Source organism: Williamsia serinedens, assembly GCF_024171725.1.
In the GTDB taxonomy this organism is placed as follows: Bacteria; Actinomycetota; Actinomycetes; order Mycobacteriales; family Mycobacteriaceae; genus Williamsia_A; species Williamsia_A serinedens.
This window is the reverse complement of record NZ_JAMTCG010000005.1, coordinates 115,344-505,899: the sequence shown is the minus strand read 5'-3', so window position 1 is coordinate 505,899 and position 390,556 is coordinate 115,344. Positions and strand designations below refer to the sequence as shown.

The following is a 390,556-nucleotide window of genomic DNA, read 5'->3' as shown; positions in this document are numbered from 1 at the left end:
CGATCCCGACGAACACCCGATCGGCACTGCTTTCCGACGGCGGTTTTGTCATGCTGGCCATGGGTCACCTTTGGGCTAGGAGGTGGGCCGCACGCGACCGGTCGGGCCGGGTGGACAGAACAGTGACGAGACATTGCCGTGTGTCGTCAGGCTCCTATCAAGCCACACCCGGACCGGCCGGGAGCACGCTGACGGCCCCGGACAGATGCGCCCAGGCCCAAGGGCGAGTCGACCGATCGCTCGAAGGACAACAGCCAGGTCGTGTCAGTGCAGAAATGAGCCAGACCCACCCCTGAACCGGGCCCATCGAGTATCACTGTGCGGAAACTCCCCGCCGAGCGTGCGGAAGATCGCCGCCGAGCGGGCATCACCCGACGGGCACGCCGCTCTCGGTGAACAGGGTCCGATAGATCCATCCCGCCTCCGGCCCGACGACGTCGGTGACGAGGTCGATCAGCGTCGCCGCGAAGCCCGGGCCATGGGCCGCTCCCCCACTGTCGTCGAGGTGGTGCGCCAGCTCGTGCAACACGACGAGTTCGCGCAGCGCCCATCGACCGTCGGCGTCCTCCGGGACGGCGATCACCGCGGGCGGACCCGCCTCGTAGTGCGCGCTGACGGGCCCGCGTCGTACCCGCACGCTCACCGGCTCGGCGGCGCGCGGGAACCGGTCGCGGATCGACTGTCGCGCCAGGACCCGCCGGACGTGGTCGGCGACGGATTCCACGGATGCGAACCGCGCCTCCGGCGGGACGGTCACGGTGACGCCGCCGATCTGCGTGCTTGTTCCCGCCGTCTCGAACACGAGATGCGCCATGCGTTCCGCGGCGTAGAGAGCCGCGCGGCCGGAGTCGGTCACCATGCGCGGGACCGTACCCGCGACCCCGGACACCGACGACGGACCACCGGCGGCGCCGGTCCGGATTTTCGGGCACACACTCTGAGCTGCGGCGATGACGCACGAGTCTGGAAACCGTGCGCCCGTTCGGGGGATCGTCTGCTCGCCGCCGAACGCGGTGGCCGCCACCGGCCGATCGCCGGAGGCGACGAGGACACACACGTGGAGGAGAAGTCCATGCAGTTCGCCAACGGTGCACTCGCCGCGACCGTCAACGGCGCCTTCGCCGACATCGAGCCGGGCCTGACCGGCGCCGACGCCTCGGCGCCCGTCATGACCACGCCGGCCACCGTCGTCACCACGCCCGAGGACATCGCGCTCGTGACCGCGACCCTGAACGCGACCACCGCGGTCGTCAACGCGGTCAACGCCGCGAACAGCTGACCGGAGACCGCATCTCCCGGGCGCGGCCGATCGACCGCGACCCGGGAGGTGCGACCGGATCGACCAGTCCATCGACCTCAGGAGTGAGGATGTCCGTTCGCAGCGCCGCGCACGCCGCCGCACGGGTCCGCCGTGTCGCCGCCGTGGGCCAGACGGTGAACGCCGCCGAGTCGCTCGCCCGCACACATCTCTACGCCGACGACGGGATCCTGCGGGGTCAGGCCGTCGCCACCGATGCACCACTGGCGCGTCGCAGTCGTCGACTCGCCACGATCCTCGACCACCCGCGCACCGCGACCGCGCTGTCGGCCGCGAACCTGGTCTGCGGGCTCGCCACGCTCGCCTTCGCCGATCGCCGGGCCGTCCGCGTCGCCACCGCCGTCACCTCGACGGCCGTCGCGAACCTGACGGCCCAGCGCAACCCCTATGGCCGCGACGGATCCGACCAGATGCAGCGCGTCATCCAGGGCTACGACGCGATCAGCGCCGTCGTCGCCGACCCCGAGAGCGCCGACGACCTCTTCCTGCGCGCCGTCAACGCACAGCTCGCGATCTCCTACGCCGCCTCGGGGCTCATCAAGCTGGTGTCCTCCGACTGGCGGTCGGGCCGGGCGTTCGCGGGTGTCATGCGCACCTCGATGTACGGCGACCCGCGCGTCAGTCGCCTGCTGGACCGGTTCCCGTTCCTCGGCACGCTGGTGTGCTGGCAGACCATCCTGTGGGAGACGGCGTTCCCGGTCATCTATCTGCTCCCCGAGCGGCTGAGCCGCCCGACCCTCGCATTCGCGAAGGTGTTCCACCTCGCGATCGGCCATTTCATGGGGCTCCCACGGTTCATCTGGGCGTTCTCCGCGACGCATCCGGCCACCGAGTACGTGCTCGAGGCACGCGGGACGACCCCGACGGCGTCGGTGTCCCGCCTGCTGCGCGGCGGGGCCGAGACCACGACGGAGGTGGCGGCATGAGCGTCGAGACGCTGCTGGGCGGCGGGCTGGCAGGCGTTCTCGGAATGTGGGCCACACGCGCCGCGAGCCACCGCCGGTCGGAGCGCGAGCTGCGGAAGCACGCGCGATCCGGCAACACGGTTCGCGATCTCGGTCGCGGACCCGTCGAGTACCGGACCTGGGGAGCCCTCCACGACGGCCCGATCATCGTGTGCGAGAACGGACTCGGCGCCCCGCTGGAGTGCTGGGACTGGGTCGCCGAGGCGCTGTCGACGTCGTCGAGCGTGGTCGCCTACCACCGCGCCGGCTACGGCGCGACGACCTCGACGTCCGACGCGGGCGCGCTCGTCGACCGCATCCTGCGGCACGAGTTCGACGACTCCCGACCGGTCCTGCTCCTCGCACACTCCATCGGCGGGATGGCGGTGCGCGATGCTCTTGCCCGCACACCGGACCTGGCTCGACGCGTCGTCGGCGTGTGCCTGGTCGACAGCACCGACCCCGCGCTCCTCGACGCGGTGTGGTCCAGTCCCGAGCGCCGCGGACGGATCGTGCAGTCGATGCACCTCGAGATGGTGGGGGCCGTGCTCGGCACCACGACCGTGGCAAATCCCGTCCTCGACGAGGTCGACCACCGGGCGTCGGTGCAGCAGCGCTTCGCCCGGTTCGTCGTCGACACCCGCACCGTGCGCACCGCGACGCGGGAGTACAGGCGGATGTCGGAGGTCGCCTCAGCGCTCGCCCGTACCCCGCTGCCCCCGACGCTGGTGGTGAGTGCGTCGAACAGCCACGAGGGCTCGACCGCGCACATGCGGGCACAGCGCGAGCTGGCCGAGAACCTCGGCGCGACCCACCACGTCGTGCAGGGCGCCGGGCACCGGTCGATCCTCGGGTTTCGACGCCACGCGGAGGTCGTCGCCGACCACGTCCGGCGGTGGTGCGACGAGGTGTACAGCGCGACCCCCGTCGAGGTGGCGTCATGACCCCACTTCGCGACCTGATGGCCCGGGCCGCGGTCGGCACCGTCGCAGGGCACCTCGTGCTGACCGCGATCGACAACCTCCCCGACCAGCACGCGACCGCACGCCGCATCGCGCCCTGGGCAGGCGAGATGCCCACCTGGCGGTTCTTCGGCCCCAACCCGGGTGTCGACGACATCCACCTGTTCGCGCGTCCCGGCGCCGACGGCTCGCCGACGGCGGAGTGGGAGGAGGTGGACCTCAGCGTCGACCGACCGTGGTGGGCGCCGCTGTGGAACCCCGGCACCCGCGGTCCCAAGGCGCTGTTCGACGCGACCCAGCAGCTCAAGATGCTGGCCGTCTCCCACGACGGCGACTTCGACGCCATCGCGTCGTCGCCGCCGTACCGCCTCCTCGCCGACCACGTGATCCGCGCGGCGTCCCGGTTCGGGGACCCGGCGCAGGTCCAGTTCCTGCTGCTCACGTCACGGCCCGGGCCGTCGACCTCGGAGCTGCAGCCGGTCCTGGTGTCGAGGTTCCTGGACTGTCCGGGGACGTCGAGGACACCGACCGTCGCGTCGGTCCCGACCTGACGCGGCCCGCAAAGTTTGTCAGACTAACAACATCGTCGCGGCGTCGTCGCCGCACGGAGGAAAGGAAGTCGCAGCAATGTCCCGACTCGGAGTCGAGTACGCCAAGGCCGGCATCCTGGGCCTGTTCGCCGTCATCGCTCTCGTCGCCATCGTCGTCGGTGGGGCGCCCTCCCCCGTCTACATCGTGTTGCCCGTGATCCTGGGTCTGCTGGCCATCGGGATCTGGTGGCGCGCCGAGACGGTGCACAAGTCCTAGACCGCCCCGTCCCGGAGGCCGTGATGCGCAAGTTCGTGACCACCCTCAGGACGGGGTGGCGCTCCGCCGACGCGATCGGGATCCGTCTGATCCTGGCCTCGGTGTGTGCGCTGTTCGCGCTGTCCCTCGTCCAACTCGCCGTGTCGGTCGTGCTCGCCCCCGCCTACGTCGACTGGTTTCTCGCCGACCACGGCTGGGCGACCCGCGCCGAGGCACCCCCGGGCGAGGTGCTCGGCATCTACATCGGGATCGGCGTTCGCTGCGTGTTCGCCCTGTTCTGGGTGTTCTCGTTCACCCGACTCGTGGAGTACGTCGTCGAGCGGTCGTCGCACGCCGTCATGGTGGTTCTCGCCTACGGCCTGATCACCGTCGTCGGATACGGCTACTGGGTCCTCGACGGCGGCCCGTGGTGGCTCACCTCACCGCGCGCGCTGCAGGTGCTCTGCGGATTGGTGATCCTGGCCGCGATCGCGCTGCCGGGAACAAGCTCCTGGCTGCGGTCGGCGTCCACTGCGCCCCTGGACCGTCATCCGCAGGACGTGGGCTGAGGAATCGATCCCGTCGCCAGCGCCTTCCAGCGCTGCGCCGTGACCGTGCCCGCGGTTCCCGCACAGATGCGGGCGAGGTCGGCACGACCGTCGAGTGACCAGAGCGCCACGGTCGGGCCGGCGGCCGCGACCAGCCCACCGCGGGAGTCGAACGCGACCTCGGACGTCGCTCCCGCCGACCGCGCCGCGATGCTGGTGGTCGACACGGGGCCGAGGGCGGCCGCACCGGCGGTGCGGAACAGCCGGACACCGGCGTCGGCGGTGGCAGCGGCCACCGTCGAGCCGTCCGGGGACAGGGCCAGCGCGCCCACCGCGGCCGGCACCGACAGCGTCGACCCCGTGCCCGACGCCAGATCCCACACCCGGAGGGTCTGGTCGTCGCCGCCGGAGATCAGGACCCGGCCGTCGCCGGACACCCCGAGGGACCGGACACGCCCGCGGTGGCCGAGCAGCACTCGCGCGGGACGCGGGCGCGCTGCGTCGGTGACGTCCCAGCTGCGGATCGAGCCGTCGGCGAAGCCGACGTGGACCGCCCGCCCGTCGACGCTCGTCGCGATCGACTCGACGAACGATCCCGGGCCCACCATCGACGGACTCGCCCACGCCATCCGGGCGGGATCGCGGACATCGACGACCCGCACGCTGTAGTCGGAGTCGGCCACGACCAGGTGCCCGTCGGTCATCGCGCCGACGCGTTGCAGGTACCGCGTCGCCAGCGGCAGGGACGATCCCACATTCCGCGGATCGGCGGGGTTCACGGTGTCGTACAGGGTCAGTCGGCTCGCGGCACCGCCGGCGACCGCGGTGAGCGCGCCGTCGTCACGGACGGCGACGTCCGGTTCGGCGTCGGAGACACCGATCTCGAGCGAGGACAGGGGCGCGAGAGTCGGCGGGTCCGAGCGGATCCGGGACAGGCGCAGCCGCCCGTCTGTGCCGACGGTCGCGGCGACACCGGCGGAGCGCGCGACGGCCAGTCCGGCGATGGCGCCGTCGTGGACCAGCACGGGGGTCGGCGGCGGGCGCCAGACACGGATCCGACCGTCCGATCCGCCGGCGACGATGCGGGACCCGTCGGGGGTGTAGGCGATGGCGGCGACCGCCCCGGACGTGGTCGACATGGGCTGCCCGATCTCACGCGTCACGTCGTCGGTGTCCCACCGCCGAATGGTCCCGTCGTAGCTGCCGACGGCCAGGGTCCGCGAGTCCGGCGCGAACATCACCGACCAGACGGCATCGGTGTTGGCGACGATCGGCGCACCCACGGGACGCGGCGTGGGCCCGTCGTCGAGGCGGTACACCAGGACCGACGGGTCGTCGTCGCCGACGGCGAGCCGGGTGCCGTCCGGGCTGAACGCCAGTGCGTGGACGGTGCGGCGGATGTCGGCCGCGACGACGGTGCGCAACCGCGGGGCGTCGGGCGTCGTCACATCCCACAGTCGCGTGACGCGGTCGTCACCTCCCGTCGCCAGGGTGCGCGCGTCGGGTGACCACGCGACCGCGCGAACCGCCGCACCGTCACCGGTCACCAGGTCGGACACCTGCCGGGGCGCGTCGGGATCGCTGACGTCCCACACCTGCGCCCTCCCGGCGTCGGTCGCGACCGCGAGTGCCGAGCCCGCGGGCGCGAACCGCACCAGGTAGGCGGCGGGTCCCACTGTCCGTACGCGTCCGCGCTCCCTCGGCGCGGACGGGTCGGAGATGTCGAAGAGCCGGACCGCACCGTCGCCACCGGCCGTGGCCAGCAGGGTGCCCGCGCGGTCGATCGCGACCGACGTCCCGAACACGCCGTGGGCGTCGGGGATCGCCGCCGCGGCACGCAGCGTGCCCGATCCGGGCTCCATCCGCCACAGCCGGACCGCGCGGTCGTAGCCGATGCTGGCGACGACGTCGCCGCGCGGGCTCACCGCCACGTCGTAGACGGTGCCCCGGTGCGCCTCGGTCGCCCCGGCGATCGGCATCGTCTCGCCGGCGTAGAGGCGGGCGAGGGCGTCGTCGTCGGGCCGGTCGAGGTAGGCCGCCGCGGCGAGGTAGGCGGAGGTCGACGGGTCGTCGGCGCGCAGGCTGTCGGCGGTCGCCAGCAGTCCGATGGACTCGGCCCGACCGCGGGCCTCGACCGCCTGCTGTCCGACGAGCACCGCGTAGGCAGCCACCCCCGACACCACGACCAGCAGGACCGCGATCGACGCGGTCACACCGCGCCGCACCCGTCGGATCCGACGGTCGCGCCGTACCGAGGCGGCGAGGAACGCGTCGAGGAGTCGGTTGCGGGGCCCTGTGCTGCGATCGCGGTCGTCGAGAAGCGGTGCGGCCTGGGCCAATCGGGCGCCGACGTGGAGGAAGTGGCGCTGGCGGCCGTGTGCGTCCCACGCCCTGGCGTCCGCCAGCACGCGCTGCCGCAGCGGCCCGATCTCCGCATCGCGGTCGATCCACTCGGCCAGGCGCGGCCACGCGACCAGGAGGGACTCGTGGACGAGTCCGACACGGTCCGCGCTGACGGTGACGAGGCGGGCGTCGGTGAGGTGGTCGACGACCTTCCGGACCCGGGCGGTGTCGTCGAACGAGGCGATGAGCGCGGCCTTGTCGGTGTCGACGGTGGTCGCACCACCCGGATAGAGATGGACCAAAGACATGAGGACGGACCGCGCGACGGCCCGGCCGGGGTCGTCGAGCCGTGCCCACGCGTCCTCCGCCGCCTGCGACACCGAACCGGCGACACCCCCGACAGCGCGATAACCGGCGACGGTGAGCGTCGCGTGGGTGCGCCGCGTCCACGTCGCGGCGAGGACGTGGGACACCAACGGCAGGCGACCGGCGCGGTCGTCGTCGGCGGTCGCGCGGTGCACGTCGGTGATGATGAGATCGGCGAGCCCCGCCTCCACCCGCAGGCCGGCGTCGCGTGCCGGTCCGGTGATGACCTCGCGGAGCTCGGCGTCGCTCATCGGCGGCAGGATCATCGAGCGCTCGGCCAGGAGCGCGCCGAGTCCGGGAAGCCGTAGGCATGCACCGAACAGGTCGGCTCGGACCGTCACCACCACGACCACCCGCGGCGAGCCGCCCCCCGTCGCCGCGGCCGTCACCGCGTCGGCGAACGCGCGCCGCCGGGACGCGTCCGCCTCGCCCAGGATCATCTCGAGCCGGTCGACGACGAGCACGGTCCGCTCGTGGACGACGTCGGAGACCGCGTCTCGGATCTGTGCGCCCGGATCGGCGCCGAGCTCGACGCGCAGGTACCGCCACCGCGTGGCGCCGTCTGTGGGACCGTCGTCGTCGAGGGCACGGGCCCCGATGAGTCCTGCACTGAGCAGCGACGACTTGCCCGCAGCGCTCGGGGCGGTGAGGGCGAGGACCGCAGGCGCCGCCCTGTCCGCCGCGACCGCTCGGATCCGTCCGACCAGTTCCTCGACCGCTCGCCGCCGACCGTGGAACACCTGATGGTCGTCGGCGGTGTACTCGGCCAGGCCCCGGTACGGGGACCGTCCCGCGGGGATCGTCGGTCGTCCCTCGGCCCCGTCCGCGGTCGACTCGGGCGCCGTCACGACCGAGAAGAACTCACGCCAGGCCCCGAGGCTGACGATCTCGGGCTCGACGTCGGGTCGCGACCGATCGACCGCCGCGATCAACACGACGAGGACGGGTTCGAGGGTGGGGAAATCAGCGGGGAGGTGGCGGCCACGCCGCCAGTCGCTGATGCGCTGCGGGGTCATCGCGCGACGGCGACCCGTCGTGGGCACACGGTTCGCGGCCGCGCTGACCTTGGCCAGGGTCGGGGAACCGGCGAGCGCGATCAGACGCGTGAGCCGCTCGGCGAACGGGTCACACGCACCTGCGCCCATGGGCCAGAACGATAGTGCGCCTCACGAAATCTCGCCAGACATGGCCCGCGCGGTCAGCCCTCCTCGAGCGCGGCCCGGGGCCCGCCGAGGCGCTCCTGCTCCCCGATCCTCGCCCGACGGCCCGCGCGGTCACCCGCGCGGCGGGCGCCCTCGGAATACCCGGCCGAGGCACTCGAGCCGCGCCAGGTGCCGCGCGCCGTCGACTCCGCCCGGTGGTAGTCGACGACCTCGATCTCCTTGTCGCGCAACGCGATCTGGGTCGAGCCGGAGCGACCCCGATCGGCGGCCTCCGCCTCGGCGCGCGCGGCGTCGCGGGCCTCGCGCAGTCGGGTGCCGATCCGTTCGGCGAACGCCGACTGGAAGTTCAGGCGCGCGGTGATCGGCGACAGCGGCGTGTACTCCACCCGACGACGGGTCCGCCACCCGGAGCTGTCGGTGACGACCTTCGCCGCCACCTCCTCCTTGTACGCACCGGACTTCAGGTACGCGTCGCTCGCGGTGACCATCTGCACCACCAACGACGAGTACAGCGTCTCCGTCGCGTCGATGTCACCGGGGAAGCCGTAGGCCATCACGAACGTCGAGTTGTGGGCGACGTCGACCTTGAGGTCGTTGGCGTGCCCGATCGCCACGAACAGAGCCACGTAGGTCCGCAGTCCGCGCTTGCCGGCGGTCCCGATCGCGATCTGGCGCACCGTCGGTCCCGACCGCGCGGCGGCCGGGTCGTGCGCACGGGCCACCGCGAGGTCGATCGACGCGGCGGTCGCCAGGCGTTGCGCCGCCTGCAGGAACGTCGCCGCCTCGTGCTCGTTGTCGGTGCCCTCGGCCTGCCGCAGCAGGTTCGCGATGCGGGTCAGGTTCTTGTCGTCTCGCATGTCCATTCGACTCCGTCAGAGGCGGTTCGGTTCCACGGCGGCAGCACAGACGACGACAGCCGCGTCGGATCGAGAGGATCCGACGCGGCTGTCGCGGTGTCTGCGGGAGATCAGGCCTCCGCGGCCACCGCGTAGTTGCGGGTGACCGACGGGTCGACCGGGATGCCCGGGCCCGTGGTGGTGGAGACGGTGACCTTCTTCAGGTACCGGCCCTTCGCCGCCGACGGCTTCGCGCGCAGGATCTCGTCGAGCGCGGCACCGTAGTTCTCCGCCAGCTTGGTCTCGTCGAACGAGGCCTTGCCGATGACGAAGTGCAGGTTGGCCGCCTTGTCGACGCGGAAGTTGATCTTGCCGCCCTTGATGTCGTTGACGGCCTTGGTGACGTCGGGGGTCACGGTGCCGGTCTTCGGGTTCGGCATCAGGCCGCGCGGGCCGAGGACGCGTGCGATGCGTCCGACCTTGGCCATCTGGTCCGGCGTGGCGATCGCCGCGTCGAAGTCGAGCCACCCGCCCTGGATCCGCTCGATCAGGTCCTCGGCGCCGACCTCGTCGGCACCGGCCGCGGCGGCCTCGGCGGCCTTGTCACCGACGGCGAACACGATGACGCGGGCGGTCTTGCCCGTGCCGTGCGGCAGGTTCACGGTGCCGCGGACCATCTGGTCGGCCTTGCGGGGGTCCACACCGAGACGGATCGCGACCTCGACGGTGGCGTCGTACTTCGCCGACGACGTCTCCTTGGCCAGCGCTGCAGCCTCCAGCGGGCTGTACAGCTTCTCGCGATCGACCTTCTCGGCCGCGGCCTGGTATGCCTTGCTCTTCTTGCTCATTGCTCAGTTCCTTCTCCGCAGCTCACGCGGATCGGTGGTTGACGGGCCGAGCCGGCCCTCCCACGGATGTTCTTGTTCTGGTGTCGCTCAGCCGTCGACCGTGATGCCCATCGACCGGGCGGTGCCCGCGATGATCTTCGCGGCCTGCTCGACGTCGTTGGCGTTGAGGTCTTCCTGCTTGGTCTGGGCGATCTCGCGGATCTGGTCCATGGTGACCTTGCCGACCTTGTTCGTGTGCGGCTCACCCGAACCCTTCTGCAGGCCCGCGGCCTTCAGCAGGAGCTTCGACGCCGGCGGCGTCTTCAGCTTGAAGTCGAACGAACGGTCCTCGTAGACCGAGATCTCGACCGGGATGACCGACCCACGCTGCGACTCGGTGGCCGCGTTGTAGGCCTTGCAGAACTCCATGATGTTCACGCCGTGCTGACCGAGCGCCGGACCCACCGGCGGGGCGGGGTTCGCCGCGCCGGCCTGGATCTGGAGCTTGATGATCCCGGCGAGCTTCTTCTTCTTGGGGGGCATCTCTCTTACCTTTTGTTGTCCTCGTGTGTGCCCGTGTCAGGCACCCGATCGCACCGGGTGACGCACAGGCGTCCGCGTCCGCTGGAGACGCGAAGTGTGGATGGGCCCGTCAGATCTTCTCGACCTGACCGAACCCGAGTTCGACGGGCGTCTCGCGACCGAAGATCGAGACGAGCACCTTGACCTTGCGCTGCTCGGCGTTGACCTCGGAGATCGACGCGGGCAGCGTCGCGAACGGCCCGTCCATGACGGTGACGCTCTCGCCGACCTGGAAGTCGACCTCGATGGTCGACGCGGCCGCGGCGGCCTCGACACCCTCGGCGGCGGCACCCGACTTGCCGGCGGTCGCCTTCTTCGCCTCGACGCGCGGCAGGAGGAACTTCAGGACCTCCTTGAGCGACAGCGGCGACGGCTTGTTGCCGACCTGGCTGACGAACCCGGTGACACCCGGGGTGTTGCGGACGGCGCCCCACGACTCGTCGTTGAGCTCCATGCGCACCAGGATGTAGCCCGGCAGCACCTTGCGGTTGACCTTCTTCTGCTGGCCGTTCTTGATCTCGGTGACCTCTTCGGTCGGGACCTCGACCTGGAAGATGTAGTCGCCGACGTCGAGGTTCTGCACGCGGGTCTCGAGGTTGGCCTTCACCTTGTTCTCGTACCCGGCGTAGGAGTGGATGACGTACCAGTCACCCGGCGCCCGACGGAGCTCCTTCTTGAGCTCCTCGACGGGGTCGACCTCCTCGACCGGCTCGTCGGCGGCGGCGTCGGTCGCGTCCGACTCGACGGGCTCGGTGATGGACCCGGCGACCGCGTCGGTCAGCTCGGCGGCCGCCTCCGGGTCGACGGGGGCGTCGGTCGGATCGGCGTCGGACTCGACGATCTCGCGATCGGCGTCCTGGATCGCCTCGGTCTCGACGACGTCCTCACCGGCCGTGGCCGGGTCGTTCTCGGGGGTGCTCACTGCAGCCCACGCTCCCTTTCGTTGCTCTGTGTGCTCGCTCGTTCGCAGCTCGTCGTGGTGTCGCGCGCGGGACGCGTCAGCCGAACAACCACAGGACGAGCCGCGCGAACCCGAGGTCGATCCCCGAGATGAACGCGGTCATGATGATCACGAAGATCAGCACGATGATCGTGTACTGGATCATCTCCTGACGCGACGGCCAGATGACCTTCCGCATCTCGGCGACGACCTGGGTGAGGAACACCCACAGCCGCGCGAACGGGTTGCGGCGACGTTCCTTCTCCGGTGCGGCGTCGGGACGCTCCTTGAGGGCGACCCCACCACCCGAGCTCGCGTCGGAGGTGCCACCGCCCACCGTCGCCGCCCCACGCTTGCCGCGCGGCGTCGACGACCGCTTGCCCGAGGGGCGCAGGTCGTCGGCGGACTCGGCGGCGTCGGTGCCGGCCTCGGTCGCCTCGACGTCGGTGGCGTCGGCATCGGCGGCCCCCTTGGCGCGGGCAGCCCTATCGCGCTTGCTCACCGTGATCCTCTCCGTCGTCTGGCGGGACGGCCGGACGGTGCCGACCGGGTGCAGGGGCGACAGGACTTGAACCTGCAACCTGCGGTTTTGGAGACCGCTGCTCTGCCAGTTGAGCTACGCCCCTCTATCTCGGCCCTCACATGACCAACGCGCCGCCATGATGGCAGCGCGCAGCGTGAGGACCACAGACACTTGAGTGTACGACACGCGCCTCCGCCAACTCCAATCCGCCCATGTCAGCAGGGGTGGAGGGGTCGGCGAGCGCGCCCGCGCGTCTCAGGAGAACTGCACGTTGGCGAACGCGCGTCCGAAGATCTTCTTGCCGTTCGACTTCGCGACCATCGCGATCTGCCCGCGACGGGTCTCGGGGTCGAGCGACTTCACCTTGGCGGTGAGGTCGATCTGCCCGTAGCCGTCGGCCGGGACGTACACCGGGCTGGTGAACCGCACGTTGTACTCGTAGACCGCGCCGGGGTCGCCGATGAACGCGGAGAGGTACCCGCCGCCGATGCCCATCGTCTGCATGCCGTGCGCGACGGCGGTCTCCAGCCCCGCGATCTTCGCGATCTCGTCGCTGAAGTGGATGGGGTTGGGGTCACCGGCGACGCCCGCGTAGTTGATCAGGTTTCCGCGGGTGAGCTTGACGGTGCGCGGCTCGAGCTCCTGGCCGACGTACACGTCGTCGAAGCTGATCGCGCCGTAGGGCTTGGGGTCGACGACGGGGTCGGGCTCGGTGAAGAACCCGCTGTGGTCGGGGACGGTGCGGCCGTGGTCGTAGAAGGCGCCCTCGACGAGCATGGTGTGCGCGACGGTCGTCATGAACGACGGATCGGGCGCCTCACCGGCGCGGGCGACCAGCGTCGTCCACGTCGTCATCACCGGCACGTCGTGCTGGTTGTGGATCTGGTTCTTGGTCACCATGATGTCCGCGCCGCCCATCTGGCGGTAGGAGTCCAGTGACACGACGCAGATGAGGCGGTCGCCCACCTCGACAGGCTTGTGGAAGACCAGACGCTGGTCGGTCTGCATCATCTTCCACAGGTCCCAGCCCTCCACCATCTCCTCGAAGAGGCGGCGCTGGGCGATCATGCCGGGGATGGCGGCGAACGACAGCGGGGCGATCAACGTCGGGTGGCCGTTGGCGTTGGCGGCGGCCTCGTTCCAGTGGACGGGGTGCCCGTCCTGGACAGCGCGGGCGTACTCGCGGACCTTCTCGCGGCCGACCTCGTAGTAGTCCTCCACCGTGTAGTGGAAGCCCACCTGGGCGGCGGTGCGCTCGGCGATCTCCTCGGGCGACAGGCTGGTCTGGTTGGCCATGATGGCCAGCCGGTCCTCGACCGAGTTGATGGACGTGTCGCTCGCGTTGGTCACCCGAAACCCCTGTCTGCTCGCATGCCGCTCTACCCGAAGTGACCACCGCCCGAACGGGCGATGGTCACGGAGTGGGGATCGTCAGCGCGATTCCTTGTGCCCCTGGTGCTTGCCACAGTTGGGGCAGAACTTCTTGATCTCGAGACGATCGGGATCGTTGCGACGGTTCTTCTTGGTGATGTAGTTGCGGTGCTTGCACACCTCGCAGGCCAGGGTGATCTTCGGCCGCACATCGGTCGAGGAAGCCATTGTTCTCTCGCCTTTCGCATGTCTGTCAGGGGGTAGCGATGGCCGGACTCGAACCGGCGACCTAACGATTATGAGTCGTTCGCTCTAACCAACTGAGCTACACCGCCATGGCACCCCGGGGGGGTGGTCCCGGGAGTCCAGCGAGCCCCCTAACGGAATCGAACCGTTGACCTTTTCCTTACCATGGAAACGCTCTGCCGACTGAGCTAAGGGGGCCGGTCCTCGAGGGCAGCGGACCGCCCTGAGAGCCGTGTCGAGGTTACACACCGCTGCGATGGGTGACCAAATCGCTGTGACCTCGGCTGTGGCACGTGAAGGATTCGAACCTTCGTAGCTTGCGCGACGGATTTACAGTCCGCTCCCTTTGGCCGCTCGGGCAACGTGCCGTGCGCCGCGCGAAGCCTTCCGCGCGACGACACGAAACAGTACAACGTGACCCCCGCCCCCGCGAAAACCGCACGTCGCCGGTAGTTTCGCCGGATCCGGTCCGCGCTCGCCCGCGATCTGACGGCGCCGCCCGCGATGTGGTCGCTGCGCCACCCGGACGACGGTTCGCCCGCCCGATTGCGCGGGCGAGACCGGCACCCGGTGGCGAGACTCACCACCCGAGCGCCCGGGCGATCCTCGCGACGACCCGACGCGGTTGATCGCGGGCCTCCCGTGCACTCCACCTGACGAGGCGACGACCCTCGTCGAGGAACCGTTGCTGGCGGTATTTCTCGTCCTCCAGCACGTCCTCGACCGTGCGGTCGGAGTACCGGCCGAAGTACTTGCCCTCGCCGTCGCACTCACCGATCAGGTCGCCGTCGAACAGGAAGTCACACCGGCCGAGAAAGGTGCCCGACCGGTCGCAGATGTCCTGCTGCGTCCGCGGTACGGGCAGGCCGGCGTCGACGACGAGCAACCGACTGCGCGTCTCAGCCGGAGACTCGCAGGCGGGGTCCGTCCGTCGGAGCAGCATCAGGCCCCGACGCGAGCCGTGCCGCCCCCGCTCCAACTGCGCGGCGACCTCGTCCACCGTGCACAGACCCCGGTGCAGCGCCGCGTCCGCCGCGGCGACCGCCGTGAGCGTCGGCGCGGTGCGCAGGAGGTCGGCGACGGTGCGTGCAGCGGTCGTCACCAGCACTCCATCGATGAAGACGAGATCGGACTCGTCGACGTTCCGGTGCATGAGCTGGACCCCGCTCGCCCTGCTCCCCGACGCGCCCGCCCCGGGCCTGCCGAGCTGTACCCGCGACAGATCAGCGTCGGGGATCGGCAGCCCGTGGTGCGCGGCGGCGCTGACGTTCGCCAGCCCCACCCCGGTTGCGGCGTCCCGAGCCAGCGCCCGTGCGAGCACCAGGTGGCGCTCCTCGGGAAAGCCGCCCAGGAGGCGGCGCGGTGCGTAATACCCGCCGCCGATGGCGGCGAGCTCGCGGGCGGACACGGCGGCAGCGATGTCGGCCGGGCCGGCACCCAACTCCAGGAGCCGACTGCGTCGGACGGCGGACGGCAAGGCCACGAGATCGATGGTCATGGCGGCACTGTCATCGCGTCCCACGACGTCGATCAGGTGCGACGGGCCGCGACCGTCGCCGTCTGTGCGCCGGCGGACACCTGTGGACGGCCGATCTCGCCACCGGGGTGGCGTTTCGCCCGGGAGATCGAGCGGGCGAAACGTCTGCTCGGTGGCGAACCGCGAGCATCGCGGGCGAACCGACGACATCCCGTGCGAACTGCGTCGAACCGAGCAAGGGGTGGTCGTTACCCTGACCCCCATGGCTGATTCATCGTTCGACGTGGTGAGCAAGGTCGATCGGCAGGAGGTCGACAACGCCCTGAACCAGGCGGCGAAGGAGCTGTCGCAGCGCTACGACTTCCGCGGCACCAACACCGGCATCGAGTGGTCGGGCGAGGAGACCATCGTCATCACCTCCGACGCCGAGGAGCGCGCGCAGGCGGGCCTCGAGGTGTTCAAGGAGAAGCTGATCCGCCGCGACATCTCGCTGAAGGCGTTCGAGGCGGGTGACCCGCAGTCGTCGGGCAAGGGCTTCAAGATCACCGGCTCCATCAAGCAGGGCATCGACACCGAGAAGGCCAAGAAGATCTCGAAGGCCATCCGCGACGAGGGCCCCAAGGGCGTGAAGGCGCAGGTGCAGGGCGACGAACTGCGCGTCTCGAGCAAGAAGCGCGACGACCTGCAGGCCGTCATCTCGCTGCTGAAGAGCAAGGATTTCGAGATCGCCCTGCAGTTCGTGAACTACCGGTAGACGTCAGTACCGCCCGCGCGCCATCTCCTCGAGGCGCGCGATGCGGTCGCCGATCGGCGGGTGCGTCGAGAACAGCTGACCGATGCGCTCCCCGTTGCGGAACGGGTTGGCGATCATCAGGTGGCTCTGCGCGGCCAGGTCGGGCTGGGGCGGCAGCGGCGCGGCCTGCACCCCGCCGGAGATCTTGCGCAGCGCCGACGCGAGCGCCAGCGGGTCGCCGGTGAGCTCGGCACCGGAGGCGTCGGCCTGGTACTCCCGCGACCGCGACACGGCGAGCTTCACGACGGTCGCCGCGATCGGGCCGAGCAGCGAGATGAGGATCAACGCGAACGGGTTGGTCCCGCCCTCCCGGTTGCCGCCGAACATGCCCGCGAACATCGCGAAGTTGGCCAGACCGGAGACGACGGCGGCGAGAGCACCGGCGATCGACGAGATGAGGATGTCGCGGTTGTAGACGTGGCTCAGCTCGTGGCCGAGCACGGCCCGCAGCTCACGCTCGTCGAGCAGACCGAGGATGCCCTGCGTGCAGCAGACCGCGGCGTTCTTCGGGTTGCGCCCGGTCGCGAACGCGTTCGGCGCCTCCGTGGGGCTGATGTAGAGCGCGGGCATCGGCTGGCGCGCGGTGGTCGCGAGCTCGCGCACGATCCGGTACATCACCGGCGCCTGCACCTCGGTGACCGGCTGCGCATGCATCGCCTTCAGCGCCATCTTGGCGCTGTTGAAGTAGACGTAGGCGTTCATGCCGACGGCGAAGATCACCGCGACGAACAGGATCACCGGGCTGCGGAACGCGGCACCGATGGCGACGATGATCGCCGACATGACGCCGAGCAGCAGAACCGTCTTCAGTCCGTTGGCGTGGCCGTGCATGGCGTGTGCTCCTGATGGTCGAGAGATCCGGGGTGTCCGGTCATCGGGTCAACGAGCAGGCGCGACGCACGGTTCCCGCCGGTCAGCCGCTGCGTTCGACGGTGTAGCGGACGAGTGAGCTGAACGCGGCCTTCGCGTCGTTGTCGGGGAGGACGTCGAGTTCGGCGCGGGCCTGCTCGGCGTAGTCGGCGAGGGTCTCGCGGGCGCGGCTCATGCCCGACGACGCGATCAGCAGCGACAGCGCCTCGTCGACCTCGGCGTCGTCGGTGACGGGCCGCCGCTCCCCCGACGGCGTGAGCAACAGCTCGCGCAGTCGGACGCACTCGGGGTCGTCGAGGGCGTAGAGCACGGGCAGGGTGTGCACGCCCTCGCGCAGGTCGGTCCCTGGCGTCTTGCCCGACTCCCCCGACGCGGAGCTGATGTCGATGATGTCGTCGGAGACCTGGAACGCGGTCCCGACGATCCCGCCGAGGCGCGCGAGCCGGTCGGTGGTCTCGGCGTCGGCCCCCGACGTCATCGCGCCGAACCGTCCGGCGGCGGAGATGAGCACCGCGGTCTTCTCCCACACGACCTTCAGGTAGTGGTCGACGGCGCTCGCGCCGGCGGTGGTCCCGATGGTCTCGCGCATCTGACCGGTGACCAGTTCGGCGAACGTGTCGGCGATGATCAGCACCGAGTCCGGCCCGAGCGTCGACACCAGCCGCGACGCCCGCGCGAACAGGAAGTCACCGGCGAGGATCGCGACGCTGTTGCCCCATCGTGCGTTCGCGCTCACCGCACCGCGGCGCATCGTCGCCTCGTCCATGACGTCGTCGTGGTACAGCGTCGCGAGGTGGATGAGTTCGATCACCGTCGCGGCGGTGATCACCTCGTCGGCACGCGGCTGCGGTCCGAACTGCGCGGACAGCAGGGCGAAGAGCGGTCGGAACCGCTTGCCCCCGGCCTTGGCGAGGTGGGTGGCGGCCTCGGTGAGGAAGTCCTCACCGGACGACAGCTCGGAGATCAGCAGGTCCTCGACACGGCGCAGCGAGCCGGCGATCTCCTGGGCGAACTCGGCCGACCCCATCTCGATGCCGGCGAAGGTGGTCTTCATCGGCGCGCCTTGCGCGTGTACACGGCACAGCTCCATCTCGTCGGCCCGGTTCGTCTGCTCCTCCGCCGCGGCGCGGCTCGGGCCCACCGGGCACCTGCACCCGAGGGTAATGGGTCACGCGCGCCGTCGGTGATACTGGATCAGGTGAGTGATGTCGCATCGGCGCAGACCGACTCCGGCCGTGGGGACACCGTCCCCGCGTCCGCCGACGTCCTCGTCGTCGGCGCGGGGCCGGGTGGTTCGGCGACCGCCGCGTACGCCGCCGCGGCCGGCCACGACGTCGTGCTCCTCGACGCGGCGGTGTTCCCCCGCGACAAGACCTGTGGCGACGGCCTCACGCCGCGCGCGGTCGCCGAGATGGAGCACCTCGGCCTCGCCGGGTACCTGGCCGACCGGCCGCAGATCGTCGGGCTGGCGATGCGCGGTTGGGGTGCGGCGCAACGGGTTCCGTGGCCGTCAGGACGATTCCCCGAGCACGGCAGCGCCGTTGCGCGGACCGAGCTCGACGACGCCGTCCGCCGTGTGGCTCTCGACCGGGGCGTCCGCATGGTGTCGGGTGTGCGTGCGGTCGGGGCGGAGCTCCGCGACGGGGCCGTGCAGTCCGTCGACGTGGTCGGCGACGACGGTCCGTCCTCGATCCGGGTGAAGCAGGTGATCGTCGCCGACGGCGTCCGGTCCCCGCTGGGCAAGGCGCTGGGCCGCGAGTGGCATCGCGAGACCGCGTACGGCGTCGCCGCACGGTCGTACGTCACATCGGGCAGATCCGACGACGCGTGGATGGGCTCCGACCTCGAACTGCACGGCGCCGACGGCGAACTGTTGCCCGGCTACGGCTGGGTGTTCCCGCTCGGCGACGGCACGGTGAACCTGGGGGTGGGCGCGCTGGCGACGTCGCGACGACCGGCGCACATCGCGCTGCGGTCGGTGCTGACGCAGTACGCGGTGTCCCAACGGGACCGGTGGCAGCTCGACGGTGCGCCGCAGCGCATCGCGTCGGCGCTGTTGCCGATGGGCGGTGCGGTCACGAACGTCGCGGGCCGGAACTGGATGCTCGTCGGCGACGCCGCGGCGTGCGTGAACCCGCTGAACGGCGAGGGCATCGATTACGCCCTGGAGACAGGACGATTCGCCGCGCAACGGTTGCGCGAGCCCGATCACACCACCGACTGGCCGGCGTTGCTCACCGAGCACTACGGGACGGCGTTCTCCGCGGCCCGCCGGCTGGCGGGGGTGCTCACCGTGCCGAAGGCGGTGCCCGTGTTGGGCCGTCCGGGCATCCGGTCGCAGGCGCTGATGTCGATGGTCGTCCGCGTGATGGGCAACCTCATCACCGCCGAGGACAAGGACCTCGTCGCCCGCGCCTGGCACGCCGCGGGCAGGGTGTCGACGGTCGTCGACCATCGACCGCCGTTCAGCTGACTACGCGGCGATCCCGCTGTGCAGCGCGGCGATCCCGCCGGTGAGGTTGCGCCAGCGGACCCCGGTGAACCCGGCGTCGGCGATGCGGCGGGCCAGGGCCTCCTGGTCCGGCCAGGCCCGGATCGACTCCGCGAGATAGACATACGCGTCGGGGTTGCTGGAGACCCGTGTCGCCACGGCCGGGAGTGCCTTCATCAGGTACTCCATGTAGACGGTGCGGAACGGCGCGAACACCGGCGTCGAGAACTCGCAGATCACCAGGCGCCCACCCGGGCGCAGCACGCGGCGGAGTTCCGTCAGCGCGACGTCGACGTCGTTGACGTTGCGGAGGCCGAAGGAGATGGTCGCGGCGTCGAAGGACCCGTCGGCGAACGGCAGGTTGAGCGCGTCCGCGCCCACCTTGGGTACCGGCCGTGCGGAGCCGGCGTGCAGCATGCCGAGCGAGAAGTCGGCGGCGACGCAGCGCGCACCCGACGTCGCGAGTTCCTCGGTGGAGACGGCTGTGCCGGCGGCGAGGTCGAGGACGACGTCGTCGGGGGTCAGCGCCAGAGCTTCCCGGGTCGCCTTGCGCCACAACCGGTCCTGACCGAACGACAGGACGGTGTTGGTGATGTCGTAACGGCGCGCGACGCCGTCGAACATCGCGGCGACCTCGGACGGCTGCTTGTCCAGGCCCGCCCGGGACGTGGCTGCACTCATGTCACCACGGTACTGCCCGCTGATCGCCCCGCCGAACGTGCCGATGGTCACCCCCGTGCAGGCGGATATGCCCGCCGACCGGGCACAAGATCCCGCCGAGCGGGCATCAGATCCCGCCGAGCGTGCGGTAGATCCCGCCGAGCGTGCAGATCAGGCGGTACGGCGGGCGACGCCGAGGCTGCCGGCGCGGTCGACGACGGCCTCGTAGTGACCGAGCAGCTGGTCACAGATGGACGGCCAGGTGCGCCCGGCCACGCTCCGTCGGGCGGCGGCGCCGAACGCCGGGCCGACGGTCGGATCCAGCAGCGCGTCGACGGCGGCCGGGAGTCGCTGCTCGAACGACGGGACGTCGAGCAGGTAGCCGGTCCGCATCGGCGCGACGAGATCCTTCGGCCCGCCGGCGTCGGGTCCGACGACGGGGACACCGCTGGCGAGCGCCTCCTGCACGGCCTGGCAGAACGTCTCGTGCTCGCCGGCGTGGACGAAGACGTCGAAACTGGCGTAGGCCGCGGCGAGTTCGAGTCCCGACAGCTCGCCGGTGAACACCGCGCCGGGCATGAGGCGCTGCAGGCGGGCGCGTTCCGGCCCGTCGCCGACGATCACGATCTGCAGGTCACGTCGTCCCGCCAGCACCGCGAGCCGTTCGACGTGCTTCTCGGGGGCGAGGCGGCCGACGAACCCGACGATCGGCGCCCCCGTCGGGCTCCACCGGGCGCGCAGTGCGTCGTCGCGGCGGTCGGGCGAGAACTTCTCGGCGTCGACACCGCGGCCCCAACGGAATACGCGCGGGACACCATGGTCCTGCAGAGCTTTCACCGAAACCGACGACGGTGCGAGCGTCCGATCGCACGAGGCGTGCAGACGCCGTGTCCACGCCCACGCGGCCCGCGTCGTCAGTCCGATGCCGTAGCTCGCGGCGAACCCGGCGACGTCGGTCTGGAACACGGCGACCGTCGGGATGTCCAGGCGGTTCGCGGCGTGCGCGCCGGCGGCGCCGACGACGAACGGGGACGCGAGGTGCACGACGTCGGGCGCGAAGTCGGCGAGCGCCCGGTAGAGGATCCGGTGTGGGATGCCCACGGGCAGCGACGAGATCTTGGGGACGTTCACCGACGGCACGAGATGGACAGGGACGCCGTTGATCTCACGCGGCGCGGGAGGGGTGCCCCGCGGGGTGTCGGGCGCGATCACGATGGCGTCGTGTCCGCGACGGTCGAGGTGCTCGAGCACCCGCAGGACCGAGTTCACGACGCCGTTGGTGTTCGGCAGGAAACTCTCCGTCACGATGGCTGTACGCACGGCCCTCAGTGTGGTGAGCGCACCTGACCCGGATCGCTCTCCGACGTGACCCCGTCCGGAATGGCGGGTGAACTGTCTGTGCCCGGTTCACCCGCTGTCTCCCCGACGGTGTCGTCGACGTCGTCGGGGGCGTCCGGTCGACGCCGTCGTCGCCGCGAGTACTCCGCGATGCCCACCATCACGGCCAGCAGGACCGCCCACGTCCACCCGATCACCGACAGCGCGGGCACGATCGACAGGCTCGCGTCGCGCCCCGCGACCCGCACGGTGTCGGGGTTGCGGGTGTCGTACTCGACGCTGATGCGTTGGCCCGCGGTCAGTTCGGTCGGGTAGAAGATGCCCAGCCGCGGGCTGCGGAGTTCGCCGTCGGGTGTGTAGAACCGGACGGTCGACTTGGTGGCGCCGGCGGTCACGACGTCGGCGACGGCGGTGCCCTTGTGCGCGTCGATGGCCGCGTCGTCGCGGTAGCACCCGGCGACGACGACGCACATCATGACGGTGACGATCGCGCCGACGATGAGCAGCGCGATCTGCGTCCGTCGCAGCGCAGTCGGCATGCGCGACACGATACCGGCGCACCCTGTGCACGCTCGGAGCGACTTTTCCGCACGCTCGGCGGCATCTACTGCACGCTCGGCGAGCGCTATCGGTCCACTCGGCGGCGAGTATCGGCACGCTCGGCGAGGTCAGCCCGGGGTCACCCGTCGAGTCGGCGGCCCGAGCCGCCGAGCGTGCAGAAGATGCACGTCGAGCGGGCAGAAACTACGCGCCGAGCGGGCAGATACCTACCGGATCCCGGCTGAGATGGCCGCGTGGACGTCGCGGAGGCGGTCGCGGTCGGTGGGGACCTCGATCACGCGGACACCGCCGCCCTCCTCGCCGAGCGCCGCGGGCAGGTCCGTCAGCTCCACCCGACGGTGCGGCACCCCGAAGCCCGCGCACACCCGTCCGATGTCGGCGTGGTGCGGGGTGCCGAAGACCCGCTCGAACGCGCCGTCCCAGCCCTCGCCGGAGAACCGTCGCTCCCCCTGCTCGAGCAGGCCGAAGATCCCGCCGCCGTCGTCGTTGGCGACGACGATCGTCAGGTCCCGCGGCCGCGGCTCACCCGGCCCGATGAGCAGGCCCGACGCGTCGTGCAGGAACGTCAGGTCGCCCATGAAGGCGACGGTGCGACGGTCGTCGTGGGCGAGCGCGGTCCCGATCGCCGTCGAGTTCGTGCCGTCGATCCCGGCGACGCCACGGTTCGACATCACCCGCACCTCCGACGACACCCGCCCGGCCAGCGCGACGTCGCGGATCGGGTTCGACGCGCCGACGAGCAGCTGGTCGCCCGGTCGCATCGCGGCGCTCACCGTGCGCGCGACGTGCAGTCCGGTGGCGGGGCCCTCACGATCCAGTTCGGCGTCCACCGATGCGACCGCTCGCTGCTGCGCGTCGTCGCAGGCCTTCAACCAGTCCTCCGACGGTGCGCCCGCCACGACGGCCCGCGTGCCGGTGGCCAGCACGTTGCCCGACACGTCGGGCCAGCGTGGGCCGGTGGTCAGCGCGTAGACACGCACCTCGGGGTCGGCCAGGAGCCTCGAGACCTGCCGGTGCAGCGTCGGCCGCCCGCAGATGATCGCCTGCTTGGGCCGCAGCACCGACAGCGCCAACGGGTGCAGCGGCGTCTCCGGTGCGGGGGCGGTGGGCTCGGCGACGGTCGGGATCCCGGCCAGCTCGGGTCGTACGCCCGCGCCGTGTCCGGACACGACGACGGTGTCCTCGGTGATGTCGATGTCGAGCGGGACGTCGAGCTTGCCGACGGCCGCGGTCGTCCACGGGGCTCCGTCCGCGCGGCCCGCGAACACCCCGAGATCGTCGTCGGGTCCGACACCCTGCTCGGGTACCAGTGGCTCGCGCAGCGGGATGTCGAACTGGACCGGGCCGGCGTTGCCGGTCCGCGCGCCGCGGGCGGCGGCCAACACACGGCACACACCCGACCGCCACTGCGAGTTGGTGTCGAGGTCCTGCTCGGCGAGGCCGAGGCTGATGGCCGCGCGCACCTGCGTGCCGAAGATCCCGAACTGCTCGATGGTCTGGTTCGCGCCCGACCCCAGCAGCTCATAGGGCCGGTTGGCGCTGATCACGACCAGAGGGACGCGGGCGTAGTTGGCCTCGAACACGGCGGGGCTGACGTTGGCGACAGCGGTGCCGCTGGTCATCACGAACGGGACCGGGTTCCTCGACGCGACGGCGAGACCCAGTGCGAGGTAGCCGGCGGTCCGCTCGTCGATGCGGACGTGCAGTCGGAGACGACCGGCCCGATCGGCCGCGTGGAGGGCGAACGCGAGCGGCGCGTTCCGCGACCCCGGACACAGAACTGCCTCCCGCACGCCACCACGCACCATCTCGTCGACGATGACGCGGGCTTGCAGCGTGGACGGGTTCATCAGTCCAGGGTAGATACCCCCGACGGCGCGTCCGCCCGACGTGACGTGTCACCCGGTCGCTTCGGCACACCGATCGCCTCGGTCGACGCGAGCCGCTCCAGCAGCGGCACACACAGCATCAGCAGGCCACGCTCGGTCTCGTCGAGCTGCTCCTCGACGGCCCGGGCGAGCCAGACGTCGCGCTCGGCGCGGTCCTCGGTGAGGAGGTTCACACCGTCGCCGGTCAGGGACACGAGCTGCCGACGACGGTCCTCGGGATCGGTGGTGCGCGCGATCAGGCCCGCGTCGCTCAGCTTGTTCATGCTCACCGTCAGGGACTGCACGCGGACGTGCATCCGGTCGGCGAGCTCGGCGACGGTCGTCGTACCGAGGCGGTCGAGATACCCGAGGACGGTGACCTGCGTCAGCGTCAGGCCGTGGTCGGGCCGGTGCAGTCGCGCCGCCCGGCCGACACCCATCACGGCCTCGCGAAGCCGCGTCGCATCGACATCGGACATGACAAGAGAATAGACGACATCGCGCCGGGAAAGACGAGGTGTCTCGGGTGTACATCCCGGAGATACCAAGAGTAGCCTTGGCATCATGCTGGTCCGCTGGGTTGTCCTCGTCGCCGTCACGGCGATCGCGACCCTCGGACTCGACCGGCTCCACGTCCCCTCCGCCGCGCTGTTCGCGGGCCTCGTCGTCGCGGCCGCGCTGGCACTGCTCGGCTGGGCCCCGACAGCTCGCCCGGGTGCCGACGACGACGCCCCCACCAAGCCGCCCATGCCGCGGGCCTGGGGCATCGCCGGACAGGGCGTCCTCGGCGTCTACATCGGCACGATGGTCCAGCCCGACGTCCTCGGAGGCCTCGCGTCCTCGTGGCTGCCCGTCGTCGTGATCGCACTCGGCACGCTGGTCCTCTCGGTCGGCGGCGGCGCCCTGCTGGGCCTCAACCGCCGCGTCGACTCGCTCACCGGATCACTCGCCCTCGTCGCAGGTGGGGCGTCGGGACTCGTGGCCCTGACCCGCGAACTCGGCGGCGACGAGCGCGTCGTCGCGGTGGTCCAGTACGTCCGCGTCGGGCTGGTCACCGTCACCATGCCGATCGTCGCGACGCTCGTCTTCGGTGCCCACACCTCCGGCGCGTCGTCGCCGAAAGCCGACGCCGGTCTCACCGACCAGGCGTGGGGCCTGCTCCTGCTCGCGGTGGGCATCGGGATCGGACTGACCGTCGGGAAGCTGATACGACTGCCCGCCGCCGGACTGCTCGGGCCGCTGATCGTCACCGTCGTCGCCGAGCTCACCGGCTGGGCCGGGCCCGCCGCCGTGCCGACGATCCTCGTGACCGCCGCCTACGCCGTGATCGGCTGGCAGGCGGGCCTCGGGTTCACCATGGCCGCGATGAAGGCGATCGGAAAGATCCTCCCCCACGCGGTCGCCCTGATCCTGCTCATCGGCGTCGGCTCCGCCGGACTCGGTGCGGCGCTGAGCGTCTGGACCGGCGAGAGCATGTTCGACAGCTACCTCGCGACGACGCCGGGCGGCATCTACGCGGTGCTCGCGGCGGCGGCCGCGTCGGGCTCGAACATCACGTTCGTGCTCGCGTCGCAGATCGTCCGGGTGCTCACGATGCTGTTCGTCGCACCGTTTGCCGCCCGCGCGTACCACCGCTGGCGCACGCGTCGTCACGACGCGACCGCGCCCGATCAGCGCGAACCGGCGCACGTCTGAGGCCCTCCAGGGCGTCGGCGCGTCCCGAGTAGGGTCGCGACCATGACCGATTCGTCCCGGGAATTCGACGTCGTCGTGTTCGGAGCCACCGGCTTCGTCGGCGCGCTCACCGCCGACTACCTCGCCCGCCACGCCCCCGCCGGCACCCGTGTCGCGCTGGCCGGGCGCAGCGAGACCAAGCTCGCGTCGGTCCGCCGCACCCTGCCGGAGTCCGCGCACGACTGGCCGCTGATCGTCGCCGACGCCGACTCGCCGTCGTCGCTCGACGCGATGGCCGCGCGGACCCGCGTGGTGTGCACCACGGTCGGGCCGTACCTGAAGTACGGCGAGCTGGTCCTGGCCGCGACGGTCAACGCCGGCTCCGACTACGTCGACCTCACCGGTGAGGTCCCCTTCGTGCGCCTGTCGATCGACAAGTTCGGCGAGCAGGCCGCGTCGAACGGCTCCCGCATCGTCCACTCCTGCGGCTTCGACTCCATCCCCTCCGACATCGGCGTCTACCTGCTGCATCGCGCGGTCGAGGAGGCCGGCGCGGGCGAGATGACCGACACCACCCTCGTCGTGAAGTCGTTCAAGGGCGGGGTCTCCGGCGGCACCATCGACTCGATGCGGGTCATCGCCCAGGAGGCCAAGGACCCGGCGACCCGACGGACCCTTCTCGACAAGCACGCGTTGTCGACCGGCCCGGGCGAGGCGCGACTGCGTCGCGAGGGCGAACCCAGCGACACCAAGCTGGTCCCGGCGTCGAGTGTCGACCCGTCGCTGAAGGGCACGCTGGCGCCGTTCGTCATGGCGTCGCACAACACCCGCATCGTCCGACGCAGCAATGCGTTGCTGGACAACGCCTATGGCGAGCGGTTCCGGTACTCCGAGGTGATGTCGGTGGGGTCGCTGCCGGTCGTCTCGACCATCGCCGCGGGCGCCGTCGCCGGCGGACTCGGGGCGTTCCTCGCGGCCATGGCGTTCACGCCGACCCGCAAGGTCCTCGACCGCATCCTCCCCTCCCCCGGATCCGGACCGAGCGAGAAGGCCCGCGAGACCGGCCATTTCACCTGCGACGTCTACACGACGACGACCACGGGCAAGCGGTTCTCGTCGCGCGTCTCGGCGAAGGGTGATCCCGGGTACAAGGCGACCGCGGTGATGCTCGGCGAGAGCGCGCTGACCCTCGCCCTGGACCGCGACAAGCTGCCGAACCTCACCGGTGTGCTCACCCCGGCCGCGGCGATGGGCGATGCCCTGGTCGACCGTCTGCGCGGCGCGGGCATGACGCTGACCGCCGGGCCGGTCGGCGCCACCACCACGGCCTGACCCGGCCGTGACGCCGCGCGTCCTGTTCGTCTGCACCGGCAACATCTGCCGGTCGCCGATGGCCGAATACCTACTGCGACACCGACTCCGCGACCATTCCGATGCGGTGTCGGTCAGCAGTGCCGGGGTCGCCGCTCTCGTCGACCACACCGTGCACCCGCTGACCGCGGAGGTCCTGGCCGAGCGGGGAATCGCCACCGACGGGTTCGCGGCCCGCTACCTCACACCGGCGATGCTGAACGAGGCCGACCTCGTCCTGGGCATGTCCCGCGAGCACCGCGACGCGGCGACGACGAAGGCGCCGGTGCGATGGAAGCGGATCGCGGTGGCCCGAGAGTTCGACGAGGCGATCGCCGTTCGCACAGCCGATCTCGCCGCCACCCGCTTCCCCGGCGATCGCAACCGGCCCGAGCTCGACATCGCCGACCCGATGGGGCGCCCGCGCGAGGAGTTCGACCGCGTCGCAGCCGAACTCGACCCGCTGATCGAGCGGCTCGCCGACTGGCTGATCGGCCTCCGGGGTCAGTAGGCCCCGCGGCTCGAGACCACCGTGCGGATCGTGCGCCACAGGATCGCGATGTCCTGGGCGATCGACCAGTTCTCGACGTAGCTGAGATCGAGCCGGACCGACTCCTCCCAGTTCAGGTCGGAACGGCCGGACACCTGCCACAGGCCGGTGATCCCGGGCCGCACCAGCATCCGTCGGGCGATGGGTCCGGTGTAGCGCTGCACCTCCGACGGCAGCGGTGGCCGCGGACCGACGAGACTCATCGATCCGCCGAGGACGTTGAAGAGCTGCGGCAGCTCGTCGAGGCTGTAGCGGCGCAGGAACTTCCCGACGCGGGTGACCCGCGGGTCGTCGCGCATCTTGAACAGCAGACCGGCGCCCTCGTTCTGCGCCTGCAGGGCGGCGAGTCTCGCGTCCGCGTCGACGCACATCGACCGGAACTTCCACATGGAGAACGGTTCGTTGTTCAGCCCCACCCGCTCGGCGCGGTAGAAGACCGGACCGGGCGAGTCGAGCTTGACCGCGATCGCACAGGCGATGAGGACCGGCGCGGCGAGGATCACCGCGGCGAGCGACCCGAGCCGGTCGACGGTCGCCTTCATGATCCGGTTGGCGCCCTGATAGGTCGGCTTCTCGACGTGCAGGAGCGGCAGCCCCGCGACGGGACGGACCAGCATCCGCGGTCCGGCGACGTCGACGACACCGGGGTCTACGACCATGTCGACGTGCAGACCCTCGAGCTCCCAGGACAACTCGCGCATCGCGGAGTGCCCGAGGACCTCGGCGGAGGTGACCGCGACCGTCGTCGCCCGCGACGCGACGACCGCGTCGCCGGCCTGGGAGAAGTCACCGAGGACGGGGACGCTGTGGTCGCCGATGGTGATCTCGGTGCGGGTGCCGGGCGTCGGCAGGCACACCCCGACCACCTCGAAACCGAGCTGCGGGTTGCGGGCCAGGTGCGCGATGAGCGGCCGCGCGGAGCGCTCGCCACCGATGACGAGTACGTGGTTCAGGCAGGCGCGACGACGTCGGGACGCCTTGAGGTCGAGGCGCCACAGGAAGTGGGACAGCAGCAGTCCCACCGTCCCGAGCGGCAACGCGAGCGCGATGAAGCCGCGCGCGATGTTCAGCTTGAGCAGCAGGTCGACGATGGCGAGCAGGCCGAACAGCGTGAGGCTGGCGCTGACCACGCGACTGAACTCCGTCGGTCCGCTGCCGATGATGCGCAGGTCGGCGACGCGGGTGATGTTCAGCAGCACCACCCACAGGCCCGCGATGAGCGTGGCGACGAGGACGGCCGGGATCTCGAGACGCGCGACGGGGATGGTGAGTTCGGTGCCGAAGCGGGCGATCTCCGCTGCGACGACGGCCACGACCACCACGATCGCGTCGGTGACGAGGAGACGTCGGCGGTACCGGTCGGCCCACGTGGTGAGGCGTTCCCGGGTACGGGGTCGGATGGTGCGACGCGCGGGAACCCGGCCGGTGATCCGCTCGCGGGCGCTCGTCTCGGCCGTCATCACGCTCCCCTCACATCACGAACACCCCAGTGCCTTTCGGCCCCGGACGTGCACCGCGAATTACTTGCATCATGCCAATATTTCGACGATGACAAGTAATTCGAATGCGCCACATCGCGCGTCAGATGAACGCATGACAACTGCTTTCGACCCGACTCGCTGAACCTATATTCTCCGACCGTCACCCGCAACCGATCGGGCGGAACTCACGCATCCGACGGACAAGCAGGTCGATGTGACGCTGTCGCGACGTCGGGATGAACGGGCGGAAAAGCCCTGCTAGGGCTGGCCGGGCTTGAGGGCGACGAACAGCCCGTCTGCCTCGGCGCACAGTCGGTCACCGTCGTGCATTGTCGCGGTGACGAAGATTTTACGTCCGTCTATCCGGTCGATTCCCGTGCGAACAGTGAGATCGCGATAAAGCGGCGTTATCGATCGATAATTCACCGTCAAATAGGCGGTTCTGGTCACTTTTCCGGAGGAGAGTGCGCCGGTCATTCCGAGGAGATCGTCGAATGCGAGACCGATGTAGCCACCGTGCGCGGCATTGTTGCCACCGAGGTGGAACCGGGAGAAGCGGACCGTCGCCTCGACACCGGTCTCGTCGGCCTTGCTGACCTCGTAGGGCGGGAGGGTGATGTTGCCGCGCGCGGGCAGGTCGATACGTGTGCCCGACGGTGCGTTCCACTCGTCGATCGCGACCGCGCCGAGCTCGTCGTTCATCAGCGCGAGGGACGCGATCATGCGGTCGACGAGTTCCTCGCTCGGTTCGGCCGCGCGCACCCGGTCCATGAACAGTCGCACCGCGTCGACGAACTCCCCGTACCGCGGGCCGCCGCGGTCGGTGTTGATGGCCATGTCGGTGCGGAAGCCGCCCTCGTGCGCGTCGTCCTGGGTGGTCGCACCGGTCTCACTCATCGCCTCACGCTATCGGTAGCGCGTCGGGGACCACGCAGGCGCGTCACTAGGCTCGACAGGATGAGCGACGCCACCGAGTCCCCGTTCCAGCCCGAGCAGTGGGCGGCCGTCGAGGGATTCGACGACCTCACCGACCTCACCTACCACCGCCACACCGGGGACGGTCGGGAGAACGGGATCGTGCGGATCGCCTTCGACCGTCCGGAGGTGCGCAACGCGTTCCGCCCGCACACCGTCGACGAGCTGTACCGCACCCTCGACCACGCCCGGCGCACACCGGACGTCGGGACAGTGCTGCTGACCGGCAACGGACCGAGCCCGCGCGACGGCGGATGGGCGTTCTGCAGCGGTGGCGACCAGCGGATCCGCGGGCGGTCGGGATATCAGTACGCCGGGGGCGAGACCGCCGACTCCGTGGACTCGGCGCGCGTCGCCGCCGAGGGCGGTCGGCTGCACATCCTCGAGGTGCAGCGGCTGATCCGCACGATGCCGAAGGTCGTCATCGCCGTCGTCGGCGGGTGGGCGGCCGGCGGCGGGCACTCGCTGCACGTCGTCTGCGACCTCACCATCGCCTCGCGGCAGCACGCGCGGTTCAAGCAGACCGACGCCGACGTGGGGTCCTTCGACGCCGGGTACGGCAGCGCCTACCTGGCCAAGCAGGTCGGACAGAAGTTCGCCCGCGAGATCTTCTTCCTCGGCCGCAGCTACGACGCGGAGACGATGCAGCGGATGGGCGCGGTGAACGAGGTCGCCGACCACGCCGACCTGGAGAACACCGCCGTCGAGTGGGCCCGCGCCATCAACGGCAAGTCCCCCACCGCCCAGCGGATGCTGAAGTTCGCCTTCAACCTCACCGACGACGGGCTGATGGGCCAGCAGGTCTTCGCCGGCGAGGCCACCCGCCTGGCCTACATGACCGATGAGGCCGTCGAGGGCCGCGACGCCTTCCTCGAGAAGCGCGACCCCGACTGGACCGCGTTCCCGTACTACTACTGACCGGCGGTCGTCACAAACGTCCGGCATGGGCGCCAGGAGGGCATATCGCCCTCTGCTCGCCTGGAGCGGTCGTTTGTGACGGGAATCGGAACCGCGGGCGGATTTCTCGCGTCCAATGCACGTGGACACCAGGGTGTACTCGCGGCAGCAGCTGGTCGAGATGCACGGCACCGCGCAGTTCCGTCGGCTGGTCGCCGCAGGCGCCCTGACCCCGGTTCGGCGGGGCTGGTACGCCGGGCCCGATGCGACGCCGCGGGTTGTCGAGGCGGTGCGTGCCGGTGGCGCTTTGAGCTGCGTGTCGGCGCTGGCCGTGCGCGGCCTCTGGATGCCGCCGGGGTACTCGGATCGGGTGCACCTCCGCGCGTCGAAGCACCTGTCGACGCACCGCAGCTGTCGCCTGCCCGGCGGGGTGCAGCCGGTCACCTCGGCCATCGACAGCCTCGGCGATGCCTTGGCCTGCGCGTCCCTGTGCATGACCGACGAGGACTGGGTCATCGTCGTCGACTCCGCCCTGAACAAGCACACGCTGACGATCCCTCGCCTGCAGGAGCAGATGGGTGTCGTCTCCGCGCGGATGCGGCGGTTGATGGCGCGGTGCGACGGACGGTCGCAATCGGGAACGGAGTCCGCGGTGCGGTTCCGTCTCCAGTCGAGGCGGGTCGTGGTGGAGGTGCAGCCGGATGTGCCGACGGTCGGGAGGGTCGACCTCCGCGTCGGACGCATCCTCATCGAGTGCGACAGCGTCGAACACCACACCGGCATCGAGACCTACCAGAAGGACCGCAACCGTGACCGTGCCGCCGTCCTCCGCGGCGAGGCGACCTGGCGGGTCACCTACAAGGACGTCTTCGTCGACTGGGCGACCGCCGGTCGGGACCTCTTCGGCCTGATCGCCGCGGACAGACATCGCGACCGCCGTCAGAAACGTCCGGCATAGGTGCGCAGAGGGCAATATGCCCTCTGCTCGCGCCCAGCAGACGTTTGTGACGACTCACCGGTCCGACAACCGCCGATCGAGGATCCGGGTGGCGATGGGGACGGCGACGGCGAGGATGACCGCGGAGCAGATCATGGTGTAGGCCTGGGCGTGTTGGGATGCCCAGGTGATCGGTTCGCGCACAGAGGGATTGGCCGAGATCGGGTTGCCGAAGCCCTGGCGGAAGCTGCGGGCGACGGCGGTGACGGGGTTCCACGAGGCGAGGAAGCGCAGCGGCTCGGGCAGCAGCCGCGACGGGATGAACGCCGACGACACGAAGCTGACGGGGAACACCACCGTCATCAGCAGGGTCTGCGCGGCCTGCGCCGACGCGCTGACCAGCCCGATGATCGCGCCCACCCACGACAGCGCGAACCCGAACACCAGCGCCGTCCCGAACGACCCGACGGCGAACCAGAACCCCTCGGAGATCCGGAACCCGACCGCGTACCCCGCCGCGGTCATCACGGCCAGCCCGACGACGTTGATCGTCAGGTCGGAGACGGTGCGGCCCACGATGATCGCCATCCGCGACATCGGCAGCGACCGCATCCGGTCGACCATCCCGGCGGCGAGATCCTCCGACAACCCCAGCGCGGTGTACCCGGCGTTGAACGTGACGGTCTGCGCCATGATCCCGCCGATCAGGAACTCCCGGTAGCGATCTCCCCCGAGCGCGTCACCGAACACGTACGAGAACAGCAGCACGAACATCAGCGGCTGCAGCACCACCCCGAGCAGCATCTGCAGGTTCCGCGCGATGATCCGCAGGTTCCGCACCGCGACGACCTCGCAGTCGACGAGGAACGGCACCACTCCCCGATCGCGCACCACCGCGGCCGTCACGACGCCCCGCCGTCGACGGTCAGCGAGCGGAACGCGTCGTCGAGCGAGGGCTCGCGCACCGACGCCTCGGCGACGGCGATCCCCGCGACCGCCAGCGCCGACACCACGGCAGCGACAGCCTCGGCCCCGTCGAGCGCCTCGACGGTCACCACGTCCCCGACCACCTCGACGGACACGTACCCGTCCCCGACAGCCTCGTGGACGCGCCTCGCGTCGACATCCGACGCCAGCCGCACGGTCACCGTCGACGTCCCGAACCGTTGCTTCAGCTCCTCCGGTCCGCCACGTGCGACGACCGCCCCGCGGTGGATGACGGTGACGTCGTCGGCGAGACGGTCGGCCTCCTCGAGGTACTGCGTCGTCAGCAGCACGGTGCTGCCCTCGGCGGCGAGGTCGCGCACCGACTCCCACAGCGTCTCGCGACTCGGCGGGTCCAGGCCGGCGGTCGGCTCGTCGAGCACGACGACGGGCGGCCCGGCGACCAGCGCGCCCGCGAGGTCGAGCTTGCGGCGCATCCCACCCGACCAGGTCCGCACCCGACGGCCGGCCGCGTCGGCGACACCGAAGCGTTCCAGCAGTTCGTCGGCCCGACGACCCGACGCCCGCCGACCGAATCCCGACAGCCGCGCGATCATCGCGAGATTCTCGCGCCCGGTCAGCGAGTCGTCGACGGTGGCGTACTGCCCCGACAGCCCGAGCAGCCCGCGGGCGCGGTGCGGTTCGGCGACGACGTCGACCCCGGCGACGCGCACAATGCCCGACGCCGGCCGGACGAGCGTGGCGATGGTCCGCACCGTGGTCGTCTTGCCGGCGCCGTTGGGCCCCAGCAGCGCCATCACCGACCCCGCCGGCACCGACATCGACACCCCGTCGACGGCGACCGCGTCCCCGAACGCGACGGTCAGGTCGTCGACCTCGAGCGTCATGTCGGCCCCTGTGAGGACCGTCTCGCACCCGGCCGACCCCCGCGGGGGTTGGCTATCGTCGTCGCATGCTGCGGATCGCTCGACGCACCGTCGTCGCGGTCCTGACCGTGGTGGTGTTCCTGGCGCTGGTCGGCCTGCCGTTGTTCGTGTTCCCCGCCGTCGCCGACGACCCGAAGCGCGTCGACGTGATCATGGTCCTCGGCGGTCGCCAGGACGGCCGGGAGGAGTACGCCATCTCCCTCGCCGACCAGGGGCTCGCGAGGACGGTCCTGGTGTCGGACCCCTACACCCGCCCCGACACCTACATGGAGGCCATCTGCGACACCCCGCACCGCGTTCGGGTCGTCTGCTTCGACCCCCAGCCGCGCACGACGCGCGGCGAGGCACGGTTTTTGCGGGACGAGGCACAGCGCAACGGCTGGCGCTCGGCGATGGTGGTGACGTTCAGCCCGCACGTCACCCGATCCGACTTCATCATCGGCCGGTGCTTCCCAGGGGATCTCGTGATGGTCGACTACCGCGAGCGACTGCCGCTCACCTACTGGGCGTGGATGTACGTCTACCAGACCGCCGGTTTCGTCCGGGCGGCGTTCCAGTCGGGCTGCTGACGTCACTTGCATCGCGGCACATCGACGGACACGGTCGGGGTGTCGACGAGCGGCTGCACCGGCACGATCGGAGCACCCTTCGCCGACGTCGGCTCGATCACCGTGAACACGACGGTCGCAGTCGCACCGGGCTTCACCCGCGCCTGCGCGGTGGCGTGCATGTGCCCGAGTTCCGTTCCGCTGCCGTACAACGTGGGTTGACCGTCGACGGTGACGCTCTTGAGCACCGACCCGTTCGTCGCGTTCAGCGTGATGTTCGCGTAGTTCGTGCCGGGCGTGATCCGCTTGTCCGGGTTGCCGAGCCCGCCGATCACGTATGCCGGCAACGACAGGTCCTTCACCGTGTTGATCAGCTTCACGGTCACCGTCGACTCTCGGGTGTTGCCGGTGCAGGTCGACGAGCGGTAGGCGATGTCGCGCTTGAGGTAGTAGTCGATCTTGTTGCCGGCCAGGTTGCCGATGGCCACCTCGGCGTACGGCGCGCTGGTCTCGATCACGTTGTGCGCCAGGCCCGACTTCTCCAGCAGCGCCTGCTCGTTCGCGCGGGTGCTGTAGACCATCAGCCGACGCTCGTGCACAGCGCGGCCCAGCGCCTCGAGGACCGCGCCGGTGTTGCCGCGGGCGGCGCTCACCGACGTGATCGCCTTCGCAGCGATCTCCTGCAGGTACGCCTTGCGAGCGGGGTTGTCGCCGCCGAAACGCTGGTACGACGTGGACAAGGTGACCGGCACGACGGTGTCGGCGGTGATCTGCTCGCCGTCGTCGAGCCGGATCGGCCCGGTGGCCTTGAGCAGGTAGCTCAGCGCGATCGGGTCGGTGGCCAGCGCGCCGTCGAGCCGCTCGCCGGACTGCTGCTGCCACATCGACATCCAGATCTGCGCCGCGTACGGGAAGTGCGCACTGGCGTTGCTGTTGCGGGAGTCCGTGTAGGGGCGGCTGATGCCGTAGTTCAGCGTGAAGTCGTCGCCCAGGTTGATCGGTCGCGCCGGTGCCCGCAGCGTCGTGTTCGCACCGAGGTTGTCGACGTCGACCCGGCCGTTGCGAGCACTGACCACGCCGTAGGCGCCGAGAAGTCCACCGGTGGCGCGCGATTCGGCGGGTGTCTGGAACGCGAAGAAGTAGCGGCGGGTCTCGGTGGCGCCCAGCATCGGCGGGAGGAGCTGCGCGGCGGTGTCGGTGCCGCGGATGAAGCGGCTGGTCTTCTGCGTCTGCGACGCGAGTTGTGTTCGGGCGTCGGACACCTGGCCGAGCCACGACCCGTCGATCGACTGGGCGCGGGCGTCGATGCGTTCGGCGGCGTCGGCGATCTGACCCAGCTGCTGCTGGTTCTGGGCGAGCAGCGTCGTGTCGATGCCCTTGTCGCCGCTGCGCAACCGGCTCGGGTCGAGGGTGGTCGCGAGGGTGGCGATCGGCTTGAGCACCTGTGTCGACAGGTCGGAGACGACGTCGGAGATGTCGCTGACCGACTTCAGCGGTGAGCCGAGACCAGGGATGGCCGCGGCCACCGACCACACCGGGTCGTGGGTCTTGGAGTGCGCGCTCGACGCTGCCGACTCCGCGGCCGCGGCGGCCTGCTGCGCCTTCGCGACGTCGCCGTCCAGCACGACGGTACGGGCGGCGGACGCCTGCGTGCGTGCGGTCTCGAGGTCGCTCTTGGCCGACACGGCCCGGTATGCGATCCACGCCAGCGCCAGGATGACGATCAACAGCACGACGGCCACCACGATGAGGACGGTGCGCCGGCGCCGCCGCGGTCGTCGCGTCGTGGTGGTCTGGGCGGTCATCGCTCCCCCTGGTCTCGGTCGGTCCCGTGGCTGTCGGCGTGTGTGGTGGTGACGTCGGCGAGCATCTCACCGATCGCGCGCATCGTCGCGGGCTCGCCGAGATCGGCGTGGGTGGCGTCGACGTCGAGGACGGTCACCGCGCCGCGCAGAGCGGGCCGCCAGCGGTCGACGGCGGCGTCGTCGGTGTCGGCCGCGACGACGAGCACCGTCCGGCCAATCTGGGTGGTCTCGGGTGCGAACTCCCCGGCCGATCGGATGAGGTCCTCGACGCGCCACAGATAGCGGTCGAAGCGGCGGGGGTCGGCGGCGCGCAGCGCGTCGGCCGTCGCGGGGTCGATCGCGGCGACGTCCTCACCGGCCGAGGTCACGTCGACGCCGACCCGCGCGTCGAGGAGGACCAGCAGGTCGACGGTCTCGCCCGCCTCGACGGCCAGTCGGGCCATGGCGTGGGCGATCTGTCCGCCGACCGACCACCCGCCGAATCGGTACGGGCCGTGCGGTTGCCGCTCGCGGACCGCCGCGAGATGCGCGACGGCGAGGGCGTCGACGCTCGACGGCGCGGACGTGTCGCCGTCGAGGAGGTCGGGGATCTGCAGGCCGAACACCGTGCCCCCGACGGCCTCCGAGAGCGGAACATACGTCGACGCCAGTCCGCTCGCCGGGTGGACGAGCCACAGCGGAACGTCTGCACGCTCGGCGGGATCTACCGCACGCTCGGCGGGATCTACCGCACGCTCGGCGGGATCTACCGCACGCTCGGCGGCTGGCGGCCCGGGGTGGGGCGCGGTGAGGTCGACGACGTGGGCCAGCAGCGCCGCGATCTCGGCGGGGATGTCGTCGGTGCCGCCGGCGTCGATCACCGCGCTCAGCGTCCCGGGGGTCGGGTGCGACACCACTGCCGCCAACCCGACGTCGGCGCCGAACCGCTCTCGAAGGACCGTGACCAGCGGGATCAGCTGCAACGACGTGCCGCCGACGGCGAAGAAATCGTCGTCGACGCCGATGGAGGCGTCCTCGAGCACCGCGCGGTACGCCGCGACGACTGCCTCCTCGGTCGCGGTCCGCGGGGCGTTTCCGGTCCCACCCCACTCGGGCGCCGGCAGCGCGACGGCGTCGAGCTTCCCGACCGGCGTCACCGGGAGGTCGTCGACGACGATCACCTGCGCGGGCACCAGGTGGGACGGCAGCAGCGCGGCCATCGACGCGCGGATCTCGCCGCCCGTCCGATCGGCGACGGCGTACGTGATCAGCGTGTCCCCCGCCGGCCCGGCGACGACCACCGTCGCCGACTGCGCCGCCCCGGCGGCCCGCACCGCAGCGTCGACCTCACCGAGTTCCACACGAACACCACGGATCTGGACTTGCTGGTCGGCGCGGCCGACGAACGCCAGACCCGCCGCGGTACGTCGCACGAGGTCGCCGGTGCGGTACATCCGGGCGCCGTCGTCGGTGGCGACGAACCGCGACGCCGTCAGCGCGGCGTCGACGTAGCCCTGCGCCAGCGCGGGTCCGAGGAGGTACAGCTCGCCGATGCAGCCGTCGGGGACGGGTCGCAGGCGTCGGTCGAGCACGGCGATCCCGATGCTGTCGGCCTGTGTCCCCACCATCGGCCCCGGGACGGGTCGCTCGTAGAACCACGCCCAGCAGACCATGATCGTCGACTCGGTCGGGCCATACACGGTCGCGACCGCCCGCCCCTGCGACCACCGTCGGACGAGGTCGACCGGTACCGCCTCACCCCCGACCTCGACCTGACGAAGCGATGGCAGCACGGCAGGATCGAGCGTCGCCAGCACCGTCGGCGACGTGAACAGCGTTGTCGCACCCAGCCGGGCCAGCTCGGCGGTCCCAGCCTCCCCGCCGACGCGGTCGGGCGCGATCACCGACAACCGCGCGCCCGAGCCGGCTGCACGGACCAGTTCCATCACCGAGGCGTCGAAGCTCGGCGACGCATGGTGGGCGACGCGGTCGTCGGAGGTCAGCCGCGACTCGACGGGGTCGGCGAACAGCGACAGCCCGCGATGCGTGACGACGACGGCATTGGGTGTCCCCGTGCTGCCCGAGGTGAAGATGACGTAGGCGGCGGCGTCGATGTGCGGAGCGGCCCAGCCGATCTCGACGTCTGCGTCGTCGACGTCCACACCGACGGCGACGACACCGTCGGGGGCCGGTCCGTCGACCACGGCGACCGTGACGCCGGCGATCGCGGTCATGCGCGCCATACGGTCGGTCGGGAACAGCGGGTCGACGGGGACCATCACCGCACCGATACGCGTGATCGCCCAGGTGGCGACGACCGACGCCACCGACCGCGGCAGCATCATCGCGACCCGGTCGCCGGGCCGCACCCCCGTGTCGACGAGTCGCGCCGCCACCCCAGCAGAGCGCCGATCGAGGTCGGAGTAGGTCAGCTGCACCACGCCGTCGTCGACGGCGATGTCGTCGGGGAACGACGACGCCGCGCGGGCGAACACACCCGGCAGGGTGACCTCCGACCGCTGCATCAACACCGACCGGTCGACGGCGTCACGGGCGACCTCGGCGGCGCTGCGTAGGTCGACTGCGTCGAGCGGTGAGCCGGCAGGCAGCGTGACGAGGGCGGTCACCGCGCGCAGCCAGCGCTCGCCGAACGCCTCCGCGGTGGCGCGGTCGAACAAGGCGGTGGCGTAGGTGACGATCGCCGACCCGTCGGGAGCGATGGTGAACTGCAGGTCGAACTCAGAGGGTGCGGAGGCCGCGTCGACGTCGGCCGCACCGATCGGCAACGCGGGCAGCACATCCGGCGCGAGAGACAGCAGCACCTGCACCAGCGGGTGCCGCCCCGGATCGCGGGGAGGCCGCATCGCGGCGACCACCTCGTCGAATCCGACGAGCGTCGACGCGATCGCCGGGGTGTCGGCGTCGCGGACGTCCCGCAGCAGATCGTCGACGGTGCCGGACCGACGGACACGCGTGCGCAGGACGACCGTGGACACGAACATCCCGACCACACCGGCGATCTCGGGCTGCGACCGCACCGAGACCGGCGAGCCGACGGCGACGTCGTCGGTCCCGACGGCCGCCGCGAGGGTGAGGGCCAGTGCCGCGTGCCACAGGTGGAACGCGGTGACCCCGGCGAGCCGCGCCCGGGCATCGATCGCGTCCGCGACAGCCGGGTCCAGGGCGACGCGCACCGCGGCGGTCTGCAGCGACCGGTCCCCGGTGCGTGGCCGGTCGGTCGGGATGTCGAGCACACCCGACCACCCGTCGAGCGCGGCCACCACCCGCGCCCGCTCCGCGGCCCGGACCGCCACGGGGATGGACTGTTCCGCCAGCGACCACTGGCGGTAGGTGACGTCGAGCGGTGTGAGCCATCGTCCGGCGAGCGCATGGGTGAGGTCGGCGACGAGGAGTCCCGCCGACTGCCCGTCGAGCGACAGGTGGTGCGCGACGAGGACCAGCAGCCGCTCGTCGCCGGCCACCACGACGGCCACCCGCACCGGGGGTTCCGCGGTGACGTCGAACGGGGCCGCGAGGTGCCCGAGCAGCGCGGCGGGCGGGTCGGCGATCGCGTCCTGCCACGACCGACCCCTCAGGTTGACGGTGAGCACCTCCGGCCGGAACGACGGCAGCACCACCTGACACGGCTGACCGTCGACGATCGGGTACACCGTCCGCAGCGGCTCGTGCCGGTCCACCACGGCGTGCACGGCGGCGGCGATCGCGTCGTCGGAGACACCGGCCGGTACGGGCACGACGACCGGCACCGCGTAGACCGCCGTGGCGGACTGCTCGCGGAGCAGCCTGTCGGCGAACCAGATCCGCCGCTGCGCGGTGGTCATCGGGACCGGTGTCGACGGGCGCACCGCTGCGGCGACGACGACGCGCGCGAGCGCAGCCGCCACCGGGTCCCCCGCGGTCTCCGGCGTCCCGGCCAGTGCCGCGGCCAGACCCGACGCCGTGGGGTGCGCGAACACCTCCGACACCGGGACACGACGGCCGGTCCGGCGTGCGAGCGCGGCGACCACCTGCGTCGTCGACAGCGACGTACCGCCGAGGCCGAAGAAGTCGTCGTCGGGTCCGACCGTCGCGACGTCGAGCACCTCGGCGAACACCGCCCGGACGACGGACACGTCGACGGTGTCCTCGTCGGCCCTCTCGACCACGACCGGACTCGACGGCTGCACCGCGGACAGGCCGTCATCGATCGCGGGGAACGGCGCATCCGGCGCCTGCGCAACGGCGGCGAGGAGCCCGACCAGGTGGTCGGCGAGCGCCTGCGCCGTCGACGACGGCACCGGGGCCGCGTGCAGGACGATCAGTTGCAGCCCGCCCGACGGCTGCGGGGCCAGGATCACCTCGAGGTCGAACTTCGCCGCCACCAGGGTGTCCACGTCACCGACCGGCTCGATCCGGCTGTCCCCGAGCGTGATCCCCTGCTCGATGAGCGCCGGGTCCAGCACGGCCAGCGCCTCCTGCTGGACGACGAGCACCGAGACGAGTGGGTCGTGGCTGCCGCGGTGGTCGGGACGCACAGCGCGGGCGACGGCGTCGTAGGGCACACCGTCGTGGGATGTCGCGGTGAGGTCGGCGTCGCGGACAGCGGTGATCGCCTCCCGCACCGCCAGCCCAGCCTCGAGGGCTGTGCGCAGCACGACGGTGTTGACGAACATCCCGACGACGGGCTCCATCGCAGGATCGGCCCGCCCGAGGACCGGGGCGCCGACCACCACGTCGGCGCTGTGGTTCCACGCCGCGAGAACCGTTGCGACCGCGGTGTGCACGACGTGGAAGACGGACGCACCCACCTCCTGGGCAACGGCGGTGACCTGCGCGGTGAGGGCGTCGGGCAGCTCGACCACCACCCGTCCACCGGGACCGTTGCGGGCGTCGTCGTGGCCGGGCAGTCGGAGCGGCTCTCCGATGCCGGCGAGATTCTGATGCCAGAACCGCAGCTGCCGGCCGTATTCCGAGTCGGGATCGTCGGGATCGCCGAGGCGCCCGAGCTGCCAGCGGGTGACGTCGATGTACGTCAGTTCCGGCGACGGGAGATCGTCGTCGGTGGTGTACGCGATCACCAGGTCGCCCAGCAGCGTCCGCAGGGAGAAGCCGTCGACCGCGACGTGGTGCATGACGACCACCAAAAACCACGCCTCCGCGTCCTCGACGACGGCCGCCCGGAACGCCGTCTCCGACGTGAGATCGACCGGCGCTGTGACGAACTGGGCAACGCTGTCGAGTCCGCCCTGCAGCATCACCGGGAGTTCGACGGACTCGGGTGGGAGCACCACCTGACGGGGCCCGTCGGCGGTGTCGGGGAAGACGGTACGCAGGCTCTGGTGTCGCATCGCGACGCGTCGCACCGCGCGCCGGATCCGCTCGACGTCCGCCGATCCGACGATCCGCGCGACGACCGGCACGGTGTAGGCGGTCGACGTCGGCTCCAGCCGGTTGAGGAACCACATGCGTCGCTGCGGGTAGGCCAGCGGGGTGCTCGCGGGTGTCGGCAGGTGGACGGGCCGCACGCCGCGGGCGTCGAGGGCCGGCATCGCGTCCAACTCGGCGGCGAGGTCGGCGACAGTCCGCGCGTCGAAGATCTGTCGCACGGTGACATCGCGGCCGGTGGCCTCCCGCAGCCGGCCGACCACCCGCGTCGCCGAGAACGACGACCCACCGACGGCGAAGAAATCCGTTCCGGTGTCGATGCTCTCGGGGTCGACTCCGATCACGTCGGCCCACACCGCGACGATCGCGAGTTCGGTGGGCGTGCGCGCCGGGCGGCCGCGTGGCACCGATGGCATGGGCAGCGCACGTCGATCGATCTTGCCGTTGGCGGTGAGTGGTAACTCGTCGAGGACGGTGATGAGTGCCGGGACCATCCCGCGCGGCAGCGTCTCCCGCAGGGATCGACGGATCTCGTCGACGTCCATCGAGGCGCCCGTGTCGAGGACAACCCAGGCGGCGAGCACCTCCGCTCCCGCCGGGGTGCGGACGAGGTCGGCCAGCGCGTCGCGGACGCCGTCGATCGAGGTGAGTGCGGCATCGATCTCGCCTGGTTCCACGCGGAGTCCGCGCACAGCGAGTTGAGAGTCGCTGCGCCCGTGGGTGACCAGTGCGCCATCGGCACGGCGGTGGACCAGGTCGCCGGTGCGATACATGCGGGTGCCGGGTGTGGCGGGGTCGGCGACGAACCGCTCGGCGGTGAGGTCGGGACGTCCGAGGTACCCCCGTGCCAGGGACGCTCCCCGGATGTACAGCTCACCGACGGTGTGATCGGCCACAGGACGGAGACGACTGTCGAGGACGACCGCCTCCGACCCCGCCACGGCGTGACCGACGTCGACGGGCCCGTCGTCCATGTCGAGATCGGTGGTGACGACGACGGTGGTCTCCGTGGGCCCGTAGAGGTTCACGAGCTGCCGGCCTGGCGACCACTGGGCGGCGAGGCGCCGGGGTACGGCTTCACCGCCGACACCCATCAGTCGAACCGCCCGCATCCGGGCGGGGTCCAGGGTGCTCAGCACGGCAGGTGTCGAGAACATCGTGTTCACGCCGGCCGCGTCGATGAGCTCATGCATCGCGTCGCCACCGATGACGTCCGGCGGACACACGATGACACGGCCGCCCGACGAGAAGCCCAGCATCAATTCGATGATGTGGGCATCGAACGACGGTGCGTAGTTGTGCAACAGCACCGTCTCCGGGTTGAGCGGGAGTCCCGCCAGCATGCTCGACACCATCGGCGCCACGCCGCGGTGCGTGACCGCCACACCTTTCGGCGCCCCCGTCGAGCCCGAGGTGAACACGACATAGGCCAGGTCGTCGAGACCGAGCGACGCGGGGCCACGCGCAGACGGCGCGCTCTCGGGGACCTCCTCGAGCGGCACGACGATTGCCGCGCCGAGTGCGTCGGCGACGTCGTCGACGGGGTACCCGGGCGCAGTGAGCACGACGGTGGGCGTGGCGGCCGACAGGATTCGGGTGCGACGCAGAGGCGGGTCGGCGGGGTTGATCGCCAGGAACGCCGCCCCCGCGTAGCTGATGCCCCAGGTGGCAGCCACCGACCATGCCGACCGCGGTGCGTGCGTGGCCACCACGTCCCCCCGGCCGACGCCGCGTACCCGCAACGCGGCCGCGATCGCGCGAGCCCACGCGTCGAGCTGCGCGTAGGTGAACGCCCGGCCCCCGTCGACGAGCGCCACGTTGTCGGCATACCGCTCAGCTGCAGCCGACAGGATCCCCCCGACCGTGCCGGCCAGGCCGGCCCTGTCGGCCGTCCCCGTCACCCCCGTTCGTTGGGCAGCAGGAACCGTCTGTTGGGCAGCAGGAACCGTTCGTTGGGCAGTTGCGTCGACGAGAACGTCCCCGACGACCACGCCCGGCTCCGACAGCGCCGCCGACAGGACGCGCACGACGTCGTCGACGAGACCCTGCGTGACGGACTCCTCGACGGTCGAGGGCCGGTAGACCAGCGCGATGCGCAGTCCGGCCTCGACGACCGCGACGGAGAAGTCGAGTCCGAAGACAGTCCGCAACAGCCCCGACCGCGCGAGCGTCTCGACGTCGGTGGCCAGGGCCAGGCTGCCGTCCCGATCGGTCATCAGGTCCGACAGCACGATCGCGGTCAGCGCGCGCCCGGCGGTGGTGCGGTCGGGGTCGGCGATGGCCGCGATGTCGGCGGCGGGAAGGTCGGCGTGCGCGAACGCATCGAGGTCGGCGGCGGTCACCGCCCCGACAACCTCCCGGAAGGGCCGGTCGATGTCGATCGCCGTGCGCAGCGGCACCGTCCGCGCGAACATGCCGACGGTATCCGCGACAGCGGCGTCAGCGCGCCCCGACGTCGCCGTCCCGATCACCACATCCGACGACGCGCTGCGTCGCGCGAGCACCGAGGCCAGCGCAGCGTGCACCGCGATGAACACCGTCGTCCGGTGATGGATCACCCAGTCCCGCAACGACTCGAGCTCACCGAGCACCGCGACGGCGATCGAGCTCGCCTCCTCCGACCGCTCGCCGACGCTCGACGCGACGCCCGGCAGCCGCAGCGGCTGGATCGGCTCGACGAACACCCCGGACCAGAAACGACGCAAGTCTTCCGCGCGGGCGGCGAGCATCGACCGGTACCACTGCGTGTACGACGCGAAATCGACCGAGTCCGAGGGGCCGTCCGTCGAACCACCTGCCAGCGCAGCGATCTCCCGCTCCAACACGGCGACCGAGTGCCCGTCGGCGGCGATGTGATGGATGACCGCGCCGACGACGAGCCCGTCCCCGGTGTCGGCGACGCGCACCCGCCACGGCGGCGCGGCGGCGAGGTCGAACGGCGCCAGCACCTCGGCGACCACCTCGACCATGTCGTCGACGCGCCGTGGCTCGAGATCGATCACGACGTCGTCGAGGTCGACGAGCTCCTGACGCGGACCCAGATCGTCGACGGGATACCGCGTCCGCAACGCGTCGTGCCGGGAGACGAACCCGCGAACCCGCTCGACCAGCTCTGCGCGCGACCCCTCGTCGAGCAGCAACTCCGCCACCGACGGATCCAGCGGCACCGCCCCCACAAGGTGGTGCCCCGTGTCGTCGGGGTGGAGCGTCCACTGCAGCCAGATCTCCTCCTGCTGCGGCGTCAACGGCAGGCGATCGGGCCGGGGCATGGGCACCGGGCCGGGGGCCGGCACCACCCCGACGTCGTGCGACGCGTCGACGAGTCCGGCCAGCGCCGCGATCGTCGGGTGCTCGAACACCGACCGCACGCTGATGGAGGTGCCCGCCACCTCCGACAGCGCGGCGGCGAGCCGGGCTGCGGTCAACGACGACCCGCCGAGCGCGAAGAAGCTCGAATCATGCCCCAGCACTGCGAGATCAGTACCGGTCAGATCGGCGACGACGCCCGCGACCACCTCTTCCTGCGGGGTCAGCGGCCGATCCGACGCGCCCGTCGACTCGGCGACACGCAGCAACGCAGCCGCGTCGACCTTGCCGGTCGGCGTGAGCGGCCACTCCCCGATCGCCACCACTGTCGCCGGGACCGACTGCGCCGGCAGGGAACCGGCGACCGCGGCTCGCACCGCATCGACCTCGACGTCCCCGACGACGAACCCCAGCAGCGTCTCGTCACCTGGCCGCGGTCCGGGGCGCACCAGCGCCCGCGCGTCGTCGACACCGTCCGCGGCCCGCAGCGCGGAGGCCACCTCACCGAGCTCCACACGGAACCCACGGATCTGTACCTGGTCGTCGGTGCGGCCGAGGTACTCGAGGCGGCCGGCGTCGATCCGCCGCACGTGATCACCCGTCCGGTACATCCGGTGCCCGTCGGGCGCCGCGACGAAACGCTCGGCCGTCCGGCCGGGATCCCCCAGATACCCCGAGGCCACCTGCGGTCCGACGACATACAGCTCGCCACGCCCGCCGACGGGCACAGGTCGCAGCCGCGCATCCAGCACCCGCACCGACATTCCCGCCAGCGGGGCACCGATCACAGACCGCACGTCGTCGACGTCGACCGTCTGCTGCGTGAGATGCACTGTCGTCTCGGTGATCCCGTACAGGTTCAGGAATGCGATGTCCGGGTGACGCGACGCCCACGGCGCCAGCGTCGGCGGCGCGAGCGCCTCACCACCGAACACCACCCACCGCAGCGACGGGAGCGGCGCACCCCGGTCGACCACCCCCGCGAACGCCGTCGGCGTCTGACTCAGCACGGTGACACCACGCTCGACGATCAGGTCCGACAGCACCGTCGGATCCCGCGCGGTCTCTCCGTCCACGACGACCAGCGACCCGCCGCTGACCAGCGCGCCCCACGTCTCCCACACCGAGAAGTCGAACGCCGGCGAGTGGCTCCACGTCCACACGTCCGACGGGCCCACGTCGACGAGCGGCAGCGTCGCCGACAGCATCGACGACAGTGCCGCCCGCGGCACCACCACACCCTTCGGCATCCCCGTTGAGCCCGAGGTGAAGATGACGTACGCGGGCGCAGCGTCCGGGACTGCCTGTCGCTCGGCCGGTGTCGCACCCATCGCGACGAAAGATGTCACCTGACAGCCGAAAACATCTCCTTCGGGATCGCGCCGGATCTCGATCGGCACCGCCGGCCAGACGGCGTCCTGAATCTGCGCTTGCCGCTCGGCCGGGTACGACGGGTCGACGGGGACGAACGTCGCCCCGACCTCGTGCACGGCGATCATCACCGCGACCAGCGCGGCCGAGCGCTCGCCGGTGACCACCACCCGACTGCCCGCGCCGACGCCGGCGTCAGTGAACGACGCGACGAACTGGTCGACCACCGCGGCGAGTTCGCAGTACTCAACCCGCCGATCACCGTCGACGACAGCCACAGCACTGGGAGCGGCCGCAACCCGCTCGCGGAACGCAACCACCGGGTCGATCACCGACCCCACCGCCGGTCCGACAAGCGTCGCGTCGTCGGGAGCACGAACCAACTCACCGAGCACCGCGTCCGGACCACCGACAGCGATGGCCTCCAGCACCTCGACGACCCGGTCCAAAATCACCTCAGCGGCACCGACGTCGACACTCGACGTCCCGACGGTCAGCACGAGGGCCAGCCCCTCGGACCCGGAGTCGGTGACCGTGAACTCCAGCGGGACCCGTGCATGCGGCACCCGCAGCGGAGTCACCGACCGGACCGGTCCGTCGAGGGCGAGCGACGCATCGACGACGTTCTCCGCGTACGCGACGAGCACGTCGAGGTAGGGCTGACGGCCTGCGCCGTGCGACGGCACGAGTGCCGTCACGAGGTCCTCGTAGTCGATCGCGGTCGGCCCCGTCGCATCGGCGAGCGTCGCGGCACTGGCCGCCAACGCCTCCCGCACCGACAACCCGTCGTCGACCAGGGTGCGCAGCACTGCCATCCGCACGGTCATGCCGACGGTGGCGAGGTCGGCTGCGGTGTCGCGGCCGGCAGTGGGTACCCCGACGACGACGTCGGAGTCACCGACGATCCCCGACAGCACCTGCGCCAGCACGACATGCACCAGGTGGAACGGCGTTGCGCCGCAGGATTCCGCGATCTCGACGAGCTGGTCACGCACACCCGCATCGACATTCGCGTCGAGGTGTGCCGCCTGCTCGGGCCCCGGCGCGGCGGCATGCGCGGGCCCCGGCAACGACAGCTGAGTCGGTGCGCCGTCGAGCACCGTCCGCCAGTGGTCGAGCACCTCCGGCGAGGCCGACCCACGAATCGCAGCCCGATCGGCGAAACCGCTGTACGGCTCGACGGGATCGGCCCACACCGGCTCCCGATCGTCGAGACGGGCGCCCAGAGCGGTCAGCACGTCCCGGCCGAGGACCTGCACCGACCACCCGTCGGCGACGACGTGGTGCGCGACGATCACCAGCACCCGTGCGGTGACCGCGCCGTCGGTGACGATGTCCCACAGTCGCATCCGCCACCCCGGCGCCGCGGCGAGGTCGAACGGGGTTCGGATCGCATCGTCGACGGCTGTGTCGGTCAGGTCGGCGTCGATCGTCTCGAGTCCCGCGATCGCGACGTCGACGCGCGCGGCCGCGTCGCCGGGCGCCAGCACCCGCGCGAGCGGCCTGCCGTCGTGGTCGAGCAGGACCGTCCGCAGGATCTCATGCCGTGCCGTGAGATCGGCCGCAGCGGCACGGATGACGTCGATACCGACCTGTGGGTCGAGATCGACGCGGAGCGGCAGGTGGTAGACGGTCGACTCGGGGTCGACACGGTGGAGGAACCACAACGCGCGCTGCTGCGGTGACGGCTCGTAGTCGCGGGGCGCGCTCCCGGCGATGTCGACGACCACGAGCGGCGCCGAGGCGACGGTCGCTGCGAGTGCGGCGACGGTCGAAGCGGTGACCAGGTCGCGGACCGCCGGCTGTCGACCGGTTGCCCGCGACAGACCCACCGCGATGTGCATGTACGACAACGACTGTGCACCGAGATCCAGCAGGGACGCCGACGGGTCGATGGCCGCAGGATCGAGCCCGAGCACCTCCCCGACGACGGCCCGCACGGCGGCGAGAAGCGTCGACTCGTCGTCGTCCAGTGGAACCGGCGACCCGGACGTCGGCGCCGGGAGCGCCGCGCGGTCGATCTTGCCCGAGGACGTCAGCGGCCACCCGTCGACGAGGACGACATGTCCGGGTACCGCATACGTCGGAAGGCGTTCGGCCACAGCGGTTCGGGTCTCGTCCGGCGTCACACCGTCGGCGACGACATGCGCGACGAGTACTCCCCCGTCGAGGCGATCGGTGTCCCGCACGGACGCGACCGCACCGGTGACGCCCGGGACGGATCGCAGTGCGGCCTCAACCTCGGCGAGCTCGACGCGGAAGCCGCGGAGCTGCACCTGGTCGTCGGATCGTCCGAGGTACTCGACCTTCCCGTCGTGTGTCCGACGCACGACGTCGCCGGTGCGGTACATCCGCGTCCCTCCGGGCGCGGCGACGAATCGCTCCGCAGTCCGTGCCGCCGGCCCGACGTAGCCCTCGGCGAGCTGGGCGCCGGTGATGTACAGCTCGCCCCATACGCCGACGGGCACCGGCGTCATTGTCGCGTCGAGGATCGCGATCGACATGGCGGGCAACGGTTCCCCGATGAGCGACCGTGCATCGTCGACGTCCACGGGCGCCGACGTCACGTGCACCGCACCCTCGGTGATGCCCCACATGTTGGTCAGTGCGGTCCCGGCGGCTAAGTCGCGGACCCGCGCCGGATACAGCGCGGCACCACCGAACACGACCTCCCGGAGCGCCCCGGTGTCACGACCTCGGGCGTACGCGGCGAGCACATCGAACGCCGATGGCGTCTGAGAGAGCACCGTCACGCCGGTGTCGACCAGCAACTGCCACAGTGCCGCCGGATCCCGTGCGGTCTCGGTGTCGGCGAGGACCACGGACCCGCCGACGCGCCAGGGAGCGAGGATCTCGAACACGGAGAAGTCGAACGACAGGGAGTGGACGCAGCTGAACACGTCCGTCGGCGAGTAGTTCTCGGCGATGCCGTCGAGCATGGCGACGACGGCGCGGTGGCTCACCGACACGCCCTTGGGCCGCCCCGTCGACCCGGAGGTGAAGATGACGTACGCCTCGGCGGCGGCCGTCACCGATCTGGGCTGCCAGTCGGGGTCGGCGTCGAGGTCCTCGAGCGCGACCAGCCGATGACCATCGACCGCGACATCGCCCAGCACCACCGACGGCGCGGCGTCGTCGAGGATCGCGGCGATCCGTGCGGGCGGGAGGGTGATGTCGACGGGAACGTAGGCGGCACCGGTCATCTGGACGCCGAGCTGGGCGAGGACAGCGCGGCCGCTGCGGGGAAGGGCAATCGCGACCCGGTCCCCCGGCCCCACGCCGAGCGCAGCCAATCCCGACCCGATGATCCGCCCCGCCGCGACCACGTCGCCGTAGCGGTACCGCACCTCACCGTCGACGAGGGCCACCGCGTCCAGAACCGAGGCCGCGGTCTCCGTCACCACGTCGACGATCGTGCGGTCCGACGCCGAAGCCACCCACGGGTCCGCAGGGACGCCCGGGACCAGCTCCTGCAGAGTCGCACCGGGATTCGTCGCGGCCACCGAGAACGCGTGGCCGGTGGCATCGGCCATGGCCGCCGCGGTCGGCTCGTCGAGGACGGTGGTGTCGTAGGTGAGGGTGATGCGCAGACCGTCGGTGAGCCGGTCGAGGTTCCACTGCAGCGGTACGCGCGGATCGCTCGGCGGCTCTTCGTGGAGTTCGACGTCGAGACCGAACCGCGCTGCGGCAGCGGACAGACGGTCGACGCCGCGGTAGCTGATGAGAACGTCCGACAGCGGCGCGGTGGTGGGTGCGCGGTGCGGCTCGACGGCCCGCGCGACGTCGGCGATCGGGATGTCGCCGTGCAGTCGCGCGTCGCGCACAGCGTCGGCGACCTGGGTCGTCAGGGCCCGGAACGTCACCCCGGGCCGCAATGCGGTCCGCACCGCGACCGGGTTCACGTACATACCGGCGGCAGGGCGTGCGGGCAGGAGGTCTCGGCCGGAGTGGACCGTCGACAGGGTGAGGTCGAGGCTGCCGGTGAACCGCGCGATCACCGCCGCGAGCACGGCGTGCGCGGCGGAGTAGGTGTCGTCGCCCAGGGACTCAGCGGCAACGACGATTGCCACCTGGCCCACCCCTGCCGCGACAGGTCCCGTCGGACTCGGCAACCGCGGTCGCGCCGGCAGGTCCGCGAGCGTTGTTGTCCACCAGTCTCGTTGCTGCGCATACCGCGAGGCTGAGTCAGACGGGTCGCCGAGCGCGGTGGCCAGCATCGCGGTGGCGTCCGCGTACTGGAGCGGGTCCTCGGCCCACACCGGGTCGGTGCCGTCTCGCCGCGCGCCGTAGGCGATGCCGAGGTCCGTGGCGAGCGCGTCGAGGGACGCGTCGTCGATGAGCGCGTGGTGTACCGCTACCGCCACGACGAGGTTGTCGCCGTGTTCGCGGATCGAAACCTGCATCGGCACCGACATCGTCGGATCGGTGACCGCATGGGCGTCGGGGAGAACCGCGTCGACGAGGACGGTCCCAAGCGCGTCGTTGACCGGCAGGACGTCCTGCCACAGACTGCCCGTCGAATCCACCCGCACGACGGTTCGCAGGATCTCGTGGCGCTCGACCACGTCCCCGACCGCCGCGCGGACCGCGCTCACGTCGGCGCCGGCACCGCGCAGGATCACGGAACCGACGAGCACCTCGGCAGTCGACTCCGGCGCCAGCCGCGCCGACACCACCATGGCCGTCTGCTGCGGTGACGCCGGCGGGTGGGCTGGACGCTCCGGCACCGCGAGCGGCATGGCCTCGTCGATGCGAGTCGCCAACTCGTGCAACGACACCGCGGTGAGCACGTCACGGACCGTCACCCGTGTTCGGGTCCGTCGGGACAGGGCGGTCGCGATCTCGGTGGCGTTCAGCGAGGTGGCACCGAGGTCGACGATGTCGGCGGCCATGGACGGTGTCGTGACCCCGAGGACGTCGGAGACCACTGCGGCGATGTCGCGCTCGGCGGCCGTGGCCGGCGCGCGGTACGGCGCCTCGGCGTCGAGCGGGGTGAGATGCGGCAACGCCTCCCGGTCGACCTTGCCCGTGGCGGTGACGGGGATGGCGTCGACGGCGAGGATCTGCGACGGCCACATCGACGGCGAGAGTCGCTCCGCGAACAGGCGGCGCAGGCCCGCGCGGACGGTCGTCGGCGATCGCGTGACGACGTAGAGGACCAGCGCGTCGTCGACGACGGTCGCGACGGCCGCGTCGACGCCGTCGTGCAGGGTGGCGGCGGATTCGACCTCGGCGAGTTCGACTCGCACGCCGCGGATCTGGACCTGGTTGTCGGCGCGGCCGAGGTAGGTCAGTGCGGTGAGGTCGTGGTCCCAGGCGACGAGGTCGCCGGTGCGGTACATCCGGGCGCCCGGGAGGAACGGGTCGGCGACGAACCGGGTGGCGGTCTGCGGGGTGTCGGCGAGGTAGCCGAGGGCGAGCGACGGTCCGGCGACGTACAGCTCACCGGGCGCTCCGGGCGGTACCGACTGAAGGCGTGCGTCGAGCACGTGCACGCTGGTCCCGACGATGGGTCGCCCGATGACCGGATCCACCGTGCCGTCGGCGTCGGGGGTGAGGCGTGCGGCGGTCGCCATGATCGTGGTCTCGGCGGGGCCGTAGAGGTTGTGCAGGTCGCGACCTCTCGCCCACATCGCGGCCAGCCCCGCAGGGAGCGCTTCGCCGGCCGTCATGAGTGTGGTGAGAATGCCGGGCTCGAGGTCGTCGGGGGCGATCGTCGCGAGCACCGTGGGGGTGATGACGGCGTGAGTGATGCGGTGGCTGTTGAGGAATTCGGCGAGTGCCGCCCCCACCAGCGTTCCCGGTGGTGCCGGTATGAGCGTTCCGCGAAGCGCAGCAGCGAGGACGTGCTCGAAGATGGTCGCGTCGAACGACGGTGCCGCCAGCTGCGCGACACGAACCGGCCCCTCTGTCGCGAAACGAGTGCGCAGTTCCTCGACCATCGCGCCGATCCCCCGCCGCGGGACGACGACCCCCTTCGGCTCGCCCGTGGTGCCGGAGGTGAAGACCAGGTACTCGGGTACGTCGGGATGATCGACGCCCCCCGCCGACGGCAGCGCCGCCTGCTCGACGAGGTCGAGGATGCGGCGCCGACGCGCGGACGGCAGGTCGGGGTCGACGATCAGCAGCGGCTCGGGCCGTCGCGCCGCCGTCCAGATCCCGCGGGTCTGCGCGTCCCCGCGACCCTGCTCGACGGTGACCACCCCCCCGATGACCGAGTCGGCCACGTCCTCCGGTTCCGCTTCCGGCGCCACCTCCGCGAGCGACGAGACCGCTGGCGCCGGCGGCCCAGCAACGGTTGCAACCGAATCCCGTTCGGCCTCATCGAGCAGGGGTACGTCCACTGCGAGCGTGTCGGGCGCGTCGAGCAGCGCATAGGCCACTTCGTCGAGCACGCGAAGGAAACGAGCGTGGTGGGTGCGCGCCTCGGCCTCGGTGTACCGGTTCGGGTTGGCGTCGAGGTCGATCTGGGTTTCGAGGGTGCCGTCGGCGCCGGCGCGGGGGTAGATGGTGAGGGAGATGTCGTCGATGGGGCCGGTGCTGACGATCTGCACGGTGCCGGTGGCGTCGCCGAAGCGGACCGTGGGCTTGATGAGCATGAGGTTGAGGACGGGGCCGGCCACGCCGGGGGTGGCAGGAACAGGTGTCCCGGCGGCGGCGAGGTCGGCGCGGATGTCCTCGTAGCGATACCGCTGGTGGCGTAGGGCACCGAGCATCGACGACTGCGTGGCCCGCAGCGCCTCGCCGACGCTGGTCTCGTCGCTCAGTTGCGTCCGGATGGGAACGACGTTCGACACCGGCAGCGGCGTCTTCCGCAGCGCTGCAACGGTCCGCGCGGCAACGGGTAGCGCGAACTGGACGTCGCGCTGCCCGGTCATCCGCGACAGGTAGACCGTCAGCGCCATCCCGATGATCGCCGGCAGGGTCGTTAAGTGTTGTTCTTCGACACGACGAAGTGCCTCCGACGTAGCCGGGGGCACGATTTCGCTGATGCGATGGGTGCGCGCCGAGATCGGCCCGGTGCGCCTGCTCAGGTACGGCGGGGGCGGCACCCCGGTGAGCTGCTCACGCCAGTACGCCCGATCGCGTTCTCGCCGCGGCGACGTCAGGTAGGCAGCGTCTGCCTCGAGCGCCGGCCCGAAATCCTCCGGCGGCGGATACGCCGGCGCCCGATTCTCGACTGCATCCGTGTAGAGACGACCCCATTCGTCGAGAAGCTGAAGCGCCGCCACGCCGTCGGCCACGAGGTGGTGCCCACGCATGTAGATGAGGTGCCGATCGTCGCCGACGCGCAGCAGCCCGAACAGCGCGGTCCGGTCTCCTGTTGGGTCGAGCGGCTGCGCAGCGTCCGCGAACATCCATTCCCGCGCTGCCGCGACTGGGTCGGCCTCACCACGGAAGTCGAGGGCGACGTTCGAATCATCCAGAGATGGGTCGTGCACCATCGCGACGCCGTCAGCGTTGGCCTCGAACCGGAGGAATAGAGTCGCCCGGCTAGCTACGTACGCCCGCCCCACGTGACTGAGGACGTCGGTATCGAGCGGACCAGTGAGTGAGAGGTGATAGGCGACGGTAACCGGCGCTTCTGGCAGTTCCGCGTGAAGACCCCACAGGGCTCGTTGGGCCTGGGTGAGCGCCTGTCGCCGCATCCCCGGCACGCTAGTAGACCTCAGTGCTTCGACGTGCGCTTCGGCTCAAGCACCTGCTCTATAGCTTTCGGGCGGCCAGCCCGCATAAAGGACCGTTTGCGCTTCGGGCTAATACCGTAGTACCCGTAGCGACCCTTCACCGCCGGCGTTCCGGTGAGCACGAACCCAATGACTGGAGTGTGGCTGCTTGAGACCTGCTCGTGCGCGTCTCCGAGGTCTGCGGCCTTAGAACTTCCCGAGCGCACCACAAGTAGCACCCCGTCCACCCATTGAGACAGGACCACTGCGTCGGTTACGGGCAAAACCGGCGGTGAGTCGATAATCACGTAATCGAAAGATTCACTGAGCTCCGCTACAGCCTGCTCAGCCCTCTTAGACGCTACTAGCTCAGCAGGATTCGGCGGCCTCGGACCCGACGCAAGAACCCAGAGGCCCTCAACTTGGGTGGGTTGCACTAAATCATTCAATGCCGCATCTCCACGCAAGAAATTTGTAAACCCCACATCACCAACTAGACCTGTCCTGGCATTTACTTGGGGCCGCCGAAGATCGGCGTCTACCAAGACCACACGACTACCCGTCTCCACCAACGCCCCGGCAAGATTCATGGCAGTTGTTGTCTTACCCTCAATTGCCACCGCGCTAGTCACAAGGATAGACCTGGGTGGGTGGTCGACGTTAGCAAATGTCAGATTTGTGCGCAGTTTCCGATACGCTTCAGCGGCCGCGCTTGCACCGTCATCAAAACTAATCAATCCCCGCTTCCTAAGCAACGGGTCGGCAGGAACAGCCGCAATGACTGGCGAGAGGCCGAGTGCGAGAATGTCAGACTCGACTGATAAGCGACTGGTCAGTCGCGAATAGGCCAGAACGAACAGGGCTGCGATCAGCAGCCCCGCAACGGCGCCAACCAGAATGTCGCGTTTGACGCGCGGAGAAACCGCCTTTGGTTCGACCTTTCCCGGAGTAACGACCGTAAGCTTTGCCAATGGCCGCGCGCCGGGCAGGGGAGTCTCGAGCTTCTGGACGTAAGTCGACATTGCGTTAGCGACAGCATTTACGACACGCGCCGCCTCTTGCGGAGACGTGCGCGTTACAGTCAGATTTAGGACGACGGTGTCGACGTTGGAGGTGGCTACCAGCCCCTGACGAATCTCGTCTGACGATTCAGAGCCGCGCAGATTCGCGCTTGCCGCGTCCAAGACAGCCTCCGACGTTGCCAAGTCTTGATAAGACTTGATGCGCTGCTGCGACGCTAATGAACCCTGGTAGGCAGTCTGCGAATTGTTGTCGCTCCCTGACGTCACGTACAAGGAGGCCGACGAGCGATACTCCCGCTCTTGCGTCTGAGCATACGCAAAGGCCGCGACCCCGCCGACGAGAGTTGCAACAATTAGCCAGACCCACCAAGACCTTAGGGCTCCTAGCGCGGATCTAAGTTCGCCGTCGCCACTCGCCACCAGACCGCTCTTCGCCAAATCGATTCCTAACACCGTGATTCTGCCCAGAGGCAGCGCAAGTCCGTGCTTCACAAAACTCATTCGCGAAGCAAACGTAGAGGCCGTGGCTCTCACCTGACCAACGGACAAGACTCAAACTGCTCAGAACTGTAGTCGAACCTCACCCGCGGCACAGTCCGCACGAGTCAAGTCGCGGATACTGCTCATTCGGGCTATCGTTGCCCTGGCACCGAAGCGGCAACTCTCTCTTGCTCGCACGCTAGCGGTTCGCGAAGCTTCTTTGCGATCTTCAAGTACTTGGCGCCAATTTAGTGGACGTCTCGCGCGATGCAGTGAGGCTGGCTCGCCGGATCCGAGGAAATGAAACAAGACGCAGGCTTGGGCCGCCCACGGCCCATACTTCTTCAGCCACGTGATTGGGGCCGGCCCTCCTACGCCTCCGTCGTTGACGCACTTGAGGCGGCACAGTGGGGACTCGACACACTCGGCGTGCACTATCGCAGCATTCATCTGACCAAGCCGTACGATGTTGCGCTCGCTCGAATCCAACAGTTGACGAGAATAGGTCCGGCTACTTCTGCGGACGTCTTCCTACCCTTGATGGGTCCGAAATTTGCGCAGCTTAGGATGGCCAGCGTCATCGGGACGCCGGTAGTGCTGGCTTGGGACGTGTGGGAGCCCGCGGTCGAAGAATGGGTTATCGAGCTTCGGAGAGCACGGGCAAAGGCGATAGCCGTAACCTCCTCTCAGGCTGCGGATACACTGCGCAGCCGGCTCGAGATCCCCGTAATCCATATACCCGAAGCCGTAAACTTCGCCCGCCTCGCTGGCGGGCGAGACCTGGCGAGTAGGCCACCGCAGGTGGTCAATTTCGGACGGCGCTATGAAACTTGGCACGCCGCGGCCGGACGGTCACTTGAGCCCGAAATCCGATACCTCGTCGAAGAACAGCGCGGCGCGCTCATTGCTCGTGACCAGCAATCATTTGCGAGCGCCCTTGCTACCTCGAGGGTTTCGGTTTGCTTTACGAGGTCCACCACTGACGAGCGAGTTGCGGGGTCATTCCACACGATGACACAACGCTACCTCGAGTCAATTTTCGCAGGCTGCATTGTGCTCGGTGACAGCCCTGCCGAGCTGCAAGAGCTCTTCGGTTACGACCCCGTCGTGAACGTTGACTGGGCAGACCCGCTTACCCAAGTGCGCACCCTCGTAAAAAATGCCGAGAAGTATCAGGGCCTCGTTGATATGAACACCAAGAAAGTCATCGAAGTTGGCGGATGGTTGAAACGCGCAGCTCAACTAAGCGGACTGCTCGCAAAGTGACCCGAATCCGAGATCTCCTGACCGGGAACGGTAGCGCGACGCGAAAGGACGTTGTTTTATCTGCCACTATCAAGATGGCCACCTTGCCAGGCACAGCAATAGCGTCCATTGCGGGAATGCATTATCTAACTAACGCGTATCACACCGAGGCCCTAGCGCTATACGGACTTGTACTATCCATTCCCCTTCTTCTTCCTTTCACAGACCTTGGTCTTGGCGGAGCAATTGCCGAAATTGTCGCTTCTCGCCGCACTTTCTTCAGGACCCAGATACTTGAAGCAATAAAGAAAACTCTTCGTCGCCTCTTCCTGATTGGTACCACTATGGTGGCCATAGGCTGGTTAATTGCCGTCGGGGGTAGATGGTCGACTGTTCTAAATATTGACACGTCGGATACAAACCTGGCGGCAGCGCTGGCCTTCAGCTGTGTAGGCGCCGCGGTACCGACCGGGGTCGGATACCGAATATTGCTTGGGCTACAGCGAAACAGATTCGTAGTACTGCTGCAGTCGGCTGCAGCGCTTACCGGCGCAATCGCCGTACTCTTGTTCTCGTTACTGCGCTTTCCGCTATGGGCCATAATCCCACTCCCGCAATTGGCAACGTTGACGTTCAGCGTAGTTGGGATACTTTTTGCGCGAAAATTGCTTCGCAGCGATATCGAAATTGGAGTGAGCGTTCAAACCGACACAACGCCACCAGCCCCCCGATTAGGCGGGCTCGCCATAGCGAACCTTATGATCGGACTCTGTTTGCCATTAATCTATCAATGCGGGCGGATTTTGACTGCTCACCTTTCTTCGGTTACCCAGGTGGCGATCGTAGTTGCAGCGTCCCAGCTGTTCTCGCCGATAGTCTCCGTACTGCAATCTGGCGGTCAGTCCCTGTGGCCTCACTTTTCCGCTCTTCGGGGTGAACGTCGGGACGCCCCCGCTTTAGGGGCAGTGTTGCCTGTCATCGCAACGTTCGCCGCACTCGGAACAGCGGCGGGCGCGATACTAATACTTGTAGGCCCCGCGGTTACACGAATCTCGACCGCCGGGCAGGCAGTTCCCACTACCAGCACACTGATCGCGTACGCTTTGGCAGTTCTTGCCGTGGCGGTCAATTTGCCGGTCGGAATGGCAATGATGGGCGCTCGCGCTGTCCGATTCCAAGCGGCAACACTCGCACTTACTGCTCTGGCAACGGTCTCACTGACAGCCGCGATGAGCCCAAGCCTGGGCGCCACCGCCGTTCCGCTTGCCCTCGCTCTTGCTCTCACTGTACTCGGTACCGCTCCCGGGCTAGCATTCATTTTTCTGAACGACCAGCACCCGCCTTCTCCCCAGTCTGCAGAGACGAGTGAGTACGAAGCACATGGTTCTCGATCGGAAAAAATACCATGATCGCTCCATACATTTTTGCTGTCGCCATTGTCGCTGCCGGCGGAGCGATTTGGCTCGGCGCGCGCGACTACTCACTGAACACAAAGTTGGTAAGCTGCAGCACTTTCTTCCTGTGGATCTACTCATTTGGGTCGGCGTGGTTAAGCCTCTCGCCTGCTGGACGCCAGATTCTCACCGTCGGCTCGAGCACACCCAACGCGGGGGTTCGCTTGACACGAACACTCTGTATCGGAATCGTTCTTTTCATTTCGCTCGTTGTCATTGCACTTAATCTCGAGACGAATCGATTAGTTAGCAAAATCGGTCTTTTATCGGTCTTCCTGGCGCCATGGGTGGCAATCCTGCTGGTAACCTTCGCGCACTCCTCTAGCCTCGGTCTCGGCCTACCGCTTTATTTCCTTTTCGGGGTAGCCCTCGTTCTCGGGAGGCCACAGCCGATCTCCCTCTGCCGCACCTTGGGGATTCTGACTGCGACGACAGCAATTTCATCCGCATCACTCGGCATCTTTTTTCCAGGCGAAGGCCTTACCGTCAGGGGTACCGGCGCGACCGACGTCAAGGCGCTTATCGGAGACACCCTTCTCGCTGGACCATTCGGATCCCCAAATACATTGGGATTGTGCTTGGCCCTGGGCTTACCGTTCGTTCTTGCAATGCGGACGCGACTGAGTTGCTTACTCGTTGCCGCGTTCGTCCTGGTATGTATAGCTTGGACCGCATCCCGCACCGCCCTTGCCGCGTCAGCGGTCGTTCTCGTCCTCGCACTTATTAAGGACGCTCGTCACGTGAAATTCGCCGCGCTTCTTGGAAGCGGTATTGCCGCATTGCTTGTCGTGACAATCCCGGTGTACAACCAGTCGGACCCGGACTCCTTCACGGGCCGGGGCCGGATTTGGGCGGGAAGTTTTGCGGCGTGGAGACAAGCAGAAATTTTCGGCGTTAATCCCGATTTTTATGAATCCATAGCAAAAATCAACAATCCCCTTGGCCGCACTGCATTTCACGGACACAATTTGCTTGTGACGTACTTCCCTGTCGGCGGACTTTTCGCTGTGGCATCCATCGTGGTTCTTCTCGCGGCGATAACTTGGCGTGCGGCGCAGCCGGGAAGACTGCAAAAGATCAGTGCGGGTTTGACGGTTTCACTTCTAATCACCGGTATCACGGAATCAACTTTAGACTTGCGCTCACCCGGATACTTAGGGTGGCTAATATGGCCAGGTATTGGTGTAGTTCTGCTGGCCACCACAACTGCGAAAAATAAAAACAGGCCAAATTTGCATGAGGTCAGTTCGACACCGGACCAGCTGGGGCGCGGGAGGGCAATGAAATGAATACCATTCGCTATCAAGAAAAATCCGCCGCGCGGGAGAAGACGGCGCTCGATGGTTGGATCTCGTTCCCAATGCCAAGGGTGTATCTTCCCCTGCTCGGTATCTCCGTGTCCGCGGTAGGTACCGAAGATGTCGTCGAAGCCATTTCGAAAAACACGGGCCAACGTCTACTTATCTGTTCACACAACATGCATAGCCTTTACCTTCGTCAATCAGTGCCCGGGTTTTCTCGAATTGAGAATTTTGCTTCATTGATTCTGGCCGACGGGTTCCCCGTTTGGCTCGCCGCCCGACTCAGACTATGTGGACCAGCCGGTGACTCGCCCGCGTCTCAAATTGGGGGTTTACGCAGACGCATTGAGCGGATCGGGTCGACCGACTGGCTCTTGGCAGACGGATTTCGTCAGCAATCTCTTAGGATCGCGGTTGTAGGCGCTCGCTCAGCTTCGAACGCGCTAGCAGTGAAAGCGCTGGAGCGAGCTTGCCCGTCTTCTTGTGTAAGAGGCTGGAACGGCTTCGAAGATCTCGCGTCGCTTCGGGCCACGAATTACGACGCGTTACAGGGGTTTCGCCCCGACATAGTTCTCTTCGGGTTAGGCATGCCAACCCAGGAGAGTTTGGTAGTGAATGACTACGAGAAATTGCCGAAATGCACTATTGCGCTTGTAGGTGGCGCGATTGACCAGATTTCCGGAGCGCAAACGCTCTGCCCGCGGTGGTTGGCACGGCTGGGTGTCGAGTGGCTTTGGCGGCTTGCCGATGATCCTCGTCGCCTAAGTCGACGTTATCTTCTCGAGCCGCTACTCCTTGCAGTCCTTTTTGTGTCTGGAAAGTACTCGCGAAGTGGAACCTTATGACAGGCCATGAACTTGAAAACGGGCCGACTGTGACAGCGATCATCCCCACCGTCGGACGCGACTCCCTGCGTCGCGCGGTAGATAGTGCACGAGCGCAGAAAGGAGTCGTTGTTCGGACGGTGGTAGTGCTCGACAGGCCAGAAATGCTGACCGACGTGGGCAAGATGGTGTCTAGCGAAGTTACCGTCATAACCACGGTGGGCGGGGTCGGAGGTGCCGCTTCGCGGAATTTGGGCCTCGAACTAGTCCAGTCGGACTATGTAGCATATCTCGACGATGACGATGTTTGGCTACCGGACAAGCTGGCCCTTCAAATTGGAGCTATGCGAGACTCGGGTGTTCGATGGTCTCTATGCGGCGCCAACTTCAATCGTGGAAGAACATCGTCCGTGATGCCCTATCGTTTGCCTCGCGATACCGAGGACATTCTGTCCTATGCGTTAACCAGAACTCGTTTGAGATTTGGCGAGTCGCTGCTACAGAGCAGCTGTATTGTGGTTGAAGCAAAGCTTGCGTGCTTGATTCGGTGGGACGACAACCTTCCACGGCACCAAGATTGGGACTTGGCGCAACGGATCGAAGCGCAGGCTGGCGGACCGGTCTTTGTCGCTTGGCCTCTCGTCGAGATTCATCAGCAGCACACCGCAGCGACCTCCATCTCAAGATCCGGCGGATACGAGAAGAGTATCAATTTTCTTATCAAACATGCGCAAACGACCGGCCCGATCCCGCGGGCTGATTTTTTCTGGTCAGTGATGGTGCGGCAGGCACTTGGTGCCGGCGACTTCAGCGTTTTTGCATGGCGACCGGACGGATTTTTTCGAGCGCACATTGGGTCCGTTCTTTTGGGGCTGAGTGGGCTGATTTTCTTCGTCTTTCGACGAATCACTTGTAGGGTCAAGCGATGATCGATGTTTCGATGGTAATTCCTACTCTCGGTAGCCGGCCGGAGTGGCTTGTCTCGTCTGCCACCTCGATACTGGAGCAAGAAGGAGTTGGAGTGTCGCTCTCGATCGTGTGTCCCACAGGGGTGTCGTTACCCGAGTCAGTTGTGGGTAAAGCGAACGTGAGCGTACGACATCTTGACGAGCCCGGCCTATCACGAGCTATTAACTTCGGGTGGGAGGAATCTCCTAGTGCGCGGTACTACGCTTGGCTGGGCGATGACGATTTACTTACTCCCGGCGGCCTAAAGGCCGCCGTCCGCTTTCTCGACGAGCACCCTGAGTCATCTGCTTGCTACGGCAATGTTCGGTATATCGACGGTGCAGGTCGAACCTTGTTTGTGGCGCATCCGGGTAGACTCGCAATTTTATACACGAGGTTTGGAAAAGACATCGTTCCGCAGCCCGGATCCCTATTCCGTCCGCGGCCTGACGGTGGACCGTTGAAGCTCGACGAATCTCTCAAATACGGAATGGACTTGGATCTTTTTCTTCGATTGCGTTTAGAAGGCCGCGTCTCTTATCTAGATCGCGAGTTAGCATCGTTTCGCCTCCATCAAAGCAGCATCACATTCAATAATACCGACCGAAGAGAGGCGGAATCGATACGGATGAGGTATCTCGGGGCAACTTCGGCTCGAATTGTGTCTCGTATGCGTCCTTTTTTTAACATATCCGACCGGCTACTATATCGTGCCGTGCAAAGAGATCGCGCAAAAGCCGGGCGAGGCAGATGACAGGAAATAATTTTCCTGTAATTCGAGACCCCCAATTGTCGCGCGCGTTCGTACTTCAGGACGTCTCGGTCAATCGGCGAAAGCCGCGAATTCAACTGTTGCTCGTGCTTTTTCGTTTCGCGCAGGCGATGAGATATCCTTTCAACGAGAAACCGAAGTGGCGATCATACGGTCCGACGCTGATCTATCAGTTGATTTCCGAGTGGATGCTAGGGATAGAGCTACCCGTGAAGACCCGGGTAGGTGATATCCTTGCCATCTCGCATGGTTTTGGCTTAGTGGTGAACGAAGCATGCGTCGTCGGCAACGGCGTAACCTTGAGACACGGGACCACGTTGGGCACGAGGATTCCGAAGGGCGGGTGCCCTACGATCCATGATGGCGTGGACGTCGGCGCAAATGTTGTAATATTGGGTTCAGTTACAATCGGACCTTTTTCAACAATCGGCGCTGGTTCTGTGGTGCTATCTGATGTGCCTGAGATGTCGGTCGCCGTAGGCAATCCTGCGCGGGTTTTGGGCGGAAGCAGTTCCTCGTGAATTCTAATTTCAAACTTGTATGCACCCATCTGATTCGAAAGATCCTTAATCGCTTGCAGTGTGCGGCTTGGTTACTGGTGGTATTCGCCTTTCCATTTTGCTTGATTCAAGCGCTCATAGAGAAGCGTCGGACGAGCGTCGGAGAGGGTAAAGCAGTTGTGTGCTTGACGACATTCCCGCGAAGGCTGCCTTCTGCAGTCCGCGCTTTGAAGTCGATCTGTCTCCAGCTCGACCCCCCCGACTCTATCGTTATCGTTCTCGCGCGAAGTCAGTTCGATCGCGTTCCACTACAATTCGAACGCGTGTCGCGAAAGTCGCATGTCGACGTTCGCGTTGTATTTACAGAATCAGATCTACGCTCTTATAAAAAAGTATTTTTGTACGGAACCATTGGAGACAAGAATCTCATCACGGTGGACGACGACGTTATATACCGACCAGATCTGCTGACGAAGCTCCGCGAGGTGTCCCGCCATTCGCCGCATTCTGTGGTTGGGACGCGCGGCTACCAAATCGAGCGGGATTCGACCGGGCGAGTTAAAGAGTATTCTACCTGGAAAAGGGCCATACCGATGGTGGCGTCCGCCGACGTCTTTTTGACGGGCGTTGGCGCGATTCTGTATCCGCCGGGCTCGCTGGGCCCCAGTCCACTAGATTTGGAGCGCGCCTGCGTTGAGTGCCCAGATGCAGACGACGTCTGGCTGAAGTATCGTTCCCTACAAGCAGGACAAGTTTCTGTTGCCACGGGGGAAACCATGTTCGAGATTCAGCCCGGGACGCAGGGAGGTGCGCTTTGGCACCGGAATCTTACGGCCGGAGCTAACGACGAACACATAGAACTGTTCTTGGGTCGGTCTCGCCCTCGGCCGAACCATCCATTGATCACTGGGAGAAAAGATGAGTAAGCGTGCGCTGATAACAGGGATCACTGGGCAGGATGGCTCATATCTTGCTGAACTTCTTTTGAGTAAGGGCTACGAGGTTCACGGCCTTGTCCGGAGGTCGTCTTCCTTTAATACACAGCGAATCGACCACCTCTATCAAGATCCTCATGAGCCCAATGCGCGCATCTTCCTCCATTACGGCGATCTGAGCGATGGAGCTCGCCTAGTGACGTTGCTGTCGCAGATTGATCCCGACGAGGTCTACAACCTTGCTGCTCAGTCGCACGTGCGTGTCAGCTTCGACGAACCGGAACACACAGGCGACACGACCGGTATAGGTTCCATCCGCTTGTTGGAGGCAGTTCGCGTCGCGGGTGTCAGATGCCGCTTCTATCAAGCCTCTAGTTCTGAAATGTTCGGCGCATCGCCGCCGCCGCAGGACGAGGACACGCTGTTTTATCCGCGATCTCCCTACGGAGCCGCGAAGGTCTATTCGTACTGGGTCACACGCAACTATCGGGAGGCCTACGGCCTGTTCGCTGTAAACGGCATATTGTTCAATCATGAGTCCCCTCGTCGCGGTGAGACATTCGTGACGCGCAAGATCACCAGGGCGGTCGCACGGATTAGGGCGGGCAGAGAAAAGCTCCTCTACATGGGAAACCTCGACGCAGTGCGGGACTGGGGTTACGCACCGGAGTACGTCGAAGGCATGTGGCGAATGCTGCAGGCAGACGAGCCTAAGGATTACGTACTAGCCACAAGTACGCCCTGCACCGTGAGACAGTTCCTGCAAACCGCGTTCGACCACGCCGGGTTGGACTGGGAGAAGCACGTTAGGTTCGACGATCGATATCTCCGCCCCACCGAGGTCGATTCGCTCATCGGCGACGCCGGTCGGGCCGAGGCCGACCTCGGGTGGAAGGCAACGGTGCACGCTCCCGAGCTAGCTCGCATTATGGTCGATGCTGACATTGATGCCCTCGAGTGCGAGGGAAGGCCATGGATTGACAGGCCGTCTCTTTCTGCTTGGGCGTGATGGGCTGATGACGACCTCCAGCGTAGTTCCGCTCAATCGCTCGGCAACTGTCTATCTCGCCGGCCACCGCGGGCTTGTCGGCTCGGCCATCGGCCGGGCGCTACACTCAGCAGGCTTTACCTCGGTGATCGGTCGGACGCACGCCGAATTGGACCTCACCGACCGAGCGTCGGTGTTCGCGTTCTTCGCCGAGACGACGCCGGACGTGGTCATCCTCGCGGCAGCGAAGGTGGGCGGTATCGCCGCGAACAACAGCTTCCCGGTCGACTTCATCAGCCAGAACCTGCAAATCCAGGTCAACGTCCTTGACGCTGCTCTCGAGCACCGTGTACCGCGACTGCTGTTTCTGGGTTCGACCTGCATCTACCCCAAGTTCGCCGAGCAACCGATCCGCGAGGATGCGCTGCTCACGGGGCCGCTCGAACCGACCAACGATGCGTATGCGATCGCCAAGATCGCCGGGATCCTGCACGTCCAATCAGTTCGCCGGCAGTACGGACTCTCCTGGATCTCCGCGATGCCCACGAACTTGTACGGACCCGGTGACAACTTCTCCCCCGACACCTCCCATGTTCTGCCCGCACTCATCCGTCGCTACGAGACTGCACGACTCGAAGGGGCTCCGTCGGTGACGAACTGGGGCACCGGCACTCCACGGCGCGAGTTCCTTCATGTGGATGACATGGCGTCGGCATGTCTGCATCTGCTCGACCACTTCGACGGACCCCAACAGGTCAACGTGGGCACAGGCGAAGACCAGACGATTGCCGAAATCGCGGGAATGGTCGCTGACGCAGTCGGATACACCGGTGGTGTCGAATGGGACACGTCAAAGCCCGACGGGACGCCTCGCAAAGTGATCGACGTCGGCACGCTTCTCGGCAGCGGATGGAAGCCAGCCATCTCGCTGCAGGACGGTATCGCTGCGACGGTCGAGTGGTATCGGAGCAACGTCGACTCGCTGCGAGACGACAAAGTCCACCTGTGATGCGCGCGGTGAAGATTCCCTCGATACCGGGGAATCACCACCGGGAGGGACGACACCGTTGGCGCGGGGATCGTCATCTGTCTCGCAGACGTACAAGCGCGTCGACGAGTGCTTGGTTGTCGATTCCCGTCGCTCTCATACTCATCGTCACCGCGGGGTGTGCCTCCGCTCCTGCCGCGGATCAAAATCACCGCCCCCCGCTGGGAGTGGCGAGCATCGCCACCCTTGCCGACAGGACACCGGCTGGATACGACCGAGAAGCCGCTGTCATCCGGAGCCTCGGCGCAGAGTGGATCCGCATCGTCGTGAACTGGAACGAGATCGAGACAGCCCCCGGGGTCTACTCGTGGAACCGGATCGACGAAGCGGTTGCTGCGGCGCGACAGCACCGTTTGCGAGTGCTCGCGAATGTCATAGGGCCGGCACCGCCCTGGTACGCCGGGCCGAACTACTCCGGCGCTTCACCACCTCTCGTGCTGGGCGCGGTCGACGGGTTCTTCAGCCGCGTTGCCGCCCGGTTCCGACAGGACGTCGCGGCGTGGGAAGTGTGGAACGAGCAGAATGCTCCCGCCTTCTGGGCATCACCGGACCCGGTCGCCTACGCGCGCGTGTTGGAAGCCGCCAGCAGGGCCATCCGCCGCAACGCACCGCGCACCGAAGTCCTGATGGGCGGTGTCACCACCGGCCCCGGCGCGTATCCACCCGTGCCCTTCGTGGACCGAGTTCTGCAGTCCGTCGACGAGGACACCATCGACGGGGTGGCAGTACATCCCTACTCGTTTCCCGACGCGCCGAACCGAGATCCGCTCCGCCGCATCGAGGTCGTGGACTCGATCCGAAAAGTGATTGATCGCTCCAAACGGCCGAGTCTGCGCATCTGGGTGACCGAATTCGGTCAACCCACCGGGTCTGCACCCCTCGGCGTCACGGACGACGAGCAAGCAGCCCGAATCGGAACTGCCCTGAAGTACTTCGCGACGAGAACCGGAATGGGCCCTGTCTTCCTCTACACGAGCAGGGATTGGTCTCCCGACCCCACTAACCCTGAGTTGAACTTCGGCCTCTACCGCTTCGACTGGACGCCGAAGCCCGCGGTGGATGTAGTTCTCCAATGGGTGACGTCAGAGGAAGGACCGTCGTGAAATCACGGAACAGGAGAGTCCGATGACAATCGCGCACCGCATCCGCCGAGGACTTCGACGGACCGGATTCGACCTGGTGCGCTATCCCGGCGTGGACGCAACTGTTCTTCTCACCCGACTGCTCACCACAGCCGGGGTGGAAGCCGTGGTGGACATCGGGGCAAACGGGGGACGGTACGGCCAGGAGCTCCGTGATGCCGGGTGGGGCGGCCGCATCACGTCTTTCGAGCCACTCTCGGAGCCGTATGCCCGGCTTCAGCGCGCCAGCGCAGGTGATGCTGTGTGGACTGCGCACCAGCTGGGTCTCGGCGACGCCGACACCACTGCCGAGATGACGATCGCCTCCAACGCCGGGGAGAGCAGTTCCCTCCTCCCGATGCTCGAGGCGCACCGCCGAGCCGCGCCCCAGATCACACCGTCCGGCACAGAGCGCGTCGCCGTCCGACGCCTCGACTCGATCGCCGACCTGTTACCGCCAGGCGACCGACACTTCGTCAAGGTCGACACCCAGGGATTCGAGGCCCGTGTGATCGAAGGCGGAGCGCAGTACCTGTCGACGCGGTGCATCGGCATCCAACTCGAACTCTCCCTGGTGCCCTTGTACTCCGAGGGCATGGCCATGGCTGACGGTGATTCCTTCGCCCGCTCCCAGGGGATGGTCCCGGCGACGTTCATCCCCGGGTTCGCCGATCTCGAGACCGGGCGACTGCTCCAGATCGACGCTGTCTACTTCCGACCCGAGTGTCTCTGATCCATCCTCAGGACGGCTGGCGTTCGGCGGCGGCGATCGCAAACGTGTTGGGCGGAAACACTTTGCTTCCCACGCGTTGCAGCACCGGCGCCTGGGTCGAGAAGTAGCGGTCGAGGGAGACGTGGTCGAAACGCGACTCCAACAATGCGACCAGACCTCGGTGATCGATTCCATCCCGCATGACGTGGTACTCGACAGTGTCCGATGGCTCGTTGTCGTCGTAATACCCCCGGAATCGCCGAACATGCGTGTGGATCCCGCGGCTGAGGTGGCCCTGGCCGACACGCCAGAGGTAATAGCAACCCCACGACGTCATCCTGGCCACCCGCGTCTGGGTGGGGTACCAGAGCGGATCCTGGAATGTGAGGACTCCTCCCCCAGGCGCCAGGCGCTCATCGACGAGCCGGCGGATTGCTGTCACGTAATCCGGGATGTGGTGGAGCACCGAGATGAGCAGTATGAGGTCGTATTCACCCGGTCGACGCAGTGCTTCCTCGCCGTCCGGGTCGAACACGACCATGACACTGCGATCCCCGGTGAAGTGGTTGCGTAGGAATTCCGCGCTGGGACCGGACATCTCGGTGACCGTCACAGTTGCGCCGGCGCCTACCGCAACATCGGTGAACGAACCGTGGCCGGCTCCGATCTCGAGCACCCGGCACCGTCCCGTGTCAGTGATCTGACCGCGTACCGCATCGGCGATCCTGTCCTCCACGTAGGAGCGCAACGCTTCATGACGTAGGTGCGGGGAACCGACCACGTAGTCGTGATCGAGTCCATGAAGCAGTTCTTGTTGCTCTGCAAGCGACGGTCGCTTCTCCATCGTCATGTCCGCACCTGCCATACGGGTGCGGACTCCGGCGACGAGGCGCCGTGCCTACCCCCGGTCACAGGGTTGTCAGGCAGATCGTCCTGGGGCGTCTCTGCGGCAGGGCGGGCAGGGCGGGCCACTCGCCGGCCGGTTTCTGATCGACGCCGGGAAATGGCGTCGAGCGCCAGAGCGACAAGCAGTCCGAGAACGCCGCCGGCCAGGCCGGCGAGCCCGATCACCGTGAGATCGAGAACCGAATCGCGGGTCGCCGCCGTGGACGACGTGTCCACGGGAACAAGACGGATCGCCGGAACGCCTCCCGCCGGGGGCGCCTCGAGTTCCCGCACGAGATCGATCAGTTCGGAACTGACCCCACGAGCCAGGGCCACCGCGTTCGACGGATTCCGATCGCTCACGGTCACGTCGATCACCGTTGTCAGCGGTGGCAGGTTGATGGTGAGTTCCGATGCCAGCGCTGCCGGACTGATGTCGACCTGCGCTCTGCGAGCGGCGCGCTCCAACAGGCCGCGACCGCCCGCCAAGGACGCGTAGGTGCGTGCTGACTGCTGCGCAGCCTGCGCTCCCTGGAACGCCTCCACCGCACTCGATGATCCCGCCGCGATGAACACACGAGAGGTGGCGCTGTAGTGCGCCGGCTGTGCGTAGCAGAACCCCACGCCGGCGAGCGCGCCCACGACAACTCCGATCACGACAAGTAGGACCCGCCGTCGTATGGCATCAAGGCGTGACATCGAGACCTCCTGTGACAGTTCTCTGACGAGGTTGGGGATTACCGTGTCGTCGCCGCGCGACGAACGTGCGAGTCGGTTGATAAACGGTGAGCGGCAAAAGTGCCGCCGCAGGAACGATGCCCAGGTAGTACGGGACGTACACGGCTTCGAAAGTCGAGATGGTGAGCACGACTGCGTAGTACGCGATCAGCTCGTGCCGGATGGCTTCGTCGCTGGTGATCACATGAAGCACCACCGCAGTGATGATTCCGACGCAGCCGACGAGCCCGAGGGCAACACCCACTTCCAGCCAACCGTTGTGTGGTGAATAGTTCGCGTCGTACAAGGCGGAGGCGCCGACACTCTGCCAGTACAACGGGCCGTGACCGAGGATCGGGTTCGCGACCACCATGTGTTTGGCGACCGACCAGAGCTGCCCGCGGAAGGCGAAGTCGCCGTCGATGTACCGGGTGTAGAACGGCAGCAGCGAGAAGACCGCCGCAGCCGTGAGGCCACAGACAGCGATGAGCCGCCTGGCGCGATCCGTCGATACGAGCTTGAATGCGAGCTGTATCGCGAACGCGACGGCCACGCCGAGAACCGCGGTCCGGCTCGCTGCCGCCTCCATGAAGATCGCGGCACCTGCCGCGGTCAGCGTCAACGGGATCCAACCCAGTCCGCTGACAGCGAGGCAGAACAGCACGGCCGCAGCCAATCCCGCGAAATTCCCATTGCCGGCAAAGGGCGACGTCAAGACGTTGTCGACCAGGTTGCACTTGTCCTGTCGACATGGGTCGATCACGGTGCCGGGTGTCACCAACGTCGCCAGCGCGCAACCGGCCACGAGGGTGGCGAGTGCGATCCGGGCGCTCTTCGCCACCGTTGGCAGGTCCACGCTGCGCCAGCGCACGAGAAAGCCGGCCAGCAACAGACCGGCGACACCCAGATTCACCACCTGGCGGGCTTCCTGCACCACGATGCTGACGAATGACAAGGCCATCACGCTGAGCAGACACATCACGACCGGATCAATGCGCACGCGTCCCACCGTGACGGCCCGGCCGAACGACCAACCTGCGACGACGATCGCTGGGAGATACTGGATGAGCGAGAACACGGAGCCCACCGCTGCAGGCGTTGCGGCAGAGCGGAAGACGACAGGCGCCACCAGATAGGCGACCACCACAGGCCATGCTCCGATCGCCATCACCCAGACCAATACCGACGTCCGCCCCTCACGGCGATCGTCAGGCGACCGGCTGCAGATCACCCCGAGGATGATCGCCGCCGTGGAAAGCAGAAGCAGACTCGACAGGCTCATGCATCACTCACAGGTCGACCCGGTCGGGTGGCATCTCGTTGTCGGTCCGAGTCCAGTACTTCATAGGCGGGAGAGGACGTACCGCCTCGGCCGGTCGGCCGACGTAGAGGTGTTCGGCGGGCGCCCCGTTCTTCGTGGCGCCCCTCAGCAATGAGCCCGCCGCGAGCATCGAATTGGACGGCAGCTCGGCGCCCCGCATCAGGATGCACCCAGTCGCCGTCATGGCACCTTCATGCAGCGTGATCCGTCCCGCTGTTTGCGTGCACCGTCCGAGGTCCGCCTCGTGGGTCTGCAGAATCGTGCGGACGCCACCGACGATTGACCGCGCCTTCAGCACGACTTCCCCCGAGCAATCGAAATAGTGCCTGTTCGTCACGATCGTCAGGTCGCCGATGATGAGCCCGCCCGCGTCAGGGTGCAGAGCCCGAAAACTCGGCGCGGCGCTTACGTAGTTGAGCTGACCGAAGATGCAGTCGATACCGATCCGGACCAGCCGCATCGACCGAAAGACGTTGAACGGCCCAATGGTCGACCTCTCGCCGACGACTATCCGTTCACACCCGAGGACCAACACAGGGCCGATTCGCGCTGTCGCCGCGATGTCGTGCCCGATCAGCGTCAGCGCCCGGTTCTTGAGCCGCGACGGGGGAAGCATCCAGAGGAAGGGCTCGACCGGACGCAGAAGAGCGGCAAGCAGTCGACGGATCATGTTGAGGCATTCCTCCGGTGTCGTGTCCACGAGGTGTCGATCTCGCGCATCAGTGAGCCCCGCAGGCACCATCCGGCACCGATGACGAGTCCGATCACGGCGGCGAGGCCGACGTTCCTGCGGGTGAAGGGCGCAACTGGGTTGGAGGGCACATCTGCGGGCTCGACGACCTGCGCCTTGATCGAGGATCCCGGGTCGGCGATGACGGCGGCCAGTTGTTCTGCAACAGCATTCGCCGCCCGTGCACTCTCTCGTGCAGACCCGGATGAGACGGTGACATCGACGAGCGTCGTCTCGGTCGGTGAGGTGATCTCGATGGATCGGGCGAGCTCGCTGTCGGTCATGTCCAGTTTCCCCGACGCGCGCGCAGGGGCGGTGACCGTGCTTCCCACCGCCAACGCCGAGAAGGCCGTCAGCTGATCGCGGGAAAACGCCGACACGGTGGGCAACTGGCCGGGTGCCGCAACCGGAGCGGCGACGCCGACATAGACGCGCGCAGTCGCCGCGTACGTTCGGCCCACGAGCGAATCTGCCGAATACGCGACCGTCACCGCGACGAGTAGGCACCCGAGCACGATCGCCACCGATCGCCACCGCAACAGAACAGCGAAGTCTCCTAGCGGCATTGCGGCTCCGCTCGACACGGGACTCCACCGGCGACCGTGTCGTCGGCCTCAGCCGACGTCCTCACCTCCGCGAGGGCCACCCGAGCGGCGCGCGACATCGCGGCCAGAACGACTGTCTCTCCCACGATCGGCGAGACCCAGATGTGTTGCTGCAGGCCACTCACGCACAGCGCGGTGATGATGACCAGCGAGACGGCCCCGCCGGCAGCGATCGCAGCAGTGGATTGCCACGGTCGGTGTACGGCGATCAGCAACGCATTGGCAGCCTGCGAACACGCCGACAGCCCTGCGCCCACGGCCATTCCGACGAGAAACGGTACCGCGGGGTCGTAGCGGGGCCCGAGCACGGCGACGATGAGGTAGGCGCCCGGGACCGACCCGGCCACGACGAGCACGAGGTACGCCCAACAGAGGCGCCGGAACTGCCGATAGAGGACGTCGAGTCGAGGCGTTCCGATCGCCGTCACCATCTGGGGGATGACCACCGTCGACAGCGAGACCGATATCAGCGTCACCGGTCCGACAAGCCGCGCACCGAGCGCGAAGAACGCCACGACCGTGCCCGCACCCAACCAGCCGACGAGCGGGACCTGCAGCATGAAGAGGATCCCGGTAAGTGAGTAGGACCAGAACCCCCAGCTTCCCGTCGGGCGAATCCCCTTCCACTCACCGACGGCCACCACCACCGCTGGTGCCGCGATCGCAAGGAGACCCATCGCGGCGAAACCGATGAGCGCGCCGACCAGCGGTTCCGGCGCCATACAGACGAGCACCAACGGGACGGCCCGTTGAGCGATCACGAGCGCGCTGGTCGCAGTGTGCATCTGCAATCCGGCGAGGTGGGACTGCGCGTAGTTCTGAAACGAGTCCGACAGACCGAGCGTCAGTCCGACCACAACTGCGACCGGCCAGCCGGCGGTCCACGCGACGGCGAGCATCCCGACGCCGAGGACCGTCAGCGGCACAGTGTGAGACACGAACAGTGATGGCAGCAGACGGCGGCCCGACGCGCCCCCGCCGGTGCGCAGAGCGCGCGCTGGTGCACCGCCCCCCGCCACGAGCCCGACGATGAGGGCAGCCGAGTACGCCACCATCATTATCCCGAACTGCGCAACCGAGGTCCCCGCGGCGAGAACCACGAGTGTGGCCGCGAGCATCGCCGAGCTCGCGGCGCGAGAAACGACTCGCCACAACGATGCCGATCTGGCCGAGCTCGCCCGACGCTCCTGAGTTGCCGTCACCTCGCGGCCACCAGCCGACGAATTCGCCTGTAGGACGGTGTCAATCGAATTCGGAACACAGGAATAGACGCAACCAGGATCGCGGCACCCGTCGCAGCGTTCACCTGCTCGCCCAGCCCGCTGGCGTAGGCCCTCCGCAGATGCATGGACTCGGAGAGGAACACGCGCCATAACCGCGCCGTTTTTGATGCCTCATGGAAACGGAGCGCGCCGATGGGCTCGTCGATCACAGACTGACGCGGAGTGCGTGCGGCCACTTCCAGCTGGAGCGCCATGTCCATCGTGCATTGGAGATCGGTTCTGAATCCGCCGACGGAGCGCAGGAGATCTGTCCGCATGACCACCGACCCCGAGAAGGTTGCGCACCCACGGCGGAGAACCTCCGAGGTGGTCAGGAGACGACCCGGGAACTCGTCGACGACCTCCCCGTCAGACCGGAGAATTCGATGCGCTCCGCAGATCACCTCAGCCCGTGGGTCTTCTGAGATCCGTCGCCGCACCGAATCCATCGCGCCAGGAAGAATGACGTCGTCCGCGTTCAGCCACAGAACCCACGCCTTGGTTGCTCTCGCGAGCGCCTTGTTCAACGCATCCGACTGCCCGGAGTCCCTCTCCTGCACGAGGGTGAGTCGATTGTCCTTGTCGCAGACAGCCCTGAGGATGTCGACTGTGCCGTCCGTCGAACCACCGTCCTGGATGATCAACTCATCGTCGGGACCCATCTGATTTTGTGCACTTGCCACGGCCTCGGCGACGAATGTCGCGGCATTGAGACATGGGACCAGGACGGAGATCGACGAGCCGATCACCGCGCCGCCGCTACGACAGACGCGTCGCGCCCTGCCAGCGACTCGATCCAGTGCTGCAGAACGGTCATCGCGGTGTCTCGGCCCAACACGTGATCGACGTGTCGCATGGCCGCTTCCGCGCAGCGTTTGGCGAACTCGGTGTCGTCCGCCAGATGGCGGATCGCCTCCACGATGGCCAGCGGAGCGTCCGGTTCGACCCTGAGCCCCGCCCCCGACTCCGCCATTTCACTCGCGGTGATCGAATCCGACGGTGTTGCTGCAACAACGGGAGTTCCGCTCTGAAAATACGAGGTCAGTTTGCTCGGGAGTGACATCTCTCGGAGCGATTGCAGTTCACTGACCAGAAGCACATCCGCCCCTCTCAACGCTGCGCGAAAATCGCTTTCACCCATGGGGTCCATGAAGACCACATTCTTCATTCCTCGCGCGGAATTCTCCAGTCTGGTGCGCTGATTTCCATCGCCGATGAGAACGAAAGTGATGTCTGCGCCGATTCTGGTTGCTTCGCGTGCCGCATCCACGATCGCATCCAAGTTCTGTTTCACACCCATGTTCCCGGCGTGAACCGCTATCGCTCCCTGCCATTGATCCCATCCCAATGAGGCCCGGGCTTCCGTACGCGTCATCTCGGGACGAGGCGCGGAATGGCACCAGTTTCGGATGGTCGTCGTTCTGCGCATCGGGACGCCCATGGCGTCGACGACATGGGTCGAGAAGCGTTGATGGATCACCGCCACGGAGTCGACCGCGTGCAGCAGTCGCAACTCGAGCGCAAAGACCCAGGCTGCAGCCCGTACGGCCACGCCACCCGTCTCGACCGCCGCACGGCTGTAGAGATCCTGAACCCACAACCCGACAGCGGGTCGGTGCCTCCGGCGCCGGAACCACGCCACCACGATCGCGCTCGCGAGCAGAGCGGGTGACACGCAGATGACTGCGTCGTAGTTGTCACGCGCGGAGGCGATCGCACGAACCGACCTCACGCCGAACACGACCTCCATGAACGCGCGGTGAAGGAGGGTCGGTCGCCCCGGCACCGGATGCTTCACGCGGATCACCCGTACGCCGTGGACACGTTCGTCGCGACGCCCGAAGAGATAGGGCCGGTCCATGTGCCACTGCGGGTAATGCGGATATCCCGTGATCACTGTGACCCGATGCCCCAGGGCGGCGAGCCCTTCCGCGGCATCGGTCGTGTACACCGCGATCCCTGTCGGCTCCGGCTTGTAATTGAGGCCAACGAACAAGATCGAGCGGATCTTCTGCGCGCCGGATTGAGGCTCGGCGTTGTCCGTAAAGCTACCCTCACCTGCACGATTCGTTACAGTGCGCATCGTATCCACTCTCGTTAACTCACGTGTGCTTACTATATTTGACGTTGCGCATCGCGCACTCCTTTCGCCTCATCGGTTATCGGTTGATCAGGGGACCCCGCGCGGGCAGCGAGCGAGCTGCGCGCTCAGAAGTTCCCTGGCCGCGCTTCGAGTCGACTGGACGGGCAAGTGACGTCCATTGCCGTACAGAAGAATTCGCAGAAACTGTCGTCGCGGGTTGCGCATTGCAGTGCGAGCACTGATCGTCAGCGCCGCTCCAGGGCGTCGTCGTAGATGCGCTGCACACGTGACACCACAGAGGACATCCCGTACGTCTCGTGGACCGCGGCTCGGCCGGCCTCGCCCATCCTCTGCGCGTCCTCACCCCGCGAGATGAGTACGCGCATCGCTTCCACCAACTGGTCGACCGACCCGTCGACGACCATCCCTGCGCCCGACGTATCCACGAACGAACTCAAGCCCCCACCCTGGCCGACGATGACCGGTGTTCCCACCGACATCGCCTCCAGGATCGTCATCGCGAACGGCTCGCGATACGACGGCAGGACGAACGCACGTGCAGCCGCGAGTCGACGCAGGGCGGCGTCGTGATCGAGAGCCGGTTCCACGACGAGCGCACTGCGCTGGGCCGATGTCAGCGGTGACTCGTCGATCAACCGCTCCACCGCGCCAAAAGCCCCACCGTCCGGTCCGACAATCGTGAAACGCGCTCTCGAACCTTCTCTGATCAGCTCGATGGCCGCCCTCACGAACAACTCCGGACGCTTCCGGGGGTGCACTCGCGCCATGAAGATAATCTCGGGCGGGTCCGCACGCTCCACATCGTCGAACGCGGCGGTCGGGACACCGTTCGGCAACTCGCACAAGTTCGTGAGCGGCGTCAGTTGCCGCAATTCCGCCGATTCCTCTGCGCTGAGATGGAGCACCGTCGACGCGCGTCGCAACGTGTCCTTGACGCTCACGACGTCGAGGAATCGGGCGATCGGGTTGGCGATCGGAACGATCATCCCGTGGGTCTGCGCGATCAACGGAACGCCCCGCTTGAGCGCCATCCGCGCCGTCGGCAGTGTCACAAGGTCTCGGCCGAGATGAACATGCACCACGTCGAATGTGACCAGGTTCCGGTGTAGCCACCTCATCAAGCCAGGCGCGGAGACGCCCGCGAACGAGATCCCGGGCGAGAAATGCACCGCCTTAAACAACTTCGCGGAAACACCGTCCAGGTGTTCGGGCCGCTTGTCGAAACCACGACACGCACCCGCAATCACCACGTCATGTCCGGATTCCTGAAGTCCCACTGCGAGATTGAGAGCCACTCTCACTGGTCCGCCAAAGGCACCGTCCGGCGACACCAACGTGACCACGTGCAGGATTCTCATGGCTACGAGAGGCGATCTCGTGCAGTGAACAGCATGTCAGCCTGAATCAGCCGGCCGATGTCGTCGGCCACCGGGCCGTAGACGGTCGTCAACGAGAAACCGCGGTCGTCGAGCCAGTCGATGATCTGCGGCGCCAGAGCTTGACCCTCGTACAGCTCGGTGAACGATCCCTCAGCGCAGACGTAGTCAAAGGACCCCAATTCTGATTCGCAGCCGCGAAGTACCTCCAGTTCGAACCCTTGTACATCGAGTTTCAGTAGCGCAGGCCCGTCGAAAGAGGCGGTATCCACGAAGTCGGCGAGAACGCCTACCGTCACCGCTTCGGTCGCGACCTCGGCGGTTCCCGGGAACAGTTCGTTCTGATGGTCGGATATCGGAAGCAGAGATGACGAATCGTCGTGTCCGGACACGTGCATCGTCGCCGATCCGGCCTCGGCGCCCAGAGCGACTTGATGCAGTGTCACCCGGCTGTGCTCGCGGAACAGCGCCGCGAACGTGCCGGCAGGGCCGGCCAACGGTTCGAACGAAGTGATCGTGGCCGACGGAAAAGCGTGTGTGGCGAAGAGCGCGAATTGACCTCGATTGCCCCCGACATCGACCACCGACGAGACGTCCAGGGCGCTCAGCACCGCCGCGTGTTCGACCGCAGCTGCGACGCGGTGTCGCTGCAATGCAGTCCGGTATTCAGGCACGCGCAGGATTCGTAGCAGCTTTGATGCCTTGTTCATCCATCACTCCCACGCCTCATGGACGACAAACCGAGCCCGCTTTCACCATCACCTTGCTCGTTTCGCGAGGAAGAACAAGATGCCTACGGGGACCTGCGCACCGGTGACCACCGTGCCGCAGAACGTCCGACACCGCGCCATGGCGCCCTCCTCCTCAGACACAGCCCGATCAGGCCGACGGGCCCGATATTGCAGGGAATGTACCGCCGGTTCAGCATCAACGTGTCGCTACACAAAGTCCGGCGAATCGTCCCGCCGAATAATCTTTACGATGCACGATTTGGGGATGAGTTTCGCGTCCCTGGCTCAGACGCCCACGGCACGTCGCATACGTCTCATCGCGCCCGATGACGGGCCGCCGATCGGTGACCGACGTCGACGCTGGTCGGAGTACGGCGTCTCGCGGACCGGCCAGGACGGGGTTCCGGACTGGATTGTCGACACTCACCCCGAGTCCGATCTTGCGCAGATGACCCTCTCGACGCTGAGTGACGTCGTCAGAGGCGCCGATGCGCTGGCGATTCGAGAGAACCGGACGCGCAGGTTGCTACGCGCTGGCCTTGGCGCACAGCCACCAGATACCCGTCGTCCTGCTCGTATCCGGTGCGGGCCCGCTCCCGGAATCGGCCGACGCCATCGGGGTCGTGCGGTACGACCCCGGGGTCGATGGCTGGAGGGACACGACCCTGCGCGAGGCGGTCGCGCTGATCGGCGGCCATCGTCGGACCGACGACGCGAACGACCACGCCCTGTTCGACATAATTCTGTAACCTGCAGATTCATCGAAGCGGTTGCCACGAGGCGCTTCTCAACAGGCACGCCGAGCTTCACACACGCCCCCTTCCAGTTGGCACCTTCGACAGTCGAGGAATCGCAGTCGAAGGTTGGCGGAACGAGAGCGCGGGCGAAGGTGTGGGACCGCCCTGCCCCCGATCCGAGCCAGGGGGATGAAATCGGACCGGGGGTTTCCACGACGCGCCATAGGGGGCGCTTGTAGGGGTCGATGGGCTCTGGTGCTGGGGGGGCGAGTCCGCGGCCCGTGCCGCCTGCACGATGAAAGCTACGGCACGCGCGAGTCATTCGACATAGAGATCCGGTTCTTTGTGTGACCAATCTGGACAGTCTGTTCAGAATCGTTTCGGACCCCAACTCCTTCTCGCCGCGAACGTTGTCGCGTGGCGGCGCCGATCGAATCGGCCCGATGCGGTCGACGCATTCCAGCCGCCAGCCGAATTGAATTCACATCACCACATTTGTCAGTTGTCATCCCGATTGCTTGTAGTGTGCGGAATCCTCGCCCCCCCAATGCGATACAGCACGAACTGACCCATCGGTAAGGCCACCGACTCGGCACCCGTGGTGTATTACTTGCACTGTTGTGCGGCTTGTCGAAGTTTTGATGTGCAATCGAGAAATGGGGACCTGGTGGTCTGGTCACGGCTTCTGGGTGTGGTCTCGGCTGCAGCCGCACTGATCGTCACCGCGGGACCGGCCCTCGCCGCGCCGTCGGACCCCATCGCCCCCCAGCCGCTCTCCGCCGTCGGGACAGCGTCGACCGCGCAGTTCGACTCCCCACAGGCCCAGTACAGCCTCACCGTCCCCGTCGACCCGGGCACCCTTCCCACTGAACTCCGCGGCACCGCGCAGCTGCCGCCGGGCGTGACCGCCGGCACCGTCGACGCCTACAGCGGCGACCGGTTCCTGTCACGGGTGGTCCTCGGGTCCGACCCGTCCCAACCGGTCCGGTGGAGTCTCGCGGGGATCCCGGTCACCGACAACGCCGCCGACATCACCCTGCGGACCGATCTCACCGGAGAGGGCACCTGCCGCTTCGACCCCGATACGCCGTTCCGAGTCGTCGGGATGACGGTCGCGTACACCGGGAATCCAACCGTGCCCGCGACCGTCGCCGACTTCCTCCCGCCGGTGCTCACCGCGATCGATCTCTTCATACCCTCCACGCCGTCACCGACCGAGGCGTCGGCGGCGATCAACCTCGCCACCGCTGTCGTCGGGCGCTACAAGCCCACACCCATCGCCGTCCGCACCCGGGCGCTGCCCGCGTCCGGCGCGCCCGACGTCGCGCAGGACCCGACGGTGCGGCAGATCATGCTCGCCGAGAGCGCAGCCCGCGGAACCGCGCTGCGCACCGGCGCCTTCGGGCCCTACCTGCAGATCGGTGGCCGCGGCAGCGACCTGCTCGCCCAGGCGCAGCTGATCACCTCGCAGATGTCGACCGTCGCGGTGGCGTCGGCCGCCATCGCCGGCCAGTCGGCAACGGCCCCGCAGATCACCCCCACCGTCCGCACCCTGGCCGATCTCGGTGTCGGCGAGAGCGAGGCGAGCGGGACCGGACGCGCGGTCATCGGGTTCGGCATCGACCAGACGCGCCTCGGCGGTCCCGCCCACGACGTGCGCTTCGAGGTCCGCGGCACCTACACACCACTGCCGTCGAACGGCGGCGGACGAATCGTGGTGCGGACCGGGACGACGACGATCGCGTCGTGGCCCACCGCCGCGTCGGGCAGCATCGACCGGTGGGTCGACGTCCCCGACCGACTCCTCCGCCGCTACCTCGACGTCACCGTGTCCCTCGAGCGCGGCGACGACCAAGGCGGATGCGGCCAGGCGCAACGTGTCTCGATCTCGCTGGACCCGACGGCACCGGTCCAGTTCACCCGCGCCGACCCGCCCATCCCCACCGGACTGGGATCCATGCCGCAGGCTCTGCAACCCCGGGCCCAGTTCGCCTGGACACGTGGCGATCTCGCCGACGTCTCGCGGGCGGTCACCATCGCCGCGGGCCTGCAGAGCCTCACGGTCACCCCGCTGGGGGTCGACGTCGTCCCGATCGACGAGGCCCGGGCCTCGTCCACGCCCGCGGTCATCATCGACGCCGACGGTTCGGCGCGGGACATCCCGACCCTGCCCGTCAGCGCCCGCGGTGACGTGGTCACCCTCGATCCCCTCGCCGCGAACGCGCAGGCCGGCCGACGCCAGTCGTTGACGCTCAGCCCGACGGTGAAGCTGGGTGCGCTGCAGGTCACGCGCAGCAACGGTCGCAGCGTCCTGGTGGCGTCGTCGAACGGCAACCCCGCGCAGCTCGACGCCGTGCTGCGATGGCTCACGGCCGACCCGCGCCGCTGGTCGAACCTCGACGGAGCCGCCCTGCTGGCTGTCGACGACCGGACACCGGTCCTCGTCCCACAACCGGACTCGACGGACACCACCGCCGCCGACACCGGCGGTGGGAGCGACTCGGGCGTCATCGTGGCGACGGCCGGCTCCGTCGCCGCCGTCCTCGTCGTCGCCGGGGCGGCGTGGTTCGTGTGGCGTCGGGTGCGCCGTCGGGGCGAGCGATGACCAGCCTCGACACTCCTGCCGCTGTCGGCGTACCACCACCGCAGGAGCAGCCCCCAGCCGTAACGATCACGTCGACGCCCACGTTCGACGCGCGCCGTGCCATGGCCACCATGGTCGTGCGCTGGGTGGTGATCCTCGCGGCCACCGGCATCGCGTTCCATTCCACCCTGGCAGCGGTCGCGCGCGAGATGGCGACCGGCAATCTCATGGTCTACCAACCGATCGCGATCTGCGGCGCGATCATGGTGTCGATGGGTGTGCTCGCCCGAGACCACGCACAGCTCCCCATCCACGACAGGCAGAGCGATGGGATCGTCGGCGTCATCCTGCTGGCACTGGCCTGGGTCGTGCAGTACAAGCTGGTCGCCCGGTTCTCCGACGTGTACCTGACACTGCATCTCGATCTGTTGGCGCTGTGGATGTTCCTGCTGGGGTCGTGCGTGCTGCTGTTCGGCACCCGGCCGACCCTGCGCCACCGGGGCTCGTGGCTGATCCTGCTCGCGACGTTCCCCTTCCCCATCCGTCTGCTCACACTGCTCCTCGGCGGTACGGCGGCGTCCGCGTCGACGGTCATCATCGGGATCGCCGTCGCGTCCGCGGCACTCGCGGCCGGCCGCAACGCATCCCGCGTCGCCATCGGGACCGTGACCGCCGGCGGCGCAGGGGCGATGGCCCTGGTCGTCATGAGGATGCTCGCACCGGACACCTCGCCGGCCCTGGTCATCGCGGGGCCCGCTTTCGTCGCGGGACTCACCTCGGGTGTCGCCCTCTACATCGACGACGTGCGTCGCTTCGGCGTCACGAACAACCTCGTCCGGATGCCGGCGCGACGCGTCGTCGCATCGGGGTCGTGGCGTGTCGTCCTGACGCTCCTCGTCGCCACCGCGGCCATCGCCGTCGTCACCGTTCCCAGCGGCAACATCCGACCGCCGCGGCCGGTGATCGCCGGCCTGCAGACCACCGGACCCCCCGTCGTCCCCGACCTGTGGGACCAGACCGCCCTCACGCGGTACGACTTCGCCGGACGGCTCTACGGCAAGGGTGGGTCGATGACGCGACAACGCCTGGTCGCACGGTTCTCCGACCCCGCATGGGACCTCGAGGGCCGGCGTCGCGTCATCGTCGCCGACACCATCACGACCCGACGACCGATCCTGCTCTCGGTCTACCCCGTCTACATGGTCTACGACCTCTCCGGCGTGCGGATGAGCGCCGCCGTCCCGGTGCCGTTGGGGGACGGGGTGACCGGGCAGCTGGGCACCCTCGTCGACGACAAGCGCTACCTCACGTACACGCGGCTGACGTGGAGGTGGAGTGACGGACCGGTCGCCCAGAGCATCCAGCTGCTCGCCGTCGACGACCACCGCGACGGTGCCCCGTTCCCGACCCCTCGTCTCACACCCTTCTCCACCGCCGGCGACTTCCTCGCCATCCTGCTGCGGGGTGACGCGATCGTCCGGGACGAGCGCCCGGAGTTCAAGGATCGCGAGATGCTCACCGCAGCAGCACGATCCATGGTCCGTCAGCAGGTGGCCACCGCCGCGTCGCGACAGGCGGCCGATCGGTGAGCAGCGATCCCCGCGCGGTCCCGATGCCGCCCACCGCGGACGGCCTCACCGTCGACGAAGCGCTCACGGACTCCATCGACGGCATCCGCGTCGGGCGGCCCCATCTGTCCGCTTCGGTGGCGTTCGTGCCGTGGCAGAAGTGGACTCTCGTCGTGGTCACGGTGCTCGTCGTGGCGGGACTTGTGCTCGCGACCACCGCCACCCTCACCGCGCTCGCCGGCATCGCGACGTTCTCCTACGTCGCCACGATCATCGACCGCATCGTCCTGTTCCGGCGGGGACTGGCCGGCGGGCCGATCCGCGTGTCCGACGAGACCGCCCTGGCCCTCGCCGACGACGACCTCCCGAACTACACGGTCCTGGTGCCCGCCTACGACGAACCCGAGGTCGTCGGTGGGCTGGTCGCGGCGATGGAGTCGCTGCGCTACCCCCGCGAGAAGCTCCAGGTGCTCCTGCTCCTCGAGGAGGACGACGAGGCCACGATCACCGCGGCGGCCGACGTGATCAGCAGCGGCGCCGTGACCGTGCTGCTCGTCCCGGCCGCGCAGCCGCGCACCAAACCCAAGGCGTGCAACTTCGGGTTGCATTTCGCCACCGGCGACATCGTCACCATCTACGACGCCGAGGACGTCCCCGACCCGCTGCAGTTGCGACGCGTCGCCGTCGCCTTCACCGAGCTCGACGACGACGTCGCCTGCGTGCAGGCCCGGCTGGACTTCCACAACTCCGGCGACAACGTGCTGACCGCGTGGTTCACCGCCGACTACGGGCTCTGGTTCGGGTTCCTCCTGCCGGGCCTGATGGCGAGCCGGTCGCCGATCCCGTTGGGCGGCACGTCCAATCACCTCCGTCGGCGGGTCCTCGACGAGATCGGGGCGTGGGACCCGTTCAACGTCACCGAGGACGCCGACCTCGGCATCCGGATCGCGGTGCACGGCATGAGGACGGCGGTGCTCGACTCCACCACCTGGGAGGAGGCGAACATCGACGCGATCAACTGGATCCGCCAACGATCGCGGTGGTACAAGGGCTATCTCCAGACGTTCCTGGTGCACATGCGCACACCGGTGAGCGTGATGCGCACCCTCGGACCGGTCGGGACGTTCCGGTTGGCGACGCTCTTCGCCGGGACTCCGCTCATCGCATGCCTGAACGTCGCGTTCTGGTTCATGCTGATCGTCTGGATCCTCGGTCAGCCCACCGAGATCACCGAGATCCTGCCCCCGGCGATCTACTACCCCTCGCTGGTCTCGATGATCCTGGGCAACGCCGCGACCGTGTACATGACGCTGATCGCCATCCGCGAGGACGACAGGCCCGAGTTGTTCTGGCCTGCGCTCATCGTGCCCTTCTACTGGGTCCTGATGGGCATCGCCGCGGTCAAGGGGACCTGGCAACTGCTCCGCAACCCGTCGTACTGGGAGAAGACGGCGCACGGGATCGGGAGCAGCACGACGCAGCCCGCCGCCGCCCCGTCCCCGGTCGCGGAGACGTGACGTCGGAGGCGGTGCGGCGTCGACGACGTCGCCCGGGAGCTGCTGTCTTCGCCGCGGCGCTGATCCTGTTCCTCGTCGCCGGGTGGTTCATCACCGTCGACCGTCAGTTCCTCATGGGCGACGCCCTGTCCCGGGTGCAGTCCGCCCAGTCGGTCATCTTCAGCCGCGACCCGCACGTCGCCGCCATCGGTTTCGTCTTCACGCCACTGACAGCCCTCATCCAGCTACCGACAGTCGCGCTCGCGCATGCCTTCACGTGGATCACCGCCGATGCCGTCTCGGGCGTTGTCATGTCGGCGGTGTTCATGGCGGGGGCGGTGTACCACGTGTGGGGTGTCGGCCGGGACCGTCGTCTGCCCACCGTCTGCACGGTGGCGCTGACGATCCTCTTCGCGGTGCACCCGATGATCGTGTTCTACGGCGGGAACGGGATGAGCGAGGCGCCGTTCCTGTTCTTCCTGTGCTGGGCCGTTCGCCGACTCATCCGGTGGGTCGATTCCGACGACGTGCACGATCTGGTGACCGCCGGGATCTGTCTCGGACTGGCTTACCTCACCCGTTACGACGCCGTCGCCGCGACCGCTGCGGCGGCGGCCGTGGTCGGCGTCGTCTCGCTGCAGCGACGCAGTCCGCTCCGGCCGTTGCGGTGGTGCATCTCGCGGGTCGTCGTCGACATGGCGCTCGTGGTCGCACCTGCGGTGGTGGCGTTCGTCGCGTGGGCGGCGACGAGTTGGCTGATCACCGGGAACGCGTTGGCGCAGTTCACCTCCGAGTACGGCAACTCGGCGATCGTGAGCCAGGCCGGCGGCACACCCGGGGATCTGCTGCAGCGCATCGCGTTCGTCGTGGTCGATGCGTTCCTGCTGTTCCCCGCCCTGCTCGTGGGTGTGGTGGTGATCGGCGCACGACGGATCACACTGGGCCGTGCCGCCCCGATCGGTGTGCCGGTCGCCGTGTTCGGCGCTGTGCTCGTGTTCCAGGGGGCCAGCTACGTGACCGGCGCGACGTTCGGGTTCCTCCGCTTCTACATCGCGGCCGTGCCGCTCGGGGTCGTTGTCGCGATGCTCGCGCTGTCAGCTCGGTCGCCGGTTCCGGCGCGCCGGCCGGGGCGCCGGGTGCGGCCCGCCGAGATCCGCCGACCGACCGCACGATCGCAGGTGATCGTGGCGACGATCGTGATCGCCGCGACCGCCGTCAGCCTGCCGTCCGCGTGGGGGCTGATGGCGTCGCAGCGCTACGCACCGCAGGAGGCGGCCTTGCGCGCGACCGTCCTGGACGACGCCACCGCAACGGGCGTTCGCGTCGACAAGGACCGGCGGGTGGCGCAGTCCTTCTCCACCGAACGACAGATCGCCGAATGGCTGGATGCACAGCGACTCCCGAGTGGGAGCGTCCTGGTGGACACGCTGTACGGTTTCGCGATCCTCGCCCGGACCACGGATCCCCGGCGCTTCGTCATCCCGTCGGACCAGGACTTCACGCAGATCCTCAACGACCCGGCCCGCTTCGGGATCCGCTACATCCTCGCCGTCCCCCGCAGTGGCCGTGGTGTCACCGACGCGGTGAACCAGCGCTACCCGACCCTGTACGGGGACGGGGCGCGGATCGCGTCACTCGACCTCGAGTTCCCGAACGTCGCCGACGACCTCCCCACCTGGCGGGTCTACCGCGTCACCCCTGACTGAGCATGTCCCCTGCCAGGCCGAAGAGCGGGTCCCCCGGACCGATGTCAAAGGTGCACTGGTCGTTCCGTGGGTCGGGGACGAACGCCCAGAAGAGGGCTCCGGCGGTCCCCGCGGCTCGCTGACCCGTCACCTTCCGACGGACGTCGGTCGCGCGGTCGTCGACGGTGCCACACGATCCTGCGTTCTGTCCGATCTCGTTCACCACGATCGGCTTGCCCACCGCCCTGGCCTGGGTGATCCGCCGCCCCAGCCCGTTCCACTGGTCACCGGGCAGCGGCACACCGTCGGCGCCGTAGTCGTGATAGTCCAGCACGGAGACACCGGGTGACCGGCCGACGAGCTCGTAGTCGTCTCCCGCGCTGCCACATTGCCCGCCACCCGCGAGCCCGGAGAACACGAGCCGATTCGGGTCGAGCGCGCGGACGGCGCCACCCGCGGTGTCGAAGAACCCGCGGAGCACCGCGCCGGCATCTGACGGGCACGTCCGGTCGGGGAATGCGCACGACCGGCCACAGACACCCGGCTCGGGCTCACCCACCGGCTCCCACCCGGCCAGCGCCGGGGAGCCGCGCCATCGCGTGACGGCGGTGGTGAGCCACTGCTGGTAGGTCATCCCGCCGAACGCGGACTCCGTCTTCCACCCGTCGACGTACCAGTCACGTTGCTTGAACTCGCCGCTCTCGCAGGCCCCGTCACCACCGACCAGCACCGGCAGCACCAGTTGGTGGTGCCGCGCCGCGGCAGCGAACACCGCGTCGGCGGGACGGAAGTCCACGGCGCCGGTGAATTTGTTGACCGCCAGGGCCGCGAACAGATCGAAGCGGGTCAGCGCGTTCGGGGGGAGGCTGCCGAAGTAGGCGTCGAGATCGACCTGGGCGCCGCAACCGCGGTTGATCGACCAGTTCGTCGCCAACTGGTAGGCGTCCATCCCGGACGGCCACCACGGATCACCGTCGAGGGTGAACCCGCTCGAGGTGGCGGCCACGGTACGGGGCGGGTCCGGCGCGGGCTCGGCGCGCACGGTGCAGGCCGTGACGGTGAGCAGCACCGCCACCGCCGCGTAGACCAGCGACCACCGCGTCCGCGCATTCATCCGCTGACCGTACAAGCTGCGGGAGTCCGCGATCGTGCAGATTCCATTCGATGAGTTGAAGATGCGGGATCGGTACCCGCGTCGTCCGCTCGGTCACGGCGGGGGAACGTCGTGCGCGACCGCGCCCGGTCACCGGCGGGCTCGGACCACCGTCGCACCCGCGATCACCAGCGCGACGGCACCGAGCACGTCGGACTCGGTGATGCCGTGGTCCGGGGTGAACGAGACGAGCACCGCACCCTCGATCGGCCCGTTCCAGATCACCCAGGCGATCGCCACCACCGCGCACGCGACTGCGGCACGCACGCTGGGCCGCAGCAGCGCCCACAGCGCCGCCGCGAACAGCAGGTGCATGAGGACGAGGGCGTGGAACACGCTGGGATCACGCACCCGACCAGCGTGGCACAACGCTCCGCTGCGTCGCGGCCGCGGCAGCACGCCGACACGACGCCGCCCACACCCGGGTCCGGGCGTGGGCGGCGTCTGCGGAACGGGGTGTCAGCCCCAGGTCGCCTCGGTGACCGGGATGGACGCACCACCCAGACTCACGGTCCAGACTCCCTGCGTGTCCGTCGAGGACTGCACGGTCGCCTGCGACAGGGTCGTCAGGGGAACCGTGGTCGTCGAACCGTCGGAGCACGTCACCGTCGCGTCCGTCGGTGTGGCCTCGGTCGTCTCCGGGGCCGGCGCAGGGGTGTCCGATGCGGACGGGTCGGACGAGGTCGGCGGGACCTCGGTCGGCGTCGACACCGGGACGGCCTGCACCGAACACCGGACCGGCGCCCCGGAGGTGTCCGCGTAGGTGAATCCCGTGATGCCCGAACCCGTCCCGGTGAACTTCGTGGGGAGCGGGCCGGCCGAGGTGCTCGGCGGCTCACTCGTCGGCGCGGGCCCCGCGACCGGTGCGGACGACTCGACCGGCGGGGGCGGCAGAGCAGCCGACGACTCGACCGGCGGGGCGACGGGTGCGACCGGGGCGACAGGCGGCGGGATCACCGCGGGCGCGACGGACGACGACGGGATCGACGTCGCGGCCGCTGCGGCGGCCGTGGACGGCGCAGGCGCCGCAGACGACTCGGTTGTCGAGGTGGCGGTCTCCGACACCGTCACGCCCGCTGCCGCGCGGGTCATCTCCGGCAGCGCGACGCCCTGCGTCGTGACGCCGTTCGACTGGGCCACCGCTGGATCGGTCGATCGGAACGGGACGTTCATCGATGCCGCGGTGGGCAGGGGCTTGGCCAGCGGCGGCAGCGACGCGAGGTTCAGCAGCGCGGAGAAGGCCTGCTGGACGAGGTCACCGGTCGACGCGTTGCGCACCGTCAGCGAGGCCGGAGCCGATGCCTGGACCTGTCCGGGCGCAGCGGCAGGAGCGGCGGTCTGCACGTGCACCACGCGAGTGGTCTGGTAGCCCGGCCACGCGGCACCCGACGTCCGGAACCCGGACAGCGGGGCACTCGCCGGCGGACCCAGCGGGTTGCCGCAGGCACATCGGACGCGGGGCACGCCCTCGGAGTCGACGAGCACCGGTGTGCCGGCCTGCAGCACCGACTGGAAGGGCCGGGCGACGCCGTCCTCCCAGGAGTGATTGGTCACCCAGGTGTCCGCGGTGAGCGTGACGGGGGTCAGGCTGTTGAGGAAGTACGGGATCTGGTCGGCGGTGATGCCGAAGACGCCGGCCCACGCCTGCGCACGGGTGAAGTCCGAACCGAGGTAGCGCGCCAAGGCGGCGGGGTCGCATCGGCTGCCGTCGCTTCCCGCGTACAGCCCGGGTGTCGTTCCGACGAGCTGCGTCGCCCCGCTCGCCGGTCGGGCAAGTGAGGTGTCGACGCGCGTGGCCTCCACCGGCGCGGCGGTCGCGTTCGTCAACGCGGCGAACGGATTCGGCCCGACGGTCGAGACCGACGCGAGGTCGACCCGGGGATCGGGCGCACCCGAGTCCGGCCGCATGCTCACCACCATGACGGTGGCCGCGACGACGATGACCGCGAGGACGCCGGCCAGCGACGAGAGGATCACCGTCCGACGGCGTCGGGTCGCGGCCGCGGTCGGGACGGGGACGGTGGGTGTGTCACTCATGCCGGTTGCTCTTCCTGTTCGAGGCCCAGTGGTGCGAGGAGGGCTCGGATGATGGCGGTGTCGAAGAAGGGGGTGACCGCGGACGGCGTGGAGGACCCGTCGGCCTCGATCGTCGAGATGACGATCTCCCCCGGTGAGACGACGGAGAGTTCCGCGCCGTCGGGATGAATGCGGACAAGGTGCAGCACGGGTCGGTCACCGGACTGCTCCCGCCGGAAGACCGATCTCGCCGTGGTGATCAGCTGGTCGGCCACGGCGTCCGTCACCATCGTCGCGACACCGCGGATCCCGTCGCCCGAGTCGAGTTCGACGACCATCTCGCCGTCGACAGCGGGATGGACGTAGAGCAGCGGATACAACGCATGTGCCGGGTCGGAGCTACGCGCCGGGTACACCACGACGTGGCGCAGGTCGGACATGCGCTCGAGCGGCACGGTCACCTCGGCCGACAGCTCGGCCCGTCCGTCGGTCATCGCGAGCAGTCCGCGGGCGAGCAACGAGCGGGCGCCCCGCCGAACCGCGGCCTGAGCCTCGTCCCGAGTCGGGTTCCCGTTGTCGGCCAGAGCGACCGGCGTCGGCCACCCCTTCTCACGGAAGGAGGCGGCTGCGACGACCTCGTCGTCGGTGAAGGCGAGGTTCGTCACAGGATCGCTCCTGCAATCGATGTCCACGAGTTGGTGATCCCGTCGAGCGCGCCACCCATGGCGTCCATCGGGTTCGTGCGGATGTAGTCCATGGTCGGGCCCCACGTGTTCGGGAAGTCCGCCTTCACGGCCTCCTCGCCGACGAAGGTCCATATCCCCAGCGCGGAGCCGGTTAGGTTCAGCGTCGGGTTGGGCGCCGCCTTGAGACCGTCCGCCGCCGAATGGAGGCCCGAATCCAGAGCACCCATGTAGTCCCCCGATGCGAGAGCACCGGCGGCCTCGCCGAGATGCCATGCGGAGGTGGCCGCGCTGAGGCCGGCGCCGACGTTCAGATCTCTCGTGACGAGATCGAACGCCTTGTCGAGCCCCATCGCCGACGCCGAGAGTCCCAGAGAACCGAGGTTCGCCAGGCCGCCCGGAACGGCCCGGTCGAAACGGTCGATGAGTCCGTCGGTCGCGCCACCGATGAAGGCTGCACCACCTCCCGCGATCGCGCCGCCCCCCGCGATCGCACCGCCGATCGAGCCGCCATCGGCAGCACTGGCCTGATCCTGCTGGCGCGCCTCGGCGACCAGTCGCCGGCCCGCGTCGCGCAGGGCGCTGCTCGCCGCGCGCAATGCGCGGGCGGAGTCCGAGTCCCAGGTCGAACGGAATCGCGCGGCGTCCGCGCCCGTCCACTGCGTCGATCCGAGGGTCGACCCCATCGATGCGACGACGTGGTCGAGGTCGTCTGCGGCGCGGCCCATCTGGCCGGCGAGTGTCGTGAGAGCAGCGGTGTCCGCGCCGTCGAATGTCATCGGTGTCCCCTCGGATCGATCGCCGTCAGGCGCTCGCCGTCTCCTGCTGGGATGCGTTGGTGGTCGCGGTACGCGAGGCGTCGTGGAGGGCGTTGATGACCGCACGCAGCTGCGAGGTGTGCTGGCCCGTCCACTCGGAGCGGAACCGGGCGGCGTCCGCACCCTGCCACTGGACGTTGTTCAGCTGCGAGGTCAGCTGGGTGAGGATGTTCTGGATCTGGTCCGCGTTGCCGTTGAGCTGTGCCGCGAGGTTGCGCAGCTGGCCGGGATCGTTGCCGATGAATGCCATGGGGTGGAGCCTTTCTCGAGGACGTCAGTTGCCGACGATCGCCAACTGCACACGTGTCGCAGAACCTCGTTCGACGAGGTAGCCGCGGCCCGGGATCATGGGGCCCGTCGGGGGCCGGCGCACCGGCGTCCCGAACAGCGAGTCGCCGTCGAGATCGCCCGGGTGCAGGAGCAGGCCGCGTCGTGCGGCCTTGAAGATCGGTCCGATGGTGAATGCCGAGTTCCAGGTCGAGACCTCGGCCTCGCCGACGACACCGTGATCACGGTCGACGAGGACCTTGAGCACGCGCGCCAGCTCGGATTCCGCCGCCCCGCGGATCGAGGTCGCCGACTCGACCACCGCGAGAAGGTCACCGGCGGGGGCGGATTCGGCCGCGGCGATGAACATGTCGGCGCGCTCCACGAGTGCCTCGTCGCCGACGGCCACCGCGTCCCAGACATCGGAGCCGGCGAGAGGTGTCCGGAACGGCGCGATGAGGATCGTCTTGAGACCGGGTCGGGCACGGCGGGCCGCCGCGACAATCGTCGTGAGCGCCGTCGACCGCCCGCTGCCGGGCGGACCGGTCACCATGAGGACGCCGGACGGTGTGACGGTGGCGGGTTGCAGATCGAGGTCCCGGACGCCCACCACCGGCTCTCCCCCACTCTCGGCCGGCAGCTCGTCGAGCCAGATCATCTCCGAGAGCCGTTCGACGCCTGGGGCGGACGTCGTCGCGTCGAGGCCGTCGACGATGTCACGCAGCGCCGCGGACTGGCGTCCGACGTCCTGCGAGCCGCCCGCCGTGGCGAACTGCATCTCGACCCCGTCGACGATGCCGCGCCCGGGCGGGGCGGTGGCGTCGAGGGCACCCGGCCGGACACCCGCCAGGGTGTAGGCGGTCTCGTCCGCGAGGCGCAGCGTGATCCGGTGGGTGACGACGGCGGCGAGTGCGGGAGGTACGGCGTTCGGCCGGTCGGCCGAGGCGACGACGTGGACACCGACGGCCCGACCGTTGGCGGCGATCCGGGTGAGCAGGTCGACGAAGGGCGCGGTCGTCGACACCTCGTAGGCGTCGCGGAACGCCCCGATCTGGTCGACGAGGAGCAGGACCCGCGGGTCTGTCGACGACGGCACGGCCGCACGATGTTCCGCGAGGCCCGAGACCGCCGTGCCGAACTCGGCGATCCGGGACTCGATGAGAGCCCAGACCCGTCGCAACAGCCGACCGATCCGCTCCTCGTCGTCGAGCGCGATGACTGCGCCCACCGTCGGCAGGGGCTCGAGCATCCGCAGACCGCCGGACCCGCAGTCGATCCCGTAGATCTCCACGCCGAGGGGTTCGGCGAGGGTCGCCGACACCGCGACGGTCCGGAGGGCGGCGGACTTGCCCGACCCACCGGTCCCCAGCACCAGCATGGTGCCGTCCTTCTCGGGCGTGTAGACCGCGACCGGCTGGCGTTGCTGTTCGGGCAGATCGAGGACCCCGATCGGATATGACCCCGGCGATTCCGCATCGAGCTCACGGACGTCACACGCCGGCGGCAGCTCGGGCAACCACGGTCTGCGGGGCGACGGGATCTCGAGCCGTTCCGCAGCGGCGATCACCGTGTCCACGACGAGGACCATGTCGGGCGCGCCGAGGTCGTCGTTGTCGACGTCGTCAGATCGTTCAGACGCCCAGGGTCGTCCGTCGCCGAGCGCGAGCGGCGTGAGGTCGACCGCAGCCGTCGAGCCACGACCGGCGCTCCACCCCCCGCTGTATCCGCCCTGGAACGCCCGCAGGGGCGCGTTGCCGATCTTGGCCGCGGCGCGGCCCGGCACATGTGCTGGGAAGTGAGCCGCATCGGGCGCGTTGAGGATGTCCACCGAGTCGTCCGCGTCCGCCATGCGCAGCGCGATCCGCAGGTTCGCGTTCGCCCGCAGGTTCTCCTTGATGACACCGGCGGGTCGCTGGGTGGCGAGGATGACGTGCAGACCCAACGACCGGCCGCGAGCCGCGAGATCGACCATCCCGTCGACGAACTCGGGGACGTCGTGGACCAGCGCCGCGAACTCGTCGACCACCACGACCAGACTGGGAGGGGCGTCGGGATCACCCGACTCCTCCAGCGTCCGATGGTCTTTGACTCGTTTGACGTTCAGCAGGTGCTCGCGGAAGCGCAGTTCTGCACGGAGCGACGCGAGCGCCCGATCGACGAGGTGCGCTGAGAGATCGGTGACTAGGCCGACGGTGTGCGGCAGACGGACACAGTCCGCGAACGCCGTGCCGCCCTTGTAGTCGACGAAGAGGAACGAGACGCGGTCGGGGCTGTGCTCGGCGGCCATCCCGAGGATCCACGACTGCAGGAACTCGCTCTTCCCCGAGCCCGTCGTCCCGCCGAGGAGAGCGTGGGGCCCGTCGCGGCGCAGGTCGAGCCAGAAGGTGTCCGCACCGGTGGAGCCGACCGGCGCGCGCAGACCGGTCGCCACCGAACGCCGCCGACGACGCCCGCTGCGGTCGATCACCGAGTCGGTGGCCTCCCAGCGCGCGATCACCGCCGACGGATCCGTCGCGATCCCGTCCCCGGTGAGCGACAGCAGGTGCAGCGACGACGGCAGGTCGGTGCGGTCGTCGGCGGCGACACCGACGTCGACCAGCGGGGCGAGGAGGACCGCGATGTCCTGCGCCGCATCGACCCCGACCGACTCGGTCTCCATCGGGAACGTGTGGGTGCCCACGCGGACCGATCCCGCGGTCGACCCCGACGCCGCATCCTCGACGAGGACGAACGACCTGCACGCGGCGGGCAGCGCCGAGATCTGAGACGCCACCCAGATGAGATGCACACCGACGTCCGGCCCGGTCTCGGCGAGACGGACAGCCCGCGCGCGGTCGATGGGTGCGGCGTCGTCGACGAGGACGACGATCGCGGGCACGTCCGTGATCGGCTTCTCGACGAGCGGCATCGCCGTGTCGGCCTGCGACGTCGCACCGCGGTTGATCCCGCGCGCGTCGCGATCCGCGCGTCGCCGACGGACCACCTCGTCGAGGCGGGTGATGAGCGATGCGCAGCCCGTGGGCGTCGACGCTGCGTGCTCCCCCTCGAGCGGGCTGTGCACCGATCCCAGATGCGGAAGCCATTCCACCCAGTCCCAGACCGCGACCCTGTCCTCGGACACCACTGCGGCCACCACCATCTCGGCCGGCGAGTGCAGCCCGACGAGCTGGACCAGCACCGCGCGCGCGACGCCGTCGGCCAGTGATCGCGGCCCGCAGACGCCCAGCGCGCCCGAGGAACGGAGGTCCGCGACGACGGGGACATCGGTGATGGTGCGGTACTCCGTGGCGACGTCGACCAGGGCCGCCCAGTGCGACTCCTCGGCCTCACCGCGTTCGGGCAGCTCCACGACCGTGCGGGAGGGGCACTCACCCAGGCCGAGCCGGACGGTCAGATAGCCCGAGTGCTCGGGCCGGTGCGTCCACAACAGCGGACCGTGGCGGTGGATCGCGGTGATCGCGTCCTGTGCCGACGGCGACTCCGACAGACGGACCGCCCGCTCGACACGGGAGTGCTTGTCGAGGTCCGCGCGGAAGGCGGCGACGGCGGCGGTGAAACGTTCCGTCCCCACCCGACGGGCCTTCGACTCCTGCATCCGACCGTCGAGCCACATCCCCAGCATCAGGAGTGGGCTCAGGGCCACGAAGACGACGGACAGAACGCTGCGTGTGGCCGCCAGCAGCACGAGTCCCATCGCCAGTGGCGCCAGCATCGACACGAGGGGAAACCGTTGCGGTTGCGGTGGCTTCGGGGGCTCGGGAGCGCGCAGCGTCATCCCGGCGAAGCGCGCGACGACGCGCGGCGACCGGTTGATCTCGATGCCGCTGTCATCACCGTCGAGACCCGAGCGGTGGGTCGGGAGGACCACGAATGTGGTCCCACCCACGCCGACGACGTCGTCGGGACGGATCAACGCCCGGGTGACGGTCCGCGTCCCCAGACGGATCGGGTCACCCGCGACGATCTCGATGTTCTCGCCGACGTTCAGGACGATGCGTGCGGCCCCCACGGCCGGGTCGACGACACGGACGTGATCGGTGGCAGCCGACCCGACGGTGCTGACACCCGACGGGACGAGGAACTCCTTGCCGCCGTCGGGACCCGAGACGATCCGGACCATCGCGACGGACCGGCCACGCACGGTCCCCTCCACGAGATCGTCCGAGGGAGCGGCGACGACCTCGACGGTGGCACCCGAGCGGATACCGCTCTGCACCAGTGGCATCCCCGGTGAGAGCGTCGACTGCGCCTGTCCGTCCCGCCACAGACGGACCGTGACCGACTGCGTGTCCACCCTTCCCCGGGGGTCACCGTCGCGGAGGGCGGTCGCGAGGTCTTGCACCGTCGCGGTGCCGTCGGTGGTGGCCGCGACGCGGACCAGCGATTCGTCGACGCCGCGCACCGCCAGTGCGAGCCTCACGTCGTCGCCGGCTGATCGACCGGATCGACGGCCGAGACGGGGCGCGAGATCGGTGAGGAGACGTCGACCAGACCGCGTCGGGCGCGTCGGAGGACCGGGGCGACGGGACGTTCGCCGAACGGGTTCGGGCCGTTGAGGATGTCGATGACCTCGACTCCCGCGGCGCGATCGTGCCATCCGCGTCGGCGCGGGTCGCCGAGGACACCGAGGCACGCCAGGCCACCCGTGAGCGACGCGACTAGAGCGCGGACCCACACGCGCGAGAGGCCGGGTGCGGGGGCGTCCGGGTCTCCTGTGACAACCCTGGTGCCCATGGCGGCGCGACCGAAACTCGCGCCGGTGAGCGCGGCGAACGCCAGGTTCCAGATGCCCAGGGCGAGGACGACCAGCGGCGCGACGACGTACCCCAGCCCGGCGATCCCCGTGACGGCTGCAGCGACGACGACGAGTCCACCAGCGGCGAGGGGCACACCGGCGTCGATGGCTGCACACGCGACCCGGACTCCCACGCCGGCAGGCAGGGTGTCCGACGTGCGCGAGGGGGCGTCCTGGTTCCGCTCGTCAGGGGTAGCGTCGACGGGTGAGGCCGCGGGCGACACGGACGCCGGCGCGGTGACGACTCGACCGCGCACGGGTGTGCCGCAGGTGTCGCAGAACGGTGCACCATCACGAAGAAGCGCATCGCAACTGGCACAGTTCATCTCGGCCACTCGGTCTCCCACGGTCGTTCTCGCCCGCCCCCGAGCGGCCTGTCCGGTGACCGTATCGAGACCCGCTCGTGATGATCAATCACATGTTCAGTGGACAGCGCAGTGACGTGGGGCGGGACGCCGAACTTACTGCGGCAGGCGAACGATCAAGTGAGCCTTGCGAAATGGGAGTCGGGGCAGCGTGATGCAGCGTCCGTCGATCGCGTGAGACGAATGGCGGCACGACGCGTTGAAGGTCGATGATGTTGCTACGCAGTGCGTTCGGACGGGACAGCGGAGGTGACGACCGTCGGATTCGGCCGCCGCGGACGTGCTCGTGACCGACACACACCGCCCGACCCACTCCCTCATCCCGGGTCGGAGACCACGTCCGTGGCGCATGTCGTCGACTGTTCACAGCACCCTGGAACACTGGAACGATCATCCGATCGATCGACGGGAGGGCGACAGTGATGCGACGTCGGATCATGATCGTCGTCGTCGCGGTGGCGATCCTGGTGGTGGGGTTCGTGGTCTATCGGGTGAGCAATCCGTCGACGACGAACCCCGACAGCCCCTACCTGACCGCCGACGACTTCCCGGCCGGGTATCAGGTGTCGCGGCTGTCGAACACGGCGCCGCCCGGCATCGGCGGCTCGACGACGCCGGCGGACTGCGGGCCGGTGATCGCCGGCCAGGCCGATCGTCAGCTGCGCGCGTCGACGGTCGGGGTGCTCGCCGAGCCGTCGGACACGACGCTCCCGACGTACGCACAGTCGATCGTCACAGGCGGCGAATCCGTCGCGCAGACACGCGCAGTGGTGGACCGGTGTCCCGACTATCGCCAACGCACCGACACCGAGACGTACACCTCGTCGTCGTCGATCCTGCCTGTGCCGCAGGGCTGCCCGTCCGGCGTGCTGGTCATCCGCTCGACCACGCGGTACACCGGCCCTTCGTCGCAGTCGGACACGACGGCGGTGACCGCGTACGTCCAGGGGCGCGCGGCTGTCGGGCAGCTCAGCAGCGCGCTCCCTCGACCCCGATCCGCCGTCCCCGACGAGTTCTGCCGACTGGTGTCCCTCGTCGCCGATCGCGTCGACGACTGATCCGCTACTCGCCGACGAACGTGACGACGGCGTCGAGGGGCTCGCGGTCGGAGCGGAACGCGTTGACCCTCTCGGTGTCGTCGGCGTAGCCGAGTGACATCCCACAGACGATGATCCGGTCGTCGGGGATCGCCAGTTCGCCGCGGATCACCGGGTCGAAGTCGACGAAGGACGCCTGCGCGCAGGTGTCGAGGCCCTCGGCACGAGCGAGCAGCATGAGCGCCTGCAGGAACAGTCCGGCGTCGACGAACGCGCCCGCCCCCAGGTCGGCACTGACGGTGATGATGAGTCCGACCGGCGCCCCGAAGAACGCGTAGTTGCGGCGATGATGCGCGGCCCTCCCGTCACGGTCGTCGCGGGCGATGCCGAGCGTGTCCTGATAGAGCCCGCGGCCGAAGACGGACCGGCGACTGCGGAAGGGCTCCTCCCACTCGCCCGGCGGTGGCTAATACCCGTACCGCGGATCGGTGGCCGAGCGACCCTCGTCGAGTGCTGCCCAGAGAGCGCGCGTCAGCCGGTCCTTGCGATCACCGGTGAGGACGTAGACGTGCCACGGCTGCGAATTCGAGTTGCTTGCCGAGCGCGCAGCGAGGCCCAGGAGACGTTCGACCGTCTCTCGCGGGACCGGCCTGTCGCTGAACGCCCGCACGCTGTGCCGTGAGAGCACCGCGTCCTCGACCGTCGTGGGTCGATCTGTCACCGCCGGGTCGCGCCGGCGATGAACCCGCGGAGCGTGGCGACCGCGACCTGCAGTTCGGTCTGCGACGTCGGCGCCTGCCCCGCTGCCGGGACGAACAGCTGGTCCGGCTGGAGGTAGGTCTTGTGCGGGTCGCCGGCGAAGTCGGCGTCAGGGCCGAAGTCGCACAACGGATCCCGATCGTGACACAGAGCCCAGCGCTGTAGCCCGGGGAGTTGGTAGTAGGTCTCGATGCCCACCGTCGAGACACCGGACGCCAGTGCGACGCCCTCATCGCGCCAGACCCCGCTGCCCGTGGACCCCGCGCCGACGACACCGGGCGCGGACGGCCGCTGCCGAGGGTCACCGAACAGCATCACCGCGCTCACCACTCGGCGCGGCGCCAGCGCGATTGCCGCCGCTCGGACCACGGCTGCACCTTGCGAGTACCCGACCAGGACGGCTTTCGGTCGGCAGCCGAATCCACCTGCGGCGGAGACGGCGTCGTATCGGGCGATCACGGCCGCGACCCCGGAGGCGATCGAGATCCCGAACGAGCGGTTCGCCGTCCCCTCCGGCACCGACACCGCGCGGTACCCGGGGCCGGTGGTCACAACGGGGATTGACGCGATGGAAGGGTCGTCCCGATAGGTCGCGGCGAGGAGCGTCGACAACAGCGGGCCCTCGTAGCCGTCGCTGCGGCTGTTGCCGTACTGCTGCGAAGCGACGGGATCGCCGCTGCCGCGGGCGGGGATCACCACCGCCGCCGGACACGAACCGCCCAGCCCGAGAACGTCCGCGCCCGCCGACCCACTCGTCGCGATCAGACCCGACGCCGCGACGACGACAGCTGCGAGCGCGGCACCCCACCGTTTCCCCACCATGGATCAAGCATGCACGATGCGATCGCGTCCGCCCACCGATCGTCGGAGTCGGTGCTGCGGTCAGGTCCTCGTCGAGCTCGTGCGGGACTGGCTCGCCGGTGTGTAGCGCTCGGCGGCCCAGAGGATGTCCCCGCGCAGGGTCGCGGCGAGGACGTCGAGTTCCGACGGTCCCAGCGGCGTCGCGCGGGAGGACGTCTGGAACCGCGTGGTGTCGGCGAGATATGTGGTGTGCGGGTGCCCGGAGACATCGGTGCCGATGCGGAAGTCGCACACCGGATCCCCGACGTGACACACGGACATGCGGCGCATCCCGCGGATCGCGTAGTAGGCGTCGGCGCCCTGGGCGTCGACGCCGCTGACCACCGCACCGACCCGATTGCGCCAGATCCCCTCGCCGCGGTCGCCGGTGCCCATCACACCGTCGGCCTCCGGCTTCTGCAGCGGGTCACCCATCAGTACGGCCGCGGCCACCACCGACCGCTTCGACAGCTCGACGGCGACTCCGCGGGCCACGGCTGCACCCTGCGAGAAACCGACGAGGACCACCATCGGGGCGCATCCCGGACTGCCTTCCGCCCGCGCGGAGTCGTAGGCGTCGACGGCCGTCGAGACACCCGACGCGACGGACCGGCCGAAGCTGCGGTGCCGGATCCCGTCCTCGGTGCCGACGGCTTGATAACCGCGGCCGACGGAGAGAACGGGCACGGCGCGGATCGCCGGCTGATCCCGGTAGGTCTCGGAGAGGAGGGTGCTGAGCGTCGCGCCCTCCCAGCCGTCGGTGACCATGTCGCCGTAGCGCCGGGCGCCGACACTGCCGTCGCCGCTCCCCCGGATCGGGATGACGACGACCGGGGCACACGATTCGCTGCGTGCCAGGGCGGGCGCGGGGACGGCGAGCAGGCCGATCGCGGAGAGCCCGACGACGACTGTCGTCACCCACCGAGTCGCCCGCCGCACCCCACGATGATGCCGTAGCCGCGGTACCGCGAAGAAATCGCAGGTCACATGCAGGACGCCATGCTGTAGTACGAGCTGTCGTCCTCCGACTCCGACACCTTGACGCCGTTGACGTAGATCGCGCAGTAGACGTAGCCACCGCTCTCATCGGAGATCAACGTTCCGAGGGAGTCGCCGTACTCGCCGGACCGAGAGTCCACGCTGATGCAGGTGTGCCCGCCCCCGATCGGACGACCCCGCAGCGACACGTTCTCCCGCGACGTCGTGTTCCCGTAGGCGTTCGTGTACGAGACGTCGACGGCGGCGCCCGTCGCGGAGCACATCACCTGCCGCGTCGTGTCGTAGGAATCCGTCACGACGGCGCCGGCGACGCCGACACCACCGGCGAGCAGCGAGACGGACAGGACGAACACGGACGCGACGCGAGCACAGACCGACATGATGACCTCCGAGACAACGGGATTCGCCGAGTGCGAGTCCGAGATGCCCGAAAGGTAGCGGGACGGTCCGACAAGTCTGTCCACAGATCGCCCTGGGTCCACAGACCCTAGACGGTGATCCGACCGTTTTCGGCCTGTGTCGGTGGCCAGTTCTACGGTCGTACACATGTTCGACGAAGTGCTCGAGGCGGCGGACCGCCTCGCCGATGCCGTCCGCGAGTGCGCGATCCCCGCCGACGATGACGCGCTGGTGGCGGGGGTGCGTGCGGCGGTCGCGGCCCGCAACGCTGCGGACGGGTTGCTGGCCCGGGTGACCGGGGAGGTCGAGTGCCGGGGCGCGGCGAAGCGGGTGGGGATGTCGGTGCGGGAGTTGCTGCGCCGTCACGGCTGTGTGCCGGTCGTGGCGGCGCGGGCGATCCGGCTCGAGCGGGCGATCGCGCATCTGCCGGCGCTGGCGCGGCACCTGCGGGACGGATCGCTCTCGGCGGAGTACGCCGACGTCGTCGCCCGCGGAGTTCGGCACGTCTGCACGCGCACCCGGTCGCTGCTGGGGTCGGAGTTCGCAACCGAGACCGAGGCGGTGTTGATCGGGCACGCCCTGGCGGGCCGGTCCCCGGTCGAGATCGACGACCGAGCGCGCGCCATCGCGCTGGAGCACGAGTCAGCGGTAGATGCCGGCGACGAGGCGGGCACGCCCGTTGCCGAGGACACGACGCTCAACGAGGTGTCGTGGGCGCAGCGGGACGATGGCCGGTTGGCGGGGTCGTTCGACCTCGACGTCGTCGCCGGCGAACGACTCATCTCGTGCATCGACACCGCGTCACGGCCTCGTCCGCTACCCGACGGGACCCCGGACCCGCGGCCGGCGCCGCAGCGCCGGGCCGATGCGTTCGTACAAGCGCTGGAGGCGGCATCCCGGGCACTCGGCGTCGACGGGCTCGTCGGATCGGCGAAGACGGAGATCCTGCTGACCGTGCCCGCCACCCAGGCCGAGTGTTGCGGGATCACCCCGGCGGGGCCGGCGCATCTGCAGTGGATGGGCAGCGTCTCCGACGAAGCCGTGTCGCTGCTGTCATGCGACGCGTCGGTCACCCGCATCGCCGTGGATGTCGACGCCGCGCCGGTCGACATCTCCCCGAAGGCCAGGTTGTTCACCGGGCGCACCCGCAAAGCGATCGTGGCGCGTGATCAGTCGTGCGTGATGTGCGGGAATCCCGCGTCGTGGACCGATGTCCACCACATCCTGCCGTTCTCGCAGGGCGGGGCCACGACCTGCGACAACGGGTGCCTGCTGTGCCGCACCTGCCACGTCGCCGTGCACCAGCACGGCTGGGAGATCGAGATGGGTTCCGACCGCCACCCCTGGATCCGACCACCCGCCACCGTCGACCCCCGACGCGAACTACAACCCGCCTACAACCGACGAACACTCCGACTCGACGCCATGGCCGCCTGACTCGGACACGCAGAACCCGCAGCGGCAGCACATTGCGAGCACCTGACCACCGGTCAGGACCGCATCAGTACCTTGACAACTCCACAGTGTGAGCCGTTCTCGCTGCAGTCAGCTCGACCGCGCGAAGTCCTGGTAGGCCTCGAACATCCGGCGCCCGATGATGCGGCCGGCCTCGGCGGTGAAGTGCGGGTCCTCGGGCAATCCGCTGCCGGGGGCGCCGTTGAGCATCCCGGGCGGCGACGGGACGAACCGGGCGTGGTCCCAGCGGTTTGGGGTGTCCTGGTGGACGGCGTCGATCCCGGCGAGCTTGGGCGGGCCAAAGTTCATGTACTCCGGGCTGAGCTGCCCGAGGATGAACGGGACGGGTCCGTAGCGCTCGCGCAGGCCCTCGATCAGTCGGTCGAACTGGCGCCGGAACACCTCCGGCTCCGACAACGGCCCGTCGGACTCGCCCTGGTGCCACAGGATGCAGTCGAGCTTCTGGCCTGTCTCCTTCAGTGCCGAGTCGATCTGCTGGATCGAGTAGTCGTAGAGGTTGTGGCGTACGTCGTGGTTGTCGGGATCCCAGGAGTAGCCGTTCTTCGGATAGAACGACGTGTCGCCGCGGGCGCACGGCACCAGCAGGACCGGGTCACCGGTCGCCTCGGCGAGCAGTGACCCGAAGGTCGTCGCGAAACCCACACCGGCGCCGGGCACCTCGTGCAGCAGCGGATCCTCGGCGAGCAGGATCTTCCGCCCGCGATACCGCCCACACCCGGGCCACTGGTGCACCAGCGGATGTATCGGCGGCGGCGTGACACCAGGCTCCTCGTTCCCGGCTCCGCTGGCGTTCGACTGACCCAGCACCGCGACGACGCGATACGGCTTGTCGACCGGCGGCGCGGGAGTCCCGGTCGCGATGGCCTTCTTCACGACGGTCTTCGCGGCCATCAGGGCCCGGAGATGCACCGGGAAACTGCCGTGGATCGCGCGGTCCTCGTCGTAGGAACGCAACTCGGGGTCGAACGGCGACGGCATGCAGCCTCCTGGTGGCGGGTGAGCACGTCGATTCTCGCATCGCGGGAGCGGCGACACCCGGCAACGGCAAGCCGTGCGAATCGGTCAATACCGAGATAAGCGAAAAATGTTGTGCAGTAACGGATTCACCTTCACAGTCGACATACAGCCAGATGACAGACAGGTAACCTCGCTGCACGATCGCACGATTGCGATCCTTCGAGGGCGCCGCGGGGGGCATAGATATTCTTTGGGGGTCCTGGTGGTTCTGACGCGCACGACACCGGCCACAGACTCGTTGTTCGAGCTGTTCGACGCTGCATGCCGCCGTCATCCGCACCGGTCGGCACTGATCGCCGGGCACGCGGAGTGGGATCTGGACACGGTCCGACGCTGCGTGCTCGCGCTGGCCGAGCGCCTCGACGACGCCGGCGTCGGTCCTGAGGCGGTCGTCGCCGTCGACGTCTCCCGTGGTGTGTGGTCGGTGATCGCGCCGCTCGCGATCCTCCACGCCGGCGGGGTGTACCTCCCCGTCGACCGGCGCGCGCCTCACTCGACACGCCGCGCGACCGTGGAGCGCGCGCGTCCCCGGCTGCTGATCCACGACGGCCACTCCGACCTCACCGATCTCCCGGGCGCGTCGACCCTCGATCTCCGGCATCTGCGGACCGACGCCCCGCCCCGCGAGCGAGGTCCTCGACCGGTGTCCGCCGACGCCGCATCGATCACGGTCTTCACGTCCGGGTCCACCGGGCGCCCGAAGGGCGTGGTCGACACGCGACGCGCACTCGTGCATCACATGGCCGAGGCCCGCGCCCTGCTCGACGTCGGTTTCGAGTCGACGGTCCTGTTCTGCAGCGCACCGACATTCGACCTGTCGTTCTACGAGATGCTGCTGCCCACGTTGTCGGGCGCTCGGGTCGTCGTGGCGCCGGAGAACGCGGTGGAACAGCCCGCGGAGATGTTGCGGTTGATCAGCCGGCACTCGGTGACGTTCGTCGCCGCGGTCCCGACGGTGCTGTCGATGCTGACCTCGACAGCAGGCGCGGCGACGTTCCCGTCGGTCACCAAGATCGTCTCCTGCGGTGAGCGCCTCGACCCATCGGTCGCCGACGGCGCTCGCCAGGTGTTCCCCAACGCACTGGTCGTCAACGCATACGGACCGGCGGAGTGCATGGTCGCGGTCAGCGCGACGGCGGTGGAACGCGCGCCGTCGCCACCGATCTCGTCCGGCCCACCGATCAGCGGGTCGTCGCTGCTCGTTCTCGACGCGCAGCTGAACCCGACCGCGCCCGACGAGGTGGGCGACATCTACATCGCCGGCGCCCAGCTCGCGCGCGGGTACCTCGACGACCCCGTGACGACCGCCGCGCGCTTCGTCGCGGCGCCGTTCCCACTGACCGGCACACGGATGTACCGCACCGGCGATCGCGGATTCCTCAGCTCGTCCGGCCACGTCAGGATCACCGGCCGTGACGATCACCAGGTCAAGTGGAACGGCGTGCGGATCGAGCTCGGCGCCATCGAGCACGCCCTGTCCGAGCACCCGGACGTCGTCGCCGCAGCCGTGGTGCCCGCCTGGGACGGCGACCGGATCGCACGCCTGGACGCGCACGTCGTCGCCGGCCCGTTGGCCGACTCCCGCGCGATCACGTCGTTCACGGCGGACCGTCTCGCGCGATCACACCGACCGTCCTCTTTGACCTGCCACGACGCCTTTCCCATGACCGCCGGCGGGAAGATCGCCCGCGACCGTCTCGTTCCCGCCGTGCGGGTCGACGCGTCGACGCCGACCCAGGCGGCTTTCGCCTCCGACGAGGCGCGGGTCGCCGAACTCGTCGACCAGGTCGCCGGGCACCGGCCACGGTCGATGGACATCGACCTCGTCGACGCCGGGGTCAGCTCGCTGTCTCTGATCCGCCTCCTCGCCGACGTCCATGACGAGTTCCGGTGCGCCATACCGATGAGCGAGTTCGCCGCCGATCCCACGCCGCGTCACATCGTGCGGCGACTGCGCGGCGCCGCTCCGGACGACGGTCCCACCGATCTCGTCCACCTGCGGCCGGGCCCGGGCCGACCCCTGATCCTCGTCTCGGGCGCCGGTGCCCAGGCCGTGTCGCTCGCACCACTGTCCCGCTGGCTTCACCCCGACCACGACGTCTGGTGCGTCCAGGCCCATGGCCTCGACCGTCGCGGGATCCCCGATCGTTCCGTCTCCCGTGCCGCACACCGGGCCGTCGAGGACGTTCGCGCGGCGCTCCCGCGAGGCCCGTACGTGTTGTGCGGCTTCTCGTTCGGCGGACTCGTCGCGCACGAGATGTGCCGGGTGATGGAGGGCGACCACGACGAGGTGACGCAGGTGGTACTGCTCGACGCCCTGCTCACCCCGTCGCCGCTCGACGGCGCCGGCGACACGGTGTTGCAGACGATGCGGGCGCCACTGCGCGATCTCGCCCGCGCCCGATGGGCCATCACGGTCGCGGGCCCGCTCCGTTTCGAGCCAGAGATGATGACGCTGGCCTTCCTCAACCAGTCCATCGGCATGACCCGACGCCACCGGCCGGACGCGGTCACCGCGCCGATCACGATGATCCGTTCGTCGGGCAACCGTCAGGCGATGAGCCGCTGGGCGGAACTGACGACGGGGCACTTCTCGGAGGTCTCGACGGGCCTGGCCCACGCGGACTTCCAGTCCCCGGTCCATGCCCCGACGGTCGCAGCTGCCGTCGACGCGGCGGTGTCCAGGGTCTGAGCCCGCGGACCCGGCCCGGTCCGAGATGCCGGATGAGATGCCGGATCCCTCGCGTCACGTTACGGTCACGCGATGGCGAACCGGAGGGAAACAGCGCTCGACGCGGTGCGCGGACTCTGCATCGCCAGCATGGTGATCGGCCACCTGTGCATCGGATCGCCGCTGTGGATGCTGGTGCACATCGTGCCCGGGGTCGACGGGGCGTCGGGGTTCGTCCTGCTCGCCGGCGTGGTGCTCGGGATGGTGAGTTCTCGCCGCGCCCGACGGTCGGTCGTCGAGGCCGAGCGCCGCGTCGGACGGCGCCTCATCCTGCTCTACGTCGCACACATCGCGCTGGCGGGTGCCGCCGTCGTCGCCGGGATCCTGGCGCCGCGCGAGTCACTGCCGGACCTGGAGGCGTATTCGGCATCGCGCATCGCGGGATGGCTGCTGACGCTGCAGATCAACCCCGAGAACATCGACATCCTGTCGCTGTACGTCATCATCATGGCGCTGACGATGCTGTGGGTTCCGCTGCTCGCCCGCGGGTGGTGGCACGTGGTCGTCGCGTCGTCGATCGCGCTGTACGTCACAAGCCTCGCCACCGAGTGGGGCCGTCTCCCCGACCAGCCGAACCCGGAGACCTACTTCGCGTGGGCGTCCTGGCAGGCCCTGTACTGCAGCGGCCTGCTCGTCGGATGGCACTGGGAGCGGATCGCCCCCGCCCTGCGATCGCGACGCGCGCGGGTCGTGGCGTGGGTGACGTTCGTGGTCCTGCTGCTCGCCCACACCGGTGCCCTGGTGGCCGGGATCGTCGACCCGGTGTTCGGCAAGAGCTACTGCGCCCCGGGGCGGATCGTCATGGCGTGGGCGGCGTTCACGCTGCTCTACCACCTCGCTCGTCGTCTCGAACGCACCCGACCACGCCTGGTCGCACCGGTCGCGACGATCGGCTCGCGCAGCCTCGCCTGCTTCGTCACCCTGTGCGCGATCGGCATCGCGCTCCCCTACGCCATCGGCACCGATCAGACGACGGTCGTCGCGCAGATCGTCGCCGTGGCGGTGGTGATCGCCATGTGGCCCGTCGCCCGGATCCGTGGAGTCCTGGGCAGGCACCTGACCCGCGCACGCACGTCGACGGTCCACCGAGTCCTGCCCTCTCGCGACCGGACGCCGACGGGCTGAGGGCTCAGGCCCCGACCGTGCGTGCTCCCCCGTCGTGCTTGGCGGCGTACATCGCGCGATCGGCGCGCACCAACACCTGGTCGAGGTCGACGAAGAGCGCGTCACCGTGCAGGTCGGGCGGAACCGTAGCGATCCCGATGCTGACGGTCATCCGCGGGACGGAACCCGTGATGCCCTCGGCGGCGATGGCATGGTGCAACCCCTCGGCCAGCCGGGCGGCCATGGGGTGATCGCCTTCCAGCACGATGGCGAACTCGTCGCCGCCGATGCGCGCGACGACGGCGTCCGGCAGTGCGATACGTCGCATCACGCCGGCGACCACCACGAGCGCGTTGTCGCCGGCAGCGTGCCCGTAGCGGTCGTTGATGACCTTGAACCGGTCGATGTCGATGAGCAGCAACGAGAACGCGGCGCCGCGGTCGATCAGCTCGCCCGCGTGAATCTGCATCCCGCGGCGATTGTGCAGACCGGTCATGTCGTCGCGGAACGACCCGTTCGCATCCCTCCGGAGCGTCGCCACCAGCGGGACGAGGAGGAGCGGGATGCAGACCGTCACCGGCACGATCATCAGCGAGCGGATGACCACGTCGACCACGGGGACGCCACCCTGGATCACGACCCACGACGCCCACGCGACCGTGGCGCAGAGGGTCGCCACGGTCTGCGCCATCACCGCTCGCGCGCCGTGGTGCATCACCGTGTAGACGCTGACGGCGGTCAGCAGCACCAGCCCCGGCATCGACTGGTAGGCGTCTCGGTACATGGCCATCACCGTGACGACCGCGGCGTCGGCGTAGGCGATGAACACACCCGACACCACCAGCCGCGGCCGCGGATGCGTCCACCAGAACAGCGCCAGCACACAGGAACTCACCGCGATGGCGACGAGCACCACCCAGGCGCCCGCGCCGTCGCGGACCCACGGGTTGACCATCGGCAGGGACAGCACACCCGACAGGCCGAAGAGCAGGCACCCGATGCCCACGACGATCTGCTGCGACCGCAGGAGTCCGCTCGACCGCATGTGCTGGAACGCCCACCCGTGCTCGAACTCCCGGGTCCACCATCGACGGAGGAGTTCCGCGACGCTGTCGGCCACGACTCACCCCCCGACGCCGGTGTGCAACAGATGTTGTGACTGTATAGATGCCTGTCCGACTTCGGGTGACACTCGGAGGCGACGATCGATCTTGCTGATTACCGCGTCGAACAGTCCGTGGAACGGACACAACACCCGATCCAGAAGACTGACAATTAGATGATGTAACGAGTCGGGAATTGTGGTTCGTCACAAAAATTTGCTGTCATAAACCTCATATAAGCGTTATCATTCACCAATGGCGCGGATCACGGTTGTCGAGGTCGTCGACGATTTGAGTGGGAAAGTCTTGTCGGACCCGGAAACCGTCCGGTTCGGCATCGACGGGTCCGAGTACCAGCTCGAGACATCGCAGGAGAGCGCAGACGAACTGCGGTCGATGCTGCAGGAATACGCGAAGATCTCGCGCAAGCGGACCACCCGTCGGTCCGACGCCGCTCGCGCCGCGGCGTCGGTCGCCGACATCCGCGCCTGGGCCGTCGAGAACGGCTGGGACATCAGCGAACGCGGCCGCGTGCCGAAGGTGATCGTCGACGCCTACAACGAGGCGCACTGACCCGTCGTCAGCAGTAGGTGGATCCCCGCCGGCGGGGCGTCAGCTCACGATCTCCTTGAGAGTCCGCACCTGCGCGACGTCGTCGGCATGATTGCCCGCCATCGGCGTGGCGAGCGCCATGGTGACACCACCGTCGGTGAACGCCGCCACCCGGTCGACGACCTCGTCACGCGAACCGATGAGCGAGATCTGCCGGACGAGGTCGTCCGGAACCGCCTGCGCCGCTTCGTTCTTCTTGCCGTCGAGGTACAGGTCCTGGATCGTCTTGGCCTCGTCGACGTAGCCGTAGCGGACGGCGAGGTCGTTGTAGAAGTTCTTGCCGCGAGCACCCATGCCGCCCACGTACAGCGCCACCTGGTGACTGACCAGTTCCCTTGCGGCAGCGGCCTTGTCGGCGTCGTCGGTGATGAGCAGCGCGGTGGTCACCGAGATGTTCAGCTCACCGAGTTCGGGCTCGCGCTTGGCCTTGCCCTTCTGCAGTGCCTCGCCGAACGCGACGTCGACGTGCTCGGGGTGGAAGAAGATCGGCTGCCACTCCTCGAACTTCTCCGCGGCCAGCGCGACGTTCTTCGGGCCGATGGCGGCCAGGGCCATCGGGATGCGATCTCGCACAGGGTGATTGATCAGCTTGAGCGGCTTGCCCAGCCCCGTGCCGCCGTCCTCGGCGGTGAGCGGCAGCGTGTAGTACTTGCCCTTGTACTCGACGCGGTCACGACGCCACACCATGCGGCAGATGTCGGCGTACTCACGGGCACGGCCCAGCGGGGCGTCGTACTTCACGCCGTGGAAGCCCTCGATGACCTGCGGGCCCGATGCGCCGATGCCGAGCACGGCACGACCGCCGGAGATGTAGTCGAGACCGGCGGCGGTCATGGCGATGTTGGTCGGCGTGCGCGAGAACATCGGCAGGATGCCGGTCGCGAGCTCGAGGGTCGTCGTCTTCGCCGCGATGTAGCCGAGCTGGCTGACGGCGTCGAAGCTGTAGGCCTCGGGGACGGTGACACGGTCGAGGCCGGCGGCCTCGAACTCGAGGAGGTTGTCGATGGTCTCCGTGAAGTCACCCGCGTAGTTGATGGCCATACCGATCTTCACGCCCAACCGCCCTTCGTCTCGACCGCGTTGTCGACGATGATGCCCGACGCCGACTCGACGACGAGACCGGCATCACCATAACTCATCTTATGGTCGTCAGTCGCATGCTCTCTTGTCCGCGGGGGTGGGAGGGGCTATCCCTGAGGCATGAGACGAGTCCTGACAGCAGCCGTCGCGGCAGCCGTGGCGGCGTCGACACTGGCGGCATGCTCGTCCGGCGGCGACACGGGCCCCGGGACGGTCACCACCCTCGTGACGGTCACCCGGTCGCCGTCGTCGACCGCCCCGACCTCGACGACGACATCCTCGAAGGCCGCGGCCGCGTACACGCAGACCAGCACCCGGGTGACCGGCACGACCGCGCGGGCGTCGTACGACGTCGCCATCCCCCAACTCGCCGGCGGGAACCCGGCGGTCACCGCGGAGTTCAACCAGTCGATGCGGGCCGCGCTGCAGGATCAGATCGACGACGACTACTCGGGGATGGACTTCACCCTCCGCGACGGCTACCGCGCCGGGCCGTTCCACATCGGCTCCCGCGTCGTCAGCGCCGAGCTGATCAGCTACTGGACGGCGAATCCGCCCGGCACGCACGGCGACTCGCTGCTCGCCACCGTGACCATCGACGCCGACACCGCGAAACCGATCACCCTGTCCGACGCCTTCTCCGACCTCGGCACCGGCCTGCGACGGCTGTCGCAGGAGGCGGCACGGATCCTGCCCAGCACCGTCGTCGGCGACCGGTACGAGCGCAGCGGGATCACGCCCGACGAGAAGAACTTCGCCAACTGGACCGCGTCACCGGAGGGCATGCAGATCCACTTCGGCGACTACCAGGTCGGCGCCTACGCCGACGGCCTCGTCACGATCACCGTCCCGTGGTCGGACCTCTCCGACGTCCTCGCCCCGGGGATGCAGGACGTGCTGAGCAGCTGATCGGGTAAGACGACACGCATGGAGATCCTCAGCGCGCGTGTCCTCCTACGACCGCGGGACGCCGCGGCGACGACGGCCTTCTACCGCGACGCCCTCGGACTGGCGATCGCGCGGGAGTACCCCGGCGGGACGGTCTTCTTCGCCGGCTCGACGCTGATCGAGGTCGCGGCACACCTGCAGTCGGACACCGACGCGGCGTCGACCTCGCTGTGGCTCCAGGTGCGTGACATCGAGGACGCGCAGCGGTCGTTGCTCGACGCCGGTGTCCCGATCGACCGGGAGGCACGGACCGAGCCGTGGGGGCTCCGCGAGATGCACGTCCACGACCCCGACGGGCGCACTCTCGTCGTCGTCGAGGTCCCCGGTGACCACCCGCTGCGACGCGATACACGAAACGACGATCGGTAGTACCGGGCACGCCTGCCCTGTGAAGATGAACAGTTGGCAAACTGGCGCTGTAAGAACTCCAAACCCGCAGGTCAGCGTCGGGTATTCGTCCTGTCCGGTTTGGACATCCACACGGTGCGGGCGGAAGATTTCGGGCATGAGCGCAGAGATGCTGATCCTGGTGCTGCTGGTGATCACCGCCCTCGGATTCGACTTCACCAACGGCTTCCACGACACCGGCAACGCGATGGCCACGTCCATCGCCACCGGCGCTCTCAAGCCGAAGGTCGCCGTCGGACTGTCGGCGATCCTCAACCTCGTCGGAGCGTTCCTCTCGGTCCAGGTCGCCGCGACCATCACCAAGGACGTGCTGAAGATCCAGCAGACCAAGGGCCCGAACGCCGGCGACCTGATCAGCGGGCTGGACGGCCAGAAGGCACTGGTCATCATCTTTGCCGGCCTCATCGGCGGCATCCTCTGGAACCTCTTCACCTGGCTGTTCGGTCTGCCGTCGAGCTCGTCGCATGCGCTGTTCGGCGGACTGATCGGGTCGGGCATCGCCGCCATCGGGACCTCGGGGGTCAACTGGGACGGCATCGTCAACAAGGTCGTGCTGCCGGCACTGCTCGCCCCGGTCATCGCGATCGCGGTCGCCGCGCTCGGCACCTGGCTCGTCTATCGCATCACCTCGGCGATCGCCGAGTCGAAGAAGGAGAGCGGCTTCCGGGCCGGTCAGATCGCGACCGCCTCGCTGGTCTCGCTCGCCCACGGCACCGGTGACGCGCAGAAGACGATGGGTGTCATCGCCCTGGCCCTCATCGCCACCGGCCACCTCTCCGCGGGGTCGGTCAGCGAGGGACTCCCGATCTGGATCGTGTTCTCCTGCGCCCTGGCGATCGCGCTCGGCACCTACATCGGTGGCTGGCGCGTCATCCGCACGCTGGGCAAGGGCCTCGTCGAGATCAAGGCCCCGCAGGGCATGGCCGCCGAGGCGTCGTCGGCCGCGATCATCCTCACCTCGAGCGCCGCCGGGATGGCCCTGTCGACCACGCACGTCGCGACCGGGTCCATCCTCGGCTCGGGTGTCGGCAAGCCGGGCGCGTCGGTCCGCTGGGGTGTCGCCGGACGCATGGTCGTCGCCTGGGTCACCACGCTGCCGCTCGCGGGCCTGGTCGGCGCCGCCACCTACGGCATCGCCAACGTCATCGGCGGGGCGGCCGGCGCGATCGTCATCTTCGTGATCCTCGCCGTGCTCAGCGGGTTCATGTACTGGCGTGCGCAGCAGCAGAAGGTCGACAGCTCGAACGTCAACGCCGAGTGGGACGAGACGTCGAACAGCGTCATCCCCGCCGAGGTCGCCGACGACAAGATCCCGGCCGGCGCCGGGTCTCGCTGACCGTCCACCGCAACGACCCCGACACGATCGAGGAGACATGCACGAATTCGAGGCCATCCTGAAGGTGCTGGCTGTGGGCCTGGTGCTGGGCGCGGGCCTGCCGGCGTTGTTCGCTGTCGGCCTGCGGCTCGTCGCGGCCGGCTCCGGGGACAACGCCGCCGACGGCACCACCACCGCCCCGAACGCCGCGCTCCGCTACGCCGGCATCGCCCTGTTCGTGCTGGTCGGCGCCGTGATCGTCCTGGGCATCCTGTGGATCACCCGCACGACGATCAACTACCACTTCGGCGTGAACCTCTTCCCCTTCGCACCGGTGAAGTGATGGCGGACGCGAAGACGTTCGACGCCGTCCTCGGGTGGCTCCGTCAGGGGTACCCCGAGGGTGTGCCGCCCAAGGACTACTTCCCTCTGCTCGCACTGCTGAAGCGCTCGCTCGACGAGGAGCAGGTGACCCGCGCGATCCTCACCGTGTTCAAGGAGCACGGCACCGACGAGCCGGTCACCGAGGAGCAGATCCGCGGCGCGATCCACCGGGTCATCGAGACCGAGCCGAACCCGGAGGAGATCAACCAGGTCGCCTCGCGGTTGGCGTCGGTCGGTTGGCCGCTGGCGCAGCCCGCCGACTGACACCCGACGGCCGTCGCGACCTGCGACGACAGCGTCGACTGTGGGACCATGGACACACTCTCGCGCTGAGAAGACAGCGCGCGCTGTCCCCCATCGCCGAGGAGGCGACGAGACCGAGGAGGGCGTCGTGGACCGTTCCCACCTGATGCGCTCGATCATCGGTTGGCTGCGCGCGGGGTACCCCCACGGTGTGCCGGCCGGTGACTACATCCCGCTGGTCGCGCTGCTGCGTCGCCAGCTCACCGACGACGAGGTCCGCCAGATCGCCGACCACCTCGCCACCGAGGCGGCGTCGAACCCGGACTTCGAACCGATCACGCGCGTCGACGTCGCCGTGCTCATCACCAAGATGACCGACGAGATGCCCGCCGACGCCGACATCGAGCGTGTGCGGTCGGTGCTGGAGGGCGCGGGCTGGACCTGCGACACCGAGACGCCGAAGGCGGACCCGAGCTGAGCGCTGTCCGCCTGCTCGAGCTCCTCCCGCTGCCGTCGGGGCCGGATGTGCTGCGCGCGACCGACCGTCTGCGCGCAGTCGTCGACGGCTCGATCGCCGCGCTGCCGGTGCCCGCCGGCGACTCCCGGGAGACGGAGCGCTTGACGACGGCCCTGGCCGCGGGTGAGCCCGTCGACGACGAGGTCGCACTGGTCGTCGCGACGTCGGGGAGCACCGGCGTGCCGAAGGGCGCCATGCACACCGCGGCGACCCTCGCCGCGTCGGCTGCGGCCACACAGGAGCGTCTCGGCGGGCCGGGCGGGTGGCTGCTCGCGCTGCCCGCCCATCACATCGCCGGGTTGCAGGTGCTGTTGCGCTGCCTGCGTGCGGGTTTCACGCCGACGGTGATCGACGTCGGCGGCGGCTTCGACCCCGCTGCACTCGTCGCGGCCCTGGATCGCGTGGACGGTCCGCGGCGGTACACCTCGTTGGTGCCGACGCAGCTGGTGAAGGTCCTCGACGACCCGAGCGCCGTCGCAGCCCTGCGCGAGGTCGACGCGATCCTCGTCGGCGGCGCCGCGACCCCGGCCCCGCTGCAGGCGCGGGCGGTCGACGCGGGTCTGCCGATCGTGCGGACCTACGGCATGAGCGAGACCGGCGGCGGCTGCGTGTACGACGGTATCCCGTTGCCGGGGGTGCGGATCCGGCTCGATGCGCCGGTCGACGGCGTCGGACGTGTCGCGCTGTCGGGGCCGATGGTGGCGCTGGGCTACCGCAACCGACCCGACCATCCGGCCTTCGCCCAGCCGGGCGAGTTCCTCACCGACGACCTCGGCCGCGTCGACGACGGTGTGCTGTCGATCGTCGGACGCGCCGACGAGGCCATCACCAGCGGCGGTCTGACCGTCGTCCCCCAGGTGGTGGAGGCGGCCGTCCTCGCCGACCCCACCGTCGCCGAGTGTGCGGTCGTCGGATTGCCCGACGAGCGCCTCGGCGAGAAGGTCGTGGCCGTGGTGGTCGCCGCGAAAGGGGCTGAGGTGCGGGCCGATTCGGTGCAGTCGGCCGTGCGGGAGCGCCTCGACCGCATCGCGGTGCCGCGCGAGGTGGTCGTCGTCGACGCCCTGCCCCTGCGCGGGCCGGGCAAGGTCGACCGCGCGGCGTTGCGGGCGCGGTTCGCCTGACGTTTCGGGCCCGCGTCCCGAGGGCACTCGCCGACGGTCGCAGCCACACCACGAGGAGGAACAGTGTCCCGTTCCGTCGTCTCTTCCCCACCGACATCACGTCGACACCTCGGAGGGCTGGTCGCGGTCGTCGCCGCGGCTGTCGCAGGCGTGGTCGCCGTCGTGCGCCGTCGCGGCGCCGCAGGCGCTCCTGCGCCCGCGCCGCACACGACCTCACCCGCCGGACACATCGCCGCCGACGGATCCACCGTGACCATGCAACCGAACGCCGGCGGGGTGTCGGTCACACCGCATCCGTCGTCGACGGCCGACGAGACCTGACCCGCCGGACGTTTCGGGCCTCGGCGGCGGGGTACTCCTCGTCGGACCCACCGACGCGAGGAGGAACCGTGCCCGACACCGATCCGGCCACATCCGACGAGAACGCCACCGGCTACACCGCGCCGCCCGAGGGAGTGGACGAGGACGCCGCACCGGCCACGCCCGACGAGAACGCCCAGGGCTACACCGCTCCCCCGCAGCACGCCACCGACCCGGGAGGGCACCCGTGAGCGCACCCGACGAGCCGACCCTGGACGAGGTCATGGTGCCCAGCGAGGAGGTGCACCCCGACCACCGCGAACACGCGAAGGAGAGTGCGCGTCCCGACACCGACGAGCTCGACGAGCGCGCCCGACACGAGGAACAGATCGTCCACGGCGCCGACCCCGACGAACTCGACGTGCCCGACGCCGAGGACTGATCACGCGTCAGGCCGGGCGGTGGGGTGTCGTCACCACCGATCGACGTGGAGAACCTCGTCGAGGGGTGCACGGGGCGCGGGCTTGAAGGTCTCGCCGGTGTAGTACGCCGTCGGGATCAGCGCGCCCTGGTGATAGCCCTCGGGGATGCCGAGGATGTCGGCGACGTCGCGCTCGCGGCGGTCGAGGTGCAGCGTTGTCCAGGCCGTCCCGAGCCCACGGGCACGGGCGGCGAGGGCGTAGCTCCACACCGCCGGCAGAAGCGAGCCCCACAGCCCGGCCTGATTGCCCGCCGGCAGCTCCGTGCCCGCCTTGATGCACGGCACCAGCAGCACCGGCACCTGTCCCATCGTCTCGCCGAGGTGCCGCACGCTGGACCCGACGCGCTGCTGCACCTGTGAGCGCTCGGCGTCGTCGGCGAACAGCTTGTCCGCGGCGTACTTCGACTCGAGGTAACGCCGCGTCTCCTCGCGGTAGATGTCGCCGACCCGCCGGCGCTGCTCGGCGTCGGTGACGACCACCCACTGCCACCCCTGCCGGTTCGACCCCGACGGGGCCTGCAGCGCGACCTCGAGGCACTCGCGGATGATCTCGATCCCGACCGGCCGGTCGAGGTCCAGGCGCTTGCGCACGGTGCGCGTCGTCGTCAGCAGGTCGTCGGGTGTCAGGTCGAGGGTCGTCATGGGTCCATGGTGGCCGACCCGTCGTCGGACGTGTGTGCGGACAACTCCCCTGTTCGGACGACAAAACTGGACGTGTCGGCCACTTTGGCGCCACGACATGCCCCGACGTCGGTCACGATGTGGTCGAGCTGTCGTCAGAACAGCGGACGAGACGGGACCCCCATCAGTGGCAGAGTCGGCGGACCGACACCCTCGCATCGGAGTCATCGATGACCACGAGATCTCCATCCTCGGCGTGGAACACATGCTGAGCACCGCCGACGACCTCGAGTTCGCGGGCGGCGCACCCACCGTCGACGATCTCCTCGCCACCACCCACGGCGTCACGCTCGCCGTGCTCGATCTGCGTCTCCCCGACGGCAGCTCGCCCCGCGCGAACGTCGAGGCACTGCACGCGCACGGCATCGACACGCTGGTGTACACCTCCGCCGAGGACCCCTTCCTGGTGCGCTCGGCGGCGTCGGCGGACGTGCTCGGTGTGGTCCGCAAGTCGAGCCCGGCCGCGGTGGTCCTCGAGGCCATCCGCACCGCGGCACGGGGCGAGTCCGTCCCCACGATGGACTGGGCTGCCGCCATCGACGCCGACGAGTCGTTCGTCGTGGATCTCTCGCCCCGGCAACGGGAGGTGTTGGAGCTCTACGCGTCCGGCGAGTCGGCAGCACGCGTCGCCGAGCTGACGTACCTCGCCGTGGACACGGTGAACATGTACCTCGACCGGATCCGGGTGAAGTACGCCAACGCCGGCCGACCGGCGAAGACCAAGACCGACCTCTACAAGCGGGCCGTGGAGGACGGCTTCCTTCCGATGCCCCGCCGCGACCCCGCCTCCTGACGTGGTCGCCGCACTCGACGTCGACCGGACCGCCGCAGCACAGGTCTCCGAGCCGCGGCCGCCGGAGACGGCCGGGGACGCGGAACGACGCATCACCCGTCAGTTCGCGATCTTCGTCGGCGCCGGCTATCTGGCCTATCTGCTGATCAGCATCCCGAGCATCGGTGCGTCGTTCGACTTCATGCGCTCGTGGTGGGCCATCGGTGCCCCGATCGCGGTGTTCGGCAGCGGGTTGGCGATCGGGGCGGCCGGAATCGTGGGATCGCAGCGATGGATCCGGTGGACCACCCAGATCGCGGCCGCCGCGTTCCTCGTGGCCGTGCTGCTCACCCCCATCGGCTGGACCGGGGTGCACACCTCGATCGCCTCGGGGCTCTGGTACGCCACGTTCATGGGCCTCGTCGCGGTCGCGCTCGGCCTCCAGCCCGGAATCCGACCGTTGGTCTACCTCCTCGTCGTGTCCACCGCGGTCGTCGTGTGCAACACACCGGTGAAGGACGCCGGCGTACGTGTCGCGCCTCTCCCCGACCTCGCGTTCGCCTTCGCCTATTCGATGCCCTATGTGTGCGCCACGGTGATCGGGGTCCGCACTGCGCGACTCCTCGACCAGACTCGCGATGCCACCTATCGACTGGCGGCCGAGACCGCCGCGGCACAGGCGCGCACAGCCGAACGAGCCCGCTTCGACGCGCTCACCCACGACGGCGTGATGGCCACGTTGCTGGGAGCCGCGCGCATGGGGAACACCACCGACGTGCGCGCCCTCGCCGGCCGGACCCTCGACGACCTCGACGACCTCGCCGCGCCGTCGACGCCGGACGCGACCGTCTCCGCGGCGACCGCGGCGCGTCGACTCCGCGCGGTCGTCACCGATCTCGACGACACCGTGCGCCCGGACATCTCGCTCCCCGCTGAACCGGACACGGTCGATTACCCGACCACAGTGGTCCAGACGATCACCGCGGCGACCGGCGAGGCCGTGCGGAACAGCCTGCGCCACGCGCACGCGCCGACACGTGATGTGCGGGTCGATCTGCGCGAGAACACGATCGAGGTCTCGGTCGTCGACGACGGTCGCGGTTTCGCTCCCGATGACGTCGCGCCCCACCGACTGGGCATCGCCGTCAGCATCGTCGGTCGGATGCGGCAGGTCGACGGCGGCGACGCCGACGTCAGCTCCACACCCGGACGCGGAACCCGTGTCGCGATCACGTGGCGACGGTGACCCGATGCTGCTGATCGATGACGCGACCCCCCGCGACGCCCGCGCACTGATCGGGATGCACACCCCCGCGGCACGGTGGGTGGTCGGCGTCTACCTTTCCTGCATCGCGTTCGCCCTGCTCGCCGTGACGCCGCGCACGGTGACCGCGATCGCGGCGATGATCGTGGGCCTCGGGATCACCGGCAGCGCGACCGTCGCCCTGATCGCCGTCCGCGGAGATCCGTTGCCGCGCATGGCCGCCACTGCGATGGCGTCGGCACCGGGAGTGTCGTGTGCGATCATCCTCGCCGGGTGCGGACGGGACCTGCCGGCACCGGTGTCGGGGTGGTCGCACGGCATCGGCACGATGGTGTTGGCGTTCATGTGCGTGCGCGGGCGGACCGGAAGCGCCTGGTGCGGAATGGCACTGATGCTTGCGGTCTACGTGGCACGGTTCTCCCTCCTCGGCGAGGGGCCGCTCGACAACATCGGCAACGTGCTGATCGATCTCGGCCCCCTTGTCATGGCCACCGTCTTCAGCCTGACGCTGCGTCCCGGCGCGAAACTGGTGTTCGACCTCCGGGACGCAGGGAAGCGCCGCAGCGCCGAACTGGCCGCAGCCGAGGCGACGAGCCTCGAGCGCGACGCACAGCTGCGCGAACTCGATCGGCTCGCCCGACCACTGCTGGATCGCATCGCCGCCGGCGAACACCTCGACGACGACGACCGCCTCGCGTGCCGCCTCCTCGAGGCCCACCTGCGCGATCGGCTCCGCGCGCCCGGACTGGACGACCCCGCCATCGCCGACGCGGCGCGATCCGCCCGTGCGCGGGGTGTCGAGGTCGTCCTCCTCGACGACTCCGGCGGTCCCGACGGCCTCGACGTCGGTGCGCGCGCACGTGTGACCGACGCGGTCGTCCAGGCTCTGGCGTCGACGCACAGCGGCGACGTCCGCGTCCGGCTTCTGCCTCCGGGTCGGGCGGCCGCTGCATCTGTGATCGTCCGCGACGAGTCCGGTGTCCGGCGTCTCGACCTCGACGACTCCGGCCGACAGATGCGCCGTGCAACTGCTTCGCCGGGCTGAATGTTCATGCGGCTAAGTGTGATACCAGTGTCGGGGTCACCGGCCTCGGTGTCTGGAGGATTGTCCGACTCGGGGGTTACCGTTCGATCATCGCCGGCCGAGACCAGCTTCCGGCGCCTTCCCGAGGAGACCGATGACTGCCGTGCTCGAACCCCCGAGTACCGATCTGCCCGATCCCGGCCTGAGCCTGCGTGAGCGTGAGGTCCTGCGGGCCTGGGTCCTCGCCGACTCCAAGGAGGAGGTGGGTCAGCAGCTCTTCATCGCCGAGTCGACGGTGAACACCCACATCGCGCGGATCCGCACGAAGTACGAGGCAGTCGGGCGTCCCGCCACGACGAAGGCCGCACTTCTCGCCCGCGCGCTGCAGGACGGGATCGTCGATCTCGACCAGCTCTGAGTCCTGTCGTCAGTTGACGCAGGGGATGCCGTTCGCCGTCGTGGAGACGGGCTTGCCCTGATCCGGGGTGCTGTCGGTGTCACCGTCACCGGTGTCCGACGACGCCTGGTTCTGTGACCCCGACACCTGTTGCGCCGCTGCGTCACTCGTCGTCGACGACGTCGACGCGGCCGCCGGCGGCGTGATCCCGAATGCGGTCTGCACCTGGCGCTTGATGGCGTCCGGGTCGACGATGTTGACGTCCTGGTCGTCGACGGTGTCGTAGCGCAGCACCGGCAGGGTCGTGAACGTGACCGACTGCCCGGCGATCTGACCGAGCTGCTGGGCGTCGTCGAGGATGTTCCACCCCGACGACAGCACGACGTCCTTCTGCGCCACGTCGACGAGCGAACTGAGCTTGCCCAGGTCGGAGAAGACGCCGGAGGACTGCAGTTCGTGCTCCACCGAGAGCAGGAAGGCCTGCTGTCGGTGGGTGCGATCGAGGTCGCCGTTGTCGAGCCCGTGCCGCTGCCGGACGAAGGCCAGCGACTGCGCGGCGTTCAGCTTGTGCACGCCCGCGGCGAAGTGCGCGCCCGAGTAGCTGTCGGAGACAGCGTGATTCAGGCAGACGGTCACCCCGCCGAGGGCCTTCGCGATGTCGTAGAAGCCGACGAGGCTGACCTCGGCGAAGCGGTCGATGGGCACACCGGTGAGCGATCGGACCGTGGCGATCGTCTCGGCGCGGCCCGCGTCGCGGCCCTGCGTCTCGAGCTGGACGGGATCGGTGACCCCCTGCGCGCTGAGCTGGTCCTCCTCCTGCGCCTTCGCCCGGCCGTAGGCCTCCTTGATCTTGGCCTTGTCGGTGCCGTCGATGCCGGTGCTGCCGTCGGGGTTGACCATGGTGACGTAGTCGTCGCGCGGGATGGAGAACGCGGTGATCTGCTTCCCGTCCGCCGGCACGTGGATGAGGATCAGGGTGTTGGTGTTGTACCCGCCCTCCGAGCCGTCGCCGGCGTGCAGTTGCGCCAGGACGTCCGCCGGCAGCGGGTTGCCGTCACGGTCGTTGCGGGTGTCGAGGCCCATCAGCAGGATGTTCTCCGCGCCGTCGCGCGACTTGGGCGCGTTGCCGAGGGCGTTCGACGTGTGGAACCCGCCGCTCACCTGATTGGCCCCTGCCCATCCGACGCCGCAGGCGACGAGGACCGCGCACGACATCGCGGCGGCCACGCCCCGCGGGACGGTGAGCGGTGACCGACGGCGTCGGGCGGTGGTCCGCCTGCGGTGCGGTGTCGCGCGCTCGCGCCGTCGTGGAGGCTCGTGGTCGGTCTCCGGGACGCTGCGGTACCCCGCGGCGAGATCGGGGACGCCGCCGTCGCGCGCCTGCCGGGCACGCACCAGCTCGCCGGCGGTGGGCCGACGACGCGGGGGCGGGGGCTGCGACATCGTCGGACACCTTATGCAGATGTCACTGAGAACCTTCTGAGAGCGGCGCCGCGACACGGGCGAAACGGAAAAGCCCCGCGTACAGCCCTTTTCACCCGTTCGTCGGACGGTCGGAGCCGTTCGTCGGGCAGTCGGAACCGTTCGTCGGGCAGTCGGAACCGTTCGTCGGGCGGTTGGAGCCGTTCGCTGGGCGGTTGAAACGGCGGCCCTGTCCCGACCGCCCATCAGGATGTCCCTGCTGCCCAACAAACGGTTCCTGCTGCCCAACAGACGGTTCTTGCTGCCCACCGAACGGGGTCACGCCTGGGCGGGCAGGTCGGTGACAGCTCCCGGCACCCACGACAGACGACGACAGCGCCACGACAGAGCCCGGGCGCACAGTCGTCGCCATGACCACACCCACACCGACGCAGGCCCCGGCGATCGACGCCCGCGGCCTCGTCAAGACGTTCGGATCCACCCGTGCGGTCGACGGTGTCGACCTCGTCGTCCCGACCGGTTCCGTCTACGGCGTCCTCGGACCCAACGGCGCCGGCAAGACCACCACCGTCCGCATGCTCGCCACGCTGCTGCGCCCCGACGGCGGGTCAGCGCGCATCTTCGGCCACGACGTCGTCGCCGAACCCGTCGCCGTCCGCTCGCTGATCGGCGTCACCGGTCAGTACGCGTCGGTCGACGAGACGCTGACGGCCCGCGAGAACCTCGTCGTGTTCGCCCGACTGCTCGGCCTCGGCCGCGCCCAGGCGCGCACCAAAGCCGCCGAGCTGCTCGAGGAGTTCGGCCTCGAGGAGGCCGCCGCCCGACCGCTGTCGGAGTTCTCGGGCGGCATGCGCCGACGCCTCGACCTGGCGGCCAGCCTCATCTCCACCCCGCCGCTGCTGTTCCTCGACGAGCCCACCACCGGTCTCGATCCCCGCACCCGCGCGCAGATGTGGGACACGATCCGCCGCCTCGTCGCACAGGGGTCGACGGTGCTGCTGACGACGCAGTACCTCGACGAGGCCGACCAGCTCGCCGACCGCATCGCCGTGATCGACCGCGGCCGGAAGATCGCCGACGGCACCGCCGACGAGTTGAAGGATTCCGTCGGCGCCAACTCGCTGATCGTCCGACCCACCGACCGCGCCGACGCCGACGCGACCCTCACCGTCGTCGAACGCTCACTCGGCGAGCGGGCGACCCTCTCCCCCGAGGCCGGACGCATCACCGCGCCGCTGCCGCGACCGGATCAGGTCGGCGTCGTCATGGCCGCGCTCGTCGAGGCGCAGATCGCCGTCAGCGAGCTGACCGTCGCCAAACCCAGCCTCGACGAGGTCTTCATGACCATCACCGGCACCCCCACCCCCGACGCCACCGAGGAGACCGCAGCATGACCGCCACCCTGTCCCCCACCACGTCCGACGAGATCTCCCTGGCCGCCCGGGTGTCGGACCCACCGCGCACGGTCGGCCTCGGCGCGACCGTCGCGCAGTCGTTCACCATGGGCTACCGCGGAATGCTCAAGATCCGACACAACCCCGAGCAGCTGTTCGACGTCGTGCTGCAGCCCGTCATCTTCACGCTGATGTTCACCTACATCTTCGGCGGCGCGCTCGCCGGCAGCGTCTCGGCGTACCTGCCGGTGATCATCCCCGGCATCCTCGTCCAGACGGTGATCACGACCTCCGTGGTCACCGGGACGCAGCTGCGGGAGGACATGAACAAGGGTGTCTTCGACCGGTTCCGGGCACTGCCGATCGCCCGCGTGAGCCCGCTTGCCGGCGCATTGCTGGCCGACGTCCTGCGCTACGTCATCGCGACCGTCATCACCTTCGTCGTCGGCATCGCGATCGGGTGGCGCCCCGAGGTGTTGGGCCTGCTCGGCGCCATGCTGCTCGTGCTGGTGTGCAGCTTCGCGGTGTCGTGGATCTGGGCGCTGATGGGCATGCTGGTGAAGAGCGCCTCTGCGGTGCAGGGCTTCTCGCTGATGCTGCTGTTCCCGCTGACGTTCCTGTCGAACGCGTTCGTGAACGTCGAGACCATGCCCGGCTGGCTGCAGGCCTTCGTCAAGGTCAACCCGGTGTCGCACCTGGTGACCGCGGTGCGGGAGTTGACCAACAGCGGCCACGTCGGCATCCACGTCGTGTGGTCGCTGGTCGGCGCCGCGGTGATCACCGCGATCTTCGCCCCGCTGACCGTGCGTGCCTACATGCGCAACGCCTGATCACCGCTCCCGGAGCAGCGCGAGGATGTCCCGCCCGATGTCTCGGCGGGGCATCCTCGTCGCGTCCGCCAGGGTCGCCTCCCACGTCGACGCGTCGACACAGGCGACCGTCGCGGGGTCGTCGGCGATCCGCAGCAGCACAGGGTGATCCCGTCGACCACCGATGCGGATGCCGTACGCCAACAGGCGCAGCCCGGACGGGTCGCCGGCCCGGCGGGTGCACCGTGCCGCACCGACCGCAATGGCCGCAGCGCCGTACTGCGGAAGATCCGCGACACCCCCCGGGTGGTGGCCGCCGACCATCCCCGCCAGGGACGGTGCGAACTCCAGGATCTCGCCGGGTCGGCCGCAGGTGGCGGCGAGTGCGATCGCGGCGCTCAGCGTCAACAGATACGACGGGTCCGAGCTCTGCAGGTGCTCCCCGACGACGAACCGTGCGACGGTCAGAGCGAGATCGGCTGTCGCGTCCGACTCGCCACGCTGCCAGGCGAGTTCGGCCGCGACGACGAGCATCAGACCGACCGTCTCCGGTGAGCCGGTCGGTATCGGGTCGCCCGGCTTCCACCCTCCCGACACCATGTCGAACTCCGCGGACGCCTCGTCGAGCCGCCCGAGGCCGGCCAACACGGCGACGAGGTAGCAGCGCACCTGCCTCGCCTCGTCGACGGCCCCCAACTCCTCCAGCCCGCCGATCGACGCGCGGTAGGTCTCGGCGGCCTCCTCGTACCGGCCGGACTGACCGTGGATCCCGGCGATCTCGGTCGCTCCCATCGCGAGCATCCAACTGTTGCCGCGAGCCGCGGCGAGGGCCTGCGCCGCGAGTGAGTCGCGCAGTGCCGCATCGAGATCCGACAGGTTCTCCGCGACGTTGGACCGCAGCGACAGCGCGATGGTCCGCACCTCTGGGTCGTCGGCGCGGGTACCCCTGGTGATGAGCCGCAGACCCTCGTACGGTCTGCGGCTGAGCATCAGCGCGGCGGCGAAATCAGCCGGGCGCGTCATGATCTCGGACCGTCGGTAGGCGGTCCGGAGTGCGGTCATCCCGCGGGCGACGGCCCTCATGTCGGGGCGGATCATCATCAGGTGGCCCGTGGCCATGAGCAGTGCCGCCAGGCGTTTCTCGCGGGTTCGTTCGTCCTCGGGTGCGATGGGCGTGGTCAACGTCGCGACCACCCGCGGCGCGAAAGCGCGCACCTCCGCGTGCAATCCGCGTGCCACCCAGCTCGCGGCGAGCACGGGAAAAATCGCGAGCACCCCGTCGACGGCGTCGAGAGGCCGGGTGTCGGGATGGTGCTCGAGGCACCGCCGGAGGATCCAGACGAGGTTGCCGCTCTCGGCTGTCGTCATGACCGCGGCGTCGCGGTTGTCGCCTCCGTCGAACAGGTCCCGGGCGGTCTCGGCGAACCCCGAGGCCCAGTGGGTCATCGCCGCGTCGACGCGGACCGCGTCCTGCGTCTCCGCCAGGCGTTCGGCGCCGAACTCCCGCACCATCTCCAGCATCCGGTAGCGCGTCCGCCCGTCCGCCTCGTCGACACCCACCAGCGACTGCGCCACCAGGGACTCCAACGCGTCGTCGACGACCACCGCATCGGCGCCGACGACCTCGGCCATCACGTGGTGCGCCGCGTCGGCGGTGAAGCCCGACGGGAAGCGACACAGGGTCCGCAGCAGGGCCCGCGCGTCGTCGTCGAGCAGGTCCCAGCTCCACCCGATGACCGCCTCGAGCGTCTGATGTCGTCGCGGCGCCGTGCGATCGCCGCTCCGGAACACCGACAGCCTGCTCGTCGTGAGCCGTCGGGTCAGCAGGTCGGCGATGTCGGCGACCGACATGCTCCGCGCCCGGGCGGCGGCGAGCTCGATGGCCAGGGGCAGTCCGTCCAGACGCGCACACAGGTCCGCGATCCGCCGGCGGTCGATGGTGACGTCGGGACGGACGGCGGTCGCGCGGGCGACGAAGAGGTCGACGGCCGGTGATGACGTCGCCGCGGTCTCCTCGATCGCCAACGGGCGCAGTCGATGTGTGACCTCACCGGCGATCATCAGCGGCGACCGCGAGGTCGCGAGCACCGTCACGTCGCCGGCCGCGGCGATGAGGTCGGCGACCGTGCGGGCCGCGCCGTCGACGATCTGTTCGCAGTTGTCGAGGACCAGCAGGACGCCGCGCCCGGCGACCGCGTCGGCGACGCGCGCGGCGAGGTCACCGACCGGCAGACGACCGCGGTTGGCCGCGACGACGTCGTTCTCCCCCACCCCGAGGCCGGCCGCGATCGCGGCCACGACGTCGTCGTCGGACCGCACCGAGGCGAGTTCGACGACGAACACGTCCCGCCCGGTCTCGTGCACGGTGCGCGCGACGGCCTGGGCGACACGGGTTTTCCCGGCGCCCCCCGGACCGGTGACGGTGACCACGCGATTCCGCGCCAGGGCGGCGACGAGGTCGTCGATGTCCTCGTCGCGGCCCAACAGCGGGTTCGGTTCGGCCCGGAGGCCGACGGCGCGGGCCTGCCGGGAGGGCGCGGGCGTGCTCGCGGGAGTCGGCCCGGACGCCCGCAGGAGGCTGCGGTGCAGCTCGTCGAGTTCGGCGCCCGGGTCGACGCCGAGTTCGCTGGACAGGGCCCGCCGGATACGCGCGAAGACGGCCAGCGCGTCGCCCGTGCGACCCGCGGCCGCGAGCGCCTGCATGTGCAGCAGATGCGCGGGCTCGTCGAGCGGGTCCGCCGCGCAGAGCGCCGCGACGAGCCGACGGGCCGTGTCGGCGTCGCCGTCGGCGAGAGCCACCTGGGCACGGCGGAAGTCGATGCGGCGACGGAGATCGTCGGCGCGGGCGCGGACGTCCTCGGCGAGAGGACCGACGAGGTCGTCCCCGGGCGTCCCGCGCCACAGTCCGATCGCCTCGTCGAGCGCGGTCGGGGTGCCGGCGTCGAGGAGGCCGTCCGCCCGGGCGAGGTCCGTGGTCACGGCGTCGGCGAGCAGTCGGTACCCGGACGGTTCGGCGAGGAGCACCCCGTCGGGAAGGGCCTGTCGGAGCCGGGAGACCTGGGTGTGCAGCGCCGCCTGCGGTGACTGCGGCGGGGCGTCGTCCCAGACGGTCTCGATGAGCGAGCGCGACGACCGCAGCGCGCCGGGATCGACCGCGAGCGCCGCGAGCAGTCGGCGTGCCCGGGCCCCGGGGACCGCCTGCATGCCGTCGCCGCTGTCGACCGCGACCGGACCGAGGAGTCCGATGGTCACGGTCGTCATGGGGTCCTCGTCGTCGGCGGGTCGGAGCTGCTCGGTGCCGACGCCCAGGCGCGCGTCGGTCCGTGCATCGAGGGTAAGCCGGGGGGTGGGAGAATCGCGCCATGGCAAGTCCCAAGGAGTGGGTCGAGGGCGCACGGCCCCGTACGTTCCCGAACGCGATCGCCCCGGTGGTCGCCGGGACGGGTGCGGCGGCATGGCTCGACGGTGCGGTGTGGTGGAAGGCGCTGCTGGCGCTCGTCGTGTCCGTCGCGTTGATCGTTGGCGTCAACTACGCCAACGACTACTCCGACGGCATCCGCGGCACCGACGACGACCGCGTCGGCCCGATGCGCCTCGTCGGTTCCGGCGCGGCGACGCCGTCGGCGGTGAGGCGGGCGGCGTTCGCGGCGTTCGGGATCGCGGCCGTCGCCGGCGTGGTGCTCGCGCTGACGTCGGCGTGGTGGCTGATCGTCGTCGGCGCGGTGTGCATCGCGGGGGCGTGGTTCTACACCGGCGGGTCGAAGCCCTACGGCTACGCGGGATTCGGCGAGGTCGCGGTGTTCGTGTTCTTCGGCCTCGTCGCGGTGCTGGGGACCGAGTTCGTCCAGGCCGAGCGCATCGACTGGGTCGGCGTCGTCGCGGCCGTCGCCGTCGGCAGCTACTCCAGCGCGGTGTTGGTGGCCAACAACCTGCGCGACATCCCGAGCGACTCGGTCACGGGCAAGACGACGCTCGCGGTGCGACTCGGTGACACCCGCACGCGGACTGCGCATCTGGCCCTCCTGGCGGTGCCGACGGTCGCGACGCTCGTCCTCGTCGCCGCGACGCCGTGGGCTCTGCTCGGTCTGGTCGCCGTCCCGTTGGCCGTCCGAGCGAACGCGCCCGTGCGGTCGGGCGCGCAGGGCATGGCGTTGATCCCGGCGCTCGCGCAGACCGGGTTGGCGATGGTGGCGTGGTCGGTGGCGACGTTCGTCGGCCTCGTCGTCGGGAGCATGTAGCCCCGCGGCCGTCCACGACGGCCGCGGGACCACAGTGCGTTCCGCCTCAGACGGCGGCGGTGAGTGCCTCGCGCAGGCGGTCGACGGTGGTGACCGACTCGATCAGCCGGCGCGACTGCTCGTCGCCGACGGCCAGGATCCCGAGCAGGACGTGCTCGGCGCGCAGTCGGCCCCCGCGTTCGTCGTCGGTCGCGGACTCGCGGCAGATGCGCACGGCCTCACCGAGCGCGGCACGGGCTGAGGCGGAGAACCGGGGGCGGCCCCAGGGACCGCCGCGGCCACGCGGGCCACGTCGTCCCCGGCCGTGCTGCCACGGGCCGGCCTCCCACGCCTCGTCGTCACCCCAGGCGCCGGGCCCACCCGGTCCGCGTCGGCCGCCCGGTCCACAGTCGGGACCGTCCCAGGGTCCGCGGCCGTGGCCGCGACGGCCCCGCCCGCCGTGGTCGTGACCGCGGTGATCGTGTCCCCGGTGGTCGTGCCGGTGCGGTCCGCCGCGGCCGCGGCGCTCCGGCCCGCGCTGGGACCAGCCGTCGGTGATGTCGGTGCCGAACGCGCGCTTGATGGCGTCGGCGACCTTGTCGAGGTCGATGCCGACGGACTTCAGGGCCTCGCGGTCCTCGTCGACCTGCTCGGCGTCGGCCTCGGCGGTCGCCGTCGCGGCGCCGTCGTCGTCGCCGTGGATCTCCCGGACGGTCTCGCGGGCGGCGGCGAGGGTGAAGCCCTGCTCGGTGAGCAGCGCGTAGACGTCGCTGCGGGCGTTGCAGAGCATCCCGAGGATCAGGTGATCGGTGCCGAGTTGGGCGTGCCCGAGGTCGGCGGCCTCTTCCATGGCGAAGGACAGGATGTGCCTGTTCTCGCGGGTCATGTGGTCGAACATGTCAGTGTCCCTTCGGGGTCGAGTGTTTCTGGTGCACGGCCTGGCGGCTGATCCCGAGGACCTCGGCGATCGCCTGCCAACTCCATCCCTGCTCCCGCGCGTTGCCGACCTGGACCTCCTCGAGGCGGTCGGCGAGCGTCCGGAGAGCCCGCACCGCGGCGAGCCCCTGGGCCGGGTCCGTACTCGCAGCTGCGGTGGTGATGTCGTCGTTCTCGCCGTGCACGGCTGTCAGGTTATGTTGACAACGCGATCGCTGTCAACCTTTCTTGACGTACCGGTTGCCACCACCCCGTCATCACCCGTCGGTTGGGCGTTTCCGGACGTCGGTTGGGCGTTTCCGGACGTCGAGTGGGCGTTTCCAGACGTCGAGTGGGCGTTTCCGGACGTCGAGTGGGCGGCGTTGGACGACGCCCATCGGTAACCGCCCAGTCGACGTCTGTAACCGCCCACTCGACGCGTGGGGGTGGGGGTGGGGGTGGGGTGAGGCGGGGAGTGCTCGGGTGGTTACTCGTCTGCGATGGCGTCGACGATGGTGAGGCGACCGGCGCGCTGGGCCGGGACCACCGCTCCGACGACGCACAGCAGGAACGCCGCGGCGACATAGACGACGGTGAAGACCTGCGGCTGGTAGCTGATGGAGACGGCGGTGGTCACGCCGAGCACCTGGTCGCTGATGGCGTGCAGCAGTTCCCCGCTCGCGACGCCGAGCACCGCGCCGACGCCCGCGATGCCGGCGGCCTCCGCGACGACCATCCGGGACGCGAACCGTCGGGACGCGCCCATCGCCCGCAGCACCCCGATCTCCCGTCGGCGTTCGATCACCGACAGCAGCAGGGTGTTGAGCAGCGCGATCGCCGCGACCAGCGCGACGATCCACTGGATGGCGATGGTGAACTGTCCCGACTGCTCGACCGACGCGCGGGTCGCGTCGAGCGTCTCCGGCCCCGAATAGACGTAAGGGCGCACGGCACTGCTGTCGCCGGCGACCGCGCCCTGAGCCGCCCGGGTCACCGCCGTCCGCACCGCCGTCGGGTCGGCGCCGGGCGCGATGGTCACCTGCAGGAACGTGTCGCCGGGACGCTGGAACCACTGCTGCAGGAGACCGAACGACATCGCGGCCGTGCCCGACTCGATCGCCGGGTAGTCGACGACCTGTAGGACCCGCAGCGTCCGATAGCCGACCGGGGTGGCGAGCCGGACCTCGTCGCCGACGCCCTTCTTCACCGTCGCCGACAACACCTTCGACAGAACGATGCCGTCGCCGGCGATGGTGCGCTGAACGACGTCCGGCGCGGCACGCTTCACGAACGGCGACTGCACACCCGGCGTGAGGCCCTGCACGACGACGCGCGCGGCACCGAGGTTGAGGTAGGCCCACTGGCCCCCGACCACCCGCGACACCCCCGGGACGGTCGAGACCGCCTCGCGGACACGGGGATCGAGCACAGGACCGGCGGGGATGTCGCTGACGGGCTGGGTGGACACGTAGAGGTCGGGATCGCCGACGCCGTCGAGCGCACCGGACACCGACCCGATGAGGTCGTTCATCGCCCCCGACGTGCCGATGCCGACCGAGACCGCGACGGCCACCGTCATGGCGGTGGTCCACACGCGGCGCGGTGTGCGTTCGGCGGTGACCGCGGCGAGCTGACCGGGACCGCCCAGGCGTCGCACCAGCCCGACGATCGCGGCCACGATCAGCCGCGTCAGACCGAAGAACACGAGCAACCCACCGATGCTGGAGAGCACCGCCGCGGAGAACACGGCACGCCCGGTGACGGTGTAGGCGATGAGCCAGCCGACCGCGATGAGAGCCAGCCCGACGACGCCGGCGACCACCTCGAGGCGCAGCGATCCCCGCGACCGCTCGTCCGCCTGCGCGGGCGACATCGCCTCGACCGGCGACAGCCGCAGCACCGACCGTGCGGCCAGCAGACTGGCTGCGGCGCAGGCGAGGACGCACGCCACGATGGCGACGACCGGCGCGTACCAGGAGAGCGAGTAGGTGACGGTGGCGTCGACCTGGTCGACGTTCGCCGACGGCAACCGCCCGATGATCCACCGTCCGGCCAGCATCCCCAGCGGCACACCGATGAGTCCGCCGACGGCACCGATCACGCCGGCCTCGGCGATGAGGTCGCGCACCAGCGGGCCGCGCCGACCCCCGATCGCGCGGACCATCGCCAGGACCGGCCGCCGGGACGCGACGGCCATCGTCATCGTGTTGAAGACCAAGAACGCCGCGATGACCACCGAGATGAGGGCGACGAGCAGCGTCGAGTCCCGGGTGACCGCACTGGCTGTCGCGACCTGGGCGGCGCGGTACTCGGGGTCGTTGACGACGGCCCGCCCCTCGACGACCGCCTCGACACGCGACCGCAGGTCGTCGGTGGAGACGCCGGGGCGGGCGGCGACGAGGATCGAGTCGACACGGTTCGACTCGCCGGTGATGCGTTGCGCCAGCGGTAGGAACGCCGCGACGAAGCGCCCGTCCGCGATCGGACGCGCGGCGTCGGACCGGACCACCGCGCCGACGCTCACCTCGACCCCGCCGACGCGGATGCGTTGTCCCTCCGACAGGCCGAGACCCGGGCCCACCGCGACCGAGGTCGACGGGTCGAATTGCCGGGCGGAGCCACCCTCACCCGAGGTCAGCACCGACCGCAACGCGCCACCGAGCCCCAGGGCGGAGGTGTCGGCGCCGAGGACGGCGACACGCGTGCCGTCGGTGCCGAGGGTGGCCGACGACCGCACGATCGGCGCGACGGTCTGCGCCTGCGGGACACCGCGGCGGATCTCGCCGACGAGCGACTGGTCGATGCCCGCGTCCCCGATGGCGCCGACGTCGAGGTCCGCGTCGCCGGCGATGGTGGCCGACAGCCGCGACACCGAGTCGGTGATCGAGCCGTAGGTGCTGAGCACGGCCACGAGCAGCAGCGACGACACCGCGATGACGAGCAGCGATGTGATCAGCCGCAGCCGGTGCGTCCGTGTCTCCCGCAGGTTCAGCACCCGCAGCCGACCGAGTGCCGCCACGACGCGCCCCGGCGGCGACGTCGAGACGGGCGCCTGCGCCGTCTCCCGGGTGCGGGTCGTCACGACTCGATGCGTCCGTCGCGGACGGTCAGCGTCCGGTCGGCGACGCCGGCCGCGGCCGCGTCGTGGGTGACCATCACGACGAGCCGCCCGGCACCGTCGCGGGCGACCTCACCGAGCAGCTCGAGAATCGCTGCGCCCGTCTGCGAGTCCAAGTTGCCGGTGGGCTCGTCGGCGAGGACGATGCGCGGGCCCATGATGAGCGACCGGGCGATGGCGACGCGCTGCATCTGCCCGCCCGACAACTCGCCCGGCCGGTGCGAGGCGCGGTGTCCGAGGCCCACGCGGTCGAGCAGCGCCTCCGCGTCGGATCGGCTGCGCCGCAACGGGGTCCCGTCGAGAAGGCGCGGCAGCGCGACGTTCTCCCACGCCGACAGCGTCGGCACGAGGTTGAAGAACTGGAAGACGAACCCGACGCGACGTCGGCGGAACGTCGACAGCTCGTCGTCGTCCATGGCGGTGATGTCGCTGCCGTCCACCGTGATCCGGCCCGAGTCAGGCACGTCGAGCGCACCCATGACGTGCAGCAGCGTCGACTTCCCCGCCCCCGACGGCCCGACCACGGACACGAACTGTCCGGCGTCGAGGCGCAGCGTCAGCCCGTCGAGCGCGCGGACCGTCTGATCCCCCATGCGGTACTCGCGCACGAGATCGACCGCGTCGATCGCCGCTCCCCCCGGATCGGTCATGGGGCGGGCCAGGACCCGTCGCGCCAGAACCCGTCGAGGATCTGCCGTGGCCGGTCCAGCGACAGGCCCTGCGCGGCGACCCAGGAGTCGTCGAAGTAGGTGTCGGCGTAGCGATCTCCGGCGTCGCAGAGCAGCGTGACGACACTTCCCGCACGCCCGGCCGCGACCATCTGCGCGACGAGACCGAAGACACCCCACATGTTGGTCCCGGTCGATCCGCCGACGCGTCGGCCGAGCACCTCGCTGACCAGGCGCGCGGTGGCGACCGAGGCCGCGTCGGGCACGGTGATCATCGCGTCGATGACCTGCGAGACGAACGACGGTTCGACGCGCGGGCGCCCGATCCCCTCGATCCGCGACCCCACCGGCGACGAGACCGTGGGGTCACCGGTCGCGTAGGCCGGTGCGAAGACGGAGTTCTCGGGGTCGACGACGGCCAGCCACGTGGGATGGCGGCGATACCGGATGTAGCGGCCGATGGTCGCCGACGTGCCACCGGTGCCCGCGCCGACGACGATCCACGTCGGCACCGGGTGGCGCTCGTCGGCGAGCTGACCGAAGATCGACTCGGCGATGTTGTTGTTGCCCCGCCAGTCGGTGGCCCGTTCGGCCATCGTGAACTGGTCGATGAAGTGCCCGCCCGTGCGGTGTGCGAGATCGGCTGCGGCCGTGTAGACCTCGGACGCGGCGTCGACGAAGTGGCACTGCCCGCCCTGGCGCTCGATGAGGGCGATCTTGCTCGGCGACGTCGTGCGGGGCATCACCGCGACGAACGGCACCCCGATGAGGGCGGCGAAGTAGGCCTCCGACACCGCCGTCGAGCCGGACGACGCCTCCACGACCGGCGCGCCCGGGCGGATCCACCCGTTGCACAGCGCGTACAGGAACAGCGAGCGTGCCAACCGGTGCTTGAGCGAGCCGGTGATGTGGGTGCTCTCGTCCTTGAGGTACAGATCGACGCCACCCGACGCCTGCGACCACGCCGGGAGCGGGAACCGCAGCAGGTGGGTGTCGGCGCTGCGGGTCGCGTCGGCCTCGATGAGCCGGATCGCGTTCTGCGTCCACGACCGGTCGGCGCGGTGGTCGGTCCAGGTGCCGGCCCCGGCGACACCCGACGTCACGGGCGGGAGCCCGACTCACCCCGTAGGCGCGACTGCAGCGCCTCCCGCTTGCGGCGACGGTCCTCGTCGACCTCGGCGATGGCGGCGTTGACCCGCAGGCGCAGCGACTTGAACGCGATCATGCCCAGCGGCAGCGCGATGATCACCGCGAAGATGGCGGCGACGAGGATCGGCACGTCGGTCCCGGCGGCCTTCCCCACGAAGTAGATGATCGCGGCGATCACCACGACCAGGGCCAGCCGGACGACGGTGTACAGGGCCAACGCGGAGGCGAGACGCCCGCCCGCACCGGGGCGGACGGCGTCCTGCGGCCGGTCGGCGGACGGGGTCTGATCGGGGGTGTCGCTCACCCCGCCAGCCTACGACGCGGCCTTCGGCGCCCGCGATGTCCGATTTTTACTGTTGGTTTACCAGCCCCTGACGGTTCGAACACCTGGCATTTCGGGTGTAACCATGACGGCGTCAGAACGTGAACCCATCGTTCGACCTCGCATCAGGAGGCATCATGACCGCAGTTCATCCGACCACAGGGACACCGTCGATGATCACCCCGCGGCTGGCGAGCCAGCACACGCTGACGCCCGGTCAGGTCGCCGCGATGTTCAACGTCAATCCGAAGACCGTCGCACGCTGGGCCAGCTCGGGCCTGCTGGGCGCGATCCGCACCCCGGGCGGCCACCGTCGCTTCCGTGAGGCCGACGTCGTCGCGCTGCTGAACCGCCGCACCGACTGACCACTCGCATCTGTCGAACGGACCTCGACCACCACGGTCGGGGTCCGTTTCGCGTCCCGGGGTCGTCGGCACACCTCGCGTACCCTGGAACGACGGGTAGTGGAGGTGTCCGGTGGTCTATGTGATCGCGTTCGTGGTGGCAGTCGGGGTGGCCTATCTGGTGTGGCGTGCCTTCAAACCGGAACAGGACGTGCAGGGTCCGCGGCGCGGCCCGATCGGCCCCGACGACGACGCCGACTTCCTCTGGGACCTCGGCAAGGAGCGTCGTCGCACGGGCGGCTCCGACGCCGACAAGGGCGACGAGCCTCCCGCCCCGACCGGCGCCGCCTGACCCGCTCCGGTTGCAGGGTTCCCGCTCCGGTTGTTCGAGGACGCTCCGGATATATCCGGAGCGTCCTCGAAAAAGTGGAGCGTCTGCGCCGGGGCGCACTGCAGGTGGAGCGGGAACCCTGTAGGTGGACCGTCCCGACGGGCCGAATTCGAGATCCCGGCGCCTGAGCCGGTCATCCGCATGACCAGCTGCTTTGTTGCGCTGGCGAACCGCATGGATGCGGATTGCCGCCCGAGACAACAGTGGTCGTCACCACTCCGCAAAAAGCTCGACGGGCGGTAGAGTTCGTCAAACATGCAGGGCGTGCTCCGCCTCGCATGCGACAACAACCAGTCAAGGAATCGGCTCGGTGACCGGGATCGTGGGGATCTCGGCAGAAGCCTTTTCCTGTCTGGATTCGGGAGAGCAACCACATGTCCATCACAGACGACGTCCGGACCGCGAAGCCGTTCGCCGACAGCCTCAACGAGCTGTTCGACACGGTGCGGGACGAGAACGGCATCCCCTACACGGGCAAGAAGATCGCCCTGAAGGCGAATCGGCTCGGGTACACCCTGTCGGATGCCTACATCTCGCAGTTGCGCACCGGGAAGGCCAAGACGCCCTCGTTCCGCACCGTCGAGGCCATCTCACGCGCGTTCGAGATCAGCGTGACCTACTTCCTCACCGATCCCGAGGAAGACCTCAAGCGGGTGGAGCAGCAGCGCGAGTACGTCGCCATGGCCGCCGAGACCGGTGCCCACATCGCCGCGTTCCGCCACGGCGACCTGTCCGCGTCGACGATCGACACCGTCATCGAACTGCTCAAGGTCGTCAAGAAGCAGGCCGAGGCGTCCTGACACCGACCCCGTCGTGATCGGGCGCTGCGCCCGGCCGGGCTCAGAGTCCGGCGTAGGAGTGCAGCCCCGACACGACGAGGTTGATGATGAAGAGGTTGAACAGCATCGCCACGAAGCCGGCGATGTTGATCCACGCCGCGTTCGTGTTCCGCCAGCCTGCCGTCGCGCGCGCGTGCAGGTACGCCGCGTAGATGATCCAGGCGATGAACGACACCGTCTCCTTGGGGTCCCACCCCCAGAAGCGACCCCAGGCCGACTCGGCCCAGATGGCACCGCAGATCACCCCGAGTCCGAACAGCGGGAACGCGAACACGACGGTCTTGTAGGCCACGCGGTCCAGTGCCTCCGCAGAGGGCAGACGGTCGAGGATGCGGCCGCCGATGCCGGTCCCGGCCTCGGGCCAGCGCAGCTTGATCAGGTACAGCGCGCTCGCCACACCCGACACCAGGAACACACCCGAGCCCACGGACACGATCGACACGTGGATCGCGAGCCAGTAGGACTTCAGGGCCGGCACGACCGGCGCGGCCTGCGTGTACAGCCAGCGTCCGGCGATGAACATCAGCAGTGCGACGGGCACGAGGACGAACGACAGCAGCGGCCGGTGCTCGGGGCGGCGCAGCACGACGATGCCGGCGATGACGCCCGCGGCGCACGAGAGGCTGATGAACTCGTACATGTTGCCCCACGGCATCCGGTCGGTCGCGAGACCGCGGAACACGATGGAGCCGACGTGGGCCAGTGCGCCGACGATGACGACCGGGAACGCCATCCGGGCGAGGCGGTCACCCCAGGGCTGACGCTCCTTCTCGACGACACGGCCGGGCGTGCGCACCGGGCCGGCGGTCGACCCGCCTGCCCCGACGCCGGCCTTCGCCAGCACCTTCTCGGCGGCGGCGGGCGCGGCGGCGCGCCCCTTCGACGACGCGAGTGCCGCGAGGAACATGATCATGGCCAGCACGTACACCGTCAGCGTCGTGCCGAACAGGAGGTCGGAGTACCGCGACAGGTTCTCGTCGATGTGCACCTGGTTCACCTCTCGCTCTTCTGGGCCGGCGTCGGTGACGCGACGGCCTCGTCGGTCGCGTCCCGGGAGGCCGTGACCTTGTCGACGAGGTCGGGGAAACCCTCGCCCCAGCCGGCCTGATCCGTGCGGGCCAGACCGGCCATCTCTACTACTGTAAGTCGTTGACCGGCTGTGGACGATCCCCCTGGGGCCGAGCCCGCGGGCGCCGGGGACACCCGAGCCCACACGCGACGGCGCTTGACCAGCAACGACACGAGCAGGCCGGCGAGCATCGCGATGGCCGCGATGAGCACGTACTGCTGCGCGGGGTCGTGGCTGACCTGCAGCGACGCCCACTGCTTGTAGCCGTCGAAGCTCACCGTCGTGCCGTCGGGCAGACGCGTCGACTGGCCGACGGTCAGGTTCGTGCCCAGCCGCGACCCACCCGAGGTGACCTGCTGCCGCAGGCGTCCCTGGTTGATGAGGTTCTGGTCGAGCGAGTACACGTTCTGCGGCCGACCGGTGTCGAGTCCGGTGTCACCCTCGTAGATGCGGATTGCGACGGCCGGGTCGCGGGCGGCGGGGAACGACGAGGACAGCAGCGTGTTGTTCGCGCCGCTGTAGGCGGCGGTCGGGGCGAAGATGCCCTCGAGCGCGATCTGGTTCTTCCGCCGGTCGTCGGGGTTCGGGTACAGCCCGGCCGGGGTGTCGAACCGTGCCGCGCCCGACGACAGCAGCGTGGCCGTCTCGTTCGGGGTGAACGGCACGGTCTGCGTGCGGGTCTCCCCGTTCGTGAAGCGCACCGTGAACGTCGGCGCGTAGCCGTGGCCGAGCAGGTAGATGCGGTCCCCGGCGATGCGCAGCGGGTCGTTGACCTTCACCGTCGCCGACTCCTGGCGACCGGTGTCGAGGTCGGACCCGGTCTGGTAGTTCAGCGTCGCCGAGTACATGTCCGGCTGACCGGTCTGCAGGTACTTCGCCGAGAAGTCGTCGATCGTGATGCAGAACGGCGTGAGGTCGGTGCCGTCGACGAGGTTGCCGCCGCGGAAGGAGTCGTAGACGGCGGTCGAGGTGTTGCACAGGCCCTGCTGCCCGTCGGCGACGAGGATGCGGGTGCCCTCGTAGCCCCACAGCTTGCCCGCGGCGATCGCGACGAGCAGCGCCAGGAGGGCGAAGTGGAAGACCAGGTTGCCGAACTCGCGCAGGTACCCCTTCTCGGCGGACACCTCGACCACCCCGTCGTCGCGGACCGTGGTGGTGCGGCGCCAGCCCTTCAGGTTGTCGCTGATGCGGGCGGCGACCTGCTCGGGCTCGCCGGCCACCTCGCGGGTCTCGTGGCGCGGCATCCGGGCGAGGTTGCGCGGGGTGGCGACGGGCTGGGCGCGCAACGACTTCGCGTGCTCGATCATGCGCGGCGTGAGGCAGCCGACCAGCGAGATGAACAGCAGGACGTAGATGGCGGTGAACCAGACCGACGAGAACACCTCGAAGAACTGCAGGCGGTCGAGGATGCGTCCGGCCAGGCCGTGGGAGTCGATGTAGGACTGCGTCTTCTGGGCGTTCAGCTCGCGCTGCGGGAGCAGGGCACCGGGTACGGCGGCGAGGGCGAGCAGGAACAGCAGCGCCAGCGCGGTGCGCATCGACGTCAGCGACCGCCACAGGTTGCGTGCGGGCCACAGCAGCCGTCGGCGGGCGAAGGACGGCCGCCGCTCGGGGGCGGGCGACGACGCGGCGGGCCGCGTCTGGGTGTCGGTCATATCGGCAGTTCCGTGTCGGTGATGAAGGCGTCGCGGACCCAGGTGACGAAGCTGTCCCAGAGTCCGGTCACGAGGGCGATGCCGACGAGGATGAGCAGCACTCCCCCGACGACCTGGATGGCGCGGGCGTGCCGCCGCATCCACCCGACCGCGCGCAGGGCGGTCGCGGACCCGAAGGCCAGCAGGACGAACGGCAGGCCGAGGCCCAGGCAGTAGGCCACGATCAGGGCGACACCGCGCGCGGCCGTCGACCCCTCGGTGCCCGACGCGGTCGCGACCACGGCGGCGAGCGTCGGTCCGAGACAGGGCGTCCACCCCAGGGCGAACACCGCACCGAGCAGCGGGGCACCGACGATGTTCGACACCAGCCGCGGATGAAATCGTGCCTCACGCTGCAACATCGGGACCAGGCCGATGAACACGAGGCCCATGAGGATGGTGACGACCCCGCCGATCCGCTGGAGCAGTTCGCGGTTCACCAGCACCGACGAGGTGAGCCCGAAGACGCTCGCGGTGGCGAGGACGAACACGACGGTGAAGCCGAGGACGAACAGCAGTGCCGCGCCCGCGACGCGCCCGCGACCCCGCGTGGGCTTCTCTCCTGCCCGCACCGGCGGCGCCTCCGCACCCACCAACCCGGCGAGATACGAGAGGTAACCCGGGACCAGCGGCACGACGCACGGTGAGGCGAAGGAGATCAGTCCGGCAGCGGCGCAGGCGACGAGCGCCAGGATGATCGGGCCGGACGCGGCGGTCGAGGCGAACGAGCTGCCCACCGACGCGAGGATCACGACGACCCCCCGCGCACCACCGACGTGCCGGTGCCCGCGGGCGTCGCCGGCGGGGTGTACGGCTCGGCGGCGAGCCGGCGCACCAGCGGGTCGAGGTCCTCGACGCTGACGGTCCGCAGGAACACCGCGGCGGCGCGATGGTTGCGGTCGAGCACGACAGTCGTCGGGACCACCGACGTCGGCGTGGTCAGCCGCACCAGGGTGCGTCCGGGGTAGTCGTAGATCGACGGGTACGTGACGTCGTTGTTGCGGATGTAGTCCTGGGCTTCCTGCCGGTTGTCGCGGAAGTTGATCCCGAGGAACTCCACACCCAGCGGCGCGGTCTGCTCGTAGACCTGCTCGAGGTCACCGACCTCGGCGCGGCAGGGCGCGCACCACTGACCCCACACGTTGATGACGACGACCTTGCCGTCGAAGTCGGACAGCCCGAGCGGCGCACCGGTGACGACGTTCTCGCCGGAGAGGTCGCGCACCCGCTTCCGGCTCGACGGCGGGTCGTAGAAGATCGTCGTCTTCCCACCCGGCGAGACGAACTCGAACGTGTCGCCCTGCGTGACGGCGTCCTTACCGGTCCCGCACGCGGCGAGCGCCACGACGAGCGCGACGACCACCAGCGGGATGGCGACCAGCCTGGAACGCGAGACCTTCGACACGACCGTCGCTCACGCCCCCGTGGCGAGCGGGTCGGACGCGCCGGCGGGCTCGGAGTAGACGATGTCGACGAGGGCGTCGCCGTCGTAGAGGAGGCTGGTGACCGACGCCAGCGAGCACTGCCGCCTGCGCGGGTCGTGCCACAGCCGCTGGCCCTCGAGGAACCGCCGCAGGATGTAGACGGGCAGCTGGTGGCTGACGCACACGGCCTCGTGTCCGCGGGCCGTCTCCCGCGCCCGGCCGGCGACGGCCAGCATGCGGTGGGCCAGCTGGATGTACGGCTCGCCCCACGACGGGGTGAACGGGTCACGCAGCTTCATCCAGTGCCGCGGGCGGCGCAGGGCGCCGTCGCCGACGGACACCTTGAGTCCCTCGAAGACGTTCTCGGCCTCGATGAGCCCCTCGTCGGTGATGATGTCCAGCCCGTGCGCGGCGGCGATCGGGGTGGCCGTCTCCTGTGCGCGCTGGAGCGGGGAGGCGAAGACAGCGGTGATGTCGTGGTCGGCGAGCTCGTCGGCGACGCGCTGCGCCTGGGCCGCACCGGTCCGCGACAGGTGGAAGTTCGGCAGGCGCCCGTAGAGGATGCCCTCGGGGTTGTGGACCTCGCCGTGCCGCATCATGTGCACGATGGTGCGCTGCATCAGTGGAGCTCCTCGGGTGTCACGCCCTGGACCTCGGTGCCGCTCGGAGCGCTCACGCCTGCGGCTCCGCGGCAGCTCCCGCCGCCGCAGCGGCCGCGGGAAGGGCGTCGGCCAGGACACCGAAAGCATCCTCGTCGAGCGCCGCGGACACAAACCACGCCTCGAAGGCGCTGGGCGGCGGGTAGACGCCGCGCTCGAGCAGCGCGTGGAAGAACGGCGCGAACCGCCAGGTCTGCGTGGCCTTCACCCCGGCGTAGTCGACGATCGCGGTGTCGGTGTCCGTCGTGAAGAACACACTGACCATCGAGCCGGCGAACTGTACCCGGTGCGCGACGCCCTCGGCGGTGAGCGCCTCGGTGATCATCGCGCCGAGGCGTGCGGCGTTGGCGTCGAGCGCGGTGTAGACGTCGGCGTCGGCCAGGCGCAGCGTCGCGAGGCCCGCAGCCACGGCGACGGGGTTCCCGGACAGCGTGCCGGCCTGGTAGACGGGTCCGGTCGGCGCGAGGTGACCCATGATGTCGGCCCGGCCACCGAACGCCGCGGCGGGCAGTCCGCCGCTCATCACCTTGCCGAAGGTGTAGAGGTCGCCGGCGACGCCGTCGAGCCCGAACCAGCCCGACGCACTGACGCGGAACCCGGTCATCACCTCGTCCATGATCAGGAGCGCGCCGTCGCGGGCGGTGACGTCACGCAGGCCCTGGTTGAACCCGGGGACGGGTGCGACGGCACCCATGTTGCCCGCCGCGGCCTCGGTGATCACACATGCGATCTGACCGGGGTACGTCGCGAACGCCTCCTCGACGGCGGCGATGTCGTTGTAGGGAAGGACCAGCGTGTCGGCGGCCTGGGCACCGGTGACGCCCGGCGTCGTCGGCAGGCCGAGTGTGGCGACGCCGGATCCGGCGTCGGCGAGGAGCGCGTCGACGTGGCCGTGGTAGCAGCCGGAGAACTTCACGATCTTGGTGCGACCGGTGAACCCGCGGGCCAACCGGACCGCCGACATGGTCGCCTCGGTGCCGGAGTTGACCAGGCGGATCCGCTCGACGGGCGCGACACGGCCGATGATCTCCTCGGCCAGGGCGATCTCCGCCTCGGTCGGCGCACCGAACGACAGCCCCGTCGACGCAGCCTCGCTGACCGCCTCGACGACCTGCGGGTGCGCGTGACCCAGGATCATCGGCCCCCAGGAGCTGATGAGGTCGATGTAGGTCGCGCCGTCGGCGTCGGTCATGCGGCAGCCCTGCGCCGAGGTGATGAACCGGGGCGTGCCACCGACGGCGGAGAACGCGCGGACCGGCGAGTTCACGCCGCCGGGGATGGCCTGGGTCGCCCGGTGGAACAGTTCGGCGGAGCGGGTGGTCGCGACAGTCACGCCACCAGTGTTCCAAATGCGGGGCAGTGAACGGGGACACACCGCCTTGACCTGCAGGTATGTGCCGCGACCTGGGCGAATGAGGCGAGTTGCCCATCCAGACAGTTGCGTACTTCGAACCACCTCATGACAATCGTCACCCAACGGGGCGAATGGTGACGTGGTCGACGGGTGGTGGGGAGGTGGCTATGCGGCCGTCGCCGAGCGCTGCGCGCGCTCTGAAGTCCCGCGTGACCTCCCATTTCCAGCCCATCGTCGAGCTCTCCGATCGTTCCGTCGTCGGGTACGAGGCGCTCGCGCGCTGGCCCGAGGTCCCCGAGGCCCGGCCCGACGAGGTGTTCGCGGCGGCTGCCGGGCAGGGCGTCCTGACCGATCTCGACTGGTTGTGTCGTCGCGCCGCGGTGGAGGGCGCCCTGGACGCCGGGATCCGCCGCCCGCTCACGGTGTTCGTCAACGTCGAGCCGCGTGCGCTCGGCCCGATGCCGCGGTGGCGGTTCCCCGCGGAGCGCTTCCGCGAGATCGCGTCGCGCGAGCTGCAGATCATCGTCGAGTTCACCGAGCGGGAACTCCTCGCCGACCCCGGCGCGGTGATGACCGCGATCGACTGGGCCCGCGGCTACGGCTGCGGCATCGCGCTCGACGACGTCGGCGTCAACCCGGAATCGCTGACATTCCTGCCGATCGCGCTGCCGGACGTCGTCAAGCTCGACCGCAGCGTCGTGACCAGGCCCGGTAGCCGGCACCACGACGAGACGGTCTCGTTCGTCGCCGACTACGCCGTGTCCACCGGCGCGCGGGTGATCGCCGAGGGGATCGAGACCGAGCACGACGTCCACCTCGCGACCGTGGCGTCCGCGACGCTGGGGCAGGGGTACCTGTTCGGTGCACCTGCGCCGGCGCCCGCCGAGCCGCCGACCCCGTCCGCCGCGAGTGCCCTGCACCTGTTCGGGAGTCTCCCGCGCCCGCTCACGCGACCGTCCGACGTCCTCGACCGGCTCCCCCGCCACGTCGCCCGCTACGAGACCATCGCTCGTGTCTTCGACGAACTCGCCACGATCGGCGCAACACTGACCTGGCCGGGGCTGTTGCTCGTGTCCGCCCAGAACGCCGACGCGTTCACGCGCCGGTTCGGCGACCGCTACGCCGGGTTCGCCCGCAAGCACACACTCGTCGGGGTGATCGGCGCAGGGGACTTCTCCGTGCCCGGCGTGCGCGGCCCGGCCGACCCCGACGACGGTTTCCCCGGCGAGTTCTCGTTGGTCATCCTCACCGACGGGTACACCGCGACCGTCGTCGCGAAGGACCTCGGTGACGACGGCCCGCTCGAGAACCGCCGCTACGCGTGGTGCTTCACCCATGACCGCAGCGCGGTCCGGCAGGTCGCCGAGTGCATCATCCGCAAGCTAGCGCCGAGACGCGTGCCCGTCGGCGTCGGCTGAGAGTCGGGCCGCCGACGGTCTGCCTCAGTAGTAGACCGGCCCCGGGATGCCGCCGCCCACGGCGATCGCGTCACCGGTGATGGCCCCGCCGCGCGGCGACGCGAGGAACGTCACGACGTCGGCCACCTCGGAGGCGTCGACGATGCGCCGGATGGAGTTCGTCGCCAGTTCCGCCTCCAGCTCGGAGACCGTCACACCTTCTGCGGCCGAACGCTTCTCGAGACGGTCGACGAGGCGTTCGGTGCGGGTCGTGCCGGGGTGCACCACGGTGACGGTGATGCCCTGCGGTCCCAGCTCGTCGGCGAGGTTCTTCGTGAGCGCCGAGACACTCACGTTGCGGATGGTCTGCGCGATCGACTTCGCCTGTCGCGCACCGAGACCGCTGATGTTGATGATGCGACCCCACCCCTGCTCGGTGAGGTGCGGCGCGACGGCGCGGGCGGTCCGCAGGTAACCGAGGACCTTGATCTCGACCTCCTCGCGCACCACGTCGTCGGTGGTACCGGCGAAGTCGGTGGGACGGCCCGCGCTCCACGGTGTCGCAGCCGAGTTCACGAGGATGTCGACCCCGCCGAGCTCGGCGACGGTCCGGTCGACGAGGCGATCGACGGAGTCCTGGTCGCCGGTGTCGACGGGTATCGCGACGACCCGGCCGGGCACGTCGCGCCCGATCTCTGTGGCCGCGGCGCGCAGCGCGTCCTCGGTACGCGCCGCGATCACGACGTCGACACCCTCTGCGGCCAACGCACGGGCGATCGCCCGTCCGATGCCGCGGCTCCCGCCGGTCACGATGGCGCGCTTGCCCGTCAACTGCAGATCCATGGGTCCGTCCTACCCCACGTCGATCAGGCTGCACCTGACAGCCGTGCGGGATACCGTGTCCGCATCGACGACCGAGATCTCCGAGGTGTCATGAAACGCGGCCTGTCCCTGCTGTTCGCGGTGCTCGCATCGCTCGCCGTGCCGACGACCGCCCACGCGGCCTCGACCGTTCCCCTCGGCGCCGGCAGCACCGTGGTGATCCAGCAGGCCTCGGGCGCGTCACCGGGCCAGTGCGCCCTCGCCGCCGTCGGCACCGACGCGCAGGGACGCACGCTGGGGCTCACCGCGGGCCACTGCGCCGTGGTCGGCGACCGCATCCTCACCGCGGACCGACGCACCGTCGTCGGGACGGTGGTGACCAGCAAGCGGTTCCCCGGCGACGGCGTGTTCGTCTTCGACGCCCTCGACTACGCCTTCATCGAGTTCACCGACGTCGTCCGCCCGGCCCGCACCACGCCGGTCGCCATCAGCGGTGTCGGCCGCCCCACCGTCGGGGAGGTCGTCTGCAAGTACGGCGCCGGGGACGTCGACCCGGGTGAGCGCTGTGGCGTCGTGGACCGCACGGCGCCGCGGGAGTTCAGCGCTCTGCTGTTCGGCAGCTTCGGCGACTCCGGCGGCCCCGTGCACGCCGGCGGGCAGCTGATCGGCATCCTCTCGCGGCCGTCCGGGATCCCGTACGTGAGCGGTGTCATCTCCACCCGCGCCGACGCAGCGATCGCCGACGCCGCCCGCACCGGCGCCATCGGGGGCACCTTTCGGCCGTTGGCCTGAGTCGACCGGGGCTCCCGACCGGAGGCAGATCAGTTCCACCGGAGCCGGATCAGCTCGGATCCGATCCCCCGATCGCACTGGCCCACACCGCGACGAGCGCGGCCAGGATCGTTGCCGCGACGAACGCGCCGATGCCGCCTCCGGCGACGAGCACCCACAGCACACCGACGACGGGCGCTCCGACCGCGGCGGGCGCATCGAGGACGATCCGCCGTCGCAGCGACCCGAACCGGGCTGTGCGAGCCCGCAGGTCGTCGGCGTTCAGCCGCGGCGCGTCGACGAGGGTTCCCGGCGGGCGTCGGCTGCGCCGCCCCGACGGGAGGACGAGCAGATCCGGCTCGATCAGGAACGCGCCCGCACCTGCCCACGTCGCGCGGCGCGCTGTCGCCCCCGGCGTCAGCGCGAGCAGGTCGGGATGGAACACGATCGGCCACCACGTGGTACGGCCGTCGGGCTCGGTCGTCTCGAGGAACCCGCGCGATCGCATACGCCGCTGGACGCGCACCCGACACACGGTGACAGGATCACCCTCCCCGCGACGCACTCGGCGGGACGCCCCCCACGCGGGGATGACCCGCCCGGCGGTCCCGACGACGACGATCGCGACGACGAGGACCGAAACCGCCCCCAGGACCCCGACGAGAGACGCCGCGACGATCACACAGATCGCCGCGGCGCCCAGCGGGTAACGCAGTGCCGCTATTTCAGGAACCCGATCTTGGAGAAATCGGTGTCACCGAATGCCGGCGCACCGAAGTTCGCCAGGTTCTTCTTCACCGCGTAGGTCGACGGCCGCTGGAACAGCGTGAGGCTGTGACCCTCCTGCCAGATCTTCGCGTCGAGCTGGTTGTACAGCACGATGCGCTTCGCGTCGTCGGTCTCGGCCAGCGCCTGATCGGCGAGGGCGTTGATCTCGGGGCTGCCGATCTGCCCGTAGTTCTGCAACGTGATCCCCGGGGTGAGCCGGTAGATACCGTCACTGCTGGACGTGAACGGCGTTCCCTCCCAGGTGAAGTGGGTGACGTCGAAGTCACCGCGAAGGATGTACTTCGAGAAGAAGTCGTCCGACGGGACCGCGTCGATGACGAGGTTCACACCCACGTCCTTGAGGTTCTGCTGCATGATCTGCGCCTCTTGTGTGGCGTTCGGCGTATCCGCCGGGATCACGTCGCGCAGATCGAGCTGCTTGCCGTTCTTCTTGCGGAACTGACCGTCCATCACCCAGCCTGCGGCATCGAGTTCCTTCTTCGCCTGGTCGGGGTTGAAGGTGATGTCACCGTTGTTGGCCTGATAGCCCTTCTGCCCGTTCACATAGAGGTGATTGTCGAGGATCGTCGGCTTGGACGTGATCTGCCCGAGCTGCGACTGGGCGATCAGCGTGCGGTTGATCGCCTTCATCAGCGCGAGGCGCACCGCCCTGTCGGAGGTGATGCGACCGTTCGCGCCATTGAAGTCGAAGTGGCGATATTGGAACCCGAGGCTCTGGCGCAGATCGATGTCCGGGATACCCCGTGCCGTCTTGAACGCATCCGCGGAACTACCCAGCTCGTAGTAGTCGATCTCTCCGCTCTGCAAGGCGCCGACCGAGGCGGTCGAGTCCAACGGAATGAACGTGATCGTGTCCAGCACGGCCTTGTTCGCGCCCCACCAGTTCGGATTGCGTTCGGCGACGAACCGCTGCTTGCCGGGGGCGATCGAGCGGATACGGAACGGACCCGCCGTGGCCGGGAAGGTGTTGACCGAGCCGGTGTTGAAGGCCTCGGGCGAGTTCATCGCCTCACGCGGGAGGAGTGGGTTGAACAGACTGCGCCAGTCACCGAAGTTCTTACCGGCTGCGAACGTCAGGATGGCCTGCTTGTCCGAGGACCCGCGGACGACGGACTCGACCCGGTCGTAACCAGCGGTCGACGACGCCTGGTACGAAGTGTCCTTACCGTTGTCGGCAGTCCAGGTCGCGACGAGATCCGTGTAGTCGATCGGTCGGCCCGTGCTCCACGTGGCCTTCGGGTTGATGTCATAGGTGATGGTCTGCTTGCCGTTCACCGTGCTCTCGGTGATGGACGAGAAGTAGTCCGTGTCGACCGACAGCGAGGCATCCGCTGCCGCCGTGAACGAACGCGGCATCAGAGCGAGATAGAAGCGCGCGGTGTCCACCTGCGTTCCGTCGATCTGGTAGTAGTTGAAGTTCTGCGGGATCTGCGACAGTGGGAAGTTCATGTTCCCGCCCTGGCGGAGGTCGCTGATCGGATGCGGGTTGATGGCCGCGGTGGCCGCGAACGACGCCGGCGCGTTCGCGTTTCCCGTGTTGCCCGACGAGCAGCCGGCCAGGAGCCCGGCGGCGGTGACGGCGACTGCGAGCGGGATCGCCGCTCGGAGTAGTCGACGTGTCATCGTGTGTCCTCTCTTCTCGTACCGCGGCCGGGTCGACTGCGGGGTCAGATCTGTTGGGCGAGTTCGGCTGCCTCGGTGATGCGCTCGCGCTGACGGGCAGGGTCGGGGATCGGGATCGCCGCGAGCAGGGCCTTCGTGTAGGTGTCGCGGGGCGCGCTGAAAACGGTCTCGGTGGGCCCCTTCTCGACGAAGACGCCATCACGCATGACCGCCACCTCGTCGGCGAGGTGGCGCACGACGCCGAGGTCGTGCGACACGAACAGGTACGCCAGTCCCAGTTCGGCCTGGAGATCCTGCAGGAGGTTGAGGACACCGGCCTGGATCGAGACGTCGAGCGCCGACACCGGCTCGTCGAGCACCAGGATCGACGGCTTCGTCGCCAGCGCCCGGGCGATGCCGACCCGCTGCCGCTGCCCACCGGAGAACTGCGCCGGATAGCGGTCGGCGAGTGCCGGTCTCAGCCCGACGGTGTCCATGAGCTCACGCACCCGACGGGCACGCTCGCCCGCATCCGCGCCGCGGATGCGCAACGGCTCCGCGATGATCTCCCCGACCGGGATCCGCGGGTCGAGTGAGGCCATCGGGTCCTGGAAGACGATCTGGATGTGGGCGCGCAGCGCGCGCTGGTCGGCCCGCGACAGCTCGTACGGCCGTTGTCCCCGGATCTCCACCGAACCCTGCTCGGGTCGGGCGAAGTCCATGATCTGCAGCAGTGTCGTCGATTTCCCGCAGCCGGACTCGCCGACGATGGCCAGGGTCGAGCCTGCCCGGACGTCGAAGCTGACACCCTTCACAGCGGCGAAGGTGCCGGCGCGACGACGCAGCACCGACCCCCGGAAGAGCGGATAACTCTTGTGCAGGTCGCGCACCGACAGGACGACCTCCGAGCTGTCGGGCTCGGCCGCCCCGGTCGTGTCGTCCACGTCGAACACCTCTGCGGCAGAACGCTCGACGGCGGTGTCGGCCCGGATGCACGCGGCTCGGTGACCGGGCGTCACCTCGGCCAGGGGCGGTTCCGTTGCGTCGCAGGCGTCGACGTGCATCGGGCAGCGCGGCGCGAACGGACAGCCCGTCGGCATGTCGACGAGTGCGGGCGGCGTGCCCTCGATGGGGATCAGACGCCGTTGCGCAGGACGGTCGGGGCGTGGGATCGAGCCGAGCAGACCGACGGTGTAGGGCATCGCGGGCTCGTCGAAGAGCACGTCCACCGGCGCCGTCTCGACCGCGCGACCGGCGTACATCACCATCACCCGGTCCGCGACGCCGGCGACGACGCCGAGATCGTGCGTGATGAACACGACGGCCGCGCCGGTCACGTCGCGCGCGGTCCGCAACAGATCGAGGACTTGCGCCTGCACTGTCACGTCGAGTGCCGTGGTCGGTTCGTCGGCGATGATGAGGTCGGGGTCGTTCGCGATCGCCATCGCGATCACGACCCGCTGCCGCATCCCGCCCGAGAACTCGTGGGGATAGGAGCGGGATCGACTGCGTGCGTCGGGGATACCGACCGTCTCCAGCAGCTCGACAGCGCGGTCCTGCGCGTCGGCGCGGCTGAGGTCCGGCTGATGGATGCGCAGCGCCTCGGCGATCTGGTCGCCGACGCGGTAGATCGGGGTCAGCGCGGTCAACGGATCCTGGGAGATCATGGCGACGGTCCGTCCGCGCTCCGACGACATCTCTCTGTCCGAGAGTCCCAGCAGCTGCCGGCCGTTCAGCTCGATGGATCCCGAGACGCGCGCGGTGTCGGGCAGCAGGCCCATGACCGCCAGCGATGACACCGACTTCCCCGACCCGGACTCGCCGACGATCGCGAGGACCTCGCCCCGGGCGACCTGGTAGTCGAGTCCGCGGACCGCGGTGACCGTGCCCTCCTCGCTGGGGAAGGTGACCTGCAGATCCGAGACGGCCAGGACCGGGGTGTCGTCAGTCACGGGCCTGTCCCCTGCCGGAGGTCGGGTCGAACGCGTCGCGCAGTCCGTCGCCGATGAAGTTGGCCGCGAGGACGATCAGCACCAGTGCGCCACAACAGAACGCGAACAGCCACGGGTAGGTCAGCGCCGACGACGTCCCGTCGGCGATGAGGGTCCCCAGCGAGACGTCGGGTCGCTGCACGCCGAAGCCGAAGTAGCTCAGGGTCGCCTCGCCGATGATCGCGATGCCGACGTTCAGGGTGACGTCGACGATGAGGATCGACGCCATCGCCGGGAGGATGTGTTTGCCGATGATGGTCGTCGGGCTCGCACCCATGTAGCGCGCCGCTCGGATGTACTCCCGCTCGCGCAACGAGCGCGTGAGCGCACGCACGATGCGGGAGGTGATCATCCACGAGAACGCCGCCAGCAGCAGGACGAGGATCAGGAAACTCTTGCCACGGAACGCAGGGCTCGCGATGGCGATGATCAGGAAGCTGGGCACGACCAGCAACGCATCGGCGATCCACATCAGGACGCGGTCCGGCCAGGTGCCGAAATAACCTGCCGCAGCACCGACCACACCCGCGATGACCGTGGAGATGATCGCGACGAGGAAGCCGATGACGAGCGACTTCTGCAGTCCCCGCAGGGTCTGTGCGAGGACGTCCTGCCCGATCTGGTTGGTCCCGAACCAGTGCTGGGTGGTGGGGGGTGTGTTCAGGGCGAAGGGGTCGATCTCCTCGTAGCCGTAGGGGATCACCGACGGCAACGCGAACGCCGCCACGACGAGGAGCAGAAGCAGGACGATCCCGAACACGGCGAGCTTGTTGCGGAGGAACCGGCGCACCACCAGCCGTCGTCGACTGATGGGTGCCGACACCTCGCCGACGGGGCCGAGATCGTCGGGTGCGTCGGCGCCCGGGTCGGCGGAGTCACCCGACGGGCGGATCGGGACGGTCATCGAAACCCTCCTGAGATCGAGGATCGGGGCGCGATCACACTCGCACCCGCGGATCGAGTGCGGCGGTGAGGATGTCGGTCAGCATCCCGGAGATCAGCACCGCGAGCGCGGAGAACAACGACACCGCCATGGTGATGTTGATGTCCTGGCTCGTGATGCCGTAGACGAGCCAGTCGCCCATCCCGTACCACCCGAAGACGCGCTCGGTGAACGTCGCACCGGTGATGACCGCGCCCATACCGAACGCGAACAGCGTCGCCATCGGGATGAGGGCCGTGCGGAAGCCGTGCCGGAAGACCGCGCGGCCCTTCGTGAGTCCCTTCCCGCGTGCGGTCCGGATGTAGTCGGACCCGAGCTCGTCGAGCATGGATCCGCGCATGTAGCGGCTGTAGCTCCCGAGGGTGAAGAGGATCAGGACGAGCGTCGGGACGACGAGGTGCTGCGCTCGGTCGACGAGGTCGGGCCACAGACCGGGCGCGACGGTCGTCGACGTCTCGCCGGTGTACTGGAAGACCGTCGAGCCGGTCGCCTCGTTGACCTGGACGGCCGCGTACTTCAGGACGGGCGCCAGGACCAACACCGGGACGCTCAGCAGCACGAATGTCGCAATGGTGGCGATGTGGTCGAAGAGCTTGTACTGCCGGACGGCGCTGTAGGCACCGATGAGCGTGCCGATCACCGCGCCGAGGACGGTGCCGAGCACGACTAGTCGCAGGGAGACGAGGATCCGTCGCCACAGTTCGTCGTTGACCGAGCCCGCGGCGACGGTCTCGCCGAAATCGCCCGTCAGCAGGTCGCGCAGCCACGCGAAGTAGCGGACGACGGGGTTGTCGCCGAGGTGCAGGGCGGCGCGCTTCGCCGCGATGACCTCCGGGGCCGGTGGTGGGTTGCGGCCGAGCAGGTTGGCCAGCGGATCGAAGGTCAGCGACGCGAGGACGTAGGTCAGGAACGTGGCGACGAACAACAGGACGAGGTAGTTGAGAAACCTCCGCGCGAGATACCCCGCCACACGTCACCCTTCGCCGAACGAACGAACCCGGGACATTCTGCACACGAAGTGTTTCCCCCGCGTTTCCTTTCGACGAGAAAGGTCATGCGCTGCACGTCGCGGCCCGCAGACACGACGACGCCCGCGGACCGGATGGGTCCGCGGGCGTGGTGTCACCGCGTCACACGACCACCTCCACGCGAGGGGTCAGGAGGCCGACTCGGCCTCGATGGAGCGCGGGGTGTCGCTGTGGGCGACCTCGATCTTGCGCGGCTTCGCGCGCTCGGCCACCGGGATCGTCACCGTCAGCACACCGTTCTCGTACGACGCGGTGATGCCCGCGGCGTCGATGTTGTCGCCCAGGCTGAGCTGGCGGCGGTAGGTGCCGAAGAACCGCTCACCCGACAGCCACTGCACCGAGTCGTCGGAGCGCGCGGTCCGCTGCGCGGAGAGCGTCAGCGTCCCGTTGTCCACGTCGACGTCGATCGAGCCCGGGTCCACGCCGGGCAGATCGGCGGTGAGCAGGTAGTGGTCGTCGACCTTGCACAGGTCCATCGGCATGAACCGCGGCACGCGCGGGGAGCCGGCCTGGGAGCCGTTCAGCAGTCCACGGGTGAGGGTGTCCAGTTCCGTGAAGGGATCGAAGCGCAGCATCGCCACAACACCTCCTGTGTCCAGTTCGTGACATCCGGCCCCGCCCCTGCCGGGCCGGTCGCTGTTGCGCCACCCAATTTAGCACTCGGCATAGACGAGTGCCAGACCTTCGGTCGGCTGATTTTCGACCGAGTCCTGCACCGCGACAGCATCTTCGGGGCGTGCCCAAGGCATCGACCGCGGTGTCCGTTATCGGGCTGTTATCCGCCGGCGTGACCGGTGAGCATTTGCTCGGCAACTGTGACCAACGATGCCGTCCCCCGCGCGCCGCCCACGCCTACCGTGGGGTCATGACCGTCGCACCTGCACCCGAGAACCCGTCCGCGGCCTCCGCGGCAGTCGCTTCGACGACCGACGACGCCGAGTCCGATCGGAAGATGCTCGTCGACAACCTCAAGTACGTCCTCGACGGCCGCTGGCGCGGGCTGCGCGAGTACGCGCGGCAGCACATGGATCGCGCCGACCTCCTGCCCGACCCGACGCTGACGATGGACGAGGCGCGCGACGCCACCTTCGCCAAGATGCAGGAGCTGGCGAAGCTCGACTTCGCCGCCTACGGCTTCCGCGAGGAGCACGGCGGCACCGGCGACGTGGGCGCCTCGGTGACCGCCATCGAGATGCTCGGCTACGCCGACCTGTCGTTGATGGTGAAGGCGGGCGTGCAGTGGGGCCTGTTCGGCGGCGCCATCGAGAACCTCGGCACCAAGCGTCACCACGACAAGTACGTCACGCCGCTCATCGATCTCGACCTCCTCGGCTGCTTCGCGATGACCGAGAAGGGCCACGGCTCGAACGTCCAGGCGCTGGAGACCATCGCGACCTACGACAAGGACTCCGACGAGTTCGTCGTCCACTCGTCGACGCCGTCGGCGACCAAGGACTACATCGGCGGCGCGGCCAAGCACGCGCGGATCGCGACCGTCTTCGCACAGTTGGTCACGGCGGGTCCGGGCGAGAAGCCCGAGAGCCGCGGCGTGCACTGTTTCGTCGTGCCCATCCGCGACGAGGAGGGCAACGCGCTGCCGGGCGTCACCATCGGTGACGACGGCCCCAAGGGTGGTCTCGCCGGCGTCGACAACGGCAACCTGCGCTTCGACCACGTGCGCATCCCGCGCGAGAACCTGCTCAACAAGTACGCCGACGTCGAGCCCGACGGCACGTACACCTCACCCATCGAGAGCGACAACCGCCGCTTCTTCACGATGCTCGGCACGCTGATCCGTGGGCGCGCGAGCGTCGGCGCCACCGCGGGCGCCGCCGGGCGCAAGGCGCTGGCCATCGCGGTCAACTACGGCACGCAGCGCCGCCAGTTCGACGCGCCGTCGGGCGACGACGAGATCCCCGTGCTCGACTACCGCGCGCACCAGCGCAAGCTGCTGCCGCTCGTCGCGAAGTCCTACGCACTGCAGTTCGCGATCAACGAGATGATCGAGGAGCTGCACGAGGTGCAGTCGGCGAACCCGGAGAACACCGAGGGCGACGACTCGATGGCCGGTCGTCAGCGTCAGCTGGAGAGCACCGCTGCAGGCCTCAAGGCGGCCACCACCTGGCATGCGTCGCACACCATCAACGTGTGTCGCGAGGCGTGCGGTGGTGCCGGATACCTGTCGGAGAACCAGCTGCCGATCATGCGCGGCGACATCGACGTGTTCACCACGTTCGAGGGTGACAACACCGTGCTCACGCAGCTCGTCGCCAAGGAACTCCTCTCGGCCTACGCCGAGGAGGTCCAGGGATACGACACCCGCGGGTGGGCACGGTTCATCGCCGGGATGGCGCGCGACGTGTTCCTCGAGAAGTCGGCCGCCCGTCAGGTCGTGCAGACGCTGATGGACTCCTCCGACGAGGACCCCGAGCAGTCGGACCTGACCAACCGCGGCACGCAGATCCGTCTGTTCCGCAACCGTGAGGACCACCTGCTGCGCACGGCCGCGAACCGCATGCGCCGCGCACTGTCCGACGACGCCGATGAGTTCGAGGTCTTCAACGACGCGCAGGACCACATCCTCAAGGTGGGGCAGGCGCACATCGAGCGCGTCGTGCTGGAGGCCTTCATCTCGGCGATCGACTCGTGCGACTCGAAGTCCGCCAAGGACCTGCTGTGGAAGGTCTGCGACCTGTACGTCTACTCGACCATCGAGTCGGACATCGGCTGGTTCCTCATGCACCGCCACATCTCGGTGGAGCGCGCGAAGGCGATCCGCCGGGGCATCAACGAGCTGTGCGCGCAGCTGCGGCCGCACGCCCAGACGCTCGTCGACGCGTTCGGCGTGCCGCCGGCCCTGCTCACCGTCGCGATGCAGCCCTGATCGCCGACGCACACCACGCGAGGGCGGCGACGGCAGCCACGGCGCACACCGTCGCCGCCCCGACGCGGTCACCCCGCACCTCGGTGAGGCTGTAGGCGCCCGCCACCGTGCGACCGTCGAGTTGCAACGGCGGGTAGGCCGCCGTCTGCACCGACGTGACCGACAGCCAGACCGTGGCCGCGACCAGCAGCAGTCCGACCACCAGCGTGACCCCGACGAGCAGCCGCTGTCGGGTCACGCCTCGTCCTGCTTTTTCCGCGGTCCCAGACCCATCTGCACCGCCATGTGCGCCTCGGTGAGTTCCTGACGGAACCGCTGGTGGTCACGGGCCCATGCCTGCGCGAGCGACCCCGACGTCAGCGTCAGTCCGACGCCCTTCCGGCGCCGCGGCACCCCTGACAGCTCGCCGAGCGCCGGGGCACTCTCCCACTTCCTGGCGTCGCCCCCGGGGTTCTCGGGGTGGATGGTCGCGATGTCCGACAGCGGGATGGTCCGGACGCCCTGGCGCAGCGTCGTCTCGGTGAGTTCGACGCTCACGTGTTGACGCGCGGCGTAGACCTGCAGCGCGGAGAAGCCGGTCAGGATCACGAAGAAGATGGACAGCACCGGCCAGTGGATCCGACCGGGCCCGCTGGCCTCGACCGCGACGACGGCCGCGACGAGGACCGGTCCGATGAGCACCACCCACCAGCTGCCGCCCGACTCGCGGAACAGCACCTCGCCGCGCTCCTCGGGCGGGGGGAGATCGGCCTCGGGGTGCGCCGGGAGATCCTCCGCCCCGGAGGTCGGGTCGCCCTCGTCCGGCTCGGCGGCGTCGGGCTGCTCAGCCACGCTCGAACCAGGGTTCGGCGGCCGGCCGGTACGCGAGCATCGACCCCACCAGGCCGACGAGACCGCACAGCAGCACGAAGGGGATGCCCAGCAGCACCGCGAGCAGCATGCCGAGAACGGTCACCACGAGCGTCAGCACCGCCACCGACGACCGCCAGCGCGGGTCACCGGCGCCCGCGCGACGGCGCAGGACGAGGGTCACCGCGCCGGCGATCACGCAGACCACCGCCAGCCCGATCGGGAACGCGCTGCCGGCGGCGATCCCGACGACCAGTGAGTACACCGCGGTCACGAGCAACAACACACCAGATGCCATCCACAGGCGCATCGCCCACAGCGCCTGCTTGGGCGTCGAGGGGTCCGCGGGCAGCTTCTTGTCGGTCACGGCGGTCATTCTCCCCGGTCGTCGCGGCCCGAGGTGTCGGGGCGGTCACCGGCGACGTCGTCGGGTCGGCCGGGGCGGCGTTCGCGCACGTTCTCGCCCCGCGCGGGTTCCCATCCGCCGGACTGTGCGTCCCCGTCGGACCGACGCTCGGGATACGACGGGTACAGCGGCGGGGGTGCGCCATACGACCCCGGCGCGGTGGGTGGCGGGGTGTACCGCGGAGGTCCCTGCGGGTCATGGGCGTGCGGGTCGTACCGGGCCGACGGGTCGAGGCCGGGCTGCATCGGGGGTCGGTACGACTGCTGCGGCGGCTGATACGGCTGCTGCGGTGCCTGGTAGGGCTGCTGCGGATACGGCGGCTGCCCGACCGAGGGCGGGCCTCCCCCGGCGCCGCCCTTACGGAAGGCGGCCATCGCGCGGCAGAAGGTCTCGACGTCACGCTGCATCAGCAGCCAGGCCGCACCGAGCGCCGCGACGCCGCTGAGCACCGCGGGGATCGTCGTCCAGGACGCGGCACCGTCGCCGAACAGCCCGAGAACCGTCTGCACGACGATGAACGCGCTGAAGAAGATGAGCACCATCCGGGCCCAGTTGTGGCCGGTACGGGCCAGCCACACGACGAGCAACGACAGCACCGACAGCAGGACGCCCACGGCGACATAGACGCCCACCACCGTCCCGGTGGAGGTCAACGTGCGGATCTCCTCGGCCGACGCCCCGGACGAGGCGTTGCGCGCGGCCTCCCGGACCGAGTCCGACGCCGTCGGGTACTGGCCGGCGTAGGCCACGGCCTGACCGAGGACGACGACCAGCCACAACTCGGTGGCGATCGCCAGTTGCGACGGGAGGGTCGGCTTCGCGCCGGGTTCCGGCGCGGACCCGCCCGGCGGTGGGCTCAACCGGTCTGACATGGCCGCCAGGGTAGTCGTGCGCTCAGAGCAGCCGGGTCGCGAGTTCCGTCGCCCAGTAGGTGAGGACGATCGACGCACCCGCGCGGCGGATGGAGGTCACCGACTCGACGATCGCGGCATCGCGGTCGATCCAGCCGCGCTCGGCGGCGGCGGTGATCATCGCGTACTCCCCCGAGATCTGATACGCCGCGACCGGCACGTCGACGACGTTCGCGACGTCGCGGACGATGTCGAGGTAGCTCATCGCCGGCTTCACCATGACGATGTCGGCGCCCTCGGCGAGGTCGAGGTCCAGCTCGCGCATCGCCTCGCCCCGGTTCGCGGTGTCCTGCTGGTAGGTACGCCTGTCCCCTTGGAGGGTGCTCGCGACGGCCTCGCGGAACGGCCCGTAGAAGGCCGACGCGTACTTCGCGGTGTAGGCGAGGATGCCGGTGTCGAGGAAGCCGGCGTCGTCGAGTCCGGCACGGATCGCGCCGACCTGGCCGTCCATCATCCCGCTCGGACCGAGCAGATGCGCGCCTGCCTCCGCCTGCGCGACGGCCATCCAGACGTACCGCTCGACGGAGGCGTCGTTGTCGACGCGACCGCGGTCGTCGAGGACACCGCAGTGCCCGTGATCGGTGAACTCGTCGAGGCAGGTGTCGGCCATGAGGACCGTCGCGTCACCGAGGTCGTTCCGGAGCGCACGCAGGGCGCGGTTGAGGATGCCGTCGGGGTCGTCGGCGCCGGAGCCGACGCCGTCCTTGTCCTCGGCCTTCGGGACGCCGAACAGCATCAGACCGCCGACACCGGCTGCGACGGCCTCGTCGGCGGCGGCGCGCAGCGAGTCGATCGTGTGCTGGACGACGCCGGGCATCGACGAGATCGGCTGCGGCGCATCGATGCCGTCGGCGACGAACACCGGCAGCACGAGATGTCGCGGCTCGACCGACGTCTCGGCGACCAGCCGACGCATCGCCGACGAGGTGCGCAGCCGACGGGGCCGGATGTCAGGACGGATCGGGCTGTCCGACACCGGGATCAGGACGACCGGGAGGTGCGGCGGGCCTTCTTCCGCGGCGGGGGCAGGGCGCCCTCGGCGCGCAGACGCGCGGCGTGCTCGGCGAGCGCGTCGACGAGGTCGGGCACCGACGCCGTCTCCGGCTGCACGTCGACCCGGAGGCCGAACTCGGTCGCCGTCTCTGCGGTCTTGGGCCCGATGCACGCGACGATGGTGCGCGCGTGGGGCTTGCCCGCGATGCCGACAAGGTTTCGGACCGTCGAGCTCGAGGTGAAGCAGACCGCGTCGAACCCGCCGGTCTTGATCATCTCGCGCGTCGTCGCCGGCGGCGGTGCCGCGCGGACGGTGCGGTAGGCGGTCACGTCGTCGATCTCCCAGCCGCGATCGCGCAGGCCCTCGGAGAGGGTCTCGGTGGCGATGTCGGCGCGCGGCAGCAGGATCCGGTTCACCGGGTCGAAGACGTCGTCGTAAGGCGGGAAGTCGTCCAGCAGACCCAGCGACGACTGCTCGCCGGACGGGATCAGCTCGGGCTCGATGCCGAACGTGCGCACCTTGGCCGCGGTCGCCTCACCGACACAGGCGATCTTGACGCCGCTGAACGCGCGGGCGTCGAGACCGAACTCGGCGAACTTGTCCCACACCGCGCGCACGGCGTTGGTCGAGGTGAAGACGACCCACTGGTAGCGGCCGTCGACGAGGCCCTTCACCGCGCGCTCCATCTGCGCGGGGCTGCGCGGCGGCTCGACGGCGATGGTCGGGACCTCCATCGGGACCGCGCCGTGGGTCACGAGACGATCGCTCATCTCGCCGGCCTGGTCCTTGGTACGCGGCACCAGGACGGTCCAGCCGTAGAGCGCCCGCGACTCCCACCAGTTGAGCTTGCCGCGCTGGCTCACCACCTTGCCGACGGTGACGATCAGCGGACCCTGCAGGCCGGCGGCCGAGTCGTTGAGGGTGGCCAGCGTGGCCTCGACGGTGCGCTGCTGGCACGTCGTGCCGTTGACCGTCACCGCGACCGGGGTCTGCGCAGCCAGGCCGTGTTCGGTCAGCGCGCTCGCGGCCTCGGCGAGGTGTGCGGCGGTCGCGTGCAGCACCAGCGGTCCGGGGGCGGCGGCCAGGGCGGCCCAGTCGACCTCGCCGCGGACGTCGGCCTCGGTGTGGCCGGAGCCCAGCGGCATGCCGGCGTAGCTCGGGACCGCGGCGGCGGCGGGCAGACCGGGGATGACCTCGAACGGCACCGACGTCCGAGCGATCGCGGAGACCTCGGTGAGGACGGAGTCGGTGGTCAGCGGGTCGCCCGCGACGAGCCGGACGACGTCGTCGCCGGCCTTCGCCGCGGCGAGCAGGGTCTTGGCGACCTCACTCGGATCACCCAGCGCGGGACGCACACGGGCGGTGTCGTCGCCGTCGGTCTCGGTCGGCTCGACGACGGGGGCGTCGGCGCCGACCAGCTCGAGCACGCCCGCGGGGACGTCGGGGTCGACGAAGACGGTGGTCGCGCCGGCGAGCGCGTCACGCGCGCGGACGGTGAGCAGAGCGGGGTTCCCGGGGCCCGACCCGACGAACAGGATCCGACCGGGGCTTGCCTTCTTCGTGCGGCTCATGCGGTGCACTCTCCTGACCCCTCCTGGGGTCGTCCGAGGTGGCTGCTAGTCGCGCATGACCTCAGCGGCCCCACGCTCCAGCAGTTCTGCGGCGAGTTCCCGACCGAGTTCGACCGCGCGTGCGACCGGTCCGACCACGGAGGCGCGGATCTCGTCGGATCCGTCCAGCGCGGCCACACCCGCCCGCAGCGACAGCTCGTCGACGACGCGCCCGTCGTCGTCGAGCGACTCCACCACCTCCGCGATCGCGCCGACCGGCGCGGTGCACCCGGCCTCGAGGGCCGCCAGCACCGACCGTTCCGCGTCGACCGTGGCCCGGGATGGGGCGTCGTCGAGCTCGGCGAGAATGCTCACCAGTTCGGCATCGTCGGAGCGGCACTCCACCGCGAGTGCGCCCTGTGCGGGCGCCGGGAGCAGCACGACCGGGTCGAATGCCTCGGTCACCTCGTCTTCGCGACCGATGCGGACCAACCCGGCTCGGGCCACCACCACTGCGTCGAGTTCGCCGCCGGCGACTTTGCCCAACCGAGTGTCCAGGTTGCCTCGTAGGGGGCGGATTTCCAAACCCAGACCCAGTGCGTTAAGCTGCGCGACCCTCCGCGGCGCCGACGTCCCGACCGTCGAGCCGGGAGGCAGCTCGCCGAGCACCCGTCCACCCGCGGCGACCAGCGCGTCCCGCGAGTCCGCCCGCGGCGGCACGGCCGCGATGGTCAGACCCTCCTCGGGCGCGGTCGGGAGGTCCTTGTAGCTGTGCACGGCGACGTCGATCTCGCCGTTGTGCAGGGCGGCCCGGATCGCCGTGGTGAAGACACCGACGCCGATCTTCTCCACCGGCTCGGCCGAGAGGTCGCCGGCCGTCGTGATGACGACGAGCTCCGCGTCGTGCCCGGCCTCGATCAGCGCGTCCCGGACGTCCCCGGACTGCGTGCGCGCCAGCAGCGACCCGCGTGTGCCGATCCGGATGGTCCCCCGACCCGTCACCGGGCTCCCCGCGCGGCGGGTGCGTCGTCGACGGCGAGTCCCGTCTCGGGAGCCGAGACCGACTCGGCCGCACCGGGGGTCAGCTCGAACAGCTCGCGCAGCGCCTCGGCGTAGTGATCGCCGTTCGGGGTCGACGCGAGCTGCTTCACGCGCACGGTCGGAGCGTGCAGGAGCTTGTCGACGACGCGGCGGACGGCCTTGGCGACCTCGTCGCGCTGCGGCTCGTCGAGCCCGGGCAGACGGGTCTCGAGGCGCAGGATCTCCGCCTCGACCATCTCCGCCGCGCGCTGCCGCAGGGCGGTGACCGTCGGGGTGACCTCGGCCTGACGCTGGTGGGCGAGGTAGTCGGCGAGTTCCCCGGCGACGATGTCGCGGGCCGCGGCGGCGTCGTCGGTGGCGGCCTGGGTGGCGGGCGTGCCGCGCAGGCTCTCGATGTCGACGACGTGGACGCCGGGGAGTCGGGCCGCGGCCGGGTCGACGTTGCGGGGCAGGCCGAGGTCGCAGATGACCAGCGGCGTCGACCGGGTGCGACGCGCGAGCGCGGAGTGGATCTCCCCCACGCTGACCACCGCGCCGACTGCACCGGTGCAGCTGACGAGCAGGTCGGCGTCGGCGACGGCGTCGGCGAGATCGGCCATGTCGACGGCGCGGGCGGCGACACCCTGGTGCGCCTGCACCGACTCGGCGAGGTGCTGCGCCTTCTCGGCCGTGCGGTTCACGACGGCGAGGTCGGTGACGCCCTCGCGGGCCAGGTGGGCCGCCGCCAGGCCACCCATCGCGCCGGCGCCGAGGACGACCGCCGTGTCGAGGGTGGTGCCGCCGTCGGCCGACAGAAGACCGCGCGCACGGTCGACGGCGACGGACACCACCGACGCGCCGGCGCGGTCGATGCCGGTCTCGCTGTGCACCCGCTTGCCGACGCGCAGCGCCTGCTGGGCGAGCTCGTGCAGGACGCGGCCAGCCGAGGAGTGCTCGTCGGCGCTGGCGTAGGCGGCCCGGATCTGCCCGAGGATCTGCTGCTCGCCGACGACGAGCGAGTCGAGGCCCGCGGCCACCGTGAACAGGTGCTCGACAGCGGCCTCGGAGTAGCGGACGTAGGCGTGGCGGGTCATCTCCGTGACGCTCATGCCCGAGTGCTCACCGAGGACGTCACCGACCGCCTCGAGTGCGGGGTGGAACGCGTCGACGACGGCGTACACCTCGACGCGGTTGCAGGTGGAGACCACCATCGCCTCGGAGATCTGCGGGACACGCAGCAGTCGGTCGACCAGCTTGGGCCGGTCACCGTCGGAGACGGCCAACCGCTCGAGCACCGGAACCGGTGCACTGCGGTGGGACACGCCGAACAGGAAGACGCTCACACGCTCACCTTCTCCCCGCAGTCGTCGCGGGAATCGATCCGGCCCCCGGGCGACGGCGGGTCGACCGCGTCGCGGGAGGCGTTGAACGAGAGCACCTGCAGCTCCAGCGCCAGGTCGACCGGGCGCACGTGCACGCTCGGCGGCGTGCGCAGCGTCACGGTGCTGACGTTGAGGATCTGGCGGATGCCGGCGTGGACGAACGCGTCGCAGGTCGACTGCGCGAGGGGGTCGGGCGTGGCGATCACGGCCACGTCCACCTCGCGTTCGGCGCACTGTCGCGCCAGATCCGACATCGGTGCCACGGTGATGTCAACGGCCTCCGACCGGAATCCCGTACCCACGACGGCCGGATCCGTGTCGAACATCGCAACCACGCGGAACCCGCGGCCGAAACCGGTGTGGGCGATCAGTGCGCGACCGAGCAGACCGGCCCCGGCGAGCGCGACGTTGTGCGTGTCCGACGTGCGCAGCGCGCGAGAGATGCGGGCGGTGAGGCGCGCGACGTCGTATCCGACGCCGCGGACGCCGTTGGCGCCGATGTGGGACAGGTCCTTGCGCAGGATCGCGGGGTTCACGCCGGCAGCGGTCGCGAGCTGACCGCTCGAGGTCACCACGACACCGTTCTCGCTCAGCGTGCGCAGCACGTGCAGGTAGGCGGCGAGCCGCGCGACGGACGCGGCCGGGATGTGCCCGCCGATGTCGGGATCGGGGGACGACGACTGCGGACCTCGCGTCATCGTCACCTCCGGCGTCGACCCGGACACACGGTGTGCCGGGTGAGGGCATTCGGCATCCGAGGGTATACCGCTTGTGAACGTGTTCACAAAGCGGCTCTCACCTGGACCGGAGGTCGGCGCGCAGTCGGGGTGCGTCGACCTCGCCGTAGCTGTGTTCGACGCCGTCGAGCAGGACCACGGGGAGTCGGTCGCCGAATTCCGCGCGCAGTTCCGGGTCGTCGGCGGCGGCCTCGTCGACGTCGACGACGGACAGGTCCGCCGCGAACTCCGCACACAGCGGTCGCAGGTCATCGAGGGCGCGTGCGCAGGCCGGACAGCCGGCGCGGGTGAGCAGGGTGACGGCCACGTCGACAATCCTCCCACCGCCCCGGGACGGCGCTCGGGGCGCGTCCGGCCCGACGACTACTCTGGGAGACCCGCACCAGCAGGAGGCGATCCGGTGAGCGACACGCCCGGCGAGAACGATCCGGAGCGGTCGTCGACACAGGGCCCCACGGCCCCCGACGACGACCGTGACGCCGGCGGAACCGTCAGCAACTGGGTGTCGTCGCGCGCTGTCCGTGCCGCACAGTCGGGACGCGTCGGCCGCTTCCGTCAGTCCGCTGCCGAACTGCGCCACTCTTTGGCCGGTGAGGCCAGCGCCCAGGCCGCGTACAACACCCTGCAGCGTCGGGGCCGCGCCGACGGCGACCACCTCGACGACGAGCCCGGCACCCCCACCGACGTCCCGCCCGACCTCACCGCCGCGGCCTTCTTCGACGTCGACAACACCCTGGTCCAGGGCGCGTCGATCGTGCACTTCGCCCGCGGTCTTGCCGCCCGTGACTACTTCTCCTACCGCGACATGGCCGAGTTCATCTGGGCCCAGGCCAAGTTCCGCATCACCGGTCGCGAGAACGCCGACGACGTCGCGTCGGGCCGGGAGAAGGCCCTGAGCTTCATCGCCGGTCGGTCGACCGAGGAACTCGTCCGCCTGGGCGAGGAGATCTTCGACGAGGTCATCGCGGACAAGATCTGGCCCGGCACACGGACTCTCGCGCAGATGCACCTCGACGCCGGCCAGCAGGTCTGGCTGGTCACCGCCACGCCCGTCGAGCTCGCGCAGACCATCGCGGACCGCCTCGGGCTCACCGGCGCGCTCGGGACCGTCGCGGAGAGCGTCGACGGGACGTTCACCGGGCGGCTCGTCGGCGACATCCTCCACGGCCTGGGCAAGGCGCACGCCGTCCGCAGCCTCGCCATCCGTGAGGGCCTGAACCTCAAGCGCTGCACCGCCTACTCCGACTCCCACAACGACGTCCCGATGTTGTCCCTCGTCGGCACCGCCGTCGCGATCAACCCCGACGCGGACCTCCGCGACGTCGCCCGCGTCCGCGGCTGGGAGATCCGCGACTACCGCACCGCCCGCAAGGCCGCCAAGATCGGCCTCCCCACAGCCGTCCTCCTCGGCGCCGCCGGCGGTGCCGGCGTCGCCGCCGCCCGGCGTCTGAGGGACTGAGAGTCGATACACCCTCGGCAGGTCCACAAACCGCACCTATGAGGGTCGGCGTGGGCACTGTGCACAGGTCGGCACACATCGGTGTCGATTGTGGACAGAGCCGCCTCCACCCGCGAATTCGTCCCTGCCCGGCCCGATGCTGTCGTCATGCGAGACACCGGGGTCGTGACGTGGGGTGAGTTGATCGCGCACGGCGAGACGCAGGCCAGCGTGCGTCGGGCGGTGGCGGACGAGACACTGGTCCGGCTCCGTCGTGGCTGGTACGCCCGGTCCGACGCGGACGCTCGTGTCGTCGAGGCAGTGAGACGCGGTGGCGTCCTCAGCTGCGTGTCCGCCCTTCGGTACCGCGGGATCTGGGTGCCCGGACGCTCCGACGACGTGCACGCGCGGGCGGGAACGAGCCGTGACCGCACCGGGCGGTTCTGTTCACAACACGGCAGACCCGAGTCGGTGACCGGACCCGTCGACGAGATCCCGATCGCCCTCCGGCACGCCGCACGCTGCTTGGACGCGGAGGGACTCGTCGTGGTGTGCGACTCGATCGTGAACCGCAAACACTTCACGCCCGACGACCTCGCATCGATCCTCGGCGACACCCCGGTGGCCGTGCGCGCACTGCTCGGCCGGTGCGACGGCTCGGCGCAGTCGGGGACGGAGTCGATGGTCCGACTCCGTCTGCGCGCGAGGAACATCCCGGTGCGGACCCAGGTGGTGATACCTCGGGTCGGGATCGTGGACATGGTCGTGGGCGACCGATTGATCATCGAGACCGACGGCGAGCGCTATCACTCCGGTCTCGAGAGGTACACGGAGGACCGACGCCGTGACCGTGAGGCCGCGCGGCTCGGGTACATCACGCTGCGGTTGACCTATGCCGATGTCGTCGAGCTGTGGGAGCGGACAGAGGAGATCATCCTCGAGATCGTTCGCCGACGTCGCCATCGCTGGCCGCGCCACAACCAACACAGATGAGCGTCACCGCGCGCACAGTGCACAGGACGACGGCCATCGGTGCGGGTTGTGGACGACCAGCCGGAACGCTCCCGGGATCAGCCGAAGTAGACCGAGCCGCGACGGCTGAGCATGCGGAAGAGGGTCTGCTGGATCTCCTCGCGCACGTGGTCGGTGAGGTCGAAGACGACCATGGGGTCGTCGGCGGCCTGCTCGTCGTAGCGGTTGGTCTCGATGGGCTTGCCGAAGTGGATGTGCCACTTGGCCGGCAGCGGGACCAGGCCGAGGGGGCCGAGCAACGGGAACGTCGGGGTGACCGGGAGGTAGGGCAGGCCCAGCATCCGGGCGATCGGCTTGAGGTCGCTGAGCATGGGGTAGATCTCCTCGGACCCGACGATGGAGACCGGCACGATCGGCACCGCGGTGCGCAGGGCGGTGGTGACGAACCCGCCCCGACCGAACCGCTGCAGCTTGTAGCGGTCGCGATAGAGCTTGCCGACGCCCTTGAACCCCTCGGGCCAGACGGCGGTCAACTCCCCCGACCGCAGCAGCCGCTCGGCGTCGGCGGTGCACGCCAGGGTCGACCCGGTGCGCCGCGAGAGGGCACCGATGAACGGCGACTCGAGGGCGAGGTCGGCCGCGAGCATCCGCAGGAACCGCTGCCGCGGGTGGTGGTCATGCACGGCCACTGACAGCATCAGCGCGTCGACGGGGATGGTGCCCGCGTGGTTGGCGACCAGCAGCGCGCCGCCCTCGGTGGGCAGGTTCTCCACACCGGTGACCTCGACGCGGAACCACTTGTCGAAGAGGACCCGCATCGCGGGCAGGAAGACGTTCTCGGTGAAGTGCCGGTCGAAGCCGAAGTCGTCGATCTCGTAGTCGCCGGTCAGCCGCTCACGCAGGTACCCCGCCCCCGACACCACCGACTCGGCGACGGCGGATCGGATACCGCCGAGGCTGAACAGCGGACTGCCGGTGCGCTGGACGGGCAGACCCGACTCGTCGATGCGCGGCACCACGTCCGCGCTGATCGGGTGGACGTCCGCGTCGTCGAAGCCGTCGGTGTCGGGGTGACCGAGCCCCTCGTTCCGCCGGGGCACCGGTCGCGGTGCCATCCGTCGCGTGGGGGCCGGACCCGACCGCTGCTGGGAGGGATGCCGACGACGACCGGCGTCGGTGGGCGACGCCGGGGGTGACGCGTACAGCTGGATCACCTTCGCGGTGCGAGAGTCCGGTGCGTTGTTGCCTTTTGCCACCGTCACACCCCTGCCGACACCATCGTCCCCCGCTCGCCATCCGCCCCCGAACACGTGCGCTGCCAGTGTAGAAGGTGTCGACGACTCGCGCTGAACCACGCGCGTATTACGGCGTTCAGGCGAGGGTCCGCGCGGTGTCGACGATGCGCTGTTCCAGGCGATGCCACGCCGCGGAGGAGATGACGGGCTCGAGGGGCTTGCGCGCGATGAAGTCGTCGAGGGTCTCCAGGCTGGTGCGTCGCGGCGCGAACCCCAGCTCGGCACGCATGCGGGTGGTGTCCAGCACTCGGCCGTACGTAAGGTAGTCGGCCTGGTCGCCGTGCAGGGTGTTGATGCCCATGTTCCGGAACACGCCGGCCACGGTGCCCATCAGGCCCGCGGGGACCGGCAACTCGATGCGTCCCGCCCGACGGATCGCCTGGGCCAGGGTCACCACGCCGTCGGCCGCGAGGTTGAACGTCCCGGGGCGGCCGAGCAACGTCGCGTGCTCGATCGCCGCGAGTGCGTCCTCCTCGTGCAGGAACTGCAGGCGCGGCTGGTACCCGATGACGACGGGGATGATCGGCGACGAGAAGTAGTTGCTCATCCGCGTGGAGATCTGGGGGCCGAGGATCGCGGTCGGCCGCAGGATCGTCACCGCGATGTCCTGGCGACGCCGCGACAGTCCGCGGGCGTAGGACTCGACGTCGAGCAGGTCCCGGGCGAAACCGGTGGTCGGCTCGTCGACGGCGCGGGTCTGCTCGGAGAAGTGCGCGGGGTCGGAGGCGCTGGCGCCGTAGACCATGCCCGACGACCGCACGATCACCCGCTTCACCGACGGGGCGCGCTGACAGGCGGCGCACACCTGCATCGCGCCGATGACGGTGAGTTCCTTGATGGCCGGGGTGTGCCCGACGGTGTCCATCACCGACGTCGCCGCGTGGACGACGGTGTCGACGCCGGCGGAGTCGATGATGCGACCGATGGTGGGTCGTCGGATGTCGGCGCGGACGAACTCGGCGCGGCCCATCCGTCGCAGCATGTCCTTGCTGGGCACCCGGGAGTCGACGGTGATGACCCGGTCGATCGCCGGGTTCTGCGCGAGGCGGGTCGTGAGATAGCCGCCGAGGAAGGTCGAGGCGCCGGTGACCAGCACCACCGAGGGCGGGGCGGGGGCGTCACTCATGGCGCCACACTAGCCGCAACGCACTCCGACCCGCCGCGTGTGCGACGGGTCGGAGGGTGGTCGAACGATGTGCCGCCCGGGGACGTCCCGGTCGGCGGTCACATCACTTGCCGAGCTTGCGACGCTGCACCCGGGTGCGGCGGAGAAGCTTGCGGTGCTTCTTCTTCGACATGCGCTTGCGGCGCTTCTTGATCACTGACCCCATGGGGCACCTCACGTTCTCGCACGGGTGGACACGTACTCGGGCTCGTCGGACTCACGGCGCAGACGCGGGGCCCGCCCGGCGAACCGGACAGGCGCGCACCGGACCGGCGAGCGCAACAGTCGTCCAGGGTACTCCGGGGGTCAGGGCGCGACGAAATCCGCGGTGACCACGAGTGCAGGACAGCCCGATGGAGCCGGCGCCGAGGGCGAGATCAGCCGCGTCGGAGACGCCTGTCAGCCCGCGTCGGAGACGCCTGTCAGCCGACGTCGAAGTAGGAGTTCTCCAGGTAGTCGTGGACGGCCTTCGCGTGGACGCGGAAGGACCTGCCCACGCGCACGGCGGGGAGTTCGCCGTTGTGCACCAGGCGGTAGACGGTCATCTTGGACACGCGCATGAGGGACGCGACCTCCGCGACGGTGAGGAACTGCGTACCCGAACCGGCACTGTTCGCCGGCCCGGCGCCGGGGGCGCTGGGTCGGTCGCCAGGCGTGTTTGCAGGCGCCATGAAATTTTCGACCTCCGGTGCACGCGTCGCGGCCGCGGGCTTCCCCTCCCGCGGACACCAGACACGCACGTGCTCAGGGCAGCTTAGCGTGGCGCATGGGAAAGATGCGACGTGAGTGGGTGACCTTTTCGATATTTCTCGGTCATCTGGCCGATATATGCGTCCCGAGGCGTCCGACGGTCCCTGTCGGCGCCGGTCAGCCGTCGTTCTCGGCGCTCGGGGCCGCCGCGCGCAGGGCCGCGCTGGCACCCGCGTTGGCGCGAAGTGCCTCGTAGAACGCGTGCCGGAAACCGTGCGCCTCGAGCTCGCGGATGGCCTCGGCGGTGGTGCCCGCCGGGGACGTGACGGCCGCCCGCAGGTCGACCGGCGACAACCCCGAGTCGGTGAGCAGGACACCGGCGCCGCGGATCGTCTGCGCGGCGAGCAGGGTGGCGGTGGCACGGGTCAGACCGAGTCCCACACCCGCGTCGATCATCGCCTCGGCCATCAGGAACGCGTAGGCGGGCCCGGAACCGGAGACCGCGGTGACGGCGTCCATCTGCTTCTCGGCGATGACGATCACCTTGCCGACGGACTCGAGCAGCGTCGCGACGGTCGAGACGTGCTCGTCGGTCGCGTACCGACCACCGGTCACCGCCGACATCGCCTCGCCGACGAGCATCGGCGTGTTGGGCATGACCCGCACGACCGGCGCGCCCGCGGGCAGGGCGTCCTCGTAGTGCCGGGTCGACAGCCCGGCGACGAGGCTCACGGTCAACCGCTCCACCTCACCGGTGTCCTCGACACCGGAGATGATCTCGAGGACGCCGTCGACGTCGGCGGGCTTCACGGCGAGCACGACGATCGTCGCGCCCTCCACCGCGTCGGCGATGGCAGTGACGCGCACGCCGTACTCCTCGGTGAGTTCGGCGCCGCGAGCGGCGTTCTTCTCCGCGACGACGAGGTCACGCGTCGGGTGCCCCGACCGGACGAGCCCGGAGAGCAGCGCCTCGCCGATCTTGCCGCCGCCGACGATGGCGACCCGTGTGGTCATGCGTGTCCTTCCTCGGAGGGGACGAGTGCGAGCTGTCGCGACTGCGCGACGACGGCGCCGGTGGCGTCGACGATGAGATGGTCCTCCTCGAACCACCCTTGCCCGACCTCGGTGGTGGTGACCCGCGCACGCAGCCAGCCCTGTGCGGGTCGACGACGCAGGTAGGTGGTCATCTGCAGGGTGGGCGCCCAGCCGAACACACCGAGGTTCATCACGACGGGCATCGACAGGTCGCCGGTGAGGATCGCGAAGAAGCCGTCGGGGTCGCCGTCGACGGGCCGCGCCCAGAACCGCGTCTCGGGGGCACCGCGCTCCCCGACCATCACCGGCACCGAGGCACGGTCGTAGTACATGTCGACGGCCGCGCTGAGGTGCACGATGTCGGCGACGGGGGACCCGGCGACCGGCACCGCGTCGGCCGCGGGCTCGATCGGCATCGCCGACAGGATCTCCGGCACGCCGGCGTGACGCGGTGTGCCGTGATCGGGTTCGGCCAGCGTGATCACCGACCGGACGGCGTCGCGTCCGTCCTGGGCCACGACGACGTCGACCAGGCAGACGCGGCGGCCTCGTTTGACGACGGTCGCGCGCACGTCGACCTCGCGCGGTTCGGGGGCGCGCAGGTAGTCGCTGGAGATCGCGACGGGCACCATCGCGGGACGGTCGACGGCCGCGACGGCCGCGTGCGCGGTCACGACCTGCAAGGCGCCGCCGTGCACCTTGGGGCCGATGGTGAAGACGGGGTCGACGACGGTGGTGAAGGACATCTCGTCGCCGTCGCCGGATGTGCGCGACAGCGCACCGAGGTCGGTGACCGAGACGGTCACGGGCGGTCCCCTCTCACCGGTGTGACGTCGCGCGCGAGGTGTTCGCGGGCGAATGCGAGCGACCGGGCGAGGATCTCACTGCGTTCGGGTTTGGTCCGGGCCGACCCCGTCGACACCTCCAGCACGACGGCACCGTCGAAGTCGCTGTCGGCGAGACGTCGGCAGATCTCGACGCACGGCTGGTTCCCGTCGCCGGGGACGAGGTGTTCGTCGACGGCCGCGCCGATCCCGTCGGTGAGGTGCAGGTGGTTCAGCGACGATCCCATCCGCTCGAACATGGCGATCGCGTCGTGGCCGGCGGTGGCGGTGTGCGACAGGTCGAGCGTGTAGTGCGCGAAGCCGTCGTCAGTGGGGTCGATCGAGGTGCCGAACGCCGACACCGACGTGCCCGGGCCACCGCGCCGCGCCATGCGCTCGGCCGCCTCGGTGTACTTGCCGAACACCCGGTCGGCGCGAACGGGGAACATGTTCTCCACCGCGACGGCGACGTCGCTGCGCTCCTCGAGTTCGGCGACGGTCTCGGCGAACCCCTTCACGTAGCGACGCTGCCACCGGAACGGGGGGTGCACGACGACGGTGGCCGCGCCGAGCTGCGCGGCGGCGTCGACCGATCGGCCGAGCTTCGCGATCGGGTCACGCCCCCACACGCGCTGCGAGATCAGCAGGCACGGCGCGTGGACGCTGAGCACGGGCACGGCGTACCGGTCGGACAGATAGGCGACGTGGTCGATGTCCTGGCTGACCGACTCGCCCCACACCATCAGCTCGACACCGTCGAACCCGAGTTCGTTGGCGTACTGGAACGCGGCCTCGGTGTTCTGCGGGTACACCGACGCGGTCGACAGACCGATCGGGATGTCGACCCTCATCGGCGGTGTCCCCCCACGCGCATCGTCAGCTCCCCGACGCGAGCAGCGCCAGGGGGCCGATGGTGACGACGAGCCCGACCGCGAGCGCGATCAACGTCGACACCAGGTCCGAGCTCCGCCGGACGACGTGCACGAACGTCACCAGCCCGAAGATCACCACGACGGCGAGCACGAGCGCGAAGTAGACGTTCCAGCGCCACAGCTCGGTGAAGCCGAGGAAGAGGCCCACGCCGACGACGAGTCCCGCGATCACCTGCAGGCCCAGCGTCGCCCACTGCCGGGCGGGGGACGGACCCTCGGCGTCTGCGGTTGCCGACGGCGCGGTGGCGGCGTCGTCCGCGGGGGTCGCGTCGGCGCCGCGCCACGCGGGACGGACGGTGTCGCGACGCTGCGCATCGTCGAGGTCGACGACGCCGGTGTCGGCGCGGCTGTCGTCACGCGCGTCGTCGGCGGCGAAGCGGGTGGTCCACGGCAGGTCGTCGTCGCGCGCGGCGGTCTCGCGCGGCGCGTCGTCGGCGTCCGGTCGGTCCGACCATGCCTGTGCGCCCCACGCCGGCTGTGAGACGTCGGTCAGCTCGGTCGGGGTGTCGTCGCGCACGTCGAGGCGACCGTCGTCGCGGGAGGCCTCCGCCGGACGCGACAGCAGCTCGGTGTGGGCGATGGACGACTCGTCCTCGGCGGGTGACGCGGTCTGGTCGTCGGTGCGGGACCGGCGCAGCGCGCCGAACAGCCCGCGGCGCTTGCGCGGTGTCTCCTCCTCGACGTCGACGTCGTCGAAGTTGCGGTAGCTCTCGAACGCGCGGTCGCGCTCCTCGGGCGAGAGCCCGGCGAAGTCGTCGTCGGCGGCGGGCTCGGCACGGAACCGCGGGATGATGCCGGTGACCTCGTCCGATTGCTCGGGGTCCGACCGCGCGGGGTCCGACCGCTCGGGCTCGGCAGGACGCGCGAACCGCGCGTGCACGTCGGCGCTGTTCAGGTCGCGGGTGGCCGGCGGCTGACCGGGGTGCGACGGCGTCGGCGTCGACCACGCCTGGCCCGCCGCCCAGGACGGTGCCGGGGACTCCGACCGCGGGAACCGGTCGTCGGGGCCTGGGGCGGTGGGTCGGTCGGACCGCGGGAACGTCGACGACCGCGGCGCCTCACCCACGTACGGGTCGTCGGGGACGAACGACGACTCGGCCGCGAGCTCACCCGTCGACGGCGCGGCCTCGGTGAGGTCCTCGTCGACGGTCGGTGCGGGGGCGTCGGGGGCGCGTCGCCGGCCGGTGGTGGGCGCGGCGGTGTCCCGCGGGGCCGCGGCCTCCTCGGGGTCGATGGCACGGAACGACCCGGAGTGCGCGCCGCCGCGGATGCGCGGGATCTCGCCGGTCAGCTCGGCGACGGAGACGCCGCCGTCCCCGGCACGACGCCGACGACCCGCCGGGCGGGACTCGTCGGAGGTGTCGGGCGCACCGCCGTCGGACTCGGCGGCACGGCGCGCGAGCAGCTCCGCGACCGAGATCGGCCGCGATTCCGGGTCGGTGTCTCTCGCCATCGGTGTCCTCTGCTCTCGTCGGTGGTCGCGATCGGTGGCGCGCGCCGTGTCTAGCCCGGGCTCGGCACCGACGGGCGGGGAGCCAGCAACGCGTCGGTCGCGGTGGGTTCGGCATCCAGCCGGCGCAGGATCACACCCTCCCGCAGTGCCCACGGACAGATCTCCAGGGTATCGACCCCCATCGCGCGCATCGACGCCTCCGCCACCAGCGCGCCGGCGACGAGTTGCCCGGCCCGGTCCTCGCTGACGCCCTCCAACTCGGCACGGTCGGGGGTGGACATGCGGGAGATGAACGCGATCAACTGACGCAGGCCGCTGCTGGTCAGGGTGCGTTTCACCCGAGGCCCGGCGCTCGACGGTGCCGCGCCGGTGAGCCGCGCGAGCGACCGGAACGTCTTCGACGTGCCGACCGCGAGATCGGGGACGCCGGCGTCGGCCATGGCCTTGGCGGTCTCGGCGAGTTCGGCGTCGAGCCAGTCGCGCAGCACCGCGACGCGACGCTTGCCGGGCGGGTCCTCCGCGAGCCACTCGCGGGTGAGTCGGCCCGCGCCCAGAGGCAGCGACACCGCGACGTCGGGGTCCTCGTCGACGCCGTTGCTGAGCTCCAGCGACCCGCCGCCGATGTCGAGGGCGAGGATGCGGCCGGCGCTCCAGCCGTACCAGCGCCGCACCGCGAGCGACGTCAACCGCGCCTCGTCGGTCCCCGACAGCACCTGCACACGGACGCCGGTCGTGTCGGCGACGGCGTCGAGCACGGCGTCGCAGTTGGTGGCGTCGCGGACCGCCGACGTCGCGAACGCCATCACCTGCTCGCACCCGGAGGTGCGGGCGATGGCGGTGAACTCGTCGACCGCCTCGGTGAGGGCGGTGGCACCGGACGCGGACAACTCGCCCGAGGAGCCGATCTGTTCGGCCAGGCGCAGCGTCGACTTCGTGGAACTCATCGGCGTCGGGTGCCCACCGCGATGCGCATCGACCACCAGCAGGTGGACGGTGTTGCTGCCCACGTCGAGCACTCCGAGTCGCACGGGGACAACCTACTGCCTCGTGTTCCGGCTCGGGTGGAGGGCGACGCGCACCCGCACTGCGGCGACTAGCGTTGTCGTCCGTGACTGCTCGTGACGGCACGTCGGCTGCTCCGACGCCCGAGGTCCCGCTCGACTTCCCGCGCGAATGGGTCGAGTTCTTCGATCCCGCCGACCCCGAACACATGATCAGCGCCGACCTGACGTGGCTTCTTTCTCACTGGACGTGCGTCTTCGGCACGCCTGCGTGTCACGGGATCATCGAGGGCCGTCCGGACGACGGGTGTTGCAACCACGGGGCGTATCTATCCGACAAGGACGACAGGAAGCGCCTCGCGCACGGGATGTCGATGCTCACCCCCGACGACTGGCAGTTCCACGCCAAGGGATCCGGCAAGGACCCGCTCGGCAAGCGGGGCTATCTCGAGGAGGGCGACCTCGACGACGAGCCGGCCCTCAAGACGCGAGTCCACAAGGGCGCCTGCATCTTCCTCAACCGTCCCGGCTTCGCCGGCGGCGTCGGATGCGCGTTGCACGCGATGGCGTTGCGGCGCGGACTCGAGCCGCTGACGGTCAAGCCCGACGTGTGCTGGCAGCTGCCGGTGCGTCGCGAACAGGACTGGGTCGAGCGGCCCGACGGCACGCAGATCCTCAAGACGACGATCACCGAGTACGACCGTCGCGGGTGGGGCGAGGGCGGCCACGATCTGGCCTGGTACTGCTCGGGATCCCCCGACGCGCACGTCGGCGCGGACCCGGTCTGGAAGTCCTACGCCCCCGAACTCACCGAGCTGATCGGCGCCGAGGCATACGAGGAACTCGCCCGCATCTGCCGTCGCCGTGCGGGTCTCGGCATCGTCGCGGTCCACCCCGCCACCGCCGCCGCCACCGGTCGACGCGAGACCGACATCAAGTACGAGGAACTCGCCCCCGAGTAGAGGGATCCGTAGCAGTTCTTCCCGCTGAGCGGGAAGAACTGCTACGGACGGCCGCTCAGAACTCGAGTTTGTAGCCCAGTCCGCGGACGGTGACGAGGTGCTTCGGGTTGCCCGGGTCCTCCTCGATCTTCGACCGCAGACGCTTCACGTGGACGTCGAGGGTCTTGGTGTCGCCGACGTAGTCCGCACCCCACACCCGATCGATGAGCTGCCCGCGGGTGAGCACGCGACCGGCGTTGCGGAGCAGGTACTCCAGTAGGTCGAACTCCTTCAGCGGCAACGTGATCGACGATCCGCGGACCGCGACGGTGTGCCGGTCGACGTCCATCGACACCGGACCCGCCTCGAGGAGACCGCCGTCGTCGTCGACCTCGTCGGCGGTGTCGGAACCGCGACGCAGCACCGCGCGGATGCGGGCGATCAGCTCGCGCGCCGAGTACGGCTTGGTGACGTAGTCGTCGGCGCCGAGCTCGAGGCCGACCACCTTGTCGATCTCGCTGTCGCGGGCGGTCACCATGATCACCGGCACGCTCGACTTCGTCCGCAGCGCCTTGCACACCTCCGTGCCCGACGCGCCGGGCAGCATCAGGTCGAGCAGGACGATGTCCGGGGCGACGCGGTCGAACTCGCTGAGCGCGCGGGTGCCGTCGTTGACGACGGTGGTCTCGAAGCCCTCCTTGCGCAGCAGGAACGCCAGCGGGTCGGCGAGGGACTCCTCGTCTTCGACGATCAGGACGTGCGTCACCGGTTGATTTCCTTCGTCTCGAGAACCCGGGGTTCCGGGTTCGTCCGGGGCGGATGGGTGGTGCGTGGGGGCGCGGGTCGGGTCGCGGTGCGGCCCGACGGGGTGGTCGCCGCGTCGGCGGGGACACGGGCCTGCGGGATGGCGAGGGTGAACGTGGACCCGGTGCCCGGCCGGCTCCACAGCGTGATGGCACCGTCGTGGTTGGCGGCGACGTGTTTGACGATGGCCAGTCCCAGCCCGGTGCCGCCTGTCGCCCGCGACCGTGCCTTGTCGACGCGGAAGAACCGCTCGAAGACGCGCTGCTGGTCGCGCGGGGCGATGCCGATCCCGCGGTCGGTCACGGCGATCGCCACCATCGGACGGTCGGTGGGGGTGGCCGTCGCGCCGGGGATCGTCGGCGCGGGGAGGCGGTCGGTGATGACGCGGCGACTGACCGACACCCGCGTGTTGGCCGGCGAGTACGCGATCGCGTTGGCGATGAGGTTGTTCAGCGCGGTGAGCAGCAGGGTGCGGTCGCCGCGGACGAACAGCCCGCTGGGCGGGTCGGTGTCGAGGGTGATCCCCGCGGCCTCGGCGCCCACCTGAGCGCGGTGCACGGCCTCGTCGATGAGCTCGTCGACGGAGACGTCGTCGATCTCGTGCAGCTTCTCCGCGCCCTGCAGCCGCGACAGCGCGATGAGCTCGTTGACCATGTTGCCCATCCGCACCGACTCGGTGATGACGCGCTCGCCGAAGTGCCGGACCGCCTCGGGGTCGTCCTCCGACTCGAGCAGCGCCTCGGTGAGCAGCCCGATCGCACCCACGGGCGTCTTCAGCTCGTGGGAGACGTTGGCGACGAAGTCGCGACGGGTGGCCTCCAGGCGCATGTTGTCGGAGTCGTCGGTGCCGTAGACGACGGCGTACCGCTCGGTCCCGTCGGTGACGAGTCGCACGAGGCATCGCACCGCGACGGGCGGGACGATGGCGCGGGCCGTCGAGACGAAACCGTTCACCGGCGGCGTGGGCACCAGTTCGACGTCGGCGTCCTCGCCGGACTCCAGCACGACCGACGCCGTCCGCCACACCTCGTCGTCGAGGAGACCCGACGACACCAGGCCCAGCGCCGTCGCCCGCCCGTTGAACAGCACGACGTCGCGGTGCTCGTCGACGACGGCGATCCCGGTGTCGGTGCTCTGCACGATCATCGCGAGCAGCGCGGCCTTCGACATCCGCCCGTCGACGGTCTCGTTCCCGTGCTCGAGGAGGACCTCGGGACGTTCGTCGGCGAGCGACGCGTCCGTCCCGTCGTCACCGACGGCGGCGGGCCCCAGGTTCGACGCCGCGCGCAGCGTCGCGGCCCGGCGGGACTCCGCGCCCGACCTGCGCCGGCCGAGGACCCAGCCGGTCGCGGCGGCCACCGCGATCAGCAGCACCGCGACCACGACGACGACCGCGAGAGCGACGCTCACGGGGTCGCCCCGGGGTCACCGGCGACGCGGGTGGGGCGGGCGGACACACCGACAGGATGGACGAGGCCGGTCATCCGTAACAAGCCGGGTGTGCCCAGTTGGGGCGCTGTTCACCGGGATTTCGTCCACCGCACCCTTGCGGCCGACATCCGGGTGCGACGGTCAGGCGGCGGCGACCATCGCGGAGTAGGCGGGGTTGTCGGCGATGAACTTCTGCACGAACGAGCAGACGGGGACCACCTTGCGGCCGCTCTGGGCGATGTCGTCGAGCACGTGACGGACCAGCTGGGCACCGATGCCGTGGTGGGCGTGACGCTCGAACACGACGGTGTGGGTGATGACGACCTGGCCGTCACGCGGTTGGTAGTCAACGAAACCGACGAGCTCGTCGTCGATGAATGCTTCATATCGCTCTTGGGACAGCGAATGAACAACGCGTGCAAGAACTGTGACGTCGGCCATACACAACGATAGCCCCGTCGGCACGACGGCGACAGAGGATGAAGCGCTACTGGGATTTCGGAGCGGCTCCCGCCGCGGAACCCTGCGCCGCGACCGCGGCGGCACCCGCGGCGGCGGCCTCGGGGTCGAGGTACTCGCCCTTGCGGACCGGCTTCAGGTCCTCGTCGAGGTCGTAGCGCAGCGGGTTGCCCGTCGGGATGTTGAGGCCCGCGATGTCGGCGTCGGAGATGTCCTCGAGGTACTTCACCAGAGCCCTCAGCGAGTTGCCGTGCGCGGCGACGAGGACCGTCTTGCCCGCCCGGAGGTCCGCGGCGATCGTCTCGGTGAAGTACGGGATCATCCGCGCGACGACGTCCTTCAGGCACTCGGTCAGCGGGACCTCGGCGAGGTCGGCGTACCGCGGGTCGTCGGACTGGCTGTACTCCGCGTCCTTCTCGATCGGCGGCGGCGGGGTGTCGTAGCTGCGGCGCCACAGCATGAACTGCTCGTCGCCGTATTTCTCCTTGGTCGCCGCCTTGTCGAGACCCTGCAGCGCGCCGTAGTGACGCTCGTTCAGGCGCCAGTCGCGGGTGACCGGGATCCAGTGGCGGTCGGCGGCGTCAAGGGCGATCTGTGCGGTGCTGATAGCGCGACGCAGCAGGGAGGTGTACAGCACGTCGGGCAGGAGATCGTGCTCGACGAGGAGCTCCCCGGCGCGCTTCGCCTCGGCACGACCCTTGTCGGTGAGGGCGACGTCCACCCAGCCGGTGAACTGGTTCGACTCGTTCCACGTGCTCTCGCCGTGGCGCATCAGGATCAGCGTGCCGGTTGCCATGGCGGACAGTGTTTCACACGTCACCCTCGCCCGAATTGCTTGCATTGTGCCATTACGTGCATCATGCAAGTAATGAGTACCTTGCGGCTCCAGCCCTCCCGCACGCCCTCACCGACGATGCTCATCGCGGTGCTGTGTTTCGGCGGGCTCCTCGCCTCCTACATGCAGACGCTCGTGGTCCCGATCGTCGGGCTGCTGCCGTCCTACCTGCACACCTCCGCCGACAACGCGTCGTGGGTCATCACCGCGACGTTGCTCGCGGCGGCGGTCGTCATGCCCATCGCCGGCCGCATCGCCGACATGTTCGGCAAGCGCTCGGTGATCCTCGCCAGCATCGCGCTGATGGTGATCGGGTCGGTCGTCAGCGCCACCTTCGACTCGCTCATCCCGGTGATCGTCGGGCGCGGTCTGCAGGGCCTGGCGATGGGTGTCATCCCCGTCGGCATCAGCCTCCTGCGCGACGAGCTGCCCCCGGCCCGCATCCCCGGGGCCATCGCCACCATGAGCGCGACGCTCGGCGTCGGTGGCGCGATCGGGCTGCCGATCGCGGCGTGGATCTCGCAGAACTACAGCTGGCACGTCCTGTTCTGGACCTCGGCGGCCCTCGGGACCGTGGTGTTCCTGCTCGTGCTGACGCTCGTCCGCGAGTCGCCCGCCCGGTCGGGCGGCACGTTCGACGCCGTCGGCGCGGCCGGTCTCACCGTCGCCCTGGTCTGCCTGCTGTTGGCGCTCAGCAAGGGCCGGTCGTGGGGGTGGACGAGCGGTCTCACCCTCGGTCTGACCGCCGCCGGTCTCGTGGTGTTCGCCGTGTGGGTCGTCTACGAGCTGCGCGCGACCTCGCCGATGGTGAACATCCGCACCTCGATCATCCCGCGCGTCGCCATCACCAACCTCGTGTCCATCGTCATCGGGTTCGCCCTGATGGGCATCAGCCTGGCCGCTCCCCAGCTGCTGCAGCTGCCGCACATCCCGCGCGTCCTCGACTACGGCATGGGCCAGAGCATCATCGAGGCGGGCCTGTGGATGGCTCCGGGCGGTCTGATGATGATGTTCCTGTCCCCGGTCTCGGCGCGGCTGAACGTCTCCATCGGGCCGAAGTTCACGCTGTTCATCGGGACCCTCGTCATCGGCGCGGGCTACGCGCTGGCGATCGCGTTCGCCGCGTCGCCGTGGGAGGTCGCGCTCGCCGTGATCGTGACCAGCTCGGGTGTGGGCATCGCCTACTCCGCGATGCCGTCGCTGATCATGTCGGCGGTGCCGCTCAGCGAGACCGCGTCGGCGAACGGACTGAACTCGCTCATGCGGTCCGTCGGCACCTCGATCGCGTCGGCACTGCTGGCGACGATCCTGGCCAGCTCCACCGTGAGCATCGGACAGACCGCGGTCCCCGACCGCTCGGCGTTCCAGATGGTGTTCATCGTCGGCGCGATCGCCTCGCTCGTCGCCGCCGCGCTGATCCTGCTCATCCCGGGTGACGCGAAGAAGAACCTGCCCGGACAGCAGCCCGTCGACCTGGCGGAGAACAAGGACCGTCCCGACGAGTCCGTCGCCGAGGAGATCCTCGACGGCGAGCTGCGCGCCGACGGGACCCCGGTCCCCGGCCGTCACCACGCACCCGCCACACGGGCCTGACCACCTCCTGACACACGAACGCCCGCTCCCGGATCATCCGGGGCGGGCGTTCGTCGTCGTGCGGGGCGTCAGGCCTTGGTGCGGAGGTCCTTGCGGAGGATCTTCCCCGCGGCCGACTTCGGCACGGCCTCGATGAACTCGACCTGACGGACCTTCTTGTACGGCGCGACCTTGTCGGCGACGAAGGCCATCACCTCGTCGGCGCTGATCTCGGCGTCGGGCTGCTTCACGACGAACGCCTTCGGCACCTCCTCGCCGGACTCGGTGTCGGTGACACCGATGACCGCGGCGTCGGCGATCTGCGGATGGCTGAGCAGCAACGCCTCCAGCTCGGCGGGCGGCACCTGGTAGCCCTTGTACTTGATGAGCTCCTTGAGCCGGTCGACGATGAAGACGCAGCCCGTCGGGTCGACCTGGGCCAGGTCACCGGTGTGCAGGAACCCGTCGGCGTCGATGGTCTCGGCCGTCGCGGCGTCGTTGTTCAGGTAGCCCTTCATCACGTTGGGGCCCTTGAACCACAGCTCGCCGGTCTCGCTGAGACCGTCGGACGGCAGCGGGATCTCCTCCCCCGTCGCCGGGTCGACGAGCTTGCTCTCGGCGTTCGGCACGGTCCAGCCCGACGAGCTGAGCTCGGCGTCGTGGCCGGCGATGGCCTTCCCTCCGTCGAACGGGATGACGTGGCTGACCGGGCTGAGCTCACTCATCCCGTAGCCCTGCACCATCCGGCAGCCGATCCGCTTCTCGACGGCGTGACCGAGCTCGGCGTCGAGCGGGGCCGCACCCGACATCACCGTGTGCAGCGACGACAGGTCGTACTTCTCGACGAGCGGGTGCTTGGCCAGCGCGACCGCGACCGGCGGCGCGATGAAGCCGTAGGTGCACTTCTCGGTGGCGATGTTGTCGAGGAACTCCGGCAGGTCGAACCGCGGCATGATGACCAGGCTCGCCCGCGCGTGCAGCGCCGCGTTGAGCAGCACCGTCATCCCGTAGATGTGGAAGAACGGCAGCACGGCCAGGATCACGTCGTCGGCCTGCATGCCCTGCAACGGCCGGATCTGGCAGACGTTCGACACCAGGTTGCGGTGGGTGAGCATGACGCCCTTGGGGTTCGCCGTGGTGCCCGAGCTGTAGGGCAGCACCGCGATGTGCGTCGACGGGTCGAACGACACGTCCGGGGCCGGGTGGTTCGGGCCGAGCAGGTCGGCGGCGTTCGGGTGACCCGACGCGGCCTCGCCCTCTCCGTCGAGGATGATCAGCCGGTCCTTGGCGAGCCCCAACTGCTCGACTGCGGCCTTCGCGCCGTCGGCGAGGACGCTGACGGTCACGAGCATCGACGCCTTCGCGTCGGTCAACTGCTTGGCGATGTCGTTGGGGGTGAACAGCGCGTTGATCGTCGTCGCGGTCGCACCCGACCGCAGGATCCCGTGGAACGCGATCGCGAACGCCGAGGAGTTCGGCGACAGCAGCCCGACGACGTCCCCGACCGCGATCCCGCGATCGGCGAGCGCCCCGGCGAAGGCGTCGACCCGGGCGATCAGGTCGCGGTAGGTCGTCGTCGCCTTCTCCGGCTTGGTGTCGACGAGGGCCGGCCGGTCGAGGTCGGCCTCCTCGATCCCGCCGAACAGGTAGTCGTAGACGCTGGAGTCGGGGATCGTGACGTCGGGGTGCGGGCTCGCGAAGCTCATGCGCATGACCCTAACAACGCGCGGTGGCGTGACGACGTGGTTCCTCGACGACTCTCAGCTGTCCGATTCGTCGGGGTCCGCCGCGCGACCCTCGACGGGCGGATCCCCCTGTGCCAGAGCGGTCACCGACTGCTCCGGCGCGCTGTCGGCGGGGCCGATGGTGGGCAGGTTCTCCTTGTCGATGAGGTGCTCGAAGGCGAGCAGGTTGCGCAGCGACTCCCCGCGCGACACACGCCAGGCCCACTCGCGACGGATCGACGTGTAGAAGCCGATCTCGAGGAGGGTGTTGAAGTCGCCGTCGGCGGCCTCGAGCACCTGCCCGAGCACCCGGTCGAGCTCACCGGGGCTGACCGACTCCGCCGACATCCGGCCGACGAGGTAGATGTCGCCGATGTTGTCGATCGTGTACGCGACGCCGTACAGGCGCCGGTTCCGCTTCAGCAGGAACTTGTAGACGCCCTCGTGGTTCTCGTCGGGGCGACGGCAGACGAACGCCTCGATGCGCACGCCCGGCTTCCCGACCGTCAGCAACACCGTGGTCTTGAGCTTCCGCTCACCGGGCAGCTCGATCACGATGTGCTCGGTGTCCGAGCCACCGGTCTGCTTGAGCGCGAACTCGATCCCGCGCTCGTCGAGCGCCTTCTGGATCGCGTCGGACTGTTCGACGATGCGCGGGGGACGCCGCGTGCCGTGCAGGTGCGGATCGACCGACTGGGTCATGTCGTGCTCCTCTTCTCGTCGAGTGCCGTCTCGCGATGTGCAGCGACGGCGGTCAGGCGCGGATTCCCGCCCGGCGCCGGGCCCACCGTCGCGTACGGGCCGTCGCGCCGACCGCGGCGGATCGGGCGGTGCGGGCGGCGTCGTCGAGACGGCGCTGCGCCGCGGCGTAGTCGCCGACGGCGCGGTGGTAGCTGTCGAGCAGATGGTCGGCGGTGGACGCCCACGAGAACCGGCGGGCGTGCAGCGCCGCAGCCTCACCCATCCGGGTCACCGCCTCCGGCGACGCCAGTGTCGCGTCGAGGGCTGCGGTCCACCGGTCGACGTCGTGTCCGTCGACGAGCGTGCCCGTGACACCGTCGTCGACGGCGACGCCGAGTCCGCCGACGTTCGCGGCGACGACCGGGACACCGCTGGCCTGCGCCTCGACGGCGACCAGGCCGAAGCTCTCCGAGTAGCTCGGCACACCGACGACGTCCGAGGCGCGGTAGACCTGCGCCAGTCGGCGCGGCGGCTGCGGCGGCAGGAACGTGACCGACTCGGCGACACCGAGCTCACGGGCGAGGTCGATGAGGGCGGTGGGTCGGGCCAACCCGGATCCCGACGGTCCACCGACGACGAGCAGCCGCATGCGTCGCCGTCCGTCGCGGATGAGCGGCGCGACAGCGCGCAGCAACACGTCCGGGGCCTTGAGCGGCTGGATGCGGCCGACGAACGTCACGACGGTCTCGTCGTCGGCGAGATCGACCCCGAGCGAGCGCAGTTCGGCGCGAGCCTGCTGCCGCGACCCGGGCCGATAGACGTCGAGGTCGACGCCGGGGGTCGCGACGTCGACGCGGGCGGGGTCGGCGTGGTGGATCGAGATGAGTTGACGCGCCTCGGCGTCGGTGTTGGCGACGAGGCGGTCGGCCTCGTCGACGACCTGCTGTTCACCGATCTGCCGCAGCATCGGTTCCGGTTCGTCGCCGGCGGCGAGCGAGGCGTTCTTCACCGCGGCCAGGGTGTGCGCGGTGTGCACCAGCGGCACCCGCCAGCGGTCGCGGGCGAGCCAGCCGACCTGCCCCGACAGCCAGTAGTGCGAGTGCACGAGGTCGTAGTGGCCTGGCGGGTGCAGCGCCTCGGCCCGCAGGACCCCCGCGGCGAACGCGCACAGCTGCGTCGGGAGGTCGCGCTTGTCGAGCCCCTCGAACGGCCCGGCCACCACGTGGCGCACCGTGATGCCGTCGGCCGCGTCGACCACGGGCTCGTCCGCCGACGACGTCGCGCGGGTGAAGATCTCGACCTCGACGCCCCGGCGCGCCAGTTCGCGGGCGGTCTGCCAGACGTAGACGTTCATGCCACCGGCGTCACCTGTACCGGGCTGGGCGAGCGGTGAGGTGTGCACCGACAGGACGGCGACGCGACGCAGGGTCATCGCGCGCCTCCCGCGGCCGACGCGACCGACACCGCCCGCTCGACGAGCCGGTCCAGCGCGGCGGCGAACCGCGCGGGGTCCTCGACGAACGGCGCGTGCCCCGCACCCTCCCAGAGGTCGACGTCGACGTCGCCGGACAGCAGGCCCGCGGCGTGGTGGGCGGCACTCACGTCGACGACGGTGTCGTCGGTGCCGTGCAGGACGAGCACCGGCATCGCCAGCGTCGGGAGCATGTCGTCGTGGGAGGCGGTGCGGGCGAACAGTCCGGCGCGGGCGGCGGGACGGGTCGAGAGCGAGGCACCGAAGAAGTACTGCGAGATCGTTCCGAGGTCGGGGCGGTCGGCCGGGACGAGCGCCGCCCCGAACGACGACAGCGCGCGGATCGCGGTGCGCGGGTCCTCGGAGTAGGCGTCGGGCAGCGCCGCGCGCATCGCGGTCCCGACCCGACCACCGCGCTCGCCGCGCCCCAGCGACGTGATGGCCCCGACGAGACCGACACCCGCGATCGGCGGACCGTCGGTCACGCCCGCGGCGCGCGAGGCCAGGAGATCGCAGATCACCAGGCCGCCGTAACTCCACCCCACGGCGACGACCCCGTCGTCGCCCGCCTCGGCCGCGAGCACGGCCTCGACGTCACCGACGAGGAGGTCGGCGGAGAACCCGTCGCCGGGGTCGTCGGAGGTGACGGGCATCCCGGAGGCGCCGTGGCCGCGCAGGTCCACGGCGATCACCCGGTGCCGTGTCGCGAGGTCGGCCAGGAGATCGGCGCCCCAGCTGCCGCCGTTCTGCGCCCACCCGTGGATCAGCAGCAGCGTCGGGCGGTCGGCGGCGTCGCCCCACACGCGGTAGGCGACGGCGACACCGTCGGGGCCGGTCACCGACCGCACCGCGGCCGTCACCGGACCCCCTGCGGCTGTCGACGCCGCTCCGCCCGCGGTCGTGGGCTGCACGCTGGACATGTCTCCACAGTAGGCACCCGGCACGGGCGGTCACGGTCGGCCGCGACCGACATCACGCCGGGGAACAATACGGACCGCGGTCCGGTTACATCGGGTGTCCCGCCCACCGGGACGCGATCGGCAACGATCGTCACCGACGCGCGCCAGACCGCGCCGCGAGGAGGACCACCATGCCCGCAGTCACCGCAGACACGTTGACGCTCGACCGTGTCGAGGGCCCCGCCCCCACCGACACCGAGCGTCCGGTCCGTTCCGTCACCACCGGCCCCCGGGGCTACGAGGGCGAGGGCTTCCCCGTCGTCCGCGCCTTCGCGGGCGTCAGCAAGGCCGACCTCGACCCGTTCATCCACATGGACCAGATGGGCGAGGTCGACTACGAGCCCGGTGAGCCCAAGGGGACCAGCTGGCACCCGCACCGCGGCTTCGAGACCGTCACCTACATCATCGACGGCAAGTTCGCCCACCAGGACAGCCACGGCGGCGGCGGACTCATCGCCGACGGCGCCACGCAGTGGATGACCGCGGGCGCCGGCATCCTGCACATCGAGACCCCGCCGGCCGAACTGGTCGAGAGCGGCGGCGTCTTCCACGGCATCCAGCTCTGGGTCAACCTGCCGCGGTCGGAGAAGTTCTCCACGCCCGCGTACCAGTCGATCGAGGGCGAGCAGACCCGCCTGATCTCGTCGCCCGACGGCGGGTCGCTGGTCCGCATCATCGCCGGCTCCATCGGCACCCACCGCGGACCGGGGTCGACGCGGACGCCGATCACGCTGGCCCACGCCACCGTCGAGCCGGGTGCGCAGCTGAACGTGCCGTGGCAGCGGGACCACAACGCGCTCGTCTACGTCCTCTCCGGCGAGGGCACCGTCGGCCCGCTCGGTCACCCGATCGCGGGCGGACAGCTCGCGGTGCTGGGACCCGGGGACCGCATCACGGTCTCGGCGTCGGGCACCCAGGACTCGAACCGTCCCGCCATGGAGGTGCTGCTGCTCGGCGGCCGCCCGATCCGCGAACCGGTCGTCGCCTACGGGCCGTTCGTGATGACCACCAAGCAGGAGGTCGTCGACGCGATCGAGGACTTCAACGCAGGGCGGTTCGGCGTGATCCCCGCCGATGCGCTGATGCCGCACCGCTCGGTGCGGTGACCGTCGTCATCTGACGAGCCGTCGCAGGGCCGGGGTCACACCCGGGCCCTGTGACGTCCCACAGTCCCGCCGGGGTCCCGATCGGGCTCGCTCCAGACTTCCGAGTCATTTATGTCTCTTGGTAAACGATTTAAGATCGCTTTAACAATTCGCCCGTACGTTGCGGTCATGCACCGACCAGCCGCCCTGTCGCCGGCGTCCCTCCGCGATGTCCTCCGCTACGACGTGCCGTCGTCGCTCGTCGTCTTCCTTGTCGCACTTCCTCTTTCGCTCGGCATCGCCATCGCCTCCGACGCGCCCGTGATGGCCGGCCTCATCGCCGCCGTCGTCGGCGGTATCGTCGCGGGCGCCCTCGGCGGCGCTCCCCTGCAGGTGAGCGGTCCCGCCGCCGGCCTCACCGTCGTCGTCGCCGAACTCGTCGCCACGTTCGGCTGGAAGGTCACCACCTTCATCACCGTCGGCGCGGGTGTCCTGCAGATCCTGTTCGGGCTCAGCCGGATCGCGTCGGCCGCGCTGGCCATCGCGCCCGTGGTGGTGCACGCGATGCTCGCGGGCATCGGCGTCACCATCGCCCTGCAGCAGATCCACGTGCTGCTCGGCGGCACCACGCAGAGCTCGGCGTGGGAGAACGTCGCCGCACTCCCCGGATCGATCGCCGACGTCTCGTGGCCCGAACTGCTCGTCGGCGGCATCGTCGTGGTCGTCATGCTGGGGTGGCCGTCGCTGCCGGCATCGGTGCGCAAGGTGCCCGGCCCGCTGGTGGCCATCGTCGCCGCCACCGCGGTCTCCCTCGCCGCCGGACTCTCGGTCGACCGGATCTCGCTCGACGGCAATTTCTTCCAGGCGCTGGCCCTGCCCGAACTGCCATCCGGGAACTGGGGTGCGGTGGTCCTCGGCATCATCACCGTCGCCCTGATCGCGAGCGTCGAGTCACTCCTGTCGGCGGTCGCGGTGGACAAGATGCACACCGGTCCGCGGACCGACTTCAACCGCGAGATGCTCGGGCAGGGCACCGGCAACATCGTCTCCGGCATGGCGGGCGGACTGCCCATCACCGGCGTCATCGTCCGCAGCACCGCCAACGTCGCGTCCGGTGCGCGCACGCGCGCCTCGGCGATCCTGCACGGCGTGTGGGTGCTCGTGTTCGCGGTGATGCTCACCGCCGTCGTCGAACAGATCCCGATGGCCGCGCTGGCCGGCCTGCTCGTGGTCATCGGTGTGCAGCTGGTGAAGCTCGCCCACATGCGCACCGCCCTGCGCACCGGCGACCTCGTCGTCTACGTGATCACCATCCTCAGCGTCGTGTTCCTCAACCTGCTCGAGGGCGTCGGCATCGGCCTGGCACTCGCCGTGGGGATCGTGGTGTGGCGCGTGGTCCGCGCCTCGATCACGTCGCAGCCGTTCGGCACGCCCGGTTCCCGACAGTGGGAGGTCGCGATCCGCGGGTCGCTCAGCTTCCTGTCACTCCCCCGGTTGAACCGGGCACTGGCCGAGGTCCCGGCCGGCGCGCACGTCACCATCTCGATTGACGCCGACTTCCTCGACCACGCCGCGTCGGAGCTGATCGGCGACTGGACCTGGGCGCACGAGGCCGGCGGCGGCACCGTCGTCGTCGAGGAGACGGGGATGGCCCTGCTCGCCGACGCCTCCACCGCCCCGCCGCGTCGCCACCAGGTCCGACGCCGCGTCCTCGGCATGACGCCGTGGCGCTCGCGCCGGACGGCCAGAGCCCGGCCTTGCGTCCCATCCGCACCGGCGTCGACCGCTATCACCGCGACGACGTCGACCACATGCGAGAGCTGATGGCGGGCCTCGTCGACCGTCAGGACCCCGACACGCTGTTCCTCACGTGCGCCGACTCGCGGCTCGTGCCGAACGTCATCACCTCGAGCGGTCCCGGCGACCTGTTCACCGTCCGCAACGTCGGCAACCTCGTGCCCACCGAGCCCCACACCGACCCGTCGGTCGAGGCGGCGCTGGAGTTCGCGGTCGAGCACCTCGGCGTCAGCTCGATCGTCGTGTGCGGCCACTCGTCGTGTGGAGCGATGACCGGGCTGCTCGCCGACGACGAGCCCGTCGGGGCGGTCGGCGCGTGGCTGCGCAACGCCCGGGGCAGCCTGGCGGCGTTCCGCAGCGGGCACCCCGCCGCCCGCAGCGCCGCCGACGCCGGGTTCGGCGAGATCGACCAGCTCGCGATCGTCAACGTCGCCGTCCAGATGCAGACACTGCAGCGACATCCGCTGGTGGGTCGGGCGATCGCCGACGGACGGGTGCTCGTCGCCGGGATGTTCTTCGACATCCCGACCGCACGCGTCATGGACGTCACCGCGACCGGCGTGACGGTCGCGGTGTAGCGGCACACCCGGTGGCCGACGCGACGAGGGGTGCGCCGGCAACCGGGTCCCGGGCGGGCAGGCCTTCTTGACAACGGTTACCATTTCCGACCGAGACGGCGAAGGAGTCCAGATGATGAGGCTGCGCGACAGGGCAGGACGTGTGCGGGCGGGTGTCGCGGCGGTGGCCGTGGCCACCGCGGTGGTGGTCACCGCGTCGGGATGCTCGGGCAACACCGGCCCCGCGGTACCCGGCACGTTGAACGTGATCGCGTCGACCGACGTGTGGGGTGCGGTCGCCAGTGCGGTCGCGGGCGACAAGGCCGGCGTGCGGTCGATCTACACCTCCCCCGACGGCGACCCCCACGAGTTCGAGCCGACCGCGCAGGACACCGCCACCATCAGCGGCGCCGACGTCATCGTCGAGAACGGCGCCGACTACGACGCCTACATGGACAAGGCGCAGAAGAACCCCGACACCCCCGTCATCAGTGCCTTCGACGCCTACAAGAAGGCGAACCCGAACGCCCCGACCGGCGAGGGACAGGTCAACGAGCACTTCTTCTACGACTTCGCGGTCGTGAAGGCCGTCGCGTCGGATCTCGCGAACGCCATGGCCGAAAAGGATCCGCCGAACCGCGACGCCTACCGGGCCAACGCAGAATCGTTCGGCCGGCAGATCGACGAGCTCGAGGGCAAGGCCGCGCAGATCAAGGCGGCCCACTCGGGCGTCAAGGTCGCGCAGACCGAACCACTGGCCGCGTACCTCCTCGCCGAGGCGGGTCTCGTCGACGCGACGCCGTCGGCGTTCACCGACGCCGTGGAGGCGGGCAACGATCCGCCCGCCGCGGCGATCGCGACCACCGAGGACCTCATCGGCAAGAAGGAGGTCGCCGCCCTGCTCTACAACGTGCAGGCGGTCGACGAGACCACCAAGCGGCTGCTGTCGGTCGCCGGGTCGAACGGCCTGCCGGTCGTGAAGATCTCCGAGACACTGCCCGAGGGCGTGTCGAGCTACGTCGCGTGGCAGACGACGAACGTCGACGCCATCGCCTCCGCGGTCGCGAAGTGAGCGCGGAACCGACTCCACCGCGGTCCCGGTGACCGCGCCCGCCGTCGAGATCCGCGGCGCACGACTGAGTTTCGGGCACCGTGTGCTGTGGAGCGACTTCGACCTGACGATCGCGCCCGGAGAGTTCATCGCCGTCCTCGGCCCGAACGGCTCGGGGAAGACGTCGCTGCTGCGCACCCTGCTCGGCCAATACCGCCTCGACGCGGGTGAGGTGCGCGTCGCCGGGTCCGTCGGCTACGTCCCGCAGCAGCGCCCCCACGACGAGGACGTCCCCCTGCGCGGTCGCGACCTCGTGGGGCTCGGCGTCGACGGCGCGCGATGGGGTGTCGGGTTCCGCCGCCGCGCGGCTCGTCGGTCAGCGGTGGACGCCGCGATCGACCAGGTCGACGCCCGCGCATTCGCCGACGCGCCACTGGGGTTGCTGTCAGGCGGTGAACAACAGCGCCTGCGGGTGGCGCAGGCACTCGCCTCCGACCCCGCGGTCCTGCTCTGCGACGAGCCGCTGCTGTCTCTCGACCCCAAGAACCAGGCCCGCGTCGCCCAGCTCATCGACCGCCGCCGTCGCGCCGCGTCGACCGCCGTGGTGTTCGTGACCCACGAGATCACGCCGATCCTGCCCTTCGTCGACCGCGTCGTGTACCTCGTCGACGGCCGGTTCCGGATCGGACGGACCGCCGACGTGATGACCTCCGAGACACTCACCGAGCTGTATCGCAGCCCCGTCGAGGTGCTCCGGGTCGCCGGTCGACTGGTCGTGGTGGGGGCCGACGACGCGTCCTGTCACGGGCAGGTCGACGCCGGCCAGGTGCCGGGCACCAACGAGGTCGTTCCGGAGACCGGCCGGTGAACGCCAGCGTCTTCGACCCGTCGCTCATCGGCTTCCTGCTGACCAAGGAGTTCGTCCAGCAGAGCCTGGCCGCACTGTTCTTCCTCGGCATCCTCGGTGGGGTCCTGGGTCCGATCGTCGTATCGCGGCAGATGGCGTTCGCCGTGCACGGCACCGCCGAACTGTCCTTCACCGGCGCTGCCGCCGCGTTGCTCGCCGGGTTCAGCGTCAACGTCGGCGGCATCCTCGGCTCGATCGTCGCCGCCGTCGTGTTCGGGCTGCTCGGCTACCGCGCCAAGGAGCGCGACTCCGTGATCGGGGTCGTCATGGCCTTCGGGCTCGGACTCGGGATCCTCTTCGTGTCGCTGTACGGCAAGGTCGGTACCGCGTTCGCGCTGTTGGCCGGTCAGGTTGTCGCCGTAGGGTCACAGGGCTTGATCGCCGTGGCCGTCACGACCGCCATCGTCCTCGCCGTAATGGCGATCATCTGGCGGCCACTGCTCTTCGCGAGCACCGACCCCGTCGTGGCCGAGTCGCTGGGACTGCCGACACGGACCCTGTCGGTGGTGTTCGCGGTCCTGCTCGGCGCGGCGGTCGCGCAGTGCGTGCAGATCATCGGGGCGCTGCTGGTGATGTCGCTCGTCATCACCCCCGCCGCCGCCGCGGTGCGTCTCACGGCGTCACCGGCGCGGGTCGTGGTGCTGTCGGTGGTCTTCGCCGAGATCTCCGCACTGGGCGGGTTCATCCTCTCGCTGTCCCCGAACGTGCCGTCGTCGGCGGTCATCACGTCGATCTCGTTCCTGATCTACGTCGTCTGCCGCGTCGTCGGCAGTCGACGGCGCCGCGCGTCGGGACGCGCGCTCGTCGAGGCCCCGGCCGCCACGACCGCCCCAGCGAGCTGACGCTCCACTTCCAGGGTTCGCGCTCCACCTACAGGGTTCCCGCTCCACGTGTTCGAGGACGCTCCGGAAGTATCCGGAGCGTCCTCGAACATGTGGAGCGTCTGGCCCGGCGACTCCCTGTATGTGGAGCGGGGACCCTACGAGTGGAGCGTTCGCCGGGCGACGCCACCAGAAGCGGAGCGTCAGGCGACGCGATGTCCTGGATAGGCGTGCACGAGCGCCGACGAGACCCCGGGGACGTGGTCGACGAGTTCGCGTTCGGCGCGGTGCGCGGTGGCGTGGGCGTCCTTCAGCGGTGCCGACTCGTCGACGTCGACCTCGATCTCGGCGTGCATCCGGTGGCCGATCCAGCGCATGCGCACGCCGGCCACCCCGAGCACGCCCGGCACCGCACCGACGACCCGCTCGGCCTCACCGACCACCGCGGGATCGACCGCGTCCATCAGCCGCCGCAGCACGTCCCGACCGGCCGTCCACAGCACACCGGCGATCGCGACGGTGATGACCAACCCGACGATCGGGTCCACGATCGGCGCACCGAGCGCCGTGCCCGCCGCCCCGCCGAGCACCGCCAGCGACGTGAACCCGTCGGTGCGCGCATGCTGACCGTCGGCGACGAGCGCGGCCGAGCCGATCGCCCGACCAACCCGGATCCGGTACTGCGCGACGAGCTCGTTGCCGACGAACCCGATCGCCCCGGCCGCGGCGACCCACGGCAGGTGCGTCGGCGACAGGGGGTCGACGAGGCGCCGGACGGCCTCGTACCCGGCGAGCACGGCGCTGGCCGCGATCATGACGATCACCACCAGACCGGCGAGGTCCTCCGCGCGTCCGAAACCGTAGGTGTAGCGACGGGTCGGTGAGCGGCGGCCGACGAGGAACGCCAGCGCGAGCGGGATCGCGGTGAACGCGTCCGAGAAGTTGTGGATCGTGTCGGCCAGCAGCGCCACCGATCCCGACAGCAGGGTCACGACCAGCTGAACCAGCGCGGTCGCGAACAGGACGGCGAAGCTGATCCCGACGGCCCTGATGCCTCGCACACTTCCCTCGACGGCGTCGTCGATGCGGTCGGCGGCGTCGTGGCTGTGTGGGGTCAGCGCGTGCGGGACGAACCGCCACACCCCCTGCGCGCGGTGATGGTCGTACCCGTCGTGCGCATGGTGATGGTCGTGGTCGTCGTGCGCATGGTGATGGTCGTGCGCGTGGTCGCTCATCGCCCCGACACGTCCCGGATCGGCTCGACGACCCCGGGCAGCTCGGCGTGCGCGTCGGCACGGTGATGTCCGGGGACACCGGGCCCGGCATGCTCGGCGTTGAAGACCGCGTCGACGACCATCTGCTGCACGTGATCGTTCTCCAGTCGGTAGAAGACGGTCGTGCCCTCCTTGCGGGTGCGGACCAGCCGCGCCATCCGCAGCTTCGCGAGGTGTTGGCTCACCGACGGCGCCGGTTTGCCCACCTTCTCGGCGAGCTCGGTGACCGAACACTCGCGGTCGACGAGGGCCCACAGCACCTGGACGCGAGTGGCGTCGGAGAGCATCCGGAAGACCTCGACGATCAGGGCGACCTGGTCGTCGGCGAGGGTTCGGCGGCAGACCTTCTTATCTGCATGCATACGCAGATAGTAGCGAACGGTCCCCGTACCGCCGACGGATCAGACCTCCGGGCCGCCGGGATTGCAGCGCGCCGCGATCATCTGCTGCTGGTCGACGACCGGCCGCCAGGGTTCGAGGTTCCAGCTGGGCTTGTCCGGCTCGACGAGCCGGGCGAAGGTCCAGTGACAGTCGAACTGCGCCTGCATGCCGGGCGTCCCCGCGGTCGGGTCGTCGGCGAGGACCTCCCGCCAGGCCTCTGCCGCGTCGCCGTCGCCCTGGGCGCGTCGGCCCGACGACGTCGGGTACACCTGCAGGCTGCGGCCCGACGGGGTGTCCACCCAGACGACGCGATCGATGTACGGCGGCGCGGCAGGCGACAGCGACGACGTGACGACGGCCGGCGGACCAGACGACGAGGACGGTGCGGACGCGGTCTCGCCTGCGCCCGGCGAACCGCACGCGGACACCGCGATCAGCACGAGGGCCCCGACCGCAGACGCCGACGCCCGTCGCGAGCAAGGTGTCGATCGGATGTCGATGTCCGCGCCTCTCCCCGGGATCTGCCAGCATGTTCGCCATGCCCACTCGGCCTGCCGTCGACCATACGCAGCCTGGTCCCGCCGCCCCCGAGGACGACGGCCGCACCGTCCGGCCCGGCGACTGTGTCGACGGTGGTTGCTACGTCGACGTCGGGGGCCACCCGATCTGGCACTTCGACTCCGGCGACGGCAGCCCCGTCGTCCTGCTCCACGGCGCGTTCGCCGGGGCGTCGTCGTTCGGTGCGCAGATCCCCGAACTGCTGAAGTCCGGGTGGCGGGTGCTGGCTCCGGAACGCGCCGGGCACGCCCACTCCCCCGACGACGCGCGACCGTTCCACTACTCACGCATGGCCGACGACACCATCACCTACCTCGACACCGTGCTCGGCGCACCGTCACGACTGGTCGGCTGGAGCGACGGCGCGGTCGTCGCGCTGCTCGTCGCTCGGCGACGCCCCGACCTGGTCGACCGGATGGTGCTCGTCGGTCAGTACTTCAACAGCGACGGCAAGGTCGCCGACGGGATCACCGACTCGCTGCTCGTCGGTTCGGAGACGATGCGGTTCCTGTCGGCCGAGTACGACGCGGTGAGCCCCGACGGTCCGGACCACTTCCCCGAGATCCATCGCAAGACCATGGAGATGATCACGTCGGAACCCGAGATCGACCTCACCACGCTCGCCGAGGTCGAGACGCCGACGCTGGTGATCCAGGGTGATCGCGACGAGGTCACCGTCGCGCACACGCTCGACGTGGTCGACGCGCTGGGCGACGCGCGGGCAGCGGTGTTGCCGGGTACGCACCTGCTGCCGCTGGAGTCACCCGACGTCTTCAACCCGCTGATGCTGTCCTTCCTCGCCGGAGATCCCCCCGCCGAGTGGGACCTCTGAGTACGAGCGGTACCCGGCCCACGCCTCGCGACGCTGCGCCTTCGGATCGAACTCGACGCGCAGCGGGTCGTCGATGATCCGTACCGCCCGCGTCTGCGTGTCGTAGCGCGGCCAGCCGGACCGCGGCGCACCCGTCGCCGCGAACGATCCCCAGTCGGCCTGCACGGCCTCGGTGACGCGTCGCGCACCGTGCTTGTCACCGGCCGCGGTGAACAGCCTCCCCCACGGTGAGGTGAGGAGACCGAACACGGCCATCAGCTCCATCGCGTGGGTCGGCCCGAAGCCGGCCCAGTCGAGGATGCGGGTCGAGTAGTCGTAGCGGTACATGTACGTCGGCGCGTGTCGGCTGTGACCGTCCGCGATCGCCACCGAGGGCGCCCAGAAGATCATGTCGCCCATGATCTTCCGGCACGCGGCGGGTTCCGGGAAGCCGGGATAGGCGGCGAGGATCGCATCCCGGACCTCGGGACGGGCCCCCTCCAGCGACCGGCGTACCGCGCCGGGCGACGTCGGCAACACCGGGAACACCTTGGCGAAGAGGTTGGCCTCGACGCGGTTCGTCCCGATGATCAGCGGGACCGGGTGGGTGCGCCCGTCGGCCGCGGCGTCGATGGGGTCCTGTGGCAGGAGCACGCCGTCGATCGTCGGGCCGAACGGCTGCGCGCCCGGGACGAGCTTGCCTGCCTTGCGCGCGAGACGATCTCCGGCGCGACCGAGTTCACCCGGTGTCGCGGTGTGCAGGGCGGCGACCGGGTCGTCGTGGGTCTCGCCCAGGATGTCGACGTAGGTCTCGGCGAACGTCGTCGCCCACTCCTGCGGGAGTGTGAGCGCGGGTGCCGAGCTCTGCGCGATCGCGCGGGCGAAGAGTCCCTCCGCCGACGGCGTCGCGAGCAGGGTGGTCACGGCGTTGCCGCCGGCGCTCTCCCCGAAGACGGTGACGTTGTCGGGGTCGCCGCCGAACCCGGCGATGTTGCGTTGCACCCACTGCAGCGCGGCGAGCTGGTCCCGCAGGCCGAGGTTGCCGTCGAACGGTCGCTGTTCGGTGGAGAACCCGGTGAGGTCCAGGTAGCCCAGCGCGCCGAGGCGGTAGTTGATGGACACGTAGACGACGCCGGTCGCCCGGACCAGCGAGTCGCCACGGTAGGTCTGTGACGAGCCGAGGATGTAGGCGCCGCCGTGGATGAAGACCATGACCGGCAGCGGACCGCTGCGGCGCGCCGGCGCGATGATGTTGAGGGTGAGGCAGTCCTCGCTGACGGGCTGGTGCTTGTTGATGCCGGTCGTCGTGTAGCGACGTGCCTGCGGTGCCGCGTTGCGGAAGCTGACGCAGCGACGGACGCCCCGCCAGCCGACCGGGGGTTGCGGCGCCCGGAAGCGCCGCTCCCCGATCGGCGGTGCGGCGTAGGGGATCCCGCGCCAGGAGTGCAGTCCGTCGTGCGCGACCCCGTCGACGACACCGTTCTCGGTGGTCACGAGCGTGTCAGCGTGTCCCATGGATCGACACTAGCCTGTGCTCATGGCCACTCCGCGGACCGATCTCAACGCCGATCTCGGCGAGGGGTACGGGGTGTGGCGCCTCGGCGACGACGAGGCGCTGCTGTCGGTGGTGACGTCGGCGAACGTCGCCTGCGGCTTCCACGCCGGTGACCCCGCGGGACTCCGACGGACCTGCGCCGCGGCGGTCGCCGCCGGGGTGCGGATCGGGGCGCAGGTCTCCTACCCCGACCGCGTCGGGTTCGGGCGACGTTTCGTCGACGCAGCGCCGGACGACCTCGCCGCCGACGTGATCTACCAGATCGGCGCGCTCGACGGCATCGCCCGGTCGGTGGGCGGTCGGGTCGACTACGTCAAACCGCATGGCGCGCTGTACAACACGATCGTCCACAAGGAAGACCAGGCGCGGGCCGTCGTCGCGGCGGTCGCTGCGGTCGACGCGACCCTGCCGCTGGTGACGCTGCCGGGCTCGGTCGCAGCGCGGTTCGCGCGCGAGGCCGGACTCCGCGTGATCGCCGAGGGCTTCGCCGATCGTGGTTATCGGTCCGACGGGTCACTCGCCCCGCGCGGCACCGAGGGAGCGGTGCTCACCGACACCGCCGAGATCTGTTCGCGCACAGTCCGTATGGTGACCGCCTGCGAGGTGGTCGCCGTCGACGGGACGGTCGTGTCGGTCGACGTCGACTCCATCTGCCTGCACGGTGACACCCCGGGCGCGATCGAGCACGCCCGCGCCGTCGCCTCGGCGCTGGCCGACGCCGGTGTCCGGCTCAGATCGTTCCTGCCGTGATATCTCAGACCAACTCACGTGGAGACACACCGTCTCCGGCGCATCGATAGCCGCCGCTGACCGCCACGACGGGACGATAGCGCTCTCTCGTCTTGCCGGGCTGAGCACGACCGAAGAGGGGGCGGCTCTACCCTTCCGGAAGGTCACATGTCGGGGATGCGCTGCGCACGCGCCCGACGCCGGACGGCCGAACCGACGACATCAGAACGCAATTATTGACATCGTCGGTCCGACCGACTGCAGAACGCTCATCGTCGGCATCTTCCCCCGCCGCGATCTTGGTGAGATGACCGCTCGGCGTCTGTCACCGAAGCGCACCCCGTCACACAGTGTGGGTGGTCACGCCGCATCCCGTGTCACGGAGCATGTGTACGGCTGCGCGTTCAGCGGTTGCCGAGCGGGATCGAACCATTACCCAGGTTGATGCAACCCGAGAACGTCTGGAAGTCGCCGGCGAAGCCCTGACCGCCGGTGCAGGTGGCGGCCGAGGTGCCGGTGACGGTGACGGTCGCGCCGGGGCCGGCGATGCCGATCGCGAGGCCCGGCTTCACTCCTGTCAGGTTCACGATCGCGCCCCGACCCGAGGCGATCGCCGCCGGTGCGGCGAAGTTCTGAGCCTGCGAGGTGGCCCTGCCACCACCGAGACCGATCGCCAGCGACAGGCCATTGGCCTTGGCGTCGGCCGACGCGGCACCCTTCGTGTCACCGATGCCGGCCGAGGTGCCGGTTGGTGACGACGTGGCCGAGCAGTTGTCGGTGACCGACGTCTGGTTCGGCAGGGCGGGGCAGGCGAGCGGCGCGGCGGACGCCGGGGCGGCGGCGAAGGCGATGCCGGCACCGGCGAGCAGGGTGAACGCTCCGGTGGTCGCGATACGACGAGAAGTGGACATCAGAATCCTTTGTTCGAAGGGGTTGCTCAATCAGTGTGCCGCACGCTGCGGCGGCACATCAAACGCGTTGCGGCACAACTTTATTACATTCTCCAGCATGGCGATGTGGTCATCGCATCACCGTTCTGGACATCAAGGAAGCTCGACGACGGGCGCGACTCTGTCTGACGCACACTTCCTTCCGATGGGCGCGCAAAGTCGACGTCTCCGGCCAAGCCTCCCGATGGCATACCCGAGTCAGGTCACGCCGTGTTTGCCTGGCCACCAGCTCGCAGGTCCGGCGAGGGTGGCGATTGCGGGTACGACGATGGTTCGGACGATGAAGGTGTCGAGGAGTAGTCCGACACCGATGATGAGGCCTACTTGGGTCATGATGGCGATCGAGCCGACCATGAGTCCGAACATGCTGGCCGCGAAGATGAGGCCGGCGGAGGTGATGACGGAGCCGGTGTTGGTGACGGTTCGTAGGACTCCGATGCGGATGCTGCGGTGGGATTCCTCGCGCAGCCTGGAGATCAGCAGCATGTTGTAGTCGGCGCCGACGGCGACGAGCACGATGAACGCGAGAAGCGGTACTGGCCATGCGATCTCGGTGTGAAGGATGTGTTGGAAGATCAGCACCCCGATGCCGAGTGCGGCGCCATAGTTGAGGATGACGGTTCCCAGCAGGTACAGCGGTGCGATGAGTGCTCGGAGGAGTGCGATCAGGATGACGCCGACGATGATGAGGGTGGCCAGGGCCAGGAGTCGGAAGTCGTGGCTGAGTAGGCGTTGCAGGTCGGCGTTGATGGCGGGGAATCCCGCGAGCGACACCGATGCGTTCTGTAGGGCGGTGTTGGGTTTCGCTGTCTGGGCCGCGGTGGTGATGGTGTTGGTGAGTTCGATCGCGTGGCTGCTGTATGGATCGGCGTCGCTCTGGATGGCGTAGCGCACTGTGCGTCCGTCTGGGGAGACGAATTGCGCGGCGACGTCGGAGAATTTCTGGTTGGCGAACGCGTCGGGCGGTAGGTAGAAGCCTGTGGCGGCGTCCGAGCCGCGGGTTTCCCGGGCGGTGGTCTGCAGTTGCGCGGCGAGCGTGGCCATCCCGGCGAGCTGTTGCAGGTTGCTGTCGACGAGTGCGGCCACTCCCCCGGCGATGGCGCGGGAGCCGGCGGCGAGTTGACTCACCCCATCCTGGAGCTGGGCGAGCTGAGCGGGGAGGTCGCGGGCGGTGACAGCACCCAGCGTGGTGTCGAGAGTGTCGACTGCGGTGGTGAGTTGCGTGGTGATGGTGGTGATGGGTGTGCCCAGGTTGCTCAGTTGACCGGAGAGTGCGCCGATTTGGGGGAGGAAGTCGGAGTCCCGCAGTGTGCTCAGGGTCCGGAGCTGCTGCTGGACGGCGGCGCACTGCGGGATCGGAGCGCACCAGGGAGCGTTGTCGAGTAAGGGCCGCGCGGCGCTCACGAGACTCAGAGCGTCGGATGCCTGCCGTGCTGCGGTGGCCAGTTGCGGTGCCTGCGCGGTGAGTTGGTCCAGTGCGGGTGCGGTTGTGCGGAGTTGGCCGAGCAGTGGCCGGTACTGCTGGATCTGTTGTCCTGCGGTCGTGGCCTGGTCGAGAATCCCTGACAGCGGTGTGAGGTTGGCGCGGATCTGGCTGTCGAGCGTGGCAAGTCCGGTTGCGAGTTGGTCGGCGCCGTCGCGGAGTTGGAACAGGTCGCCGGTGCGTGATCGGCCGTCACTGACTGCCGTGGCGAGTCGGTCACCGATCTGTCCGTTCTGCCAGGACAGCTGGGCTTGCTCGAGGCGGCTGCCGGTGGGTCGGGTGACGCCGACGACCCGGGTCACTCCCGGGACCTGCGCGACTCGTGATGCCAGGTCGTCGAGGTCAGCCAACCCTTTCGCGGTACGCATGTCGGTCGGGGACTGGATCACGAGGAATTCCGGGACGGTGGTGTTGGTCGGGAAGTGCCGGTCGAGCAGCGCGTAGCCCTCGTTGCTGTCGGTGGTGGCGGGTTGTCCGCTGCGGTCGTCGTAGGTGATGGTGATGCCCAACGCCACTGCGCCGAGGGCGAGTAGTGCGACCAGTGTCATTGCCAGCAGCGAGGCGGGGCGCCGCACGACGAGGACCGCGATGCGGTTCCAGTAGCGCCGTGTCAGGTCCGCGCGTGGTGCACCCCACCCGAGGTGGGAGGCGGCGTGCAGGACCGGCGGTAGCAGGGTGACCGTTGCGAGGAATCCGATGACGATCGCGATCGCACATGCCGGTCCGAGAGTCGAGAAGACGCTCAGTTTCCCGAACACCATTGCCAGAAACGCCAGGGCGACGGTTGCGGCGGAGGCGAGGATGACGCGCCCGATCGTGGCGGTGGCGTCGATGAGTGCCGGTGCGTGCTCGGCGCCCGACCGTAGTCGCTCGTGGTAGCGGCTGATGAAGAAGACCGTGTAGTCCACGCCGGCACCGAGCAGGATCACCGTCATGAACGCGACGGTGAACTGTGAGACGGGCATTCCGAGCTCGCCCAGCGCTGACACCACACCGCGCCCAACGCCGAGACTGATCCCGATCACCAGCAGGGGTACGAGTGCGGTGAACAGCGACCGGTAGACCACCAGCAGGATGAACGCGATCAGCAGAACCGTGGCCACGGTGATCACCACGAGGTCTTTCTCGGCCGTGACGATCTGATCGCTGAAGGTGGCCGTGGGCCCGGTGACGTGCACGGTGGTGCCGGTGCCGGAGAAGGAACGATCGGCGAGGTCGCGCACGGATTCCAGGGCGCGAGTGGCGGCAGGGCCGCCCAGCGTCCCGGTCAGCCCCACTGGCAGGTACCAGGCCGTCCCGTCGCGGCTCACCGCCTGTGACGCCGTCGTCGGATCCCCCACCAGGTCGCGGACGGAAGAGACATCGGCGGTGGCGCCACGAAGTTCCCGAACAAGCTCGTCGTAGCGTGCGCGCACCGTCGGGGTGAGGCCGCCACGGTTCTCCATGGCGATGAACACCGTTGTCTTGGCGCCTTTCTCACCGAACGCCGTGCCCATCCGGTCGAATGCCTGAAACGACGGCACCCCTGCAGGGATCGGGTCGACCGACTGCTGGCGCACGACCGTCTCCAGCTGCGGGAACGCCAGCGCCAACACCACACCCACCGCGAGCCACGCACCGACGACGACAACCTTGTGCGCCAGCGCGTACCGAGCCACCCGCGCAAGCGTGGCGCTGTATTCCGCGCGTTCCGACCGCGCGCCGGCCGATCGCCGTAAAGGGTGGTGCACCACCATCAACACCACTCCTGCCGGAAACGGAACTAGCTGGATCGGTACGCTACAGGATGTAGCGAAAACCGTGCGGCGATCGCTCGTCTTCGGACTGGGCGTGGATTGTTCGAGCGGTCAGGGCAGGCGGCGATGCGCCGTCAGGAAGTCGTCGACGATGCGGCGGCGGTCATCGGCGTCGACGGCCCGGATCCCGGTGAGTTTGGCGAAGATCAGTGGCCCGACGAGCTGGGTGATGGCCAGAGTGAGGTCGAAATCGTCGAGTTCGTCGACGGCACTGGCGCTGGTGAGTACTCGGTCGAACGGTTCGCGGTAGTGATCGACCACCCGCGCACGCAGTGGGGCAAGGGCGTTGCTCTGCTCGCCGGCCCGTTCAGGCACCATCGCCAACCACGCGACCGTGGTGACCTGTAGCGGTGCCTGTTCGATCACGGCCGCCTGACGGTCCATCAACCGGATCAGGTCCTCGCGCACCGAGCCCGACAGTTCGTGGCCATCGGCCTGGGGCAGCAAACGCTCGAAGGCGGCGGCCACCAGATCGGTGGTACTGCCGAAGTGCCGATAGAGGGTTGTGCGGGCAACCCGCGACACGCTGGTGACCGCCTCGACGGTCACAGCCTCCACTCCCCCGCTGCGCAGCAACACCGCCGTGGCGTCGAGTAGCCGGTTTCGGGACCGAACCCGCCGCGGATCGACGTCGTCGAGGCCATCGATGCTCACCGCCACCCGCGCTCTCCTCGCTGTTGGTCCACCACAGATGTGGCATTCTGCCAACGATACCGTCGGTAGCGGTCCGCTACCGGCACGAGCATCGATTCGAGGACTGTGATGTCAGCACCCGCCAGACTGCCCGCGCACTCCCCATCGTGCATGGGCTGCGGGCCGGACAATGCCAGCGGCCTGCAGCTCGAGGTCTACCGCGACGAGGACCGAGTTTTCGCCGATCACTCCTTCACCGAAAAGCATGCTGGTGGACCCGGCCTGGCGCACGGAGGGGCCATCTCGGCCGCGTGCGACGACATCATGGGATTCACGCTGTGGATCGCCGGCACCCCGGCCGTCACGCGCACGTTGACCGTCAAGTACCGCCGACCGGTGCCCCTGCACCTGCCAGTACGCCTCACGGCGTGGATCGACGAGGACGTCGATCACATCCTGCACATCGGGGCGAGCGGGACCGTGGAGGGCGAGACCTACTTCTCCGCCACCGGCGAGTTCGTGAAAGTCGACCTCACGCACTTCGCGCGCTACGCCGACACCTCCACGGTGGACACCTTTTTCGTTAATTTCCTCCGCGCGGACTGACCTGCTCAGGTGCCCGGCGCTGCCTGCTGATTCCCCGGTGCGCGGCGGAACTGAGTCGGGGAGCACCCGACCCACCGTGTAAACGCATGAGAGAAACTGGCGACGTCGGAGTACCCCAGTTCTGCGGCTATCTCGCCCACACCGATGCCAGGATCCAGCAGTCGCGCTGTCGCTCGTTCTTGAACAAACTGCTGCCGCAGGCGGCGCAGGGTGGTGCCCTCGGCGTGCAGGCGCCGCTTGAGTGTGCTCACCGATGTCGAGAGCTCCGCCGCGATACGAGTGCCGTCAGCGCGCGCAGGATCGGCGTCGAATTGTGCGCGGACCAGCTGCGTGTAGGAACTGGGCCTGCGCTGTTCGTAGACGCGTCGAAGCTCGGCGATACCGATCCGGTAGGCCACAGGGTCGGAGAAACGGCACACGTCGTGGAGCACAGCAGCCGGTATGTGCACGAACGCCGCAGGCGCGTCGAAAACGATCCGATGGCCGACCTCACCCACGACGATCGGGTCAGACGGCGCCTGGCACGTCAGATGAAGCTCCACGGAAGGGACGGCACCGGCGAGCATGTCCACCAACCGCAGGACAGCCAGACCACCGTAGGTAACGGCGAAACAATCGGTGCCGGCGCTGTCGGTGCGCCCGGCCAGAGCGATCGTCAGTCCAGACTCTCCGTGCTGGAACTCGGTGCTCAACGCGGTCGATATCAGGGGCAAGAACTGAAGCAGTTGAACAACTTCGACGACGGAACCCGCACTGACCAGCGGCAAACTCAGGGGACCGAACGAGGTCAGCTGGGCGTGCTCGGCGAACGCCACACCCAACCGGAACCCCTGCTGAGCGTCCATCGCCGGATACACCTCGTGAAACCACCGGACAGGTACCTGGCCCTGTCGCGCAATGACGGCCGCGAGATCGACGCCCTCGCGGGCCATGATGCGTCCGAACGCCCGCGTCTCCGCCGCGCCCAGGGCACCGCTGTCGACGAGCTGCGCGAACGCCAGCGGCGGCATCCCCAACTCGACAAGGCTCACATGAGCCAAATTAACAAGACATCGCGACGTCCGAGCCTGGATCAGGCACATCCGCCGCGCGCACACTCACTTCCACGACCCACGAATCAGGAGGTGGCCATGGCCACGATCACTTACGTGACCCACGACGGCGAGGACTACCCCGCGCCGGTGACCCCCGGCAGGTCACTGATGCAGATCGCAGTCGACGAGGCGATACCGGGCATCGATGGCGACTGCGGCGGTGAGGCGGCATGCGGAACGTGCCACGTCGTCGTCGACAGCGCGTGGATCGACACCGTCGGCCACAGCACAGACGTCGAAGAAGGCATGTTGAGCATGCATCCCGAGCGTGAAGCCAATTCGCGACTGGCCTGTCAGATGACCGCCAGCAACGAGTGGGACGGTCTGACCGTTCGCCTTCCCGAGTTCCAGTTGTGAACGGCTAGAGCGAAAGAGCAACGTCTATGAGCATCGCAACTGCCCTCGCCGACAAAGCGCAGTCCATGATCCCGATCGATCTACAGATCCGTGGCGCCCACGTCTATGACAAGACCCGCCGGATCGTCACTCGAACCGACGGCAAGAAGATCTTCACCGAGACCCCCATCCCGCCGGTCGAGGACGTCGAACTCACCGACATCGATCTGAGCAACCCATTTCTCTACCGACAGGGCATGTGGCGGTCCTACTTCGAGCGGGTGCGCAATGAGGCGCCCGTTCACTTCCAGCCCCGCAGTCCCTTCGGACCGTTCTGGTCGGTCACTCGACATGCCGACATCATCGCTGTCGACAAGAACCACGACGCGTTCTCCGCCGAACCGTTCATCATCATCGGTCGGCCGCCCCGATTCATGGACATCGCAATGTTCATCGCCATGGACCCGCCGCGGCACGACAAGCAGCGCGCCGCCGTCCAGGGAGTCGTCGCACCGAAGAACCTGCGCGAGATGGAGGGCCTCATCCGCTCCCGCGTCCGGGAGGTCCTCGACGAGCTACCGCTCGACGAACCGTTCGACTGGGTCCAGACCGTGTCGGTTGAACTGACCGCGCGGATGCTCGCGACGTTGCTCGACTACCCCTACGAGCAGCGCCACAAACTCGTCCAGTGGTCGGATCTGGCCACGTCGATGGAGCAGGCCAACGGCGGACCATCGGACAACGACAAGGTTTTTCGCGAGATGGTCGCGATGGCACAGGGCTTGAGTGCGTTGTGGCGAGACAAGGCCGCTCGGACCGCGGCAGGCGAAGAGCCCGGTTTCGACCTCATCACCATGCTGCAGAGCAACGATGACACCAACAACCTTCTCGACGACAGCCCCATGGAGTTCCTCGGGAACCTCGTGCTGCTGATCGTCGGCGGCAACGACACCACCCGCAACTCGATGAGCGGCGGAGTGCTGGCTCTCAACGAGTTTCCCGAGCAGTTCGAGAAACTCAAAGCCAACCCGGATCTGATCCCCAATGCCGTGTCGGAGATCATCCGGTGGCAAACCCCGCTGGCATACATGCGCCGGGTCGCCAAGAAGGACGTGATGCTCAACGGTCAGTTCATCCGCGCAGGCGACAAAGTCGTCATGTGGTACGCCTCCGGCAACCGCGACGAGCGGGTGTTTGACCGCCCGGACGAGCTCATCATCGATCGATCCAACGCACGCAACCACATCGCGTTCGGTTTCGGCGTGCACCGTTGCATGGGAAACCGACTGGCCGAATTGCAGTTACGCATTCTCTGGGAAGAACTCCTCGAGCGCTTCGACGACATCGAGGTGGTCGGTGATCCAGAGTACGTGCAGTCCAACTTCGTTCGCGGGATCAGCAAGATGATGGTCCGTCTGACCCCCAAGCAGGAGAAGTGACCGCTGATCGGGTCGTGATCGTCGGCGCCAGCCACGCCGGCGCACAGCTGGCGGCCAATCTGCGCAAAGAGAAGTGGGCTGGGGACATCCTGCTGATCGGCGACGAGGGCCGCCTGCCGTATCAGCGGCCACCGCTGTCCAAGGCATACCTGGCTGGCGGTTGCCATCTCGACGACGTCGCGATCCGCAGCCACCAGTTCTACGACAAGCAACGGATCCAACTCGTCGACGCAACCGTGACCTCGATCGACCGTGCAGAACGAACCGTCACTCTCGGCAACAACAACGCGGTGCCCTACTCCAAGTTGGCCCTGTGCACCGGCGCTCGAGCTCGCGCACTGCCGGTCCCCGGTGCCGACCTGCCGGGCGTGCACTATCTGCGCACCGCTACCGACGTCGAGGCCATCCGCGCCGCCGCGGTCCCGGGTTCGCGGGTCGTCATCGTCGGCGGCGGGTACATCGGCCTGGAGACAGCGGCCTCGCTTCGAACACTGGGTGTCGAGGTCACCGTCCTGGAGGCGGCAGGACGCGTACTCGAACGTGTCACGGCGCCCGTCGTGTCGGAATTCTTTGAGCGAATTCATCGCGAGAAAGGTGTTGAGGTACGGACCGACACAATCGTCGAAGGGTTCTGCGGCGACGAACGCGTCGCCGGCGTTGTCCTCGCCGGCGGAGAGACGCTGGCCGCTGAACTGGTCATCGTCGGCGTCGGCGTCATTCCGAACACGGAGCTCGCAGCAGCTGCGGGCATCGACGTCGACAACGGCATCCTCGTCGACGACCGCGCTCGTAGCAGCGACCCCGACATCCTCGCGGCCGGCGACTGCGTCAGCCACCCAATCGAGCGGTACGGCCGTCGCGCCCGTCTCGAATGTGTGGCAGCCGCCACCGAGCAGGCCAAGGTCGCGGCCGCCACCATCTGCGGCAACGACTCGGCTCTCTCGTCACTGCCGTGGTTCTGGTCCGACCAGTACGACTTGAAGCTGCAGATCGCCGGGCTGAACACCGGGTACGACGAGGTACTTCTCAGCGGTGATCCCGCCCACGACCGCGGCTTCACCTGTTACTACTTCCGCGACCGCGAACTGATCGCGGCTGACTGCATCAACCGGCCCCAGGACTTCATGACTGCCAAGCGCGCGATCGCGCAGCGCTCGTCGATCGACAGGGCCGAACTGATCGGAGCCACCTCGTGAACACCTCCCCCATGACCGCGAACAGGCCGGCAGCGGCGTTGGCGCGCTCGCGCTTTCTCGACATAGACCACGCCACCGTTCGGACCTTCACTCGCGAGGCTGTGGGCACCGCGGACACCGACCGGGACAAGGCCCGCCGACTGTTCGCCGCGGTGCGCGACGAGATCCGCTACGACCCGTACAGCGTCTCCGACGACCCGGAGCACTACCGGGCGAGCCACATCATCGAATCCGGACGTGGATACTGCGTCCCCAAGGCCGTCGTGCTCACCGCCGCATTCCGCGCCGCGCGTATCCCAGCGCGGCTCGGCTTCGCCGACGTCCGCAACCACCTACAAACGGGCACACTGCGTGAGCTGATGGGAACCGACGTCTTCGTTTATCACGGGTACAGCCACGTCTACATCGACGGCCGGTGGCTCAAGGCGACACCCGCGTTCAATTCGGAGCTGTGCGCACGGTTCGGAGTTGCCCCGATCGACTTCACCGGCGACAGCGACGCGTTGCTCCACGCTCACTCCGCGGACGGCTCCACACACATGGAGTACGTCCGCGAGAGAGGTGTGTTCGACGACCTGCCTCTCGACGACATCCTTGCGGCCCTCACAGAAGCCTACGGCCCTCTGATACTCGCGAGGCGTGCACTGCCGAAGGATGCATTTCATTCACGCCCCAACACAGGAGACTCGTGACGATGTCCGGCCCCTCGTTGATCGACCCCTACCCGCACCGCATGGGTGGCCACTGCGGGTCCGGTGCGATGCGAGACCTGATGGAGTGGACCGGGCTCGGCTACGACGGACCACCCGACGAGGGCCTCGTCTTTGCCCTCGGCGGAGCCCTCTCCCTCACCTACATTCGATCAAACGCGCTGATGCCACCCGTGTACTTGGTCGGACGAGGACCTGGTTTCGAGGTCGACCTCCCCCGCCGTCTGGGCGGCACCGTAGAGGTGCTCGCCACCGACGACCCGGCCGAGGGTTGGGAGAACCTTCGTGGCGAGATCGATCAAGGCCGCCCTGCACTGGTCTGGGCGGAGATCGCTGAACTCCCCTATCTGCGGGTCCAGTTGCGCATGAGCCGCCACGACATCGTGGTGGTCGGCTACGATCGGGCACAAGGCGTCGCATACATCGCCGACAACGATCGTCAAGACCTTCAACGCATCCCACTGGACGCACTCGCACGCGCGCGCCGCTCGACCTCCTTCCCTGAGCCGACCCGACACACGCTGTTTCACATCGATTGGCCGCAGACGCCTCCTTCGATTCACGAGGTGGCGGCACAGGCGTTCGCACAATCCGCCGAAAGCTTGAGCACTCCGAGCGGGTCGACGATCGCAGGCCCCGCAGAGCAGGGCTCGCACGGCCTCGACGCGGCCGGCGCTCTCGCCGTTGACGTCCTCAGCTGGGAGACCCTGTCCGGCGACGAACTCGAGATGCACCTGTTCAGCCTCGGCGCGTTCATCGAGAAGGCAGGTACCGGCGGCGGTTTGTTCCGCCGACTGCTGGCGGAAGGATGCGATGAGATCGCACGCCTGACAGGGGATCAGGCAACCGCCGACCTCGCGTCCGACGCCCATCGAGCGGCGTCATCATGGACTGCGGTGGCGCGCGCGGCGGTACATAGGGATTTGCACGCGTCTGAGCGACTTCGATCCGTGATCACCCATGTGGCGGCTCTGCCCGAAGCGGAACAGACTCTGAGAAATTCGCTAGAGAAGGCCGCAGTGAGCCTTGCAGACAAAGCAAGTGAGCCGAACACATCACAGACCGGCTAGCGGACGCGCGAAGTCCGGATCCCCGAATGGCACGTCTCGACGGAAACGAACACCCACTGACGCAGCCGCGCCGTCGATGATGCCCCAAGAGGTCTCGAGGATGTGGGTGGCGAAGAGTGACCGGCTCACTGATCCGGATCGACCCTGATCGATCCACCATCGTGTGGCGGAGACGCCCGCTCCCAGGATGGATGCGACGGCGAGGGTCACGAGAGACTCGTCCGCACCCACGCGCCGCAGACTCCGTGCGAACTCGCCGGACACTATGTCCATCACGGAGCGCAACTGCTCCGCGGCGTTTCCGTCGGCTGACTGTGCACCGTCGAACATGTGGTTCGTCATGAGAAAGCGAAACAGGACGGGGTGGTCATCGACCAGTCCCACATAAGCTGCGATCGACGACTGGAACAAGTCGTCTACGGAGCTTCCCTCCGTGTCGGCGAACAGTGTCGATTGCGCCGAATCCCAGATCATCGATCCAAGGCGAGCGGCGATGGCGGAGTACAGGCCCGCTCGATCCCCGAAGTGTCGGTACAGCTTCGGCTTCGAGGCGCCCGCCTCCGCCGCGATGTCGTCCATGCTGACGCCGTCGCCGCACTTCTCGATCGCACGGATCGCGGCGTCGACCAGTTCGGCTTTGACCACGGTCCGGTGAGAGTCCCAGCGCGTGCTGCGAGCATCACGAACCCGACGCTGGACCTCTACGGGGGCTGCCGAGATACGGCGGACAACAGACATGTTCCCGCCATCATATCAAAGGCACCAGGGATGAACGACGCCTGTCACACTGCACTACCCAATCTCTCCAGTGCGTTGTTGAACTCGTGAGTGCACTCCAGATTCACCATGTGCCCGGCTCCCGCGACGCGCACCATTTCATGCAAAAGGCCGCGGGTCGCGAGGCGCAGAGCGAGGTCCACCGAATGACCCGTCGGTGTCAGCCTGTCGGAGCCGCCCACGATGACGGTGACCGGGACGGACAATGCGTCGACCCCCCGACTGACGTCGATCGTCGCCAGCACACCGCCCCACATACCGCGCACCTGCGGCGGACATCGCAGCACGATATCTGCGCACTCGTCGACCACAGCGGCGCTCGCCTGCGGTCCGAGGGTCCCGTAACGGATGAGTACACGAGACAACCGTGTGTCGGGCATCTCGGGACCCACGACGGACAATCCCGCGGCGAAGGCTCTTTCTGCCCGAACTCGAAGGCGACGAGGCGCTTTCACCAGAGTGGAGCGGCTCACGAGGTCTGCCGGCCCGGTACTGGCCAGCATCGCGCCTCGCGCCAACTCCGACACCGAGTCCGGATGTTCACCAGCCCAACTCATCACGGACATCCCACCCATGCTGTGGCCGACGACGATCGCCTTCTGGCTCGGAGTCGCCACCGCGCGGAGGACCGACTCCAGGTCATCGGCGAGGAGGCTCGCCGAGAACGGAACCCGACCGCGATCGCTCCAACCGTGTCCGCGCTGGTCATAGACGACCACGCGGTGGTTGGGTGCGAAATGCTCGATCTGCGGGCGCCAGAACCGCCCCTGGCAGGCCCATCCGTGGCTGAACACCAGCAACGGAGCATCCTCCGGCCCGTACTCTTGCACGAACAGCTTCGTGCCGTCGAACGAAGCGATCTCACGATCCCGCGACACCGGAGCGAGCCCGGCGACCTCAGAGGTCATCGAAGCTCACCGTCACAGCATCGGTCAGAGGAAGGGCCTGACATGCGAGCCGCTCACCGTCCGCGATGTCATCCTCGACGAGAATGTTGTTCTGCACCATGTCGACATCGCCCTCGACCAGCTTGCAGACGCACGCGCTGCATGCGCCCTCCCGGCAGGAGTACGGGGCGTTGTGACCCTTCGACAGCAGTACGTCGAGCAACGGGGTGTTGCGTGGCCACTCCATGGTGATGCATTCGCCGTCCAAGTAGACCGTGGCGGTCGCCACGCCGTCGTCATCGCCAAGCCGACGGAGTGTGGCGGTGTCGAACGGATCACCGGTCAACGACTGAAAGACCTCACGGTGCACCGCGGAGTGGTCGACACCGCGAGACTCGGCTGACTTCTCGACCAGGTCCATGAACGCCCCTGGGCCACAGGTGTAGATCTGCGACCCCTTGTGCGCGTCGACAGCGGATTCGACGACAGCAGCCGACGGGATGCCCATCTCGGACTCCAACCAGTGGACGAGAGTGAAGCGCTCGGGGAACTCCTCGGCGATCTGCGCCAATTGGGCTTCGTACATGATCGACTCCGCGTCGCGGTTCGCGTAGTACAGCGACACGGCGCCCCCGCCGACGACGAGGGCGGACTTGATCAGCGCCAACACCGGCGTGATCCCGCTTCCACCGGCGAAGAAGAGGAAGTCCACATCGAGATTCTTGGCCGTGAAGTGACCCGAGGGCGGAAGGATCGTTAGTTCCATACCCTCGGTCGCGTTGTCGCACAACCAGTTCGACGCGTAACCATCAACTGTTCTCTTAACGCCGATCTGGAGAACGAAGTCGTCGACGTACGGCGAACTGCTCAGCGAGTAACAGCGCGCCACATGCCCGGTCTGGTCTGACGGGATCTTTATCGTGATGAATTGTCCGGGGACGTGTTTGAAGTCCTCGACCATGCTGTCGGGGATCTCGAAGGAGATGGTGACCGAATCCTTCGTCTCGGCCACGACTCCGGCGACCGAGAGTGTCCGCGACCGCGCCGGAGGAGCAACAGGTGCATCGGCTTCCACTGTCATCTGATGACTCCCCGCCGGCGAGCGATGGCGTAGCCCGCTCGCGTGAGCGGCGCCGCGACGTCCTGATAGCGGGGGCCGACGACCCTGGCCACCATGTCGAACCCGCGAGCGTCGGCACCTATGAGAACGCGCGGCTTCTTCTTGTCCATCCCCTTCAGGATCGTTGCCGCCGCCCTTTCAGGGGTGCTTTGGGCGATCTTGTCGAACATCGATGCAATGGTCGCGGAATCGCCCATCTCGGAGACTCCGCGCGCATTGTGCACGATGTTCGTCTTGACACCACCCGGGTGGACGCATGTGACCGACACCGGGTATCGGCTGATCTTCATCTCCTGTCGGAGCGCCTCGGTGAACCCGCGAACGCCGAATTTCGCCGCGTTGTAGGCACTCTGACTCGGGATACCGATCAATCCGAACACGCTGGACGTGTTCACCAGATACCCGTCACCGGAAGCGATCAGGTGCGGCAGAAAGGCTTTCGAACCGTTCACCACCCCACCGAAGTTGATGCCCATGAGCCAGTCGAAGTCCTCCCAGGACATGTCGACAACGTCGGCGCCCAGAGCGACACCGGCATTGTTGAACACCATGTTCACCTTGCCGGCCTCGGCCTGGACACCGTCGGCATACTTCTGGAACGCCGCACGATCGGCGACGTCGAGGACCGATGTCGACACCGTGGATCCGTGGTCGACCCGACAGAGTTCCGCCGTCTCCTTCAGACGAACGTCATCGATGTCGGAGAGCGCCAGGGTCGCACCCCGCTCCGCCAATTGAACCGCCAGGGACCGGCCGATCCCCGACGCCGCGCCGGTGACCACGGCTACTTTGCCGTCGTAATCGCGCTGCTGAACGTCACTCACTGTCGTGTCTCACCATCTTCGTAGCCAGTCCTTCCAGCATCAGGTCGGCGTCAGACGATCTCGTAGTCTGACGATTCAAAATCCTTCGTGGCCCTCCAGTACTGCCATGTGAATCCCGGCCAGACCGTCCGGTTGACCCCGTGGGAGTCGAGGTACCAGCTCGTGCATCCGCCGTTGGTCCAGACACCGTTGGCGAGCTTGTCCTGGATCTCGGTGTTGAAGCGTTCTTGGACAGCCGGACGCACGTCGACGCTCTGCGCGCCCCGGCTCTCGACAGCGTCGATGGCCTTCAAGATGTACTTGATCTGCTGTTCGATCATGAAGACGACCGAGTTGTGGCCGAGACCTGTGTTCGGGCCGAGCAGGAAGAACAGGTTGGGAAATCCTTCGGTGGTGATGCCCAGGTGAGTGTTGATACCGGTCTGGTGCCAGTGCGACGGGAGATCCTCGCCACGAGATCCCTTGAGAGCCAATTGATCGAATCCGTCGGTGACGTGAAAGCCAGTTGCGTAGATGATCACGTCCACCGGATGGGCGACACCATCGGAGGTGACGACTGAATCGGCCGTCACCTTGTCGATCGCGTCGGTCACGACCTTGGTGTTCGGGGCCGCGAGCGCCGGGTAGTAGTCATTGGAACCCAGGATCCGCTTGCAGCCGATCCGATAGGACGGCGTCAGCTTCTTCCGGAGCTCGGGATCGGAAATGGATCGCGCGATGTTCCACTTGGCGACCTTCTCGATCGGGCGCATGAGGTTCGAGTGGCCGTTGAGGCCGAACGCGAGACTCTCGGCGCCCCAGTAGACCGACCACCGAGCGAGGCGGCGGGACATCGAGATCTTGCTCAGGACGGTCCGGACGGCGGCAGGCACCGTGAAGTTCTTGCGCGGCAGCACCCACGCCGGCGTGCGCTGGAACAAGGTGAGGGTGCCGGCGTCCTTCTGCACGAACGGTACGAACTGGATGGCACTTGCACCCGTCCCTATCACCGCCACCCGCTTGCCCTCGATGTCCACCGAATGGTCCCATTCCGCGGAGTGGAAAGCCTGACCGGCGAAGTCCTCGATGCCCTCGATCGCGGGGTAATTCGGTATGTGTAGAGCGCCGACGCCCGACACAACGTACTGCGCGATGTATTCGCGCCCCGACTCGGTCTGCAGGTGCCATCGCGACTCGGACTCACTCCAGTGACCGGAGACGAGCTTCTGTCCGAAGTGGATTTTCTGTGTGACACCGCGCTTGTCGGAGATCTCTTTGAGGTACTCCTCGATTTCCGGCTGAGACGACCAGACCTTCGACCAACTCCCCCGGGTCTCGAACGAGTAGGAATACATCAGCGACGGGACATCGCAGGCGCATCCTGGGTAGGTGTTGTCGCGCCAGGTACCACCGACGGATTGCGCCTTTTCGAGAACGATGAAGTCGCTGTAGCCGCGGCGACGCAATTGCACCGCCATCCCGAGGCCGGAAAAACCGCTGCCGACGATGAGAACCTTCGTCCTGATCGGATCGCTCGCGGACGGGGCGGCTGCATCGGACGCGCTCGGCGTCTTTGTGGTGGTTGAAGGGGTCATGAAAGTCTTCTCCTCACGAGGTGAGTGGGTCGGATGGCGACGGTGCCGGGCGTTTCGTCACAGCGGCACGAAGAAATTCCCGCCCGGACTCCCGGGCGGGAATCTATCGGTCACACAACTGCTTCGGGATATCAGCAAAGGTCGTCGGGCAGGCTTCGCGTGGCGCGCCACATCGCCATCGTGAACTTTCCCTCCATCATCCCCGCCTCGTGGAAGAACCGGATCATCGGTTCGGACATGAACTGGATGTTGACCCGGTAGTTCGGGCTGGTCTGCTGCGCCCAGAGGCCGCGCAGTTTGTTGATGCCGACGGCCGGGTAGACCTTAGGGTTGATGAGAAGCGGATATGCGAGGTTCGCGATCACCGCGAGGACGCCTCGGTGCCAAGCCCGCGAGATCTTCCCGCGACTCTGCATACCCTGCACCATCTCCAGCCGGGCGAAGGTGATGTGTCGCGCTTCTTCGAGGACGTGGATCTTCATCAGCTGACGAAGCTGAGGCTGCATCCGCGGATCGTTCATGGCCTCGCGCTGAGCACGGTCGAGTATCTCCTCGATCAGCAGCGTGGCACCCGATACCGACGGGCCCAGCGGAACGAAATGGAGGATCTTGGCGAAGCCCAGGAAGCCCTTGGGGAGCTTGTAGGGCGGAAGGCCCGTCTTGTTGATCAGGCGCGCGAACATCGTCGAGTGGCGTGATTCGTCACCGATCTCGGTGAGCGAATACAGGGATTTCTGGTCGGTCAGGTCACCTTTCGCCGCCATGCGAAGCAGGGCTGAACTCAGCAAGTTCTCGGCGTAGATGCCGAAGCTCAGGATGCTCACGATCTCGTGACGCCCGAGTTCGATGCGCTGCTCCTCGCTCATCTTCTTCCAGAGCTTCGTGCCGTAGAGCGACACCCGGTGCTCGGGGAGGAAATACTTGTCGTCCTCCCAGGGGGCATCCCAGTCGATGTCGATCTCGGCGTCGTAGAACTTCTCCGCCGACGAGCGGAGCAGGCGGCCCGCGGATCGCTCCATGTCGACTGGCTTGCGTCCGTTGACTCGGGCCAACCCCTCAGTCGAGAAATCAGGCTTGGTCTGCACGTCTTGAACGGTCATGCTTCACATCCTCCGTGGATCGTACGGGCCGAGTGACCTCGACTTCATACCCGTTACTCTGGGTATCCGATACTGATAGTGTCCCCACGAACCCCGTTCTTTGTCAATGCTCGATGTAGAGAAGATTGGACTATGAAGTGACCGACGACCACGACCTCGACTTCTCCGGACACGGCACTGTGATCTGCCGTGGGACGGAGATTCCGGTGCAAGCGAAGATCAAGGGGTACTTCCAGCCCTTGAGCGGGCTGTACACCTGGTACGGACGGATCGAGAGGAACGATCAACTCGACGCGACGCTCGGCGGTAATCGGACCGTGGCGGTGTTCACCACCTCTGAAGGGCGGGCCGAGTGCGTGATCGGGGATCCCGACTTCTGGGGTCGCTATCGGATCTCGGGAAAGAGCCGACCGCCGTACCACGTGCCGAGCAGCCTCGAAGAAGTGGAGGCCATCGCGCAGTCCGAGCACCACGACTGAGTTCCTGTGTCAGGTGAGCCCGTCGCGCCGGACCGACGGCGCGGAGCGGGCCCAACGTCGTTCCCAACCGTATGACCGAGAGGAAGCGCCCCGTGGCGAGTTCGTCCCCCACCCGCTCACGTCCGAGCGGGACACCCGACAAGGCGGGCGAATACAGCGTCCTCCTCGAGCGGCTCGCATGGTTCACGTTGCGCCGCAAAGGCGTCGTGGCACTTGCATGGATCGTCGTCGCAGTGGGCCTCGCCGTGCTGTTCCCCCAACTGGAATCGGTCATCCGGCAGCAATCGGTCGATCCGATCCCTGCCGGGGTCCCGTCGTTCCAGACGCTCGACCGCATGGGTGACGCGTTCGGCGAGCGCGGCGCCAAGACAACGGTGTTCGTCGCGATGGAGAACAAGAACGGCCTCTCCGACACCACGCGCGCCCGGTACAGCGAGCTCGTTTCCGCCCTGCGAGCAGACACCACTCACGTCCTCGCGGTGCGCGATCTCCTCGGTGATCCACTCACCGAGAGCCAGGCGTTGAGCAAGGACAGACAGGCCTGGTATCTGCCTCTGGGAGTCACCGGCACGCTAGGGGGGCCCGACGCGGCCGACGCGGTGAAAGCAGTGCGCGACACCGCGAATCGGATTTTCGCGGGGACGAACACCACAGTCCGCGTCACTGGTCCGCCGGCAACGTTCAGCGACCAACTCGCCGTCGGCGAGTCGGACCTCATCGTCATCACCGTCGCAACGGTTGCACTCATCGCAGCGATCCTGCTGATCGTCTATCGCTCGGTGTTCACAGCTCTCATGCCGTTGTTGGTGGTAGGGATGAGCCTCGCCGTGGGACGGGGCGTCCTCTCCGGTCTCGGCGAGATCGGCATGCCCGTGTCGCAGTTCACGTCGATGTTCATGACCGTCATCATCTTCGGTGCCGGAGTGGACTACTCGGTCTTCCTCATCAGCCGGTATCACGAGGGCATTCGTTCAGGTCATGCCCCGGATGTCGCGATCGCACACGCGACGGCGACCATCGGCCGCGTCGTGCTCGCCTCGGCGGCCACCGTGGCGCTCGCCTTCCTCGCGATGGCATTCGCAAAGCTCAGTGTCTTCAACACCCTCGGACCGGCCTGCGCTATATCGATCGCCTTCGGATTCTTGGCGACAGTCACCCTGCTGCCACCCGTACTCTCATTCGCTGCGAAGCGAGGCGCCGGGCTCCCGCGTCGTGACCTCACGCGGAAGTACTGGCACCGCGTCGGGACGATGGTCATCCGGCGTCCCGTACCCCTGCTGGCGGTCAGCGTGGTGGCGCTGATCGGCCTGGCTCTCATCTCACTCTCGATGCGGATCACGTACGACGACCGCGAGGGGCAGCCCTCCGACACACCGAGCAACGAGGGCTACGCGCTGTTGAACAGCCACTTCCCCAAGGACATCATCATCTCGGAGTTCCTTGTCGTGGAGTCGCCCAAGGACCTTCGAACGGCTCAGGGGCTCGCCGACCTGGATCAGATGGCATCACGCATCGCACAGACCCCAGGCGTCACCCGCGTGATCGGCGTCACTCGTCCCACCGGGCAGAAATTGCAGCAGGCACAGTTGTCGTGGCAAAACGATCAGATCGGCAGCAAGATCACCGAACAGACCAGCGGTGCCGACGCCAGAAAGGGGGACTTGCAACTTCTCAAATCAGGCTCGTCGCAGCTCGCCGGCGGCCTGGCCCTGCTGAACTCACAGATCGCGACGAATCTGGCCCCATTGTCGGGACTGTTGGGTCAGGCGTCCTCCGCCGGAGAGCAACTCGATCAGTACCGTCCGCTGGTGAACCAGCTCGCCGGTGCGGCTCCTGCCCTCGAGCAGTTCTCGCAACAGGCGCCTGAGCTGTCTCGACTTGCGCGTCAGGCGCAATCAGCCGCCGACACCGTGGCGCCCGCGTTGTCTGCGCTCGACGCGCCGTGGTGCCAGCAGATCCCGCAGTGCTCAGCTCTGCGCACACAGACCGCCGACCTCCGGGAGGTCGCGACGAGCCAGTCGCTGGGGAAGTTGGCAGACTTCGCCACCCAGCTGGGCGCGGTGAACACACCCGGTGCGGCGGACCTCGCCGCGCTGCAGGGTTCGCTGACCACGCTCGACTCTGCGCTACAGACCATCAACGGCCAGGACCTTGGAAGCAGGCTGTCCCAGCTCGAGACCGGTGTGGGCGCTCTCGCCGACGGTGCGCGGCAACTCTCCGGTGGGGTCGGCGCACTCGTCGACAGCAACATTCAGCTGCTGGGTGGACTGTCGCAGGTCGCGGCGCAGCTTCGGGCGCCCGCGCGCGAGGTCGGCGACTCCGACTCCGCCACCGGGTTCTACCTCCCCGCAGACGCCTTCAAGGACAAGCAGTTCAGCGAGGTCGCCCGACAGTTCATCTCACCGGACGGCAAGACCGTTCGGTACGCCGTCCAGACTTCGTACGACCCCTATACGGCGGACGCGATGACATTGGCCAACAAGCTGTCACGAGTCGCCGAAGATGCCATGCCCAACACCACTCTCGAGGGTTCGCGCGCATCGGTCGCCGGTTTTCCCGCGATCAACGCCGATGTGCAGCGCCTGTTGGCGCATGACTTCAAGCTCCTCGGCATCGCGACCCTGCTGATCGTCGGGCTGATCCTGATGATGCTGCTACGCGCTGTCGTCGCACCGCTCTACCTGTTGGCCACCGTCGTGCTCAACTACGCGGCAGCTCTCGGTATCGGCGTGCTGGTGCTTCAGCACGTCTTCGGGCAGGGGATCGCCTGGCCTGTCCCGCTGGTGTCGTTCATCGTGCTGGTGGCGGTGGGCGCCGACTACAACATGTTGTTGGTGTCACGACTGAGAGAGGAGACGACGGGCAGTACTCGACTCGGGGTGTTGCGGACCGTCGCTCACACCGGGTCGGTGATCACCTCGGCGGGTCTGATCTTCGCGGCGAGCATGTTCGGACTGATGGTCGGTTCGATCGACGTGATGGTGCAGATCGGTTTCATCATCGGTGTCGGATTGCTGGTCGACACCTTCCTCGTGCGAACCCTAGTCGTGCCCGCTCTCGCGGCACTGCTGGGAAATGCGAGCTGGTGGCCTGGAAACCTCGACCGATTCCGACGCGTCCCGGAGAACGAGACCGACTGGACGTTGCCCGAGGGCGATCTCACGACCGTCGGGCGCTGACAACCTGATCGAAGCCGACTCCCCGGCGCGGTACCCGTCCGCGGGTGCCGCGCCGGACTCGTTCCTGTAGCGCGTCCGGGTTGCGTTCGACCTGAACGCAATCGTTGCCGGACGTCACGCACGGTTCGAAACTGGCGGCCGACCAACTTCCACAGGAGGCTCCTCCATGGCCACGGTCCGAGACCGTCACCTTCACCTCGCCGGGTTCTTCTCGGCGGGGAACGTCACCCATGCGCACGGCGCGTGGCGCCACCTGGCGGCCACGAACGAGTTCCTCTCCGGCGCCTATTACAAGAAGATCGCGCAAACCCTGGAGCGCGGCAAGTTCGACCTGCTCTTCCTCCCCGACGCGCTCGCGATCGAGGACAGTTATGGCCACGATCTCCAGACGGGCATCGGCCTGGGCGGACAGGGCGCTGTTGCCCTCGAACCTGCCACCGTGGTGGCGACGATGGCGGGGGCGACGAACCGCCTCGGACTCGGGGCGACCATCTCGACGACGTACTACCCCCCCTTCCACGTCGCACGGATGCTCGCCACTCTGGACAATCTGTCGGACGGGCGGGTCTCCTGGAACATCGTCACCTCGTTGAACGACTCCGAGGCCAAGAACTTTGGCATCGACACACATCTCGAGCACGACACCCGGTACGACCGCGCGGACGAATTCGTGGAAGTCGTTCGGAAGCTGTGGAACTCGTGGGACGACGACGCGCTACTGCTCGACAAGGTCGGTGGACGCTTCGCCGATCCCAAGAAAGTTCACTACGTCGACCATCGGGGAAAGTGGTTCGACGTCCGCGGCCCTCTGCAGATCCCGCCGTCGCGTCAAGGCGAGCCGGTACTCCTGCAGGCGGGCTTGTCCCCCCGCGGCCGTCAATTCGCGGGTCGGTGGGCCGACGCGGTGTTCAGCATCTCCCCGACGCTGCAGACGATGCAGCACACCTATCAGGACATCAAGGCTCAGGTCACCGCGGCGGGCCGCAACCCGGACGCGACCAAGGTGTTCACCGCGGTCATGCCGGTACTCGGTGAGACGGAGGCCATCGCGCGCGAACGCCTCGAATACATCAACAGCCTGGTCCATCCCGAGGTGGGCCTGTCCACGTTGTCGAGCCACAGCGGTATCGATCTGTCGGCATTTCCCCTCGACACGAAATACTCCGACATCGTCGCCAGCCTCGGCGACGCGCACATCCCGACGATGCTCCGGATGTTCTCGACCGTTGCCGGAGGCGGCGAGGACCTCACGTTGGCCGATCTGGGGCGCCGATACGGCACCAACGTCGGATTCGTACCCCAGTGGGCTGGAACGCCCACCCAGATCGCCGACGCACTGGTGGAGCACTTCGACGCAGGCGCGGCCGACGGGTTCATCATCTCCGCCGCGTACCTCCCCGGTGTGTACGAGGACTTCGTGGACCAGGTGGTGCCGCTGCTCCAAGAGCGGGGGGTGTTCCGCGACGAGTACGAGGGCGCAACCCTGCGCGACCACCTCGGGCTCGAACTGCCGAGCGCGGTGAACGCGTGATGACCGGCGCATCGACCCGCACCGACACACTCGCGTACAGCAACTGCCCGGTACCCAACGGTCTCTTGGTGGCCCGAGAGTCGCAGCTGCTCTCCGCTGTCGGGATCGACCTCGCAGTCCTGGGTGGGGCGCAGGGCACTCTGCACTTCACCTATGACCACCCTGCGTACACGCGGTTCGGCGGAGAGGTACCACCACTGGTGAGCGAGGGACTCCGAGCACCGGGGCGTACCAGGCTCCTGGGCGCCACGGTCTTCCGTGGTCGGCAGGGCTTCTATTCGTCCGACCCCGCGGTGTCCTCGCCGGCTGACCTCGCCGGGAGGCGGGTCGGGGTGTGCGCGTCGGCCATACGCATCCTGCGTGGCGTGCTCGGAGATTATCGCGAGCTGGATCCGTGGCGTCAGACCCTCGTGGCGCTCGGCACCTGGGAGGCGCGGGCGTTGCAGAACACTCTGCGGCGGTCAGGTGTCACACTCGACCAGGTCGAACTGGTTCCCGTCGAGGTGGCCGGTGTGGACCTCCCACCGGACCGGCTCGCGGCGTCGGCGAGCGTCAACGGCGCCGACCTCTTCCCCGCCGTCGGGGCGCATCAGGCGACGATCCTCGCCGGTGGTGAGGTGGACGCGTTGTTCAGCTGGCTTCCCTGGGCTGCAGAGCTCGAGGACCTCGCCGGCGTTGCGCCGCTGGTGGACCTCGAAGCCGACGCGGCGAATCACTACGCCAGTGTCTGGACCGTCAGCGCACAGCTCGTCGACGAGGACCCCGAACTCGTCGCGCGGTTGGTGGACACGGTGGTGCAGGCGGGCACGTGGGCTCGGGAACACCGTGCAGAGACCATCGGCATCCATGCCCGGAACCTCGGTGTGACCGAGCCTGTCGTCCTCCGAGGGTTCGGCGCCGACTTCGTCGACCACCTGGTCCCGACCCTCGGCGACGACGCGCTCGCCACGCTTGCGAACACCCAGCGGTATCTCGTCGAGAACAACCTCGTCGATCACGAGATCGACCTCGAGCGCTGGGCGGCGCCGGAATTCCTCGAGACAAGTCTGCGCTCAGCAGCGAATGGAGAGATCGAATGACACTCACCGACGACACGACGTCGAACATCAGCACGCACCGGGGCAACCCTGTCGCCGTGGCCCGCGAGCTCGCCGCGGGGTGGCGCGACGGCCTCGCCGAGCGCGATCGGGACGGCGGGCCGGCGTCCCGCGAGAAGGAGGATCTGCGGCGCAGCGGCCTGCTCTCCCTCGCCGTGCCGGAAGAGTACGGCGGCTGGGGTGCCGACTGGCCGACCGTCTTCGCGGTCATCCGTGAGATCGCGAAGGTCGACGGGTCGCTCGGCCACCTCTACGGGTACCACCTGGTGTGCGCCGCGTTCGTCGAACTGCTCGGCTCACCGGATCAGCGCGACGCAACCTACCGGCGGGTGGTGGAGGGATCGTGGACAGGCAACGCGTCCAGTGAGAACAACAGCCACATCCTGGACTGGAAGGTCCGCGCCACGCCCCGGGAGGACGGGGGCTATGTGCTCGACGGGACCAAGCACTTCTGCAGCGGAGCGCTGGGGTCCGATCTGCTCCTGGTGTTCGGCGTCGCGCAGGACGACGATGCACCCGAGCGGTCGGGGATCATCACCGCCGTCATACCGACCGATCGCGAGGGTGTGCGGCCCAACAACGACTGGAACGCCCTCGGCATGCGGCGGACCGACAGCGGGACGACCGACTTCCACCAGGTCGAGGTGCTCCCGCACGAGGTTCTCGGAGCACCGAACAGCGTCATCACCGAGTTCTTCACCTTCGGACGAGCCAGCCTCTTCGGTCCGCTCGTGCAACTGATCTTCTCGAACGTGTACGTGGGAATCGCGACCGGCGCACTGGAGTCGGCGCGCGATTACACACTTGCGCATGCTCGACCGTGGACACCGGCGGGTGTCACCGAGGCCACTCAGGATCCCTACGTCGTCCGCACCTTCGGTGAACTCGCGATCGCGCTCCAGGGCGCGGACGCGGCGGCCCGCGACGCCGCGCACAGCGTGCAGCGGGTCTGGGAAGAGGGTGCCGCTCTGACGCCCGCCGACCGCGCCTCACTGATGGTCCAGGTATCCGGGGTGAAGGTGCTGGCCACCGAGGCGGGGCTGTCGATCGGCAGCCGGATCTTCGAGGTGATCGGGGCACGCGGTACCCACCCGCGCTTCGGACTAGACCGGTTCTGGCGCAACATTCGGACGCACAGCCTGCACGACCCGGTGTCCTACAAGATCGCCGACGTCGGGCAGCACTTCTTGAACGGTCGTGACCCGGTTCCCGGCTTCACGTCCTGACGCAGTGCCATGAGAGGCGACTGTGCCCGTCGGCGGGTCCGACGGGCACAGTCGCCTCGCCAGTCAGTCGTGTCGTAAGTCAGTCGGACACGACGACGGTCAGCTCACCGCGTTCGTGTTGAGCGCGCAAGACCTTCTTGTCGAACTTGCCGACGCTGGTACGGGGAACCTGATCCACGAACGCCCAGTTCCTCGGGATCCACCACCGTGGGATCTCCTGCGGGCAGTTCTCCGTGAACCACGTGCGGAGCTGATCGGCCGTCACCTCGCGCCCGGGGGCGGGAACCACCACGGCAAGCGCGGTCTCCTGCCAGCGGGGATCCGGCATCGCGACGACGGCGGCCTCGGACACGTCCGGATTGGCCATGATGAGGTTCTCGAGTTCGACCGACGAGATCCACTCTCCGCCGGACTTGATCACGTCCTTCGTCCGATCGGTGAGGGTGAGGAACCCGTCCGGGCTGATGTGCCCCACATCGCCGGTGCGCAGCCAACCGTCGCGAAACTTGTCGTCGTCGTCGAGGCGGTGGTAACTGCCGGTGACCCACGGCCCGCGGACTTCGAGCTCCCCCACCGACTTGTCGTCGCGCGGAACGAGCAGGCCGTCGTCATCCACGAGCCGCATCTCGACACCGCAGATGGACCGGCCTTGTCGTTTGCGGAACGACATCTCGTCCTCCAGGCTCGTCCCCGCGGGCGGGCGCCCGCTGGTCGCGAGTGGCGACGTCTCGGTCATACCCCATGCCTGCATGATCTGGACGTCGAAGCGATCCCGGAAGCCCTGGATCAGCGACTGCGGCACCGGGGCGCCGCCACAGGCGACAAGGTCGATCGACGACAGATCGACATCCGGATTCGCGGCGCCGTACTGGAGCACGTCGTTCCAGATCGTCGGCACCGCACCCGCTTTCGTCGGGCGGTGTGTCTGGATCATGTCAGCCAGGGGAGCGGCCTGCAGGTACCGGTCGGGCATGAGCAACTCCGCACCCGCCATCAACGACGCGTAGGGAAGGCCCCAGGCGCTGGCGTGGAACATGGGCACGATGGGCAGCACGCGATCGGCTTCCTCCAACGCAAGAGCGTTGCCCGTGCACGCTGCCATCGAATGCAGGAACACCGAACGGTGGCTGTACACGACACCTTTCGGATCCCCGGTGGTACCGCTCGTGTAACACATCCCCGCGGCCGACCTCTCGTCCGGGTCGACCCACGAGAACACCGACGACTCAGCTGCCAGCGCTTCCTCATAACGGAGCACCGTGACGTCGCCGCCTTCGAGCGAGGAGATGTCACCGTCGCCCGTGACCAGGACCACCCGAACCGTGGTGAGGCCGGGCAGTACCGGAGCGAGCAACGGGATCAGGGAACTGTCGACGATGACGACCTTGTCCTCGGCGTGGTTCGCGACGAACTGCAACTGCGCCGGGGAAAGGCGAATGTTCAAAGTGTGCAGGATCGCGCCCATCGAGGGGACGGCGGCATAGGCCTCGAGGTGCTCCTGGTTGTTCCAGAGCATGGTCGCGACGCGATCGTCGTCGGTCACACCCACCCGTCGCAGCGCATTCGCCAGCCGCGCGCACCGCTCCTCCATCTCACCGTAGGTGGCGGTCCGGGCGGGCCCGTCTCCCATGTAGGTGATCACCCGGCGCGTGGCGTGGTTGGTGGTCACATGTCGCAGTATCGACGCAACCGTCAGCGACATGTCCTGCATCGTGCTCTTCATCGTCAGAACCCTTCTGCGGCGTCTGCCGCGTCACTGAGCAGGACCGTAGTCCTCGATCTGCCAGCCGCGCCCGGTGTTGGACACAACGACCTTCAGCAAGGTCGGGAGCTCGCTGGGTTGCGGGTTCTGGACGTTCTGCGTCTTCTGGCTCGCGAACACGAGAACCGTGTACTTTCCGTCAGCGCCGCTGACGCTCGTCCCCAGCACGCGGCCGGAGGCCTGCACCTGCGCCTGCTGCATGATCTGCGTCAACGTCGGTCTCACGTCGTCGTAGCGCTTGACCAATGCATCACCGGCGTCCTGTTTCACCGCCGTGAAGAAGGCATCTGTGTTCTGATAGCTGTAGGTCAGCGATCTGGTCGTGTAATCGGCTGCCACCTTGCCGGCAGCAGCCTGCTGAGCGGCCGCATCCTCCATCGACGATTTCGCCTCGTCGGCGTCGGAGTAGAGGAACGCGAACACCCCTACCAGCGCCGCGAGGACAGCGATCAGGGCGCCCGCACACGTCGCACGCGTGCGTGCTGATCGCCACCACCCGTTGCGCCCGACGGACTTGGTGGAATCGGGTGGGACACCCGATTCGTCTGCGGTGTCGGCCGCTGTCACCTGTTCCGCCGCTTCGGCGCCGCCGCTGGTCGGGGACTCTCTCACATCGACGTGCTTTGTCATGATCGGCTTCCTCTTCGCGCTTGCAAGGATCGTGCTCGGCATCGAGTCATCGTGGCGCCGCCTGGACGGCGACGGGGACCTGTGCCCGCCCCGGCCGCGATGCGGGGAAGGTCCGAGCCAGCAGGTCTCCGATCGACCCGAAGTCCACGTACGTGTCGGCGATGGTCGCGGTGGCCGGCTTCACGGCCCGGGTGATGGTCAACAGGTCGGGTTGAAGTATCTGGATGTAGCCGCTCAACTTCTCGACGAGCTTCAAGATGGGTGGCCACTTGTCATAAGACGTGGAGGTGAACACGATGAACGCCCTCTGGATCCTCGCCAGCCCGTCGACCGCTGCAGGCGTGCGTACCGACGCTCTGCTGAGGACGCCACCGACGTTCGACATGAGGCCGAGGAGGAACTCGGCGTTGTCGGCCGTGACACGGACCGCCCCGTCCTTGCCCACGACGTCGACCAGACGGCGCATCATGTCACCGATGGTGTCGAGGTCTCGCGATCGACCGTCGACAGCCGCCGCGATCGTCGAATTGATCGACGCGATCGACGCCGGGTCGAGCGCGTCGGCGACCGCGGACATCTTCGGGAGCACCTCGGGTACCGAGGTCGAGACGTGGACTGCACTCGCGGGGATGACATCGCCTCCCCGGAGATAACCACCTGCCGTCGTCGTGTTCGAGGGGACGAAGTTCACATACTGCTCACCAGCCACCGACAGGTTCTGGATCGACATGACGGTGTCCCTGGGGATCTCGTGCGTCGAGTCGATCGACATGTCGACCACCAGCTGCGCTCCGTCGACATGGATCGACGTCACCTTTCCGACCGGGACGCCCTCCCACATCACCGGAGAGGTGTCGAGCAATCCACCCGAGCTGTCGATCCTTGCGGAGATGGTGTACGACGTGCGGGTCGGATCGACCCGTGCGACGTCGACGACCAGGTACGCCGTACCTATGACCAGGACGACGGCGAGCGCTACCAGCGACGCGAGAGTGCTACGGCTCACGGCATCATTCCGATCGATCTGAGGACGGCGACGAACGACCCGGCGTCACGTCGCGCAAGGTCGCGGCCGTCGATGGAGACATCCGACACGTTGACGTCCGGCCGGCCCACGAACGGGATGAGTTTGTCGCGGATGACACGGGTCGCCTTGTCCGTGACGGTCTTGCTGTACAGGTCGGAGTTGGCGATCGACGCGATCACCGGCGCGATGGCTCCGACCGACTCCTTGATCCTCGTGTACTCCGGGTCGACGATCCTGCCCGCCGCGACCGCGAAGTCGCGCAGGTTCGCGATCAGCAGCGCCACGTCGATCAGTGAATAGCCCAGTCCGTAGAAATTGGTGCCGCCTTTGGTGAGCATACGATCGGTGCCGGACGGGTCGGCCAGGATGACCTTGAGCGTGCGATCGGCCGATTGCAGGACGACGTCGAGCTTGTCCGTGTTCGCCGACACCTGGGACACCGTCTGCAGAGTGGTGCGGTACAACGCGTCGAACTGGGCGGCGTCGGACGGGAATGTCGTGTTCAGCGTCGAGATGGCAGTGTGGATCTTGCCCAGTTCGCCACCCCCGAGGACGTTGGCCATCCCGCGCATCACGTCCTCGACATTCGCGGCCGGAGCGGTTCGGGACAACGGGATCACCGAGCCCGAGTGCAATGTCTGGGTGGTGGACGGCTGCGATGGCGGCAGGAGCGCGACGTAGATCTCGCCGAGAAGGGTGTCCTGCCGGAGCTCGGCTCGAGAGTCCGCCGGCAACACAGCCTTGTCTTTGATGCGTGCGGTCACCACCGCGTGGCCGCGGTCGTAGTCGACGCTGTCGACCGCCCCCACCTCGGCGCCCTCGGAAAGCACCTTGGCCCGCGCAGGCAGGTTCAGTGCACTCGTGAACTCGATGCGAACGTCGTAGCCACCTCCGCCGGAGCCGTCCAGGGTGGGCGGGTTGTCAGCGCTGATACCGCACGACGCCACCAGTACTGCGAGAGTGACAAAGACGACTACAGCACCGGCTACGCGCCGTGATGCGTTCACTGTTCTGATCATCGAGATCGCCCGCCGATCAATCCGGCGATGGTTGCACCCGATGCCGCCGTCTGGCACACCCCTCGCGCGGCCGGAGACCCGCACGCCCCGGCGACTCGAGCGAGAGGCACCGACGTCGCAAAGGCCTTCAGAATCGACTCCGAGTCAGGATGATCGACGACGAGCTTCGCTGTGCGTGCCGCGACTGTCGCCACCACGTTCGGCTGCTTGGCGGCGTTCGCGATGAGCGGGACAGCGGCGTCACCTATCGCGAAGATCGGCGGACCGAAATCCGAGGCGAGGCGCGACAGGATCGGGACGAAGGTGCCCGCGTATTCGGTCGCGGCGCCGAATGTCTGACCGAACGCGATGATCACCTCGATCGCACCGACGAAGTTGTCGAACAGCTGTGTCACCTCGGTACTGTTCTCCGTCGCGACCCCGGTCAGGCTGGCGAGATTAGACACGATGCGGCGGATCTGGCCATCCCGCTTGGCGGGGTCGTCGATGAGGGCCGCCGAGTCCTTGATGATGCCGGAGACATCACCTGCGGTTCCCTGCAGGTTCGCGGAGACCAGTTTGAGTGACTGCATGACAGCGTCGGTGTTACGGCCGTTGTCCCGCACGAGGTCGTCGGACAGGTTGCTGATCGAGTCCAGTGTCTGACTGACACCCAGCGGAGTCCTGGTGCGCGACAGCGGGATGCACTCGTTCGAGTCGTATCGCGCCCCGCCGGCGAACGGTTTCGAGAACTCGATCTGCCTCTCGGTGACGATCGACAGTGACACCAACGTCGCGCCCACATCCGAGGGCAGCGGAACGTTCTTGTCGATCTTCATGTCGACTCGCACGCCCGGCTGATCGCCGTTCTGGTGGATACCCGTGACGCTTCCGACCTTCTTGCCGAGCATCGCGACCGCGTTCCCCGGATACAACCCCGACGCGTCGCCGAAGTCGGCGCACAGCGCCCGTGTGTCGTCGGCAGCCGACGTCCGCGCCACCACCACGCCGACGATCACCACCACGAGCACGAGGACCGCGGCCAGAGGAAGCAGAAGTCGTCGCTGCATGTCTCTCAGCACCTCACATCACCACTCGGGATACACAGCCGCACCGCGGGTTCGGCGGCCGGGCCCCCGACCGGAGCGTCCAACAGAACGCTCAGTCGCCGGGATATCTGATCCACCTGCGACAGAGCATTTGCGTAGCCGGGCATCTGATCGGACACTTTGGTCAACAGTCCCTTGAACTCCTGCACCGACGGCTCGATCCCGTCCCGGTACGCGACGATGGGCCGGGTCAGCAGCTTGAACAGGCGCCGCAGGTAGTCGAACCCGTCGCGGACGTTCTGGATGTCGGGCCCCAGGGTGCGGGCGAGGAAGCTGAGTTGCCGGAGGAAGTCGACGAGGACCTGCTTCCGGTCGGCCAGAGCCGCCACGTACTCGTCGGAGAGCGCCACCGTCTTGTCCAGTTGCCCGTACTGGCGTTCGAGCAGGTCCATCAGGGCGCTCGAGTTTCGCAGCGCGTCGGGGATGTCGGTGTTCCCGTCGGAGAACGCGCCCTGGAGCAGCGACGCAGTCCTGCGCAGATCGACACCACGCACATCTCGGAACACCGGTGTCGTCGTTTCCAGCGTGCTGGAGATGTCGTAGGTGCTCCCCGTCTGGGTGAGGGGGATCGCTCGGTCCAGGTTCGCCGGACTGCGCCCCGGGTCGAGGTCCAGAACTCGCCCGCCGATGGGGGTGATGAGACGCACGTTCGCAGTTGCATCCGAACGCAAGGCCACAGAATTTGCCAGCCGGAACGTCACCGTGATGAATGTGCCGGTCAACTCGACGGTCGATACCTTGCCCTCGCGTATGCCGGCAATACGTACCTGATCACCCGGCTCCAACCCGCCGGTGTTGACCAGTTGAGCGGAATACGTGCGCTGACCCGGCGGCGCAACGTACACGACGCCCGCGATCACCAACCCGACCACGATGACCACCGTCACCACACCGGCGACGATCAGATCTCGCCGTCGTTCCGGGCGATGGTGCGGGCGGGTCCGAAACCACGACTTCACTGGCAGACCACCAATCGCTGTCCCATCAACGCGACCTGCGCCGTCCTCGGCAAGGTCATGGCTCCTCGAGAACACCCTGCGCCGGCTGCTGCGGGTGTGGCGTTCGACGCCGCGGAAAGAGCCTCGAGAACCGGCTTGAGCAGCACCGCGCCGTTCAGCAGCGCCTCGGAATCACCGGGCTCCCGGGACAGTCGGCCGTAGATGGCACCGAAGCTCGCGTCGTAGGTCGACTCCAGCTGCTCACCGCTGAGCACCGTCTTCGACAACGAGCGGTTCACCTCCCGGAGCGACGCACGGAGGCGGTCGCTCACCCGGCTGAAAGCGTCGACGATCGACCCCAGTTTGTCGATCAACTCGACGAGTTGGGCGGAGCGACCCTTCAGCTGGTCGGACACCTGACCGAGACTCGTGACGATGTTGGTGATGATCGACGTTCTCTGCGTCCCGTAGGCGGTGATGTTCGCGACCTGCCGCATCACCGGTGCGATACCGCGGCCATCCCCCTGGGCGACACGCAGCAGGTTGGACTGCAATTCGTTGATCTCGTTCGCGTTGAGCGTGTCGAACACCGGCTTGAAGCCGTTGAACAGCGTCGACACATCGAACGAGGGGATCGTCTTGTCCAGAGCCACTTGGGCGATCGAGTTCGCCGACGAGCCCTGCGCAGCGCCGACGAGTTCGACATACCGCTGGCCGAGAAGATTCTGGTAGCGGACTGCCGCGGTGGTCTGCGGTGTGATCGACACGTTGTCGTCGAGGTCGAACCGGACGACTGCAGTCGAACCTCTCAGCTCGACGTCGGTGACATATCCGACCTTGACACCTGCCAGGCGCACACCGTCGCGTGGCTTCAGTCCCGAAGCGTCGGAGAAGACCGCCGAGCGCTGATGCATCGACCCGTCGCCCGACGGTTGGAGCAGCGCGACGATCGTGTACGACAGGACGCCGATCACCGCGACGAAGGCGACGATCTTGAGAATCGTCGGTGTGATGGATCGAAGTGTCATCGCGTGGGCCCTCCCATCCCCAACGCACTCTGCAGTGCCGGCGAGGTCTGGACGACCAACGCGAGCTGCAGCTGAGCGCGCCCACCGACCATCGGCGTCGCCTTGTCGATGCCGTCGAGGACCTGCGGGATGGTGTAAACGGTCCGCACCAACCCCGAGGCCGAGCGAGCGACCGGCCTGGCGAGGTCGAGTCCGACGTCGAGCAGCGAGCTCAGTGCCGGGTAATTCTTGGTCAGCAGGCCGCCCAGCGCACCGAACAAGACTTTTCCGGTGTCGTTCAGGTTGCTCTTCGTGCGGGCGATGTTCTGCTGTGAGGCAAAGAAGTCTGCGATGTCCACGTTCTTCAGCACGCCAGGTACAAATGGCGTCATGAAGTCGGCGACACCGTTGGACAGGTCGGCAGCGATGGCGAGGTCGGCGCCCACCGGCCGCCGTTGAACCTCTCGTGTCAGCTGCGCGATCTCGAACACGAGCTTGCCGGTGTCCGCGAGCGTCTGTGAGTCGTCGACCACGAACTTCACCACGGCGTTGAACGACGGCTGATCAAGCGCCTCGACAAGGGTGGAGATCTTGCGGATCAGGGTCGAGACCGACGTCTGTTCAGATTGCTGTCGGTTCACGTACACCGTGCCGCCGTTGCGCACGCGCGGTCCGCGGCCCGGATCGAGGATCTCCAGCGCGGTGGGCCCCAGCGCGTTGGCGGACGTGTAGTTCACGCTCAACCCTTGTCGTAACTGCAAGTCGTCGCGCGAGCCCGTGAAGTCCACCGTGAGTGTGGCTCCGCGATCACGGACCACGACATCGGAGACCTTTCCCACGGTGTATCCGAGGTACTTCACCTCCGAACCGCTCTTCAGGCCGTCGCCGATCGTGTCCGTGTTGATCGTCAGCGTCGACGTGTCGGTGTAGTCGCCGTTCGCGTTCCCGATGAGGAAGTACGCCGCGATCACCCCGACGACGATGAGGATGAGGCCGCGAACGATCAGGCTCCGGCGCGACGGAGCGCGGCCAGACGGGTCTTGAAACACTGCCACCTGATCGCCGCCTATCCCGAGATCCGCACGCCGGAGTCGAATCCCCACATCAGGAGAGTCAAGATCATGTCCTCCACGACGATGATGATGAGACTGCTGCGGATCGCCCGCCCCGACGCTCTGCCGACGCCCTCGGCCCCACCGGTCGCGTAGTAACCCTGGTAGCTGTGCACGATGACCACGGAGACCACGAACACGAGGACCTTGATGAGCGAGAAGACCAGGTCCTGCGGTTTGAGGAACTCGTTGAAGTAGAAGTCGTACGTGCCTGCGGACTGACCGTGGACCTGGGTGACGACCAGCTTGGCTGCGAAGAAGCCGAGGATGAGGGTCACGATGTAGAGCGGGATGACTGTCGTTATTGCTGCGACGACACGGGTGCTCACCACGAACGGGATCGGCCGGACAGCCATCGACTCCAATGCGTCGATCTCCTCGGCGATGCGCATCGACCCGATCTCCGCGGTGAGCCGGCACCCAGCCTGTGCCGCGAACCCTATACCGGCGATGATGGGTGCGAGTTCGCGCGTGTTGGCGTAGGACGACAGGAAGCCTGTCAGCGACCCCATCCCCACGAGGTCCAGCGACGCGTATCCCTGGATGCCGATCGACGCGCCGACCGCGATGCCCAGGATGGCGAGCACGATGGCGGTGCCACCTCCGACGAGTACCGCACCGCGTCCCCACGCGAACTCCTGGATGTAGAGCATCGTCTGACGTCGATAGGAAGTGGCGACGTGCTTGATGCCGACAGCCGAGTCGATCACGAAGGTGCTCACGTGCCCCAGCTGTGCGGGTATGTCGGCAAGAGGACCCACTACTCGATCGAAGGACCGAGTGAACGCCGCGAATCTACTGGATGGAACGGTGGTCACGCGATGGTCCTCATCCGATGGTCTGCGGGATGAACATGGTGGTGAGCTGGGTGATGAACACGTTGATGACGAAACATGCGACCACACCGAGCACCACGGTCGCGTTGACCGAGGTGGCCACCCCCTTCGGTCCGCCCTTCGTCGACAACCCGCGGTGACACGCGATGGAGACCACCACGAGACCGAAGATCAAGGACTTCACGAGCGCCACGACGATGTCGGTGACCGACGCGAAGGACGCGAACGAGGCGACATAGCTACCGGCCGTGATGCCCTGGACGTTGACGCTGATGAGGTACCCGGCCAAAAGCCCGGTGAACACGATCAGCATGCACAGCAGCGGGGCGACGAACAGTACCGAGACGAATCGCGGGGCCACGACGCGACGGATCGGGTTTAGCCCGATCGTTTCCATCGCCGCGATCTCCTCCCTGATCGTGCGTGCGCCCAGATCGGAGGCGATCGCCGAACCGGCCGCTCCGCCGAGGAGGAGCGCGGTGACGATCGGCGCTCCCTGCTGGATGATCCCCAGGCCGCCGGCGGCACCCGCGATGGACGTCGCGCCGACCTGCTGGGTGAGACTGCCGACCTGGACCGACACGATCACTCCGAAGGGAACCGCCACCAGAATGGCCGGGAGCGTGGTGACGGTGATCACAAACCACGTCTGCGTCACGAACTCACGGAACGGGAAGCGCGCGGCGACGATGTCGCCGATCGCCCATCGAAGTGCTTGCCCGGCGAGGCCGATGGTGCTGCCGAATGTCACCGCACCGTCGACCGCGCGGTCACCGATTCCAGTGGTGATCACCGTCTCCCGTCGTCTCGATAGTGGACCAGGTCACCCTGGAATGCGTTCAGCACAGTATCAGGTACTTGGCGTATTACCTACGTTCTCACAAATCGGTCCCGCGGCCGCCGCATTTCGACGAGCCGGTACCGGAGTCGGCGACATCAGTCTGCGAAGGCGCTTCGCCGTCGTCGGCTACCGTGATGGCGCATGAAGGCCCATCGCTATGTTCCCAACCCCGTGCTGCAGCTGGTGATCGACAGACCCCGCATGGCGGTTCCGCGGACATATCTGTTGTCGCGCCGGCGATCTCGAGCAGACGACTTGAGCGGACAATCCGTGTTGGTGACCGGCGCCTCGTCAGGTATCGGCGCCGCGACGGCAGCGAGTCTCGCGCGGCGCGGCGCGCACGTGCTCGTGGCATCGAGACGCACCAGCGAGTTGGACGATGTCGTCGCACGCATACATCGCGACGGAGGAAGTGCATCCGCCTGGCCGGTCGACTTGTCCGATCGTGTCGCCACCGAACGGATGATCGGGGACGTGCTCGACAAACACGGGTGCCCCGACATCGTCGTCAACAACGCAGGCCGGTCCATTCGTCGACATGTGCTCGAGTCGACCGGCCGTCTCCACGACTTCGATCGCACGCTGGCGCTGAACTATCTCGCGCCCGTTCAGTTGACACTCGGATTCCTTCCGGCGATGAAGGAACGGGGCCGCGGACACTTCATCAACGTGTCGACCTGCGGGATTCCTATAGGCGCCATGCCGATGTTCTCGGCATATGCGGGTTCAAAGGGGGCCTTGACGGCATTCAGCAGGGCAGTTGCCTCCGACCTGCGCGGAACCGGGGTCGCGGTGACCCTCATCTACTTCCCCCTGGTCAGGACCGCGATGATCGCGCCCACCGCCGACTACGCTGAGGCCCCGGCGATAACTCCCGAGGCAGCCGCCGACTGGATCGTTCACGCGGCCTCGCGGCGCGGCGCGGAGGTGATCCCGGTGATGGCATCGTTCATGCGAGGCCTCGGCGCTGTGTCGCCGGTGGCTGCGGACTGGCTTGCCGCCAGAGGCGCACCCTGACACGAGGGGCGTGCGCCGTCCTGCCGATCATTCCCGAGTGGACCCTGAACCGCCTCGACGCTGGCGGGCGAATTCGGCGAGGACGACACCGGCTGCGACCGATGCGTTGAGGCTCTCCACCTCGCCGGCCATCGGGATCGACAGGATCGAGTCACACGACTCGCGGACCAGCCGCGACAGTCCCTTGCCCTCGGAACCGACCACGACGACGGTCGGACCGGTGCCGTCGTAGTCGTCGAGCGTGGTGTCGCCGTCGGCGTCGAGGCCGACGAGCTGCGCCCCACCGGCGGCCCAGTCCTTCAGCGTGCGGGTGAGGTTGGGGGCCTGCGCGACCGGAAGACGTGCTGCGGCACCGGCACTGGTGCGCCAGGCGACCGCGGTGACGCTCGCGCTGCGGCGCTGCGGGATCACGACACCATGGCCACCGAACGCGGCGACGGACCGGATCACGGCACCCAGGTTGCGGGGGTCGGTGATGTTGTCGAGCGCGACGAGCAGCGGCGGGGTGCCGCTGTCGACGGCGGCGCGCATGACGTCGTCGGGATGGGCGTACTCGTAGGCCGGCACCTGCAGCCCGACGCCCTGGTGCAATCCGTTGACGCTGAACCGATCCAGCTCGCCCCGGCTCGCCTCGAGGATCGCGATGCCCTTGTCGCCGGCGATCGCGACGGCCTCGGACACCCGCTCGTCTGTGTTGCCACCGACCTGGACGTACAGCGCCGTCGCGGGCACGCCCGCGCGCAGGCACTCGACGACGGGGTTGCGCCCGACGACGTACTCGGGACCGTCCTCCTCACGACGACGCGCCGCGGGCCGTCCGGTCCGACCGGTGGGCGCAGCCTTCTTCGCCGCCTTGGCCCGCTTGTGCGCGACGTGGTACGGCCTGTCCTCGGCTTTCGGTGTGGCGCCGCGACCCTCGAGTCCGCGACGGCGGTTGCCGCCGGACCCGGCGACCTGCCCCTTCTTCGACCCGGTCTTGCGGACCGCGCCCTTGCGCTGCGAGTTGCCGGCCATCACTGCCCCTTCAGGTTCCACTGCGGGCCGTCGGCGGTGTCGGTGACCTCGACACCGGCCGCGGCCAATCGGTCGCGCACGGCGTCAGCGGTGGCGTAGTCCTTCTCGGCGCGCGCGGTGGTGCGCCGCTCGAGTTCCGCGCGGACGAGGACGTCCAGCGCGGACATGGCCTGCGAGCCGTCCCCGGCGCTCTCCCACCGGGGATCCAGCGGGTCGACACCGAGCACGGCGGTCATCGCCCGGACGGACGACGCCGCGTCGAGGGCGCCCCGCGCGTCACCGGCCTCGGCGACCGAATTGCCGTGGCGCACCGCGGCGTGGATCTCGGCCAGCGCGGCGGGCACCCCGAGGTCGTCGTCGAGGGCGGTGGCGAATCCGTCTGTGACCGAACCGATCTGCACGTCGGCGAAGCGCGAGCGCACACGGTGGACGAAGGACTCGATCCGACGGTATCCCGCGGCGGCCTCGGTGAGCGCGCCGTCGGAGTACTCCAACATCGACCGGTAGTGCGCGCTCCCCAGGTAGTAGCGGAGCTCGACGGGTCGCACGCGCTGGATCATCGCCGGGATGGACACGACGTTGCCGAGCGACTTGCTCATCTTCTCGCCACCCATGGTGACCCAGCCGTTGTGCAGCCAGTACCGCGCGAAACCGTCACCGGCGCCGTGCGATTGGGCGATCTCGTTCTCGTGGTGCGGGAAGATGAGGTCCATCCCGCCGCAGTGGATGTCGAACTCGGCGCCCAGCAGCGAGGTCGCCATCGCCGAGCACTCGAGATGCCAGCCCGGCCGTCCCGGACCCCACGGCGTCGGCCACGACGGCTCACCGGGTTTCGCGGCCTTCCACAGCGTGAAGTCACGGTCGTCGCGCTTGCCCGTGCCAGCGCTCTCGCCCTGGTGGACGTCGTCGAGGCGATGTCCTGACAGCGCCCCGTAGTCCGGGAGGCTGCGGACGTCGAAGTAGACGTTGCCGTCGGCCGCGTACGCGTGGCCGCGGTCGATCAGCCGCTCGATGTAGGTGACCATCTGGGTGATGAACCCGGTCGCCCGCGGCTCGGCGGACGGCGGCAGCACCCCGAGCGCGTCGTAGGCCGACGAGAACTCCCTCTCGTGCGTGGCCGCCCACTCCCACCAGGGCCTGCCGGCGTCGGCGGCCTTGGTGAGGATCTTGTCGTCGATGTCGGTGACGTTGCGGACGAAGCGCACGTCGAGACCGGAGTGCGCGAGCCACCGGCGGAGGATGTCGAACGCGATGCCGCTGCGGACGTGCCCGATGTGCGGGACGCCCTGCACCGTCGCGCCGCACAGGTAGACCGACGCCTCGCCCGCACGCAGCGGCTCGAAATCGCGCAGCTCACGCGCGGCGGAGTCGTACAGGCGAAGGGTCACGTGCGGCGATCCTACTGGAGGACCGCGCTCAGCAGTCCCCGCCGGACTCGTATCCCCGCAGGGCATCGACCTTCGCCGCCGAGGCGCTCGACTGGTCGAAGGTGTACTCCAGCCACTCCTTGGCGAGCCGACGGGCCAACTCGACGCCGACGACGCGCTGTCCGAAGCACAGGACCTGCGCGTCGTTCGAGAGCACCGACCGTTCCACCGAGAAGCTGTCGTGGGCGGTCACGGCGCGGATCCCGGCCACCTTGTTGGCACTGATCGCCATCCCGAGCCCGGTCCCGCACACCAGCAGGGCCCGGTCGGCCTCACCGTCCGCGACCATCCGAGCCGCCGCCACCGCGACGTGCGGGTACGCGGTGTGGTCGGCGTCTCCGGACACCCCGACGTCGGTGACCACCTCGACACGGCCGTCGGCCTCGAGGTCCCGCTTGAGGATCTCCTTGTACTCCAGACCGGCGTCGTCGGCACCGACGACGATCCGGAACTTCTCGCTCATCGCGGACCTCCTGTGGTGTGGGTGGCCAGTTCGGACGCGACGGTCTGCGCGCACATGGCCAGGGACGTGGCGCCGGCGTCGGGGGTGCCGACGCTGCGCTCGGCGAGCGGTCGGGCGCGGCCGACGCGGGGCCGCAACTGCGCGGTGTCCGCGGCCGCGGTGGTGGCGACCTCGGCGGCGTGTGTCCACGCCTCCTGCCACGGGCTGCCGTCGGCGAGACCACGCTCGAGGTCGTCGACGAACGGGCCGAGGGCGTCGAGCATCGTCTTGTCCCCCGGCGCGGCACCGCCGAGGGCGATGAGCGCGTCGTACCCGTCGCGCACGCCCTGCGCGATGGCCGTGCCGTCGGGCCTGCCGGTGTCGCCGAGGGCCGCGCCGATCGCGGTGAGCATCGCTCCCCAGAGCACGCCGGATGTGCCGCCGGCCTGCGACGCCCACGCCGATCCGGCGGCGGCCAGTGTCGACGACGGACCGGCGCCCGCCTCGACCGCCTCGTCGGCGGCCCGCGCGCCCGCCGAGGATCCCTTGACCATCCCGCGGCCGTGGTCGCCGTCGCCGGCGACGGCGTCGATGCGGCCGAGCTCGTCCTCGGCGTCGGCCAGCATCGCGGCCATCGCTCTCAGCGTCCGCGCGATGCGGGCCGCCGCGTCGCGACCGTCGTCGTCGGACAGCAGCGACGGGTCGACGGTCTCGGTGGTGGCGGAGTCGTCGGCGGATCGCCGCTCCCCGCGATCCGTCACCGCGACGCCCTTGCGGTACGCCGGCGTGTCGGCGGGCGCGGTCCACAGACGTTCGAGTTCCTCGTCGAGCCACATCACCGTCAGCGAGCACCCGGCCATGTCGAGGCTGGTGACCAGCTCACCGACCTCGGGCTCCACTATGGTGTACCCGCGCTCGCGCAGCAGGCGCGCGACGCTCCCCCACACGACGAACAGCTCCTCGTACTTGGTGCGTCCGAGACCGTTGAGGATCACGGCGATCCGTCCGGTGCGGTCGGCGGGCTCCTCGGCCAGCACGCCGTCGACGAGGGTGCGGGCGAGGTCTGCGGCCGTCGGCAGAGGTTCGTCGGACACGCCGGGCTCGCCGTGGATGCCGAGGCCGACGCCCATCTGTCCCACGGGCACGGTGAACAGGGGATCGCTCGCGCCGGGCATGGTGCAGCCGTCGAAGGCGACACCGAGGGTGCGGGTGGCGTCGTTGGCGGCACGCGCCACGCGAACGACCTCCGCGAGATCGGCGCCCTCCTCCGCAGCGGCCGACGCGCACTTGAACACCGTAAAGTCCCCGGCGATGCCGCGTCGCCGCGGTTCCTCACCGACCGGCGCGCTGGCGACGTCGTCGGTGACCGCGACGTACTCGGCGTCGATCCCCTCCGACCGCAGCTGCGTGACCGCGAGGCCGAAGTTCATGACATCCCCGGCGTAGTTGCCGGTGGTGAGCAGCACGCCCGCGTCGGAGTGCGCGGCCCGCGCGACCGAGGTCGCGTCGTCGGCCGACGGCGAGGTGAAGATGTTACCCACCACGGCACCGTCGGCGAACCCGGGACCGACGACGCCGCAGAAGGCCGGGTAGTGCCCGGACCCGCCGCCGACCACCACCGCCACCTTCCCGCGCGGGGTGGTCGTCGCGCGCACCACGCCTCCCCGCACGCCCGCGACACGGTCGGCGTGGACGTCGAGGAAGCCGGTCAGCATGTCGTCGGTGAACTGCGCCGGGTCGTCGTGCAGGCGGGTCACCGTAGACGCTCCCCACTCGACGCGTCGAAGAGGTAGACGCGTTCGGCCGGGGCGTCGACGACGACGCGGTCCTCGGCGGACCACGTCTGCTCGGGCGGCGTCGCGACGACGATGCCCTCCTCGCGCCCGGGCACGGTCGCGGTGGCGAGGCCGAACTCGAGCAGATGCTCGAAGTACGCGACGGTGGCGGAGACACCCGATGTCGCCGCGGCCGGTACACCCGTACCCTGCGTCTCGTCCGCAGCGCGGACGGTCGCGTCCTGGGGACGGATCCCGACCGTCACCGCGGTGCCGTCGGCGACGGACTCGACGGTGGTCGCCAGGGCCCCACCACCCGAACCGATCTCGACGACGACGCGACCGTCGCGATGCCGCGCCACGCCCGGGAGGACGGTGATCGCGGGCTCGCCGACGAACTGCGCGACGAAGAGGTTGGACGGGTCGTCGAAGACCTCGTCGGGGGTCCCGAACTGCTGCACCACACCGCCGTCCATCACGGCGAGACGGTCGGCGAGCGAGAGCGCCTCCACCTGGTCGTGGGTGACGACGATCGTGGTGTAGCCGAACTCGCGCTGCAGCACCTTGAGTTCGCGGCGGACCCGCTGACGCGCGGACGCGTCGAGGTGGCTCAGCGGCTCGTCCAGCAACAGCACCGGCGGGTTCCGCACGAGCGCACGCGCCAGGGCGACGCGCTGCTTCTGACCGCTCGACAACCCGGCCGGGCGGAGGTCCATCATGTCGGTCATCTCGAGGCGCTCGGCGATGGCGTCGACCTTGGCGGCGGCGTCGGGCACCTTGCGGGCCTTCAGCCCGTAGAGGAGGTTCTCGCGCACCGACATCGGCGGATAGAGCGCGTAGCTCTCGAAGCCGACGCCGACGCGTCGCTGCGCCGCCGGCATCTGCGAGACCTCGGTGTCGCCGATGCGGATCGACCCGCTGGTCACCGTCTCCAGACCCGCGATCATCCGCAGCGTCGTGGTCTTCCCGCAGCCGGACGGTCCGAGCAGCGCGATCAATTCGCCGGGCTCGATGGCCAGGTTCAGTCCCTTGACGGCGCGGAACTCCTCCCGCCCCCGGGCCGAGTAGGTCTTCACCAGGTCCGACAGGGTCAGACTCTGCGCGCCCTGTGTCACCTGCTCGCCGCCGCGACGGCGTTCGGACAGGATGCTCATGCGAGTGCCTCCATGCTGCTGGTCCGCACGGCGTCGAGCCGGGCGGTGTCCTCGCCGCCGGAGCCGGCGGCGAAGAGGTGGATGTCGTCGGGGGCGACGGTCAGCGTCACCTCGGATCCCTCGCCGACCCCGGAGCGACTGGAGACGAGCACGACGACCTGCTCGCCGCCCGCCTGCACCGTGAGTTCGACGTTGCGACCGAGACGTTCGGCAAGCAGGACCCGACCACGGATTCCCTCCGCGGATCCGTCCCCGACGGACAGGTCGCACGGACGCAGCCCGACGCGCACACGGTCGCCCCGCGACACCTGCGCACCGGCGGGAACCGCGAGGTCGACGCTGCCGTCGCCGAGGCGGAACGTCGCGCCCCCGTCACCGGCGTCGACCACCGCGTCGAGCAGGTTCATCTCCGGCTGACCGAGCGCCCGGGCGACGAACGTGTCCGCCGGACGTCGCCAGATCTCCTGCGGTGTACCGATCTGCACGAGCTCGCCCTCTCGCATGACCGCGATGCGGTCACCGAGGGCGAGGGCCTCCTGGTAGTCGTGCGTGACGTACACCGTCGTGGTGTTCGACATCTGGCCGAGCTGCTTGAGCTCGGCGCGCATGGCCGCGCGGAGCTTCGCGTCGAGATGGCTCAGCGGCTCGTCGAGCAGGTAGACGTCGGCCGGGCGCACCAGCACTCGGCCGAGGGCCACACGCTGCCGTTGCCCGTTCGACAGCTCCCGCGGGAACCGCTGCAGCAGATGGTTGATGCCGAGGGTGGTGGTCACCTGGTCGATGCGCTCGCCCCGCTGGGCCGACGAGTACTTGCCCGTGCGACCGGATTTGAGCGGCGACGCCAGGTTCTCACTGACCGTCTTCTGCGGGTAGAGCGCATAGCTCTCGAACGCCATCGCGACGTTGCGGTGATACGGCTCCACCCGGGTCATGTCGACACCACCGATGTGCACCGAACCGGCGTCGACGTCGACGAGCCCGGCGATCGACTTGAGAGTCGTCGTCTTCCCCGCCCCGCTGGGGCCGAGGATGACGAAGAACTCGCCGTCGGCGATGTCGACGGAGATGTCGGACACCGCTGTCGTCTTTCCGTAGGTCTTGCGCAGTCCGCGCAGTTCCATTGTGGCCATCAGGATTTCACCGCTCCGAAGGACAGGCCCCGCACGAGGTACCGCTGGATGGTCAGCGCCAGGACCAGCGGGGGCAGGGCTGCGATCACCGCCGCCGCGGCGGTGAGGTTGTAGTAGGCCTGGCCGCCGCCACCGAGGAACTTGGTGATGGCGACGGTGACCGTGCCGGCGTTGCTGTCGGCGAGGATCAGCGGGAACACGTAGTTGTTCCAGGCGAAGATGAACGCCAACAGCGCGGCGGCCGCGATGCCGGGGCGCACCATCGGCAGCGCGACCATGACGAACGCGCGGCTGCGGGTGTACCCGTCGAGGAGGGCGGCCTGCTCGAGGTCCTCGGGGAGATCCTGGAAGTAGGACCGCAGGATCCACACGACCAGCGGCATCGTCACCAACTGCAGCACCCAGATCATGCCGACCTTGGTGTCGAACAGACCCACCTGGTTGTAGATGACGAACAACGGGACGATCACCATCAGCTCCGGGGCGAACCGGAACGAGAGCATCTGGAACATCAGGTCGTCGCTGCCGCGGTACTTCCACCGACCGGCCGCGTAGGCCGCGGGGATGCCGATCACCAGCGAGACGATCACCGCGCCACCACAGTTGAGGACGCTGGTCCACAGCGACGCGGTGAAGTCGACGCTGGTCATCCGCTCGCCCTTGCTCGAGAGCACGGTGGCGAAGTTCGACCACGTCGGGCTGAACGAGAAGTACGTCGTGGTCTGCTCGGCCGAGTTCTTCAGCGCGAGGATCACCATCCACGCGATCGGGAACAGCGAGAAGACGAACCACACCAGGAGGGTGAGGTCGGCTGCGACCGACCCGCCGGTGATTCGCTTGCGACCGGGCAGCAGCTCCTCTCGACGCGGGAGGTGCGGCTTGGGGACACGAATGCCGGCCATCAGGACTCCGCTCCGGCAGCACGACGCTGCGCCTTGCCCAGCACGCCCACGAGGATGCGTGCGGTGATGAACACGAGGATCCAGAGCAGCAGCATGTAGGTGCTGCCGCGGGAGTAGTCGAGGTTGATGATCGAGTCCTCGAACGCACCGATCTGCAGGGTGCGGGTCGCGACACCCGGGCCACCCGCGGTGAGGACGTAGATGTGGTCGAACACCTTGAGGTTGTCCATGAACCGGAAGATGACGGCCACCAGGATGTACGGCCAGATCATCGGCAGCATCAGCTTTCGGAACATGTAGAACCACCCGGCGCCGTCGATCTCGGAGGCCTCGAACGGCTCCTTCGGCAGCGACCGGATGCCGGCGAGCACCAGGATCGCGACGAACGGGGTGAAGATCCAGATGTCGACGAGGATCACCGAGAACAGCGCGTTCGACTTCGACAGCCAGTCGAACGTGCTGCCGAGACCGAAGACGTGGTTGAGGATGCCGAACTGCGGGTTGAACATCAGCTTCCAGATCACGCCCGCGATGACGGGCGCGATCATCAGCGGCAGGATGAGCACCTTCTCGAAGATCTTCCCGACGATGCTGGACCTGTTGAGCAGCAACGCGAGTCCCACGCCGAGGAGCGTCTCGAGGAGCGTCGCACCGACCGCGAAGACCGCGGTGGTGCGCACGCTCGACCAGAAGATCTCGTCCCCGAGGACGGACTTGAAGTTGTCGAACCACACGAAGACCGGGTCGGGGTTGACCGCGGCGTAGTTCAGGAACGCGTAGTAGGCGCCCACCACGAACGGGTAGAGGATGCCGATGACGATCGCCACCGCGGGGAGCGACAGCAGGTAGGGCCGGAGCCGTCGGCGCCAGGAGGGCACCTCCGGCAACGACCTGCCGGGCACCGGATCCGGTGCGGCGGAGGACGCCTCGGTGGGCGTCGACGTCTGGGTTGACATGGTGGTCCCGCCCTCTACAGGTTGACTTTGGACGTGTTGGTCTTGGCCAGGCTGTTCAGCCGCGACTGCGCGTCGTCGCCGCCGTAGATGTCCTGGAGCGCCACCGCCCAGTCCTTCGTCGTGTCGAAGAACTTCTTCTGCGGGGTGAACTGGATCTTCGACGAGCCGATGACGGTCTCGAAGGTCTCGAGGTAGCCGGGCTGGTTCGCCGCGATGCGCGTGAACGTGGTGTCGAACACCGACTTCCGTACGGGATCGGCGTAGATGCCGCCCTCGACGGCCTTGTTCATCGACTCCTTGCCGGTCGCCCACTGCATGAACAGCCAGGCCGCGGGCTTGCGCTTCGAGCGGGCGTTCATCGCCCAGCTCCACGTCCACAGGTTCGTCCGGTAGTTGCCGTCGGGCCCGGCGGGGCCCGGGTACCAGCCGAGGTTGCCGGCCTCCTTGCTCGCGCCCGGCTTGTTCTTCGGGTACGTCGCGGAGTCGGCGTCGTAGACCATCATCGCGGTCCCGTCGCCGAGATCACCGGTGGCCTGCGGGTAGTCGTAGGTGGTCCACGACGTCGGCCCGGCAGCCTTCTGCATCTCGGTCCACTTCTTCGTGAACTCGACCGCCTTCGGGCTGTTCATCTCCGCGATGAGGTCGGAGCCCTGGACGCGGTAGTCGACGGCGCCCTCACGCGTGTACTGCGTCATGAAGCCGGGGTGGATGGTCGCCCACGACTTCGACCCGCGGGTGGCGATGCCGTAGCGGTTCTCCGACCGGTCGGTGAGATCGGTGGCGAGCTGGATGAAATCGTCGAACGTGGTCGGGAGCTTGATGCCGCGGCGGTCGAAGTAGGCCTTGTTGTAGGCGACGACGTTGTTCTCGAAGCCCCACGGGATGGCCCACTGGCCGCCCGAGCCGATCGGGTTGCCGAGCTCGAAATCCCACCGCGTGGACTGTCGCAGGCCTTCGAAGATGTCCTCGAAGTCGTACCCCTGGTTCGTCGCCGAGGCGTTGGCGATCCACGGGCCGAGGTCCTCGAGCCACCCGGGCGGGCCGTACTGCCAGATGAAGTAGGCACCGAGCATGAAGCAGTCGTGTTTGCCGGTACCACCGGCGAGTTCGGTGTTCAGCTTGGTGAAGTAGTCGGCCTCGGGGACGAGATCGACCTTCACCTCGATGCCGGTCAGTTCGGTGAACTCGGCCAGCAGCGGCTGGTACGAGAGCTGGTACGGGTGCGGGGTCTGCAGGATCGAGAGCGTCTGGCCCTTCTGGCTCTTCCAGTCGAACGCCCCCGTGACCGCCGACGCGCCGTTGGGCTCGTTCACGCGACCGCCGATACCGCAGGCACCGAGGATCGGCACCGTCGCCGCCGCGGCACCCGCGATGCCTATCGCGCGCAACACGTCCCGGCGCGAGAAGCGCCGGTCCATCGGGGATCCCTGCGACGCCATCAGACCGCCGCCTCGGGGATGAGGGAGACCTTGACCGACTCCCGGCCGGACCCGACCATGTCGAGGCCCTTCTGGAACTCGGCGAGCGGGAACTGGTGCGTGCAGATCTCGTCCATCGGGAGGCGTCCCGACTCGATCATCGCGATCGCCGCGGGCCAGCAGTTCGGTCCGAGGTGAGCACCGAGGACGTCGAGCTCCTTGTCGTCGCTGATGATGCTCCAGTCGACGGACGCCTCACTGCCGAAGACGCCGTACTCGACGTAGCGACCGAGCTTGCGGAGGATGTTCAGCCCCTGCCCCACGGCCGACGGGTGGCCGGTGCCCTCGAGGTACACGTCGGCGCCGTAGCCCTCGGTGAGGTCGCGGACGATCGCGATCGCGTCCTCCTCGGCGATGTTGATCGTCAAATCGGCACCGCACCTCGTCGCGAGCTCGAGCTTCTCCGGTGCCATGTCCAGGGCGATGACGCGCATGGGGTTCTTGGACTTCGCGCCGGCGATCATGCCGAGGCCGATGGGGCCGCAGCCGGCGACGACGACGGTGTCCTCGAACTGGATCCGCGCGCGCTCGACGGCGTGCAGCGAGCACGAGAGCGGCTCGGCGAACGCGGCGTGCTGTGGGGCGATGTCACCGGGGACCTTGTGCACCAGGGCCTCGGCAGGGAACACCATGTACGACGCCATCGCGCCGGGGGTGCGGCGCTTGAATCCGTAGAGGTCGTGCGGTGCGCACATGTGGTACTCGCCGCGACGACAGAAGCGGCACTCCCAACACGGCACGATCTGCTCGGAGACCACCCGGTCACCCACGGCGATGCCCCAGCGCCGCGCGGCGGCATCGTCGAGCTGCACGACGCGACCGGCGAACTCATGGCCGGGGATCACCATGGTCTCGGCCCAGGCGGGACGGTTCTCGTCACCCCAGAACTTGGCGGCACCGTGGTAGCACTTCAGGTCGCTCGCGCAGATGCCGACCGCCTCGACGGCGACCAGGGCCTCCCCGGGGCCGGGTGTGGGCACGACCACCTCCTCGAGCCGGTAGTCCTCCGGCCCGTGGCACACCACGGCCTGCATCTTCTCGGGGATCTCGCTCATGTCTTCTCCTCGCGCGGTGAGCCGCGTCATGCGTCACCGGATCTGTGGTGGCAGTCACATTAACGACGGCGCATCCCTCGCGCAAGCAAATGTTCAGAACACCTGTTCATGTTGGCGGGTGTCGTGAACACATGCTCACGGCATCCGCCGCGGTGCCATACTCATCGCCATGGCCCTGCCCGACCCCGGCGTCTACGACCCGGCGCTGCTCTATGCGGCAGCACGCCTCTACTACGAGGAGGACGCCACGCAGGCGGAGGTCGCGGCCCGTCTCGGCACCAGTCGAGCGACCGTCTCGCGACTGCTCGCGGAGGCGAAGAGGTGCGGGATCGTACGCATCGAGGTGGTGCCGCCCGGGTCCGACCTGCCCGCCGACGAACTCTCCCGTCGCGTCGCCGACCTGCTCGGACTCGAGTCGGTGTACCTCTCCCCCGCACTGCCGCCCACCTCGGGACGGTCGGCCGTCGACGTGATGGGCGGGACCCTGGCACCGGCGGTGGCCCGTGCACTGTCCGAGGCCGGGCTCGCACCGGGCGACGTGCTGCTCGTCTCGTCGGGACGGACCGTCTACGAGGTGTCCCGGTTCGACCTCACGCCGCTCCCGGGTGTGCTCGTCGCACCGACGGTCGGCGGCAACGACCAGCCCGAGGAGTGGTACCAGACCAACGAGATCACCCGTCGCGTCGCCAATCGCGTCGGTGGCCGGGCGACCTACCTGTTCGCGCCGGCGCTCCCGGGCCCGAACCTGCACCCCTCCCTGCTGCAGGACCCGAGCATCCAACGGGTTCTCGACCTGTGGCCGCAGGCCCGCTGCGCCCTGATGGGCATCGGCGCACCACCTCTCAGCCGCTCCGACATCCCACGGTTCGTCCCGACCGACTCCACGTCACTGCGACGTGCGGTCGGTGACGTGTGTTCGCGCTTCTACGACCGCGAGGGCGTCCCCGTCGGCTTCGAGGGCATCGACAGGCTCATCGCGATCGACCTCGAGATCCTGCGACGGATCCCGGTGACCATCGCCGTCGCGGTCGGGTCCGACAAGGTCGAGTCCATCATCGGCGGGGCGCGCGGCGGGTACTACCGCCGTCTGGTCACCGACCCGGCGACCGCCGGTGCCATCGTCGCCGCACTCCCCCAGGAGGTCATCGCGTGAGCGACATCCGTCTCGACGGCGCACGGACACTCGTCACCGGTGCGACCCGCGGGCTCGGCGCGGACATCGCGCGGGCGTTCGCGGCGGCGGGCGCACGGCTCGTGCTGTCCGGGCGCTCCGCCGACGACCTCGAGGCGCAGGCGACATCTCTTCGAGAGCAGTTCGACGTCGAGATCGCATGCTGCCCGGCGGATCTCGCCGCGGACGACGGCCCCGAACGTCTCGTCGCCGACGCGGTCGCCGCGTTCGACGGTCTCGACGTCCTGGTCAACAACGCGGGCGTGTCCCACCCGGCGTCGGTGCTCGATCTCGACGCCCCCGGCTTCGACGCGACCGTCGCCGTGAACCTGCGCGCCCCCGCACTGCTCGCCGCCGCTGTGGGCCGCGACATGGTGCAGCGCGGCATCCGGGGATCGATCGTCACCGTCGCCTCCGCGGCGGCGCTCACACCGCTGGCCGAGCACTACGCCTACTCGGCGACTAAGGCCGGTCTCGTGATGGCGACGAAGGTGCTGGCCCTGGAACTCGGTCCGCACGGCATCCGCGCGAACTCGGTGTGCCCCACGGTGGTCCTCACCGACATGGGCCGTCGGGTGTGGGGCGACGAGGCGAAGGCCGCACCGTTGATGGGTCGGATCCCGCTGCAGCGCTTCGCCGAACCGCACGAGGTGTCCGACGCGATCGTGTGGCTGGCGTCGGACGCCGCGTCGATGATCTCCGGCGTCGACCTCCCGATCGACGGTGGCTACACGTCGGCCTGACCCCTCGCCGAGGGCGGGTGCCACTCAGCGCTCGGAGATCCGCCCCAGGGCGTGGACGTGGGATCGCGTGGCCGGGTAGAGATCTCGCCACTGCGCATAGAGATCGTCGTACAACTCACGCACATTCGGGTTCGGGACGATCTCGCGCTCGAGGGTGGTCCAGTCGGTCTCCGGGGGCACCAGTCCGGTCCCGATGGCGGCGAGCAGCGCGTCACCGTAGCTCGCCCCGATGCCCTCCGCGGGGACCAACTGCGTGCGGCCCGTGACGTCCGACAGCGTCTGAGCCCAGATCGGGCTCCGCAGTCCGCCACCGACGGCGATGGTGCGCACCGTCGGGCTCGCCGCGTCGAAGCGTTCGAGGATGTGGCGGATGCCGAACGAGATGCCCTCGTACGCTGCGCGGAACAGGTGGCCGCGGGCGTGCCGCAAGGTCAGCCCGGCGAGCACACCGCGGGCGTCGGGATCGAAGACGGGCGTGCGCTCACCGGCGAGGTAGGGAAGGAACAGCAGGCCGTCGCTGCCGGGCGGCACCTCGAGCGCCTCGGCCATCAACTCGTCGAACGACGCGCCACCGGTGACGGTCTGCAGCCAGGTGGTCAGGCTGCCCGCGGTCGACGTGCCCGCGGCGAACGTCAGGCTGCCCGGCTCCACCCCGGCGGTGGTCCACAGCGCGGGATCGGTGTGGTAGCCGTCCAGGACCTGGACGCAGAACATCGTCGAGCCGTACATCAGCATGAGGTCGCCGGGCGAACGCGCCCCGACGGAGAACGCCTCGGCGTAGGCGTCGACGGTCCCCGCGACGACCGGCGTGCCCTCGGGGATGCCGGTCGCGACGGCGGCGTCGGCGGTGACCGTCCCGACGACGTCGCGCGGCCACACCAGTCGAGGCATCTCGAGGTGACCGCAGATGCGCTGCGTCCACTCGTCGTTCCACCGGAACTCCCGGGTGAGGTAGAGCGGGTCGCACTGGCTGGCGGTGTGGTGGTCCATCACGTACTCGCCGGTGAGTCTCGCCGCGACGAAGCTGTTCGACCCGTACCAGCGCCGCGCGGCGGCGAAGACCTCGGGTTCCTCCCTGCGGACCCACTCGATCTTCGGGCCCACGGCCTGGCTCGACAGGGCCGTGCCGGCCTGCTCGACGATGGCCTCGGCGCCGAGTTCCTCGGTCAGCGCGTCGATCTCGCGGTGTGCGCGGCTGTCGATGCCGTAGAGGATCGCGGGACGCAACGGCGTCCCGTCGGCGTCGCACAGCACGAGGCAGGGGCCGACACCACTCACACAGACCCCTGCGAGACGGGACCCGGCGGGCATCTGCGCCGTCAGTTCCTGTGCGACGGATCGGATCTCGGACCACCACAGGGCGTCGGCGTCGACCTCGGCCCAGCCGGGCCGGGGGAGCGAGATCTGGTGGGCCACGGTCCGGGAGGCGAGGACGACCCCGTCCGGGTCGACGAGGACGCCTTTCGTGCTCCCGGTGCCCATGTCGATGCCGAGCAACAGATCCACGCGCTCCACAGTAGGCGTCAGTCGTCGCGGGCGAGGAGCAACGCCGTCGCGACAGCCGCCACACCCTCGCCGCGCCCGGTCAGTCCGAGCCCGTCGGTGGTGGTCGCCGACACCGAGACCGGTCCGCCGGCGAGATCGGACAGCAGGCGCTGTGCCTCGTCGCGGCGGGGACCGATCTTGGGTCGGTTGGCGATGACCTGCACCGCCGCGTTGCCGACCGTCCATCCGGCGTCGGCGACGAGGCCGCGGACGTGGGTCAGCATGGTCGCGCCGTCGACACCGTCCCACTCGGGGCGACCGGTGCCGAACACGGCGCCCAGGTCACCGAGACCGGCGGCCGACATCAGCGCGTCGCACAGCGCGTGGATGCCGACGTCGCCGTCGGAGTGACCCTCGCAGCCGTCGGTGTCGGGGAAGTGGAGTCCGACCATCCAGCACGGCTTGCCCGGCTGGAACGGGTGTACGTCGGTGCCGATGCCGACCCGCATGCCGGTCACGGCGTCGCCGGCGCCGCGGCCGCACCCTGCTCGCACAGCATGCGTGCGAGCCGCAGGTCCCACTCGGTGGTGATCTTGAAGGCCATGAGGTCACCGTCGACGACGTGGACACCCATGCCCAACGCCTCGGCCAGACCGGCGTCGTCGGTGGCGTCGGCACCCGACGCGTGCGCCCGGGCGAGCGCCTCGGGCCGGAAGCCCTGTGGGGTCTGCACGGCGCGCAACGGCGAGCGATCGACGGTGGCGACCACCGTCCCGTCGACGTCGACGCGCTTCAGGGTGTCGGTGACGGGGACGGCGGGGATCACGGCATCGTGTCCGGACAGCACTGCGTCGACGACACGTGCGAACACCGCGGGAGGGGTGAGCGCCCTGGCGGCGTCGTGGACGAGCACGACGTCGGGTTCGGACGTCCCGGCGCCGACGGTGGCCGCAAGGCATGCGCGGACCGAGTCGCTGCGGACCGATCCCCCGACGACGACCTGGGCATCCGGGACGTCGGCGCGGGTGGCCGCGATCAGATCGGCCGGGACCGCGACGACGACGTGACCGACCCCGGCCGCGAGCACGCCGTCGACGCAACGCTGCAGGATGGTGCGACCGGCCAGGTCGACGAAAGCCTTGGGGATCCCCGCGCCGAGTCGAGTGCCCGACCCGGCGGCAGGGATCAGCGCCACCGTCGAGGCGGCGGAGGTCATGGTGTGTCGACCGTCAGGACGCGGCGGCGAGGACCTCGTCGAGGATCGTCGACGCCTTGGCGTCGTCGGTGCCCTGGGCGAGCGAGAGTTCGTCGACGAGGACACGACGAGCGCGGGTCAGCATGCGCTTCTCACCCGCGGACAGACCACGGTCCTGCTCGCGACGCCACAGGTCGCGGACGATCTCGGCGACCTTGATGATGTCGCCGGAGATGAGCTTCTCCTGGTTGGCCTTGAACCGGCGGGCCCAGTTGGTCGGCTCCTCGGTGTGCGGGGCACGCAGGACGTCGAACACGCGGCCGAGGCCCTCTTCACCCACGACGTCGCGGACACCGACGTACTCGAGCTTCGTGGACGGGATCTGGACGGTCATGTCACCGTCGGCGACCTTGAGGACGAGGTACTCCACCTGCTCACCCTTGATGGTGCGGACCACGATGTCTTCGACCTTCGCAGCGCCGTGGTGGGGGTATACGACGGTGTCACCGACTTTGAAATTCACAGTTCACTTGCCCCTTTCGATGGGGCCAGTCTAGCACGGGGGTGTTCCGTGCATCACACAACGGTGCAGGTCAGGGGCCTACCAGCGGCTATCCACAGCCGGGGCGCCCCGCGGACGCGCCGTTGCGGGCGTCCCCGACACGCCGTCGGGGCCCCACCCGCGCGCCCTGACGTCGCTGGGCGGCGCGGTGTTTGCGCACCCGAGGCACCGGTGGCGTCCGCGAGCCACTACGCTCCGTAGTGCATCGTCGGCGCGACCCGCACGGGTCCCGAGGCTGAAGAGGAATCCCGGTGGCAGAGCAGTCCCCCGCCCAGGTCGCCCGTTCACAGCGCGGCATCGTTCGCGTGGCCGCAGCGGCCGCCATCGGCTCGGCACTCGTGTTCGGCGTCGCCGCGTGCGGCGCGGGCCAGATCTCGCAGACCGCCAACCAGGAGGCCGCGGTCAACGGCGGCAGCGCCACCGTGGGGCAGCTCGCCCTGCGCGACGTGCACATCACCTACCCGCGGGTCAACGCCGACGACGCCTTCGTCAACGGTGGCCCCTTCGAGGTCGCGTTCCTCATCTCGAACAACAGCGCCTACCAGGACGACACCCTGCAGTCGATCACCGTCCCCGGCGGCGGCTCGGCCACCATCTCCGGCAGCCGCGCCCTCCCGGCGACCAAGTCGCTGCGCGCCGGACAGCCGTCGTTGCTGCTGACCGACGCGCCGGAGGGGTCGGCGTCGTCGTCGGCCGAGGTGCCGTCGTCGCAGGTCGCGGCGCAGGAGTCGCAGGCCGGCTCGGTGGGCAACTCCCCCGACCCGACCGAGACCCGCATCACCGTGACCCTCACCGGGATGGGCACCAAGGTCCGTCCGGGGCTCACCGTCCCTCTGGAGTTCACCTTTCAGCGAGCGGGCAAGGTCACCGTCAACGTCCCCGTCGACGCGGGCTACGTGAACCAGCGTCGCGACTCGCAGTTCCTCAACCGCGAGAACGCCGAGGCGAACGAACAGAACGAGCGCACCAACGAGGGCAGCGAGGGCGGCTCCGGCCAGGACAACTACGGGTCGAACCTGCCGAACACCGGCTCCGGCGGCACCGCCGGCTGATCCGCCTCCCCGGTACTGTCGGCGCTCGCCGATAGGGTCACGCCGTGGCCAAGCCCCGTCCGAGTTACCGCTGCACCGCCTGCGGGCACCGATCCCCGAAGTGGGTCGGACGCTGCCCCGACTGCGGTGAGTGGGGCACCGTCGACGAGGCACCCGCCGCCGCGTCGTCGGGCCGCCCCGGTGCGGCCACCGTCGCCCCCGCGTCGCCGGCCAAGCGCATCACCGAGGTCGACGCGACCGCCGCGGACGCACTGCCCACCGGGATCAGTGAACTCGATCGTGTGCTCGGCACCGGGGTGGTCCCCGGGTCGGTCGTCCTGCTCGCCGGTGAGCCCGGCGTCGGGAAGTCGACGTTGTTGCTGGAGACCGTGAAGCGCTGGGCCGAGAAGGGGCGCCGCGCCCTGTACGTCACCGGCGAGGAGTCCGCCGCACAGGTGCGCCTGCGGGCCGAACGCACCGGCGCGGTACACAGCGAGGTGTTCCTGGCGGCCGAGACCGACCTCGACACCGTGCTCGCCCATGCAGAACAGGTCGCACCGACGTTGATGATCGTCGACTCCGTGCAGACCATGATCGCCGGCGGCGCCGACGGCGTGAACGGCGGTGTCACCCAGATCCGGACCGTGACCACGGCTCTCACCTCACTGGCGAAGAACACCGGGATCTCCGTCGTGCTCGTCGGACACGTCACGAAGGAGGGGGCCGTCGCGGGACCGCGGACGCTGGAGCACATGGTCGACGTCGTGCTCGCGTTCGAGGGCGACAAGCACTCGGCGCTGCGGATGGTGCGCGGCATCAAGAACCGCTTCGGCGCGTCCGACGAGGTCGGGTGTTTCGAGCAGCGCGGCGACGGCATCCATGAAGTCCCCGACCCGACCGGCCTGTTCCTGCACCACCGCGACGACGACGTCCCGGGCACCGCGATCACCGTGACCATGGACGGTCGTCGGCCATTGGTCGCCGAGGTGCAGGCCCTGGTCACGCCGACGCAGATGGCCTCCCCGCGACGGGCGGTCAGCGGACTGGACTCGCCACGCGTGGCGATGATCCTCGCGGTGCTCGAGGGTCGGATCGCGGTGAAGGTCTCCGACGTGGAGGTCTACGTCGCGACCGTCGGCGGCATGAAGATCACCGAACCCGCCGCCGACCTCGCGATCGCACTGGCCATCGGGTCCATCCGCCGGATGAAGGCGTTGCCCCGCTCGACGGTCGCGATCGGCGAGGTGGGTCTCGCCGGCGAGGTCCGCCGGGTGGGCGCGATCGGTCGCCGCGTCGCGGAGGCCAAGCGCCTCGGCTTCCGGCACGCGATCGTCCCTGCCGGCTCCGGCGACCTGCCGTCGGGCATCCGCATCACCCAGGTCGCGGACCTGCACGAGGCCGTCCGCGCCGCCCTGGTCACCTCGGTGGACGCGTACTCGTTCTGAGAAGCACTCGTCCTGAGACGTACTCGTCCTGAGACCGCCCGGCCCGCCTGTCGCGACCGCCGTTCGTTGGGCACCCGGAACCGTTCGTTGGGCGTTTGGAGCCGTTCGTTGGGCAGTTGGAACCGTTCGTCGGGCGTTGGGAGCCGTTCGTTGGGCGTTTGGAGCCGTTCGTTGGGCAGTTGGAACCGTTCGTCGGGCAGCCGAAACCGTCACAGCAGGTTTCGCACGCGACATCGCGGCCTCGCCACCCCATGACGGATTCGCCTTCGCGACCCGGCGGGCAAAACCAGGCGATGGTGGCGAACTCGGGAAAGGTCGGGCGAACCCCGATCGCGTCAGGGCCGGGTGGCCGCGAAGTGGGCCCGGGGGTCGACCACGACGAAGATGCCGTGCCCGGCGGCGAGCGGTTCGGCGTCGGGTCCGGCGGCGTCGTCGAACGCCTCGACGGCGCTGTAGACCTTCCGCCGCTGCCGGCCGAGCACGCGACCGACCAGCCGGAGCGTGGTGCCGACCGGGATCGGCCGGGCGTAGTCGACGTCGAGGACCGCGGTCACCGCGACGACGCCGAGGTGCACGTTCGCCAGACCCATCATCTCGTCGAACAGCGTCGAGACGATGCCGCCGTGGATCACGCCGGGACCACCCTCGAACCGTGGTTCGACGACGAGAGTGGCTGTGGCGGTGAGGTTCTCGCCGAACACCGCCCGGAGATGCAATCCGTTCTCCGCGTCCGGACCGCAACCGTGGCAGCGCGGGTTGTGGGGCGGGACGGCCTCCCCGATCGCCGGGGCGGCCGGGTCGCGTCGCGCCGGCTCGAGGTCGTCGGGGACGACGAAGGTGGTCTTCACGCACCGCGAATCTAGTCGTCGTTAGGCTTGTCCCCGGTCGCGGCCCCCGTCGCGACCGGGGACAGCAGAGGACTCTCGATGGTGGACGCGGCGCACGGCGACCTGCTGCGGGCGACGATCGCCCGCGTCGCCCCGGGCACCGGCCTGCGCGACGGACTGGAGCGCATCCTGCGCGGCCGGACCGGCGCGCTCATCGTCCTCGGTTACGACGACGCCGTCGAACGCATCTGTGACGGCGGGTTCCACCTCGACGTCGAGTTCGCCCCGACCCGCCTGCGCGAGCTGTCGAAGATGGACGGCGCCGTGGTGCTGTCGACCGACGGCAGCAAGATCGTGCGCGCGAACGTGCAGCTCGTCCCCGACCCCTCGATCCCGACCGAGGAGTCCGGCACCCGCCACCGCGCCGCCGAACGGACCGCGGTGCAGACCGGGCACCCCGTGATCTCGGTGAGCGCGTCGATGTCGATCGTCTCGGCCTACGTCGACGGCGTGCGCTACGTCGTCGAGGGTTCCGACCCGATCCTGTCGCGCGCGAACCTCGCCGTCGCGACCCTGCAGCGGTACAAGACCCGGCTCGACGAGGTCAGCGCGGGGCTGTCGCGGGCCGAGATCGAGGACTACGTCTCGCTGCGCGAGGCCATGACCGCCGTCCAGCGGATGGAGATGGTCCGGCGCGTGTCCGTCGAGATCCAGCAGTACGTCCTCGAACTCGGCAGCAACGGCCGACAGTTGGCGCTGCAGTTGGAGGAGCTCGAGGGCGACAACGACACGATCCGTGAACTCGTCGTGCGCGACTACTACTCGAGCCCGGAGCCGGCGTCCACCGAGGAGGTCCGGCAGGCGCTGGAGGCCATCGAGACCCTCAACGACACCGACCTGCTCGACTCGACGCTGCTCGCCGGGGCCTTCGGCTACCCGACGACGCTCGACGCGCAGGACACGACGATGAACCCGCGCGGCTACCGGTTGCTGTCCCGCATCCCGGGGCTGCAGTTCGCGCACGTCGACCGCCTGGTCCGCAACTACGGCACGCTGCAGGCGCTGCTCGCGACGAGCGCAGCGGACCTGCAGGCCGTCGACGGGATCGGCGAGATCTGGGCCCGCCACATCCGCGAGGGCCTCTCGCGCCTCGCCGAGACCACGATCGAACGCTTCGACTGACGCCGCTCAGCGGCTGGGCGGGTCCGCGAAGTTGAACGTGATGGGCGCGCTCACCTTGGTGCCCAGGTTCCCGACGGCCTGGTACGGCCCGGCCGGTGCGACGACGCGCGGCGTCTTGCAACCCGGGGTACTGGTCGTCCCCGACCACACGATGGTGTCCCGGAACTGCTGCGCCGGCTTGAGGGTCTGGTTGTTGATCGACGCGATCGGCGAGCAGTCGGTGGCCGACCAGATGTAGCGCGTCCCGTCGAGGCTGCGCACGGTCACGTTCTGCATGTCCTTGCCGACGTCGCGCGTGCAGTCGGCGAGCCCGGCGTTGGTGACGACGATCGTGAACACCGGCTTATCCCCGACGGTGTACGTCGGCTTGTCGGTGTAGAGCACCACCGAGATGTTCTGGTCCGGGCACAGACCCGACGCGGGCACCGCGGTCGGGTTCGCCGACGGCGTCGTGGAACCGGGGACGACGACACCCGACGCATTCGTCGACGCGGGCACCTGTCCGGGCGCCCCGCCGGATCCGCCCGAACCCGCCGAACCACTCCCGGGCACCGCACTGTCCGACGCGTACGGCGGCAGCGAGAGCGATGGCGACGACGAGGGCGCGACCGACGCGCTGGTGTTCCGCGGCGAGTCCGACCCGCCCGACGCCCACACGATCAGTCCGATGATCACCGCGACCACGACGACCACGACGGCGATCGCCAGCGCACGACGGCGCCAGTAGATCTCCGGTGGCAACGGGCCTGACGGTTCCAACACAGAAGAAACGCTAGAGGTCGGACCACATCCGCGGTCCGACCTCTGGCGGCGTGTCGTCACAAAGTGACGGGCGCTACTGGGTTCTCAGTCGATTCCTAGGATGACGCGGCGACAGCGTGCGCCTCGTCGGGCGCGTCGTCGACGGCACCGATGGCCTGCCGCAGGTAGGCCTTGCCCTCGGCCAGGCTGTAGGTGAGCCCGACGATGCCGACCTTGCCCGACTCCACGCCGTCGGAGACGATCGAACTCCGCTCGAGCAGGCGAGCAGCGGTCTCCGACACGTGCTTGGCCTCGAAATCGGCTGTCTCGGTGAGGCCTTCGCTGCGGCCGAGGAGGATGCTCGGCGTCACCTTCTCGACGACGTCGCGGATGTGGCCGCCGGGCAGCTCGTTGGTGTCGAGGGCCTTGATGGTCGCGCCGACCGCGCCGCAGCTGTCGTGGCCGAGCACCGCGATGAGCGGCACGCCGAGCACCGCGACGGCGAAGTCGATCGACCCCAGCACGGCGGAGTCGATCGCCTGGCCGGCGGTGCGGATGACGAAGAGATCACCGAGGCCCTGGTCGAAGATTATCTCGGCGGCGACCCGGGAGTCCGAGCAGCCGAAGAGGATCGCCTTGGGGTGCTGGCCCTGGGTGAGCCGGGTGCGGTCCTCGATACCCTGACTCGGGTGAGCGGGTGTGCCCGAGACGAACCGGTCGTTTCCGTCGCGCAGATCGCGCCATGCCTGTGCGGGGGTGATGTCTGCCATGCATGACATTGTGCCGACAATCGGACAGGACGCCGTTGTGACTTTCCACGAATCCCTGCTGGCCTGGTTCGACGACCACGAGCGCGACCTCCCGTGGCGGGCCGACGACGTGTCCGCGTGGCAGATCCTGATCAGCGAGATCATGTTGCAGCAGACCCCTGTCGCGCGCGTGATCCCGAAGTGGCTGGAGTGGATCGAGCGGTGGCCGGTGCCGTCGGCGATGGCGCGTGAGAGCGTCGGCGAGGTCGTGCGCGCCTGGGGCAAGCTCGGCTACCCGCGGCGCGCGATGCGACTGCACGAGTGCGCGACGGTCCTCGCCGACCGCTTCGACGACGAGGTGCCGAGCGACGTCGACACGCTGCTGACCCTGCCCGGTGTCGGCGACTACACCGCCCGCGCGGTCGCCTGCTTCGCCTTCGACGCACCGGTCCCGGTGGTGGACATCAACGTCCGACGGGTGATCGCCCGCGCGATCCACGGTCGTGGGGACGCCGGGTCCCCCGCACGTACGGATCTCGCCGACGCGCAGGCACTGCTGCCGCCACGGGTCGACATCGCCCCCCGGTTCTCCGCCGCGCTGATGGAACTCGGCGCGCTGGTCTGCACGGCGCGCACCCCGTCGTGCGCTGCCTGCCCCCTCCCCGACTGCGCGTGGGTGCAGGCGGGGCGGCCCGCGGTGACGACGCCGAAGAAGGTGCAGCGGTTCGCCGGCACCGATCGCCAGGTGCGTGGCCTCATCCTCGACGAGTTCCGTTCCGCCACAGGTCCTGTGGAGCGGGTGCGGCTCGACACCGTCTGGACGAGGGATCCCGGGCAACGGGAGCGGGCGCTCGACTCGCTGCTCGCCGACGGGCTCGTCGAGACATCCGACGGGAGCCTGTTCTGGCTCGCCGGCGAGGGAACCGGTCAGGGCAGGGTCGACGACAGGAACGCCTCGACCGCACCACGATAGGTCTCGGGGCGGTCGTCGTGCACGAGGTGCCCCGCACCCTCGACGACGAGATGCGTTGCCAGCGGGTTCATCTGCGCCATCCGCGCCATCTGTCCGGGCGGCGTGACGCCGTTGCCGGCCTCGATCAGCAGCGACGGCACCGACACCGCGGCCCATTCGTCCCAATACGACCGCACACCCCACTCGTCGGCGATCGCCTGCCACACCCCGAGGTCACCGTGGATCGCACCGTCGTCGAAGGCGTCGTGGAAGTAGCGGCCCGCGACGGGGCCGAACACCTCCGCGGCATGCGCGGGCGAGTCGAGCCGTGCGGGCCAGTGCGCGAACACCTCCGACCACTCGGCGGTGGTGCGGCCACGGAAGTCGGGCGCCATGTCCTCGACGACGAGCGCGGAGACCAGCTCGGGATAGGCCGCGGCGGCGCAGAACGCGTGCAGCGCACCCATCGAGTGGCCGATCAGGACCGCCGGTCCGCTGTCGATCCAGACCAGGGTCTCGGCGATGTCGGCGACGAACCGTTCGGTCGCGATCTCGTCGGCGCCGAGGTCGTCGATGTCGACGCCGCCCGCCCCGGTGTGGAACGCGGCGTCGACGGTGAACACCCGTCCGTAGCGCCGCAACCACGGGATCTGCCGCCGCCACGTGCGTCCGCGTCCCATCAGACCGTGCAGCAGGAGGATCGGTGGGACGTCGTGGGCCTCGTCGTCGACCGCGCTCCCGTGATCCAGCAATCCGGACTCGGCGGGCACGGTCGATACGATAGCGGGCATGGCAGTCGTGAAGATCAACGCGATCTCCGTCCCCGAGGGCGCGGGTCCGGAGCTCGAGAAGCGGTTCGCGAACCGCGCCCACACCGTCGACGGGACGCCCGGTTTCCTCGGCTTCCAGCTGCTGCGCCCGGTGAAGGGCGACGATCGCTACTTCGTCGTCACGCAGTGGGAGTCCGATGAGGCGTTCGCCGCGTGGGCGGGCGGCCCGGCGCGCGAGGCGCACGCCGGCGAGCGCGCGAACCCGGTCGCGAGCGGCGCCGACCTCCTCGAGTTCGAGGTCGTGCTGGACGCACGCCCCTCGTCCTGACGGGCGCGCACCACCTCTCCGCGAGAACCGGGCACACGCGACGCCGCGAGCTACCGTGGAGCCATGGCCGCTCCCCCGGTGCAGCAGATGGCGATGTTCCCGTTGGGCATGGCGCTGCTCCCTGGCGAGCTGCTGCCGTTGCAGATCTTCGAGCCGCGGTACCGCGAGATGCTCGCCCACTGCCTGGAGTCCGACGACCCGAAGTTCGGCGTCGTCCTCATCGCCCGCGGGGCCGAGGTCGGTGGCAGCGACGAGCGACACATGATCGCGACCAGTGCCGTGATCGTCGAGCACCACGTGAAGGACGACGGACGCGCACTGGTCCGCTGCGTCGGCACCGACCGTCTCCGCGTCGTCGACTGGCTGCCCGACGACCCCTACCCCCGCGCCCTGGTCGAGGATTACCCCGACGAGCCCATCGTGTCGTTCGGTGCGGAGTCGTTGGACTCGCAGTACGCGGCGGTGGCCGACAGGATTCGTGAGCTGTTCGAGCTGGTGCGGTCGGCGGGCCGGGCCGACGTCGAGTTCGACGACACCTCGGACACCGACGACCTGGACGACGTCGACCGCGCCTTCCGCTGGGCCGGTCAGCTGCCGATCGGCCAGGCCGACCGGTACGAGATCCTCGCCGCACCGTCGCCGCTCGAACGCATCGAGGCGCTCGGCGAGGCCGTCGAGTCGGTGACGGCGGCGATCCGTTTCCAGTTGATGGACTGACGGACACCGAGGTCCCACAGAACTGGAACGTGTTCTAGTATCGGGTGTCGAGCATCACACCTGAGCGGACTGGAGCGCGCATCCTCATGACCGACACCATCGACACCCCGGCCACGGCGGCCACCGCGTCGCACGACCACGACGAGCTCTACATCGGTGGACGCTGGCAGGCCCCGCACTCCACCGCCCGCCTCGAGGTGCGCTCACCGGCGACCGGTGACCACGTCGGCAGCGCACCCGACGGCGACGCGCGGGACGTCGACGCCGCGGTGGGCGCCGCCCGCGCCGCGTTCGAGTCCGGCGTGTGGAGCCGCACCGCCCCCGCCGAACGCGCCGCGGTGCTGCGCCGCGCCGCCGACCTGATCGAGGAGCGCATCTCGTCGATCGCCGCACTGGTGTCCGGCGAGATGGGTGCCAGCGAAGGCGACATCGCGACGCTGCAGCAGCTCCCCGGCACCGGCGTGCTGCGGGCCTACGCCGACGCGATCGAGAACGAGATCGCCTGGGTGGAGCACCGCACCGGCCTGTTCGGGACCACCCGCGTCGAACGCGAACCCGTCGGCGTCGTCGGCGCGATCACCGCGTGGAACGTGCCGCTGTTCCTCGCGTGCAACAAGCTCGGACCGTCGCTCGCCGCCGGCTGCTCGGTCGTCCTGAAGCCCGCGCCGGAGACCCCGCTGTCGGCGTTCGTCGTCGCGGAGATCTTCGCCGAGGCCGGTCTGCCGGAGGGCGTGCTGTCGGTGGTCACCGGCGGTGTCGAGACCGGCAAGGCGCTCGTCGACCACCCGGGCGTCGACAAGATCACGTTCACCGGGTCGACCCGCGCCGGCAAGCAGATCGGCGCCGCCTGCGGGGAGCAGCTCAAGAGCTGCCAGCTCGAGCTCGGCGGCAAGTCGGCGGCTATCGTCCTCGACGACGCGAAGGTCGACGAGATCGCCGGGATGCTCGCGTTCTACGGCCTGTTCAACACCGGCCAGGCGTGTGTCGCGCAGACCCGCATCCTCATCCCCCGCAGCCGACACGACGAGATCGTCGCCGCGGTCGCCGCCGCCGCGGAGGCGATGGCACCCGGACTCGTCCTCGGACCGATCATCACCGAGAAGCAGCGCGACAAGATCGAGGACTACGTCCGCCTCGGCAAGGAGGCGGGCGCGACCGCGGTCGTCGAGGGTGGCCGTCCCGAGGGCATGGACTCCGGCTACTACCTGGCGCCGACGGTCTTCGCCGACGTCACCAACGACATGCGGATCGCCCAGGAGGAGATCTTCGGCCCGGTCCTGTCGATCATCGACTACGACACCGTCGACGAGGCCGTCGACATTGCCAACGACTCCGAGTACGGACTCGCCGGCGCGATCTACACCGCCGACGTGGAGAAGGGCATCGAGATCGCCGGTCGCATCCGGACCGGGACGCTCGGGATCAACTGGTACGCCATCGATCCCGGCTCCCCGTTCGGTGGCTACAAGAACTCCGGCGTCGGCCGCGAGAACGGCCGCGAGGGCGTCGAGAGCTACCTCGAGACCAAGTCGATCATCCTGCCGATGGGGTACGAGCCGACGGCCTGATCGCCGCGCGTCGGGCGGCGCATCCGAGCACGCAGGATACGGTCGGGGCATGCGCCGTGATCTGAAGTCCGCCACCGCCGCCGTGTCCCTCGCCGTCGCCGTCGCCCTCGTCGGCGTCGCCTGCGGGGACTCCGGCTCGTCGAGTTCGTCGGCGTCGAGCACCACCACCACCGACACCGCGTCGACCGGTACCGACACGGGTACCGCCGCGGCGCCGACCGGCACGGCGCCGGTCAGGTCGGGGACACCGGGCTCCGAGGGCATCCCGCAGATCACCGCGAACGCGACCGACACCGGTAAGGAGCCGACGATCGCCGCGGGCAGCGGCACCCCGCCCGGCGACCTCCGCGTCGCCGACCTCGTCACCGGCAACGGCCGCACCGCGACCGCAGCGGACACCGTCTCGGTGCGCTACGTCGGCGCGCTCTACTCCGACGGCTCGGTGTTCGACGCCAGTTGGAAGCAGGGCAGCACCCCGGTCGACTTCCCGCTGTCGGGTGTGGTCCCCGGCTTCTCCGAGGGCATCGTCGGCATGAAGGTCGGCGGCCGTCGCGAGATCGTCATCCCGCCGGCCCTCGGCTACGGCGACCAGTCGCAGCCGGGCCTGCCCGCGAACTCCACCCTGGTCTTCGTCGTCGACCTCGTCGGGATCAGCTGAGCGTCACCCCGCGGGAGCGGGGGACGACGCGGCCGGCGGCGCCGGTGTCGACGACCCGGGCGGGGCGACGGCGCCACTGGCAGACGGTGCGCTCGACGGGTCCAGCTTCAGTTTCTGACGCAGCGAGTCGTCGGTGATGACGGTGATGTTGTCGATGAGCCACCGGTCGCCGGAACGCACCATCGAGTACTCGACGCGGCTCGGTTCCACGCGGACCAACTGGTTGTCGCCCTTGGACACCGACTGGTTCATGAAGATGAGGACGGTGGCGCGATTCGCGCTCGCCGACGAGACCCCGGCCTCCTGGATGGTGACCGTCGAGGTCACCTTCTGCTGCTTCACCTGGGCCGACAGGTCGCTCGACTTCATGATGTCGTCGTAGGTCGTGCGGGCCTTGCCGACGAGACCCGCCTTCGCCTGCGCGACGTTGCCGTCGACGGTGGCGGGGTCGAAGCCGAACATGACCGTGGCGTACCGCTTGCCGGCGTCGAGGGCGGCCCCGCGGGCGTCCTCTCGATCGGTCGCCGACGACCACCGGAGACCGATCACGGTCGCCGCGACGGCTCCCGCGATCACCAGCAGGACCAGGATCGCCGCGACGATCCGCACGCGGGTCGACCTCCACGGGCTGTCGGGAGTCGGCGCGGAGTCGTCGGTCTCGAGGACCGCGGTGTCGGTGCTCATGTCACCCACTCGTATCCGGTCAGCTTCATCTGCCCGTCGATCCTCGAGACGGTGACCTTCCACCGGAAGGTCTGCACCACCGGCTGAGAGTTGTTCATGGTCCAGCCGGACACGATGAGCACGGTCGCCTGGTCGGCGTCACTGGAGACGACGGCGTCGGCGAGGATGGTCCCCTTCGTCGTCACGTTCTGCGACTTGATGAGGTCGACGGTCTGCTGCAGCGTCTGCGACGTGTCCTCGAGCGCCTTTCCGCTGGCGTCCCTGCGGAACTCGTCGAGAGTCGCGTCGACGGTGGACGGGCTCAGCGACGTCAGGTTCACCACCATCTGTCGTGCGAACGCGACGTACTCCGCGCGCTGGGCGGCGCGGTCGTCGACGCGCGATGTCCCCACCGCGAAGAACACCGACACGGCGGCGAGTCCGGCGATGACGAGGATCGCGAGCGTCGCGCTCAGGTAGAGCCCGAGCCGTGACCGTCGTACGGGGGCCTTCTTTGCCACAGCCGGTGCGCCACGGCGACGTTCGCGATAGCTCAGCGTCCCACCCGACCGGGCGGGTGCGGCCTCGGTCGACGACGCCTCGGTGGCGTCGTCGGTGACGGTCTCGGATCCGACCGCCTCCGTGGGCTTCTGGGCGGAGCCGTCGGTGGCGCGACCCTTGCGCAGCGAGGTGATGGGGGCGGATCGACGAACCGGGCGGGCGGCTGTGGTCGGCGTCGGTGCGGGTGTCGCCGGTGCCGAGCCGGCCGACGACGACTCCGCGACGGGCGGACCGGCCGGTCGACGCACCCGGCGGCGGATGCGGCGCCCGTCGGCGCCCTCGCGGACATCCGCTCCTGCGCTCACCCCGACACCGTCCCGGTGATCAGGCCCTGCCATGTGGTGCTTCCTCCTCGGGCGCCGCCCTGCCCGTCGGCGCTCGCCCCGTCGGTTGTCGGACCGGCACCGTCGGCGACGACGTAGGTCTTGCCGTCGGGTCCGATCGCCGTGCCCGACCCCGGATCGTACGCGCCGGCGTAGACCGACGGCTTCCCGTCGTACGCCGAGGGTGTCGCCGGTGTGAGCTTGCCGTCGGGCAGTCCGGGGATGCCCGGCAGGCCCTGCGGGAACGGCACGTTCTCGGCGAGCGGCTTGTACCCGGTGCGGCACTCCTCCGGGGTGGGCGCGCGACGCCCTGGGAACTCGACGCACGGGAAGTTGCGCGTGCCACGCACGGCCACGTTGGAGTCCTGGGGAACGCGGCAGAGGAGACCCGGCGGGATCTCCTGGGGCGTCTGGACTGCCGGCGAGCGCCGGGCCGACGCGGGCAGGAATCCGACGGTGCACGTGCCCGGGTCCTGGAAGGCAAGCGAGAAGTCGACGTTCGCACCCTTGCGCGGGTCCTCGTTGTTGACCGCGGACACAAGGGCCTGCAGCACCCGCGGGTAGAGCACCAGCACCTGACGGAGGTTCGGCAGGTACACCGCGAGTGTCTTGCCCGCGGTCGCGATGTTGTCGATGAGCAGGGGCAGCGTCTGGTTGAACGAGGTGAAAAGGTCTCGCGCCTGCGACACCGTGCCGGGTCCCTTCGCCAGGATGCCCCGGATCTCCGGATCGTCCTCGCGCAGTTGGTCGGTCACCGCCGCGACGTTCGCCGTCCACTGACGGATCTCGCCGACGGTGGCGGTCTGCGTCTCCAGCAACGGGTCCGCCTGCTCGATCAGTGTGCGGGTCACCGCCGAGTTGCGGTTGGCCTCCTCGGCGAACAGCGTCAGCGAGTCCAGGAGTCGTTGCAGTTCGTCGGCGTTGCCGTTGAACGCGTCGAACGTCTCGTCGAGGACGCGTCGCAGCTTGCTGCTCTGTACTGACTCCAGCAGTGCGTCGGTGCGGTCGACCAGGGTGGAGATCTCGGTCGGCACGGTCCCGTTGCGGATCGTCGAGCCGTCACCCAGCATCCCGCCACCCGCGTCGTCCTTCGGGGTGAACTGCACGAACTGCTCGCCGACCGCGGAGACGCTCTGCACCGAGACCGCCGACGACGTCGGGATCTTGCGGTCGCTGTCGATCGACAGGTCCGCGCGGACGCCGGTCGACGTGAGTCGTACGGAGTCGACCCGTCCGACGGTGACCCCGCGGTAGGTGACGTTGGCGTTGGCGTACAGGCCACCGGTGTTGGGTATGTCGAGATGCACCGTGTAGCGCCCGATCCCGAGCATCGACGGCACCTGGATGTAGAACACGCCGACGACGACGAGGGACACCACGGCCACGAGCGAGAAGATCGCCAGCTGGATACGGACGAACCGGGAAATGGTCACGGGCGTCCCCCGCTCGATGCGGGCTTCGGCGTCGCCGGGGCCGCGGGCGTGTCCTGCGCGGGCGAACTCGTCGCGCCCGTGTCGTCCTGTAGCGGTGCGAGGAACGGGTTCACGTTCCGCTTCGCCGCACCCGCGGGGGTACCCAGCGCGGCCTCCGGGCCGTAGACGGATGCGGGGTTGTTGAGACCGAGGCTGCGGAAGAGTCCGCGGCCGAGGCGGCCGTTCGTGAGATCGAGGTTGATCGTGCCATTGACGAAGTCGCCTTTGACAATCTTCGGTATCACGGACTCACCGAAGGGGAAGGTGATGAGGATTCCCAGCGATCGCGTGAGCGACTGACCGCTGTCCTGCAGCGCGCCCAGCACCGGTCGCAGGTTGCTCACGATGGTCGTGATGTCCTGGCGGTTGGCGTCGAGGATGTCGTCGACGGTGCGGCTGAGCCGTCCGGTCGACCCGAGGGTGTCGGTGAGGTTGCTCCGCTGGTCCACGAGCAGCTTCAGCGACGCGGGGAGCTGGTTCAGGGCGTGGTCCACGGCGGGCTGCTGGGCGTTGATGCTCGCGGCGAGCCGGTCGATGCCGGAGATGGCGTCGATGATGTCGTCGCGCTGGTCGTTCAGGTCCGACACGAGCGTCGCCAGACGCGGGATCAGTGCGCGGATCGTGTCCTCACGCCCGTTCAGTGCGCTCGACAGCTCGTGGACGACGTCCCCGATCTGCGCGAGGCCACCGCCGTTGAGCACCACCGACAGCGAACTGAGTACCTGCTCGACGGTGGGGTAGGTGCACTGCGAGACCTGCTGCGCCTGCGTCACGTCGGCGATCGCCGGTCGGTTGTCGGGGGTGGCCACCTCCGCCTGCTCGGGGCAGTTCGCCGACGTCAGCCGTCCACCCGGGGGGAGTACCTCGCCGGACGGGTTCTGCGGCTGCACGATCTGCAGGTTGAGCGACCCCAGGACGCTGGTCAGGCCGACGACGGCGTAGGAGCCCTGCGGCACCCGCGTCCCCTTGTCCAACCGCAGCGCGATCCGGGCCTTCCAGTTCTCGACGGTGGTCTTCCCGACGCTTCCGACGGTCGCGTCGTTCATCAACACGGGGGCGTTCTCGACGAGATTGGCCGCGTTGGGCAGGACCGCGGTCAGCTCGTACGATCCGTCGCCCGTGCCCTGGGCGCCGGGGACGGGCAGCGAGTTGAGGCCCTGGAACGAGCACGCCGACGTCGTGAGGACCGCGGCACACAGTGCCGTCCCGGCCGCGAGCCGCACCGACCGCGCGCTCATCCCTGGCCCCCGAACGGCACGAGGAGGCCGGCCAGCCCGACGTTGCCGCCGAAGGCGCGGCGGGTCGCGGCGTCCTGGTCGACGATGCCCTGCTTCGCGCGCGCCTCGGTGGACGCGTTCTGGTACGTCACCTGGCCGGGGAACGCGTTGCGTCCCGTGACCGGGTTCGACAGGAACGGTGGGTAGTTCACCGAGATCGTCGAGATGAGCGGGCCGAGGACGTCGACACACTTCTCCACGTCCCGCGGCGATGTCCCGGGCCGATCGTTTCCCGCGATCGTCCCGCACAACAGGTTGACGAGATTCGCGAACTGACCGAGGCCGAATATGCCGCTCAGCGACGCGGTCATCGGGTTGTAGATGTTGTAGAAGTTCGACAGCTGTGTCGGCGCCGAGTGCAGCAGGCCACGGATCTGATCGTCCTTGCGGGCGAGGATGTCGGTGGTGTCCGCGAGTCGGGCGACCGACTCGGTGAGACGCCGCCCGTTGGTGTCGATGAACGTCTTCAGGTCGCCGAGAGCCGTGTCGAGGTTCGTCAGCGCGCCGTCGAGGTTGCGGGTGTTGTCGGCCAGAACTTGACTGACCGAGGCGATCCGGCCGTTGAACTGGACGATCTCGTCGTGGCTGCGGGACAGCGCGCCGGTGAGGGTCTGCAGGTTGCGGATCGTGGCGAACAGGTCACCGCGGTTGTCCGCCAACGTCTTCGTCAGCGCCGAGAGTTCCCGGACCGAGTTGCCGATGGCGGCGCCGTTGCCGTCGAGATTCTTGTCGGCGGTGTCGACGAGACGGGCGACCGACCCCGGGTCGGCGCCGTCGGGACCGACTGCCTCGGACAGCTTGGTCAGCTGCGCCTTGATCTGATCCCACTCCACCGGGACCGCGGTGCGATTCATCGGGATCGAGGAGCCGGCCTTCATCTCCGGTCCGGTGTCGTACACGGGGTTGAGCTGGATGAACCGCCCGGAGACGAGGCTCTGCGCGACGATGACCGCGGTGGCGTCCGCGGGAACGCGCACGCCGCGATCGACGTGGAACTCGACCTTCACGTCGTCCGACCTCGGCGTGATCGAGGCGACGGAGCCCACGTCGACGCCGATCACCTTGACCGGATCGCCGGCGTAGAGCCCGTTCACCTCGGTGAAGTAGGCGGTGTACGTCTTGTAGGTGACCCGCTCGTAGGCCATGTACCCGGCGATCACCACGACGATGATCACCAGCGTCGCGATCAGACCGACCCAGAACCGTCGGCCGAGGTTCGCGGGACTCAGGTTCTGCACACTGAACGTCATCCCCGCCCCCTGTCGCGCGGGGTGCCCGGGATCGGGATGGACCGGTTCGGATCGCTCTCCTGATCGGGCCGAGTGAAGTAGCCCGAGGGGAACAACGGGTTGCCGGTGTAAGTGAAGGCCTTGTAGGCCTCCGGGTACTTCTGCTGCAGCAACTGCAGGAACGTGTTCGTGTAGTCACCGAAGGTCGGGATGCCGACCAATGAGGAGAAGTAGGGGCCGCTGGACACCGCCTCCCCCAGGACGTTCGCGTAGGGACCCAGCCGATCGAGGGTGACGTTCAGATTCTGCCGGTTGTCTTCGAGGATGGTCAGCGCCTTGTTCAGGTTCGTCAGCACCGGGTCGAGCTGCGCGTTGTTGTCGGCGATGAAGCCACTCACCTGGGCGGTGACGTCCTTGATCCCGATGATCAACTCGCCCAGCGCCATCCGACGAGCCTGCAGCTCACCGAGCAGCGAATTGGCGTCGACGAGGAGCGTGTCGATCTGCTTGCTGCGCTTGGCGACGATGTCGGTCACCGAGTTCGCGCGGGTGAGCAGCGACCGTAGCGCGTCGTCGCGGTCGGAGATCGACTGCGAGAGCCGGGCGACGCCGTCGACGGCACCCCGGACCTGCGGAGGTGTGTCGGAGAAGGTGTCCGACAGCGTGTTCAGCGCCCGGTTGAGCGTCGCGGTGTCCGTCTGCTCCAGGGTCGAGGTCGTGTCGTCGAGGGCGTCGGTCAGCGAGTACGGCGCGAGCGTGTTGCGGAACGGGATGGAGTCACCCGGCTTCAACCGTCCGATGCCGTGCGGGGCGACGGTGAGGTTGCGACGGCCCAGGACGGTCTCGGTCTTGATCGACGCCTGGCTGTCCTCGCCCACCTCGGTGCCGTCGGCCATCGTAAACGAGACCCTCGCCGCGGTGCGCCCGCGGGGGGTGCCGTCGTCGGTGTGCGCCAACGAGATCCCGTTCACCGTGCCGACCTGCACGCCGGACACGACGACGACGTCACCCGGCCGGAGCCCGCCGGCGTCGGAGAAGTAGGCGGTGTAGACGCTGCCCGTCGACAGGTAGGGCAGCTTGTCCATTTGCAGGGCGGTGATCACCACGAGCGCGGTGACGACCACGCCGATGATGCCGATGCGCGCGCGACCGTCGCCGCGCTGGGGTGTGAAGGAGAACGTCATCGCGGCGTCGCACACCTCCCGCCTGGGTTCGTGGCGGAGGCAGTGCTGTCGATCGACCGGTACACGATCTCCTCGTGGTTCGGGCCGGTGAAGAACAAGTTCACCTGGCACAGCCAGATCTGCAGCCACGCACCGTAACTTCCGAGGTTCGTCAGCTTCGTGAAATCCTCGGGCAACCGTCCGAGGAGTCCCCGGACGTAGGGCGCGTCGGCGTCGACGGCCCCCGCGACCGCGCCGGTGCTGCTGATGACACGTTGCAGGTTGGGGCGGTTGGTGTCGAGCAGGTCCGCGAGTCCGTTCGTGGCCCGCGAGATGTCGGTCACGGCCTGACCGATGGTGGAACGGTCGTTCGCCAGTCCGGACACCAACTGCTGCAGGCGGTCCAACGAGGAGTCGAGTCCGGTCTTGTCGGCGTCGAGGGTGCCCAGCGCGGTGTTCAGGTTGTCGATGACGCTCCCGATCAGGCGGTCGCGGTCGGCGATCGAGTTCGTGAACGACGCCGTCGTCCGCAGCAGCTGCGTGAGTCCTGCACCCTGTCCCTGGAAGACCTGGATGAGCGAGTTCGACAGCTTGTTCACCTCGTCGGGGGCCAGGGTGTTGAACAGCGGCTTGAACCCGCCCAGCAGCTTGTCGAGGTCGAGTGCGGGCGAGGTCTGCGAGACGGGGATGCGCGCGCCGGCGGGCAGCAGTGCCGACGGGTCGCCGGTCCCCTCGGTGAGCTCGAGATACCGGTCGCCGGTGAGGTTCTCGTAGCGGACGTTGGCGTGCACCGACCGCGGCAGGCGGTACTGCTCGTCGACGGAGAAGTCGACGGCCGCGGTGTTGTCGCGGTTGAGCGACACGCTGCTCACCTTGCCGACCTCGACGCCGGCGATGCGCACCTTCGTCCCCGACTTCAGCTGCGAGGCGTTGGAGAACGTCGCCGAGTAGTCGCTGGTCGAGCCGCTGCGGTACTGGCTGAACACGACGACCAGTCCGACGAAGACGAGCACCATCGCGACCGCGAACGCGCCGAGCTTGATCGCGGTGCGGCGGAACTCGATGTGACGCTGCTTGAGGGGATCAACCACGGGCGGCCGATCCGAACATGATCTGGAAGAGCTTCTCCGGGTTCAGCTTCGCGGTGAACCGGGGTTGGTAGGGCTGGGCGGCGTTGTCGGTGACGTAGAACGGCGGGTGCGCCGGGTCGTTGAAGTCCGACAGTCCGTACGCACAGGTCGGCGGACCCTGCGCGTTCACCTTCGGCAGGTCCTCGGGGTAGCGGTAGGGCTCCTTGCCGGGCAGCAGTCCCGCGTTGAGGGAGATGTAGCCCGTCTTGTCACCGAAGATCGGCAGCGCCTTCGGCAGGACCCCGGCGGCGGTCTTGAGGAAGCACGACACACCCGGCGCCTGGTAGCCCAGCATCTGCGAGACCGGGTCCAGGTTGGTCAGTGCCCCGATCAGCGTCTGCTTCTTCGGACCGACGATCGAGTTCACCGTGTTGGCGAGTCCCGTGGTGTTCACCAGCAGGGCGTCGAGGGCTGAGGCGTTGTCGAGCAGTGTGTTCCCGGTGGTGGTCACGTTGTCCAGGGCCCGGGCGATGTCGGCAAAGGAGTCGGCGTACACGTTCGTGACGGTCGCGGTGTCGCGGAAGTCCGCGTTCAGCGAGTCGAGCGCGGGATTCAGCGCGCCGACCGTCGTCGACAGATCGGCGAGGCCCTGCCCGATCTGCTCCCCGCGGCCGTGCAGGGCGGTGTCCACGGCGCCGAGGGTCGCGTTGAGCTTCTCGGGCTGCAGTTTCGCCAGGACGTCGACGAGGCGTCCGAACACCGTGTTGAGCTCCACCTGTACGCGGTCCGCGGCGATGCTCGCGCCGGCGCGCAGGTTCGGGCCCGACGAGTTCTGCGGGACACTGAGATCCACCGACTTGGCGCCGAAGATGGTGTTGGAGCGGATCTGTGCGGTCACGTCGGCGGGCACGCGCGACAGTTCGTCGGAGTCGACGTCGAGGTGCAGCACGACGTGGTCGCCGTCGGGGCTGATCTTCGCGACGCGCCCGATGGTGACGCCGCGCAGCCGCACCTTCGCGTCCGGGTTCATCACCAGGCCCGCGCGGTCGGCGGTGAGGGTGACCGGGACGGTCGACCGGAACGCGTCGAAGAACTGCATCACCGACAGCGTCACCGCACCGACGATCGCCGCGACGAGCAGCACGGCGGCCAGCCGCCGCGCGAGCATCGAGTGTCCGGTCGCCATGCCTCAGCCCGCCAGGTTGAAGTCGCCGTCGGCGCCGTAGATGGCGAGCGAGAGGAGCAGCGTGATGACGACGACCACGATGAGCGAGGCGCGCACGGCGTTGCCGACCGCGATGCCCACGCCGACCGGGCCACCGGAGGCGTTGTAGCCGTAGTAGGTGTGGATCATCATGACCGCGATCGCCATCGCGATCGCCTGCACGAACGACCACAGGATGTTCGACGGTATGAGGAACGTCGAGAAGTAGTGGTCGTAGACGCCCGACGACTGCCCGTAGAACAGCACCGTCGCGAAGCGAGCGGCCAGGAACGACGCGACCGAGGCGAGCGCGTACAGCGGGATGATCGCGATGAGGCCGGCGATGATGCGGGTGCTCACCAGGTACGGGATCGACGAGATGGCCATCGACTCCAGCGCGTCGATCTCCTCGCTGACGCGCATCGCGCCGAGCTGCGCCGTCGCGCCGGCGCCGATCGTCGCGGCGAGGGCGATGCCGGCGATGACGGGGACCGCGATGCGCACGTTGATGAACGCGGAGAAGAACCCGGTGAGGACCTCGACGCCGATGTTCGCCAGTGAGCTGTACCCCTGCACGGCGATGGTGCCGCCGGTGAACAGGGTGAGGAAGCCGACGACCACGACCGTGCCGCCGATGAGCGCGAGCGCCCCTGTGCCCATGCTGATCTCGGCGATGAGCCGCAGCGTCTCCTTCTTGTAGAGACGCAGGGCCCGCGGGATCGCGACGATGCTGTCGAAGTAGAACATCGCCTGGTCGCCCAGGGCGTCCCACTCCCCCGTCGAGCGTTGCGCCAGTCGGGATCCGCGGAAGGTGAGGCTGTGCGGCAGGACCACGGCTATCCCCCCGTCGCCTTCAGACCGACCGCGGTGACGACGACGTTCACCACGAACAGGGCCATGAACGAGTAGACGACCGTCTCGTTGACCGCGTCGCCGACGCCCTTCGCGCCGCCCTTGACGGTGAGACCGCGGTAGCAGCCGACGAGGCCGGCGAAGAGCCCGAACAGGGCGGCCTTGACCATCGAGATGATCAGCTCGCCCAGACCGGTCAGCAGCGTGAGGTTCGCGATGAACGCGCCGGGGTTCACGTCCTGCAGGTAGACGGAGAAGACGAAGCCGCCACCGAGGCCGATCGTGCACACGAGGCTGTTGAGGAGCAGCGCGACGATGGTCGACGCGATGACGCGTGGGACGACGAGACGATGGATCGGATCGATGCCGAGCACCCGCAGGGCGTCGATCTCCTCGCGGATGGTGCGGGCGCCGAGGTCGGCGCAGATGGCGGTCGCACCCGCGCCCGCGACGATGAGGACGGTGACGATCGGCCCGATCTGGGTGATGGTGCCCAGCGCCGCACCGGCGCCGGAGAGGTCCTGCGCGCCGATCTCCCGCAGCAGGATGTTCAGGGTGAAGCTGACCAGGACCGTGAAAGGGATCGCGACGAGCAGGGTGGGCACCATCGACACCCGGGCGATCGCCCACGACTGCTCGACGGTCTCGCGTGCCTGGAACGGGCGGCGCGGCAGTTCACGTGCTGCGGCCACGGCGAGGCCGACGAAGTCACCGACTCCGTTGAAGGGGGCCGCCAGTCGTGTCCTCACCGACTCTCCTCACACACACCCACGCCGTGGAGCCCGACCCGTTCGGCCCCGTCCCGGGAGGCGAACCCACTGCGTCCGATCATCGTGACCGACTCCCCGCGTCGCTGCCCGACGCGCTGCGACAACGGCTTTCGCGTCGTCAGGGGGTGTGGTCGAAGGCAACTTAGCATGCGTCCAATTGCCTGCCGTGGATGTTGGTCGAATACACAGACTCGTCGCCGTCAGCCCGCGAGCGCGCGTGCCGCCGAGAAGGTCTGCGACGGGTCACGATCGGCGAAATAGCTGCTCAGACGGTCCGACAGGGCCGCGGGGTCCCAGGCGTCACCATCCGCGGTGAAGGTCTGCTCGACGGTCGGGGCGGCCATCAGCGTCACCTTCGGACCGTAGACGACGAACACCTGACCGCTCACCGCCGCCGAGTCCGGCCCGGCGAGGAACTGCACCAGGCTCACGACGTGGTCGGTCGAGAGCGGGTCGACGCCGTCGGTCGGTGCCTCGCCGAACACGCCGGCGGTCATCGCGGTGCGCGCGCGGGGGCATATGGCGTTCGCGGTGACGCCGTAGCGCGAGAGGATGCGGGAGGCGGAGAGCGTCAACGCCGTGATCCCGGCCTTCGCGGCGCCGTAGTTCGCCTGCCCCTCGGGGCCGAGCAGACCGGCCTCCGACGAGGTGTTGACGATCCGTCCGTACACCGGCGCGTCAGCGGCCTTCGACGCGGCGCGCCAGTGGGCGGCGGCGTTGCGGTTGAGCAGGAAGTGCCCGCGAAGGTGCACGCGGAGGACGAGATCCCACTCGTCGTCGCTCATGTTGAACAGCATCCGGTCGCGGACGACGCCGGCGTTGCACATCAGGACGTCGAGCGACCCGTGGTCGTCGACGGCCGTCCGGACGATCTCGGTCGCCGTCGCGGACTCACCGATGTCACCGGCGACCACCACCGCCTTGCCGCCGGCGGCGGCGATCGCATCGACGACGTCACTGTCGTCGAGTGCCGCGGCCAGATCGTTCACGACGACGGTCGCGCCCAGCGCGCCCAACCCGACGGCCTCGGCCCGACCGAGGCCCGCGGCCGCCCCGGTCACGACGGCGACCCGCCCTTCCAGAATCTGCATGAGCTAGAACCTGTTCTAATTCTGCCGCGATGTCAAGGGCACGGGGTTCGTCGTGCGTGCCGGGTGCGGGCCTCGGGGGTCACTCGATGGAGAGCGCCGCCTTCGGGCAGTTCGCCACCACCTGGCGCATCTCCTCGAGCCGGTCGTCGGGAACCTCTTCCTGGAGGATCACCAGGTAGTCGTTGTCGTCGAGGTCGAACACGTCGGGAGCCATCCCGACGCAGACGGCGTTGGACTCGCACAGGTCGAAATCTGCCTTGATACGCATGTCGTGACCTTCCGTTAGCCAATTGCGTGCATTGACGCACTGCACGCCCTCACGTTAGAACGTGTTCTAGAGTCTCACCAGGGTCGACCCACCGACCGAACGTTCCCTCACCGATACTCTCACGGAGTCCGCCATGCGCATCGCCTATACCGACGCCCAGGAGGAGCTCCGACGCGAGCTCCGCGGCTACTTCGCGCGACTGATGACACCCGATCGGCGCGCGGCCCTCGCGTCAGACTCGGGCGAGGTGGGCGCGGGCAACGTCTACCGCGAGATCGTCGCGCAGATGGGCGCCGACGGGTGGTTGGCGCTGGGCTGGCCCGAGGAGTACGGCGGCCAGAACCGTCCGATGATGGACCAGCTGATCTTCACCGACGAGGCGGCCATCGCCGGTGTCCCGGTGCCGTTCCTGACGATCAACTCCGTCGCGCCGACGATCATGCACTACGGCACCGACGAGCAGAAGGCGTTCTTCCTGCCGAAGATCGCCGCAGGCGAACTGCACTTCTCGATCGGCTACTCCGAGCCCGGCGCCGGAACCGACCTCGCGTCGCTGCGGACGACCGCCGCGCTCGACGGCGACGAGTTCGTGATCAACGGCCAGAAGATGTGGACGAGCCTCATCCAGTACGCCGACTACATCTGGCTCGCCTGCCGGACCGACCCGTCGTCGATGGAGCCCGGTGGCAAGAAGCACAAGGGCATCTCGATGCTCATCGTGCCGACAACCGCCGAGGGGTTCAGCTACACACCCGTCCACACGATGGCCGGCGTCGACACGAGCGCCACCTACTACTCGGACGTCCGGGTCCCGCGTTCGGCGCTCGTCGGCGAGCTCGGCGGCGGCTGGCCGTTGGTCACCAACCAGCTCAACCACGAGCGCGTCGCCCTGTGTTCGGCCGCGCCCATCCAGCAGGCGCTGCGCGAGACCGTGGAGTGGGCGCAGAACACCAAACGTGCCGACGGGAACCGCGTCATCGACGCCGAGTGGGTGCAGCTCAACCTCGCGCGGGTGCACGCCAAGGTCGAGTTCCTCAAGCTGATCAACTGGAACATCGCGTCGACGGCCACGCAGGGTGGGTCACCGTCCCCGGCCGACGCCTCCGCGACGAAGGTGTTCGGCACCGAGTTCGCCACCGAGGCCTACCGGTTGCTCATGGAGGTGCTCGGTCCGGCCGCCACGCTGCGTGGGAACTCGCCGGGCGCCCAGCTCGCAGGGCGGATCGAACGGTTCCATCGGTCGTCGCTGATCCTGACCTTCGGCGGCGGCACCAACGAGATCCAACGCGACATCATCGCCATGCTCGCCCTGGGCCAGCCCGCCCAGAAGCGGTGACCCCGAAGCGCTGACCGAGAGGCCCCCCATGGATTTCCGACCCTCCGACGAGGCCGCCGACGTCGCGGGCCTCGCGCATGACATCGCCGGGAAGATCGCGACGCCGGAACGGATCGCGGCGGCCGAGAGTGCCGACGAGCCCCTCGACGCCGCACTGTGGTCGGCGCTGGCCGACGCCGGCCTCCTGGCCCTCGAGGCCGACGAGGCGGACGGCGGCGCCGGACTCGGCGTCGTCGAGAACATCGCGGTCGCACAGGAACTCGGGTCCACCCTGGCGCGCGTACCCTTCGGGCCCCACGCGATGGTGGCCGTGCCGCTGATCGCGCGACTCGGCGGGCAGAAACTGCGTGCGACATGGCTGCCGCGCGTCACCGACGGTTCCTCCATCGTGTCCGTCGCGGTCGACGGGGAGCTCTCCGACGACCCGCTCGCCCCGACGATCACCGCACGACCGGACGGGGACGGGTGGGTTCTCGACGGCACCGCGCTGTCGGTGCCGTTCGGCGCGTCGGCGACCGCCATCATCGTCACGGCGACCGCAGCCGACGGCACCCTGGCCGCTCTGGTGTCCCTCGACAGGGACGGGATCACCCGAGAGGACGCTCGGACGACGGGTCTCGTGCCCGCGGCACACGTCGAGTTCACGGCGGTACGGGTGGCGCCGGACGACGTCCTCGGCCGGTCCGACGCGGTCACCGCCGTCGTCGACCGACTCACCCTCGCGCAATGCGCCGACCAGGTCGGCGTCGTCACCGGCGCACTCGAGCGGACCGCCGCGTACGCCCGGGAACGCGAGCAGTTCTCGCGACCGATCGGATCGTTCCAGGCGGTGGCCCAACGGCTGGCCGACGGCTACATCGACGTCCGCGCGGCGACCCTCACCACGTTGCAGGCGGCCTACCTCGTCGGCGCGGACGACCCGGCCGGCACCGAACTGGCGACCGCCAAGTTCTGGGCTGCGGAGGCCGGGCACCGGGTCGCGCACACCGCCGTCCACGTCCACGGCGGGGTCGGTATCGACACCAGTCACCCGCTGCACCGGTACTTCCTGCGTGCCAAGCAAAACGAGTTCGCGACCGGGTCCGCGACGACGGCGCTGCGGCGCATCGGTGCGGCGTTGGCGGCCGAGCCGGTGTGACAACCGGGGTGTCGAGCGTCGCGATCTCCGACCTGCTCGACCGCCTGGCCGACGTCGACGACCGCGGGATCCGCTGCGGGGACGCCTCCGTCAGCTGGCGTGACCATCTCCTGGAGGCGCGTAGGTGGGCAGCTGCCCTGCGTGCCCGCCTCGACCCTGCCCGACCGCCGCACGTCGCCGTCCTGCTCGACAACACCCCGGCGTTCGCCACGGTGCTGTCCGCCGCCGCCCTCGATGGTCTCGTCGTCGTCGGACTGAACACCACCCGCCGCGGCGCGGCGTTGTCGCGCGACATGCGCCTCGCCGACTGCGCGCTGGTCCTCGTGGAACCCTCCACCGCGCCGCTCCTCGACGGTGTCGACACCGTCGACATCCCCGTCGTGGACGTCACGTCGTCGGCCTGGCTCGCCGAGGTCAGCGCGCAGCGCGGCCTCGTCGGGGCGTCGCACCGCCCCGCCCCGGACGACCTGTTCATGCTGATCTTCACCTCCGGCACCAGCGGCGACCCGAAGGCCGTGCGGTGCGACAACGCCAAGGTGACCGGCGCAGGGGTGATGCTCGCCGACCGCTTCGGGCTCGGCGCCGACGACGTCGTCTACCTCGCGATGCCGATGTTCCACTCCAACGCCGTCATCGCCGGGTGGGGGGTCGCGGTCGCCGCCGGCGCATCCGTGGCCCTGCGCCCGCGGTTCTCCGCGTCCGGGTTCCTGGACGACGTCCGGCGTTTCGGCGCCACGTACGCCAACTACGTCGGCAAGCCGCTGAGCTACGTCCTCGCGACGCCGGCCGCCGAGGACGACGCCGACAACCCGCTTCGGATCGTCTACGGCAACGAGGCGTCACCGTCGGACATCGCAGCGTTCTCCGATCGGTTCGGTGTCCGCGTCGTCGACGGTTTCGGCTCCACGGAGGGCGGTGTCGCGATCGGGCGGACGCCGGACACGCCTGTCGAAGCGCTCGGCCCGCTCGTCGCCCCGGTCGCCGTCGTCGACACCGACACCGGACTCCCCTGTCCGCCTGCGGAGTTCGACGCCGACGGCCGGCTCCTCAACGCCGACGTCGCCGTCGGGGAGATCGTGAACACCGCCGGACCGGGGGCCTTCACCGGCTATTACGGCGACCCCGCCGCCGACGCCGACCGGATGCGCGGCGGGGTGTACCACAGCGGCGATCTGGCCTACGTCGACCGCGACGGCTTCGTCCACTTCGCAGGGCGGATGGGTGACTGGGTCCGTGTCGACGGGGAGAACGTCGGCACCGGGCCGATCGAGCGGATCCTGCTGCGCCACCCCGGGATACGTCTCGCGAGTGTCTACGGTGTCGCCACCGACGTCGGCGACGACATCGTCGCGTCCGTGATCGCCGACGACCTGTCCGCCGGCGAGCTGTCCTCGTTCCTGGCGGCGCAGTCCGACCTCGGCCCGAAGCAGTGGCCTCGTCACGTGTGCGTCGTCGACGAACTGCCCACCACCGCGACGTTCAAGGTGCTCCGGCGCGATCTCGCCGCGTCGAACCCGGAACCGACGTGGACCCTGGACCGCTCGACCTGCACCTACCGCTGACGATTCCGCGCTCAGGCGTCGGCGGTGTGCGGCATGGTCGCCGCCAGTCGCTCGACGGTGCGCGTGTACTCCTCGACGAGCCCGTCGATCAGGTCCGCGACAGGGGTGATCGCGTTCATCCGTCCGACGATCTGTCCGGCCGGCATCGCGACGACCTGCGGGTCGTCGGCGGCGGAGATCCGCGAGTGGGCGTCGGCGACGAGCAGGTTCTGCAGCGGCATCGGCAGGGGCGCAGGCGCATCCGGCGCATCCCAGGCATCGGTCCACTTGGTCTTCAGCAGCCGGGCCGGCTTCCCGGAGTAGATCCGACGACGCACGGTGTCATGCGAGGTCGCGGCCAGCAGCGCCCGCTGGATCGTGGTCGGTCCGTCGCCCTTCGCGCCGAGCCGGTACTCGGCGGCGGTGAGCCAGTACGACCCCATCCACACACCGTCGGCACCCGAGGCCAGCGCCGCCGCGATCTGGCGACCGCTCCCCACACCACCCGCCGCGAGGACGGACGCCTTGTCTCCGACAGCGTCGACGACCTCCGGCCACAGGACGACCGAGGTGATCTCGCCCGTGTGACCGCCGGCCTCGTATCCCTGGGCGATGACGATGTCCACACCGGCGTCGACGTGGTGCAGAGCATGCGACCGCGCACCGGCGAGCGCAGCGACCTGGACACCGTGGGCGTGGGACGTCGCGATGACGTCCTCCGGAGGCGACCCCAGCGCGTTGGCGATGAGGCGGATCTGCCCGTACCGGTCGGCGTGCTCCATGGCGACGTCGACGTGCGACCGGGCGACGGAGTGCAGCCATCCGAGGACACCGGCGTTCACCCGCTCCTCGCCCTCGAGCGTCGGCACGCCGAGCTCGTCGAGGGTGCGCTCGACGAACGCGCGGTGTTCGGGCGGGATCATCGCGTCGAGGTCGACCTTCGTGCCCTCGGTCGGGATCTTCGCGGGCATGACGATGTCGACGCCGAAGGGCTTGCCGTCGGTGTTCTCGTGCATCCAGGTGAGGACACGGTCGAGTTCGTCGGTCTCGTTGAACCGGACGCAGCCGAGGACACCGAGACCGCCGGCGCGGCTGATGGCCGCGGCCACGTGCTCGGACGGGGTGAACCCGAAGATCGGGTACTCGATGCCGAAGCGATCGGCGAGAGCGGTGCGCATGGATTGCCTGTCTGTCGGGATGGCCGTCAGGAACGGGTGGACGAGACCTCGAGCGTCTCGTCGGCGGGGCGGGACTCCGTGACCTCGTGGCCCCAGCGGTAGTTCGGCTTGCCGGCGGGCGAACGCTTGATCTCGTCGACGAACCAGACGCTGCGCGGGCACTTGTACCCGGCGATCTGCTCGCGCGCGACGGCATTGATGTCGGTGAGCGCCGGACGGTGGCCGTCGCGGGCGGCGATCACCGCGGCGACCCGGTTGCCGTACCGGTCGTCGGGGACGCCGACGACGACGGTGTCGAACACGTCGGGGTGCGCCTTGAGCGCCTGCTCGACCTCCTCCGGGAAGATCTTCTCGCCTCCCGAGTTGATCGACACCGACCCGCGACCGAGCATCGTGATGGTGCCGTCGGGTTCGTACCGCGCGAAATCCCCCGGCATCGAATAGCGCACGCCATCGAAGGTCGTGAAGGTCTTCGCCGACTTCTCGGGGTCGTTGTGGTACCGCAGCGGGATGTTGCCGGTACGCGCCATGAGACCGACCTCGTCGGACCCGACCGGGATGACCGTGCCGTCCTCGCGGAGCAGCACGGTGTTCGGGTCGGCCTTCACCCGCGGACCGCCTGCGTGCGCCTGCCCCTTCTCGACGGCTGTCATGCCGCCGAATCCCGTCTCGGACGAGCCGATCGCGTCGACGATGATCGCGTTCGGGAAGCGGTCGACGTACTGGTCCTTGACGCTCTGCGAGAAGATCGCGGCCGACGAGGCGATGGACACGACCGACGAGGTGTCGTAGTCCTTCTCCAGCAGCGCCTCGATCATGGGCCGCCCCATGGCATCTCCGGTGATGAAGACGACGTTGGCCTTGTGCCGCTCGACGATCTCCCACGTCTGGTGGGCGCCGAACTCGGGGTAGATGATGGCCTTCTGGCCGCCGAACAGGGCCTGGAACACGGCCCACTGCGACCCGCCGTGGATGAAGGGCGGGATCGGGAACCGCACCAGCTGGCCTCCCGCGGCCCCCTCGTTCGCGAACTTCCACTCGTCGGTGACGGGTTCGCCGGTGTACCAGTCGGTTCCGCCGCCGAGGACGCGGAAGACGTCGTACTGCCGCCAGACCACACCCTTGGGCTTCCCCGTGGTCCCGCCGGTGTAGAGGATGTAGAGGTCGTCGTCGGACCGCTCCTCGAAGTCCCGCTCCGACGGGTTCTGGGCGACCGCGTCCTCGAACTCGATCGCGTCGGCCGTCAGGTGACCGTGGTTCAGGGCGTCGGCGATGTCCTTGCCGGTGCCGTCCTCGATCACGATGAGGTGCTTCAGGTCCGGCGCCTTCGGCAGCACCTTCGCGACCTTCTGCGTGTACTGACGCTCGTAGATCAGCACCGACATCTGCGAGTCGGTGAAGATGTGCTCGAGTTCGGCCTCGACGTACCGGAAGTTGACGTTGACCATCACCGCGCGGGCCTTGAAGATCGCGACCATCGCCTCGACGCACTCGAGGGTGTTGCGGCTGTACAGCCCGACGGTGTCGCCGGGCTGCACCCCCAGCGCCCGGAGCTGGTGTGCCAGCGCGTTGCTGCGGGCCTCGAGTTCGGCGTACGTCCGCGACGCGCCGTCCGTCTCCAGGGCGACGCGATCGGGCATGAGATCGACGGCGTGCTCGACGAGATCGGCGATGGTGAAGGCCATGGCACAAAACTAGAACGTGTTACCGTTTTGGGCAAGGAAACCGCAGAACACCTGCCCGATCGAGAGCGAGTCGTCGCGTGTCCGAGAACCCCCGCGAGCCCGAGTGCCTCGTCGAGAAGCGCGGCCACACCCTCGTCGTCACCCTGAACCGACCCCAGGCGCGTAACGCGCTGTCGACCGAGATGATGCGGATCATGGTCGAGGCGTGGGACCGCGTCGACTCCGACGACGACATCCGGGTCGCCGTCCTCACCGGCGCCGGCGGCTACTTCTGCGCGGGCGCCGACCTGAAGGCCATGAGCAGACAGGCCCCCGGCGACAGCTTCGAGTCGGGCGAGTTCGACCCCACCCATCTGCCCGCACTGCTCAAGGGCCGGCGGTTGTCCAAACCGCTCATCGCGGCCGTGGAGGGGCCGGCCATCGCCGGCGGCACGGAGATCCTGCAGGGCACCGACATCCGCGTCGCCGGCGAGAGCGCGCGGTTCGGTGTGGCGGAGGCCCGGTGGGGACTGTTCCCGATGGGTGGAAGTGCCGTGCGCCTCGTCCGCCAGATCCCGTACACCATCGCCGCCGACATGCTCCTCACCGGACGTCAGGTCTCGGCACAGGAGGCGTTGTCGTACGGGCTGATCGGGTACGTCGTGCCGGACGGCACCGCGCTGGAGAAGGCACTCGAGATCGCCGAGCGCATCGCCGCCAACGGTCCGGTGGCCGTGCAGAACATCCTGCGCACCATCCGTGACACCGAGGGGATGCACGAGATGGACGCGTTCCCGGTCGAGACGGCACTCGGCAAGAAGGTGTTCGCCAGCGACGACGCCAAGATCGGCCCGACGGCGTTCGCGAACAAGGAGAAGCCGGTCTTCACCGGCCGGTGAGCGACCCCGTCGGCGATGCCTGCTCGCCGAGGATCTCGGCGACCACGGGCGGCAGCACCGCCGACGGCAGACCCGACAGGGTCCCGAAGAACGCCGACCGGCACACCGCGACGACGTCCTCGGGGTCGATGCGCTTGTCGGTGAGCATCTCGTAGCAGGCGGCGCGGAGCAGGCCGATCCACCCGCGGAGTGCCAGGACCAGGATCGGCGCGGGGTCGTCGCCGGCGCGGCCCGCGGCGAGGATCCGCGACACCTGCACGTCGATCGACCCGGACACCAGGGCGACGATCTCCGGGTCGCTGCTGACACCGCCGCGGAACACCGCCCGCACGCCGTGCTCGTGGGCGCGGCAGTGGTCGACGAACGCGCGGATGCCGTTCTCCAGCTGCTCGATCGGCGACAGCGCGGGGTCCGGTGCGGTCTCGTGCATGAGCCGCTCGTTCTCCCGGGTGAGCATCGCGACGAAGAACTCTCGTTTGCCCGGGAAGTAGTGGTAAAGCAGACCGCGTGAGACCCCCGCGAGCTCGGCGACGCGCTCGATGTGGACCTCGTCGTAGGGGTGGGTCGCGAACAGTTCGACACCGAGATCCAACAACTGGTCTCGCCGACGCTCGGGGCTCATCCGCGTTCGTCCGGCCACCCACGTCACGCTACCCGCGCCGCACCTTACTTGACACCGGTTCAGTACCCCGGGAGAGTCATGACGTGGCACGCAACGACTGGGACGGCCGACAGTTCCCCCACCCGGGTCACCGACGGCCGGTGATCGGCGACCTGCTCACCGTCGACCGGTCGCGTCCGATCCAGAGCATGCTGGAGGCCTCACGTGGTCTCGGCCCCATCTGGGAGCTGCAGGTGCTCCGGCAACGGCTGGTGTTCGTCGGGTCGGCGGCCCTGACCGCGGAACTCTGTGAGGAGACCCGGTTCTGCAAGGCGCTGCCGCCTGCGGTCGCCGCGCTGCGGGACTACGCCGGCGACGGCCTGTTCACCGCGCACAACGACGAGCCGAACTGGCAGCTGGCGCATGAACTCCTCGTCCCCGCGTTCACGAAGTCGGCGATGCGGTCGTATCACCCGACGATGGTCGAGACGGCCTCCGAGCTGTTCGACTACTGGGACCGACAGCTCGCCCACGGACCCGTCGACGTGTCCCGGGACATGACGAAGTTGACCATGGAGACCCTGACGCGCTCGGCGTTCAGCCAGGACTTCGGGTCCTTCCGGTCGGCCGAGCCGCATCCCTTCGTCGCCGCGATGGTCACCGCGCTGGAGACCGGGCGGCGCAAGGGCACCGTCCGCACCCTGCCCGGCGGCGGCGCACTCGCCTGGCTCCTCGATCGCCGCTTCGCGCGTCACCAGGACTACGTCGACGACATGCTCGACGACCTCATCGCCGCGCGGACCGGATCCGACGACCAACACGACCTGCTCGGCATCATGCTGAACGTCGCCCATCCCGAGACCGGTGAGCGACTGTCACCGGTGAACATCCGCTACCAGATCCTGACGTTCCTCGTCGCCGGCCACGAGACCACCTCCGGCGCACTGTCGTTCGCGTTGCACTACCTCTCCCGCAACCCCGAGTGCCTCGCCCGTGCCCGCGACGAGGTGGACGGACTGCTCGGGGACGACCCGACGGCGATGCCGGAGTTCGAGCAGGTCGCCAAGTTCCGCTACGTCCGGCGGGTCCTCGACGAGTCGCTGCGGATCTGGCCCACCGTCCCGGGCTTCGCGCGGGGGCCCCGCGAGTCGACGCTCCTCGCCGACGAGTACCGGATGGACCCGGACGACTACGCCATCGTGAGCCTCGGTGCCGTGCACAAGGACCCGGAGGTGTGGGAGGAGCCCGACCGGTTCGACCCCGACCGGTTCCTGCCCGAGAACGTCAAGAAGCGTCCGCCGCACAGCTACAAGCCGTTCGGGGCGGGCCTCCGGGCCTGCATCGGACGCCAGTTCGCGATCCACGAGGCCGTCCTCGTGCTCGCGACGCTGGTGCACCGCTTCGACATCCAGGCCGACCCCGACTACGACCTCCGCGTGACCGAACGCCTGACGATGCTCCCCGAGGGATTCGAGCTGACCCTCCGCCCCCGCACCAGGACGGCCGTCCCCACCACCTGACCCCCCATCCCACCCGTCGACTGGGCGGTTCCAGACGTCGGTTGGGCGGTAACAGACGTCGGTTGGCCCGTCAGAGACGGCGACCGTCCGCATCCGCCCACTGAACGTCCGGAAACGCCCACTCGACGTCCGGAAGTGCCCACTCGACGAGTTGTGACGCGGGATTCCGGGTTCCCACCAGACGGGGGTCAGATGGCGCGCTCGGCCTTCTCCCAGTACGGGTCACGCAGGCGACGCTTGTAGAGCTTGCCGTTGTCGGCGCGGGGCATCTCGTCGATGTAGTCGATGGAGCGCGGCAGCTTGAACTTGGCGAGCCGCTCCCGGGCGTACTGCATCAGCTCGTCGGTGAGCGCGTCGTCACCGACCACACCCGGCGCCGGCTGCACGACGGCCTTGATCTCCTCGCCCCAATCGGCGTGCGGCACACCGAAGACGGCGACGTCGGCGACCTTGGGGTGCACGGCGAGCTCGCCCTCGATCTCGGCCGGGTAGATGTTCACGCCGCCGGAGATGATCATGTCGTTCTTGCGGTCGAGGAGGTACAGGTAGCCCTCGTCGTCCATGTAGCCGATGTCGCCGGTCGTGAACATGTTCCCGACGCGGGCTTTTTGGGTCTTCTCCTTGTCCTTGTAGTACTCGAAGGAGGAGCCCTTCATCTCCATGTACACCTGGCCGCTCTCGCCGCGCGGCACCTCCTCGCCGTTGTCGTCGAGGATCTTGACGACCGAGTACGACCACGCCTTACCCACCGACCCGGGGTGGGTGAGCCATTCGTCGCCGAAGATGGTGGTGCCACCGCCCTCGGTCGCGGCGTAGTACTCGGTGACGACCGGGCCCCACCACTCCAGCATCTGCTGCTTGATCTCGCGCGGGCACGGTGCCGCGCCGTGGATCATGTTGCGCAGCGACGACACGTCGTACCTCTCGCGCACCTCCTCCGGGAGCGCGAGCAGCCGGTGGAACTGTGTCGGCACCATGTGACTCTGCGTCACCTTGTGCTTCTCGATGAGCGCGAGCATGCACTCGGGATCCCACTTGTCCATCAGGACGACCTTGTGGCCCAGCTGCATCGAGATCATCACGAAGTTGACGACGGCCGTGTGGTAGAGCGGAGACCCGCAGATGTGCACGTGATCGTCGTGGGGAACGAGACCCATGACACCGAAGAACCCGATCCCGCCCATCGCGGCCTGCTCCGGGGCCGCCCCGGTGAGCGGCCGACGAACACCCTTGGGCTTGCCCGTCGTCCCCGAGGTGTAGAGCATCGGGGCACCGGTCGTCCGGTCCGACGGCAGGCTGTCGTCGACACCCTCGATCAGCTCGTCGAGCGGCCGGAACCCCTTGATCGTCCCGACGGCGAACAGGTTCTCCGTCGCGAGACCGGCCTCCCGCGCGGCGATCTGGGCCGTCTCGGCGAACCGCTCGTGGGCGACGAAGATCTTGGCCTCGGAGTCACCCAGGATGTAGGCGATCTCGGGTCCGGTGAGGTGCCAGTTCACCGGCGCCAGGTAGAGCCCGATCTGCAGCGCCGCGAACTGCAGCACGACCGTCTCGACGCAGTTCGGCGTCGCGATCACGAGGGTGTCGCCGGTGACGAACCCGTGCCGGCGGAGCCCGTTGGACACCCGATTCGCCCGCGACGCGATCTCGCCGTAGGTGTGCTCGACGCCGTCCGGGTCGACGAGGGCGATCCTCTCGGGGGTCTCTCGGGCGATGTTCCACAGACCGATGGGCTCGTTGCTGTCGGACACGGATGCCTCCTCGCCGGGCGGCTCACGCCGCCGATTTCTAGAACACGTTCTAGTTGCTTCGATCGGTCATTAGACCAGCTTCCCCAACCGCCGGACAAGATCGACCGAGCGCGCGGTCACCATGAGCATCGAGACGCCGGCGGCCTCCCACCGCTCGATCTCGCGGCGGACCGTCTCCTCGTCGCCGACGATCATGGTCTCGCGGACGAGCTCGTCCGGGACGGCCGCGATCGCCTCGTCGCGACGCCCCTCGGCGAACAGCGCGCTGATCTCGTCGACCGCGTCGGCGTATCCCATCCGCCGGTAGACCTCCGCGTGGAAGTTGAGGTCCTTGGCACCCATCCCGCCCAGGTAGAAGGCGGTGATGGGCTTGTAGGAGTCGACGGTGGCGGCCACGTCGTCGGTGATCTCGACCTGCACGGTCGCCGCGACCTCGAACTCGTCGCGGGTCCGACGCGCGCCCGGCCGGCTCATGCCCTCGGCCAGCCACTCCTCGTACCGGTCGGCCAGGCGCGGGGTGTAGTAGATCGCCAGCCACCCGTCGGCGATCTCCCCCGCCAACGCGATGTTCTTCGGCCCCTCGGCGCCGAGCCAGATCGGGAGATCCGACCGCAACGGATGGGTGATCGGTTTGAGGGACTTGCCGAGGCCTGTCGCCCCGGGAGCGTCGGACGGGTACGGCAGCGGATAGTGCGACCCGTCGTTGACGACGGGCCCCTGCCGGTCGAGGACGTCGCGGATGACCTGCACGTATTCGCGGGTGCGGGCCAGCGGCTTCGCGAAGGGCTGCCCGTACCAGCCCTCCACCACCTGCGGTCCGGAGACGCCGATCCCGAGGATGTGCCGCCCGCCGGAGAGGTGGTCGACGGTCAGCGCGTGCATGGCCAGCGACGTCGGCGGCCGGGCCGACACCTGGGCGACCGCGGTCCCCAGCCGGACGCGCGCGGTCGAGCTCCCCCACCACGCCAGCGGCGTGAAGGCGTCCGAGCCCCACGACTCGGCGGTGAACACGGCGTCGAAGCCGGACTCCTCGGCTGCGGCGATCAACTCCGGCGCGTTGTCGATCGGGCCCGCGGCCCAGTAGCCCAACTGCAGTCCGAGCTTCACGCGAGCCTCCCTGAGACGGTTCTTGCGGTCCAATACTAGAACCTGTTCTACTCGCTGGGTGACCATCAGCGAGACCGGGCCCGGACTGGCCGCCGTGTTGGCGTCGGCGGTCGCCGACGTGCCCGAACCAGAGACGCCACCGTTGACCGCGCCGCTGCGCAACAGCTTCGACTACACGCGGTCCCTGGGGCCGGTGCTCGGGCGGTTCGCCGACGGCATCCGGGAGGGGCGCATCGTCGGTGGGCGGACCTCCGCCGGGACGGTGATGGTCCCGCCGAGCGAGTTCGATCCGGAGACCGGTGCCGCGACAACCGACTTCGTCGACGTCGGCCCGGTCGGGACGATCACCAGCTGGTCGTGGCAACCGACCCCCCTGCCGGGTCAGCCGCTCGACAGCCCGTTCGCGTGGGCCCTGATCCGGTTCGACGGCGCCGACACCGACCTGCTGCACGCGGTCGCCGCGTCCCCCGACGACCTGTCGACCGGGGCGCGCGTCGTACCGGTGTGGGCGGCCGAACGGACCGGACGCATCACGGACATCACGCATTTCGTGCTCGGTGACACCGCGCAGGACGCGCAGCCCTCGACCGTGGAGCAGGAGACGCCGGGCGTCGTCAGCTACCCCATCGGCCTGGAGATCGAGCACGCCGCGACCGTCGTCGAGACCCTGTACCTGCAGGGTCTGGCCGAGGGTCGACTCGTCGGCGGACGCACGAGCGACGGTGTCTACTTCCCCCCGCGGTCGTCGAGCCCGGCCAACGGCGACCCGACCACGGAGATGGTCGAACTGCCCGACACCGGCATCGTCACCACGTTCTGCATCGTCAACGTGCCCTTCATGGGCCAACAGATCACGCCCCCCTACGTCGCCGCCTACGTCGTCCTCGACGGCACGGACATCGGCTTCCTGCATCTCATCCTGGAGTGCGAGGCACACGAGGTGCGGATGGGCATGCGGGTGAAGGCCGTGTGGCGCGACAAATCGGAGTGGGGCCACACCGCACGGAACATCAGCCACTTCAAGCCGTCCGGCGAGCCGGACGCCGACTACGAGACCTACCGGAGTCACCTGTGAACGCACCCCGCGTGGCGATCGTCGGATTCGCCCACAGTCCCCACGTCGACTCGACCTTCGGCACCACCAACGGCGTCGAGATGCTCATGCCGTGCTTCGCCAAGCTCTACGCCGAGTTGGGGATCACGCGCACCGACATCGACTTCTGGTGCAGCGGCTCGTCGGATTACCTGGCGGGCCGGGCGTTCTCGTTCATCTCCGCCATCGACTCGATCGGCGCGGTGCCGCCGATCAACGAGTCCCACGTCGAGATGGACGCCGCCTGGGCCGCCTACGAGGCGTACGTCAAGATCGCCACCGGCGAGGTCGATCTCGCGCTCACGTACGGCTTCGGCAAGCCCTCGGCCGGGACGATGGACCTCACCCTGGCCTTGCAGACCGACCCGTACACCGTGTCCCCGCTGTGGCCGGACGCGACGTCTCTCGCCGGACTGCAGGCGCGCCTGGGTCTCGAGTCGGGTGCGTGGACCGAACGACAGATGGCCGAGGTCGCGGCGCGCACGCTCGGCCGCGACGTCGACGAGCTCCTCGCCGAGCCCGTCACCGCCGACCCGCTGCGCGCGCACGACGCGTCGCGGTACACCGATGGAGCCGCGGCGCTGATCCTCGCGAGCGAGGAGCGGGCGAAGCAGTTGGTCGCCAACCCGGCCTGGGTCACCGGGTGGGACCACCGGATCGACAGCCCGAACTTCGGGGCGCGGGATCTCACCACCTCGCCGTCGACCCGCCTCGCGGGCGACACGGCCCTCGGTGACGACCGAGCCGTCGACATCGCCGAGCTGTATGCCCCGTTCACCCACCAGGAACTCATCCTGCGGAACGAACTGCGACTACCGGACTCGGTGCGGATCAACCCGTCGGGCGGTGCGCTCGCGGCGAACCCGATGTTCGCCGCCGGACTCGAACGCATCGGGTTCGCGGCGACGGCGATCCTGGCCGGTGAGGCGCGGACCGCGATCGCGCACGCGACGAGCGGACCGCTGCTGCAGCAGAACATGGTGGTCGCCCTCTCGGGCGCCTCGGGAAGCGGGGAGTGAGCATGGCCGGCAACCGCGCCGCGGTCATCGGGACCGGGCAGACGAAGTACGTCGCGAAGCGCCACGACGTGACGATGGCCGGGATGTGCCGGGAGGCCATCGACGCCGCCCTCGCCGACTCCGGCTACGCGATGGACGACATCGACGCGATCGTGATCGGCAAGGCACCCGACCTCTTCGAGGGGTCGATGATGCCGGAGCTGTCGATGGCCGCCTCGCTCGGCGCCGTCGGCAAGCGACTGATCCGCGTACACACCGCCGGCTCGGTCGGCGCCTCCACCGCTGTGGTCGCGTCGTCATTGGTGAAGTCGGGCATCCACACACGTGTCCTCGCCGTGGCCTGGGAGAAGCAGTCGGAGTCGAACGCCATGTGGGCGTTGTCGATCCCCGTCCCGTTCACCATGCCGGTCGGTGCCGGCGCCGGTGGCTTCTTCGCCCCGCACGTCCGCGCGTACATCCGGCAGTCGGGCGCTCCCGAGCACATCGGCGCGATCGTGGCGGCGAAGGACCGGCGCAACGGCGCGAAGAACCCGCTGGCCCATCTGCATCAACCCGACATCACCGTCGAGAGCGTCATGGCGTCCCAGATGCTCTGGGACCCAATCCGTTACGACGAGACCTGCCCGTCGTCCGACGGTGCGTGCGCGGTGGTCATCGGTGACGAGAAATCCGCCGACGACGCGGTCGCGGCCGGTACGCCGGTCGCCTGGATCCGCGCGACCGCGATGCGCACCGAACCCCTCGCCTACGCCCACCGCAACGTCGTCAGCCCGCAGGCCGGTCGTGACGCCTCGGCGGCGCTGTGGCGGGACGCCGGTGTCACCGACCCCCTCGACGAGGTCGACGTCGCCGAGATCTACGTGCCGTTCTCGTGGTTCGAGCCGATGTGGCTCGAGAACCTCGGCTTCGCCGCGAAGAACGAGGGCTGGAAGCTGACCGAGAAGGGTGAGACCGACTTCGGTGGACGGATGCCGTGCAACCCCTCGGGTGGGGTGTTGTCCTCCAACCCGATCGGCGCCTCGGGGATGATCCGCTGCGCCGAGGCCGCGCGCCAGGTCCAGGGCAAGGCCGGTGACCACCAGGTCGACGGCGTCCGCACCGCGATGGGCCACGCGTACGGCGGTGGGTCGCAGTACTTCTCGATGTGGTTGCTCGGAGCCGACAAGCCGTGAGCGGGAAGCCGGCCTACCTCGACATCGACCGCGAGAACAATCCCGCCGTCGTCGCGGGGCGCGTCTCCCGCGAGATGGTCGACGCCCGCGACAAGCAGGGGTGGCTCGACAACTTCGCCGACGACGCCGTCGTCGAGGACCCCGTCGGCCCGTCGATGTTCGACGAGCACGGCGCCGGTCACCGTGGGCGCGACGCCATCTCCGCGTTCTGGGACATGACGATCGCGACCACCGAGCGGCTCGACTTCGAGTTCGACGAGGAGATCATCTGCGGCAACGAGGTCGCCTACATCGGGCGCATCGTCACCCACATCGGTGGGCACGTGACGACGTCGCCTGGGGTGTTCACCTACCGTGCCGACGACGCCGGCAAGCTCGTCGCCCTGCGCGCGTTCTGGGAGGTCCAGAAGACCATGGAGTCGATGCGACCGGCCTGACGGGTCACACCGGCCGGATCCCCCGGTGTCAGGACCGGGCGACCAGCGCCGCGATCCGCGCGATCACCGCGTCCGCGGGCGTCGCGTCGGCGTCGAAACGGCTCGCGCGTGTCTGCACGACCAGCAGGATGCGCTGTCCGGTGGGCCCGAGGAGCAGGCCGCCGTCGTTCGCGGTGCCGTAGTCGCCGGTGCCGGTCTTGTCCGCCGACGTCCAGCCGGAGGGCAGGTCCGCGCGGAACCGCTTGTCCGAGGTCTGCGTTCCCTGCATCCACCCGACGAGGGTCGCCCGGTCCCGGGGGTCGAGCCGGGTGCCGGTCAGGAGCGACCGCAACCCGGCCGCCCAGCCCTGCGGGACCGTCGTGTCACGGATGTCGCCGGGGAACGCCGAGTTCAGCGCCGTCTCGGTGCGGACCATGACGGTGGCCGTGTCGCCGGCGGTCAGCGCGAAGGCGGTCACCGCGGTCGGACCGCCGATGGCGGCGAACATCAGGTTGGCCGCGGTGTTGTCGCTCTGCTGCAGTGCCGCCGTGGCGATCTCGGGGTAGGTCATGGTCTTCCCGACCCGCGTCTGCGTGACCGGTGAGTTCGCGACGATGTCCTGCCGTCTGACGGGGACCGGCGTGTCGAGGCGCAGGAGTCCACGGCGCGCGGAGTCGAGGACGGCGGCCGCGAGGTACACCTTCGACATCGACAGCACCGGGAACCGCTGGTCGGCGCCCACCGACGCGATCACCCGTCCCGTGACGAGGTCCTGCGCGTACACACCCGCCTCCACGCCGCTCGACGTGGCGATCGCCTGCACCTGGTCGTCGACCGACGGTGCCGCCTGCGCCGGCGCCGCGACGACGCCGAGCGCGACGAGGACCGGGACGAGGACGGCGAGAGGGGAGACTGTGCGCACGGCGGACAGTCTCTCTCATCCGGTCGTGCCGACACAGGACATCACCGGTAGCGGACCGACAATTCCTTGATGCCGTTGATCCAGCCGTGGCGGAGGTACCGGGGTTCGGCGACCTTGGTGATGTCGGGCATGTGGTCGGCGATCGCGGAGAAGATCAGCTCGATCTCCATCCGCGCGAGGTTCGCGCCCACGCAGTAGTGCGGGCCGTGCCCGCCGAATCCCACGTGCGGGTTCGGGTCCCGCGTGATGTCGAACGTGAACGGGTCGGTGAACACGTCGGTGTCGTAGTTCGCCGACCCGTAGAACATGCCGACACGATCCCCGCGCCGGATGTGGGCGCCACCGAGGTCGACGTCGGCCTTCGCGGTCCGCTGAAAGCAGTTGACCGGCGTCGCCCACCGGACGATCTCGTCGGCGGCCGTGGCCGGCCGCTCCCGCTTGTAGAGCTCCCACTGATCGGGGTTGTCGAGGAAGGCGTTCATCCCGCGGGTGATCGCGTTGCGCGTCGTCTCGTTGCCGGCGACGGTCAGCATGATGAAGAAGTAGCCGAACTCGATCTCGTCGAGCGCGTGGCCGTCGATGTCGGCGTGGACCAACTCGGTGACGATGTCCCCGACCGGACACTTCTTGCGGTCCTCGGCCATCTCGTAGGCGTACCCGAGGATCTGCGCCGACGCGAGCTGCGGGTCGTCGGTGAAGTCGGGGTCGTCGTAGTTCATCATCGCGTTCGACCACGCGAAGAGCTTCTGCCGGTCGTCCTGGGGCACACCGAGGAGGTCGGCGATCGCCTGCAGCGGCAGTTCGACGGCGACGTCGTGGACGAAGTCGCTCGGCCCGTCCTGCGTCGCGGCCTTCTCGACGATCTGGCGGGCGCGCTCGGCGAGGCCCTCCTCGAGCGCGTGCACCGACCGCGGCGTGAACGTCTTCGACACGAGCTTGCGCAGCCGCGTGTGCTCGGGCGGGTCGTGGTTGATGACGAGGGCTTTCGTGACCTCGAGCTGCTCGGGGTCCATCTCGTCGTCGAAGCGCACGATGACGCCGTTGGCGTTGGCCGACCACAGCTCGTTGTTCTTCGAGATGGCCCGGATGTCCTCGTGGCGGGTGACCGCCCAGTAGCCGCCGTCGCGGAACCCGCCGCCGGTGCCGGCAGGCTGCTCGACCCAGTGCACCGGCGCCGTCCGCCGCAGCTCGGCGAACGTCGCGTGCGGGATGCCCTCCTGCAGCAGCGACGGACTCGTGAGGTCCGTCCCGTCCCGCAGCACCGGGTCGTGGAACACCGGGCAGGCTGCGGAGGTGGTCAGGGCGTCGGCTCCGGTCATGATCGAGCTTCCTTCACGGGAGGGTGAACCTGTTCCACACGTCAGTGTGACCCCGTCCGGGCCGTTCGGGAAGCATTTCGGGTACCCGATCTGGACGCGAGTGAGAACGTGTTCTAGTTTTGGTCCATGGGTGTTCCGGTCATCGTGGAAGCAGTGCGGTCTCCGATCGGGAAGCGGGCCGGCTGGTTGTCCGGCCTGCATCCCGCGGAGATCCTGGGCGCCGTCCAGCGCGGCGTCGTGGAGCGTGCGGGCATCGACCCGGCCCTCGTCGAGCAGGTCATCGGCGGGTGCGTCATGCAGGTCGGCGCACAGGGGAACAACATCACCCGCACCGCCTGGCTGAACGAGGGCCTCCCCTGGCAGACCGGGGCCACCACCGTCGACTGCCAGTGCGGGTCGGCGCAGCAGGCCAACCACCTGATCGCCGGGCTCATCGCGACCGACACCATCGACGTGGGGATCGCGTGCGGCGTCGAGGCCATGAGCATGGTCCCGCTGGGCGCCAACGTCATGCTCGAGGGCGCGGGTCCCCGCCGCCCCGAGTCGTGGGACATCGACATGCCCAACCAGTTCGAGGCGGCCGAGCGCATCGCGCAGCGCCGCGGCATCACCCGCGCCGACACCGACGCCCTCGGCGAACGCAGCCAGCGTCTGGCCAAGCAGGCGTGGGACGAGGGCCGCTTCGACCGCGAGGTGCTGTCGATGAAGGCCCCCGAGCGCACCAGGGAGGGCGACCTCACCGGCGAGATCCTCGACGTCACGCGGGACCAGGGCCTGCGCGACACGACGCTCGAGTCGCTCGGGAACCTCAAGCCAGTCCTCGAGGGCGGGATCCACACCGCCGGGACGTCGTCGCAGGTGTCCGACGGCGCCGCGGCGGTCCTCATCATGGACGAGGAGAAGGCCAGGGCACTGGGCCTCACCCCGCGGGCCCGACTGCGCGCGCAGGCGCTCGTCGGCGCCGAGCCGTACTACCACCTCGACGGGCCCGTCCAGGCCACCGAACGCGTGCTGGCGAAGGCCGGGATGTCGATCGGCGACATCGACCGCTTCGAGGTCAACGAGGCGTTCGCCTCGGTGCTGCTGAGCTGGGCATCGGTGCATCAGCCGGACATGGACCGGGTCAACGTCAACGGCGGCGCCATCGCTCTCGGGCACCCCGTCGGCAGCACCGGATCGCGCCTGATCACGACCGCACTGCACGAACTCGAGCGCAGTGACTCCTCGACCGCCCTGATCACCATGTGCGCGGGCGGTGCACTGTCCACCGGGACCATATTGGAACGAATCTGAGAAGATGTTCCAATGACGACGGACAAACAGCACCGGGAGAAGCCCGACGCCCTCGACTCCGCCCTGGTCGGCGCCATCCTCAAGTGGGGGTCCAAGGCGAACACCGCGCTGTACAAGGCGACCGGCGGTCGCATCGGCGGGAACTGGCGCATCGGGGCCGGCTTCCGGAAGCCCGTGCCCGTCTGTCTTCTCACCACGACGGGGCGCAAGACCGGTGAACCGCGCACGGTCCCACTCCTCTGCCTGCGCGACGGCGAGAACGTCGTGCTGGTCGCGTCGCAGGGCGGCCGCAAGAACCACCCGCTGTGGTACCTCAACCTCGTCGCCGACCCGGCCGTCACCATTCAGATCGGCAAGGACACCCGGGCCTACCGGGCCCACCCCGCCGACGACGCGGAGCGCGAGCGTCTGTGGCCGAAGATGGCCGAGCTCTACGCCGACGTCGACCAGTACCAGCACTGGGCCGACCGCACGATCCCGCTCGTGGTCTGCGTCCCGGCCCACTGATCCACGCCTGCTCTGGGTGACCGTTTCGTGACACGGGTCACGGTCTGCCCTCCGGTCGCTGGAAACCCCCTCCCAACAGGGGCGCAGAGGAGAACACTGAATCGGTGACGTACATGCCGCCGACGGACGCGATGTTCCTCCTCGCCGAATCGCGGGAGCACCCCATGCACGTCGGGGGACTGCAACTGTTCACGCCGCCCGACGGTGCCGGCCCCGACTACGTGCGCGACATGGTGGACGAGATCCGCTCGCACACCGAGGTCAACTCCCGCTTCCGCAAACGCCCGGCCGACCCGGTCAGCTCGGTGGGCAACCTGTGGTGGGCGACCGAGTCCGAGGTGGACCTCGAGTACCACATCCGCCACTCCGCGGTCCCTCGGCCGGGACGCATCCGCGAGCTGTTCCAGCTCACCTCGCGATGGCACGGCACGCTCCTCGACCGGCACCGTCCGATGTGGGAGACACACCTCGTCGAGGGCCTCGAGGACGGGCGGTTCGCGGTCTACACCAAGGTCCACCACTCCCTCGTCGACGGCGTCTCCGCACTCCGGATGCTGCAGACCACTCTTGACGAGAGCCCGGACGACCGCGCCATGCGCGTGCCGTGGGATCCGCGACCGAAGAGGTCGCACGACGGCGGCACGTCCCGCGGTGGACCGTTGGCCCTCCCGCTCTCGGTGGCGGGCAAGGGTCTCTCGCTGGGCACCACGGCCGCCGGTCTCGTGCCCGCCGGCCTCAAGGTGCTCGGCCAGGCCGTCCGTGACCACAACTTCATCACGCCGTTCGAGGCACCGAAGACCGTCCTGAACGGTCCCATCGGCGGTGCCCGACGCTTCGTCGCCCAGTCGTGGGAGATCGAAAGGGTGCGCGCGGTCGCCGACGCGACCGACGCGACCCTCAACGACGTCGTGCTGGCGATGTGCAGTGGCGCGCTGCGGACGTACCTGCTGGAACTCGACGGACTGCCCGACAAGTCGCTCACCGCGATGGTGCCCGTGTCGTTGCGGTCGGACTCCGAGAGCGCCGGCGGCAACGCCGTCGGCGCCGTGATCTGCTCCCTGGCAACCGATCTCGACGACCCGATCGACCGACTCCGGACCATCCGCGAGTCGGCGCAGGCGTCGAAGCGGCTGATGAAGGAGCTGACCCCGCTGCAGATCCTGCTGCTCAGCGCGGTCAACATGTCGGCGTTGGCACTGTCGCCGGTGCCGGGCTACGTGTCGCTGGCCCGCCCCCCGTTCAACGTCATCATCTCCAACGTCCCCGGTCCGACGAAACCGTTGTATTGGAACGGTTCTCGGCTCGACGGCGTCTACCCCGCGTCCATCGTCCTGGACGGTCAGGCGATGAACATCACGTTCACCAGCAACGACGACGCCCTCGACTTCGGCATCGTCGGATGCCGGCAGACACTGCCCAGCCTGCAACGCATGATCCACCACCTCGAGGACGCCCTGACCGACCTCGAGAAGGCGTCGACGGCCTGACACACCGAGATGCCGTCATCCCGGCTGCGGGGACCGATCGCTGTCCTACGATGACGCCATGACCGATCACGACCGTGCAGCAGCGCGCCGGGAGATCACCAACGCGCTCCTGACCGCCTTCGACAAGCGCCACGAGGTGCTCGACGCGATCGTCGACGCACCCGACCGCGAGGGTGCCGTACGCGCCCTCACCCAACTGCTCGACGCGTCGACCCTCGGCGCCGAGGCGGTGATGGGGATGTCGTTGCAGCAGCTGACCGTCGACGAGCGCCGCGCGAACCAGGCCGAGCTGGAGGACCTCGACCAGCAGCTCACGTTCACCCTGTCCGACCGCCCCGGCAGCACCGGCGAGAACCTGAGCCTGCGTCCGTTCTCGGGCACCGCCGACAGCGACATCTTCGGCGCGCGGACGGAGGAGATCGGCTCCGCCGGAGACGGTTCCGGCAACCCGGCCGGCGCGCTCGACGAGGAGATCGCGCTCGCGACCGAGCGGGTCCGCGTGGAGGAGGCCGCCTGGTACGTGGCCGAGGAACTGACGTCGGACGGTCCCCAGAAGGTCGGGCTGGTGTTCGGCGAGCTCGTCGACGGCGAGGTCAGTGTCCGCATCTGGATCCACCCCGAGCACCGCAAGAAGGGCTACGGCACCGCAGCGCTGCGCAAGTCACGCTCGGAGATGGCGTCGGCATTCCCCGGTGTCCCGATGGTGGTCCGCGCTCCCGGCGCCCCCGCCTGACCCGAGATGCCCCTCGTCGCAGCGGTCTTCGCGCTGTTGGCCGCGGCGCTGCACGTCGCGATCTTCGTGATGGAGTCGGTGCTGTGGACGCGGCCCGCGGTGTACCGCCGCTTCGGGCTCGTGTCCGCGGACGAGGCCCAGGCGACGCGATCCATGGCGTACAACCAGGGGTTCTACAACCTGTTCCTGGCCGTCGGGATCGTGGTCGGCGTCGCCGTCGGCGGCGATGTCGGCACAGCGCTGGTCGTCTTCTGCTGTGCGTCCATCGTCGCCGCGGCCGCCGTCCTGCTCACCACGGGTCTGTCCTACGTGCGTGCCGCGGTCGCGCAGGCGCTGTTCGCGGTGATCGCGCTCGTCCTGTTCGCGGTCCTCTGACCGCTCAGCCCTTCACGACGTCGTAGCGGTCGGACATCATCACCTTGTCCCACACCGCGACGAAGTCGTGGACGAAGCGCTCCTGGCCGTCGCTGCCGGCGTAGACCTCCGCGACCGCACGCAGCTGCGAGTTCGATCCGAAGAGCAGGTCGTTGCGCGAGGCCTGGTACCGCGTCTCGCCGGTCGCCCGGTCGTCGAGGGTGAACGACGTCCCCGCCTCGTCGACCTTCGTCGCGACGTAGTCCATGCTCGTCACCGCGTCGAAGAAGTCGGTCGAGAGCGTGCCGACGCGGTCGGTGAACACACCGGTCGACGAGCCGTCGTGGTTGCAGCCGAGGACACGGAGACCACCGGTCAGCGCCACCCACTCCGGCGCGCTCAGACCGAGGAGCGCGGCCCGGTCGAGGAACAGGCGCTCCGGCGCGACCGACGACACCGAGTGGTAGTCCGGCAGCACGTAGTTGCGGAAACCGTCGACAACCGGTGCGAGCCAGGCGAACTGCTCGGGGTCGGTCTGATCCTGGGAGGCGTCGACCCGTCCCGGGGTGAACGGGACCGTGACGGTCACGCCGGCCGCCGCAGCCGCCTTCTCCACAGCGACGCACCCGGCGAGCACGATGAGGTCGGCGAGGCTGACGGAGGTGCCACTCGACTCTTTGATCTCCCGGAGCTTCGCGACCACGTCGACGGTGCGCGCGTTGACGTCCCAGTCCTTCTGCGGTTCAAGGGCGATGCGGGCACCGTTGGCGCCGCCGCGCTTGTCCGACACACGGAACGTGACCGCCGACGAGAACGCGGTGAACGCCAGGTCCGAGACGGAGATGTCCGAGTCCTCGACGGCCTTCTTCAGCGCCGCGACGTCCGCGTCACCGATGGCGGGGCCGTCGGCGGCGGGCAGCGGGTCCTGCCACGAGAAGTCCTCGGCAGGGACCTCGGGACCGAGGTAGCGCGACTTCGGACCCATGTCGCGGTGGGTCAGCTTGAACCACGCCTTGGAGAACTGGTCGGTGAAGTGGTCGAAGTCGGAGAGGAACCGCTCGCAGATCTCGCGGTAGACCGGGTCGACCTTCAGGGCGATGTCGCTGGTCATCATCATCAGCGGCTCGTCCTTGCCGGAGATGTGCGCGTCGGGTGTCCGCGGGGCGTCGGGATCGGTCGGGGTCCACTGCAGCGCACCCGCCGGGCTCTGGGTCTTCTCCCACTCGTAGCGGAAGAGGTTCTCCAGGTAAGAGTTGTCCCAGACGGTCGGGTTCGGGGTCCACGACCCCTCGATGCCGTTGGTCATCGTGTTCTCGGCGTTGCCGTTGCCGCGCGGGTTGTGCCAGCCGAGGCCCATCGCCTCCATCGGCGCGATCTCCGGCGGCGCGCCGATCTCCTCCGACGGCACCTTGCCGTGGCTCTTGCCGAAGGCGTGGCCGCCGGCGATGAGCGCGACGGTCTCCTCGTCGTTCATGGCCATGCGGCCGAACGTGATCCGGATGTCGATCGCCGACAGCGCGGGGTCGCCCTCCTGGTTCGGGCCCTCGGGGTTGACGTAGATCAGCGACTGGTGCGAGGCCGCCAGCGGGTTCTTCAGCTCGTAGTTCGCGTCACCCGGCTCGCCGACCCAGCGCGTGCCGTCGCGCTGCACCATCGCGTCGTAGGACGCGGGGTGGGTGTTGTCGATCCACTCCGCGCCCCAGTAGGTCGCGTCGTCGGCCTCCCACGCGTCGCGGCGTCCGCCGCCGAAGCCGTATGTCGGGAAGCCCATGATCTCCAGCGAGCAGTTGCCGGCGAGGATCATCAGGTCGGCCCAGGACAGCGCGTTGCCGTACTTCTTCTTGATCGGCCACAGCAGGCGGCGGGACTTGTCGGTGTTGCCGTTGTCCCACCAGCTGCTCACCGGGGCGAAGCGCTGCAGGGCCTGTCCGGCGCCGCCGCGGCCGTCGGCGATGCGGTAGGTGCCCGCCGAGTGCCACGCCATGCGGATCATCTGCGGGCCGTAGTTGCCGTAGTCCGAGGGCCACCAGTCGACCGAGGTGGTCAGGAACTCCTTGATCTCGTTCTTCAGCTGCTCGAGATCGATGGCCGAGAACGCCGCCTCGTAGTCGAAGTCGCGCAACGGGTTCGCGGCGGGTCCGTCGGTGTGCAGCTGCTCGACGCGCAGTCGGTCGGGGTACCAGTCCGACAGGGTCGGCTTCGACGTCTCGGCGCCGGCGATGGTGTTGCCCCCGAACGGGCACTTGCCCTCGAGGACCTCGGAGTAGTCGGAGTAGGCGGTCATGAGGGAACCTCTCGTCGGGCAGCGGGTCGTTCGCCAGACCACCGGCCGACCGGGTCTGGGTCCTCCTCCATTGATACGCACCGCAAACCACGAGGGCGACGAACGTTGTGAAGCTGCGGCCCACATCTCGATCCGGACACAACTGGAGGTCCGGCCTCCTCGTGCTCGGTCGGGGCTCCAGGGAGGTCAGCGGCGGCGCGGCAGACCGATCCGCGCCGTGATGCGATCGATCGCACCGGTCTCGTCGGCGTCGAACCGTTCCCGGATCCGCGCCGACAGGCCGAGAGGTACGTGGACGAGGAAGTCCGCGTGCACGCAGACCCCCTCGATCCCGATGCTCGTGATCTCCACCCGGCGGATGACGCGGTACTTCCGGCCACGGTCGAGGTCGCGGACGATCGCGGGTCCGCTCGAGCCGGTCGGGATGCCGTTCTCCACCCGACGACAGCTGTCGGCGAGGCGGACGTCGGTGACGTCGTGGCTCGCGAGCGCCTCGATGTAGGCCCGGGCGGCTGCGACGGTGTCTGGGGTGGCGGTCACCCGACCATCCTCACCGACGGGCAGTCATCGCGCGCCGTAGACCGGGAACGGGGCGGGCGCCTCGGCGAGGATCTCGGCGACGACGGGCCCGAGTTCCGCGGGATCCCAGCGGTCGCCCTTGTCGCGCTGCGCGCTGCGCTGCCATCCGTCGGTGACGGAGACCTTGCCGCCCTCGACCTCGAAGACCCGGCCCGTCACGTCACCGGACTCGGGCGACCCGAGCCACACCACGAGCGGGGAGACGTTCGCGGGGTCCATGGCGTCGAAGGAGCCGTCCTCGGGCGCGGCCATCTGCGCCGCCATGGCGTCGCCGGCGCTGGTGGTCATCCGGGTGCGAGCCGACGGCGCGATCGCGTTGACCGTGATGCCGTAGCCCTTCATCTCCGCGGCCGCCTGGATGGTGAGCTCGGCGATGGCGGCCTTGGCCGCGGAGTAGTTGCCCTGGCCCACGGAGCCGTACAGGCCGGCCCCCGAGGACGTGTTGATCACCCGGGCCTGACGCTGCCGCCCCGCCTTCGACTCGGCGCGCCAGTACTCGGCCGCGTGGCGCAGGGTCGCGAAATGGCCCTTCAGATGCACCCGGACCACGTCGTCCCAGTCGGACTCGCTCATCGAGACCAGCATCTTGTCGCGGAGGAACCCCGCGTTGTTGACCAGCACGTCGAGGCCACCGAACGTGTCGACCGCTGTGGTGACGAGACTCTTCGCGCCGTCCCAGTCGGCGACGTCGGCGCCGTTCACGACCGCCTCGCCGCCCGCGTCGACGATCTCGGCGACCACCTGCTCACCGGGCGACTCCCCGGTCGCGCTGCCGTCGAGCCCGGCGCCGATGTCGTTGACGACCACCTTCGCTCCCGACGCGGCGAACGCCAGCGCGTGCTCGCGGCCGATCCCGCGACCCGCCCCCGTGACGACCACGACCCGTCCTTCGTTGATGCCGCTCACGGTGTGTGGTTCTCCATTCGGTTGTCGGTGGTGCCGGCGTCGAGGAACGCCGGCCGCTCCCCGCCCCCGTGGACGGTGAGGCACGCGCCGGTGATGTAGGCCGCCAGCGGTGAGATGAGGAACGCGACCGCGTTGCCGACATCCGTCGGCACGGCCATGCGACCCATGGGGATGGTGCGGCCGACCGACGCCACACCCTCCTCGTCGCCGTAGTGGAGTATCGACTGCTCGGTCTCGACCGGACCCGCCACGACGCTGTTGACGCGCACGGTGGGCGCCCACTCGACGGCGAGTGACCCGGTGAGGTTGTCGAGACCCGCCTTCGCCGCGCCGTATCCCGCGGTGCCCGGGGACGGTCGGTGACCGCTGACGCTCGACACGTTCACGATGGACCCGCCGTCGGGCTGCTCGGCCATCACGCGTCGCGCCGCCTGCGCGACCACGAGGGGTGCGAGCAGGTTGAGTTCGACGATCTTGCGGTGGAAGTTCGGCGAGGCGTCGGCCGCCGGCGCGAAGGGGGCGCCGCCCGCGTTGTTGACGACGGCGTCCAGCCGACCGTGACGGTCGACGATGTCCGCGACCATCGCCCCCACGGCGTCGGGGTCGCGCACGTCGCAGGTGACGAACTCGGCGCCCGCGACCCGCGCGGGGTCGTCGGGTGGGCGCCGAGCGCAGGCGATCGGGATCGCCCCGAGGTCGGCGAGGACCGAACAGATGCCGGCGCCGACCCCGCGGGCGCCGCCGGTGACCAGGACGACGTGTCCCTGCAGACCGAGGTCGGTCATCCGCTGCCCCATTTCGCCGTCGGTGTCCCTGCTACGCTACCAAGCAAGTGTTTGGTTGGTAACCATAGCGAGAGGGACGCCCGTGCCCATCACCACATCGACGATCGAGCCGGGGATCGTCGCCGTCACCGTCGACTTCCCGCCGGTCAACGCGTTGCCGTCGGCCGCATGGTTCGACCTGGGCGACGCCATCCTCGCCGCCGGGACCGACCCGACGACGTCCGTCGTGGTCCTGCGCGCCGAGGGCCGGGGGTTCAACGCCGGCGTCGACATCAAGGAGATGCAGAACACCGACGGCTTCGACGCCCTGATCGGCGCGAACCGCGGCTGCGCACACGCGTTCGCCGCCGTCTACGACTGCAAGGTGCCGGTGATCGTCGCCGTGAACGGGTTCTGTGTGGGCGGCGGGATCGGACTCGTCGGCAACGCGGACGTGATCGTGGCCTCCGACGACGCGGTGTTCGGTCTGCCCGAGGTCGATCGCGGGGCCCTCGGTGCGGCGACACATCTCGCACGCCTGGTGCCGCAACACATGATGCGCACCCTGTACTTCACCGCGCAGAACGTCACCGCCGCACAGCTCCACCACTTCGGTTCCGTGTACCGGGTGGTCCCCCGGGAGGGTCTGCTCGACGCCGCGCTCGAGGTCGCACGTCTCATCGCCGCGAAGGACACCCGCGTGATCCGCGCGGCGAAGGAGGCGATCAACGGCATCGACCCCGTCGACGTGAAGACGAGTTACCGACTGGAACAGGGCTACACGTTCGAGCTGAACCTCGCCGGCGTCGCCGACGAGCACCGCGATGCGTTCGCGGGCACGTCGAAGGGGGCTCGCCGGTGACCACCTCGACCACCCGTCGCCAGACCGACAAGACCTCGACGCTCGAGGAGGCCGTCGGCGAGATCCGCGACGGCATGACCATCGGGATCGGCGGGTGGGGGTCCCGGCGCAAGCCGATGGCGCTGGTGCGGGCGCTCGCCCGCTCGGACGTCCGCGACCTCACCGTCGTGACCTACGGCGGCCCCGACCTCGGATTGCTCTGCGCCGCAGGCAAGGTGCGCAAGGCCTACTACGGCTTCGTGTCGCTGGACTCCCCGCCGTTCTACGACCCGTGGTTCGCCGCTGCGCGCACCAGCGGTTCCATCGAGGTGCGGGAGATGGACGAGGGCATGGTCAAGTGCGGGTTGGAGGCCGCGGCCGCGCGACTGCCGTTCCTGCCCATCCGCGCCGGTCTCGGCTCGGCCGTCCGCGAGTTCTGGGGCGACGAGCTGCGCACCGTCGACTCCCCCTACCCCGACGCCGACGGCCGCACCGAGACCCTGGTGGCGATGCCCGCGCTGGACCTCGACGTCGCGCTGGTCCACCTCGACCTCGCCGACGTCCACGGCAACGCTGCGTACACCGGGGTCGACCCGTACTTCGACGACCTGTTCTGCGCCGCGGCCCAGCGCCGTTTCCTGGAGACCGACCGCGTCGTCGAGACCGAGGAACTCGTCGAGTCCGTCGAGGTGCAGCGACTGCTGCTCAACCGCATGAACGTCGACCGGGTGATCCACGCCCCCAACGGAGCCCACTTCACGTTCGCGGGCGAGTACAGGCGGGACGAGGCGTTCCAGAAGCACTACGCGGCGTCGGCCGCGGACCCCGACTCGTGGACCGCGTTCCGCGAGCACTTCCTCGACGTCGACGAACAGACCTACCAGGAGCGCGTCGTCGAGTGGACGCGTGAACGGGCCGAGCAGAAAGAGGCGGCATCCGTATGAGCGATGTGCCCCGCGCCGAGACCTGCGTCATCGCATGCGCCGAGATCTTCTCCGGCGCCGGGGAGATCATGGCCTCCCCCATGGCGACCACACCGCTGATCGGTGCCCGCCTCGCGCGCCTGACCACCGAGCCCGACCTGCTCATCACCGACGGTGAGGCACTGATCTTCGCCGACACCCCCGCGGTCGGGAAGTCGGCGCCGATCGAGGGGTGGATGCCGTTCCGGAAGGTCTTCGACGTGGTCGCGTCGGGACGTCGGCACGTCGTCATGGGTGCCAACCAGATCGATCGGTACGGCAACCAGAACCTGTCGGCGTTCGGACCGCTGCAGCACCCGAAGCGACAGATGTTCGGTGTCCGTGGAGCTCCCGGCAACACGATCAACCACCCGACCAGCTACTGGGTGGCCAAGCACTCCACCCGCGTCTTCACCGAGTCCGTCGACATCGTGTCCGGCGTCGGCTACGACAACGTCGACCCCGACAACCCGGCGTTCCGGTTCCTGCACATCCACCGCGTGGTCACCAACCTCGGCGTCTTCGACTTCGGCGGCCCCGACCACACGTTCCGCGCGCTGTCGCTGCATCCCGGTGTGACGGCCGACGAGGTGGCGGAGAACACCGGCTTCGAGGTGGTCGGGCTGGCCGACGCGGGTGAGACCCGCGCGCCCACGGAGGAGGAGCTGTCGCTCATCCGCGAGACCATCGACCCGACCGGCCTCCGCGAGAAAGAGGTCAGGCCCGTCGACGCGGCAGGGGTGTCGCGGTGACCCGCGCTGCGCCGATGCGCACGCGGTTCACCGACCTCGTCGGGATCGACTACCCCGTGGTGCAGACCGGGATGGGCTGGGTGTCCGGGGCGTCGTTGACGTCGGCGACGTCCAATGCCGGTGGCTTGGGCATCCTGGCGTCGGCGACCATGACGTTCGAGGAGCTCGAGAAGGCGGTCGCGCGCACGAAGTCGTTGACCGACAGGCCGTTCGGCGTGAACATCCGGGCCGACGCCACCGACGCCGGCGACCGCATCGACCTCCTCATCCGTGAGGGCGTGCGGGTCGCGTCGTTCGCGTTGGCGCCGAAGAAGGACCTGATCGCGAAGCTGAAGGACAACGGCGTCGTCGTGATCCCGTCGATCGGCGCGGCGAAGCACGCGGTGAAGGTCGCCTCGTGGGGTGCCGATGCCGTGATCGTCCAAGGTGGCGAAGGAGGCGGCCACACCGGTCCCGTGGCGACCACGCTGCTGCTGCCGTCGGTGCTCGACGCGCTCGGCGACAGCGGGATCCCCGTCGTGGCCGCGGGGGGTTTCTTCGACGGACGTGGGCTCGCCGCGGCGCTGGCCTACGGCGCCGAGGGGGTCGCGATGGGAACGCGGTTCCTGCTGACCTCCGACTCGACCGTGCCCGATTCGGTGAAGCAGGAGTACCTGCACCGCAGCCTGAACGACACGGTCGTCTCCACCAAGGTCGACGGCATGCCGCACCGCGTGCTCAAGACCTCGCTCGTCGAGAAGCTCGAGGGCGGCAATCCTGCGGCCGCGTTGGCGGCTGCGGCGAAGAACGCCAACGACTTCAAACAGATGACCGGCATGAAGTGGACCACCATGCTGCGCGACGGGCGGTCGATGCGGAAGTCCGGCGACCGCACCTGGCAGCAGATCATCATGGCCGGCAACACCCCGATGTTGCTGAAAGCCGGTCTCGTCGAGGGCAACACCGACGCCGGGGTGCTGGCGTCGGGTCAGGTCGTCGGGATGATCGACGACCTCCCCAGCTGCGAGGAACTCATCCAGTCCATCGTGACCGGCGCGCGGGATCGCATCTCCCGCCTCGGCCCGATCGCCTGACGACACCGGCGGGTCCACGATGCGCGTGCACCTGCAGCTGACGGGGGATCCGCACGGCGTCGCCGACGACGTCGTCGCGCTGAGCAGGGTCGGCGTCGACGGCGTCTTCACGTTCGAGGGTCCGCACGACGTGTTCGCGCCGTTGATCCGGGCGACCGCGGTCGACGAGGCCCGTGACCTCGACCTCATGACCAACGTCGCGATCGCCGGACCGCGCAGCCCGCTGCACCTCGCACACATGGCGTGGGATCTGCAGTCCTACAGTGGCGGTCGATTCCGGCTCGGGCTCGGCTCGCAGATCCGACCGCACATCGAGAAGCGGTACGGCTCGGCGTGGGGCCGTCCGGCCGCGCGGCTCGGGGAGACGGTTCGCGCGATCGGGGCGATCTTCGACGCCTGGGAGCACGGCACACCTCTCGACTTCCGTGGCGAGTTCACCACCCACACCCTGATGCCGCCGAACTTCGTGCCCGGCCCCACCGGACATGGGCGTCCGGCGGTCCTCATGGGTGGGCTGGGTCCGGTGATGACCCGGACCGCCGCCGAGGTCGCCGACGGCCTGCTCGTGATGCCGTTCCACAGCCGTGCGCACCTCGCCGAACGCACACTCCCCGCCGTCGAGGACGGGTTGTCGCGGCGTGAGCGCTACGGTGCGTTCTCGGTGATCGGTCAGGCGATGGTCGCGGTCGGATCCGACGAGGGGTCGCTGCGCGCCGCCGTCGACGGTGTCGCGATGTTGATCGCGTTCTACGGGTCGACCCCTGCGTACCGGCCCGTCCTCGACGCATCGGGGCGCGGGGACCTGCAGCCGGAGTTGAACGCGCTGTCGAAGCAGGGTCGGTTCGCGGAGATGCGGTCGCTGATCACCGACGATGACGTCGCCACCTTCGCCGTCGTCGGGTCGCCCGCCGAGTGCGCCACGGAGATCCACGACCGGTTCGGCGGGTTCGCGTCGGAGATCTGCTGCTATTTCCCCCACTACGAGCCGGTTTCGTCGGATCTGTCCGCACTCGTCGGGCATCTCCAGGATGCGGTCGTACCATCGGCCGGGTGACCGACAGCCCCTCCCCGACATCGGCACCCCTGCACGCACAACGCGACCGCGCGGACTCCTTCGGGTCCGTGGCCGTCGCCTACGACCGGTATCGGCCGCGATACCCGGACGACGTCCTCGACGCCGTCGCCGCGCTCGCCGGTGGCGGTCGGGTGCTCGACGTCGGGGCGGGCACGGGCCTCCTCGCCGAGGCGCTCGTCTCCCGCGGTCTCGACGTGCTCGGCGTCGAGCCGGACGCGGAGATGGCGGGGGTCGCCCGGGCGAAGGGTCTGACGGTCGAGGAGGCCACCGCCGAGAGCTGGGATCCGGCGGGGCGTCGGTTCGCGCTCGCGACCTTCGCCAACTCGTGGCACTGGGTCGACGTCGACGTCGTCCTGCCGACGATGCGCGAGATCCTCGGTCGTGACGGCCATCTCGTCCTGCTCTGGCATGCCACCGCACCGAGCGGGCCGTCGAAGGACCGGATAGACGCCGCGTACGCCGCGTCGGAGATGCCAGGCGTGGTGGGACCGTCGGCGACACCGTCGATCAGCGACCAACTGCGTTCGGCGAGTTGGGATCTCGTCGACCACACGGCGAGCTCGGAGCGGCACCTGACCGCCGAGGACTGGCTCGACACCGCCTTCACGTTCTCGAACCACATCGTGCTCGACCCGGTCGTCGCCGAGCGTCTGCGCGCGGACCTGACCGAGGCGATCGGCCCCGACGGGCTCACCGTCACCGCGTACACCTATTGGATCGACGCATGGCCGGCCTGACCGCGAACCCGACGGTCGCCGATCGTGCACCAGATCCCGTCGACCGTGCGCTCGATTTCCCCGACCGTACAGTCGATTTCGTCGATCGTGCGGTAGATCCCGTCGAGCGGGCACCAGATCCCGTCGAGCGTGCACATGATGGGAGGGGGAGGTCGTGACCGACGGCCCGCTGCATGGTGATCGAGCGCTCGCGCTCAGTTTCGGGTCCGAAGCCGAGTCCTACGAGCAACACCGCCCGGACTTCCCGCCCGCGATGATGGACGTCGTCGCCCGTCTCGGCCACCGCGTCCTGGACGTCGGGTCGGGAACCGGGAAGGCCGCGCGAGCCCTGCTGGACCGCGGATGTTCGGTGCTGGCGGTCGAGCCCGACGTGCACATGGCGACGATCGCGCGCCGCAAGCACGTCGTCGTCGAGCCCGGGACCTTCGAGGAGTGGGATCCGCGCGGCCGCATGTTCGATCTGGTCACCTTCGCGCGATCGTGGCACTGGGTCGATCCCGAGTCCGCCATCGAAAAGCTGACCCAGATCGTCGTCCCCGGCGGCCATGTCGCGTTGCTCACCCACGAGGCGAGCTGGTCGTTGTTCGCGCACGAGCCGGTGAAGTCGGTCGTCGAGAAGTACGTCCGGCGCGACGACACACCCCGTCGCCGACCCACCGACGATCGCACCGTCGGACTCTTCACCGACGCCGGGTTCGAGGTCCGCGTCGAGGAGTTCCCGACGACCACCGTCGTCGACGTCGAGGAGTGGCTCGACGCGATGTTCACCTACTCGCGGTTCCTGGTGCTCACCCCCGAGCAGAAGACGCAGCTGCGCGTCGACCTCGCCGAGGCAGTCGGTACCGGACCGATCACTGTCGAGGGCACCCCGCGCGCCGTGATCGCACGCCGAACGCGCTGACCGCCCAGTAGACGGGATCTACCGCACGATCGGCGACATCGACTGCACGGTCGACGGGATCTGGTGCACGCTCGGTGAGGTCTCGCGCAGGCGAGGGGTGGTGGGGTCAGCGGCTGGTCAGCGATCGAGCCAGTGGTCGACGTCGAGGGGTCGTCCTTTCTCGGCCGCGTCGTGGGCGCAGGCGAAGCCGACGATCGACGAACCGTCGTCGAGGGTGATGGCGCCCAACCCCATCGGTGCCGGCAGTGCGGCCAGGAACGATCCCAGCGCCGCCGTCGACAGCGTCCACCGCTCACCACGGATCGACCGGCCGTTGACCTGCTCGGCGACGAGGCCGGGTTTCGGCGGGGTGGTCGCCAGTTCGACGAGCCGGTAGTCCGGCGAGGTGCGGAGCTCCCCCGACCACCGCGCGCCCCGCGTGGCGAGCTCGTGCTCGAGCGGCTGCCCCCGGAGGTGCGCGCCGAACACCGCGAGATCGACGACGTCGGCCACCGCCTCCGGCCACGACGGTGCGGCGGTCGGCTCGTCCCGGAACCGACGCGCCAGATCCACGACGACGGCATCGTGGTGTGCCGGCGCCAGGAACGTCACCCCGAACTGCGCGACACCGGCTGAGCCGTCGTCGATCTCACCCGCCGGGATCGCGATCCCACAGAGGTCGAACAGGTTGCAGAAGTTGGTGTACGTCCCCATCCGCGCGTTCACGCCGACGGGGTCGGCGGCGACGTCCTCGACAGACGGGTGGAACGGCGCCGTGGGCACCATGATCGCGTCGCAGTCGGCCACCGAGCCCATGGCGCGAGCCCGCAACTCCTCGACCCGACGGCGATCGGCGAGGAGGTCGACGGCCCGGATGTCGCCGGCCGCGCCGATGATCCCCGCCACCGTGGGGTCGAGACCGGCCGACTCGTCGGCCGTGGTGACGAACTCCCCCACCGCGTCGAACCGTTCGGCGACCAGTGCGCCGTCGTACAGCAGCGTCGCCGCGGCCAGGAAATCGTCGAACGGCACCTCTGTCACGTGCCACCCCAGACCCCGGCACCGGTCCACCGCGGCGGCGAAGGCCGCACACCACGGTTCGTCCATCGCGGTCAGCTCGGCCGGGACGGCGATCGTCGGGACCGGCGGCGCGGCGAGTCGGATGTCGGCCGGGAACGGCCGCGAACCGGCGGCTCGCGCCAGCTCCGCCATCGCGGCGTCGGCGGTCGCGAGGTCCCGCGCGAACACGGTGACGCAGTCGTAGCTCGCGCAGGCCGGTACGACGCCCTCGGTCGACACCGCACCGACCGTCGGCTTGATCCCGACGATCCCCTGCAGCGCCGCCGGGACACGCCCGGACCCGGCGGTGTCGGTGCCGATCGCGATGTCGGCCAGCCCGAGAGCCACCGCCACGGCCGAGCCCGAACTCGAACCGCCGGAGATGAATTCGGCCCGACGGCTGTCGCGCACGGCGCCATGGGGACTACGGGTCCCGACGAGGCCGGTCGCGAACTGGTCGAGGTTGGTGGTGCCCAGAACGACGGCCCCGGCGGACCGCAGCGCGGCGACGACGGGTGCGTCGGTCGCGACGACCGACCCGTACCCCGGACAGGCTGCCGTGGTGGGGAACCCCGCCACGTCGACGTTGTTCTTGACCGCGAGGATCATCCCGGCGAGCGGGCCGCCCGCGGCGATCGACGCCTCGTGGTCGCGACGCACCTCGTCCCGGGACCGCAGGTGGAGGAAGATCTCGGGGCGGTCGAGGGCGTCGAGGCGGTCGAACAGCTCGTCGACGACGGACCGCGAGAGGACGCCCGTCATGCCGTCGCCTTCGCCGCGACCGCGAATTCACCGTCGGCCGCCCAGCGCCGACGCTCCTCGGCACGCGCCGTCTCCATGCCCGCGCGGACGCGGGCGATGTCGTCGGCGTTGTCGGCGAGGAACGCCCGGTGGTCCGACAGCGCGAACGAGCCGTTCTCGATCGTCACGTCACCGCGTCCGGCGGCGACGTCGGCGCGCAGGTCCAGCAGTTCCTCAGCGCTCACCGGGTACCAGTGGATGCGGTCGAAGTGCCGCAGCAGCCAGGGGTGCTCGGGGTCGAAACCGGCTGCGCGCAGCGGGTGTCGGTGGTTCCACACCTGCGTGGTCCGACCGACGAACTGGTAGCCACCGGGTCCCTCCATCCCGTAGATGCAGAGGTAGGCACCGCCGATGCCGACGGCGTTCTCCGGTGTCCACGTCCGCGCGGGGTTGTACTTCGTCGTGACGAGACGGTGCCGCGGATCCATCGGCGTGGCCACGGGGGCACCGAGGTACACGTCGCCGAGGCCCAGCACGAGGTACTCGGCGTCGAAGACGACCCGGTGCACGTCGTCGACCGAGTCGAGCCCGTTCATGCGGCGGATGAACTCGATGTTCCACGGGCACCACGGAGCGTCGGCGCGGACGCCGAACATGTAGCGCTCGATGGCCTCCCGCGTCGACGGGTCGTCCCACGACAGCGGCAGGTGCACCGTCCGGCTGTCGACGACGAGGTCGTCGGCGGCGGGCAGAGCGGCCTCCACCTCGCGGAGCCAGGCCAGGACCCTGTCCGACGACCACACCGTCGGGTCCACCTTCACCTGCAGCGACCGGATCCCCGGTGTCAGGTCGACGAGGCCGCGCGGCCGGTGGTCCTCGATGTGCGCGGCGAGGGCGTGCACGCGCGCCCGCAGTTCGAGATCGAGTGTCATGTCGCCGTATTCGACGAGGACGTTGTCGTCACCGCTGCGGCGGTATGTCACCGAACTCTGGCCGTCGGCCGTCGCGTCCACGGCGAGGATGCCGCCGTCGTCGTCGCGGCCGGCAGAGACCACGGGCGCGAACTGCGCCCGCCGCGCCGCACCGAGGCTCGACGGGCTGGCCGCGGCGACCGTGCGCACCGGCACGAACCGCACCGTGTCACCGGCTTTCAGCTGACCGAGCTTCCACCGGTCGGCCGTGGTGACCGTGATGGGACAGACGAACCCGCCGAGGCTCGGGCCGTCCGGACCGAGGAGGATCGGTGTGTCACCGGTGAAGTCGAGCGCGCCGACGGAGTAGGCGGTGTCGTGGATGTTCGACGGGTGCAGGCCCGCCTCCCCACCGTCCGGCCGCGCCCACGTCGGCTTCGGCCCGATGAGGCGGACACCGGTGCGGTCGGAGTTGAAGTGCACCTCGTAGTCGGTGTCCAACAGCGTCGCGATGTCGTCGTCGGTGAAGAACTCCGGCGCGCCGTGCGGGCCCATGGTCACCGCGAGCTGCCACGCGTTGCCGATCGCCGGGAACTCGTCGAACTGCAGCCGACGTGGCGTCGACGTCTCGGCGGATCCGAGTTCCAGCGGGTCGCCGTCGACGAGAGCCCGACCGTCGAGGCCGCCGAAACGCCCCAGCCCGAATGTCGCTGCACTGCCGAGGTACTCCTGCGCCATCAACCCACCGGCGACGGCGACGTACACCCGCATGCCGACGGCTCCGACCGGTCCCACGTCGAGGACGTCCCCGCGTCGGACCTCCACCGGGACACCCTGCGCCACAGTGCGACCGGAACCAGCCTCGGGTGTCACGGTGACCAGGACCGGCGCGCCCGTCACGGCGACGACGGCCGGCGCGGTGAACCCCAGGCGGGGACCGAGAAGGGTGGCCTCCAACGCCGGGACACCCTCCGGGTTGCCGACCGCGATGTTGGCGAGGCGGAACGACAGGTCGTCCATCGGCCCCGAGGGCGGTACCCCGACACCCCAGTACCCGATCCGACCCGGCCAGTCCTGGATGGTCGTCATGGGTCCCGCGCGCAGCACCTCGATGGTCACGACGCCGCCCCGCGGACCACGACGCGGACCGACGTGGGGTCGAACCCGTTGCACGGGTTGTTGATCTGCGGGCAGTTCGAGATCAGCACGAGCGTGTCGATCTCGGCGCGCAGCGTCACCGACTTCCCTGGCGCCGACAGGCCGTCGACGATGCCCAGGGTGCCGTCGGGGTCGACGGGCACGTTCATGAAGAAGTTGACGTTGCCGACGATGTCGGCCTTGCCCAGACCGTGGCGCGCGCCCTCGGCGAGGAAGTTCTCGACGCAGGCGTGCTGGTGCTTGGTGTGGTGGCCGTAGCGCAGGGTGTTCGACTCCTGCGAGCAGGCGCCGCCGAGGGTGTCGTGGTTGCCGACCTCGTCGTCGACGATCGTCATCATCGGCCGTGACTCCTGGTCACGGATGACCGTCCCGGTGGTGAGGAAGATCGATCGCTGCGCGGCGATGGTCGCCTGCGCCGAGTAGCGGACCGTGTGGTTGTGCGCGCCGTAGAACAGCGTGTCGACGGCCTGGTTCCCGTGCAGGTCGATCAATTCGACGGTCGCGCCCGCGGGCACGACGCCGGACCACGGTGCGCGCGGGCCGATCTCGACGTCGAGGAGGACGTCGGGGGCGAGTGTGCTGGTCATCGTGTCTCCTGGCTCAGGGGTGGGCGGCGGCGAACACGTCTTCCGAGTTCGCCACCGCGCGGGCGTATTCGGGGTCGGTGTCGCCGGCCGTGCGGACGAGGTCGGTGAGGTCGTCGTGCGCCGACCAGGCCAGCACCTCCACCGGGCCGACGTCGAAGGTCGGCGAGTCGTCGAGCGGGTGGGCTGTGTCGACCACGGCGACGACGCACGGCAGGTGCAGGACGAGGTCGACGTGGCGACCGGGTCCTGCGGAGCCGGTGTCGACGAGGGCGCCGTCGTCGGCGACGCGGACCCCGTGGAAGAACGACAGGCTCGGCGGCACGTCGGCCGGCCCCATGCCGTGCTTGGCCGCGGCCAGCACGAACAGTTCCCGACCGGCCGGCGACGGGGACTCGGGCTCCCCCGCCCCGTAGCGGGCCGTGTTCGACGCGATGGTCGTGGTGCCGCACAGCGCGTCGTGGTGGCCGGACGTGTCGGCGACGACGGTCGCCAGGACCCGGCCCTGGTCGGTGAGCAGCGGGTGTCCCGCGCCCAGGTAGGCCTGCCACGGCACCTTCACGGTGTCGGCGACGCTCAGACGCTCCCACGGGGCGTCGGAGCGCCACAGCAGCACGTGGGCGCACGCCGTGCCGGTCACGTCGGTGAGGCGCAGGCGCGTCCCACGTCCGAGCACCTTCACCGTGTACCGGCCGCCGGGCACGGTCTCGGCCCAGGTGAGCCGACTCGCGTCGACCCCCTCCGGCGGTGTGGGCCAGTCCGAGGCCGGCACCACCGGCATCGGCCCGTCGGCCTGCGCGGCCTGGGCGCGGGCGTGGGCCCGGGCGCCGGCCGTGGACGCGGTCTGCTCATCGTGCGTCACGCTCATCGGGCCACCGCCGTCGCGGTCGTGGTGCTCACGGGACGGGCCGACCGCACGCGCAGGTAGGCGAGCGCGCCGACCACCAGGGTGCCCGCGGTGAAGATGATCGCGAAGTAGTGCAGGAACCACGAGGTGCCGTCGGGGTCGTAGACCTCCTGGCGCGGCCACGCGATGTTCACCATGAGGGCGGCACCCATCACCACCGCGATCGCGTTGACGAGGATGCCCCAGCGGCCCAGCGAGAAGACGCCGGGCCCGAAATCCAGACGGCGCCCACGGATCCGGTGCACCAGCGCGGGCACGGTCACCATGAGGTAGGCGATGTAGACGATGACCACCGACACGCTGGTGATCGCGGCGAACACCCCCGCCTGCCCGAGGTTGACCAGCAGCACGACGATGGCGAGGACGCTCACCACGACGCCGGTGTTGATGGGCGTCCCGGTGCGCGGGTTGACGCGGGCGAGGAACTCGGAGAACGGGAGTCGACCGTCGCGGGCCATCGAGAACATCACCCGCGAGGCCGAGGCCTGGATGGCGAGGGTGGCCGAGAAGATCGCGATCGCGACGATGGCCAGCAGCGTGCGGCCCATCCACGTGTCGAGCTGGCTGGTGATCACGTAGGCGATCCCGTCGGCCGACAGTTCGGGCGCGCCGAGCGACGGCGCCGCCATCAGCGTCGCGAGGATCATCAACCCACCCCCGACGAAGGAGACGAGCAGCGCCAGGATGATCGCCTTCGGCGCGGTGCGGCGGGGATCGGTGGTCTCCTCCGACAGCTCGGCGGCCGAGTCGAAGCCGTACATCACGTAGGCGGCCATGAGCATCGAGGCGAGGAACGCCGGGACGTATCCGAGACCGGAGCCGTGGCCGCCGGTGTCGGCGACCGCGGCGACCGGGTTGCGCTCGGCGTGGGCGAACATCAGGCCGACGAGCAGGATGACGCCGATGATCTCGATGCTGACCCCGATCACGGTGACCTTGCCCATGAACGACACCCCGATCGCACTGATCAGCGTGCACAGCGCGATGGTGATGGTGCCGAGGATGATCGCGTTGGTGGCACCGGAGACCGTCGTGAGCCCGGTGTCGGTGCCGACGAGCTGGAATCCCGACCAGATCGACGGCAGCACACTCTGCATGGCGATCGCCAGCGCGGCGACGGAGACGATGTAACCGACCAGCATGAACCAACCCGCGAACCATCCGACGGTCTCGCCGGCCAGACGACGCGACCACTGGTAGACGGCGCCGGCGACGGGGAACTTGCCCGACAGCTCGGCGAACACCAGGCAGACGCAGAACTGGCAGACGAAGACGATCGGCCAGGTGAGGAAGAACGCCGGACCGCCCAGACCGAAGCCCAGGGCGAACAGTGCGAACACCGTCGTGAGGATGGACACGAACGAGAACCCTGCGGCGAACGCGGCGTAGGACCCGATGCCGCGGTGCAGCTGCTGGGTGTAGCCGAGTTCGGCGAGGGCGTCGGCGTCGGCACGCGACGACACGGGTGGGGGCGGCACGTCGCGCGTGTCACCCGCGCGGTTGTCGACTGCGGTCATGGGACTCTCCTGACGAACACGGGGATCAGATGCCGCCGCGTCCTCGGGGCGGTTTTTCTGTCGAGTGATCGAAAAGGTAGTGACGACGAGGTCCCGACGGGTTTCCGCTCTGTGAACGCTGTGTCAACGAGTGCTCACCGGGCGGCGGGGGCCGGTCGCTCGGTACCGTGGTCGCCCGTGAGCTCCGCACAGACGCCGGCCCGGGGACGCCCCCGCCTGATGCCGCGTCGTCGCGTCGGCGGGACGCCGCAGGACGAGATCCTCGACGCCGCCGGTGAGCTCTTCACCGAGCAGGGGTACGCGGGCACGTCGACCCGCGCGATCGCCGAGGCCGTCGGCCTGCGGCAGGCGTCGCTGTATCACCACTTCGCGACGAAGGAGGACATCCTCATCGCGCTGCTGCGCCAGACGGTGGTCCCCACGCTCGACGTCGCCCGCGCGCAGGACGTCACCCGCCCGGCGGCCGACCGACTGGTCGAGATCGTCCGCTTCGACGTGACGCAGTTGGTGACGTCCCGGTGGAACCTCGGTGTGCTGTACCTGCTCCCCGAGATCCGCACCGCGGCGTTCGACCCCTTCCGGGCCGACCGCCTCGCGCTGCGGGACATCTACCGGTCGCTCGCCGCCGAGATCCTCGGTGCCGACGCACGCGATCCTCGCTGCGCCCTGCCGTTCCGGCTCGTCGAATCGGTCATCGGGCTCCGGTCCGACGGGGAGATCGCCGCCGACGACGCAGCGACGCTGGCCGGGACCATCGTCGCCGCCGTCGAACGGATACTCCGCGACACCCCTCGCGGGTAGGGTCGCGACTGCGTTCGGCGATCGTCGCCGGACGGGGATGCGACGGAGGATCCGATGGCGGAACTGAATGTGGTGGCGACGATCTCGGCGAAAGAGGGCACCGCGGAGAGTGTCGGCGCCGCGCTGAAGAAGCTCGCCGAGGCCTCGCGCGGCGACACCGGGTGCATCTCCTACGAGGTGTACGAATCCGCCGCGACCCCCGGCACGTTCGTCACCGTCGAGCGGTGGGAGAGCCAGGACCACCTCGACGCCCACATGAAGGCGCCGCACGTCGCCGACGCGTTCGCCACCCAGGGCGACGCACTCGAGAACGTCGCGATCCATCCGCTGAAGTCGTTCTGACACAGCGGGTCTCACCCCGTCGCAGAGTGCCGACGAGGCCGCCTCAGCGCGGGGTGAGGCCCTTCAGCACGACGCCGAGGTACTCGTCGGCCACGCGCTGGGCGTCGAGCGAACCGCCGGGCCGATACCACCGCACCGCGACCCAGACGGTGTCGCGCAGGAAGCGGTAGACCAACTCGATGTCGAGGTCGGCCCGGAAGGTGCCGTCCTCGACACCGCTGCGCAACACCGTCTCCCACAGCCCGCGGAACTCGCGGTTGCGTTCGCCGATGTAGGAGAAGCGGTCCTGGGACGAGAGCCGTTTGGCCTCGTCCTGATAGATCGCGACGGCGTTGTGGTCCCGATCGATCGTCTCGAACGAGGCGACGACGAGGTCGGTCAGGGTGACGTCGGCGGGACGACCCGCGTCGACGATCTCGTGGTAGCGCGCGAACAGGCGGTCGAGGAACCCCCGCAGGATCTCGTCGACCATCGACTCCTTCGAGTCGAAGTGGTGGTACAGACTGCCCGAGAGGATGCCGGCCGAGTCGGCGATGTCGCGGACCGTCGTGGTCCGCAGACCCTGTTCGGCGAACATGCGCCCCGCGAGGTCGAGCAGTTCCTCTCGCCGCGACGAGCGGGAGGGGGCGTTGGTCGGCACGCTGCCACCCTAGCAAGCGCTTGGGTGGCAGCGCGCGCGTCCGCGCAGGTCAGCGGTTGCGCTTCGTCGCCCGCTTGGTGATGGTCTTCCACATCGACAACTGCGCGTTCGTGGTGCGCTTGTCCGACGGCGTGAACGGCGCGGACATCATGCGGCCGAAGCTGATCGGCATCCGCGAGTGCGTCACGGCACGGGCGTGCGAGAACGTCGCGAACCCGAAATGCCCGTGGTAGCTGCCCATCCCGCTGGTGCCGACGCCGCCGAACGGCAGCGACCCGCTGAGGAGGTTGAGCGCGAAGTCGTTGCCGTTCACCGACCCCGAGCGTGTCGTGGCCTGCAGCTGCTCGTATCGGGCGTTGTCCGGGCCGAACCAGTACATCGTCAGCGGATGCGGGTGGGCGGTGATGTACTCCACCGCCTCGGACAGATCGCGGTACGGGTACACGGTCAACACCGGGCCGAACACCTCGTCGCCCTCGATGTCGCTGCCGGGGCGGACGTTCGTCAGCACGGTCGGCGGGATCTTGCGCGACACCGCGTCGGGCAGGGACTCGCCCGGCGGGATGACCTGGCGCTTCGAGGCCCCCCGCGCGACCGCGTCGTCGATGAGTCCGACGATGCGCGTGTAGTTCTTCTCGTTGATCGTCGCCGTGTACTGGTCGTTGCCGGCGATGCTCGGGTTCGCGGTGCGCCAGCGCGCGACGACGGTGTCGACGAACTCGTCGAGCCGGGCCGCGGGGACGAACGCGTAGTCGGGGCAGAGGCAGACCTGACCGGAGTTGACCAGCTTGGCGTCGGCGATGCGCTCGGCCGCGGCGCGGATGTCGGCGTCGAGGTCGACGACGACGGGGTTCTTTCCGCCGAGCTCGAGGGTGACCGGCACCAGGTTCTTGCCCGCCTCGGCGGCGACCGAGCGACCGACCTCGGGCGAGCCGGTGAAGAACAGGTGGTCGACCTGCAGCTTCGCGAAGTCGGAGCCGCCGCCGTGGTCGGGGGTGAGGACGGCGAGTTCCTCGACCGAGAAGTAGTCGGGGGCGTGCTTGGCCAACACGGCCGTGGTGCGTGCCGTGACCGACGACGGGCGCATCATCACGCGGTTGCCGGCGGCGAACGCGTCGCCCGCGGGCACGACGGTCAGCTGCAGCGGGAAGTTCCACGGGCCGATGATGCCGACCACGCCGAGCGGGTCGTGCCGGATGCGCTGCGAGAAGCCCATCAGCGCAGCGGGTTTCGCAACCTTCTCCGTCGCCATCCACTTCCGGACGTGACGACGCTGGTCGGCCAGGTCGATCATGCAGCCGGCGACGTCGGTCGCGATCGACAGCTCGCGGGGACGTGAGCCGAAGTCGTCGCGGAGCGCCTCGGCGATCTCGTCGGCGTTGTCGAGCAGCAGCGACGAGAGGCGGTTGATGCGGTCGATGCGCGTCCGCGCGTCGGGGATGCCGTCGCGGAGGAACGCCGAGCGCTGGGCGTCGAGGATCTCCTGCAGCGACATCCCCGCGGCCGAGCGGGGACGGATCTGCGCGACCGTGCCGGTGCGTGCGGGGGCCGGCGACGAGGTCGGTTCGGCGTGCGGGCGGGTGGCCGGTTCGGTCATGGGGCGATCTCCTTCGACCGTGCAAAGAAACAAAATCTGCGATGTGTCGCTTTGACAGTATGCGCCACGTCACACCCGTCGCGCCAGTGGGCTCTACGCTCGGGTCTCGTGGCGGACGTCCTCGTGCTCATCGGGTTGTGGTCGGCGGCGGTCGGGGCGGTGTCGGGTTTCGCGGTGACGCTGATGGTCGAGAAGCCCGAGGCCCTGGCGAAGGTCGGTGTCCGCCACCCGCGGCGGATCCTCCAGCTGCACCTCGACTGGGTGATCATGGGCGTGCTGATGATCGCGGTCGGAGCCGTCGCGGATGACTCGCCGGCGTGGTCGCTGGTCCTCGTGGCGATCGGCGGGATCGTCAACCCGGTGCTGTTCGCACCACTGGCGTTCCGCGCCGAGATCCAGCAGAACCTGGCGTACAAAGCCGTGTCGGGCGCGTCGTTCATCTGCTTGTCGGTCGGACTGGTCGTCGTCGCGATCGCGCAGACCGTCGCCCACTGACCCGCCCGTCCCCCGTCGAGTGGGCGGTACCGGACGTCGATTGGGCGGTACCGGACGTCGAGTGGGCGGTACCGGACGTCGAGTGGGCAACGGAGGGCGCGGGGGTGTCGCAACCGCCCAGTCGACGTCTGCAACCGCCCAGTCGACGTCGGTAACCGCCCACTCGACGGGGTGGGGGTGAGGGCTCGGGGGTCAGCCGAGGCGTTCGATGATGGTGACGTTGGCGGTGCCGCCGCCCTCGCACATCGTCTGCAGGCCGTAGCGACCGCCGCGGCGCTCGAGTTCGTTGAGCAGGGTGGCGAAGAGCTTGGCGCCGGTCGCCCCGAGCGGGTGGCCGAGTGCGATGCCGCCGCCGTTCGGGTTCACCCGCGACGGGTCGGCACCGGTCTCCTTCAGCCACGCCAGCACGACGGGCGCGAAGGCCTCGTTGATCTCGACGACGTCGATGTCGTCGATCGACAGGCCCGTCTTCTCCAGCGCGTGCTTCGTCGCCGGGATCGGCGCCGACAGCATCATGATCGGGTCGTCGCCGCGGACCGTCATGTGGTGGATGCGGGCGCGCGGGGTGAGACCGTGCTCCGTCAGGGCGGCCTCGGAGACGACGAGGGCCGCCGACGCGCCGTCGCAGATCTGCGACGCGACAGCGGCGGTCAGCGACGACCCCTCCGCCAGCACCGGCAGGCCCGCCATCTTCTCCAACGACGTCTCCCGCGGGCACTCGTCGACGACGCAATCGCCCAGCGGGACGTTCTCGTTCTCGAAGCGGCCCTCGGCGATCGCGGCCCGAGCGCGCTCGTGGCTCTGCAGGGCCCAGCGCTCCATGTCCTCACGGCTGATGTCCCACTTCCGCGCCATCATGTCGGCGCCGTGGAACTGCGAGATCTCGGCATCGCCGAAACGCTCCCGCCAGCCGACGGAGTCGTGGAAGGGGTTGTCGAAGCCGTACTGTGCGCCGGCGATCATCGCCGCGGAGATCGGGATGGCGCTCATGTTCTGGAGTCCACCCGCCAGCACGACGTCCTGGGTCCCGCTCATCACGGCCTGCGCGGCGAAATGGATTGCCTGCTGGGACGATCCGCACTGCCGGTCGACGGTGGTACCCGGGACGGCGAGCGGCTGACCGGCGGCGAGCCACGCCGAGCGGGCGACGTTGCCCGCCTGCGGCCCGATCGTGTCGACGCACCCGAACACGACGTCGTCGACGACGGTCGGGTCGATGCCGGTCCGATCGAGGACGGCGGTGATGACGTGCGCGCCGAGGTCGATCGGGTTCACCTTCGCCAGCGATCCGTTGCGCTTGCCGACCGGTGTCCGCAGCGCGTCGACGATGTAGGCCTGGGGTGTGCTCATGGGTTCTCCTGTCGCCTCGTCAGGCGCGCTGACTCGAGATCGAGACGATCTCTCCGGTGAGGTAGGTGGTGTAGTCGCTGGCCAGCATCGCGATGGTCGCGGCGATCTCCCAGACCTCGGCGGCGCGGCCGTAGGCCTCGCGGGACGCGAGGTCGTCGAGGAGTTCGTCGCTGGTGACCTTGGCCAGGAACGGGTGTCGCGCGATCGACGGCGCGACGGCGTTGATCCGGACGCCGTGCTCGACGGCCTCGACGGCCGAGCACCGGGTCAGCGCCATCACCCCGGCCTTCGCCGCGGCGTAGTGCGCCTGCCCGTGCTGGGCACGCCACCCGAGCACCGACGCGTTGTTGACGATCACCCCGCCGTGCTCGACACCCGCGAAGTACCGCAGGGCGGCGCGGGTCGAACGGAACGTGCTCGTCAGGGTGATGTCGACGACGCGGTCCCACTGCTCGTCCGTCATGTCGACGACCGGTGTCTCACCGCCGAGGCCGGCGTTGTTCACCACGACGTCGATCCGACCGAGAGTCGCTGCGGCGGAGTCGATCAGCGCGTTCACCTGATCGGTGCTCGAGACGTCGCAGGTGATCGCCGCGACCTGTTGCCCGCCGAACTCGGCGGCGAGCTTCTCGGCGGTCTCCCCCAGTCGTCGCTCGTGATAGTCGCTGACGACGACGTCGGCGCCCTCGAGCAGCGCGCGTCGGGCCGTCGCGAAACCGATCCCGGTCCCGGCGGCGGCGGTGACGACGACCTTCTTCCCCGACAACAGGCCGTGGCCGGGGATCTCCTCCGGTGCCGTCGACAACGGCGACGCGAGGCGGGGATCGGTCACGGGCGGGCCTCCCTCGGCAGGCCGAGGACACGCTCGGCGATGATGGTGCGCTGCACCTCGTTCGACCCTCCGTAGATCGTGTCGGCGCGGGAGAAGAGGAACAGCCGTTGCCACTCTCCCAGTTCGACGCGGTCGGGTGCGGTGATGTCGTTAGGTACGCCCTCGGTCGTGGAGTCGGGCGCGATCAGTCCTGGGGCGCCCTGGACGGCCATCGCGAGCTCGCCGAGATCGCGGTGCCAGTTGGCCCACAACAGCTTCGACACCGACGCCTGACCACCCGCCCCGGCGGTGTCGACCTCGGCGAGCGTTCGTCGTGCGTGGGCGCGCATGGCCCGCAGCCCGATCCGTGCGCGGACGATCCGTTCGCGGATGCGCGGGTCGGAGGCGGTCCCGTTCTCGCGGGCCATCGCGACGATGCGCTCGAGTTCGCGGGCGAACCCCACCTGCTGACCGAGGGTGGACACGCCGCGCTCGAACTCCAGCAGACCCATCGCGACGCGCCACCCGTCGCCCGGCTCGCCGACGATGAGGTCGGCGTCGGTGACCGCGTCGTCGAAGAAGACCTCGTTGAACTCCGATGTGCCGGTGAGCTGTTGGATCGGCCGGACCGTGATCCCCGGTTGGTCGAGGGGGACGAGGAGGAAGCCGAGACCCTTGTGTCGGCTCGATCCGCGCTCCACCCGGCACAGCACGAACACCCACTGCGCGACGTGCGCGAGCGAGGTCCAGATCTTCTGGCCGTTGATCACCCAGCGACCGTCCTCGAGTCGCGCGGTGGTCGCGACGTTGGCCAGGTCGGAACCGGCGCCCGGCTCGGAGTAGCCCTGAGACCACAGCTCGGTCACGTCGGCGATCCCGGGCAGGAACCGCTCGCGCTGCGCATCGGTCCCGAAGGCGATGAGCGTCGGGCCGAGCAGTTCCTCACCGAGGTGGTTCACGCGCGCCGGCGCCTGGGCGCGGGCGTACTCGGTGTGGAAGACGATGCGCTGCGCGATGGTCGCGTTGCGGCCGCCGTACTCGGTCGGCCACCCCAGACAGGTCCACCCCGACGCGGCGAGGTGCCGGTCCCAGGCGAGCCGCTCGGCGAAGAACTCGTGCTCGCTGCCCGGTCCGCCGCGGCCCGTCAGGTGGGCGAACTCGCCGGTGAGGTTGGACTCCAACCAGGCGCGGACGGAGAGTGCGAAATCGTCGTCCGATATCCCCGTGCGCCGCAGGTCCACGGCACGATCGGCGAGGTCGGTCACGGTCATGTGGCCTAGGATAACCTACCAAGCACTTGCTTGTTTTCGCCGATAGAGAGGGAACGCCCGGTGCCCACAGAGACAACGGTGGCCACGACGCCGGCCGCCCTCCGTCGTGCCGCCGACCTGTGGCCCGACGGTCTCGCCGTCGTCGACGAGCAGTGGGGTGATCCGATCGAGCTCACCTGGACACACCTGCTCGCCGCGGTACGGACGACGGCAGCAGCGCTGGTCGCGCACGGCGTCGGCGCGGGGGACCGCGTCGCGATCTGGGCACCGAACTGCGCGCAGTGGCCCATCGCCGCGCTCGCGACGCAGTGGGCGGGCGCGGTCCTCGTCCCGCTGAACACGCGCTACACCGCGCTCGAGGTGGTGGACGTCCTCGAGCGCGTCGACGCCCGTGTGCTCGTCGTGGCCGGGCGCTTCCTCGGCGCCGACCGCCTCGCCGATCTCGTCGCGCTCGACGAGTGGTCGGAATTGACCCGGCCCCCTGCCACCGTGCGGATCCGACTCGAGGCGGGCGACGAGACCAGGGACGACGCCGTCGACTGGGACGACGACCTCGCGGCGTCGGCGGACGAGTCCCACCGCGCCGAGGCCGACCGGCGGGCGGAGGCCGTCGCCCCCGACGACCTCTCGGACGTCCTCTTCACCTCGGGCACCACCGGACGCAGCAAGGGCGTCATGGCCGAGCACCGACAGACCATCGCCGGCGCGCATGCGTGGGGCGCGAACGGTCGCCTGTCCCCCGACGACCGCTATCTGATGGTCAACCCGTACTTCCACACCTTCGGCTACAAGGCCGGGATCCTGCCGTGTCTGCTGTTCGGGACGACGATGTACCCGCTGGCCGTGTACGACACGACCGGGGCGATGGACCTCGTCGAGCGGCACCGACTGACCGTCTTCCCCGGTGCGCCGACCATCTTCCAGACCATCCTCGACGACCCGACGCGCCCCGATCGCGATCTGTCGTCGCTGCGACTGGTCGTGACCGGTGCGGCGATCGTGCCGGTCGTGCTGATCGAGCGCATCCAGAGCGACCTCGGCGTCGACACCGTGATCACCGCCTACGGACTGACCGAGTGCAGCGGGTTCGTGTCCACCTGCACCCCCGAGGACGACGACGTCACCGTCGCCACCACCTGCGGCCGGGCGTTCGCGGGGATGGAGATCGCACTCTCCGACGCGGGCGAGGTGCTCGCACGCGGGGCGATGGTGATGCGGGGTTACCTCGACGACCCGGCGGCGACCGCCGAGACGATCGACGCCGACGGCTGGCTGCACACCGGGGACATCGGGACGATCGACGACGCCGGGAACCTGCGCATCACCGATCGGCTCAAGGACATGTACATCTGCGGCGGGTTCAACGTGTACCCCGCGGAGATCGAGCAGACACTGGCCCGGATCCCCGAGGTCACCGAGGCGGCGGTGATCGGCGTGCCCGACGACCGGCTCGGCGAGGTCGGCAAGGCATTCGTCACCGTCCGCCCCGGGTCGACGCTCGACGCCGACACCGTCGTCGAGTTCTGCCGCGGGCGGCTCGCGAACTTCAAGATCCCGCGGTCGGTGGTCGTCGTGGATGCGTTCCCCCGCAACGCATCCGGGAAGATCCTCAAGCGCGAACTGCGCTGACCGCGCTGGATCCCGTCGTCGTCCGTCTGCGAATCGCCACCGATCCAGTCACTTCGCCACACGCACACGGATTCGCCCGCGCAATACGGCGGGCGAACCCACGCGCGCGTGGCGAGACTGGGACAACGCGGGCGACAGCGGCCCGCGATCTGCCTCAGTGGGCGGCGTTGTAGAGGTCGACGACGTCGCTCGCGACGCGACCGCGGCTGGAGACACCGATGCCGTTGCGGCGGGCCCAGTCGCGGATGGCGGCGGCGGTGCCGGGATCGTGCTGGATGGTGGCGGTGCGGGCATCACCCTCCACCTGACGGGCGTGCTCGACCCAGGTGCTCAGCTGGGATCGGAGCCGCTGGGCGTTGGTCCGCGAGAGGTCGATCTCGTAGGTGACCCCGTCGATCGCGAACTCCACCGTCTCGTCGGCGCGTCTGCTGTCGTCGACGTCGTCGACCAGTGTGACCGTCACCTTTTTCGCCATCCCGCAAATCCCCACAGCCGTGCCGACCCTGCCCGTCGACGAGGGTTCCTGCGGATTCCCCCCGCGGATCCCCCGATCGGATTCAGATGGTAACCACAACTTTCCGACCCGACAATTCTTCGGGACGAATTCGTGAGAACCGTGTCGTCATTCCGACGGTTTGACGAACGGGAACAGGATCGTGTCGCGGATCCCGAGCCCCGTCAGTGCCATGAGCAGGCGATCGATGCCCATACCGGTGCCCGTCGTGGGAGGCATCCCGTGCTCCATGGCGGTGAGGAATTCCTCGTCGAGAACCATCGCCTCGTCGTCGCCGGCGCGCGCGAGACGCGCTTGATCGACGAATCGCTCGCGTTGGATGATCGGGTCGATCAATTCCGAATAACCGGTCGCGAGTTCGAATCCGCGGACGTACAGATCCCATTTCTCGACGACCCCCGGAATGCTCCGGTGATCCCGGGTCAACGGAGAGGTCTCGACGGGGAAATCGCGGACGAAGAACGGCTCGGAGATGTGCGAACCCACGAGGTGCTCCCACAGTTCCTCGACGAGCTTGCCGTGGCCGTACCCCTTGTCGGTGGGGACTGCGAGGCCGACGCGGTCGGCGAGGGCGCGGAGATCGTCGACGGAGGTCGCCGGCGTGACCTCCTGCCCGGCCGCCTCCGACAGCGACGGGTACATCGAGATGCTGCGCCACTCCCCCGACAGGTCGTAGACCGTGCCGTCGGCCAGCGTCGGGGTGAGCGTGCCGAGCGCGCGCCGCGACACCTCCTGCACCAGCTCGCGGGTCATCCGCGCGGAGTCGTCGTAGGTGCCGTAGGCCTGGTACGTCTCGAGCATCGCGAACTCGGGCGAGTGCGTGGAGTCGATGCCCTCGTTGCGGAAGTTGCGGTTGATCTCGAAGACGCGGTCGATCCCACCGACGACGGCGCGCTTGAGGAACAGCTCCGGCGCGATCCGCAGGTAGAGGTCGATGTCCAGGGCGTTCGAGTGGGTCACGAACGGCCGCGCCGCGGCCCCACCGTGCTGCGTCTGCAGCATCGGCGTCTCGACCTCGACGAAGTCCTGCTCGGTGAGGACGTCACGCACCGCGCGGACCACGGCGATGCGGGTGCGCGCCGTCTCGCGGGCGGCGGGGTTGAGGACGAGGTCGACGTAGCGCTGGCGGACCCGGGTCTCCTCGCTGAGCTCCTTGTGCGCGACGGGCAGGGGCCGCAGAGCCTTCGACGCCATCTGCCACGCGTCGGCCATGACGCTGAGCTCGCCGGTGCGGGAGGTGATCACCTCGCCGTGGACGAAGACGAAGTCACCGAGGTCGACGTCGGCCTTCCACGCGGCGAGCCGCTCCTCGCCGACGCCGTTGAGGCTGATCATCACCTGGAGCTGCGTGCCGTCGCCCTCCTGCAGGGTGGAGAAGCACAGCTTGCCCTTGTTGCGGACGAAGATGACCCGTCCGGCGACGCCCACGTGCTCACCGGTCGCGGTGTCCGTCGGGAGATCGGCGTGGGCGGCGCGGATCGCGGCGAGGGTGTGGGTGCGCTCGACGGCGACGGGGTACGCCTGGCCGCCCTCGGCGAGGATCCGGGCCCGCTTCTCCCGACGGATGCGCAGCTGCTCGGGCAGATGGTCGGCGTCGGTGGCCTGGGCCGTCGGGGTCTCGCTCACCCGGACGACCCTATCGTCCCGTGCGGGACGACCCGACCGGCGCCGCGGGCGCCCCCGGCGACCGTCAGTGCGCGGTGATGGCCGCGGCCTCGCGGCGCTGCGCCTCGGTCACCGGCAGCGCGCCGGGGGTCCGCGTGCGGAGCGCGCGAGCGCCGCCGAGGAGGAAGCGCGCCTCGGTCACCCCGGCCGCGTGCAGGTGCCAGGTGAGCCACTCCGCGTCGTGGCCGTCGGTGCCCACGAGCACCCACCGCGACGACGGCTCGGCGAAGCGCAGCGAGGTCGGGGTCCCCGGCGTGAGCCGTGCGACCGCGACCTCGGGAGCGAGGGCGATGGCCCCGGCGACGACACCGTCGGCGTCGCGGTCACGCTGCGGGCGGACGTCGACGAGCCGATGGCCGGAGGTCAGCGCCGGGTGGAGATCGGCGACGGGGAGACCCAGCGGCGCGCGCGCAGTCGCGGTGACCGGATGGGCGGATAGACGGGTGTGGGAACGCAGAGCCACGTCGGGCATGGAAGGGAGTCCTCGAGATGTGATGCGGGCAGGGTGCGGTGGGGCCGTCAGGCCCGACAACACTCGCGACAGCGCATCATCACGGCGTCAGTCTGACACAGCGGCCCGACGGGCGCCATCCCGGTTCTCGGCCTTGCGTCGCAGCTCCTGCTGCCGCTCGAACACCAGGCGCAGACCCTCGAGGGTGAGGTGGGGGTGCGCGACGTCGAGGGTGCGGCACTCGTCGAACACCAGGGGCGCGAGGAACCCGGTGGCGACGACGGTGACGTCGTCGGACTCGGCGAACCCGGGGATCTCGCGACGGATCCGCGACACCAGTCCGTCGACCTGGCCGGCGAACCCGTACAGGATCCCCGACTGCAGCGCCTCGACGGTGTTCTTGCCGACGACGCTGCGGGGCGGCAGCAGTTCGACGGTCCGCAGCGTGACGGTGCGCTGCGCGAGCGCGTCCACGGCGATGTCGATGCCGGGCGCGATGGCCCCACCGAGGAACTCCCCCTTCGCCGACACGACGTCGACGAGGGTGGTGGTGCCGAAATCGACGACGATGCAGGCGGTCCCGTACGTCTCCCGCGCGGCCAGCGCGTTGGCGACGCGGTCTGTGCCGACCTCGCGGGGGTTGTCGACCAGCAGCGGCACACCGGTCCGCAGGCCCGGCTCGAACAGCACGTGCGGTCCGGACCCGAAGTACTTCGGCACCATCACGCGCATCTCGCGCAGCAGGGACGGGACCGTGGACAGCGCCGCGACCGACACGACGCGGTCGGTGTCGTCGCCGAGGAGACCATCCAGCGTCAACGCGAGTTCATCGGCCGTCATGCGCGGCTCGGTGCGGATCCGCCAGTCCCGCACCAGCGTCGCGTGGTCGCCGCGGCCCGCGAACACCCCGAGGTGGATGTTCGTGTTGCCGATGTCGAGGACCAGCAGCATCAGCGCGAGACGGGCTCGGAGAGCAGCGCCGGGTCGAGCACGCGCGGGTCGAGCAGGTCGGCCCCGTTCGGGACGTGTGCGGCGTCGTCACCGAGGTCGACGATCCGGTTGGCGGCGTCGACGAACACCACGCGGGGCGCGTAGTCGGCGAGTTCCTCCGGGCTCAGCATCCCGTAGGCGATGATGATGACGAGGTCACCCGGGTGCACGAGATGCGCTGCGGCACCGTTGATGCCGATGACACCCGTGCCCCGCGGACCGGCGATGGCGTAGGTGACGAGACGCGCACCGTTGTCGATGTCGACGATGGTGACCTGCTCCCCCTCGAGCAGGCCGGCGGCGTCGAGCAGGTCGGCGTCGACGGTGACCGACCCGACGTAGTGGAGGTCGGCCTGGGTCACGGTGGCGCGGTGGATCTTCGACGTCATCATGGTGCGGAGCATGGGATGTCCTCGGTGCCGGTGTGGGTGGTGGTCAGGAGACGGGGTCGGGCGTGGTGCCGCGGGCCAGGAAGCCGGTCCCGACGGCCACGCCGACGTTGTCGATCAGTCGGGTGGAGCCGACGCGGGCCGCGACGAGCAGCCGCCCGTCGCCCTGCTCCGGTGGCGGCCCCAGGTCGGTGCCGCGCACCTCGAGGTAGTCGACGTCGATCTCGGGATGGGCGGCGAGGACCTCACGGGCCGTGGCGATGATCGCGTCGGGGCCGCCGGCGGCGGCGTGCGCACCGGCGACGAGTGCCGCCGACAGCGCGGTCGCGGCCTCACGCTGCTCCGCGGAGAGGTACACGTTGCGGCTCGACAGGGCCAGGCCGTCGGACTCGCGCACGGTCGGGACCCCGACGATGTCGACGCCGAGGTTCAGGTCGGTGACCATCTGCCGGACGAGCACCAGCTGCTGGTAGTCCTTCTCCCCGAAGAACGCGGCGTGCGGCGCGGCGATCGTCAGCAGCTTCGCCACGACGGTGAGCATCCCCGCGAAATGACCGGGCCGGGAGGCGCCTTCGAGCTCGTCGCCGAGCGGACCCGGATGGACGGTGGTACGGCGACCGGCCGGGTACATGTCCGTGACGGTCGGCGCGAAGAGCAGCTCGACGCCCGCCTCCTCACAGATCGCGCGGTCGGCGTCGAACGTCCGCGGGTAGGCGTCGAGGTCCTCGTTCTCCCCGAACTGCAGGGGGTTGACGAAGATCGAGACGATGACGACGGCCGGCCCCTGAGCGCGGGCGGCCCGTATGAGCTCGCGGTGCCCGGCGTGCAGGGCGCCCATCGTCGGGACCAGCACGACGCGCTTGCCGGTCTGTCGCAGCGCCCGGGACACCTGGGCGAGCGTGGCCGGATCGCGGTGCACCGTCAGCGATCCCGGTGTGTAGGGGCGGGTGGCGGTGGTCATCGGCTCCCTTTCCGGTCGTCGGAGCGCAGGACGTCCCAGACGGCGTCCGGGGCGGCGGAGTGGTGGGCGGCGCGGGCCGCCATCGCCCGGTAGGCACCCGCGAGGTCGGGGTCGGCCTCGTCGAGGGCCGCGAGATGCCGTGCGAGCGCGGCACTGTCGCCTCGGGCCACCGGTCCGGTCAGCGCGGACGGGCCGAGTTCGAGGGTGTTCTGCAGCGCGGCCGTCACCAACGGGCCCAGGACACGTGCCGGTAGCCCGCCGGCGCGGTCGTCGACGAGATCCTGGCCGGGCAGCTCCTGCCCCGCCAACGCGATCCGCAGCCCGTCGAGGGCGTCGGAGATCAGGGCGACGAGGTGGTTCGCGCCGTGGGCGAGGGACGCGTGGTAGAGCGTGCGGGCCTCCTCACGGACCCGGACAGGTTCTCCACCCATCTCGAGGACCAGGGACGCGGCGACGGCGTACCCGACCTCGTCGGCGGCGGTGACCCCGAAGCACGCGGTGTGCAGACGACGGACGTCGTCGTCGGAGTCGACGAAAGTCATCGCGGGGTGCAGGGCCAGGGTGGTGGCGCCGAGCTCGGCCAGCGGGGCGAGGACGCCGATGCCGTGGGCTCCGGCTGTGTGCGCGACGAGCGTGCCCGGGGTGAGCGCGCCGGTGGCGGCGATGTCGGCCACGACGCAGTCGAGGACGGCGTCGGGCACGGCCACGACGAGCAGTTCACTGCGGGCGACGACCGCCTCGAGCTCGAGGATCTCGGAGTCGGGCAGCAGGCGCGCGGCACGGGCGCGGGAGCGATCGGATCGGGCGACGACGCCGCCGACGACGTGTCCTGCGGCCTCGAGAGCCGCGCCCACCGCCGAACCCACTCGACCGGCCGAGACGACGCCCACCGTGAGTCGTGCAGGCGCGGGCCAGTTCGAGATGCCCGATGAGGTCACCGATGTCCTCCTGATCACCGTTCCGGTCCCGCATGGCGGGTACCGGACGTTCGGGATCGAGGATAGGCGCAGCGCACGACCCCGCGGAACGGACAGTGACCGGGGTCACCCGGCCTCGGAAGGCTGGGGTCAGTCCTCGCGACGGCGACGACGTCCGCCGCCGCCGGAGCGCAGCGACTCCATCAGCTCCGACACCGACCGGCCGTTGCTGTGCGCGCCGCTGTCGACCTCCCGGGCGCGGTGGCGGTCACGACGGGCGGGGGCGTCGACGGAGGTGGACCACGCCGGTGTCGCGTCGTCGATGGACTCGTCGGCGGTGTCAGGTGCGTCGGTCCCGGGTGCCTCGTGCCCCGCCGGCTCCGGTGCGGGAGCACCCCGGCCGTGCCGTCCGCCGCCGGCGTCGGCGGCGGGCTGTCGATGCGCGCCGGTCGACGACGGAGCGTCCGGCGTCGGCGCGGGTGTCGGCTCCGGGGCCGTGGTGGGCACGGCGGGCGGCGCCGCGGCGGGGGTCGTCGCGGACGCGGCCCACTCGTCGGTCGGGGTCTCGTCGACGAACCGCGGCCGGTCGGCGGGAGGGTCGACGACCGGTTCGGCGGGCGGCTGCGGTGCGACGGGGGGCGTCGCCGTGGGTTCCGGTGCGGTACGGGCGAAGTCGCGCTCGGCGGTGGCACCGTCGGACACGACGGGGTCGTCGACGGGGCCCAGCGCACGCAGACGCTCGGCCTCGAGGGCGACACGCTGGTCGGGCAGTTCCCCCACCAGGGCCTCGACACTCGCCCGCAACGACGCGACCTGCTCCTGCAGCGCACGCAGTTCCGCGGACGACTCCGCGCGCACCTCGCGCCGGATCTGCGCCTCGACACCGAGCTCGTACTGCTTGCGCGCAGCGATCTCCCGCTCGAGCTGCAGTTCGTAGACGACGCGCAGGTCACGCGTCTTCGCCTCCGCCGAGTCGGCCTGACGCCGGAACTTGGTGACCAGGATGGCCCCGATGACCGCAGCCCACAGCGCGGCGATCACGGCCAGCGACGCGACGATGCTGCGGTCGGGCGAGAAGATCATGGCGATCGACGCACCGATGGCGAGGACGAGGAGCAGACCGAGCAGCCACTGGGCCGGCCCGCGCCGCGACCGGCGGGTACCGGCGGAGCGACCGCCCGTTGACGTCATGCGCGTCACCCTACTGGCGTCGGGGGCCCGGACGTGCGAGGGCGAGGTCGGTGTCGGGGCGTCGTCCTGGGCTGTGCGTGGGTCGGTCATGTGCCCGATGGCGACGCGCCCGCGGCGTCCTCGGGATCGTCCGGTGTCCGACAGCAGTATTCGAGCCACAGCGCCGCAGCGGCGAGCAGCACACCTCCGACGAGACCGACGATGGCCGCGGGTCGATCGTGGTCGGCCGCAGAGGACTCCGACAGCGACAGCAGGTAGATCCCCATGCCCGCCCACACCCCGACGGCGAGGGCACCGAGCAGGGCCGACGCCTTGGCGAGCGCGAGCACCCGGGCCGCGGTCAACGGATGCAACTGTCCGGAGGCGCGGCCCACCTGCGAGCTCGAGACGCGGGATCGGACGATCACCGCGATCACGGCCTCGAGCGCGGCCAGGGCGTAGAGGACGATGCCGGCCAGCAGCGGCAGCGGCGGCAGCTGCCCGTAGCTGACGCGGACGAGCAGCCACACCACCACGGCCGTCACCGCGGCGACACCGAGCAGGTCCCGGACACGGGTGGGCGCCAAGCCCTCCTGCTCCGGGTCGTCGCGGCGGGGACGCCGTCTGTCGCCGCGGGTCACCGGTCGCCCTCCCGCACCACGGTCCAGCCCTCGACGTCGCGGCGGCGCACACCGACACGCTCGTCGGCGGGCAGCCCCTCCACGAGATCGGCGACGGCCTGCTCGCCCGTCGGCGTCCACAGGACCGCGTCGGGGTCGGCGTCGAGCCACGGGATCAGCACGAAAGCCCGGAGATGGGCTCGCGGGTGCGGCAGCGTGAGATCGGGGTCATCGTCGACGACGACGCTCCCGTCGACGCTCACCGACACGACGTCGACGTCGAGAGTGCGTGGCCCCCAGCGCACCTCACGCGTCCGGTCGGCAGCCCGCTCGCAGGCGAAGCCCTCCTCCAGCCAGTCCCGCGGCGAGGTCTCGGGAGCCTCGACCACGAGCACGGCGTTGTCGAAGTCGTCCTGGGCGACGGGGCCCCAGGGCGGGGTCGCATGGACCGCCGACGCGGCGACGACGCGATCGCCGAAGTGGTCGCGGACGGCGCGCAGTGCGGCGACCGTGTCGCCCATGTTGGCGCCGATCGACAGGACGGCTCTGCTCACTGCGCCCGGCTCACTGCGGCCGCCCGGACTTGCGCGACCGTCGCGTCACGACGGCCACGTCGGCGAAGGTCAACGGGATCGGCGCGGACGGTTTGTGGACGGTCACCTCGCAGGCGGCCACGCGATCGTCGGTCATGATGTCGTCGGCGATCTCGGCCCCGACCGTCTCGATGAGGTCGCGCGACGGTCCGGCGACGATGTCGTGGGCGCGCTGCGCCAGTTCGCCGTAGTGGACGGTCTGGGCCAGGTCGTCGGAGGCCGCGGCGGCACTGAGGTCGAGCCACAGCACGAGGTCGATGACGAAGTCCTGTCCGTCCCGCTTCTCGTGGTCGAAGACGCCGTGATTGCCCCGGACCACCAGGCCCCGCAGCTCGATGCGGTCAGCCATCGACGGAACCCCTTCTCCCGCCCGTGGTCCAGGCCGCGGCGACGGCGACGGCGTCGCGACCGGCGACGACGTCGTGCACGCGCACGCCCCACGCACCATGCGCGGCGGACAGGGCGGTGACCGCGGCGGTGGCGACCTCGCGGCCGTCGGGCGGTCGGGGGTCGTCGGCACCGCCGAGCAGCGCACCGAGGAACCGCTTGCGTGACGCGCCGACCAGGATCGGGTAGCCCAGTCCGACGAGGGTCGGCAACGCGTGCAGCAGCGCCCAGTTGTGCGCCGCGGCCTTGGCGAATCCCAGCCCGGGGTCCAGCACGAGGCGGTCGGGGCTCACACCGGCCGCGACGGCCGCATCGACCTGGGCGAGCAGCTCGGCACTGACCTGGGCGACGACGTCGCGGTATCCGCCGACGTCGTCGACGCGGTGGGCGAAGCGGGTGACGCCGGAGTCGTCGACGGTGGGGCGCCAGTGCATGAGGATCCAGGGGACGCCGGTCTCGGCCGCGACGCGCGCCATGTCGGGGTCGGCGCGGCCGCCGGACACGTCGTTGATGACCGCGGCCCCGGCCTCGACGGCCGCGGCGGCCACCGACGCACGCATCGTGTCGACGGACACCGCGACGCCCTCGTCGGCGAGAGCGCGGATCACCGGGACGACGCGGTCGCGTTCGACGTCGGGCTCGACGCGCGTCGCGCCCGGGCGCGTGGACTCACCGCCCACGTCGACGAGGTCGGCGCCCTGGCGGGCGAGCAGCACCCCGTGCTCGACTGCACGATCGGGGTCGAGGTACAGGCCGCCGTCGGAGAAGGAGTCGGCCGTCACGTTGAGGACCCCCACCACACGGGTGCGGGTGCCGGGCGTCAGGTCGACCGCGGGGGACACGCCGTCCACGGTATGCGTGGGCGGCGTGAGAACGGACGTCAGGTCCGTCGCGCGATGAGCTCGAGCGCCTCACCGCGGCTGATCGCGTTCGTCTTGAAGATCCCGCGCACCGCTGAGGTGGTGGTGCTCGCGCCGGGCTTGCGGATGCCGCGCATCGCCATGCACAGGTGCTCGGCCTCGATGACGACGATCACCCCGCGCGGATCGAGTTTGCGGACCAGCGCGTCGGCGATCTGCGTGGTGAGACGTTCCTGGACCTGCGGACGCTTCGCGTACAGATCGACCACACGCGCCAGCTTCGACAGCCCCGTCACCTGGCCCGTGGTGCCCGGGATGTACCCGACGTGCGCCACGCCGTGGAACGACACGAGATGGTGCTCGCACGTGGAGTACATCGGGATGTCCTTGACCAGCACGAGCTCGTCGTGGCCGACGTCGAAGGTGGTCGCGAGGACCTCGTCGGGGTCGACCCAGAGGCCGGCGAACATCTCCTTGTAGGCCCGCGCGACCCGTGCAGGGGTGTCCTGCAGCCCGTCGCGATCGGGGTCCTCGCCCATCGCGAGGAGCAGCTCCCGGACCGCGGCCTCGGCGCGCGGCTGGTCGAACCCGGACGTGAAGGTCGGTGCTTCGGTGGTGTCGGTCATGGCGGCTGCCTACCCATTTCTCGAGGATGGCGTGGAGGTGCTGCCGTCCCCGGTGAGGGGTCGGCGGGGTGTCACCAGCGTGACGGAGGGGTGCCGTTCGGGGGGCGCTGCTCACCGTCGCGGGGCGGCCACCCCGGGGCGGACCACCCCTCCGGGGCCCCGTAGTCCGGGCCGCTGGGGCGGTTGTGACCCGACGGGTCCTGGTCGCGCGGCACGGGCTGCGGCGTCGGTTGATGGCCCGGGTTCCCGTAGCCGGGGCCCCCGTAGCCGGGGGCCGGGTAGCCCTGCGGGTAGCCGGGGTAGTCGTCGCCGCGACCGGGCGGCGTCGGCTGGCCGTAGGACGGACCGCCCTGGCCGTAGCCCCCGTTCGATCCGGGGCCGCCGTTCTGGCCGTGGCCGTTCTGACCCTGGCCGTAGCCGTTCTGGCCGTACCCGTTCTGACCCTGGCCGTAGCCGTTCTGGCCGTACCCGCTCTGGCCCTGGCCGTAACCGTTCTGGCCGTGGCCGTCGGACCCGTGACCGTTCTGGCCGTACCCACCCGGTGCGCCGACGGGCTCCTTGCGGAGGTCCGGTGCGGGCTCCGGGGGCCACGGCTCGCCGCGCTCGGTGGCGAGTTCCTTCGGCGTCTTCACCGGGGGCTTGTCGCTGGGCGTGCGGTCACCGAAGTCGTTGAACGTGGTGATGCGCGGACGCTTCTCGACGCCGGAGAAGATCTTCTCCAGGTCCTTGCGGGTCAGGGTCTCGCGCTCGAGGAGCTGGGTGGCCAGCTCGTCGAGGGTGTCGCGGTACTCCGACAGGATCGCCCAGGCCTCGGTGTGCGCGGCCTCGATGAGGCGACGGACCTCGTCGTCGATCTCCGACGCGACCTCGGCGGAGTAGTCGCTGTGCGTGCCCATCGAGCGGCCCAGGAACGGGTCGCCCTGCTCCTGGCCGTAGCGAACGGCGCCGAGCTTCGCGCTCATGCCGTACTCGGTGACCATCGCGCGGGCGATCTTGGTCGCCTGGTCGATGTCCGACGACGCGCCGGTGGTCGGCTCGTGGAAGACGAGCTCCTCGGCGGCACGGCCGCCCATCGCCATGACGAGACGAGCGATCATCTCCGACCGAGTCATCAGGTCCTTGTCCTGCTCGGGCACGGCCAGCGCGTGACCGCCGGTCCGCCCACGGGCGAGGATGGTGACCTTGTAGATCGGGTCGAGGTCGGGCATCGCCCACGCGGCGAGCGTGTGACCGCCCTCGTGGTAGGCGACGACCTTCTTCTCGTGCTCGCTGATGATGCGGCTCTTGCGGCGCGGACCGCCGATCACGCGGTCGACGGCCTCCTCCAGCGACTCCGCCGAGATGACCTGCTTGTTCTCGCGAGCGGTCAGCAGGGCGGCCTCGTTGATGACGTTGGACAGGTCGGCACCGGACATGCCCGGCGTGCGCTTCGCGAGCCCGTCCAGGTCGGCGTCGGGGGCCAGCGGCTTGCCCTGCGCATGCACCCGCAGGATGGCGCGACGGCCGGCCATGTCGGGGTTGCCGACGGGGATCTGCCGGTCGAAACGGCCGGGCCGCAGCAGCGCCGGGTCGAGGATGTCGGGGCGGTTCGTCGCGGCGATGAGGATGACCCCCGACCGCTCGCCGAAGCCGTCCATCTCGACGAGGAGCTGGTTCAGCGTCTGCTCGCGCTCGTCGTGACCGCCGCCGAGGCCGGCACCGCGCTGACGTCCGACGGCGTCGATCTCGTCGACGAAGATGATGCACGGGCTGTTGTTCTTGGCCTGCTCGAAGAGGTCGCGCACACGCGAGGCGCCGACACCGACGAACATCTCGACGAAGTCCGACCCGGAGATGGTGAAGAACGGGACGCCCGCCTCACCGGCGACGGCCCGGGCGAGCAAGGTCTTGCCGGTGCCGGGAGGGCCGTAGAGCAGGACGCCGCGCGGGATCTTCGCGCCCAGCGCCTGGTACCGCGCCGGGTTCTGCAGGAAGTCCTTGATCTCGTAGAGCTCCTCGACCGCCTCGTCGGCGCCGGCGACGTCGGCGAACGTGGTCTTGGGCATGTCCTTCGACAGCTGCTTGGCCTTGGACTTGCCGAAGCCCATGACGCCGCCGCGACCACCGCCCTGCATGCGGCTCATGACGAAGAAGAAGAGGCCGAACAGGATCAGCATCGGCAGGACGAAGATCAGGATCTGCCAGAAGACGGATTCCTGCGTGACGTTGGTCTGGTACGTCGCACCCGAGTCGCGGACCGAGGTGAACACGAACTCCGACGCGCGCGCCGGGTACTTCGACGTGATCTTGGTGGTGCCGTCGACCGGGTTCTTCAGCTCGAGGCGCAGCGCCTGTTCCCGGTCGTCGATCTGCACGCTGTTCACGTTCTTGGTGTTCAGCTGGGTGAGGGCGACCGACGTGTCCACACTCTTGTACTCGCGGTTGCCGTCGCGCAGCACCGTCCATCCCCAGATGGCGAGCACGATGACGGCCACGATGGCGAGGTTGCGGAAAACAGTCTTTCGATTCATCACACGTCCCGGTCGGCGCCGGCGCGTCCCTTCGTTGTGGGTACACCTGTTCGGTCAGGCTACCCGTGAACGCCCGAGCGCCGTCGGGCGTTCCCGCAGGCACGCTCCACAGGGTGTGACGCGGCCTACGCTGGGCACATGGCGAGGAACATCGCGACCACAGACCGCGTCGGGCTCGACGAACTTCTCGACTTCGTGCGAACACGACATCACCTCATCCTGGTGACCACCCGTTCGAACGGGTCGCCGCAGGTCTCGCCGGTGACCGGCGGTGTCGACGGCGAGGGACGGATCGTCATCTCGACCTATCCGGGCCGCGCGAAGACGAAGAACGCGCAGGCCCGGCCGGAGGTGTCGATCTGCGTGCTCTCCGACGATTTCGACGGCGCGTGGGTGCAGGTCGACGGGACCGCCGAGGTGCTGCACCAGCCGGAGTCGACCGACGGGCTCGTCGAGTACTTCCGGTCCATCTCGGGTGAGCACCCCGACTGGGACGAGTACCGCGCCGCGATGGCGACGCAGGACAAGTCGTTGATCCGGGTCACGCCCACCCGCTGGGGTCCGATCGCGACCGGCGGCTTCCCGCAGGACGTCGCCGACAAGCTCGACGCCCAGGACTCCTGACCCGTCGAGTGGGCGGTTCCGAACGTCGGTTGGGCGGTTCCGGACGTCGGTTGGGCGGTTGCCGGTGAGTGACCTCGCGATCTGCGCGACGTGCGCGGTCCAGTTCGACGTCCCCGTCGACGACCCGCCCGCCTCGTGCCCGATCTGCTCCGATCCGCGGCAGTACGTCGGGCACGGCGGCCAGAGGTGGACGTCGCTCGACGAACTCCGACGCGAGAACCGGTCGGTGACGCGGCCGCAGGGCGACTTCCTGGGTGTCGGCTCCGACGGGCACATCGGGATCGGACAGCGCGCGCTGCTCGTGCCCTACGGCGACAGCAACCTGCTCTGGGACTGTGTCGCCCTCCTCGACGACGCGCTCGTCGAGGAGATCGAGGCACGCGGCGGGCTCGCGGGCATCGTGATCTCGCATCCGCACTACTGGTCGACGATGGTCGACTGGGCGCACCGATTCGACTGCCCGATCCACCTTCCCCGCGTCGACGAGCCCTGGGTGATGCGGCCGGATCCGGCGATCTCGTTCTGGGACGGGGACACGCTCGCGCTCGACCACGGGCTGTCGGTGCACCGCCTCGGCGGACACTTCCCGGGGGCGTCCGCGCTGCACGTGCCGGCCGTCGACGGTCGTCGGGCCGCGCTGCTCACCGGCGACCTGCCCCTCGCGGCGGCCGACCGTCGCTGGGTCTCCTTCATGTGGAGCTACCCGAACATGGTGCCGCTGCCCGCTGACGAGGTGCGCCGCATCGCCGGCATCCTCGCCGGACTGGACTTCGACGTGCTGCACAGCGCCTTCTGGGACCAGCAGGTCGACGACGCGTGGAGCGCGGTCCAGCGGTCGGCGGACCGCTACATCGCTGCGCTGCAGTCGATCCCCGAGGTCTGAGCGCACACTCGACGGTCGCTTTCCGCACGCTCGGCGGTCGTTTTCCGCACGCTCGGCGGGCTTTTCCGCACGCTCAGCGGGGTCTGGTGCACGCTCGGCGGGTCTGGTGCCCGCTCGGGGAAGGTCAGTCGGGCCAGCGATCGGTGGCGCAGAGGTCGGAGAGCGGACGCTCCACGGTCCACCCCGTCTCGACCAGCATCGGCCGTTCGTAGAACCGGTCGACCGGACCCAGGCAGAGGACCGCGACCGGCTCGGCTGCTTCCGGGATGTTCAGCAGCGCAGCGAGTTCCGCGGGGTCGAACATCGACACCCACCCCATCCCGTACCCCTCGGCGCGGGCCGCGAGCCACATGTTCTGGATGGCGCAGGCGACGGAGGCGAGGTCCATCTGCGGCATCGTCCGTCGACCGAACACGTGTGCGTCCCGACCGGTCCCCAAGGCCACGACGATCACCTCGGCACATTCCGTGATGCCCTCGACCTTGAGACGCCCGAACTCCTCGCCCCGGTCCCCGAGCGCGGCGGCTGTCCGCAGGCGCTCCGCCTCGACGACGTCGCGGATCTCTTGTCGCACAGCGGGATCGACGATGCGGAGGAAACGCCACGGCTGCATCAACCCCACACTCGGCGCGTGGTGCGCAGCGCCCATCACGCGGGCGAGCACGTCCTCGGGGACCTCTCCCCCGGCGAAATGCCGCGTGTCACGGCGACTCTCGATCGCCCGGTACACCGCTGCGCGGGCATCCGGGTCGAACGGGTCGCAGGGCCCGGTCACGCGTAGGCGGGCGCCACGCGCGCCCAGGGACGAGCCTGTTCCATCTGCGCCGCGACCGCCAGCAACGTCGTCTCCGACCCGGGGCGTCCGAACAGGTGGACCGCCATCGGCGTCCCCGAGGCGGGGTGCACGCCCATCGGCACCGACATCGCCGGCCAGTGGAGCAGGTTCACCAGCCCCGCGAACGGCGCGTACCCGATGTTGGCGTACATGTTCGGAAGCCATCCGCGACGGTTCCACTCCTGCGCCCGGATCGGCGGGCGCGCGAGCATCGGCGTCATGATCAGATCGCTGCCGGCCCGGTCGAGGTAATCCTCGACGCGGGCGACGATCGCGGTCCGCTGCTCGTCGCGGACCAGCCCGCGTCTGTTCACCACGCGACCGATGGCCGTGTGCACCTTCGACCGGCGCTGCAGTCGAGCCAGATCCCCGCCCTGCGAACCGATCTCGTCGGCGTCGGCGGCGGCACCCCCGACCCACCGCAGCAGCAACGGGGCCGGGTTCGTCGGATAGGGCAGGGGCGAGGCCGTCACGCGGTGGCCGATCTCGGTGAGCACCCTCGACGCCTCGGACAGCGCACCGGCCCAGTGCGGGTCCGTCGACCCGACCGCGAGCGGGAAGTTCTCCGCCACGACGACACCGACAGGCGCGTGATCCGTGTCCCGGCCCGCGGCGGTCAGATCGGGGCGGTCGGCCATGACCCCCAGCGTCAGCGCGGCGTCGGCGACGGTGGTCGCCAACGGACCGTTCTCCGACATCCCGTACCAGCCGTTGCCGGTGGTCTGCGGCGGGACCACGCCGGAACCGGGCTTGATGCCGAACAGTCCGCAGTCGGCGGAGGGGATCCGGATGGACCCGAGGCCGTCGTTGCCGTGCGCGACGACGACCTGGCCGCTCGCGACCGCTGCGGCCGCGCCGCCCGACGACCCGCCAGGGGTCAGCGACGGGTTCCACGGGTTGCGCGTCACGCGACCGGGGACGTCGGTGGCACCCCACAGGCACAGCTCCGGCACCGCGGTCAGCCCGACGACGACCGCACCTGCCGCGCGCAGGCGGGCGACCATCGCGTGGTCCTCCGCCGACGGGCGGTCGGACGTCGCCCGCGAGCCGATCCGCTGCGGTTCCCCTGCGACCGGCACGTTGTCCTTGATCGCGATCGGGACGCCCGCGAGCGGCAGACCGGAGAGGTCGCGACCGGCCAGTGCGTCGGCCTCGGCCCGAGCGGCGTCATCCCGCACCCGCACGAACGCGTTGATCGAGCCGTCGCGCTCGGCGATGCGCGCCAGGGCGGCGTCGACGACATCGCGCGGCGTCCGACGACCCGCGGCGACGTCCGCGGCGATCTCGACCGCGGTCTCGGTCACTGCGCGTAGACCTGGGGGTTCAACCGGCCGATGTAGGGCAGGTCGCGGTAGCGCTCGGCGTAGTCGAGGCCGTAGCCGACGACGAACTCGTTCGGGATGTCGAAGCCGACCTCGGCGATGTCGACGTCACGACGGACGGCGTCGGGCTTGCGCAGCAGCGTGCACACCTCCAGTGACCGCGGCTGCCGCGACCGGAGGTTCTTGAGAAGCCAGGAGAGGGTGAGCCCGGAGTCGACGATGTCCTCGACGATCAGCACGTCCCGTCCGGCGATGTCGCGGTCGAGGTCCTTGAGGATGCGCACGACGCCCGACGACGACGTGGAGGACCCGTAGGAACTGACAGCCATGAACTCCATCTGCGACGGGATCGGCAGCGCCCGCGCGAAGTCGGTCATGAACATGATCGCGCCCTTGAGGACCCCGATGAGGACGAGGTCGTCCGGGATGTCGGCGTAGCGCGCGGCGATCGCATCGGCCAGCTCCGCCGTGCGCTGCCTGATCTGGTCCTCGGACACGACGACCGCCTCGATGTCGTCGCCGTAGGGATCTCCCGGAACGGCCACCTGTCTCGCCTTTCGCCGACCACCTCGCCTGCGAGGACAACCTTGTCACGTCGCCCGTCGGCGCGGGCTCGCGGGGCGTCCTCCGATCACGCGACGATTTCGGGCGGATCACGGATTCTTTTCATCGTTCGTTTCCATTTCCGGATTTGGTGACGTTAATATCTTCTGGTCCACACCCGGACGCATGCACGGAATCGACACGAATGATGGCGCACGCCAAACATGTTCGCGAGATTCAGTGTCGGCCGAACAGCCGACAGTGGGGGGCGGGCGCTGGTCTCGGGACAGCACCAACCACGAAATGGATCGACCGATGAAGTTCAGAACCGCTCTCGTCTCCGCGGGCGTCTCCCTCGCCTGCGTCGCGGGCGTCGTCGCCGGGGCACCCGCGAACGCGGCACCTGCCGAGAAGATCAACTACAACGCCTCCGTGCAGGGCAAGTCGGTCGTGGTCAACACGAACGCCGGGTCTGTCCGCACCGCGAACAACCAACTGCAGTTCGTCGACACGAAGGGCAAGACCGCAGTCGCGCTCCCGCTGACCTACAAGCTCGACGATGTGGCGCTGCCGATCAAGGCGTCGGCCGAAGGGCGGACCGCGACCCTGACGCCGGAGGTGCCGGGCAAGGTCCTCGTCGACGCGCCGGCGACGAAGCAGGAGCGCGACCAGGACGCCCTGAACACGCTCGGCGCGAACGTCGGTACCGCTGTGTCCATCGGCGGACTGGTCGGCACGGTCGTCGGTGCGGTCGCGGGTTGTGTCATCGGCGGTGTCGTCCTCCCCGCGGTCGGCTGCGTCCCGGGCGTGATCACCGGCGCCGGTTTCGGAGGCGTGGTCGGCACCATCGCCGCCGGCGGGCCGACGCTGATCGGCAACGTGCAGCAGTACTTCAGCACGATCAACTCGCCGTTCGTCCCGCCGAAGAAGTGATCTGACGTCGGGACCGTCAGCGACGGTCCCGACGCAGGCGCAGCAGTCCCCCGTCGGCGACCGCGTTCACGCGGACGTCGACATCACCGCCCACGGCCACCGCGCCGTGGGCGGTGTCGTCTGCGAGGTCGTCCACCGCGGCGAGCAGCGGCGCGGTCACCTCGCTCGCCCCGCCGTCGATCAACCACCGTCGCAGCACCCGCCGTCGGATCGCCCGCGGCAGCGCGACCAGCTCGCTGCGCACCACTGCGCCGTCGACGACGACCGTCTCGGATGCCGCGGCGGCGACCGCGTCGAGGGCGTCGAGATCGTCGCGGACGAGGTCGGCCGTGCGGGCCAGTGCGGGGACGACCGCCGCGCCGAGGACCGTCTGCATGACCGGCACGAGCTCCGCCCGCACCCGCGAGCGCAGGAATCGCGGGTCGTCGTTGTGCGGGTCGGCCCACGGCGTCAGACCGGCCTCCGCACACGCGGCGACGGTCGTGGCGCGCCGCGTCGCCAACAGCGGGCGGCCCCACGGCTCGTCCCAGGCGACCATGCCCGCGATCGACCGCGGGCCTGATCCCCGGGCGAGTCCCACCAGCACCGTCTCCGCCTGGTCGTCGAGGGTGTGGCCCAGCAGCACGGGCCGACCCACCCGCGCCTCGTCCAACGCGGCGTACCGCGCGCGCCGCGCCGCCGCCTCCGGACCACCCGGGCCGTCCACGTCCACCGTCATCACCTGCGCCTGCGCCCCGAGGTCGACCGCCGTGCGTGCCGCCGACCGCGCCACCTCCGCGGACCCGTCCTGCATCCCGTGGTCGACGACGAGTGCGGTGACGGTCAGGCCGACGTGCCGCGCACCGAGCAGCAGCGCGGTGGAGTCCGGTCCACCGGAGAGCGCCACGCAGACGTCGTCGCCGAGCGACTCCCGTGCGAGCAGTCCCGACACCGCACGTCCGATCGCGTCGAGTGCGGCGCCCACCGTCAGAGGACCCGGTCGACCCAGCGGCGGGGTGTGTCGATCTCCTCGGGACGAGGCAGCGTGTCCGGCCCCGTCCAGACCGCGTTGAACCGGGCCATGCCCACGGTCGCGACCACCTCGTCGACGAACGCCTTGCCCCGGATGTACTGCGCCAGCTTGGCGTCCATGCCGATCAGAGCCCGCAGCACGCGCTGCAGCGGGTTCTGCTTGCGTTGCCGCCGCTGGTCGAACGCGGAGCGGATGCGGTCGACGGTGGGGACGTGCAGGGGTCCGACGGCGTCCATCACGTGATCGGCATGGCCCTCTAGCAGGGTGCCGAGCATCATCAGTCGGGTGAAGGCCTCGTACTGCTCGGGCGTCTGCAGGAGCTGCATCGCGCCGAGGACACCCTTCTCGCGGGGCTTGTCCGACCGGAGCACGCCGACGACACGGGCCGCGAGCTCCGCCCCCGACTCGTCGTTCTCGGTGCTGATCGTGGCGATGTTGTCGAGCATGTAGGACCGCAGCCACGGGTTCGCCGAGAACTGCACCCGGTGGGTGACCTCGTGCAGACAGACCCAGAACCGGAAGTCCGACGGCACGACCTTCAGCGACCGCTCGACGGCGATGATGTTGGGGGTCACCAACATCAGCACGCCGTCGGCACCGGTCGCGGGGTCGGGGGAGAACGGGTCGTACTGGCCCAGGATCGCGCCGGAGAGCAGCGCCAGCAGCCCGCCGGCCTGGATCCCGCCGACGCGTCCGGCGATCCCGGGTGACGTCGCGGTGCCGCCGCCGAGCATCGCCGACATCGACCGGGCGGCGGCGTCGATCCACTCCGGACGGTCCAGCACGGACGCCGTCGGGACGGGCAGCCCGTCGGCGAGACCGGTGGTCTCCCGGACCGGCCCCTCCGCCCGCGCGGCGAGGGTCGTGAGCTCCTCGCGGGCGGTGGTGAGCGTGTACCCGGTGGTCCGCGGCCCCGGTCGCGTCAGGCGCCGCCCCACCCCGGCCGCGAGCGACCAGTCGATGCGCGCACCGGGCAGGTCCCGGTCCTCGCCGCTCACCGGCACCCGCAGTCACGCAGGCGGACCGCGACGGCGTCGAGCGCCGGTCGCGCGTCGGCCGGGTTGGTGCCGCTCGAGAGCAGTGCGAACGTCAGGACCCGGTTCTGTCGCGTCTGCACGATCCCCGCCAGCCCGCTGACGCCCGTCAGGGTCCCGGTCTTGGCCTTCACCCAGCCGGCCGCGGTCGCGACACCCGAGACCGACGAGAAGCGGTCCGAGAGAGTCCCGGTGGCACCGGCGATGGGCAGCATGTCGAGCAGTGGACGCAGCTTCGGGTTCTGGGTGCCGGCCGTCGCGCGCAGCAGACCGTCGAGCACGCCGGCCGGGATGCGGTCCTGGACGGACAGTCCGTTGGTGTCGCGCAGGGTCACCTGCGACATGTCGAACCCGGCGTCGCGCAGCACGGAGGTCACCGCGGTGGTGGCACCCGCGAGACTCGCGGGCAGGTTCTTCGCACGCGCCACCTCGATGGCGAGGGTCTCGGCGAGGACGTCGTCGGAGTCGACGAGCATGTCGCGGAGGCGGGTCTCCAACGGCGCCGACGTCACCGAGGCGATCACCCGCGCCCCCTGCGGCGCCGTGCCCGCCGCGACGGCGTCGGTCGACAGGCCGAGGTCGCCGGCGAGGTCACCGGCGGCGGCCAGGGCCGGTGTCGCGCTGCGGGGTGAGTACAGCTGGGTCGGGTCGAGACGCGCCGAGTCGGCCATGAACGCCTGGATCGGCGCGATGCTGCCCCCGGCGATGTCGGCGGTCTCCCACGTCGACGCGAACTCGGGGCCCGTGAACAGACTCGTGTCGACCGCGATCGACGAGACCGCGACCCCGGACCGCTTGACCTGCGCGGCCAGGTCCGCGATGCGGGGGGCGTCGGAGAAGAAGGTGTCGGTGCCGTCCGGCTGCGCCGACAGCGTCGGGTCGCCCGCGCCCACCACGACGATGCGACCGTTGCCGGCATCGACGACGCGGGTGGTCAGAGTCGCGTCGAGCGGGAGGGTCAGCAGCGCCGCCGCGGCGGTGAGGATCTTCGTCGTCGACGCCGGCGTCATCGGGGTGCCGGGGTTCACCGACCACAGGGTCTGGCCCGTCAACGCGTCGGAGACCTCTCCGCTGAGGCTGCCCAGGCGGGGGTCCCGTGTGACCGATGCCAGCTGGGCCGCGACGCCGGCCGCCGACGGTTCGGGGGCGCTCGACGCGACCGGGACGATCGCGGGGCTCACCGACGCGGGGGCCGGGCGTGCCGGGGCGTCCGCCGCCGCATCGGGACCGTCGGAGTCGACCGTGACGGCGACGACGGCGACCACCGCGGCGATGACGACGAGGACGAGCACCGGGATGACGGTCCACCAGACGCTCGCGCGCCGGCCTGCCCGTGCGTTCACTCTGCGCTCCTCCGCCCGCCGTGGTCCTGGCGACCAACAGTATCCTCGACCCGATCGCGGCTCGGCCGACGCAAGGTCGGCGGTGCCCGCACGGACCGTCACAGAGAGCGAGGATGCGAGTCGTGGAGTTCGACGTCACCATCGAGATCCCCAAGGGCCAGCGCAACAAGTACGAGGTCGACCACGAGACGGGCAAGGTCCACCTCGACCGCTACCTGTACACCTCGATGGGCTACCCCGCCGACTACGGCTACATCGACAACACCCTCGGCGAGGACGGCGACCCGCTGGACGCGATGGTCCTGCTGCCCGAGTCGGTGTACCCGGGCGTGATCGTGAAGGCGCGCATCGTGGCGATGTACACCATGACCGACGAGGCCGGCGGCGACGACAAGCTGCTCGCCGTGCCCGCCGGTGACGTCCGCTGGGACCACATCCAGGACGTCGACGACATCGACAAGTTCGAGCTCGACGCCATCTCCCACTTCTTCGAGCACTACAAGGATCTCGAGCCCGGCAAGGAGGTCCAGCCGGGCGGGTGGGTCGGCCGCGAGGCCGCCGAGAAGGTCGCCCAGGAGGCCATCGACCGCCAGGCCGCGCAGCCCCACGAGGCCAACGACCCCTCCCGCGGCTGACACCAGCCCTCTCACGACGACAGGCCCCGACCGCGCGATGCGGTCGGGGCCTGTGTCGTACGGGGCTCAGGCCTCGTGTCGACTCGGGTGCGGGCGATCGTCGTCGACGACGGCTGTCGTGGCCTCGGAGGCCTCGTGCCGACCGCCGTGGTCGGGGGCGACGACCGGGCCGCCCTCGTCGGCGAGAGCCGTGTGCTTGCCGTGAACCGCTGCGGGATCGACGATCTCGCCCGAGGTGGTGACGTCGTCGGCGACGCCGGAACGGGCGTGCGTGACGTCGGCGCCGGGCGCGGCGTCGGGGTCGGGCCCGGTGCCCATCGCGTCCTCGGCCGCGGCCTGGGTGCCGGAGGTCTTGCGCAACGGCACCTCCTTCCACGTGAAGACGGCGACCAGGGCGATCACCGAGACGATCGAGACCGTGAGGAACACCGAGTCCATCGCGCCGGAGAAGCCTTGCTTGATCGGCGCGGCGACCGCGTCGGGCAGCTTCGCGATGACCGAGGTGTCGTTCATGACCGATCCGGTGGCGCCACCGCCGCCACCCTGGGCGGCCTCCACCAGGCTGCGACCGAAGCCCGAGACGGTCGGGTCGGAGCTCTGGACCGCCTCGCGCACGCCCTGCTGGAACGACTGGGTCGGCGCGGCCTTCTGGAACTCGTCGGCGATGTTCGGCCCCATGAGCGAGAACAGGACCGAGAAGAACACCGCGACACCCAGGGTTCCACCGATCTGACGGAAGAACGTGGCCGAGCTCGTCGAGATGCCCATGTCCTTGGCGGGCAACACGTTCTGCATCGCCAACGTCAGCGGCTGCATCAGGTTGCCGAGCCCGAAGCCGAGTCCGAACGTCATCAGCATGACCACGTAGAGCGACGTCGACGGGCTGACGTAGTGCAGCAGGAAGGTCATGACGGTGATCAGCACGACGCCGATGAGGGTGAAGATCTTGTACCGACCGGTGCGCGAGATCGTCTGGCCGGAGACGATCGACGCGCTCATCAGGCCGAGCACCATCGGCAGCAACTGCAGACCGGCGATGGTCGGGCTGGAGCCACGGAGCACCTGGTAGTACTGCGGCAGGATCGAGATGGCGCCGAACATCACCATGCCGATGACGATCGAGATCACGATGCCCTGCGCGAAGACCCGGTTCTTGAACACCCGCAGCGGGATGATCGCGGCCTCGCCCATCGCCTTCTCGACGCCGACGAACAGCGCGACGCCGACGACACCGATCGCGTAACAGACGATGGAGCGGACCGAACCCCAGCCCCACTCACGCCCCTGCTCCGCCACGACGAGCAGCGGCACCACGCCGACGGCCAGTGCCAGGGCGCCCCACCAGTCGATGCGTCGGCGCACACCCTGGATGCGGTCGTAGTTGAGGACACGGAACACCACGACCAGCGCGATGAGACCGATCGGGACGTTCACCAGGAACACCCAGCGCCACCCGCTGACGAACAAAATGCTGTCCTGCCCGGCGAAGAGGCCACCGAGCACCGGCCCCAGGACGCTGGAGGTGCCGAACACGGCGAGGAAGTAGCCCTGGTACTTCGCGCGCTCCCGGGGCGCGACGATGTCGCCGATGATGGTGAGCGCCAGGGAGAACAGGCCACCGGCACCGATGCCCTGCAGGGCGCGGAACCCGGCCAGCTCGTACATCGAGGTCGAGGTCGAGCAGAGCAACGAGCCGACGACGAAGATGGAGATCGCGGCCATGAAGAACGGCTTGCGGCCGTACATGTCGGACAACTTGCCATAGAGCGGCGTCGCGAGCGTCGAGGTGATGAGGTACGCCGTCGTCACCCACGCCTGCAGCGAGTAGCCGTTCAGGTCGTCGGCGATCGTCCGGATCGACGTGGAGACGATCGTCTGGTCCAGGGCGGCGAGGAACATGCCGATCATGAGCCCGCCCATGATCGTCAGGATCTGCCGGTGGGTCAGGGCGGCCGGCGCCGCGGTCGGGGCGCTCGGCGTCGACGCTCCCGTCGCGTCGGGTGCAGCTGTGCTGTTGCTCATCGTGATGCCTTCTCGCGGTGCTCGGACGTGAACCGGGCCGAGGTGTCGTCGGTCACGTCGCCGTTCTCTGGGGAGCCAACCGTCGCGGGGTCGTCGTCGATTCCCACGCCGTGGCGATCGGTCGTGTCGGTGGCGTGGGCGCCGTCGTGGACACGCGCCGCGAAGTCCTCCACCGCGACGACCACCCGGCCCATGAGGCGGGTCAGCTCGGCGACCTCCTCGTTGGTGAAGTCGCCCAACATCTCGTCGAAGACCTGCTTGCGGTGTTCGCGGACCGCGCGGACCTGCTCGTGCCCGGACTCGGTGAGCACCAGGATCGTCGCGCGCCCGTCGCGGGGGTCCGCCTCGCGTCGCACGTACCCCAGCCGCACCAGCGCGGCGATGTGCCTGCTGACCGTCGACGGGTCCGCGAGCAGGTGCTCCGCCAACTCGCCGGAGCGCATCGGCTGGTCGGCGAGGGTGAAGAGGCACGAGAACGCGGCCGTCTCCACGATGCCCTCCGACGTCTTGAACTTCGTGACGGCGAGGCGCTCGCGGATCCGTCCGTACCGGGACAGAACCCCGAGCAGCTCGTCGACGTGGTCGAGTCTCGTCACTGATTCCTGCCTGAAATGAGTTTCGCCGTGCAACTGCTTGACTGGTGCAAGTATGCCGTCGGCGACGATGACACGCAAACAGCCCCGGCCGCGGGGCCGGGGGTGTTCGTCGGGCAGCGGACGTCAGCAGATCTCTGCGAGGGCGTCCAGCAGTCGGTCGATCTCGTCGGCGCCGGTCTCGACGCCGAACGACGCGCGGACCGCGCCCTGCCGCCGACCGAGCCGCTCGAGCAGCGGGTGGGCGCAGAACCGACCGTCACGGACCCCGATGCCCCGCTCGGCGAGATGTTCGGCCACCGCCCGCGGGCTGTGACCGGCGACGGTGAACGCGGCGATGCCCACGCGGTCCAGGTCGTCGTCACCGAACACCGCGAGACGCTCGACACCGGGCAGCGCGTCCAACCCACGGTCGAGACGCACCCGCAGATCGTGTTCGTGCACGCCGATGCGGTCGAACCCGATGTCGGTCAGGGCGCGGCAGGCCGCCGCTATCGCGATCGCACCGAGCACGTTGGGCGAGCCGGCCTCGTGCCGGGCCGCGCCCGTGTGCCAGACCACCCTGTCCCCGTCGACGTCGACGGTCGCGCCACCCCCGGCCAGGTAGGGCTGCGCGTCGTCGAGCCAGTCGGAGCGACCGACGAGAACACCGGCACCGAACGGCGCGTAGAGCTTGTGACCGGAGAACACGAGGTGGTCGATGCCCGTCCCGGCCAGGGTGATCGCGCGGTGCGGGGCGAGTTGGGCGGCGTCGACGAGGATCCGCGCGCCGGCGTCGTGGGCGAGGTCGGCGAGACGGCCGAGCGGCAGCACCTCCCCCGTCACGTTCGAGGCGCCGGTCACCGCCAGCAGCGCCGCGGGCGCTCGGCGCAGTTCTGTGACAAGGGCGTCGAGGGTCTCGTCGACGGTGTCGCGGCACCGAACCACCCGACGGCCACGGCGCGTCCACGGCAGCAGGTTCGCGTGGTGTTCCACGTCGAGCACGACGGTCTCGCCGGGGACGACCCCGGCCAGGAGGTTGATCGCGTCGGTGGTGTTGCGGGTGAAGACGACGCTGTCGTCGGGGCGGGCACGCACGAATCGCGCCACCTGCGTGCGGGCGGCCTCGTAGCGATCAGTGGTGATCTGCGAGTACCGCCCCGCACCGCGGTGCACGCTGGCGTACTCGGGCAGAACGCGCATCACCTCGTCGACGACCGCTCCGAGCGCCGGGGCGCTGGCGGCGTGATCGAGGTTGGCGTACGGCCTGTCGACGACAGGCGACGCGGTCAGGGCGGGCTCGGCGAGCAGGGACATGCTTCCTCCGTGGGGTCCGGGGACCACCAGGGGCCCCGCGCTTGCCCGTGTCCGGTGTGGAGACGGGCCGGGTCGTCACCCGGGAGCACCCCACCGCGGTAGGAGGGTTGCCGGTCAGCGAGCCGGGGCTCACGACGCTGACACTCATGACCTGCCGGAGATCATGGGTGAGCGCACCGAGCGGAGTCAACACGGGGAGTGGTTGCGCTCACCGTGAGCGCAACCCCCGCGCGGGTAGCGTGGACACGTGCTGTTCCACCTCTCCCGGCCGTCGCGGACGGTGCGCGCGACGCGCGCCGAGCGCGCGTTCGACCGGGCGTCGGACGCCGCCGCCGCGGCGACGTCGGGCTCACCGGTGGTCGGCGCCCTCTCCTTCGCCCCGGGGTCCCCGGACGCGCTCTACGTCCCCGGCGACCTCGCGCTCCACGAGCCGGTGTCGACCGCGGCGGCCCCCATCGCGCCTGTGCGACTGGTGCGTTCGGTGCCGTCACCGGCCGATCACCGCCGGCGCGTCGCGGCCGTCGTCGACCGGATCGCCGCGGGCGAGGCCGACAAGGTGGTGGTCGCGCGGGCGATCGACCTCGTGGCCGACGGGGAACTCGATGTCGAGGACCTCGTCCGGTGCTTCACCGCAGGCAGCCCGGAGGGCAACGCGTTCGCCGTCGACCTGTCCGCCGCCGGTGGCCGACAGCTCGGCGCCGCACTCGTCGGGTCGAGCCCGGAGTCGTTGGTGCGCAAGGTCGGCGACCGTGTCCTGTGTCGGCCCTACGCGGGCTCCGCGCCGCGGTCGTCGGACCCCGAGGTCGACCGCCGCAACGGGCAGGCACTCGTCGACTCCGGCAAGGACCACCGCGAGCACCGCTATGTCGTCGACCACATCGCCGCAGCCCTGGCGCCGATCACCCGCGACCTGCAGGTGCCCGACGAGCCCGTCCTCATCGGCACCGGTGAGATGTGGCACCTCGCGTCCCCCATCGAGGGCGTTCTCGTCGAGAACGACGTCAGCGCATTGGATCTCGCGCTCCTGCTGCACCCGACACCCGCGATCTGCGGGACCCCCACCGAGGCCGCCCGGACGATCATCGACGAGGTCGAGGGGCCGCGAGGCTTCTACGCCGGCGCCGTCGGCTGGTGTGACGCCGCGGGTGACGGCGAATGGATGGTCAGCATCCGCTGTGTCGAGGTTGCCGCGGACCGGCGGTCGCTCCGGGCGTGGTCGGGCGGGGGCATCGTTGTCGACTCCGATCCGGCCGCCGAACTCGCCGAGACCACAGCGAAGTTCGCGACGGTGCTCCGGGCGCTGGGCGCGCCGGGGGTCCTGGCCGACGAATCCGTCGTCCGGTCAGGTGACATCAGCCCGGTGTCGTGACCGCCACCAGCTGACGGCGAACCACAGGCACGCCAGCACCCCGACGACGATGCCGCCGTACAGGAGCAGTCGTGCGCCGACCGCCGCGCCGACGAGGTAGCCGATCATCCCGACCGCCGTCACCCAGATGATCCCGCCGACGACGTTGGCCGACAAATACTTCGGCACCGCCATCCGCGACATCCCCGCCACGAACGGGGTGAGGGTGCGGACGTAGCCGATCCATCGGGCACCGACCACCGTCGGGATCCCGTTGGTCTGGATGGCGTGGGCCACACGGTCCCACCGTTCCTCGCCGATCCTGCGCCCGAGCCGCGAGCGCATCATCCGTGGCCCCGACCACCGGCCGAGTGAGAACCCTGTCGCGTCCCCGGCGATCGCCGCGACGCAGGCGCCGGCGATCAGCCAGCCGATGGAGGTCTCCCCCACCGCTGCCGCGACACCTCCCGCGAGAAGTGCTGTCTCCCCGGGCAGGATCAGGCCCAGCAAAGCGGCCGACTCGCAGTAGACCAGCGCCCACACCACCAGGTAGACGACCCACGGCGGCGTCGTCTGGATGACGTCGACGAGCCAGTCGATCAGCGACTGCACGCGCCACCCCCCGTCGCTCCCATGCGGCGCGTGCGCGTCCTACAGCGCCCGGTCGAGGTCGGCGAGGAGGTCGTCGATGGCCTCGAGACCGACAGAGAGCCGGACGACGCTGTCGGACAGGCCGATCGCGGCCCGGCCGTCGGGACCCATCGCACGGTGGGTGGTGGTGGCGGGGTGGGTGATCAACGACTTCGCGTCACCGAGGTTGTTCGAGATGTCGATGACCCGCAGGGCGTCGAGGACCTCGAACGCCCGCTGCTTGCCCGACACCCCGTCGCGGTCGGTCAGCTCGAACGTGACGACGGTGCCGCCACCCGACATCTGTGAGCGGGCCAGCTCGTGCTGCGGATGTGACGCCAGGAACGGGTACTTCACCCACTTGACCCGGGGGTCGTCCTCGAGGAACTGCGCGACGCGCAGCGCCGAGGCGACCGACGCCTCGACCCGCAGCCGCAGCGTCTCGAGGCCCTTGAGCAGTGTCCACGCCGAGAACGGGCTCATCGCCGGACCGGTGTGGCGCATCAGCTTCTGCACCGGCTCGTCGATGTACTCCTTCGACCCGAGCACCGCGCCGCCCATCACCCGGCCCTGGCCGTCGATGTGCTTGGTGCCGGAGTAGACGACCACGTCGGCACCGAGGTCGAGGCTGCGCTGCAGCAGTGGGGTCGCGAAGACGTTGTCCAGCACGACCTTCGCGCCCGCGGCGTGCGCGAGCTCGGAGACGCGCCGCACGTCGACCAACGACTGCATCGGGTTCGACGGCGTCTCGAAGAACACGGCGGTCGTCGGCACCGACAGCGCCTCCTCCCACTGCGAGAGGTCCTCACCGTCGACGAACACGGTCTCGACCCCCCAGCGCGGCAGGATCTCGTTGCACACGACGAAGCACGAGCCGAACAGGCTGCGGGAGGCGACCAGTCGATCACCCGCGCCGAGAAGCGCACCGAGGGAGACGAACACGGCCGCCATGCCGCTCGCGGTGGCGAAGCACGCCTCGGCACCCTCGAGCAGTCGCAGCCGCTCCTGGAACATGGCCACGGTCGGGTTTCCGTAGCGGGAGTAGACGAAGCGCTCGTCCTCACCGGTGAACGCACGCTCCGCGGCGGAGGCACTGTCGTAGACGTAGCCGGAGTTGAGGAACATGGCCTCCGACGTCTCGTCGAAGCCGGACCGCATCAGGCCGCCGCGCACGCCGATCGTGTCGGCGGCGACGTCGTCGGGCAGCTCACGCCAGGTCGGGATCACGACTGACGCCAGGGCAGGCCGGCGGCCTTCCACCCCACGGCGCCGCGGTGTCCGTCGGCGTCGAGTCCGCCCTCGAAGCCCTCGGCGATGTTGTAGGCCTTCTGCACACCGTCGGCGGTGGCGGCCTCGGCCGCACCGATCGACCGCTGCCCGGAGCGGCAGAGGAACACGACCGTCTGCTCGTCGGAGACGCCGGCCTCGCGCAGCTGCTCGGTGAAGCGCGGGTTGCGGGCCCCGTCGGGGAAGCCGACCCACTCGATCAGGACGGTGCGCTTGTTCAGCGACGACAGGTCGGGGATGCCGACATAGTTCCACTCCGCCTGGGTCCGCACGTCGACGAGGACGGCGTCGGGGTCCTCGGAGAGGACGTCCCAGGCCTGCTGCACGGACAGATCACCTGCGTAGCTCACGGTCTCCAGAATCCCACAGGCGGACACGCGTGACCTCGCGGGGACGGGGCATCGCGGTCAGGGCGCGCTGACGCCGCACACCTTCCACGTGTCTGCGTCCTTGACCAGCGGCACCGACTGCGTCGTCTGCCGCGGGTCCTGCTCGTAGCGCCAGGTCATGGAGGCCGTCGCCGAGGTCCCGCTGACGGCGATGTCGGCGATCGTCGTGACCATGATCTTGCCCTTGGTGTCACGGGTCGACTGCGCCGCCGAGCGGAAGGCCTCGTCGCTCGGGAACGACCCGCCGTCGACGACGCGGCTGCAGGTCGCGTCCCGGAACGCCGCGTAGTTGATGGCGTTCTTCGCCGTGTAGTAGTCGTTGATCGCGTGCTGCACCGCGGCGTTGTCGGGCAGCCGGTCGTCGGCGGGGCGCAACAGCTGCGACGCGACCACGCCGCCGATCACGAGCAGCACGATCACGACCGCCACGATGAACGGCCAGGCCGCCTTCAGACCGGGGTCGTCGGGATCGGGCGCGGGCTGCGCCGAGGTGTCGTTGCTGGTCGCCATGGGCGCGATCGTACGTGGACCCAGTCCATGCCCGACGTGTCCGGATTTGCCGCGCGGGACGACCGGATGTCATCCTCGGAAGTAAGCGGAGCCTAACCTTGGTGGCTCTCGATCCCGGAGGTTCCCGATGCATCGTCGCCTGGGCGCGGCCGTCGCCGCAGCAGCACTCGTCGTCACCGTGGGTGCGTGCTCCGCGCCGGACGAGGACGCCGCCGGGTCGTCGAGCTCCGTCGCCGCCGAGCCCAGTGCGTTCCCGGTCACCATCGAGCACAACTACGGCTCGACGACGATCGACGCCGCCCCGTCGCGGGTCGCGACCCTGGGTCCCGGCGACAGCGACATCCTGCTGAAGCTCGGCATCGTCCCGACGACGATGGTGCCGTTCTTCGACCCGACGAACCGGTCGGTGACGACCCCCTGGAACTCCGACCTGCTCCGGGGACAGAACCCGACCGTCCTGAGCAACGGCTCCTCCGACCCCGCCGGCGAGGTGACGAAGGTCCTCGCGTCGAACCCGCAACTGATCGTCGCGGTGAACAACGCGATCACCCGCCCCGTGTACGACAACCTCGCCAAGGTCGCCGGGACCGTCGTGCGCGAGAAGCAGTACGGCGACTGGCAGGTGCCGTGGCAGGCGTCGACCACCGAGATCGGCACGGCCGTCGGCAAGCCGCAGGAGACGGCGCGCATCGTCGCCGAGACGGAGAAGCAGTTCACCGACGCGAAAGCCGCGAACCCGCAGCTCGTCGGACGCACCAGCGCCGTCGTGATCGGCTCGGAGGCCGGCGGCGTGTACATCTACGGGCCCGGCGACGGCCGCGGTCAGACGCTGACCAACCTGGGCATGCCGTTCCCCGCCTCGCTGCAGTCGACCATCACCGACGGCTTCTACGGGTCGATCTCCGACGAGAACCTGAACCTGCTGAACGGCCTCGACAAGCTCGTCGTCGTCGACTACGCCGGTGCCACCGACAAGCTCAAGGTCAACCCGGCCTTCCAGAACCTCGACATCGTCAAGCGCGGCGACGTCGTCTACGTCGACCAGGGTCTCGGCAGCGCCATGTCGGTGCCGACCGTGCTCACCATCCCCTACGTCCTGCAGCGACTGGTCCCGCAGCTCGCGCGCTGACCTCGGGTAAGACCGCTCACGGAATTGGCCATGGCGTACAGGGCACGCCTACCGTGGAAGGTCGATCGTGTCGACGCCTCTCCCGGCCGAGAAGAAGGTGCACCACCCATGAGTACGCAGGACCGCCCGCTGCGCGTCGCCATCGTCGGCGCCGGACCGGCCGGCATCTACGCCGCCGACGCGCTGATGAAGTCCGACACCGCGTCCGAACGCGGTGTCAGCATCGACCTCTACGAGCGCATGCCCGCGCCGTTCGGCCTCATCCGCTACGGCGTCGCCCCGGACCACCCGCGCATCAAGGGCATCATCACCGCCCTGCACAAGGTCCTCGACAAGCCGCAGGTCCGCCTGCTCGGCAACGTCGACTACGGCACCGACATCACCCTCGACGATCTCCGCACCCTCTACGACGCGGTGATCTTCTCGACCGGCGCGACCGACGACCGCCTCATGGACGTCCCCGGTGTCGACCTCGACGGCTCGTACGGCGCCGCGCAGTTCGTGGCCTGGTACGACGGTCACCCCGACTTCCCGCGCACCTGGCCGCTCGAGGCCGAGAAGGTCGCCGTGATCGGCGTGGGCAACGTCGCGCTCGACGTGGCGCGTGTGCTCGCGAAGACCGGCGACGAGCTGCTGCCGACCGAGATCCCGCCGAACGTGTACGAGGGTCTCAAGGCCAACAAGGCCGTCGAGGTGCACGTGTTCGGGCGCCGTGGTCCGGCGCAGGCGAAGTTCACCCCGCTGGAGCTCAAGGAGCTCGACCACTCGCCGAACATCGAGGTCATCGTCGACCCCGAGGACATCGACTACGACGAGGGCTCGGCCGTCGCCCGCCGTGGGTCGAAGATCACCGACCAGGTCGCCACGATCATCGAGAACTACGCGATCCGTGAGGTCGGGGACCGACCACACAAGCTGTTCCTGCACTTCTTCGAGTCGCCCGTGGAGATCCTCGGCGAGGACGGCAAGGTCGTCGGGCTGCGCACCGAGCGCACCCAGCTCGACGGGACCGGCAACGTGAAGCCGACCGGGAAGTACACCGACTGGGAGGTCGGCGCGGTCTACCGCGCGGTCGGGTACCTCTCGGACAACCTGCCCGCCATCCCCTTCGACGACCAGGCCGGCGTCATCCCGAACGAGGCCGGTCGCATCTTCGACGAGGGCGAGCACCTCACCGGGCTGTACACGACCGGCTGGGTCAAGCGCGGCCCGATCGGCCTCATCGGCCACACCAAGGGCGACGCGAACGAGACCGTCGACTGCATCCTCAGCGACATGAAGGACGGCCTGCTCAACGAGCCGGCCTCCCCCGGCGAGGACGACGTGATCGCGCTCCTCGAGAGCCGCGACATCCCGTTCACCACCTGGGACGGCTGGTACCGGCTCGACGAGCACGAGCGCAAGCTCGGCGCCGCCGAGGGACGCGAGCGGGTGAAGGTCGTCGAGCGCGAGGACATGCTCGCCGCCGCCGAACCCGACAAGGTCCAGCGCTGACCTGACGCTCCCCCGTACGACGAACGGGCGGCCGGGTGCATCATCGATGCACTCCGACCGCCCGTTCGGCGGTTCGGATCAGAGCCGGTCGAGGGTGTACCAGTAGCCGTAGTTGTCCAGCAGGTCCTCGCGGTTGTCGGAGATCGCGTAGCCGCTGATCGACGACGGGAAGCAGCCGGGCTGCGTGGTCCGGATCTGCAGGGTCTTGCCCGGGGCGAGGCTCGCCGCGAAGCGCTTCTGTCCCTGGATCTCCTGCAGGGTGACGTTCCGCATGGTGAACGTGTCGCTGGTGTTCGTCACGGTCATCTGACGCACGAGCGTCGGGATGAAGTTGGTCTTGTCGCAGTACACGACGCCGGTGAGGCGCAGATTCGGGGGCGTGGCCGCGCTCGCGGGGGCGGCGGCGATCCCGGCGGTGGCGGCGACGGCTGCGGCCGCCAGGGTGCCGGCGGCGGCGCGACGGAGTACCTGTGCACGACTCGACATCTCGAACTCACTTCCTCGTGATCGATCGGTGGGGCGGTGTCGGGGGTCACACCGCACTGACCACTTCATCGCATCTGCCCGGGTTTCGTTACCGTCTGTCACCGAATCGTGAAGTAAGGGTATCCTTTCCTACCGATGCCCTCGACCACCGAAGCGACGCCCGGGACGGCTCCTGCGCCCGACGTCGACCGACCGACGCGGGTACGGAGTCGACGATTCCTCGGGCTCGTGGGCGGGCTCGGACTGCTCGCCGTCGCGGCCACGGCGTCGATCGCGATCGGGTCCCGCGCACTCGGGCTCGGGGAGGTCTGGGACGCGCTGTGGTCGGCGCAGGGCACCGACGACACGGTCGGCATCGTGCGGGACCTCCGTGTCCCCCGGACACTGCTCGGCCTCCTGGTCGGACTCGCGATGGGCGCGGCGGGGGCACTGACCCAGGCCCACACCCGCAACCCTCTCGCCGACCCCGGCCTGCTCGGCGTGAACGCCGGTGCGGCCTGCGCCGTGGTCGTCGGCGTCTACACCCTGGGCATCGCGACGCCCATGCAATACATGGGTTTCGGACTCGTCGGCGCCGTGCTCGCCGCGGTCGCCGTCTTCGGCGCGTCGGCCGCGACGAAGGGCGCGTCGCCGATCACCCTCGTGCTCGCCGGGACCGGGCTCTCGGCGCTGCTCCTCGCGATCACCTCCGGCATCGTGCTCGTCGACACCGCGTCGCTCGACGCCTGGCGCTTCTGGAACGTCGGCTCGATCGTCGGTCGGGGCACCGACGTGATCTGGGCGGCACTGCCGTTCGTCGTCGCCGGTCTGGTCCTGGCGATCGGGAGCGGCTTCTTCCTCAACGTCATCGGCCTCGGCGACGACATGAGCCGCGCGCTGGGATCGCGGGTGCTGACCGTCCGGGTCGTCGGCATCCTCGCCATCACGCTGCTGTCGGGTGCCGCGACCGCCGCGTGCGGGCCGATCGTGTTCCTCGGTCTCGTCGCACCGCACCTCGCCCGTGCCGTCGTCGGCTCCGACTACCGCTGGATCGTGCCGTACTCCGCCCTCATCGGAGCCGTGCTGCTGCTCGCGTCCGACGTGATCGGTCGCGTCGTCGCCCGTCCGGGGGAGATCCAGGTGGGGATCGTCCTGGCCGTCGTCGGCGCGCCGATGCTCATCCACCTCGTCCGCGCACGACGGTTGGTGTCGGTGTGACCGCCACCGTCGTCGCCGATCCCGTCACCGCGACGCCCCCCGTCCCCCCGCGACGGTGGGTGCTGCGGGTCGGTCCCGTCGCGCTTCCCGTCCGGCCCCGACTGCTCGTCGCGTCGGGGGTGTCGCTGGCCCTCGTACTCGTCCTGCTGGTCGTCGGGCTCGGTGTCGGCGACTTCCCCCTCGGGCCCCTCGACGTGCTCCGCATCCTGTTCGGCGGGGGCACGCGCGTCGAGAACGTCGTCGTGTTCGACGTCGGCCTGCCCCGCGCGCTGCTCGCCGTGCTCGTCGGCGCCGGGCTGGGGCTCGCGGGGGCGCTCACGCAGACCGTCGCCCGCAACCCGTTGGCGACCCCGGACATCCTGGGCATCACCGCGGGTGCGAGCGCGGCGGCGGTCACGGCGATCGCGCTGGGGTCGGGCGCCGGCGCGTGGCTCGCGGACATCGGGATCCCGCTGGCCGCCCTGCTCGGCGGGGTCGTCGGTGCGGTGCTCATGTACGCACTCGCCTGGCGCGGGGGCATCGAGCCCTTCCGCCTTGTGCTGGTCGGCGTCGCCCTCACCTGGGTGTTCCAGGCCGTTGTGTCCTACGGGCTCACCCGGGCGCAGATCAACGACGTCGCCCGCGCGCAGCGGTGGCTCGTCGGGTCGGTGTCGGCCGCGACGTGGTCGTCGGTGGCCACCCTCGCGGTGGTCCTCGCGCTGGGGGTCGTGGTCGTCGCCGGGATCGGTCGCGGGCTGTCGCTGTTGGCGCTCGGTGACGACCTGTCCCGCGGTCTCGGGGTGCGGGCCGGCCGCGTCGGGATCGTGGCCCTGGCCGTGGCGGTGATCGTCTCGGCGGTGACGGTCGCCGCGGCCGGGCCGGTCGCGTTCGTCGCGCTGCTCGCCCCGCAGATCGCACTGCGCCTCGCCCGGACACCCCAACCGCCGCCCGTGTTGTCGGGACTGCTCGGCGCGGTGCTCGTCTCCGGCGCGGACCTGTTGTGCCGCAGCGTCCTGCCCGGTGGCCTCGCCGTCGGTGTGGTCACCGCCGCCGTCGGCGGCCCGTTCCTCGTGTATTTGATGATCGCCGTGTCCCGGAAGGCCTCCGCATGAGTCGTCTCACCGCCGAGGGATTGACCGTCGGTTACGACGACCGTGTCGTCATCGACGGACTGACCCTCGAGATCCCCGACGGCGTCGTCACGACGATCGTCGGGCCGAACGGGTGCGGCAAATCGACGCTGCTGCGCTCGATCTCGCGTCTGCTGACGCCGAGGTCGGGTGTGGTGCGGCTCGACGGTGACGACATCGCCGGCCGCCGACCGCGCGACCTCGCCCAGGTCCTCGGCCTGCTCCCCCAGGACCCGATAGCCCCGTCCGGGTTGACGGTCACCGAGCTCGTCGAGCGCGGTCGACACCCACACCAGCGCTGGTACCGACAGTCCTCGCCCGACGACGACGCCGCGGTCGCCGAGGCGATGGCGCTGACCGGTGTCGCCGACCTGGCCGACCGCCCGGTCGAGTCGCTGTCGGGTGGTCAGCGTCGGCGCGTGTGGATCGCGCTGGTCCTCGCGCAGCAGACCGAGATCCTGCTCCTCGACGAGCCCACGACATTCCTCGACCTCGCGCACGCCGTCGACGTCCTCGACCTCGTGCGGACACTGAGCGCCGAGCACGGCAAGACCGTCGTCACCGTCCTGCACGACCTCAACCTGGCCGTGCGGTACAGCGACCACATCGTCGTCATGTGCGACGGCGCGGTCCTCGCGCGAGGCGCACCGGCCGACGTGATCACGCCGCAGCTGCTGGAGAGGGCGTTCGGTCTGCGGTCGGTGGTGATCCGCGACCCCGTCACCGACGGTCCGCTCGTGGTGCCGCTCGGCCGCTGAGGCCCCCGCGATCAGAGCGCGATGGCGCCGATCGTCCACGATCCGGCGGCGAACAGCGATGCGGTGAGCTCGATCCCGATCGCGACCAGGGCGGCACGCGCGGCGGCGAGCGCTCCCCGGCTCGCCGCGCGGGGATCCCGGCGGGTCGCCCACTCCGACGCCGCGGCGCCGAGCAGGAAGCCCAGCGGCAGCCCGATCACCGGCACCACGAAGAACCCCACGATGCCGACGAGACCACCCACGACGATGGTGCGGTCCGCGACGCCGGAGCGTCGCATGCTCCGCCCGGCCAACACGTACTTCAGCCCCATCGCGCCGAGGATCAGCACCGCGGCCACCGCGACGACGGCCCACGCGGCGCCACCGGTGACGACCGCCCACACCACGATCGCGCCGAGGACGAGGGTCGGTCCGGGCAGCAGGGGCACCACGGTGCCGACCAGCCCGATCGCGATCACCAGCGCGACGAGCAGGTCGCCCCACAGCGGCATCTACTTCTCCACGGTCACGCCGCGGCCGGTGTCGGTCCGATCGGTGTCCGCTGCCTCCGCGACGGGATCGGTGTCGGCGTCGCCGGTGTCCCGCCGGGGCTCGTCGGCGTCCTCGCGGGCGGCGGCCGCGGTGTCGAACGCCGCGGTCTGCGGCGGGTCCACCTCGGCACCGGGCCGGTCGGCCGCGGAGCCGTCCGCGATCGAGTCGTCGGCGGGCACGGCGGACCGGTCGTCGCCCGCCGGCTCGGGCCGCACGCTCCGGTCGCGGAACCGGTCGGTGCTCGGCCCCGTCGACTCCACCGCGGCTGGCGGGCCCGGCACCGCCGGGCGGTCCCCGGGCACCGGCGGGGCGGTGCTCACCGGGCGGACCGCGGCGGCACCGTCACGGGCACGTCGCCGCGCCTCGACGACGTCGTCGGCCGTCGCCACGACCACACCCATGCGGCGCCGCACGTAGCTCTCCGGCTTGCCGAACAGTCGGATGTCGGTCTCGGGCACCGCGAGTGCGGCCGCGACGTTCTCGAAGGCGATCGCCGCCTCGTCACGACCGCCGTAGATGACGGCCGACGCACCGGGGCTGGCCAACGTCACGTCGACGGGCAGCCCGAGGATCGCCCGCGCGTGCATCTCGAACTCCGAGAGACGCTGGGTCGCGAGGGTCACCAGGCCGGTGTCGTGCGGACGGGGGCTCACCTCGCTGAAGTAGACGTCGTCGCCCTTGACGAACATCTCGACGCCGAACACACCCCGGCCCCCGAGCCCGCCGTCGCCGAGTGCGGTCGCGATGCGGGCCGCGATCGACATCGCCGCCCCGTGGGCGACCGGGCTCATCGCCTGCGGCTGCCAGCTCTCGACGTAGTCGCCCCGTTCCTGCCGGTGGCCGATGGGGGCGCAGAAGTGGGTGGTGAGCCGACCCGTGGCGGGGTCGACCGCGCGGACGGTCAGCAGCGTGATCTCGTAGTCGAAGTCGACGAAGCCCTCGACGATGACCCGCCCACCGGCGACGCGAGCACCGGATGCAGCTGTGTCCCAAGCGGACTGGATGTCCTCGGGGCCACGCAGCATCGACTGCCCCTTGCCCGACGACGACATCGTCGGCTTCACCAGGCATGGGAAGCCGACGCGACGGGTCGCCTCGGTGAGCTGCTCGACGGAGTCGGCGAACGCGTACGCCGACGTCGGGAGGCCCAGCTGCTCGTCGGCGAGGCGCCGGATCCCCTCACGGTTCATCGTCAGTGCGGTCGCGCGGGCGGTCGGGATCACCTCGGTGATGCCGCGACGTTCGGCCTCCTCCAACGCACCGGTCGCGATCGCCTCGATCTCCGGCACGACATAGTGCGGCCTCTGGTCGAGGATCAGCGCGAGCAGCGCGTCGGGATCGGTCATGTCCATCACGAAGCCATGGTGTGCGACCTGGTGGCCCGGCGCGTTGTGATACCGGTCGACGGCGATCACCTCGACGCCGAGGCGCTGGAAGGCGATGACCACCTCCTTGCCCAACTCGCCGGCGCCCAGCAGCATCACGCGCGTCGCCGACGGTGAGAGCGGCGTCCCGATACGCGCGGGGCCGGCCACGGTGCGACCTGTCGGCGCCGGCGGCGGCATCGGGCGTCCCGCGGGACGAGGCGGCACCGGTCGACCACCGCGCGGCGGGACCGGCGCGCCCGGGCCACGGGGCGGCACGGGTCGACCCGGCGGCGGCCCCGCGGGACCCGCCGGTCCCGCGGCTCCGGTCCGGGGCGGGACGGGACGACCGGCCGGTGCCGGGCGGTCGTCCCGATCCGGGCGGGGTGGGACCGGGCGGGCGGGGTCGTCCGGGCGGTCCTCGGGTCGCGTCATGGGTTCCTCATCCGATCTGGGTCCTCAACCGATCTGGGCGTCGACGTAGCACCAGCGCCAGGACTCGCCGGGCTCGGCGGATCGCATCACGGGGTGGTGCGTGGACATGTGGTGGGCGGTGGCGTGCCGACGGGGGCTCGAGTCACAGCACCCGATGTACCCGCACTGCAGGCACTGACGCAGATGCGCCCAGTGCTGCTCGCCCTCCTCGGCACACCCCTGGCAGAGCCGTTCGGCGTCGACGTCGTCCTCCGACGCGGGCGCATCCCGCAGGTGAGCGCACTGTCCGTCGTCGACCGGGTCGGCGGCGACGTCGCGGTCGCCGATCAGCCGGTGGCGGACGGATCTCCCGATTGATCGCACCCGCGCATTGTCCCGCATCCGTCGCGGGCGCGGCCAACCACGACCCCGATGTACGCGAGTCCGTTCGTTGCGCACGACATGAGGCCAGCCTCGCCGTACTATCACGCACGCCGTACGCTGTTGTGATTCAGAACAGGTCAGTCCGAGAAGCGGGCGATTTGTCCGACCGTCCCCGATCGTCAACTGGAGACCGCGATGACCGAGACCTCTGCCCCCCGACTCGACGAACAGCTGTGCTTCGCGCTGTACACGGCGTCGGCGACGCTCGTCCGCGCCTACCGTCCGATGCTCGAGAAGATCGGGCTCACCTACCCGCAGTTCCTCGTCATGATGGTGCTCTGGGAGAACGACGACATCTCCGTCGGTACTCTGGCCGACCGTCTCGACCTCCCAGCCAACGGCCTCGCCCCCGTCCTCGACCGGCTCGTGAAGGCGGGTCTCGTCGAGCGGCAGCGTGACCCGTCCGACCGTCGTGTCCACCGCATGCGTCTGACGGAGGCCGGCCATGAACTGCAGGACGAGGGCGCCCGGATCGCCGGCGAGGTGCGGTGCCGTACTCGTCTCCCGGAGGACGACCTGATGAAGCTCCGCGGTGCGCTGATGGAACTCGTCACCGCGATGCACGACGACGGCTCGGTGTCCGCCGAGCCCGCGATGAACGGGTCCGGCACGGCGTAACCCCCGGCGCCGGCTGTCGGCAGGCCGCCGGGCTCGGGGCGGCGATATCCTCGTCGCGCCGCCCACCTCGAGCCGAGAGGTCACCGTTGGACGCCTCCCTCATCGCCGTCGCCGTCATCGCGCTCGGCGTCGCGGCGTTGGCGCGGCGGTGGGAACTGCCGTCCCCCCTGATCCTGGTCGTCGTCGGCCTGGGGGTCGGGTTCATCCCGCATCTGCCCACCCTCGCGCTCGACCCGGACGTCGTGCTGTTCGTGATCCTGCCGCCGCTGCTGTACTCGGCGGCCCAGGACAGTTCATACGTGGCACTGCGCCGCAACGCCCGGGCCATCGGGTTGCTGGCCATCGCGCTGCCGTTGGTGAGCGCGGTGGTCGTCGGGTTCGTGGCGTACTGGTCGCTGCCGCAGTTGCCGTTGGCCGCCGCGATGGTGCTCGGCGCCGTCGTCGCACCGCCGGATGCGGTGTCGGCGACCGCGATCGGGCGTCGTCTGGGCCTGCCGCGGAAGATCACGACCTTGCTCGGCGGGGAGAGCCTGCTCAACGACGCGACCGCGCTCACCGCCTACCGTCTCGCGCTCGGCGCGGCGGTCGGTGCGACGACGACGGCCTGGGGTGGCATCGCCCTGTTCGCGATCGCGGCGGTGGGCGGGGTCGTGGTCGGCCTCGTCTTCGGCGTCGTCGTCTCACGGATCCGCCTGTGGCTCACCGATCCCCCGATGGAGACGGCGGTCGGCATCGTCATCCCGTTCGCGACGTACTTCGTCGCCGAGGAGCTCCACGCGTCGGGCGTGATCGCGGTGGTCGTCGTCGGCCTGTACCTGGGCCAGCGTTCTGCCCGAGACGGGTACGCGACCCGGTTGCAGGACAACGCGGTGTGGCGCTCGATCGACGTGATGCTGGAGTCGTTCGTGTTCCTGCTCATCGGTCTGCAGCTGCCGGAGGTGGTCCGCGGACTGCGCGGGCACTCCCTCGGCGCGATCGTGTGGAGCGCGGTGGCGGTGCTGGCGACGGTGATCCTGGTACGCATCCTGTGGATGTACCCGGCGACCTACCTGCCCCGCCTGCTGTCCCGACGGGTCCGTGAGCGGGAGTCGCCGCCGACCCCGGCGTCGGTGTTCATCGTGGCGTGGTCGGGCATGCGTGGGGTGGTCAGCCTCGCCGCCGCGTTCGGTATCCCGCTGACCACCGAGGCCGGCGACGCGTTCCCCGCGCGCGACGAGATCATCTTCCTCACCTTCGTCGTCGTGGTCGGGACGCTGCTGCTGCAGGGGTTGTCGCTGCCCTGGCTCATCCGACGTCTCGGGGTGACCGGGGACGAACGCCGCTCGGACCTGCTGTCGCTGGCCGCCGCCCAGGACCGCGCCGGCCGCGCCGCCGGGAAGCGACTCGACGAACTGGCCGCCGAACTGCCCTCCAGCGATGCCAACGACGACCAGGTGCACGTGCTGCGCCGCTGGCTGAAATCGCGCAAGAACCTCGCCTGGGAGGAGCTCGGGCGCGGCGAGGAGGAGATCGGCGAGAGCCCGTCGATGGTGTTCAGCCGGCTGCGCACCGAACTACTTCAGGTGCAGCGCGAGGTGTTCATCGCCGAACGCGACGCCGGACGCATCGACGACGAGGTGCTGCGGCGCGTGCTGCGCCAGCTCGATCTCGCCGAGGGGTTGTCCGACCGTGGGACGCGCGGCTCGGCGTCCTGATCGCTCAGCGCGCGGCGTAGACCACCGTCTCCGCGGTGCGTCCCCGCAGCGTGACGGTCTCCTGCTCGCACCAGTGCTGCACCTCGTCGTGCGCGGCCTCGACCGCGGCGCCGCTGGCCAACGGGTGGGCGGGGTCGCGTTTGGCGAGCTCGCTGAGACGCGCCGACTCGTTCACGGCGTCACCGATGACGGTGTACTCGAACCGCTGGATGGCGCCGACGTTGCCGGCGACGACGCTGCCGTAGCCCACGCCGATCCCGGCCGACAGCTCGGGGACCTCGTCGGCGAGGCGGGACGAGATCGCCCGTGCCGCGGCGAGTGCCGCGCCCGCGGAGTCGTCGAGGTCGATGGGGGCGCCGAAGACGGCGAGCACCGCGTCGCCCTCGAACTTGTTCACCAGGCCCTTGCGCTGCTCGACCTCGGTGACGATGACGGCGAAGAACCGGTTGAGGATCGAGACGACCTCGGACGGTCGACGTTCCGCGGCCAGCGTCGTCGACCCGATGACGTCGACGAAGACCACCGCCACGGTGCGTTCGGTGCCGCCCAGCTCGGGGTCGCTGGACAGCGCGGCCTCGGCGACGTCGCGACCGACGTGGCGACCGAACAGGTCCTGCAGGCGTTCCCGCTCGCGCAGGCCCTGGACCATGTCGTTGAAACCGGCCTGCAGCTCACCGAGTTCGGTGTCGTCGAAGATGACGACCGAGACGTCCGTGTCGCCCTTGCTGACCTTGGTCATGCCCGACGCGACGTTGCGGACCGGCGCGATCACGTGCGTGGTGTTGAGCATGGTCAGCAGCAGACCGGTGAAGAGCGCGATCCCGACCAGGACGGTGATGCCGACGAAGACGTCGGTCTTGGTGGTCTGGTCGCGGAAGAGTCCGAAGCCCGCGACGAGGAACATGCCGACGATGGGGATCCCCGACCCCACCGACCACGAGATGAAGGCCCGGGTGCGCAGGGCGCCTCGACGACGACGGGCCGACCGCGGGTCGGCGGCGATGATCTGCGCGGCGATCGGTCGCAGCGAGAACTCACTGAGGAGGTACGAGATCGCGCAGACCACCGTGCCCGACAGCGCGACGACGAAGAAGATCTTCGGGATGAGGTTGGGGTCGAGCACGCCGTAGCAGATCGTGAACATGATGACGGCGCCGATCCAGAAGGCCGCCTGCAGTGCGGTCAGCTTCCACGGGATCCACCGGGCACGACGCGCCTCCTTGCGCGTCGGCTCCTGGTCGCGGATCGCCCAGCGCAGCTGACGGACGATGATCAGCGTGCCGAGCAGGGCCCCGAGAACCAGAGCCGCACCGACGTAGATCGGCAGCGCGATGAAGTTGACCCACCAGAACTTGGTGTGGAAGACACTCGGTTCCGGGATGCCGGCGCTCGACAGGACGATGGCGATGACGGCCCCGATGGCGTTCGACAGCACGATCGACAACGTCAGCAGCACCTGGATGCGGATCCGTTGCTTGCGGCGGCCCTCGTCGACGGACCCGAGGAGGATCGAGCCGTAGTCGTAATCGCGACGCATCAGCCGCACTGGTCACCCACAGCTGTCATCGCCCCCGGTGGGTCCGCGGGCGCCCGAGAGCAACTTACCCGGTGACCCGGCCGCGACCCCTCACTCTCGCGGGATGTCCGTGCGGTGCAGGCGCGCGCCGGTCGCGTCGAAGAGCGACACCGACATGCGTGCGCCGACGGGGTCGATCTCGACCTCGCCGAAGTGCTGGTACTGCGGCACCGCGGGCCCGACGTTCGGGGTGCTCGGTGCGTGGACGAACACCTGCTCGATCCCGAAGGTCCGGTCGAGCTTCCCGGCCGGGAACGCGCCGGCGTGCAGCGGCCCGGAGACGAACTCCCAGAACGGCCGGAAGTCACGCACCGCGGCACGGTCGGGGTGGTAGTGGTTGGCCGCGGTGTAGTGCACGTCGGCGGTCAGCCACACGACGTTCCGCACACCCCGGGTGCTCCGCAGGACCCGTGCCAGTTCGGTCTCGCGGCCCAGCGGGGCACCGTCGTCGCCCTGCGCGACGGCCTCGATCGCGGACGCGTCGCCGTACGTGGTGTCGGGGACGACGATCCCCAGCGGCAGGTCGTTGGCGACGATCTTCCACACCGCACGGGAGGAGTTCAGCCCGTCGACGAGCCAGCGCGCCTGCCGGTCACCGAGGATGTGGCCGCCGGTCGGGACGCGGGAGTCGGAGTTGGAGTCCTTGTAGCTGCGCATGTCGAGCACGAAGATGTCGAGCAGCGGCCCGTAGGAGACCTTCCGGTACACCCGACCGTCGACGGCGTCGACCGGTGACACCGGCTGCCACTCGTGGAACGCCTGCAGAGCACGAGCGGACAACACGTCGGCCCGCTTCTCCTGCGTGTACGCGGGATTCGCGACGATCTCGCCGGGGAACCAGTTGTTGAACGTCTCGTGGTCGTCCCACTGCACGAGCTGCGTGGTCGTCGCCGCGAAGCGGCGGTAGTTGTCGTCGGTGAGGTTGTAGGCGTGGTTCCCGCGGAACTCGTCCAGGGTCTGTGCGACATCGGATTTCGCGGCGCTGACGCGGTTGCGCCACAGCTGTCCGCCGCCGAGGTCGACGGTGTCCTTCATCGGGTTGTCGGCGTAGATCGTGTCACCGGAGTGCAGGAACAGGTCGCTCTGCCGGTGGGCCACGGCCGCGAATCCCCGCATGCCCCCGCGGGACTCGTCGATGCCCCACCCCTGGCCCGCGACGTCACCGGACCACGTCAGGCGGATCGGCGCAGGGAGCACCGGGGCGGTGCGGAAGGTGCCCGTCAGTGGCTGCGACCGCGTCCCACGATCGGACTCGAGGGTGACGCGGTAGTGGATGGTCGCCCCGGGCGGCATCCCGGTGACCCGGACGCGTCCGGTGCCGTCGGTGGCCGGGGTCAGCACTGGGCCGACGAACCGCCGGGAGAGCGTCAGGTCCTCCAGCGGCGACGCCTCGACCACCATCCGCGCGGGCGTGTCCGATCGGGCCCACACCAGCGCACCGTCGGGGCGCGGGTCACCCGACGCGATCCCGTGGGTCAGCGTCGGACGTGCGCGCACCAGCCCGGGTGTCGCGGTCGCGCGGGAGGCGACGAGGCCCGACGCCGGGACCAGCAGGCCCGCGGCGGCGGTGGAGGCGAGGAGACGACGACGGGTGAGGGCCATCGACCGATCGTCGCGTCCGCGGACGAACGGGAGGTGACGTCGAGGCGAACCCCGATCAGCGCTTCTCGGGGCCCAGTGCCGCGCCGATCGCCGCGAGCGCCGCCAGCGCGGCGGACAACCCACGACGCGTGTCGGGGTCGCGGAGCCGCTTGGCCAGCGACACCGGACCCTCGGGACGTGCCGCGGCCGCCGCGGTCGCGTCCGTACGGGCCTTGCGGATCCCCCCGGCGAGACGTTCGGCCTCCTCGGGGTCGAGGTCGGCGAGTCCACCCGCCAGCGCGACGCCGGCGCGCAGGGTGTCGGCGTCGATCGCGTCGAGGAGGGTGTGCAACAGCGTCGGGTACGCCCGCGCGCCACCGGCGAGCGCCCGGAGCAGGCCGCTCTCGTGCAGGGCGTCGACGAGGTCGTCGAGCTCGTCGTGGGCTGCGGTGTCCGGCGGGGTGGGCGGGGTGTAGGCGAGGGAGCGTGCCATCGGTGGGGCCTCTCGACGAGTGGTTCGGCTCGGGGTGGTCAGGCGCGCGCGTCGCCCGGTTCGGGCTCGGGCGGCAGGACGTAGTCGGGACGGTCCCACTTGCGAGGGGTCTCCACCCCGGCCTGCGGCGTCGGGTGCCCATAGCGGTGGTGGTTGCGGGGAAGCGGCGGTCCCGTCGGGTGGCCGTGCACGTCCCGCGAGCCCATCCGGCCGCGGTCCGCGCCGCGTCGGGACCCACCGCGCACCTCCTGCGGGCCGTCCGCCCGCTCGAGGTACACCGCGATCTCCTTGTACGCCGGGGTGTGCGAGTCCGGGTCGACCTCGTTGGACGTCAGCGAGTTGATCTCGGCGGCCTGCATGGGCACCCACAGCTGGTCGTCGGCGACCTCGTCGGACAACAACACCCGCGCGGTGATCTCACCGTGCCGCGAGACCAACCGGACCCAGTCACCGGTCGCCAGACCGTCGTACTCCTCGGCGGTGCGTCGGGACATCTCGACGTAGGTGTCGGGGACGATGTGCGTCAGGCCGGTAGACCGCAGGGTCAGGTTGCCCTCGTGGAAGTGCTCCAGCACGCGACCGTTGTTGACGTGCAACGGGTACTTCTCGTCGGGCTTCTCGACCGGCTCACGGAAGTCCAAGGGGTACAAGCGCGCCCGGCCGTCGTCGAAGTGGAAGCCGTCGGAGTACAGCAGTGGTGTGTCGGTCCCGTCGGCGGCGACCGGCCACTGCTGCGAGTCGTAGCCCTCGAGCCGGTCGTAGCGGACACCCGCGAACAACGGTGTCAGCGAGGCGATCTCGTCCATGATCTCACTCGGATGGGTGTACCCCCACTCATGACCCATGTGCCGCGCGATGTCCTGCAGGATCTGCCAGTCGGCCTTGGCCTCCCCGATCGGCTCCATCGCCTTGTAGAGGCGTTGGATGCGGCGTTCGGTGCTCGTGAACGTGCCGTCCTTCTCCAGCGACGCGGCCGCCGGGAGGACGACGTCGGCGAACTCGCAGGTGCGGGAGAAGTACAACTCGGAGACGACACAGAACTCGAGGTTCTCCATCGCCTCCTGCACGTAGTGGATGTTCGCGTCGACGAGGGCGAGCTCCTCGCCGATCACGAGAAGGCCCTTCAACCGGCCCTCGTGGGCGGCGTCGACCATCTCGTGGTTGTCCATGCCCGGTTCGGTGGAGAACTCACGGCCGTAGGCCCGCTCGAACTTCGCCTTCACCTCGGGGTCGTCGATCGGCTGATAGCCGGTGTAGAACGTGTTGATCGTCCCGAAGTCGCTGCAGCCCTGCACGTTGTTGTGCCCGCGCAGCGGGTAGCCACCCGTTCCCGGACGGCCGTAGTTGCCGGTGACGAGCAACAGGTTCGAGATCGCCGTCGAGGTGTCGGATCCCATGTGGTGCTGGGTGACACCCATGGCCCACAGCGCGACGACGGAGTCGGCCGTCGCCACCCGTCGCGCGACGTCGACCAGCGTGTCGACGGGGATGCCCGTGCGCTCCTGCGCGTACTCCAGGGTGAAGGGCGCCAACGACTCCCGGTACTCGTCGAGGCCGTTGACCTTGTCGGCGAGGAAGTCCTCGTCGGCCCATCCCTCGTCGAGGATGTGCCGGGCGACCGCGGACAGCCAGATGAGATCGGTGCCCGGGTTCGGCCGCATGAAGACCTCGGCCCGCTTGGCCAGGCCGTGCTCGCGCAGGTCGGCGACGATGTGCTGCTGGCCGTTCAGCTTGTGCGCGCGGCGCAGCCGGGCGGCGATCACCGGGTGCGAGTCGGAGGTGTTGGACCCGACTACGAGCACCAGTGCTGCCCGCTCCATGTCGCTGATCGACCCGGCGTCACCGCCGTAGCCGACCGTCCGCCACAGTCCCTGGGTCGCCGGCGCCTGACAGTAGCGGGAGCAGTTGTCGGTGTTGTGCGTCCCGAAGACCTGTCGCGCCAGCTTCTGGGTCAGGTAGGACTCCTCGTTCGTCGCCTTCGACGACCCGATGACGGCGACGGCGTCCGATCCGTCCCGCTCGATGATCGCGCCCATCCTCTCGGCGATGTGGTCGAGCGCCTCGGCCCACGAGACCTCGACGAATCGGTTGCCGCGCCGGACGATCGGTCGGGTCAGCCGGTCGGGCGCGTTGATGTGGTCCCACCCGAACTTGCCCTTGACGCAGGTCGAGATGGAGTTCGCGGGACCGTCGTGCTGCGGTTGGATGCGCAGGATCTCGCGGCCGCGGGTCTCGACGTCGAAGCTGCACCCGACACCGCAGTAGGTGCACACGGTCTTCGTCACGTCGGTGACGGCCTGTCGGGCGGTGGCCTCGGCGTCGCTGAGGGCGTACAGCGGCAGGTAGCCGGTGGTCGGCTCGACGCCCTTGACGATGTCGATGGCCGGACCGCGGGTCTCCTCCGGCCACGTGGTGAACAGGCCGTGGCGGCCGAGCATCGTCTTCTCCATCAGCGCGTTGCACGGGCAGACGGTGACGCAGTGCCCGCAGCTGACACACGACGACTCACCCGCCGGCGACCCGCCGTCCCACAGCACGCGCGGGTTGTCGGACTCCCAGTCGATGGACAGCGTCTCGGTGACCTGCACGTCCTGACACGCCTCGACACAGCGGCCGCAGAGGATGCACTGGTCGGGGTCGTACCGGTAGAACGGGTGGCTGTCGTCGATCTCGTAGGGCTTGGGCCGGAACGGGTTCCGTTCATGGGTGAGTCCGGCGGCCTCGACACCCTTCTTCAGCTCGCACGCGCCGTCGTTGTGGTCGCAGATGGTGCAGTAGAGGACGTGTTTGCGGATGAGACGCTGCGCCGCCTCCTCCCGCGCGTCGGCGGACACGCCCTCGGTGCCGATCTCGAGTCCGGCGGTCACGGTGGTCGCGCAGGCGCGGACCATCTCGCCGTCGACCTCCACCATGCAGGTGTCACAGGTCTGCAGCGCACCCAGCGCCGGGTGGTAGCAGACGCGCGGCCACTTCTGCCCCTGGTCGGCGATGAGGGCCTCGATCGCGGGGCGGTCGGCGACCGCGGGGATCACGCGGCCGTCGACGACGATCTCGACGTCGCGCGGCGGATCGGCCGCCGCGTCCTGCGACAGCGGGCGGAAATCGGGGTGCGGACCGGACCTCTCGGACCGCACGGGTGGGTCGGAGGCGTCGGGTACCGCGGACGCGTTCTCGACGTGGGGCGATGAGCTCTTGTCCGGCACGGCTGCTCCCTCGAGCGGGCGCACACACCCCGACGCGCACGACGACGACGCGGTCGGGAGGGTGTCACGGCGGGAACCGCGTGGGCTCTGCTCGCCACACGGTGCGGTCGACGGTCGCGGCGACGCCGGGCTGGGGCGTGGGGGCGACCCCCTTCACTGTGTCACGCCGACACCGACATCGCAGGCGTCTGCACGAGACCGGTCGCGCCGGTCCCGAGACGAACCGGGCATTCCGCCCGGGTCAGAGGATGTCGCGCCGCACGATGGTCTGGTCGCGACCCGGTCCGACGCCGATGCACGAGATGTGCGCGCCCGCCAGCTCTTCCAGACGCACCACGTAGTCCTGTGCGTTCTTCGGCAGGTCGTCGAAGGTGCGGGCGCCGGAGATGTCCTCCCACCAGCCGGGCATCTCCTCGTAGATCGGCGTCGCGTGATGGAAGCCGGTCTGCGTCATCGGCATGTCCTCGACCCGCTCGCCGTCCACGTCGTAGGCGACGCAGATCGGCACGGTGTCGAGGCTGGAGAGCACGTCGAGTTTGGTGAGGAAGTAGTCGGTGATGCCGTTGACACGCGTGGCGTACCGGGCGATGACCGCGTCGAACCAGCCACACCGTCGGGCGCGTCCGGTCGTCACACCGACCTCGCCGCCGGTCTTCGCGAGGTAGGCGCCCCACTCGTCGAACAGCTCGGTGGGGAAGGGTCCCGACCCGACGCGGGTGGTGTACGCCTTGAGGATGCCCAGCACGGTGGTGATGCGCGTCGGCCCGATGCCCGAGCCGACCGCGGCGCCACCGGACGTCGGATTCGACGACGTCACATAGGGATACGTGCCGTGGTCGACGTCGAGCAGGGTGCCCTGCGATCCCTCGAGCAGAACGGTCTCGCCGCGTTCGAGGGCCTGGTTGAGCAGCAGTCGGGTGTCGGCGATGCGGTGCTTGAAGCCCTCCGCCTGGCCGAGGACCTCCTCGACGACGCGCTCGGACTCGAGCGCGCGCCGGTTGTAGATCTTGGTGAGGATCTGGTTCTTGATCTCCAGAGCCGCCTCGACCTTCTGGGTGAGGATCTTCTCGTCGAGGACGTCGGCGACGCGCACACCGACGCGGGCGATCTTGTCCTGGTAGCAGGGCCCGATGCCGCGGCCGGTGGTGCCGATCTTCTTGTTGCCCAGGAAACGCTCGGTCACCTTGTCGATGGCGACGTGGTACGGCATCAGGAGATGCGCGTCCGCGGACAGCAGCAGACCGCTGGTGTCGACGGAGCGCTCCTCGAGGCCCCCGAGTTCGGTGAGCAACACACCGGGGTCGACGACGACACCGTTGCCGATGACGTTCTTCACGCCGGGCGTGAGGATGCCGGACGGGATGAGGTGCAGCGCGAACTGGTCACCACTGGGGAGGACGACGGTGTGGCCCGCGTTGTTGCCACCCTGGTAGCGGACCACCCACTGCAGCTTCTCGCCGAGGAGGTCGGTGGCCTTGCCCTTGCCCTCGTCCCCCCACTGCGCGCCGATCAGTACGATCGCAGGCACATCGTGCTCCTTCCGGCCCGGGGATCACCCGAACCGTGGGACAACCCTACTGGCTCGGTGCGTCGCCGGTCACACTGACTCGCGGCGGCCGCGCACCGAACGAATCGGAGATGTCGGCCATGACTGCGCCGAGTCCGGCCCGGCCGGCCGTCATCGCGGCGTCCGACGCCGCTGTCCCCGCCGCATTCGCCGACTTCCCCGTCATCCGGACCTCGCTCACCCGCGACGACCTGCGTGCCTCGGTCGCCAAGGCCGCGGCACCACTCGACGTCGTGCGGGTGGTGGTCGTCGGGGGTGCCGACACCCCCGACGCGATCCTCGCGGGCGTCGTCTCGCGGCTGATGATCGCCGAGCGTCTCGACCTCGAGGTCGCCTACGTGGCGCCGACCGCGACCCCCGCGACCGGCGTCTATGGGCTGCCCCACGGCGACGACGCCGCGCAGCTCGCCCTGACCGGCGCGGCGTCGACGCTGCCGCTCATCCGCGACGACGCCGCGGTGGTCATCGTCGGCGAGGCATCGCATCGCGGCGTGGACGGGCCGTTCACCGGTGAGACCTACGTCGACAGCGAGCGCCTGTTCTCCGGGGAGGCGAACGAGGTCCGTATCCGGCCGACGGCACACGAACCCGGCGTCGAGGGGGCGATTCCCCGCCGTTTCCGCACCAAGTGGGTCGCGGGACGCGCCGTACAGACCGGCGGCATCGACATCGTCGTCGAGCGAGACGGCGTTCGCGCACCGCGACCCGTCCATCGGTCGACCGTCTACCGGCACGCCGAGGACTGGAACCTGGTGCGGCCGTGAGCACGGCGACGCAGATCGCGCGCTCGGTCCGGCCCGGGCCGGTGTTCCTCGGCGTGGTCGCGGTGACCGTCGCCGGCGGCGTCGTGCTCGCGAACTCCGATCCCGGACGGAACGCCACCTCCATCGTCGGCGCGTTGATGCTCGTCGTCGGCGGTTGGGTGGTGTCGCTGTGCCTGCACGAGTTCGGGCACGCGGTCACCGCCTTCGCGTTCGGCGACGCCAACGCCGAGCTGCGCGGCTACCTCACTCTCGACCCCCGCAAGTACGCGCACCCCGGCCTGTCGATCACCCTGCCGCTCGTCATCATCCTGCTGGGCGGCATCGGTTTCCCGGGTGGCGCGGTGTACGTGAACACCGCGGCGATGAGCCGGGTCCAGCGGACGATCGTGTCGCTGGCGGGACCGGCCGCCAACGTCGTCATCGCGGTGATCCTGCTGGCCGTGCTGCGGACCCGGCTCGACTCGATCGACTTCGCGACGATCAACCTGTGGTCGGCCCTGGCCATGCTCGCGTTCCTGCAGATCACCGCCGCGGTGCTCAACCTGCTCCCCGTCCCCGGTCTCGACGGCTACGGGGCCGTCGAGCCGTATCTGTCCCCGCAGACCCGACGGTCGATGGCGCAGGTCGGTCAGTACGGCTTCCTGATCGTGTTCGTCCTGCTGCTGCTGCCGCCGGTCAACCGCGCATTCTTCGACGTCATCTACTGGTTCTTCGACCGCTCGGGCGTCCCGTCGACCCTGGCCTCGCTGGGTTACCAGCTCGTCGTCTTCTGGCGCTGACACGGCGCCCGGCGGGTGACCCCCGTCTGCATCGACCGCCGCCTGTGGACGATGGCGTCCGCCCTCAGCCTCGGGCGAGCCGACGCACGGACTCCGGCGGCGTGTCACCGGTTGCCGTGATCGGAGGGTCGTACACGGTCCGGACGGGGACGACACCGGTCCACGCCGACGCGTCCTCGGGTGCACCGGGCGGTCCACTGCGCGCCTTCGCGATCCACTGTCCGTCGAGGATGGGCAACACCAGGGTCGTCGTCGCGGCGACCTCCTTGCGGGTGTGACCGCGGACCTCGGTGACCCGACCCGGGATCAGCTTGTCACTCAACACGTTCAGCGCGGAGGCGGCGTCGTCACGCACCGGCTCGAGCGTCCCGCGGACGACGGCCGAGCGATAGTTGGCGGAGTGGTCGAACAGGCTGTCGGCGACGACGATCCCTTCGAGCGCGAACACCGTGAACGTCACCGACGCCCCCTCGGCGACATGTCGCAGTGCGCCGGCACCCGTGGACCCGTGCAGGACGATGCGATCACCGTCGCGGGCGAACAGCATCGGCACCGACCACGGCAGACCGTCGACGACGGTGCTCAGCGTCCCGACCATCACCTCGTCGAGGAGCGCATCGAGCACCGCGCGGTCACCGCCACGCTCGGGTTTGCGGTGCAGGCGGTCGAGTTCGGCGGTCACGCGGGACATGGTGAAGCGCCACGGCGCCCGAGCGCCACCGGAATAGGGGTCACCAGGTCAGGTCGCGATGGCAGCGCTTCTGCATGTCGACGGGATCGACCTGGACCGTCGCGTGGTCGAGCCCGTGCTCGCCGAGGACCCGACGGGCCGCGGTGAGCACGTCCGCGTTGTCGGCGTCGCTGCCGAGGTGGACGGTCACGACGTCCATGCCGGTGGTCAGCGTCCACACGTGGAGGTCGTGCACGTCGTGCACCTGCGGCAGGGCCGCGAGGTCGGCGCGCACCGCGTCGACGTCGACATGTGCGGGGGCGCGTTGGCTGAGGATCCGCAGTGCGTCGGCGGCGAGCTTGATCGCCCGCGGTGCGACCCACAGCGCGATGAGCACCGCGACGACGAGATCGGCGTAACCCCAGCCGGTGGTCATGGCGATCACGCCGGCGACCAGGACCCCGATGCTTCCCACCGCGTCGGCGAGGACCTCCATGTAGGCCCCGCGGACGGCGATGCTGTCCTGGGCGTCCGCGCGGAGCAGCAGCATCACGACGAGGTTGGCCGCGAGGCCCGTCAGGGCCACGATCACGAGCGTCAGGCCCGGCACCTGCGGATCCGTACCGAGCCGCTCGACCGCCTCGTAGAGGACGAACACGGCGACGCCGATGAGCAGGACGGCATTGGCGACCGCGGTGAACACCTCGGCACGGTGCCACCCGAACGTCTTCTCCCCCGTGGCGCTGCCGTGCCGGGCGAGCAGCAACGCGGTGAGACCCATGGCCATGGCGATCACGTCGGTGGCCATGTGACCGGCGTCGGCGATGAGGGCCAGCGAGTTCACGACGATCCCGACCGTCAGTTCGACGACGAAGAACGTCCCGATGACGACCATCCCGACGGCCATCGGCCACAGCCGGCGCGTCGCGGCGTCCGCCGTCGGCGCGCCGTGGCCGTGATCGTGACCCAGTCCCATGTCGCTAACATATGCGTGGTCACGCATGTATGGCAAGCGCGCCCGTCGCAAACGTCCGACATACGCGAGCAGAGGGAGCATTGCCCTCTGCTCGCGCGGAGCGGACGTGTGTGACGACGTCAGCGCAGCGTCGCCAGCGCGGACTCCCGCTTGAGACCGGAGACCATCAACAGGTCGACCACAATCGAGCGCACCTGCGCGAGGATCACCGTCTCCGACAGGCCTCCTCCGGCGACCAACTCCGGCTTCGCCTTCCGAGCGATGGTCCGTAGCACGCGTGCCGCGTCGGCGCCGTCGGGCGATTCCCCGGGATCGGCGAGAAGCATGCGGCGCAACACATCCAGCGCCCCGACGAGGTCGGCCACGACGTCGACGACCTCGTCGTGCACCGGTTCGTCGGCCTGGATGGCCGAGACCGCACGCCGCGCCAGCACCCGGAGGTTGCGGACGGCGTTGTCGATGGGGTCGGCAGTCGCCTCGAGGCGACTCAGACGCCGGCGGGAGTTCCAGTACAGCGGTGAGATGCGGCTGATCTCGCGACCACCGCTGAGGTCCGACCGCATGGTGTCGATGGCACCCTGCGTCGAGCGGGCCCGCTTCAGCGCGCCGGAGACGATCTCGACGTCGCGGGCACCGAGTCCGTCGACGATCCCGTCGACCACCCCGGCCATGGTGTGCAGCACGGCGGCGGCGTCACGCCGCGCGCGCAGGACCGGATGCGTCGGGACCAGCGCCACGATCAGCACGCCGATGACACCGCCGACGAGCGCGTCGACCATGCGGTTGACCCCCGCCGGTCCCCCGGGCGGCAGCAACGTCGCCACGAGCACGGCCGAGCTGCCCGCCTGCAGCGGGACGAGCGGTCCGCGGTCGACGGCGACCGCGACGGTCATGGCGAGACCCACGACGACCGAGATCTGCCATGCGCCGGTCCCGATGAGGCTGACGATGAGGTCGCCGACACCGATCCCGACGGTGACACCGACCACCATCTCCACCGCACGGCGCCAACGCTGGCCGAGGGACACCCCGAGCGAGATGACCGCGGCGATCGGCGCGAAGAACGGTTGCGAGTGACCGATCACGTCGTGCGCCACGGCCCAGGAGACCCCGGCGGCGATGGCGCACTGCAGGACCGGGATCAGGGAGTACCAGACGCGCCGTGTCCGGGTGCGGATCGGCGTCGGCAGTGCGTTCTGTCGGCGCCGGACCGTCTCGAGTGCCGTGTCGACCGTCACCCGCGGGCGCGGGTGCGACCGATCCGGATCAGGCGAGTCCGAGCTCGCCGGCCGCGGCGGGGTCACTGTCGTTCAGCAGGTCGAGGCATCGCAGGTACTCGTCCTGCTCGCCGATGGCCTGCGCCGCCCGGGCCAGCGCACCCACGCAGCGGAGGAACCCGCGGTTGGGCTCGTGGCTCCACGGCACCGGGCCGAAGCCCTTCCATCCGTGGCGTCGCAGCTGGTCCAGTCCACGGTGGTAGCCGGTGCGCGCGTAGGCGTAGGCGGTGATGGTCGCGCCGGACGCGAGCGCGTCCTCGGCGAGCTGCGCCCACGCGATCGACGCCGTCGGGTGCGCCGCGGCGACGGCCTCGGCGGCGGTGCCGTTCAGCAGGTCCGACTCGGCCTCGTCGTCGCCGGTCAGCAGGGTCGGTTGCGGTCCGAGCAGGTCTCCGAATGACGTCACCGCCTCATTGTGCACGCCACCGACGGCGTCGCCGGACATCGCGGAGCCGTTCGTTAGTCTGGCTGGGCGCTGGGGGCGCACAGGGGATCCAGCACTGATGAAGGCGAGGCACGATGTCGCATCCCGACGACACCGGCGATTCCGCGCTCGGACGCGTGGCGCGATCGCTGCGACGCCGTCGGACGACACCGTCCGCGCCGGACGAGAGCGCCGCACGGTCCGCGACGAGCACGCCCGCCGAGACGCCGGACCCCGCCGAGGACACCGCCCGACCGGAGGTGACCGAGCCGACCGACGACACGACCGAGGCCGCGACTGACGCCGAGTCACCGGCCGCCGCCGACGTCGATCCCGAGGAGCCGACGGCCGCCGCCGACGTCGATGCCGAGGAGCCGACTGCCGCCGCGGAGGACGAGGTCGCCCCCGACGAGGTCGCCCCCGACGCGGATCCGGTCGACGACGCGACGGACGGCGAGGAGGCCGCCGACGACGCGGCGGACACCGCCGGCGATACCGAGTCGGAGGGGACCGACGACGCCGCCGACGAGGGGGATTCCGCCGAGCCTGAGCCGGAGCCCGAGGCCGCGCCCGCGGCCGACGCTGTGCCCGAGGACGAGACCAAGGCTGAGGCTGAGGCTGAGGACGAGACCAAGGCCGAGGCTGAGGCTGAGGACCAGACCGAGGACGCAGCCGGGGTCGACGAGCCCGCGCAGGACGAGTCGGCGTCCGATGGGGAGTCCGAGACCCCGGAACCCGACGAGGTGGTGGCGGCTGCGTCGTCCGAGGACGAGCCCGAGGACACCGCGGAGCCGTCGGGGTCCGACGAGCCCTCATCGCCCGAGGCGGGGTCCGATGCCGAACCCGAACCGGAGCCAAAACCGGAACCGGAGCCCGAGACCGCACGTGCGGAGCCGCAGAAGATCGCGCCCGTCGCCGAAGAGAAGGCTGCGCCGCAGTACATCCCGCCGGTGACGGCCGGCACCGGGCCACGTCCGGACAGCGGGCAGAACCGTCGGAAGCTGCTCGTCTGGGCCAGCTCGATCGCCGCGATCATCGTGGCGGTGGTCGTCGTCGTGATCGCGGTGCTCGCCTCCCGCGGGAGCCCCGCGGTCCCGCAGGCCGACCAGGCCGCCGACGTCGCGCAGAACTACGCGACCGCGCTGTCGAACGGCGATCTGACGACGCTACGGGACGTGACGTGCGGTGACCGCAAGCAGTTCTACGACTCGACCGACCCGCAGGCGTTCGCGGCGCAGTACCGCGCGCAGAAGGACGCGGGGCGGCTCGTCGAGGTGCGCGGCGTGAAGGCGGCGCGCGTCGTCGACCCGACGAACGCGATCGTCGAGGTCAGCGCGGCGCTGACCGGCTCGCCGGACAAGACGTCGGACGTCGTGCTGCGACTCGAGTCGCAGGACGGCTCCTGGAAGGTGTGTTCGTCGTCGGCGGGGTCGCAGCCCACCGGATAACCCACGCCCCGGCCGACGCGAGGACGCGTCGGCCGGGCGGGGTGACTACTTCGCGATCGACTTGCCGGCCGACTTCAGGTCGTTGCAGGCCTCGACGACGCGCTCGCTCATGCTCGCCTCGGCCTTCTTGAGGTAGCTGCGCGGGTCGTAGACCTTCTTGTTGCCGACCTCGCCGTCGATCTTCAGCACGCCGTCGTAGTTGCCGAGCATGTGGCCGGCGATCGGGCGGGTGAAGGCGTACTGGGTGTCGGTGTCGACGTTCATCTTGATGACGCCGTAGCTCAGCGCCTCGTCGATCTCGCTCTTCAGCGAGCCGGAGCCGCCGTGGAAGACGAAGTCGAAGGGCTTGTCCCCGGCGCCGTCGCCGAGCTTGCGGACCGCGACCTCCTGGCCGGTCTTGAGCACCTCCGGACGGAGCTTCACGTTGCCCGGCTTGTAGACGCCGTGGACGTTGCCGAAGGTGGCGGCCAGCAGGTAGCGGCTGCCCGAGTCGCCCGCACCGAGTGCGTCGACGGTCTTCTCGAAGTCCTCGGCGGTGGTGAACAGCTTCTCGTTGATCTCGTTCTCGACGCCGTCCTCCTCGCCGCCGACCACGCCGATCTCGATCTCCAGGATGATGTTCGCCGACGCGGCCTTGGCCAGCAGGTCCTTGGCGATCTCGAGGTTCTCGTCCAGCGGCACCGCGCTGCCGTCCCACATGTGCGACTGGAACAGCGGGTTCTGACCGGCGTCGACACGCTCCTGGCTGATCGCGATCAGCGGGCGGACGTAGGTGTCGAGCTTGTCTTTCGGGCAGTGGTCGGTGTGCAGCGCGACGAGGACGTCGTACTTCGCTGCGACGACGTGGGCGAACTCGGCCAACGCGACCGCGCCGGTGACCATGTCCTTGACCCCGAGGCCCGACCCGAACTCCGCACCACCGGTGGAGAACTGGATGATGCCGTCGCTGCCGGCGTCCGCGAAGCCCTTGATCGCCGCGTTGATCGTCTCCGACGACGTGCAGTTGATGGCCGGGAAGGCGTAGCCGCCCTTCTTGGCGCTGTCGAGCATCTGCGCGTACTGCTCGGGGGTGGCGATGGGCATGTGACGGTCCTCCAACCGGTCGTTGTGCGGAGTGCGGCGGCCGGGGTCACCGGGGTCGCTGCTCGTGGGGCCAGTATGTCAACTCACGGTGGTGCCGGTCACGGGCAGTCTTGTCAGCCCGCGGCGCGCGCCGCCAGGGCGCGGGCGAGGTCGTCGCGGCCCTCGCTGACGTACCGGCGGGCGGTGGCGTCGGCGTCGGTGTCCGCGAGCCAGGCGTCGACACGCTCGAGCGTGGACCGGCTGGGGTTGGCCAGCGGGAACATGCTGATCAGCACGATCCGCCCGATCCACACACCCATCGTCGGGACGACGGTCGACGCGAGCTCCAGGTACTTCTCGACGTAGGGCTCCAGGACGTCGGCCTGACCGGACACCTGGAACCCGCCCGCGTACGCACGGCGGGTCTCGTTCGGTGTCGACGGGTCGAGCGCCGCCTTCTCCCAGGCGTCGGCCTTGGCCTCGGCGGTCGGACGCATGGCCCGCACGCCGGCGGCGCGCTCGGCGCCGGAGTTGGTCGGGTCCCGCTGCAGTTCGGCGTCGAGCTCGTCGTCGGAGAGATCACCGAGGCGGGCCAGAGCGCCGACGAACGTCCAGCGCAGGTCGGGGTCGACGGTGAGTCCCTCGAGGCCACCGTCGAGCAGCGACCGGATGGCCGACGCGTCGGTTGCCGCAGCCGCGAAGCCCCGCGCCAACGCGAGCTGGTGGTCGCTGCCCGCCTCGGCCGCGACGAGCAGGTCGTGGACGCCCAGCGCCCACCGCGCCTGCAGCGCGTCGACGTCGCCCTCGGGGCTGAACAGGCTGACCGCGCTCTGCGCCTGGCGCAGCAGCGACGCGACCGCGGTCAGGTCCGACTCCGACCCGACACCGGCGAGCACGAGATCGACGAAACGTGGTGCGGGCAACTGCGCGTCGCGCGTCATGTCCCATGCGGCGCTCCAGCACAGTGCGCGCGGCAGCGACTCGCTGATGTGGTGGATGTGCTCGAGCAGCGTCGCCAGCGACCGCTCGTCGAGGCGGATCTTGGCGTAGGTGAGGTCGTCGTCGTTGAGCAGCACCAGATCCGGCTGCTCTCGGCCGACCAGCTCGGCGAAGTCGGTGCTCTCACCCTCGACGTCGGTCTCGACGCGGTGGGTCCGGACCACGGCGCCGTCGACGATGTCGTACAGGCCGATCGCGATGCGGTGGCGTCGCAGGGTCGGGTGATCGGGGTGCGCCGACTGGTCCACGGCGAACGACGTGAACGTCCCGTCGTCGCCGACCTCGAACCGTGCCCGCAGGGTGTTCACACCGGTGGTCTGCAACCACTCCGCGGCCCACCCGTCGAGCTCACGACCCGACGCGGTCTCCAACTCGTGCAACAGATCCGACAGCTCGGTGTTGCCGTAGGCGTGGCGGGTGAAGTAGGCGCGCAGGCCGGTGAGGAAGTCGTCGATGCCGACCCAGGCGACGAGCTGCTTCAGCGACGACGCGCCCTTCGCGTAGGTGATGCCGTCGAAGTTGGCCTCGACGGCGTGCAGGTCGAAGTTGTCCGCCGCGATCGGGTGTGTCGAGGGCAGCTGGTCCTGCCGGTAGGCCCAGTTCTTGCGGTTGTTCGTGAAACCGGTCCAGGCGTCGGTGAACTCGGTCGCCTCCGCCGACGCGTGGTGCGCGGCCCACTCGGCGAAGGACTCGTTGAGCCACAGGTCATCCCACCACTTCATGGTGACGAGGTCGCCGAACCACATGTGGGCCATCTCGTGGAGGATCGTGTTCGCGCGCTGCTCGTAGGCGGCGCGGGTCTGTCGGCTCCGGTAGATCATCTCGTCGCGGAACGTCACCGCGCCGGCGTTCTCCATCGCGCCCATGTTGTACTCCGGCACGAACAGCTGGTCGTACTTGCCGAACGGATACCCCATCGCGAAGGCGTTCTCGAAGAACGCGAAGCCCTGCTTGGTGATGGCGAGGATCTCGTCGGCGTCGAGGTGCTCGGCCAGCGACTGCCGGCAGAAGACACCGAGCGGGATGTCGGCGTACTCGCCGGAGTAGACGTCGCGCACGACGTGGTACTCCCCCGCGACGAGCGCGGTGATGTAGGTCGACATCCGCTTCGTCTCGTCGAAGCGCCACACCGCGTTGCCGTCGTCGACGACGTCGGGATCGGGCGACGCCGAGTTGCTCACCACCTGCCAGTGCGACGGCGCGGTGACGGTGAACGTGAAGGTCGACTTCAGATCGGGCTGCTCGAACGTCGCGTAGACGCGGCGGGCGTCGGGCACCTCGAACTGGGTGTAGAGGTACACGCGGTCGTCGGACGGGTCGACGAAGCGGTGCAGGCCCTCGCCGGAGTGGGAGTAGGCGCAGCGCGCGGCGACGACGAGCTCGTTGTCGGCGGCGAGGTCGCTCAGCGCGATCCGGTTGTCGGCGTACGCGTCGGCGGGGATGTCGGTGCCGTTGAGGACGATGCTGTCGATCTCGGCGTCGACGAGGTCGACGAACGTCGAGGACCCCGGCGTGGCGGAGAAGGTCAGCGTCGTCACCGAGCCGAACCGGTGCGTGCCGGACTCGGGTGCCTCGAGGGTGAGGTCGAGGTCGACGCGGTAGACGGGATCGGAGACGATCTCGGCGCGCTCGCGGGCTTCGTCACGGGTCAGGTTGGTGCCGGGCATGGCGTCAACTGTTCCATGCTGACCGGCCCCGCGCGCACAGGGTTTCCTCAGGTCGGACCGTCTAGGGTGTGTACCCGTGACTTCGACCGTCCTGGCCGACGCGGCCACCGTGAACCAGGCGCTGCTGCCCGGCTTCCTCGACCCGATCACGCTGCTCGGTTACTTCGGCACCTGGGCGCTCGTCGGTCTGCTGCTGGTCATCCTGATCGAGTCGGGTGTGCTGTTCCCGGTCCTCCCGGGCGATTCGCTGCTGTTCGTCGCCGGACTCGTCGCGGCCGGCGAGTCGGCCGACGTCAAGCGCTTCGCCTCGCTGTGGGAGCTGCTGATCCTCATCCCGATCGCCGCGATCATCGGTGGCCAGATCGGCTACTGGATCGGGCGCTACGCCGGCACGACGATGTTCAAGCCCGGCAACCGCTTCCTGAAGGAGCGCTACCTGGCCGAGGCCCACGAGTTCTTCGAGCGCCGCGGCCCGATCACCATCTTCCTGGCCCGGTTCGTCCCGATCGTGCGCACGCTGGCCCCGATCGTCGCCGGTGCCGCCCGGATGAACTTCCTGCTCTTCACCGTCTACAACGTCGTCGGCGCGATCGTCTGGGGCTGCGGCATCACGCTGCTGGGCTACTGGTTGGGCCAGTTCGAGGTCATCCAGAAGCTCATCGAGCCGATCTTCATCGTCATCGTGCTGGTCTCGGTGATCCCGATCTTCTGGGAGTACTACAAGCGCCGTCGTGCCGAGAAGCCGAACGCCGCGGCCGCCGGTGTCCCCGAGGCCGCCGAGCCGGAACTCCCGCGCGACTGACCTCGCTCTCGCGCGGTACTCGCGGTTCCGCGCCGTGCTCGGCGCGGAGACGCGAGCGGGGCGCGGGCGGGCCGTTTCCGCGGCTTTCTCGCCGATCCGCGCCGTCGTTGCCCACCCGGGTCGTCCGCACGGGCCCGGGCCGTGCTCGACGCGGGTCGGCAAGCTCAGCGCGGGTTCACCACGCGTGACCTAGGTCCGCGTGCTGCCGGATCCACGCATGCATGGCGATCCCGGCGGCGACGCCGGCGTTGATGCTGCGGGTCGAGCCGAACTGCGCGATCGAGACGGTCAGGTCGGAACGGGTGCGAGCGTCGTCGCTGACACCGGGTCCCTCCTGGCCGAACAGCAGGACGCAGTCACGCGGCAGGTCAGCGGTCTCGAGCCGCGCGGCACCGGGCGTGTTGTCGACGGCGACGACCGCGAGGCCCCGCTCCCCCGCCCACCGCATCAACGTGTCGACGTCGGCGTGGTGCTCGATGTGCTGGTAGCGGTCGGTGACCATCGCACCCCGACGGTTCCAGCGTCGTCGTCCGACGATGTGGACGGCCGCCGCGGCGAACGCGTTGGCCGTGCGCACGACGGTCCCGATGTTGGCGTCGTGCGCGAAGTTCTCGATCGCCACGTGGAAGGCGTGCCGGCGGGTGTCGAGATCCGCGACGATCGCCTCGCGCCGCCAGTACCGGTACGGATCGACGACGTTGCGCCGGTCGCCGTCGGCCAGCAGGTCGGGGTCGAGTCGGTCGTCCTCGGGCGGCGGCCCGGCGTGGGTGGCCGACCACGGACCGACGCCGACGGGTTCGGTTGCGCCGGTGACCCACTCGGTGGGACCGGGCGCGTCGGCGCCCTCGGACTCGGTCAGGCCAGCCCCAGGTCGGCCAGACCGAGCAGATGCCGGTACGGGACGCCCTCGGCGGTGATGACGTCCTCCGCCCCGGTCGCACGGTCGACGATCGTCGCGACACCGACGACGTCGGCACCGATGTCCCGCGCCGCGCGGACGGCGGTCAGCGGCGAGTTGCCCGTCGTGGTGGTGTCCTCGACGACGAGCACCTTCTTGCCCACGATGTCGGGGCCCTCGATCTGCCGTTGCATGCCATGGGTTTTCGCCGCCTTGCGGACGACGAAGGAGTCGATCGGTCGGCCGTCGGCGTGCATGATGGCGGTCGCGACGGGGTCCGCACCGAGGGTGAGGCCACCGACCGCGTCGTACTCCCAGTCGGCGGTGAGCTCACGCATCAGGGTGCCGATGAGCCGGGACGCCTCGTGGTGCAGGGTCGCGCGGCGCAGGTCGACGTAGTAGTCGGCCTCCTTGCCGGACGACAGGGTGACGCGTCCGTGGACGACAGCCAGCTCGGTCACCAACTCGGCCAGTCGTTCTCGGCTCATCCGGTCCTCTCGGGTGGGGTGGGTGTCACTCACCGCGCGAGCGCTCGACGTCGTCGGGACGACGATCGGTCTCCGGGCGGCGCTCGACGCGGCGACGGACAGGCATCGGCTGGACACCACGACGCGGGGCGCCGTCGTCGACGGGACGCGGTCCGCTGTCCGATCCGGCCGGACGCGGGGTCGGGCGCGGCCCGCTGTCCGGTCCGGCCGGGCGCGGAGCGGGGCGCGGTCCGCTGTCGGGACCGGCCGGGCGCGTCGCGCGGGGCGGGGGGACGTCGGCGGTGTCGCGAGCGGGCGCGGCACCGCGCGAGGACTGCAGCTGGTCGCGGGTGATCGACTCGGTCTTCGGCTCCAGCAGTCCGCGGCGGCCGCGGCCACTGGGCGCCGTCGGGTCACGCGGGTCGGGCCGGGCGCCCAGCTCGGAGGTCGGCGGCAGGACGCGCAGGAGATCGGTGAAGCGACGGACGGTCTCGAGTGCGCTGTCGAGGCGTTCGGGGTCGTTGGTGAGCGGCATCGACGCCACCGACCAGCTGCCCTCGTTCCACAGCACCTCGATGTAGTCGGGGGCGTTGGTGGCGAGCGCGACCATCCGTCGGTCGCAGACGCGCCGGGCGATGTCGAGGTGGGTGGAGAACATGACGCGGCGGCCCATGGCGCCGAGCAGTTCGACGTCCTCCTCGGCGGGAGCGAGCACCTTCTCCTGCCGGAGGTCGATCACCACGGCCGACTCCGACGAGCGCCGCACGGCGACCACGGTCGCGACGTCGACGATGTCGAACACGACGGCCATCTCGCCGTAGTGGCGCCCGAAGGTGAGGTCGCGGATCTCGGCGTCGGCGGCGACGTCCATGGTCGCGCGGTGCAGCAGGTCGCGGACCGGTGGTTCGCTCTCGCCACCCTGGCCCTCGGCCGCGACGTACCGGAAGCCGTGACCGTCGCCCCAGACGGCGCGCTCACGACGCGTCGTCGCGATGCGGCGTCGGTCGAGCCACAACAGGGCGGCGGCGCCGATCGCGGCGAGGGCCGCGATCACGAAGTAGACGGCAGTCATCGCGCTACAGACTATCCGCCCGCGTCAGGCCGGGCGCTCGTGAGCGCGCCGACACGATCCTCAGGGCGTCGGCGTGGTGACACGGCCGTCGACGACCAGGTCGGCGGTCATGCGCTCGCCCTCGACCATCACGTGCACGACGACGAGGTCACCCACCTTGACCGGCACGGGGCTGTCGGCGTGGGGCGACTCGTAGTGCGTCGAGTCGGTCAGGCCGATGGTGTGGGTCCGGCCGTCCTTCATCTGCAGCACGATCTGCGACGAGGCGACGGAGTCGACGGTCCCGAGCAGCATCTTCGACCGTGACACCTCGGTCGGCGCCGAGACGACCGGTGCCCCGGGGGCCGCGCTCGGCGTGGAGCTCGCGGTCAAATACTCGAGCGCCGCCGCCGACGTCTCCGAGTCCTCGGAGTCGTCGCGCTGAGCGCCGAGGTGCACGCAGTAGGCGAGACCGATCCCGGCGACGACGAGCCCGGCCAGACAGAGCAGGGTCGAGGTCTTCAGGCGCAGACGTGTGCGCATCTCATCGACCTCCTCGCTCGTGGTCCCCTGCCTCGACGACCGAGGCTAGGAGCCGAGCCTGAGATGCGTCTGTGAACTCGGCGCACGTGTGTCACCGTCAGTGCACGTATCCGCGCCGCTTGTCGACGGCGCCGGTCAGCTCCTCACCGGCGACCCAGGCCTGCAGTCGGGTGAGGAACTGGTCGGCGAGCTCGTCGCGCCAGCCGACGACGTCGCCGCTCATGTGCGGGGAGATCGCGACGTTCTCCATGTCCCACAGCGGACTGTCGTCGGGCAGCGGTTCGGTCTCGACGACGTCGAGCGACGCGGCGCCGATCACGCCGTCGCGCAGTGCGTGGACGAGATCACGCTCCACCACGAGCGCGCCGCGGCCCACGTTGACCAGGTGCGCCGACGGCCGCATGGCCGCGAGGACCCTGGTGTCGACCAGCCCGGTGGTCTGCTCGGTGAGCGGCGCGATGAGGACCACGTTGTCGAACGCGCCGACGTGGTCGACGAGGTCGTCGGTCGAGATGACGGTCCCGAAGTCGGGATCCCCGTCGCGGGCGGTGCGGCCGGCCCCGGTCACCTGCAGCCCCGCGGCGCGCAGCAGTCGGGCCGTGGCGCGACCGATCCCGCCGGTCCCGACCACCAGCGCCGTGGAGCCGGCGGTCCGTCGCGTCTCGCGCCACCGCCAGTCGTGGTCACGCTGCAGTGCACGACTGAGGTGGAGCTGCTTGTCCCGGGCGAGGATCGTGGCGAGCACGAACTCGGCGATCGGGCCGTCGAACACACCCCGGGCGTTGGTGACGGTGACGTCGGACGTGCGCAGCTCGTCGAAGAGCATCGCGTCGACCCCGGCCGCGCAGACGTGGACCCACCGCAGCGCGTCGGCGCCCGACCACGCGTCGCGCAGCGCCGAGGAGAAGTAGTCCCACAGCAGCAGGACGTCGCTGCCGCGCAGGTCGTCGGCCAACGACGTCGCCGTCGCGAGCCGAATGTCGGCCAGGTCGGCGATGGCGTCGAGGTTGTGGGGCGGGTCGAGATCGTCGCGCGTGAGCACGGTCAGGCGCACCGGTCGGGCACTCATGCGCCCACCGTAGAGCGGGTGGTCGGCGGTGGTGATCCGGCGCCGCCGCGACCGGATGGTCCAATTGTTGACAATCCGACCATCGGCCCGTCACCCTGTGCGCATGACGTCCACGCTGGCCTCTGCACCTGTTTCGACGCGCGCTCCCCGCGCCACCCTGAGTCCGGCGCTGAAACAGGCCACGCCCGTCGTCGTCGACCACGCGACGGGCTCGTGGATCCACGGCACGGACGGCCGCGACTACCTGGACTTCACCACCGGGATCGGCGTCACCAGCACCGGCCACTGCCACCCTCGCGTGGTCGCCGCCGCCCAGGAGCAGTGCGGCAAGATCATCCACGCGCAGTACACGACGGTGATGCATCAGCCGCTGCTCGCACTCACCGAAGCCCTCGGCGAGGTGCTGCCCGACGGGCTCGACTCCGTCTTCTACGCGAACTCCGGCTCCGAGGCCGTCGAGGCGTCGATCCGCCTGGCCCGCATGGCCACGGGTCGCCCGAACATCGTCGTCTTCCAGGGCGGGTTCCACGGCCGGACCGTCGCCGCCGCGAGCCTCACCACCGCGGGCACCAAGTTCTCGGCCGGCTTCTCGCCGCTGATGAGCGGCGTCCACATGGCGCCGTTCCCCTACGCCTACCGCTACGGCATGGACGAGGCCTCGGCCGTCGAGTTCGCGCTGCGCGAGCTCGACTACCTCTTCGCCTCCCGCGTCGCCCCGATCGACACCGCGGCCATGCTCATCGAGCCGGTCCTCGGCGACGGCGGGTACCTCCCGACGCCGCCGGCCTTCCTGCAGGGCCTGCGTGAGCGCGCCGACCGCCACGGCATCGTCCTCATCGTCGACGAGGTGCAGGCCGGCGTCGGGCGCACCGGTCGGTTCTGGGGCCACCAGTTCGCCGAGGGCGTCACCCCCGACATCCTCATCACCGCCAAGGGCATCGCCTCGGGCTTCCCGATCTCCGCGATCGCGGCGTCCACCGAGCTGATGAGCAAGGCGTGGCCGGGCTCGCAGGGCGGCACCTACGGCGGCAACGCCGTCGCGGCCGCCGCGGGTGTCGAGACCCTCGCCGTCATCCGCGACGAGAACCTCGTCGAGAACGCCCGCGTCCGTGGGGATCAGCTCCTCGCCGGGCTACAGGAGATCGCCGCGCGCAATCCGCGCATCGGCGACGTCCGCGGGCGTGGCCTGATGGCGGGGATCGAGTTCGTCGACCCCGCCGCATCCGGCGCCGTCCCGGTCGCCGACGCCGCTGCGGCCGCCGCGGTGCAGCAGGCAGCGATCGGACACGAGCTGCTCACGCTGACCTGCGGCCCGCTCGGCAACGTCGTCCGCCTCATCCCCGCGCTCGTGGTGACCGAGGACGAGATCACCGCCGGACTAAAGCGCTTCTCCGACGCCGTCGACGACGCGCTGGCCTGACGCCTCGCCCATGACCGTCACCTCATCCCGGCCGACGGCGGTCGACGCCGCCGCGGCCGGCACCGCCCTGCGTGAGCTGGGGCTGCACGCCGACGACTCGTCGCGCCGCCGCGCCGAGTACTCCTACGACGCCTCCAACTATCGGCTCCGGCCGGTGTGCGTGGTGTTCCCGCGCGACGCGGCCGAGGTCGCCACCGCGGTGGCCTGGTGCCACCGCAACGGCGTGCCCGTCATCCCCCGTGGTGGCGGGACGGGCATGGGCGGCAACGCCATCGGCGCCGGCGTGGTCATCGACCTCTCACGGCACATGACGCGCGTCCACGCCGTCGACACCGTCGGCGCCACCGCGTCGGCCGAGGCGGGCGTGGTCCTCACCGCACTGCAGAAGCACGTCCGCGAGGCGAGCGACGGGGCGCTGACGTTCGCCCCCGACCCGTCGAGCCAGTCCCGCGCGTGCCTCGGTGGGGCGATCGGCAACGACGCCTGCGGCAACCACTCCGTCCGGTACGGACGTACCACCGACCACGTGGTCGACGTGACCGTCGTGACCGCCGAAGGCCATCTTCTCGTCGCCACGGCGACCGGTCTGCGCGCCGCGGACCCGTCCGACACCGCCGCCGTGCGACGTGCCGCCGAGGTCGAGGACGGGCTCCGTGCACTGGCGACGGAGAACCTCGCACCGCTGCGCGTCGAGTTGGAGCGGATTCCGCGTCAGGTGTCGGGCTATCATCTCGCACACCTGTTGCCGGAGCACGGTTTCCACGTCGCGCGTGCGTTGGTCGGCAGCGAGGGCACCTGCGCTCTCGTCGTCGCGGCGACGGTGTCGCTGGTGCCCGTGTCCCAGCACCCGACACTGCTGTGCGTCGGCTACCGGGACGTCGTCGACGCCGCGCGCGACGTCCCCACCATGCTCGACTTCGCACCGTCGGCGATCGAGGGCATCGACGAGCGCATCGTCGCCACCATGCGCGCACGTCGGGGCCGGGCCTCGGTGGAGGGTCTGCCCGACGGCAACGCCTGGATCTACATCGAACTCGACGAGCACAGCGTCGGCGGCCGCGTGGACGACATCGCCGGTGCCGTCGCCGATCTCGCCGACAAACTCCGCGCGAACGGCCGCGTCGTCGACGCGCGCACGGTCACCGACCCGACGACGCGATCGATGCTGTGGCGCGTCCGCGAGGACGGCGCAGGCCTGTCCTCGCGTCTGGTGGACCTCGACGATCCTGACGCCGGTGCGGGATACGAGTCCTGGCCCGGCTGGGAGGACTCCGCCGTCGCGCCCGAACGCCTGCCCGAGTACCTGGAGGGCTTCCGTCGACTGCTCGACCACCACGGCCTGACCGGTGTGATGTACGGCCACTTCGGCGCCGGCTGCATGCACGTCCGCGTCACATTCGACCAGCGCACCGAGTCCGGACGCGCGACGATGCTCGCGTTCGTCCGCGACGCCGCGCAGCTCGTCGTCGACCACGGCGGGTCGCTGTCCGGTGAGCACGGGGACGGCCGCGCTCGCTCGGAGCTGCTGCCGATCATGTACTCGCCGGAGATGATCCGACTCTTCGAACGGTTCAAGGGCATCTGGGACCCGCAGGGGCTCCTCAACCCCGGCAGCATCGTCGACCCGGCACCCATCGGCGACGATCTCGCGCTCGCCGGGATCCCGCGCCGCACGTGGCAGACCGCGTTCGACCTCGGGATCCCCGGGTCCGCGCACACCCCCGACACCGACGTCCCCGAGGGCACCGACCTCGACCCGTTCGTCCACGCCACGCAGGCGTGCATCGGGGTGGGCCGGTGCCGTTCGCACAGCGGCGGCGTGATGTGCCCGAGCTACCGCGCGACCCGCGACGAGAAGGACTCCACCCGCGCCCGCGCCCGGGTGCTGCAGGAGATGCTGCGGTCGGCACCCGACGTCGAGTCCGGGTGGCGTTCCGAGGACGTCCGCGAGTCGCTCGAACTGTGCCTGTCGTGCAAGGCGTGTTCGACCGACTGCCCCACCGGCGTCGACATGGCCACCTACAAGGCCGAGTTCTTCCACCACCACTACAAGGGTCGGAAGCGTCCGATGTCGCACTACTCGCTCGGCTGGATGCCGGCGTGGCTGCGCATGGCGACGGCGACCGCCCCGATGATCAACGCCGTCCTCGGCACCCGTCTGGCCGGTCCCGCAGCGCGGGTCGCGGGTCTCGACGCACGGCGGTCGATGCCGCGGTTCGCCCGACGCAAGCAGGTCCGCGCCGCGCTGCGCTCGCTGGTCCGTCGCGACGACGCACCCGTCGTGCTGTTCGTCGACTCGTTCACCCGCGCGTTCCGGCCGCAGGTGGCGCAGGCGGCGTCGCGCGTGCTCGGCGGCGCCGACAGCATCAGTTGCGAGAAGGACAACTGCTGCGGTCTGACGTGGATCTCGACCGGGCAGCTCGACCGCGCCCGGAAGGTGCTCAGCCGCACCGCCGACGCCCTCGACGACGGAACCGACAGACCCATCGTCGTCCCCGAACCCAGCTGTGCGGCCGCGCTCCGCAAGGACCTGCCCGAACTCGTCCACACCGACGCCGCGCGCCGGGTCGCCGCCCGCGTCCGAAGTTTCGCCACGCACGTCGGCAGCATGCTCGACGACGGGTGGACGCCGCCGCCGGTGCCCCAGGCCGTCACCGTGCAGACCCATTGCCACGAGTACGCCGTCTTCGGGCCGTCGACCCAGGCGTCGGTGCTGCGGCGCCTCGGTGTCGCCGACGTGCGATCGGCCGACGGATGCTGCGGCGTCGCAGGCAACTTCGGGTTCGAGCGAGGACACTACGAGGTGGGCATGGCAGTCGGCGAACAGGCGCTCGCACCCGCCCTGCGCGCGCGTCGACCCGACGAACCCGTCCTGACCGACGGCTTCAGCTGCGCGATGGCCGTCGACCATCTCGCCGGCGTGGACGCCGCCATCGACGCCGTCGGTGGTGTGCACCTCGCCGAACTGATCGATCCCGACCGCCCGACCCCCACCACCGCAGACACCCCGACCAGGACGAGGGAGACACCGTGAGCGACACCCGTTCCGCAGCCGAGACGATCCGGGCGCTGGACACCGGGCTGTTCATCGACGGCAAGTGGGTTCCGGCCGAGTCCGGTGCGACGTTCGCCGTGGTGAACCCCGCCACCGGCGAGGCGATCGCCACCGTCGCCGACGGCGGTGCCGTGGACGCCCGTCGCGCCATCGAGACCGCCGCCGCCACCCAGGAGTCCTGGGCGTCGACCTCACCACGATCGCGCAGCGAGATCCTCTACCGCGCACACCGGTTGATCATGGACCGCGCCGACGAGCTCGCGCTGATCATGACCACCGAGATGGGCAAGCCGTTCGCCGAGGCGAAGGGTGAGGTCGCCTATGGCGCCGAGTTCTTCCGGTGGTTCGCCGAGGAGGCCGTCCGCATCGGCGGCGACCACACCACCACCGGCGACGGCGCCAACCGCATCGTGGTGACCAAGGAGCCGGTCGGCCCGTGTGTGCTCATCACGCCGTGGAACTTCCCGCTGGCCATGGGGACCCGCAAGATCGGTCCCGCCATCGCCGCGGGCTGCACCATGGTGTTCAAACCCGCCGAGCTCACGCCGCTGACGTCGCTCGCCCTGGCCGGGATCCTCACCGAGGCCGGCCTGCCGAACGGCGTCCTCAACATCGTCACCACGAACGACCCCGGCCCCGTCGTGACCGAGTGGATGACCAGCGGCCTGGCGCGCAAGCTCAGCTTCACCGGCTCCACCGCCGTCGGGAAGCTGCTGCTGGAGCAGGCCGCCGGCACCGTCATGCGGACGTCGATGGAGCTCGGCGGCAACGCCCCGTTCGTCGTCTGCGCCGACGCCGACATCGACCGCGCCGTCGACGGCGCCATGGTCGCCAAGATGCGCAACATGGGCGAGGCGTGCACGGCCGCCAACCGGATCTTCGTGCACCGCAGCGTCGCCGAGGAGTTCGGCCGCAAGTTGACCGAGAAGATGAGCGCGCTCCGCGTCGGCGACGGCACCGCCGACGGCACCCAGGTCGGACCGCTCGTCGAGGAGAAGGCGCTGACCAAGGTGCGCGAACTCGTCGACGACGCCGTCTCACGCGGTGCGACCGTCATGTGTGGTGGCACCGCGCCCGACGGCCCCGGGTACTTCTATCCGCCGACCGTCCTGACCGACGTCAGCGCCGAGTCCGACCTGATGTCCACCGAGATCTTCGGCCCCGTCGCCGCACTCATCCCGTTCGACGACGAGGACGAGGTGCTCCGGCTCGCCAACGCCACACCGTGGGGTCTCGTCGGGTACCTCTTCACCCAGGACATCGACCGCGCGCTGCGGCTGTCGTCGAAGCTCGAGGTCGGCATGGTCGGCCTCAACACGGGTCTGGTCTCGAACCCTGCGGCGCCGTTCGGCGGGGTCAAGGAGTCCGGTCTGGGCCGGGAGGGTGGCCGGGTCGGGATCGAGGAGTTCCTCGAGACCAAGTACCTCGCGATCCCGCGGACCTAGGGGCCGGTCGTGTACCTCGGATCCCAGCTCTTCACCGACGCGGAGTACGCCGCACGGCTCCTGCGCGTCCGGGAACTCATGGAACGCCAGGGGCTCTCGGCGGTCATCGTCACCGACCCGGCGAACATCTTCTACCTGATCGGCTACAACGCGTGGTCCTTCTACACGCCGCAGATGCTTTTCGTCCCCATCGAGGGCGAGATGGTCTTCTACCTGCGGGAGATGGACGCCAACGGCGCACACCGCACCACGTGGCTGCCGGAGGACCAGATCGTCGGATACCCCGAGAGCTACGTCCACCGTCCGCACGTGCACCCCTTCGACTGGGTGGCCTGGTCGCTGCGCCAACGGCATCAGATCGCGCCCGCGTCGAAGCAGGGCAGCGTCGGCCTGGAGATGGACTCGCACTTCTTCCCGCCCAAGGCCTACCGCGCGCTGTTCAACGCGATCCCCGAGTGGAAGCTCGTCGACTGCTTCGAGCTCGTCAACTGGGTGCGGTCGGTGAAGTCCGACGCCGAGATCCAGCTGATGCGGCAGGCCGGCATGGTGTGCTCGGAGGCCATGCGTGCGGCGATCGAGGTGATCGACGCCGGTGTGCGACAGTGCGATGCGGCGGCGGTCATCTCGCAGGCGCAGATCACCGGCACCGAACAGTTCGGTGGTGACTACCCGGCCATCGTCCCGATGATGCCGACCGGTGCCGCCGCCGACACCCCACACCTCACCTGGAACCAGGGCACCTTCGAGAAGGACGAGGCCGTCGTCGTCGAGCTCAGCGGCGCCCACAACCGGTACCACTGCCCGCTGGCGCGGACGGTCGCGATCGGGACACCGAACCCCGACGTCGACTACGTCGCGGGCGCCGCGATCGAGGGCCTCAACAACGTCCTCGACACCATCCGACCCGGCGTCGCGACCCGCGAGCTGGCGTCGACGTGGAACTGGACGCTGGCCAAGTACGGGCTCGAGAAGCCTTCGCGTCTGGGCTATTCCATCGGGATCGCCTACCCGCCCGACTGGGGTGAGCGCACCATCAGCATCCGCAGCGAGGACGAGGCCGTCCTGGAGGAGAACATGTGCTTCCACATCATCTGCGGGATGTGGATGGACGGGTACGGGTTCGAGGTGTCGGAGTCGGTGCGGGTCACCGCGTCCGGCGTCGAGACGTTCACCTCCGTCCCCCGCGAACTGATCCGCAAGTGAGCCGACGCGACCACGAAGGAGCGACCCCATGACCGCCACCGAACTGGCGCACCACAGCCCGACCCTGCCGCTGGCCGGCCGGGCCAAGGACCTCGTCGGCTCGATGATCGACTCGTCGACGTCGCTGCTGGCCGCGCAGAAGCACGACATCGTGCGGTTCGCCATGGGATCGCCCGCGGACGAGGCGGTCCCGTCGGAGGAGTTCCGGGAGATCGCGGGCTCCGTCCTCGACCCCTCGTCGTTCACCTACGGCGCCACGGAGGGCGAGCCCCGTCTGCTCGAGCTGCTGGTGAAGTACCTCGCCGGGACCCCGGACCCGTCGAGTGAGGACCGTCTGGTCATCACCACCGGCGGCATGCAGGGACTCGACCTGGCGTGCAAGCTGTTCGTCGACCCCGGTGACCTCGTCGTCGTCGAGTCGCCCACGTACACCAACGGCAGTGCCACGGCGCTCTCCTACGGCGCACAGCTGTTGGAGGTCCCGGTCGACGACGAGGGCATGCGCGTGGACCTCATGGAGGATCTCGTCGCGCACCACCATCGGCC

The 390,556-nt window shown here is 69.5% G+C and carries 355 protein-coding genes, 4 tRNA genes, 2 pseudogenes and 1 riboswitch (1 of these 362 running past the window's edge); of the genes and pseudogenes, 136 read left to right on the top strand and 225 right to left on the bottom strand.

Annotation, left to right across the window (positions count from 1 at the left end):
• Positions 1 to 367: 367 nt before the first annotated feature.
• Complete coding sequence (locus tag LX12_RS15830; protein ID WP_253655529.1) at positions 368 to 859, bottom strand: TIGR04338 family metallohydrolase; 492 nt, start codon at positions 857 to 859, stop codon at positions 368 to 370.
• 198 nt (positions 860 to 1,057) lie between these two features.
• Here LX12_RS15830 and LX12_RS15825 point away from each other — a divergent pair, with 198 nt between their 5' ends.
• The 6 genes from LX12_RS15825 (at position 1,058) to LX12_RS15800 (ending at position 4,579) form a co-directional block, all read left to right on the top strand.
• On the top strand, positions 1,058 to 1,279 hold the full coding sequence (locus LX12_RS15825) for a hypothetical protein (protein WP_253655528.1): 222 nt from the start codon (positions 1,058 to 1,060) through the stop codon (positions 1,277 to 1,279).
• 89 nt (positions 1,280 to 1,368) lie between these two features.
• Positions 1,369 to 2,244, top strand: a complete 876-nt coding sequence (locus LX12_RS15820; protein WP_253655527.1) for an HTTM domain-containing protein — start codon at positions 1,369 to 1,371, stop codon at positions 2,242 to 2,244.
• Positions 2,241 to 3,206 (top strand): alpha/beta fold hydrolase, encoded by a 966-nt coding sequence (locus LX12_RS15815; RefSeq protein ID WP_253655526.1) that lies wholly within the window; start codon positions 2,241 to 2,243, stop codon positions 3,204 to 3,206. The genes LX12_RS15820 and LX12_RS15815 overlap by 4 nt, the downstream gene beginning before the upstream one ends.
• Positions 3,203 to 3,775 carry a hypothetical protein gene (locus tag LX12_RS15810; RefSeq protein ID WP_253655525.1) on the top strand — a complete coding sequence of 191 codons (573 nt, stop codon included), beginning with the start codon at positions 3,203 to 3,205 and terminating at the stop codon, positions 3,773 to 3,775. The genes LX12_RS15815 and LX12_RS15810 overlap by 4 nt, the downstream gene beginning before the upstream one ends.
• Before the next feature lie 76 nt (positions 3,776 to 3,851).
• Positions 3,852 to 4,031, top strand: a complete 180-nt coding sequence (locus LX12_RS15805; RefSeq protein WP_253655524.1) for a hypothetical protein — start codon at positions 3,852 to 3,854, stop codon at positions 4,029 to 4,031.
• 23 nt (positions 4,032 to 4,054) lie between these two features.
• Positions 4,055 to 4,579 carry a hypothetical protein gene (locus tag LX12_RS15800; RefSeq protein WP_253655523.1) on the top strand — a complete coding sequence of 175 codons (525 nt, stop codon included), beginning with the start codon at positions 4,055 to 4,057 and terminating at the stop codon, positions 4,577 to 4,579.
• Here LX12_RS15800 and LX12_RS15795 read toward each other — a convergent pair.
• The 13 genes from LX12_RS15795 to LX12_RS15735 form a co-directional block, all read right to left on the bottom strand.
• Complete coding sequence (locus LX12_RS15795) at positions 4,558 to 8,412, bottom strand: WD40 repeat domain-containing protein (protein ID WP_253655522.1); 3,855 nt, start codon at positions 8,410 to 8,412, stop codon at positions 4,558 to 4,560. The genes LX12_RS15800 and LX12_RS15795 overlap by 22 nt on opposite strands.
• A gap of 53 nt (positions 8,413 to 8,465) precedes the next feature.
• Positions 8,466 to 9,287 carry a DUF2786 domain-containing protein gene (locus tag LX12_RS15790; RefSeq protein ID WP_253655521.1) on the bottom strand — a complete coding sequence of 274 codons (822 nt, stop codon included), beginning with the start codon at positions 9,285 to 9,287 and terminating at the stop codon, positions 8,466 to 8,468.
• A 110-nt stretch (positions 9,288 to 9,397) separates the two neighbouring features.
• Positions 9,398 to 10,114, bottom strand: coding sequence for a 50S ribosomal protein L1 (gene rplA, locus LX12_RS15785; protein ID WP_253655520.1), 717 nt, complete (start codon positions 10,112 to 10,114; stop codon positions 9,398 to 9,400).
• A gap of 87 nt (positions 10,115 to 10,201) precedes the next feature.
• A complete protein-coding gene (gene rplK, locus LX12_RS15780) occupies positions 10,202 to 10,636 on the bottom strand; it encodes a 50S ribosomal protein L11 (protein ID WP_253655519.1) in 435 nt (144 codons plus the stop codon).
• Between the two features lie 109 nt (positions 10,637 to 10,745).
• The gene (gene nusG, locus LX12_RS15775; RefSeq protein WP_253655518.1) at positions 10,746 to 11,597 is read right to left on the bottom strand and encodes a transcription termination/antitermination protein NusG; all 852 of its coding nucleotides are present in this window, start codon (positions 11,595 to 11,597) and stop codon (positions 10,746 to 10,748) included.
• Between the two features lie 76 nt (positions 11,598 to 11,673).
• A complete protein-coding gene (gene secE / locus LX12_RS15770; protein WP_253655517.1) occupies positions 11,674 to 12,117 on the bottom strand; it encodes a preprotein translocase subunit SecE in 444 nt (147 codons plus the stop codon).
• A 51-nt stretch (positions 12,118 to 12,168) separates the two neighbouring features.
• Positions 12,169 to 12,241 (bottom strand) — tRNA-Trp (locus tag LX12_RS15765).
• Positions 12,242 to 12,393: 152 nt separating this feature from the next.
• The gene (locus LX12_RS15760) at positions 12,394 to 13,434 is read right to left on the bottom strand and encodes a fused (3R)-hydroxyacyl-ACP dehydratase subunits HadA/HadB (RefSeq protein WP_253655555.1); all 1,041 of its coding nucleotides are present in this window, start codon (positions 13,432 to 13,434) and stop codon (positions 12,394 to 12,396) included.
• Between the two features lie 135 nt (positions 13,435 to 13,569).
• Positions 13,570 to 13,737, bottom strand: a complete 168-nt coding sequence (gene rpmG, locus LX12_RS15755; protein WP_045823858.1) for a 50S ribosomal protein L33 — start codon at positions 13,735 to 13,737, stop codon at positions 13,570 to 13,572.
• 33 nt (positions 13,738 to 13,770) lie between these two features.
• Positions 13,771 to 13,844: transfer RNA gene (locus LX12_RS15750), tRNA-Met, on the bottom strand.
• A gap of 36 nt (positions 13,845 to 13,880) precedes the next feature.
• Positions 13,881 to 13,953, bottom strand: a tRNA-Thr gene (locus LX12_RS15745).
• Positions 13,954 to 14,042: 89 nt separating this feature from the next.
• Positions 14,043 to 14,123, bottom strand: a tRNA-Tyr gene (locus tag LX12_RS15740).
• 212 nt (positions 14,124 to 14,335) lie between these two features.
• Entirely contained in the window at positions 14,336 to 15,253 is a 918-nt protein-coding gene (locus LX12_RS15735; protein WP_253655516.1) for a hypothetical protein, read from the bottom strand.
• Positions 15,254 to 15,494: 241 nt separating this feature from the next.
• Here LX12_RS15735 and LX12_RS15730 point away from each other — a divergent pair, with 241 nt between their 5' ends.
• Positions 15,495 to 15,986 carry a YajQ family cyclic di-GMP-binding protein gene (locus LX12_RS15730; RefSeq protein WP_253655515.1) on the top strand — a complete coding sequence of 164 codons (492 nt, stop codon included), beginning with the start codon at positions 15,495 to 15,497 and terminating at the stop codon, positions 15,984 to 15,986.
• Between the two features lie 3 nt (positions 15,987 to 15,989).
• On the opposite strand, the gene htpX is transcribed toward LX12_RS15730, so the two are convergent.
• Complete coding sequence (gene htpX / locus LX12_RS15725) at positions 15,990 to 16,856, bottom strand: zinc metalloprotease HtpX (protein ID WP_253655514.1); 867 nt, start codon at positions 16,854 to 16,856, stop codon at positions 15,990 to 15,992.
• Positions 16,857 to 16,938: 82 nt separating this feature from the next.
• Positions 16,939 to 17,949, bottom strand: a complete 1,011-nt coding sequence (locus LX12_RS15720) for a polyprenyl synthetase family protein (RefSeq protein WP_253655513.1) — start codon at positions 17,947 to 17,949, stop codon at positions 16,939 to 16,941.
• A 144-nt stretch (positions 17,950 to 18,093) separates the two neighbouring features.
• Here LX12_RS15720 and LX12_RS15715 point away from each other — a divergent pair, with 144 nt between their 5' ends.
• Positions 18,094 to 19,368: a geranylgeranyl reductase family protein gene (locus tag LX12_RS15715; protein ID WP_253655512.1), complete on the top strand. Its 1,275-nt coding sequence runs from the start codon at positions 18,094 to 18,096 to the stop codon at positions 19,366 to 19,368.
• Here LX12_RS15715 and LX12_RS15710 read toward each other — a convergent pair whose 3' ends face one another.
• From LX12_RS15710 to LX12_RS15690, 5 genes are all read right to left on the bottom strand, one after another.
• The gene (locus LX12_RS15710) at positions 19,369 to 20,067 is read right to left on the bottom strand and encodes a demethylmenaquinone methyltransferase (RefSeq protein ID WP_253655511.1); all 699 of its coding nucleotides are present in this window, start codon (positions 20,065 to 20,067) and stop codon (positions 19,369 to 19,371) included. It lies immediately after the preceding gene.
• Between the two features lie 150 nt (positions 20,068 to 20,217).
• Positions 20,218 to 21,366, bottom strand: coding sequence for a glycosyltransferase family 4 protein (locus tag LX12_RS15705; protein WP_253655510.1), 1,149 nt, complete (start codon positions 21,364 to 21,366; stop codon positions 20,218 to 20,220).
• 5 nt (positions 21,367 to 21,371) lie between these two features.
• Positions 21,372 to 21,923, bottom strand: a complete 552-nt coding sequence (locus tag LX12_RS15700) for a DUF3592 domain-containing protein (protein WP_253655509.1) — start codon at positions 21,921 to 21,923, stop codon at positions 21,372 to 21,374.
• Positions 21,924 to 22,151: 228 nt separating this feature from the next.
• Positions 22,152 to 23,795: a 2-succinyl-5-enolpyruvyl-6-hydroxy-3-cyclohexene-1-carboxylic-acid synthase gene (gene menD, locus LX12_RS15695; RefSeq protein ID WP_253655508.1), complete on the bottom strand. Its 1,644-nt coding sequence runs from the start codon at positions 23,793 to 23,795 to the stop codon at positions 22,152 to 22,154.
• On the bottom strand, positions 23,795 to 24,292 hold the full coding sequence (locus tag LX12_RS15690; RefSeq protein ID WP_253655507.1) for a MarR family winged helix-turn-helix transcriptional regulator: 498 nt from the start codon (positions 24,290 to 24,292) through the stop codon (positions 23,795 to 23,797). Before LX12_RS15690 ends, menD begins: the two co-directional genes overlap by 1 nt.
• Positions 24,293 to 24,380: 88 nt before the next feature.
• Here LX12_RS15690 and LX12_RS15685 point away from each other — a divergent pair, with 88 nt between their 5' ends.
• From LX12_RS15685 to LX12_RS15675, 3 genes are read left to right on the top strand one after another with little or no spacing between them, the layout of a single operon-like run.
• The gene (locus LX12_RS15685; protein ID WP_253655554.1) at positions 24,381 to 25,508 is read left to right on the top strand and encodes an AbrB family transcriptional regulator; all 1,128 of its coding nucleotides are present in this window, start codon (positions 24,381 to 24,383) and stop codon (positions 25,506 to 25,508) included.
• 42 nt (positions 25,509 to 25,550) lie between these two features.
• On the top strand, positions 25,551 to 26,819 hold the full coding sequence (locus LX12_RS15680) for a saccharopine dehydrogenase family protein (protein ID WP_253655506.1): 1,269 nt from the start codon (positions 25,551 to 25,553) through the stop codon (positions 26,817 to 26,819).
• 7 nt (positions 26,820 to 26,826) lie between these two features.
• A complete protein-coding gene (locus LX12_RS15675) occupies positions 26,827 to 27,348 on the top strand; it encodes an arsenate reductase/protein-tyrosine-phosphatase family protein (protein WP_253655505.1) in 522 nt (173 codons plus the stop codon).
• On the opposite strand, the gene LX12_RS15670 is transcribed toward LX12_RS15675, so the two are convergent.
• Both LX12_RS15670 and LX12_RS15665 read right to left on the bottom strand, forming a co-directional pair.
• Positions 27,342 to 28,847 (bottom strand): sugar transferase, encoded by a 1,506-nt coding sequence (locus LX12_RS15670; protein WP_253655504.1) that lies wholly within the window; start codon positions 28,845 to 28,847, stop codon positions 27,342 to 27,344. The genes LX12_RS15675 and LX12_RS15670 overlap by 7 nt on opposite strands.
• Before the next feature lie 279 nt (positions 28,848 to 29,126).
• Positions 29,127 to 29,765, bottom strand: coding sequence for a PaaI family thioesterase (locus LX12_RS15665; RefSeq protein WP_253655503.1), 639 nt, complete (start codon positions 29,763 to 29,765; stop codon positions 29,127 to 29,129).
• Between the two features lie 60 nt (positions 29,766 to 29,825).
• On the opposite strand from LX12_RS15665, the gene LX12_RS15660 reads away from it, so the two are divergent.
• Both LX12_RS15660 and LX12_RS15655 read left to right on the top strand, forming a co-directional pair.
• Complete coding sequence (locus LX12_RS15660) at positions 29,826 to 30,761, top strand: 1,4-dihydroxy-2-naphthoyl-CoA synthase (RefSeq protein WP_253655502.1); 936 nt, start codon at positions 29,826 to 29,828, stop codon at positions 30,759 to 30,761.
• Positions 30,762 to 30,882: 121 nt separating this feature from the next.
• Entirely contained in the window at positions 30,883 to 31,698 is an 816-nt protein-coding gene (locus LX12_RS15655; protein WP_253655501.1) for a putative endonuclease domain-containing protein, read from the top strand.
• A gap of 54 nt (positions 31,699 to 31,752) precedes the next feature.
• On the opposite strand, the gene LX12_RS15650 is transcribed toward LX12_RS15655, so the two are convergent.
• Both LX12_RS15650 and LX12_RS15645 read right to left on the bottom strand, forming a co-directional pair.
• Entirely contained in the window at positions 31,753 to 32,583 is an 831-nt protein-coding gene (locus LX12_RS15650; protein WP_253655500.1) for an ABC transporter permease, read from the bottom strand.
• Positions 32,580 to 33,509, bottom strand: a complete 930-nt coding sequence (locus tag LX12_RS15645; RefSeq protein ID WP_253655499.1) for an ABC transporter ATP-binding protein — start codon at positions 33,507 to 33,509, stop codon at positions 32,580 to 32,582. The genes LX12_RS15650 and LX12_RS15645 overlap by 4 nt, the downstream gene beginning before the upstream one ends.
• A 65-nt stretch (positions 33,510 to 33,574) precedes the next feature.
• Between LX12_RS15645 and LX12_RS15640 the strand changes: the two genes are divergently transcribed.
• Positions 33,575 to 34,117: a YdcF family protein gene (locus tag LX12_RS15640; RefSeq protein ID WP_253655498.1), complete on the top strand. Its 543-nt coding sequence runs from the start codon at positions 33,575 to 33,577 to the stop codon at positions 34,115 to 34,117.
• A gap of 2 nt (positions 34,118 to 34,119) precedes the next feature.
• Here LX12_RS15640 and LX12_RS15635 read toward each other — a convergent pair whose 3' ends face one another.
• The 3 genes from LX12_RS15635 to LX12_RS15625 are packed head-to-tail and all read right to left on the bottom strand — an operon-like array spanning position 34,120 to position 55,132.
• A complete protein-coding gene (locus LX12_RS15635; protein WP_253655497.1) occupies positions 34,120 to 35,901 on the bottom strand; it encodes a DUF4012 domain-containing protein in 1,782 nt (593 codons plus the stop codon).
• Positions 35,898 to 53,591 (bottom strand): non-ribosomal peptide synthetase, encoded by a 17,694-nt coding sequence (locus LX12_RS15630; protein WP_253655496.1) that lies wholly within the window; start codon positions 53,589 to 53,591, stop codon positions 35,898 to 35,900. The genes LX12_RS15635 and LX12_RS15630 overlap by 4 nt, the downstream gene beginning before the upstream one ends.
• Before the next feature lie 20 nt (positions 53,592 to 53,611).
• On the bottom strand, positions 53,612 to 55,132 hold the full coding sequence (locus LX12_RS15625; RefSeq protein WP_253655495.1) for a tyrosine-protein kinase domain-containing protein: 1,521 nt from the start codon (positions 55,130 to 55,132) through the stop codon (positions 53,612 to 53,614).
• 546 nt (positions 55,133 to 55,678) lie between these two features.
• Here LX12_RS15625 and LX12_RS15620 point away from each other — a divergent pair.
• The 10 genes from LX12_RS15620 to LX12_RS15585 all read left to right on the top strand — a co-directional run bounded on the left by LX12_RS15620 (position 55,679) and on the right by LX12_RS15585 (position 66,980).
• Positions 55,679 to 56,377 (top strand): aspartate/glutamate racemase family protein, encoded by a 699-nt coding sequence (locus tag LX12_RS15620; protein ID WP_253655494.1) that lies wholly within the window; start codon positions 55,679 to 55,681, stop codon positions 56,375 to 56,377.
• A gap of 1,384 nt (positions 56,378 to 57,761) precedes the next feature.
• Positions 57,762 to 59,099: an O-antigen ligase family protein gene (locus LX12_RS15615; protein WP_253655493.1), complete on the top strand. Its 1,338-nt coding sequence runs from the start codon at positions 57,762 to 57,764 to the stop codon at positions 59,097 to 59,099.
• On the top strand, positions 59,096 to 59,956 hold the full coding sequence (locus LX12_RS22365) for a WecB/TagA/CpsF family glycosyltransferase (protein ID WP_372505048.1): 861 nt from the start codon (positions 59,096 to 59,098) through the stop codon (positions 59,954 to 59,956). The genes LX12_RS15615 and LX12_RS22365 overlap by 4 nt, the downstream gene beginning before the upstream one ends.
• The gene (locus tag LX12_RS15610) at positions 59,953 to 60,864 is read left to right on the top strand and encodes a glycosyltransferase family 2 protein (RefSeq protein WP_253655492.1); all 912 of its coding nucleotides are present in this window, start codon (positions 59,953 to 59,955) and stop codon (positions 60,862 to 60,864) included. Before LX12_RS22365 ends, LX12_RS15610 begins: the two co-directional genes overlap by 4 nt.
• The gene (locus LX12_RS22360; RefSeq protein ID WP_372505046.1) at positions 60,861 to 61,637 is read left to right on the top strand and encodes a glycosyltransferase; all 777 of its coding nucleotides are present in this window, start codon (positions 60,861 to 60,863) and stop codon (positions 61,635 to 61,637) included. Before LX12_RS15610 ends, LX12_RS22360 begins: the two co-directional genes overlap by 4 nt.
• The gene (locus tag LX12_RS22355; protein ID WP_372505045.1) at positions 61,634 to 62,176 is read left to right on the top strand and encodes a serine O-acetyltransferase; all 543 of its coding nucleotides are present in this window, start codon (positions 61,634 to 61,636) and stop codon (positions 62,174 to 62,176) included. Before LX12_RS22360 ends, LX12_RS22355 begins: the two co-directional genes overlap by 4 nt.
• 897 nt (positions 62,177 to 63,073) lie before the next feature.
• Positions 63,074 to 64,099 (top strand): GDP-mannose 4,6-dehydratase, encoded by a 1,026-nt coding sequence (gene gmd, locus LX12_RS15600; RefSeq protein WP_253655491.1) that lies wholly within the window; start codon positions 63,074 to 63,076, stop codon positions 64,097 to 64,099.
• Positions 64,100 to 64,106: 7 nt separating this feature from the next.
• Positions 64,107 to 65,087 carry a GDP-L-fucose synthase family protein gene (locus LX12_RS15595; RefSeq protein WP_253655490.1) on the top strand — a complete coding sequence of 327 codons (981 nt, stop codon included), beginning with the start codon at positions 64,107 to 64,109 and terminating at the stop codon, positions 65,085 to 65,087.
• 116 nt (positions 65,088 to 65,203) lie between these two features.
• Entirely contained in the window at positions 65,204 to 66,229 is a 1,026-nt protein-coding gene (locus LX12_RS15590) for a glycoside hydrolase 5 family protein (protein WP_253655489.1), read from the top strand.
• Positions 66,230 to 66,251: 22 nt separating this feature from the next.
• Positions 66,252 to 66,980, top strand: a complete 729-nt coding sequence (locus LX12_RS15585; RefSeq protein ID WP_253655488.1) for an FkbM family methyltransferase — start codon at positions 66,252 to 66,254, stop codon at positions 66,978 to 66,980.
• 7 nt (positions 66,981 to 66,987) lie between these two features.
• On the opposite strand, the gene LX12_RS15580 is transcribed toward LX12_RS15585, so the two are convergent.
• The 10 genes from LX12_RS15580 to LX12_RS15535 form a co-directional block, all read right to left on the bottom strand.
• Positions 66,988 to 67,809: a class I SAM-dependent methyltransferase gene (locus tag LX12_RS15580; RefSeq protein WP_253655487.1), complete on the bottom strand. Its 822-nt coding sequence runs from the start codon at positions 67,807 to 67,809 to the stop codon at positions 66,988 to 66,990.
• On the bottom strand, positions 67,806 to 68,486 hold the full coding sequence (locus tag LX12_RS15575) for a YveK family protein (RefSeq protein ID WP_253655486.1): 681 nt from the start codon (positions 68,484 to 68,486) through the stop codon (positions 67,806 to 67,808). Before LX12_RS15575 ends, LX12_RS15580 begins: the two co-directional genes overlap by 4 nt.
• A 43-nt stretch (positions 68,487 to 68,529) precedes the next feature.
• Positions 68,530 to 69,843, bottom strand: coding sequence for an O-antigen ligase family protein (locus tag LX12_RS15570; RefSeq protein WP_253655485.1), 1,314 nt, complete (start codon positions 69,841 to 69,843; stop codon positions 68,530 to 68,532).
• Between the two features lie 7 nt (positions 69,844 to 69,850).
• Positions 69,851 to 70,582, bottom strand: a complete 732-nt coding sequence (locus tag LX12_RS15565) for an acyltransferase (RefSeq protein ID WP_253655484.1) — start codon at positions 70,580 to 70,582, stop codon at positions 69,851 to 69,853.
• The gene (locus LX12_RS15560) at positions 70,549 to 71,136 is read right to left on the bottom strand and encodes a YveK family protein (RefSeq protein WP_253655483.1); all 588 of its coding nucleotides are present in this window, start codon (positions 71,134 to 71,136) and stop codon (positions 70,549 to 70,551) included. The genes LX12_RS15565 and LX12_RS15560 overlap by 34 nt, the downstream gene beginning before the upstream one ends.
• A gap of 32 nt (positions 71,137 to 71,168) precedes the next feature.
• Positions 71,169 to 72,335: a lipopolysaccharide biosynthesis protein gene (locus LX12_RS15555; protein ID WP_253655482.1), complete on the bottom strand. Its 1,167-nt coding sequence runs from the start codon at positions 72,333 to 72,335 to the stop codon at positions 71,169 to 71,171.
• Positions 72,336 to 72,415: 80 nt separating this feature from the next.
• On the bottom strand, positions 72,416 to 73,228 hold the full coding sequence (locus LX12_RS15550) for a glycosyltransferase (protein ID WP_253655481.1): 813 nt from the start codon (positions 73,226 to 73,228) through the stop codon (positions 72,416 to 72,418).
• Positions 73,225 to 74,562, bottom strand: a complete 1,338-nt coding sequence (locus LX12_RS15545) for a glycosyltransferase family 4 protein (RefSeq protein ID WP_253655480.1) — start codon at positions 74,560 to 74,562, stop codon at positions 73,225 to 73,227. Before LX12_RS15545 ends, LX12_RS15550 begins: the two co-directional genes overlap by 4 nt.
• A gap of 245 nt (positions 74,563 to 74,807) precedes the next feature.
• A complete protein-coding gene (locus LX12_RS15540) occupies positions 74,808 to 75,926 on the bottom strand; it encodes a glycosyltransferase (RefSeq protein ID WP_253655479.1) in 1,119 nt (372 codons plus the stop codon).
• Positions 75,927 to 75,943: 17 nt separating this feature from the next.
• A complete protein-coding gene (locus LX12_RS15535) occupies positions 75,944 to 76,669 on the bottom strand; it encodes an FkbM family methyltransferase (RefSeq protein ID WP_253655478.1) in 726 nt (241 codons plus the stop codon).
• A gap of 488 nt (positions 76,670 to 77,157) precedes the next feature.
• Between LX12_RS15535 and LX12_RS15530 the strand changes: the two genes are divergently transcribed.
• From LX12_RS15530 to LX12_RS15510, 5 genes are all read left to right on the top strand, one after another.
• Positions 77,158 to 77,439: a hypothetical protein gene (locus LX12_RS15530; protein WP_253655477.1), complete on the top strand. Its 282-nt coding sequence runs from the start codon at positions 77,158 to 77,160 to the stop codon at positions 77,437 to 77,439.
• A 679-nt stretch (positions 77,440 to 78,118) separates the two neighbouring features.
• Positions 78,119 to 80,032 (top strand): hypothetical protein, encoded by a 1,914-nt coding sequence (locus LX12_RS15525; RefSeq protein ID WP_253655476.1) that lies wholly within the window; start codon positions 78,119 to 78,121, stop codon positions 80,030 to 80,032.
• Positions 80,033 to 80,133: 101 nt separating this feature from the next.
• A complete protein-coding gene (locus LX12_RS15520) occupies positions 80,134 to 81,600 on the top strand; it encodes a hypothetical protein (RefSeq protein ID WP_253655475.1) in 1,467 nt (488 codons plus the stop codon).
• A 23-nt stretch (positions 81,601 to 81,623) separates the two neighbouring features.
• Positions 81,624 to 83,096 carry a glycosyltransferase gene (locus LX12_RS15515; RefSeq protein WP_253655553.1) on the top strand — a complete coding sequence of 491 codons (1,473 nt, stop codon included), beginning with the start codon at positions 81,624 to 81,626 and terminating at the stop codon, positions 83,094 to 83,096.
• Complete coding sequence (locus tag LX12_RS15510) at positions 83,093 to 84,781, top strand: glycosyltransferase family 39 protein (RefSeq protein ID WP_253655474.1); 1,689 nt, start codon at positions 83,093 to 83,095, stop codon at positions 84,779 to 84,781. Before LX12_RS15515 ends, LX12_RS15510 begins: the two co-directional genes overlap by 4 nt.
• On the opposite strand, the gene LX12_RS15505 is transcribed toward LX12_RS15510, so the two are convergent.
• The 8 genes from LX12_RS15505 to LX12_RS15470 all read right to left on the bottom strand — a co-directional run bounded on the left by LX12_RS15505 (position 84,768) and on the right by LX12_RS15470 (position 94,626).
• Positions 84,768 to 85,874: a glycoside hydrolase family 5 protein gene (locus tag LX12_RS15505; RefSeq protein WP_253655473.1), complete on the bottom strand. Its 1,107-nt coding sequence runs from the start codon at positions 85,872 to 85,874 to the stop codon at positions 84,768 to 84,770. The two genes, LX12_RS15510 and LX12_RS15505, sit on opposite strands and share 14 nt — an antisense overlap.
• Positions 85,875 to 86,003: 129 nt before the next feature.
• Complete coding sequence (locus LX12_RS15500) at positions 86,004 to 86,264, bottom strand: hypothetical protein (protein ID WP_253655472.1); 261 nt, start codon at positions 86,262 to 86,264, stop codon at positions 86,004 to 86,006.
• Positions 86,265 to 86,372: 108 nt separating this feature from the next.
• Positions 86,373 to 87,950, bottom strand: a complete 1,578-nt coding sequence (locus LX12_RS15495) for a DUF6777 domain-containing protein (protein ID WP_253655471.1) — start codon at positions 87,948 to 87,950, stop codon at positions 86,373 to 86,375.
• Positions 87,947 to 88,594 (bottom strand): hypothetical protein, encoded by a 648-nt coding sequence (locus LX12_RS15490; RefSeq protein WP_253655470.1) that lies wholly within the window; start codon positions 88,592 to 88,594, stop codon positions 87,947 to 87,949. The genes LX12_RS15495 and LX12_RS15490 overlap by 4 nt, the downstream gene beginning before the upstream one ends.
• The gene (locus LX12_RS15485; protein ID WP_253655469.1) at positions 88,591 to 89,391 is read right to left on the bottom strand and encodes a hypothetical protein; all 801 of its coding nucleotides are present in this window, start codon (positions 89,389 to 89,391) and stop codon (positions 88,591 to 88,593) included. Before LX12_RS15485 ends, LX12_RS15490 begins: the two co-directional genes overlap by 4 nt.
• A gap of 25 nt (positions 89,392 to 89,416) precedes the next feature.
• Positions 89,417 to 89,680: a WXG100 family type VII secretion target gene (locus LX12_RS15480; protein WP_253655468.1), complete on the bottom strand. Its 264-nt coding sequence runs from the start codon at positions 89,678 to 89,680 to the stop codon at positions 89,417 to 89,419.
• A gap of 24 nt (positions 89,681 to 89,704) precedes the next feature.
• Complete coding sequence (locus tag LX12_RS15475) at positions 89,705 to 94,117, bottom strand: type VII secretion EssC family protein (protein WP_253655467.1); 4,413 nt, start codon at positions 94,115 to 94,117, stop codon at positions 89,705 to 89,707.
• A complete protein-coding gene (locus LX12_RS15470) occupies positions 94,114 to 94,626 on the bottom strand; it encodes an RDD family protein (protein ID WP_253655466.1) in 513 nt (170 codons plus the stop codon). The genes LX12_RS15475 and LX12_RS15470 overlap by 4 nt, the downstream gene beginning before the upstream one ends.
• 653 nt (positions 94,627 to 95,279) lie before the next feature.
• On the opposite strand from LX12_RS15470, the gene LX12_RS15465 reads away from it, so the two are divergent.
• Entirely contained in the window at positions 95,280 to 95,915 is a 636-nt protein-coding gene (locus LX12_RS15465) for a hypothetical protein (RefSeq protein WP_253655465.1), read from the top strand.
• A gap of 4 nt (positions 95,916 to 95,919) precedes the next feature.
• Here the strand turns inward: LX12_RS15465 and LX12_RS15460 are convergent.
• The 4 genes and pseudogenes from LX12_RS15460 to LX12_RS15445 form a co-directional block, all read right to left on the bottom strand.
• Positions 95,920 to 96,582 (bottom strand): annotated as a pseudogene (locus tag LX12_RS15460) (nitroreductase).
• Between the two features lie 29 nt (positions 96,583 to 96,611).
• A complete protein-coding gene (locus tag LX12_RS15455; RefSeq protein WP_253655464.1) occupies positions 96,612 to 97,475 on the bottom strand; it encodes a cutinase family protein in 864 nt (287 codons plus the stop codon).
• 60 nt (positions 97,476 to 97,535) lie between these two features.
• On the bottom strand, positions 97,536 to 98,411 hold the full coding sequence (locus LX12_RS15450; RefSeq protein WP_253655463.1) for a cutinase family protein: 876 nt from the start codon (positions 98,409 to 98,411) through the stop codon (positions 97,536 to 97,538).
• Positions 98,412 to 98,476: 65 nt separating this feature from the next.
• Entirely contained in the window at positions 98,477 to 98,845 is a 369-nt protein-coding gene (locus LX12_RS15445; RefSeq protein WP_253655462.1) for a hypothetical protein, read from the bottom strand.
• 193 nt (positions 98,846 to 99,038) lie between these two features.
• On the opposite strand from LX12_RS15445, the gene LX12_RS15440 reads away from it, so the two are divergent.
• Positions 99,039 to 100,328 (top strand): HNH endonuclease signature motif containing protein, encoded by a 1,290-nt coding sequence (locus LX12_RS15440; RefSeq protein ID WP_253655461.1) that lies wholly within the window; start codon positions 99,039 to 99,041, stop codon positions 100,326 to 100,328.
• 108 nt (positions 100,329 to 100,436) lie between these two features.
• On the opposite strand, the gene LX12_RS15435 is transcribed toward LX12_RS15440, so the two are convergent.
• The gene (locus LX12_RS15435; RefSeq protein ID WP_253655460.1) at positions 100,437 to 101,345 is read right to left on the bottom strand and encodes a sialate O-acetylesterase; all 909 of its coding nucleotides are present in this window, start codon (positions 101,343 to 101,345) and stop codon (positions 100,437 to 100,439) included.
• A 241-nt stretch (positions 101,346 to 101,586) separates the two neighbouring features.
• Here LX12_RS15435 and LX12_RS15430 point away from each other — a divergent pair, with 241 nt between their 5' ends.
• Positions 101,587 to 104,076 (top strand): amino acid adenylation domain-containing protein, encoded by a 2,490-nt coding sequence (locus tag LX12_RS15430; RefSeq protein ID WP_253655459.1) that lies wholly within the window; start codon positions 101,587 to 101,589, stop codon positions 104,074 to 104,076.
• Positions 104,077 to 104,148: 72 nt separating this feature from the next.
• Entirely contained in the window at positions 104,149 to 105,240 is a 1,092-nt protein-coding gene (opgC, locus tag LX12_RS15425; RefSeq protein ID WP_253655458.1) for an OpgC domain-containing protein, read from the top strand.
• Positions 105,241 to 105,244: 4 nt separating this feature from the next.
• Here opgC and LX12_RS22280 read toward each other — a convergent pair whose 3' ends face one another.
• Positions 105,245 to 106,339 (bottom strand): GGDEF domain-containing protein, encoded by a 1,095-nt coding sequence (locus LX12_RS22280; protein WP_253655457.1) that lies wholly within the window; start codon positions 106,337 to 106,339, stop codon positions 105,245 to 105,247.
• A gap of 238 nt (positions 106,340 to 106,577) precedes the next feature.
• Here LX12_RS22280 and LX12_RS15415 point away from each other — a divergent pair, with 238 nt between their 5' ends.
• The gene (locus LX12_RS15415; protein ID WP_253655456.1) at positions 106,578 to 106,895 is read left to right on the top strand and encodes a histone-like nucleoid-structuring protein Lsr2; all 318 of its coding nucleotides are present in this window, start codon (positions 106,578 to 106,580) and stop codon (positions 106,893 to 106,895) included.
• A 39-nt stretch (positions 106,896 to 106,934) separates the two neighbouring features.
• Here LX12_RS15415 and LX12_RS15410 read toward each other — a convergent pair whose 3' ends face one another.
• Positions 106,935 to 107,975 (bottom strand): LLM class F420-dependent oxidoreductase, encoded by a 1,041-nt coding sequence (locus tag LX12_RS15410; protein WP_253655552.1) that lies wholly within the window; start codon positions 107,973 to 107,975, stop codon positions 106,935 to 106,937.
• A 159-nt stretch (positions 107,976 to 108,134) separates the two neighbouring features.
• Between LX12_RS15410 and LX12_RS15405 the strand changes: the two genes are divergently transcribed.
• The 10 genes from LX12_RS15405 to LX12_RS15360 all read left to right on the top strand — a co-directional run bounded on the left by LX12_RS15405 (position 108,135) and on the right by LX12_RS15360 (position 113,692).
• Positions 108,135 to 108,923, top strand: coding sequence for an RsiV family protein (locus tag LX12_RS15405; protein WP_253655455.1), 789 nt, complete (start codon positions 108,135 to 108,137; stop codon positions 108,921 to 108,923).
• A gap of 18 nt (positions 108,924 to 108,941) precedes the next feature.
• Complete coding sequence (locus tag LX12_RS15400; protein WP_253655454.1) at positions 108,942 to 109,331, top strand: VOC family protein; 390 nt, start codon at positions 108,942 to 108,944, stop codon at positions 109,329 to 109,331.
• Between the two features lie 136 nt (positions 109,332 to 109,467).
• Positions 109,468 to 110,706 (top strand): inorganic phosphate transporter, encoded by a 1,239-nt coding sequence (locus LX12_RS15395; protein ID WP_253655453.1) that lies wholly within the window; start codon positions 109,468 to 109,470, stop codon positions 110,704 to 110,706.
• Positions 110,707 to 110,743: 37 nt separating this feature from the next.
• On the top strand, positions 110,744 to 111,028 hold the full coding sequence (locus LX12_RS15390; protein ID WP_253655452.1) for a hypothetical protein: 285 nt from the start codon (positions 110,744 to 110,746) through the stop codon (positions 111,026 to 111,028).
• Positions 111,028 to 111,333, top strand: a complete 306-nt coding sequence (locus LX12_RS15385) for a DUF3349 domain-containing protein (RefSeq protein WP_253655451.1) — start codon at positions 111,028 to 111,030, stop codon at positions 111,331 to 111,333. The genes LX12_RS15390 and LX12_RS15385 overlap by 1 nt, the downstream gene beginning before the upstream one ends.
• A gap of 127 nt (positions 111,334 to 111,460) precedes the next feature.
• Positions 111,461 to 111,790 carry a DUF3349 domain-containing protein gene (locus LX12_RS15380; RefSeq protein ID WP_253655450.1) on the top strand — a complete coding sequence of 110 codons (330 nt, stop codon included), beginning with the start codon at positions 111,461 to 111,463 and terminating at the stop codon, positions 111,788 to 111,790.
• 47 nt (positions 111,791 to 111,837) lie between these two features.
• A complete protein-coding gene (gene menE / locus LX12_RS15375) occupies positions 111,838 to 112,950 on the top strand; it encodes an o-succinylbenzoate--CoA ligase (RefSeq protein ID WP_372505041.1) in 1,113 nt (370 codons plus the stop codon).
• 63 nt (positions 112,951 to 113,013) lie between these two features.
• Positions 113,014 to 113,271, top strand: coding sequence for a hypothetical protein (locus LX12_RS15370; protein ID WP_253655449.1), 258 nt, complete (start codon positions 113,014 to 113,016; stop codon positions 113,269 to 113,271).
• A 68-nt stretch (positions 113,272 to 113,339) separates the two neighbouring features.
• The gene (locus LX12_RS15365) at positions 113,340 to 113,501 is read left to right on the top strand and encodes a hypothetical protein (protein ID WP_253655448.1); all 162 of its coding nucleotides are present in this window, start codon (positions 113,340 to 113,342) and stop codon (positions 113,499 to 113,501) included.
• The gene (locus LX12_RS15360; protein WP_253655447.1) at positions 113,498 to 113,692 is read left to right on the top strand and encodes a hypothetical protein; all 195 of its coding nucleotides are present in this window, start codon (positions 113,498 to 113,500) and stop codon (positions 113,690 to 113,692) included. Before LX12_RS15365 ends, LX12_RS15360 begins: the two co-directional genes overlap by 4 nt.
• A 30-nt stretch (positions 113,693 to 113,722) precedes the next feature.
• Here LX12_RS15360 and LX12_RS15355 read toward each other — a convergent pair whose 3' ends face one another.
• Positions 113,723 to 114,373, bottom strand: coding sequence for a nitroreductase family protein (locus LX12_RS15355; protein WP_253655446.1), 651 nt, complete (start codon positions 114,371 to 114,373; stop codon positions 113,723 to 113,725).
• A 97-nt stretch (positions 114,374 to 114,470) separates the two neighbouring features.
• Between LX12_RS15355 and LX12_RS15350 the strand changes: the two genes are divergently transcribed.
• From LX12_RS15350 to LX12_RS15335, 4 genes are all read left to right on the top strand, one after another.
• Entirely contained in the window at positions 114,471 to 115,205 is a 735-nt protein-coding gene (locus LX12_RS15350; RefSeq protein ID WP_372505040.1) for a response regulator transcription factor, read from the top strand.
• Between the two features lies 1 nt (position 115,206).
• Entirely contained in the window at positions 115,207 to 116,430 is a 1,224-nt protein-coding gene (locus tag LX12_RS22275; protein ID WP_253655444.1) for a sensor histidine kinase, read from the top strand.
• A gap of 4 nt (positions 116,431 to 116,434) precedes the next feature.
• Positions 116,435 to 117,493, top strand: a complete 1,059-nt coding sequence (locus tag LX12_RS15340; protein ID WP_253655443.1) for a DUF8320 family protein — start codon at positions 116,435 to 116,437, stop codon at positions 117,491 to 117,493.
• A gap of 133 nt (positions 117,494 to 117,626) precedes the next feature.
• Positions 117,627 to 117,890 (top strand): LuxR C-terminal-related transcriptional regulator, encoded by a 264-nt coding sequence (locus LX12_RS15335; protein WP_308214021.1) that lies wholly within the window; start codon positions 117,627 to 117,629, stop codon positions 117,888 to 117,890.
• A 9-nt stretch (positions 117,891 to 117,899) separates the two neighbouring features.
• On the opposite strand, the gene LX12_RS15330 is transcribed toward LX12_RS15335, so the two are convergent.
• Positions 117,900 to 119,312, bottom strand: a complete 1,413-nt coding sequence (locus tag LX12_RS15330) for an LCP family protein (RefSeq protein ID WP_253655442.1) — start codon at positions 119,310 to 119,312, stop codon at positions 117,900 to 117,902.
• Positions 119,313 to 119,701: 389 nt separating this feature from the next.
• Here LX12_RS15330 and LX12_RS15325 point away from each other — a divergent pair, with 389 nt between their 5' ends.
• Together LX12_RS15325 and LX12_RS15320 are read left to right on the top strand one after the other, a co-directional pair.
• The gene (locus LX12_RS15325) at positions 119,702 to 120,685 is read left to right on the top strand and encodes an ATP-binding cassette domain-containing protein (protein WP_253655441.1); all 984 of its coding nucleotides are present in this window, start codon (positions 119,702 to 119,704) and stop codon (positions 120,683 to 120,685) included.
• The gene (locus LX12_RS15320; protein WP_253655440.1) at positions 120,682 to 121,515 is read left to right on the top strand and encodes an ABC transporter permease; all 834 of its coding nucleotides are present in this window, start codon (positions 120,682 to 120,684) and stop codon (positions 121,513 to 121,515) included. The genes LX12_RS15325 and LX12_RS15320 overlap by 4 nt, the downstream gene beginning before the upstream one ends.
• Here the strand turns inward: LX12_RS15320 and LX12_RS15315 are convergent, their stop codons facing one another.
• Positions 121,516 to 124,755, bottom strand: coding sequence for an ATP-binding protein (locus LX12_RS15315; RefSeq protein WP_253655439.1), 3,240 nt, complete (start codon positions 124,753 to 124,755; stop codon positions 121,516 to 121,518).
• Between the two features lie 101 nt (positions 124,756 to 124,856).
• Here LX12_RS15315 and LX12_RS15310 point away from each other — a divergent pair, with 101 nt between their 5' ends.
• The gene (locus LX12_RS15310) at positions 124,857 to 125,732 is read left to right on the top strand and encodes a 1,4-dihydroxy-2-naphthoate polyprenyltransferase (RefSeq protein ID WP_253655438.1); all 876 of its coding nucleotides are present in this window, start codon (positions 124,857 to 124,859) and stop codon (positions 125,730 to 125,732) included.
• 46 nt (positions 125,733 to 125,778) lie between these two features.
• Here the strand turns inward: LX12_RS15310 and LX12_RS15305 are convergent, their stop codons facing one another.
• From LX12_RS15305 to LX12_RS15280, 6 genes are all read right to left on the bottom strand, one after another.
• Positions 125,779 to 126,609 carry a Clp protease N-terminal domain-containing protein gene (locus LX12_RS15305; RefSeq protein ID WP_253655437.1) on the bottom strand — a complete coding sequence of 277 codons (831 nt, stop codon included), beginning with the start codon at positions 126,607 to 126,609 and terminating at the stop codon, positions 125,779 to 125,781.
• A gap of 1 nt (position 126,610) precedes the next feature.
• A complete protein-coding gene (locus LX12_RS15300; protein WP_301284699.1) occupies positions 126,611 to 126,841 on the bottom strand; it encodes a helix-turn-helix domain-containing protein in 231 nt (76 codons plus the stop codon).
• Positions 126,842 to 127,113: 272 nt separating this feature from the next.
• Positions 127,114 to 129,708, bottom strand: a complete 2,595-nt coding sequence (locus LX12_RS15295) for an FtsX-like permease family protein (protein WP_253655435.1) — start codon at positions 129,706 to 129,708, stop codon at positions 127,114 to 127,116.
• A complete protein-coding gene (locus tag LX12_RS15290; RefSeq protein WP_253655434.1) occupies positions 129,705 to 130,394 on the bottom strand; it encodes an ABC transporter ATP-binding protein in 690 nt (229 codons plus the stop codon). The genes LX12_RS15295 and LX12_RS15290 overlap by 4 nt, the downstream gene beginning before the upstream one ends.
• The gene (gene cds1 / locus LX12_RS15285; RefSeq protein WP_253655433.1) at positions 130,391 to 131,515 is read right to left on the bottom strand and encodes an L-cysteine desulfhydrase Cds1; all 1,125 of its coding nucleotides are present in this window, start codon (positions 131,513 to 131,515) and stop codon (positions 130,391 to 130,393) included. The genes LX12_RS15290 and cds1 overlap by 4 nt, the downstream gene beginning before the upstream one ends.
• Positions 131,512 to 131,865 carry a DUF4229 domain-containing protein gene (locus LX12_RS15280; protein WP_253655432.1) on the bottom strand — a complete coding sequence of 118 codons (354 nt, stop codon included), beginning with the start codon at positions 131,863 to 131,865 and terminating at the stop codon, positions 131,512 to 131,514. The genes cds1 and LX12_RS15280 overlap by 4 nt, the downstream gene beginning before the upstream one ends.
• A 155-nt stretch (positions 131,866 to 132,020) precedes the next feature.
• On the opposite strand from LX12_RS15280, the gene LX12_RS15275 reads away from it, so the two are divergent.
• The 3 genes from LX12_RS15275 to LX12_RS15265 all read left to right on the top strand — a co-directional run bounded on the left by LX12_RS15275 (position 132,021) and on the right by LX12_RS15265 (position 133,418).
• On the top strand, positions 132,021 to 132,248 hold the full coding sequence (locus LX12_RS15275) for a BldC family transcriptional regulator (protein ID WP_253655431.1): 228 nt from the start codon (positions 132,021 to 132,023) through the stop codon (positions 132,246 to 132,248).
• A gap of 112 nt (positions 132,249 to 132,360) precedes the next feature.
• On the top strand, positions 132,361 to 132,579 hold the full coding sequence (locus LX12_RS15270; RefSeq protein WP_253655430.1) for a hypothetical protein: 219 nt from the start codon (positions 132,361 to 132,363) through the stop codon (positions 132,577 to 132,579).
• A gap of 413 nt (positions 132,580 to 132,992) precedes the next feature.
• Positions 132,993 to 133,418: a helix-turn-helix domain-containing protein gene (locus tag LX12_RS15265; RefSeq protein ID WP_253655429.1), complete on the top strand. Its 426-nt coding sequence runs from the start codon at positions 132,993 to 132,995 to the stop codon at positions 133,416 to 133,418.
• A gap of 40 nt (positions 133,419 to 133,458) precedes the next feature.
• On the opposite strand, the gene ccsB is transcribed toward LX12_RS15265, so the two are convergent.
• The 6 genes from ccsB to hemL are packed head-to-tail and all read right to left on the bottom strand — an operon-like array spanning position 133,459 to position 139,636.
• Positions 133,459 to 134,445: a c-type cytochrome biogenesis protein CcsB gene (ccsB, locus tag LX12_RS15260; protein ID WP_372505056.1), complete on the bottom strand. Its 987-nt coding sequence runs from the start codon at positions 134,443 to 134,445 to the stop codon at positions 133,459 to 133,461.
• Between the two features lie 5 nt (positions 134,446 to 134,450).
• Entirely contained in the window at positions 134,451 to 136,181 is a 1,731-nt protein-coding gene (resB, locus tag LX12_RS15255; protein ID WP_253655427.1) for a cytochrome c biogenesis protein ResB, read from the bottom strand.
• Positions 136,178 to 136,957, bottom strand: a complete 780-nt coding sequence (locus LX12_RS15250; RefSeq protein WP_253655426.1) for a cytochrome c biogenesis CcdA family protein — start codon at positions 136,955 to 136,957, stop codon at positions 136,178 to 136,180. Before LX12_RS15250 ends, resB begins: the two co-directional genes overlap by 4 nt.
• Positions 136,958 to 136,968: 11 nt before the next feature.
• Positions 136,969 to 137,625: a TlpA family protein disulfide reductase gene (locus LX12_RS15245; RefSeq protein ID WP_253655425.1), complete on the bottom strand. Its 657-nt coding sequence runs from the start codon at positions 137,623 to 137,625 to the stop codon at positions 136,969 to 136,971.
• A gap of 9 nt (positions 137,626 to 137,634) precedes the next feature.
• Positions 137,635 to 138,264, bottom strand: a complete 630-nt coding sequence (locus LX12_RS15240) for a histidine phosphatase family protein (RefSeq protein ID WP_253655424.1) — start codon at positions 138,262 to 138,264, stop codon at positions 137,635 to 137,637.
• A 52-nt stretch (positions 138,265 to 138,316) separates the two neighbouring features.
• Complete coding sequence (gene hemL / locus LX12_RS15235) at positions 138,317 to 139,636, bottom strand: glutamate-1-semialdehyde 2,1-aminomutase (RefSeq protein ID WP_253655423.1); 1,320 nt, start codon at positions 139,634 to 139,636, stop codon at positions 138,317 to 138,319.
• 152 nt (positions 139,637 to 139,788) lie between these two features.
• On the opposite strand from hemL, the gene LX12_RS15230 reads away from it, so the two are divergent.
• Entirely contained in the window at positions 139,789 to 141,075 is a 1,287-nt protein-coding gene (locus LX12_RS15230; RefSeq protein ID WP_308214020.1) for an EAL domain-containing protein, read from the top strand.
• A gap of 24 nt (positions 141,076 to 141,099) precedes the next feature.
• Here the strand turns inward: LX12_RS15230 and LX12_RS15225 are convergent, their stop codons facing one another.
• Complete coding sequence (locus LX12_RS15225; protein ID WP_253655421.1) at positions 141,100 to 141,897, bottom strand: SDR family NAD(P)-dependent oxidoreductase; 798 nt, start codon at positions 141,895 to 141,897, stop codon at positions 141,100 to 141,102.
• A 90-nt stretch (positions 141,898 to 141,987) separates the two neighbouring features.
• Between LX12_RS15225 and LX12_RS15220 the strand changes: the two genes are divergently transcribed.
• The gene (locus LX12_RS15220; RefSeq protein ID WP_253655420.1) at positions 141,988 to 142,668 is read left to right on the top strand and encodes a chymotrypsin family serine protease; all 681 of its coding nucleotides are present in this window, start codon (positions 141,988 to 141,990) and stop codon (positions 142,666 to 142,668) included.
• A 49-nt stretch (positions 142,669 to 142,717) separates the two neighbouring features.
• Here the strand turns inward: LX12_RS15220 and LX12_RS15215 are convergent, their stop codons facing one another.
• The 6 genes from LX12_RS15215 to LX12_RS15190 form a co-directional block, all read right to left on the bottom strand.
• Entirely contained in the window at positions 142,718 to 143,173 is a 456-nt protein-coding gene (locus LX12_RS15215) for a hypothetical protein (protein ID WP_253655419.1), read from the bottom strand.
• A gap of 194 nt (positions 143,174 to 143,367) precedes the next feature.
• Positions 143,368 to 145,059, bottom strand: a complete 1,692-nt coding sequence (locus LX12_RS15210; protein ID WP_253655418.1) for an ABC transporter family substrate-binding protein — start codon at positions 145,057 to 145,059, stop codon at positions 143,368 to 143,370.
• Between the two features lie 44 nt (positions 145,060 to 145,103).
• Positions 145,104 to 146,990, bottom strand: coding sequence for an ABC transporter ATP-binding protein (locus LX12_RS15205; RefSeq protein ID WP_253655417.1), 1,887 nt, complete (start codon positions 146,988 to 146,990; stop codon positions 145,104 to 145,106).
• Entirely contained in the window at positions 146,983 to 147,933 is a 951-nt protein-coding gene (locus LX12_RS15200; RefSeq protein WP_253655416.1) for an ABC transporter permease, read from the bottom strand. Before LX12_RS15200 ends, LX12_RS15205 begins: the two co-directional genes overlap by 8 nt.
• Before the next feature lie 34 nt (positions 147,934 to 147,967).
• Positions 147,968 to 148,942, bottom strand: coding sequence for an ABC transporter permease (locus LX12_RS15195; protein ID WP_253655415.1), 975 nt, complete (start codon positions 148,940 to 148,942; stop codon positions 147,968 to 147,970).
• 186 nt (positions 148,943 to 149,128) lie between these two features.
• A complete protein-coding gene (locus tag LX12_RS15190; RefSeq protein ID WP_253655414.1) occupies positions 149,129 to 149,575 on the bottom strand; it encodes an Hsp20/alpha crystallin family protein in 447 nt (148 codons plus the stop codon).
• A 290-nt stretch (positions 149,576 to 149,865) separates the two neighbouring features.
• Here LX12_RS15190 and LX12_RS15185 point away from each other — a divergent pair, with 290 nt between their 5' ends.
• Positions 149,866 to 151,884: an acyl-CoA dehydrogenase family protein gene (locus tag LX12_RS15185; protein WP_253655413.1), complete on the top strand. Its 2,019-nt coding sequence runs from the start codon at positions 149,866 to 149,868 to the stop codon at positions 151,882 to 151,884.
• Here the strand turns inward: LX12_RS15185 and LX12_RS15180 are convergent.
• The 10 genes from LX12_RS15180 to LX12_RS15135 all read right to left on the bottom strand — a co-directional run bounded on the left by LX12_RS15180 (position 151,862) and on the right by LX12_RS15135 (position 160,040).
• Positions 151,862 to 152,122 (bottom strand): hypothetical protein, encoded by a 261-nt coding sequence (locus tag LX12_RS15180; RefSeq protein WP_253655412.1) that lies wholly within the window; start codon positions 152,120 to 152,122, stop codon positions 151,862 to 151,864. The two genes, LX12_RS15185 and LX12_RS15180, sit on opposite strands and share 23 nt — an antisense overlap.
• On the bottom strand, positions 152,119 to 152,715 hold the full coding sequence (mce1N, locus tag LX12_RS15175; RefSeq protein WP_253655411.1) for a transport-regulating membrane protein Mce1N: 597 nt from the start codon (positions 152,713 to 152,715) through the stop codon (positions 152,119 to 152,121). The genes LX12_RS15180 and mce1N overlap by 4 nt, the downstream gene beginning before the upstream one ends.
• Positions 152,708 to 153,100 (bottom strand): hypothetical protein, encoded by a 393-nt coding sequence (locus LX12_RS15170; RefSeq protein ID WP_253655410.1) that lies wholly within the window; start codon positions 153,098 to 153,100, stop codon positions 152,708 to 152,710. The genes mce1N and LX12_RS15170 overlap by 8 nt, the downstream gene beginning before the upstream one ends.
• A 5-nt stretch (positions 153,101 to 153,105) precedes the next feature.
• Positions 153,106 to 154,011 carry a DUF4231 domain-containing protein gene (locus LX12_RS15165; protein ID WP_253655409.1) on the bottom strand — a complete coding sequence of 302 codons (906 nt, stop codon included), beginning with the start codon at positions 154,009 to 154,011 and terminating at the stop codon, positions 153,106 to 153,108.
• A gap of 22 nt (positions 154,012 to 154,033) precedes the next feature.
• Positions 154,034 to 155,011 (bottom strand): porphobilinogen synthase, encoded by a 978-nt coding sequence (hemB, locus tag LX12_RS15160; protein ID WP_253655550.1) that lies wholly within the window; start codon positions 155,009 to 155,011, stop codon positions 154,034 to 154,036.
• A gap of 20 nt (positions 155,012 to 155,031) precedes the next feature.
• Positions 155,032 to 156,615: a bifunctional uroporphyrinogen-III C-methyltransferase/uroporphyrinogen-III synthase gene (locus LX12_RS15155; RefSeq protein WP_253655408.1), complete on the bottom strand. Its 1,584-nt coding sequence runs from the start codon at positions 156,613 to 156,615 to the stop codon at positions 155,032 to 155,034.
• A gap of 45 nt (positions 156,616 to 156,660) precedes the next feature.
• Positions 156,661 to 157,596 carry a hydroxymethylbilane synthase gene (gene hemC / locus LX12_RS15150; RefSeq protein WP_253655407.1) on the bottom strand — a complete coding sequence of 312 codons (936 nt, stop codon included), beginning with the start codon at positions 157,594 to 157,596 and terminating at the stop codon, positions 156,661 to 156,663.
• Entirely contained in the window at positions 157,593 to 158,957 is a 1,365-nt protein-coding gene (locus tag LX12_RS15145) for a glutamyl-tRNA reductase (protein ID WP_253655406.1), read from the bottom strand. Before LX12_RS15145 ends, hemC begins: the two co-directional genes overlap by 4 nt.
• Positions 158,954 to 159,694 (bottom strand): redox-sensing transcriptional repressor Rex, encoded by a 741-nt coding sequence (locus tag LX12_RS15140; RefSeq protein WP_253655405.1) that lies wholly within the window; start codon positions 159,692 to 159,694, stop codon positions 158,954 to 158,956. Before LX12_RS15140 ends, LX12_RS15145 begins: the two co-directional genes overlap by 4 nt.
• Positions 159,695 to 159,791: 97 nt before the next feature.
• Complete coding sequence (locus LX12_RS15135; RefSeq protein ID WP_253655404.1) at positions 159,792 to 160,040, bottom strand: glutaredoxin family protein; 249 nt, start codon at positions 160,038 to 160,040, stop codon at positions 159,792 to 159,794.
• On the opposite strand from LX12_RS15135, the gene LX12_RS15130 reads away from it, so the two are divergent.
• Both LX12_RS15130 and LX12_RS15125 read left to right on the top strand, forming a co-directional pair.
• Complete coding sequence (locus LX12_RS15130) at positions 159,984 to 161,192, top strand: HAD family hydrolase (protein WP_372505055.1); 1,209 nt, start codon at positions 159,984 to 159,986, stop codon at positions 161,190 to 161,192. The genes LX12_RS15135 and LX12_RS15130 overlap by 57 nt on opposite strands.
• A gap of 147 nt (positions 161,193 to 161,339) precedes the next feature.
• Complete coding sequence (locus tag LX12_RS15125; RefSeq protein ID WP_253655402.1) at positions 161,340 to 162,164, top strand: DUF559 domain-containing protein; 825 nt, start codon at positions 161,340 to 161,342, stop codon at positions 162,162 to 162,164.
• A 77-nt stretch (positions 162,165 to 162,241) separates the two neighbouring features.
• Here LX12_RS15125 and LX12_RS15120 read toward each other — a convergent pair whose 3' ends face one another.
• From LX12_RS15120 to LX12_RS15080, 9 genes are all read right to left on the bottom strand, one after another.
• Positions 162,242 to 163,405, bottom strand: a complete 1,164-nt coding sequence (locus tag LX12_RS15120; protein ID WP_372505038.1) for a lysophospholipid acyltransferase family protein — start codon at positions 163,403 to 163,405, stop codon at positions 162,242 to 162,244.
• 109 nt (positions 163,406 to 163,514) lie between these two features.
• Positions 163,515 to 164,564 (bottom strand): NAD-dependent epimerase/dehydratase family protein, encoded by a 1,050-nt coding sequence (locus LX12_RS15115; RefSeq protein ID WP_253655400.1) that lies wholly within the window; start codon positions 164,562 to 164,564, stop codon positions 163,515 to 163,517.
• Between the two features lie 103 nt (positions 164,565 to 164,667).
• Entirely contained in the window at positions 164,668 to 164,769 is a 102-nt protein-coding gene (locus LX12_RS15110) for a 30S ribosomal protein bS22 (protein ID WP_003402602.1), read from the bottom strand.
• 256 nt (positions 164,770 to 165,025) lie between these two features.
• On the bottom strand, positions 165,026 to 165,274 hold the full coding sequence (locus LX12_RS15105) for a helix-turn-helix domain-containing protein (protein WP_253655399.1): 249 nt from the start codon (positions 165,272 to 165,274) through the stop codon (positions 165,026 to 165,028).
• Between the two features lie 196 nt (positions 165,275 to 165,470).
• Positions 165,471 to 166,307: a pyrroline-5-carboxylate reductase gene (proC, locus tag LX12_RS15100; protein WP_253655398.1), complete on the bottom strand. Its 837-nt coding sequence runs from the start codon at positions 166,305 to 166,307 to the stop codon at positions 165,471 to 165,473.
• Positions 166,304 to 167,134: a thioesterase family protein gene (locus LX12_RS15095; protein ID WP_253655397.1), complete on the bottom strand. Its 831-nt coding sequence runs from the start codon at positions 167,132 to 167,134 to the stop codon at positions 166,304 to 166,306. The genes proC and LX12_RS15095 overlap by 4 nt, the downstream gene beginning before the upstream one ends.
• Complete coding sequence (locus tag LX12_RS15090) at positions 167,131 to 168,003, bottom strand: sugar phosphate isomerase/epimerase family protein (RefSeq protein ID WP_253655396.1); 873 nt, start codon at positions 168,001 to 168,003, stop codon at positions 167,131 to 167,133. The genes LX12_RS15095 and LX12_RS15090 overlap by 4 nt, the downstream gene beginning before the upstream one ends.
• A 25-nt stretch (positions 168,004 to 168,028) precedes the next feature.
• Positions 168,029 to 169,537, bottom strand: a complete 1,509-nt coding sequence (locus tag LX12_RS15085; protein ID WP_253655395.1) for an Rv0497 family membrane protein — start codon at positions 169,535 to 169,537, stop codon at positions 168,029 to 168,031.
• Between the two features lie 50 nt (positions 169,538 to 169,587).
• Entirely contained in the window at positions 169,588 to 170,565 is a 978-nt protein-coding gene (locus tag LX12_RS15080) for a Ppx/GppA family phosphatase (RefSeq protein ID WP_253655394.1), read from the bottom strand.
• An 80-nt stretch (positions 170,566 to 170,645) separates the two neighbouring features.
• Here LX12_RS15080 and LX12_RS15075 point away from each other — a divergent pair, with 80 nt between their 5' ends.
• On the top strand, positions 170,646 to 171,500 hold the full coding sequence (locus LX12_RS15075; RefSeq protein ID WP_253655393.1) for a DUF3109 family protein: 855 nt from the start codon (positions 170,646 to 170,648) through the stop codon (positions 171,498 to 171,500).
• A 55-nt stretch (positions 171,501 to 171,555) separates the two neighbouring features.
• Here LX12_RS15075 and LX12_RS15070 read toward each other — a convergent pair whose 3' ends face one another.
• The 4 genes from LX12_RS15070 to LX12_RS15055 all read right to left on the bottom strand — a co-directional run bounded on the left by LX12_RS15070 (position 171,556) and on the right by LX12_RS15055 (position 174,969).
• On the bottom strand, positions 171,556 to 172,245 hold the full coding sequence (locus tag LX12_RS15070; protein ID WP_253655392.1) for a winged helix-turn-helix domain-containing protein: 690 nt from the start codon (positions 172,243 to 172,245) through the stop codon (positions 171,556 to 171,558).
• Complete coding sequence (locus LX12_RS15065) at positions 172,242 to 173,693, bottom strand: sensor histidine kinase (protein WP_253655391.1); 1,452 nt, start codon at positions 173,691 to 173,693, stop codon at positions 172,242 to 172,244. The genes LX12_RS15070 and LX12_RS15065 overlap by 4 nt, the downstream gene beginning before the upstream one ends.
• A 162-nt stretch (positions 173,694 to 173,855) precedes the next feature.
• A complete protein-coding gene (locus tag LX12_RS15060; RefSeq protein WP_253655390.1) occupies positions 173,856 to 174,155 on the bottom strand; it encodes a GNAT family N-acetyltransferase in 300 nt (99 codons plus the stop codon).
• A 46-nt stretch (positions 174,156 to 174,201) separates the two neighbouring features.
• A complete protein-coding gene (locus tag LX12_RS15055) occupies positions 174,202 to 174,969 on the bottom strand; it encodes a phosphoglyceromutase (RefSeq protein ID WP_253655389.1) in 768 nt (255 codons plus the stop codon).
• 72 nt (positions 174,970 to 175,041) lie between these two features.
• Here LX12_RS15055 and LX12_RS15050 point away from each other — a divergent pair, with 72 nt between their 5' ends.
• On the top strand, positions 175,042 to 176,601 hold the full coding sequence (locus LX12_RS15050; RefSeq protein WP_253655388.1) for an MFS transporter: 1,560 nt from the start codon (positions 175,042 to 175,044) through the stop codon (positions 176,599 to 176,601).
• 68 nt (positions 176,602 to 176,669) lie between these two features.
• On the opposite strand, the gene LX12_RS15045 is transcribed toward LX12_RS15050, so the two are convergent.
• From LX12_RS15045 to LX12_RS15030, 4 genes are read right to left on the bottom strand one after another with little or no spacing between them, the layout of a single operon-like run.
• A complete protein-coding gene (locus tag LX12_RS15045) occupies positions 176,670 to 178,286 on the bottom strand; it encodes a 4-coumarate--CoA ligase family protein (RefSeq protein ID WP_253655387.1) in 1,617 nt (538 codons plus the stop codon).
• 54 nt (positions 178,287 to 178,340) lie between these two features.
• Positions 178,341 to 179,006, bottom strand: a complete 666-nt coding sequence (locus tag LX12_RS15040) for a type III secretion system chaperone family protein (RefSeq protein ID WP_253655386.1) — start codon at positions 179,004 to 179,006, stop codon at positions 178,341 to 178,343.
• A gap of 52 nt (positions 179,007 to 179,058) precedes the next feature.
• Positions 179,059 to 180,417, bottom strand: coding sequence for a D-inositol-3-phosphate glycosyltransferase (gene mshA / locus LX12_RS15035; RefSeq protein ID WP_253655385.1), 1,359 nt, complete (start codon positions 180,415 to 180,417; stop codon positions 179,059 to 179,061).
• A complete protein-coding gene (locus LX12_RS15030; RefSeq protein ID WP_372505054.1) occupies positions 180,414 to 181,259 on the bottom strand; it encodes an alpha/beta fold hydrolase in 846 nt (281 codons plus the stop codon). The genes mshA and LX12_RS15030 overlap by 4 nt, the downstream gene beginning before the upstream one ends.
• Positions 181,260 to 181,546: 287 nt before the next feature.
• Between LX12_RS15030 and LX12_RS15025 the strand changes: the two genes are divergently transcribed.
• The 5 genes and pseudogenes from LX12_RS15025 to LX12_RS15005 all read left to right on the top strand — a co-directional run bounded on the left by LX12_RS15025 (position 181,547) and on the right by LX12_RS15005 (position 187,654).
• On the top strand, positions 181,547 to 182,521 hold the full coding sequence (locus LX12_RS15025; RefSeq protein ID WP_253655383.1) for a pirin family protein: 975 nt from the start codon (positions 181,547 to 181,549) through the stop codon (positions 182,519 to 182,521).
• Between the two features lie 168 nt (positions 182,522 to 182,689).
• A pseudogene (locus LX12_RS15020) lies at positions 182,690 to 184,875 on the top strand (SulP family inorganic anion transporter).
• A gap of 112 nt (positions 184,876 to 184,987) precedes the next feature.
• A complete protein-coding gene (locus LX12_RS15015) occupies positions 184,988 to 185,926 on the top strand; it encodes a metal ABC transporter solute-binding protein, Zn/Mn family (RefSeq protein WP_308214019.1) in 939 nt (312 codons plus the stop codon).
• Between the two features lie 28 nt (positions 185,927 to 185,954).
• Positions 185,955 to 186,773, top strand: coding sequence for a metal ABC transporter ATP-binding protein (locus LX12_RS15010; RefSeq protein WP_253655382.1), 819 nt, complete (start codon positions 185,955 to 185,957; stop codon positions 186,771 to 186,773).
• A complete protein-coding gene (locus LX12_RS15005) occupies positions 186,770 to 187,654 on the top strand; it encodes a metal ABC transporter permease (protein ID WP_253655381.1) in 885 nt (294 codons plus the stop codon). Before LX12_RS15010 ends, LX12_RS15005 begins: the two co-directional genes overlap by 4 nt.
• A 182-nt stretch (positions 187,655 to 187,836) precedes the next feature.
• On the opposite strand, the gene LX12_RS15000 is transcribed toward LX12_RS15005, so the two are convergent.
• Genes LX12_RS15000 through LX12_RS14990 form a run of 3 tightly spaced genes read right to left on the bottom strand, consistent with a single transcriptional unit; the run spans position 187,837 to position 189,728 of the window.
• A complete protein-coding gene (locus LX12_RS15000) occupies positions 187,837 to 188,868 on the bottom strand; it encodes a cation diffusion facilitator family transporter (protein WP_253655380.1) in 1,032 nt (343 codons plus the stop codon).
• Positions 188,865 to 189,269, bottom strand: a complete 405-nt coding sequence (locus tag LX12_RS14995; RefSeq protein WP_253655379.1) for an ArsR/SmtB family transcription factor — start codon at positions 189,267 to 189,269, stop codon at positions 188,865 to 188,867. The genes LX12_RS15000 and LX12_RS14995 overlap by 4 nt, the downstream gene beginning before the upstream one ends.
• 39 nt (positions 189,270 to 189,308) lie before the next feature.
• On the bottom strand, positions 189,309 to 189,728 hold the full coding sequence (locus LX12_RS14990) for a DUF2599 domain-containing protein (RefSeq protein ID WP_253655378.1): 420 nt from the start codon (positions 189,726 to 189,728) through the stop codon (positions 189,309 to 189,311).
• A 98-nt stretch (positions 189,729 to 189,826) separates the two neighbouring features.
• Here LX12_RS14990 and LX12_RS14985 point away from each other — a divergent pair, with 98 nt between their 5' ends.
• Positions 189,827 to 190,678, top strand: a complete 852-nt coding sequence (locus LX12_RS14985; RefSeq protein ID WP_253655377.1) for an alpha/beta fold hydrolase — start codon at positions 189,827 to 189,829, stop codon at positions 190,676 to 190,678.
• On the opposite strand, the gene LX12_RS14980 is transcribed toward LX12_RS14985, so the two are convergent.
• Positions 190,607 to 192,172 (bottom strand): carboxylesterase/lipase family protein, encoded by a 1,566-nt coding sequence (locus tag LX12_RS14980; protein WP_253655376.1) that lies wholly within the window; start codon positions 192,170 to 192,172, stop codon positions 190,607 to 190,609. The two genes, LX12_RS14985 and LX12_RS14980, sit on opposite strands and share 72 nt — an antisense overlap.
• A gap of 22 nt (positions 192,173 to 192,194) precedes the next feature.
• On the opposite strand from LX12_RS14980, the gene LX12_RS14975 reads away from it, so the two are divergent.
• Positions 192,195 to 192,962: a LamB/YcsF family protein gene (locus LX12_RS14975; RefSeq protein WP_253655375.1), complete on the top strand. Its 768-nt coding sequence runs from the start codon at positions 192,195 to 192,197 to the stop codon at positions 192,960 to 192,962.
• 383 nt (positions 192,963 to 193,345) lie between these two features.
• On the opposite strand, the gene LX12_RS14970 is transcribed toward LX12_RS14975, so the two are convergent.
• The 3 genes from LX12_RS14970 to LX12_RS14960 all read right to left on the bottom strand — a co-directional run bounded on the left by LX12_RS14970 (position 193,346) and on the right by LX12_RS14960 (position 197,830).
• Positions 193,346 to 193,852, bottom strand: a complete 507-nt coding sequence (locus LX12_RS14970; protein ID WP_253655374.1) for a DUF6764 family protein — start codon at positions 193,850 to 193,852, stop codon at positions 193,346 to 193,348.
• A gap of 237 nt (positions 193,853 to 194,089) precedes the next feature.
• Complete coding sequence (locus LX12_RS14965; RefSeq protein WP_253655373.1) at positions 194,090 to 197,110, bottom strand: MMPL/RND family transporter; 3,021 nt, start codon at positions 197,108 to 197,110, stop codon at positions 194,090 to 194,092.
• 111 nt (positions 197,111 to 197,221) lie between these two features.
• A complete protein-coding gene (locus LX12_RS14960) occupies positions 197,222 to 197,830 on the bottom strand; it encodes a TetR/AcrR family transcriptional regulator (protein ID WP_372505037.1) in 609 nt (202 codons plus the stop codon).
• A 102-nt stretch (positions 197,831 to 197,932) separates the two neighbouring features.
• Between LX12_RS14960 and LX12_RS14955 the strand changes: the two genes are divergently transcribed.
• Entirely contained in the window at positions 197,933 to 198,409 is a 477-nt protein-coding gene (locus LX12_RS14955) for a PaaI family thioesterase (protein ID WP_253655372.1), read from the top strand.
• Positions 198,410 to 198,414: 5 nt separating this feature from the next.
• Here the strand turns inward: LX12_RS14955 and LX12_RS14950 are convergent, their stop codons facing one another.
• The gene (locus tag LX12_RS14950; RefSeq protein ID WP_253655371.1) at positions 198,415 to 199,440 is read right to left on the bottom strand and encodes an AraC family transcriptional regulator; all 1,026 of its coding nucleotides are present in this window, start codon (positions 199,438 to 199,440) and stop codon (positions 198,415 to 198,417) included.
• Between the two features lie 99 nt (positions 199,441 to 199,539).
• Here LX12_RS14950 and LX12_RS14945 point away from each other — a divergent pair, with 99 nt between their 5' ends.
• The 5 genes from LX12_RS14945 to LX12_RS14925 are packed head-to-tail and all read left to right on the top strand — an operon-like array spanning position 199,540 to position 204,254.
• Complete coding sequence (locus LX12_RS14945; RefSeq protein ID WP_253655370.1) at positions 199,540 to 199,860, top strand: 2Fe-2S iron-sulfur cluster-binding protein; 321 nt, start codon at positions 199,540 to 199,542, stop codon at positions 199,858 to 199,860.
• 26 nt (positions 199,861 to 199,886) lie between these two features.
• A complete protein-coding gene (locus LX12_RS14940) occupies positions 199,887 to 201,278 on the top strand; it encodes a cytochrome P450 (protein WP_253655369.1) in 1,392 nt (463 codons plus the stop codon).
• Positions 201,275 to 202,474, top strand: a complete 1,200-nt coding sequence (locus tag LX12_RS14935; RefSeq protein WP_253655368.1) for an NAD(P)/FAD-dependent oxidoreductase — start codon at positions 201,275 to 201,277, stop codon at positions 202,472 to 202,474. The genes LX12_RS14940 and LX12_RS14935 overlap by 4 nt, the downstream gene beginning before the upstream one ends.
• Positions 202,471 to 203,166, top strand: coding sequence for a transglutaminase-like domain-containing protein (locus LX12_RS14930; RefSeq protein ID WP_253655367.1), 696 nt, complete (start codon positions 202,471 to 202,473; stop codon positions 203,164 to 203,166). Before LX12_RS14935 ends, LX12_RS14930 begins: the two co-directional genes overlap by 4 nt.
• A 2-nt stretch (positions 203,167 to 203,168) precedes the next feature.
• On the top strand, positions 203,169 to 204,254 hold the full coding sequence (locus LX12_RS14925; protein ID WP_253655366.1) for a BtrH N-terminal domain-containing protein: 1,086 nt from the start codon (positions 203,169 to 203,171) through the stop codon (positions 204,252 to 204,254).
• Here LX12_RS14925 and LX12_RS14920 read toward each other — a convergent pair.
• From LX12_RS14920 to LX12_RS14895, 6 genes are all read right to left on the bottom strand, one after another.
• Positions 204,240 to 204,992, bottom strand: coding sequence for a TetR/AcrR family transcriptional regulator (locus LX12_RS14920; protein ID WP_253655365.1), 753 nt, complete (start codon positions 204,990 to 204,992; stop codon positions 204,240 to 204,242). The two genes, LX12_RS14925 and LX12_RS14920, sit on opposite strands and share 15 nt — an antisense overlap.
• 44 nt (positions 204,993 to 205,036) lie before the next feature.
• Complete coding sequence (locus LX12_RS14915) at positions 205,037 to 205,939, bottom strand: alpha/beta fold hydrolase (RefSeq protein WP_253655364.1); 903 nt, start codon at positions 205,937 to 205,939, stop codon at positions 205,037 to 205,039.
• Entirely contained in the window at positions 205,929 to 206,999 is a 1,071-nt protein-coding gene (locus LX12_RS14910) for a ferredoxin--NADP reductase (protein WP_253655363.1), read from the bottom strand. Before LX12_RS14910 ends, LX12_RS14915 begins: the two co-directional genes overlap by 11 nt.
• Positions 206,996 to 207,862: an SDR family NAD(P)-dependent oxidoreductase gene (locus LX12_RS14905; protein ID WP_253655362.1), complete on the bottom strand. Its 867-nt coding sequence runs from the start codon at positions 207,860 to 207,862 to the stop codon at positions 206,996 to 206,998. Before LX12_RS14905 ends, LX12_RS14910 begins: the two co-directional genes overlap by 4 nt.
• Before the next feature lie 50 nt (positions 207,863 to 207,912).
• The gene (locus tag LX12_RS14900; RefSeq protein ID WP_253655361.1) at positions 207,913 to 209,436 is read right to left on the bottom strand and encodes a flavin-containing monooxygenase; all 1,524 of its coding nucleotides are present in this window, start codon (positions 209,434 to 209,436) and stop codon (positions 207,913 to 207,915) included.
• Positions 209,437 to 209,567: 131 nt separating this feature from the next.
• Positions 209,568 to 210,536: an AurF N-oxygenase family protein gene (locus LX12_RS14895; RefSeq protein ID WP_301284620.1), complete on the bottom strand. Its 969-nt coding sequence runs from the start codon at positions 210,534 to 210,536 to the stop codon at positions 209,568 to 209,570.
• A 137-nt stretch (positions 210,537 to 210,673) separates the two neighbouring features.
• Here LX12_RS14895 and LX12_RS14890 point away from each other — a divergent pair, with 137 nt between their 5' ends.
• The 5 genes from LX12_RS14890 to LX12_RS14870 all read left to right on the top strand — a co-directional run bounded on the left by LX12_RS14890 (position 210,674) and on the right by LX12_RS14870 (position 218,048).
• Entirely contained in the window at positions 210,674 to 211,015 is a 342-nt protein-coding gene (locus tag LX12_RS14890) for a DUF4873 domain-containing protein (protein WP_253655359.1), read from the top strand.
• A 92-nt stretch (positions 211,016 to 211,107) separates the two neighbouring features.
• Positions 211,108 to 214,194: an MMPL/RND family transporter gene (locus LX12_RS14885; protein ID WP_253655358.1), complete on the top strand. Its 3,087-nt coding sequence runs from the start codon at positions 211,108 to 211,110 to the stop codon at positions 214,192 to 214,194.
• A 166-nt stretch (positions 214,195 to 214,360) separates the two neighbouring features.
• Entirely contained in the window at positions 214,361 to 215,725 is a 1,365-nt protein-coding gene (dszA, locus tag LX12_RS14880) for a dibenzothiophene-sulfone monooxygenase DszA (protein WP_253655357.1), read from the top strand.
• On the top strand, positions 215,725 to 216,804 hold the full coding sequence (locus LX12_RS14875) for a type 2 periplasmic-binding domain-containing protein (protein WP_253655356.1): 1,080 nt from the start codon (positions 215,725 to 215,727) through the stop codon (positions 216,802 to 216,804). Before dszA ends, LX12_RS14875 begins: the two co-directional genes overlap by 1 nt.
• Entirely contained in the window at positions 216,801 to 218,048 is a 1,248-nt protein-coding gene (locus LX12_RS14870; RefSeq protein ID WP_253655355.1) for an acyl-CoA dehydrogenase family protein, read from the top strand. Before LX12_RS14875 ends, LX12_RS14870 begins: the two co-directional genes overlap by 4 nt.
• Before the next feature lie 79 nt (positions 218,049 to 218,127).
• On the opposite strand, the gene LX12_RS14865 is transcribed toward LX12_RS14870, so the two are convergent.
• The 10 genes from LX12_RS14865 to LX12_RS14820 are packed head-to-tail and all read right to left on the bottom strand — an operon-like array spanning position 218,128 to position 228,218.
• On the bottom strand, positions 218,128 to 219,771 hold the full coding sequence (locus LX12_RS14865) for a long-chain fatty acid--CoA ligase (protein ID WP_253655354.1): 1,644 nt from the start codon (positions 219,769 to 219,771) through the stop codon (positions 218,128 to 218,130).
• A 30-nt stretch (positions 219,772 to 219,801) separates the two neighbouring features.
• Positions 219,802 to 220,482 (bottom strand): hypothetical protein, encoded by a 681-nt coding sequence (locus tag LX12_RS14860; protein ID WP_253655353.1) that lies wholly within the window; start codon positions 220,480 to 220,482, stop codon positions 219,802 to 219,804.
• 4 nt (positions 220,483 to 220,486) lie between these two features.
• Positions 220,487 to 221,446 carry an MlaD family protein gene (locus LX12_RS14855; protein WP_253655352.1) on the bottom strand — a complete coding sequence of 320 codons (960 nt, stop codon included), beginning with the start codon at positions 221,444 to 221,446 and terminating at the stop codon, positions 220,487 to 220,489.
• Complete coding sequence (locus tag LX12_RS14850) at positions 221,443 to 222,486, bottom strand: MlaD family protein (protein WP_301284676.1); 1,044 nt, start codon at positions 222,484 to 222,486, stop codon at positions 221,443 to 221,445. Before LX12_RS14850 ends, LX12_RS14855 begins: the two co-directional genes overlap by 4 nt.
• Positions 222,483 to 223,535, bottom strand: a complete 1,053-nt coding sequence (locus LX12_RS14845) for an MlaD family protein (RefSeq protein WP_253655350.1) — start codon at positions 223,533 to 223,535, stop codon at positions 222,483 to 222,485. Before LX12_RS14845 ends, LX12_RS14850 begins: the two co-directional genes overlap by 4 nt.
• A 5-nt stretch (positions 223,536 to 223,540) precedes the next feature.
• Positions 223,541 to 224,533, bottom strand: coding sequence for an MlaD family protein (locus LX12_RS14840; RefSeq protein WP_308214023.1), 993 nt, complete (start codon positions 224,531 to 224,533; stop codon positions 223,541 to 223,543).
• Complete coding sequence (locus tag LX12_RS14835) at positions 224,530 to 225,540, bottom strand: MlaD family protein (protein ID WP_253655348.1); 1,011 nt, start codon at positions 225,538 to 225,540, stop codon at positions 224,530 to 224,532. The genes LX12_RS14840 and LX12_RS14835 overlap by 4 nt, the downstream gene beginning before the upstream one ends.
• A complete protein-coding gene (locus LX12_RS14830) occupies positions 225,537 to 226,574 on the bottom strand; it encodes an MlaD family protein (protein ID WP_308214017.1) in 1,038 nt (345 codons plus the stop codon). Before LX12_RS14830 ends, LX12_RS14835 begins: the two co-directional genes overlap by 4 nt.
• 11 nt (positions 226,575 to 226,585) lie before the next feature.
• Positions 226,586 to 227,449 carry an ABC transporter permease gene (locus tag LX12_RS14825; protein WP_253655346.1) on the bottom strand — a complete coding sequence of 288 codons (864 nt, stop codon included), beginning with the start codon at positions 227,447 to 227,449 and terminating at the stop codon, positions 226,586 to 226,588.
• A 10-nt stretch (positions 227,450 to 227,459) separates the two neighbouring features.
• Positions 227,460 to 228,218, bottom strand: a complete 759-nt coding sequence (locus LX12_RS14820; RefSeq protein ID WP_253655547.1) for an MlaE family ABC transporter permease — start codon at positions 228,216 to 228,218, stop codon at positions 227,460 to 227,462.
• 231 nt (positions 228,219 to 228,449) lie between these two features.
• On the opposite strand from LX12_RS14820, the gene LX12_RS14815 reads away from it, so the two are divergent.
• Positions 228,450 to 229,325 (top strand): SDR family NAD(P)-dependent oxidoreductase, encoded by an 876-nt coding sequence (locus LX12_RS14815; RefSeq protein WP_253655345.1) that lies wholly within the window; start codon positions 228,450 to 228,452, stop codon positions 229,323 to 229,325.
• Between the two features lie 27 nt (positions 229,326 to 229,352).
• Here the strand turns inward: LX12_RS14815 and rlmB are convergent, their stop codons facing one another.
• The 10 genes from rlmB to eltD are packed head-to-tail and all read right to left on the bottom strand — an operon-like array spanning position 229,353 to position 240,658.
• Entirely contained in the window at positions 229,353 to 230,339 is a 987-nt protein-coding gene (gene rlmB / locus LX12_RS14810; protein WP_253655344.1) for a 23S rRNA (guanosine(2251)-2'-O)-methyltransferase RlmB, read from the bottom strand.
• The gene (gene cysS / locus LX12_RS14805) at positions 230,339 to 231,727 is read right to left on the bottom strand and encodes a cysteine--tRNA ligase (RefSeq protein WP_253655343.1); all 1,389 of its coding nucleotides are present in this window, start codon (positions 231,725 to 231,727) and stop codon (positions 230,339 to 230,341) included. Before cysS ends, rlmB begins: the two co-directional genes overlap by 1 nt.
• Positions 231,728 to 231,755: 28 nt before the next feature.
• Entirely contained in the window at positions 231,756 to 232,229 is a 474-nt protein-coding gene (locus tag LX12_RS14800) for a ribose-5-phosphate isomerase (RefSeq protein WP_253655342.1), read from the bottom strand.
• Positions 232,226 to 233,965 carry a dihydroxyacetone kinase family protein gene (locus LX12_RS14795; RefSeq protein ID WP_253655341.1) on the bottom strand — a complete coding sequence of 580 codons (1,740 nt, stop codon included), beginning with the start codon at positions 233,963 to 233,965 and terminating at the stop codon, positions 232,226 to 232,228. The genes LX12_RS14800 and LX12_RS14795 overlap by 4 nt, the downstream gene beginning before the upstream one ends.
• Positions 233,962 to 235,137, bottom strand: coding sequence for an ABC transporter ATP-binding protein (locus LX12_RS14790; RefSeq protein ID WP_253655340.1), 1,176 nt, complete (start codon positions 235,135 to 235,137; stop codon positions 233,962 to 233,964). The genes LX12_RS14795 and LX12_RS14790 overlap by 4 nt, the downstream gene beginning before the upstream one ends.
• Positions 235,134 to 236,267: an ABC transporter ATP-binding protein gene (locus tag LX12_RS14785; RefSeq protein ID WP_253655339.1), complete on the bottom strand. Its 1,134-nt coding sequence runs from the start codon at positions 236,265 to 236,267 to the stop codon at positions 235,134 to 235,136. The genes LX12_RS14790 and LX12_RS14785 overlap by 4 nt, the downstream gene beginning before the upstream one ends.
• Positions 236,267 to 237,169, bottom strand: coding sequence for a carbohydrate ABC transporter permease (locus tag LX12_RS14780; protein ID WP_253655338.1), 903 nt, complete (start codon positions 237,167 to 237,169; stop codon positions 236,267 to 236,269). The genes LX12_RS14785 and LX12_RS14780 overlap by 1 nt, the downstream gene beginning before the upstream one ends.
• Positions 237,169 to 238,125, bottom strand: coding sequence for a carbohydrate ABC transporter permease (locus LX12_RS14775; protein ID WP_253655337.1), 957 nt, complete (start codon positions 238,123 to 238,125; stop codon positions 237,169 to 237,171). Before LX12_RS14775 ends, LX12_RS14780 begins: the two co-directional genes overlap by 1 nt.
• A 14-nt stretch (positions 238,126 to 238,139) precedes the next feature.
• Entirely contained in the window at positions 238,140 to 239,543 is a 1,404-nt protein-coding gene (locus LX12_RS14770) for an ABC transporter substrate-binding protein (RefSeq protein WP_253655336.1), read from the bottom strand.
• A gap of 20 nt (positions 239,544 to 239,563) precedes the next feature.
• Positions 239,564 to 240,658: an erythritol/L-threitol dehyrogenase gene (eltD, locus tag LX12_RS14765; RefSeq protein WP_253655335.1), complete on the bottom strand. Its 1,095-nt coding sequence runs from the start codon at positions 240,656 to 240,658 to the stop codon at positions 239,564 to 239,566.
• A gap of 169 nt (positions 240,659 to 240,827) precedes the next feature.
• Here eltD and LX12_RS14760 point away from each other — a divergent pair, with 169 nt between their 5' ends.
• Positions 240,828 to 241,811, top strand: a complete 984-nt coding sequence (locus LX12_RS14760; protein WP_253655334.1) for a sugar-binding transcriptional regulator — start codon at positions 240,828 to 240,830, stop codon at positions 241,809 to 241,811.
• The gene (locus tag LX12_RS14755; protein WP_253655333.1) at positions 241,808 to 242,572 is read left to right on the top strand and encodes an SDR family NAD(P)-dependent oxidoreductase; all 765 of its coding nucleotides are present in this window, start codon (positions 241,808 to 241,810) and stop codon (positions 242,570 to 242,572) included. Before LX12_RS14760 ends, LX12_RS14755 begins: the two co-directional genes overlap by 4 nt.
• Positions 242,573 to 242,596: 24 nt before the next feature.
• Here the strand turns inward: LX12_RS14755 and LX12_RS14750 are convergent, their stop codons facing one another.
• The 4 genes from LX12_RS14750 to LX12_RS14735 are packed head-to-tail and all read right to left on the bottom strand — an operon-like array spanning position 242,597 to position 245,775.
• Positions 242,597 to 244,078, bottom strand: coding sequence for an FGGY-family carbohydrate kinase (locus LX12_RS14750; protein ID WP_253655332.1), 1,482 nt, complete (start codon positions 244,076 to 244,078; stop codon positions 242,597 to 242,599).
• A gap of 17 nt (positions 244,079 to 244,095) precedes the next feature.
• Positions 244,096 to 244,566, bottom strand: a complete 471-nt coding sequence (gene ispF / locus LX12_RS14745) for a 2-C-methyl-D-erythritol 2,4-cyclodiphosphate synthase (protein WP_253655331.1) — start codon at positions 244,564 to 244,566, stop codon at positions 244,096 to 244,098.
• A 5-nt stretch (positions 244,567 to 244,571) separates the two neighbouring features.
• Positions 244,572 to 245,273: a 2-C-methyl-D-erythritol 4-phosphate cytidylyltransferase gene (gene ispD, locus LX12_RS14740; RefSeq protein WP_253655330.1), complete on the bottom strand. Its 702-nt coding sequence runs from the start codon at positions 245,271 to 245,273 to the stop codon at positions 244,572 to 244,574.
• Between the two features lie 13 nt (positions 245,274 to 245,286).
• The gene (locus tag LX12_RS14735) at positions 245,287 to 245,775 is read right to left on the bottom strand and encodes a CarD family transcriptional regulator (RefSeq protein WP_253655329.1); all 489 of its coding nucleotides are present in this window, start codon (positions 245,773 to 245,775) and stop codon (positions 245,287 to 245,289) included.
• A gap of 290 nt (positions 245,776 to 246,065) precedes the next feature.
• Between LX12_RS14735 and LX12_RS14730 the strand changes: the two genes are divergently transcribed.
• Both LX12_RS14730 and radA read left to right on the top strand, forming a co-directional pair.
• Positions 246,066 to 246,866 (top strand): copper chaperone PCu(A)C domain-containing protein, encoded by an 801-nt coding sequence (locus LX12_RS14730; protein ID WP_253655328.1) that lies wholly within the window; start codon positions 246,066 to 246,068, stop codon positions 246,864 to 246,866.
• 44 nt (positions 246,867 to 246,910) lie between these two features.
• Positions 246,911 to 248,290: a DNA repair protein RadA gene (gene radA, locus LX12_RS14725; RefSeq protein WP_253655327.1), complete on the top strand. Its 1,380-nt coding sequence runs from the start codon at positions 246,911 to 246,913 to the stop codon at positions 248,288 to 248,290.
• Positions 248,291 to 248,625: 335 nt separating this feature from the next.
• On the opposite strand, the gene LX12_RS14720 is transcribed toward radA, so the two are convergent.
• A complete protein-coding gene (locus LX12_RS14720; protein WP_253655326.1) occupies positions 248,626 to 249,138 on the bottom strand; it encodes a PaaI family thioesterase in 513 nt (170 codons plus the stop codon).
• A 78-nt stretch (positions 249,139 to 249,216) separates the two neighbouring features.
• On the opposite strand from LX12_RS14720, the gene disA reads away from it, so the two are divergent.
• Complete coding sequence (gene disA / locus LX12_RS14715) at positions 249,217 to 250,299, top strand: DNA integrity scanning diadenylate cyclase DisA (protein WP_253655325.1); 1,083 nt, start codon at positions 249,217 to 249,219, stop codon at positions 250,297 to 250,299.
• Between the two features lie 6 nt (positions 250,300 to 250,305).
• On the opposite strand, the gene LX12_RS14710 is transcribed toward disA, so the two are convergent.
• Together LX12_RS14710 and LX12_RS14705 are read right to left on the bottom strand one after the other, a co-directional pair.
• Entirely contained in the window at positions 250,306 to 251,061 is a 756-nt protein-coding gene (locus LX12_RS14710) for a hypothetical protein (RefSeq protein WP_253655324.1), read from the bottom strand.
• 95 nt (positions 251,062 to 251,156) lie between these two features.
• Complete coding sequence (locus LX12_RS14705) at positions 251,157 to 251,810, bottom strand: carbonic anhydrase (protein WP_253655323.1); 654 nt, start codon at positions 251,808 to 251,810, stop codon at positions 251,157 to 251,159.
• On the opposite strand from LX12_RS14705, the gene LX12_RS14700 reads away from it, so the two are divergent.
• Positions 251,809 to 252,762: an HhH-GPD family protein gene (locus LX12_RS14700; protein WP_372505035.1), complete on the top strand. Its 954-nt coding sequence runs from the start codon at positions 251,809 to 251,811 to the stop codon at positions 252,760 to 252,762. The two genes, LX12_RS14705 and LX12_RS14700, sit on opposite strands and share 2 nt — an antisense overlap.
• Here the strand turns inward: LX12_RS14700 and LX12_RS14695 are convergent.
• Positions 252,717 to 253,532, bottom strand: coding sequence for an alpha/beta fold hydrolase (locus tag LX12_RS14695; RefSeq protein WP_253655321.1), 816 nt, complete (start codon positions 253,530 to 253,532; stop codon positions 252,717 to 252,719). The genes LX12_RS14700 and LX12_RS14695 overlap by 46 nt on opposite strands.
• Here LX12_RS14695 and mhuD point away from each other — a divergent pair.
• The 4 genes from mhuD to LX12_RS14675 all read left to right on the top strand — a co-directional run bounded on the left by mhuD (position 253,531) and on the right by LX12_RS14675 (position 256,782).
• On the top strand, positions 253,531 to 253,839 hold the full coding sequence (gene mhuD, locus LX12_RS14690; protein ID WP_253655320.1) for a mycobilin-forming heme oxygenase MhuD: 309 nt from the start codon (positions 253,531 to 253,533) through the stop codon (positions 253,837 to 253,839). The two genes, LX12_RS14695 and mhuD, sit on opposite strands and share 2 nt — an antisense overlap.
• A 63-nt stretch (positions 253,840 to 253,902) precedes the next feature.
• Positions 253,903 to 254,556, top strand: coding sequence for an LON peptidase substrate-binding domain-containing protein (locus LX12_RS14685; RefSeq protein WP_253655319.1), 654 nt, complete (start codon positions 253,903 to 253,905; stop codon positions 254,554 to 254,556).
• 86 nt (positions 254,557 to 254,642) lie between these two features.
• Positions 254,643 to 256,124 (top strand): aldehyde dehydrogenase, encoded by a 1,482-nt coding sequence (locus tag LX12_RS14680; protein WP_253655318.1) that lies wholly within the window; start codon positions 254,643 to 254,645, stop codon positions 256,122 to 256,124.
• A 49-nt stretch (positions 256,125 to 256,173) separates the two neighbouring features.
• Positions 256,174 to 256,782, top strand: coding sequence for an FKBP-type peptidyl-prolyl cis-trans isomerase (locus LX12_RS14675; protein ID WP_253655317.1), 609 nt, complete (start codon positions 256,174 to 256,176; stop codon positions 256,780 to 256,782).
• Positions 256,783 to 256,785: 3 nt separating this feature from the next.
• Here the strand turns inward: LX12_RS14675 and LX12_RS14670 are convergent, their stop codons facing one another.
• The 12 genes from LX12_RS14670 to LX12_RS14615 all read right to left on the bottom strand — a co-directional run bounded on the left by LX12_RS14670 (position 256,786) and on the right by LX12_RS14615 (position 268,725).
• A complete protein-coding gene (locus LX12_RS14670) occupies positions 256,786 to 257,466 on the bottom strand; it encodes a hypothetical protein (RefSeq protein ID WP_253655316.1) in 681 nt (226 codons plus the stop codon).
• Positions 257,463 to 258,311 carry an Rv1363c family protein gene (locus LX12_RS14665; RefSeq protein ID WP_253655315.1) on the bottom strand — a complete coding sequence of 283 codons (849 nt, stop codon included), beginning with the start codon at positions 258,309 to 258,311 and terminating at the stop codon, positions 257,463 to 257,465. Before LX12_RS14665 ends, LX12_RS14670 begins: the two co-directional genes overlap by 4 nt.
• The gene (locus tag LX12_RS14660; RefSeq protein WP_253655314.1) at positions 258,308 to 259,762 is read right to left on the bottom strand and encodes an MCE family protein; all 1,455 of its coding nucleotides are present in this window, start codon (positions 259,760 to 259,762) and stop codon (positions 258,308 to 258,310) included. Before LX12_RS14660 ends, LX12_RS14665 begins: the two co-directional genes overlap by 4 nt.
• Positions 259,759 to 261,039 (bottom strand): MCE family protein, encoded by a 1,281-nt coding sequence (locus tag LX12_RS14655; RefSeq protein ID WP_253655313.1) that lies wholly within the window; start codon positions 261,037 to 261,039, stop codon positions 259,759 to 259,761. Before LX12_RS14655 ends, LX12_RS14660 begins: the two co-directional genes overlap by 4 nt.
• Positions 261,036 to 262,328: an MCE family protein gene (locus LX12_RS14650; RefSeq protein WP_253655312.1), complete on the bottom strand. Its 1,293-nt coding sequence runs from the start codon at positions 262,326 to 262,328 to the stop codon at positions 261,036 to 261,038. Before LX12_RS14650 ends, LX12_RS14655 begins: the two co-directional genes overlap by 4 nt.
• The gene (locus LX12_RS14645) at positions 262,325 to 263,491 is read right to left on the bottom strand and encodes an MCE family protein (RefSeq protein WP_253655311.1); all 1,167 of its coding nucleotides are present in this window, start codon (positions 263,489 to 263,491) and stop codon (positions 262,325 to 262,327) included. The genes LX12_RS14650 and LX12_RS14645 overlap by 4 nt, the downstream gene beginning before the upstream one ends.
• Entirely contained in the window at positions 263,488 to 264,561 is a 1,074-nt protein-coding gene (locus tag LX12_RS14640; RefSeq protein WP_253655310.1) for an MCE family protein, read from the bottom strand. Before LX12_RS14640 ends, LX12_RS14645 begins: the two co-directional genes overlap by 4 nt.
• Positions 264,554 to 265,726 (bottom strand): MCE family protein, encoded by a 1,173-nt coding sequence (locus tag LX12_RS14635; RefSeq protein ID WP_253655309.1) that lies wholly within the window; start codon positions 265,724 to 265,726, stop codon positions 264,554 to 264,556. The genes LX12_RS14640 and LX12_RS14635 overlap by 8 nt, the downstream gene beginning before the upstream one ends.
• Before the next feature lie 3 nt (positions 265,727 to 265,729).
• The gene (locus LX12_RS14630) at positions 265,730 to 266,578 is read right to left on the bottom strand and encodes an MlaE family ABC transporter permease (protein WP_253655308.1); all 849 of its coding nucleotides are present in this window, start codon (positions 266,576 to 266,578) and stop codon (positions 265,730 to 265,732) included.
• 2 nt (positions 266,579 to 266,580) lie between these two features.
• Entirely contained in the window at positions 266,581 to 267,345 is a 765-nt protein-coding gene (locus LX12_RS14625) for an MlaE family ABC transporter permease (RefSeq protein WP_253655307.1), read from the bottom strand.
• Between the two features lie 221 nt (positions 267,346 to 267,566).
• Complete coding sequence (locus tag LX12_RS14620; protein WP_253655306.1) at positions 267,567 to 268,457, bottom strand: 3-oxoacyl-ACP reductase; 891 nt, start codon at positions 268,455 to 268,457, stop codon at positions 267,567 to 267,569.
• A gap of 79 nt (positions 268,458 to 268,536) precedes the next feature.
• The gene (locus LX12_RS14615; RefSeq protein WP_253647153.1) at positions 268,537 to 268,725 is read right to left on the bottom strand and encodes a ferredoxin; all 189 of its coding nucleotides are present in this window, start codon (positions 268,723 to 268,725) and stop codon (positions 268,537 to 268,539) included.
• Positions 268,726 to 268,858: 133 nt separating this feature from the next.
• Here LX12_RS14615 and LX12_RS14610 point away from each other — a divergent pair, with 133 nt between their 5' ends.
• Genes LX12_RS14610 through LX12_RS14600 form a run of 3 tightly spaced genes read left to right on the top strand, consistent with a single transcriptional unit; the run spans position 268,859 to position 272,761 of the window.
• The gene (locus LX12_RS14610) at positions 268,859 to 270,061 is read left to right on the top strand and encodes an acyl-CoA dehydrogenase family protein (RefSeq protein WP_253655305.1); all 1,203 of its coding nucleotides are present in this window, start codon (positions 268,859 to 268,861) and stop codon (positions 270,059 to 270,061) included.
• 28 nt (positions 270,062 to 270,089) lie between these two features.
• Positions 270,090 to 271,199, top strand: a complete 1,110-nt coding sequence (locus LX12_RS14605) for an acyl-CoA dehydrogenase family protein (protein ID WP_253655304.1) — start codon at positions 270,090 to 270,092, stop codon at positions 271,197 to 271,199.
• Positions 271,196 to 272,761 carry an AMP-binding protein gene (locus LX12_RS14600; RefSeq protein WP_253655303.1) on the top strand — a complete coding sequence of 522 codons (1,566 nt, stop codon included), beginning with the start codon at positions 271,196 to 271,198 and terminating at the stop codon, positions 272,759 to 272,761. The genes LX12_RS14605 and LX12_RS14600 overlap by 4 nt, the downstream gene beginning before the upstream one ends.
• Positions 272,762 to 272,772: 11 nt before the next feature.
• Here LX12_RS14600 and LX12_RS14595 read toward each other — a convergent pair whose 3' ends face one another.
• Together LX12_RS14595 and LX12_RS14590 are read right to left on the bottom strand one after the other, a co-directional pair.
• On the bottom strand, positions 272,773 to 273,918 hold the full coding sequence (locus LX12_RS14595) for an NAD(P)H-dependent flavin oxidoreductase (RefSeq protein ID WP_253655302.1): 1,146 nt from the start codon (positions 273,916 to 273,918) through the stop codon (positions 272,773 to 272,775).
• A 26-nt stretch (positions 273,919 to 273,944) separates the two neighbouring features.
• Entirely contained in the window at positions 273,945 to 275,603 is a 1,659-nt protein-coding gene (locus tag LX12_RS14590) for an acyl-CoA synthetase (protein ID WP_253655301.1), read from the bottom strand.
• A 77-nt stretch (positions 275,604 to 275,680) separates the two neighbouring features.
• On the opposite strand from LX12_RS14590, the gene LX12_RS14585 reads away from it, so the two are divergent.
• The gene (locus LX12_RS14585; protein WP_253655300.1) at positions 275,681 to 276,481 is read left to right on the top strand and encodes a crotonase/enoyl-CoA hydratase family protein; all 801 of its coding nucleotides are present in this window, start codon (positions 275,681 to 275,683) and stop codon (positions 276,479 to 276,481) included.
• On the opposite strand, the gene LX12_RS14580 is transcribed toward LX12_RS14585, so the two are convergent.
• Complete coding sequence (locus tag LX12_RS14580; protein ID WP_253655299.1) at positions 276,468 to 277,121, bottom strand: TetR/AcrR family transcriptional regulator; 654 nt, start codon at positions 277,119 to 277,121, stop codon at positions 276,468 to 276,470. The two genes, LX12_RS14585 and LX12_RS14580, sit on opposite strands and share 14 nt — an antisense overlap.
• Positions 277,122 to 277,186: 65 nt before the next feature.
• Here LX12_RS14580 and LX12_RS14575 point away from each other — a divergent pair, with 65 nt between their 5' ends.
• On the top strand, positions 277,187 to 278,602 hold the full coding sequence (locus tag LX12_RS14575; RefSeq protein WP_253655298.1) for a cytochrome P450: 1,416 nt from the start codon (positions 277,187 to 277,189) through the stop codon (positions 278,600 to 278,602).
• 188 nt (positions 278,603 to 278,790) lie between these two features.
• On the opposite strand, the gene LX12_RS14570 is transcribed toward LX12_RS14575, so the two are convergent.
• Together LX12_RS14570 and LX12_RS14565 are read right to left on the bottom strand one after the other, a co-directional pair.
• On the bottom strand, positions 278,791 to 280,353 hold the full coding sequence (locus LX12_RS14570) for an acyl-CoA synthetase (RefSeq protein WP_253655297.1): 1,563 nt from the start codon (positions 280,351 to 280,353) through the stop codon (positions 278,791 to 278,793).
• Positions 280,354 to 280,422: 69 nt separating this feature from the next.
• The gene (locus LX12_RS14565) at positions 280,423 to 281,460 is read right to left on the bottom strand and encodes an LLM class F420-dependent oxidoreductase (RefSeq protein ID WP_253655296.1); all 1,038 of its coding nucleotides are present in this window, start codon (positions 281,458 to 281,460) and stop codon (positions 280,423 to 280,425) included.
• Positions 281,461 to 281,524: 64 nt separating this feature from the next.
• Between LX12_RS14565 and LX12_RS14560 the strand changes: the two genes are divergently transcribed.
• Genes LX12_RS14560 through LX12_RS14545 form a run of 4 tightly spaced genes read left to right on the top strand, consistent with a single transcriptional unit; the run spans position 281,525 to position 285,181 of the window.
• Positions 281,525 to 282,535, top strand: coding sequence for a Zn-ribbon domain-containing OB-fold protein (locus tag LX12_RS14560; RefSeq protein WP_372505053.1), 1,011 nt, complete (start codon positions 281,525 to 281,527; stop codon positions 282,533 to 282,535).
• Entirely contained in the window at positions 282,532 to 283,572 is a 1,041-nt protein-coding gene (locus LX12_RS14555; RefSeq protein ID WP_253655294.1) for a thiolase family protein, read from the top strand. The genes LX12_RS14560 and LX12_RS14555 overlap by 4 nt, the downstream gene beginning before the upstream one ends.
• A gap of 2 nt (positions 283,573 to 283,574) precedes the next feature.
• A complete protein-coding gene (locus tag LX12_RS14550; protein ID WP_253655293.1) occupies positions 283,575 to 284,744 on the top strand; it encodes a thiolase family protein in 1,170 nt (389 codons plus the stop codon).
• Entirely contained in the window at positions 284,741 to 285,181 is a 441-nt protein-coding gene (locus tag LX12_RS14545) for a nuclear transport factor 2 family protein (RefSeq protein ID WP_253655292.1), read from the top strand. The genes LX12_RS14550 and LX12_RS14545 overlap by 4 nt, the downstream gene beginning before the upstream one ends.
• Positions 285,182 to 285,209: 28 nt before the next feature.
• Here the strand turns inward: LX12_RS14545 and bla are convergent, their stop codons facing one another.
• Both bla and LX12_RS14535 read right to left on the bottom strand, forming a co-directional pair.
• Positions 285,210 to 286,082: a class A beta-lactamase gene (bla, locus tag LX12_RS14540; RefSeq protein ID WP_253655291.1), complete on the bottom strand. Its 873-nt coding sequence runs from the start codon at positions 286,080 to 286,082 to the stop codon at positions 285,210 to 285,212.
• Between the two features lie 41 nt (positions 286,083 to 286,123).
• Positions 286,124 to 287,401 (bottom strand): cytochrome P450, encoded by a 1,278-nt coding sequence (locus LX12_RS14535; protein ID WP_253655290.1) that lies wholly within the window; start codon positions 287,399 to 287,401, stop codon positions 286,124 to 286,126.
• Between the two features lie 126 nt (positions 287,402 to 287,527).
• On the opposite strand from LX12_RS14535, the gene LX12_RS14530 reads away from it, so the two are divergent.
• The 5 genes from LX12_RS14530 to LX12_RS14510 all read left to right on the top strand — a co-directional run bounded on the left by LX12_RS14530 (position 287,528) and on the right by LX12_RS14510 (position 291,796).
• Positions 287,528 to 288,694, top strand: a complete 1,167-nt coding sequence (locus tag LX12_RS14530; protein WP_253655289.1) for a steroid 3-ketoacyl-CoA thiolase — start codon at positions 287,528 to 287,530, stop codon at positions 288,692 to 288,694.
• A gap of 12 nt (positions 288,695 to 288,706) precedes the next feature.
• Positions 288,707 to 289,201: a nitroreductase family deazaflavin-dependent oxidoreductase gene (locus tag LX12_RS14525; RefSeq protein ID WP_253655288.1), complete on the top strand. Its 495-nt coding sequence runs from the start codon at positions 288,707 to 288,709 to the stop codon at positions 289,199 to 289,201.
• A 113-nt stretch (positions 289,202 to 289,314) separates the two neighbouring features.
• The gene (locus LX12_RS14520; RefSeq protein WP_253655546.1) at positions 289,315 to 290,688 is read left to right on the top strand and encodes a WS/DGAT/MGAT family O-acyltransferase; all 1,374 of its coding nucleotides are present in this window, start codon (positions 289,315 to 289,317) and stop codon (positions 290,686 to 290,688) included.
• Positions 290,689 to 290,746: 58 nt separating this feature from the next.
• Positions 290,747 to 291,421, top strand: a complete 675-nt coding sequence (locus tag LX12_RS14515; RefSeq protein ID WP_253655287.1) for a GNAT family N-acetyltransferase — start codon at positions 290,747 to 290,749, stop codon at positions 291,419 to 291,421.
• A gap of 6 nt (positions 291,422 to 291,427) precedes the next feature.
• Positions 291,428 to 291,796: a DUF1304 domain-containing protein gene (locus tag LX12_RS14510; protein WP_253655286.1), complete on the top strand. Its 369-nt coding sequence runs from the start codon at positions 291,428 to 291,430 to the stop codon at positions 291,794 to 291,796.
• A gap of 4 nt (positions 291,797 to 291,800) precedes the next feature.
• Here LX12_RS14510 and katG read toward each other — a convergent pair whose 3' ends face one another.
• The 4 genes from katG to LX12_RS14490 all read right to left on the bottom strand — a co-directional run bounded on the left by katG (position 291,801) and on the right by LX12_RS14490 (position 296,329).
• A complete protein-coding gene (katG, locus tag LX12_RS14505) occupies positions 291,801 to 294,059 on the bottom strand; it encodes a catalase/peroxidase HPI (protein WP_253655285.1) in 2,259 nt (752 codons plus the stop codon).
• A 186-nt stretch (positions 294,060 to 294,245) separates the two neighbouring features.
• Positions 294,246 to 294,599 (bottom strand): DUF8021 domain-containing protein, encoded by a 354-nt coding sequence (locus LX12_RS14500; protein WP_253655284.1) that lies wholly within the window; start codon positions 294,597 to 294,599, stop codon positions 294,246 to 294,248.
• 24 nt (positions 294,600 to 294,623) lie between these two features.
• Positions 294,624 to 295,544: an SDR family oxidoreductase gene (locus LX12_RS14495; RefSeq protein WP_253655283.1), complete on the bottom strand. Its 921-nt coding sequence runs from the start codon at positions 295,542 to 295,544 to the stop codon at positions 294,624 to 294,626.
• Positions 295,541 to 296,329: an SDR family oxidoreductase gene (locus tag LX12_RS14490; protein ID WP_253655282.1), complete on the bottom strand. Its 789-nt coding sequence runs from the start codon at positions 296,327 to 296,329 to the stop codon at positions 295,541 to 295,543. Before LX12_RS14490 ends, LX12_RS14495 begins: the two co-directional genes overlap by 4 nt.
• Positions 296,330 to 296,411: 82 nt before the next feature.
• Between LX12_RS14490 and echA20 the strand changes: the two genes are divergently transcribed.
• The 6 genes from echA20 to LX12_RS14460 are packed head-to-tail and all read left to right on the top strand — an operon-like array spanning position 296,412 to position 301,748.
• The gene (echA20, locus tag LX12_RS14485) at positions 296,412 to 297,170 is read left to right on the top strand and encodes a (7aS)-7a-methyl-1,5-dioxo-2,3,5,6,7,7a-hexahydro-1H-indene-carboxyl-CoA hydrolase (protein WP_253655281.1); all 759 of its coding nucleotides are present in this window, start codon (positions 296,412 to 296,414) and stop codon (positions 297,168 to 297,170) included.
• On the top strand, positions 297,167 to 298,093 hold the full coding sequence (locus tag LX12_RS14480) for a CoA transferase subunit A (RefSeq protein WP_308214016.1): 927 nt from the start codon (positions 297,167 to 297,169) through the stop codon (positions 298,091 to 298,093). The genes echA20 and LX12_RS14480 overlap by 4 nt, the downstream gene beginning before the upstream one ends.
• Positions 298,090 to 298,863, top strand: coding sequence for a CoA-transferase subunit beta (locus LX12_RS14475; RefSeq protein ID WP_253655280.1), 774 nt, complete (start codon positions 298,090 to 298,092; stop codon positions 298,861 to 298,863). Before LX12_RS14480 ends, LX12_RS14475 begins: the two co-directional genes overlap by 4 nt.
• A gap of 14 nt (positions 298,864 to 298,877) precedes the next feature.
• The gene (locus tag LX12_RS14470) at positions 298,878 to 299,936 is read left to right on the top strand and encodes an NAD(P)H-dependent flavin oxidoreductase (RefSeq protein ID WP_253655544.1); all 1,059 of its coding nucleotides are present in this window, start codon (positions 298,878 to 298,880) and stop codon (positions 299,934 to 299,936) included.
• 19 nt (positions 299,937 to 299,955) lie between these two features.
• Complete coding sequence (locus LX12_RS14465) at positions 299,956 to 300,990, top strand: TIGR03617 family F420-dependent LLM class oxidoreductase (RefSeq protein WP_253655279.1); 1,035 nt, start codon at positions 299,956 to 299,958, stop codon at positions 300,988 to 300,990.
• Positions 300,987 to 301,748: a class I SAM-dependent methyltransferase gene (locus tag LX12_RS14460; protein WP_253655278.1), complete on the top strand. Its 762-nt coding sequence runs from the start codon at positions 300,987 to 300,989 to the stop codon at positions 301,746 to 301,748. The genes LX12_RS14465 and LX12_RS14460 overlap by 4 nt, the downstream gene beginning before the upstream one ends.
• On the opposite strand, the gene LX12_RS14455 is transcribed toward LX12_RS14460, so the two are convergent.
• Positions 301,721 to 301,885: a hypothetical protein gene (locus tag LX12_RS14455; protein ID WP_253655277.1), complete on the bottom strand. Its 165-nt coding sequence runs from the start codon at positions 301,883 to 301,885 to the stop codon at positions 301,721 to 301,723. The two genes, LX12_RS14460 and LX12_RS14455, sit on opposite strands and share 28 nt — an antisense overlap.
• 17 nt (positions 301,886 to 301,902) lie before the next feature.
• Between LX12_RS14455 and LX12_RS14450 the strand changes: the two genes are divergently transcribed.
• Positions 301,903 to 302,649 carry a class I SAM-dependent methyltransferase gene (locus LX12_RS14450; protein WP_253655276.1) on the top strand — a complete coding sequence of 249 codons (747 nt, stop codon included), beginning with the start codon at positions 301,903 to 301,905 and terminating at the stop codon, positions 302,647 to 302,649.
• Between the two features lie 117 nt (positions 302,650 to 302,766).
• Here the strand turns inward: LX12_RS14450 and atzF are convergent, their stop codons facing one another.
• The 5 genes from atzF to LX12_RS14425 are packed head-to-tail and all read right to left on the bottom strand — an operon-like array spanning position 302,767 to position 309,505.
• Positions 302,767 to 304,449: an allophanate hydrolase gene (gene atzF / locus LX12_RS14445; protein WP_253655275.1), complete on the bottom strand. Its 1,683-nt coding sequence runs from the start codon at positions 304,447 to 304,449 to the stop codon at positions 302,767 to 302,769.
• Positions 304,446 to 306,458 carry a 5-oxoprolinase/urea amidolyase family protein gene (locus tag LX12_RS14440; RefSeq protein WP_308214015.1) on the bottom strand — a complete coding sequence of 671 codons (2,013 nt, stop codon included), beginning with the start codon at positions 306,456 to 306,458 and terminating at the stop codon, positions 304,446 to 304,448. Before LX12_RS14440 ends, atzF begins: the two co-directional genes overlap by 4 nt.
• A complete protein-coding gene (locus LX12_RS14435) occupies positions 306,455 to 307,084 on the bottom strand; it encodes an urea amidolyase associated protein UAAP2 (RefSeq protein ID WP_253655274.1) in 630 nt (209 codons plus the stop codon). The genes LX12_RS14440 and LX12_RS14435 overlap by 4 nt, the downstream gene beginning before the upstream one ends.
• A gap of 13 nt (positions 307,085 to 307,097) precedes the next feature.
• Positions 307,098 to 307,949 carry an urea amidolyase associated protein UAAP1 gene (locus tag LX12_RS14430; protein ID WP_253655273.1) on the bottom strand — a complete coding sequence of 284 codons (852 nt, stop codon included), beginning with the start codon at positions 307,947 to 307,949 and terminating at the stop codon, positions 307,098 to 307,100.
• Complete coding sequence (locus tag LX12_RS14425; RefSeq protein WP_253655272.1) at positions 307,946 to 309,505, bottom strand: amino acid permease; 1,560 nt, start codon at positions 309,503 to 309,505, stop codon at positions 307,946 to 307,948. The genes LX12_RS14430 and LX12_RS14425 overlap by 4 nt, the downstream gene beginning before the upstream one ends.
• 177 nt (positions 309,506 to 309,682) lie before the next feature.
• Here LX12_RS14425 and LX12_RS14420 point away from each other — a divergent pair, with 177 nt between their 5' ends.
• Both LX12_RS14420 and LX12_RS14415 read left to right on the top strand, forming a co-directional pair.
• The gene (locus LX12_RS14420; RefSeq protein WP_372505030.1) at positions 309,683 to 310,306 is read left to right on the top strand and encodes a TetR/AcrR family transcriptional regulator; all 624 of its coding nucleotides are present in this window, start codon (positions 309,683 to 309,685) and stop codon (positions 310,304 to 310,306) included.
• 54 nt (positions 310,307 to 310,360) lie between these two features.
• The gene (locus LX12_RS14415) at positions 310,361 to 310,648 is read left to right on the top strand and encodes a putative quinol monooxygenase (protein WP_253655271.1); all 288 of its coding nucleotides are present in this window, start codon (positions 310,361 to 310,363) and stop codon (positions 310,646 to 310,648) included.
• A gap of 43 nt (positions 310,649 to 310,691) precedes the next feature.
• Here LX12_RS14415 and LX12_RS14410 read toward each other — a convergent pair whose 3' ends face one another.
• Together LX12_RS14410 and LX12_RS14405 are read right to left on the bottom strand one after the other, a co-directional pair.
• Positions 310,692 to 311,288, bottom strand: a complete 597-nt coding sequence (locus LX12_RS14410; RefSeq protein WP_308214014.1) for a TetR/AcrR family transcriptional regulator — start codon at positions 311,286 to 311,288, stop codon at positions 310,692 to 310,694.
• A gap of 49 nt (positions 311,289 to 311,337) precedes the next feature.
• A complete protein-coding gene (locus LX12_RS14405) occupies positions 311,338 to 312,885 on the bottom strand; it encodes an aldehyde dehydrogenase family protein (RefSeq protein ID WP_301284617.1) in 1,548 nt (515 codons plus the stop codon).
• Positions 312,886 to 312,993: 108 nt separating this feature from the next.
• On the opposite strand from LX12_RS14405, the gene LX12_RS14400 reads away from it, so the two are divergent.
• On the top strand, positions 312,994 to 313,380 hold the full coding sequence (locus LX12_RS14400; protein WP_253655270.1) for a hypothetical protein: 387 nt from the start codon (positions 312,994 to 312,996) through the stop codon (positions 313,378 to 313,380).
• A gap of 192 nt (positions 313,381 to 313,572) precedes the next feature.
• Here LX12_RS14400 and LX12_RS14395 read toward each other — a convergent pair whose 3' ends face one another.
• Genes LX12_RS14395 through LX12_RS14385 form a run of 3 tightly spaced genes read right to left on the bottom strand, consistent with a single transcriptional unit; the run spans position 313,573 to position 316,812 of the window.
• Positions 313,573 to 314,730, bottom strand: coding sequence for an acetyl-CoA C-acetyltransferase (locus LX12_RS14395; protein ID WP_253655269.1), 1,158 nt, complete (start codon positions 314,728 to 314,730; stop codon positions 313,573 to 313,575).
• Between the two features lie 19 nt (positions 314,731 to 314,749).
• Positions 314,750 to 315,562 carry an SDR family oxidoreductase gene (locus LX12_RS14390; RefSeq protein ID WP_253655268.1) on the bottom strand — a complete coding sequence of 271 codons (813 nt, stop codon included), beginning with the start codon at positions 315,560 to 315,562 and terminating at the stop codon, positions 314,750 to 314,752.
• A complete protein-coding gene (locus LX12_RS14385; protein ID WP_253655267.1) occupies positions 315,559 to 316,812 on the bottom strand; it encodes an acyl-CoA dehydrogenase family protein in 1,254 nt (417 codons plus the stop codon). Before LX12_RS14385 ends, LX12_RS14390 begins: the two co-directional genes overlap by 4 nt.
• Positions 316,813 to 316,872: 60 nt before the next feature.
• Between LX12_RS14385 and LX12_RS14380 the strand changes: the two genes are divergently transcribed.
• Positions 316,873 to 318,441, top strand: a complete 1,569-nt coding sequence (locus LX12_RS14380) for a FadD3 family acyl-CoA ligase (protein ID WP_253655266.1) — start codon at positions 316,873 to 316,875, stop codon at positions 318,439 to 318,441.
• Positions 318,442 to 318,595: 154 nt separating this feature from the next.
• On the opposite strand, the gene LX12_RS14375 is transcribed toward LX12_RS14380, so the two are convergent.
• From LX12_RS14375 to ftsH, 14 genes are all read right to left on the bottom strand, one after another.
• Positions 318,596 to 318,916 (bottom strand): histone-like nucleoid-structuring protein Lsr2, encoded by a 321-nt coding sequence (locus tag LX12_RS14375; RefSeq protein WP_253655265.1) that lies wholly within the window; start codon positions 318,914 to 318,916, stop codon positions 318,596 to 318,598.
• A 147-nt stretch (positions 318,917 to 319,063) separates the two neighbouring features.
• Positions 319,064 to 320,581: a lysine--tRNA ligase gene (lysS, locus tag LX12_RS14370; RefSeq protein ID WP_253655264.1), complete on the bottom strand. Its 1,518-nt coding sequence runs from the start codon at positions 320,579 to 320,581 to the stop codon at positions 319,064 to 319,066.
• Positions 320,582 to 320,645: 64 nt separating this feature from the next.
• Positions 320,646 to 321,083 carry a hypothetical protein gene (locus tag LX12_RS14365; RefSeq protein ID WP_253655263.1) on the bottom strand — a complete coding sequence of 146 codons (438 nt, stop codon included), beginning with the start codon at positions 321,081 to 321,083 and terminating at the stop codon, positions 320,646 to 320,648.
• Between the two features lie 96 nt (positions 321,084 to 321,179).
• Positions 321,180 to 322,022, bottom strand: coding sequence for a type III pantothenate kinase (locus LX12_RS14360; protein ID WP_253655262.1), 843 nt, complete (start codon positions 322,020 to 322,022; stop codon positions 321,180 to 321,182).
• Complete coding sequence (panD, locus tag LX12_RS14355) at positions 322,022 to 322,465, bottom strand: aspartate 1-decarboxylase (RefSeq protein ID WP_253655261.1); 444 nt, start codon at positions 322,463 to 322,465, stop codon at positions 322,022 to 322,024. Before panD ends, LX12_RS14360 begins: the two co-directional genes overlap by 1 nt.
• 31 nt (positions 322,466 to 322,496) lie before the next feature.
• Positions 322,497 to 323,411 carry a pantoate--beta-alanine ligase gene (gene panC / locus LX12_RS14350; protein ID WP_253655260.1) on the bottom strand — a complete coding sequence of 305 codons (915 nt, stop codon included), beginning with the start codon at positions 323,409 to 323,411 and terminating at the stop codon, positions 322,497 to 322,499.
• Positions 323,408 to 324,349 carry a Rossmann-like and DUF2520 domain-containing protein gene (locus LX12_RS14345; RefSeq protein ID WP_253655259.1) on the bottom strand — a complete coding sequence of 314 codons (942 nt, stop codon included), beginning with the start codon at positions 324,347 to 324,349 and terminating at the stop codon, positions 323,408 to 323,410. The genes panC and LX12_RS14345 overlap by 4 nt, the downstream gene beginning before the upstream one ends.
• 129 nt (positions 324,350 to 324,478) lie before the next feature.
• Positions 324,479 to 325,519 carry a DUF6779 domain-containing protein gene (locus tag LX12_RS14340; protein WP_253655258.1) on the bottom strand — a complete coding sequence of 347 codons (1,041 nt, stop codon included), beginning with the start codon at positions 325,517 to 325,519 and terminating at the stop codon, positions 324,479 to 324,481.
• An 86-nt stretch (positions 325,520 to 325,605) separates the two neighbouring features.
• A complete protein-coding gene (locus LX12_RS14335) occupies positions 325,606 to 326,139 on the bottom strand; it encodes a DUF3180 domain-containing protein (RefSeq protein WP_253655257.1) in 534 nt (177 codons plus the stop codon).
• Positions 326,136 to 326,672, bottom strand: a complete 537-nt coding sequence (gene folK, locus LX12_RS14330) for a 2-amino-4-hydroxy-6-hydroxymethyldihydropteridine diphosphokinase (RefSeq protein ID WP_253655256.1) — start codon at positions 326,670 to 326,672, stop codon at positions 326,136 to 326,138. The genes LX12_RS14335 and folK overlap by 4 nt, the downstream gene beginning before the upstream one ends.
• 10 nt (positions 326,673 to 326,682) lie before the next feature.
• The gene (gene folB / locus LX12_RS14325; protein ID WP_253655255.1) at positions 326,683 to 327,060 is read right to left on the bottom strand and encodes a dihydroneopterin aldolase; all 378 of its coding nucleotides are present in this window, start codon (positions 327,058 to 327,060) and stop codon (positions 326,683 to 326,685) included.
• The gene (gene folP, locus LX12_RS14320; RefSeq protein ID WP_443741621.1) at positions 327,053 to 327,940 is read right to left on the bottom strand and encodes a dihydropteroate synthase; all 888 of its coding nucleotides are present in this window, start codon (positions 327,938 to 327,940) and stop codon (positions 327,053 to 327,055) included. Before folP ends, folB begins: the two co-directional genes overlap by 8 nt.
• A gap of 38 nt (positions 327,941 to 327,978) precedes the next feature.
• Positions 327,979 to 328,584 carry a GTP cyclohydrolase I FolE gene (folE, locus tag LX12_RS14315; protein ID WP_253655254.1) on the bottom strand — a complete coding sequence of 202 codons (606 nt, stop codon included), beginning with the start codon at positions 328,582 to 328,584 and terminating at the stop codon, positions 327,979 to 327,981.
• A 71-nt stretch (positions 328,585 to 328,655) separates the two neighbouring features.
• Positions 328,656 to 331,094 carry an ATP-dependent zinc metalloprotease FtsH gene (gene ftsH / locus LX12_RS14310; RefSeq protein WP_253655253.1) on the bottom strand — a complete coding sequence of 813 codons (2,439 nt, stop codon included), beginning with the start codon at positions 331,092 to 331,094 and terminating at the stop codon, positions 328,656 to 328,658.
• 138 nt (positions 331,095 to 331,232) lie between these two features.
• Between ftsH and LX12_RS14305 the strand changes: the two genes are divergently transcribed.
• Together LX12_RS14305 and LX12_RS14300 are read left to right on the top strand one after the other, a co-directional pair.
• Positions 331,233 to 331,718, top strand: a complete 486-nt coding sequence (locus LX12_RS14305; protein ID WP_253655252.1) for a PPOX class F420-dependent oxidoreductase — start codon at positions 331,233 to 331,235, stop codon at positions 331,716 to 331,718.
• A gap of 64 nt (positions 331,719 to 331,782) precedes the next feature.
• Complete coding sequence (locus tag LX12_RS14300) at positions 331,783 to 332,601, top strand: MBL fold metallo-hydrolase (protein ID WP_253655251.1); 819 nt, start codon at positions 331,783 to 331,785, stop codon at positions 332,599 to 332,601.
• Between the two features lie 124 nt (positions 332,602 to 332,725).
• Here the strand turns inward: LX12_RS14300 and bluB are convergent, their stop codons facing one another.
• The 3 genes from bluB to hpt are packed head-to-tail and all read right to left on the bottom strand — an operon-like array spanning position 332,726 to position 335,303.
• Positions 332,726 to 333,376, bottom strand: a complete 651-nt coding sequence (gene bluB / locus LX12_RS14295; RefSeq protein ID WP_253655250.1) for a 5,6-dimethylbenzimidazole synthase — start codon at positions 333,374 to 333,376, stop codon at positions 332,726 to 332,728.
• A complete protein-coding gene (locus LX12_RS14290; protein ID WP_253655249.1) occupies positions 333,373 to 334,740 on the bottom strand; it encodes an amidase in 1,368 nt (455 codons plus the stop codon). The genes bluB and LX12_RS14290 overlap by 4 nt, the downstream gene beginning before the upstream one ends.
• Entirely contained in the window at positions 334,737 to 335,303 is a 567-nt protein-coding gene (gene hpt / locus LX12_RS14285) for a hypoxanthine phosphoribosyltransferase (RefSeq protein ID WP_253655248.1), read from the bottom strand. The genes LX12_RS14290 and hpt overlap by 4 nt, the downstream gene beginning before the upstream one ends.
• A 313-nt stretch (positions 335,304 to 335,616) precedes the next feature.
• Here hpt and LX12_RS14280 point away from each other — a divergent pair, with 313 nt between their 5' ends.
• Positions 335,617 to 336,234: a DUF8020 domain-containing protein gene (locus LX12_RS14280; RefSeq protein ID WP_253655247.1), complete on the top strand. Its 618-nt coding sequence runs from the start codon at positions 335,617 to 335,619 to the stop codon at positions 336,232 to 336,234.
• A 16-nt stretch (positions 336,235 to 336,250) separates the two neighbouring features.
• Here LX12_RS14280 and tilS read toward each other — a convergent pair whose 3' ends face one another.
• From tilS to dacB, 3 genes are read right to left on the bottom strand one after another with little or no spacing between them, the layout of a single operon-like run.
• Complete coding sequence (gene tilS / locus LX12_RS14275; RefSeq protein WP_301284648.1) at positions 336,251 to 337,204, bottom strand: tRNA lysidine(34) synthetase TilS; 954 nt, start codon at positions 337,202 to 337,204, stop codon at positions 336,251 to 336,253.
• Positions 337,201 to 338,250 carry an Rv3626c family coenzyme F420 biosynthesis-associated protein gene (locus LX12_RS14270; RefSeq protein ID WP_372505028.1) on the bottom strand — a complete coding sequence of 350 codons (1,050 nt, stop codon included), beginning with the start codon at positions 338,248 to 338,250 and terminating at the stop codon, positions 337,201 to 337,203. Before LX12_RS14270 ends, tilS begins: the two co-directional genes overlap by 4 nt.
• Entirely contained in the window at positions 338,241 to 339,623 is a 1,383-nt protein-coding gene (gene dacB, locus LX12_RS14265) for a D-alanyl-D-alanine carboxypeptidase/D-alanyl-D-alanine endopeptidase (protein ID WP_253655244.1), read from the bottom strand. Before dacB ends, LX12_RS14270 begins: the two co-directional genes overlap by 10 nt.
• 122 nt (positions 339,624 to 339,745) lie before the next feature.
• Between dacB and LX12_RS14260 the strand changes: the two genes are divergently transcribed.
• The gene (locus LX12_RS14260; RefSeq protein WP_253655538.1) at positions 339,746 to 340,258 is read left to right on the top strand and encodes an inorganic diphosphatase; all 513 of its coding nucleotides are present in this window, start codon (positions 339,746 to 339,748) and stop codon (positions 340,256 to 340,258) included.
• A 66-nt stretch (positions 340,259 to 340,324) separates the two neighbouring features.
• On the opposite strand, the gene LX12_RS14255 is transcribed toward LX12_RS14260, so the two are convergent.
• The 3 genes from LX12_RS14255 to LX12_RS14245 all read right to left on the bottom strand — a co-directional run bounded on the left by LX12_RS14255 (position 340,325) and on the right by LX12_RS14245 (position 344,169).
• Complete coding sequence (locus LX12_RS14255) at positions 340,325 to 342,280, bottom strand: MDR family MFS transporter (RefSeq protein WP_372505027.1); 1,956 nt, start codon at positions 342,278 to 342,280, stop codon at positions 340,325 to 340,327.
• Entirely contained in the window at positions 342,277 to 342,876 is a 600-nt protein-coding gene (locus LX12_RS14250; RefSeq protein ID WP_253655243.1) for a MarR family winged helix-turn-helix transcriptional regulator, read from the bottom strand. The genes LX12_RS14255 and LX12_RS14250 overlap by 4 nt, the downstream gene beginning before the upstream one ends.
• A gap of 123 nt (positions 342,877 to 342,999) precedes the next feature.
• The gene (locus tag LX12_RS14245) at positions 343,000 to 344,169 is read right to left on the bottom strand and encodes an aminotransferase class V-fold PLP-dependent enzyme (protein WP_253655242.1); all 1,170 of its coding nucleotides are present in this window, start codon (positions 344,167 to 344,169) and stop codon (positions 343,000 to 343,002) included.
• 32 nt (positions 344,170 to 344,201) lie between these two features.
• A riboswitch (SAM riboswitch) is annotated at positions 344,202 to 344,321 on the bottom strand.
• A 95-nt stretch (positions 344,322 to 344,416) separates the two neighbouring features.
• Here LX12_RS14245 and LX12_RS14240 point away from each other — a divergent pair.
• Positions 344,417 to 345,538, top strand: coding sequence for an isochorismate synthase (locus LX12_RS14240; RefSeq protein WP_253655241.1), 1,122 nt, complete (start codon positions 344,417 to 344,419; stop codon positions 345,536 to 345,538).
• Here LX12_RS14240 and LX12_RS14235 read toward each other — a convergent pair.
• The 4 genes from LX12_RS14235 to LX12_RS14220 are packed head-to-tail and all read right to left on the bottom strand — an operon-like array spanning position 345,512 to position 348,333.
• Positions 345,512 to 346,129: a DedA family protein gene (locus LX12_RS14235; protein WP_253655240.1), complete on the bottom strand. Its 618-nt coding sequence runs from the start codon at positions 346,127 to 346,129 to the stop codon at positions 345,512 to 345,514. The two genes, LX12_RS14240 and LX12_RS14235, sit on opposite strands and share 27 nt — an antisense overlap.
• Before the next feature lie 39 nt (positions 346,130 to 346,168).
• Positions 346,169 to 347,374 (bottom strand): O-succinylhomoserine sulfhydrylase, encoded by a 1,206-nt coding sequence (locus tag LX12_RS14230; protein ID WP_372505026.1) that lies wholly within the window; start codon positions 347,372 to 347,374, stop codon positions 346,169 to 346,171.
• Positions 347,371 to 347,784, bottom strand: coding sequence for a rhodanese-like domain-containing protein (locus tag LX12_RS14225; RefSeq protein WP_253655239.1), 414 nt, complete (start codon positions 347,782 to 347,784; stop codon positions 347,371 to 347,373). Before LX12_RS14225 ends, LX12_RS14230 begins: the two co-directional genes overlap by 4 nt.
• A 57-nt stretch (positions 347,785 to 347,841) precedes the next feature.
• Entirely contained in the window at positions 347,842 to 348,333 is a 492-nt protein-coding gene (locus LX12_RS14220) for an Rv0361 family membrane protein (protein ID WP_253655238.1), read from the bottom strand.
• A 127-nt stretch (positions 348,334 to 348,460) separates the two neighbouring features.
• Here LX12_RS14220 and LX12_RS14215 point away from each other — a divergent pair, with 127 nt between their 5' ends.
• Positions 348,461 to 349,462, top strand: coding sequence for an ABC transporter substrate-binding protein (locus tag LX12_RS14215; RefSeq protein WP_253655237.1), 1,002 nt, complete (start codon positions 348,461 to 348,463; stop codon positions 349,460 to 349,462).
• Between the two features lie 108 nt (positions 349,463 to 349,570).
• Positions 349,571 to 350,956 carry an FAD-dependent oxidoreductase gene (locus LX12_RS14210; protein WP_253655236.1) on the top strand — a complete coding sequence of 462 codons (1,386 nt, stop codon included), beginning with the start codon at positions 349,571 to 349,573 and terminating at the stop codon, positions 350,954 to 350,956.
• Positions 350,957 to 351,034: 78 nt separating this feature from the next.
• Here LX12_RS14210 and LX12_RS14205 read toward each other — a convergent pair whose 3' ends face one another.
• Entirely contained in the window at positions 351,035 to 351,442 is a 408-nt protein-coding gene (locus LX12_RS14205) for a hypothetical protein (protein WP_253655235.1), read from the bottom strand.
• A 135-nt stretch (positions 351,443 to 351,577) separates the two neighbouring features.
• On the opposite strand from LX12_RS14205, the gene LX12_RS14200 reads away from it, so the two are divergent.
• Genes LX12_RS14200 through LX12_RS14190 form a run of 3 tightly spaced genes read left to right on the top strand, consistent with a single transcriptional unit; the run spans position 351,578 to position 354,506 of the window.
• Complete coding sequence (locus LX12_RS14200; protein ID WP_253655234.1) at positions 351,578 to 352,639, top strand: FecCD family ABC transporter permease; 1,062 nt, start codon at positions 351,578 to 351,580, stop codon at positions 352,637 to 352,639.
• On the top strand, positions 352,636 to 353,730 hold the full coding sequence (locus LX12_RS14195; RefSeq protein WP_253655233.1) for a FecCD family ABC transporter permease: 1,095 nt from the start codon (positions 352,636 to 352,638) through the stop codon (positions 353,728 to 353,730). The genes LX12_RS14200 and LX12_RS14195 overlap by 4 nt, the downstream gene beginning before the upstream one ends.
• Complete coding sequence (locus LX12_RS14190) at positions 353,727 to 354,506, top strand: ABC transporter ATP-binding protein (protein WP_253655232.1); 780 nt, start codon at positions 353,727 to 353,729, stop codon at positions 354,504 to 354,506. The genes LX12_RS14195 and LX12_RS14190 overlap by 4 nt, the downstream gene beginning before the upstream one ends.
• A gap of 11 nt (positions 354,507 to 354,517) precedes the next feature.
• Here LX12_RS14190 and LX12_RS14185 read toward each other — a convergent pair whose 3' ends face one another.
• The 3 genes from LX12_RS14185 to LX12_RS14175 form a co-directional block, all read right to left on the bottom strand.
• Positions 354,518 to 354,997: a DUF456 family protein gene (locus LX12_RS14185; RefSeq protein WP_253655231.1), complete on the bottom strand. Its 480-nt coding sequence runs from the start codon at positions 354,995 to 354,997 to the stop codon at positions 354,518 to 354,520.
• A complete protein-coding gene (gene purT, locus LX12_RS14180) occupies positions 354,998 to 356,572 on the bottom strand; it encodes a formate-dependent phosphoribosylglycinamide formyltransferase (RefSeq protein WP_372505025.1) in 1,575 nt (524 codons plus the stop codon). It lies immediately after the preceding gene.
• Between the two features lie 288 nt (positions 356,573 to 356,860).
• On the bottom strand, positions 356,861 to 357,199 hold the full coding sequence (locus LX12_RS14175) for a UBP-type zinc finger domain-containing protein (RefSeq protein WP_372505024.1): 339 nt from the start codon (positions 357,197 to 357,199) through the stop codon (positions 356,861 to 356,863).
• A gap of 195 nt (positions 357,200 to 357,394) precedes the next feature.
• Here LX12_RS14175 and LX12_RS14170 point away from each other — a divergent pair, with 195 nt between their 5' ends.
• Positions 357,395 to 357,877, top strand: a complete 483-nt coding sequence (locus LX12_RS14170; RefSeq protein WP_253655230.1) for a MarR family winged helix-turn-helix transcriptional regulator — start codon at positions 357,395 to 357,397, stop codon at positions 357,875 to 357,877.
• 86 nt (positions 357,878 to 357,963) lie between these two features.
• Complete coding sequence (locus tag LX12_RS14165; protein ID WP_253655229.1) at positions 357,964 to 359,571, top strand: Na+/H+ antiporter; 1,608 nt, start codon at positions 357,964 to 357,966, stop codon at positions 359,569 to 359,571.
• Positions 359,572 to 359,575: 4 nt separating this feature from the next.
• Here the strand turns inward: LX12_RS14165 and LX12_RS14160 are convergent, their stop codons facing one another.
• The 5 genes from LX12_RS14160 to LX12_RS14140 form a co-directional block, all read right to left on the bottom strand.
• Entirely contained in the window at positions 359,576 to 361,108 is a 1,533-nt protein-coding gene (locus LX12_RS14160) for an adenylate/guanylate cyclase domain-containing protein (RefSeq protein ID WP_253655228.1), read from the bottom strand.
• A 90-nt stretch (positions 361,109 to 361,198) separates the two neighbouring features.
• Positions 361,199 to 362,749, bottom strand: a complete 1,551-nt coding sequence (locus LX12_RS14155) for an alkaline phosphatase D family protein (protein WP_253655227.1) — start codon at positions 362,747 to 362,749, stop codon at positions 361,199 to 361,201.
• 55 nt (positions 362,750 to 362,804) lie between these two features.
• A complete protein-coding gene (locus tag LX12_RS14150; protein ID WP_253655226.1) occupies positions 362,805 to 363,221 on the bottom strand; it encodes a DUF1641 domain-containing protein in 417 nt (138 codons plus the stop codon).
• Between the two features lie 38 nt (positions 363,222 to 363,259).
• The gene (gene fdhF / locus LX12_RS14145; protein ID WP_253655225.1) at positions 363,260 to 366,424 is read right to left on the bottom strand and encodes a formate dehydrogenase subunit alpha; all 3,165 of its coding nucleotides are present in this window, start codon (positions 366,422 to 366,424) and stop codon (positions 363,260 to 363,262) included.
• Positions 366,425 to 366,665: 241 nt separating this feature from the next.
• Positions 366,666 to 367,952: an adenylosuccinate synthase gene (locus LX12_RS14140; RefSeq protein ID WP_253655224.1), complete on the bottom strand. Its 1,287-nt coding sequence runs from the start codon at positions 367,950 to 367,952 to the stop codon at positions 366,666 to 366,668.
• Positions 367,953 to 368,071: 119 nt separating this feature from the next.
• On the opposite strand from LX12_RS14140, the gene LX12_RS14135 reads away from it, so the two are divergent.
• Both LX12_RS14135 and LX12_RS14130 read left to right on the top strand, forming a co-directional pair.
• Positions 368,072 to 368,755, top strand: a complete 684-nt coding sequence (locus LX12_RS14135; protein ID WP_253655223.1) for a hypothetical protein — start codon at positions 368,072 to 368,074, stop codon at positions 368,753 to 368,755.
• A complete protein-coding gene (locus tag LX12_RS14130; RefSeq protein WP_253655222.1) occupies positions 368,752 to 369,534 on the top strand; it encodes a site-2 protease family protein in 783 nt (260 codons plus the stop codon). Before LX12_RS14135 ends, LX12_RS14130 begins: the two co-directional genes overlap by 4 nt.
• Before the next feature lie 64 nt (positions 369,535 to 369,598).
• On the opposite strand, the gene LX12_RS14125 is transcribed toward LX12_RS14130, so the two are convergent.
• The 4 genes from LX12_RS14125 to LX12_RS14110 form a co-directional block, all read right to left on the bottom strand.
• A complete protein-coding gene (locus LX12_RS14125; RefSeq protein WP_372505023.1) occupies positions 369,599 to 370,216 on the bottom strand; it encodes a pyridoxamine 5'-phosphate oxidase family protein in 618 nt (205 codons plus the stop codon).
• A gap of 49 nt (positions 370,217 to 370,265) precedes the next feature.
• On the bottom strand, positions 370,266 to 371,180 hold the full coding sequence (locus LX12_RS14120) for a cation diffusion facilitator family transporter (RefSeq protein ID WP_253655220.1): 915 nt from the start codon (positions 371,178 to 371,180) through the stop codon (positions 370,266 to 370,268).
• 119 nt (positions 371,181 to 371,299) lie between these two features.
• Positions 371,300 to 372,418, bottom strand: coding sequence for an FUSC family protein (locus LX12_RS14115; protein WP_253655219.1), 1,119 nt, complete (start codon positions 372,416 to 372,418; stop codon positions 371,300 to 371,302).
• A 28-nt stretch (positions 372,419 to 372,446) separates the two neighbouring features.
• On the bottom strand, positions 372,447 to 372,863 hold the full coding sequence (locus LX12_RS14110) for a DUF3151 domain-containing protein (RefSeq protein WP_253655218.1): 417 nt from the start codon (positions 372,861 to 372,863) through the stop codon (positions 372,447 to 372,449).
• Between the two features lie 113 nt (positions 372,864 to 372,976).
• Here LX12_RS14110 and LX12_RS14105 point away from each other — a divergent pair, with 113 nt between their 5' ends.
• Positions 372,977 to 374,329 (top strand): Rv0361 family membrane protein, encoded by a 1,353-nt coding sequence (locus tag LX12_RS14105; RefSeq protein ID WP_253655217.1) that lies wholly within the window; start codon positions 372,977 to 372,979, stop codon positions 374,327 to 374,329.
• A gap of 45 nt (positions 374,330 to 374,374) precedes the next feature.
• Here the strand turns inward: LX12_RS14105 and fbaA are convergent, their stop codons facing one another.
• A complete protein-coding gene (gene fbaA, locus LX12_RS14100; protein WP_253655216.1) occupies positions 374,375 to 375,412 on the bottom strand; it encodes a class II fructose-bisphosphate aldolase in 1,038 nt (345 codons plus the stop codon).
• A 113-nt stretch (positions 375,413 to 375,525) separates the two neighbouring features.
• Positions 375,526 to 378,057: an aminopeptidase N gene (gene pepN / locus LX12_RS14095; protein ID WP_253655215.1), complete on the bottom strand. Its 2,532-nt coding sequence runs from the start codon at positions 378,055 to 378,057 to the stop codon at positions 375,526 to 375,528.
• Between the two features lie 76 nt (positions 378,058 to 378,133).
• On the opposite strand from pepN, the gene LX12_RS14090 reads away from it, so the two are divergent.
• On the top strand, positions 378,134 to 378,859 hold the full coding sequence (locus tag LX12_RS14090) for a DedA family protein (protein WP_253655214.1): 726 nt from the start codon (positions 378,134 to 378,136) through the stop codon (positions 378,857 to 378,859).
• A 175-nt stretch (positions 378,860 to 379,034) separates the two neighbouring features.
• Here LX12_RS14090 and LX12_RS14085 read toward each other — a convergent pair whose 3' ends face one another.
• From LX12_RS14085 to LX12_RS14065, 5 genes are all read right to left on the bottom strand, one after another.
• Positions 379,035 to 379,718, bottom strand: a complete 684-nt coding sequence (locus LX12_RS14085) for a TrmH family RNA methyltransferase (RefSeq protein WP_253655533.1) — start codon at positions 379,716 to 379,718, stop codon at positions 379,035 to 379,037.
• Positions 379,715 to 380,245: an orotate phosphoribosyltransferase gene (gene pyrE / locus LX12_RS14080; protein WP_253655213.1), complete on the bottom strand. Its 531-nt coding sequence runs from the start codon at positions 380,243 to 380,245 to the stop codon at positions 379,715 to 379,717. Before pyrE ends, LX12_RS14085 begins: the two co-directional genes overlap by 4 nt.
• A 25-nt stretch (positions 380,246 to 380,270) precedes the next feature.
• On the bottom strand, positions 380,271 to 381,296 hold the full coding sequence (locus tag LX12_RS14075) for a TtfA family protein (RefSeq protein ID WP_253655212.1): 1,026 nt from the start codon (positions 381,294 to 381,296) through the stop codon (positions 380,271 to 380,273).
• A gap of 60 nt (positions 381,297 to 381,356) precedes the next feature.
• Positions 381,357 to 381,818 (bottom strand): hypothetical protein, encoded by a 462-nt coding sequence (locus LX12_RS14070; protein WP_253655211.1) that lies wholly within the window; start codon positions 381,816 to 381,818, stop codon positions 381,357 to 381,359.
• Positions 381,819 to 381,915: 97 nt separating this feature from the next.
• Positions 381,916 to 382,887, bottom strand: coding sequence for a D-2-hydroxyacid dehydrogenase (locus tag LX12_RS14065; protein ID WP_253655210.1), 972 nt, complete (start codon positions 382,885 to 382,887; stop codon positions 381,916 to 381,918).
• 103 nt (positions 382,888 to 382,990) lie between these two features.
• On the opposite strand from LX12_RS14065, the gene LX12_RS14060 reads away from it, so the two are divergent.
• The 5 genes in view from LX12_RS14060 to LX12_RS14040 are tightly spaced (at most 28 nt apart) and all read left to right on the top strand, a layout consistent with a single transcriptional unit that may run on beyond the window.
• Positions 382,991 to 384,307 (top strand): aspartate aminotransferase family protein, encoded by a 1,317-nt coding sequence (locus LX12_RS14060; RefSeq protein ID WP_253655209.1) that lies wholly within the window; start codon positions 382,991 to 382,993, stop codon positions 384,305 to 384,307.
• A gap of 10 nt (positions 384,308 to 384,317) precedes the next feature.
• A complete protein-coding gene (locus LX12_RS14055) occupies positions 384,318 to 387,341 on the top strand; it encodes an FAD-binding and (Fe-S)-binding domain-containing protein (protein ID WP_253655208.1) in 3,024 nt (1,007 codons plus the stop codon).
• Positions 387,338 to 388,807, top strand: a complete 1,470-nt coding sequence (locus LX12_RS14050) for an NAD-dependent succinate-semialdehyde dehydrogenase (RefSeq protein ID WP_253655207.1) — start codon at positions 387,338 to 387,340, stop codon at positions 388,805 to 388,807. The genes LX12_RS14055 and LX12_RS14050 overlap by 4 nt, the downstream gene beginning before the upstream one ends.
• Positions 388,808 to 388,816: 9 nt before the next feature.
• Positions 388,817 to 390,010 carry a M24 family metallopeptidase gene (locus tag LX12_RS14045; protein WP_253655206.1) on the top strand — a complete coding sequence of 398 codons (1,194 nt, stop codon included), beginning with the start codon at positions 388,817 to 388,819 and terminating at the stop codon, positions 390,008 to 390,010.
• 28 nt (positions 390,011 to 390,038) lie between these two features.
• Positions 390,039 to 390,556: the 5' portion of an aminotransferase-like domain-containing protein gene (locus LX12_RS14040; protein ID WP_253655205.1), read on the top strand. The gene runs 709 nt beyond the window's last position; 518 of the gene's 1,227 nt are visible here — the first part of the coding sequence; the start codon lies at positions 390,039 to 390,041; the stop codon falls past the right edge of the window.

What these genes read in the sequence shown, in the direction of transcription:
- LX12_RS15830 (WP_253655529.1), bottom strand. Translation starts at nt 859, where the DNA reads ATGGTGACCGACTCCGGCCGCGCGGCTCTCTACGCCGCGGAACGCATG.
- LX12_RS15820 (WP_253655527.1), top strand. Translation starts at nt 1,369, where the DNA reads ATGTCCGTTCGCAGCGCCGCGCACGCCGCCGCACGGGTCCGCCGTGTC.
- LX12_RS15815 (WP_253655526.1), top strand. Translation starts at nt 2,241, where the DNA reads ATGAGCGTCGAGACGCTGCTGGGCGGCGGGCTGGCAGGCGTTCTCGGA.
- LX12_RS15810 (WP_253655525.1), top strand. Translation starts at nt 3,203, where the DNA reads ATGACCCCACTTCGCGACCTGATGGCCCGGGCCGCGGTCGGCACCGTC.
- LX12_RS15805 (WP_253655524.1), top strand. Translation starts at nt 3,852, where the DNA reads ATGTCCCGACTCGGAGTCGAGTACGCCAAGGCCGGCATCCTGGGCCTG.
- LX12_RS15800 (WP_253655523.1), top strand. Translation starts at nt 4,055, where the DNA reads ATGCGCAAGTTCGTGACCACCCTCAGGACGGGGTGGCGCTCCGCCGAC.
- LX12_RS15795 (WP_253655522.1), bottom strand. Translation starts at nt 8,412, where the DNA reads ATGGGCGCAGGTGCGTGTGACCCGTTCGCCGAGCGGCTCACGCGTCTG.
- LX12_RS15790 (WP_253655521.1), bottom strand. Translation starts at nt 9,287, where the DNA reads ATGCGAGACGACAAGAACCTGACCCGCATCGCGAACCTGCTGCGGCAG.
- rplA (WP_253655520.1), bottom strand. Translation starts at nt 10,114, where the DNA reads ATGAGCAAGAAGAGCAAGGCATACCAGGCCGCGGCCGAGAAGGTCGAT.
- rplK (WP_253655519.1), bottom strand. Translation starts at nt 10,636, where the DNA reads ATGCCCCCCAAGAAGAAGAAGCTCGCCGGGATCATCAAGCTCCAGATC.
- LX12_RS15760 (WP_253655555.1), bottom strand. Translation starts at nt 13,434, where the DNA reads ATGGCCAACCAGACCAGCCTGTCGCCCGAGGAGATCGCCGAGCGCACC.
- rpmG (WP_045823858.1), bottom strand. Translation starts at nt 13,737, where the DNA reads ATGGCTTCCTCGACCGATGTGCGGCCGAAGATCACCCTGGCCTGCGAG.
- LX12_RS15735 (WP_253655516.1), bottom strand. Translation starts at nt 15,253, where the DNA reads ATGACCATCGATCTCGTGGCCTTGCCGTCCGCCGTCCGACGCAGTCGG.
- LX12_RS15730 (WP_253655515.1), top strand. Translation starts at nt 15,495, where the DNA reads ATGGCTGATTCATCGTTCGACGTGGTGAGCAAGGTCGATCGGCAGGAG.
- htpX (WP_253655514.1), bottom strand. Translation starts at nt 16,856, where the DNA reads ATGCACGGCCACGCCAACGGACTGAAGACGGTTCTGCTGCTCGGCGTC.
- LX12_RS15720 (WP_253655513.1), bottom strand. Translation starts at nt 17,949, where the DNA reads ATGAAGACCACCTTCGCCGGCATCGAGATGGGGTCGGCCGAGTTCGCC.
- LX12_RS15710 (WP_253655511.1), bottom strand. Translation starts at nt 20,067, where the DNA reads ATGAGTGCAGCCACGTCCCGGGCGGGCCTGGACAAGCAGCCGTCCGAG.
- LX12_RS15700 (WP_253655509.1), bottom strand. Translation starts at nt 21,923, where the DNA reads ATGCCGACTGCGCTGCGACGGACGCAGATCGCGCTGCTCATCGTCGGC.
- menD (WP_253655508.1), bottom strand. Translation starts at nt 23,795, where the DNA reads ATGAACCCGTCCACGCTGCAAGCCCGCGTCATCGTCGACGAGATGGTG.
- LX12_RS15690 (WP_253655507.1), bottom strand. Translation starts at nt 24,292, where the DNA reads ATGTCCGATGTCGATGCGACGCGGCTTCGCGAGGCCGTGATGGGTGTC.
- LX12_RS15680 (WP_253655506.1), top strand. Translation starts at nt 25,551, where the DNA reads ATGACCGATTCGTCCCGGGAATTCGACGTCGTCGTGTTCGGAGCCACC.
- LX12_RS15670 (WP_253655504.1), bottom strand. Translation starts at nt 28,847, where the DNA reads ATGACGGCCGAGACGAGCGCCCGCGAGCGGATCACCGGCCGGGTTCCC.
- LX12_RS15665 (WP_253655503.1), bottom strand. Translation starts at nt 29,765, where the DNA reads ATGAGTGAGACCGGTGCGACCACCCAGGACGACGCGCACGAGGGCGGC.
- LX12_RS15660 (WP_253655502.1), top strand. Translation starts at nt 29,826, where the DNA reads ATGAGCGACGCCACCGAGTCCCCGTTCCAGCCCGAGCAGTGGGCGGCC.
- LX12_RS15645 (WP_253655499.1), bottom strand. Translation starts at nt 33,509, where the DNA reads ATGACGCTCGAGGTCGACGACCTGACCGTCGCGTTCGGGGACGCGGTC.
- LX12_RS15640 (WP_253655498.1), top strand. Translation starts at nt 33,575, where the DNA reads ATGCTGCGGATCGCTCGACGCACCGTCGTCGCGGTCCTGACCGTGGTG.
- LX12_RS15635 (WP_253655497.1), bottom strand. Translation starts at nt 35,901, where the DNA reads ATGACCGCCCAGACCACCACGACGCGACGACCGCGGCGGCGCCGGCGC.
- LX12_RS15630 (WP_253655496.1), bottom strand. Translation starts at nt 53,591, where the DNA reads ATGCGGCGACAGGCGCTCACCCAGGCCCAACGAGCCCTGTGGGGTCTT.
- LX12_RS15625 (WP_253655495.1), bottom strand. Translation starts at nt 55,132, where the DNA reads ATGAGTTTTGTGAAGCACGGACTTGCGCTGCCTCTGGGCAGAATCACG.
- LX12_RS15620 (WP_253655494.1), top strand. Translation starts at nt 55,679, where the DNA reads ATGGCCAGCGTCATCGGGACGCCGGTAGTGCTGGCTTGGGACGTGTGG.
- LX12_RS15615 (WP_253655493.1), top strand. Translation starts at nt 57,762, where the DNA reads ATGATCGCTCCATACATTTTTGCTGTCGCCATTGTCGCTGCCGGCGGA.
- LX12_RS22365 (WP_372505048.1), top strand. Translation starts at nt 59,096, where the DNA reads ATGAATACCATTCGCTATCAAGAAAAATCCGCCGCGCGGGAGAAGACG.
- LX12_RS15610 (WP_253655492.1), top strand. Translation starts at nt 59,953, where the DNA reads ATGACAGGCCATGAACTTGAAAACGGGCCGACTGTGACAGCGATCATC.
- LX12_RS22360 (WP_372505046.1), top strand. Translation starts at nt 60,861, where the DNA reads ATGATCGATGTTTCGATGGTAATTCCTACTCTCGGTAGCCGGCCGGAG.
- LX12_RS22355 (WP_372505045.1), top strand. Translation starts at nt 61,634, where the DNA reads ATGACAGGAAATAATTTTCCTGTAATTCGAGACCCCCAATTGTCGCGC.
- gmd (WP_253655491.1), top strand. Translation starts at nt 63,074, where the DNA reads ATGAGTAAGCGTGCGCTGATAACAGGGATCACTGGGCAGGATGGCTCA.
- LX12_RS15595 (WP_253655490.1), top strand. Translation starts at nt 64,107, where the DNA reads ATGACGACCTCCAGCGTAGTTCCGCTCAATCGCTCGGCAACTGTCTAT.
- LX12_RS15585 (WP_253655488.1), top strand. Translation starts at nt 66,252, where the DNA reads ATGACAATCGCGCACCGCATCCGCCGAGGACTTCGACGGACCGGATTC.
- LX12_RS15580 (WP_253655487.1), bottom strand. Translation starts at nt 67,809, where the DNA reads ATGACGATGGAGAAGCGACCGTCGCTTGCAGAGCAACAAGAACTGCTT.
- LX12_RS15570 (WP_253655485.1), bottom strand. Translation starts at nt 69,843, where the DNA reads ATGAGCCTGTCGAGTCTGCTTCTGCTTTCCACGGCGGCGATCATCCTC.
- LX12_RS15555 (WP_253655482.1), bottom strand. Translation starts at nt 72,335, where the DNA reads ATGCTCGCGGCCACACTCGTGGTTCTCGCCGCGGGGACCTCGGTTGCG.
- LX12_RS15545 (WP_253655480.1), bottom strand. Translation starts at nt 74,562, where the DNA reads ATGCGCACTGTAACGAATCGTGCAGGTGAGGGTAGCTTTACGGACAAC.
- LX12_RS15535 (WP_253655478.1), bottom strand. Translation starts at nt 76,669, where the DNA reads ATGAACAAGGCATCAAAGCTGCTACGAATCCTGCGCGTGCCTGAATAC.
- LX12_RS15520 (WP_253655475.1), top strand. Translation starts at nt 80,134, where the DNA reads ATGGCCACCATGGTCGTGCGCTGGGTGGTGATCCTCGCGGCCACCGGC.
- LX12_RS15515 (WP_253655553.1), top strand. Translation starts at nt 81,624, where the DNA reads ATGCCGCCCACCGCGGACGGCCTCACCGTCGACGAAGCGCTCACGGAC.
- LX12_RS15505 (WP_253655473.1), bottom strand. Translation starts at nt 85,874, where the DNA reads ATGAATGCGCGGACGCGGTGGTCGCTGGTCTACGCGGCGGTGGCGGTG.
- LX12_RS15495 (WP_253655471.1), bottom strand. Translation starts at nt 87,950, where the DNA reads ATGAGTGACACACCCACCGTCCCCGTCCCGACCGCGGCCGCGACCCGA.
- LX12_RS15485 (WP_253655469.1), bottom strand. Translation starts at nt 89,391, where the DNA reads ATGACATTCGACGGCGCGGACACCGCTGCTCTCACGACACTCGCCGGC.
- LX12_RS15480 (WP_253655468.1), bottom strand. Translation starts at nt 89,680, where the DNA reads ATGGCATTCATCGGCAACGATCCCGGCCAGCTGCGCAACCTCGCGGCA.
- LX12_RS15465 (WP_253655465.1), top strand. Translation starts at nt 95,280, where the DNA reads ATGCGACGTCGGATCATGATCGTCGTCGTCGCGGTGGCGATCCTGGTG.
- LX12_RS15455 (WP_253655464.1), bottom strand. Translation starts at nt 97,475, where the DNA reads ATGGTGGGGAAACGGTGGGGTGCCGCGCTCGCAGCTGTCGTCGTCGCG.
- LX12_RS15440 (WP_253655461.1), top strand. Translation starts at nt 99,039, where the DNA reads ATGTTCGACGAAGTGCTCGAGGCGGCGGACCGCCTCGCCGATGCCGTC.
- LX12_RS15435 (WP_253655460.1), bottom strand. Translation starts at nt 101,345, where the DNA reads ATGCCGTCGCCGTTCGACCCCGAGTTGCGTTCCTACGACGAGGACCGC.
- opgC (WP_253655458.1), top strand. Translation starts at nt 104,149, where the DNA reads ATGGCGAACCGGAGGGAAACAGCGCTCGACGCGGTGCGCGGACTCTGC.
- LX12_RS15415 (WP_253655456.1), top strand. Translation starts at nt 106,578, where the DNA reads ATGGCGCGGATCACGGTTGTCGAGGTCGTCGACGATTTGAGTGGGAAA.
- LX12_RS15410 (WP_253655552.1), bottom strand. Translation starts at nt 107,975, where the DNA reads ATGGCCATCAACTACGCGGGTGACTTCACGGAGACCATCGACAACCTC.
- LX12_RS15405 (WP_253655455.1), top strand. Translation starts at nt 108,135, where the DNA reads ATGAGACGAGTCCTGACAGCAGCCGTCGCGGCAGCCGTGGCGGCGTCG.
- LX12_RS15400 (WP_253655454.1), top strand. Translation starts at nt 108,942, where the DNA reads ATGGAGATCCTCAGCGCGCGTGTCCTCCTACGACCGCGGGACGCCGCG.
- LX12_RS15395 (WP_253655453.1), top strand. Translation starts at nt 109,468, where the DNA reads ATGAGCGCAGAGATGCTGATCCTGGTGCTGCTGGTGATCACCGCCCTC.
- LX12_RS15390 (WP_253655452.1), top strand. Translation starts at nt 110,744, where the DNA reads ATGCACGAATTCGAGGCCATCCTGAAGGTGCTGGCTGTGGGCCTGGTG.
- LX12_RS15385 (WP_253655451.1), top strand. Translation starts at nt 111,028, where the DNA reads ATGGCGGACGCGAAGACGTTCGACGCCGTCCTCGGGTGGCTCCGTCAG.
- LX12_RS15355 (WP_253655446.1), bottom strand. Translation starts at nt 114,373, where the DNA reads ATGACGACCCTCGACCTGACACCCGACGACCTGCTGACGACGACGCGC.
- LX12_RS15350 (WP_372505040.1), top strand. Translation starts at nt 114,471, where the DNA reads ATGCCCCGACGTCGGTCACGATGTGGTCGAGCTGTCGTCAGAACAGCG.
- LX12_RS15340 (WP_253655443.1), top strand. Translation starts at nt 116,435, where the DNA reads ATGCTGCTGATCGATGACGCGACCCCCCGCGACGCCCGCGCACTGATC.
- LX12_RS15335 (WP_308214021.1), top strand. Translation starts at nt 117,627, where the DNA reads ATGACTGCCGTGCTCGAACCCCCGAGTACCGATCTGCCCGATCCCGGC.
- LX12_RS15330 (WP_253655442.1), bottom strand. Translation starts at nt 119,312, where the DNA reads ATGTCGCAGCCCCCGCCCCCGCGTCGTCGGCCCACCGCCGGCGAGCTG.
- LX12_RS15325 (WP_253655441.1), top strand. Translation starts at nt 119,702, where the DNA reads ATGACCACACCCACACCGACGCAGGCCCCGGCGATCGACGCCCGCGGC.
- LX12_RS15320 (WP_253655440.1), top strand. Translation starts at nt 120,682, where the DNA reads ATGACCGCCACCCTGTCCCCCACCACGTCCGACGAGATCTCCCTGGCC.
- LX12_RS15315 (WP_253655439.1), bottom strand. Translation starts at nt 124,755, where the DNA reads ATGACGACCGTGACCATCGGACTCCTCGGTCCGGTCGCGGTCGACAGC.
- LX12_RS15310 (WP_253655438.1), top strand. Translation starts at nt 124,857, where the DNA reads ATGGCAAGTCCCAAGGAGTGGGTCGAGGGCGCACGGCCCCGTACGTTC.
- LX12_RS15305 (WP_253655437.1), bottom strand. Translation starts at nt 126,609, where the DNA reads ATGTTCGACCACATGACCCGCGAGAACAGGCACATCCTGTCCTTCGCC.
- LX12_RS15290 (WP_253655434.1), bottom strand. Translation starts at nt 130,394, where the DNA reads ATGACCGATCCGGGGGGAGCGGCGATCGACGCGGTCGATCTCGTGCGC.
- LX12_RS15275 (WP_253655431.1), top strand. Translation starts at nt 132,021, where the DNA reads ATGACCGCAGTTCATCCGACCACAGGGACACCGTCGATGATCACCCCG.
- LX12_RS15265 (WP_253655429.1), top strand. Translation starts at nt 132,993, where the DNA reads ATGTCCATCACAGACGACGTCCGGACCGCGAAGCCGTTCGCCGACAGC.
- resB (WP_253655427.1), bottom strand. Translation starts at nt 136,181, where the DNA reads ATGACCGACACCCAGACGCGGCCCGCCGCGTCGTCGCCCGCCCCCGAG.
- LX12_RS15240 (WP_253655424.1), bottom strand. Translation starts at nt 138,264, where the DNA reads ATGCAGCGCACCATCGTGCACATGATGCGGCACGGCGAGGTCCACAAC.
- LX12_RS15230 (WP_308214020.1), top strand. Translation starts at nt 139,789, where the DNA reads ATGGTGACGTGGTCGACGGGTGGTGGGGAGGTGGCTATGCGGCCGTCG.
- LX12_RS15225 (WP_253655421.1), bottom strand. Translation starts at nt 141,897, where the DNA reads ATGGATCTGCAGTTGACGGGCAAGCGCGCCATCGTGACCGGCGGGAGC.
- LX12_RS15220 (WP_253655420.1), top strand. Translation starts at nt 141,988, where the DNA reads ATGAAACGCGGCCTGTCCCTGCTGTTCGCGGTGCTCGCATCGCTCGCC.
- LX12_RS15210 (WP_253655418.1), bottom strand. Translation starts at nt 145,059, where the DNA reads ATGACACGTCGACTACTCCGAGCGGCGATCCCGCTCGCAGTCGCCGTC.
- LX12_RS15200 (WP_253655416.1), bottom strand. Translation starts at nt 147,933, where the DNA reads ATGACCGTCCCGATCCGCCCGTCGGGTGACTCCGCCGACCCGGGCGCC.
- LX12_RS15190 (WP_253655414.1), bottom strand. Translation starts at nt 149,575, where the DNA reads ATGCTGCGCTTCGATCCCTTCACGGAACTGGACACCCTCACCCGTGGA.
- LX12_RS15185 (WP_253655413.1), top strand. Translation starts at nt 149,866, where the DNA reads ATGACCGTCGCACCTGCACCCGAGAACCCGTCCGCGGCCTCCGCGGCA.
- LX12_RS15165 (WP_253655409.1), bottom strand. Translation starts at nt 154,011, where the DNA reads ATGTCAGACCGGTTGAGCCCACCGCCGGGCGGGTCCGCGCCGGAACCC.
- LX12_RS15155 (WP_253655408.1), bottom strand. Translation starts at nt 156,615, where the DNA reads ATGAGCCGCACGAAGAAGGCAAGCCCCGGTCGGATCCTGTTCGTCGGG.
- LX12_RS15140 (WP_253655405.1), bottom strand. Translation starts at nt 159,694, where the DNA reads ATGACGCGAGGTCCGCAGTCGTCGTCCCCCGATCCCGACATCGGCGGG.
- LX12_RS15125 (WP_253655402.1), top strand. Translation starts at nt 161,340, where the DNA reads ATGCGAGACACCGGGGTCGTGACGTGGGGTGAGTTGATCGCGCACGGC.
- LX12_RS15115 (WP_253655400.1), bottom strand. Translation starts at nt 164,564, where the DNA reads ATGAGTGACGCCCCCGCCCCGCCCTCGGTGGTGCTGGTCACCGGCGCC.
- LX12_RS15110 (WP_003402602.1), bottom strand. Translation starts at nt 164,769, where the DNA reads ATGGGGTCAGTGATCAAGAAGCGCCGCAAGCGCATGTCGAAGAAGAAG.
- LX12_RS15105 (WP_253655399.1), bottom strand. Translation starts at nt 165,274, where the DNA reads ATGGCGCCTGCAAACACGCCTGGCGACCGACCCAGCGCCCCCGGCGCC.
- proC (WP_253655398.1), bottom strand. Translation starts at nt 166,307, where the DNA reads ATGACCACACGGGTCGCCATCGTCGGCGGCGGCAAGATCGGCGAGGCG.
- LX12_RS15090 (WP_253655396.1), bottom strand. Translation starts at nt 168,003, where the DNA reads ATGAGGGTCGACATCCCGATCGGTCTGTCGACCGCGTCGGTGTACCCG.
- LX12_RS15085 (WP_253655395.1), bottom strand. Translation starts at nt 169,537, where the DNA reads ATGGCGAGAGACACCGACCCGGAATCGCGGCCGATCTCGGTCGCGGAG.
- LX12_RS15060 (WP_253655390.1), bottom strand. Translation starts at nt 174,155, where the DNA reads ATGGCCGACGTCACAGTTCTTGCACGCGTTGTTCATTCGCTGTCCCAA.
- LX12_RS15055 (WP_253655389.1), bottom strand. Translation starts at nt 174,969, where the DNA reads ATGGCAACCGGCACGCTGATCCTGATGCGCCACGGCGAGAGCACGTGG.
- LX12_RS15050 (WP_253655388.1), top strand. Translation starts at nt 175,042, where the DNA reads ATGAGTACCTTGCGGCTCCAGCCCTCCCGCACGCCCTCACCGACGATG.
- LX12_RS15045 (WP_253655387.1), bottom strand. Translation starts at nt 178,286, where the DNA reads ATGAGCTTCGCGAGCCCGCACCCCGACGTCACGATCCCCGACTCCAGC.
- LX12_RS15040 (WP_253655386.1), bottom strand. Translation starts at nt 179,006, where the DNA reads ATGACCCAGTCGGTCGATCCGCACCTGCACGGCACGCGGCGTCCCCCG.
- mshA (WP_253655385.1), bottom strand. Translation starts at nt 180,417, where the DNA reads ATGACCCTGCGTCGCGTCGCCGTCCTGTCGGTGCACACCTCACCGCTC.
- LX12_RS15025 (WP_253655383.1), top strand. Translation starts at nt 181,547, where the DNA reads ATGCCCGCAGTCACCGCAGACACGTTGACGCTCGACCGTGTCGAGGGC.
- LX12_RS15015 (WP_308214019.1), top strand. Translation starts at nt 184,988, where the DNA reads ATGATGAGGCTGCGCGACAGGGCAGGACGTGTGCGGGCGGGTGTCGCG.
- LX12_RS15000 (WP_253655380.1), bottom strand. Translation starts at nt 188,868, where the DNA reads ATGAGCGACCACGCGCACGACCATCACCATGCGCACGACGACCACGAC.
- LX12_RS14995 (WP_253655379.1), bottom strand. Translation starts at nt 189,269, where the DNA reads ATGCATGCAGATAAGAAGGTCTGCCGCCGAACCCTCGCCGACGACCAG.
- LX12_RS14985 (WP_253655377.1), top strand. Translation starts at nt 189,827, where the DNA reads ATGCCCACTCGGCCTGCCGTCGACCATACGCAGCCTGGTCCCGCCGCC.
- LX12_RS14980 (WP_253655376.1), bottom strand. Translation starts at nt 192,172, where the DNA reads ATGGGACACGCTGACACGCTCGTGACCACCGAGAACGGTGTCGTCGAC.
- LX12_RS14975 (WP_253655375.1), top strand. Translation starts at nt 192,195, where the DNA reads ATGGCCACTCCGCGGACCGATCTCAACGCCGATCTCGGCGAGGGGTAC.
- LX12_RS14970 (WP_253655374.1), bottom strand. Translation starts at nt 193,852, where the DNA reads ATGTCCACTTCTCGTCGTATCGCGACCACCGGAGCGTTCACCCTGCTC.
- LX12_RS14965 (WP_253655373.1), bottom strand. Translation starts at nt 197,110, where the DNA reads ATGGTGGTGCACCACCCTTTACGGCGATCGGCCGGCGCGCGGTCGGAA.
- LX12_RS14955 (WP_253655372.1), top strand. Translation starts at nt 197,933, where the DNA reads ATGTCAGCACCCGCCAGACTGCCCGCGCACTCCCCATCGTGCATGGGC.
- LX12_RS14945 (WP_253655370.1), top strand. Translation starts at nt 199,540, where the DNA reads ATGGCCACGATCACTTACGTGACCCACGACGGCGAGGACTACCCCGCG.
- LX12_RS14940 (WP_253655369.1), top strand. Translation starts at nt 199,887, where the DNA reads ATGAGCATCGCAACTGCCCTCGCCGACAAAGCGCAGTCCATGATCCCG.
- LX12_RS14925 (WP_253655366.1), top strand. Translation starts at nt 203,169, where the DNA reads ATGTCCGGCCCCTCGTTGATCGACCCCTACCCGCACCGCATGGGTGGC.
- LX12_RS14920 (WP_253655365.1), bottom strand. Translation starts at nt 204,992, where the DNA reads ATGTCTGTTGTCCGCCGTATCTCGGCAGCCCCCGTAGAGGTCCAGCGT.
- LX12_RS14915 (WP_253655364.1), bottom strand. Translation starts at nt 205,939, where the DNA reads ATGACCTCTGAGGTCGCCGGGCTCGCTCCGGTGTCGCGGGATCGTGAG.
- LX12_RS14910 (WP_253655363.1), bottom strand. Translation starts at nt 206,999, where the DNA reads ATGACAGTGGAAGCCGATGCACCTGTTGCTCCTCCGGCGCGGTCGCGG.
- LX12_RS14900 (WP_253655361.1), bottom strand. Translation starts at nt 209,436, where the DNA reads ATGACCCCTTCAACCACCACAAAGACGCCGAGCGCGTCCGATGCAGCC.
- LX12_RS14895 (WP_301284620.1), bottom strand. Translation starts at nt 210,536, where the DNA reads ATGACCGTTCAAGACGTGCAGACCAAGCCTGATTTCTCGACTGAGGGG.
- dszA (WP_253655357.1), top strand. Translation starts at nt 214,361, where the DNA reads ATGGCCACGGTCCGAGACCGTCACCTTCACCTCGCCGGGTTCTTCTCG.
- LX12_RS14875 (WP_253655356.1), top strand. Translation starts at nt 215,725, where the DNA reads ATGACCGGCGCATCGACCCGCACCGACACACTCGCGTACAGCAACTGC.
- LX12_RS14870 (WP_253655355.1), top strand. Translation starts at nt 216,801, where the DNA reads ATGACACTCACCGACGACACGACGTCGAACATCAGCACGCACCGGGGC.
- LX12_RS14865 (WP_253655354.1), bottom strand. Translation starts at nt 219,771, where the DNA reads ATGAAGAGCACGATGCAGGACATGTCGCTGACGGTTGCGTCGATACTG.
- LX12_RS14860 (WP_253655353.1), bottom strand. Translation starts at nt 220,482, where the DNA reads ATGCCGAGCACGATCCTTGCAAGCGCGAAGAGGAAGCCGATCATGACA.
- LX12_RS14850 (WP_301284676.1), bottom strand. Translation starts at nt 222,486, where the DNA reads ATGATCAGAACAGTGAACGCATCACGGCGCGTAGCCGGTGCTGTAGTC.
- LX12_RS14845 (WP_253655350.1), bottom strand. Translation starts at nt 223,535, where the DNA reads ATGCAGCGACGACTTCTGCTTCCTCTGGCCGCGGTCCTCGTGCTCGTG.
- LX12_RS14835 (WP_253655348.1), bottom strand. Translation starts at nt 225,540, where the DNA reads ATGACACTTCGATCCATCACACCGACGATTCTCAAGATCGTCGCCTTC.
- LX12_RS14815 (WP_253655345.1), top strand. Translation starts at nt 228,450, where the DNA reads ATGAAGGCCCATCGCTATGTTCCCAACCCCGTGCTGCAGCTGGTGATC.
- rlmB (WP_253655344.1), bottom strand. Translation starts at nt 230,339, where the DNA reads ATGGCCGGCAACTCGCAGCGCAAGGGCGCGGTCCGCAAGACCGGGTCG.
- LX12_RS14800 (WP_253655342.1), bottom strand. Translation starts at nt 232,229, where the DNA reads ATGAGCGAGAAGTTCCGGATCGTCGTCGGTGCCGACGACGCCGGTCTG.
- LX12_RS14790 (WP_253655340.1), bottom strand. Translation starts at nt 235,137, where the DNA reads ATGAGCATCCTGTCCGAACGCCGTCGCGGCGGCGAGCAGGTGACACAG.
- LX12_RS14785 (WP_253655339.1), bottom strand. Translation starts at nt 236,267, where the DNA reads ATGGCCACAATGGAACTGCGCGGACTGCGCAAGACCTACGGAAAGACG.
- LX12_RS14780 (WP_253655338.1), bottom strand. Translation starts at nt 237,169, where the DNA reads ATGGCCGGCATTCGTGTCCCCAAGCCGCACCTCCCGCGTCGAGAGGAG.
- LX12_RS14775 (WP_253655337.1), bottom strand. Translation starts at nt 238,125, where the DNA reads ATGTCAACCCAGACGTCGACGCCCACCGAGGCGTCCTCCGCCGCACCG.
- LX12_RS14770 (WP_253655336.1), bottom strand. Translation starts at nt 239,543, where the DNA reads ATGGACCGGCGCTTCTCGCGCCGGGACGTGTTGCGCGCGATAGGCATC.
- eltD (WP_253655335.1), bottom strand. Translation starts at nt 240,658, where the DNA reads ATGAGCGAGATCCCCGAGAAGATGCAGGCCGTGGTGTGCCACGGGCCG.
- LX12_RS14760 (WP_253655334.1), top strand. Translation starts at nt 240,828, where the DNA reads ATGGCCCTGCCCGACCCCGGCGTCTACGACCCGGCGCTGCTCTATGCG.
- ispF (WP_253655331.1), bottom strand. Translation starts at nt 244,566, where the DNA reads ATGCGGGTCGGCATCGGCACCGACGTACACCCGTTCCAGCCGGGCAAG.
- ispD (WP_253655330.1), bottom strand. Translation starts at nt 245,273, where the DNA reads ATGACCTCCGCCGCCTCGACGGTGGCGCTGATCCCTGCCGCCGGGTCG.
- disA (WP_253655325.1), top strand. Translation starts at nt 249,217, where the DNA reads ATGGTGGACGCGGCGCACGGCGACCTGCTGCGGGCGACGATCGCCCGC.
- LX12_RS14700 (WP_372505035.1), top strand. Translation starts at nt 251,809, where the DNA reads ATGCATGACATTGTGCCGACAATCGGACAGGACGCCGTTGTGACTTTC.
- LX12_RS14705 (WP_253655323.1), bottom strand. Translation starts at nt 251,810, where the DNA reads ATGGCAGACATCACCCCCGCACAGGCATGGCGCGATCTGCGCGACGGA.
- mhuD (WP_253655320.1), top strand. Translation starts at nt 253,531, where the DNA reads ATGGCAGTCGTGAAGATCAACGCGATCTCCGTCCCCGAGGGCGCGGGT.
- LX12_RS14695 (WP_253655321.1), bottom strand. Translation starts at nt 253,532, where the DNA reads ATGCCCGCTATCGTATCGACCGTGCCCGCCGAGTCCGGATTGCTGGAT.
- LX12_RS14685 (WP_253655319.1), top strand. Translation starts at nt 253,903, where the DNA reads ATGGCCGCTCCCCCGGTGCAGCAGATGGCGATGTTCCCGTTGGGCATG.
- LX12_RS14680 (WP_253655318.1), top strand. Translation starts at nt 254,643, where the DNA reads ATGACCGACACCATCGACACCCCGGCCACGGCGGCCACCGCGTCGCAC.
- LX12_RS14675 (WP_253655317.1), top strand. Translation starts at nt 256,174, where the DNA reads ATGCGCCGTGATCTGAAGTCCGCCACCGCCGCCGTGTCCCTCGCCGTC.
- LX12_RS14670 (WP_253655316.1), bottom strand. Translation starts at nt 257,466, where the DNA reads ATGAGCACCGACACCGCGGTCCTCGAGACCGACGACTCCGCGCCGACT.
- LX12_RS14655 (WP_253655313.1), bottom strand. Translation starts at nt 261,039, where the DNA reads ATGAGCGCGCGGTCGGTGCGGCTCGCGGCCGGGACGGCACTGTGTGCC.
- LX12_RS14650 (WP_253655312.1), bottom strand. Translation starts at nt 262,328, where the DNA reads ATGACGTTCAGTGTGCAGAACCTGAGTCCCGCGAACCTCGGCCGACGG.
- LX12_RS14645 (WP_253655311.1), bottom strand. Translation starts at nt 263,491, where the DNA reads ATGACGTTCTCCTTCACACCCCAGCGCGGCGACGGTCGCGCGCGCATC.
- LX12_RS14635 (WP_253655309.1), bottom strand. Translation starts at nt 265,726, where the DNA reads ATGGCGACCGGACACTCGATGCTCGCGCGGCGGCTGGCCGCCGTGCTG.
- LX12_RS14620 (WP_253655306.1), bottom strand. Translation starts at nt 268,457, where the DNA reads ATGCAGATTCTGGAAGGGCGGGTCGCCGTCGTGACCGGGGCGGCCGCG.
- LX12_RS14615 (WP_253647153.1), bottom strand. Translation starts at nt 268,725, where the DNA reads ATGCGTATCAAGGCAGATTTCGACCTGTGCGAGTCCAACGCCGTCTGC.
- LX12_RS14610 (WP_253655305.1), top strand. Translation starts at nt 268,859, where the DNA reads ATGCGCATCGCCTATACCGACGCCCAGGAGGAGCTCCGACGCGAGCTC.
- LX12_RS14605 (WP_253655304.1), top strand. Translation starts at nt 270,090, where the DNA reads ATGGATTTCCGACCCTCCGACGAGGCCGCCGACGTCGCGGGCCTCGCG.
- LX12_RS14595 (WP_253655302.1), bottom strand. Translation starts at nt 273,918, where the DNA reads ATGCGCACCGCTCTCGCCGATCGCTTCGGCATCGAGTACCCGATCTTC.
- LX12_RS14590 (WP_253655301.1), bottom strand. Translation starts at nt 275,603, where the DNA reads ATGGCCTTCACCATCGCCGATCTCGTCGAGCACGCCGTCGATCTCATG.
- LX12_RS14550 (WP_253655293.1), top strand. Translation starts at nt 283,575, where the DNA reads ATGGCCGGCAACCGCGCCGCGGTCATCGGGACCGGGCAGACGAAGTAC.
- LX12_RS14535 (WP_253655290.1), bottom strand. Translation starts at nt 287,401, where the DNA reads ATGACCGGAGCCGACGCCCTGACCACCTCCGCAGCCTGCCCGGTGTTC.
- LX12_RS14530 (WP_253655289.1), top strand. Translation starts at nt 287,528, where the DNA reads ATGGGTGTTCCGGTCATCGTGGAAGCAGTGCGGTCTCCGATCGGGAAG.
- LX12_RS14525 (WP_253655288.1), top strand. Translation starts at nt 288,707, where the DNA reads ATGACGACGGACAAACAGCACCGGGAGAAGCCCGACGCCCTCGACTCC.
- LX12_RS14520 (WP_253655546.1), top strand. Translation starts at nt 289,315, where the DNA reads ATGCCGCCGACGGACGCGATGTTCCTCCTCGCCGAATCGCGGGAGCAC.
- LX12_RS14515 (WP_253655287.1), top strand. Translation starts at nt 290,747, where the DNA reads ATGACCGATCACGACCGTGCAGCAGCGCGCCGGGAGATCACCAACGCG.
- LX12_RS14510 (WP_253655286.1), top strand. Translation starts at nt 291,428, where the DNA reads ATGCCCCTCGTCGCAGCGGTCTTCGCGCTGTTGGCCGCGGCGCTGCAC.
- katG (WP_253655285.1), bottom strand. Translation starts at nt 294,059, where the DNA reads ATGACCGCCTACTCCGACTACTCCGAGGTCCTCGAGGGCAAGTGCCCG.
- LX12_RS14490 (WP_253655282.1), bottom strand. Translation starts at nt 296,329, where the DNA reads ATGACCGACCTCGGTCTGCAGGGACACGTCGTCCTGGTCACCGGCGGC.
- LX12_RS14475 (WP_253655280.1), top strand. Translation starts at nt 298,090, where the DNA reads ATGAGCGATGTGCCCCGCGCCGAGACCTGCGTCATCGCATGCGCCGAG.
- LX12_RS14470 (WP_253655544.1), top strand. Translation starts at nt 298,878, where the DNA reads ATGCGCACGCGGTTCACCGACCTCGTCGGGATCGACTACCCCGTGGTG.
- LX12_RS14465 (WP_253655279.1), top strand. Translation starts at nt 299,956, where the DNA reads ATGCGCGTGCACCTGCAGCTGACGGGGGATCCGCACGGCGTCGCCGAC.
- LX12_RS14455 (WP_253655277.1), bottom strand. Translation starts at nt 301,885, where the DNA reads ATGTGCACGCTCGACGGGATCTGGTGCCCGCTCGACGGGATCTACCGC.
- atzF (WP_253655275.1), bottom strand. Translation starts at nt 304,449, where the DNA reads ATGACGGGCGTCCTCTCGCGGTCCGTCGTCGACGAGCTGTTCGACCGC.
- LX12_RS14435 (WP_253655274.1), bottom strand. Translation starts at nt 307,084, where the DNA reads ATGACCAGCACACTCGCCCCCGACGTCCTCCTCGACGTCGAGATCGGC.
- LX12_RS14430 (WP_253655273.1), bottom strand. Translation starts at nt 307,949, where the DNA reads ATGAGCGTGACGCACGATGAGCAGACCGCGTCCACGGCCGGCGCCCGG.
- LX12_RS14425 (WP_253655272.1), bottom strand. Translation starts at nt 309,505, where the DNA reads ATGACCGCAGTCGACAACCGCGCGGGTGACACGCGCGACGTGCCGCCC.
- LX12_RS14415 (WP_253655271.1), top strand. Translation starts at nt 310,361, where the DNA reads ATGGCGGAACTGAATGTGGTGGCGACGATCTCGGCGAAAGAGGGCACC.
- LX12_RS14405 (WP_301284617.1), bottom strand. Translation starts at nt 312,885, where the DNA reads ATGACCGAACCGGCCACCCGCCCGCACGCCGAACCGACCTCGTCGCCG.
- LX12_RS14395 (WP_253655269.1), bottom strand. Translation starts at nt 314,730, where the DNA reads ATGAGCACACCCCAGGCCTACATCGTCGACGCGCTGCGGACACCGGTC.
- LX12_RS14385 (WP_253655267.1), bottom strand. Translation starts at nt 316,812, where the DNA reads ATGACCGTGACCGACCTCGCCGATCGTGCCGTGGACCTGCGGCGCACG.
- LX12_RS14375 (WP_253655265.1), bottom strand. Translation starts at nt 318,916, where the DNA reads ATGGCGAAAAAGGTGACGGTCACACTGGTCGACGACGTCGACGACAGC.
- LX12_RS14360 (WP_253655262.1), bottom strand. Translation starts at nt 322,022, where the DNA reads ATGCTGCTGGTCCTCGACATCGGCAACACGAACATCCACCTCGGGGTG.
- panD (WP_253655261.1), bottom strand. Translation starts at nt 322,465, where the DNA reads ATGCTCCGCACCATGATGACGTCGAAGATCCACCGCGCCACCGTGACC.
- panC (WP_253655260.1), bottom strand. Translation starts at nt 323,411, where the DNA reads ATGACCACCGCCACCCGCCCCTACACACCGGGATCGCTGACGGTGCAC.
- LX12_RS14340 (WP_253655258.1), bottom strand. Translation starts at nt 325,519, where the DNA reads ATGACGTCAACGGGCGGTCGCTCCGCCGGTACCCGCCGGTCGCGGCGC.
- folB (WP_253655255.1), bottom strand. Translation starts at nt 327,060, where the DNA reads ATGGCTGACCGCATCGAGCTGCGGGGCCTGGTGGTCCGGGGCAATCAC.
- folE (WP_253655254.1), bottom strand. Translation starts at nt 328,584, where the DNA reads ATGACCGACACCACCGAAGCACCGACCTTCACGTCCGGGTTCGACCAG.
- ftsH (WP_253655253.1), bottom strand. Translation starts at nt 331,094, where the DNA reads ATGAATCGAAAGACTGTTTTCCGCAACCTCGCCATCGTGGCCGTCATC.
- LX12_RS14305 (WP_253655252.1), top strand. Translation starts at nt 331,233, where the DNA reads ATGGCGAGGAACATCGCGACCACAGACCGCGTCGGGCTCGACGAACTT.
- LX12_RS14280 (WP_253655247.1), top strand. Translation starts at nt 335,617, where the DNA reads ATGAAGTTCAGAACCGCTCTCGTCTCCGCGGGCGTCTCCCTCGCCTGC.
- LX12_RS14255 (WP_372505027.1), bottom strand. Translation starts at nt 342,280, where the DNA reads ATGAGCAACAGCACAGCTGCACCCGACGCGACGGGAGCGTCGACGCCG.
- LX12_RS14245 (WP_253655242.1), bottom strand. Translation starts at nt 344,169, where the DNA reads ATGTCCCTGCTCGCCGAGCCCGCCCTGACCGCGTCGCCTGTCGTCGAC.
- LX12_RS14220 (WP_253655238.1), bottom strand. Translation starts at nt 348,333, where the DNA reads ATGGCGACCAGCAACGACACCTCGGCGCAGCCCGCGCCCGATCCCGAC.
- LX12_RS14215 (WP_253655237.1), top strand. Translation starts at nt 348,461, where the DNA reads ATGCATCGTCGCCTGGGCGCGGCCGTCGCCGCAGCAGCACTCGTCGTC.
- LX12_RS14210 (WP_253655236.1), top strand. Translation starts at nt 349,571, where the DNA reads ATGAGTACGCAGGACCGCCCGCTGCGCGTCGCCATCGTCGGCGCCGGA.
- LX12_RS14205 (WP_253655235.1), bottom strand. Translation starts at nt 351,442, where the DNA reads ATGTCGAGTCGTGCACAGGTACTCCGTCGCGCCGCCGCCGGCACCCTG.
- LX12_RS14200 (WP_253655234.1), top strand. Translation starts at nt 351,578, where the DNA reads ATGCCCTCGACCACCGAAGCGACGCCCGGGACGGCTCCTGCGCCCGAC.
- LX12_RS14190 (WP_253655232.1), top strand. Translation starts at nt 353,727, where the DNA reads ATGAGTCGTCTCACCGCCGAGGGATTGACCGTCGGTTACGACGACCGT.
- LX12_RS14185 (WP_253655231.1), bottom strand. Translation starts at nt 354,997, where the DNA reads ATGCCGCTGTGGGGCGACCTGCTCGTCGCGCTGGTGATCGCGATCGGG.
- LX12_RS14170 (WP_253655230.1), top strand. Translation starts at nt 357,395, where the DNA reads ATGACCGAGACCTCTGCCCCCCGACTCGACGAACAGCTGTGCTTCGCG.
- LX12_RS14160 (WP_253655228.1), bottom strand. Translation starts at nt 361,108, where the DNA reads ATGCGTCGCGATTACGACTACGGCTCGATCCTCCTCGGGTCCGTCGAC.
- LX12_RS14155 (WP_253655227.1), bottom strand. Translation starts at nt 362,749, where the DNA reads ATGGCCCTCACCCGTCGTCGTCTCCTCGCCTCCACCGCCGCCGCGGGC.
- LX12_RS14150 (WP_253655226.1), bottom strand. Translation starts at nt 363,221, where the DNA reads ATGGCACGCTCCCTCGCCTACACCCCGCCCACCCCGCCGGACACCGCA.
- LX12_RS14135 (WP_253655223.1), top strand. Translation starts at nt 368,072, where the DNA reads ATGACTGCGCCGAGTCCGGCCCGGCCGGCCGTCATCGCGGCGTCCGAC.
- LX12_RS14120 (WP_253655220.1), bottom strand. Translation starts at nt 371,180, where the DNA reads ATGGGACTGGGTCACGATCACGGCCACGGCGCGCCGACGGCGGACGCC.
- LX12_RS14105 (WP_253655217.1), top strand. Translation starts at nt 372,977, where the DNA reads ATGTCGCATCCCGACGACACCGGCGATTCCGCGCTCGGACGCGTGGCG.
- fbaA (WP_253655216.1), bottom strand. Translation starts at nt 375,412, where the DNA reads ATGCCCATCGCCACCCCCGAGCAGTACGCGCAGATGCTCGACAGCGCC.
- pepN (WP_253655215.1), bottom strand. Translation starts at nt 378,057, where the DNA reads ATGCCCGGCACCAACCTGACCCGTGACGAAGCCCGCGAGCGCGCCGAG.
- pyrE (WP_253655213.1), bottom strand. Translation starts at nt 380,245, where the DNA reads ATGAGCCGAGAACGACTGGCCGAGTTGGTGACCGAGCTGGCTGTCGTC.
- LX12_RS14075 (WP_253655212.1), bottom strand. Translation starts at nt 381,296, where the DNA reads ATGACTGCCGTCTACTTCGTGATCGCGGCCCTCGCCGCGATCGGCGCC.
- LX12_RS14070 (WP_253655211.1), bottom strand. Translation starts at nt 381,818, where the DNA reads ATGCGCACACGTCTGCGCCTGAAGACCTCGACCCTGCTCTGTCTGGCC.
- LX12_RS14065 (WP_253655210.1), bottom strand. Translation starts at nt 382,887, where the DNA reads ATGAGTGCCCGACCGGTGCGCCTGACCGTGCTCACGCGCGACGATCTC.
- LX12_RS14060 (WP_253655209.1), top strand. Translation starts at nt 382,991, where the DNA reads ATGACGTCCACGCTGGCCTCTGCACCTGTTTCGACGCGCGCTCCCCGC.
- LX12_RS14055 (WP_253655208.1), top strand. Translation starts at nt 384,318, where the DNA reads ATGACCGTCACCTCATCCCGGCCGACGGCGGTCGACGCCGCCGCGGCC.